The 447946-nt window shown below is 65.9% G+C and carries 454 protein-coding genes, 15 tRNA genes and 3 pseudogenes (2 of these 472 cut by a window edge); 206 read left to right on the forward strand and 266 right to left on the reverse strand.

What is annotated here, in order from left to right; translation table 11 throughout:
- The 4 genes from GDJ08_RS02880 to GDJ08_RS02895 form a co-directional block, all read right to left on the reverse strand.
- Window positions 1-217, reverse strand: the 5' end (the start) of a protein-coding gene (locus GDJ08_RS02880; protein ID WP_153164251.1) for an SDR family oxidoreductase. 521 nt of this gene lie to the left of the window's left edge; the window shows 217 of its 738 coding nt (coding positions 1-217); the start codon lies at window positions 215-217; its stop codon lies off the left edge, out of view.
- A 25-nt stretch (window positions 218-242) separates the two neighbouring features.
- On the reverse strand, window positions 243-3413 hold the full coding sequence (locus tag GDJ08_RS02885) for an efflux RND transporter permease subunit (protein ID WP_153164252.1): 3171 nt from the start codon (window positions 3411-3413) through the stop codon (window positions 243-245).
- Window positions 3414-3574: 161 nt separating this feature from the next.
- Complete coding sequence (locus GDJ08_RS02890; RefSeq protein ID WP_153164253.1) at window positions 3575-4795, reverse strand: efflux RND transporter periplasmic adaptor subunit; 1221 nt, start codon at window positions 4793-4795, stop codon at window positions 3575-3577.
- Between the two features lie 87 nt (window positions 4796-4882).
- Window positions 4883-5656, reverse strand: a complete 774-nt coding sequence (locus GDJ08_RS02895; RefSeq protein WP_017356101.1) for an SDR family NAD(P)-dependent oxidoreductase — start codon at window positions 5654-5656, stop codon at window positions 4883-4885.
- Between the two features lie 363 nt (window positions 5657-6019).
- On the opposite strand from GDJ08_RS02895, the gene GDJ08_RS02900 reads away from it, so the two are divergent.
- Complete coding sequence (locus GDJ08_RS02900) at window positions 6020-7042, forward strand: LysR family transcriptional regulator (RefSeq protein WP_017356099.1); 1023 nt, start codon at window positions 6020-6022, stop codon at window positions 7040-7042.
- A gap of 120 nt (window positions 7043-7162) precedes the next feature.
- Here GDJ08_RS02900 and GDJ08_RS02905 read toward each other — a convergent pair whose 3' ends face one another.
- From GDJ08_RS02905 to GDJ08_RS02915, 3 genes are all read right to left on the reverse strand, one after another.
- Entirely contained in the window at window positions 7163-7858 is a 696-nt protein-coding gene (locus GDJ08_RS02905) for a YiaD family glycine zipper/OmpA-like lipoprotein (RefSeq protein WP_153164254.1), read from the reverse strand.
- A 126-nt stretch (window positions 7859-7984) separates the two neighbouring features.
- On the reverse strand, window positions 7985-9394 hold the full coding sequence (locus tag GDJ08_RS02910; protein WP_165699772.1) for a cryptochrome/photolyase family protein: 1410 nt from the start codon (window positions 9392-9394) through the stop codon (window positions 7985-7987).
- A 116-nt stretch (window positions 9395-9510) separates the two neighbouring features.
- On the reverse strand, window positions 9511-9837 hold the full coding sequence (locus GDJ08_RS02915) for a hypothetical protein (RefSeq protein ID WP_017356096.1): 327 nt from the start codon (window positions 9835-9837) through the stop codon (window positions 9511-9513).
- A gap of 111 nt (window positions 9838-9948) precedes the next feature.
- Between GDJ08_RS02915 and GDJ08_RS02920 the strand changes: the two genes are divergently transcribed.
- The 3 genes from GDJ08_RS02920 (at window position 9949) to GDJ08_RS02930 (ending at window position 11561) form a co-directional block, all read left to right on the forward strand.
- Window positions 9949-10548, forward strand: coding sequence for an RNA polymerase sigma factor (locus tag GDJ08_RS02920; protein ID WP_153164255.1), 600 nt, complete (start codon window positions 9949-9951; stop codon window positions 10546-10548).
- A complete protein-coding gene (locus GDJ08_RS02925) occupies window positions 10545-11009 on the forward strand; it encodes a hypothetical protein (RefSeq protein WP_153164256.1) in 465 nt (154 codons plus the stop codon). The genes GDJ08_RS02920 and GDJ08_RS02925 overlap by 4 nt, the downstream gene beginning before the upstream one ends.
- An 87-nt stretch (window positions 11010-11096) precedes the next feature.
- Complete coding sequence (locus GDJ08_RS02930; RefSeq protein WP_017356093.1) at window positions 11097-11561, forward strand: GNAT family N-acetyltransferase; 465 nt, start codon at window positions 11097-11099, stop codon at window positions 11559-11561.
- 42 nt (window positions 11562-11603) lie between these two features.
- Here GDJ08_RS02930 and GDJ08_RS02935 read toward each other — a convergent pair whose 3' ends face one another.
- Entirely contained in the window at window positions 11604-16358 is a 4755-nt protein-coding gene (locus GDJ08_RS02935) for a DUF3320 domain-containing protein (RefSeq protein ID WP_153164257.1), read from the reverse strand.
- Window positions 16359-16545: 187 nt separating this feature from the next.
- On the opposite strand from GDJ08_RS02935, the gene GDJ08_RS02940 reads away from it, so the two are divergent.
- From GDJ08_RS02940 to GDJ08_RS02950, 3 genes are read left to right on the forward strand one after another with little or no spacing between them, the layout of a single operon-like run.
- Window positions 16546-17178 (forward strand): superoxide dismutase, encoded by a 633-nt coding sequence (locus GDJ08_RS02940; RefSeq protein WP_017355785.1) that lies wholly within the window; start codon window positions 16546-16548, stop codon window positions 17176-17178.
- The gene (locus GDJ08_RS02945) at window positions 17178-17732 is read left to right on the forward strand and encodes a flavin reductase family protein (RefSeq protein ID WP_153164258.1); all 555 of its coding nucleotides are present in this window, start codon (window positions 17178-17180) and stop codon (window positions 17730-17732) included. Before GDJ08_RS02940 ends, GDJ08_RS02945 begins: the two co-directional genes overlap by 1 nt.
- Complete coding sequence (locus tag GDJ08_RS02950; protein WP_153164259.1) at window positions 17732-18058, forward strand: tetratricopeptide repeat protein; 327 nt, start codon at window positions 17732-17734, stop codon at window positions 18056-18058. The genes GDJ08_RS02945 and GDJ08_RS02950 overlap by 1 nt, the downstream gene beginning before the upstream one ends.
- A 138-nt stretch (window positions 18059-18196) precedes the next feature.
- On the opposite strand, the gene GDJ08_RS02955 is transcribed toward GDJ08_RS02950, so the two are convergent.
- The 4 genes from GDJ08_RS02955 to GDJ08_RS02970 are packed head-to-tail and all read right to left on the reverse strand — an operon-like array spanning window position 18197 to window position 23865.
- A complete protein-coding gene (locus GDJ08_RS02955; RefSeq protein WP_051008587.1) occupies window positions 18197-18832 on the reverse strand; it encodes an inorganic diphosphatase in 636 nt (211 codons plus the stop codon).
- A gap of 49 nt (window positions 18833-18881) precedes the next feature.
- Entirely contained in the window at window positions 18882-20261 is a 1380-nt protein-coding gene (locus GDJ08_RS02960) for a purple acid phosphatase family protein (protein WP_153164260.1), read from the reverse strand.
- Window positions 20258-21361 carry an NHL repeat-containing protein gene (locus tag GDJ08_RS02965; protein WP_153164261.1) on the reverse strand — a complete coding sequence of 368 codons (1104 nt, stop codon included), beginning with the start codon at window positions 21359-21361 and terminating at the stop codon, window positions 20258-20260. Before GDJ08_RS02965 ends, GDJ08_RS02960 begins: the two co-directional genes overlap by 4 nt.
- Complete coding sequence (locus GDJ08_RS02970) at window positions 21361-23865, reverse strand: TonB-dependent receptor (RefSeq protein WP_423669067.1); 2505 nt, start codon at window positions 23863-23865, stop codon at window positions 21361-21363. Before GDJ08_RS02970 ends, GDJ08_RS02965 begins: the two co-directional genes overlap by 1 nt.
- 211 nt (window positions 23866-24076) lie before the next feature.
- Between GDJ08_RS02970 and upp the strand changes: the two genes are divergently transcribed.
- Together upp and GDJ08_RS02980 are read left to right on the forward strand one after the other, a co-directional pair.
- Window positions 24077-24712 carry a uracil phosphoribosyltransferase gene (gene upp / locus GDJ08_RS02975; RefSeq protein ID WP_017355792.1) on the forward strand — a complete coding sequence of 212 codons (636 nt, stop codon included), beginning with the start codon at window positions 24077-24079 and terminating at the stop codon, window positions 24710-24712.
- Between the two features lie 106 nt (window positions 24713-24818).
- Entirely contained in the window at window positions 24819-25103 is a 285-nt protein-coding gene (locus GDJ08_RS02980; protein WP_017355793.1) for a PsiF family protein, read from the forward strand.
- A 188-nt stretch (window positions 25104-25291) separates the two neighbouring features.
- Here GDJ08_RS02980 and GDJ08_RS02985 read toward each other — a convergent pair whose 3' ends face one another.
- From GDJ08_RS02985 to rsmD, 6 genes are all read right to left on the reverse strand, one after another.
- Window positions 25292-26179, reverse strand: coding sequence for an MBL fold metallo-hydrolase (locus GDJ08_RS02985; protein WP_136005878.1), 888 nt, complete (start codon window positions 26177-26179; stop codon window positions 25292-25294).
- Between the two features lie 105 nt (window positions 26180-26284).
- Window positions 26285-28021 carry a gamma-glutamyltransferase gene (gene ggt, locus GDJ08_RS02990; RefSeq protein WP_153164263.1) on the reverse strand — a complete coding sequence of 579 codons (1737 nt, stop codon included), beginning with the start codon at window positions 28019-28021 and terminating at the stop codon, window positions 26285-26287.
- Window positions 28018-28302 carry a YfhL family 4Fe-4S dicluster ferredoxin gene (locus tag GDJ08_RS02995; protein WP_136005873.1) on the reverse strand — a complete coding sequence of 95 codons (285 nt, stop codon included), beginning with the start codon at window positions 28300-28302 and terminating at the stop codon, window positions 28018-28020. Before GDJ08_RS02995 ends, ggt begins: the two co-directional genes overlap by 4 nt.
- A 124-nt stretch (window positions 28303-28426) precedes the next feature.
- A complete protein-coding gene (locus GDJ08_RS03000; RefSeq protein WP_136005870.1) occupies window positions 28427-28918 on the reverse strand; it encodes a hypothetical protein in 492 nt (163 codons plus the stop codon).
- Window positions 28919-28962: 44 nt separating this feature from the next.
- A complete protein-coding gene (gene coaD, locus GDJ08_RS03005; protein ID WP_017357527.1) occupies window positions 28963-29475 on the reverse strand; it encodes a pantetheine-phosphate adenylyltransferase in 513 nt (170 codons plus the stop codon).
- A gap of 7 nt (window positions 29476-29482) precedes the next feature.
- The gene (rsmD, locus tag GDJ08_RS03010) at window positions 29483-30088 is read right to left on the reverse strand and encodes a 16S rRNA (guanine(966)-N(2))-methyltransferase RsmD (protein ID WP_017357528.1); all 606 of its coding nucleotides are present in this window, start codon (window positions 30086-30088) and stop codon (window positions 29483-29485) included.
- A gap of 429 nt (window positions 30089-30517) precedes the next feature.
- Here rsmD and htpG point away from each other — a divergent pair, with 429 nt between their 5' ends.
- A complete protein-coding gene (htpG, locus tag GDJ08_RS03015; protein ID WP_017357529.1) occupies window positions 30518-32416 on the forward strand; it encodes a molecular chaperone HtpG in 1899 nt (632 codons plus the stop codon).
- A 108-nt stretch (window positions 32417-32524) separates the two neighbouring features.
- Here htpG and GDJ08_RS03020 read toward each other — a convergent pair whose 3' ends face one another.
- On the reverse strand, window positions 32525-32824 hold the full coding sequence (locus GDJ08_RS03020) for a hypothetical protein (RefSeq protein WP_153164264.1): 300 nt from the start codon (window positions 32822-32824) through the stop codon (window positions 32525-32527).
- A 131-nt stretch (window positions 32825-32955) separates the two neighbouring features.
- Between GDJ08_RS03020 and ftsY the strand changes: the two genes are divergently transcribed.
- From ftsY to GDJ08_RS03035, 3 genes are read left to right on the forward strand one after another with little or no spacing between them, the layout of a single operon-like run.
- Window positions 32956-34278 carry a signal recognition particle-docking protein FtsY gene (ftsY, locus tag GDJ08_RS03025; protein WP_153164265.1) on the forward strand — a complete coding sequence of 441 codons (1323 nt, stop codon included), beginning with the start codon at window positions 32956-32958 and terminating at the stop codon, window positions 34276-34278.
- On the forward strand, window positions 34278-35399 hold the full coding sequence (gene mutY / locus GDJ08_RS03030; RefSeq protein ID WP_153164266.1) for an A/G-specific adenine glycosylase: 1122 nt from the start codon (window positions 34278-34280) through the stop codon (window positions 35397-35399). Before ftsY ends, mutY begins: the two co-directional genes overlap by 1 nt.
- Before the next feature lie 4 nt (window positions 35400-35403).
- Window positions 35404-35676, forward strand: coding sequence for an oxidative damage protection protein (locus GDJ08_RS03035; protein WP_017355973.1), 273 nt, complete (start codon window positions 35404-35406; stop codon window positions 35674-35676).
- Between the two features lie 52 nt (window positions 35677-35728).
- On the opposite strand, the gene GDJ08_RS03040 is transcribed toward GDJ08_RS03035, so the two are convergent.
- From GDJ08_RS03040 to GDJ08_RS03085, 10 genes are all read right to left on the reverse strand, one after another.
- Window positions 35729-36169 (reverse strand): DUF6491 family protein, encoded by a 441-nt coding sequence (locus GDJ08_RS03040; protein ID WP_153164267.1) that lies wholly within the window; start codon window positions 36167-36169, stop codon window positions 35729-35731.
- Window positions 36170-36265: 96 nt separating this feature from the next.
- Complete coding sequence (gene lolD, locus GDJ08_RS03045) at window positions 36266-36994, reverse strand: lipoprotein-releasing ABC transporter ATP-binding protein LolD (protein ID WP_017355971.1); 729 nt, start codon at window positions 36992-36994, stop codon at window positions 36266-36268.
- A complete protein-coding gene (locus tag GDJ08_RS03050; protein ID WP_017355970.1) occupies window positions 36987-38228 on the reverse strand; it encodes a lipoprotein-releasing ABC transporter permease subunit in 1242 nt (413 codons plus the stop codon). The genes lolD and GDJ08_RS03050 overlap by 8 nt, the downstream gene beginning before the upstream one ends.
- Before the next feature lie 23 nt (window positions 38229-38251).
- On the reverse strand, window positions 38252-38623 hold the full coding sequence (locus GDJ08_RS03055) for a hypothetical protein (protein WP_423668969.1): 372 nt from the start codon (window positions 38621-38623) through the stop codon (window positions 38252-38254).
- A 28-nt stretch (window positions 38624-38651) separates the two neighbouring features.
- A complete protein-coding gene (locus tag GDJ08_RS03060) occupies window positions 38652-38900 on the reverse strand; it encodes an FAD assembly factor SdhE (RefSeq protein ID WP_017355968.1) in 249 nt (82 codons plus the stop codon).
- Window positions 38901-39023: 123 nt separating this feature from the next.
- Window positions 39024-39809: a succinate dehydrogenase iron-sulfur subunit gene (locus tag GDJ08_RS03065; protein WP_017355967.1), complete on the reverse strand. Its 786-nt coding sequence runs from the start codon at window positions 39807-39809 to the stop codon at window positions 39024-39026.
- Between the two features lie 163 nt (window positions 39810-39972).
- Window positions 39973-41763 carry a succinate dehydrogenase flavoprotein subunit gene (sdhA, locus tag GDJ08_RS03070; protein WP_153164268.1) on the reverse strand — a complete coding sequence of 597 codons (1791 nt, stop codon included), beginning with the start codon at window positions 41761-41763 and terminating at the stop codon, window positions 39973-39975.
- A gap of 31 nt (window positions 41764-41794) precedes the next feature.
- Window positions 41795-42181 (reverse strand): succinate dehydrogenase, hydrophobic membrane anchor protein, encoded by a 387-nt coding sequence (gene sdhD / locus GDJ08_RS03075; RefSeq protein WP_136005859.1) that lies wholly within the window; start codon window positions 42179-42181, stop codon window positions 41795-41797.
- A complete protein-coding gene (gene sdhC, locus GDJ08_RS03080) occupies window positions 42178-42570 on the reverse strand; it encodes a succinate dehydrogenase, cytochrome b556 subunit (RefSeq protein ID WP_017355964.1) in 393 nt (130 codons plus the stop codon). The genes sdhD and sdhC overlap by 4 nt, the downstream gene beginning before the upstream one ends.
- A 56-nt stretch (window positions 42571-42626) precedes the next feature.
- Window positions 42627-42800 (reverse strand): DUF1674 domain-containing protein, encoded by a 174-nt coding sequence (locus tag GDJ08_RS03085; RefSeq protein ID WP_082316384.1) that lies wholly within the window; start codon window positions 42798-42800, stop codon window positions 42627-42629.
- A gap of 39 nt (window positions 42801-42839) precedes the next feature.
- Between GDJ08_RS03085 and ygfZ the strand changes: the two genes are divergently transcribed.
- Window positions 42840-43703 (forward strand): CAF17-like 4Fe-4S cluster assembly/insertion protein YgfZ, encoded by an 864-nt coding sequence (gene ygfZ, locus GDJ08_RS03090; protein WP_153164612.1) that lies wholly within the window; start codon window positions 42840-42842, stop codon window positions 43701-43703.
- A gap of 98 nt (window positions 43704-43801) precedes the next feature.
- On the opposite strand, the gene GDJ08_RS03095 is transcribed toward ygfZ, so the two are convergent.
- Window positions 43802-44896 (reverse strand): ABC transporter ATP-binding protein, encoded by a 1095-nt coding sequence (locus tag GDJ08_RS03095; RefSeq protein WP_136005857.1) that lies wholly within the window; start codon window positions 44894-44896, stop codon window positions 43802-43804.
- Window positions 44897-45248: 352 nt separating this feature from the next.
- Here GDJ08_RS03095 and zwf point away from each other — a divergent pair, with 352 nt between their 5' ends.
- The 5 genes from zwf (at window position 45249) to GDJ08_RS03120 (ending at window position 51267) form a co-directional block, all read left to right on the forward strand.
- A complete protein-coding gene (zwf, locus tag GDJ08_RS03100; protein ID WP_017355961.1) occupies window positions 45249-46685 on the forward strand; it encodes a glucose-6-phosphate dehydrogenase in 1437 nt (478 codons plus the stop codon).
- Window positions 46682-47689 carry a glucokinase gene (gene glk, locus GDJ08_RS03105; RefSeq protein ID WP_017355960.1) on the forward strand — a complete coding sequence of 336 codons (1008 nt, stop codon included), beginning with the start codon at window positions 46682-46684 and terminating at the stop codon, window positions 47687-47689. Before zwf ends, glk begins: the two co-directional genes overlap by 4 nt.
- Window positions 47686-48408: a 6-phosphogluconolactonase gene (gene pgl / locus GDJ08_RS03110; protein ID WP_017355959.1), complete on the forward strand. Its 723-nt coding sequence runs from the start codon at window positions 47686-47688 to the stop codon at window positions 48406-48408. Before glk ends, pgl begins: the two co-directional genes overlap by 4 nt.
- 46 nt (window positions 48409-48454) lie before the next feature.
- Window positions 48455-50371, forward strand: coding sequence for a phosphogluconate dehydratase (gene edd, locus GDJ08_RS03115; RefSeq protein ID WP_017355958.1), 1917 nt, complete (start codon window positions 48455-48457; stop codon window positions 50369-50371).
- A gap of 236 nt (window positions 50372-50607) precedes the next feature.
- Entirely contained in the window at window positions 50608-51267 is a 660-nt protein-coding gene (locus tag GDJ08_RS03120) for a bifunctional 4-hydroxy-2-oxoglutarate aldolase/2-dehydro-3-deoxy-phosphogluconate aldolase (protein WP_153164269.1), read from the forward strand.
- Window positions 51268-51318: 51 nt separating this feature from the next.
- On the opposite strand, the gene GDJ08_RS03125 is transcribed toward GDJ08_RS03120, so the two are convergent.
- From GDJ08_RS03125 to ispG, 3 genes are all read right to left on the reverse strand, one after another.
- Window positions 51319-51966: a response regulator gene (locus tag GDJ08_RS03125; RefSeq protein WP_136005850.1), complete on the reverse strand. Its 648-nt coding sequence runs from the start codon at window positions 51964-51966 to the stop codon at window positions 51319-51321.
- Window positions 51967-52198: 232 nt separating this feature from the next.
- On the reverse strand, window positions 52199-52906 hold the full coding sequence (locus tag GDJ08_RS03130; protein ID WP_017355955.1) for a phosphatase PAP2 family protein: 708 nt from the start codon (window positions 52904-52906) through the stop codon (window positions 52199-52201).
- Entirely contained in the window at window positions 52887-54152 is a 1266-nt protein-coding gene (gene ispG, locus GDJ08_RS03135; RefSeq protein ID WP_017355954.1) for a flavodoxin-dependent (E)-4-hydroxy-3-methylbut-2-enyl-diphosphate synthase, read from the reverse strand. Before ispG ends, GDJ08_RS03130 begins: the two co-directional genes overlap by 20 nt.
- 132 nt (window positions 54153-54284) lie before the next feature.
- Between ispG and GDJ08_RS03140 the strand changes: the two genes are divergently transcribed.
- Window positions 54285-55511 (forward strand): ATP-binding protein, encoded by a 1227-nt coding sequence (locus tag GDJ08_RS03140; protein ID WP_017355953.1) that lies wholly within the window; start codon window positions 54285-54287, stop codon window positions 55509-55511.
- Complete coding sequence (locus tag GDJ08_RS03145; protein WP_017355952.1) at window positions 55508-56098, forward strand: response regulator transcription factor; 591 nt, start codon at window positions 55508-55510, stop codon at window positions 56096-56098. The genes GDJ08_RS03140 and GDJ08_RS03145 overlap by 4 nt, the downstream gene beginning before the upstream one ends.
- Before the next feature lie 37 nt (window positions 56099-56135).
- On the opposite strand, the gene pgi is transcribed toward GDJ08_RS03145, so the two are convergent.
- The 6 genes from pgi to pcnB all read right to left on the reverse strand — a co-directional run bounded on the left by pgi (window position 56136) and on the right by pcnB (window position 61724).
- Window positions 56136-57650: a glucose-6-phosphate isomerase gene (pgi, locus tag GDJ08_RS03150; protein ID WP_136005846.1), complete on the reverse strand. Its 1515-nt coding sequence runs from the start codon at window positions 57648-57650 to the stop codon at window positions 56136-56138.
- Window positions 57647-58027, reverse strand: coding sequence for an aspartate 1-decarboxylase (gene panD / locus GDJ08_RS03155; RefSeq protein ID WP_017355950.1), 381 nt, complete (start codon window positions 58025-58027; stop codon window positions 57647-57649). The genes pgi and panD overlap by 4 nt, the downstream gene beginning before the upstream one ends.
- A gap of 139 nt (window positions 58028-58166) precedes the next feature.
- Window positions 58167-59009 (reverse strand): pantoate--beta-alanine ligase, encoded by an 843-nt coding sequence (panC, locus tag GDJ08_RS03160; protein WP_017355949.1) that lies wholly within the window; start codon window positions 59007-59009, stop codon window positions 58167-58169.
- The gene (gene panB / locus GDJ08_RS03165) at window positions 59006-59821 is read right to left on the reverse strand and encodes a 3-methyl-2-oxobutanoate hydroxymethyltransferase (protein WP_017355948.1); all 816 of its coding nucleotides are present in this window, start codon (window positions 59819-59821) and stop codon (window positions 59006-59008) included. The genes panC and panB overlap by 4 nt, the downstream gene beginning before the upstream one ends.
- Before the next feature lie 31 nt (window positions 59822-59852).
- The gene (gene folK, locus GDJ08_RS03170) at window positions 59853-60341 is read right to left on the reverse strand and encodes a 2-amino-4-hydroxy-6-hydroxymethyldihydropteridine diphosphokinase (RefSeq protein ID WP_017355947.1); all 489 of its coding nucleotides are present in this window, start codon (window positions 60339-60341) and stop codon (window positions 59853-59855) included.
- Window positions 60342-60344: 3 nt separating this feature from the next.
- Window positions 60345-61724 (reverse strand): polynucleotide adenylyltransferase PcnB, encoded by a 1380-nt coding sequence (gene pcnB / locus GDJ08_RS03175; protein ID WP_136005958.1) that lies wholly within the window; start codon window positions 61722-61724, stop codon window positions 60345-60347.
- A gap of 50 nt (window positions 61725-61774) precedes the next feature.
- Between pcnB and GDJ08_RS03180 the strand changes: the two genes are divergently transcribed.
- A tRNA-Glu gene (locus GDJ08_RS03180) sits at window positions 61775-61849 on the forward strand.
- 113 nt (window positions 61850-61962) lie between these two features.
- Here the strand turns inward: GDJ08_RS03180 and GDJ08_RS03185 are convergent.
- Window positions 61963-63384 (reverse strand): sugar porter family MFS transporter, encoded by a 1422-nt coding sequence (locus GDJ08_RS03185; protein WP_136005841.1) that lies wholly within the window; start codon window positions 63382-63384, stop codon window positions 61963-61965.
- A 232-nt stretch (window positions 63385-63616) separates the two neighbouring features.
- Here GDJ08_RS03185 and GDJ08_RS03190 point away from each other — a divergent pair, with 232 nt between their 5' ends.
- Window positions 63617-64552: an SMP-30/gluconolactonase/LRE family protein gene (locus GDJ08_RS03190; protein WP_423669064.1), complete on the forward strand. Its 936-nt coding sequence runs from the start codon at window positions 63617-63619 to the stop codon at window positions 64550-64552.
- Window positions 64553-64660: 108 nt separating this feature from the next.
- On the forward strand, window positions 64661-64984 hold the full coding sequence (gene fdxA, locus GDJ08_RS03195) for a ferredoxin FdxA (RefSeq protein WP_017356700.1): 324 nt from the start codon (window positions 64661-64663) through the stop codon (window positions 64982-64984).
- 85 nt (window positions 64985-65069) lie between these two features.
- On the opposite strand, the gene GDJ08_RS03200 is transcribed toward fdxA, so the two are convergent.
- Both GDJ08_RS03200 and dapA read right to left on the reverse strand, forming a co-directional pair.
- Window positions 65070-65588, reverse strand: a complete 519-nt coding sequence (locus tag GDJ08_RS03200) for a hypothetical protein (protein WP_017356701.1) — start codon at window positions 65586-65588, stop codon at window positions 65070-65072.
- A 29-nt stretch (window positions 65589-65617) separates the two neighbouring features.
- On the reverse strand, window positions 65618-66511 hold the full coding sequence (gene dapA / locus GDJ08_RS03205; protein WP_017356702.1) for a 4-hydroxy-tetrahydrodipicolinate synthase: 894 nt from the start codon (window positions 66509-66511) through the stop codon (window positions 65618-65620).
- Between the two features lie 164 nt (window positions 66512-66675).
- On the opposite strand from dapA, the gene GDJ08_RS03210 reads away from it, so the two are divergent.
- The 10 genes from GDJ08_RS03210 to GDJ08_RS03255 all read left to right on the forward strand — a co-directional run bounded on the left by GDJ08_RS03210 (window position 66676) and on the right by GDJ08_RS03255 (window position 72554).
- Window positions 66676-67236 (forward strand): glycine cleavage system transcriptional repressor, encoded by a 561-nt coding sequence (locus tag GDJ08_RS03210; protein WP_017356703.1) that lies wholly within the window; start codon window positions 66676-66678, stop codon window positions 67234-67236.
- A gap of 79 nt (window positions 67237-67315) precedes the next feature.
- Complete coding sequence (locus GDJ08_RS03215; RefSeq protein ID WP_153164271.1) at window positions 67316-67795, forward strand: peroxiredoxin; 480 nt, start codon at window positions 67316-67318, stop codon at window positions 67793-67795.
- Between the two features lie 82 nt (window positions 67796-67877).
- Complete coding sequence (locus GDJ08_RS03220) at window positions 67878-69275, forward strand: PhoH family protein (protein WP_153164272.1); 1398 nt, start codon at window positions 67878-67880, stop codon at window positions 69273-69275.
- Window positions 69272-69778: a hypothetical protein gene (locus GDJ08_RS03225; RefSeq protein ID WP_153164273.1), complete on the forward strand. Its 507-nt coding sequence runs from the start codon at window positions 69272-69274 to the stop codon at window positions 69776-69778. The genes GDJ08_RS03220 and GDJ08_RS03225 overlap by 4 nt, the downstream gene beginning before the upstream one ends.
- A 30-nt stretch (window positions 69779-69808) precedes the next feature.
- Window positions 69809-70480 carry a YoaK family protein gene (locus GDJ08_RS03230; RefSeq protein ID WP_017356707.1) on the forward strand — a complete coding sequence of 224 codons (672 nt, stop codon included), beginning with the start codon at window positions 69809-69811 and terminating at the stop codon, window positions 70478-70480.
- Between the two features lie 43 nt (window positions 70481-70523).
- Window positions 70524-71333, forward strand: coding sequence for a bifunctional hydroxymethylpyrimidine kinase/phosphomethylpyrimidine kinase (gene thiD / locus GDJ08_RS03235; RefSeq protein WP_017356708.1), 810 nt, complete (start codon window positions 70524-70526; stop codon window positions 71331-71333).
- The gene (locus GDJ08_RS03240; protein ID WP_136005834.1) at window positions 71330-72169 is read left to right on the forward strand and encodes an alpha/beta hydrolase family protein; all 840 of its coding nucleotides are present in this window, start codon (window positions 71330-71332) and stop codon (window positions 72167-72169) included. The genes thiD and GDJ08_RS03240 overlap by 4 nt, the downstream gene beginning before the upstream one ends.
- 61 nt (window positions 72170-72230) lie before the next feature.
- Window positions 72231-72307: transfer RNA gene (locus tag GDJ08_RS03245), tRNA-Arg, on the forward strand.
- A gap of 55 nt (window positions 72308-72362) precedes the next feature.
- A tRNA-Arg gene (locus GDJ08_RS03250) sits at window positions 72363-72439 on the forward strand.
- A 38-nt stretch (window positions 72440-72477) separates the two neighbouring features.
- A tRNA-Arg gene (locus GDJ08_RS03255) sits at window positions 72478-72554 on the forward strand.
- 73 nt (window positions 72555-72627) lie between these two features.
- Here the strand turns inward: GDJ08_RS03255 and GDJ08_RS03260 are convergent.
- Complete coding sequence (locus tag GDJ08_RS03260; protein ID WP_136006401.1) at window positions 72628-73773, reverse strand: alpha/beta hydrolase; 1146 nt, start codon at window positions 73771-73773, stop codon at window positions 72628-72630.
- A gap of 115 nt (window positions 73774-73888) precedes the next feature.
- On the reverse strand, window positions 73889-74824 hold the full coding sequence (locus GDJ08_RS03265; protein ID WP_017357634.1) for a LysR family transcriptional regulator: 936 nt from the start codon (window positions 74822-74824) through the stop codon (window positions 73889-73891).
- A gap of 140 nt (window positions 74825-74964) precedes the next feature.
- Between GDJ08_RS03265 and GDJ08_RS03270 the strand changes: the two genes are divergently transcribed.
- Entirely contained in the window at window positions 74965-75666 is a 702-nt protein-coding gene (locus GDJ08_RS03270; RefSeq protein ID WP_153164274.1) for a pirin family protein, read from the forward strand.
- Window positions 75667-75723: 57 nt separating this feature from the next.
- Here the strand turns inward: GDJ08_RS03270 and GDJ08_RS03275 are convergent, their stop codons facing one another.
- Window positions 75724-77892: a TonB-dependent siderophore receptor gene (locus GDJ08_RS03275; RefSeq protein WP_484600337.1), complete on the reverse strand. Its 2169-nt coding sequence runs from the start codon at window positions 77890-77892 to the stop codon at window positions 75724-75726.
- A gap of 199 nt (window positions 77893-78091) precedes the next feature.
- Here GDJ08_RS03275 and GDJ08_RS03280 point away from each other — a divergent pair, with 199 nt between their 5' ends.
- The 4 genes from GDJ08_RS03280 (at window position 78092) to GDJ08_RS03295 (ending at window position 81938) form a co-directional block, all read left to right on the forward strand.
- Entirely contained in the window at window positions 78092-78541 is a 450-nt protein-coding gene (locus tag GDJ08_RS03280; protein ID WP_017357637.1) for a hypothetical protein, read from the forward strand.
- 223 nt (window positions 78542-78764) lie between these two features.
- Window positions 78765-79919: a tyrosine-type recombinase/integrase gene (locus GDJ08_RS03285; protein WP_153164275.1), complete on the forward strand. Its 1155-nt coding sequence runs from the start codon at window positions 78765-78767 to the stop codon at window positions 79917-79919.
- Complete coding sequence (locus GDJ08_RS03290) at window positions 79916-80464, forward strand: hypothetical protein (RefSeq protein WP_153164276.1); 549 nt, start codon at window positions 79916-79918, stop codon at window positions 80462-80464. The genes GDJ08_RS03285 and GDJ08_RS03290 overlap by 4 nt, the downstream gene beginning before the upstream one ends.
- Before the next feature lie 808 nt (window positions 80465-81272).
- Window positions 81273-81938 carry an SOS response-associated peptidase gene (locus tag GDJ08_RS03295; protein WP_153164277.1) on the forward strand — a complete coding sequence of 222 codons (666 nt, stop codon included), beginning with the start codon at window positions 81273-81275 and terminating at the stop codon, window positions 81936-81938.
- 4 nt (window positions 81939-81942) lie between these two features.
- Here GDJ08_RS03295 and GDJ08_RS03300 read toward each other — a convergent pair whose 3' ends face one another.
- From GDJ08_RS03300 to GDJ08_RS03415, 25 genes are all read right to left on the reverse strand, one after another.
- On the reverse strand, window positions 81943-82281 hold the full coding sequence (locus tag GDJ08_RS03300) for a hypothetical protein (protein ID WP_153164278.1): 339 nt from the start codon (window positions 82279-82281) through the stop codon (window positions 81943-81945).
- A 1-nt stretch (window position 82282) separates the two neighbouring features.
- The gene (locus GDJ08_RS03305; protein WP_165699753.1) at window positions 82283-87277 is read right to left on the reverse strand and encodes a host specificity factor TipJ family phage tail protein; all 4995 of its coding nucleotides are present in this window, start codon (window positions 87275-87277) and stop codon (window positions 82283-82285) included.
- Complete coding sequence (locus GDJ08_RS03310) at window positions 87268-87660, reverse strand: C40 family peptidase (RefSeq protein WP_153164279.1); 393 nt, start codon at window positions 87658-87660, stop codon at window positions 87268-87270. Before GDJ08_RS03310 ends, GDJ08_RS03305 begins: the two co-directional genes overlap by 10 nt.
- Window positions 87660-88121 (reverse strand): DUF1833 family protein, encoded by a 462-nt coding sequence (locus GDJ08_RS03315; RefSeq protein ID WP_153164280.1) that lies wholly within the window; start codon window positions 88119-88121, stop codon window positions 87660-87662. The genes GDJ08_RS03310 and GDJ08_RS03315 overlap by 1 nt, the downstream gene beginning before the upstream one ends.
- A complete protein-coding gene (locus GDJ08_RS03320; protein WP_153164281.1) occupies window positions 88118-88474 on the reverse strand; it encodes a hypothetical protein in 357 nt (118 codons plus the stop codon). The genes GDJ08_RS03315 and GDJ08_RS03320 overlap by 4 nt, the downstream gene beginning before the upstream one ends.
- The gene (locus GDJ08_RS03325) at window positions 88471-91446 is read right to left on the reverse strand and encodes a phage tail length tape measure family protein (RefSeq protein WP_153164282.1); all 2976 of its coding nucleotides are present in this window, start codon (window positions 91444-91446) and stop codon (window positions 88471-88473) included. Before GDJ08_RS03325 ends, GDJ08_RS03320 begins: the two co-directional genes overlap by 4 nt.
- Window positions 91447-91626: 180 nt before the next feature.
- Window positions 91627-92052, reverse strand: coding sequence for a hypothetical protein (locus tag GDJ08_RS03330; protein WP_153164283.1), 426 nt, complete (start codon window positions 92050-92052; stop codon window positions 91627-91629).
- On the reverse strand, window positions 92049-92792 hold the full coding sequence (locus tag GDJ08_RS03335; protein WP_153164284.1) for a phage tail tube protein: 744 nt from the start codon (window positions 92790-92792) through the stop codon (window positions 92049-92051). Before GDJ08_RS03335 ends, GDJ08_RS03330 begins: the two co-directional genes overlap by 4 nt.
- A 34-nt stretch (window positions 92793-92826) precedes the next feature.
- Window positions 92827-93273: a hypothetical protein gene (locus tag GDJ08_RS03340; RefSeq protein ID WP_153164285.1), complete on the reverse strand. Its 447-nt coding sequence runs from the start codon at window positions 93271-93273 to the stop codon at window positions 92827-92829.
- Window positions 93266-93595, reverse strand: a complete 330-nt coding sequence (locus GDJ08_RS03345) for a head-tail joining protein (protein ID WP_153164286.1) — start codon at window positions 93593-93595, stop codon at window positions 93266-93268. The genes GDJ08_RS03340 and GDJ08_RS03345 overlap by 8 nt, the downstream gene beginning before the upstream one ends.
- The gene (locus tag GDJ08_RS03350; RefSeq protein ID WP_153164287.1) at window positions 93592-94359 is read right to left on the reverse strand and encodes a hypothetical protein; all 768 of its coding nucleotides are present in this window, start codon (window positions 94357-94359) and stop codon (window positions 93592-93594) included. The genes GDJ08_RS03345 and GDJ08_RS03350 overlap by 4 nt, the downstream gene beginning before the upstream one ends.
- Complete coding sequence (locus tag GDJ08_RS03355) at window positions 94356-94652, reverse strand: hypothetical protein (RefSeq protein ID WP_153164288.1); 297 nt, start codon at window positions 94650-94652, stop codon at window positions 94356-94358. Before GDJ08_RS03355 ends, GDJ08_RS03350 begins: the two co-directional genes overlap by 4 nt.
- Complete coding sequence (locus GDJ08_RS03360) at window positions 94628-95074, reverse strand: hypothetical protein (protein ID WP_153164289.1); 447 nt, start codon at window positions 95072-95074, stop codon at window positions 94628-94630. Before GDJ08_RS03360 ends, GDJ08_RS03355 begins: the two co-directional genes overlap by 25 nt.
- On the reverse strand, window positions 95071-95946 hold the full coding sequence (locus GDJ08_RS03365; RefSeq protein ID WP_153164290.1) for a lysozyme family protein: 876 nt from the start codon (window positions 95944-95946) through the stop codon (window positions 95071-95073). The genes GDJ08_RS03360 and GDJ08_RS03365 overlap by 4 nt, the downstream gene beginning before the upstream one ends.
- Window positions 95943-96305, reverse strand: coding sequence for a hypothetical protein (locus GDJ08_RS03370; RefSeq protein ID WP_153164291.1), 363 nt, complete (start codon window positions 96303-96305; stop codon window positions 95943-95945). Before GDJ08_RS03370 ends, GDJ08_RS03365 begins: the two co-directional genes overlap by 4 nt.
- Entirely contained in the window at window positions 96302-96598 is a 297-nt protein-coding gene (locus GDJ08_RS03375; RefSeq protein ID WP_153164292.1) for a hypothetical protein, read from the reverse strand. Before GDJ08_RS03375 ends, GDJ08_RS03370 begins: the two co-directional genes overlap by 4 nt.
- A 76-nt stretch (window positions 96599-96674) precedes the next feature.
- Window positions 96675-97028 carry a DUF2190 family protein gene (locus tag GDJ08_RS03380; RefSeq protein WP_153164293.1) on the reverse strand — a complete coding sequence of 118 codons (354 nt, stop codon included), beginning with the start codon at window positions 97026-97028 and terminating at the stop codon, window positions 96675-96677.
- Between the two features lie 53 nt (window positions 97029-97081).
- Window positions 97082-99319, reverse strand: a complete 2238-nt coding sequence (locus GDJ08_RS03385) for a ClpP-like prohead protease/major capsid protein fusion protein (RefSeq protein ID WP_153164294.1) — start codon at window positions 99317-99319, stop codon at window positions 97082-97084.
- Complete coding sequence (locus tag GDJ08_RS03390; protein ID WP_153164295.1) at window positions 99319-100947, reverse strand: phage portal protein; 1629 nt, start codon at window positions 100945-100947, stop codon at window positions 99319-99321. The genes GDJ08_RS03385 and GDJ08_RS03390 overlap by 1 nt, the downstream gene beginning before the upstream one ends.
- On the reverse strand, window positions 100940-101161 hold the full coding sequence (locus GDJ08_RS19975) for a hypothetical protein (protein WP_165699754.1): 222 nt from the start codon (window positions 101159-101161) through the stop codon (window positions 100940-100942). Before GDJ08_RS19975 ends, GDJ08_RS03390 begins: the two co-directional genes overlap by 8 nt.
- 57 nt (window positions 101162-101218) lie before the next feature.
- On the reverse strand, window positions 101219-101530 hold the full coding sequence (locus tag GDJ08_RS03395; protein WP_153164296.1) for a hypothetical protein: 312 nt from the start codon (window positions 101528-101530) through the stop codon (window positions 101219-101221).
- Window positions 101531-101537: 7 nt separating this feature from the next.
- Window positions 101538-103448: a phage terminase large subunit family protein gene (locus GDJ08_RS03400; protein WP_153164297.1), complete on the reverse strand. Its 1911-nt coding sequence runs from the start codon at window positions 103446-103448 to the stop codon at window positions 101538-101540.
- A complete protein-coding gene (locus GDJ08_RS03405) occupies window positions 103445-104062 on the reverse strand; it encodes a hypothetical protein (protein ID WP_153164298.1) in 618 nt (205 codons plus the stop codon). Before GDJ08_RS03405 ends, GDJ08_RS03400 begins: the two co-directional genes overlap by 4 nt.
- Window positions 104063-104398: 336 nt before the next feature.
- Complete coding sequence (locus GDJ08_RS03410; RefSeq protein ID WP_153164299.1) at window positions 104399-106810, reverse strand: DUF5906 domain-containing protein; 2412 nt, start codon at window positions 106808-106810, stop codon at window positions 104399-104401.
- Window positions 106811-107226: 416 nt separating this feature from the next.
- On the reverse strand, window positions 107227-107757 hold the full coding sequence (locus GDJ08_RS03415) for a hypothetical protein (RefSeq protein ID WP_153164300.1): 531 nt from the start codon (window positions 107755-107757) through the stop codon (window positions 107227-107229).
- Window positions 107758-107825: 68 nt separating this feature from the next.
- Between GDJ08_RS03415 and GDJ08_RS03420 the strand changes: the two genes are divergently transcribed.
- Entirely contained in the window at window positions 107826-108161 is a 336-nt protein-coding gene (locus GDJ08_RS03420; RefSeq protein ID WP_153164301.1) for a hypothetical protein, read from the forward strand.
- A 132-nt stretch (window positions 108162-108293) separates the two neighbouring features.
- Here GDJ08_RS03420 and GDJ08_RS20420 read toward each other — a convergent pair whose 3' ends face one another.
- Window positions 108294-108515 carry a transcriptional regulator gene (locus tag GDJ08_RS20420; RefSeq protein ID WP_153164302.1) on the reverse strand — a complete coding sequence of 74 codons (222 nt, stop codon included), beginning with the start codon at window positions 108513-108515 and terminating at the stop codon, window positions 108294-108296.
- Between the two features lie 82 nt (window positions 108516-108597).
- Here GDJ08_RS20420 and GDJ08_RS20150 point away from each other — a divergent pair, with 82 nt between their 5' ends.
- The 13 genes from GDJ08_RS20150 (at window position 108598) to GDJ08_RS03490 (ending at window position 116148) form a co-directional block, all read left to right on the forward strand.
- Window positions 108598-109299 (forward strand): S24 family peptidase, encoded by a 702-nt coding sequence (locus GDJ08_RS20150; RefSeq protein ID WP_229296430.1) that lies wholly within the window; start codon window positions 108598-108600, stop codon window positions 109297-109299.
- A 21-nt stretch (window positions 109300-109320) separates the two neighbouring features.
- Complete coding sequence (locus GDJ08_RS03435; RefSeq protein ID WP_153164303.1) at window positions 109321-109725, forward strand: hypothetical protein; 405 nt, start codon at window positions 109321-109323, stop codon at window positions 109723-109725.
- Between the two features lie 179 nt (window positions 109726-109904).
- A complete protein-coding gene (locus GDJ08_RS03440) occupies window positions 109905-110135 on the forward strand; it encodes a hypothetical protein (protein ID WP_153164304.1) in 231 nt (76 codons plus the stop codon).
- Window positions 110132-110362: a hypothetical protein gene (locus tag GDJ08_RS03445; protein WP_153164305.1), complete on the forward strand. Its 231-nt coding sequence runs from the start codon at window positions 110132-110134 to the stop codon at window positions 110360-110362. Before GDJ08_RS03440 ends, GDJ08_RS03445 begins: the two co-directional genes overlap by 4 nt.
- Window positions 110363-110823: 461 nt before the next feature.
- Window positions 110824-111096, forward strand: a complete 273-nt coding sequence (locus GDJ08_RS03450; protein ID WP_153164306.1) for a hypothetical protein — start codon at window positions 110824-110826, stop codon at window positions 111094-111096.
- Window positions 111093-111389: a hypothetical protein gene (locus tag GDJ08_RS03455; protein WP_153164307.1), complete on the forward strand. Its 297-nt coding sequence runs from the start codon at window positions 111093-111095 to the stop codon at window positions 111387-111389. Before GDJ08_RS03450 ends, GDJ08_RS03455 begins: the two co-directional genes overlap by 4 nt.
- Window positions 111386-111694 carry a hypothetical protein gene (locus GDJ08_RS03460; RefSeq protein WP_229296431.1) on the forward strand — a complete coding sequence of 103 codons (309 nt, stop codon included), beginning with the start codon at window positions 111386-111388 and terminating at the stop codon, window positions 111692-111694. Before GDJ08_RS03455 ends, GDJ08_RS03460 begins: the two co-directional genes overlap by 4 nt.
- A complete protein-coding gene (locus tag GDJ08_RS03465) occupies window positions 111687-112661 on the forward strand; it encodes a hypothetical protein (protein ID WP_153164308.1) in 975 nt (324 codons plus the stop codon). Before GDJ08_RS03460 ends, GDJ08_RS03465 begins: the two co-directional genes overlap by 8 nt.
- Window positions 112654-112872, forward strand: coding sequence for a hypothetical protein (locus GDJ08_RS03470; RefSeq protein ID WP_153164309.1), 219 nt, complete (start codon window positions 112654-112656; stop codon window positions 112870-112872). The genes GDJ08_RS03465 and GDJ08_RS03470 overlap by 8 nt, the downstream gene beginning before the upstream one ends.
- On the forward strand, window positions 112865-113164 hold the full coding sequence (locus GDJ08_RS03475) for a hypothetical protein (protein ID WP_206147283.1): 300 nt from the start codon (window positions 112865-112867) through the stop codon (window positions 113162-113164). Before GDJ08_RS03470 ends, GDJ08_RS03475 begins: the two co-directional genes overlap by 8 nt.
- Window positions 113164-113832, forward strand: a complete 669-nt coding sequence (locus GDJ08_RS03480) for a hypothetical protein (protein WP_153164310.1) — start codon at window positions 113164-113166, stop codon at window positions 113830-113832. The genes GDJ08_RS03475 and GDJ08_RS03480 overlap by 1 nt, the downstream gene beginning before the upstream one ends.
- Window positions 113825-115915, forward strand: coding sequence for a DNA cytosine methyltransferase (locus GDJ08_RS03485; protein WP_153164311.1), 2091 nt, complete (start codon window positions 113825-113827; stop codon window positions 115913-115915). Before GDJ08_RS03480 ends, GDJ08_RS03485 begins: the two co-directional genes overlap by 8 nt.
- Window positions 115912-116148, forward strand: coding sequence for a helix-turn-helix transcriptional regulator (locus tag GDJ08_RS03490; protein ID WP_153164312.1), 237 nt, complete (start codon window positions 115912-115914; stop codon window positions 116146-116148). Before GDJ08_RS03485 ends, GDJ08_RS03490 begins: the two co-directional genes overlap by 4 nt.
- 21 nt (window positions 116149-116169) lie before the next feature.
- On the opposite strand, the gene GDJ08_RS03495 is transcribed toward GDJ08_RS03490, so the two are convergent.
- The 15 genes from GDJ08_RS03495 to rlmE form a co-directional block, all read right to left on the reverse strand.
- A tRNA-Ser gene (locus GDJ08_RS03495) sits at window positions 116170-116262 on the reverse strand.
- Between the two features lie 81 nt (window positions 116263-116343).
- Window positions 116344-116547: a carbon storage regulator CsrA gene (gene csrA / locus GDJ08_RS03500; protein ID WP_017357638.1), complete on the reverse strand. Its 204-nt coding sequence runs from the start codon at window positions 116545-116547 to the stop codon at window positions 116344-116346.
- 148 nt (window positions 116548-116695) lie between these two features.
- Complete coding sequence (gene alaS, locus GDJ08_RS03505) at window positions 116696-119344, reverse strand: alanine--tRNA ligase (RefSeq protein ID WP_153164313.1); 2649 nt, start codon at window positions 119342-119344, stop codon at window positions 116696-116698.
- A 76-nt stretch (window positions 119345-119420) separates the two neighbouring features.
- Window positions 119421-119912, reverse strand: coding sequence for a recombination regulator RecX (recX, locus tag GDJ08_RS03510; protein ID WP_136006396.1), 492 nt, complete (start codon window positions 119910-119912; stop codon window positions 119421-119423).
- Window positions 119913-120023: 111 nt separating this feature from the next.
- On the reverse strand, window positions 120024-121064 hold the full coding sequence (gene recA, locus GDJ08_RS03515) for a recombinase RecA (protein ID WP_026071041.1): 1041 nt from the start codon (window positions 121062-121064) through the stop codon (window positions 120024-120026).
- Between the two features lie 203 nt (window positions 121065-121267).
- Entirely contained in the window at window positions 121268-121918 is a 651-nt protein-coding gene (lexA, locus tag GDJ08_RS03520; RefSeq protein ID WP_017357642.1) for a transcriptional repressor LexA, read from the reverse strand.
- Between the two features lie 111 nt (window positions 121919-122029).
- On the reverse strand, window positions 122030-123709 hold the full coding sequence (gene ubiB / locus GDJ08_RS03525) for a 2-polyprenylphenol 6-hydroxylase (RefSeq protein WP_017357643.1): 1680 nt from the start codon (window positions 123707-123709) through the stop codon (window positions 122030-122032).
- Between the two features lie 35 nt (window positions 123710-123744).
- On the reverse strand, window positions 123745-124239 hold the full coding sequence (locus GDJ08_RS03530; protein ID WP_017357644.1) for a CinA family protein: 495 nt from the start codon (window positions 124237-124239) through the stop codon (window positions 123745-123747).
- 91 nt (window positions 124240-124330) lie between these two features.
- Window positions 124331-125641, reverse strand: coding sequence for a ribosome rescue GTPase HflX (gene hflX / locus GDJ08_RS03535; protein WP_136006390.1), 1311 nt, complete (start codon window positions 125639-125641; stop codon window positions 124331-124333).
- Between the two features lie 26 nt (window positions 125642-125667).
- Window positions 125668-125952: an RNA chaperone Hfq gene (gene hfq / locus GDJ08_RS03540; protein ID WP_017357646.1), complete on the reverse strand. Its 285-nt coding sequence runs from the start codon at window positions 125950-125952 to the stop codon at window positions 125668-125670.
- Between the two features lie 107 nt (window positions 125953-126059).
- On the reverse strand, window positions 126060-127013 hold the full coding sequence (gene miaA, locus GDJ08_RS03545) for a tRNA (adenosine(37)-N6)-dimethylallyltransferase MiaA (protein WP_136006388.1): 954 nt from the start codon (window positions 127011-127013) through the stop codon (window positions 126060-126062).
- A complete protein-coding gene (gene folP / locus GDJ08_RS03550; protein WP_153164314.1) occupies window positions 127013-127912 on the reverse strand; it encodes a dihydropteroate synthase in 900 nt (299 codons plus the stop codon). Before folP ends, miaA begins: the two co-directional genes overlap by 1 nt.
- A gap of 63 nt (window positions 127913-127975) precedes the next feature.
- Window positions 127976-128161: a hypothetical protein gene (locus GDJ08_RS03555; protein WP_017357610.1), complete on the reverse strand. Its 186-nt coding sequence runs from the start codon at window positions 128159-128161 to the stop codon at window positions 127976-127978.
- A gap of 145 nt (window positions 128162-128306) precedes the next feature.
- Window positions 128307-130247, reverse strand: coding sequence for an ATP-dependent zinc metalloprotease FtsH (gene ftsH, locus GDJ08_RS03560; RefSeq protein WP_017357611.1), 1941 nt, complete (start codon window positions 130245-130247; stop codon window positions 128307-128309).
- Between the two features lie 53 nt (window positions 130248-130300).
- On the reverse strand, window positions 130301-130933 hold the full coding sequence (rlmE, locus tag GDJ08_RS03565; protein WP_017357612.1) for a 23S rRNA (uridine(2552)-2'-O)-methyltransferase RlmE: 633 nt from the start codon (window positions 130931-130933) through the stop codon (window positions 130301-130303).
- Between the two features lie 65 nt (window positions 130934-130998).
- Between rlmE and yhbY the strand changes: the two genes are divergently transcribed.
- Together yhbY and GDJ08_RS03575 are read left to right on the forward strand one after the other, a co-directional pair.
- Window positions 130999-131304 carry a ribosome assembly RNA-binding protein YhbY gene (yhbY, locus tag GDJ08_RS03570; protein ID WP_017357613.1) on the forward strand — a complete coding sequence of 102 codons (306 nt, stop codon included), beginning with the start codon at window positions 130999-131001 and terminating at the stop codon, window positions 131302-131304.
- Window positions 131305-131318: 14 nt separating this feature from the next.
- Window positions 131319-131693, forward strand: a complete 375-nt coding sequence (locus GDJ08_RS03575) for an Mth938-like domain-containing protein (RefSeq protein ID WP_017357614.1) — start codon at window positions 131319-131321, stop codon at window positions 131691-131693.
- Between the two features lie 160 nt (window positions 131694-131853).
- On the opposite strand, the gene GDJ08_RS03580 is transcribed toward GDJ08_RS03575, so the two are convergent.
- The 4 genes from GDJ08_RS03580 to surE are packed head-to-tail and all read right to left on the reverse strand — an operon-like array spanning window position 131854 to window position 134714.
- On the reverse strand, window positions 131854-132630 hold the full coding sequence (locus GDJ08_RS03580) for a peptidoglycan DD-metalloendopeptidase family protein (protein WP_136006380.1): 777 nt from the start codon (window positions 132628-132630) through the stop codon (window positions 131854-131856).
- On the reverse strand, window positions 132627-133241 hold the full coding sequence (locus GDJ08_RS03585) for a YqaA family protein (protein ID WP_136006378.1): 615 nt from the start codon (window positions 133239-133241) through the stop codon (window positions 132627-132629). Before GDJ08_RS03585 ends, GDJ08_RS03580 begins: the two co-directional genes overlap by 4 nt.
- Window positions 133242-133260: 19 nt before the next feature.
- Entirely contained in the window at window positions 133261-133938 is a 678-nt protein-coding gene (locus GDJ08_RS03590; RefSeq protein WP_136006377.1) for a protein-L-isoaspartate(D-aspartate) O-methyltransferase, read from the reverse strand.
- Entirely contained in the window at window positions 133935-134714 is a 780-nt protein-coding gene (surE, locus tag GDJ08_RS03595; protein WP_153164315.1) for a 5'/3'-nucleotidase SurE, read from the reverse strand. Before surE ends, GDJ08_RS03590 begins: the two co-directional genes overlap by 4 nt.
- Before the next feature lie 187 nt (window positions 134715-134901).
- Here surE and GDJ08_RS03600 point away from each other — a divergent pair, with 187 nt between their 5' ends.
- Complete coding sequence (locus GDJ08_RS03600; RefSeq protein ID WP_136006373.1) at window positions 134902-135441, forward strand: Smr/MutS family protein; 540 nt, start codon at window positions 134902-134904, stop codon at window positions 135439-135441.
- A gap of 17 nt (window positions 135442-135458) precedes the next feature.
- Here the strand turns inward: GDJ08_RS03600 and truD are convergent, their stop codons facing one another.
- The 8 genes from truD to GDJ08_RS03640 form a co-directional block, all read right to left on the reverse strand.
- Window positions 135459-136499, reverse strand: coding sequence for a tRNA pseudouridine(13) synthase TruD (truD, locus tag GDJ08_RS03605; protein WP_017355619.1), 1041 nt, complete (start codon window positions 136497-136499; stop codon window positions 135459-135461).
- Entirely contained in the window at window positions 136496-136990 is a 495-nt protein-coding gene (gene ispF, locus GDJ08_RS03610) for a 2-C-methyl-D-erythritol 2,4-cyclodiphosphate synthase (RefSeq protein WP_153164316.1), read from the reverse strand. Before ispF ends, truD begins: the two co-directional genes overlap by 4 nt.
- Window positions 136991-137054: 64 nt before the next feature.
- Window positions 137055-137750: a 2-C-methyl-D-erythritol 4-phosphate cytidylyltransferase gene (gene ispD, locus GDJ08_RS03615; protein ID WP_017355621.1), complete on the reverse strand. Its 696-nt coding sequence runs from the start codon at window positions 137748-137750 to the stop codon at window positions 137055-137057.
- A complete protein-coding gene (gene ftsB, locus GDJ08_RS03620; RefSeq protein ID WP_017355622.1) occupies window positions 137750-138100 on the reverse strand; it encodes a cell division protein FtsB in 351 nt (116 codons plus the stop codon). The genes ispD and ftsB overlap by 1 nt, the downstream gene beginning before the upstream one ends.
- A gap of 4 nt (window positions 138101-138104) precedes the next feature.
- Complete coding sequence (gene eno, locus GDJ08_RS03625; RefSeq protein WP_017355623.1) at window positions 138105-139391, reverse strand: phosphopyruvate hydratase; 1287 nt, start codon at window positions 139389-139391, stop codon at window positions 138105-138107.
- 65 nt (window positions 139392-139456) lie between these two features.
- On the reverse strand, window positions 139457-139882 hold the full coding sequence (locus GDJ08_RS03630) for a hypothetical protein (RefSeq protein ID WP_017355624.1): 426 nt from the start codon (window positions 139880-139882) through the stop codon (window positions 139457-139459).
- Entirely contained in the window at window positions 139879-141534 is a 1656-nt protein-coding gene (gene pyrG / locus GDJ08_RS03635) for a CTP synthase (protein WP_017355625.1), read from the reverse strand. The genes GDJ08_RS03630 and pyrG overlap by 4 nt, the downstream gene beginning before the upstream one ends.
- A 380-nt stretch (window positions 141535-141914) precedes the next feature.
- Window positions 141915-142154 (reverse strand): hypothetical protein, encoded by a 240-nt coding sequence (locus GDJ08_RS03640; protein ID WP_017355626.1) that lies wholly within the window; start codon window positions 142152-142154, stop codon window positions 141915-141917.
- Window positions 142155-142314: 160 nt separating this feature from the next.
- On the opposite strand from GDJ08_RS03640, the gene parE reads away from it, so the two are divergent.
- Both parE and GDJ08_RS03650 read left to right on the forward strand, forming a co-directional pair.
- Window positions 142315-144204: a DNA topoisomerase IV subunit B gene (gene parE, locus GDJ08_RS03645; protein ID WP_136006368.1), complete on the forward strand. Its 1890-nt coding sequence runs from the start codon at window positions 142315-142317 to the stop codon at window positions 144202-144204.
- Window positions 144205-144339: 135 nt separating this feature from the next.
- Complete coding sequence (locus tag GDJ08_RS03650; RefSeq protein ID WP_136006366.1) at window positions 144340-144891, forward strand: GNAT family N-acetyltransferase; 552 nt, start codon at window positions 144340-144342, stop codon at window positions 144889-144891.
- 61 nt (window positions 144892-144952) lie between these two features.
- On the opposite strand, the gene GDJ08_RS03655 is transcribed toward GDJ08_RS03650, so the two are convergent.
- Together GDJ08_RS03655 and GDJ08_RS03660 are read right to left on the reverse strand one after the other, a co-directional pair.
- Entirely contained in the window at window positions 144953-146074 is a 1122-nt protein-coding gene (locus tag GDJ08_RS03655) for an inorganic phosphate transporter (RefSeq protein WP_136006364.1), read from the reverse strand.
- Window positions 146075-146087: 13 nt separating this feature from the next.
- Window positions 146088-146714: a DUF47 domain-containing protein gene (locus GDJ08_RS03660; RefSeq protein ID WP_136006363.1), complete on the reverse strand. Its 627-nt coding sequence runs from the start codon at window positions 146712-146714 to the stop codon at window positions 146088-146090.
- 283 nt (window positions 146715-146997) lie between these two features.
- On the opposite strand from GDJ08_RS03660, the gene GDJ08_RS03665 reads away from it, so the two are divergent.
- Both GDJ08_RS03665 and GDJ08_RS03670 read left to right on the forward strand, forming a co-directional pair.
- Complete coding sequence (locus GDJ08_RS03665) at window positions 146998-148308, forward strand: hemolysin family protein (RefSeq protein ID WP_136006361.1); 1311 nt, start codon at window positions 146998-147000, stop codon at window positions 148306-148308.
- Window positions 148292-148948: an exopolysaccharide biosynthesis protein gene (locus GDJ08_RS03670; RefSeq protein ID WP_136006359.1), complete on the forward strand. Its 657-nt coding sequence runs from the start codon at window positions 148292-148294 to the stop codon at window positions 148946-148948. Before GDJ08_RS03665 ends, GDJ08_RS03670 begins: the two co-directional genes overlap by 17 nt.
- Window positions 148949-148991: 43 nt before the next feature.
- Here GDJ08_RS03670 and GDJ08_RS03675 read toward each other — a convergent pair whose 3' ends face one another.
- From GDJ08_RS03675 to GDJ08_RS03690, 4 genes are all read right to left on the reverse strand, one after another.
- Entirely contained in the window at window positions 148992-149492 is a 501-nt protein-coding gene (locus GDJ08_RS03675) for a pyridoxamine 5'-phosphate oxidase family protein (protein ID WP_153164317.1), read from the reverse strand.
- Between the two features lie 95 nt (window positions 149493-149587).
- Window positions 149588-150583, reverse strand: coding sequence for an LLM class flavin-dependent oxidoreductase (locus tag GDJ08_RS03680; protein ID WP_136006355.1), 996 nt, complete (start codon window positions 150581-150583; stop codon window positions 149588-149590).
- A gap of 94 nt (window positions 150584-150677) precedes the next feature.
- Window positions 150678-151424: a sulfurtransferase gene (locus GDJ08_RS03685; RefSeq protein ID WP_153164318.1), complete on the reverse strand. Its 747-nt coding sequence runs from the start codon at window positions 151422-151424 to the stop codon at window positions 150678-150680.
- Window positions 151425-151470: 46 nt separating this feature from the next.
- A complete protein-coding gene (locus tag GDJ08_RS03690) occupies window positions 151471-151836 on the reverse strand; it encodes a DUF6164 family protein (protein ID WP_136006351.1) in 366 nt (121 codons plus the stop codon).
- Between the two features lie 64 nt (window positions 151837-151900).
- On the opposite strand from GDJ08_RS03690, the gene GDJ08_RS03695 reads away from it, so the two are divergent.
- Both GDJ08_RS03695 and GDJ08_RS03700 read left to right on the forward strand, forming a co-directional pair.
- The gene (locus GDJ08_RS03695) at window positions 151901-152329 is read left to right on the forward strand and encodes an FKBP-type peptidyl-prolyl cis-trans isomerase (protein ID WP_136006349.1); all 429 of its coding nucleotides are present in this window, start codon (window positions 151901-151903) and stop codon (window positions 152327-152329) included.
- Window positions 152330-152338: 9 nt separating this feature from the next.
- Window positions 152339-153580, forward strand: coding sequence for a TIGR03862 family flavoprotein (locus tag GDJ08_RS03700; RefSeq protein WP_153164319.1), 1242 nt, complete (start codon window positions 152339-152341; stop codon window positions 153578-153580).
- A 12-nt stretch (window positions 153581-153592) separates the two neighbouring features.
- Here the strand turns inward: GDJ08_RS03700 and GDJ08_RS03705 are convergent, their stop codons facing one another.
- The 5 genes from GDJ08_RS03705 to GDJ08_RS03725 form a co-directional block, all read right to left on the reverse strand.
- Window positions 153593-154051: a GNAT family N-acetyltransferase gene (locus GDJ08_RS03705; RefSeq protein ID WP_136006344.1), complete on the reverse strand. Its 459-nt coding sequence runs from the start codon at window positions 154049-154051 to the stop codon at window positions 153593-153595.
- A 9-nt stretch (window positions 154052-154060) separates the two neighbouring features.
- Window positions 154061-155683, reverse strand: a complete 1623-nt coding sequence (locus GDJ08_RS03710) for an FMN-binding glutamate synthase family protein (RefSeq protein WP_153164320.1) — start codon at window positions 155681-155683, stop codon at window positions 154061-154063.
- Window positions 155684-155714: 31 nt separating this feature from the next.
- A complete protein-coding gene (locus tag GDJ08_RS03715; protein ID WP_136006340.1) occupies window positions 155715-157001 on the reverse strand; it encodes a nucleotide sugar dehydrogenase in 1287 nt (428 codons plus the stop codon).
- 300 nt (window positions 157002-157301) lie between these two features.
- Window positions 157302-157757, reverse strand: a complete 456-nt coding sequence (locus GDJ08_RS03720) for a BLUF domain-containing protein (RefSeq protein WP_153164321.1) — start codon at window positions 157755-157757, stop codon at window positions 157302-157304.
- Window positions 157758-157869: 112 nt separating this feature from the next.
- Entirely contained in the window at window positions 157870-158874 is a 1005-nt protein-coding gene (locus GDJ08_RS03725; RefSeq protein ID WP_229296432.1) for a TraB/GumN family protein, read from the reverse strand.
- 138 nt (window positions 158875-159012) lie between these two features.
- On the opposite strand from GDJ08_RS03725, the gene GDJ08_RS03730 reads away from it, so the two are divergent.
- Window positions 159013-159435: an HD domain-containing protein gene (locus GDJ08_RS03730; RefSeq protein WP_262071971.1), complete on the forward strand. Its 423-nt coding sequence runs from the start codon at window positions 159013-159015 to the stop codon at window positions 159433-159435.
- Between the two features lie 205 nt (window positions 159436-159640).
- Here GDJ08_RS03730 and GDJ08_RS03735 read toward each other — a convergent pair.
- From GDJ08_RS03735 to GDJ08_RS03745, 3 genes are all read right to left on the reverse strand, one after another.
- Window positions 159641-159727 (reverse strand) — tRNA-Leu (locus GDJ08_RS03735).
- Window positions 159728-159775: 48 nt separating this feature from the next.
- Complete coding sequence (gene hemN, locus GDJ08_RS03740; protein WP_136006335.1) at window positions 159776-161185, reverse strand: oxygen-independent coproporphyrinogen III oxidase; 1410 nt, start codon at window positions 161183-161185, stop codon at window positions 159776-159778.
- 44 nt (window positions 161186-161229) lie between these two features.
- Window positions 161230-161667, reverse strand: coding sequence for a group III truncated hemoglobin (locus GDJ08_RS03745; RefSeq protein WP_136006333.1), 438 nt, complete (start codon window positions 161665-161667; stop codon window positions 161230-161232).
- 191 nt (window positions 161668-161858) lie between these two features.
- Between GDJ08_RS03745 and GDJ08_RS03750 the strand changes: the two genes are divergently transcribed.
- Both GDJ08_RS03750 and GDJ08_RS03755 read left to right on the forward strand, forming a co-directional pair.
- On the forward strand, window positions 161859-162155 hold the full coding sequence (locus GDJ08_RS03750; protein ID WP_136006330.1) for a DUF4118 domain-containing protein: 297 nt from the start codon (window positions 161859-161861) through the stop codon (window positions 162153-162155).
- Between the two features lie 2 nt (window positions 162156-162157).
- Entirely contained in the window at window positions 162158-163249 is a 1092-nt protein-coding gene (locus GDJ08_RS03755; RefSeq protein WP_153164322.1) for a 4Fe-4S dicluster domain-containing protein, read from the forward strand.
- A 33-nt stretch (window positions 163250-163282) separates the two neighbouring features.
- Here the strand turns inward: GDJ08_RS03755 and GDJ08_RS03760 are convergent, their stop codons facing one another.
- The 5 genes from GDJ08_RS03760 to GDJ08_RS03775 form a co-directional block, all read right to left on the reverse strand.
- The gene (locus tag GDJ08_RS03760; RefSeq protein ID WP_136006325.1) at window positions 163283-163528 is read right to left on the reverse strand and encodes a hypothetical protein; all 246 of its coding nucleotides are present in this window, start codon (window positions 163526-163528) and stop codon (window positions 163283-163285) included.
- Window positions 163529-163945: 417 nt separating this feature from the next.
- Entirely contained in the window at window positions 163946-164395 is a 450-nt protein-coding gene (locus GDJ08_RS03765) for a BLUF domain-containing protein (protein WP_136006323.1), read from the reverse strand.
- 134 nt (window positions 164396-164529) lie between these two features.
- Window positions 164530-164967, reverse strand: coding sequence for a hypothetical protein (locus tag GDJ08_RS03770; protein WP_153164323.1), 438 nt, complete (start codon window positions 164965-164967; stop codon window positions 164530-164532).
- A 297-nt stretch (window positions 164968-165264) separates the two neighbouring features.
- Entirely contained in the window at window positions 165265-165528 is a 264-nt protein-coding gene (locus tag GDJ08_RS19980) for a hypothetical protein (RefSeq protein ID WP_165699755.1), read from the reverse strand.
- Window positions 165529-165579: 51 nt separating this feature from the next.
- Entirely contained in the window at window positions 165580-165978 is a 399-nt protein-coding gene (locus GDJ08_RS03775) for a hypothetical protein (RefSeq protein ID WP_153164324.1), read from the reverse strand.
- Window positions 165979-166075: 97 nt separating this feature from the next.
- Between GDJ08_RS03775 and GDJ08_RS03780 the strand changes: the two genes are divergently transcribed.
- Window positions 166076-166741, forward strand: coding sequence for an SOS response-associated peptidase (locus GDJ08_RS03780; RefSeq protein WP_153164325.1), 666 nt, complete (start codon window positions 166076-166078; stop codon window positions 166739-166741).
- Window positions 166742-166897: 156 nt separating this feature from the next.
- On the opposite strand, the gene GDJ08_RS20425 is transcribed toward GDJ08_RS03780, so the two are convergent.
- From GDJ08_RS20425 to GDJ08_RS03915, 27 genes are all read right to left on the reverse strand, one after another.
- Complete coding sequence (locus GDJ08_RS20425) at window positions 166898-167344, reverse strand: BLUF domain-containing protein (protein WP_153164326.1); 447 nt, start codon at window positions 167342-167344, stop codon at window positions 166898-166900.
- Window positions 167345-167470: 126 nt separating this feature from the next.
- Window positions 167471-167806 carry a hypothetical protein gene (locus GDJ08_RS03790; protein WP_153164327.1) on the reverse strand — a complete coding sequence of 112 codons (336 nt, stop codon included), beginning with the start codon at window positions 167804-167806 and terminating at the stop codon, window positions 167471-167473.
- A 1-nt stretch (window position 167807) separates the two neighbouring features.
- Window positions 167808-170399, reverse strand: coding sequence for a hypothetical protein (locus GDJ08_RS03795; protein ID WP_153164328.1), 2592 nt, complete (start codon window positions 170397-170399; stop codon window positions 167808-167810).
- Between the two features lie 6 nt (window positions 170400-170405).
- Window positions 170406-174854, reverse strand: a complete 4449-nt coding sequence (locus GDJ08_RS03800) for a tape measure protein (protein WP_153164329.1) — start codon at window positions 174852-174854, stop codon at window positions 170406-170408.
- A 529-nt stretch (window positions 174855-175383) separates the two neighbouring features.
- The gene (locus GDJ08_RS03805) at window positions 175384-176127 is read right to left on the reverse strand and encodes a hypothetical protein (protein WP_153164330.1); all 744 of its coding nucleotides are present in this window, start codon (window positions 176125-176127) and stop codon (window positions 175384-175386) included.
- A gap of 22 nt (window positions 176128-176149) precedes the next feature.
- On the reverse strand, window positions 176150-178117 hold the full coding sequence (locus GDJ08_RS03810) for an SPRY domain-containing protein (protein ID WP_229296434.1): 1968 nt from the start codon (window positions 178115-178117) through the stop codon (window positions 176150-176152).
- 7 nt (window positions 178118-178124) lie between these two features.
- Window positions 178125-178358 (reverse strand): hypothetical protein, encoded by a 234-nt coding sequence (locus GDJ08_RS03815; RefSeq protein ID WP_229296435.1) that lies wholly within the window; start codon window positions 178356-178358, stop codon window positions 178125-178127.
- Between the two features lie 56 nt (window positions 178359-178414).
- Entirely contained in the window at window positions 178415-178792 is a 378-nt protein-coding gene (locus GDJ08_RS03820; RefSeq protein WP_017355848.1) for a hypothetical protein, read from the reverse strand.
- A 127-nt stretch (window positions 178793-178919) separates the two neighbouring features.
- Window positions 178920-179390 carry a phage tail tube protein gene (locus tag GDJ08_RS03825; protein WP_017355849.1) on the reverse strand — a complete coding sequence of 157 codons (471 nt, stop codon included), beginning with the start codon at window positions 179388-179390 and terminating at the stop codon, window positions 178920-178922.
- A gap of 85 nt (window positions 179391-179475) precedes the next feature.
- Window positions 179476-179832 carry a tail completion protein gp17 gene (gene gp17, locus GDJ08_RS20305; protein ID WP_267873487.1) on the reverse strand — a complete coding sequence of 119 codons (357 nt, stop codon included), beginning with the start codon at window positions 179830-179832 and terminating at the stop codon, window positions 179476-179478.
- On the reverse strand, window positions 179832-180338 hold the full coding sequence (locus tag GDJ08_RS03835) for an HK97-gp10 family putative phage morphogenesis protein (RefSeq protein ID WP_153164332.1): 507 nt from the start codon (window positions 180336-180338) through the stop codon (window positions 179832-179834). Before GDJ08_RS03835 ends, gp17 begins: the two co-directional genes overlap by 1 nt.
- Window positions 180331-180663: a phage head closure protein gene (locus GDJ08_RS03840; RefSeq protein ID WP_153164333.1), complete on the reverse strand. Its 333-nt coding sequence runs from the start codon at window positions 180661-180663 to the stop codon at window positions 180331-180333. Before GDJ08_RS03840 ends, GDJ08_RS03835 begins: the two co-directional genes overlap by 8 nt.
- Window positions 180663-180974 (reverse strand): head-tail connector protein, encoded by a 312-nt coding sequence (locus GDJ08_RS03845; RefSeq protein ID WP_153164334.1) that lies wholly within the window; start codon window positions 180972-180974, stop codon window positions 180663-180665. Before GDJ08_RS03845 ends, GDJ08_RS03840 begins: the two co-directional genes overlap by 1 nt.
- A gap of 3 nt (window positions 180975-180977) precedes the next feature.
- A complete protein-coding gene (locus GDJ08_RS03850) occupies window positions 180978-181322 on the reverse strand; it encodes a hypothetical protein (protein ID WP_153164335.1) in 345 nt (114 codons plus the stop codon).
- A gap of 48 nt (window positions 181323-181370) precedes the next feature.
- Window positions 181371-182570 (reverse strand): phage major capsid protein, encoded by a 1200-nt coding sequence (locus GDJ08_RS03855; protein ID WP_153164336.1) that lies wholly within the window; start codon window positions 182568-182570, stop codon window positions 181371-181373.
- An 11-nt stretch (window positions 182571-182581) separates the two neighbouring features.
- Window positions 182582-183448: a head maturation protease, ClpP-related gene (locus GDJ08_RS03860; RefSeq protein ID WP_153164337.1), complete on the reverse strand. Its 867-nt coding sequence runs from the start codon at window positions 183446-183448 to the stop codon at window positions 182582-182584.
- 3 nt (window positions 183449-183451) lie between these two features.
- Window positions 183452-184744, reverse strand: a complete 1293-nt coding sequence (locus GDJ08_RS03865) for a phage portal protein (RefSeq protein ID WP_153164338.1) — start codon at window positions 184742-184744, stop codon at window positions 183452-183454.
- Window positions 184741-186432: a terminase large subunit gene (locus GDJ08_RS03870; protein WP_153164339.1), complete on the reverse strand. Its 1692-nt coding sequence runs from the start codon at window positions 186430-186432 to the stop codon at window positions 184741-184743. Before GDJ08_RS03870 ends, GDJ08_RS03865 begins: the two co-directional genes overlap by 4 nt.
- On the reverse strand, window positions 186425-186853 hold the full coding sequence (locus GDJ08_RS03875; RefSeq protein WP_153164340.1) for a hypothetical protein: 429 nt from the start codon (window positions 186851-186853) through the stop codon (window positions 186425-186427). The genes GDJ08_RS03870 and GDJ08_RS03875 overlap by 8 nt, the downstream gene beginning before the upstream one ends.
- 141 nt (window positions 186854-186994) lie before the next feature.
- Window positions 186995-187357 carry an HNH endonuclease signature motif containing protein gene (locus GDJ08_RS20430; protein WP_153164341.1) on the reverse strand — a complete coding sequence of 121 codons (363 nt, stop codon included), beginning with the start codon at window positions 187355-187357 and terminating at the stop codon, window positions 186995-186997.
- A complete protein-coding gene (locus tag GDJ08_RS03885) occupies window positions 187357-187545 on the reverse strand; it encodes a hypothetical protein (protein WP_153164342.1) in 189 nt (62 codons plus the stop codon). The genes GDJ08_RS20430 and GDJ08_RS03885 overlap by 1 nt, the downstream gene beginning before the upstream one ends.
- Window positions 187542-188027, reverse strand: a complete 486-nt coding sequence (locus GDJ08_RS03890; RefSeq protein ID WP_229296436.1) for a hypothetical protein — start codon at window positions 188025-188027, stop codon at window positions 187542-187544. Before GDJ08_RS03890 ends, GDJ08_RS03885 begins: the two co-directional genes overlap by 4 nt.
- A complete protein-coding gene (locus GDJ08_RS03895) occupies window positions 188024-188476 on the reverse strand; it encodes a lysozyme (RefSeq protein ID WP_153164343.1) in 453 nt (150 codons plus the stop codon). Before GDJ08_RS03895 ends, GDJ08_RS03890 begins: the two co-directional genes overlap by 4 nt.
- Window positions 188473-188670 (reverse strand): hypothetical protein, encoded by a 198-nt coding sequence (locus GDJ08_RS03900; RefSeq protein ID WP_153164344.1) that lies wholly within the window; start codon window positions 188668-188670, stop codon window positions 188473-188475. Before GDJ08_RS03900 ends, GDJ08_RS03895 begins: the two co-directional genes overlap by 4 nt.
- Window positions 188671-188859: 189 nt before the next feature.
- Window positions 188860-189564 carry a hypothetical protein gene (locus GDJ08_RS03905; protein WP_153164345.1) on the reverse strand — a complete coding sequence of 235 codons (705 nt, stop codon included), beginning with the start codon at window positions 189562-189564 and terminating at the stop codon, window positions 188860-188862.
- Window positions 189548-189751, reverse strand: coding sequence for a hypothetical protein (locus GDJ08_RS03910; protein ID WP_153164346.1), 204 nt, complete (start codon window positions 189749-189751; stop codon window positions 189548-189550). Before GDJ08_RS03910 ends, GDJ08_RS03905 begins: the two co-directional genes overlap by 17 nt.
- Before the next feature lie 39 nt (window positions 189752-189790).
- Window positions 189791-190204: a hypothetical protein gene (locus GDJ08_RS03915; protein WP_153164347.1), complete on the reverse strand. Its 414-nt coding sequence runs from the start codon at window positions 190202-190204 to the stop codon at window positions 189791-189793.
- Here GDJ08_RS03915 and GDJ08_RS03920 point away from each other — a divergent pair.
- Window positions 190203-190880, forward strand: coding sequence for a hypothetical protein (locus tag GDJ08_RS03920; RefSeq protein WP_153164348.1), 678 nt, complete (start codon window positions 190203-190205; stop codon window positions 190878-190880). The two genes, GDJ08_RS03915 and GDJ08_RS03920, sit on opposite strands and share 2 nt — an antisense overlap.
- A gap of 9 nt (window positions 190881-190889) precedes the next feature.
- On the opposite strand, the gene GDJ08_RS03925 is transcribed toward GDJ08_RS03920, so the two are convergent.
- The 9 genes from GDJ08_RS03925 to GDJ08_RS03965 form a co-directional block, all read right to left on the reverse strand.
- Window positions 190890-191258, reverse strand: coding sequence for a Ref family recombination enhancement nuclease (locus tag GDJ08_RS03925; protein ID WP_153164349.1), 369 nt, complete (start codon window positions 191256-191258; stop codon window positions 190890-190892).
- Window positions 191258-191491 (reverse strand): hypothetical protein, encoded by a 234-nt coding sequence (locus GDJ08_RS03930; protein WP_153164350.1) that lies wholly within the window; start codon window positions 191489-191491, stop codon window positions 191258-191260. The genes GDJ08_RS03925 and GDJ08_RS03930 overlap by 1 nt, the downstream gene beginning before the upstream one ends.
- Window positions 191492-191621: 130 nt before the next feature.
- Window positions 191622-192536 carry a DHHA1 domain-containing protein gene (locus GDJ08_RS03935; RefSeq protein ID WP_153164351.1) on the reverse strand — a complete coding sequence of 305 codons (915 nt, stop codon included), beginning with the start codon at window positions 192534-192536 and terminating at the stop codon, window positions 191622-191624.
- The gene (locus tag GDJ08_RS03940; protein WP_153164352.1) at window positions 192533-192775 is read right to left on the reverse strand and encodes a hypothetical protein; all 243 of its coding nucleotides are present in this window, start codon (window positions 192773-192775) and stop codon (window positions 192533-192535) included. The genes GDJ08_RS03935 and GDJ08_RS03940 overlap by 4 nt, the downstream gene beginning before the upstream one ends.
- Window positions 192775-193326, reverse strand: a complete 552-nt coding sequence (locus tag GDJ08_RS03945; RefSeq protein WP_229296437.1) for a hypothetical protein — start codon at window positions 193324-193326, stop codon at window positions 192775-192777. Before GDJ08_RS03945 ends, GDJ08_RS03940 begins: the two co-directional genes overlap by 1 nt.
- Window positions 193319-194176, reverse strand: coding sequence for a helix-turn-helix domain-containing protein (locus GDJ08_RS03950; protein WP_153164353.1), 858 nt, complete (start codon window positions 194174-194176; stop codon window positions 193319-193321). The genes GDJ08_RS03945 and GDJ08_RS03950 overlap by 8 nt, the downstream gene beginning before the upstream one ends.
- 2 nt (window positions 194177-194178) lie before the next feature.
- A complete protein-coding gene (locus GDJ08_RS03955) occupies window positions 194179-194490 on the reverse strand; it encodes a winged helix-turn-helix domain-containing protein (RefSeq protein ID WP_153164354.1) in 312 nt (103 codons plus the stop codon).
- On the reverse strand, window positions 194487-195017 hold the full coding sequence (locus GDJ08_RS03960; protein ID WP_153164355.1) for a phage regulatory CII family protein: 531 nt from the start codon (window positions 195015-195017) through the stop codon (window positions 194487-194489). The genes GDJ08_RS03955 and GDJ08_RS03960 overlap by 4 nt, the downstream gene beginning before the upstream one ends.
- A 109-nt stretch (window positions 195018-195126) precedes the next feature.
- Window positions 195127-195606, reverse strand: coding sequence for a helix-turn-helix domain-containing protein (locus GDJ08_RS03965; RefSeq protein ID WP_153164356.1), 480 nt, complete (start codon window positions 195604-195606; stop codon window positions 195127-195129).
- Between GDJ08_RS03965 and GDJ08_RS03970 the strand changes: the two genes are divergently transcribed.
- On the forward strand, window positions 195605-196396 hold the full coding sequence (locus GDJ08_RS03970) for a S24 family peptidase (protein ID WP_229296438.1): 792 nt from the start codon (window positions 195605-195607) through the stop codon (window positions 196394-196396). The two genes, GDJ08_RS03965 and GDJ08_RS03970, sit on opposite strands and share 2 nt — an antisense overlap.
- A gap of 122 nt (window positions 196397-196518) precedes the next feature.
- Here GDJ08_RS03970 and GDJ08_RS03975 read toward each other — a convergent pair whose 3' ends face one another.
- Complete coding sequence (locus GDJ08_RS03975) at window positions 196519-197253, reverse strand: DUF3800 domain-containing protein (RefSeq protein WP_165699757.1); 735 nt, start codon at window positions 197251-197253, stop codon at window positions 196519-196521.
- A gap of 206 nt (window positions 197254-197459) precedes the next feature.
- On the opposite strand from GDJ08_RS03975, the gene GDJ08_RS03980 reads away from it, so the two are divergent.
- From GDJ08_RS03980 to GDJ08_RS04015, 9 genes are read left to right on the forward strand one after another with little or no spacing between them, the layout of a single operon-like run.
- Window positions 197460-197651, forward strand: coding sequence for a hypothetical protein (locus GDJ08_RS03980; RefSeq protein ID WP_153164358.1), 192 nt, complete (start codon window positions 197460-197462; stop codon window positions 197649-197651).
- On the forward strand, window positions 197648-197890 hold the full coding sequence (locus tag GDJ08_RS03985; RefSeq protein WP_153164359.1) for a hypothetical protein: 243 nt from the start codon (window positions 197648-197650) through the stop codon (window positions 197888-197890). The genes GDJ08_RS03980 and GDJ08_RS03985 overlap by 4 nt, the downstream gene beginning before the upstream one ends.
- The gene (locus GDJ08_RS03990) at window positions 197887-198123 is read left to right on the forward strand and encodes a hypothetical protein (protein ID WP_153164360.1); all 237 of its coding nucleotides are present in this window, start codon (window positions 197887-197889) and stop codon (window positions 198121-198123) included. Before GDJ08_RS03985 ends, GDJ08_RS03990 begins: the two co-directional genes overlap by 4 nt.
- Window positions 198120-198614, forward strand: a complete 495-nt coding sequence (locus tag GDJ08_RS03995; RefSeq protein WP_153164361.1) for a hypothetical protein — start codon at window positions 198120-198122, stop codon at window positions 198612-198614. Before GDJ08_RS03990 ends, GDJ08_RS03995 begins: the two co-directional genes overlap by 4 nt.
- Entirely contained in the window at window positions 198611-198745 is a 135-nt protein-coding gene (locus tag GDJ08_RS20310; RefSeq protein WP_267873489.1) for a hypothetical protein, read from the forward strand. The genes GDJ08_RS03995 and GDJ08_RS20310 overlap by 4 nt, the downstream gene beginning before the upstream one ends.
- Complete coding sequence (locus GDJ08_RS04000) at window positions 198733-198915, forward strand: hypothetical protein (RefSeq protein ID WP_017355882.1); 183 nt, start codon at window positions 198733-198735, stop codon at window positions 198913-198915. Before GDJ08_RS20310 ends, GDJ08_RS04000 begins: the two co-directional genes overlap by 13 nt.
- Entirely contained in the window at window positions 198908-199453 is a 546-nt protein-coding gene (locus tag GDJ08_RS04005) for a hypothetical protein (protein ID WP_153164362.1), read from the forward strand. The genes GDJ08_RS04000 and GDJ08_RS04005 overlap by 8 nt, the downstream gene beginning before the upstream one ends.
- Window positions 199450-200490, forward strand: coding sequence for a phiTE_072 family protein (locus tag GDJ08_RS04010; RefSeq protein ID WP_153164363.1), 1041 nt, complete (start codon window positions 199450-199452; stop codon window positions 200488-200490). Before GDJ08_RS04005 ends, GDJ08_RS04010 begins: the two co-directional genes overlap by 4 nt.
- Entirely contained in the window at window positions 200483-200833 is a 351-nt protein-coding gene (locus GDJ08_RS04015; RefSeq protein WP_229296439.1) for a hypothetical protein, read from the forward strand. The genes GDJ08_RS04010 and GDJ08_RS04015 overlap by 8 nt, the downstream gene beginning before the upstream one ends.
- Window positions 200834-201099: 266 nt before the next feature.
- On the opposite strand, the gene GDJ08_RS04020 is transcribed toward GDJ08_RS04015, so the two are convergent.
- The gene (locus tag GDJ08_RS04020) at window positions 201100-201399 is read right to left on the reverse strand and encodes a hypothetical protein (protein ID WP_153164365.1); all 300 of its coding nucleotides are present in this window, start codon (window positions 201397-201399) and stop codon (window positions 201100-201102) included.
- Window positions 201400-201533: 134 nt separating this feature from the next.
- On the opposite strand from GDJ08_RS04020, the gene GDJ08_RS04025 reads away from it, so the two are divergent.
- Window positions 201534-202127, forward strand: a complete 594-nt coding sequence (locus GDJ08_RS04025; RefSeq protein WP_153164366.1) for an ASCH domain-containing protein — start codon at window positions 201534-201536, stop codon at window positions 202125-202127.
- Window positions 202120-204252: a DNA cytosine methyltransferase gene (locus tag GDJ08_RS04030; protein WP_153164367.1), complete on the forward strand. Its 2133-nt coding sequence runs from the start codon at window positions 202120-202122 to the stop codon at window positions 204250-204252. Before GDJ08_RS04025 ends, GDJ08_RS04030 begins: the two co-directional genes overlap by 8 nt.
- Before the next feature lie 65 nt (window positions 204253-204317).
- Here GDJ08_RS04030 and GDJ08_RS20315 read toward each other — a convergent pair whose 3' ends face one another.
- Window positions 204318-204452: a hypothetical protein gene (locus tag GDJ08_RS20315; protein WP_017355889.1), complete on the reverse strand. Its 135-nt coding sequence runs from the start codon at window positions 204450-204452 to the stop codon at window positions 204318-204320.
- Window positions 204453-204717: 265 nt separating this feature from the next.
- On the opposite strand from GDJ08_RS20315, the gene GDJ08_RS04035 reads away from it, so the two are divergent.
- From GDJ08_RS04035 to GDJ08_RS04045, 3 genes are read left to right on the forward strand one after another with little or no spacing between them, the layout of a single operon-like run.
- Window positions 204718-205017 (forward strand): hypothetical protein, encoded by a 300-nt coding sequence (locus GDJ08_RS04035; protein ID WP_017355890.1) that lies wholly within the window; start codon window positions 204718-204720, stop codon window positions 205015-205017.
- The gene (locus GDJ08_RS04040) at window positions 205001-205219 is read left to right on the forward strand and encodes a DUF4224 domain-containing protein (RefSeq protein WP_017355891.1); all 219 of its coding nucleotides are present in this window, start codon (window positions 205001-205003) and stop codon (window positions 205217-205219) included. Before GDJ08_RS04035 ends, GDJ08_RS04040 begins: the two co-directional genes overlap by 17 nt.
- 1 nt (window position 205220) lies before the next feature.
- Entirely contained in the window at window positions 205221-206246 is a 1026-nt protein-coding gene (locus tag GDJ08_RS04045; protein WP_017355892.1) for a site-specific integrase, read from the forward strand.
- A 70-nt stretch (window positions 206247-206316) separates the two neighbouring features.
- On the opposite strand, the gene GDJ08_RS04050 is transcribed toward GDJ08_RS04045, so the two are convergent.
- Window positions 206317-206390, reverse strand: a tRNA-Cys gene (locus tag GDJ08_RS04050).
- A 394-nt stretch (window positions 206391-206784) separates the two neighbouring features.
- Here GDJ08_RS04050 and GDJ08_RS20090 point away from each other — a divergent pair.
- Together GDJ08_RS20090 and GDJ08_RS04060 are read left to right on the forward strand one after the other, a co-directional pair.
- Window positions 206785-207102 (forward strand): PAAR domain-containing protein, encoded by a 318-nt coding sequence (locus GDJ08_RS20090; RefSeq protein ID WP_206147285.1) that lies wholly within the window; start codon window positions 206785-206787, stop codon window positions 207100-207102.
- A gap of 199 nt (window positions 207103-207301) precedes the next feature.
- Window positions 207302-207931 (forward strand): annotated as a pseudogene (locus tag GDJ08_RS04060) (DDE-type integrase/transposase/recombinase).
- 155 nt (window positions 207932-208086) lie between these two features.
- On the opposite strand, the gene GDJ08_RS04065 reads toward GDJ08_RS04060, so the two are convergent.
- Window positions 208087-208162: transfer RNA gene (locus GDJ08_RS04065), tRNA-Gly, on the reverse strand.
- A gap of 937 nt (window positions 208163-209099) precedes the next feature.
- Here GDJ08_RS04065 and GDJ08_RS04070 point away from each other — a divergent pair.
- The 54 genes from GDJ08_RS04070 to GDJ08_RS04340 all read left to right on the forward strand — a co-directional run bounded on the left by GDJ08_RS04070 (window position 209100) and on the right by GDJ08_RS04340 (window position 256359).
- The gene (locus GDJ08_RS04070) at window positions 209100-209852 is read left to right on the forward strand and encodes a hypothetical protein (RefSeq protein WP_028690967.1); all 753 of its coding nucleotides are present in this window, start codon (window positions 209100-209102) and stop codon (window positions 209850-209852) included.
- Window positions 209853-209970: 118 nt separating this feature from the next.
- The gene (locus tag GDJ08_RS04075; protein WP_009459729.1) at window positions 209971-210183 is read left to right on the forward strand and encodes an AlpA family transcriptional regulator; all 213 of its coding nucleotides are present in this window, start codon (window positions 209971-209973) and stop codon (window positions 210181-210183) included.
- A 42-nt stretch (window positions 210184-210225) separates the two neighbouring features.
- Complete coding sequence (locus tag GDJ08_RS04080; RefSeq protein WP_028690966.1) at window positions 210226-211101, forward strand: ParA family protein; 876 nt, start codon at window positions 210226-210228, stop codon at window positions 211099-211101.
- Entirely contained in the window at window positions 211085-211333 is a 249-nt protein-coding gene (locus GDJ08_RS04085; RefSeq protein WP_019726333.1) for a hypothetical protein, read from the forward strand. The genes GDJ08_RS04080 and GDJ08_RS04085 overlap by 17 nt, the downstream gene beginning before the upstream one ends.
- On the forward strand, window positions 211326-212984 hold the full coding sequence (locus tag GDJ08_RS04090) for a ParB family protein (protein ID WP_028690965.1): 1659 nt from the start codon (window positions 211326-211328) through the stop codon (window positions 212982-212984). The genes GDJ08_RS04085 and GDJ08_RS04090 overlap by 8 nt, the downstream gene beginning before the upstream one ends.
- A 15-nt stretch (window positions 212985-212999) precedes the next feature.
- Window positions 213000-213560 (forward strand): DUF2857 domain-containing protein, encoded by a 561-nt coding sequence (locus GDJ08_RS04095; protein WP_023093474.1) that lies wholly within the window; start codon window positions 213000-213002, stop codon window positions 213558-213560.
- A 3-nt stretch (window positions 213561-213563) separates the two neighbouring features.
- Window positions 213564-214796, forward strand: a complete 1233-nt coding sequence (locus tag GDJ08_RS04100) for an STY4528 family pathogenicity island replication protein (protein ID WP_028690964.1) — start codon at window positions 213564-213566, stop codon at window positions 214794-214796.
- 318 nt (window positions 214797-215114) lie between these two features.
- The gene (locus tag GDJ08_RS04105) at window positions 215115-215894 is read left to right on the forward strand and encodes a PFL_4669 family integrating conjugative element protein (protein ID WP_028690963.1); all 780 of its coding nucleotides are present in this window, start codon (window positions 215115-215117) and stop codon (window positions 215892-215894) included.
- Window positions 215891-216418 carry a DUF3158 family protein gene (locus GDJ08_RS04110; protein WP_028690962.1) on the forward strand — a complete coding sequence of 176 codons (528 nt, stop codon included), beginning with the start codon at window positions 215891-215893 and terminating at the stop codon, window positions 216416-216418. The genes GDJ08_RS04105 and GDJ08_RS04110 overlap by 4 nt, the downstream gene beginning before the upstream one ends.
- Window positions 216419-216491: 73 nt before the next feature.
- Entirely contained in the window at window positions 216492-216932 is a 441-nt protein-coding gene (locus GDJ08_RS04115; protein ID WP_028690961.1) for a single-stranded DNA-binding protein, read from the forward strand.
- A gap of 283 nt (window positions 216933-217215) precedes the next feature.
- Window positions 217216-219228: a DNA topoisomerase III gene (locus tag GDJ08_RS04120; RefSeq protein ID WP_028690960.1), complete on the forward strand. Its 2013-nt coding sequence runs from the start codon at window positions 217216-217218 to the stop codon at window positions 219226-219228.
- 519 nt (window positions 219229-219747) lie between these two features.
- A complete protein-coding gene (locus GDJ08_RS04125) occupies window positions 219748-221355 on the forward strand; it encodes a DNA cytosine methyltransferase (protein WP_023103930.1) in 1608 nt (535 codons plus the stop codon).
- Window positions 221356-221597: 242 nt separating this feature from the next.
- Window positions 221598-222155: a hypothetical protein gene (locus GDJ08_RS04130; protein WP_023103929.1), complete on the forward strand. Its 558-nt coding sequence runs from the start codon at window positions 221598-221600 to the stop codon at window positions 222153-222155.
- A 330-nt stretch (window positions 222156-222485) separates the two neighbouring features.
- The gene (locus tag GDJ08_RS04135; RefSeq protein WP_003290186.1) at window positions 222486-222698 is read left to right on the forward strand and encodes a hypothetical protein; all 213 of its coding nucleotides are present in this window, start codon (window positions 222486-222488) and stop codon (window positions 222696-222698) included.
- 21 nt (window positions 222699-222719) lie between these two features.
- Window positions 222720-223112 (forward strand): hypothetical protein, encoded by a 393-nt coding sequence (locus GDJ08_RS04140; RefSeq protein WP_017512401.1) that lies wholly within the window; start codon window positions 222720-222722, stop codon window positions 223110-223112.
- A gap of 173 nt (window positions 223113-223285) precedes the next feature.
- The gene (locus GDJ08_RS04145; protein WP_017512402.1) at window positions 223286-223972 is read left to right on the forward strand and encodes a hypothetical protein; all 687 of its coding nucleotides are present in this window, start codon (window positions 223286-223288) and stop codon (window positions 223970-223972) included.
- Window positions 223973-224052: 80 nt separating this feature from the next.
- Entirely contained in the window at window positions 224053-224790 is a 738-nt protein-coding gene (locus GDJ08_RS04150; RefSeq protein WP_017512403.1) for a DUF5983 family protein, read from the forward strand.
- Window positions 224791-224887: 97 nt separating this feature from the next.
- Window positions 224888-225166 carry a hypothetical protein gene (locus GDJ08_RS04155; RefSeq protein WP_009459701.1) on the forward strand — a complete coding sequence of 93 codons (279 nt, stop codon included), beginning with the start codon at window positions 224888-224890 and terminating at the stop codon, window positions 225164-225166.
- Between the two features lie 289 nt (window positions 225167-225455).
- Entirely contained in the window at window positions 225456-226268 is an 813-nt protein-coding gene (locus tag GDJ08_RS04160; RefSeq protein ID WP_023103925.1) for a hypothetical protein, read from the forward strand.
- 124 nt (window positions 226269-226392) lie between these two features.
- Window positions 226393-226746 (forward strand): DUF3085 domain-containing protein, encoded by a 354-nt coding sequence (locus GDJ08_RS04165; RefSeq protein WP_009459699.1) that lies wholly within the window; start codon window positions 226393-226395, stop codon window positions 226744-226746.
- 368 nt (window positions 226747-227114) lie between these two features.
- Window positions 227115-228032, forward strand: a complete 918-nt coding sequence (locus GDJ08_RS04175; RefSeq protein ID WP_023103924.1) for a DUF3577 domain-containing protein — start codon at window positions 227115-227117, stop codon at window positions 228030-228032.
- Between the two features lie 57 nt (window positions 228033-228089).
- On the forward strand, window positions 228090-228779 hold the full coding sequence (locus GDJ08_RS04180; RefSeq protein WP_023103923.1) for a DUF3275 family protein: 690 nt from the start codon (window positions 228090-228092) through the stop codon (window positions 228777-228779).
- Window positions 228780-228873: 94 nt separating this feature from the next.
- Window positions 228874-229197 (forward strand): hypothetical protein, encoded by a 324-nt coding sequence (locus GDJ08_RS04185; protein WP_023103922.1) that lies wholly within the window; start codon window positions 228874-228876, stop codon window positions 229195-229197.
- A gap of 101 nt (window positions 229198-229298) precedes the next feature.
- Window positions 229299-229706, forward strand: coding sequence for a hypothetical protein (locus GDJ08_RS04190; RefSeq protein WP_153164368.1), 408 nt, complete (start codon window positions 229299-229301; stop codon window positions 229704-229706).
- Window positions 229707-229722: 16 nt separating this feature from the next.
- Window positions 229723-229983: a hypothetical protein gene (locus tag GDJ08_RS04195; protein ID WP_023103920.1), complete on the forward strand. Its 261-nt coding sequence runs from the start codon at window positions 229723-229725 to the stop codon at window positions 229981-229983.
- A gap of 78 nt (window positions 229984-230061) precedes the next feature.
- Window positions 230062-230709: a hypothetical protein gene (locus GDJ08_RS04200; RefSeq protein ID WP_023103919.1), complete on the forward strand. Its 648-nt coding sequence runs from the start codon at window positions 230062-230064 to the stop codon at window positions 230707-230709.
- A gap of 38 nt (window positions 230710-230747) precedes the next feature.
- Window positions 230748-231881 (forward strand): DUF6094 domain-containing protein, encoded by a 1134-nt coding sequence (locus GDJ08_RS04205; RefSeq protein WP_254912518.1) that lies wholly within the window; start codon window positions 230748-230750, stop codon window positions 231879-231881.
- A 50-nt stretch (window positions 231882-231931) separates the two neighbouring features.
- Window positions 231932-232252, forward strand: a complete 321-nt coding sequence (locus tag GDJ08_RS04210; protein WP_023103917.1) for a hypothetical protein — start codon at window positions 231932-231934, stop codon at window positions 232250-232252.
- Between the two features lie 90 nt (window positions 232253-232342).
- Window positions 232343-232648, forward strand: coding sequence for a hypothetical protein (locus tag GDJ08_RS04215; RefSeq protein ID WP_023103916.1), 306 nt, complete (start codon window positions 232343-232345; stop codon window positions 232646-232648).
- Between the two features lie 135 nt (window positions 232649-232783).
- Window positions 232784-235063, forward strand: coding sequence for a helicase-related protein (locus GDJ08_RS04220; protein WP_028690958.1), 2280 nt, complete (start codon window positions 232784-232786; stop codon window positions 235061-235063).
- A 113-nt stretch (window positions 235064-235176) separates the two neighbouring features.
- A complete protein-coding gene (locus GDJ08_RS04225) occupies window positions 235177-236046 on the forward strand; it encodes a hypothetical protein (RefSeq protein WP_028690957.1) in 870 nt (289 codons plus the stop codon).
- 160 nt (window positions 236047-236206) lie between these two features.
- Complete coding sequence (gene pilL2 / locus GDJ08_RS04230) at window positions 236207-236806, forward strand: PFGI-1 class ICE element type IV pilus protein PilL2 (protein ID WP_028690956.1); 600 nt, start codon at window positions 236207-236209, stop codon at window positions 236804-236806.
- Entirely contained in the window at window positions 236803-237444 is a 642-nt protein-coding gene (locus GDJ08_RS04235; RefSeq protein WP_023103912.1) for a hypothetical protein, read from the forward strand. Before pilL2 ends, GDJ08_RS04235 begins: the two co-directional genes overlap by 4 nt.
- 14 nt (window positions 237445-237458) lie before the next feature.
- Window positions 237459-238184: a TIGR03759 family integrating conjugative element protein gene (locus GDJ08_RS04240; RefSeq protein WP_042862846.1), complete on the forward strand. Its 726-nt coding sequence runs from the start codon at window positions 237459-237461 to the stop codon at window positions 238182-238184.
- Window positions 238166-238771, forward strand: coding sequence for a transglycosylase SLT domain-containing protein (locus tag GDJ08_RS04245; protein ID WP_028690955.1), 606 nt, complete (start codon window positions 238166-238168; stop codon window positions 238769-238771). Before GDJ08_RS04240 ends, GDJ08_RS04245 begins: the two co-directional genes overlap by 19 nt.
- Window positions 238768-239307 carry an integrating conjugative element protein gene (locus tag GDJ08_RS04250; RefSeq protein WP_017515759.1) on the forward strand — a complete coding sequence of 180 codons (540 nt, stop codon included), beginning with the start codon at window positions 238768-238770 and terminating at the stop codon, window positions 239305-239307. Before GDJ08_RS04245 ends, GDJ08_RS04250 begins: the two co-directional genes overlap by 4 nt.
- Window positions 239308-239311: 4 nt before the next feature.
- Window positions 239312-241501, forward strand: a complete 2190-nt coding sequence (traD, locus tag GDJ08_RS04255; RefSeq protein ID WP_023103909.1) for a type IV conjugative transfer system coupling protein TraD — start codon at window positions 239312-239314, stop codon at window positions 241499-241501.
- Window positions 241498-242247 (forward strand): TIGR03747 family integrating conjugative element membrane protein, encoded by a 750-nt coding sequence (locus GDJ08_RS04260; RefSeq protein WP_023103908.1) that lies wholly within the window; start codon window positions 241498-241500, stop codon window positions 242245-242247. The genes traD and GDJ08_RS04260 overlap by 4 nt, the downstream gene beginning before the upstream one ends.
- A gap of 98 nt (window positions 242248-242345) precedes the next feature.
- Window positions 242346-242729: an integrative conjugative element protein, RAQPRD family gene (locus GDJ08_RS04265; protein ID WP_023465080.1), complete on the forward strand. Its 384-nt coding sequence runs from the start codon at window positions 242346-242348 to the stop codon at window positions 242727-242729.
- A complete protein-coding gene (locus GDJ08_RS04270) occupies window positions 242726-242959 on the forward strand; it encodes a TIGR03758 family integrating conjugative element protein (RefSeq protein ID WP_009459672.1) in 234 nt (77 codons plus the stop codon). Before GDJ08_RS04265 ends, GDJ08_RS04270 begins: the two co-directional genes overlap by 4 nt.
- 10 nt (window positions 242960-242969) lie before the next feature.
- Entirely contained in the window at window positions 242970-243335 is a 366-nt protein-coding gene (locus GDJ08_RS04275) for a TIGR03745 family integrating conjugative element membrane protein (RefSeq protein ID WP_023835764.1), read from the forward strand.
- A 12-nt stretch (window positions 243336-243347) separates the two neighbouring features.
- Window positions 243348-243746: a TIGR03750 family conjugal transfer protein gene (locus GDJ08_RS04280; RefSeq protein ID WP_023103905.1), complete on the forward strand. Its 399-nt coding sequence runs from the start codon at window positions 243348-243350 to the stop codon at window positions 243744-243746.
- Entirely contained in the window at window positions 243743-244432 is a 690-nt protein-coding gene (locus GDJ08_RS04285; protein WP_023835765.1) for a PFL_4703 family integrating conjugative element protein, read from the forward strand. The genes GDJ08_RS04280 and GDJ08_RS04285 overlap by 4 nt, the downstream gene beginning before the upstream one ends.
- Entirely contained in the window at window positions 244429-245355 is a 927-nt protein-coding gene (locus tag GDJ08_RS04290; protein WP_023103903.1) for a TIGR03749 family integrating conjugative element protein, read from the forward strand. Before GDJ08_RS04285 ends, GDJ08_RS04290 begins: the two co-directional genes overlap by 4 nt.
- Window positions 245345-246775 (forward strand): TIGR03752 family integrating conjugative element protein, encoded by a 1431-nt coding sequence (locus GDJ08_RS04295; protein ID WP_017515583.1) that lies wholly within the window; start codon window positions 245345-245347, stop codon window positions 246773-246775. The genes GDJ08_RS04290 and GDJ08_RS04295 overlap by 11 nt, the downstream gene beginning before the upstream one ends.
- Window positions 246756-247196 carry a TIGR03751 family conjugal transfer lipoprotein gene (locus tag GDJ08_RS04300; RefSeq protein ID WP_023103901.1) on the forward strand — a complete coding sequence of 147 codons (441 nt, stop codon included), beginning with the start codon at window positions 246756-246758 and terminating at the stop codon, window positions 247194-247196. The genes GDJ08_RS04295 and GDJ08_RS04300 overlap by 20 nt, the downstream gene beginning before the upstream one ends.
- Complete coding sequence (locus tag GDJ08_RS04305) at window positions 247196-250063, forward strand: conjugative transfer ATPase (protein WP_023103900.1); 2868 nt, start codon at window positions 247196-247198, stop codon at window positions 250061-250063. The genes GDJ08_RS04300 and GDJ08_RS04305 overlap by 1 nt, the downstream gene beginning before the upstream one ends.
- Window positions 250064-250076: 13 nt before the next feature.
- Window positions 250077-250841 (forward strand): DsbA family protein, encoded by a 765-nt coding sequence (locus GDJ08_RS04310; RefSeq protein WP_028690954.1) that lies wholly within the window; start codon window positions 250077-250079, stop codon window positions 250839-250841.
- Between the two features lie 178 nt (window positions 250842-251019).
- On the forward strand, window positions 251020-251514 hold the full coding sequence (radC, locus tag GDJ08_RS04315) for a RadC family protein (RefSeq protein WP_023103898.1): 495 nt from the start codon (window positions 251020-251022) through the stop codon (window positions 251512-251514).
- A gap of 161 nt (window positions 251515-251675) precedes the next feature.
- Window positions 251676-252122 carry a TIGR03757 family integrating conjugative element protein gene (locus tag GDJ08_RS04320; RefSeq protein WP_017514119.1) on the forward strand — a complete coding sequence of 149 codons (447 nt, stop codon included), beginning with the start codon at window positions 251676-251678 and terminating at the stop codon, window positions 252120-252122.
- The gene (locus GDJ08_RS04325; protein WP_023103897.1) at window positions 252119-253066 is read left to right on the forward strand and encodes a TIGR03756 family integrating conjugative element protein; all 948 of its coding nucleotides are present in this window, start codon (window positions 252119-252121) and stop codon (window positions 253064-253066) included. The genes GDJ08_RS04320 and GDJ08_RS04325 overlap by 4 nt, the downstream gene beginning before the upstream one ends.
- A gap of 9 nt (window positions 253067-253075) precedes the next feature.
- Window positions 253076-254470 (forward strand): integrating conjugative element protein, encoded by a 1395-nt coding sequence (locus tag GDJ08_RS04330; RefSeq protein ID WP_023103896.1) that lies wholly within the window; start codon window positions 253076-253078, stop codon window positions 254468-254470.
- A gap of 5 nt (window positions 254471-254475) precedes the next feature.
- Window positions 254476-254823 carry a hypothetical protein gene (locus tag GDJ08_RS04335; protein ID WP_077273848.1) on the forward strand — a complete coding sequence of 116 codons (348 nt, stop codon included), beginning with the start codon at window positions 254476-254478 and terminating at the stop codon, window positions 254821-254823.
- Window positions 254824-254838: 15 nt separating this feature from the next.
- Window positions 254839-256359 (forward strand): conjugal transfer protein TraG N-terminal domain-containing protein, encoded by a 1521-nt coding sequence (locus GDJ08_RS04340; RefSeq protein ID WP_028698647.1) that lies wholly within the window; start codon window positions 254839-254841, stop codon window positions 256357-256359.
- 32 nt (window positions 256360-256391) lie between these two features.
- Here the strand turns inward: GDJ08_RS04340 and GDJ08_RS04345 are convergent.
- From GDJ08_RS04345 to qac, 9 genes and pseudogenes are all read right to left on the reverse strand, one after another.
- Window positions 256392-258587, reverse strand: a pseudogene (locus GDJ08_RS04345) (Tn3 family transposase); the annotation flags it as partial.
- A 55-nt stretch (window positions 258588-258642) separates the two neighbouring features.
- Entirely contained in the window at window positions 258643-259407 is a 765-nt protein-coding gene (locus tag GDJ08_RS04350) for an IS6-like element IS6100 family transposase (protein WP_001389365.1), read from the reverse strand.
- 506 nt (window positions 259408-259913) lie between these two features.
- Entirely contained in the window at window positions 259914-260414 is a 501-nt protein-coding gene (locus GDJ08_RS04360) for a GNAT family N-acetyltransferase (protein WP_000376623.1), read from the reverse strand.
- Between the two features lie 127 nt (window positions 260415-260541).
- The gene (gene sul1, locus GDJ08_RS04365) at window positions 260542-261381 is read right to left on the reverse strand and encodes a sulfonamide-resistant dihydropteroate synthase Sul1 (RefSeq protein WP_000259032.1); all 840 of its coding nucleotides are present in this window, start codon (window positions 261379-261381) and stop codon (window positions 260542-260544) included.
- The gene (locus tag GDJ08_RS04370; protein ID WP_000679427.1) at window positions 261375-261722 is read right to left on the reverse strand and encodes a quaternary ammonium compound efflux SMR transporter QacE delta 1; all 348 of its coding nucleotides are present in this window, start codon (window positions 261720-261722) and stop codon (window positions 261375-261377) included. Before GDJ08_RS04370 ends, sul1 begins: the two co-directional genes overlap by 7 nt.
- Before the next feature lie 163 nt (window positions 261723-261885).
- A complete protein-coding gene (locus GDJ08_RS04375; protein ID WP_001261740.1) occupies window positions 261886-262677 on the reverse strand; it encodes an ANT(3'')-Ia family aminoglycoside nucleotidyltransferase AadA2 in 792 nt (263 codons plus the stop codon).
- A 92-nt stretch (window positions 262678-262769) separates the two neighbouring features.
- Window positions 262770-264029: a chloramphenicol efflux MFS transporter CmlA10 gene (locus GDJ08_RS04380; protein WP_042862943.1), complete on the reverse strand. Its 1260-nt coding sequence runs from the start codon at window positions 264027-264029 to the stop codon at window positions 262770-262772.
- Between the two features lie 254 nt (window positions 264030-264283).
- Window positions 264284-264817: an aminoglycoside nucleotidyltransferase ANT(2'')-Ia gene (aadB, locus tag GDJ08_RS04385; RefSeq protein WP_000381802.1), complete on the reverse strand. Its 534-nt coding sequence runs from the start codon at window positions 264815-264817 to the stop codon at window positions 264284-264286.
- A 73-nt stretch (window positions 264818-264890) separates the two neighbouring features.
- The gene (gene qac / locus GDJ08_RS04390; protein ID WP_015059047.1) at window positions 264891-265223 is read right to left on the reverse strand and encodes a quaternary ammonium compound efflux SMR transporter QacL; all 333 of its coding nucleotides are present in this window, start codon (window positions 265221-265223) and stop codon (window positions 264891-264893) included.
- 250 nt (window positions 265224-265473) lie between these two features.
- Between qac and GDJ08_RS04395 the strand changes: the two genes are divergently transcribed.
- Window positions 265474-266433: a class 1 integron integrase IntI1 gene (locus tag GDJ08_RS04395; protein ID WP_015057121.1), complete on the forward strand. Its 960-nt coding sequence runs from the start codon at window positions 265474-265476 to the stop codon at window positions 266431-266433.
- On the opposite strand, the gene GDJ08_RS04400 is transcribed toward GDJ08_RS04395, so the two are convergent.
- From GDJ08_RS04400 to tetR(C), 4 genes are all read right to left on the reverse strand, one after another.
- On the reverse strand, window positions 266324-267028 hold the full coding sequence (locus GDJ08_RS04400) for an IS6-like element IS26 family transposase (protein ID WP_001067855.1): 705 nt from the start codon (window positions 267026-267028) through the stop codon (window positions 266324-266326). The two genes, GDJ08_RS04395 and GDJ08_RS04400, sit on opposite strands and share 110 nt — an antisense overlap.
- A gap of 777 nt (window positions 267029-267805) precedes the next feature.
- The gene (locus GDJ08_RS04405; RefSeq protein WP_047350851.1) at window positions 267806-269077 is read right to left on the reverse strand and encodes an IS256 family transposase; all 1272 of its coding nucleotides are present in this window, start codon (window positions 269075-269077) and stop codon (window positions 267806-267808) included.
- Window positions 268998-269276, reverse strand: coding sequence for a helix-turn-helix domain-containing protein (locus GDJ08_RS20435; protein ID WP_202877141.1), 279 nt, complete (start codon window positions 269274-269276; stop codon window positions 268998-269000). Before GDJ08_RS20435 ends, GDJ08_RS04405 begins: the two co-directional genes overlap by 80 nt.
- The gene (gene tetR(C) / locus GDJ08_RS04415; RefSeq protein ID WP_001038045.1) at window positions 269263-269922 is read right to left on the reverse strand and encodes a tetracycline resistance transcriptional repressor TetR(C); all 660 of its coding nucleotides are present in this window, start codon (window positions 269920-269922) and stop codon (window positions 269263-269265) included. Before tetR(C) ends, GDJ08_RS20435 begins: the two co-directional genes overlap by 14 nt.
- A 92-nt stretch (window positions 269923-270014) precedes the next feature.
- Here tetR(C) and tet(C) point away from each other — a divergent pair, with 92 nt between their 5' ends.
- Window positions 270015-271205: a tetracycline efflux MFS transporter Tet(C) gene (gene tet(C) / locus GDJ08_RS04425; RefSeq protein WP_001297013.1), complete on the forward strand. Its 1191-nt coding sequence runs from the start codon at window positions 270015-270017 to the stop codon at window positions 271203-271205.
- Window positions 271206-271260: 55 nt separating this feature from the next.
- On the opposite strand, the gene GDJ08_RS20405 is transcribed toward tet(C), so the two are convergent.
- Entirely contained in the window at window positions 271261-271389 is a 129-nt protein-coding gene (locus GDJ08_RS20405; protein ID WP_001260374.1) for a type VI secretion protein, read from the reverse strand.
- A gap of 265 nt (window positions 271390-271654) precedes the next feature.
- On the opposite strand from GDJ08_RS20405, the gene GDJ08_RS04440 reads away from it, so the two are divergent.
- Complete coding sequence (locus tag GDJ08_RS04440) at window positions 271655-271933, forward strand: site-specific integrase (RefSeq protein WP_000015696.1); 279 nt, start codon at window positions 271655-271657, stop codon at window positions 271931-271933.
- Window positions 271934-272290: 357 nt separating this feature from the next.
- On the opposite strand, the gene GDJ08_RS04445 is transcribed toward GDJ08_RS04440, so the two are convergent.
- Window positions 272291-272995, reverse strand: a complete 705-nt coding sequence (locus tag GDJ08_RS04445) for an IS6-like element IS26 family transposase (protein ID WP_001067855.1) — start codon at window positions 272993-272995, stop codon at window positions 272291-272293.
- A 65-nt stretch (window positions 272996-273060) separates the two neighbouring features.
- Here GDJ08_RS04445 and GDJ08_RS04450 point away from each other — a divergent pair.
- From GDJ08_RS04450 to GDJ08_RS04465, 4 genes and pseudogenes are all read left to right on the forward strand, one after another.
- Window positions 273061-273282 (forward strand): annotated as a pseudogene (locus tag GDJ08_RS04450) (tyrosine-type recombinase/integrase); the annotation flags it as partial.
- Window positions 273283-273633: 351 nt separating this feature from the next.
- Window positions 273634-274248, forward strand: coding sequence for a recombinase family protein (locus tag GDJ08_RS04455; RefSeq protein ID WP_000904906.1), 615 nt, complete (start codon window positions 273634-273636; stop codon window positions 274246-274248).
- Window positions 274249-274313: 65 nt separating this feature from the next.
- Window positions 274314-275117 carry an aminoglycoside O-phosphotransferase APH(3'')-Ib gene (gene aph(3'')-Ib / locus GDJ08_RS04460; RefSeq protein WP_001082319.1) on the forward strand — a complete coding sequence of 268 codons (804 nt, stop codon included), beginning with the start codon at window positions 274314-274316 and terminating at the stop codon, window positions 275115-275117.
- Window positions 275117-275953 carry an aminoglycoside O-phosphotransferase APH(6)-Id gene (locus GDJ08_RS04465; protein WP_000480968.1) on the forward strand — a complete coding sequence of 279 codons (837 nt, stop codon included), beginning with the start codon at window positions 275117-275119 and terminating at the stop codon, window positions 275951-275953. Before aph(3'')-Ib ends, GDJ08_RS04465 begins: the two co-directional genes overlap by 1 nt.
- 123 nt (window positions 275954-276076) lie before the next feature.
- Here GDJ08_RS04465 and GDJ08_RS04470 read toward each other — a convergent pair whose 3' ends face one another.
- From GDJ08_RS04470 to GDJ08_RS04480, 3 genes are all read right to left on the reverse strand, one after another.
- Window positions 276077-276442: a DUF3742 family protein gene (locus GDJ08_RS04470; RefSeq protein WP_028690953.1), complete on the reverse strand. Its 366-nt coding sequence runs from the start codon at window positions 276440-276442 to the stop codon at window positions 276077-276079.
- 84 nt (window positions 276443-276526) lie between these two features.
- Window positions 276527-277159 carry an RES family NAD+ phosphorylase gene (locus tag GDJ08_RS04475; protein WP_028690952.1) on the reverse strand — a complete coding sequence of 211 codons (633 nt, stop codon included), beginning with the start codon at window positions 277157-277159 and terminating at the stop codon, window positions 276527-276529.
- A 12-nt stretch (window positions 277160-277171) separates the two neighbouring features.
- A complete protein-coding gene (locus GDJ08_RS04480; RefSeq protein ID WP_023657212.1) occupies window positions 277172-277798 on the reverse strand; it encodes a hypothetical protein in 627 nt (208 codons plus the stop codon).
- Window positions 277799-278117: 319 nt separating this feature from the next.
- Here GDJ08_RS04480 and mobH point away from each other — a divergent pair, with 319 nt between their 5' ends.
- Entirely contained in the window at window positions 278118-279962 is a 1845-nt protein-coding gene (mobH, locus tag GDJ08_RS04485) for a MobH family relaxase (RefSeq protein ID WP_028690951.1), read from the forward strand.
- Between the two features lie 80 nt (window positions 279963-280042).
- On the opposite strand, the gene GDJ08_RS04490 is transcribed toward mobH, so the two are convergent.
- The 12 genes from GDJ08_RS04490 to GDJ08_RS04545 form a co-directional block, all read right to left on the reverse strand.
- Window positions 280043-282694 carry an excinuclease ABC subunit UvrA gene (locus GDJ08_RS04490; RefSeq protein ID WP_028690950.1) on the reverse strand — a complete coding sequence of 884 codons (2652 nt, stop codon included), beginning with the start codon at window positions 282692-282694 and terminating at the stop codon, window positions 280043-280045.
- A gap of 25 nt (window positions 282695-282719) precedes the next feature.
- A complete protein-coding gene (nhaA, locus tag GDJ08_RS04495; protein WP_153164369.1) occupies window positions 282720-284585 on the reverse strand; it encodes a Na+/H+ antiporter NhaA in 1866 nt (621 codons plus the stop codon).
- Between the two features lie 60 nt (window positions 284586-284645).
- Window positions 284646-285959, reverse strand: coding sequence for a replication-associated recombination protein A (locus tag GDJ08_RS04500; RefSeq protein ID WP_028690948.1), 1314 nt, complete (start codon window positions 285957-285959; stop codon window positions 284646-284648).
- A gap of 51 nt (window positions 285960-286010) precedes the next feature.
- The gene (locus GDJ08_RS04505) at window positions 286011-287318 is read right to left on the reverse strand and encodes an NAD(P)/FAD-dependent oxidoreductase (protein ID WP_028690947.1); all 1308 of its coding nucleotides are present in this window, start codon (window positions 287316-287318) and stop codon (window positions 286011-286013) included.
- Between the two features lie 18 nt (window positions 287319-287336).
- Window positions 287337-288167 (reverse strand): S-formylglutathione hydrolase, encoded by an 831-nt coding sequence (gene fghA, locus GDJ08_RS04510; protein WP_023464790.1) that lies wholly within the window; start codon window positions 288165-288167, stop codon window positions 287337-287339.
- Window positions 288168-288225: 58 nt separating this feature from the next.
- Window positions 288226-289560 carry a DUF3422 family protein gene (locus GDJ08_RS04515; protein WP_023464791.1) on the reverse strand — a complete coding sequence of 445 codons (1335 nt, stop codon included), beginning with the start codon at window positions 289558-289560 and terminating at the stop codon, window positions 288226-288228.
- 182 nt (window positions 289561-289742) lie between these two features.
- Window positions 289743-290141: a VOC family protein gene (locus tag GDJ08_RS04520; protein ID WP_023103885.1), complete on the reverse strand. Its 399-nt coding sequence runs from the start codon at window positions 290139-290141 to the stop codon at window positions 289743-289745.
- Window positions 290142-290184: 43 nt separating this feature from the next.
- The gene (locus GDJ08_RS04525; protein ID WP_011871467.1) at window positions 290185-291294 is read right to left on the reverse strand and encodes an S-(hydroxymethyl)glutathione dehydrogenase/class III alcohol dehydrogenase; all 1110 of its coding nucleotides are present in this window, start codon (window positions 291292-291294) and stop codon (window positions 290185-290187) included.
- A 59-nt stretch (window positions 291295-291353) separates the two neighbouring features.
- Complete coding sequence (gene frmR, locus GDJ08_RS04530) at window positions 291354-291629, reverse strand: formaldehyde-responsive transcriptional repressor FrmR (RefSeq protein ID WP_028690946.1); 276 nt, start codon at window positions 291627-291629, stop codon at window positions 291354-291356.
- 282 nt (window positions 291630-291911) lie between these two features.
- Window positions 291912-292802, reverse strand: a complete 891-nt coding sequence (locus GDJ08_RS04535; RefSeq protein WP_028690945.1) for a carbon-nitrogen hydrolase family protein — start codon at window positions 292800-292802, stop codon at window positions 291912-291914.
- Window positions 292799-293407, reverse strand: a complete 609-nt coding sequence (locus tag GDJ08_RS04540) for a GNAT family N-acetyltransferase (RefSeq protein WP_028690944.1) — start codon at window positions 293405-293407, stop codon at window positions 292799-292801. The genes GDJ08_RS04535 and GDJ08_RS04540 overlap by 4 nt, the downstream gene beginning before the upstream one ends.
- 1 nt (window position 293408) lies before the next feature.
- Complete coding sequence (locus GDJ08_RS04545) at window positions 293409-293816, reverse strand: ketosteroid isomerase-related protein (RefSeq protein WP_023103882.1); 408 nt, start codon at window positions 293814-293816, stop codon at window positions 293409-293411.
- A gap of 154 nt (window positions 293817-293970) precedes the next feature.
- On the opposite strand from GDJ08_RS04545, the gene GDJ08_RS04550 reads away from it, so the two are divergent.
- Window positions 293971-294876, forward strand: coding sequence for a LysR family transcriptional regulator (locus tag GDJ08_RS04550; RefSeq protein WP_023103881.1), 906 nt, complete (start codon window positions 293971-293973; stop codon window positions 294874-294876).
- Window positions 294877-295026: 150 nt separating this feature from the next.
- On the opposite strand, the gene uvrB (GDJ08_RS04555) is transcribed toward GDJ08_RS04550, so the two are convergent.
- The 3 genes from uvrB (GDJ08_RS04555) to GDJ08_RS04565 all read right to left on the reverse strand — a co-directional run bounded on the left by uvrB (GDJ08_RS04555) (window position 295027) and on the right by GDJ08_RS04565 (window position 299043).
- Window positions 295027-297003 (reverse strand): excinuclease ABC subunit UvrB, encoded by a 1977-nt coding sequence (gene uvrB / locus GDJ08_RS04555; RefSeq protein ID WP_028690943.1) that lies wholly within the window; start codon window positions 297001-297003, stop codon window positions 295027-295029.
- A gap of 375 nt (window positions 297004-297378) precedes the next feature.
- Window positions 297379-297810: a DUF488 domain-containing protein gene (locus GDJ08_RS04560; RefSeq protein WP_023835768.1), complete on the reverse strand. Its 432-nt coding sequence runs from the start codon at window positions 297808-297810 to the stop codon at window positions 297379-297381.
- Window positions 297811-298062: 252 nt separating this feature from the next.
- On the reverse strand, window positions 298063-299043 hold the full coding sequence (locus GDJ08_RS04565; RefSeq protein WP_153164618.1) for an IS5-like element ISPa26 family transposase: 981 nt from the start codon (window positions 299041-299043) through the stop codon (window positions 298063-298065).
- A gap of 448 nt (window positions 299044-299491) precedes the next feature.
- Here GDJ08_RS04565 and GDJ08_RS04570 point away from each other — a divergent pair, with 448 nt between their 5' ends.
- From GDJ08_RS04570 to GDJ08_RS04580, 4 genes are all read left to right on the forward strand, one after another.
- Entirely contained in the window at window positions 299492-300433 is a 942-nt protein-coding gene (locus GDJ08_RS04570) for a LysR family transcriptional regulator (protein ID WP_028698648.1), read from the forward strand.
- A 514-nt stretch (window positions 300434-300947) separates the two neighbouring features.
- Entirely contained in the window at window positions 300948-302114 is a 1167-nt protein-coding gene (locus tag GDJ08_RS04575; protein WP_020924942.1) for a glutathione-independent formaldehyde dehydrogenase, read from the forward strand.
- Window positions 302115-302157: 43 nt separating this feature from the next.
- Window positions 302158-302373 (forward strand): hypothetical protein, encoded by a 216-nt coding sequence (locus tag GDJ08_RS19995; RefSeq protein WP_023464794.1) that lies wholly within the window; start codon window positions 302158-302160, stop codon window positions 302371-302373.
- A gap of 225 nt (window positions 302374-302598) precedes the next feature.
- The gene (locus GDJ08_RS04580; RefSeq protein WP_023103878.1) at window positions 302599-303489 is read left to right on the forward strand and encodes a LysR family transcriptional regulator; all 891 of its coding nucleotides are present in this window, start codon (window positions 302599-302601) and stop codon (window positions 303487-303489) included.
- Between the two features lie 22 nt (window positions 303490-303511).
- On the opposite strand, the gene GDJ08_RS04585 is transcribed toward GDJ08_RS04580, so the two are convergent.
- Complete coding sequence (locus GDJ08_RS04585) at window positions 303512-303805, reverse strand: helix-turn-helix domain-containing protein (protein ID WP_009459591.1); 294 nt, start codon at window positions 303803-303805, stop codon at window positions 303512-303514.
- Window positions 303806-303924: 119 nt separating this feature from the next.
- Here GDJ08_RS04585 and GDJ08_RS04590 point away from each other — a divergent pair, with 119 nt between their 5' ends.
- Both GDJ08_RS04590 and GDJ08_RS04595 read left to right on the forward strand, forming a co-directional pair.
- Window positions 303925-304578 carry a substrate-binding domain-containing protein gene (locus tag GDJ08_RS04590; protein ID WP_023106332.1) on the forward strand — a complete coding sequence of 218 codons (654 nt, stop codon included), beginning with the start codon at window positions 303925-303927 and terminating at the stop codon, window positions 304576-304578.
- 118 nt (window positions 304579-304696) lie between these two features.
- Window positions 304697-305665, forward strand: a complete 969-nt coding sequence (locus GDJ08_RS04595; protein ID WP_020924940.1) for a Dyp-type peroxidase — start codon at window positions 304697-304699, stop codon at window positions 305663-305665.
- Window positions 305666-305702: 37 nt separating this feature from the next.
- Here the strand turns inward: GDJ08_RS04595 and GDJ08_RS04600 are convergent, their stop codons facing one another.
- The 3 genes from GDJ08_RS04600 to GDJ08_RS04610 form a co-directional block, all read right to left on the reverse strand.
- Window positions 305703-307646, reverse strand: a complete 1944-nt coding sequence (locus GDJ08_RS04600) for a tyrosine-type recombinase/integrase (RefSeq protein ID WP_023103875.1) — start codon at window positions 307644-307646, stop codon at window positions 305703-305705.
- A 226-nt stretch (window positions 307647-307872) separates the two neighbouring features.
- A tRNA-Gly gene (locus GDJ08_RS04605) sits at window positions 307873-307948 on the reverse strand.
- Window positions 307949-308106: 158 nt separating this feature from the next.
- Window positions 308107-309213: an NAD(P)/FAD-dependent oxidoreductase gene (locus GDJ08_RS04610; RefSeq protein WP_136006972.1), complete on the reverse strand. Its 1107-nt coding sequence runs from the start codon at window positions 309211-309213 to the stop codon at window positions 308107-308109.
- 81 nt (window positions 309214-309294) lie between these two features.
- Between GDJ08_RS04610 and GDJ08_RS04615 the strand changes: the two genes are divergently transcribed.
- Window positions 309295-309960 (forward strand): hypothetical protein, encoded by a 666-nt coding sequence (locus GDJ08_RS04615; RefSeq protein WP_153164370.1) that lies wholly within the window; start codon window positions 309295-309297, stop codon window positions 309958-309960.
- Between the two features lie 100 nt (window positions 309961-310060).
- Here GDJ08_RS04615 and GDJ08_RS04620 read toward each other — a convergent pair.
- The 13 genes from GDJ08_RS04620 to uvrB (GDJ08_RS04680) form a co-directional block, all read right to left on the reverse strand.
- A tRNA-Gly gene (locus tag GDJ08_RS04620) sits at window positions 310061-310136 on the reverse strand.
- Between the two features lie 46 nt (window positions 310137-310182).
- Window positions 310183-310806 carry a CDP-diacylglycerol--glycerol-3-phosphate 3-phosphatidyltransferase gene (gene pgsA / locus GDJ08_RS04625; RefSeq protein WP_017357519.1) on the reverse strand — a complete coding sequence of 208 codons (624 nt, stop codon included), beginning with the start codon at window positions 310804-310806 and terminating at the stop codon, window positions 310183-310185.
- A gap of 9 nt (window positions 310807-310815) precedes the next feature.
- The gene (gene uvrC / locus GDJ08_RS04630) at window positions 310816-312663 is read right to left on the reverse strand and encodes an excinuclease ABC subunit UvrC (protein WP_153164371.1); all 1848 of its coding nucleotides are present in this window, start codon (window positions 312661-312663) and stop codon (window positions 310816-310818) included.
- Window positions 312660-314075, reverse strand: coding sequence for a hypothetical protein (locus GDJ08_RS04635; RefSeq protein WP_153164372.1), 1416 nt, complete (start codon window positions 314073-314075; stop codon window positions 312660-312662). The genes uvrC and GDJ08_RS04635 overlap by 4 nt, the downstream gene beginning before the upstream one ends.
- Window positions 314072-314560, reverse strand: a complete 489-nt coding sequence (locus tag GDJ08_RS04640; RefSeq protein WP_153164373.1) for a low molecular weight protein-tyrosine-phosphatase — start codon at window positions 314558-314560, stop codon at window positions 314072-314074. Before GDJ08_RS04640 ends, GDJ08_RS04635 begins: the two co-directional genes overlap by 4 nt.
- On the reverse strand, window positions 314557-315330 hold the full coding sequence (kdsB, locus tag GDJ08_RS04645; RefSeq protein WP_153164374.1) for a 3-deoxy-manno-octulosonate cytidylyltransferase: 774 nt from the start codon (window positions 315328-315330) through the stop codon (window positions 314557-314559). Before kdsB ends, GDJ08_RS04640 begins: the two co-directional genes overlap by 4 nt.
- 91 nt (window positions 315331-315421) lie before the next feature.
- A complete protein-coding gene (gene lpxK / locus GDJ08_RS04650) occupies window positions 315422-316444 on the reverse strand; it encodes a tetraacyldisaccharide 4'-kinase (RefSeq protein WP_153164375.1) in 1023 nt (340 codons plus the stop codon).
- Window positions 316444-318192: a lipid A export permease/ATP-binding protein MsbA gene (gene msbA / locus GDJ08_RS04655; RefSeq protein ID WP_136006983.1), complete on the reverse strand. Its 1749-nt coding sequence runs from the start codon at window positions 318190-318192 to the stop codon at window positions 316444-316446. The genes lpxK and msbA overlap by 1 nt, the downstream gene beginning before the upstream one ends.
- Window positions 318189-318611 carry an ExbD/TolR family protein gene (locus GDJ08_RS04660; RefSeq protein WP_136006985.1) on the reverse strand — a complete coding sequence of 141 codons (423 nt, stop codon included), beginning with the start codon at window positions 318609-318611 and terminating at the stop codon, window positions 318189-318191. Before GDJ08_RS04660 ends, msbA begins: the two co-directional genes overlap by 4 nt.
- Before the next feature lie 3 nt (window positions 318612-318614).
- Complete coding sequence (locus tag GDJ08_RS04665) at window positions 318615-319292, reverse strand: MotA/TolQ/ExbB proton channel family protein (RefSeq protein WP_136006988.1); 678 nt, start codon at window positions 319290-319292, stop codon at window positions 318615-318617.
- A gap of 3 nt (window positions 319293-319295) precedes the next feature.
- The gene (locus GDJ08_RS04670) at window positions 319296-321740 is read right to left on the reverse strand and encodes a DNA internalization-related competence protein ComEC/Rec2 (RefSeq protein WP_324616656.1); all 2445 of its coding nucleotides are present in this window, start codon (window positions 321738-321740) and stop codon (window positions 319296-319298) included.
- 166 nt (window positions 321741-321906) lie between these two features.
- Window positions 321907-321981: transfer RNA gene (locus tag GDJ08_RS04675), tRNA-Val, on the reverse strand.
- Between the two features lie 104 nt (window positions 321982-322085).
- Window positions 322086-324110 (reverse strand): excinuclease ABC subunit UvrB, encoded by a 2025-nt coding sequence (gene uvrB, locus GDJ08_RS04680; protein WP_153164376.1) that lies wholly within the window; start codon window positions 324108-324110, stop codon window positions 322086-322088.
- 151 nt (window positions 324111-324261) lie between these two features.
- On the opposite strand from uvrB (GDJ08_RS04680), the gene GDJ08_RS04685 reads away from it, so the two are divergent.
- Window positions 324262-324798 (forward strand): GspH/FimT family protein, encoded by a 537-nt coding sequence (locus GDJ08_RS04685; RefSeq protein WP_153164377.1) that lies wholly within the window; start codon window positions 324262-324264, stop codon window positions 324796-324798.
- A gap of 68 nt (window positions 324799-324866) precedes the next feature.
- On the opposite strand, the gene GDJ08_RS04690 is transcribed toward GDJ08_RS04685, so the two are convergent.
- The 11 genes from GDJ08_RS04690 to grxD form a co-directional block, all read right to left on the reverse strand.
- A tRNA-Asn gene (locus tag GDJ08_RS04690) sits at window positions 324867-324943 on the reverse strand.
- Window positions 324944-325001: 58 nt separating this feature from the next.
- Complete coding sequence (locus GDJ08_RS04695) at window positions 325002-325430, reverse strand: type IV pilin protein (RefSeq protein ID WP_017356384.1); 429 nt, start codon at window positions 325428-325430, stop codon at window positions 325002-325004.
- Between the two features lie 12 nt (window positions 325431-325442).
- Window positions 325443-329285, reverse strand: a complete 3843-nt coding sequence (locus GDJ08_RS04700; protein WP_017356383.1) for a pilus assembly protein — start codon at window positions 329283-329285, stop codon at window positions 325443-325445.
- Window positions 329286-329296: 11 nt separating this feature from the next.
- Window positions 329297-329806 (reverse strand): pilus assembly PilX family protein, encoded by a 510-nt coding sequence (locus tag GDJ08_RS04705; RefSeq protein ID WP_017356382.1) that lies wholly within the window; start codon window positions 329804-329806, stop codon window positions 329297-329299.
- 4 nt (window positions 329807-329810) lie between these two features.
- On the reverse strand, window positions 329811-330977 hold the full coding sequence (locus GDJ08_RS04710) for a PilW family protein (protein ID WP_017356381.1): 1167 nt from the start codon (window positions 330975-330977) through the stop codon (window positions 329811-329813).
- Window positions 330974-331450 carry a type IV pilus modification protein PilV gene (gene pilV, locus GDJ08_RS04715; RefSeq protein ID WP_017356380.1) on the reverse strand — a complete coding sequence of 159 codons (477 nt, stop codon included), beginning with the start codon at window positions 331448-331450 and terminating at the stop codon, window positions 330974-330976. Before pilV ends, GDJ08_RS04710 begins: the two co-directional genes overlap by 4 nt.
- Window positions 331447-331962, reverse strand: a complete 516-nt coding sequence (locus tag GDJ08_RS04720) for a GspH/FimT family pseudopilin (RefSeq protein WP_017356379.1) — start codon at window positions 331960-331962, stop codon at window positions 331447-331449. Before GDJ08_RS04720 ends, pilV begins: the two co-directional genes overlap by 4 nt.
- A 171-nt stretch (window positions 331963-332133) precedes the next feature.
- Window positions 332134-333522 carry a nucleotide 5'-monophosphate nucleosidase PpnN gene (ppnN, locus tag GDJ08_RS04725; protein WP_017356378.1) on the reverse strand — a complete coding sequence of 463 codons (1389 nt, stop codon included), beginning with the start codon at window positions 333520-333522 and terminating at the stop codon, window positions 332134-332136.
- 250 nt (window positions 333523-333772) lie between these two features.
- Window positions 333773-337021, reverse strand: coding sequence for a TonB-dependent receptor (locus GDJ08_RS04730; protein ID WP_017356377.1), 3249 nt, complete (start codon window positions 337019-337021; stop codon window positions 333773-333775).
- A 335-nt stretch (window positions 337022-337356) separates the two neighbouring features.
- Window positions 337357-338097: an SDR family NAD(P)-dependent oxidoreductase gene (locus GDJ08_RS04735; protein ID WP_136006997.1), complete on the reverse strand. Its 741-nt coding sequence runs from the start codon at window positions 338095-338097 to the stop codon at window positions 337357-337359.
- Window positions 338094-338414 carry a Grx4 family monothiol glutaredoxin gene (gene grxD, locus GDJ08_RS04740; RefSeq protein WP_136006998.1) on the reverse strand — a complete coding sequence of 107 codons (321 nt, stop codon included), beginning with the start codon at window positions 338412-338414 and terminating at the stop codon, window positions 338094-338096. Before grxD ends, GDJ08_RS04735 begins: the two co-directional genes overlap by 4 nt.
- A gap of 118 nt (window positions 338415-338532) precedes the next feature.
- Between grxD and GDJ08_RS04745 the strand changes: the two genes are divergently transcribed.
- Window positions 338533-339114 (forward strand): superoxide dismutase, encoded by a 582-nt coding sequence (locus GDJ08_RS04745; protein ID WP_136007000.1) that lies wholly within the window; start codon window positions 338533-338535, stop codon window positions 339112-339114.
- A 67-nt stretch (window positions 339115-339181) separates the two neighbouring features.
- Here GDJ08_RS04745 and GDJ08_RS04750 read toward each other — a convergent pair whose 3' ends face one another.
- A complete protein-coding gene (locus GDJ08_RS04750; protein WP_423668830.1) occupies window positions 339182-340324 on the reverse strand; it encodes a 5-(carboxyamino)imidazole ribonucleotide synthase in 1143 nt (380 codons plus the stop codon).
- A gap of 2 nt (window positions 340325-340326) precedes the next feature.
- A complete protein-coding gene (gene purE, locus GDJ08_RS04755) occupies window positions 340327-340830 on the reverse strand; it encodes a 5-(carboxyamino)imidazole ribonucleotide mutase (protein WP_017354843.1) in 504 nt (167 codons plus the stop codon).
- Window positions 340831-340888: 58 nt separating this feature from the next.
- Between purE and GDJ08_RS04760 the strand changes: the two genes are divergently transcribed.
- From GDJ08_RS04760 to GDJ08_RS04775, 4 genes are all read left to right on the forward strand, one after another.
- Window positions 340889-341158, forward strand: coding sequence for a Trm112 family protein (locus GDJ08_RS04760; RefSeq protein WP_017354844.1), 270 nt, complete (start codon window positions 340889-340891; stop codon window positions 341156-341158).
- Window positions 341155-342012, forward strand: coding sequence for a carboxylating nicotinate-nucleotide diphosphorylase (gene nadC / locus GDJ08_RS04765; RefSeq protein WP_026070577.1), 858 nt, complete (start codon window positions 341155-341157; stop codon window positions 342010-342012). The genes GDJ08_RS04760 and nadC overlap by 4 nt, the downstream gene beginning before the upstream one ends.
- Window positions 342013-342116: 104 nt before the next feature.
- Window positions 342117-343136 (forward strand): DUF2272 domain-containing protein, encoded by a 1020-nt coding sequence (locus GDJ08_RS04770; RefSeq protein WP_153164378.1) that lies wholly within the window; start codon window positions 342117-342119, stop codon window positions 343134-343136.
- Between the two features lie 83 nt (window positions 343137-343219).
- Window positions 343220-343576, forward strand: coding sequence for a DUF3301 domain-containing protein (locus GDJ08_RS04775; RefSeq protein ID WP_017354847.1), 357 nt, complete (start codon window positions 343220-343222; stop codon window positions 343574-343576).
- A 42-nt stretch (window positions 343577-343618) separates the two neighbouring features.
- Here the strand turns inward: GDJ08_RS04775 and GDJ08_RS04780 are convergent, their stop codons facing one another.
- The 6 genes from GDJ08_RS04780 to GDJ08_RS04805 all read right to left on the reverse strand — a co-directional run bounded on the left by GDJ08_RS04780 (window position 343619) and on the right by GDJ08_RS04805 (window position 348780).
- Window positions 343619-344062, reverse strand: a complete 444-nt coding sequence (locus GDJ08_RS04780) for a ClpXP protease specificity-enhancing factor (RefSeq protein WP_136007004.1) — start codon at window positions 344060-344062, stop codon at window positions 343619-343621.
- A gap of 138 nt (window positions 344063-344200) precedes the next feature.
- Window positions 344201-344836 carry a glutathione S-transferase N-terminal domain-containing protein gene (locus GDJ08_RS04785; protein WP_017354849.1) on the reverse strand — a complete coding sequence of 212 codons (636 nt, stop codon included), beginning with the start codon at window positions 344834-344836 and terminating at the stop codon, window positions 344201-344203.
- A gap of 163 nt (window positions 344837-344999) precedes the next feature.
- Window positions 345000-345746, reverse strand: a complete 747-nt coding sequence (locus GDJ08_RS04790; RefSeq protein WP_017354850.1) for a cytochrome c1 — start codon at window positions 345744-345746, stop codon at window positions 345000-345002.
- Window positions 345739-346998 carry a cytochrome b gene (locus GDJ08_RS04795; RefSeq protein ID WP_017354851.1) on the reverse strand — a complete coding sequence of 420 codons (1260 nt, stop codon included), beginning with the start codon at window positions 346996-346998 and terminating at the stop codon, window positions 345739-345741. The genes GDJ08_RS04790 and GDJ08_RS04795 overlap by 8 nt, the downstream gene beginning before the upstream one ends.
- Window positions 346999-347000: 2 nt before the next feature.
- Entirely contained in the window at window positions 347001-347621 is a 621-nt protein-coding gene (petA, locus tag GDJ08_RS04800) for a ubiquinol-cytochrome c reductase iron-sulfur subunit (RefSeq protein WP_017354852.1), read from the reverse strand.
- Between the two features lie 214 nt (window positions 347622-347835).
- Window positions 347836-348780 carry a lytic transglycosylase domain-containing protein gene (locus GDJ08_RS04805; RefSeq protein ID WP_136007008.1) on the reverse strand — a complete coding sequence of 315 codons (945 nt, stop codon included), beginning with the start codon at window positions 348778-348780 and terminating at the stop codon, window positions 347836-347838.
- Window positions 348781-348987: 207 nt separating this feature from the next.
- Here GDJ08_RS04805 and miaB point away from each other — a divergent pair, with 207 nt between their 5' ends.
- Complete coding sequence (gene miaB, locus GDJ08_RS04810; protein ID WP_026070783.1) at window positions 348988-350433, forward strand: tRNA (N6-isopentenyl adenosine(37)-C2)-methylthiotransferase MiaB; 1446 nt, start codon at window positions 348988-348990, stop codon at window positions 350431-350433.
- Between the two features lie 31 nt (window positions 350434-350464).
- On the opposite strand, the gene GDJ08_RS04815 is transcribed toward miaB, so the two are convergent.
- From GDJ08_RS04815 to GDJ08_RS04860, 10 genes are all read right to left on the reverse strand, one after another.
- A complete protein-coding gene (locus GDJ08_RS04815; protein WP_017356125.1) occupies window positions 350465-351580 on the reverse strand; it encodes an ABC transporter permease in 1116 nt (371 codons plus the stop codon).
- A complete protein-coding gene (locus GDJ08_RS04820) occupies window positions 351577-352512 on the reverse strand; it encodes an ABC transporter ATP-binding protein (RefSeq protein WP_026070782.1) in 936 nt (311 codons plus the stop codon). Before GDJ08_RS04820 ends, GDJ08_RS04815 begins: the two co-directional genes overlap by 4 nt.
- Window positions 352513-352592: 80 nt before the next feature.
- Entirely contained in the window at window positions 352593-353564 is a 972-nt protein-coding gene (locus tag GDJ08_RS04825) for an HlyD family secretion protein (RefSeq protein WP_153164379.1), read from the reverse strand.
- A 98-nt stretch (window positions 353565-353662) separates the two neighbouring features.
- A complete protein-coding gene (locus GDJ08_RS04830; RefSeq protein WP_153164380.1) occupies window positions 353663-355303 on the reverse strand; it encodes a hypothetical protein in 1641 nt (546 codons plus the stop codon).
- 98 nt (window positions 355304-355401) lie between these two features.
- A complete protein-coding gene (locus GDJ08_RS04835) occupies window positions 355402-357042 on the reverse strand; it encodes a hypothetical protein (protein WP_153164381.1) in 1641 nt (546 codons plus the stop codon).
- Window positions 357039-360419, reverse strand: a complete 3381-nt coding sequence (locus GDJ08_RS04840; protein WP_229296440.1) for a phospholipase D-like domain-containing protein — start codon at window positions 360417-360419, stop codon at window positions 357039-357041. Before GDJ08_RS04840 ends, GDJ08_RS04835 begins: the two co-directional genes overlap by 4 nt.
- Before the next feature lie 90 nt (window positions 360420-360509).
- Window positions 360510-360920 carry a hypothetical protein gene (locus GDJ08_RS04845; protein ID WP_153164383.1) on the reverse strand — a complete coding sequence of 137 codons (411 nt, stop codon included), beginning with the start codon at window positions 360918-360920 and terminating at the stop codon, window positions 360510-360512.
- A 693-nt stretch (window positions 360921-361613) separates the two neighbouring features.
- Window positions 361614-363239: a hypothetical protein gene (locus GDJ08_RS04850; RefSeq protein WP_229296441.1), complete on the reverse strand. Its 1626-nt coding sequence runs from the start codon at window positions 363237-363239 to the stop codon at window positions 361614-361616.
- Complete coding sequence (locus GDJ08_RS04855) at window positions 363236-366571, reverse strand: phospholipase D-like domain-containing protein (protein WP_153164384.1); 3336 nt, start codon at window positions 366569-366571, stop codon at window positions 363236-363238. Before GDJ08_RS04855 ends, GDJ08_RS04850 begins: the two co-directional genes overlap by 4 nt.
- A gap of 3 nt (window positions 366572-366574) precedes the next feature.
- Window positions 366575-369802 (reverse strand): type VI secretion system Vgr family protein, encoded by a 3228-nt coding sequence (locus tag GDJ08_RS04860; protein ID WP_229296442.1) that lies wholly within the window; start codon window positions 369800-369802, stop codon window positions 366575-366577.
- A gap of 602 nt (window positions 369803-370404) precedes the next feature.
- Here GDJ08_RS04860 and GDJ08_RS04865 point away from each other — a divergent pair.
- From GDJ08_RS04865 to GDJ08_RS04900, 8 genes are all read left to right on the forward strand, one after another.
- Complete coding sequence (locus GDJ08_RS04865) at window positions 370405-371388, forward strand: PhoH family protein (RefSeq protein ID WP_153164385.1); 984 nt, start codon at window positions 370405-370407, stop codon at window positions 371386-371388.
- Window positions 371389-371427: 39 nt separating this feature from the next.
- A complete protein-coding gene (locus GDJ08_RS04870) occupies window positions 371428-371958 on the forward strand; it encodes a hypothetical protein (RefSeq protein WP_165699758.1) in 531 nt (176 codons plus the stop codon).
- A 56-nt stretch (window positions 371959-372014) separates the two neighbouring features.
- Window positions 372015-372500 carry an rRNA maturation RNase YbeY gene (gene ybeY / locus GDJ08_RS04875; protein WP_017357081.1) on the forward strand — a complete coding sequence of 162 codons (486 nt, stop codon included), beginning with the start codon at window positions 372015-372017 and terminating at the stop codon, window positions 372498-372500.
- Between the two features lie 3 nt (window positions 372501-372503).
- Window positions 372504-373211, forward strand: coding sequence for a hypothetical protein (locus tag GDJ08_RS04880; protein WP_136004175.1), 708 nt, complete (start codon window positions 372504-372506; stop codon window positions 373209-373211).
- A gap of 75 nt (window positions 373212-373286) precedes the next feature.
- Window positions 373287-373847: a hypothetical protein gene (locus tag GDJ08_RS04885; RefSeq protein WP_051008651.1), complete on the forward strand. Its 561-nt coding sequence runs from the start codon at window positions 373287-373289 to the stop codon at window positions 373845-373847.
- A 64-nt stretch (window positions 373848-373911) separates the two neighbouring features.
- Entirely contained in the window at window positions 373912-374793 is an 882-nt protein-coding gene (locus GDJ08_RS04890) for a CorC family transporter (protein WP_017357078.1), read from the forward strand.
- Between the two features lie 8 nt (window positions 374794-374801).
- The gene (locus tag GDJ08_RS04895; protein WP_153164386.1) at window positions 374802-376064 is read left to right on the forward strand and encodes a lipoprotein N-acyltransferase Lnb domain-containing protein; all 1263 of its coding nucleotides are present in this window, start codon (window positions 374802-374804) and stop codon (window positions 376062-376064) included.
- 15 nt (window positions 376065-376079) lie between these two features.
- Window positions 376080-377078, forward strand: a complete 999-nt coding sequence (locus GDJ08_RS04900) for a magnesium and cobalt transport protein CorA (RefSeq protein ID WP_153164387.1) — start codon at window positions 376080-376082, stop codon at window positions 377076-377078.
- A gap of 79 nt (window positions 377079-377157) precedes the next feature.
- On the opposite strand, the gene GDJ08_RS04905 is transcribed toward GDJ08_RS04900, so the two are convergent.
- From GDJ08_RS04905 to GDJ08_RS04935, 7 genes are all read right to left on the reverse strand, one after another.
- Complete coding sequence (locus tag GDJ08_RS04905) at window positions 377158-378522, reverse strand: NAD-dependent succinate-semialdehyde dehydrogenase (RefSeq protein ID WP_153164388.1); 1365 nt, start codon at window positions 378520-378522, stop codon at window positions 377158-377160.
- A gap of 201 nt (window positions 378523-378723) precedes the next feature.
- A complete protein-coding gene (locus GDJ08_RS04910) occupies window positions 378724-379569 on the reverse strand; it encodes an ABC transporter permease subunit (protein ID WP_017357074.1) in 846 nt (281 codons plus the stop codon).
- Window positions 379566-380477, reverse strand: a complete 912-nt coding sequence (locus tag GDJ08_RS04915) for an ABC transporter permease subunit (RefSeq protein ID WP_136004177.1) — start codon at window positions 380475-380477, stop codon at window positions 379566-379568. Before GDJ08_RS04915 ends, GDJ08_RS04910 begins: the two co-directional genes overlap by 4 nt.
- Window positions 380474-381607: an ABC transporter ATP-binding protein gene (locus GDJ08_RS04920; RefSeq protein ID WP_153164389.1), complete on the reverse strand. Its 1134-nt coding sequence runs from the start codon at window positions 381605-381607 to the stop codon at window positions 380474-380476. The genes GDJ08_RS04915 and GDJ08_RS04920 overlap by 4 nt, the downstream gene beginning before the upstream one ends.
- Window positions 381608-381739: 132 nt before the next feature.
- Window positions 381740-382843 carry a polyamine ABC transporter substrate-binding protein gene (locus tag GDJ08_RS04925; protein WP_136004178.1) on the reverse strand — a complete coding sequence of 368 codons (1104 nt, stop codon included), beginning with the start codon at window positions 382841-382843 and terminating at the stop codon, window positions 381740-381742.
- 135 nt (window positions 382844-382978) lie between these two features.
- On the reverse strand, window positions 382979-384376 hold the full coding sequence (locus GDJ08_RS04930; protein ID WP_017357070.1) for a glutamine synthetase family protein: 1398 nt from the start codon (window positions 384374-384376) through the stop codon (window positions 382979-382981).
- Window positions 384373-385131: a gamma-glutamyl-gamma-aminobutyrate hydrolase family protein gene (locus GDJ08_RS04935; protein WP_153164390.1), complete on the reverse strand. Its 759-nt coding sequence runs from the start codon at window positions 385129-385131 to the stop codon at window positions 384373-384375. The genes GDJ08_RS04930 and GDJ08_RS04935 overlap by 4 nt, the downstream gene beginning before the upstream one ends.
- A gap of 141 nt (window positions 385132-385272) precedes the next feature.
- Here GDJ08_RS04935 and GDJ08_RS04940 point away from each other — a divergent pair, with 141 nt between their 5' ends.
- Both GDJ08_RS04940 and GDJ08_RS04945 read left to right on the forward strand, forming a co-directional pair.
- Complete coding sequence (locus GDJ08_RS04940) at window positions 385273-386559, forward strand: NAD(P)/FAD-dependent oxidoreductase (RefSeq protein WP_153164391.1); 1287 nt, start codon at window positions 385273-385275, stop codon at window positions 386557-386559.
- A gap of 466 nt (window positions 386560-387025) precedes the next feature.
- Complete coding sequence (locus GDJ08_RS04945) at window positions 387026-388621, forward strand: MASE1 domain-containing protein (protein WP_153164392.1); 1596 nt, start codon at window positions 387026-387028, stop codon at window positions 388619-388621.
- 82 nt (window positions 388622-388703) lie between these two features.
- Here the strand turns inward: GDJ08_RS04945 and GDJ08_RS04950 are convergent, their stop codons facing one another.
- Complete coding sequence (locus GDJ08_RS04950) at window positions 388704-389114, reverse strand: hypothetical protein (RefSeq protein WP_037591605.1); 411 nt, start codon at window positions 389112-389114, stop codon at window positions 388704-388706.
- Window positions 389115-389357: 243 nt separating this feature from the next.
- Here GDJ08_RS04950 and GDJ08_RS04955 point away from each other — a divergent pair, with 243 nt between their 5' ends.
- Together GDJ08_RS04955 and GDJ08_RS04960 are read left to right on the forward strand one after the other, a co-directional pair.
- Entirely contained in the window at window positions 389358-390710 is a 1353-nt protein-coding gene (locus GDJ08_RS04955; protein ID WP_153164393.1) for a GGDEF domain-containing response regulator, read from the forward strand.
- 70 nt (window positions 390711-390780) lie between these two features.
- Window positions 390781-391242 carry a bacteriohemerythrin gene (locus tag GDJ08_RS04960; protein ID WP_017357064.1) on the forward strand — a complete coding sequence of 154 codons (462 nt, stop codon included), beginning with the start codon at window positions 390781-390783 and terminating at the stop codon, window positions 391240-391242.
- Here GDJ08_RS04960 and GDJ08_RS04965 read toward each other — a convergent pair whose 3' ends face one another.
- Window positions 391243-392517, reverse strand: a complete 1275-nt coding sequence (locus GDJ08_RS04965) for an MFS transporter (RefSeq protein WP_017357063.1) — start codon at window positions 392515-392517, stop codon at window positions 391243-391245.
- Window positions 392518-392623: 106 nt separating this feature from the next.
- Window positions 392624-394126 (reverse strand): aldehyde dehydrogenase, encoded by a 1503-nt coding sequence (locus GDJ08_RS04970; protein ID WP_017357062.1) that lies wholly within the window; start codon window positions 394124-394126, stop codon window positions 392624-392626.
- Window positions 394127-394238: 112 nt separating this feature from the next.
- Here GDJ08_RS04970 and aptA point away from each other — a divergent pair, with 112 nt between their 5' ends.
- The 4 genes from aptA (at window position 394239) to GDJ08_RS04990 (ending at window position 398479) form a co-directional block, all read left to right on the forward strand.
- On the forward strand, window positions 394239-395591 hold the full coding sequence (gene aptA / locus GDJ08_RS04975) for an omega-aminotransferase AptA (protein WP_153164394.1): 1353 nt from the start codon (window positions 394239-394241) through the stop codon (window positions 395589-395591).
- A gap of 92 nt (window positions 395592-395683) precedes the next feature.
- A complete protein-coding gene (locus tag GDJ08_RS04980; RefSeq protein ID WP_153164395.1) occupies window positions 395684-396559 on the forward strand; it encodes a ParB N-terminal domain-containing protein in 876 nt (291 codons plus the stop codon).
- A 127-nt stretch (window positions 396560-396686) separates the two neighbouring features.
- Complete coding sequence (locus tag GDJ08_RS04985; RefSeq protein ID WP_153164396.1) at window positions 396687-397979, forward strand: DUF445 domain-containing protein; 1293 nt, start codon at window positions 396687-396689, stop codon at window positions 397977-397979.
- A gap of 98 nt (window positions 397980-398077) precedes the next feature.
- Window positions 398078-398479, forward strand: coding sequence for a DUF4124 domain-containing protein (locus GDJ08_RS04990; protein ID WP_017357058.1), 402 nt, complete (start codon window positions 398078-398080; stop codon window positions 398477-398479).
- A gap of 6 nt (window positions 398480-398485) precedes the next feature.
- On the opposite strand, the gene GDJ08_RS04995 is transcribed toward GDJ08_RS04990, so the two are convergent.
- Complete coding sequence (locus GDJ08_RS04995) at window positions 398486-399715, reverse strand: aminotransferase class V-fold PLP-dependent enzyme (RefSeq protein ID WP_153164623.1); 1230 nt, start codon at window positions 399713-399715, stop codon at window positions 398486-398488.
- Window positions 399716-400154: 439 nt separating this feature from the next.
- On the opposite strand from GDJ08_RS04995, the gene GDJ08_RS05000 reads away from it, so the two are divergent.
- From GDJ08_RS05000 to GDJ08_RS05010, 3 genes are read left to right on the forward strand one after another with little or no spacing between them, the layout of a single operon-like run.
- Complete coding sequence (locus GDJ08_RS05000) at window positions 400155-400478, forward strand: DUF3649 domain-containing protein (protein WP_206147288.1); 324 nt, start codon at window positions 400155-400157, stop codon at window positions 400476-400478.
- Window positions 400475-402109, forward strand: a complete 1635-nt coding sequence (locus tag GDJ08_RS05005) for a PepSY-associated TM helix domain-containing protein (protein ID WP_153164398.1) — start codon at window positions 400475-400477, stop codon at window positions 402107-402109. The genes GDJ08_RS05000 and GDJ08_RS05005 overlap by 4 nt, the downstream gene beginning before the upstream one ends.
- Entirely contained in the window at window positions 402106-402441 is a 336-nt protein-coding gene (locus GDJ08_RS05010) for a DUF3325 domain-containing protein (RefSeq protein ID WP_153164399.1), read from the forward strand. The genes GDJ08_RS05005 and GDJ08_RS05010 overlap by 4 nt, the downstream gene beginning before the upstream one ends.
- Window positions 402442-402637: 196 nt before the next feature.
- On the opposite strand, the gene GDJ08_RS05015 is transcribed toward GDJ08_RS05010, so the two are convergent.
- The 3 genes from GDJ08_RS05015 to GDJ08_RS05025 form a co-directional block, all read right to left on the reverse strand.
- The gene (locus tag GDJ08_RS05015) at window positions 402638-403174 is read right to left on the reverse strand and encodes a GNAT family N-acetyltransferase (protein WP_136004196.1); all 537 of its coding nucleotides are present in this window, start codon (window positions 403172-403174) and stop codon (window positions 402638-402640) included.
- A 15-nt stretch (window positions 403175-403189) separates the two neighbouring features.
- Window positions 403190-405334: a bifunctional 23S rRNA (guanine(2069)-N(7))-methyltransferase RlmK/23S rRNA (guanine(2445)-N(2))-methyltransferase RlmL gene (gene rlmKL / locus GDJ08_RS05020; protein WP_026071020.1), complete on the reverse strand. Its 2145-nt coding sequence runs from the start codon at window positions 405332-405334 to the stop codon at window positions 403190-403192.
- Window positions 405335-405492: 158 nt separating this feature from the next.
- Complete coding sequence (locus tag GDJ08_RS05025; RefSeq protein WP_153164400.1) at window positions 405493-406023, reverse strand: alpha/beta hydrolase; 531 nt, start codon at window positions 406021-406023, stop codon at window positions 405493-405495.
- A 57-nt stretch (window positions 406024-406080) separates the two neighbouring features.
- On the opposite strand from GDJ08_RS05025, the gene GDJ08_RS05030 reads away from it, so the two are divergent.
- Window positions 406081-406659, forward strand: a complete 579-nt coding sequence (locus GDJ08_RS05030; RefSeq protein ID WP_017357555.1) for an N-acetylmuramoyl-L-alanine amidase — start codon at window positions 406081-406083, stop codon at window positions 406657-406659.
- Between the two features lie 13 nt (window positions 406660-406672).
- Here GDJ08_RS05030 and GDJ08_RS05035 read toward each other — a convergent pair whose 3' ends face one another.
- From GDJ08_RS05035 to GDJ08_RS05045, 3 genes are all read right to left on the reverse strand, one after another.
- The gene (locus GDJ08_RS05035; protein ID WP_136004201.1) at window positions 406673-407578 is read right to left on the reverse strand and encodes a sulfurtransferase; all 906 of its coding nucleotides are present in this window, start codon (window positions 407576-407578) and stop codon (window positions 406673-406675) included.
- Complete coding sequence (locus tag GDJ08_RS05040; RefSeq protein ID WP_026071021.1) at window positions 407575-408378, reverse strand: CoA pyrophosphatase; 804 nt, start codon at window positions 408376-408378, stop codon at window positions 407575-407577. The genes GDJ08_RS05035 and GDJ08_RS05040 overlap by 4 nt, the downstream gene beginning before the upstream one ends.
- A 120-nt stretch (window positions 408379-408498) precedes the next feature.
- The gene (locus tag GDJ08_RS05045; RefSeq protein WP_017357558.1) at window positions 408499-409200 is read right to left on the reverse strand and encodes an FKBP-type peptidyl-prolyl cis-trans isomerase N-terminal domain-containing protein; all 702 of its coding nucleotides are present in this window, start codon (window positions 409198-409200) and stop codon (window positions 408499-408501) included.
- A 169-nt stretch (window positions 409201-409369) separates the two neighbouring features.
- On the opposite strand from GDJ08_RS05045, the gene GDJ08_RS05050 reads away from it, so the two are divergent.
- The 16 genes from GDJ08_RS05050 (at window position 409370) to rnt (ending at window position 423152) form a co-directional block, all read left to right on the forward strand.
- Window positions 409370-410152 carry an enoyl-CoA hydratase/isomerase family protein gene (locus tag GDJ08_RS05050; protein WP_153164401.1) on the forward strand — a complete coding sequence of 261 codons (783 nt, stop codon included), beginning with the start codon at window positions 409370-409372 and terminating at the stop codon, window positions 410150-410152.
- Entirely contained in the window at window positions 410152-410517 is a 366-nt protein-coding gene (locus GDJ08_RS05055; protein WP_423665853.1) for a hypothetical protein, read from the forward strand. The genes GDJ08_RS05050 and GDJ08_RS05055 overlap by 1 nt, the downstream gene beginning before the upstream one ends.
- Window positions 410517-411191: an endonuclease III gene (gene nth, locus GDJ08_RS05060; protein ID WP_136004205.1), complete on the forward strand. Its 675-nt coding sequence runs from the start codon at window positions 410517-410519 to the stop codon at window positions 411189-411191. Before GDJ08_RS05055 ends, nth begins: the two co-directional genes overlap by 1 nt.
- A 181-nt stretch (window positions 411192-411372) precedes the next feature.
- A complete protein-coding gene (locus GDJ08_RS05065; protein WP_026070827.1) occupies window positions 411373-412584 on the forward strand; it encodes an OprO/OprP family phosphate-selective porin in 1212 nt (403 codons plus the stop codon).
- Window positions 412585-412699: 115 nt separating this feature from the next.
- Entirely contained in the window at window positions 412700-413476 is a 777-nt protein-coding gene (locus GDJ08_RS05070) for a PA3715 family protein (RefSeq protein WP_153164402.1), read from the forward strand.
- 201 nt (window positions 413477-413677) lie between these two features.
- Window positions 413678-414697 (forward strand): phosphate ABC transporter substrate-binding protein PstS, encoded by a 1020-nt coding sequence (pstS, locus tag GDJ08_RS05075; RefSeq protein ID WP_153164403.1) that lies wholly within the window; start codon window positions 413678-413680, stop codon window positions 414695-414697.
- A gap of 294 nt (window positions 414698-414991) precedes the next feature.
- Window positions 414992-416083 (forward strand): phosphate ABC transporter substrate-binding protein PstS, encoded by a 1092-nt coding sequence (pstS, locus tag GDJ08_RS05080; RefSeq protein ID WP_017356818.1) that lies wholly within the window; start codon window positions 414992-414994, stop codon window positions 416081-416083.
- A gap of 80 nt (window positions 416084-416163) precedes the next feature.
- Entirely contained in the window at window positions 416164-417132 is a 969-nt protein-coding gene (pstC, locus tag GDJ08_RS05085; RefSeq protein WP_153164404.1) for a phosphate ABC transporter permease subunit PstC, read from the forward strand.
- The gene (pstA, locus tag GDJ08_RS05090) at window positions 417132-418007 is read left to right on the forward strand and encodes a phosphate ABC transporter permease PstA (protein WP_017356816.1); all 876 of its coding nucleotides are present in this window, start codon (window positions 417132-417134) and stop codon (window positions 418005-418007) included. Before pstC ends, pstA begins: the two co-directional genes overlap by 1 nt.
- A gap of 19 nt (window positions 418008-418026) precedes the next feature.
- Window positions 418027-418857, forward strand: coding sequence for a phosphate ABC transporter ATP-binding protein PstB (gene pstB / locus GDJ08_RS05095; protein ID WP_136004411.1), 831 nt, complete (start codon window positions 418027-418029; stop codon window positions 418855-418857).
- A 56-nt stretch (window positions 418858-418913) separates the two neighbouring features.
- Window positions 418914-419621, forward strand: coding sequence for a phosphate signaling complex protein PhoU (phoU, locus tag GDJ08_RS05100; protein ID WP_017356814.1), 708 nt, complete (start codon window positions 418914-418916; stop codon window positions 419619-419621).
- Window positions 419622-419944: 323 nt separating this feature from the next.
- Window positions 419945-420319, forward strand: a complete 375-nt coding sequence (locus tag GDJ08_RS05105) for an HvfA family oxazolone/thioamide-modified RiPP metallophore (RefSeq protein WP_017356813.1) — start codon at window positions 419945-419947, stop codon at window positions 420317-420319.
- A complete protein-coding gene (locus GDJ08_RS05110) occupies window positions 420306-421178 on the forward strand; it encodes an HvfB family MNIO-type RiPP peptide maturase (protein WP_136004211.1) in 873 nt (290 codons plus the stop codon). Before GDJ08_RS05105 ends, GDJ08_RS05110 begins: the two co-directional genes overlap by 14 nt.
- Window positions 421171-421926 carry an HvfC family RiPP maturation protein gene (locus tag GDJ08_RS05115; protein WP_153164405.1) on the forward strand — a complete coding sequence of 252 codons (756 nt, stop codon included), beginning with the start codon at window positions 421171-421173 and terminating at the stop codon, window positions 421924-421926. Before GDJ08_RS05110 ends, GDJ08_RS05115 begins: the two co-directional genes overlap by 8 nt.
- A 25-nt stretch (window positions 421927-421951) precedes the next feature.
- Entirely contained in the window at window positions 421952-422461 is a 510-nt protein-coding gene (locus GDJ08_RS05120; RefSeq protein ID WP_153164406.1) for an HvfX family Cu-binding RiPP maturation protein, read from the forward strand.
- A 103-nt stretch (window positions 422462-422564) separates the two neighbouring features.
- On the forward strand, window positions 422565-423152 hold the full coding sequence (gene rnt, locus GDJ08_RS05125; RefSeq protein WP_136004413.1) for a ribonuclease T: 588 nt from the start codon (window positions 422565-422567) through the stop codon (window positions 423150-423152).
- 47 nt (window positions 423153-423199) lie between these two features.
- Here rnt and GDJ08_RS05130 read toward each other — a convergent pair whose 3' ends face one another.
- From GDJ08_RS05130 to GDJ08_RS05140, 3 genes are all read right to left on the reverse strand, one after another.
- Window positions 423200-426229 carry a ligand-binding sensor domain-containing diguanylate cyclase gene (locus GDJ08_RS05130; protein ID WP_229296443.1) on the reverse strand — a complete coding sequence of 1010 codons (3030 nt, stop codon included), beginning with the start codon at window positions 426227-426229 and terminating at the stop codon, window positions 423200-423202.
- Window positions 426230-426367: 138 nt separating this feature from the next.
- A complete protein-coding gene (locus GDJ08_RS05135; RefSeq protein ID WP_136004215.1) occupies window positions 426368-427783 on the reverse strand; it encodes an ATP-binding protein in 1416 nt (471 codons plus the stop codon).
- Window positions 427780-428508 carry a response regulator gene (locus tag GDJ08_RS05140; protein ID WP_017356981.1) on the reverse strand — a complete coding sequence of 243 codons (729 nt, stop codon included), beginning with the start codon at window positions 428506-428508 and terminating at the stop codon, window positions 427780-427782. Before GDJ08_RS05140 ends, GDJ08_RS05135 begins: the two co-directional genes overlap by 4 nt.
- A gap of 202 nt (window positions 428509-428710) precedes the next feature.
- On the opposite strand from GDJ08_RS05140, the gene GDJ08_RS05145 reads away from it, so the two are divergent.
- Genes GDJ08_RS05145 through GDJ08_RS05155 form a run of 3 tightly spaced genes read left to right on the forward strand, consistent with a single transcriptional unit; the run spans window position 428711 to window position 433361 of the window.
- Window positions 428711-429949, forward strand: a complete 1239-nt coding sequence (locus tag GDJ08_RS05145; protein WP_153164407.1) for an efflux RND transporter periplasmic adaptor subunit — start codon at window positions 428711-428713, stop codon at window positions 429947-429949.
- Window positions 429946-431931: a MacB family efflux pump subunit gene (locus GDJ08_RS05150; RefSeq protein ID WP_153164408.1), complete on the forward strand. Its 1986-nt coding sequence runs from the start codon at window positions 429946-429948 to the stop codon at window positions 431929-431931. Before GDJ08_RS05145 ends, GDJ08_RS05150 begins: the two co-directional genes overlap by 4 nt.
- Window positions 431928-433361: an efflux transporter outer membrane subunit gene (locus GDJ08_RS05155; protein ID WP_153164409.1), complete on the forward strand. Its 1434-nt coding sequence runs from the start codon at window positions 431928-431930 to the stop codon at window positions 433359-433361. The genes GDJ08_RS05150 and GDJ08_RS05155 overlap by 4 nt, the downstream gene beginning before the upstream one ends.
- 159 nt (window positions 433362-433520) lie before the next feature.
- Here GDJ08_RS05155 and rlmB read toward each other — a convergent pair whose 3' ends face one another.
- The 3 genes from rlmB to rnr are packed head-to-tail and all read right to left on the reverse strand — an operon-like array spanning window position 433521 to window position 437314.
- The gene (gene rlmB, locus GDJ08_RS05160) at window positions 433521-434267 is read right to left on the reverse strand and encodes a 23S rRNA (guanosine(2251)-2'-O)-methyltransferase RlmB (protein WP_153164410.1); all 747 of its coding nucleotides are present in this window, start codon (window positions 434265-434267) and stop codon (window positions 433521-433523) included.
- Between the two features lie 59 nt (window positions 434268-434326).
- Window positions 434327-434806, reverse strand: coding sequence for a GFA family protein (locus GDJ08_RS05165; RefSeq protein ID WP_153164411.1), 480 nt, complete (start codon window positions 434804-434806; stop codon window positions 434327-434329).
- A 54-nt stretch (window positions 434807-434860) separates the two neighbouring features.
- Entirely contained in the window at window positions 434861-437314 is a 2454-nt protein-coding gene (gene rnr / locus GDJ08_RS05170; RefSeq protein ID WP_136004224.1) for a ribonuclease R, read from the reverse strand.
- Between the two features lie 128 nt (window positions 437315-437442).
- Between rnr and GDJ08_RS05175 the strand changes: the two genes are divergently transcribed.
- Window positions 437443-437529 (forward strand) — tRNA-Leu (locus tag GDJ08_RS05175).
- 75 nt (window positions 437530-437604) lie between these two features.
- On the opposite strand, the gene GDJ08_RS05180 is transcribed toward GDJ08_RS05175, so the two are convergent.
- Window positions 437605-438291 carry a glutathione S-transferase family protein gene (locus GDJ08_RS05180; RefSeq protein ID WP_153164412.1) on the reverse strand — a complete coding sequence of 229 codons (687 nt, stop codon included), beginning with the start codon at window positions 438289-438291 and terminating at the stop codon, window positions 437605-437607.
- 152 nt (window positions 438292-438443) lie between these two features.
- Here GDJ08_RS05180 and GDJ08_RS05185 point away from each other — a divergent pair.
- Window positions 438444-438530, forward strand: a tRNA-Leu gene (locus GDJ08_RS05185).
- A gap of 190 nt (window positions 438531-438720) precedes the next feature.
- A tRNA-Leu gene (locus tag GDJ08_RS05190) sits at window positions 438721-438807 on the forward strand.
- A gap of 130 nt (window positions 438808-438937) precedes the next feature.
- Here GDJ08_RS05190 and GDJ08_RS05195 read toward each other — a convergent pair.
- From GDJ08_RS05195 to GDJ08_RS05210, 4 genes are read right to left on the reverse strand one after another with little or no spacing between them, the layout of a single operon-like run.
- Window positions 438938-440515, reverse strand: a complete 1578-nt coding sequence (locus GDJ08_RS05195; RefSeq protein ID WP_017355817.1) for a DHA2 family efflux MFS transporter permease subunit — start codon at window positions 440513-440515, stop codon at window positions 438938-438940.
- 7 nt (window positions 440516-440522) lie between these two features.
- The gene (emrA, locus tag GDJ08_RS05200) at window positions 440523-441704 is read right to left on the reverse strand and encodes a multidrug efflux MFS transporter periplasmic adaptor subunit EmrA (protein WP_017355816.1); all 1182 of its coding nucleotides are present in this window, start codon (window positions 441702-441704) and stop codon (window positions 440523-440525) included.
- A 10-nt stretch (window positions 441705-441714) separates the two neighbouring features.
- Entirely contained in the window at window positions 441715-443208 is a 1494-nt protein-coding gene (locus tag GDJ08_RS05205; RefSeq protein ID WP_153164413.1) for an efflux transporter outer membrane subunit, read from the reverse strand.
- Complete coding sequence (locus GDJ08_RS05210; RefSeq protein WP_026070989.1) at window positions 443205-443648, reverse strand: MarR family winged helix-turn-helix transcriptional regulator; 444 nt, start codon at window positions 443646-443648, stop codon at window positions 443205-443207. Before GDJ08_RS05210 ends, GDJ08_RS05205 begins: the two co-directional genes overlap by 4 nt.
- Before the next feature lie 141 nt (window positions 443649-443789).
- On the opposite strand from GDJ08_RS05210, the gene GDJ08_RS05215 reads away from it, so the two are divergent.
- Both GDJ08_RS05215 and parC read left to right on the forward strand, forming a co-directional pair.
- Window positions 443790-444668 carry a helix-turn-helix domain-containing protein gene (locus tag GDJ08_RS05215; RefSeq protein ID WP_153164414.1) on the forward strand — a complete coding sequence of 293 codons (879 nt, stop codon included), beginning with the start codon at window positions 443790-443792 and terminating at the stop codon, window positions 444666-444668.
- Between the two features lie 58 nt (window positions 444669-444726).
- A complete protein-coding gene (gene parC / locus GDJ08_RS05220) occupies window positions 444727-446970 on the forward strand; it encodes a DNA topoisomerase IV subunit A (RefSeq protein ID WP_017357361.1) in 2244 nt (747 codons plus the stop codon).
- A 171-nt stretch (window positions 446971-447141) separates the two neighbouring features.
- Here parC and bfr read toward each other — a convergent pair whose 3' ends face one another.
- Window positions 447142-447630: a bacterioferritin gene (bfr, locus tag GDJ08_RS05225; RefSeq protein ID WP_017357360.1), complete on the reverse strand. Its 489-nt coding sequence runs from the start codon at window positions 447628-447630 to the stop codon at window positions 447142-447144.
- 123 nt (window positions 447631-447753) lie between these two features.
- Between bfr and GDJ08_RS05230 the strand changes: the two genes are divergently transcribed.
- Window positions 447754-447946, forward strand: the 5' end (the start) of a protein-coding gene (locus GDJ08_RS05230) for a penicillin acylase family protein (RefSeq protein WP_153164415.1). It continues 2168 nt past the right edge of the window; only the first 193 of its 2361 coding nucleotides appear in the window; the start codon lies at window positions 447754-447756; the stop codon falls past the right edge of the window.

Below are 447946 nucleotides of genomic sequence, written 5' to 3' on the forward strand. Positions count from 1 at the left end.
CCGCGGCGATGCTGGCGGCATCGCCGACGTCGAGCTGGATCGCTTCGACCGGCAGGCCTTCGGCCTGCAGCTTGAGCGCCTCGGCCACGGCGACGTCGCGCTTGCGCCCGGCCAGCAGCGTGTGCACGCCGGCCTGGGCCAGTTGACGGACGGCTTCCAGACCGATGCCGCGGGTGGCACCGGTGACCAGGGCGATCTGTTGGGTAGCGGTATTCATGTGAACAACCTCGCGGGGTAGGGAATCAATGGTGGAGAGTGGGTTCGCCGTGGGTCACCAGCTTGCCGCCGCCGTTGCGGCTGACGAACTTGCGCAGGGCCACGTAGAACACCGGGGTCAGGAACAGGCCGAACAGGGTCACGCCCAGCATGCCGGCAAACACGGTGATGCCGGTTACCGAGCGTACCTCCGCACCGGCACCGTGCGAGAGCACCAGCGGGATGGTGCCGGCGATGAAGGCGATGGACGTCATCACGATCGGGCGCAGTCGCAGGCGGCAGGCTTCCAGCGCGGCTTCCACGATGCCCTTGCCGCCCATCTCAAGCTCTCGGGCGAACTCGACGATCAGGATCGCGTTCTTGCACGCCAGGCCCATCAGCACCACCAAGCCAACCTGCACGAACACGTTGTTGTCGCCGCCGGTCAGCCACACGCCGAACAACGCGGACAACAGGGTCATCGGCACGATCAGGATCACCGCCAGCGGCAGCGACCAGCTCTCATACAGCGCGGCCAGCACCAGGAACGCCAGCAGGATCGCCACCGGGAACACGATGAAGGCGGCCTTGCCCTGCGTGGCCTGCTGGTAGCTCAGGTCGGTCCACTCGGTGGTCATGCCCACCGGCAGGACCTGCCCGGCGATTTCGGTCAGCTTGTTCATCGCCTCGGCCGAAGACAGCATCCGCGGGTCGGCTTCGCCGGCCAGGTCGGCAGCCGGATAGCCGTTGAAGCGCAGCACCGGGTCCGGGCCGAAGGTCTGCTTGACCGTCACCATCGAACCGATCGGCACCATCTCGCCACGGTCATTGCGGGTACGCAGCTTGCCGATGTCTTCCACGCTGTCACGGAACTTGCCGTCGGCCTGGGCGATCACCTGCCAGGTGCGACCGAACTGGTTGAAGTCGTTGACGTAGGAGGAACCAAGGTAGGTCTGCAGCGTGTCGAACAACTGGGTCAGCTGCACGCCCTGGGCCTTGGCCTTGACGCGGTCCACCTCGGCATCCAGCTGCGGCACGTTGGCCTGGTAGCTGGTGATCGGGAAGGCCATGCCCGGCGTCTGCGCCACCGCACCCTGCATCGCCTGCACGGCGTTCTGCAGCGCGCCATAGCCCAGGTTGCCACGGTCCTCGATGAACATCTGGTAGCCGTTGCCGTTGCCCAGCCCGAGGATCGGCGGCGGCATCATCGCGAAGGCGAAGCCTTCCTGCAGCCCGGCGATCTTCTGGTTGATCTCGGCGTTGATCTCCGCGGCAGTGCGTCCGTGGCGCTCATTGAAGGGCTTGAGCGGAATGAACGCCACGCCGGTGTTGGGCGTATTGGTGAACTGCAGCGCGTTCAGGCCCGGGAACGAAATGGTGTGGGCCACGCCGTCGGTTTCTTGGGCGATCTTGGCGACCTTGCGCAGCATTTCATCGGTACGCGCGATCGAGGAACCTTCCGGCAGCTTCACACCGGCGATCAGGTACAGCTTGTCCTGCGTCGGGATGAAGCCCGGCGGCACCAGCTTGAAGATGAAGCCGGTACCCACCAGCAGTACCGCGTACACCACGAACACTGCGCCACGACGGCCGAGGATCTTGGACACGCCACGCTCGTACTTTTCAGAGCTGGACTTGAAGAAGCGGTTGAACGGACGGAACACCCACCCGAACAGGCGGTCGATCAGACGGCTCGGGCCATCCTTGGGCGCACCGTGCGGCTTGAGCAGGCGCGCGGCCAGGGCCGGCGACAGGGTCAGCGAGTTGATCGCGGAGATCACCGTGGAGATGGCGATGGTGACGGCGAACTGCTTGTAGAACTGGCCGGTCACGCCGGACAGGAAGGCCATCGGCACGAACACCGCACACAGCACCAGCGCGATCGCGATGATCGGGCCGGACACTTCCTTCATCGCCTGATGCGCCGCTGCGGTGGGCGACAGGCCCTCCTCGATGTTGCGCTCGACGTTCTCCACCACCACGATCGCGTCATCGACCACGATGCCGATCGCCAACACCAGGCCGAACAGGCTCAGCGTATTGATCGAGAAGCCAAGCACGTACAGTGCGGCAAACGTACCCACGATCGACACCGGCACCGCGATCAACGGAATGATCGAGGCGCGCCAGGTCTGCAGGAACAGGATCACCACCAGCACCACCAGCGCGATGGCTTCCAGCAGGGTCGAAACCACCGCCTTGATCGAATCGCGCACGAAGATGGTGGTGTCGTACACCGCTTCGTACTTCACGTCGGCCGGGAAGGCCTTCTGCATTTCATCCATCGTGCCGATCACGGCATCACGGATCTCCAGCGCGTTGGCACCGGGGGCCTGGAAGATACCGATGCCCACGGCGTTCTTGCCGTCCAGCTGCGAGCGCAGGGTGTAATCGCCCGCCCCCAGCTCGACGCGGGCCACGTCCGACAGGCGCACCACTTCGCCATCGGCGCCGCTCTTGAGCACGATGTCACCGAACTCCTGCTCGCTGCGCAGGCGGCCCTGGGCATTGATCAGGGTCAGGAACTGGCTGTTGGGCATCGGCTCGGCGCCCAGCTGGCCGGCCGAGACCTGCACGTTCTGCTCGCGCATCGCGCCGACCACATCCGACGCGGTCAGGCCGCGCGCGGCAACCTTGTCCGGGTCCAGCCAGGCGCGCATGGCGTAGTCGCCACCGCCGAAGATCTGCGCATCGCCGACGCCGGGAATCCGGGCCAGCGCGTCCTTGACGTGCAGGCGGGCGTAGTTGCGCAGGTACAGGGTGTCGTACTTGCCATTGGGCGAAGTCAGGTGCACGACCATCAGGAACGTCGGCGACTGCTTCTGGGTGGTGACACCCTGCCGGCGTACGTCCTCGGGCAGGCGTGCCTGCGCCTGGGCGACGCGGTTCTGCACCTTCACCGCCGCCTCGTCCGGGTCGGTACCCGGGCGGAAGGTGACGGTCATCTGCAGCACACCGTCCGAGCCGGCCACCGACTTGAGGTACATCATGCCCTCGACGCCGTTGATGGCCTCTTCGAGCGGGGTGGCGACGGTTTCAGCGATCACCTTCGGGTTCGCACCCGGGTAGACGGTGCGCACCACGACCGACGGCGGCACCACTTCGGGGTACTCGCCGATCGGCAGCATCGGTATGGAGATCAGGCCGGCGGCGAAGATCACGATCGACAACACCGCCGCGAAAATCGGCCTGTCGATGAAGAAACGGGAAAAGTCCATTGGTGGATTCCTGGGTGTTCACCAACGCCGGCGTGCAGGGCCCCGGCCGCTGTCGAAGGCGACAGCGGTGGCAGGGTGCCCCTGCATGGGGCGATGGCAGAAACGGCAGAGCCGAGGGTGGGTCGGCTGCTATGTGGAGACGATGGTCAGCCGGCGGCGCTTCACTTCACTGCGGTGGCCTGTGCAACCGCCGGGGAAGCCGCCGGCGCGGCAACCGGCTGCATCGCAACCGCCTTGGCCTGCACCGGCATGCCGGGCATGAAGACCTTCTGCACGCCGTCGATGATCACGCGGTCGCCGGCCTTGAGGCCCTGCTCGACAATGCGCAGCCCATCGGCGGTGCGGCCGAGCTGGATGTCATGGCGCTGCGCCTTGCCGTCCTTGTCGACCACGTACACGTACTTGCGGTCCTGGTCGGTCAGCACGGCCTTCTCATCGATCAGCATGGCCTGGAACTGGCCGCTGCCGAGCAGCTGCACGCGGGCGAACAGGCCCGGGGTGAAGGCACGGTCTGCGTTGTCCAGCAGCGCGCGGACACGGATGGTGCCGGTGCTGCGGGTGACCTGGTTGTCGAGGAAGTCGACCTTGCCGCTGTGCGGATAGCCCTCCTCACCCGACAGACCGACCCGGACCGGCAGTTCGCTGTCGCGCTCGCTGGGGCGTTCGCCGTTGCGGGCCATCTGCGCATAGCGCAGGAAGGTGCCTTCATCGGCGTCGAAGTAGACAAACACCTTGTCCAGCGAGACCAGCGTGGTCAGCACGCTGGCGCTGTCGCCGGCGGTGACCAGGTTGCCGGCAGTGACCATCGCGCGGCCGGCACGGCCATTGATCGGCGCACGCACCTGGGTGAATTCGACATTGAGGCGCGCCGCATCCACGGCCGCCTGCGCGGCCTGCACCTGCGCCTGCGCCTGTTCGGCGGTGGCACGGCGCTGTTCCCAGGTTTCGGTGGAGATGGCCTGCTGGTCGGACAGGCGGCGGGCGCGCTCGGCTTCGCTGCGGCTGACCTGCGCCTGGGTACGCGCACGGGCCAGTTCGGCGTCGGCGCGGGCCAGTTCGGCGCGGTAGCTGCGCGCGTCGATGGTGAAGAGCACGTCGCCCTTCTTTACTTCCTGGCCTTCGACATAGTTGACCTTGTCGATGTAGCCGGAAACGCGCGGGCGCAACTCCACGCTTTCAACCGCTTCGACACGGCCACTGAAGTCATCCCATTGGCTGACCTGCTTGACCAGCACGGGCGCGGCACTGACCGACGGCGGCGGCGGGCCGGCGGTTTCGGCGTGGCCACCACTGCAACCGACAATCACCGCCAGGGCCAAAGCGGTCACAGTCCCGAGCGCGAGGCGCCGGGCAAGGTTCTTCGAAGAGGGGGAGTGCGTCATGACGATGTCCTGGGGGTGGTGACGATAGGAAAACAGAGGTGTTCAAAAACAGGGTGCGGCATCCTGCGACCTCAACTTATGTTCAGGTCAAGCCATATCCAGCGAGTTGCGCCACGGCACGGCGGGCGCATCGATGCGCAGCAGTCCCTTGGGCAGCGCGGCATCGGTGCTGTCGCAGCGGAGGAACGGGCGCATGTCGCGGCAACCATCCAGCACCGACACCACACGGCGGCCAACGGCCAGCGCGCTCGGCCATTCCACGCAGGCGTTGGCGGCATTGCCTGGCGTGCACACCGGATGAGTGACTTCCAGCATCTGCGCGCGTACGCCGACGCCCTGCGCTTCCTCGTGCAGGACCTGCACGAACATGCGGATGGCGGCGGACGACACCGAGGCATCGCCGTGACCGGACCACGGGCGCAGCCCACACGGGCTGCCAATGACCACATAACGCGCACCCGGCGCGCGCTGCGCAAGCAGCGGCACCAGGTGATGGGCGGCGTTGACGTGCGGGACCAGGTCGCGCTCGATGCGCTCCATCAGCCACGACGAGGGCTGGTCGATCAACCGGCCCCGCCGCAGCGGTGCCCCGAGGCTGGCCACGACCGCGGCAAGCGGGCGCGGGCGCGCGGCGATGCGTTCGGCAAGCGTGCGCGCCGAAGCGTCGTCGGCCACCGAACCCAGCAGCGTCTCCAGCGCCGGCTCATCAGCGAACTGGTCGCGCAGCGCAGCCAGGCGACCCGGGTCACGGCCGACCACCAGCACCGGACTGCCCGCTTCGAGCAGGGCCGCCACGATGCCCTGGCCGACGTTGCCGGTGCCGCCAAGCACCAGCACCTCGGGAGCCAATATCCCATTCATGGGACTTTCACTCCCGTCGCCGGGATAATCCCAATTCGGCCCAGTCGGTCGCCCGCACGGGGGGCCAGTCGGAAGGCACCGCCGCGCTGCAGGTTGGCAGGCGGGGTGAATTCACGGAAGGCCTTGTGGGAGAAGGCGCCGGGGCGCTTCTCAACGGTCATCGCCAAGTCCAGCGGGGCTTTGCGGCCGCTGAGCACGCGGCCAAGAATGTTCCGCAACCACATGGTTGTCGTCCTGCATAACGGGAATGGCGCCACGATAGACCCCAAACTCCCACTTGATTAGTCCGGATTAAAGGGAATAATCGTCCCGTCCCCGGCACAATCCGCCGGACGTCCCCTCCCCCGACAATGGACCTCCGTCATGGCCCACGATCTCAACGACACGCTGATCTTCGTCAAAGTGGTCGAGCAAGGCAGTTTCATCGCCGCCGCCACCGCCCTGGGCCTGCCCAAGACCACGGTCAGCCGCAAAGTACAGGAACTGGAAACGCGCCTCGGCGCGCGCCTGCTGCACCGGACCACGCGTCGCCTCGGTCTCACCGAGGCCGGCTCGGTGTATCACGAGCATTGCCAACGCATCGCGCGCGAGCTGGAAGAAGCCGAAGGCGCGGTCAGCCAGCTGCAGTCCGGCCCCCGCGGCTGGTTGCGCTTCACCGTGCCCTACTCGATCGGCATTACGTGGATCGCACCGCTGCTCGGGCAGTTCCACGCGCAGTACCCGGAAATCCAGCTGGACATGCACCTGGGCAACGAGAAGCTCGACCTGATTGCCGGTGAAGCCGACCTGGCGCTGCGCGTGGGCACCCTGCCCGACTCCAATCTGGTGGCGCGCAAGCTGGGCAGCCTGCGCACGCAGGTGTTTGCCAGCCCGGCCTACATCGAGCGCTACGGCGAGCCGCTGCATCCCGATGAGCTGCAGTTCCACCGCATTCTGGCGATGCGCAAGGCGCGCAACCTCAACAACAACCGGTTCTTCTGGCAGTTGGGCGAGAACGGTGGCGAGCTGCGCGATTTCCCGGTCAATCCGCTGCTGGTGGCCAACGATCCGTCGGCACTGAACGGTGCGCTGGTGTGCGGCGAAGGCCTGCTGCTGACCGGCGATGTGATGGCCAAGCCGTTCGTGGAATCGGGCATGGTGCGCCGCGTATTGGCCGGCTGGACCGGTCCCGAAGTGGATTTCAACGCGGTATTCGCCGGTGGCCGGCTGGTCTCGCCGAAGGTGCGCGCGTTCGTGGACTTCCTGGTCGAGAAGCTCAACTTCGACGCCAACTACATGCTGGCGCAGTGCCCGGCGGCCAAGCTGGCCAAGCAGCAGCAGACCCAGGCCGAAGCCGAGCTGCAGGAAACCGGCAAACGCATCCTGGAGACCGTGACCGCCAATTGAGGTCGGGCGACGGCAGGCCCCGCCACCGGTTTCCACCTGCGGAAATGCCGCCCTTTCGGGCGGCATTTCGGTGTTGCAGCACCATCGCCGGTGCGCGGCGATGAAGCGCGTCCGGGCGCTTTACTGCGTCAGCGGAATCACGCGGATTTCCACGCGGCGGTTCTTCGCGCGGCCGGCATCGGTGCTGTTGTCGGCGATGGGATAGGCCTTGCCCGCACCCAGCGTTTCCATGCGCACGCTCTGCACGCCCTGCGCGGTCAGATAGGAGGCGACCGAGTCGGCGCGCTCCTTGGACAGGCGGTTGTTGACCGCATCGCTGCCGATGCTGTCGGTATGGCCGACCACTTCGATCATGGTCTGGTCGTACTCCTTCAGCGTGCTCGCGACGCCGTTGAGGGCGCTGTAGAACTGCGGCTTCAGGGCGGACTTGCCGAAATCGAAGGTGATGCCATCCGGCAGGTTCAGCACGATGTTGTCGCCCTGGCGCTGCACGTCGATGCCCGTATTGGCGGTGCGCTGGCGCAGCGCGGCTTCCTGGCGGTTCTGGTACGCACCAACGCCGGCGCCAGCCAGTGCGCCGATACCGGCACCGACCATCGCATGCTGGCGGCGCTCGGTGGCGCTGTCGCCGGTCAGCAGGCCAGCAGCGACACCGATGGCGGTGCCGATCAGCGCATTGCGGCCGGTACGGCTCTGCTGCTCGGTCGGGTTGCCGTACTGGTCGCTCTGCACGTACGAACCACCGGTGGCGCAGGCCGACAGGGCGGCGGCAGTCATCAGGGCCAGGGTCGCGTTACGGATTGCAGGTCCGATCATGGTGTTATCTCCTAGGGTGCCGGGCTGGCGGCGTGCGGACGGCATGAAGAATAAACACGCCCGCGCGATGCCGGGATGATGAACGGCATCGCCAGCAACCCCGTGTTCAGCTAGCTGACCCGCCGGTCAGCCTGTCTGCCGATACGCCGCCAGCGCCGCGTCGCGCCCGGTGGACAGATCGACCATCGGCACGGGCGGATAGCCCGGCGCGAGCGCGGCCAGCTCGGTCGGGAACTGCCACGGCGCAAAGCGCGCCTTCACCGGCAGCGCAGCCAGCTCGGGTACCCAACGGGTGATGTAGCGCGCCTGCGGATCGAACTTCTGCGCCTGCGTCACCGGGTTGAAAATGCGGAAGTACGGCGCGGCATCGGCGCCGGTACCGGCCACCCATTGCCAACCCATCGTGTTGTTGGCCAGATCGGCATCCACCAGCGTGTCCCAGAACCAGCGCGCGCCGTGCGACCAGTGGGCGCGCAGATGCTTGCACAGGTAGCTGGCCACGATCATGCGCACGCGGTTGTGCATGTAGCCGGTCTGCCACAGCTCACGCAGGCCGGCATCGACGATCGGCACGCCGGTGCGGCCGCGTTGCCAGTCGTGCAGCTGCGTGGCGCTGGGCGTGGTCCAGGCAAAGCGGTCGAAACGTGGGTTGAGGTTGTCGGTAGGCGTCTTCGGGAAGTGATGCAGAAGGTGGTAGGAAAAGTCGCGCCAGCCGAGCTGGCGCAGATAGCCGTCGATGTCGGCGTCGGTCGCGGCGCTGCGCAGGCCTTCCAGCGCATGCGCGATCCGCCAGGGCGCGATTTCACCAAAGTGCAGGTGCGGCGACAGCCGCGATGTACCGACCCGGTCCGGCAGGTCGCGCTGCTCGCGGTAGCCGCGCAGTGCCCCTTCCACGAACACCGACAGCGCCTCCTCGGCACCGGCCTCGCCAGGCTGCCAGTGCGTCCAGAAGCCGGCATCCCAGTCCAGCGTGGGCGCCAACTGCAGCGCGTCCAACGCCAGGCTGTCCACCGGATGCCCCACCAGCGCGCGCGGCGCCGGCTGCGGTGCGGGCAGCCTCCAGTGGCTGAGCACGTTGCGCCAGTATGGGGTGAACACCTTGTACGGCTGCCCCTGCTGAGTGGCCACGTCCCAGGGTTCGAACAACAGGCTGCCATTGCAGCTCTGCGCCTCGATGCCCTGCTCGCGCAGCGTGCGTTTGATGGCCGCATCGCGCGGCTGCGTGGCCGGTTCGTACTTGCGGTTCCAGTACACCGCTTCGGCGCCGGTCTGCGCGATCAGGGCCTGCAGGGTCGGCAGGCTGTCGCCGGCGCGCAGCACCAGCGACGTGCCACGTGCGCGCAGATCCGCGTCCAGTGCCGCCAGCGAGCGGTGCCGCCAGGCATCGGACGCCGCGCCCGGCGCCCAGTCGCCCTCCTCATGGGGGGCGTGGATGTACACCGGCACCACATCGTGGCCGGCATCGAGCGCGGCCTGCAATGCGGGGTTGTCCTGCAGTCGCAGGTCTCGACGGAACCACAGCAGCGCTACCGACACGCGCATCGCCTCACTTCTGGACAGCGGCCATGATAGCCATCTGCGGTGAAGGCAGCGCGTGTGCACCGCCATGCGAGGCTGCACGCGTGCCGTTCGCGCGCCGCAGCGTGGTGCAGTCAGCGGATCCGCCGCTGCAACAGGTAATAGACCAGGTTGCCGACACCGGTCGCGCCCAGCAGCAGACCGATCGCACCAGGGGTGACCTCGGTGATGCCGAGCACGTCGATCAGACCCAGGGCGAGCGCGAGCAGCAGCAGCACGCAGCCCCAGTGCAGCGAGGCCAGCCGGCGCTTGTTCGCATCGCCTTCCAGCAGGGAGCGCACAAGCTCCTCCGAGCCTCGCGCCTCGATGATGCGGCGGCGGGTGGCGGCATCGACGATGGTTTTGATGGTGTACACGATGCACACAATCAGAAGCATCGGAAGAATGAGGTTGAAATCCATGAGGTGGCTGCTCCGTTCGGGTTTGGGGTGTGCAAGGAGATACGGCCGGCGGGCCGTCGGTTGCAGCCGATCCATTGCAACCGATCGCCCCGCCGACGTATCTCTAGCGTCATGCCCACTTCCCTGGCCACCGACGAAACGATCCTGCAGGCCGACCGCGCCCTGGTCGAGGCTGTGCTGGCCGGTCGGCGCGGCGCGTTCGAACAGCTGGTGACGGCCTACCAGGGTCTGTGCTGGCATATCGTCGAGCGCATGGTGCGACACCCCGACGATACGCGCGAGCTGTGCCAGGAGGTGTTCCTGCGTGTGCACCGGTCCCTGCACCAGTACCGCGGCGACAGCGCGCTGAAGTCCTGGGTGGCGCAGGTGGCGTACTCGGTCGCCCGCCGCCATCTGGAGCGTCGCCGCATCCCCATCGCCGACGTCCACGACGACGAGGACGGCCAGTGGCGGGTCGAACAGGTGAGCGATGGCGTGGACGTGGAAGCGATGGCGTCGCAGGATGAAGTGCATGCCCTGCTGCATGCGGCGATCGATGCGCTGCCGCCCCTGCAGCGCACCGTACTGACGCTCTATCATCTGGAGGAGCTGTCCATCGCCGAGATCGCCCACCTGACCGATCTGGCCGAAGGCACCATCAAGAGCCACCTGTTCCGCAGCCGCGCGCGCCTGCGCACCCTGCTTCACTCGCACCTGGGGGAACCCGCATGAGCACCGATCCACGCACGCGCGCCGAGGATGCGCACTGGCAGGCACAGGAATGCGGCCGGCGGGCAGCGATGGCGCCTCCCGCGGCACCGATGGATGCGGACAGCCGCGATTACCTGCAGATCGCCCAGGCGCTGCGCACTCTGCCGCGCAGCGCGCCGCCAGCGGATTTCGCCACCACGGTCGCCCGCCAGATCACCCCGCGCAGGAGCGTCGGTCTGGAACGCTGGTTGCTGCCACCGCTGTTCGTCGCACTGGCTGTCACCCTCTCTGCCGCCGCCGCCGCGCATGCCCGGACCTGGTGGCAGGCGATCGAACATGCCCTGACGCGCGACGGCGGCCACTGGCTGCTGGCCTGCGCCCTGTGCGCACTGGCCACCTGGGCCATCCGGCCCCTGCTGCGGTATGCGCTGCACCATGCCGGTGCGATCCCCCGGGCGCCCGGCCGCGCACGCCTCCGCTAGCGTGCGGCACCCCGGCATGTGCTGGAATCGCCGGGGTCCACCAGCAGAAGGACCGTTGTCCAGCGCCTGCCCAGATCCGGGAGACCCATGATCCTTCCCGTTACGGCCACTGCGCTGCGCGCACTGCACCATGACGCCTGCCAGCACCCGTTCGATCCGGGCAGCGCCCTCGCCCCGCCGGAGGTGCTGCATCTGCTCGCCGGGCTCGCGGCCTGCATCGAGCCGGCATTCGTGCCAGCCGCCTGGCTGATACTCGATGACGGCCAGCCGGTTGGTCTGTGCTCGGCCATGCGCATCCCCATCGATGGCGACCTGAACATCGGCTACGGCATCGCGCCGGATCGCCAGGGGCGCGGCATCACCACCCGGGCCATCGGCGAGCTGGTGCGCTGGTGCGCACGCGACGGACGCCTGCGAAAGCTCACCGCCGAAACCGCGGTGGACAACATCGCCTCCCAGCGGGTGCTGGCGCGCAACGGGTTCCTGCAGGTCGGCCACGGCATGGATGCCGATGCCGGGCCCGTCCTGTGCTGGGCACTGGAGCTGCCGTAACCAGCGCTTCCCGGCTGCCGGCCCACCCGGCAGCCGCATCGATCAGGCCGCGGGTGCGGTCACGCACAGCGCGCCGTTGCGCGCTTCCAGGCGACCGTGGTCGAGCAGTACCTGCACCTGTGCGGCGATGCGCTCGCGCAGCGGCTGGCTGAGTGCCTGGAAACCCAGCCGCCGCGCCACCGGCACGGCCACTTCATCGGCGCCCGCGCCGTGCGCGCCTTCGATCACCTCCAGCAGCGCCTGGCGGATCTCCTGGGGCGGCAGCATCTCCGGGCGGCGCAGCGAGCGCGAGGTGGCGGTCATGCGGTTGCGCACCACCACGGGACTGCCGTCGCGGAGATAGCAGCCGTCTTCAACCGCAAGCGTGCCGCCGCGACCGGCATGCGCCAATGCCGCCTGGACCGCAGCCTGGATGCGTGAACCGGCGCGCTGCAGGTTCCACAGGTCGCGCACGCGCGCGATGATCTCGTCTTCGTGGATCGGACCTTCGATCTCCACGATGCGCTCGACGGTGGTGGCCATGCTGCCCAGCGGCACATCGTGCGGGGCCAGCGCGGCGTGTGCCGGCGCGAAATCCGCCTGCACGTAGGCCACCGCGCCGCCGTCGTCGGCGCCGCCGGACAGCGTCCCCCCGTCGATCCGGCGCTGCACCGCAGGCACCGGCACCGCCGCCTCGATCTCGGTCGGTGCGCGGGTGGACACGCCTCCTGCCTGCCGTTGGCGTGCGTCGGCCAGCGCGGCGAGCAGGCGCTGCAGCTCCGCCTCGGGGCGCTGGAACCAGTCGGTGCTCCAGATCCGGTGGATGTTCCAGCCGTGGTTTTCCAGGATTTCCTGGCGCAGCCGGTCGCGGTCGCGCGCCGACGGGGCGGCGTGGTAAGCCGCGCCATCGCATTCGATGCCCAGCAGATAGCGGCCCGCCGCATCCGGATCGACCACCGCCAGATCGATGAAGAAGCCCGCCACACCGACCTGGTTGTCCACCTGGAAGCCCTGCGCGGCCAGCGCCTCCTGCACCGCCGCCTCGAAGGGCGAGTCAACACCGCGACCGGTGGGCTGGGCCACGCCCAGGTCGCCCTTCTCGGCATACTGCAGGAACGCTTTCAGCGCGACGACGCCAAGGCGGGTGCGCTCATCCACGCGGATGTCGTCGGCGGTGATGCTGCTGAACACTTCGCAGCGCTGGCGTGCACGGGTAATCAGCACGTTGAGGCGGCGATGGCCGCCATCGGCGTTCAGAGGACCGAAGCCCTGGTAGAGCTTGCCATCGCCCTTGGCGCGACCGTAGCCGATCGAAATCAGGATGACATCGCGCTCGTCGCCCTGGATGTTCTCCAGGTTCTTGACGAAGAACGGCTCATGCGGATGGCGGCCGATGAACGCTTCCAGCTCGGGGTGCTGCCGACGCGCCAGTTCCAGCGCGTCGCTGATCGCCTGGCGCTGGCGGACCGACATCGCCCCCACGCCCAGCGTCAACTGCGGGCTGTGCCGCGCGTGGTCGACCACGGCCTCGGCGATGGCGGCCGCTTCGACATCGTTCCTGTAGGTGTTGCCACGGTCGAAGCGACCTTCCGGCAGGTAGCGAAGGCGCAGGCCGGACTGGCTGCGCTCACGGTCCGGGCTCGGCACGATGAACAGCTTGCCCTCGTAGAAGGTCTTGTTGGACACCGCGATCAGCGATTCGTGGCGGCTGCGGTAGTGCCACTGCAACATGCGCTGGGGCAGCCCCTTGGCCGCGCACAGCGACAGCACGCTTTCCAGGTCCCTGGCCTGTGCGCCCTCTTCCTCGACCGGGTCGTCTTCGGCGCCGCCCAGGCGGGCGAAGAACGAGGTGGGCGGCAGCTGTTTGTCGTCGCCCACGACCACGATCTGGCGGCAGCGCGCGATCGCCCCGAGCGCATCCACCGGCTCGACCTGGCTGGCTTCGTCGATCACCAGCAGATCGAAGTCGATGGCGCCGGGCTCCAGGAACTGCGCGACCGACAGCGGGCTCATCATGAATACCGGTTTGATCGTCTGGATCGGCGAGGCGCACAGACGGAACAGGCGACGCAGGGCCATGTGGTTGCGCTTGCGGGCGATTTCGCTGCGCAGCGTCCCCAGGGCGCCAATGCCGTCCACGCCACCACGTGGCAGGCCGGCATGGTGGGCCTCGGCCGCCTCGACCTGGGCCAGGCGCAGGCGCGTGCGGTCCCACTGGCGGAACTGGGCCACCAGTGTCTCGTGCTGCCGCCCGTCGAACGCCGCCAATGCCGGGTCAGCCGTGGTGGCCAGCGTCAGCATCGCCAGGTGGAACGCACAGTGATACAGCGCCTCGGCCTGGTCCGGCGTATGCCCCTCCACAACGGCCAGCGCCAGCGGCGCCTGCAGGCCCAGCGCATCCGCGCGGCGGGCCGCTTCGGCATAGGCCAGCCAGGCCAGCAAGCCGTCCACATCCACTGCCCAGGCAGCGGACCGGCGCTGCAGGTGGTCCAGCGCCGCCTGCTCCAGGCAAGGCGCCGCCACGGCCTGGACCGTATCGACCTGCAACCGCGTGGCAAACATCTCCCACTGCATCGCAACCGCCGACACCGCCGCGCGTGCCCGCGCGGTCGCCGTGGCCAGGCCCTGCCGGTCCTGCAGCACCGCGGCCAGCTCACGCGTGTCCAACCCACCCAGCGGGGGCGACTGCTGCACCCAGCCGAGAATCGACTCGGCCAGGGCCCAGTCCGTGGCGGCACCCTGCCAGACAGAGCCGAACGCCGCCGTGGCGGTGGGCGCGATCGCGGTCAGCGCGGCCTCCGCGCCTCGCGCGGTGATCAGATCATCCAGCAGCGCAAGGCGCGCGGCCGTGCCGTTGGGCAGCGGGCCCTTCATCACGCTGCGCAGCTGGGCGATGGCCTGGCGGTAGCTGCCGTTGAAGATCCGCAGCAGGCGGTCGCCGTGCGCGGCGATCGCCAACCGCTGCGGAACCCAGTACGCAGACCACGCCATGTCGATGACCTGATCGACGCGGGCGGCGCGCATGCGTGTGAGTACCTGCCCCTGCTGCAGCGCGTCGCGCAGCGAGCCCAGCCCCGCCGTCCACACACCCGAGGCGATGGTGCTGCGGTCGAAAGCCGGCGCGGCCGCCAGCATGTCAGCCACCTGGCATTGCTGCTCCAGCGCGCGCAGGTCTGCGGCAGCCGGCACACCCAGCGCCGCCCCCAACCCGTCGGCAGCGTCCACCGCAGTCTGGACGGCCGCCGCCAGCTGCGCGTTGGCGGCCACCATATCCTCCGCCTGGGTGCGCAGCACCGGGCCGTGCGCGACGCCCCGCCACACATGCGCCTGCGGATTCCCCACCCGCGGCAGCACCGCGCAGACCTCGCGCAGCACTGCACTGCGCTGGTCCAGATCGGCCCGCGACCATGCGCCGGCATCGTCGATCCGGTACGGCGGCCGACCCGCGCGGGGCAGGCCACGGATCAACTCGCCCAGAATGCGGAACGGCGTCATCCCGGCCTTTCCGACCGGTGCGTGCATGCGCATGGCGTGATCGTTGAGGTGGTCGCGCAGCGCATCCAGCCGCGCCACGCCCCCTGCCACGTCCGTCGCTTCCGGCCGGCCGATCTGCAGCGTGCGGCCGAGTTCTTCCAGCACGCTGCGCTTGTTGGCCTTGTTGCTGTGCAGCTCCAGGCACAGCGGCCCCAACCCGACGTTCTCGAGGCGGCGCTTGACCACCTCCAGCGCGGCCATCTTTTCCGAGACGAACAACACCTTGCGCCCATCACCGACCGCAGTGGCGATCAGGTTGGCGATGGTCTGCGACTTGCCGGTGCCCGGCGGCCCCTGGATGACCAGGTCCTGGCCGCGACGCACGGCTTCGATGGCCAGCGCCTGCGAGCTGTCGCAATCCATGACGTGCTTGAGATCGGCTGCGGGAATCAGCGCATCCAGGAACCCGGGGCCTTCGGCCGGCAGGTCGCTGTCACAGCTGTCGAACCCCTCGCCGAGCAGGCCGCGGACCAGCCGGTTCTGATCGATCGGGTTGCCGGCCGGCCATTTTTCCGGGTCCAGGTCGAGAAACATCAGCAGTTTGGAAAACGAGAAGAAGCCGAGCTGCAGTGCGTTGTCCAGCACACTCCAGCCGGGCTGGGCGGCAACGCAGGCGCGCACCGCATCGAAGTACGCCGCCAGGTCGAACGTATCGGCGTCGGGGAACGGTGGCAGCACGATGCCGAAATCCACCCGGAGCTTCTCGCGCAACGACAGGTTCTCCTGCGGGTCCTCTTCGGCCCAGCGCAGGGCGAAGCGATCGCGCGCGCTCTTGCGCTCCAGCACCACCGGCAGCAGCACCAGCGGCGCGTGGCGGACCTCGTCGGCGGCCGCGGACGGCTCACGGAAGGCCAGTTGCCCCAAGGCGAGGTACAGCACGTTGACGCCCTGCTCTTCGAGCATGGTGCGGTACTCGTAGTACATGTCCAGCAGGCGCTTCTGCAGGTGTTCGGACTTGAGCCGGGTCTGCAGGCGCGAGTCGGTATGGTGCGCGGCCAGCGTGGCGGGGTCGGCCGGCTCGTCGCCGGGCTGCGGCAGTGCGGGCAGGTCCGCTTCCACGGATGATTCCGTTTCGGGAATGCCCTCCACGTCGGCATCGCCGCCCACCGCCGCGAAGGTCATGGCCTTGCGATCGAGCAGCGTCTGCAGCGTCGGCACGGCGCGCTCGTCGTGAAACACCAGCGAGCGGCTGGAGGGCTTCTTCGGCAGGTTCAGCAGCCGGTTGCGATAGGTAAGATCAAGCAGCACGCGACGTTGCGCCTGCAGCGTATCCCTGATGCTCATCGCCGATGTTCCTCTGATGATCCGGCCGGCCAGCACCACACCGGGGGGAACTGGGGCTGCACGGTGTACTGGTCCGGTGGTCCACGCGGGACCCTGACCGGGAATGATGCCATGTGCCGGACGCGGACGCTTGACCTCAACTTACATTGAGGTTCTATGGTGACGCCTCCTTTCTGGAGCCGTACCGATGACCTACACCCTCCCCACCCTGTCCTACGCCTACGAGGCGCTGGAACCGCACTTCGACGCGCGCACGATGGAGATCCACCACGCACGCCACCACCAGACCTACATCAACAACCTCAACGCGGCACTCGCCGATGCCGGTATCGACCAGACGCCGGTGGAAACGCTGATCGCCGATCTGGAGGCGCTGCCGGACGCGCTGCGCACTGCCGTGCGCAACAATGGCGGCGGCCACGCCAACCACAGCCTGTTCTGGACCGTGCTCAGCCCCAGCGGCGGCGGCGAGCCGCAGGGCCCGGTGGCCGAGGCGATCGCCCGTGACCTGGGGGGCTACGCGGCCTTCAAGGAGGCATTCACCAAGGCCGCTCAGACCCGCTTCGGCAGTGGCTGGGCGTGGCTCACCCTGATGCCCGATGGCACGCTGCGGGTGGAAAGCAGCGCCAACCAGGACAGCCCGCTGATGGGCGATGTCGCCGGGCTGTCGGGCGGCACGCCGATCCTGGGTCTGGATGTCTGGGAACATGCGTATTACCTGAACTACCAGAACCGTCGCCCCGACTACATCGCCGCGTTCTTCCAACTGATCGACTGGGCCGAAGTGACGCGCCGCTTCCACGCCGCGGGCGGACGCTGATGGACGCAGGTCCAGCGCTGGATCACGGCCGGACAGTCGCGGACGTGCCCGCGCTGGACCTGCCCGGCGACGCCACCTTGACGGCTGCGGCACTGCGCCATGCCTTCGGCCAGTACCCCACCGGCGTGGCCGTGGTCACCACCCGCGCCGAAGACGGCGCACTGCGGGCGATGACCATCAATTCGTTCGCCTCGCTGTCGCTGGACCCGCCACTGATCATGTGGAGCCTGTGCGCGCACTCGCTGGACCTGCCGCTGTACCGGCCTGGCCAGCCGTTTGGAATCAGCATCCTGGCGGCCGGCCAGACCGCGATCGCCCGTCACTTTGCCGATGGTCGCCTCCGGCATACCCCCCTGCCGGACGCGATCACGCCGCATGCCAGTGGCATCGCGGTGGTCCGCGATGCGGTGGGGCATCTGCTGTGCACGGTGGAGCGGACGCTACCCGGCGGCGACCACATGATGATCCTGGGCCGGGTCGCCCGCGTGGAGACGGCCCCAGGCGATACGCTTGCCTTCCATCGTGGGCGGTGTGCCCATCTCAGGACGCCATAATGGACATCCAGGCGCTGCAACAGCTGCTGGACCGCGGCCGCGATGGCCCGCTGCTGCGCTTCAGCCTCGGCAAGGGCCTGCTCGACGCAGGCGATCCGGCCCTGGCCACCACGCACCTGGCGCAGTGCGTGGCCCAGGACCCGGACTACTCGGCCGGCTGGAAGCTGCTGGGCAAAGCCTGCCTGGCGGCTGGCGACGCGGCGGCCGCCGCCCAGGCATGGCGACGCGGCATCGCGGTGGCCACGCACAATGGCGACAGGCAGGCGGAGAAGGAGATGACCGTGTTCCTGCGACGCGCGCTGAAAGCCCGTGCAAGGCAGGCATGAGGCTGCGCCTGCGTCATCAGGACAGGCCCTTGCTGAGTGGCGTCATGACGCCGGACACACATACTGCGTTGTCCCGCCCAGCCCGCACAGCCGCAGCTCCCGGATCGCCCTCCCCCCCGTGCGTCCAGAGACGCAGGCTCAGTCACCCTTGCGGCGCTGCTGCTGCAGATCGAAACGCTGCATGGACGCGCGGATCAGGGCCCGGGCCTCGGCCGCCGTGCCCCAGCCGTTGAGCTGCACCGGGTTGCGTCCCGCGGGCAGATCTTTATAGACGCGGAAAAACGCCTCGATGCGCTGGCGCTCGATCAGCGGCAGATCGTCGAGGTCACGGATGCCGGCGTAGGTCGGGTCGAGTTTGTCGGTCGGAACGCCGATCACCTTCTCGTCCTGCTCGCCGTTGTCCACCATCTTCAGGTAGCCGATCGGGCGGAACCGCACGATCACCCCCGGATGCAACGGCTCCCGGGTCAACACCAACGCGTCGAGGGGGTCGTTGTCGCCGGCCAGGGTGCGCGGCATCGAGCCGTAGTTGGCCGGGTACGCCACCGGCATCGACTGGAAGCGGTCCACGTGCACGAGCCCGTCCTCCTTGATTTCGTACTTGGTGAAACTGCCGGCCGGAATCTCCACGGCCAGGTTCGCTTCCTCGGGAGCTTCCTTCGGCTGCGCGGCCAGGAACGGGTGCAGCACCGCGTTGGTGGCGGTGCCGGCACCGGCCAGCAGCAACAGGAACGTGGCGATCACCATCCGGGACGCCGTGCGGTGCATGTCCATCCTTCTCTCCAGCGATGGCCGGGCAGCTCGCAGCCGCCCGGCATACAGGTCATTCCCAGCAACGGTCCGCGCGGCCCTTCAAGGTCTGTGTGCGGGTGCAGTCGCGGGGTGCGATTCGGTCATCGGTCAGTTCAACCTTCTGTTTGACGCCATCGGCGCGGCGCGTCAACTCGAACCCGTCGTACAGCCGCCCGGTGACCGTGCGCGCCTCGTAGCGCAGGTGCTGGGGATCGATCTTCAGCACTTGGAACAACTGGGTGTCCTCACCCACCGGCGCCATAGTGGCACGGGCCTGCGCCGACAACCGGTACTGCTTCGGGCCTGCCACGGTGACCACGAACTGCGGCGTGGCGGCGTCGCCTTCGCCGCGACGCCCGTAGGTGTGGTCGTGGCCCTGCAGCACCAGATCGACGCGGTGGCGGCGCACCACCGGGAGCAGCACGTCGCGCAGCTCGGCGTTCTCGCGCCCTTCGCGTGGGGAGTAGAACGGCTGGTGCAGCAGCACGATGCTCCACGGGTGCGGGTTGTCGGCCAACACCTTGTCCAGCCACGCCGCCTGTGCGGCGGCGCTGCCCAGATCCAGCGCCGAGGTGCCGTCGAGCACCGCGATGCGCACGCCCTGGTAGTCGAACCAGTAGGTACTGGTGTCGGCAGCGGCCACGCCATTGCGCGGCAGCGCGAAAGTGACCGGCCAATGCCTGCCGAGCACGCGGCGCTCCTGCGGGGTGTCCTCGAACTCCTCGACGTACTCGTGGTTGCCGATCGCCGGCGCCACGGCCGTTTCCTGCGGCAGCCAGCCGGCAGCGGCGAACCATTCACCCCATTCGCTGTCGTCCTGGCCGTCGCCGCCGCTGACCAGGTCACCGGCGAACAGGCTCAGGCGGGCGTCCGGCGCGGCTTTCAGCCCGGCACGCAGCACCCGCGAAACATGGCTGAGGTTCTTGTTCTGGGTGTCGCCGAAGTACAGCAGCGTCAGCGGTTGCTGCGCGGCGCCGGCGGTGCGCAGCTGGTTCCAGGCACTCCAGGTCCCCTGCCCCTGCACCCGCCACAGATACAGCGTGTCCGGTGCAAGGCCGCTCATGTCGGCGCGGTGGTAGTGGGCGGGACCGTTCTCGGTGTCCAGCGCGCGGGTGGCAGCGACCACGCGGACAGGCGTGCCGACGTCCGGCGAATCGCCCGCCAGCACCCACTCCAGCACCGGCGCATTGACCGTCGTATCGGTCCGCCACGACACGCCGACGCCGCGCGCGGCGTCCTGCGCCGGCGAGGCCACGATACGGTCAGGGAAGCCGGTCGCCGCGTAGTGGCGATTGCCGACCGGTACCTGGGTGTTCGGTTCGGCGGTGCGGTCGGCCTGTTTCGCGACTACCGGGCCGGCCAGCAGCAGAGACAACGCCAGCGCGGCAGCGCCGAGGCAGCCGCGGGTCATGGCGCGCACTCCAGCGGCAGCGACAACTGCCGGGCCACGCTGGCCCAGTCGAAGGCCACCACGCCCTGGTCGTCGTGCACGGCATACAGCACGCCGTCGGGGAAGCGCGGCGACGCATGCGGATCGAGCCAGATGCCGTCGGTGTTGGCCACCGTATTGCCCTGGAAGGCGCCCACATGCTTGAAGGTGTGGCGGTCGAACAGATGGAACACGCTGCGCTGCTTGCCCTGCTCGGTGGTGATCCACCAGCCGTCCTTGCCGCAGGTCCGCAGCATCACGCCCTCGGCCTGCGCCTTGAAGGCGTCGCGGCCGAAGGTGGTGCCGGTGAACCTGCCCGCCAATGTGTATACCTTGAACTCGCTGGCGTAGGTTTCATCCTCTTCGGCGATCAGCAGACGGTCATTGGCCGGGTCGCCCCAGATCGACTCGACCACGCGCAGCGCACCGGCCTCGCTGGTGTCGCCGATGCTCGAGACGAGCGTGCCCTGCGCCTTGTCGCCCTGAACCGTCATGGCGTAGCGGCGCACGCGCTTGTCCAGCTCGGCCAGCGGCGGCAGCACGTCGTTGCCTTGGGCATCCTCACCGGCATCGTAGGAATCGGTGACGTATACGTCGTAGCCGCCCTCGCGCTTGTTCACCCACAGGCCGTATGGCTTGCGCAGGTCGTCGGCGGCGAACACGCCCAGCGGGGCGAAGTCCGGCAGCCGCAGCACCTGCACGCGGTGGTTGTCGCGCTCCACGATCAGCACCAGGTCGTCGACCACCGCGATGCCATTGGGCCGCACGAACTGCCCCAAGCCGGTACCCGTACTGCCGACATCGCGCAGATGCGTGCCGGTCTGGCCGTCGTAGACCACCAGCTTGTCGGTGGCCTTGGCGGTGGCGATCAGCCAGCGCTGGCCGTCCGGCGTGGTCCAGCTGGTGGGCGAATCGATGTTGTCGGCCGGGGTCATGGGTGTGACGAAGGCTTCGGCAACTGTGGCGATGTTGCGTGCGGCATCGGCAGCGGCCGCCGGCGCCGACGCGGCGGGTGCGGGCTGCTGGCCGCAGGCCGTCAGCAGTGCCAGGCCGAGCAGGCCAAGCGTGTGGGTCGTACGCATCACAGGGCCACCTTCAGGCCGAGCGCGTAGGTGCGCCCGTATTCTTCATTCTGCAGCGTCCGCGAGCGTACGCCCTGATAGAGCTCCAGCGGCTTGTCCAGCAGGTTCTGCGCTTCCAGATACAGGCTCACGTTCGCGGTGATCTTGTAGTCCAGGCTGAAGTCGAGCTGGGTGTTGGGCGCCACATGGATGTCGTAGGCGCGGCTGTCGCCGAGGGTATCCAGGTATTCGCTGCGGTAGACCGCCGCCACGCGGGTGCTGAAGCCCGCTTTCTCGTAGCCGACATGGGCGCTGTACACGTGCCTGGAGGCGCGCGGCAGCATGAAGTCGTCGCGCTCGCGGCCGGCCAGGCCGGGGTCGAAGTCGGTGTCCAGCCAGGTGCCACTGGCGCCCACCAGCAGGCCGTCCCAGCCGGACGGCAGGAAGGCGAGCTGCTGCTGCCAATTGAACTCGGCGCCGCGGACGGTGGCCTTGTCGCCGTTGATCACCCGGGTCACTTCATAGCCCGGGTAGGCCGGGTCGTTGTTGCTGAGCGTGCTGACGATGTAGCCGTCGATCGACTTGTGGAACAGCCCCAGCGATACGATGCCGGTGCTACCGATGTACTTCTCCATCGACAGGTCCAGGTTCCTGGATTCGTACGGGTCCAGCTGCGGGTTGCCCAGTCGCACTTCCTCATCGCCCCGGTTCAGGCCCACGCGCGGGGCAATGTCGCCGAATGACGGGCGCGACACGGTCTTGTTGGCGGCCGCACGCAGCACCCAGTCGCTGCCGGCGTCGTAGCGCAGGTGCAGGCCAGGCAGCACGCTGGTGTAGCTGCGGCTGACGTTCAACGGGGTGACTGTGTAGCTGCGGCCATTGCTGGCCACGTCCACGCTGTTGCCGGTGGCCGCGAACCGGGTGTTCTCCACGCGCACGCCGCCGATGATGCGCAGCGCGCCGATATCCCAGGTGCCCATCGCATAGCTGGCGAAGATGTCTTCACTGGCGGTGTAGTCCTCTTCCAGCGAGGCCATCGCATTGCCGCCTGCGTCCTGCGGACGTGCGCTGTACTGACCGCCGGACTGCGCCCAGTAGCGACGCATCGCATCCGAACTTATGCCCTGGCCCAGGTTGCCGCCACGGTGATCGGGGGTGGCGGCGGTCCAGTCCGACAGCGCGATCTTCGGGCCGACGCGCAGCTCGCGCTCGTCCACGTTCACGTCACGGTCGCGCCAGCGGCCAAGCAGCCCGACCTTGTAGCTGGACGCATCACCGTCGAAACGCACGTTGATCTGCGCGCTGCGCTCCTGGTCGTTGACCTGCTTGGGTGACAGCACCACGCGGTCGAAGTCGTAGTTGGCGTTGCTGATCCAACCGGCATCGCTGAGCGTGTAGCGCGGAATGCCACTGTTCTGGTCCACGGTGGCGGTCAGGTCGTCGCCGTTGTACTTGAAGCGCGCTTCCATCTCGTCGTTGACGCGCTCTTCGGTGCGCGTGTAGCCGACCTTGTAGTCCACCACCGCGCCCGTCAGCCGGTTCTCGCCGCCGAGGCTGGCGGCGAAGGTGTTTTCCTTCTTGGTGCGGTAGCGCATGCGCTTCTGGATCGCATCGGCCGGGAGTTCGTCGATGGTGTACTGGTTGTTGCCGCGCGCGGTCACCTCGCCATCACCGAAATTGAAAAGGGTACGCTGGCGGGTCTCGGCATCGTCGAACTGGCTGTACAGCGTGCGCAGGTAGTAGCGGTTGTCGTCGTCGGGGCGCCAGTCGAAGTTGAGGTTGGCGCCGATGCGCTTGCGCTCGATCTCGTACTTGCGCTGCTGCAGGCTGTTGGCGAACAGATCGTCATCGGCGCCGCCGTCGAACGTGCCGTACTCGACCTCGGTGTTGTCCGACTCGAACGTGCGGTTCTGGTAGTTCACGCCCAGCGCGACGCCCAGGGTGTCGCCGAACACTTCGCTGTAGTTGATGGCCGCCTTGGGGCTGGTGTTGCCGGAGAGCTGCTGGTGGCTGGCTTCGACCTTGCCGCGCAGGCTGCGTCCTTCACGGTCGAAAGCCGACGCCGACTCGACCAGGATCGCGCCGCCGATGGCATCGCCGGGCATGTCCGGGGTGGGCGACTTGACCACGCGCAGGCGCTCGGTCGAGTCGGAGGGAATCACGTCCAGCGGCGCGGCGCGGCTGGAATCTTCCGGGGTGCCGATGGCGATGCCATCGACGCTGACGCTGTTCAGCGCCGCGTCCAGGCCACGGATGACCACGAAGCGCCCCTCGCCCTGGTCGCGGGTCACGCTCACGCCCGGCAGGCGCTGCAGCGACTCGGCCACATTCTTGTCCGGGTACACCCCCATCGCGTCGGAGGAGACGGCATCTTCGATGGCGTCGCTGCTGCGCTTGAGGTCGACCGCGCGGGTCTGCGACTCCAGCTGCGGCCGGACTTCAATGCGATCCAGATCGATCGCCTCGGCGCCGACGGCCGCGGTCGCGACTGCCGTATCGGCGGCGAAAGCGGACGGACTGGCCATGACCAGCAACGACAGGCTGATGGCCAGCCCCAACGGTGACTTCTTCTGCACAGCTATCCCCAACGGTGTAAAGATTGGGTCAGCACGGTATGTCCGGCAGGTTGCATGGGCATGACACCGGGGGCAGCGCGCACGTCCGGGCGCTGGTCGTTGGGCTTTGGGTGGGGTTGCGGCACACTAGGCGCCTCCCCTCTTTTTCAGCCCCTGTCCAATGAAAATCGTCGAAGTGCGCCATCCGCTGGTGCAGCACAAGATCGGCCTGATGCGCGATGCATCCCTGAGCACCAAGGACTTCCGCGAACTGGCCAACGAGCTCGGCGGCCTGCTCGCCTACGAGGCCACCGCCGACCTGGAGACCGAAGCCCACACGATGGCCGGTTGGGCCGGCCCGGTGACGGTGCAGCGCATCGCCGGCGCCAAAATCACCGTGGTGCCGATCCTGCGCGCCGGGCTGGGCATGCTCAGCGGCGTGCTGTCGCTGATCCCGGCGGCGCGCGTCAGCGTGGTCGGCCTGCAGCGCGATGAGGAAACCCTGCAGCCGGTGCCCTACTTCGAACGCCTGACCGGCCGCCTCGAAGAGCGCGACGCGCTGATCCTGGACCCGATGCTGGCCACCGGCGGCACCCTGATCGCCACGATCGACATGCTCAAGCGCGCCGGCGCCCGCCGCATCAAGGGCATCTTCCTGGTCGCCGCACCGGAAGGCATCGCCGCCGTGCAGGCCGTGCATCCGGACGTCGAGATCTTTACCGCCGCCATCGATGCCCAGCTCAACGAGAAAGGCTACATCCTGCCGGGCCTGGGCGATGCGGGCGACCGCATCTTCGGTACCCGCGTCGCCGGCTGATCCGACGCACCGCGCCGGCCGTGGTTTCCACGTGCTGGCGCTTCACACCGCCTATGCCCCCCGGGGCGGACGCTGCGCGCATCTCAACCCGTGCGTGGAGCCTGCGATGAAGACCCTCCCCCTGCTCGCCTGCCTGCTGTTGCTCGGCAGTCCGGTGATCGCCGCCGCCGCCACGCCCCAGCAGCAGCGCATGGCCGACTGTTCGGCCAAGAACAAGGGCAAGACCGGCGAGGACTACAAAACCGCGCAGAAGGCCTGCCTGAGCGGCCCCGCCGCCCCGGCCACCACGCCGCAGGAACGTATGAAGACCTGCAACGCCGATGCCGCCGCCAGGAAGCTGGCCGGCGACGCCCGCAGGACCTTCATGAGCAGTTGCCTGAAAGCGCATTGACCGCAGGCAGCGGGGGGCCTGTCTCCACCCCTGCGCCCCGGCAGAGCCGACCGTTGCTCGGCTGCTGTTCGCACCGGACATCAACACGCCTGCACTGCGCGCGATAGCCGGCCAGAGGCCGGCTCTACGACGACGTCGGTCAAACACACGCGATGCGGCACGATGCCGGCAGGCGGCTCCCGTGTGGCTTACGCCAGCGCACGCGCCTTGAGCTCGCCCTGCTCGTGGGCGGTGCCGAAGCGGCCCTTCTCATCGCGCGTGACCTGGGCCAGCGCGCACTGCGGGTCGTGGGTGAAGAACAGGTGCACGTTGCGCGCCAGTTTGTCCTCCAGGAAGCTGCGCTTCTCGTCGATCAGCAGCTCGGCATTGCGGTCGTAGCCCATCGTGATCGGCACATGCACCCAGGAACGGCCGGGAATCAGGTCTGCACAGAACACCACACCGCCCCGCGCCTGCCCGTCCACCTGCTCGGGTCCCACGATCTCGGCCAGCATCAGCCCCGGCGTATGGCCATCGCTGAAGGTGAAACGCACGCTTTCGCCAAGCGCCTGTGAATAGGGGCCGTCGACGATCTCCAGGCGGCCGCTGGCCTGCAGCAGGCCTGGCAGCTCTGGAATGAAACTGGCGCGGTCGCGCGGGTGCGGATGCAACGCGCGCTCCCAGTGTCCGGCACCGACCAGGAACGTGGCGTTGGGGAACAGCAGTTCCGGCGCGCGCCCTTCGCTCCACGGCGCCAGCAGCCCGCCTGCATGGTCGAAATGCAGGTGGCTGAGCACCACGACATCCACGTCTTCATGTTCGAAGCCGGCTTCGCGCAGCGATTCGATCAGCACGTGGCTGGATTCCTGCACGCCGTAGCGGTCGCGCAGCCGGGGTTCGAAGAACGCGCCGATGCCGGTTTCAAACAGCACCGTCTTGCCGGCCAGCGGGCTCGCCAGCAGCGCGCGACAGGCCAGCTCGATGCGATTGAGCTTGTCCGGTGCCGCCCATTTTTCCCATACGGCGCGCGGCGCGTTGCCGAACATCGCGCCGCCGTCGAGCTTCTGTGAATTGCCGCGAATGGACCAGAGTTTCATGCGGAAAGTATCGTGCCGTCGCCGTTAAATATTCGCTAGTCAACCCGATCCGGCGCGAACGAAAAACCCCGTCCACAGGACGGGGCTTTTCATCGGTGGTGTGGATCAGCGTGCCGGTGAAACCGCCGCGCTGCCCACCGGATTGCGCGGGTCGCTGCCGCCGCTGAGCACGTTGCTGCGCCGGTTCCATTCCACGGTCTGCAGGTTGCCCCAGACGTGGCTGGAGCCACGGCCGCCGGCCGCGCTGTCGCCGGGCAGATCGACCTTGTGGCCCATCGCCTGGAGCTGCCGGAGGGTGGCGTCGTCGAAGGCACCGCTCTCGGCCTCGATCACGTCGGGCAGCCACTGGTGATGGTAGCGCGGCAACGCCGCGACCTGCTGGGCGTCCAGCCCGGCGTCGTAGCCGAGGATGCCCAGCAGCACCATCGTGATGATGCGGCTGCCGCCCGGCGTGCCGAGTACCACCACCTTGTCCGCCGATTCCATGAAGGTCGGGGTCATCGAGCTGAGCATGCGCTTGCCCGGCTTGGGTGCGTTGGCCGCATACCCCATCACTCCGAAGGCATTGGGCGTGCCCGGCTTCAGCGCGAAATCGTCCATCTCGTTGTTCAGCAGCACGCCGGTACCGGACGGAATCAGGCCCGAGCCATACAGCAGGTTGACGGTCTGGGTGGCGCCCACACGGTTGCCGTCGCGGTCGATGATCGAGAAGTGGGTGGTCTCGTCGTCTTCCAGCGGGGTCGGATTGCCCGACAGCAGATCGCTCGGGGTCGCCTTCTCCGGGTGGATGGTGGCGCGCAGCCCCTGCGCGTAATCCTTGCTGGTCAGTACCTTCTGCGGGATCTGCACAAAGTCCGGATCGCCGAGGAAGAACGTGCGGTCGCGGTAAGCGCGGCGCATGGCCTCGACCACCAGGTGGGTGCGGTGGGCCTCGTCGAGCGTCTTCAGGTCCCAGCCTTCCAGAATCTGCAGCATCGACGCCAGTGCGATGCCACCGGAGGAGGGCGGCGCGGCGGTGGTGACGGTCCAGTCGCGGTACTTGAACACGATCGGCTCGCGCTGCTTGACCCGGTAGCCGGCCAGTTCCTCGGCCGTCCAGCGGCCGCCGGCCTGCTTCACGCCCGCCAGCAGCATCGCGCCGGTCTGCCCGCGGTAAAAACCGTCGAAGCCCTTGTCGGCCAAGCGCTCCAGGGTGGCGGCCAATTCCGGCTGCCGGAACACATCGCCTTCGGCGATCGGCTTGCCGTTGCGCAGGTACACCTCGCGCGTGCCGGGATAGCGCTCCATCACCGCGCGGCGCGAGGCATAGCCCTTGGCCATGCGTGCGTACACCGGGAAACCGTCGCGGGCGATGCGGATCGCCGGTTCCAGCGAGGTGCGCAGCGGCAGCCGGCCATGCCTGGACGACAGCTCCACCAGCGCCGCCGGCAGGCCGGGAATGCCGGCCGACCACGCGCCGTTCACCGAGCGGTCGCGGTCCAGCTCGCCCTTCCCGTCCAGGAACGCCTCGGGCGTGGCCGACTGCGGCGCGGTCTCGCGCGCGTCCAGCATCACGTCCTTGCCGGTGGCCGCGTCATGCAGCAGGAAGAAGCCGCCGCCGCCCAGCCCTGAACTGATCGGCTCGACCACCGAGAGCACCGAGGACACCGCCACGGCGGCATCGAACGCGTTGCCGCCCTTGGCGAGGATCTCCATGCCGGCCTCGGTGGCCAGATGGTGCCCGCTGGCAATCGCCGCGCCCTCCGGGTGCTTGGCCAACGACGCCGGGGTGGATCCAGCAGACCAGGCCACCGGTGCCCACAGCAGCACCAGCAGCAACCAACGACGCGACAGCCTGTTCATTCGGACGGGGACTCCGTGACATACAGTTCGGGATGATCACGCTGCAGCCCATGCAGTTTGGCCAACAGCGCTTCCTGGGTTTCCGGGATGTCCGGATCGGGATCGATGCATTCCACCGGGCAGACGACCACGCACTGGGGTTCGTCGAAGTGTCCCACGCACTCGGTGCAGCGGGCCGGGTCGATCACGTAGATGGTTTCACCCATCGAGATGGCCTGATTGGGGCAGGCCGGCTCACAGACGTCGCAGTTGACGCAGAGCTCATTGATTTTCAGCGACATGGCGTTACTCCACGCCCGCGCCGGCGGAAGAAAACCGGCCAGCGCAGGGCGCCGGCCGATGATCGGCGGCGCCCCGCAGGACGCCGCCCGGGCCGCGCGCGGGGCGCGGCCGCCACTGCACGGGTTACTTGGCTTCGACGAAGATGTACTCGGCGCCGGTCGGCTGCACGATGGACTGCACGCGGGCGTTGTCGGCGGCCTGGCCGATGAACACGACGCGCACGCCCTTCATCGAGTCCGGCGACACGTCCTTGAACACGGTCTGGATCATGTCGGCCATCTTGCCCGAGGCAGACGAACCGAAGGCCAGCATGTTGCCCGGCTGCACGCCACGGGCGACGGCCTGGGTGGCGCTTTCAACCTGGCGCTCGTACTTGTCCTGGAACTGCGGGTCCGATTCCGGCCCGAGGTAATACAGGAACGGGCTGTTGGTGATGTTGCCCATGTTCTGCACGGCCACGGCCTGCAGGTACTTCTTCCAGCCGGCATCGTCGTCCTTGCCCGGGGCGACCAGCGCCTGCTGGGCTTCGGCGACCGGAGCAGCCTCTTCCTTCTTGCAGGCGGTGAAGGCCAGCGCGAACGACGCGATCAGCATGGCACGCATGGTGTTGTTCATGGAATTCCTCCCTTGGTGGTTCTTGGTATGTATGGGTCTGGCGGTTATTGCGTCGGGCCCGACTTCGCTTCCCGGACCCTGCGCAGCGCTTCCAGCACCGACGCGGGAACGAAGCCGGACACGTCGCCGCCCAGACGGGCGATCTCGCGGACCAGCGAAGACGAAATGAAGCTGTGCTGCTCGGCCGGGGTCAGGAACAACGTCTCGACTTCCGGGATCAGGTGGCGGTTCATGCTCGCCATCTGGAATTCGTACTCGAAATCGGACACCGCACGCAGGCCGCGCAGCAGCACGCCACCCTGCATGGAGCGCACGAAATGCGCCAGCAACGTATCAAAACCGCGCACTTCCACGTTGCGGTGGTGGGCCAGCGCCTCACGCGCCAGCGACACCCGCAGCTCCAGCGGCAGCGTCGGCCCCTTTGACGGGCTCTGCGCCACACCCACCACCACCTTTTCGAACAGCGGCGCGGCCCGGTTCACCAGGTCGATGTGACCGTTGGTGATCGGATCGAAGGTGCCCGGGTACACGGCAATGCGGCGGTTGGCCACGGTCATACGGCAGCTACACGTTGTGATCTGGTGAAAGTGTAGCAGCGGCGCGGCGGTACAGGGCGAAACGGACCTCCCGGGTGCTCCCCTCGCGGTGCAGCAGCCACGGCGCCGGCAATCGTGGCGCCTGACCGGCCGGCGACTCCACGTACAGCCAGGCATCGGGGGCCAGGTGCGCCGGCAGTCCGGCGATCACCGCGTCCCACAGCCCGGCGGCAAACGGCGGGTCGACGAAGGCGATATCGGCCAGCGCCCCGGCCGGCTGACGCAGCCACTGCAGGGCGTCGGCCTGGACGACCTCCACCAGCCCCTGCGCGCCCAGCCGGGTCACCGACTCGCGCAGCTGCCGGGACAGCCCCCCGTCTTTCTCCACCAAGGTGGCGTGCGCCGCCCCCCGCGACACCGCCTCCAGTCCCAGCGCGCCGCTGCCGGCAAACAGGTCCAGCACCCGCGCCCCGCCCAACCGCGGCATCAGCCAGTTGAACAGCGTCTCGCGGACCCGGTCGCTGCTCGGCCGCAGGCCCGGCGACAGTGGCACGGGCAGCTTCGTCCCACGCCACTTGCCGCCGATGATGCGCACCTGCCCCACCGCCGGTGCTGCGGGCTGACGCGGCGTCATGCCCGGCGCCTGGCTGGACGGGTCGACAGGGAAAACGGTGCGGCACGGGTCATGGCACAGGGGCAACGGGGGGGCGGGCCGACATTCTAAGCGCTGATCCCCGGCGGGCGCGTTTCATGCACCGGAGACGGCGGATGGCACCGCCGCCCGACCCTCCCGCCATTCGCCCAGCCAATGACCGCACCGGATTCAATGCAGACATCTGATCGACAGACGGGCAGTGTCGCGTGCAAGCCCTCCTCCCGTGGAAAAAGGCCCCTGATCAGGACCTCCGAGTGGCCGGCTGCAACCGCGACCTGCATCGCCCCCGAGCCAGGAAGGATACAAACGGCGGGTATCCGCACGCTCTTGAAAACCCACCCCGCCGCCCCTACCCCTTGAGCCAGCCGCCGCGCAGGGCGCGGCATCGTCCAAGGAGCATCGCCACTCATGACCGTGCAGACCCAAAAAGAAACCCTGGGCTTCCAGACCGAAGTCAAGCAGCTGCTGCAGCTGATGATCCACTCGCTGTACTCCAACAAGGAAATCTTCCTTCGCGAGCTGATCTCCAACGCTGCCGACGCCTCGGACAAACTGCGCTTCGAAGCGCTGACCCAGCCGGCCCTTCTTGAGAACGACAGCGACCTGCGCATCCGCGTCAGCTTCGATGCCGATGCCCACACCCTGACCATCGACGACAACGGCATCGGCATGAGCCGTGACGAGGCCATCGCGCACCTTGGCACCATCGCCAAGTCCGGCACGGGCGACTTCCTGCGCCAGCTCTCCGGCGACCAGAAGAAGGACTCCCAGCTGATCGGCCAGTTCGGCGTCGGCTTCTACAGCGCCTTCATCGTCGCCGACCAGGTCGACGTCTACTCGCGCCGCGCCGGCCTGCCCGCCAGCGAAGGCGTGCACTGGTCCTCGCGAGGCGAAGGCGAGTTCGACGTCGAGAGCATCGACAAGCCCGAGCGCGGCACCCGCATCGTGCTGCACCTGAAGGACGACCAGCTCGACTTCGCCGATGGCTGGCGCCTGCGCGGCATCATCAAGAAGTACTCCGACCACATCGGCCTGCCGATCCAGATGGTCAAGAACGCCCACGGCGACGATGCACCGGCCGAGCCCGAGTGGGAAACCGTCAACCGCGCCAGCGCGCTGTGGACCCGTCCGCGCAACGAGATCACCGACGCCGAGTACCGCGAGTTCTACAAGCACGCCGCGCACGACCACCAGGACCCGCTGGCGTGGAGCCACAACAAGGTCGAAGGCAAGCTCGAGTACACCTCGTTGCTGTACGTGCCCGGCCACGCGCCGTTCGACCTCTACCACCGCGATGCGCCCAAGGGCCTGAAGCTCTACGTGCAGCGCGTGTTCGTGATGGACCAGGCCGAGCAGTTCCTGCCGCTGTACCTGCGCTTCATCAAGGGCGTGGTGGATTCCAACGACCTGTCGCTGAACGTCTCGCGCGAAATCCTGCAGTCCGGCCCGGTCATCGACTCGATGAAGGCCGCGCTCACCAAGCGCTCGCTGGACATGCTCGACAAGCTCGCCAAGGACTCGCCGGACGTCTATGCCGGCTTCTGGAAGCAGTTCGGCCAGGTCCTCAAGGAAGGCCCCGCCGAAGACTACGGCAACCGCGAAAAGGTGGCCGGCCTGCTGCGCTTCGCTTCCACCCATGACGCCAGCGGCGAGCAGAGCGTGTCCCTGGCCGACTACGTCGGCCGCATGATCGAAGGCCAGGACAAGATCTACTTCCTGACCGGCGACAGCCATACCCAGGTCAAGGACAGCCCGCATCTGGAAGTGTTCCGCAAGAAGGGCATCGAAGTACTGCTGCTCACCGACCGCATCGACGAGTGGCTGATGGGCTACCTGACCGACTTCGACGGCAAGTCGTTCGTTGACGTCGCACGCGGCGACCTCGACCTCGGCGCGTTGGAGTCGGCGGAAGACAAGCAGGCCCAGGAAGAAGCCGCCAAGGACAAGCAGGCCCTGGTCGAGCGGCTCAAGACCGCGCTCGGCGAGGACGTGGCCGACGTGCGCGTCTCGCACCGCCTCACCGACTCCCCGGCGATCCTGGCCATCGGCGAACAGGACCTGGGCCTGCAGATGCGCCAGATCCTGGAAGCCAGCGGCCAGAAGGTGCCGGACAGCAAGCCCGTGTTCGAGTTCAACCCCGGCCACCCGCTGATCGGCAAGCTCGACCAGGAAGCCGACGCGGCACGCTTCGACGACCTCAGCCGCGTGCTGTTCGACCAGGCCGCCCTGGCAGCCGGCGACACGCTGAAGGACCCGGCCGCCTACGTGCGCCGGCTCAACAAGCTCCTGCTCGAACTGTCCGCGTAAGACCGCGGCACCCGACGATGCCGGCCGCAGGTCGGCATCGTCCTGCCACGACGGGCTCCAGGAAAGTCACATGACCCGGTCGTGCCGGCCAACGGTGGCGACCCACGGTCAGGCGGTTGCGTCCAGCAATGCGCCAAGCATGCCATCGGAGCGCCGGATCACGGCGGCATTGGCCGTGAATGCCAGCACCTCGTTGCGGGCGGCCAGCAGGTCGGTCAACGGGGCCGTCGGGTCCTGGGGCGTGGTGCCCACGACGGACTGCACCCCGCCGGCAGGCGCAGCGCCCCGCAGCACCTGCAGACGCGTCGCGTCGGGCGCGTCCAGGCTGGCCACGTTGTGCGCGGCCACCTGTACGCCCTGCTGAGCCGCACGCATGCCGCTGCCCGCGATTGCCAGAATATTGCCCACCCGGATGCACCCCGGACCGCCCCGTGCGGCCCTCCACCGTCGATAGCGGCCGCCGGGCCGCGCACTTGAGTGCACTCGGGGCTGACAGGCCCGAGTGGTAGCATATCCCCCTGATTTCAGCGCCGAATCCAATGCTCAGTTTCTTCCGTCGCAAAAAGCCCCAGGACGCCCCACAGGACGCGCCCAAGACCCAGCACTACTCGGCTGAAGAGCTGGCCGCCGCGTTCCCGCAGGCGGCTGATGCTGCCGCGCCGCCGGCCCAACCGCCCGCGCCGGTCGTCCCGCCCACCGCACCTCCGGCATCGACCGCACCGGTCGCCCGGGCCGCCACGCCCCCGGAACCGACCACACCGGTAGTGCCGCCCGCCGGCCAGCGCCCGACCGACCCTGCACCCGTCGTGCAGGTGACCCCGCCGGTCCTGGTCGCCACCGACATCGTGCAGGAAGCCGCTCAGCCGACCGAACCGCCCGTGGCGGCCGCCGCCCCGGCCGCCGACATCCTCGAGCCCGGCGATACCACCGCTCCGGCCGCTCCCGGCAAGCTCGGCTGGCGCGACCGCCTGCGCAACAGCGTCATCGCCCGCAGCTTCGGCGGCCTGTTCTCGCGCAATCCCAAGCTCGACGACGACCTGCTCGACGAGCTGGAAACCGCCCTGATCACCGCCGATGTCGGCGTTGGCGCCACCACCGCGCTGGTCGAGGGCCTGCGCAAGCGCATGAAGGCGCGAGAGTTCGCCGACGCCAAGGCATTGCTGGCCGCTCTTCGCAGCGAGCTGATCGCGATCCTGCAGCCGGTCGCCAGACCACTGGTCATCGACCGCACCGCCAAGCCCTTCGTGGTGCTCACCGTCGGCGTCAACGGGGTGGGCAAGACCACCACCATCGGCAAGCTGGCCAAGCGCTTCAAGGACGACGGCCACAGTCTGATGCTGGCCGCCGGCGACACCTTCCGCGCCGCCGCCGTGGCCCAGCTGCAGGCCTGGGGCGAGCGCAACGGCGTGGCCGTGGTGGCCCAGGGCCAGAATGCCGATGCGGCATCGGTCGCCTTCGATGCGCTGCAGGCCGGCAAGGCACGCGGCACAGAGGTACTGATTGCCGACACCGCCGGCCGCCTGCATACCCAGTCCGGCCTGATGAACGAGCTGGGCAAGATCCGCCGCGTGCTGGGCAAGATCGATCCGGCCGCGCCGCACGAGGTGCTGATGGTGATCGACGGCACCACCGGGCAGAACGCCCTCTCCCAGCTGCGCCAGTTCCACGCGGCGGTCAACGTCACCGGCCTGGTGGTGACCAAGCTGGATGGCACCGCCAAGGGGGGCGTGGTGTTCGCGCTGGCCCGCGAGTTCGGCATTCCGATCCGCTTCGCCGGCATCGGCGAGCGCCCGGAAGATCTGCGCGTGTTCGATCCGGAAGCGTTCGTCGACGCGCTGCTGCCCGAGGCCCTGGGCGGCTGATGCCCGGCGTGGACGGGCGCGGCGACGCCTTCGTCGGCCGCCTGCTGCCGTGGTTCGACGGCCACGGCCGGCATGACCTGCCGTGGCAGCACCCGCGCTCGCCGTACCGGGTGTGGCTGTCGGAGATCATGCTGCAGCAGACCCAGGTCAGTACGGTCATTCCGTACTTTCTGACGTTCCTGCAGGTCTTCCCCACCCTGCCCGCGCTGGCCGCAGCCAGCAACGACGCCGTGATGGCACGGTGGGCCGGGCTTGGCTACTACGCGCGTGCGCGCAACCTGCATGCCGCCGCGCAACGCTGCGTGGCCGATCACGATGGCGAGCTGCCGCGCGATCTCGACGCGCTGCACGCCCTGCCCGGCATCGGCCGCAGTACCGCCGCCGCAATCCTCAGCCAGGCCTGGAACGATCGCCATGCGATCCTCGACGGCAACGTCAAACGCGTGCTCACCCGCTATCACGGCATCGACGGCTTTCCCGGTCTGCCGGCCGTGGAGAAGGTGCTCTGGGGGCTGGCAGAGGCGCACGTACAGCACGTTCCCGACGGTCGCATGGCCGACTACACGCAGGCGCAGATGGATCTGGGCGCCACCGTATGCACGCGCAGCCGTCCCGCCTGTGTGATCTGCCCGTTGCAGGACGATTGCGTGGCGCGCCGTGAAGGCCGCACCGACCGGTTGCCCACGCCCAAACCAGGCAAGGCACTGCCCGAGCGCGAGGCCGTGGCCCTGCTGCTGCGCGATGACCGCGGCCGCGTGCTGCTGCAGAAGCGGCCGGACACCGGCATCTGGGCGCAGTTGTGGACGCTGCCCCAGGCCGAGCATGGCAGCGCGCTGCAGGACTGGTTCGACGCGCACCTGCACGGCTCGCTGGACGACGCGGAGGCGCTGCCGGTGCTGGAACACACCTTCAGCCATTACCGCCTGCACCTGCAGGTGCTGTCCTGCCAGGTGGACGGCCTGCGCGCCGATGTCCCGGGCCTGCGCTGGGTCGCTCCGGTGGACCTGCCCACGCTCGGCCTGCCCGCACCGATCCGCAAGCTGCTCGACACCGGCGCGCCGCCCGCCTCGCCCAAGCGCCGTACAATGCGACGCGCGTCCTCCCCACCCGTTTCCGAGTAAGCCCATGCCCCGCACCGTTTTCTGCCAGTACGAACAACGCGACACCGACGGCCTGGACTTCGTGCCCTATCCCGGCGATCTCGGCCAGCGCATCTTCAATCACATCGGCAAGAGCGCGTGGGCCGCATGGCTGGCGCACCAGACGATGCTGATCAACGAGAACCGGCTGTCGCCGCGCGATCCCAGGCACCGCGCGTTCCTGGAAGAAGAGCTGGTCAAGTACCTGTTCTCCGGCGGCGCAGAAAAGCCGGCCGGTTACGTCGCGCCGGAGGCGTGAGGCCGCTGTGCCGGCCAGTGGCCGGCACCTGCACGGCAGGTCGCGGTACGCCTTACGGCTCCCGCTCCTGCAGCTTCGCCTGGCGCATGTCCTGTTCGGACGCGCGCAGCGCCTTGATGTCCAGTTTCTGGATGCTGCGGATGAAGCACGGCATGTTCATCGGGCCCAAGGTCGGGTCGCGGACCAGGACCTTGTCGAAGCGCGATGACACCCGTCCGGTGCGGCTGGTCAGCGCGATCTCCAGCGCGTAGTCCAGGCCCTGGCACGGGCCGGTCAGCTCGAGCAGATAGGCCTCGCTCGGGCGCGTCCATACCGCCAGCGCACTGTCGCCCAGTTCGGTCCAGCCATTGATGCCGCCATACAGCGGCATGTCCTGCTGCGGCGGTGCCGCATGGGCGCGGTACAGCGACAGCTTCTGCTCGGACGTCAGGCGACCACTGGTCGCACAGGCGGACAGGGCCAGGCACAGGGCGACGGCAACATGGGCTTTCATGGAACCTCCGGCGGGGTGGGCTGCAGGCATCATGCGCCCCCCGGGATGATGCCGGCGCATGCAGCCCGCCGGCAGTTCAGCGCCTGGACGGGGTGCTCAGACCTGGTCGTGCGACAAGGCGTGCAGGCGACCTTCGCGCAGTTCCAGCACGCGGTCCAGCTTGCGTGCCAGGCTGCGGTCGTGGGTCACCAGCACCAGACTGGTGTGGTGGGCGCGGTTGAGCTCCAGCATCAGGTCGAACACGGTCGCGGCGGTCTTGTCGTCCAGGTTGCCGGTGGGCTCGTCGCCCAGCACGCAGGCCGGCCGGTTGACCAGCGCGCGGGCCACGGCGGCGCGCTGGCGCTCGCCACCGGACAGCTCGCTGGGCTTGTGCTCCAGGCGGTGGCCCAGGCCGACCGACTCCAGCAGCGAACGGGCGCGCGCCTGTGCATCGGCCACGTCCGCACCGCCCAGCAGCACCGGCATCATCACGTTCTCCAACGCGGTGAATTCGGGCAGCAGGTGATGGAACTGGTACACGAAGCCCAGCGTGCGGTTGCGCAGGCTGCCGCGCGCTGCATCGGAGAGCTGCGACATGCGCACGCCAGCCACCAGCACCTCGCCCGCCGTGGGCAGGTCCAGGCCACCAAGCAGATGCAGCAGGGTGCTCTTGCCGGCACCGGAGGCGCCGATGATCGCGACCGTCTCGCCGGTGTTGACGCTGAGGTCCAGGCCATCGAAGACCGGGGTCTGCATGCGCCCTTCCGAATAGGTCTTGCCCAGGCGCTCGGCGCGGAGCACTTCCTGGCCGCGGACGCTCACGTCATGCCCGATCACATCATTCATAACGCAGGGCCTCCGCCGGCTGGGTGCGGGCAGCGCGCCACGCGGGATACAACGTCGCCAGGAAGCTCATGACCAGTGCGACCACCGTGATGATGATGATGTCCGGCGCCTGCATGTCGGTGGGCAGGCCGGTGATGTAGTAGACGTCCTCGGGCAGCAGCTTGACGTTGAACACCGTCTCGATCGCACCGAGGATGCGTTCGAGATTCAAGGTCAGGGTGATGCCGCCGATCACGCCCATCACGGTACCGAAGATGCCGATCAGCGAGCCCTGCACCATGAAGACCTGCATCACCCCGCCCGGGGTCAGGCCAAGCGTGCGCAGGATCGCGATGTCGGCCTGCTTGTCGGTGACCAGCATCACCTGCGAGGACACCAGGTTGAAGGCCCCCATCGCGATGATCAGCGACAGCAGGATGCCCATCACCACTTTTTCCATGCGCAGCGAGTGGTACAGGTTGGCGTTCTGCTGGGTCCAGTCGCTGACCCGGTAGGCCCCGTGCAGCGCATGCGCCAGATCCAGGCCGACATCCAGCGCCTTGTCCATGTCGTGCAGCTTCAGGCGCACGCCGGTCGCGCCATCGATGCGCAGGACACGCTCCAGGTCGCTCATGTTGGCGTAGGCCACGCCGCGGTCGATCTCGTTGTAGCCGGCCTCGAAGATGCCGCTGACGGTGAAGCGCTTCAGCCGCGGCATCGCGCCCATCGGCGTGCCCTGCACTTCGGCCAGCGTCACCACCACGGTGTCGCCGACATCCACGCCGAGCCAGATGGCCAGTTCACTGCCCAGCAGCAGGTTGTAGCTGCCGGGGGTCAGGCTGTCGTAGCTGCCGCGCTTGAGCTTCTGATTGATGACCGAGACCGTGGGCTCCAGCGCCGGGTCGATGCCCTGCACGATCGCGCCCTGCACGCGTGGACCGCTCAGCATGGCCTGGATCTCGATGTACGGCGCGGCACCGGCCACGCGCGGGTCCTTCATGGCCAGATCCACCGACCGCTGCCAGTCGGCCATCGGCGCGCCGTCGCTGGTGATGGTGGTATGCGCGGACATCTGCAGCAGGCGGTCGCGGATCTCCTTCTGGAAGCCGCTCATCACCGCCAGGGTGGTGATCAGCACGGTCACGCCCAGCGCGATGCCAAGGATGGACGCCATCGAGATGAAGGAGATGAAGCCGTTGCGACGTTTGGCGCGCAGGTAACGCAGGCCGATTGCGACAGGTATGGGTTTGAACATGCAGGTGTGCCGGACAATTCAGGCTATGGTGCCATTGCGCGACGTGAACGGGAAATGCAGCGGGTGCCGACGGCCAGTCGCAGTTCACGTCGCTGCGCCGCCGACAGGGTATCGGGCCAGAACAGCAGTGCGTGCCGGCGCCACCCCTGCCGCCAGCGAAGCTGGACCAGCGGTCCCCGGAACCGCACCACGAAGGCCTCGACCGGCCTGCCGTCCACCATGACGGCCGCCTCGCCAGGCGGAACAAGCAGGTGCCGGGGACGCCGACGGACCTGACCTGCCGCTTCGACAAGGGACGCCATCACGACCGTCCCGGCCACCCACTGCCAGTGCGGCGACGGCAGATCGCTCATCGACAGCGCCCAGGGCACGAGCATCGCCAGCAGGACCTGCACGCGGCATTGCCTGCGCGAGGGCCGCCATTCAAGCCGGCAGGGCGCGGATCCTGGCGATGAGCGCGGCCGGCTCGGCATGGGGGCACTCCTCGTAGCCCATGAACCACCGCCACAGCCTATCGTCCTCGCATTCCAGCAGGAACAGGAAAACCTCGCGCTCTGCAGTCGGCGCACCGGCCCATTCGCGGTCAAGGTAACGCTCGAACAGCTGGTCCAGCTCACGCATGCCACGGCGGCAGCGCCAACGCAGCTTTTTCAGCAGGGTTGCTTCATCCATCGGTGTGGCTCCTTGAACGGCAAGGCCTTAAACGGTAAAGCCGAGCATGGCTCGGCTTTACCTTTTCGGTTCAGCCGGGCAGAGCCCGGCGCTACGGAGCCGCGGGCTGAGCCCGGCGCTACGTCAGGCGCGGCGCGCCATCATGAGCTTCTTGATCTCGGCGATGGCCAAGGCCGGGTTCAGGCCCTTCGGGCAGGTCCGGGCGCAGTTCATGATGGTGTGGCAGCGGTACAGCTTGAACGGATCTTCCAGGTCGTCCAGACGCGCCCCGGTGTCCTCGTCGCGCGAATCGACGATCCAGCGGTAGGCCTGCAGGAGGATCGCCGGGCCCAGGTAACGCTCACCGTTCCACCAGTAGCTCGGGCAGCTGGTCGAGCAGCAGGCGCACAGAATGCACTCGTACAGCCCGTCGAGCTTCTTGCGGTCTTCCGGCGACTGCAGGCGCTCGCGATCCGGCGGCGGCGGGGTCTGGGTGCGGATCCACGGCTTGATCGACGCGTACTGCGCGTAGAAGTGGGTCAGGTCCGGCACCAGATCCTTGACCACGCTCATGTGCGGCAGCGGGTAGATCGGCACTTCGGCCTTGCCGCAGTCAGCGATGGCGCGGGTGCAGGCCAGCGTGTTGGTGCCATCGATGTTCATCGCGCATGAACCGCAGATGCCCTCGCGGCACGAACGACGGAAGGTTAGGGTCGGATCGATCTCGTTCTTGATCTTGATCAGCGCGTCCAGAACCATCGGGCCGCACGCGTCCAGATCGATCTCGTAGGTATCGGTACGCGGGTTGCTGTCGTCGTCGGGATTCCAGCGGTAGATCTTGAACGTACGGGTGTTCTTCGCGCCGCTCTTGGCGGGGAAGTGCTTGCCCTTTCCGATCTTGGAATTCTTGGGGAGGGAAAACTCGGCCATGGCTGTTCTCGTTGGCTCAGGCGGCTCGCGCTGCGATGCAGGCGCGGCTAGCACGGAAGATGAGGAAGTCGACACCGCCGGCCCGCAGCGCGCGCACCACCCCACCCGTGTGGGCGGAGGAAGTGGCAGGCACTGCGTGGCCGGAGGTCATGCCGAAGGTCGCTTAGTAGACGCGCGGCTTGGGCGGGACCACGTCCACGTCCTTGCTCAGCGTGTACATGTGGACCGGACGGTAGTCGAACTCGCACTTGCCCTTCTCGTCGACGCTGACCAGCGTGTGCTTCTGCCAGTTGGCGTCGTCGCGGTCCGGATAGTCTTCATGCGCGTGCGCGCCGCGGCTTTCCTTGCGCTGTTCGGCCGAGTTGATCGTCGCCACCGCGTTGAGCAGCAGGTTGTTCAGCTCGTAGGTTTCGATCAGGTCGGAGTTCCACACCAGCGAACGGTCGGAGACCTTGACGTCCTGGAAGGAGTCGAAGATCTCGGCCATCTTGCCGCAGCCTTCCTGCAGGGTCTTGCTGGTACGGAACACCGCCGCGTCGTTCTGCATGGTGCGCTGCATGCGGTCGCGGATGACCGAGGTCGGGGTGTCGCCGTTGGCGTAGCGCAGCTTGTCCAGCAGGCCGAGCGCCTTGTCGCAGGCGTCCGACGGCAGGGTCTTGTGCGACTGGCCCGGCTTGATGGTATCGGCGCAGCGGTTGGCCACCGCACGCCCGAACACCACCAGATCCAGCAGCGAGTTGGAGCCCAGGCGGTTGGCACCGTGCACCGACACGCAGGCTGCTTCGCCGATGGCGTACAGGCCCGGCACCACGGCATCGGGGTTGTCGCCAACCTTGCGCACGACTTCGCCGTGGTAGTTGGTCGGGATGCCACCCATGTTGTAGTGCACGGTCGGGATGACCGGAATCGGCTGCTTGTGCACGTCGACGCCGGCGAAGATGCGCGCGCTTTCGGCGATGCCCGGCAGCTTGTCGTCGATCACGCCCGGGCCGAGGTGGGTCAGGTCGAGCAGGATGTGGTCCTTGTGCTCGCCGACGCCGCGGCCTTCGCGGATTTCGATGGTCATCGAACGCGACACCACGTCGCGCGAGGCCAGGTCCTTGTAGTGCGGTGCGTAGCGCTCCATGAAGCGCTCGCCGTTGCTGTTGCGCAGGATGCCGCCTTCGCCACGCACGCCTTCGGTGATCAGGCAGCCCGCGCCGTAGATGCCGGTCGGGTGGAACTGCACGAACTCCATGTCCTGCATCGGCAGGCCGGCGCGCATGACCAGACCGCCGCCGTCGCCGGTGCAGGTGTGGGCCGAGGTGGCGCTGAAGTACGCGCGGCCGTAACCGCCGGTGGCCAGCACCACGCCGTGGGCGCGGAACAGGTGCAGCGAGCCGTCGGCCATGTCCAGGGCAAGCACGCCGCGGCACACACCTTCCTCATCGAAGATCAGGTCGAGCGCGAAGTACTCGATCATGAAGCGCGCGTTGTGCGCCAGCGACTGCTGGTACAGCGTGTGCAGCATGGCGTGCCCGGTGCGGTCGGCCGCGGCGCAGGTGCGCTGCGCGGACGGGCCTTCGCCGTACTTGGTGGTCATGCCACCGAACGGGCGCTGGTAGATCTTGCCCTCTTCGGTACGGCTGAACGGCACACCGTAGTGTTCCAGTTCGATGATGGCCGGAATCGCTTCGCGGCACATGTACTCGATGGCGTCCTGGTCACCCAGCCAATCCGAGCCCTTGATGGTGTCGAAGAAGTGGTAGCGCCAGTCGTCCTCGCCCATGTTGCCCAGCGCGGCGGAAATACCGCCCTGCGCGGCCACGGTGTGCGAGCGGGTCGGGAAGACCTTGGTCAGGCAGACGGTCTGCAGGCCCTTGGCGGCAAGACCGAACGTGGCGCGCAGACCGGCACCGCCGGCGCCGACCACGACCATGTCGTACTTGTGTTCCGTAATCTTGTAAGCGGACATCTAATCTGGATTCCTGTCTTGGTGCCTGGACTCAGGCAACGCCGAGCGCAATGCGGGCGACCGCAAAAACACTGACGATCGCGCCGAGCACGGCGATGAACTTCACCGTGGTCTGCAGCGCCAGGGCCAGCAGCGAGTTGTGGATGTAGTCTTCCAGCACGACCTGCAGGCCGAGCTGGGCGTGCCAGAACATCGCGACCAGGAAGCCGACCAGCAGGACCGCGTTCCACGGCTTGGACACCGCTTCGGTGGCAGTCACGTAATCGGCGCCGATCAGGCTCAGCACGAACACCAGGAACCAGATGGTCAGGCCGACCAGCGCGGTGGCGGTCAGGCGCTGCATCACGAAATGCTCGGTGCCGGTCTTGGCAGCGCCAAGGCCACGCACGTTCTTCAGCGGGGTACGGAACTTGTTCATGCGGTGGCTCCGGCGAACACATAGGCCCAGACCAGCGCGGTGATCACCAGGCTGGCGAAGACCGACACCCAGCTGCTGCGCACAAAGGCGGGAATGGAGAAGCCGATCGCGAAGTCCTGCACGATGTGGCGGATGCCATTGCACAGGTGGTAGGCAAAGGACCACGTCCATGCGAACAGGAACAGCTTGCCGTACCAGCTGCCGGCATGGCCGGTGAAGCAGTTCCAGGATTCAGGGCCCATCATCAGGGCGAGCAGGCCGCCCGCAATGATCAGGGCTCCAACAGACAGAAAGATGCCGGTGGCTCGATGCAGGATCGAGGTGGCCATCTGAATCTGCCAGCGATACACCTGAAGGTGCGGGGAAAGGGGACGTTCTCTGGCGGCCATTCGCTGGGCTCGTTGTCTCGGCTGGGCGGCGCAATGCCGCGTTGGCTCAATGCTGATCAAAAATCGATGCAGCGTCCGTTTTTCTCCCAGTCTCCATACCGCACCGGATCAAGTCCGCCGCGGCCACCAATCTCCACGGGCACCGCGGGGGTCTCGGGAAGCGGCTGCTTCTGCTCGACCTGCGGGGCTGGGGAGTCGGATTCTGGAGTGGGGGTTGTTTGGCCTATCATGGGTGGTCTCGCAACGCACAAATGTTAGACCCCGTTCACGTGCCTGACAACCTGCCCCCTGCTTTCGTCGGATATCCGGCCCTCTCCGGTCACCAGCTGCTCAGCCTGGAAGGCCCCGATGCGGCCGCATTCGCGCATGCCCAGTTCGCCAGCGACGTCACTGCCCTGCCCCTGCGGCATTGGCAGTGGAGCGCCTGGCTGAGCGCCAAAGGCCGCACCATTGCTGTGTTTCAGCTGATCCGCCTGGACCAGACGCAGGTGGTGCTGGTGCTCGCCGACGGCGATGCCGATGCGATTGCGTCGCAGTTGCAGCGCTTCGTGTTCCGCCGCAAGGTGAAACTGACGGTGCGTACCGATCTGGGCGTGGCCGGCAGCTTCACTGCGCCGGAAGCCGCCTCCGGCGCTGCCATCGCGGTGCTCGGCGAGACGCTCGAACTGGATGTGGGCAGCGATGCCCTGCCCCGGACAATGCGCATCGCCGCCCTGGACGACACGGTGCTGGCCGATGACCCGGCATTCGCGCTCGCCTGGCGCCAGGCCGATCTGCGCTACGGCGTGCCGCGCTTGGACGTCGATCAACGCGAACAGTGGACGCCGCAGCAGCTGGGCCTGGATCGACTGAACGGCTACAGCGTCAAGAAGGGCTGCTATCCCGGCCAGGAAATCGTGGCGCGCACGCATTTCCTCGGCAAGGCCAAGCGGGCGCTGCAGCTGCTGCGGGGGGGCGCCGGCATCACCAGCGGCGCGCAGGTCCAGCAGAATGGCGCGGCGATCGGCACCGTGGTCAGCGTGGCTGGCGACCTGGCGCTGGCAGTGCTGCCGCTGGAGATCGCCAGCGATCCGCTGGAGATCGGCGGCGTGGAAGCGGCCTCGCTGCCCCTGCTGGACGGCCTGGCGCGGTAAGTGCATGGACCCGGCCCTCGGCCGGCGTCCCCGTCATCCGTGCTGCTGACCGGCCAAGGCGGGGTGGGTGCGGACCCTTGGTCCGCCCACCTGAGGCCTCAGGCGTCGTGGTTCAACCGCTCGCCGGTCTCCGCATCGAAGAAGTGCAGCCCCTTCGGCTGGATCGCCACGCGGATCGACTCGCCGACCTGCGGCAGGGCCTGCGGCGCCACGCGCATCACCAACGGCTGGCCGCCACTGGTCATGTTCACGAAGATCTCGTTGCCCACCGGCTCGATGCCGTCGATGGTCGCCTCGAAGCCCGTCGCATCCTCGGCCGCGGCCGGCTGCAGATGCTCCGGACGCACGCCCACGGCGATGGTCCGCCCGATCCAGCCCGCATCGACTGACGCCTGGCCCAGCGGTGCGGTCAGCGCCGCCTCCTGCACGACCACGCCGCGGTCATTGCGCTGCAGGGTGCCGCGCAGCACGTTCATCGCCGGGCTGCCCAGGAAGCCGGCCACAAACAGGTTGGCCGGGCGGTCGTAGAGCGCCATCGGCGTATCGATCTGCTGGATGATGCCGTCCTTGAGCACCACGATGCGCTGGCCCAGCGTCATCGCTTCCACCTGGTCGTGGGTGACGTAGATCATCGTCGTGCCCAGCTTGCGATGCAGCTGCGCGATCTCGGTACGCACACTGTGACGCAGCTTGGCATCCAGATTGGAGAGCGGCTCGTCCAGCAGGAACACCGCCGGCTCGCGCACCAGCGCGCGACCCAGCGCAACGCGCTGGCGCTGGCCGCCGGACATCGCCTTGGGCAGCTTGTCGAGCATCTCGGTCAGGCCCAGCGTCTGCGCCGCCTCGTTGACCCGCCTGCTGATCGTGGCCTTGTCGTGACCGCGCAGCTTCAGGCCGAAGGCGAGGTTCTCGGCCACGGTCATATGCGGATACAACGCATAGCTCTGGAACACCATTGCGATATCGCGATCCTTCGGCGCCACATCGTTGACCACGCGGTCGCCGATGGTCAGCGTACCGCCGCTGATCTCCTCCAGCCCGGCGACCATGCGCAGCAAGGTCGACTTGCCGCAGCCGGACGGCCCGACCAGCACCATCAGTTCGCCATCGGCCACCTCGAAGGTCGCGCCCTGCACGGCCACCTGACCGTTGTCGTAGACCTTGCGAACCCCCTGCAACTGCACTTTTGCCATATCACCATTCCAGTCCGCCCGGACTCCGGGCTGTTATGCGGAACTGCCCTCGGCCCTCCCGATGGCAGGTCGATGGCGTGGTGCCGCATGACGGCGACCACTGCAATCGAATACAGTCTGCGCATTCTGCCATGTAAACGTTTTCACGTGGCACTATCCGATGGTCGGCAACGACGTCGGCGCCAGCGGGGCGGTTTCCTCCCCTGCGCGCCGGGTCGTCAGGCCGTCACGCCAGGCCCGTCGGGTGGACGATGCCGCGATCGCAACATGCGGTCAACGTACCCACCCGTACCCCGAGAACATAGACGAGAAGCGATTGACAACGATGTCACCCGGATCTGAAACTCGAGCGATGCACGACACCCTCTTCCTGTTTGGCGCCACAGGCGATCTGGCCCAGCGTTATCTGTTCCCCTCGCTGCTGCGACTGCTCGGCGACGGCCTGCTCCCCGAAGACTTCAAGGTCCGTGCGCTGGCGCTGTCGCCGCACGACACCGAGGCCTTCCGCGAAATCCTGCGGCCGCGCCTGCAGCAGGCCATGCCGATGGCCAGCCAGGAGGACATCCAGTCGCTGCTGCAGCGCATCGACTACCGTTCGGTGGACCTGCGCGACCCACAGTCCGTCGCCGACTCGGTGCGCGATCTGGTCAACCGCCGCTGCGTGAGCTACCTGGCGATCCCGCCGGGCCTGTACATCTCCACCTGCGAAGGCCTGGCCCTGGGCGGCGCGCTGGCGGCCCCGCACCGGCTGATGCTCGAGAAGCCGATCGGCAGCGACAGCGCCAGCGCCGAGGAGATCATCTCCACCATCGGCCAGTGGATCGACGAAGACCGCGTGTTCCGCCTGGACCACTACCTGGGCAAGGCAGCAGTGCAGAACCTGATCGCGCTGCGCTTCGGCAACACGCTGCTGGAAGCGGTCTGGAACCGCAATTACATCGAGTCGGTGCACATCCTGGTGGCCGAGAGCGAGGGCGTGGACGGCCGCGATGCGTATTACGCCCGCTCCGGTGCGCTGCGCGACATGGTCCAGAGCCACATTCTGCAGCTGCTCTGCCTGGTGGCGATGGAGCCGCCGGCGTCGCTGGAAGCCGACCGCATCCGCGACGAGAAAGTCAAAGTGCTGCGCTCCCTGCGCCCCCTGGATGCCACGCACGCCGCGCGCGACAGCGTCCGCGGCCGCTACACCGCCGGCACCATCAACGGCCAGCCCGCGCAGGCCTACCAGCCGCCGGAAGGCAGCGACGTGGAAACCTTTGCCGGGGTCACCGCGCACATCGACAACTGGCGCTGGTCCGGGGTGCCGTTCCATCTGGTCACCGGCAAGCGCCTGGCCGAGCGCACCACCCGCGTGGTGGTCACGCTCAAGCCGGTCACGCACTGGCTGTTCGAGCGCCCGGACCGCGGCAATGCCACGCCCAACCGCATTACCTTCCAGCTGCAGCCGCAGGAGAACATCGAGCTCGGCCTGATGAGCAGCCTGGCCGGCCCGGAATGGGGCGCGCTGGAACTGCACCCGCTGGAGCTGGAGCTGTCGGTACCCACGGGCCTGCACCGCCGCATCGCCTACGAACGGCTGTTCCTGGATGCCTTCAACGGCAACCACGCGCTGTTCGTGCGCGACGATGAAGTGCGCGCCGCCTGGGCCTGGATCGACAGTGTCAGCGATGCCTGGAAAGCCGCGGCCCTGCCGCTGCAGCCCTACCCCGCCGGCCAGTGGGGCCCGGAGGAGGCAATCGGCTTCCTGCCTGCCGACGTGGACGCCGATGCCGGCAAGGATCGCGCATGAGCGGGGCGTCACAACCGGTGCTGGTCGCCGATATCGGGGGCACCAATGCCCGTTTCGCGCTGGCCGACACGGCGCAGGCCGCGCCGCTGCAGCAGGACAGTATCCGCGAGTTCGTGGTCGCCGATTTCCCGTCGCTCGGCGATGCGGCGCGCCACTATCTGGACCAGATCGGCGCCGAGGCGCGCCGCGGCGTTTTCGCCGTGGCCGGCCGCGTGGATGGCGATGAGGCGCGCATCACCAATCATCCTTGGGTGATCTCGCGTGCGCGTACCGCCCACATGCTCGGCTTCGACGAACTGCACCTGATCAACGACTTCGCCGCCCAGGCGATGGCGATCTCGCTGCTGCAGCCGCAGGACGTGGTCCAGGTCGGTGGCGCCGCATGGGTGCCGGGCAAGCCCGGCCAGCCGCGCAACTATGCGGTGATCGGCCCGGGCACCGGGCTCGGCGTGGGCGGGTTGATCCTGCGCCACGGCCGCTGCTATCCGCTGGAAACCGAAGGTGGCCATGTCAGCTTCCCGCCGGGCACGCCCGAAGAAATCCGCATCCTGGAAATCCTCTCCGAACAGTTCGGCCGCGTCTCCAACGAGCGCCTGATCTGCGGGCCGGGACTGGTCAACATCCATCGCGCCGTGTGCGAGATGGCCGACATCGACCCCGGTCAGCTGCAACCGGTGGACGTCACCGCGCGCGCGTTGCATGGCGATCCGCAGGCAATGCGTACTGTGGACGTGTTCTGCGCCGTGTTCGGCGCCATCGCCGGCGACCTGGTGTTGATCCAGGGCGCGTGGGACGGCGTGTTCCTGACCGGCGGGCTGGTGCCGAAGATGCTGGACTCACTGCAGCACTCCGGTTTCCGCCAGCGTTTCGAGCACAAGGGACGCTTCTCCTCGATCATGGCCCGGGTGCCGTCGCTGGCGGTGATGCACCCGCACGCCGGCCTGCTCGGCGCCGCCGCCTACGCCGCAGACGCCGAGCGCGATCTGCAGGGAGCTGCCGCATGACCGCGCTGGACACGCAGGACCGTTTCACCCTGATCCGCCACGGCGACGCCGACGCCTGGATCGAGGCCGTGGCCGCAGAGATGGCCCAGCTCCTCAACCAGGAGATCACCGCATTCGGCCGTGCGCGCATGCTGCTGTCCGGCGGGACCACGCCAGCGCCGGTCTACCAGGCACTGGCCGAGCTGGACGTGCACTGGGATCGCGTCGAGGTCAGCCTGGTCGATGAGCGCTGGCTGTCCCCGCAGGACCGCGACAGCAATGCCTGGCTGGTGCGCGAGAGCTTCCTCACGCGTGCCGAAGGCGCCCATTTCGATCCGCTGGTGCGGGTCGGCAAGCCGCTGGCCGAATGCGTGTACACCGCCAACCTGCAGGCGCAGCACAGCCAGCGGCCGTGTCTGAGCGTGCTGGGGATGGGCAACGACGGCCACACCGCCTCGCTGTTCCCCGGTTCCCGCGACCTGGCCCGCGCCGTGGACAGCACCCTGCCCTATGCGGCGCTGGATGCCACCGGCTGCCCGGGCGCCAACCAGTGGCCACTGCGCATCACCCTGACCCCGCACGGGCTCGGCCAGAGCCGGCAGCGTCTGCTGCTGCTGCGCGGCAAGCAGAAGCTGGACGTGCTGCGCCAGGCGCTGGACAGCAACAATCCGCACCTCTATCCCATTCTCAACGCGATCGACATCGGCGGCACCAAGCTGCGCGTGCACTGGTGCGACTGACCTCGCCCCGGTGGTATTCCGTTCGCCTTCTCATAGCCGGTAGCCAATGAGCCTGCATCCCAAACTCCATGCCATCACCGAACGCATCGTCCAGCGCAGCGCCGCCTCGCGCGCCGCCTACCTGGCCGGCATCGACGCCGCGCTGCGCGACGGTCCGTTCCGTTCGCGCCTGAGCTGCGGCAACCTCGCCCACGGCTTCGCGGCCTGCGGCCCCACCGACAAGAGTCGCCTGCGCGGCGGGGTGACGCCGAACCTGGGCATCATCACCGCCTACAACGACATGCTGTCGGCGCACCAGCCGTTCGAACGTTATCCGGACATCCTGCGCGACACCGCCCGCGAGCTCGGCGCCACTGCACAGGTGGCCGGTGGTGTGCCGGCGATGTGCGATGGCGTCACCCAGGGCCGCGGCGGCATGGAACTGTCGCTGTTCTCGCGTGATGTGATCGCACAGTCGACCGCGATCGGGCTGAGCCACGACATGTTCGATGCCACCGTGTACCTCGGTGTCTGCGACAAGATCGTGCCGGGCCTGCTGATTGGCGCGCTGGCCTTCGGCCATCTGCCGGCGATCTTCCTGCCGGCCGGGCCGATGACGCCGGGCATTCCGAACAAGCAGAAGGCCGAAGTCCGCGAGCGCTACGCGGCCGGCCAGGCAACCCGCGAGGAGCTGCTGGAAGTGGAAGCGGCGTCCTATCACGGCGCAGGCACCTGCACGTTCTACGGCACGGCCAATTCCAATCAGACGCTGCTGGAAGCAATGGGCGTGCAGTTGCCCGGTGCGTCGTTCGTCAATCCGGATACGCCGCTGCGCGATGCACTGACCCGTCATGCGGGCGCGCGTGCGCTGGAGATCAGTGCGCTGGGCGACGACTTCCGTCCGCTGGGCCGCCTGATCGACGAGCGCGCGATCGTCAATGCCATCGTGACGCTGATGGCGACCGGTGGCTCGACCAACCACACGATCCACTGGATCGCCGTGGCACGTGCCGCCGGGATCGTGCTGACCTGGGACGACATGGACCAGCTGTCGCAGCTGATTCCGTTGCTGGCGCGGGTCTATCCGAACGGCGAAGCGGACGTGAACCGCTTCGCGGCGGCCGGCGGCACGGCGTTCGTGTTCCGCGAGCTGATGGATGCGGGGCTGATGCATGCGGACCTGGACACGGTGGCGGTCGGCGGGATGCGCCAGTACGGGCAGGAGCCGGCCCTGCGCGACGGCGCGCTGACCTGGATCGATGGCATCACCGAGAGCGCCGACACCGAGGTGGTGCGCGGGGTGGCCGACCCGTTCGAGGCACAGGGTGGCCTGCGCCTGCTGCGCGGCAATCTGGGGCGTTCGCTGATCAAGCTGTCGGCGGTGAAGCCGCAGTACCGCACGATCGAGGCGCCGGCGGTGGTGGTGGATGCGCCGCAGGTGCTGAACAAGCTGCACGCGGCCGGGATGCTGCCGCATGATTTCGTGGCGGTGGTGCGCTACCAGGGTCCGCGCGCGAACGGCATGCCGGAGCTGCACTCGCTGGCGCCCTTGCTGGGCCTGCTGCAGAACCAGGGCCGGCGCGTGGCGCTGGTGACCGACGGCCGTCTGTCCGGCGCGTCGGGCAAATTCCCGGCGGCGATCCACATGACGCCGGAGGCATCGCGCGGCGGTCCGCTGGCGCGCGTGCGCGAAGGCGACATCATCCGGATGGATGGCGAGGCAGGCACGCTGGACGTACTGGTTGATCCGGCCGAATGGGCGGCGCGCACGCTGGCGCCGAACACGGCACCGGCAGCGCACGATCTGGGCCGCAATCTGTTCGCGATGAACCGCCGCCTGGTGGGACCGGCCGACCAGGGCGCGATTTCGATCTCGTGTGGGCCGGCTGCCGCCGACGGCGACATCTGGAACTACGACGCGGAGTACGAGCTGGGGCACGACGCCGAGGCAGCGCTTGCGCCGCATGAGGCCAAGGACGCCTGACGGTTTATCGCTGAGCGCGGCGGTGGGGTTTCCGGGACACGCCGTGAACCCGCCACCTCTCGACAGATGGCGGCGCCTCACTGGCTGATTCGCGACCGTTACGCGATTCACCAACCGCCTCACGACACAGTGCGGCGCTTTGTTGGCGTCGGCCAATTCGGTAGCGCCGGCCTCTGGCCGGCCTTTGGGGTCTCCGGCCAACACCTGGTCGACCCGATCAACAGGAAGACATTTTCATGAGCATTGCCGAACACCAGAAACGCGCTGAATCCCTCCTCCACGCCGCCGGCATCCTGCCCGTCGTCACCTTGCACACCCTGGACCAGGCACGCGCGGTCAGTGCGGCGCTGCTGGAAGGCGGCCTGCCGGCGATCGAGCTGACGCTGCGCACGCCGATTGCGATGGAGGCACTGGCGATGCTCAAACGCGAGCTGCCGGACGTGGTGGTGGGCGCGGGCACGGTGTTGACCGTGGAGCAGATGCAGCAGTCGATCGATGCCGGCGCGGATTTCCTGGTGACGCCGGGAACGCCGGCGCCTATGGCCGATGCGCTTGCCGCGGCACCGTTGCCGGTGGTGCCGGGAGCGGCCTCGCCGACCGAAATGCTGGCGCTGTATGCACGCGGCTTCCGCGTCTGCAAGCTGTTCCCGGCCTCGGCGGTGGGCGGCCTGGCGATGATCAAGGGCCTGGCCGGTCCGATTCCGGACCTGAAGCTCTGCCCGACCGGCGGCATCACCGAAACCACCGCCGCAGAGTATCTGGAGCAGAAGAACGTGGTCTGCATCGGCGGCTCGTGGATGGTGCCGGGCAACTGGATCGACAACGGCGACTGGGACAAAGTGCGCGAGAGCGCGGCCCAGGCGGCGAAGATCGTGGCGCGCGTCCGCGCCAGGTGAGGCAACGGCGGCCGGGCATCGCCCCGCTGCCGCCGACGACACCGGCGCGGATTACATCGGTCGCGCCGGGTCCACCAGGCCGTACTGGCTGGCCATGCGTGCCAGGGCGATGTTGTCGCTGATGCCCATCTTTTCGAACAGGCGCGCCTTGTGCGTATTGACGGTCTTGGCACTGAGGCTCAGACGCTTGGCAATGTCCTCCTGGCGCAGGCCCTGGGTCAGCAGCAGGGCCACTTCCAGTTCGCGCGGCGACAGCGCATCGAACGGCGAGTGGCTGCCTTCCACGTTCGAGAGCGCCAGGTTCTGGGCGATGCTGCTGCCCAGGTAACGGCGGCCCAGCGCGGCGTCGCGTACGGCACGCAGCAGTTCCTGCGCATCGCAGGCCTTGCCGATGTACCCGGACGCGCCGGCTTCAAGCAGCCGCTTGGGCATGGGGCCGTCTTCCAGCACCGACACGATCACCACCCGCGTTCCGTGATCGCCACGGACCACGCGCTCGGTGACTTCCATGCCGCTGACGCCAGGCAGGTGCAGATCACACAGCACCACGTCCGGACGCAATTGACGGATTTCCGGCAGCGCGTCCTCGCCGGACTCGGCCTCGCCGACCACGTCCATGTCGGTCTCGTTGGAGAGGATCATCTTCATGCCGGTACGCACCAGCGCATGATCGTCCACCAGATACACTCGAATCGTCATGCACGTACCTCTTCAAACGCTGCTAACGGGGGCCAGCCTAACGGCGGGACACGACGATCACAAGAATGAACACGCATTGCATCGTCCATTCTGGTGTTGACATCACATCCGCTTCTGGAAGCCCCTTCCCCTTGCCTTTCAATGAAGGCAACCCTGGTTTACTCAGCCTATCGGCAACGACGCTCCCCGCGTCACCGCACCTCTCCCCGGTGCGATTCGTGCCGTGTCCGGGTCAGTTGCGATGCCGCCACGGGTGGCGGCGCCGGAACATCACCAGGAAACACCCTACCACCCAAACCACGGCGGCACACCACCCGGCCAGGATGTCGGACGGGTAATGCACGCCCAGATACACCCGCGACACGCTCACCAGCAGGGCGAACGTACCGGCCAGGATCAGCACCGGCCAGCGCCAGCGGGTGTCCCAGGCCAGCAGCATCAGGGTGACCGCCAGCGTCATCGAGCCCATCGCGTGGCCACTCGGGAAGCTGAATGTGCTCTCCGGGGCGATCGATTCCCACAGGCTGGGGCGGTCACGCTGGAAGAACTGCTTGCTGCCCAGGTTCAACAACGCCGAGCCCACGAAACAGATCGCCACGAAACTGGCTTCCCGCCAGCGTCGTCGCCACAGCAGCGCGGCCACGATGAGCACGTCGGCCGGGATCAGGAACCACTCGTAGCCCAGCTTGGACAGCAGCACGAAGAAGCGGTCCAGGCCGGGCGAATGCAGGCCATGCATCTTCCACAGCAGCGGCGCGTCGAAATGGATCGATTCCAGTTCGTGCACTTCGTCGGCCAATGCGACAAACCCGGCCAGCGGCAGCAGGACGCCCACGAACAGCAGGACAAAGCGCCACGCATTGTGGCCCATCCAGTGGCGGAACCCGGCGGCCGGCTCCGGTGCGGCCAGCACCGTGGGCTTATCCGACACGTCGGACATAGGTCCGTTCGACGTAGTCGTCGATCAACGCCACGAAGTCCTGGGCGATGTTGTCGCCGCGCAGGGTCACCGTCTTTTCGCCGTCGACGAACACCGGCGCGGCCGGGGTCTCACCGGTGCCCGGCAGCGAGATGCCGATGTTGGCATGGCGCGATTCACCCGGCCCGTTGACGATGCAGCCCATCACCGCCAGGGTCATGTTCTCCGCGCCCGGGTGGCTCACTTTCCATTCCGGCATCTTGCCGCGCACGTGGTTCTGCACCACCTTGGCCAGCTCCTGGAAGAACTCGGAGGTGGTGCGTCCGCAGCCCGGGCAGGCTGTGACCAGCGGCGTGAACGCGCGCTGGCCGGTGGTCTGCAGCAGCTCCTGGGCCACGATCACCTCGGCGGTGCGCGACTGCCCCGGTTCGGGGGTGAGCGAAATGCGGATGGTGTCGCCGATGCCTTCCTGCAGCAGCACCGCCAGCGCCGCCGAGGAGGCGACGATGCCCTTGCTGCCGATGCCGGCCTCGGTCAGCCCCAGGTGCAGGGCAAAGTCCGAGCGCTGGGCCAGGTCGCGATAGACCGCGATCAGTTCCTGCACGCCGCTGACCTTGGCCGAAAGCACGATGCGATCACGCGGCAGGCCCAGTTCCACGGCCGTATGGGCCGAATCCAGCGCCGAACGGATCAGCGCCTCGCGCAGCACCCGGCCGGCATCCCACGGTTGTGCGCGCTGGCTGTTCTCGTCCATCAGGCGTGCGGCCAGCGACTGGTCCAGCGAGCCCCAGTTGGCGCCGATGCGCACCGGCTTGTCGTAGCGGATCGCGAACTCGATCAACTGGGCGAACTGGGTGTCCTTCTTCTTGCCGAAGCCGACGTTGCCCGGGTTGATGCGGTATTTGGCCAGGGCCTCGGCGCAGGCCGGTTCCTGGGTCAACAGCTGATGGCCGTTGTAGTGGAAGTCGCCGATCAGGGGGACGTCGATCCCCATCATCCGCAGCTTCTCGACGATACGCGGGATCGCCGCTGCCGATTCGGGGTTGTTGACCGTCAGCCGCACCATTTCCGATCCGGCCCGCCACAGCTCGGCCACCTGCTTGACGCTGGCGGCAACATCGGCGGTGTCGGTGTTGGTCATCGACTGGACCACCACGGGATGGCCACCACCGACCACCACGCCACCAATGCGGACGGGCTGGGTCTGGCGGCGGGCCCACACGGTGGTGTCGGCGGGTTGGGTCGGTCGGGTAACGGCATCGTGCATCCGGGCATTTTAGCGCGCCCGGCGCGCGCGTAGGTGCCGGCCGTTGGACGGCACTCATTTTCGGTGCCGTCCGTCCGATGCGGCCGATTGTCGCAGGCAGCCGGCCCGCTGAACGCATACGATGGGCGGGCAATGACCGGTCCCGACGCCCCCTTCCTCCGAACGCTGTGCAGTCTGCGCTGGCTGGCCGTGGCCGGCCAGGCGGCCACCATCCTTGTCGCCACCTGGGTGCTGGGCCTGGAGCTGTCGCAGCGCCCCCTCTGGGCCGGCGTGGCGGCGCTGGCCCTGTTCAATCTCTACGCCCAATGGCGGGTGCATGACGCCGACACCGCGCCGCTGACCGCGTTCTGCCACATCCTGGTCGACGTCACCGTCCTGACCTGGATGGTCGGCTGGAGCGGCGGCATCGCCAATCCGTTCGGTTCGCTGTTCCTGATTCTGATCGCCCTGGCCGCGCTCGCCCTGCCGCTGCGCTGGACCCTGGCGGTGGCCGCCGCCTGTCTGATCGGCTATGCCGTCAGCGGCCTGTTCGGCGTTCCGCTGCCGGCCGGCTACTTCACCGCGATGCAGATGCACCAGTGGGGCGTGGTCTGCAACTTCCTGCTGTCGGCCACGGTGGTGCTGGTGTTCGCCACCCGGCTGGCCATCGCCCTGCGCCATCGCGAGCACGAACTGGCGCTGCTGCGCGAGCGCTTCGTGCGCAACGAAGGCATCGTCGCGCTGGCCACGCATGCCGCCTCGGTGGCGCATGAGCTCAACACGCCGCTGGCCACAATGACCCTGCTCGCCGACGACATCGCCGACCAGACCGACAGCAGCGAGGTCCGCGACGACGTGGAGACCCTGCGCGAGCTGCTGGTGCAATGCCGCGAACGCGTGCTGGCGCTGGCCCGCCCGGCGGCGGGCGAAAGCTCCGGCCGCGACCGGGTGACCCTGCCGCAGGTACTCGAACAGTGGCGGCTGGTGCGCCCGACCATCACCCTCAAGCGCAATGACGATGCCCCGCTGGACCTGCCACTGGATCCCGGCATCGGCCACCTGCTGATGGTGCTGCTCAACAATGCCGCCGATGCCGGTGAGAAAGCCGAGCGCCCGCAGGTCGATCTCACCCTGCGCATCCAGGGCGAGGACCTGATCGGCGAAGTCCGCGATTACGGCCACGGTTTCGATGCGCGCCAGGCGGTGCTGCCCGGCACGCTCTTCAACAGCGGCAAGACCGAGGGCATGGGCGTTGGCCTGGCCCTGTCGCATGCCACCATCGAGCGGCTGGAAGGCGAACTGTGGATGCGTCCGGCCCACGGTGCCGGCACCCGCGTCGGCTTCCGCCTGCCCTTGTCCCCCCGGGAGACTTCCGCATGACCCCCTACACTCCGGTACCCGGCACCGCGCCGGCCCTCCACGGCCTGCTCGTCGACGACGACGAACTGTACCTGCGCACTCTGCAGCGCAGCCTGGCGCGAAAGGGCTTGGACACCGTCACCGCCAGCGACATCGCCTCGGCGCTGTTGCTGGCCCGTCAGCAGCCGCCGGCCTTTGCCCTGATCGATCTCAAGCTGGGCGCCGAATCCGGTCTGGCGCTGATCCAGCCGCTGCGCGCGTTGCGCGAGGACATGCGCATTCTGCTGGTCACCGGTTACGCCAGCATCGCCACCGCCGTGGAGGCGATCAAGCTGGGCGCCGACGACTACCTGCCCAAGCCGGCCACAGTGCCGATGATTCTGCGTGCGCTGGGCGAGGAAGACGACGGCCCGGCCGACGACGGCGATCTTGAGCCACCGGATGCGATGACCCCGATCAGTCGCCTGCAGTGGGAGCACATCCAGCAGGCCATGCACGAAACCGGCGGCAACGTCTCCGCCGCCGCGCGCCTGCTCGGCATGCACCGCCGTTCGCTGCAGCGCAAGCTGGCCAAGCGGCCGAGCCCCGAGCGCGACCCCAGCAGATAGCGCCGACCGTTGGTCGGCGCTACGGGTTGGGATGCGGTCAGGCCTTCAGGCGGGCCAGCAGCTCCAGCGTCACCGGGTCGGTGATGGCGGCCGCGTCGCCCTGCAGCGCCGGCAGCAGCTGGCTGGCCAGCTGTTTGCCCAGCTCCACGCCGAACTGGTCGAAGGCGTTGATGTTCCAGATCAGCGACTGCACGTACACGGCGTGTTCGTACATCGCGATCAGGGCGCCCAGCGACTGCGGGGTGAGCGCGTCGAGCAGGATCATGGTGCTGGGGCGGCCGCCCGGGTAATCGCGGTGCGGGTCGTCGCTGCTCTGGCCATTGGCCAGCGCCTCGGTCTGCGCCAGCAGGTTGGCCATCAGCGCCTGGTGGTTGACCACATAGGGATCATCGTTGTGCACGCAGCCGATGAAATCGGCCGGAATGACACTGGTGCCCTGGTGCAGCGCCTGGAAGAAGCTGTGCTGCACGTCCGTGCCCGCCCCGCCCCACCACACCGGCACGGTGTCGGTGGTGACCGGGCTGCCGTCGCGCTGCACGCGCTTGCCCAGGCTTTCCATCACCAGCTGCTGCAGGTAGGCCGGCAGCAGCGCAAGCCTCTGGTCGTAGGTCATCACCGCATGCGTGGCATGGCCAAGCAGATTACGGTTCCAGATATCGGTCAGCGCATGCAGCACCGGCAGGTTCTGGTCCAGCGGTGCGTTCAGCGCGTGCGCGTCCATCTGCGCCGCGCCGTCGAGCAGCTGCTCGAAGCCCTTGAAGCCGATGGCCAGCGCGATCGGGAAGCCGACCGCCGACCACAGCGAATAGCGCCCCCCCACCCAGTCCCACATCGGCAGCACGCGGCCGGCGGCGATCGAGAACGCCTTGGCGGCGCGTTCGGGATTGGCACTGACGGCGTACAGACGATCGCTGCCGCCCAGCCAGTCGTGCAGGATCTGCCCGTTGAGCAGGGTTTCCTGGGTGCCGAAGGTCTTGGAAATCAGGATGCCGGCCGTGGTGGCCGGGTCCAGCGTGGCCAGCGTGCGCTGCATGGCCGCGCCGTCCACGTTCGATACGAAATGCACGCGGAAGCGTGCGCCACTCACCGGACGCAGCGCATCGGCGACCAGGCGCGGACCAAGGTCCGACCCGCCGATGCCGACGCTGACGATATCGGTGACGTTGGTCTGCTCCAGCGCCGTGATCAGTTCGCCCATCCGCGCCCGCACCTGCGCGGCGGTGGCGAAGGCCTCGCCCGCCACGGGTGCGCCACTGAGGTCGCCGCGCAGCGCGGTATGCAGCGCCGCGCGGCCTTCGGTCACGTTGACCGTTTCACCGCGGAACAGGCGCTGGAGGCCACCGGCGACATCGCATCCGGCCGCCAGGTCCAGCAACGCATCCAACGCCGCGCGGTCGACCTTCTGCCGCGCGAAATTGACGTACAACGGACCCACCCGCAGCCCCAACGTTCGTGCCCGCTCCGGTTCGGCAGCAAGCAGCGACGGGATGCTGGCGCCGCGCAGGCGCTGGGCATGGGAATGAAGCGGGTCGAATCCGTTGTGCTGTGTCATGCGGCCTGGGTCGGAATGGTGTCGTTGGTGTGGGAGATCTGGTTCTTGCCGTCCACATATACCAACTTCGGCTTGAAGCTGTCAGCTTCTTCTTCGCTCATGCTGGCGAAGGCGGCAATGATGATGATGTCGCCCACCTGCACGTGGCGCGCCGCGCCGCCGTTGAGCGAGACCACGCCGCTGCCGGCCTCGGCACGGATCGCATAGGTGGAGAAACGCGCACCGTTGGTGACGTCCCAGATATGCACCTGTTCAAACTCGCGGATGCCGGTGGCCTGCAGCAGGTTGTCATCGATGGCGATGGAACCTTCGTAGTTCAGCTCGGAGTGAGTGACGGTGGCGCGATGGATCTTGGTCTTGAGCAGGGAGAGGTGCATGGCACGCGACAACGGTAAAGGAAAGGGAAATTCTAGCACCCGGGCGGCAGGCGGCAGGGGGTGCGCCCTGCCCGCTGCCGGCGGTTCAGGCAGATGACGGCAGCGGCGGGTGGCGGCCGGCGGGCCGCCGCCCGGCGGCTCAGAACTCCAGGTTGTCGATCAACCGGGTGGTGCCGATGCGGGCGGCGATCAGGGCCACCCGCGTGCCATCGTCGGCATCGGCCGGTTCGGACAGGTCCGGCAGGCGCACCACGGCGTAGTCGACCTGGAAGCCGGCGGCCTGCAGCGCGGCGGTGGCCTCCGCCTCGATCAGGGTGCGTGCCTTGCCGCCGATGAAGCCTTCGCGCATGGCCAGCAGCACCTGGTGGATGGTGGTGGACACCTGGCGATGCTCAGCGTTGAGGTACTGATTGCGCGAGCTCATGGCCAGGCCGTCGGCCTCGCGCACGATGTCGCCACCGACGATCTGGATCGGGAAGGCCAGGTCCTCCACCATCTGGCGGATCACCGCCAGCTGCTGATAGTCCTTCTTGCCGAACGCGGCCACGTCCGGCTGGACCTGGTTGAACAGCCGCGAGACCACGGTGCAGACGCCGTCGAAATGGCCCGGGCGGTGCGCGCCTTCCAGCAGCCCGCTGATGCCGGGCACGTTGACGCTGGCGGCCAACGCCACGCCGAACGGATACATCGATTCGACCGTGGGCAGCCACAGCACGTCGCAGCCGGCCTGCTCCAGGCCGGATGTGTCGGCCTCGGGCGTGCGCGGGTAGCGGGTGAAGTCCTCGTTCGGGCCGAACTGGGTCGGGTTGACGAAGACGCTGGAAACCACGCGGTCGGCGTACTGCCGCGCCAGCGTCACCAGCGAGTAGTGGCCCGCGTGCAGGTTGCCCATCGTGGGCACCAGCGCGACGCGCAGGCCCTCACGCTTCCAGCCGTTGACGACGGCGCGCAGGCGGGACAGTTCGGTGACGGTGTCGATCATGAGGCGTAGGCGTGTTCTGCGTCGGGGAAGGAGCCGTCGCGCACGGCGTCGGCAAAGGCACGGACGGCGCCGGCGATGGAACCGCCCTCGGCCAGGAAATCCTTGACGAACTTGGGCCGGCGATGGCCGCTGTCCAGGCCGAGGAAATCATGCAGGACCAGCACCTGGCCGTCGCACGCCGGGCCGGCGCCAATGCCGATGGTCGGCACCGTCACGGCCGCGGTGACCGCAGCGGCCACCGGCGTGGGCAGGCACTCCAGCACCATGAGGGTGGCGCCCGCCTCGACCACGGCCTTGGCATCCTCGACCAGCTGGCGGGCAGCATCGCCACGCCCCTGCACGCGGTAACCGCCCAGACGCAGCACCGACTGCGGGGTCAGCCCCAGGTGCGAGCAGACCGGAATCTCGCGCTCGACCAGATAACGGATCACGTCCAGCTTGAAGCCGGCGCCCTCGATCTTGACCATCTCGGCACCGGCCTGCAGCAGGCGCACCGAGGCCTCGAAGGCACGTTCCGGGCTCGCGTCCGCGCCGAACGGCAGGTCGGCGATCACCAGCGCGCGCTGCACCACCCGGGCCACGGCGCGGGTGTGGTAGACCATGTCGTCGGTGGTGACCGGCAGGGTCGAATCGTGCCCCTGCACCACCATGCCCAGCGAGTCGCCGATCAGGATCAGATCGACCCCGTTGGCATCGAAACTGCGCGCGAAGCCAGCATCGTAAGCGGTCAACATCACCAGCTTCTGCCCGTTGCGCTTGGCCTCCGCCAGCGCGGGGACGGTCCAGGGCTTGCTGTCTGCGTGGGTACTCATGAGCTGATAACCGGTGGCGATAAGCCCCGCATTATCCTCCTATTGGAGCGATCCCGCAGGCCTCCACCTGCATTGCAGCATTCCGCACGCGGCCACGTCCTGGAATCAGCGCCTCACCGGCGATTTCAGCCAGCGGCAGCAACGCGAACGCACGTTCGTGCAGATGGGGATGCGGCACCTTCAACTGCGGCAGGTCGATGACCTCCTCACCGTACAGCAGCACATCCAGGTCCAGCGTGCGCGGCCCCCAGTGCAGGCCCGGCTCGCGGACCCGGCCGAAGTCGCGCTCGATCGCCAGCAGCGCCTCCAGCAGGACCGGGGCGGCCAGCGCGGTGTCCAGCACGGCAGCGGCATTGACGAAGGGCGGCTGGTCCACGTTGCCCCACGCCGGCGTGCCATACAACTGCGAGCGCGCCCGCAGCGTGGTGTGCGGCAGCGCCGCCAGCGCCTGGAACGCATCGCGCAGGGTCTGCGCGGCGTCCCCGAGGTTGGCGCCCAACCCGATACAGGCCAGGGTCACGGCTTACTCGCTGGCGGCAGGCCCGCCGACGGGCCGGCGACGGCGACGGCGACGCTTGCGCGGCGCACCGTCTTCCCCGTCCAGATCGGCATCGGCATGGGCCGCGTCGAGCGTGGAGTCCAGTTCATGGCCGGACTGCTGCTGGGCCTCGCGCCAGAACTCCACATCGGCCTGGTGCTCGCTGGAGGCTACCTGGCGCAGGACTAGGAAGTCGAACGCGGCGCGGAAGCGCGGGTGGGTCAAGGTGCGGAACACGCGCTTGCGCTGGCGCGAGCTGAAACGCCCCTGCAGCAGCCAGATCTCCTGCATCGGCAGCGAGAACCGGCGCGGCAGCGCAATGGTGGTGAGCTGGTGCAGGGTCACGCGGTCGGCGGCGCGACGCTGCGCTTCTTCCAGTGCCACGCCCTGCTTCTGCAGGGTGGCCAGCGCGCGGCAGAACGCCGGCCACAGCAGCAGCGCGAACAGGAACGACGGCGACACCGGCTCGTCATTGGCCACGCGCAGATCGGTGTTGTGCAGGCCTTCGATCACCATCCGGCGCAGCGCACCGCTGCGGTTGCTGCGCAACGCGGCCGCGCTCTCCGGGAACATCACCTGCAGCAGGCCGTAGCGTTCCAGCCCTTCGAAGCTGGCCACGCCGTGCCCGGACAGGAACAGCTTCAGCACTTCCTCGAACAGGCGCGCCGGCGCGGCTTCGGACAGCAGATTGGCCAGGCGCGGCAGCGGCTCGGCAGTGGCGTCTTCGATCTGGAACCCGAGCTTGGCCGCCAGGCGCACCGCGCGCAGCATGCGCACCGGGTCTTCCTGGTAGCGCTGCTCGGGATCGCCGATCAGCTTCATCAGGCGTGCCTGCACGTCTTCAAAGCCGCCGGTGTAATCGCGCACCGAGAAGTCTTCGATGGCGTAGTACAGCGCGTTGCAGGTGAAGTCGCGGCGGATGGCGTCGTCTTCGATGCTGCCGTACACGTTGTCGCGCACCAGCATGCCGTTTTCCATCTCGCGGTCGCCGCTGCCGTCATCGATGTTGGCGCGGAAGGTGGCCACTTCGATGATCTCGCGGCCGAACACCACGTGCGCCAGGCGGAAGCGGCGGCCGATCAGCCGGCAGTTGCGGAACAACTGCTTGACCTGCTCGGGCGTGGCGTCGGTGGCGACGTCGAAATCCTTGGGGCTTCCGTTCACCAGCAGGTCGCGCACGGCACCACCCACCAGGTAGGCGCCGAACCCGGAATCGCGCAGCCGGTACAGGACGCGCAGGGCGTTGGGGCTGATGTCCTTGCGGGAGATGTTGTGCTGGTCGCGCGGGATCACGCGCAGGCTGAACGGTGATGTAGCAGAGGAATTGATGTTGGCGCTTCCGGTTGAAGTTTCGGGATTGCCCAATGGCATCTAGGTCAATATACTAGCGCGCTGCGCAGTTCGCGACAAAGCCTGCTCCCTTCGTCTAGAGGTTAGGACGTGGCCCTCTCAAGGCTAAAACAGGGGTTCGAGTCCCCTAGGGAGCACCAGTCGTCGCGCAGAAAAGCCAAAAACCCCGCTCCGGCGGGGTTTTTGCGTTGGGCCGCCCGCCGCGCCCGCGCCAGCCAGGCCGCACGGGGCGGCCCGGCGTCCGGCCGCCCCGTCAGCCTTCCATCTGCTCCAGCTCCCTGCCCTTGGTCTCCTTGACATAGCGCAGGACGAAGAAGATCGACACCACCGCTGCGGCGGTATAGATGCCGTAGGCGCCGGCCAGGCCGATGCCGGCCAGCAGCATCGGGAACGTCACGGTGATGGCGAAGTTCGAGGTCCACTGCGCCGCCCCGGCCACGGCCAGGCCCGACCCCCGGATCTGGTTGGGGAACATCTCGCCCAGCATCACCCACATCACCGGGCCCCAGGACATGTTGAAGAACACCACGTAGGCATTGGCCGCCACCAGCGCCAGCCTGCCCATCGCATCGGACAGCTGCAGCCGGCCGTCCATCAGCGTCCCGCTGGAGAAGGCCACCACCATCAGCGCCAGCGACACCGCCATGCCCACCGAGCCGATCCACAACAGCGGACGGCGGCCGATGCGGTCGATCAGCACCACGGTGAGCAGGCAGGCGCCGATGCTGAGCCCGCCGGACAGCACATTGATGAGCAACGCGTCGTTCTCCGAGAAGCCGACCGCCTGCCACAGCACCGCGCCGTAATAGAACACCACATTGATGCCGACCAGCTGCTGGAACACGGCCAAGCCGATCCCGACCCAGACAATGGGGCGCAGCCGGCCCGTGGTTTTGCCGAGCAGGTCGGAGAAGCGCGGGCGGTGCTGGTCCTGGGCAAGCGAGCCTTCGATCTCGGTGATCTTGAGCCGCGCCTCCTGCGCTCCGTAGAGCCGGGTCAGCACCGCCAGCGCCGCTTCCCGGCGGCCCTTGACCACCAGGAAGCGCGGGCTCTCCGGAATCACCATCAGCAGGGCCAGGAACAGCAGCGAGGGCAGCACCTGCATCCAGAACATCCAGCGCCAGGCCGCCTGGCCCAGCCACAGCGCCTCGGTGGAGGCGCCCGCCGCCCGCGCCAGCAGGTAGTTGCTCAGGAACGCGCAGAACAGGCCACCGATGATGGCCATCTGCTGCACCGTGGCCAGCCGGCCCCGGTACCGCGCCGAGGCCACCTCGGCGATGTAGGCCGGCGACATCACGCTCGCCGCGCCGACCGCGAAGCCGCCCATCACCCGCGCGATGATGAATACCAGCGAGCTGTGTGCCGCACCCGCCCCCAGCGCCGAGAACAGGAACAGTGCCGCAGCGATGATCAGCACCCCGCGCCGACCCAGGCGGTCGCCGAGCCGCCCGGCGAAGAACGCGCCGATCGCACAGCCCAGCAGCATCGAGGCCACCTCGAAGCCGATACCGGCTTCACTGGAGTGGAAGGTCTGCTTGAGGCCGTCGACGGTACCGTTGATCACGCCGCTGTCGAAACCGAACAGGAAGCCACCGATGGTGGCCACGCAACTGATCAGAACAATGAAGGCGGTGTTCTCCCCGCGCGTGGCGAGGGTGGCTGACGCAGTGGACATGGGCGCATCCGGAAGGAAAAGGAAGAACGTGGATCAGCCCGGCGCGGACAGGGTGATGCGGTTCTCGCGGGCCTCCCGCCGCCCGCTACGCTGCGCCGTCACACTGTTCCCGCCCCCTGCTGTCCACCGGCAGCCATCATCTTGGCCGGGTCGCCGGCGGCGGTGCAATCGTGCACCGCCGCATGCCCCCGGCCCAGGCAGCACCTGCCTGCAATGGCAGAATGCAGGGCCCCTGCTCCCCACCCCCGAGCCGATGACGGATACCGCTCCCCGCCACCCCCACATCCCCACCCTGCTGGTCGACAGCCGCTGCACCCACGGCGAAGGCGCCCTGTGGTCGCCCCGTCGCCAATGCCTGTTCTGGGTGGACATCAGCGAACGACGCCTGTGGCAGTACCACCCCGCTACCGACGCCCGTCGCCAGTGGGCGCTGCCGGACCGTCCCGGCTGCCTGGCCGAGGGCGCGGATGGCCAGTTGCTGCTCGCTCTGGCCGGATCCCTGCAGCGGATGGACCTGGACACCGCCAATGGCGAGCCCACCCTGCACTGGCTGGCCGATGTGCAGCCCGAGGTGGCCAGCACCCGCAGCAATGATGGCCGCACCGACCGCGCCGGCAACCTGGTCTTCGGCACCATGAACGAAGATCCGGCGCAAGCGCCGCTGGGTCGCTTCTACCAGTACAGCGCGCGCCACGGCCTGCGCGATCTCGGCCTGCCCGGCGTCGTGATTCCCAACGCGATCTGCTTCAGCGCCGACGGCGGCACCCTGTACTACTGCGATTCGGTGCGGCCGGAGCTGTGGTGCTGCGACTACGACGCCGACAGCGCCCGCTATCGCCATCCGCGCCGCTTCGCATCGCTGGAATCGCCGCACTGGGAACCCGATGGCGCCATCATCGACGCGGAGGGCGGGCTCTGGAACGCGCAGTGGCGCGCCTCGCGGGTGGTGCGCTATGGCGCCGATGGCCGCATCGACCGGATCCTGCCGATGCCGGTGAAGAACCCGACCTGCGTGGCATTCGGCGGGCCCGACCTGACCCGCCTGATGGTCACCAGCTCACGCCTGGACTACGGCCCCGACGAACTCGCCGCCGCCCCGCACGCCGGCAGCGTGTTCGCCGTGGACACCGGCATCGCCGGCCTCCCCGACACCCCGTTCCGCTGGTGAGCGGCGCCGCGTGCGCGGGCGGTTGCACGCCCAAGTGAGATCGAATCCCGCGCCAGCGGCCAACCTGTTCTAGAATTGTCCGGCTCACTGTCGGATTCAGATCCAGCCATGCCTTTTGTCGTCACCGAAAACTGCATCAAGTGCAAACACACCGATTGCGTGGAAGTGTGCCCCGTGGATTGCTTCCATGAGGGTCCCAACTTCCTGGTGATCGACCCGGACGAGTGCATCGACTGCACCCTCTGCGAGCCGGAATGCCCGGTCAACGCCATTTTCCCCGAAGACGACGTGCCCGCCGGGCAGGAAGTGTTCGTGGAGCTCAATGCAGAGCTGGCCAAGGCCTGGCCGGTGCTGACCGTGCGCAAGGACCCACCCGCCGATGCCGGCGAGTGGGACGGCAAGCCGGACAAGCTCAAGTTGCTGGAGCGGTAACGAAAAAAGGCGCCCACGGCGCCTTTTTTGTTTTCGACCACCGCCGGGTGCAGCCGGGCAGCGCCCGGCCTCACCGGCCGGCACCTTACGGTGCCAGCTTGGCCTTCAGCTCACCCAGCAGCTTGACCGGGGCAGCGCCGGTAGCCGGCAGGCCCCGCGGGTCAACGGCCGAGATGTACGCGCCGGCATCCACGGCCACCACGCGCACCAGGAAGTCGCTGCCTTCGTAGGCCACGTCATAGGAGCCCAGCAGCTGGGCCTTGCTGGCGATCTTCACGCCGTCAACCGACTCCAGGGCGGTGCCGAGCCTGGCGAACACGTCTTCCTTGCTGCCAGCCACGGTGAAGCCGGCATTGTTGGCCGGCGCCTGCGCGGACGCCGCCGGGGCCGGCTTGACCGCCTGCGAGGCCAATGCCGGCACCTGCGCGCCGCCGGTGGTGCTGGGCACGGTCAGATCCGGCGGGATTTCCAGCGGACGCACTTCGGGCGCCAGCGCGTAGTCGCCCTTTGCGCCGCGCTTGAAGCAGCCGGTGGTGCCCACGAGGGTAGCGGTGGCCAGAATCGCGAAGGACAGCACGCGAATGGCGGAAACGGATTGACGCATATGAATCTCCTGGGTCAGGCCACTGTCGATCAGTGGCTGGATAGTGCTTCGAGCGCGCCGATGTCGCTGGCCAGATGTCCGGCGGCGGCATGGTGGGCTTCGGACAAGGGCAGCAGGGGCAGACGCAGTCCGTCGCCGATGCCGATCCGGCGCAGCAGGTCCTTCACCGGGATCGGATTGGATTCCACACCGCAGAATTCATGGAACGGCTCCAGTCGTGCATCCCACGACTCGGTCGCCTCGCGCTCGCCGGCGGCGGCAAGGTCGCACATGCGGCGGTATGCACCGGGCAGGACGTTGGAACCCACCGAAATCAGGCCATCGACGCCGGACAGGATCGAACGCGCGGCAGTACCGTCATCGCCACTGAGAATGGCGAAGTCGGGCGAACGCAGCGCCAGCAGCGCGTTGACGCGGCCGGTGTCGCCCACCGCTTCCTTGATGCCGACGATGTTCGGATGCCGGGCAAGTTCGGCCACGGTCTCCGGCAACATGTCGCAACCGGTCCGCCCCGGCACGTTGTAGAGCACCACCGGCAGGCCGCCCTGGTCGGCGACCGCACGGTAATGCGCGATCAGGCCGGCCTGGGTCGGGCGCACGTACGGCGGCGTCACCACCAGCGCATGGGTGGCGCCGTTGGCGGCTGCACGGCGGGTCTGCTCGATGGTTTTGGCGGTTCCCGACAACCCGGTCCCGGCCAGCACCGGGATGCGGCCGCCCACGGCCTTGACCGCGCTGCGCAGCAGCAGGTCGTATTCGTCGTCGGACAGGGTGGCCGCTTCGCCGGTCGAGCCGGCCACGACCACACCGCGGACACCACCCTCCAGTTGCAGGTGCAGCAGACGCTGCCAACCGTCGGGATCCAATGCGCCGTCAGCCTGGAAAGGCGTCGCCAGCGCGGTGATGAGACCGGAAAGGGACAAGGAAACGATGCTCTGAAGAGAGAGGGAGGCGGACCGGGCTAAACGCCGGCCGGATGTACTTTGCATGTTACTTGCGGGTCGAAAGCGCGGGCAAGTATGCTGGACCCAGGTGAACGGGCCGTCGCCGGTGCCGTTCAGACTCACCCTGCATTACCGGAACCACCTTGACCGACACCACGCCGCGGCCTGCGCCGACCGAAAACCATCTCCTGATCAACGCCTATACGACGCATCCGGAGTCCCCCCTGCTGCCCGTGACCCGGCGGATCTCCGATAGTGGCTGCAACCTGGTCGACGCGCGCCTGGCCACCGTGGGCCGTGATGTCTCGGTCACCGCCCTGGCCACCGGCTCGTGGGACTCGGTCGCCAAGCTCGAAGCGATGCTCACCCGCCTGGAGCGCGAGGAAGGCCTGAAGCTGGTCTGGTACCGCACCGGTGCCAAGCAGGCGCAGTCCAACCTGCTGCCCTACATCGTGGAAGTGATTGCCGCCGACAAGCCTGGCATCCTGTTCCAGCTGGCCGATTTCTTCGACCGCCAGGGCATCACCATCGAGAACCTGCAGAGCACGCGTTACCGCGCCATGCAGACCGGTGCGGAAATGTTCTCCGCACAGGTCACCATCGGCGTGCCCGCCAACATGCACATCGCCGCACTGCGCGACGATTTCCTCGAGTTCTGCGACCACCTCAACCTGGACGCGATCATGGACCCGATGAAGTTCTGACGGCTTCGCGCGTTCGTCACGAGCGCGCGGTGTTTCATGCAGTTGTAGTAGACGCACCCCAGGATCCGGAAAGGACCTCATGAACGACGGCGACACCCTGGACAGCACCACCCTCGCGCTTCCGCTGGCCCTGTCCGGCGGCGAACACACCACCCTCGCCGCACTCGCCGGCCAGTGGCTGGTGTTGTACTTCTACCCCAAGGACAGCACGCCGGGCTGCACCACCGAGGGCATCGATTTCAATGCCCTGCTGCCGGATTTCACGCGCCTGGATGCGCGCGTGTTCGGCGTCTCCCGCGACTCGGTCAGATCCCACGACACCTTCTGCGCCAAGCAGGGATTCGCGTTTCCGCTGATCAGCGATGCCGACGAAGCGCTATGCACCGCATTCGACGTGATCCGGCTGAAGAACAGGTACGGCAAGCAGGTGCGTGGCATCGAACGCAGCACCTTCCTCATCTCACCCGACAGTCGTATCGTGCAGTCGTGGCGCAAGGTGAAAGTCGCCGGCCACGCCGCATCCGTCCTTGAAGCCCTGAAGGCCGCGAAAACCCAGTGACCAACCCGGCACCCCCCAATGGCCATCACCCTGCCCCGCAGGCCGTGATGGCTTGTCCCTGTTCTGCCACCAGGAAATGACGATGACCCGAGGCAAGCGCATCTACGTACTGGATACCAACGTGCTGATGCACGATCCAACCGCGCTGTTCAAGTTCGAGGAGCATGATGTCTACCTGCCGATGCAGGTGATCGAAGAGCTGGACAACGGCAAGAAGGGCACCACCGAGGCGAGCCGCAATGCGCGCCAGGTGAGCCGCTTCCTCAATGAGCTGGTGCAGGCGTCGGGCCTGGACAATCTCGCCGACGGCATCCCGCTGCAGCGCCCGAACGGCCTGCAGCTGCGCGGCAAGCAGAGCGTGGGCCTGCTGCGCTTCCAGACCAGCCATTTCGAGGCGGGCAAGAGCTTCGGCGCGGTGATCCCGGACAACGCCATCCTCGGTGCGATTCTGGCCCTGAAGGAGCAGATCCCGGAGATCCCGGTGGTGTTCGTGTCCAAGGACATCAACCTGCGGATCAAGGCGGCCATCGCCGGCATCGTGTCGGAAGACTACGAGAACGACCGTGCGCTGGACGACTTCAGCCTGCTCTACACCGGCGCCACCGAGCTGCCGGAGGATTTCTGGAAGAAGCACACCGACAACCTCCGCAGCTGGAGCGACAAGGGCCGCACCAGTTACGAAATCCTCGCCAGTGACGATGAGAGCTGGCATCCCAACCAGTACGCCTACCTGCCCGGCGACGACGAGGTTGAGCTGCGCGTGGCCAAGGTCGATGGCGACAAGGTCACCCTGTCGCTGGTCAATGATTTCCGCCACGGCAGCCATGCGGTCTGGGGCATCAGCGCGCGCAACCGCGAACAGAACTTCGCGCTCAACGCGTTGATGGATCCGGAGATCGATTTTGTCACCCTGCTGGGCACCGCCGGCACCGGCAAGACCCTGCTCGCGCTCGCCGCCGGCCTGGCGCAGACGATGGACCAGCAGCGTTACCGCGAGATCATCATGACCCGCGCCACGGTCAGCGTCGGCGAAGACATCGGCTTCCTGCCCGGTACCGAGGAGGAAAAGATGACGCCGTGGATGGGCGCGCTGACCGACAACCTGGAGGTGCTCACCCACACCCAGGAAGGCGGCGCCTGGGGGCGTGCGGCGACCAACGACCTGATCGCCAGCCGGATCAAGATCCGCTCGCTGAACTTCATGCGCGGACGCACCTTCCTGTCGCGCTACCTGATCCTGGATGAGGCGCAGAACCTCACCCCCAAGCAGATGAAGACGCTGATCACCCGTGCCGGCCCCGGCACCAAGATCGTCTGCCTGGGCAACGTCGAACAGATCGACACCCCGTACTTGACCGAAACCACCTCGGGCCTGACCTACGCGGTGGACCGTTTCAAGAACTGGCCGCACAGCGCCCATGTCACGCTGCGCCGTGGCGAGCGTTCGCGCCTGGCTGACTACGCCTCGGAGGTGTTGTGAACCCTTTCCTGTCCCGTGCCGCCCTGCCGCTGGCGCTTGCTGCGCTGGCGGCAGCCTGCACGCCGTCCAACACGCGCCCCGGCAGCACCATCCCGACCGCAGTCAAGGCCGGCCAGTCCTGGGTGGTCACCCGCCCGGTGATCGCCGCCCAGGTGCTGGATACCTGCTCGCGCACCAGCCCCGGCCGCGAGCCGGGGCGGGTCACCGGCTACTGGGCGCCGAGCCGGCAGCAGGTCGAGCAGCTTGAAGCCGCCTTGCCTTCGCTGGAGGCGCACGTGCCCAGGGCCGGCGATTTTGATCGCCAGTACGTCGGCATCGAACGCGATGGGCGCCAGCTGATCTACCTCAACGCTTTCCACCTGCCCGACGGCAGCGACATCGATCCGGCGCGCGAGGCGATCCGCGTCTGCGATGGCGGTGCGCAGTTCTGGGGCGCGGTGTTCGATCCGGCCAGCGGCCAGTTCTCCGATGTGCAGTTCAACGGCCCCCCTGCGGGCCGCTGAGCATCCCGTGATCAACGCCGTCCACGGCCGATGAGCATCCGGCTGCCCACGTGGGTATGGGTCGGCGCGATCGCGCTGTCCTGTGTGGCCGGCATGGTCAACGTGGTCGGCTTCCTCGGGTTCGAGCACCAGGCGGTCAGCCACATGACCGGCACCACCAGCCAGCTCGGCATGGCCCTGGCACAGGGCGACTGGCGTGTGGTCGGGCACCTGTGGGGCCTGCTCATTGCGTTCTGCCTGGGGGCCATGCTCAGCGGCATGATCGTGCAGGACAGCGCCCTGCAGCTCGGCCGCCGCTATGGCGTGGTGCTGACGCTGGAATCGCTGCTGCTGCTGATCGCCATTCCGCTGTTCAAGCAGCAGCAGATCTGGGGTGCGCTCGCCGCCGCGATGGCCTGTGGCCTGCAGAACGCGATGGCCACGACCTTCAGCGGCGCCGTGGTGCGCACCACCCATCTCAGCGGCATGTTCACCGACCTCGGGATCGGGCTGGGACATCTGCTGCGCGGCCTGCCACTGCCGATCCGTCGCCTGACCCTCAGCGGACTGATCGTCAGCGGTTTCCTCGCCGGCGGCATCCTCGGCGCCTGGCTGTTCCTGCGGGTTGGTTACGACGCCCTGCTCGCCCCGGCACTGCTGACCGGCGGCACCGGCCTGGGTTACGTGCTGCACGCACAATGGCGACGCCTGCAACGGCCCTGAGCGCGCGCCAGCACCGCTGCCGCAAACACTGCACAATCAGCGCATGAGCCCATCCACTCCCGTTTCCGCCCTGACCATCGCCGGTTCCGATTCCGGGGGCGGCGCAGGCATCCAGGCCGACCTGAAGGCCTTTGCCGCCCATCGCGTGCACGGCCTGTCGGTGATCGCCGCGCTGACCGCGCAGAACACCCGCGGCGTCACTGCCGTCCATGTGCCCCCGCTGGAGTTCCTGCAGGCGCAGATCGATGCCTGCTTCGCCGATTTCGAAATCCACGCGGTGAAGCTGGGCATGCTGGCCAACGCCGAGGTGATCGGGCGGGTTGCCGACGCACTGGAAACACACCGCCCGCCGCACGTGGTGCTCGACCCGGTGATGGTGGCCACCAGCGGCGCCAGGCTGCTGGAGGAGAGCGCGCTGCACGCCATGCGCACCCGCCTGATCCCATTGGCCACGCTGCTGACGCCCAACATCCCGGAGGCCGAACTGCTGCTCGGGCGTCGCATTGTCACCGCCGACGATGCCGAAGATGCCGCCGGTGCGCTGCTGGCGCTCGGCGCGGGCGCCGTTCTGCTCAAGGGCGGTCATCTGGACGAGGGCGCACGCGTGATCGACCGCTACTTCGATGGCGTCACCCGCGATGACTTCATCCACGCGCGCCTGCCGGTCGATGCCCACGGCACCGGCTGCACGCTGGCGTCGGCGATCGCCGCGCAGTTGTGCCAGGGGCTGTCAGTGCCGAACGCCTGCGAGGCCGCCATCGACTACGTGGCCCGCGGCCTGCAGAGCGGGTACTACCCCGGCCGCAGCGAGGTGCTGGTGATCGATCACTTCGGCGCGGCGCGTCCTGCATGATCGATGCGCTGACCCTGCCCGTGCAGTCCGACGATGGCCATCGTACCGACCTGCTGGTGCGCCGCCCGGCCACGCCGCAGGCGCGCCTGCTGTGGCTGCCGGCACTGGGCGTGGCCGCACGCCACTACCTGCCGCTGGCCGAGGCGCTCGCCGCGCGCGGCCTTGCCGTGCACCTGCATGAGTGGCGCGGCAACGGCAGCAGCAGCCTGCGTCCATCGCGCACGCAGGACTGGGGCTACCGCGAGATCCTCCAGCGCGACCTGCCGGCCAGCCTGGCGCAGGTGCAGGCCCAGGGCAGCGCACCGTTGATCATTGGCGGCCACAGCCTCGGCGGCCAGCTTGCCTGCGCGTTCGCCGGACTCAACCCGGACGTCGTCGCCCGGTTCTGGCTGGTCGCCAGCGGCACGCCATACTGGCGCACCTTCCCCGCGCCGCGCGGCTGGACCTTGCCACTGATCTACCGCTTCCTGCCGTGGCTGGCCCAGCGCCAGGGCGTGCTGCACGGACGCCGCGTGGGATTTGGCGGCACCGAAGCGCGCGGCCTGATCCGCGACTGGGCACGCGTGGGCCTGAGCAACCACTACTGCGGCGAGGGCATCGCGCAGGACCTCGACCTCGCCATGCGCGCGGTCCGCGGCCAGGCGACGGCGGTGATCATGGCCGACGACTGGCTGGCACCGGCAACGTCGATGCAGGGCCTGCTGGCCAAGCTGCCGCAGGTACGATCGACGCTGACCGTGCTGTCCGCCGCCACGCTGGGCGCACGCGCCGACCACTTCGCCTGGATGAAGGCGCCGGAGGCCGTTGCCGACACACTTTTTCATTCATTTGAATGAAGACCTTCACAAAAGCGTTGACGAATGCGACGTCGATCCGCATAATTCCGCTCCTGTTGACGCGCCCGTAGCTCAGTTGGATAGAGTACCTGGCTACGAACCAGGCGGTCGGGAGTTCGAATCTCTCCGGGCGCACCATCAACAGGCTGACAACGCCGCCGTTGGCAGCAGCAGTACAAAACGCGATGCACATGCGCCCGTAGCTCAGTTGGATAGAGTACCTGGCTACGAACCAGGCGGTCGGGAGTTCGAATCTCTCCGGGCGCACCACTGCATCGCGTGCAGCACTACAATCAGACAATGCAAATGCGCCCGTAGCTCAGTTGGATAGAGTACCTGGCTACGAACCAGGCGGTCGGGAGTTCGAATCTCTCCGGGCGCACCATTGCATCGACAAGAACGGCAGCCCTCGGCTGCTGTTTTTTTTGGCCGTCTCCCCGCAACCCGGCGCGCGACGCTCATCCGCGCGACATCGCCTGCACCCGCACCGCCTGCATCACCAGGCGATCCGCCGCGCCCGGCAGTGCGGGCGCCGGGCACGCACCACCGGCGGGGTCGTCGTGCGCCAGCCAGTCGTCCACCACACCGCCCAGCAGATCCACGCGCAGCGGCAGCGTGATGTGGTCCTCGCCGCGCATCTCGATGTAGTGCACGCGCGGACTGGATGATGCCAGCCGACGCCCCTGCTCCACCCGGACATGCTGGTCATCCTGGCCATGCAGCAGCAGGACGCAGGCCTGCGTGCCGGACAGTGCGCGGGCCACATCGACGCGGTCCAGGTCCAGGTCCAGCCGCTGGCTGGCGGCGGCGATCACCTGGTCGATGTCCTGCCCCCCGTAGCGCCAGCGCCCGTACGCGGCCACCGCCTGCGCCTTCCAGCCACTCGGCTGCAGCGACATCAGGTGCGGAATCATGCTGCGGATCGCGTCGCCGGCATTGGCAAAGGACTCCATCGCGACCACGCCGGTGACCTGGTCGCCCAGCTTGTCGGCAGTGAACAACGCCGTGGCCGCCCCGTAAGAGACGCCGAACAGGTACAGCGGACCCGCGACTTCGCCGCGCTGGCGCAGCGTGCCGATCACATCGACCACATCGTCCGATTCGAACGTGCCATAGCCGGCCGGACCGGCGCCGGAATGACCGTGGTTGCGCAGGTCGATGGTGACCACGCGGTAGCCGGCCTGCGCCAGCTGCAGCGACCACGGCAGCATCGCATCGCCGTTCATCATCCACCCATGAAGGAGCACGACGGTGCCGCGCGGCGCCTGCGGCCGGAACGGATGCGGCACCGCCAGCTGCAGGCCGGTCTGCAGCGGCAGGCCGTTGTCGTGCTGTTGGGCCAGGTAGTGGTAGCGCGCGCCGTACTGGCCAGGATCGAACGCCCGCCAGAAGATCGGCACGCCCGCGCGGCCGGTGACGAAACCGTGTCGGTTCGGCACCGACGCCACCGCGTCGGCGATGCGCGCGGTATCCAGCAGCGTGGACACGCCGCCGGGGGCGACCAGACGATCGCTCAGCGACGTGGACGCGGACGAGGTCAGCGAGGAGCAGGCAGCCAGCCACAGGCCGGCCCCGGCCAGCAGCAACAGCAGCAGGCGTTTCATGGGCGTGGACGGACTTCAACGGGCCGGGCAGCGTACTGGCTGCGCCGCCGGCGCTCTATCGCACCGGGATGACGATGGCATGACAGCGCACCATCGGTTCAGCTTGGCCGGCGGCTCAGGCGCCGTGCCCGAGCCACGTCGCCATCGTCGGCCACCAGCCCTCGATCACCTGGGGCCGCTGCATGCGCTCGCGCCACCAGCGCAGCCCCGCGCCCTCCTCGCCGGTCCGCCAGGCCAGCCAGAAGGTTTCATCCGGCTTGGGCTCGTCCACCTGCCGGATCACCAGCCGCCCCTCGCGCACCGCCTGACGCACGTACGGCTCGGGCAGGAAGCCAAAGCCAAGACCGGCGCACTGGAGGCGGAACTTGCTGGCCGTATCGGGCACGGTCACTGTGTCCTGGCCCATCAGCAGGCCGACCGTGCGCGGCAGCAGCCGGCGCGCCGAGTCCGCCACCGCGATCGCGCAATGCGCCGCCAGCACCTCCCGTCCGAGCGGCTCAGGCGCTGTCGCCAACGGGTGCGAGGGCGCCACGGCAAAGACGAAGCGCACCACGCCCATCGGCTCGACCACGTATCCGCCCCCGCTCGGCCCCTCGCCCGCCGCGCCGACCAGCAGGTCCGCCCGGCGGTCCAGCAGGGCCTCCCAGGTGCCGGACAACGCCTCACTGACCAGCCGCACCCGGGTCTGTTCGGCCACCGCCGTGAACGCCCGCACGTCCTCGGCCAGCAGCGCCGGGGGGAACATCGCATCCACCGCCACGGTCAGTTCGGCCTCCCAGCCGGACGCTACCCGGCGCACCCGCATTTCCAGCTCGCGCGCGGCGCGCAGCAGGTGCCGCCCCTCCTCCAGCAGCGCCTCGCCGGCCGCGGTCAGGTGCGCGCGCGGGCCGATCCGGTCGAACAGCTGGACGCCCAGGTCCTCCTCCAGCTTGGACACCGTGTAGGAAATCGTCGATGGCACCTTGTGCAGCGCCTTGCCGGCGGCGGCGAACGAGCCGCGGCGGTCGATGGCATCCAGGATCTGCAGGGCATCGAGGCTGAGCTTGAGCATTCGAATTTTTCGATGATGGCTTGCAAAACTATCCGTTTTTCAAGTCCGTGGCGCAAGCGGATACTGGCCGCAACAGGAAAGGGAGCGGCAGCCGCCGCCCCGGACCGCCATCGAAACCATCGAACACCCAGGAGATTCCCATGCTGCAGATCCGCAAGAGCAACACCCGTGGCAAGGCCGACCACGGCTGGCTGAACTCCATGCACACCTTCTCCTTCGCCAACTACTATGACCCGCGCTATGTCAGCTTCGGCCCTCTGCGCGTGATCAACGAAGACCGCGTCCAGGGCGGCCAGGGCTTCGGCACCCACAGCCACAGCAACATGGAGATCATCTCCTACGTGCTTGGCGGCGCGCTGGAGCACAAGGACTCGATGGGCACCGGCTCGGTGCTGCGCTATGGCGACGTGCAGCGGATGAGTGCGGGCAGCGGCGTCAGCCACAGCGAGTTCAACCACTCGGCCGACGAGGCGGTGCACTTCCTGCAGATCTGGCTGTTCCCCGACCAGGAGAACATCGCCCCGAGCTACCAGGAAACCCACTTCGCGCGGGACACCAAGCGCGGCCAGCTCCGCCTGATCGCCTCGCGCGATGGCCGCGACGGTTCGCTGCTGATCCACCAGGATGCCAACATCTACGCGACCATCCTGGATGGCGATGACCGCGTGCACGTGCCGCTGGCCCCGCGTCGCGGCGCCTATGTGCAGGTCGCCCGTGGCCAGCTCCAGGTCAACGGCATCACCCTGGAAGCCGGTGATGCGCTGCAGATCAGCGACGAGGCGCAGGTCACGCTGGAGAATGGCAACGATGCCGAAGTGATCGTCTTTGAGCTGCCGCTGTAATCCCCCCCACTGAAACGCCGACACCCCGGTTGCCCGGGGTGTCGTGCGTTGCGCGGATCAGAACCTGTAGTTGAGCGTCAGGCGCACGTTGCGCGGCTCGCCCCAGGTGTAGGTGCTGTACCAGCTGAAGATCGTGTAATAACGCTTGTCGAGCAGGTTGTTGACGTTGACCGTCGCCGACAGCTGGTCGTTGAACTGGTAGCGCGCCATCGCATCCAGCAGCCAGTACGGCTCAGTGCGATGGACCTGGCTTCCGCCGGTGGCCGGGTGGGTGATGGTGCCGAACGTACTGCCCTGCCAGCGCGCACCACCGCCAACGCTCCAGCCCTGCCCCGCACCGGTGAGGCGGTAGGTGCTGTGCACGCTGAACTGGTCTTCCGGTTCCAGCGTGGAGACCTTGGTGGACTGCTGCCGCGCGATCTTGTGCGCGTAGCCGCCCTGGACCTGCCAGCCCGGCGCGAGCTGACCGGAGATCTCCAGCTCATAGCCCCTGGTCCGCACGCCCATCAGCCCTTCATAGGCGATGCCACCGCCCGGTGTCCTGCCGCCGGTGGGCTGCGCGTAGTTGTCCTGCTCCAGCTGGAACACCGCCGCGCTCGCGTTGAGACGCCCCTCGTAGAACTCCGCCTTCAGGCCGGCCTCGTAGCTGCGCCCTTCCAACGGGTCCAGCACCCGACCCTGTTCGTCCTGGTTGCCCTGCGGCTTGAAAATGGTGCTGTAGCTGGCAAACACCGAGACGGTGCGGCTGAGGTCGTACACCACGCCGGCGTACGGCACGACCACGCCGCTCTCGTCGGTATCCGGGGATGTGTAGTTGGCGATGCGGCTGCCGAGGATCAGCTTCAGCGGGTCGGCCAGGTCGAAGCGGCTCACCACATAGGCACCGCTCTCCCGGGTGACCTGGTTGTCCCCATAGCTCCACTGCCAGTCCGGCTCGGGCACATCGCCGGTCCAGGCGTAATAGTCGGCAACGTCGCTCACGTAACCCGGCTGGGGCGAATACCCGTTGTTGACCCAGCGCTTGCGCGACACACTCCCGCCCACCACCAGTTCGTGCTGGCGACCGAACCATTCGAACCGGCCGCTCACGTACAGATCGGCGGCATTGCTGGTGGTCTTGCCGATGTACTGGCCCAGCCACATGCTCACGCCCTCGCCGGTGACGGGATCGGGATTGCCGCCGGCCGCCGCTCCCAGCGAGGCGTCGTAACCGTTGACCTGGTGGTTGAGCTGCAGCTTGGCGACCCAGTCGTTGCCGAAGGTGTGCTCCAGCGTGGCAAAGCCGGTGCGGGCGTACTGGCCCCAGCGGCTCCAGCGTGCGCCATTGTTGAATGAGCGCGGCATGCGATTGAACTTGCCCGCGCTGTCCAGCAGTGGAATGCCGCCCCAGCTTGAGCCCTTGGGATCGCTGTCCTGGTAGTCGGCCCCCACCGTCAGCAGCGTGCTGTCGCCGATGTCGGTTTCCAGAATGCCGTAGAAGACCTCGTTGCTGCGCTGGTAATGGTCGACGTTGGACTGCTTGTCCTGGTACGCCGCCACCGCGCGTCCGCGCACGCGGCCGCTCCCGGTCAACGGACCACCGACATCCACGTCGGCCCGGTAGCTGTCCCACGAACCGGCCCCCAGCGTGACACTGCCGGCCGGCGTGCGGGTCGGCTTCTTGCGCACCAGGTTGATCGTCGCGCCGGGGTCCCCCATGCCGGTCAGCAGGCCGGTCGCGCCCTTGAGCACCTCGATGCGGTCGTAGATGGCGGTATCACTGAGCGTGTTGCCCGCCGAGTACGCCGAATCGCGCGCCATCGGGATGCCGTCGTACTGGAAGTTCTGCATCGCGAAGCCGCGTGCGTAGTACTCGGTGCGCTCGCTGTCGTAGGTGACGATGCTGATGCCCGGGGTGACCTTCATGACGTCGTCGATGCCATTGAGCCCGAAGTCGTTCATTTCCTGACGGGTGATCACGCTGATCGACTGCGGCGTCTGGCGCGGGCTGAGCACCAGACGCGTGGCGGTGGCGATCGTGCCCGGCGTGTAGGAGCCACTGCCTTCGGTCACTGTGCCCAATTGATTGGCGGTGACCTGCACCGTCGGCAGGGTCTGGGCAGCAGCATCCTCCGGCGGCGCCTCCTCCGCCTGCGCGGCGGGGGCAAACAGACCCAGCCCGAGCACGCCACTCAGGGCCACGGTGAGCAGGGACAGGGAGGGTGCCGACGGACGTTCGGCAGGAATACGGCCCGAACGGGCCTGGGCAGTACGGGACACGACAACGGACACGGCAACGCCTCCAGTGAGGAACGACATCCTCTGGCGGCGGCTGGAGGTAGATGGGGGGAGGAAGGCGCTAGGGCGCTTCCGCGGCAGCCACATGTTACAGCCTGCGGACATGCGATGCTTGGCGCCGCTGGATGCCCTGACTGGAGAAACACGGATGTACATCGCGCTTGCGACATCGCTGCTGCTGGCCCTCGCCGTCGCGGCCGCCCCACCGCAACTGGAGGACTACCCGGTCGAACTGACCCGGATCGACCATTTCGCACCAACCCGGCCTCCGCACGACGGGGTGACCTGGAAAATGGACATGTACCTGCGCGGCGACGGCCAGGACGGCGACCTCGACTTCGCGGACCGTTTCACCGTCTACCTGGCCGGCTGCGGCAGCGGCTGCATCGAATACGTATTGATCGACCGCGTCAGTGGCGAGGTCCACCCGGGCCAGACCCTCAACAACGGGCGCTTGGCTCACCGGCGCGACAGTCGCCTGTTGATCGTCACGCAGAACGACGGCTACGGGCATCCCGACCGGATCGAGTATCTGCTGTGGACGGGTGAACGGCTGGAGCGCATCGCGTACGAAGAGCGCGCCTTCGTCCCCGACTGAGACCTGCCGGGTGATGCAGCGGCCGCCCAAACAGAAAGGCCTTCGTACTTGCGTACGAAGGCCTTCTGCATAACTGGCGGAGCGGGAGGCCGATTTAGCCATCTCACGCTGTCTCATGTGATCGCAAATCCCTGTTGTATCAGCCGTTGCGACTCCACACCCTTACCATCCTGTCTCATACAATCGCACCCACAAGCATGGGGCAAATGATGGGGCAGATCTGATGGCAAGACCAACGAATCGGCTAAGCGCGCGCGCCGTTCAGACCACTATCAAACAAGGCTACCACGCTGATGGCGCGGGCCTGTACCTTCTGGTCGGTCCTACCGGGGCCAAATCTTGGGTGCTGCGCTATCAGCGCGACGGCCGCCGACGAGAGATGGGCCTCGGCTCGGCCGGGGTGGTATCCCTCCAGGAAGCGCGCGCGTCTGCTCTCGAGCAGCGAAAGATGCTCGTAGCAGGCGAGGACCCCATTTCGGCTAGGCGCGTTGCCCGAGCTGCTGGCGCGACCTTCGGCGAGGCCGCCGATGCATACATTGCATCCCACCGATCCGGTTGGAAGAACGATGCCCAAGCTGATCAGTGGACGCAATCCCTTCGCGACTACGGGCCGAACCGCACGATACCGATCACCGAGGTCGACACCCGTGTCGTGATGGCCTGCCTGAGGCCAATATGGGAAGCCAAGACGGTTACGGCGACCCGAGTGCGCGGTCGCATCGAGCGTGTTTTGGACTGGGCCAAAGTGCATGGCATGCGAGAGGGCGAGAACCCGGCGCGCTGGCGCGGCCACTTGGAGAACCTGCTACCCAAGCCTAGCAAAGTGAGCAAAACCCAGCACCACGCGGCAATGCCTTATGGACAAACACCAGCGTTCATGAAGATCCTGGCACAGCGAGATGCCCGATCACGCCGCGCCCTGCGCTTCACGATCCTGACGGCAGCACGTACTGAAGAGGTCACAGGTGCTGACTGGTCAGAATTCGATTTGAAAGGAAAGCTCTGGACCATCCCCGCCGGACGGATGAAGGGAGGCCGGCAACACGTGGTTCCACTGACCCAAGCCGCCCTTAACATCCTTGATCCGCTGCCACGCAATGAACCGCCGTTCTCGCTGTCTGAGAACGCGATGCTCTACCTGCTACAGAAGACACCCCCCAAAGGGCTCGGGCTACCATTCACGGTCCACGGCTTTCGGTCCAGCTTCCGGGACTGGGCCGCCGAAACCACCGACTTTCCTCATGAGGTTGTGGAGATGGCATTAGCACACGCAATTCGAAACAAAGCAGAAGCGGCCTATCGGCGCGGTCACCTCATCGAAAAACGAGCCCTACTAATGAACGCCTGGGCCCAGCATCTCCTAGGGGAAACGTCTTGAACATCAACAACGTCGTTGCAGCCCATCTAGCCGCGAAAGAGAGTTCTGCCTTGAGTTCAACAGACGTAATCGCGATCGCAACCGGAGTAGTAGCACTGCTTGCGCTTATCACATCGTTTTACTTCGGCTGGCTACAGAGACGGTCATACCACCTGAGCGCAAAGCCGATCCTTGACTTTGAACTTGGAACTCAAGGGACTCTCCTTTCCGTATTTAACGATGGCATAGGCCCAGCAATCGTTGACAGCTTCGTTTGTAGATCAAACGGGCAGACCATAGACTTGCTCACCGATAGCGGCATGCAAACTTGCTGCGAGCTACTCACCGCAGGGACTAGCATCACTGAAGGCCTCCTGCTCTACTCCATCAGCAACAACTCAGTAATCGGGGTAGGAAGAAAATGCTTAGTAATATCCACGCCCGACCGCCCTCAAAAAGCGTGCCGAATGAAGATTCGTGAGAACTACTCGACGTTTGAGCTTGAGGTCCACTATCGCTGTATCTATGGCAATAAATACAAGACTATCCACTCTGGATTCGAATAGAGGAGAGCATTCAAGATTTTGGGCAGTCACCAGAAGCGAAGACACTGTGTAAGTTAGAGATTAAAAGTTCTAACCGATAAGTAATGCCAGCAAGGGATAGCGCCGCTCTCGTTTTCAGGAGCCACCCCCGTGAAACCATTGGCGCGCCTCACCTCTGGCGGGGGTTTTCAGGATCAGATTAGGTCAGCTTTAGGGCGGGCAGCGCTACAGCCAATCGGCGCTCCCGAGCGCAGGAACCACCGTTCAGCTTCATATCGCCGGGAGCGCCAGCGTTTGCCGGGCATGTGGCAACCAGCGTCGCCACAGCCTCGCGGAGCGGGACACCTCGCAGAATCCTGGCGGCACACCACCGTTCGGCATAGCGACGCCCTTGGGCAACACTGGCCGCCCTCACCTTCTTGTCCTGCCAGAGCTTCCGGGCCGCAAGCACCACCATGACGCCGTCAACATCCGGCGCCACGCTGGCGACTTCCCGACCGCACCACCACAAACCCCAGCGATCGCCTTGCCGCACCCACCCTACGGGACGTGGGGGGCTCATGTAGCCGGAGGTGGGTACGGGTGGACGCATGGCCGAAGGATACGCCTAGGCGTCGCAAGGATTGCGACTAGTGCCGACGTGGCGCTGCTCAGGCGCCCCGGGTTGAGCGGCCAATGGCCCCGGGTCCGGCAGGGATAGAATCCGCCGCCACAGTCCGGACGGCCATTGGGGAACCGCCCTTCGGCGCGTCGGGCACGGCCGGCCCAGCCGGTCAGGGTGTAGGCCGCGCGAAGGTAATCCGAGCCGGCAGGGAGTATCGTCCGGGCCATGTGTGGCCGATTCGTCCAGATCCCCATCCGCGACGCTGACGCGAGGCTGTTCCCCCAGCTCGTCGGCGACCTGCTGTCCATGCCGGCCAGCTACAACCTGGCCCCAACCCAGCGCGCATCAGTGATCCTTGACCGCGGCACCGGCCTGCAGCTCACCAGGCTGTCGTGGGGGCTCCTGCCCTTCTGGGCTAAGGCCAAGAAGCTCCAGGGCTCCACGATCAATGCCCGGATCGAGACCGTCGCGGAGAAGCCGGCGTTCCGCGCGGCGTTCAAGAAGCGGCGGTGCCTTATACCGATGGCCGGCTACTACGAGTGGTCGGTCAACGAAGACGACGGGAAGAAGGATCCGTGGTTCATCCACGCGGCCACCCCGCTCTGGGCCGCCGGCCTCTGGGAAGACACCAGCCCCCTCCTGGACCCGGACAACCTCGGCACCTTCACCGTGATCACCGGCGACAGCAGCGGCGTGTCGGCGGACATCCACGACCGCATGCCGGTGTGGCTGGACCCCGGCCAGGCCGAAGAGTGGATCGCGGCCGACGCCGATTCGGCGATGGCGATGCTTCTGGCCAGCCAGCTGCCGGCGATGGAGGCCTATCGCGTGAGCCGCGCGGTGAACACGCCCCGCAACAACCGCGAGGATCTGCTCGCGGCCGTGGCCTGAGCGGCTACAGGGGCGGCGGGAGCGCCGGCGGCGCGCTCGCCTCGAACACCGCGTCGGTCGCCGCCTTGATCATGGCCATGAGCTTCCACCCGGGCTCCACGGTTTCCTCGCCGGTGACCGGGTGCTTGACGGTGTAGTCCCTCGCCAGCAGCTCGCTGATCTTTGCCGGCAGCACACCGAGGAAGGTGCGCTCCAGGGGCGTGCCGTCGGACTGCGTGGTGAGCTTCTCGAAATGGAAAGTCACCGGTCCATCGTTCGTGTACGGGTTCCAGTCGATCCCGATTCGAGGCGCGATCGCCTCCACCTTCGTGCCGAACTGCTCATTCTCGCTGATTACTGCCACGTCAAGCCTCCGTACTGATCAAGGACAGCTCCTGGGAGCCGATGTGGAAGTTGCTGCCGTTGGCCTCGGCCAAGGTGATCGGCCACAGGCCTGCAGCGCCGCTGAGCAGCACCCGATAGGCGAACGTCCCGGTCCCCGGCAAGCCATCGGTGAACGTGACGCTGCCGCCGAGGGACGCCTCGTAGCTGTAGCGCCCCCACAGGTCGTCGTAGTGGACAGACGTCTGTCCGCCAACCGGCATCGACGTGAGGGTCTGCCATTCGCCGCCGTTGTAGCTGCGCTGCAGCGTCATGATCACGCTGTTGGCGACCACGCCTGGCGTACCCGAATCCAGGTAGCCGGAGTTGTAGTACGCCAGGCTGAAGACCACGGTCTTGGGCCCGCCACCGGTGCCAAACGGCGGCGACTCCACCGACGCGGTCGTAGAGACGGCCGTCGAGCGGTAGGCGTTGCGCCGGATGCCGGCCGAGAGGGAGCCGCCGAAGTAGCCGTTGCCCTTGTTGTCTACCCAGAACAGCCCGTTTGCCTTGCTGCAGGCCGCCACGTTCGAGCCCACGCCGATCCAGAACAGAAGATCACCAGAGGTGCCGAATGGCTTGCCGTGCGCCAGCATGTAGCCACCCGACCGGGTGAGCCACCGCCCGCCTTCGTACGTGCTGCTGCCGGTATTGTTCGGGTCCACGATCCCGAAGACGTCGGCCACGAAGTCGATGCGGCCGATGGTGCCGTTGTTCACCGAGGTCATGCCGATGGCTTGGCCGTTGACGTTGAGCGCCCAGGTGTACGATGCCTGCAGCTGGCTCTGGCCGTTTTCCAGAGTCGTGGCGCGAACCTCCAAGGCCTGCGTGGCCGACGCGGTGCCGCCGACGGTTACCTCGTCGCTCCACACCGTCGGAACTGCACCCAATTCCAGCTTCAGCCGTCGGAACGACGATACGGCGTCGGTGACCTCGCAGATGATGCCCACCAGCAGACGGGTGGTGCCGGCAGGCACGTCGATCGTGCAGCTGTACCTGGTCCAGACACCCAGCTTGGTCGGGTCCGACATCGCCGTAACCGAACCGATCAGCCCGTCGCTGTTGTACGCGCTAAGCACCAACCGGGCATTGCCCTGCAGCCCGTTACGGAAGATCTCCCCGGACAGCGTGTGGCGCCCGGGCGTAATGGGGCCCGTGATGAACTGGTAGGAGGTGTCGTTGCTGGCGGTGGCGAGGATCGCCGCGAACGGTCCGAAGCTGGCGTCAGAGTACGCCCCACCACTCGCCGGAGTGGTCCACGATGCGAAGCCGCTGCGCCACGTCGGGTTGGCGATCATGTTGGGATTGGCAGCGGTGGACGCTTTCACCTGCGTGATAGCGGTGCTGTTCGCGCTGACCGCGCCCTCGAGCTGCTGAACCTCGCTGCTGAGCAGCTGCAGCGCATCCGCAGACGCCTTCCCCGCCAACGCCGCATTGGTGTCGAGGAGACTCTGGCCCAGAGCGTTGTCGCGCCCCACGCTGGCCAGCTCAACGTTGTTCACCCGTGCGTTGCTGGCCTTGCCGTCCAGTGCCGCGCTGGTGGTATCCAGACGCTGCGCCAGCGCCTCGTCCACTTCCGCCAGCGCCCGAATCTCGCTGGCCACCTGCGCCGCGCTGGCCGCGGCGCCACCATCCCCGGGCAACTTGGCCACGACCGCATCGATGCGTCCCGCCTGCGCCGAGATGTCGGAGGCGTTCTGCGTGGACATGCTGATGGACGCCGCCAATGCGTCCCCCACCGAGGTGTAGTCACCGATCGCCCGCCACGTGGCCGGATCCGTGCCCGGCTCAACGCCGGTGTTGTCCACCAGCGCCTGGTACAAGGTGCCGGCGTGACGCACGAAGTCGCCCTTCGGATAGGTGCCGGCGGCTGTCCATTCGTCAGCCCCGACGATGTCCTCGAGGATGCCGTTCAGCGCGGCCACCTGGGTGTCGGTGTACTGGCGTGCGTCGCTCACAGCCTTGTTGATGGCCGCCACGTCCCCGGCCAAGCGATCGATGATCTCCTGGCCGATGCGCTGGTTCGCCCGTTCGGCCTCTTCCCAGGTCTCCTGCATCTGCTCGCCGAGGTTCCGCCCCAGCTGCCTGGAAACCACACGCATGCCGGTCGACAGCTCGCCGGCGGTGTTGCGCGAGCGGCAAGCGAAGGTCCAGGCGCCCGACGCCGGTACGACCGCCTCGAACGGCACCGTGTGGTAGCCGCCCTCGCCGATGGGCGTCATGGCCGTCCAGTCCGGCTGCGCCACCGTACCCGGCAGGTAGCGCACCTCCACGCCGGCGAAGTCGGGCGACTGGATGGACTCGGACAAGAACCCCCAGGTGTACATGCGGACACCCCCCGACATCTCGTCAACGTCGAAGAAGTCGACCAGCTGCGGCGGCACGTCGGCGCCGGCGGTGATGTAGGTCACCGAAGCCGAAACACCCACCTGCCCGTCCGGACTGAAGGGCCGCACCAACACCGTGTACTGGTCAGCGCGGCTGATGCGCCACGTGGCGGTCCGAGTGGCCGTCTGGGCCACTTCGGACAGCACCCCATCGCTCCCGGCCGCCAGGATGACCACGTTGCCCACCGGGCCGCTGATGCCAAAGGTGACGGTCAGCTCGGTGAACACGGTGTCGCCCTGCACCACCTGCTGCTCGGTCACGGCCAGGCCGCTGGCGATGGGCCGGCTGATGATCGGGTTCGTGTTGGCCGGCGGGGTGTACTCGCCCGTGAGCACGTAGGTCCAGAACTCCGGCGGCTCCGGCACCACAGAGACCTTGGCGCCCTTGAGATCGCTCTCCGGCTCGATCGCGGTTACGCGCACCCGATAGCCCGGGGTCTGCTTGAAATCGTAGATCCAGATGGTGTCGTGGGCAGGATTTCCCGCAGCGGCACCGGGCAACGGGGCATCCGCCGGCCAGACCCCGGTCAGGCGCAGCGTGTCGCTGGTGCCGGTGAACGGCTGGACAGCGAACACCCGGTACACCCGCTCGCCCGGGATGCGCAGGCCGATCCATGCGTTGCTCCCGGTCGGGGCGGGAACCGGCTCGTCAAGCTGCAGGGTGACCACTCCACCTTCCACGCTCGCCGCAACCAGCCGGCCACCACAGCCCCATTGCGTCAGGTCGTGCTGCAGCGCAAGCACCGACAGACGGCGGTAGCTCAGGTGCTCGATGTCGGTGCTGTAGCTGATGTCCTTGTACTGGAACAGCGACTGCGCCAGGTGGTAGCGCGCCATGCGTGCGGCGTGCGCCTCGTTGGTGATGCCCTCGCCCTGCACCGTCGCGGGGTTGAGCATGGTGGTCACGCCCGGCGCGGCGACGCGCAGTGTTTTCGTGGTCCAGTCGGTGGCATCGTAGTAGCTGTACTCGATCCCATCGGCGGCGTTGGCCAGGGTGTAGCCCACCTGGAACTGGCCTTTCTTGATCGTGGCCATGTTGACCACGCCAGACAGCGGCTGCTCGGCACCGGCCCATACGACCGACAGCCGGCCACCCGCCCAGCTGATCTGGCCGAAGCCAGCGAGTGCCACGGCGTTCAGCGCGTCGTCGTGGTTGCGCACGTCTTTGAGGTAGTGGGCGTAGCCATAGGCGTTGTCCTGACAGAACAGCATGAACGCCTTGAGCGCCTCGATGTCGATCTGAACATCGTCCAGTCCGATGCCCCCGATCAGCTTGCCGTCCTCATCGCGGAATCCACGGGCGTAGGCCAGGATCAGCGCGCCGCAGTTGTTGGTTTCCTGGGTGACCCAGCCGCCGGCCGTCCACACCGGTACCGGCACGCAGTGCGCCACGCAGCGGATCTCATCCGGCTGGCCGTTTAGTTGACCGGTCGCCTTGATGCGGATGCCGATGCGCGAGATCCCCGCGTAGTTGGCGGTGTCCCTCTGGATGCTGGTCAGCGTGGACCAGGTGAAGTCGCTGGTGGCGCCGCTGCCATCGGTGTTGCGGCCGGCAATGCGCACCCGCACGTCATACTGGCCCTCGTGCACGTCCAGCGAGTAGCTGCGGCGCTGCTGCTTCTGCGAGCGGCTGGTGATGGCGTAGGAGCCAAACGCCATCCAGTTGGTAGCGCCCACAACCCTGTACTGAACCTCGATGGTCTCCTGGTTGTCCTTGGGCTTTCCCTTGCTGGTGACGTCGAACAACATGAAGTCCACGTCCACCTTCAGGCGGATGGTGTTCGTGCTGCTCGTCCGCTGCACCCACGCGCTGGGAACACCCTTCTCCGCCTCCAGTGCACCACCGGTGATGGTGTCGGCATTGCTGTACAGCGGGATGTCCTCGCTGGGCATGCCGGAGAAGCCGTTGTGCCAGACCGTCGCCCCCTCGTAGGAGGACAACAGCGCGTCGCCGTTGTGCAGCGCCTCCACCCTGCCCACGTTGATCCCCGGCGTCAGAACGAACGCCATGTACTGGTCGTCCGCCTCGTACCACGTGTACGGGTTGCTGGCCACGTCAGGCGCGATGCGCAAGGGTCCACCGAGTAGCAGCGGCAACGGCTCGTAGGGGCGCGGCTGATTCCGAGCAGCACCAAGCGTGTAGACCGCGCTGGCGTCGCTTACGCTGGGCTTCGGGCGCTTCGGCCCCAGCACCTTGTTGATCAGCAAAGAGCCAACGGCGTAAACCGCCGCCTGTGCCAAACCCGCAACAGCGGCGCCGTACCCAGCCGCCAGAATCGCTGTACCCACGCCAGCCGTGAAGATGGTCAGCGCGACCAGCGCGACGATCATCAGCGCGGCCTTCTTCACCACACCGCGCACTTCGATCACGGCTCCGCCCTTCGGTCGCACGCGATCCATCACCTCGTGCGGCACCAGAACGCCGTTGATTCGCACCTCCCACAGGTCGCCGTCGTAGTCCGGCACGGTGCGGGCAAGGAAAGCGCCCAGGCGCTCGCCCACCAGCAGCTCGGCGGCCACGGTGCGCTGCCCCTCCAGCGTCACCGGATGCGGGGTGACGATCAGTGGCGTGGTGGCGTTCATCAGACCCATCGGTAATACCCCTCAATCCTCAAGCCGAAATCCGGCAAGTCACGAACGCGGTGCAGCACGCTGCAACCGTTTTTCTCGTTGGAGTGCAGCACCCAGCCTTCGTGGGCCAGATGGAAGTAGACGCCGGCATGGCCAGGACGCCTCATGCCGTGGTCGGTCATCAGCACCAGGTCGCCATCGCTCGGCGCCGGCACCGCGGTGCCGTACGGTCTGGACAGCTCGCCAATCACCGCCTGCCCGGCCGCGCCACGCGGGCGGCCGCTGGGCAGCTGCACCGCTCGGCCGAACAGCTGCTGCTGGACCAGCACCACAAAATCGGCGCAGTCGCAGGCATCCTCGGAATACGGCACCCCCACCAACGCCTCAATCTCCGCCAACCGCATCAGAAGATCCCCGGCAAGGTGAACGGGTTGGCGCGCAGACGCACGGCTTGCTGCCGCATCAGGTAGTCAACGCCGCACTGCGCCGTAGCGGTGGCGCCACTGACGACCACCTGGGTGACCGGCAAGTAGAAGTCCCTCTCGTACACGTTGGGCTGGGCACGATCGCTGACCATCAGCCGCGCCATCATCAGCTCGTTTGGGCCGAGCGACTCCAGGTCCTCGGAGATACCCCGGCCGACGTTGTCCAGCACGAGCTGCGCGCGCGGCGACTGGCCGCGTGTGTCGTCGGGCAACTTGAAACTGAAAGGCACGCCCAAGTAGACGACGCCCTGGCTGACCCAGTCCTGCGTATCGTTGACGATCCGAAGCGGACCAGGCAACGACGGCGCTGCGACGGTCAGGAACAGGAGCGTTCCACTGGTGTCGGTGACGCGCTGCTTACGTTCCGTGAAGGTGCTCATCGAATGTACTCCATGACCACCGCGCGGCGGCTGTCGTAGGCGCTGTCATCCACCGGACTGAGGTCGCCAACCTTTCCTTCCTCGAACCTCACGGTCAGAAGCTTCCCGTTTCGCGGGTTGCGCACCTCGAACCATCCGATGCAGCGGATATCGTCCAGATACCAGTCGATAAATGAATCGGCCGCGTCGGAGTTGGCGAAGTAAAGGGTAGCGTTGAACTTGCACAGAACCTGAGTGTTCAGCAGTCGCTGCTTCGCGACTCCACGTTCCATTGGCGTACGCTCAACCGAGGCGGAAATACTCTCTGCCAACCCCTCCATCTGCATCAGGGTGCCTGCGGGTAGTGCGCTCAAGTGCTTTCCCTCCAGCCGTACCGAGCGACACCGGCTTGGCCGACCGCCCCACCATTGGCCACGTCGTCGGCAACGGCGCTGATGACCAAGCGCAGCATTTGGTCGCCATCGGCTCCCTTGCCCATGCTGGCATCGTCCACCTTGGCAGGCGGACCGTTGTTCACGATCTCCACGCGCACGCGCCCTGCGCCGGTTCGGCCGGAGTCATACGCAGCCGTCTGCCGGCGGTTCAGCACGCGCTCGCCGGTCTGCAGGATCGCAGTGCGCTCATCCGATCGCAGACCGAAGCCCCCGCCAGTGTGGAAGCGCGGCGCGTTGCCGAAGACCAGAGGGCCGACCGGCAGGTGCACACGGGTCCCACCGCCGTTGCCGACCTTGCCACCCGTGTGGAACTTGCTAACGCTTACACCGGCGCCGGCGGCGGCGCCGCCTCCACCCCCGAAGATGCCCCCGCCGGACGTACTGAAGAGGGATTGGACCACTCGTAAGGCGGCCTCCTGAGCAAGCATGCGGGCCACGCCGCTGACGAAGCTCTTCACCATGTCGTTGAACGCGTCCTTGAAACCTTTCGCACCAGTGGATAGATCCGCCAGGAAGTCCCCGAAGGCGCCGGCGGTCGTGTCCTGCACCTTCTGCCTCCACACGTTCTGAGACTGAACCACCTGGGCAATCTGTTCGTCGAGCTCCCGCAAACCATCCAACGCGGCTACCTGCTGGGGAGATCCCTTTGTGTACGCAGACATCGCCTCAACCGCGGTGGCACGAAGCTCCCGCATATCGGCCAGCGCTTTGGCGCGTGCAGCGGCAAGCAGCCTCTCGCCCTCGCCGTAGCCCAGCATGCCGGCACTCACCTGCGCACCAACGCTACTCTCGGTGGATTTCAGGGTTGATGTGATCCGCTCCAGCGCCCCGCGTAGCTCTTCACTCTTTGCCTTTGCGACCAGGCGATCGATCAGGCTCGTCACCAACGCCTGGCCAGTGGCGTCCCCCTCCGCGCGCAGCCGTGCAAACAGTTCAGCGTACTGCGCCTCCAGCTGGGCGCGCTGGCTGGCGCCGGTGTTCCCGTCCAACTCCTGAAGCCGCGCAGTGACCTGAGCCAGCGAGGCTGCCAGCGTCTTTTCTGCCTTGGCCTGCTCCGTGGCCGCCGCGACGCCCAGCTCCCCACGATCCCGCTGCAACTTGACGATCTGCTCCTCCAGCCGCCGACGCCCTTCTGAGTCCTTGGTCGCGGCCTGCTCTGCACGGGCCTGGTCCAGCTGTAGGTCGATGGTCTTGAGCTGGAGCGCTGTTCGCTTGCTGAAGTAGCTTTCGATGGAGATGGCGTTCTCGGCGTACAGCTTGTCCAGCTCAGCCAGGGCACGACGCGCCGTATCGAGCAGCAGCTCGTTGGAACGCGCCATCGCCTTGGCAGCGCCACCGACAGCGCCCGCTGTCGATTCTGCCTGGGCGGCCACCGTCTCGTCGGCAATCTCCCCCGCCAGCTTCTCAATCTGCTTACCCCAGTCCTCGAGCTGCTGCTTAGCCTGATCCGCCTGCGCCTGCGCACGTTGGTAGTTGGTGGCCGCAGCCAACCCAGCGCCATCGCCTCGGTCGCCGCCGCGAGCGTAGGGCGACATGGTGTCTTGCAGGCGAGCCATGCGCTCCGCAACAATCGCTTGGGCCGCCTTCAAGGTCTCTTGTGCCTGAGTGCGCTTCGCCCGCGCCTCGGCCAGAGCTTCACCCTTGCTGACCTTGGCCATCTCTGCGTTGAGACGTAGCGCTTCCGCGTGCGCCTCCGCTGCAGCTGTCGCCTGTTCGGTACGCTGGTAAAGGTAGTAGAGCGCAGTAGAGAGAGCTGTAATCGCTAGCGTGATGGGACCGCCCATCGTTGCGAAGGCGGCGCGCAGGCCAGCGGCGGATGCTGTCGCAGCCACCATGCCTGCGCGAAGGCTCGTCAGCCATACAATGAGAGCCTGCACTCCCGCGATGGCCAGAGGCACGGCTCGTGCCGCTAAGGCCGTGCCAACTGCCACCACAAGCACATCAATGTTTCGGGCAAGCAAGGCCGCCACTTCGATCAGAACACGCATTGCCCTCGCGCCATCCTGGGCGATGAATTGCGCGAATGCGCCCACCAGCTCCAGTACCGAACGGGAGAGGTCTGCGAACGCCAGCTTCACTTCCGGTCCGGACAGGGACCGCACCAGCTCGTTCAACCCTGAAGTTGCGGAAGCCAGGCCAGCCCCGCTGGATCCATCGAGAAGGTCGCGAAGCGCATTCCCAATTGCCGTGATCGCGCCCCCGAAGGTATCCCGAGCAGACGCGGCAGCACCCGCGTAGCTTTCAGACATCGCGTCCAGCACGATGGCTTGCGCTGCGCCAATGCGTCCGCTGGCCTCAAGGACTTTCATCTGCTCCCGTTGCTGCTCGGTGAACTTGAACCCCTGCTTGGTCAGCGCAGTGACGCCTTGAGACGGCTTGTCCAGCGCCTTGCCGACAGTCTCTGCGGACTGTTCTACGCTCTCGCCCAGCCGCACCGACTGATCGATGGCCGTCTGCAGCGCACGCGGGAAGACTTCACCGACAATTCCCGTGTACGACAGCAGGCGCGTCTGCGCGCGCACGATGTCGCCGGCCGCAAGCGTCGTGGTCGACGCCATGCTGCTGGCCATGTCCAGCAGCTGCTGCTGACTATAGCCAGCCTGCTGCCCGGTGGACTTCAGCACCGCCTGAAGCTGGGCCAGCTCGTCGGCGGCCTCGCGGGTCTCGGTAATGATGGAGGTGAAGACGCTCCCCACCGTGACGCCAGCGAACAACCCTCCAATCAAGTTCCGAAGGTTCGTGAAGCCTTCGGTTACCCCGCTCAGGTCAACAGCTTTCGCGGCCTCGTTGCGGAACTTGGACACCTCCTGACGCACCAACGCCAGACCCTGCTTGATGTCGTTAATGTCCGCCGAGATGCGAACGCGCAAGTTGGGGTCGTTGCCTGCCATATCAGTCCACCAGTGTCTTCATGTACGCCTGGAACTCGGAGTTGTCGTGCTGCGCTACGCGCAGGTTCATCAGCTCGTCGGCCAAGCCCCGGCGCCTGGCTCGCTCCGCCGCCTCAGTAAACGCAGCAACCTGGGCGAGGGTGTACTGCCGGATCTCGCTGAAGCTGTGGCCGTGCTCGATCAGGAGCTGAACGGTGTCCGCCCAGCCCCACGCACCGCCGCCAGCAGGCCTCCCAGGAGCGGAGCGATCCGCTGAATAAAAAAATCCCGGTTGACCTCAACCACCTTCAGCGCCAGGGCAATGAAGTCGGCCGGGTCGGCGCCCTCTATGTAGCCACGCGGCTTGCCCGCACACAGCGCCGTGGCTTCAAACAGCGCCGGCGCGTGGTCAACCACCAGCTCCATCACCAGATCGGAGGTAATCTCGATGCCCGCTGCGTCGGCGGGGTTGGTGTCCAGGCTCGCCAGTACCGGACGCAGGAGGCGTACCAGCTGCGGAATGACTCCAACCGACACCGGCAGGATGGTCAGGACGTCGCCCCGGAAGCGGACGTCGGCGCCGGCCGGGGCCAGCACCTCCAGAGCGTCGGTAGCGACTTGGGTCACGCCACCACCTCCTGCTCTACGCTGAAGTACTTGGACAGGCCGGCCCCCTTACTCGTGTCGGAGAGCAGCGCGCCCGTGACCTCGCCGGCGCCGTACTCGTCACCGATAAGGCCCAGCTGCGCCATCACGCCACCGCTGACCTTATGGGCACGCACGCGCACCGGCTTACCGCTCTGCGCTTCGTTCAAACCGTGGAACAGCAGCTCGTACTGCTTGGACGAGTTGACCAGAGCCTGCACCACCGCAGTAGCCGGGCTGGCATAGCTCACACTGATGTTCGGCACACCGCCCTCGACATCCGGCGCCCCGCTGTCGGCGGGGATGTACAAGCCGCCGTCCTGGAAGATGTAGTCCACACCTTCCTGCAGCGCCTCGGTACCGGCCTTCACCGAGGTGATGCTGATGGCAATCCGCTTCAGCGGAAGGAAGCCCGCCTTGTAGGCGACGGCCGGCTCATCCACCACGTTGCCACTGACAACATTCTGGACCGTGCCACGCAGCGCCGTGGCGAAGTTCGACGGCGCGAAGTCGTGAAACGTATAGGCCACCTCCACGCCGGTAAGCCGATCCACCCGGTTGCGCTCGCCGCCGCCGGGCTGGGTGTGGTCGGCCAGGGTAATCGTGTTGGTCTGGGGACTGAAGGTCAGCGCGGACACGTTGCCCACTTCCACGAAGGGCGCCGCAGCACCGTACTCGCGAATGAAGAGCTTGCCGCTGCCCAGGTAGCTATGGTCTTTCATGGGGTGTTTCTCCAGGTAGTGCCGCTGGGCGGCGTCAACGAATGGGGATGTTGCTGGTGTAGATCAGGAGTGCGCCCACCCAGTCCTCGCCAGGGGGGGCGCGCAGTGGCTCCATGCTTTGGAACACCGGCGCGCTGTAGCCTCGCGGCCACGCGGACTGGCGATCGGTCAAGGCCGTCTCGATGTCATCGAGGACGTCGTCGAGCCGCTCTTCTGCCGCGGCACGCGCACGGCGCTTGACGATCAGCCCAACGGTAGTCAGGCGGTGAGTGCGCTCAACGGCACCACTGCCCGCGCGCTCCTGCCGCTGGATGTAGATCGCCAGGCCTTCTTCCACGAGCGATGGATCCAGCTGCGACGGCTCCAGGCTGACGGCCAGGCCGATATCGGTACGCCAACCTCCGTCCTTCTGGATCGCCCGCAGGTTGGCGCCAAACCCTTCCAGCAGCTGGCGGCGCGGGCTTGTGATGTGCTCAGACACGGCTCACCGCCCTGCGGATCATCGATCCGTCATCGTTGAGCAGTTCACCCACCCGGTAGCGGTCACCGTCCACATCCAGGATGCCGCCCATCTCCGGCACCACCTGGGCGCGCTGGAAGCGAACGGTGATGCTGTCAGCTGCGACAGGCATCGGGTCGTCGCCCCAGCCTTGAACGCCCCGGTCAATCATCACATCGCACGCCACTCCAGCGCCCTGTGGGGCCGCCGGCGCGAAGTACAGCGCGGCATCGGCCAGCCCCGCCCCTTTGAAGGAGCCAACCACAGCGGCGTCGAATGCAGCAAGAAATGCTTTCTGACTCATCCACGCCCCCGGTACTTGGAAGTCTCAATGGCCTTGGCCAGCTCGCGGTTGAAGTGGAACGGCATCAATCTGTTCCAAGTCCGCTGGGCAAGGCCAAAGATGTTGAAGCGGGGCTGGTAGGCGGCCCCACGGGTGAAGATGAAGATGCTGCGCACCGCTGATCCGAAGGCGGTGGTTATGCGCTCATAGATACCCGGCCGGAGCTTTCCTCGAGGGGTTTGCATCGCGAAATACTCGCCACCCCGGCGGCGCTTGTTGCGACGCCGAGCGGTGCTCTTCTCTGTCTGATTCTGGTACTTGTCCTGTCGGGCACCCAGTTGGGAAAGGATCTGGCTTACCTGGCGCGGGCGAACATTGCCGTTCTGGTCCAGGTCGGCACCGTCGCCGGCCACGGCGAACATGCCTGCCGGCATTGCACCCTTCTGCTGCAGCAGCACCTCGAAGCCCTTCTTACGACGCGTACCACCCTCCACTTGAGGCAGCAGGTACTTCGCTGGGGGATTGCCGCCGGATGCCTCGTCGCGCAAGTACACGTCTGCATAGAGGCGGTCTTTCGTCGCCTTTCGGTACTGCGCAGCGTTCTGCGTCATCCGAGTGGGTCGGTCGAACACGCGTCCGGAGGCATCCTGCCACTGCTTGCGAACCTCGAAAGCCGTCGCGTTGCACGCCTGCACAATCGCGAACGGCAGGTTCTGCCGCTCCAGCTGGTCAAACTGGCGGCCCAGCATGTTGTCCGCATCAACGGAAATCTTGATGCTACTCACGGCTTGACCTCAGCGCCTTGGATAGCGCGTACCTGCTCGGCCCGTCCATTGAGACGCTCTATGACCGCCCGGCGTTGCGCGGCAACATCGAAGCACTGCGCGATCGGACCTTCCGGCACAGCCTCGGTGCGGGTGAGCGCGGCGGGGATCGTCACGTATACGCGTCGCTCCACCACGACAGGTTCAGGGGCCACGGCGCACTGCACCGGGCTTGCGCTGGGCTTTGTCAGTCCACAGGCAGCAGGCAGAGCAGCGAGCGCCACGATGCTCAGTAGCCGGAGAATGCTGGGCATGATGCCTCCACTTCGGTCAGGGCCAGCGCACAGCGCGTCTCACGCGCTTGGCCGGCATAGCGATCCATGAACTGCTTCAGCGTCCGATTGGCGTCCGCTTCACGGGCCTCGGCCGCAGCTACCGCGCTGTCGCTCTGCTGCTTGAGCGTGGCCGCCTGCTTCTGCGCCAACGTTAGCTCGGCCTGCAGCACGGCCACAGCGCGGCCGTAGCCGGCATTGGCTGACACCAGCTCCGCCACGCGCGTGGTGGCGCCCTCCCTCTGGGCAGCACAGGCAGCGCCAGCGCCCGCATAGGTGGCGACCGAAGCGCGGGCATTGGCGCGCACAACGACAAGGGAGACGGACAGCGCGACCACGGCCAGGGCAAGAACCCCGATGACCCACCAGAGCGGCTTCACTGCGACCACCGAGGGCAGCTTCATCGCGCACGCTCCGTCAAGCCGGCTTCATCCTCACGACGACCACAAAGCCCTGCCTCCAGATTGGTGCCGCGCCACAGTCGGCACATCTGACGAATCTGGCGCGCGATGCAATGCACGTCCGTGCCGGGCAGGCACACATCGCGGATTGCGCGCATTTCCGCACGTGCCGGCCCGGTCATCGACGCACCGCGGTTGTAGACCAGGGAGACCAGCGCACCGCGGGCATCAGCGGGCAGCGCATCGAACCCGTCGGCACCGAACGCTCGTCGCGCACCGGAGTGATACCGAGGGAGCGAGGCCACGCCGAACACATCACTTGCCAGCCCGAACGGAACGCGCACGTCGCGGAGATCACGCACCACCGGTTGCGCGGCAAGCCCGGTAATGCCAGCGGTCGCTTGCAGGCGGGACGCCGCTCCCAGGGCGGACCAGTCCACCCCGATCTGCTGCCGCGTCTGGTGGCCACCGTCATAGCCGACGCCCCACGTCACACCTGACGCGCCACCCGGCCAGATGGGCGACTCATAGCGCCGCGTGTACAGCGCTTGGCTGCCCACCTCCCAGCGGATGATCAGCGCAACAGCAGCCGGGGAGATGACCGACGCCTGGGCAGTGCTGGCCGCCGGTGGCATCACCTCCTGTACCACCTCCTGAAGCGCCACGACCACTGGCATCACTGCCGCCGAGGTGGACTCGTGGGCTGATGCAACCGCGGGGGCAGCGGCGTCAGTCACCTCTGCACGCACCTCGGCGAAGGCTGCCGCCGGCGCGGCGACCGGGACCGAGGCCGGGATGGGTGCGGCCACCGGGACCTGACCGCACGCCGTGAGCGCGACGACCAGCAGGGCGAGAAGAAGGCGGCGACGACTCATCGGGCGATCCAGAAGAAGGCGACGAACAGCCCGACCAGGCAGAGCCACTCAGCACGATCCAGCAACAGCACCCGCCACGCCGACGCATCGCCGCGGCAGGCTGCATCGTGAAGACGCTGCTCGTCCTTTTCGTTGAGGTCGAACAGATAGGTGCGTTTGAACAGCCAAGCAGCCGCGCATGCGGTCGCGAGGTACGCGGCGGAGATCGGCAACTGCAGCAGCTGCGCCAATACGTCCGCACCGACGGTGCGGTCCAGCGCGCCCAGCAGAATCCAGCCGAGCAGCGCCAGGAAGACCAGCGCCGGCAGCCATACGATGAATTCCTGCCAGCGGCTGAAGAACGAGAGGATGCGATTCATGGTGTTTTCTGCGCCTGTTCCACGGTGTTGAGACGACGTTCCAGCTCGGCAATCCGCCAGATCACCCCGTTATCCAGCTTCGCGTTGACCACCTGCACGTCGCTGGTTACCTGCTGGAGCCCCTTGCCCTGCTCTGCCTGAATGCTGCGGATGTCGTTGAGCATCCAGCTCACCACGCTGCCGGCGACCGTCAGCACGAAGGGCAGCGCGAAGATGGCGACCTTGAGCGCCACAGAGGCAAACTTGCCGTTCATGGCCCGGTCGAGCTGGGCGTTTGCATCAGTGCTGCTCATCGATCCCCCTGTGTTCGTGAAAGCACCACCACCGCACACGCCACCCGGGCATATGTGTGCGGTGGTGGGCTGGTTCTTACGCCTTGACCGTGCCCACACCCGGCAGCAGCTTGGCCACAACGGTGGTTTCATTCACGCCGGCGGCACCGATGGCGATCGCGCAGTTCTCCAGATCGCCGACGTCGGCGCCGGCGACGATGAACTGGCCGCCCTGCACGTCCCAGTGCAGCTTCGCGCCACCGGGGACGACGGCAGCGGCGAGCTTCGGGAAGGTGAAAGCCCGCTCGATCTGGACCGCAACCAGGTCGCCGAGCTTGGCATCGGTAACCGGCACCGCCAGCGACGATCCATAGATGAACGGGACGCCCGACTTCACGTCGGCCGGGGCCGGGATGGTGATCGTGTCACCGCTGCTATGTGCGTTCTTCATGACTCTGCTCCGTATTCAAGGGAAGACACGGACCGCAGTCCGTGCCCTGGGGATTACTGGCCGGGGTTCATGAAGAGGCCGCGGTAGTCGATGGCCTTGGCACCGAAGATGTGGCGGCACTTCACCTGCAGGCCGTCGACTTCGAAGCCCTGCTTGGTTTCGGTGAACACGCCCTCGTGGCCTTCGAGATAGCCGTACTCGATGGTGTCAATCACGCCCGGCTCGGCGGCGCCGTACCAGGCGGTTTCGCTGCCGTCATGCAGGCGCGGCTCCACGATGGGCGTCAGCGTCACACCCGTGACATTCAGGTCGGCACCCTTGCCCGCGATGATCGCAGCGCTGGTCACCTTGAGCGCCACCTCTTCCAGGCCCGGCGGTACGATGAGGAACTTCGGACGCACGCTGATGTAGCGGCCATCCAAACCCTTCTGCAGGGTCATCTTCTCCCGCATCTTCGACAGCGGGTTGGGCTTGCTCCGATCCAGCGCGTCGGCCAGTGCAGCGGCAGCGCCGAGATTGCCGTGGGCAGCGTGGAACAGCGCCTTGCCGTCAGCCATATTCGGGTTGCCGGTCAGGATTGCGTAGACCAGGTCCGACTCCAGATCGGCAGCACTCGCACCGAAGGCGAACGGAATGCGGCTGAGCGCATCCAGATCATCGTTGACGATGGTTTCCCACGTGAGGGCAACGATCCGGCCGTACTTCTGGACCGCGTACTTCTCTGCGCCTTCACCGATGGTGCCCTGCTCGTACTCGCCCCCCTCCGGGACGCGCTTCAGCGACGGCGCGCCGCTCAGCTGCCCACGGGTGATTTCCTTGAAGTCCGGCAGGGTGGCCTGGCGGCTGAAAGCCACGAAGGTGCGCTGGGTACCCTCGTAGCCGGCGCGCAGGCTGCGGTTGACGACGTTGCCCAGGATCGCCGGGAAGTCGCTGGTGGACTGCAGCGCTTTGACCGCGATCTCCTGCTTGGACATCCCCTTCGGGCTGTGACCCGCACGAGCCAGCGCGTCACGCGCCATATCCTGCAGGTCCATGCCACGGAAGTTGGCGGCCGGACCGTCCAGCTTGTGCGCGGCCGGGTTGGTACGGTGCATCAGCGCGGCGATCGCACCGTCGCGGTAGGTCTTCGTTTCGTCCTCGCTGAGCTGGCCCACCGGGGCGGAGGACGGCGCACCGGCCGCCGAGGGCGTGGCAGTGCCCAGGAACGCCAGCAACTTGGTGCCGACCGCCTCGACGGTCAGATCGGTGTCGTCTTCGCAGTCGCGCTGCAGGGTAGCCAGGGCAGCCTGGTTCAGATCGGCGCGGTTCTGGAACGGCGCGAACTGCGCACGGATGGCCTCGCGGCGAGCCGCCAGTGCCTGCTTCTGTTCGGGGGTGAGCATGGTGTTGTCTCCGGAGGGATTACCGGCATCCGCCGGCGGGGTGTTCGCGGCCGGTTCGGCCGGCGGATTCGATGTGTCGTGGGGCGCATGGGCGGCGCTTGCCGCCCGCGCGATGACCGAGGCACGCGGTGCCCGCAGTGCGGCGGCGAACGACAGGTTGGCGTACTTCGCCGAGGCGCCACGCGCGGTGACACGCTGCGCCAGGGAAGCGGCAAAGGCGCGGGCCTGCTCATCCGGGTCGGCCTCTTCCTGGGCGTCGGAGTCCACCGCATCGGCGAAACCGGCCGCTACGGCTTCTTCGCCGGTGTAGTAGTGATCTTCGCCGTCCTGCAGTAGCCCAAGGATCTCCTCCTTGGACTTGCCCGACTTCTTTACGTACGCGTCGGCCATCGAGGCGCTGAACGTATCGAGTACATCGGCGTACTGGCGCAGCTCTTTGGCGTTCCCATACACGCCTCCCCACGGCGCGTGAATCATCAAGATCGACGTGGCCGGCATGCTCACGGTGTCGCCGGCCATTGCAATCAGCGACGCACTGGACATTGCCACACCGTCGACGGTGACCGCCTTGGCCGCCTTGTGCCGCTTGAGAGCGTTGTAGATTGCCAAGCCGTCAGCAACGCTACCGCCGTAGCTGTTGATGCGCACATTGATGGTCGCGACCGTGCTGTCGAGGTCATTGAGCTGCTGGGCCACGGACTGCGCGGTAACCGATTCGGTCCACCAGCACTCACCGATGTCACCGTAGATCAGCAGCTCGTAGACACCGTCGGATTCGGCAACGGGCTGAAGCCGCATCAGCGGCTCAATCTTCGGACGCGCCGGCGCGTCGCGCGGCCCTGCCTGCGGAACAGTGGAAACGAATGCCTGGGATGCCAGGATGGCGCTGGAGAGCGGCGAGGTTTTCATCAGGGGTGGTCTCCGGTACTGGTCGGGCGGGAGCGCGATGCGCGCTGCCGCTGGTTTCCGTTCTCTTCACGGCGGCCGGTATCGTCGGCATCCGGATATGTCGCCTCGCCCGTCCGGGCTTGAGTGACACCCGCACCGCTGGTGTAGCGGGCATCGCTGTCGAACACCAAGCCGAGCTCTTCGGCCAGCTTCCGCTCGCGCGAGATTTCCTCGTAGGTGTCCTGCACGCGGCCGCCGCGCTCGGCAATGCCCTGCGTCACGGACTGCCAGCCACCGCGGGCCAGCTTCATGAGGCCGTCAGCCTCACGACCGGGATCGATCCACGGCATCTTTGGGCCACGGAAGTTCGCCTGGGCGACGGTCTCCGGCCGGATGTGCGCCGGCACCTTCAGCTGTCCAGAGGCGATGGCCATCTGTACGAATCGCTCCCAGATCGGCTGCACGAAACGGGACACGAACTGGCCGGTCATCATCCGGTACCCGTCGAATGCCTCCACCAGCTCCTGACGTTGGGCGCTGTAAGTGCCGTCGTAGTCCCCGGACATACTGGAGTAGCTGAGCTGGATGGCGCGCGACACGGCGCGCATCATCGCCATCCGGAAACGCTCCAGGGCAGTGTTCGGGCGGTTCGGGTTGATCATCTCAATCGATTCACCCGGCAGCGTCTCAGTGAAGATGGCGCCCGCCTCCAGCAGAAAGTCCCGCTCTTCGGGCAGTTGCGGCTGGCCATCCGCCGTCTGCAACGGCGCGAACTCCATGTCCTTGTCACGCTTGATGTAAGCGGCAATACGAGCAGCGATCCGGGCGGCAACACGCTCGGATTCCTCGTAGTCCTTAATATCGATCAGGCGATCGATGGCACTGGCAAACAGGCTGATACCGCGCAGGCCAGATAGGCGCTTGCGAACCGCGAGATGCAGGAAGCGCTGAGCCGGCACAGACTTCAGCGCTTCGATACTGCTCCAGCCGCCATTGCCGGGGTGGTTCTTGTAGACCATGAACGCAATGGGCTGCCCCCATTCATTGCGCTGGATGCCGGCGCTGATGCGCTTTTCGGCATCGTCGTACTCCAGCGGCACTACGTCGGCTTCCAACAGCTCGATGGACAGCGGCACCGCCGTCGCATGGGTGATGTACTTTGCTGCCCCTTCCACCAACTGAGTGAACTGCTCACCGTCGCGCAGCCAGCTGCGGCAGGCAAGCTCCTGGCACTGCACCCAGCTCATCGTCCGGGTCACGTCCGGCGAGACACACCACTGACGCCAGAGGTTCAGCAGCTGCCGCGAGAAGTCATCGTCGATGTTGTCATAGTTGCTTCCGGCCCGGCCGTCGCGCGGCGTCGGCTCAATGCTGATACCTGACGAACCGACGATATTGCGAACCAGAGTACTGAGCGCACCATCGACCAGGTCGTAGTTGCGCTCCAGATCACGGACTGTTGCGCGCACGGTTGCAGCGTCGCGGACGACCATCCGCTCGCTGGTGCTGTTGTCCCGGCTCTTTCTGCGGCGCTTGGTCGACCGGCCACCTTCATAGGCAGCCATGACCTGGCGCGCAAACATTCGACGTGCGGCATAGCGCGGCGCGAACACCGCAATGCCACGCTCCAGTGCGTTTGGCTTAGCCATTGAAAACCGCCGTCCGGTAGCGAAGGCTGCCGCCGCTACCGCCACGACCGCGCTCTGCCGCGAGCCTGGCCTCGAGCTCTCGGATAGCCTTTCGGATCTCGGCGAGCTCCGCCTCTTGCCTCTGGCGTTGATCAAAGCGCACGCTGAAGCCTGCCGTCAGAATGCGGGCTTCAGCTGCCAGGTAGGCGTCCAGTCGTTGCTGTGTGTTCGACATGGATAGGAAAGATATACATGTCACAGTCCACGGTCATGGCGCGCCGTGGACTTTTTTTCAGTCCGCTGCGGCTTGTCGAGAGGGATGGTGTTTGTAGGCCGCTGACCGGCTGCACCCGTGCTTTCGCATGATTTCCTGAACCGGCAATCCGCGCGCCCAATCCTCCGCCACTGCCGCACCGTTGAACTCTGCCTTGGAACGATATCGAACCCGCTTCCCGGCGAATACGTCCAACTGCACTCTCACCAGCATGTCTGCGATCTGGAGCGCGGCATGCGCAGGAATTCCTGGCTCTGCCGCCCGAATCGAGGCCACGTAGGATTCTCGTAGCTGGTCGAGCAGATCGTCGGCTTTGATGTCTTCTGCCATCGCGACCTCAGTTCGACTCGGCCCAGCCGCCACGGCGGCGAGCCGGCTTGGATGTTCCACGGGAATCCGCAACTGCCGGCTTGGCAGGCACACTCGATGTTTCACGGGAATCCGAATTCGCGACGCTCGCTGCCAGGCGAGCCTCCAGCGCATCCCAGTCCGTTTTGGTGTAGCGATGCAGGCGCACCTCGGAATGGTGCGCGGCGGCATACGCGTAAACCCAGGTATCCAGCGGCTCGTTTCTCACGACGCGTTTCTCAAACCGATTCTTGACCGGGTTGTAGACCTCTGACACAAGGCCGGGATAGAACTCGGACGGCAGCTCTTCACTGAACCGAACAAGCCTTGCTTCCGCTTGCCGTTCAGCATCCGCCGCGAGCCGGCTGTAGAGATAGTGCTTGGCGGCCACCGTGCCTACGTGGTGAATCGTGATACCCCGCTTGTCGGTCTTGTCGTTCCACGTCACATCGGCCAACTTGCCCTTGGAGAGAATCGGTGCGTTGTTGGGAACGGCGCCGAAAATGCACATCACACGCGCTACCTTCCGCTGCCGAACGTAGTTTTTGACGGCTTCAGTGCGGTGCCCGCCTGCGTCGATTGCGACCGCCAAAGTCCGCAGCAAGACACCATCCTCACGTTCTATCGGACGGTTGAGCAGATCGGTAAGCGCCACCCATACCGCCTCTTCCGCAGGGTCTCCCTGCAGCTCGACGTAATCCAGCGTCCAAGCCGTCATTCCCCTGCCCCAGCCGATCATATGGACGGCGAGACGGCCGTCTTGGGTATCCACGCCGACAGTGATAGCAAGAACCCCGCGCGGCGCATGCCGAAGCCTGTACGGCTCGGCGCGGTCGGCGATGACGTTGTGCTTGACCGACCGCATCTTCGGGTCTTCCCACGTCTCGGCCAGTCGGTCGTTGATGAAGGTCTTCAGCGCCGCCGGATCGTTCTGCGCATCGAGCCACTCGCGCACCAGGTCAACCCAGCGCGGGCCCAGCCCGAACTGATAGTAGAGACAGTTGATGTGGTAGCCGCGGATGGGCGAGTCAGGATTTGCAGCGACCCACCGGCCGGCGGCGATCATGTCCGTTTTGTGATGCTCTTCGATGCAGGCGCCGCACTCGCTGCACCCATACCACGCATGCTTGGCGTCGGGCGACCAGTGCAAACCGCTCCACTGCAGGTGCTGGAAATGACCGCAGTGCGGGCAAGGCACGTGGTATCGGCGCTGGTCCGACTTCTCGAACAGCCTGTCGATTCGGCTGAGCCCCGCGATGCCCGGGGTACTGATGTACAGGCGTTTGTATGTGGTGGGGAAAGACGACGTGCGGCCGTCCAGCATCTTGACTGGGTCGTCGCCCGTCAGCAGCACCTGCGGCGCCTCGTCGATTTCGTCCACCACCAGGTTCTTCACGGTCGTGGATTTCAGGCGCTGGGGGCTACCCATGTGCTCGACGTACAACTGCCCGCCGGCGAAGTCTTTAAACGTACGCTGGTTCGAGCTGTCCCGGCTGGCGGTGCTGCTCAGCGCTTTGCGCACCGCCTGGCACACCTCGATCATCGGATTGAGCTTCTGGTTCACCCACTTGTTCATGGATGCCTCGCCCGGCAGCGCGTACATGATCGGCGCAGGGGCGTAGTCCATCCAGTACGCGATAGAGTTGGTTGCCACCTGGCTCTTGCCGAACTGGATGGGGAACTTGCAGGCTTGATCATGGACCGGGCTCCGCGCGGACATGTTGTCCATCGGCTCCCGAAGCGGCGGGTTACGGTCGGTCACCCACCTTCCGGGCTTGCTGCTGCCCTTGCTAGAGAGGCGCATGTGTTCGTCGCACCACTGAGAGACTGTCAGCGGCCGCCGCGGCTGAAGCGCCCGCGCGAGGACGGTAGCCAACCGCTGTGCGACGGACCCGGTCATTCAGCCACCGCAACGGCCGCAACTCTGAAGCCCCGGCTCATCTCTTCCAACGCGTGACTCACCTCATTCCAGACCAGCTCGCGGCAACGCGATTCGTCGGTGGTGGCCGCCAGCTGCGGGGCAAGTGTGTCGGCCATGCGCTCCAGCTCAACTCGGATCGCTGTCGCCGCCTCGGCCAGTACGTGCTCAACCTGGCCTGCGTCAAGCAGCTTGCCCATGCTGACCTCGTAGTCCCTCGCTGCCGCCTTGGCGTCGATCTCAGCCTTGTCTGCCAGCGCCTTGGCCTTTCGCTTCGCGTCGGGTGTCGCTGGTGCGGCGCTGCCCCCGCCACCATCCTGCTCGCCGTCGGCATCCTCCTCATCCCCATCCTCCACGTCCACCGCTCCGCCCAGCGCCGCCCCACGCGCCTGCGCATGTCGGGCCGCGACGGCGGCATAGCTAGGGTCCCTGGTCTGTCCGTACAGCGCCAGGGAGGCGTCGCGCAGGTAGCCCTTTCCTTCGCTCACCGGCACCAGGCGCCCTTTCTTGTTGAGCTCCACGATGTAGGAAGGGCGGCAGCCGATCAGCGCCGCCAGTTCCTTGCCAGATACCGTCACATCGTCCTCAAAAGCCATACAGGTCCACTTCCTTCTTTTCTTTCAAACAGGCAATGACGGAAGAAAACGCGCGCGCGAGCAGCCGTGCGGGATGTGCGGTGTAGCGTGCGGCCGTAGAAATGCTCGAAACCCAAGCGCTGCAAGCGATGTGCGGGACGTGCGGGATGTGCGGGAGCCTATACGCGCGTGGAGTCACCGAGGCGCCGTTGATATGCACATCACTTCGCCCGCGCCCGCGCCCACGTGAGGCAGCTATCCCGCACATCCCGCACACGCCTGCTGCCCGTAGGGCGAACGCCCGCACCATGTCCCGCACTTGTCCCCGCACGTCCCGCACACGAGCGGCCGCAGTGTTCATGCGCGCCCCCTGTAGTCGTTGAACGAAGTGCGGAAGGCTTGCACCTCGTCGCCCAGGAACGTCTGCTCGCTGCGCCCGTCAGTAGTCGCAATGGCCCCCAGCATCAGAAAGCCGTGAGGCCCATGCGTTGTCTGCGCTACCACGTAGCGCTTGCGCGCGCGGTCGGGATGGGTGATCTGGCGCTTGCGCACCAAGGCATTGACGAACTTGGGGTTCGGCGCAGGGCGTACGCCCTCTCTACTGCACCAGACCTTGTAGAGCTCATACCATTCCTTCGAGAGCGCCGGCCGGGGCGTGACGCCAGGGATATCCCCCCCGTACAGCTCATCCAGAAAGCGCTGTGGACTGTCCTGGCTCAAGCCGATCAGCTCCCGCTTGGCGTCAGTCATCGGTGGATTGGTGCCGTTGGAGAAGTCCCCCAGGTCCAGGCGCAGCAGGTAGTCATGCAGCGCGGCGGTGCCGCCGTTGCGGATCTCCGCCATCACTTCTAGATAGAAGTCCTGTGTCAGCTTCTCAGGTGTCCAGATCACGGCGTGGCGGCGGTCATCCTCCTCCAGCACCACAGGCATGGCCTCGTTGGACAGAAACACCAGGTTGGCGTGGTTGTCTTCTTCGTAGGCTTGGATGTTCTTTGGATTGATCCGGATGCGATCGCCGGTGATCAGCGCCTTGAGCTTGTTCTTCAGGTGGTAGACCTCGGTCCGCGCCACCACTTCGTCGGCCAGCAGGAACAGCTTGCGGCTGGCCCAGTCGTTGAACTTGTCTTCCAGTGCCGCTTGGTCCAACACGCGCCCGTAGTCACCGAACAGCTTCATGTACTCGTCGAAGAACATGTTCTTGCCGGTGCCCTGCGGCCCGTGGATCACGATGGTGCTCTTCATCTTGGCGCCGGGGTGCTGCAGCGGGTACGCCAGCCACCTGAGCACCCAGTCGTACAGTGCCTTCTGATTCGCCTCGTTGCCGCACATGTGCCACAGCAGATGCAGCAGCTTGTCGCAGTCGCCCGCCTTTGGCGTGGTGGGCCAGCCCGCAAACAGGTTGCACGTGACCCCTTCCTTCATACCAGAGGGATCGAAGTCCACTTCGCGTACGCGCACGATGGATCGCGCCGGGTGCTCCATCCACGCGCGGTGCAGTTCCCGTCGCACGCAGGCATGCCCCATGTCGCCCAACGCCATCAGCATGTGTTCCTTGCGGTCGAACACCGTTCCCCCCTGCCCGTACACCAGCGCGAACCGCTCCAGCAGTTCTTCGAGCGAGTCGATGGGTTTGAGCGGGGCCAGCCCCTCGCCCCCGGTGGTGGTGATGGAAGGCGCGCGACGTTCGTTTCGAGGCCGCCACGAAAGCTCCGTGATGCGGGCTTCGACCTGGCTGCGCACGACGTGCAGCCCTTCCAGGACGTGCAGGTCGTTGAAGTCGCTGACCTTGCGGCCATGCTCGATGAAGCGTTCGCGGCGGCCCGGCCCATCGCCGAACTCAGGCAGCAGCACCGCGCCGCCAACATCCAGCGCCGCGGCCTCAGCGCCGAGCAACCCGGCATTCACCGCACCGTGCGACATTCCGCAGGTCGGGCAAAGCTCCGGGGCGTCGGCCAGCACCAGGCGCGCTTTGCAGCTGCGACACTTCTGCAGCACGTCATCGTCACCACAGACCAGGACTTTGGCCGTGCGGTAGCGCTTTGCCAGGGTCGCAGTGACGGACATCAGGTTGCCGGCGTCGAACGCAACAGCTACCGGGTAGCCGGTGGCCATGTGCAGCGTAGCCGCTGTCGCGTAACCCTCTGCCACCAGCAGAATCCACTGGGGCGTGCCGCCGATCAGGTGGAAATGGCCCTTCTTGGCGAGGCCCGCCGGCCAGAATTCTTTGGCAGGCTTTCCCGCTGCCTGCGCCTGCTTAGGGCTGCGCAGCACCTGCAGGCCATGCACCGATCCGTTCACATCCAGCAGCGGCACCAAGGCAACGCCGCTTCGACCATAGCGAAGGCCGAAGGCCTGAACCGCCTTGTCTGCCAGGTAGTCGGCGTCGCCGTCGGGAAGCGCCTTGTTCCATGCGTCGCTGGCCCGGGCTGCGGCCCGCTTCTGCTGTTCCTTTCGCGCGGCGTCGGCGCGCTTGCGGTCATCTGCCAGCCGTCGTTTGAGCGCTTCGCGCTGCTCGTGGCTGAAGGTACTGTCGCGCTTGCGCAGTTCTACCTTCTGAGCGCCATTGTCGTTGCCGTGCCACACACCGAACGTGCCCACGACTAGTTGGTCGCCGCTCCCCGTGTTGAGCTCATGCAGCACATACCAACCGCGCCGCTCGCGCGACCCTTCCACCCTGCAGCGGACCATGCGCCCGCTAACGTCCAAGCTGTCGAGGATCAGGCCAGCATCGGTGAGCTGGCCCAGCACGTCATCATAATTGGCCGACATTCAGTAAGTTCCCGTGCTGCTGTGTACCCGGCGAACGGGGTCCGAATTACCCGCGATGGCCCCCTCCAGGGAGGACCCGCCGCCTGGCGCCCCTTCGCGATGACCGTTCAGGTTCGACGACTCGATGAAACTGAATCGCTCGCGCGGCCGGTCGATTCCACCCCGGGGGGATGGGGCGAGGTCAGGGCTGGTCATGACGTTCCGGGTTGTCCAGAGGCAAGTCGCATTGCCGACCTTCCGTCTCCAGTTGGGCCGCCCAGAGGCGTTCCCGCTCTGCCAGTGCGTCATCTCCAACCAGCCCAACTTCTGCGCCAGCCAACAGTCGTTCGATTTGCTCTATAGCTTCACGCGCGGCACTGCTGATGATCCGCTGACCACTCACAGTTCGTGCCCGAGGCGCGCGGTAGATGGCCACCTCACTCACGGCCCACCGCTTTCCTGACTGCACGGGTCGCGTTCCGCTCCAGGCGGTAGCACAACGTCCTGATGCTGCGCGCAAGGTCTTGCATCGCGTCCGCCTCGCCCAAGGTCAGATCACCGTCGGTAAGAGCCGCAAGCGTGGTGCCTGACAATCTGCCGGCCATCGTGTGCAGCTCAAGCAGCTTCTTCTGCAGCGCATCCAGCTCGTTGGGCCAGCCACCCTGGGGCGGCGGCGGCACGTAGTCCACCATCAGATCGAACTGCGCGGCGAGCGATGCGATCCAGTCGGTAGCTTCTGGCTGGGTGTCCACGAACTGCTGCAGGTACTCGGTAAGGAGCTCGGCCATTTCCATCGAAAGCGATTCGCCCTCAAGGCCGCGCAGCTTCTTGCGAAGTGCTTCACCGGTAATCCGGCGGCCCCTACGATCGCTCAGCCACGCGGCTGCAGCCTGCACGTTGCCGGGCGCGCGCGACACCGCGCTGTATAGGGCGTCCCGCCAGTAGATGTCGGAGCGCTGGCAGGTCATGGTCTACCCTGAAATGCGCGACTTTTCATCGTTCCGCAGATGGACGGCCCGAGGGCACCATGCCGAGCATGGACATCACAGCCCCGCTCACAGGCCGCTTGACCTTCGCTGTTATGCGTTGGTTCGACATTCGTCACGGCGCCAGCGGTGTGGCGGCAATCGCCTTCGCACCCGACTGCCGCCCAGCACATCAGTGCTACCGAGGTGCCGAGCAGAAGCAACGCCAAGGGTCGGCGCACTATCAAGACAGCTCGGCGAACCAGGGCGCGCCGACGGTTGATGCGATTCCCGTCAATCCAGCCGTGCCGGGCGATATCCAGGGCGAGTTGCGGGTCGTGCCTATGCATCGCAGTGTTCCGCAGCGACGAAGTGCAATGGCCAACCCACTCGACGCCGGCGCGTGACGAGGTCGGCCCACTGGTCTGAGGTCAGCGTCAGATCAGCCATATCGGCGTTGTCGTGAATCGGGCAACCGACCAGCGAAGCTACTTCGCCGTCACCAACGATGTCGTGTAAGTGAGTGATATGGCGTGCCATCAGCGGATCACCTCACCCTGCCCATCCATGCCGAACACGTCTGGGCGCAGCGAGCACCTTGAGACACCGGTAGCGGTCTCAATGGCGATCGCATGTTTAGGCGGCACAGGCCGAGTGGTTTTTACCCACTGGTTCAACTGTTGGGGCGAAACGCCAAGCATGCGAGCCAAGGCCGCTTGGCCACCTTTGGTTCTCTCAACTGCAGTCAGGATTGCGCTCATGCCAGTAGTAAAGCATGGCTTTATCTTTAATGTAAAGCCCCGGTTTATTGGAAAGCCCCGCAGATCGGCGGATCATCAAGCTATGCTTGATAACAATGAACTTGCCAGGCGGATCCGGTTCGCCTTCGAACACTCCTCCCGCGGAACCAAAGCGCGCGTGGCCAAGGAGTGTGGAATAAATCCCCAAGCGATCACCGGCTGGGAGCGCAAGGGCGCCATCGACAAGGCGCACATCCCCGCATTGGCGCGCCTCACCGGGAGGCGGGTCGATTACTTCCTGGAGAGCTCCGTAGAGGATGGTGACAGCCAAGGCGAGGAGGCGGTAGGCGCTTCCGTCTCAGCCCCTGAGAGACAGCTGCAGGACTATGTCCACGTCATGCAACTGGACGGCGAGGCAGATATGGGAGAGGGACGAATCAACGATGATTACCCAGAGGTGATCAGGTCGATGGATTTCACGCCGAGCTACATCCGCTCGGTTGTCGGCTTTGTGCCTCCGCCCGGCCGCCTTGTTCTAGTGACAGGACGGGGGGACTCGATGATTCCGGTCGTCCAGCCTGGTGAATCTCTCATCGTCGACACCGGAATCACCGTTTTCGACGGCGATGGCATCTACCTGATTAACACTGGCAATGGCCAGCAGATTAAGGGCCTCCAGGACCGAGGTGATGCCGTATTCGTGGTCAGCGCCAATACGGCGCTGTATCCGGCTTTCCCCTTGCCCAAGGGCTCGGTGATCGGCGGCAAGGTGTACTTGCGCAATCGAATTGATCGACTGAACTAACCCCTTAAAGGAGAGGGAACAATGAAAGGACACACGTTGCTCGCGCTCGGCATGCTTGGACTGTCGGCCTGTGCATCAATGCCGACTGCATCGGAGCTCGCGACAGCAGACTACGGCCCTCCCGTCTCACAAGAAGACGCAGAGGCACAGGCCAAGCAGTTTCTTGAAGCGCGGCTCAAGGATCCGTACAGCGCGGTGTGGTCCTGCCAGGGAGTTCATTCGGGCTATTTCAAAGACGCGCCGATCTATGGTGGGAAGGTCACCTACGGCTGGCGCCTGATGTGCAATGTGAATTCAAAGAACAGCTTTGGCGGATACACCGGGGCTAAGCAGTATGGCTTCCTGTTCCGTGAGGGACGCTTGGTAACCGCCCAGGGCGAAGCGTCACTGCAGGGCGGCCAGAGCTACATGCAGAAGCTGCTTTAGATTCATCAATCATGGCTTTACATTGAAATAAAGCCGTGCTTTACTTCACCCGTCAGCGCGATCGCTGACGGGCGACCGGCGGGTCGCCACTGCGGCCCAGCCCCTCCCCCTGCTGAGCCCCGGATGCCTCTCCCCAGGCAATAGGCCCGCCGGCGCCCTCCTTTTCTACGGAGAGCGCCATGTCCTACCGAACCGCTGCCGACTCCCAGCCATCGGCACCGCTGCCGCTGCGAGCCGCAACCTGCCTGCTTGCGCAGGCCGCCCGTGACCACACCCGGGCCAATGTGCTGCGCATTCGCAGCACGGGCGAGCACAGCCGCAACCAGCTCCGCCGCTCGCGCCGCATGGGCGTCCAGAGTCGGCGGGTTGAGGCTGAGTCCCGGGACATGGCCGCAGAGGTGCGGGCATGAGGGCCCCTGTCGATGTGCTGGCGGTGCTGCGCTACAACGCCAAGGAGGCCACCAAGAAGTGGGGGCCGGACAACCAAGACGCTGCGACGCTGGCCGCAGTCGCCGAGTTGCTTGGTGAGTGCGAGGCGCTGGTCATTACGCCCCACGGCCATGCGGACATCGTTCTGCAGGATCGAATTGCCTCCGTAAGCGGCGCCCTCGCCCGGGCCAAAGGCAGCGCCGCATGAACCGCCGGTACCGAGCTGCGTGGGTTGCCCTCGCCTTGCTTGCCGCCATCGTGGTTCCGATGCGCCTGGTGGAGATCGGCCAAGCCCATGCGGATCGCGAAGCTGCTAAGGCCCGCATCGCGTCCACCTCGACGGTACGGGGGTAATCGCCATGCAAACCTCCCGCCCCGCTCCTGCTTCCATCCCGCTGTGCCACCCAGGCCATCACCCTCAAATCGTGACGACCACTGGCGCTCCAACTGGGCATCAGCTTGGCGCGCCGATGCCTGCCCTCGTGCATTTCGAGTGCCATCGCTGCCAGAAGGCAACCGTGCCCAGCCCGTCTCTCGCGATCGCCGAGCTGCGTTGGACCGACCCGGACCTGGCATCGCAGCTGATTCCCATCTCTCACCTTGCCCGAGCCCGCGGCGCTGTTCTCGCGCGCATCCCGACCATGCACGCCGCCTGACCTGGAGTCCGATATGGCCGCCCCTCTCAAACCCCTTGAACGCACCGCTCTGATCGCAGCCTTTGGCGCGACCGATAACGTCCTCAAGCGCACGCGCGGTGGATTCTGCCCGCCGAGGTATCCCGCCCAGGTCTTCAGCCGGCGCCTCGTCAACTGGCTCTACGAGCGGGCCATGATTGACTACGACGACCCCAGGTTTCCCACCAAGGCAACGCTCACGAAACTGGGGAGGGAGACGGCGGACAGCCTCGTCGCTGCCGCCGTAGCTAAGGCGGGTGTTGCGTGACCGCCCGCGCCTTGCCCGTTGACCAGGCCTTCGCGACAGGCTCTCACGGGGCGACGCTTGTCCTCATGGTCTGTGCAAGCTGGGTCTGGGCAGGCCTGTACGCAAGCCCCTTCAGCCAGACACCCGTTGAAGTCTCGGCCGCCACCGGCCTGGTCGCGACGGTGCGCGGCCGGAACCTCCACATCGGCGCCGGCCACTTCCCTCTCTCTTCCAAGTCGCTGCAATCGGCGCGGCGCTGGCTTGATCGCCAAGGCGTGCGCGTGCGCGACACAACCGCAAAGGAAAGCGCATGACCCGTCGCACTGAGGCCTTTCAGCCCTCTCGGCCCACTGGCAGCAACAACAGCACCACGGTCCTGCACAAGGACAAGGACCGGCAGCAGATCGCCAGGCAGATTGCCGCCTTCCGAAAAGGCGGGGGCGCAATTGAGGTGCTGGGCAATACGCCCATGCGGCGCGAACCGAATCGCAGGCAGATCAACGACGCGGCCGCAGCGACCCGCGTCGCGCAGGTCAAACAGCGGACCGCAATGGCTCCTGCTGTCACTGCCCCTATCAAAACCCAACATGATGCTGCCCCGGGGGTGAGCAATGGCTGACAAGATCAAGCACAAACCAATTATTGAGGCGCCCACGCCTGCCGTGATCGCCAGCACGTTGCGTGCGATGGTCCGAAACTACGGCGAGGCTCACCACTGGAACCCCCTCGACGCGCGCATGTGCGCAGCCGCCGCAGATCGCATCGAAAGCCTCGAAGAATGTCTTAACGCCCGCCAGCCGAGGGCCGTGGATGAGCGCGCTTTTGACCAGGCCATCGAGCAGCGCGACCGCTATCACGGGACGGCCGACGAGCTGGCCGATCACATCGCTCGCATCACTGGCGTGGACATCGGCGAGCACAGCAGCGTCAACTGCCCGTGGCAGAACGCCATCGAAGCGGCGGCGGAGTGCAAGCCCGCGCAGGGCATTGACCTGGAGAAGGTCCGGCAGCTTATCGGCGACCTGCGCACGCTTGACGTGAAGGAGTCGAGCAAGAATGACAACGCCGGCTTTGTGGACTTGCGCTGCTATTGGGCGGTGCTTGGTATCGCGGGCGAAGTAGAGCGCTCGATGATCGACCAGCGGGTTGCAGCGCCGGGGGCGCAGGAGCCGGTGGACGACGACTGGCATCTGCGCGGCTATGCCTACGCCAGCAAGCAGGCAACGACCTGCGCGGGCTGCGGCAAGCACACGCACACCCCGCTGCGCATTGACGCTATGGGCGGCTACGTCTGCCTGACCTGCATTGACCAGAAGCTGGGGGCGATGCTGGGTGAGTTCGAATACCTGCCCGCGCAGGGCATCGACCTGGGTCCGCTCGTTGCCGAGCTTGCGGCAGCTGATAGCGAGTACGCCGAGGCGAAGAAGAGGTATCACACCGTCAGTGCAATGAGTGGCGCGGCGGGTGGGCGGGCTTCTTGTCGCACCGCCTACGAGCGCGAGTTGACCGCGAAGAGCCGGCTTGATGCAGCTGTTCGCACCCTGATCGACCAGCGCGATGCAGCGCCGGGGGTGGGCAATGGGTGAGATCAAGCTCAACCGCGAAGATTCCATGCGCATCCTCAACAGCACAGACGCCTCACCCGACGCGCGTGTGATCGCTGCCTTTGCCGTGATGTTCTTCGAGGCGGTCGAACACGCCGACGACTTGGACGCCGAGACCTACGCGATCGCCCACAAGTTGCTGCGCATGGGCGCCAGCGAGCTCGACCATGCAAGGGAGCAGGCCAATGGCTGACACGACATTCCACATGCACCTCAGCGTGCGCGGCGCCATCCGGGATTTCAGCAAGCGCGAGCTGGGCAACCTCTTCCAGAACGCTGCGACCGGCCGCTGGCTCACCGCCGCCGAAGCGAAAGATGCGCTGCTGGATCACCTGGCCGCAGGCCGTTCGGTTCTCCCGTTGGGCGCGCCCTGCGCCGGCTTCGACTATGCCGGCGGCGGCTGCCCCGGCCACACCACCGCCACCCAGGCCGCTGTGAAGCCGCTGCGCCGTGGCCCCACCCTGCTGCCCAAGGAGCCCCGCTGATGCGCGCGCGCCCCATCCTGTTCAACGGCGACATGGTGCGCGCCATCCTGGCCGGCCAGAAGACCCAGACCCGGCGCGCAATCAAGCCGCGGCCCATCGAGGCCGGCTTTCTTGATGCCCAGGGACAGAACCGGCCCAGCTTTGATGAGGATGGCTGGGCCCGTGTCGCCATAGCCACCGGTATGCACCTGCGCGCCTCCCCCTTCGGCCAGCCCGGCGATCGGCTGTGGGTGCGCGAAGCGCACGCCATCTTCCCGGCTCACGGCCAGCACCGCGCCGACGGTGAGCGATGGGGCCCGTGGGGCGGCCTGCCGACCACCGTATCGGACGACCGCAAGCAGATCGCCTACTACCGCGAAGGCTTCGACCGATGCGACCCGGGCCGCTGGCGGCCCAGCATCCACATGCCGCGCTGGGCCTGCCGCCTAGTGCTGGAGATCACCGACGTGCGCGTGGAGCGGCTGCAGGCGATCAGCGAGGCCGATGCACTCGCCGAGGGCATCGAAGAGATCGCCGGCCGGTTCACCTTCAACGGCGGCATGCACGAATCGCTGACGCCGCAGCACAGCTTCCAGACGCTCTGGGATAGCACCGGCGGCCAGTGGGCGGCAAACCCCTGGGTGTGGGTCGTCGAATTCAAGCAGATCAACGAGGTTTCCAATGGCTGACGGCTCCCGCTCCTTCAACTTCCCCGCACCGCAGAAGTCGCGCCTGCGCGCCGGCGAGATCGTGGTTGATCTGTTCGCCGGCGGCGGCGGCGCCAGCGAGGGCCTCAAGCAGGCCCTGGGCATCGATCCCGCCCTCGCCTACAACCACGACGAGCTGGCCATCGGCATGCACGCCGCCAACCACCCGCTCACCATCCACCACCGCGAAGACATCTGGCACGCCGACCCGCGCGCCGACGTCGCTGGGCGCCCCGTGGGCTGGTTCCATGCCTCGCCCGACTGCACGCACTTCAGCCAGGCGAAGGGCGGCCAGCCGCGCAGCAAGAAGACGCGCGCCCTGTCCTGGGTGGTGTTGAAGTGGGTGGGCCAGCTGCTGCGTGCCGACCGCGCCAATGGCACGAACACCGCGCCACGCATCATCTCGATGGAGAACGTGTGGCAGATCCTGACCTGGGGTCCCTTGGTGGCAAAGCGCTGCGCCAAGACGGGGCGCGTCATCACGCTGGACATGGTCCCTCTCATCGACGAGAGGACCGGCAAGCCGGTCTATCGCCGGGGCAAGCTCTCCATGACGAATCGCGTTGCCGACCGCGGGGAGCGCGTACCGGTTGAGCGCCAGGCTCTGGTGCCTGACAAGCGCCACACCGGCCGCACCTGGCGGCAGTTCGTGGCAGCGCTGCGGGCGCTGGGCTACGTGGTTGACTGGCGAAAGCTCGTGGCGAGCGACTACGGCGCCGGCACAAGCCGTGCGCGGCTGTTCCTTCTCGGCCGCCGTGACGGCGAAGCCATCGTGTGGCCGGCACCGACGCACGGCACCGCACCTGGCCAGAAGCCGCGCGTCTCCGCCGCAGACTGCATCGACTTCAGCATCCCCTGCCCCTCGATCTTCACCCGCGCCAAGCCTTTGGCGGACGCCACACTGCGCCGGCTGGCCAAGGGCACCATGCGTAACGTCATTGAGGCCGCAGATCCGTTCATTGTTCCGGCAACTCACCAGGGCGCTGACCGGGTGCATGACGTTCACGAGCCTCTGCGCACCATCACCGCCGCCCACCGTGGCGAGCTGATGCTGGCCATGCCGGAGCTGGCGCCCTTCATCGCCGAACATGCCAACTCCAGCAACCAGCGCACGATGGCTGCGGACGAGCCGCTGCGCACGATCTGCGCTGAAGTGAAGGGCGGGCACTTCTCAGTCGTTACGCCGATCCTCGCCGGCGTCGGTGGCCGAGCTGGACAGTCCGAACCGCGCTCGGCAGCAGAACCGCTGTACACGACGACCGCAAAGGCTGACACCGCCCTGGTGGCACCCGTGCTGGTGCAGACCGGCTACGGCGAGCGCGAGGGCCAGGCGCCGCGCGCACTGGACCTGCAGAAGCCACTCGGCACCGTCGTGGCCGGCGGCGTGAAGCACGCAGTGGCGGCCCCTCACCTGGTGAAGTTCAGGGGCGACAGCATCGGAACGCCGGCTACCGATCCAGTACCGACGATCACATCCGGCGCAGGTGCGGCGCGGCCGGCTGGCGCTGCTCACGCACTCGGGCTTTCTACTGCTTTCATGGTGCAGGCTGCGCACGGCGAAGGCCGCCCCGACGGCGTCCAGCGCTGGGGAGCAGGTAGCACGGAAGCACGCCGGCAGCTGGGAACGGTCACCGCCAGCGGCAGCGGGGGGCATGCCCTCGCAGAGGCGGAACTCGCCCAACTGTCGCCCGAGCACGAGGCCGGCGCGCTACGCGTAGCCGCTTTCCTGATCAAGTACTACGGCACCGGGTCCAACGTCCCGACCCTGGTCGACCCGGTGGACACCATCACCACGAGAGACCGGCTGGCGCTGGTAACGGTGGTGATAAGGGGCACGCCCTACGTCATCGTCGATATCGGCCTGCGCATGCTCAAGCCTCACGAGCTGTATCGGGCGCAGGGCTTCCCGGTGGGCTACATCATCGATCGCACCGCGAACGGAACCCCGCTGACCACCAGCGCCGCTGTGCGCATGGTCGGCAACAGCGTCAGCCCGCCGCCACTGCGTGCCCTGGCCGAGGCCAACCTTGATTCTGCGATGACTTCCTTGCGGGTGGCCGCATGAGCTACGAAGCCAGGCTGCTGACACTGACAGACGTCAAATCACGCGTTGGGATCAGCGGTGCAACCATCTATCGGAAGATGGCAGACGGCACATTTCCGAAGCCCGCCAAGGTGGGCGCACGATCGCTCTGGCCCTCCCCGAAAATTGACGAGTGGATCGCCTCGGTTCTCGACTCGCAAAACATGGGGCAAAACATGGGGCGGGATTCTCAGGCAAAAAAAAAGCCCCTGTAAACAGGGGCTTATCTTCACATCTGGCGGAGCGGGAGGGATTCGAACCCTCGATAGAGCTTTTGACCCTATACTCCCTTAGCAGGGGAGCCCCTTCAGCCACTCGGGCACCGCTCCAGTGTTCTTGTTCCGCCGCCGTGATGTTTCATCTCAGCGGGGGCGCGAATAATAACGTTTTCCGCGCCCTCAGGTAAAGCCTTAATCGGAAGAATTTTCACTTCCAGCGGCATTCGGCTCGTCGCCGCGCTGGATGCGCTGGTAAATCTCTTCGCGGTGCACGGCAACGTCCTTCGGAGCGGTGATACCGATACGGACCTGGTTGCCCTTGACGCCGAGCACGGTCACGCTGACCGAGTCACCGATCATCAGGGTTTCGCCTACGCGGCGAGTCAGGATCAACATTTTTGCAAGTCTCCATGGAACCGGTGGTACTTCCCCACCGGCTTGGCGCCCAGCCAAGGAACGCCCCACGACAAAGGGAAAGGATTCGCCATAGTACCGTCAGCCGTCCCACGCCATCAAGGAGCAGGACAGTCGAGGCTTACGGCGTTCAGATACGCGGGGTGACCCAATCCACTACGGCGGCGAGCGCCGAGGCAAGGGCGGGCCCGTCCTCACCACCACCCTGGGCGAGATCCGGGCGACCGCCGCCCTTGCCCCCGATCTGACTTGCGATGTGCGACAACAGTTCCCCGGCCTTGACCTTGCCCGTTGCACTGCCGTTCACACCTGCCACCAGCGCGGCTTTGCCGTCCTGCACGCCGGCCAGCACGATGACGGTATCGCCCAGCTGCTGCTTGAGACGATCCACGGCATCACGCAGCGACCTGGCATCGAAACCCTCCAGACGCGCGGCCAGCACCTTGACGCCATTGACCTCTACCACCGATGCGCCGAGGTCGGCGGTGGCGCCAGCGGCCTGCTTGGCCTTCAGGCCCTCCAGTTCGCGTTCAAGCTTTTTCTGCCGCTCGCCGAGCTGGCGGATCTTCTCGACCACATCGCTGGCCGTGCCGCCCAGCAGCGCCGCCGCTTCGGCAAGCTGCGCTTCCTCGTTGGCCACGTAGTCCAGCGCGCCCTGCCCGGTCACCGCCTCGATGCGGCGCACGCCCGAGGACACACCGCCTTCAGCGGTGATCTTGAACAGGCCGATGTCGCCGGTGCGCCCCACGTGCGTGCCACCGCACAGTTCGGTCGAGTAGTCGCCCATCTTCAGCACGCGCACGTGTTCGCCATATTTCTCGCCGAACAACGCCATCGCGCCAAAATCGAGAGCTTCCTGCATGCCCATGTTGTGCACTTCGGCGGCGTTGTTGGCACGCACCTGTTCGTTGACCTTGCGCTCGATCACCGCGAGCTCCTCGGCGCTGATCGGCTGGAAGTGCGAGAAGTCGAACCGCAGGCGGTCCGGCGCAACCAGCGAGCCCTTCTGCTGCACGTGGGTACCCAGCACCTCGCGCAGGGCGGCGTGCAACAGGTGGGTCGCCGAGTGGTTGAGGATGGTGGCGCCACGGCGCTGGCCATCGACCTCGCCGCTGAGCACGTCACCCACCTTCAGGCTGCCGCTCGTCACCCGGGTCACGTGGCCGTGGTACTGGCCCGCGAACTTCTGGGTGTCGCCAACCTGCAACTGCACGCCCGGGCCCGACAGCGTGCCGGTGTCGCCGACCTGGCCGCCGGATTCGGCGTAGAACGGGGTCTGGTCGGTCAGCACGATGACGTCATCACCGGCCTGCACCGCGTCCACCGGGCGGCCGTCCTTGAGCAGGGCCACCACGGTCAGGCCGTCGGCCTGCAGGCGGTCATAGCCCAGAAACACAGTGGGTTTGAGAGTGGCGACCAGCTCGGCGGACAGGACCACGCCTGCGCCACCCTTGCCTGCCTTGCGGCCGTCGTCGCGCTGCTTTTTCATCGCCGCGTCGAAGCCGTCGATGTCCACGGTCAGATCACGCTCACGCGCGATGTCCTGGGTCAGATCCAGGGGGAAGCCATAGGTGTCATAGAGGCGGAACGCGTCGGTGCCGGGGATCACGCCATCGGTCACCTGGGCGGCGACGTCGTCGAAGATCTTCATGCCCGAATCAAGCGTCTGGGCAAACCGCTCCTCTTCGGCCTGCAGCGCGCGCACGACGGTATCGGCCTGTGCCGGCAGGTCCGGGTAGGCTTCGCCCATCTGCTCGACCAAGGTCGGCACCAGCTTGCTGAAGAACGGCTGGCGCACGCCCAGCATCCAGCCGTGGCGCAGCGCGCGGCGGATGATCCGGCGCAGCACGTAGCCGCGGCCCTCATTGGACGGCAGCACGCCATCGACAATCAGGAACGAACAGGCGCGGATGTGATCGGCGATCACGCGCAACGACTTGTTTTCCAGATCGGCCATGCCGGTCAGTTCGCTGGCCTTGCGGATCAGCGCCTGGAACAGGTCGATCTCATAGTTGGTGTGAACGTGCTGCAGGATCGCGGCCAGGCGTTCCAGGCCCATGCCGGTATCCACGCACGGCGCCGGCAGCGGCACGAGGGTGCCGTCGGGCTGGCGGTCGAACTGCATGAACACCAGGTTCCAGATTTCGATGTAGCGGTCACCGTCTTCATCCGGCGAACCCGGGGGGCCACCGGCGATATGGTCGCCGTGGTCGTAGAAGATCTCGGTGCACGGACCGCAGGGGCCGGTGTCGGCCATCTGCCAGAAGTTGTCCGACGCGTACGGGGCGCCCTTGTTGTCGCCGATGCGCACGATGCGCGACTCCGGAATGCCGACCATGTCGCGCCACAGCGCGTAGGCCTCGTCATCGGTCTGGTAGACGGTGACCAGCAGACGCTCGGCCGGCAGCTTCCAGACCTGGGTCAGCAGCTCCCACGCCCAGGCGATGGCGTCCTTCTTGAAGTAGTCGCCGAAGGACCAGTTGCCAAGCATTTCAAAGAAGGTGTGGTGGCGCGCGGTGTAGCCGACCTGGTCCAGGTCGTTGTGCTTGCCGCCGGCACGCAGGCAGCGCTGGACATCGGCAGCGCGCACGTAGCTGCGCTTTTCCGCGCCCAGGAACACGTCCTTGAACTGCACCATGCCGGAGTTGGTGAACAGCAGGGTCGGATCATTGCCCGGCACCAGCGGCGCCGACGGCACGATGGTGTGGCCTTTGCCCTTGAAGAACTCAAGGAAGTCGCTGCGGATCTGGGAGGTAGTGAATTTGACGGATGCGTTCATGGGGGCTGGCTTTGTGCGGGCCGGTCGGTCCCTCGCAGGACCGCCGAAACCACAAAGGGTATCAGGCCCGGGCCGCTCAGTCCTCTGGGTCGTAACGGGTCGCCCGGCGGATGCTGTCGCCATCGAACCCACGGCGGGCAAGCAGATCGGCCGCCTTGCGCCGTTGTGGCAGCTCCTGCGGGCCGGCATCGCCGAACCGGCGCCGGACCAGATCGCGGGCGTTCTCGGTCCAATCGCCCTCGAAGGTCGCCAGCGCGGCCGCGACCTGCTCGCTGTCCAGCCCGTGGGTGCCCAGCTCCGCGCGGATATGCAGGGGGCCGTAGCCGGTACTGGCGCGGATGCGCACCAGGTTCTCGGCGAACCGGGTGTCGTCCTGCCAGCCGGCCTCGCTGAGCTTGTCCACGGCCGCTTCGGCCGCCTCGGTCTCGATGCCGCGGGCCTGCAGCTTGCGTGTCAACTCCTTGCGCGAGTGCTCACGGCGGACCAGCAGGCCCAGCGCTCGCTGGACCGGGGTCTGTTCGCGGACACGGCGCTTGCGGCCGGGTGCCGGGGCATCGGAATCGTGCATGACCACCTTCGATGAAATGCGCCGTCCCTGGCGCTCCCCCCGTCGGGGGAATACTGAAACCGCGGGACAGGGCAAGCGTCACTGACGGCGCCGCCCTGCCCCGCAGGAAACTCACTCGGCGTCGTCGCCGTCGTCGTCACCACCCTCGCGGACCGCTTCGGCCGGCTGGAACTTCTCGCGCAGCTCGGCTTCCAGGCGCTGGGCAACCTGCGGGTTGTCGCGCAGGTAACCACGGGCGTTGTCCTTGCCCTGACCGATGCGCTCTTCACCGTAGCTGTACCAGGCGCCGGCCTTCTCGACCAGCTTGGCTTCCACGCCCATGTCGATCAGTTCGCCCTCGCGGCTGATGCCCTCGCCATAGAGGATTTCGGTGATGACCTGCTTGAACGGCGGTGCCAGCTTGTTCTTGACGACCTTGATCTTGGTCTGGTTGCCGATGATCTCGTCGCCCTTCTTGATGGCGCCGATACGACGGATGTCCAGGCGCACCGAGGCGTAGAACTTCAGCGCGTTGCCGCCGGTCGTCACTTCCGGGCTCTGGCCCGGCATCATCACGCCGATTTTCATGCGCAGCTGGTTGATGAACACCACCAGGGTATTGGAGCGCTTGATGTTGCCGGTCAGCTTGCGCAGCGCCTGGCTCATCAGGCGGGCCTGCAGGCCCGGCAGCTGGTCGCCCATTTCGCCTTCGATTTCCGCCTTGGGGGTCAGCGCGGCGACCGAATCGACCACCACGATGTCCACCGAACCGGAACGCACCAGCATGTCGGCGATTTCCAGTGCCTGCTCGCCGGTATCGGGCTGGGACAGCAGCAGATCATCGACGTTCACGCCCAGCTTGGCGGCGTAGATCGGGTCCAGCGCATGCTCGGCGTCGATGAAGGCGGCGGTACCGCCCTTCTTCTGGCACTCGGCGATCGCCTGCAGGGTCAGGGTGGTCTTGCCCGAGGATTCCGGACCGTAGATCTCCACGACACGCCCCTTGGGCAGGCCACCGATGCCGAGCGCGATGTCCAGCATCAGCGAACCGGTGGGGATGACCTCGACCGCTTCGATGACGCGGTCACCCATGCGCATGACCGAGCCCTTGCCGAACTGCTTCTCGATCTGGCTCAGGGCGGCGGTCAACGCACGCTTTTTGTTCTCGTCCATCGTATTGGTCCTTGCAGAGGTCATGTCGTTGGAGGTGCTTTCTTTGGGAGTCTTCTTGGCCACGGGGTCACTTTAAGGTTGGCGTATCGCACAGGCTGAGATTCTGCCCGGCGTTCGGAAAAAAATTATCGGACATCCGTACCAACCTCAGCGGAACCAGAGAATCGCCACAAAGACCGCGCGTGTTTCAACAGCATCAGGACCTAGCGGTTGGGCCGCAGCAGTCCGCAATAGAGGCCTTCGATGGCGAAGTCCTGGTCGGGCAACACCTCGATCGGCTTGTAGTCGGGGTTGCGAGGCAGGAGCCGGATGCGGTCCTTGCCCATCTTCAGCAGCTTGACCGTGATCTCGTCATCGATGCGGGCGACCACGATCTGCCCCGACCGGGCGTCACGGGTGCGATGCACGCCGATCAGGTCGCCATCGAAGATGCCCTCGTCGATCATCGAGTCGCCCTGCACCTTCAGCAGGTAATCCGGTGCAGGCGAGAAGAACACCCGGTCCAGCACCACGAAATCGTCCGAGCCGATGTCCGCCCCGATCGGCAGACCGGCCGCAACCCGGCCGAGGACCGGCAGGCGCAGCACATGGTCCGGGAGTGCGGCTGCGGCCAGCGAACCAGGCAGACCGTCCTGCAGCGGCGGCGCCTGCACCAGCCGGATGCCGCGCGCCTGGCCGGGGATGCGACGGATCGCCCCCGCCTGCTCCAGCGCCTCCAGGTGGTACTGCGCGGCGCGTACGCCCTTGAAGCCGAAGGCACGGGCGATTTCCGCCTGGGAGGGCGGTGCGCCATCGGTCTGGATACGCTCGGCGATCAACTGCAGGATCGCCTGCTGGGTGTCGGTCAGGTCCATGATTAGTAGTATTACTACTAAGGCCAGGGGTGCGCAAGTGCCTGCACAGACCGGGCGACCGGCAGCCGACCAACGGTCGGCGTTGCCTGCGGCACCGTCCGGTCCGGGGCGTCAGGGATTGCGCCCGGAGCGCCAGATCGAGAACAGGATCCACACGCCGCAGAAGCCGGCACCGACGAAGCCGGCCACACCCAGCGCCAGCAGCCAGCGGCTGGAGACCCCGCCCACGCTGTGCATCACGATCGAGGAGCCGATGATCAACGCCGCCGTCACGATACCCATCACCAGCCGGTTGGCGGCCCGGTTGACCTGGTCGCCAAACCCTTCCAGGGCACGGGTCTCGACCTTGACCTGGAGGCGCCCGTTGCGCGCCATCTGCAGCAGCCGGCGGACATCGCGCGGCAGGTCGCCCATCAGGTCCATCGCCCCGAGCAGGCTGCGCTTGCCACGCTTGAGCATCGCCGCCGGCGCATAGCGCTGCCACATCACCCGTTCCAGGTACGGGCGCGCGGCGGTCGCCATGTCGAACTGTGGATCGAGCTGGCGGCCCATGCCTTCCAGGGTCAGGAAGGTCTTGATCATCAGCGCGAGGTCGGCCGGCAGGGTCAGGGCGTACTGGCGCAGGAGCTGCGTCACATCGCCCAGCATCAGGCCCATGTGCAGGTCCTTCAGCGGCACGCCACGGTACTGGTCGACGAAGGTACTGATGTCCTGCTGCAGGCGGGCTTCGTCCACGTCCACGCCACCGGCCCAGTCCAGCAGCACGTCCATGACCGGCTCGGGCTCCTGGGTCACCAGCCCATGCAGCAGCTGCGCGACCTGGAAGCGACGCTGCTCGGACAATGCGCCGACCATACCGAAGTCGATGACCCCGATCCGGCCGTCACGCAGGTAGATGATGTTGCCGGGATGTGGATCGGCATGAAACGCGCCGTCCTGCAGCACCATTTTGAGGATGATCCCGGCGCCGGTGCGCGCCAGCTGCACCCGGTCCAGGCCGGCTGCATCGACGCCCGCCAGATCCCGCCCCGGGATGCCATCCACGAAGTCCTGGACGTTCAGGCTCTCGCAGGTCCACTGCCAGTGCACGGCCGGAATGAAGATGTCCTGCCGCCCGTGGAAATTGCGCGCGATGCGCTCGGCATTGCGGCATTCGGCGGCGAAATCCAGTTCGCGCCGCAACGAGGTCTGGAACTGCTGCACCACTTCCGAAGGGCGGTAGCGGCGCAGGTCCGGCAGCCGCGCTTCGACGATCTCCGCCAGACGCGCCAGCAGGCGCAGGTCGGCCTCGATCACCTCGCGGATACCGGGTCGACGGATCTTGAGCACCACGGCCGAGCCATCATGCAGGGTCGCGCGATGCGCCTGCGCCAGCGATGCGGCGGCCATCGGGGTTTCATCGAGCCAGGCAAACACCTCGCTGGCCGGGGCGCCCAGATCGCGTTCGAGCTGATCGCGCACCTGCGCATACGGCAGCGCCGGCACCGCGTTCTGCAGCTCGGAGAATTCGGCGATCCAGTCGGGCGGGAACAGGTCCACGCGGGTGGCCAGCACCTGGCCGAGTTTGACGAAGGTGGGGCCGAGGTCTTCCATCGCGCGGCGCACCCGCACCGGCGCGGTCATGCGCAGCATCTGCTGGGTGTCGTTCCAGTGCAGCAGGCGCCCGGCCCGTTCGAGGACGTCGGCCAGGCCGATCCGGCGTACCAGGTCGCCGAAGCCATAGCGGATCAGGACCGAGGCGATTTCCTGCAATCGCCCCAGGTCGCGCACGGTTCCCAGCGTTTCCCACATTGCGCTCACTCCTGTCGGCACACGCGCTCAGGATGTCACACCGGCGGGAAGATTCCCGTCAGCGCCTGGTGCACGGTCTGCCGCCGTATGGCTTCGCGGTCGCCGTCGAACTGGAAGAGCTGCGCGCGCGCATAGCCGCCACGCTGCTTCCAGCCGATCCAGACACTCCCCACCGGCTTGTCGGGGCTGCCGCCGCCGGGACCGGCGATACCGGTGACGGCCACCGCCATCCCCGCGCCGGAATTGACCAGCGCGCCAGAGACCATTTCCAGCACGGTTTCCCGGCTGACCGCGCCGAACTGCTCCAGTGTCTGCGCGCGCACGCCGAGCAGGCGCTGCTTGGCTTCGTAGCTGTAGACGACCATGCCGCAGTCGAAGAACGCCGACGAGCCGGCCACATCGGTCATGGCCTTGGCGATCCAGCCGCCACTGCAGCTTTCGGCGGTGACCAGCTGCAGCGCAGCCTGCTGCAGGCGCTGGCCGACGTCACGGGCGAGAACGCCCAGGTCGGCATCGGAGGGAACGGTCATGGGGGTCCAGGATCAACAGGGGCACAGCCCCCGTTTTAGCCGAAAACCGGCGTGCTGTCGTGCCATGACGGTGCGACGGTGTGTCGCGCCGTCACCATTCGGGCACCTTCTCCGGCAGCAGCGCGCGGATCGGCTCGCCCCCCTCGCCTGCGGCCAGTTTTTCGGCCTCGGCGATCGGAATCTCCACGCTGAGCAGCCAGCCGTCCTCGTCGGCCTGCTCGCTGCGGACCACCTCCAGACGGTGCAGGCGCGACCGCAGGCGGCCGGCACTGGGCGGCAGGCGCAGGTCGCCGGTCACATGCTGCAGGCCCAGGCGCTTGCCCAGCACCGACTGCAGCAGGTCCAGTCCCAGGCCGTCACGGGCCGAGATCCAGACACGTTCGCGGCGCGCCGTGTCGGGGATGCCGTCCTGTGCGTCGTGGCGCACCTCGCTGCCCTCGATGCGGTCGATCTTGTTGAACACCAGCAGCTGCGGCAATTCGCCCGCGCCCACCTCGTTGAGCACGTCGTCGACCTGGGCGATGCGTTCTTCGCGATGCGGATCGGCCGCGTCCACCACATGCAGCAGGAAGTCGGCCTCGCGCGCTTCACTCAGGGTCGCGCGGAACGCGGCCACCAGCTCGTGCGGCAGATCGCGCACAAAGCCCACGGTATCGGCCAGCACCACGTTGCCACCGGGGACCGCAATGCGGCGCACGGTCGGATCCAGGGTCGCGAACAGCTTGTCGGCGGCGTAGGCTTCAGCGCCGGTCAGCGCATTGAACAGCGTCGATTTGCCGGCATTGGTGTACCCCACCAGCGCCACACGCGGCAGTTCGCTGCGCACGCGGGCACGGCGCATCTGGGTGCGCTGCACTTCGACCTTCTCGAGCCGCTTCTGCAGCTGTTCGACCCGCTTCTGCAGCAGGCGGCGATCGGTTTCCAGCTGGGTTTCGCCCGGGCCGCGCAGGCCGATGGCACCACCACGCTGACGCTCCAGGTGGGTCCAGCCGCGCACCAGCCGCGTGGCCATGTGGCGCAGCTGCGCCAGCTCGACCTGCAGCTTGCCTTCGTGGCTGTGCGCACGCTGGGCGAAAATATCCAGGATCAACCCGGTGCGGTCGATCACGCGGCGCTCCAGGAACCGCTCCAGGTTGCGCTCCTGCGACGGCGACAGCGCATGGTTGACCAGCACCAGATCCGCCCCGGTGGCCTCGGCCGCCGCCTTGATCTCGTCCAGCTTGCCGGACCCGATCAGAATCGACGGGTTGGGGCGATCGATGCGCGCGGTCAAGGTCGCCGCGATGGTGGCCCCGGCCGAGCGGGCCAGATCGGTGAACTCTTCCAGCACGTCTTCTTCGAGCCGGCCGGCATGCGGCTGGATCAGGAGCGCGTGTTCGCCTCGCTTGGAACGATCAAACACGCAGTTCTCCCGTATTGCTCAACCTGTCACTCAACGTCTTCTTCACCTTGGGCGCCTTCGGCGCCACCTTCGTTGGACTGCACATAACCACCGCCCGGCCCGACCCGCACATTGCGCGCCGGCACCACGGTCGAAATGGCGTGCTTGTACACCATCTGGCTGACCGTATTGCGCAGCAGGACCACGAACTGGTCGAACGATTCAATCGTGCCCTGCAATTTGATGCCATTGACCAGATACACCGATACCGGCACGCGCTCGCGCCGAAGTGCATTCAGAAACGGATCCTGCAGCGATTGCCCCTTGGACATTGCACACTCCTGATTATTGTTTTTATGGTTGTCCAGCAGTTGACGCGGCCCCCGCCGCCCACTGGAATCCTTGATGGTACACGGGGTGGGCGCGTGAAGGCGTGGTGTCAGCGACCGACAAAGGTCGAAACCGCGTCCGCCAGAGAAGCACGGTCGATATGCGGGTCGAACCAGCGGGCATCAAGTTCGCCCCTCAGCCAGGTCAGCTGCCGTTTGGCCAACTGGCGGGTGGCGTAAATGCCCCGGTCGCGGAACTCGGCGGCGCTGCCCTGCCCGTCCAGGTACTCCCACGCCTGCCGATAGCCGACCGCACGGATCGCCGGCAGGTCCAGCGGCGTCGCCACCTGGGCCATCGCCGGCAGCGCGCGCAGGGCGCGCACTTCATCGAGAAAGCCGTGGGCGAGCATGGCGTCGAAGCGGGTCGCAATCCGCTGGTGCAGGACGCTGCGCTCGCGAGGCGCCAGCACCAGCTTCAACGCGCGTACCGGCAGGCGGTCCACGCCTGGCAGCTTCTGCCACTCGCTGATCGGGCGGCCGGTCAGGCGAAAGACTTCGAGCGCACGTTGGATGCGTTGTGGGTCGGTGGCATGAATGCGCGCAGCGGCGGCAGGATCGACCTCGCCCAGATGCGCGTGCATCGCCGCCCAGCCGTGCTCGGCCGCCTCGGCGGCGATGCCGGCGCGGACGGCCGGATCGGCCTGCGGCATCGGCGACAGGCCCTGCAGCAGGGCGCGGAAGTACAGCCCGGTACCGCCGGCAAGGATCGGCAGCTTGCCGCGCGCCACGATGTCGGCCACCGCCCGGCCGGCGTCGGCGGCGAACTCGGCCGCCGAGTACGTCTGCCACGGATCGCGCAGGTCCAGCAGATGATGCGGTGCCTGCGCCCGCTCGATGGCATCGGGTTTGGCCGAGCCGATGTCCAGACCCCGATAGACCAGCGCCGAATCGACGCTGACGATCTCACCGTCCAGCTGGCGGGCCAGCGCGATGGCGGTGGCCGTCTTGCCCGAGGCCGTCGGCCCCATCAGGGCGATCGCCAGGGGGCGGGTATCGGCGGCCATCAGTCCTCGTCCGGCCAGCGCGGCATCGCCGGCTTTGCCTCCAGGCGCACCGCCGGCACTGCGGCCACGGCTGCCCATACCTTGAGCGCATCGACGGTGGCGGCGACATCGTGGACGCGCAGCAGCATCGCGCCGCGCTGGGCCGCGATCAGGTGCGCGGCGACCGAACCGGCCACGCGCTCGCGCGGCGACTCGCGGCCGGTCAGTTCGCCGATGCTGCGCTTGCGCGACAGGCCGGCCAGCATCGGCACGCCCAGCTCCAGGAACCGCTCAGAGCGCGCCAGCAGCGTCATGTTGTGCTCGGTGGACTTGCCGAAGCCGAAGCCCAGGTCGATGACCAGGTGCTTCCTGGCGATGCCCGCCATCTCAGCGGCGAACAGGCGCTCGGCCAGGAAGCGGTGGACCTCGGCCACGACATCGTCGTAGTGCGGCGTGTCCTGCATGCTGCCCGGCTCACCCTGCATGTGCATCAGCACGACCGGCACGTCGAGGTCGGCGGCCGCCGCGAGCGCCCCTTCCTGGCGCAGTGCACGGATGTCATTGATCATGCCGGCGCCCGCCGCCACCGCCGCACGCATCACGTCTGGCTTGAAGGTGTCGATGCTGATGGGCACGGGGGTCTGGCGCGCCAGCGCCTCGATGACCGGCACCACCCGGCGCAGCTCCTCGTCCAGCGGCACCGGCGCACTGCCGGGCCGGGTCGATTCGCCGCCGATATCCAGCAGGTCCGCGCCCTCGGCCACCAGTTGCAGGCCATGCGCCACCGCAGCGTCCACCGTGTTGTGCGCGCCACCGTCGGAGAAGGAATCCGGGGTGACGTTGACGATGCCCATTACGCGCGGACGGTCCAGCCGCAGTACGCGGCCAGCGCAGTCCAGCTGGGGAGAAATATCGAACATGGGCCGTTCCACAAAGTGCGCCAGCGGGTAGTTTACGCCGGCCCGCAGGGCCGGCTGCCGGGGTCAGCGCTGGCGGCGCCTGCGCTCCACGTACAGGGTCTTGGCGATACTCAACAGCACGCCGACGGCGATGCCGATGCCGGCACCGAGCAGCAGGTTGTCGCGGGCCAGGCCGATGCCCACGCCCACGATCGTGGCGATCACCATTTCGGCGGTGTGCGAGATCGGCTGCGGCGGGGGGATGGACATGGCGACTCCGGGACGGAAGCGAAAACGGGTCGCCATTATGACCCGCGCCCGGGTCGGGCGACGGCCCTGCGCGGCTCTGTCGCAGCCTGTACGGAAACGACGAAGGCCGGGTTTCCCCGGCCTTCGTCGTTCAGGCATTGCCCGCTCAGTGCTGCTCGGCAGGACCGGCGATCGGCGGCAGCGGACGGGCGTCGCCGCCCTTGTCGTTGTTGCTGCCACCGTCCTTGTTGGACTTGCCCCAACCGGCCGGCGGCGGCGGATCGCGGCCTTCCATGATCGCATCGATCTGCGGCGCGTCGATGGTCTCGTACTGCAGCAGCAACTGGGACATCGTGTGCAGCTTGTCGAGGTTGGCCGTCAGCAGCTCGGTGGTGCGGGCGTAGGCCTTGTCCAGAATGCTGCGCACGACTTCATCGATGCGGCGCGCGGTATCGTCGGACACACTCTTGTGCTGGGTGACCGAACGGCCCAGGAACACCTCATCGTCCTCTTCGCCATAGGCGATCGGGCCGAGCTGCTCGGACAGGCCCCACTTGGTGACCATGTTGCGGGCCATTTTGGTGGCACGCTCGATGTCGTTGGATGCGCCGGTGGTGACCTTGTCGGCACCGAAGATCAGCTCTTCGGCAACGCGGCCGCCGTACAGCGAGCACAGCTGCGATTCGATCGCCACGCGGTTCATCGAGTACTTGTCGCCTTCCGGCAGGTACATGGTCACGCCCAGCGCTCGGCCGCGCGGAATGATCGTGACCTTGTAGACCGGATCATGCTCGGGCACCAGGCGGCCGACGATGGCATGGCCGGCTTCATGGTAGGCGGTCAGCGTCTTTTCTTCCTCGCTCATCGCCATCGAACGGCGCTCGGCGCCCATCAGGATCTTGTCGCGGGCACGGTCGAAGTGGTCCATGCGGACTTCCTTCTCGTTGCCGCGGGCGGCGAACAGCGCCGCTTCGTTGCAGAGGTTGGCCAGGTCCGCGCCAGAGAAGCCCGGCGTACCGCGCGCGATCACCATCGGCACGACGTCGTCGGCCAGCGGCAGCTTGCGCATATGCACCTTGAGGATCTGCTCGCGACCCTTGACGTCCGGCAGGCCCACCACCACCTGGCGGTCGAAGCGGCCCGGACGCAGCAGCGCCGGGTCCAGCACGTCGGGACGGTTGGTGGCGGCGATGACGATTACGCCCTCGCCTCCCTCGAAGCCGTCCATTTCGACCAGCAACTGGTTCAGGGTCTGCTCGCGCTCATCATGACCGCCGCCCAGGCCGGCGCCACGATGGCGGCCGACGGCGTCGATCTCGTCGATGAAGATGATGCACGGCGCATGCTTCTTGGCCTGCTCGAACATGTCGCGGACGCGGCTGGCGCCGACACCGACGAACATTTCCACGAAGTCCGAACCGGAGATCGAGAAGAACGGCACCTTGGCTTCGCCTGCGATGGCGCGCGCCAGCAGGGTCTTGCCGGTACCGGGCGGGCCCACCATCAACACGCCGCGCGGAATCTTGCCGCCCAGCTTGGTGAACTTGGTCGGATCACGCAGGAAGTCGACCAGCTCGCCGACTTCTTCCTTGGCCTCGTCGCAGCCGGCGACGTCGGCGAAGGTGACCTTGATCTGGTCTTCGCCCTGCAGTTTGGCGCGGGACTTGCCGAAGGACATCGCGCCCTTGGCACCACCGCCACCGCCCTGCATCTGGCGCATGATGAAGATCCAGAAGCCGATGATCAGGATCACCGGAAGGAAGTTCATCAGGATGGAGACGAACGAAATGCCGCTCGACGGCGCTTCCTGGGCAATTTCCACGCCCTTGCCGCGCAGCACATTGATCAGGTCGCGATCGTACGGCGCGCTGATGGTGGCCGACTGGCCACCGCGGGTGGTGTAGGAGATCTCGGTGGTCGCGCCACGGGCGTCGCCGCCCAGCGTGACCTTCTGGACGTTGCCGCTGTCCACCTGGTCGAGGAACTGCGAGTAGGTCGTGCCCTGTGCGCCAGCGCCGCTGCTCTTAGGCGAGAAGCTCTGGAAAACCACCATCAGCACGACGGCGACGACCACCCATAGCAGGAGGTTCTTGGTCAAGTCGTTCATCCTCATTGGCTCCGGTGTTCCTTTAATTCCTGACGCGATTCGTATGGTTGAGCTTACTTGATCTGGGCGCGTTTTCCCTGGCCCAGGGCGTAAACCTCGGGCGAGCGCTTTCGGGACGCTTCAGGCTTGCGGATCACCACTCTGTCGTAACGCCGGCGCATCTCACGCACGTAGTCGTCAAAGCCCACGCCCTGGAACAGCTTGATCAGGAACGCGCCACCCGGCTTGAGGTGCTGGTCGGCGAAATCCATCGCCAACTCCGCCAGGTGCATCATCCGCGGTTGGTCGACCGCGTCCATGCCACTTTTATTGGGGGCCATATCCGAGAGCACAAGGTCTACCGGCTGATCCCCCAGCATGGCTTCGAACTGCGATAGGACGGCCTGCTCCCTGAAGTCGCCGTGAAGGAACTCCACGCCGGCCAGCGGCGGCATCTCCAGGATGTCCAGGGCCAGGACCCGGCCGGTGTCGCCGATCTGGCGCCGGATCTGCTGCGACCAGCCGCCCGGGGCCGCGCCCAGGTCGACCACGACCATGTGCGGCTTCAGCAGCCGGTCACGCTCGAGCAGCTCCTCCAGTTTGTAGGCCGCACGCGAGCGCATGCCCTCGGCCTGGGCCTTCTTCACGAAGGGGTCGGAGAAGTGCTCTTTCAACCAGCGTTGACTGCTTTTGCTGCGCGTTGCCATTGGATGCGGGCCGGATGGGGTGGTCATGATACCCTGATCGCCCCAGTTAACCGCTTGTTTCCTGAATGTCCATCACCCTGACCTCGTCCCAGACCCGCTTCCTCCGCGGCCACGCCCATGATCTGAAAGCCCTGCTGCAGATCGGCGGCAAGGGGGTCACGCCGGCCTTCCTGGCCGAACTGGACGAAGTCCTGGAACGCCACGAACTGGTCAAAGTCAAAGTGTCCGCCGAGGACCGCGAGGCCCGTGACGCCATGATTGCCGAGCTGGCCGCGGCCTCCGGCAGTGCCCTGGTGCAGCGCATCGGCCACGTGGCCGTGCTGTACCGCCCGAGCAAGGAACAGCGTCAGATCGTCCTGCCGCGCGGCTGATTCCGGAAGACCCCATGCAGCTGAGCCACGAAATCCCCGACTACGCCTACGCCCTGCGTGCCGCCGACGGCCGTACGGCGAAAGTGAACGAGCGGACGCTGGCCTCCAGTTTCATCCTGGCGCCGGACACGCTGATCGAGGCGTGGCCGGTGGCCACCATCGCCGAACTGACCCCCGACCACCTGCAGCCGGTGCTGGCGTTGAATCCTGCGCTGGTGGTGCTGGGCACCGGGGACACGCAGGTGTTCCCGCCAGCAGCGGTGATGGCGGCCTGCCTGACCCGCGGTATCGGCCTGGAAGTGATGAACAACCCGGCTGCCGCGCGCACTTTCAACATCCTCGCCAGCGAGGGTCGGAAGGTGGCGGCCGCATTCATCCTGACCGGCTGAACCTGCTGGAATCCGTTCAGGAAAGGCCGCCGCCAGGCGGCCTTTTTTGTTGGCGAGGATGCGGACGGCCTGGTTGGCCGTTGTCGATCATTGCCGCGCTGCGCGCGGCCAGCCGACCATCGGTCGGCGCTACCGGGGGTTGCCGCGCTCGGCGCGGCGGTTACTTCGGCGGCAGGTACAGCAGCGGGTCGACCGGCTTGCCGTTGTAACGGATCTCAAAGTGCAGCATGTCGCGCGGGGCACCCGTGCGGCCCATCTCGGCAATCTGCTCCCCTGCCTTGACGCTCTGGCCTTCGTTGACGAGGCGCTTGCGGTTGTGACCATAGGCCGACAGCCACTGGTCGCTGTGCTTGATGATGATCAGCTCACCGAAGCCGACCAGGCCGGCGCCGGAGTACACCACCACGCCGCCGGCGGTTGCGCGCACGGGCTGGCCGCTGCTGCCGGCGATGTCAACGCCCTGCTTGGTCGCCTCGCCGGCGACGAACTTGCCGACGATCGCGCCATCGGCCGGCCAACGCCAGCTGATGTTGCTCCTGATCGCCGTGGTCGGCGCCGGCGCGGGGGCCGGCGTCGGGGCGGTGCCCGGGCGCGGCGCGGTCACGACGGTGGTCGGTGCACGGCTGCCGCTGCCACCGGGGTACAGCCGGAGCGTCTGCCCAGGGTAGATCGTGTACGGCTCGGACAGCCCGTTCCACGCCGCCAGGTCACGCGGGGTGATGTTGTGGATGCGGGCCAGCGCGTACAGCGTGTCGCCCCGGCGGATCACTGCCGTCTGTCCCGGCTTGGCCACCGATCTCTGCGGCGTGGGATGTGCGGTGGTGCCGCCGCTGCCCGAGGGGCGCACCACGGTGGCGGTGCCACAGGCGCTCAACGCGGACACCACCAGCAGCAGCGCGCCGGCGCGCGCTCCCTTGCTCATACGATCAACACTCATGCGAACTTCGACCTCCATACAAGCCAGGCAACCAAGCCCACCACCAGCACGGTCGCGACCCAGCCCAGCGGTTCGATCCAACGCCGCAGCGCGGCTTCCGCGCGCGGACCGCCGATGCGGATGACAGCCGCCAGGACATACACCCGCTTGCCCCGCCCGATCAGCATGCTCAGGAAGTACTGCGGCAACGGCACGCCGACAATACCCGAAGCCCACGTGAAGACCTTCATCGGAATCGGCATGAACCCGCCGAGCACCAGGAAGGTGAACACCGCCCACGGCGATTCGGCCATCTTGGCCTGCACCACCGCGATGCCGCCTTCGATGCTCGACAGCATGCCCAACGCGGCGAACACCGGCTTGAGCGCCTCGAACGCGTAATGCCCGAGCGCGTAACCCACCAGCGCACCGGCCATCGAGCCAGCCAGGCTGAGCGTGGCGAACCACCAGCCACGTTTGGGCTGGGCCACGCACATCGGCGCAAGCATCACCTCGGGCATCACCGGGAAGATGATCGCCTCGATGAAGCTCAGTACCGTGAGATACGTGGGTGCACGCTCATGCGCCGCCCACTTCATCGCCCGCTCGTACAGCGGGCCAAAGATCTTCATGACGCAACGCTCCTTGGAATCAATCCAGCATGCCAGACAGCAGCGGCACGAACGTGACCGGCGCCAATACCTGGTGTTCAACACTGCCGTCGTCGCGACGGGTGAGCTGCACCAGCGACTGCGCGCCGGGCCCGCCCACCGGCGCCACCAGGCGACCGCCCACGGCCAGTTGCTCGACCAGCGCATCCACCAGCGCCGGGGCGGCCGCGGTGACCACGATGGCGTCGTACGGCCCGTGCTCGGCCCAGCCCGCGCGACCATCGTCGTGCTTGCTGCGGATGTTCATGCCCAGCGCCCGGAAGCGCTTGCGCGCCTGCCGCAGCAGGTCGCCGATGCGCTCGACGGTGTAGACCTCCAGACCCACCGCACCGAGTACAGCGGCCTGGTAACCCGAGCCGGTGCCGACTTCCAGCACTTTTCTGGGCGCGGACTGCAGCACCGCTTCGGTCATGCGGGCCACCACCCAGGGCTGGGAGATGGTCTGGCCGTGGCCGATCGGCAATGCGGTGTCTTCGTAGGCGCGCGATGCCAGTGCCTCATCGATGAACAGATGGCGGGGCACGACGCGGATCGCGTTGAGCGTGACCTCGTCGGCGATGCCGGCGTCACGCAGGCGGTCGACCAGCCGGTCGCGCACGCGCTGGGACGTCATGCCGATGCCGACCGCTTCAGGCTGCAGGCGCAGGCGCTGGGTCATGCCGGGCGATCCATGACGGCGGTGAGCCCGCCCACCCAGCTGGCGACTTTCTCCAGCGCCTGATACCGGGTCAGGTCCACCTGGATCGGCGTGATCGAGATGAAGCCGTTGCGCACGGCGTGGAAGTCGGTGCCGGGACCGGAATCCTGTTCGCGACCGGCCGGGCCGATCCAGTACACCTCGTTGCCGCGCGGATCGCGCTGTGGAATGCAGCCTTCGGCGCGGTGGCGGTTGCCCAGGCGGCTGACTTCAAAGCCGCGCACCTGGTCCCACGGCAGGTCCGGGACGTTGACGTTGAGAATGGTGTCGGCGGGCAGTGGATCGGCCTTGAGCCGCGCCACGATCGCCACCGCGGCGCGCGCGGCGGTCTCGAAATTGCGCGCCTCGTGGTTGTGCGTCACCAGCGACACCGCCACCGCCGGCAGACCGAGAAAGCGCCCTTCCATCGCCGCCGAGACCGTGCCGGAATAGATGACGTCATCGCCCAGGTTGGCGGCGTTGTTGATGCCCGACACCACGATGTCCGGCTCGTACTCGAGCAGCCCGGTCAGTGCCAGGTGAACGCAGTCGGTGGGCGTCCCGGCGACCGAACAGGTGTAGTGGTCGATGCGCTTGAGCCGGATCGGCAGGTCCAGGGTGAGCGAGTTGCTGGCCCCCGAGCGATCACGGTCGGGGGCGACCACCATCACTTCATGGCCGGCCTCGCGCAGCACCGTGGCAAGCATCCGGATGCCCGGGGCATCGACACCGTCGTCATTGCTGACCAGGATCCGCATCTGCGATTTAACCGCTTGATTTTTCAAGACTTCGATTCCATCACTTTCCAGCGTTGGCGGGGTCGATGCTCATCCGTGCGGGGAGCATCGACCGCGCAAGTGCGTCAGCTATTGTGCCGCATGCGGGCAGATCGTCCTACCCCGCAGACGGTAGGCAGCGGCCATCGCCTCGCATTACGCTGTACGCATGTCACATCCTGAAGACGAAGATCCGGCGGCGCTGTTCCGCTCGGCGATCGGGGCGGTCACACCGCTGAAGAAGCCGGCCGCGCCGCCGCCCGCCACGCCGCGGCCGAAACCGCGCGCGCGCATGGCCGAGCAGGATGACCAGGCGGCGCGCGGCGAGTTTGCCCGGCTGCTGCGCGACAGCAACCCGCTGGAGGCCGGCGATACCGCCAGCTACCGGCGCGACACCCTGCCCGCGCGCATGTTCCAGCGGCTCAAGCGCGGCCAGTATTCCGTCCAGGACGAGCTGGACCTGCACGGCGCCACCGTTGCCCAGGCCGACGCGATGCTGCGCCAGTTCCTGCAGGAAGCGCATGCGCACGACTATGGCTGCGTGCGCATCATCCACGGGAAGGGGCTGCAGTCCGACGGCGGTGCGCCGGTACTCAAGAACCTGGTCGATCGCCTGCTGCGCCTGCGCAACGATGTGCTGGCGTTTCATTCCGCCCCCGCCGGACAGGGGGGCACCGGCGCGGTGCTGGTGCTGCTGAGCAACCGCTAGCCGGGCAGCGCCCGGCGCTACGGGGCGTCGGCCTGGCTGGCATCGTGCACCGGGCCGAGTTCGTGCAGGACGGCCGTGGCATAGCAGCCCGGCGGCAGGGCAAAGCTCAGCTCCAGTACGTCCGGCTGCAGCCAGCGATGCTGCAGCATGGCCGGGCGCAGGCGCAGCGCGCGACGCTCCTGCTTGAGGCGCGCGCCTTCCAGGCCGGCACGCAGGGCAAGGGACTGTTCGTCGGCGACCGCGGCCAGCTCCAGCGTGGCCGCGGCGCCGCTGCTGCGCAGTTCGCCTTCGCCCCACAAGGGGCCGCTGGGATGGATGTCGAAACGGGCCAGACGATCAGCCAGCAGGTCGGTGAACGGTTCGGGTCCGAATACGCTGCGACTGCCGTCCAGCATCCACACCTCGCCATCCAGCGGCGCATCCCAGTTGCCCTGTGCGACGCGCTCGGCCAGTACCTGGTTGAACAGGGCCGAGCGCGCGGCGGACAGCAGCAGTGAGCGCTGGTCCGGACGCATGCGACGCCCACCGAACATCGCCAGTGCCGCCGGCACGTTGCCACCGTCACGACCGAAACGCTGTTCACCGAACCAGTTCGGCAGCCCGCGCGCGGCGATCAGCGACAGCCGCTCGTCGATGGCCGCCGCATCGCCCTGCACCTCACGCAGCACCAGCCTGAAGCGGTTGCCGGCGAGCGCGCCGCGCTGCAGTTTGCGGTTGTGCCAGGTCGCGTCGACGACCTCGATCTCATCGGAAGCCAGCAGCGCCGGATCCGGCGCGACGCGCTTGGGCAGGTGCACGCTGAAGCGCTGGGTGGTGACCGCATGGCGATCCTTCATGCCGGCGTAGCTGACCGCCATGTCCGGCAGCCCGGCCCAACGGGCCAGCACCTTGGCCACGTGCACGGTATTGGCACCGCGCTTGCGCAGGGTGAGCAGCAGGTGCTCGCCCTCCCCGCTGGGCTCGAACGCCGGCAGCTCGTCGACCTGGAAGTCTTCGGGCGTGGTCCGGATGTTCGCGGTCAACAAGGGCGCGCCGAACGCCAACGGCAACGGAATCACAGCGCCACCAGCAGCACGGCAGCCTGGGCGGCGATGCCTTCGCCGCGCCCGGTGAAGCCGAGCTGCTCGGAGGTGGTGGCCTTGACGCTGACCGCATCCAGCGCGATCCCGAGCAGGCCGGCGATGCGTTCACGCATGGCCAGCGCATGCGGGCCGACCTTGGGCCGTTCGCAGATCACGGTGATGTCGGTGTTGCCAACCTGCCAGCCGCGCTCGCGCAGCAGGCTGTTGCAGTGCTCCAGGAAGCGACTGCTGTCGGCATCCTTCCAGCGCATGTCCGACGGCGGGAAATGCTGGCCGATATCGCCCAATGCCAGCGCGCCCAGCATGGCGTCGCACAGCGCATGCAGGATCACATCGCCGTCGCTGTGCGCGAGCACGCCGCTGGTGTGCGGCACGCGGACGCCGCCAAGCATGATGTGGTCGCCCGCGCCGAAGGCGTGGACGTCATAGCCCTGTCCGATGCGGACGGGAGGAAACGGGGTGTTCATGGCGTGAACCTGACAGTAGCGCCGGGCTATGCCCGGCTTGGCAAGATGAAAGCTGCGTGCGGAATCAGATTCCGCGACGCGACAACACGAATTCGAAACGGGACAGATCCGACGGGGTGGTGACCTTGAAGTTGTCTTCGTTGCCTTCCACCAGCAACGGACGCAGGCCCTGCCGCTCCATCGCCATCGCCTCGTCGGTGACCTCGATGCCGGCGTCGGCGGCCTCCTGCAGCGCGCGCGCCAACTGATGGCGGCGGAACAGCTGCGGGGTCAGGGCGCGCCACAGGCGCGCCCGCGGCTCGGTGGCATCGATGCCACCGTCATCGCCGGCCCGTTTGAGGGTGTCGCGTACCGGTGCGGCCAGGATCGCACCGACCGGATCGTTGCGGCCCACTTCCAGCAGCCGGCCCAGATCGGCCGCGGCCAGGTTGGGACGCGCGGCGTCATGGACCAGCACGAAATCGTCGGCGCGCACGCTGTCGGGCAGCGCCTGCAGGCCGGCCAGCACCGAGCCGGCACGGGTGGCGCCGCCCACGCAGGTCAGGATCGGTTTGTCGGCAAGCGAGGTCCAACCGGGCCAGTCCTGGTCCCGGTCGGCGATCACCACCATCACCCCGGCGACCACCGGATGCGACAACAGCGCCTCCAGGGTATGCGCCAGCAGGACGCGATCACCCGCCAGCAGATACTGCTTGGGGGTGGCGCCGCCGAAGCGCGTGCCGCGCCCGGCGGCGGGAACCACTGCCCATACGGTGCCCATCAGGGTATTTCCTGATGCGGGGCGTCCGGGTCGGCCACCACCGTGGGTGCGCGCGGCGGCGCAACCGGGGCGTCTTCGACCACACGGTAGAACTTTTCACCAGGCTTGATCATGCCCAGTTCGCTGCGCGCACGCTCTTCGATGGCCGCCTCGCCTTCCTTGAGGTCCTTGACCTCGGCAGCCAGCGCGTCGTTCCGCTGCTGCAGGCCGGCATTGTCGCGCCTCTGGGATTCGACCTGGGCTTCGAGCGTCATCACTTCCCCCGAATTGCCCGGGCCGAACCAGAAGCGGTACTGCAGCCATGCCAGCAGTACCGCGAGCACCAGCAGGAGCCAGCGCCAGTCGCGCATGGGATCAGCGCTTCAGCGACACGAACGCGTCGCGACCGGCGTAACGCGCGCCGGCACCAAGAGCTTCCTCGATGCGCAGCAGCTGGTTGTACTTGGCCACGCGATCGCTGCGGCACAGCGAGCCCGTCTTGATCTGGGTGGCGGTGGTGGCCACGGCGATGTCGGCGATGGTGGTGTCTTCGGTTTCGCCCGAACGGTGCGACACAACCGCCGCGTAGTTGGCGCTGTGCGCCATTGCGATGGCTTCCAGGGTTTCGGTCAGGGTGCCGATCTGGTTGACCTTGATCAGGATCGCGTTGGCCGTGCCGGATTCGATGCCTTCCTTGAAGATCTTCGGGTTGGTCACGAACAGATCGTCGCCCACCAGCTGCACCTTGCTGCCGATGCGGTCGGTCAGCAGCTTCCAGCCCGCCCAGTCGTTCTCGGCCAGGCCGTCTTCGATGGTGATGATCGGGTACTGCGCGGCCCAGTCGGCCAGGAAGTCGACGAACTGATCGGAGGTCAGGCGCTTGTTCTCGCCGACCAGGTTGTACTTGCCGTTCTCGTAGAACTCGCTGGAGGCCACGTCCAGGCCCAGCAGCACATCTTCACCGGCGGTATAGCCGGCCTTGCCGATCGCTTCGAGGATGGTGTCCAGCGCTTCGACGTTGCTGCGGAAGTCCGGGGCGAAACCGCCTTCGTCGCCGACCGCCGTGCTCAGGCCGTGGCCCTTGAGCACCGACTTGAGCGAATGGAAGATTTCCGTGCCGGCGCGCAGCGCTTCGGAGAACGAGGGGAAACCGACCGGCAGCACCATGAACTCCTGGAAGTCCACGTTGTTGTCCGCATGCGCGCCGCCGTTGATGATGTTCATCATCGGCACCGGCAGGGTCACGTCACGGCCCTGCGCCAGGTACTGCCACAGCGCCTGCTTCCTGGACGCCGCAGCGGCGTGGGCATTGGCCATCGACACGGCGAGCAGCGCATTGGCACCGAGACGCCCCTTGTTTTCGGTGCCGTCCAGGTCGATCAGGCGACGGTCCAGGGCTTCCTGGTCGGCGGCATCGAAGCCCTTCAGCGCGGTGGCGATGGTGGTGTTGACGTTGGACACGGCGTTGCGCACGCCCTTGCCCAGGTAACGGGTCTTGTCGCCGTCACGCAGTTCCACCGCCTCCTTGGTGCCGGTCGAGGCGCCCGACGGAACCGCGGCGCGGCCGAACGAACCGTCCTCCAGGACAACGTCGGCTTCCAGCGTGGGATTGCCACGGCTGTCGAGGATTTCACGGGCGTGGATGCTGCGGATCGTGGTCATAGCGGGCCGGTTACCAGTCAGAAAGGGGAAACGCCAAAGGACAGCGCCGAAAACGTGCCGCGTGATTATCCCTGCCCGCCCCCCGCTTGCCAAATCGGCGTGCTGTCACCGATCAGCACCTGCGTGGACGCGGTGCGCGCCAGCAGCGCGGGCAGCAGCAGAACCGCCGCCAGCAGCGCGAGCAACGCCAACCCCACCGCGCCACCGGCCCGCTGGCGGCGTAGCCGGAACGACAGCACGATGGAGACCAGCGCGGCCAGCACCACCGCCGCCGACAGCGCCAGGGTGAACAGCAGGTACGGCTGCGTGGCCTGCATGGCGTGGCTGCCGTCGCCGGGCATGCCCACGCTGGCCATCACCAGGATGGTCAGCATGAAGGCGCAGCCCCACGCACCGACGCCCAGCACGAGCGCCGCCCAGCCCCACGGCCAGGCATGCCAGTGCCGCCGCTGGCGGCGCGCTTCCAGCGCCGCCCACGGGTCCATCGTCATGCCTGCAGCGGGGCGCCGCCGGCCTTGCGCTCACGCGCGGCGCGGATGAAGCCGATGAACAGCGGGTGGCCATCGCGCGGGGTGGACAGGAATTCCGGATGCGCCTGGCAGGCCAGGAACCACGGATGCTGGTCGCGCGGCAGTTCGATCACTTCAACCAGGGTGTCGTCCATCGACTTGCCGGCGATCACCAGGCCGGCGTCCTCCAGCTGGGTCCGGTAGCGGTTGTTGAACTCGTAACGGTGGCGATGACGCTCGGACACCACGTCCCTGCCATACAGCTCGCGGGCCAGCGTGCCCGGCTTCAGGCGCTGCTCCTGCAGGCCCAGGCGCATGGTGCCGCCGAGGTCGGAGCGCTCGTCGCGCTTCTCGACATCGCCGGTGGCGGTACGCCATTCAGTGATCAGGCCGATCACCGGGTTCGGCGACTGGCGGTCGTTCTCGGTGCTGTTGGCGCCCTCCAGCCCGGCCACGTGACGGGCGAAATCGACCACGGCGGCCTGCATGCCGTAGCAGATGCCGAAGTACGGAACGTTCTGCTCGCGGGCGAACTGCGAGGTGAGCACCTTGCCTTCAAAGCCACGGTCCCCGAAACCGCCCGGGACCAGGATGCCGTCGACGTCCTTCAGGGCGCCCATGTCGGTGCCTTCCAGGTCCTGCGCTTCCAGCCACTTCAGGTTGACCTTGGTGCGCTGGCGCAGGCCGCCGTGCTTGAGCGCCTCGCCTACGGACTTGTAGGCGTCCTGGTGGTCCACGTACTTGCCGACCACGGCGATGGTGACTTCATCGAGCGGATGCAGCGTGGCATCCACGGCGGCCTCCCACTCGGAGAGGTCGGCCGGACCGGCCTTGTCGCCGAGCTTGAACTGGTTGATGACGATCTCGTCCAGCCCCTGCTCGTGCAGGCCCATCGGGATGCGGTACAGCACATCCACGTCCGGCACGCTGATCACCGCCCGTTCGGAGACGTTGGTGAACTGGGCGATCTTGCGGCGCTCGGACTCCGGCACCACCTGCTCGGAGCGGCACAGCAGCACGTCCGGCTGGATGCCGATCGAACGCAGTTCCTTCACCGAATGCTGGGTGGGCTTGGTCTTCAGCTCGCCGGCGGCGGCGATGTACGGCACCAGGGTGAGGTGCATGAAGAGCGCCTTTTCCGGGCCACGCTCGGTACGCACCTGGCGGATCGCCTCGAGGAACGGCAGCGATTCGATGTCGCCGACGGTGCCGCCGATCTCGACCAGGGCCACGTCGAAGCCTTCGGTGGCTTCATCCATGCAACGGCGGATCTCATCGGTGATGTGCGGGATGACCTGGACGGTGGCGCCCAGGTAGTCGCCACGGCGCTCCTTGCGGATCACGTTCTCGTAGATGCGGCCGGTGGTGACCGAATTCTTGCGGCTCAGGCGGGTGCGGACGAAGCGCTCGTAATGGCCCAGGTCCAGATCGGTCTCGGCACCGTCGTCGGTGACATACACCTCACCGTGCTGGAACGGGCTCATCGTGCCCGGATCGACGTTGATGTACGGATCGAGCTTCATCATGGTGACCCGCAGGCCACGGGCTTCAAGGATGGAGGCGAGCGACGCGGCGGCAATGCCTTTGCCGAGCGAGGACACTACGCCGCCGGTTACGAAGATCAAGGGAGTCATGGCTGGGGGTGTCCTGTCAGGAAGGGGGAAACGACGCCGGCGCGCAGGGCGACGGACGACGCAAAGGGGAAAGACGGAGAGATCCAGCCGCAGGCTGCGGAAACGACACGCGCCGGGAGCAGGATCGGGGGAACGGTTCGGGGTCCGGTCGGCGAGGTCGGGAGGGCCGTGCCGGTCGCCGTGCGGACCGTCACCTCCTGCCTACCCTGCTGGCGATCGCGCACGATCAGGCCAGTCCATTCGCTGATGGATGACACGCACTGCTCCCGGAAAGCCATAGTTTACAGATTGGAGGCCCCAAGCCCAAGGCCCGGGTGCCCGCCTTCACAAAAAAAAGACGCCCCGGCAATGCCGGGGCGCCTGTGTCGGCCCGGAATGGGTCAGCGCTTCTTTCTCGCTTCCTCTTCCTCTTCCTTCTGCGGGGCCTGTTCGCCCCTGGCCTTCATCTCGGCGGTGGCAGCGGCCCGGCGCTTGGCCTTGGCCTCGGCCTCGGCCTGCGCCTTGTCGGCCTGTTCGCCCTGCTGCGGCGCGGGCTGGCCCTGTCCGGCGTTCTGGGCCAGCGCCAGCGGCACGGCCACGACGGCGGCGGCAATGGCAACGATGGTCAGCAACTTCTTCATGGGTGCTCCTCGCGGTATCGGCTTGGGTGCGGGCGCCGGGGGTCCGGTTCCAGCCTGCACAGTCTATCGCGCCCCGGTCGGCCGCCCCCTGAACGTGCGGCGTGCAAAAAAGCCGTCCAGACCGCAAACTTCGCCGTCGCTTTGCGCTTTATGAAGACAGATGAACGCCCGCTATAACGCCGCCGATATTGAAGTCCTGTCCGGCCTGGACCCGGTCAAGCGCCGCCCAGGCATGTATACCGACACCGCGCGCCCGAACCACCTGGCGCAGGAAGTCATCGACAATGCCGTGGACGAGGCGCTGGCTGGCCATGCCCGCACGGTCGAGGTCACCCTGTTCAAGGACGGCAGCTGCGAGGTCAGCGATGACGGCCGCGGCATGCCCGTGGACATCCATCCGGAGGAGAAGATCCCCGGCGTCGAACTGATCCTGACCCGGCTGCATGCCGGCGGCAAGTTCAACAACAAGAACTACACCTTCTCCGGCGGCCTGCACGGCGTTGGCGTGAGCGTGGTCAACGCGCTGTCCACCCTGGTGGAAGTGCACATCAAGCGCGATGGCAGCGAACACCGCATCACGTTCCGCAACGGCGACCGCGCCACCCCGCTGGAAGTGGTCGGCAGCGTCGGCCGGAAGAACACCGGTACGCGGGTGCGCTTCTGGGCCGACCCGAAGTACTTCGATACGCCCAAGTACAACCTGCGTGCCCTGCGCCACCTGCTGCGCGCCAAGGCGGTACTGTGCCCCGGCCTGACCGTCAAACTGCGCGACGAGGCCACCGACGAGCAGGACACCTGGTATTACGAGGATGGCCTGAGCGACTACCTGAAGGCCGAGCTGGGCGAGCGCGAGATGCTGCCGGCCGACCTGTTCGTGGGCCAGTTGAAGAAGGACACCGAGGTGGTGGACTGGGCCGTGGCCTGGCTGCCGGAAGGCGAGCTGGTGCAGGAGAGCTACGTCAACCTGATCCCGACGGCCCAGCACGGCACCCACGCCAATGGCCTGCGCACCGGCCTGACCGAGGCGCTGCGCGAGTTCTGCGACTTCCGCAACCTGCTGCCGCGTGGCGTCAAGCTGGCCCCGGAAGACGTCTGGGACCGCGTGTCGTTCGTGCTCTCGCTGAAGATGACCGATCCGCAGTTCAGCGGCCAGACCAAGGAACGCCTGTCCTCGCGCCAGGCCGCCGGCTTCGTCGAAGGTGCCGCGCATGACGCTTTCAGCCTGCTGCTCAACCAGAACGTGGACATCGGCGAGAAGATCGCCCAACTGGCCATCGAGCGCGCCAGCGCGCGCCTGAAGACCGAGAAGCTGGTCACCCGCAAGAAGGTCACCCAGGGCCCCGCCCTGCCCGGCAAGCTGGCCGACTGCATCAGCCAGGACCTGTCGCGCACCGAACTGTTCCTGGTCGAAGGCGACTCGGCAGGTGGCAGCGCCAAGCAGGCGCGCGACAAGGACTTCCAGGCGATCATGCCGCTGCGCGGCAAGATCCTGAACACCTGGGAAGTCTCCTCCGGCAGCGTGCTGGCCTCCGAGGAAGTGCACAACCTGGCCATCGCGATCGGCTGCGACCCGGGCAAGGACGACATCAGCGGCCTGCGCTACGGCAAGGTGGTGGTGCTGGCCGATGCCGACTCCGACGGCCTGCATATCGCCACCCTGCTGACCGCGCTGTTCCTCAAGCATTTCCCGGCTCTGGTCGATGCCGGCCATGTATTCGTGGCAATGCCGCCGCTGTTCCGCGTGGACGTGGGCAAGCAGGTGTTCTACGCGCTGGACGAGGAAGAAAAGCGCACCCTGCTGGACAAGATCGAACGCGAGAAGATCAAGGGCCAGGTCAGCGTGACCCGCTTCAAGGGCCTGGGCGAAATGAACCCGCAGCAGCTGCGCGAGTCCACCATCCACCCCGATACGCGCCGCCTGGTGCAGCTGACCATCGACGATGGCGAGCAGACCCACTCGCTGATGGACATGCTGCTGGCCAAGAAGCGCGCCGGCGACCGCAAGCAGTGGCTGGAGAACAAGGGCGACCTGGCTTCGCTGGACGCCTGATCCGACAGCACGCCCCCTGGAACAGCCCGCCATCGGGCGGGCTGTTTCGTTGTGGGACGGGCCCGGACATCGCCCCTTCATCCTGCGCGCCGGGCGATCGGGTAGCGTGGCGGTCCCTCGTCTGGTGGAGCCCACATGCATTTCGATTCGACCTTGCGCCTGGACAGCGCCCGCCTGGTATTGAGCCCGATCCGCGCGGACGACGCCCCTGCCCTGTTCGCGATCCAGTCCGATCCCGACGTGATGCGCTACTGGAACCACGCGCCGTGGACGGACCTCGCCCAAGCGCAGGCGCAGATTGCCGACGACCTCGCCGCGATGGCGGTCGGCACGCAGCTCAAACTGGCCATCCGCGACAGCGCGCACGGGCCGCTGCTGGGCATCTGTGTGGTATTCGCGATCGACGCCGCATCCGGCCGCGCCGAGATCGGCTACAACCTGGCCCCGCAGGTCCAGGGCAAGGGGTACATGCGCGAGGCGCTGACGCGGCTGGCGACTTACCTGTTCGACGAACGCGGCCTGCGCCGGCTCGAAGCGGAGATCGATCCGCGCAATGCCGCATCGGCGACGGTGCTGGAGCGGATCGGGTTCCAACGCGAAGGCCTGCTGCGCGAACGCTGGTGCATCGCAGGCGAGCTGTCCGATTCGGCGCTGTACGGCCTGCTGGCACGCGACCGCGCAGCCTGACGCGCACGAAAAAGCCCGCCGGTCGGCGGGCTTTCCCTTCCAGCCAGGCAGGGCCCGGCGCTTACGCCCAGCCGACCAGCTCGAACAGTTTCAGGATCAGGTAGGCACAGCCGCCTGCCGCCGGAATGGTCAGGATCCAGGCCCACACGATGCGCTCGATCACACCGAAACGCAGCGAACGCGGGTTCTTGGCGTAGCCCACGCCCATGATCGCGGTGGAAATGCTGTGCGTGGTCGACACCGGCATGCCGAAATGCGCGGCCAGGGTCAGAATGGTGGCCGAGCTGGTTTCCGCGGCGAAACCGTGGATCGGATGCAGCTTGACCATCTTGTGCCCCAGGGTCTTGATGATCTTCCAGCCGCCCGAGGCGGTACCGGCGGCCATCACCACCGCACAGGTCAGCACGATCCACATCGCGATGCCGTCACCGGCGTGCGCGTCCGGGTGCATGAAGGCCAGCCAGGACGGCAGGTCGTTCAGCGCACCGGTCGCCTCGGCGCCGATCAGGGTCATGGCGATGATGCCCATCGTCTTCTGCGCGTCGTTGTGGCCGTGGGCGAAGCCCATATAGGCCGCCGACACGATCTGCGCCTTGCCGAAGAAGGCATTGACGATGCGCGGACGGGCCATGCGCCCGAGCCAGCCGCCGACCTTGGCCATGCCCGCGATGATCGCCCACAGCAGCAGCATCACCACGATGCCGAGCAGGAAGCCAGCGATCGGCGAGGTGATCATCGGCAGGAACACCTTCCACAGCAGGCCCTTGTTCTGGGCCCAGGTGCCGATCCGCTCGGACCAGATCAGGGCGTCCCAGTTGTTGTGGGCCGCGGCCAGGCCGGCACCGCACAGGCCGCCGATCAGCGCGTGCGAGGACGACGACGGCAGGCCTTTCCACCAGGTGATCAGGTTCCAGATGATGCCACCCAGCAGGGCGCACAGGATCACCTGCGGGGTCACCTCCACCACGTTGGTGTTGAGCAGGCCCGAGGCGATGGTCAGCGCCACGGCGGTGCCGGTCAGGGCGCCGATGAGGTTCATGAACGCCGCGAGCATCACCGCCCAGCCGGGCGAGAGCACTTTGGTCGCCACTACGGTGGCGATGGAGTTGGCGGTGTCGTGGAAGCCGTTGATGAACTCGAAGACGAGCGCGGCCAGGATCACCACCAGGACAAGGGTCAGCATGCTGTGGCGTCCGTCAGCTGTTCTTCAGCACGATCTGGTACGCCACCACACCGGCCTCGCGGCAACGGTCGATGGCTTTTTCCAGGATCTCGAAGAACTCCTTGAGCAGGAACATCTGCAGGTTGTCCAGGCGGCCGGAATAGATGTCGCGGTACAGCTCGAGCATCAGGCGGTCGGCCTCGTTCTCCAGCGATCGCAGCTTCTCGTTGAGCGCGGTCATCCGGTCCAGATTCATGTGGCGCAGGTCATTGACCATCTCCACGACCACGCTGGCGGCCTGCTCAAGCATCGCCGCGCGCGGCGCGAAGTCGATGTGCTCCAGGTGGGTGGTGGCCAGCGAGTAGCGATCGGCGAACTTCTCGATCTGCTTGGGAATCTTGTACAGCGCCGAGCCCAGCGCTTCGATGTCCTCGCGCTCGATCGGGGTCATGAAGCTGTCCACCAGCGCCTGGCTGATCTTGTCCGACGCGGCGCGTTCGCGCAGGCGGGCCAGCTTGAAGGCGTCCAGCGCGGGCTGGCGGTCGGCCGCGCGCAGCATCGCGTGCAGCGCCTTGGCGCTGTCCTGGGCGGCCTGCGCAGCCTCGTCCAGCAGGGTGTAGAACTGTTTGCCGGAGCCGAAAATGGTCTGCAGAGAGAACATTGAGAAACCTATTCGCCGTCGAGGAAGGACGGCACCGGGCGGAATTATGACGGTTTGATGTCCATTGCGGGTACTCCCCCCCGATCTTCACGCCAGGGTGGCCCCGCCTGAACGACTCTGTTTGCGTCACTGCCCCGGCCTTTTGTTAAGATGCACGGGCACCTTCGGGTGCACTCTATGGACGACGACCCTTACCCCCCTCCGCACCGCCGCGCCTTCCCGCGCCCCGGTAGCCGACATCGCTTGAACACGCCCTCCCTGCCACCAACCGGGGACGACGCCCGTGTTTGAACTGATTATTGTCCTGGCCCTGATCCTTCTCAACGGCTTCTTCGCCATGTCCGAAATGTCGGTCATGACCTCGCGCAAGAGCCGGCTCAAGCAGATGGCCGCCAGCAGCAAGCGCGCCGCACGGGCGCTGGAGCTGTCTGAAAAGCCCGAGAGCTTCCTGTCCACGGTCCAGATCGGCATCACGCTGATCGGCATCCTGACCGGTGTCTTCGGTGGCGAGGCGATCGGCCTGGCCATCGCCCAATGGCTGCACGGCCTGTTCCCGGGGTTTGTCTATGCCAGCGAAGTGGGCAAGGCGCTGGCAGTGGCCCTGATCACCTTCCTGACGCTCATCTTCGGTGAACTGGTGCCCAAGCGGCTCGCGATCACCCGCTCGGAAGATATCGCCGGCCTGGTCGCCTGGCCGATGGGCTGGCTGTCGCGCATCGCCTTCCCGGCGGTGTGGCTGCTCTCGCACAGCACCCGGCTGGTGCTGCGGGTGCTTGGTCTGGGCAAAGACGAAGCGGCCTCCGTGACCGAAGAAGAAATCCGCATGCTGGTGGCCGAGAGCCACGAGGCCGGCGTGATCGATGCGCACGAGCGCGACATGATGAACCGGGTGATGCGCCTGGGCGACCGCACGGCCGACAGCCTGATGACGCCGCGCAACCGGATCGCCTGGCTGGACACCGTGGCGGCCCCGGAGAAGAACATTGCGACCATGCGCGAGAACGAGTTCTCGCGTTACCCGGTGTACCGCGACAACGACCAGGACATCGTCGGCGTGCTCGAGGTGAAAAGCCTGGTGACGCGCCTGGTGCGCGACGACCACTCGCTGTTCCAGCACCTTCGCGAGCCGCTGTACGTCTCCGAATCCACCCACGCGATGAAGCTGCTGGAGATCTTCCGCGAGGAACAGCAGTCGATGGCGCTGGTGGTGGACGAGTACGGCGAGATCCAGGGCCTGGTGACCATCAGCGACCTGATGGGTGCGGTGGTCGGCCGGCTGCAGTCGGTGGAGAACGTGGACGAAGACGCCCTGGTGGTGACCCGCGAGGACGGCTCGTACCTGGTGGACGGGTCGCTGTCGATCGAGGACCTGCGCGAACTGATGGGCAATGCCGAACTGCCCGATGCCGAAGACGGCGATTACTACACGCTGGCCGGCATGTGCATCCATTTCTTCGGGCGCATCCCGCACGCGGGCGAGTATTTCGACTGGGCCGGCTGGCGCATCGAGATCGTCGACCTCGATGGCGCACGCGTGGACAAACTGCTGCTGCGCACGCTGTCCGAAGAAGAGACCGATGAACTCACCGGCTGATCCCACTCCGCCGGACCAGGACCGGCCCGACTATCGCAACGAGGGCATCCGCACCCTGCTGGCGATGTTCGACCACGGCGACCCGGAAGAGCGCCTGCGGCTGGGCCAGATCCTGCAGAACCTGCAGCAGAGCGCGTTCGGCGTGTTCCTGTTCGTGGCGATCCTGCCGGCCTTCATCCCGATCCCGGGCATTGGCGGGGCGGTCAGCGGCCCGCTGATCCTGCTGATCGGGGTCCAGATGCTGTGCGGGCTGCGGCGGCCCTGGCTGCCGGGCTTCATCGCCAACCGCGGCCCCAAGCGCGGCACCATGCACCGCTTCCTGGCCCGCATCGACGGCGCGCTGCGCCGCCTGGACCGGCTGCTCAAACCGCGCCTGCCGGGCCTGCTGTCGCCGCTGCCGGCCCATGCCTTCACCGGCCTGCTGCTGATCCTGGTGGGGGTGATGCTGTCGCTGCCGATCCCCTTCACCAACTACCTATTCGGCTTCCAGCTGCTGCTGTTCGCCCTGGCCCTGCTCGAGCGCGACGGCGCGCTGATGCTGGCCAACTGGATCGGCGCGGTGGCCGCTGTGCTGTTCTTTGGCTTCAGCTCGGGGCACCTGGTGAGCTACACGGTGGAGCTGTTCAACAAGTGGTTCTGATGTGTCCCGACCCGCGGTCGGGACCCACCTCGTCAGCCCTGGCTCAGCGCAGATCGACCACGCCGTTGTCGGACAACGCGCCCGGCTCGTCGTTCATCGCCGACAACACGAAACTCAGGGCGCTGCCCAGCAGGCCGCCCGGGCCATCCCAGTACTCGGCCGATTCGGCGCTGACGTGGATCAGGCGCAGGTTCGGGTCGTCCGGACCGCCGGGGAAGAACAGCTTCATCGCCGGCGACCACAGTTCCTCGGCCTTGGCGCGGTCATCGATCACCCGCGCGGTGCCGGCCACCGACACATAGGTGTTGCCCGAGGTGGAGGCGTAGGCCACGTTGACCCGCGGATTCAGTGCGATCTCGGCCACCTTCGGGCTGTCGGCCGCAGTCGCGAACCACAGGTCGCCATCGAACTCGACCTCCTGGGTACCCAGCGGACGGCTGTAAAGGCGGCCGTCGACACCGACGGTGGTGAACATCGCGATGTCGATGCCGCGGATCATCTCGGCCAGTTGCCGGATGTGCTGTAGGCGGTCGTGTTCTGGCATGGGAGGACTCCTGCAAAAAAGGAGCTCCATCACACCGGATTGCCGGCTACGACGGCGTGAACCGGCCGGTCACGCCGCCTTCGCGGGGGCACGCCCTACGGCGTGGCACTCCCGTCGCGGTGCGCCTGCATCGCCAACCCGAACGAACGCCTGCGCGCGGCATGGTCGTAGATGTTGGCGGTGAGCAGCAGTTCGTCCGGCCTGTGCCGCGCGACGAAGGCCGCCATGCCCTCGCGCACCTGGTCCAGGTCGCCCACCACCGCGCAGGCCAGCGCGTTCTCCACGCCGAGCTTTTCGTGCGGCTGCCAGAAGTCCTCGATGTCGTCGATCGGCGGCGGGATCAGGCCCGGCCTTCCGCGACGCAGGTTGACGAAGCTTTGCTGCTGGGTGGTGAACAGACGCTTCGCTTCGGCCTCCGAATCGGCAGCCACCACGTTCAGGCCCAGCACGGCGTAAGGGGCATCGAGGTGCTCGGAACGGCGGAATTCGCGGCGGTAGACCGCCAGTGCCTCATCCATCGCATCCGGCGCGAAATGCGAGGCGAACGCAAACGGCAACCCCATCGCCGCCGCCAGGCGCGCACTGAACAGGCTGGACCCGAGCAGCCAGACCGGCACCGGGATGCCTGCGCCGGGAACCGCGCGCACGGCCTGGCCGGGCTGGGCCGGCTGGAAGTAATGGAGCAGCTCGCGTACGTCCTGCGGGAACTGGTCGGCGCTGTCGAAGTAGCGGCGCAGTGCGCGGGCGGTCGGCTGGTCGGTCCCCGGGGCGCGGCCCAGGCCGAGATCGATGCGGTCCGGATACAGTGAGGCCAGCGTGCCGAACTGCTCGGCCACCTGCAGGGGCGAATGGTTGGGCAGCATGATGCCGCCGGCTCCCACGCGGATGCGCCGGGTACCGCCGGCGACATGGCCGATCAGCACAGCCGTGGCGGCGCTGGCGATGCCGGGCATGTTGTGGTGCTCGGCCAGCCAGTAGCGGTGGTAGCCCCAGCCCTCGGCGTGCTGGGCCAGGTCCAGCATGTTGGCGAAGGCCTGCGTGGTATCGCTGCCTTCGCAGACCGGGGCCAGATCAAGTATCGACAGGTGCATGGACGCGTTCCATCAAAGGGTATGCCCCTGAGATGGGGCCGATTCCCCCCGTCGCCATGCCCGGCAGCGAGACGCTGATTTTCGCGTTCAGCCGTCAACCGGCAGGCGCGTCCACCAGCGGCTTCAGGTCCGCATCCAGCGCCACCCGCTCATCGAACACGAAACAGCGGCCCTCGTAGCCCTCCCCGCCCACGGCCTCGAAGTACCCGAGAATGCCGCCGTCGAGCTGCAGCACGTTGTCCATGCCGTCGTTGCGCATCCACAGGGCCGCCTTCTCGCAGCGGATGCCGCCGGTGCAGAAGCTCACCACAGTGCTGTCACGCAGCGCCTCACGGTGCGGCGCCAACGCCTCCGGCAGATCGGTGAACTTGGTGATCGGCAGTACCAGCGCATCCTGGAAGGTGCCGTACGCGATCTCCTGGGTGTTGCGGGTGTCCAGCATCACCACGGGTTTGCCGGCGTCGTCGTGGCCCTGGCGCAGCCAGCGCTGCACCGTGGCCGGGTCCACCGACGGCGCCCGCGGATAGGCCAGCGGCTGGCCGTCGTCGATGCGGAAACTGATGATCTCCGGCTTGACCTTGGCCTTGAGCCGGGCGAACGGCTGCATCCGGCTGTAGCTGGTCTTCACGCGTAGATCGGCGAAACGCGGGTCCTCGCGCAGCGCGGCGTAGAAGGCGTCGATGCCGGCTTCCGGGCCCGCCAGGAACAGGTTGATGCCCTCGCCCGCCACCAGCACGGTGCCGCGCAGGTCGGCGGTGGTGGCACGCGCCAGCAGGGTCGCACACAGCGCGTCCGGGTCGGCAATGGAAGTGAAGTGGTAGGCGGCGGTATTGGCGATCATGCCGCCATTTTACCGCCCCCTCCGCCCCTGTGGCGCCGCGCCGTGTTCAGCCGCGCAGCAGCATGAACGGCAGCAGCACCAGGGCCGCCGCCGCCACCATGCCCAGCAGCACCGCCACCACGAACAGCGGCCGACGACGGGCCAGCGTCGCGAAGGTCTCCGCGCTGCCGTCGCGCAGCGCCGCCTGGCGTTCGGCGCGCACCCGCTCGCCGCGCGCCTGCTGGTACCCGGCCATCAGGGCCTTGGCACGCGGATGGTCCTCGTTGTCGCGGATCCAGATGCCGCCCCATGAGATTCCCCACGGGCTGGGCTCGGTGCGGTAATGGGCGATGCCCGCCTGGTCCAGCAGGGCGGTCACGTCCTGGATTTCATCGTCCGCGACATGGCGCAGGTTGAGCAGCAGTTTCGACATGCCCCCATGATACCGCCCGGCGATGCGCTACCCTTGCGTCCCGTTTTCCTGACCTGGAGCTGCCATGCGCCGCCTGCTCATTCCATTGATGTTGTCGCTGCTGGCCGGCTGCACCCCGCCCGGCCCGCCGCCCGGTGGCAGCATCGCGCAGTTCCAGAAGATCGATACCCAGCCCGGGACCGGTGCCGAGGCCACGCCCGGCAGCCGCATCAGCGTGCACTACACCGGCTGGATCTACGACGAACGCACCGCCGACAAGCACGGCGAGAAGTTCGACAGCTCGGTCGATCGCGGCGAGCCCTTCAGCTTCACGCTCGGCAAGGGCGAGGTCATCAAGGGCTGGGACGAGGGCTTTGCCGGCATGAAGGTGGGCGGCAAGCGGACGCTGATGATTCCGGCCGAGTACGGCTACGGCGCCCGTCGCGCCGGGCCGATTGCCCCGGGCTCCTCGCTGGTGTTCGATGTCGAACTGCTCGACGTCACTCCGCGCTGACCGTTGCGCATGAGCATTGAACGCAGTGCCCCGCGACGGGTAGCCATCATCGGCGGCGGGCCGGCAGGCCTGATGGCCGCTGAAACCGTGCGCGCCACGGGGCATCAGGTGGACGTGTACGAAGCCAAGGGCTCGCCGGGACGCAAGTTCCTGATCGCCGGCAAGGGCGGCTTGAACCTGACCCACTCCGATCCGCACGACCTGTTCGTATCACGCTACCGCGAGCGCGCGGCCGAAGTCGGCGACTGGCTCGCCGACTTCGATGCCGATGCGCTGCGCGCCTGGGCGCTGGGCTTCGGCGTGGAGACCTACGTGGGCAGCTCGGGCCGGGTCTTCCCAGTGGATCGCAAAGCCGCGCCGCTGCTGCGGGGTTGGGTGCGACGGCTCAAGGAACAGGGCGTGCGTCTGCATGTGCAGCACCGCTGGACCGGCTGGGATGCCAACGGTGACCTGTGTTTCGATACGGCGGACGGCACGCACACCGTGACGGCGGACGCCGTGGTGCTGGCGATGGGGGGCGGGAGCTGGCCCCAACTGGGTTCCGACGGCGCCTGGAGGGCGCCGATGGCCGCGCGCGGCATCGACATCGCCCCCCTGAAACCGGCCAACTGCGGGTTCGACCTGGACTGGACCGCGTACTTCAGCGAACGCCAGGCCGGTGCCCCGTTGAAGCCGGTGGTGGCGCACTGGATTGACCTCCACGGTCAGCCGCGCTCCCTGCAGGGCGAGTGCGTGATCACCGCCAACGGCATCGAAGGCAGCCTGATCTATGCGCTGGCCGCCGACCTGCGCGATGCGCTGGCCCGCGATGGGAAGGTGCAGCTGCACCTGGACCTGCTGCCCGGGCAGACCGAGGCGCAGGTGCTGGAGAAGCTGCTGCGCCCACGTCAGGGCCGCAGCTTCGGCGAGTATCTGCGCCGCCAGTTGGGTCTTGGCGGGGTCAAATCGGCGCTGCTGTTCGAGGTGCTGGGCAAGGAGGCGGGACAGTTGCCGCCGGAGCGTATCGCGGCGGCGCTCAAGCGGCTGCCGTTGTCGCCCCTTCGCCCGCGGCCGCTTGCCGAGGTGATCAGCACCGCCGGTGGCGTCCGCCTGGAGGCGCTGGACGCGCAGTTGATGCTGCGCGATCTGCCCGGCACCTTCTGCGCCGGCGAAATGCTGGACTGGGAAGCCCCCACCGGCGGCTACCTGCTGACCGCCTGCTACGCCAGCGGGCTGCGCGCCGGCCGCGGCGTGATCGACTACCTGGGATAGCGCCGGCCGGCCCTACCCGCGCTGCATGCGCACCGAGGCGAGCGACACTCCGCTGGGGTGCGCGTAAGCCTCTTCGCGCAGCGGCTGGAAGCCCGCGCGCCGGTAGAACGGCACAGCGTTGAGCGAGGCTGACAACACCAGCGGGCGCGACGGATCGCCCAGCGCCACCATCGCGTCCATCAGTGCCCGGCCGATGCCCCGCCCACCCTGGTCGGGATCGACGAACAACGCATCGATCTCATTGCCGGCCTGGTCGATCACCCCGTAGCCGAGCAGGTGGCCCTCCGCGTCCTCGGCGACGATGCAGCCGCCCTGCCCGATCAGTGCGCGGTAGTGCGCCGGCGGAGGCGAGGCCGCCCACGGCGCGATCACCTCGGGTGGATAGGCCGCACTGCAGATTTCGCGCACGCACCGCGTGCGCAGTGCCCACAGAATATCGGCTTCGTCCGCACGACCGCTGCGCAGTTGCATGGTCATCCCTCAGCGCGACTTGCTGGACCGCAGCGCCTGGATGCGCGCCGGCGGCTGGAAGGAATCGCTGCGTGCATCGGCCCAGTAGTCGTGGAAGACCGCGTGGTCCGGCACCCGGCGCAGCAGCTCGCCGGGCGACAGATAGCGATACAACGAGGCCAGCGAGCGGATCTCGACCGGCGATACCCGGCGCAGGATGTGTTCCGGCCCCAGCTCGGACGGATCGTTCAGGCCTGCCGCACACAACAGGTCGCGCAGCGCGCGCAGGGTGTTCTCGTGGTAGTTGTGCACCCGCGACGCCTTGTCGGCCGCGTCCAGGTGACGCCAGCGGTGCGGATTCTGCGTGGCGATCCCGGTGGGGCATTTGTCGCTGTGGCAGCTCAGCGACTGGATGCACCCCAGCGCGAACATGAAGCCGCGCCCGGCATTGCACCAGTCCGCGCCCAGCGCGATGGTGCGCGCGATCTCGAAGGCGCTGGTGACCTTGCCCGCCGCACCGATCCGGATGCGATCGCGCAGGTCCAGGCCGACCAGGGTGTTGTGCACGAGCAGCAGCGCTTCGTGCATCGGCACCCCGACATGGTCGATGAACTCGGCCGGCGCCGCGCCGGTGCCACCCTCGGCACCATCGACGACGATGAAGTCCGGCAGCAGGCCGGTCTCCTGCATGGCCTTGGCGATGCCGAACCATTCCCACGGATGGCCGATGGCCAGCTTGAACCCCACCGGCTTGCCGCCGGACAGCTCGCGCAGCCGTGCCACGAACTGCAGCAGCTCCACCGGCGTGTTGAAGGCCGAATGCCGGGACGGCGACACGCAGTCCACCCCCATCGGCACGCCACGGGTGATGGAAATCTCCTCGCTGACCTTCGCCGCCGGCAGCACGCCGCCGTGGCCGGGCTTGGCGCCCTGCGAGAGCTTGATCTCGATCATCCTGACCTGGTCGTGGTTGGCGTTGGCCACGAACTTCTCTTCGCTGAATCCACCGGCATCGTCGCGGCAACCGAAGTAGCCCGAGCCGATCTCCCAGACCAGATCGCCGCCCATTTCCCGGTGGTACGGCGAGATCGAGCCTTCGCCGGTGTCATGGTAGAAACTGCCGCGACGCGCACCTTCGTTGAGCGCGCGGATCGCATTGGCCGACAGCGAGCCGAAGCTCATCGCCGAGATGTTGAACACACTGGCCGAGTACGGCTTGGCACAGTTGGGTCCGATCAGGATGCGGAAGTCGTGGTGGCCGATGTCGGTGGGCGCGAGCGAATGGTTGATCCACTCGTAATCCACCGCATAGGTGCTGCGCAGCGTCCCGAAGGGCACCACGTCCATATCATTCTTGGACCGCTGGTAGATCAGCGCCCGCTGCTGCCGCGAGAACGGCACGTCCTCCAGGTCGCTCTGCACGAAGTACTGGCGGATCTCCGGGCCGATCGATTCCAGCCCATAGCGGAAGTGCGCCATCACCGGGTAGTTGCGTCGCAGCGTGCTGCGTTTCTGCAGGAGATCCCAGGTCCCCAGCCCCACCACGACGGCGCTGATGCCAACGCCCCAGTACCAGGCGGGCCAGATATCGGCCAGCCACAGGCAGACCGGGAACAGCAGGATGGCGAGCAGGTAGACAAGGTACCGATGCATGGCATTCCTCGAATCAAAGACGTCTTCGAGTCTACAGCCGGTCGTCCACCACGTCGCGCGGCCACACCGACTTCACGTCGTACACCACACCGCCGGGCGCCAGCAGCGCACGCACGTCCTCGGCGCTGAAGGCGCGGAAGCGCGCGTGCGCCACCGCCAGCACTACCGCGTCGTAGGCGTGCGGGGCCGGGGCATCGATCCAGTCGACACCGGCATCAGCCAACACGGCCGGACCCACCCACGGATCGTGCACCTCCACCCGCGCACCGCTGGCCTGCAGCGTCTGCGCCAGCTCCAGCGCACGGCTGTTGCGCAGGTCCGGGCAGTTTTCCTTGAACGTCACCCCCAGCACCAGCACGCGCGACCGGGCCGGGGCCCGGCCCCGCCCCGCCAGCAAGGCCAGCACCCGCTGCGCAACGTGTGCGCCGACGCGGTTGTTGACCTGGCGGGCGGTATGGATGAGATCGGGGTGGTAGCCCACGCTTTCGGACTTGTGCAGCAGGTAGTACGGGTCCACGCCGATGCAGTGGCCGCCGACCAGCCCGGGGCGGAACGGCAGGAAGTTCCATTTGCTGCCGGCCGCATCCAGCACGTCCTGCGTGTCGATATCGAGCCGGTCGAAGATCAGCGCCAGTTCGTTGACCAGCGCGATGTTGACGTCGCGCTGGATGTTCTCGATCACCTTGGCGGCTTCGGCCACGCGGATGGACGGCGCCGGCCAGGTGCCGGCGCGGATGATGCGCGCATACAGCGCGTCGACCACGGCCGCCACCGCGGGCGTCGACCCGGACGTGATCTTGCGGATGTCGGCCAGGCGCCGCTCGCGGTCGCCAGGATTGATCCGTTCGGGGCTGTACCCGCAGTGGAAGTCCTGGTTGAACACCAGCCCGGAGCCGGCCTCCAGCAGCGGGACGCAGACCTCCTCGGTCGTACCGGGGTAGACGGTGGATTCGTAGATGACCAGATCGCCACGCTTGAGCATGCCGGCAATCAGCATGCTGGCGCTGCGCAACGGCTCCAGATCCGGTTGTTCCATCGCATCGATGGGGGTCGGCACGGTGACGATGTACACGTTGCAGGCGGCCAGCGCGTCGGGGCGGTCGGTGTAGCGTGCGTGGACCGCCGAGGCCAGCTCGGCAGCCTCCATCTCCAGGGTGTGATCGTGTCCGCGTTGCAGCTCGGCCACCCGCACCGGGTCGATGTCGTATCCCAGGGTCGGCAGTTCGCGCCCGAAGGCCACCGTCAGCGGCAGCCCGACATATCCCAGGCCGATGATCGCAATATCGGGGCGCGTAGCGGCCGTGACCACCGCGCTCACGCCTTCCCTCCGGACGGGTGGAGGGCGGCAATGGGCTGGAACAGGGGAGAATCGACGAACTTCATGGGGTACGGCGCCCGGGGCTTTGCAATGCCGGCAAGACTAGCGCGTGCACCGGCCCGCCACAAAGATTCCCTCCCGCCCCAAAAACAATGGCCGCCGCCCGTGGAGAGTACGGACGACGGCCTGCAAAGTGGTCCAGCTGCGGTTACTACCCTTTCAGACAGCCCCAGGGTGGTACCCCGCATGACTGATCACAGCTGGTAGGCACAGCTTAGACGGGCAACCGTGATCATTGTGTTACGACCCCAACGTGAGCGCCGCAGGTTCCAGTTCGCCATGCACGCCTGTCCACAGTTCCAGCAGGCGGGTGAATCCGACAGTGCGGCCATCCGCTGCCGGCGGCTCGACCGCGAACCTGGCCCAGGCACCATCGGCGATGCTGGCCAGCACCTCGGGCTCGATCGCCGCCGACGCCATCGTCCAGCGCGGAAAGTTGCGGGCCGGAATCCGGGCGTGCAGCAGTTGTCGCAGATTGCGGTGGACGCGCGAATTGAGCACCCGGTGGTAAACCGAATTGACGCCGTCGTCCGGGCCTTCGAAATACTGGAGAAAATGGTGGCCGTCGAACATGAGCACGCCCGTCACCCCGGCAACCTTGTTGAAGCTGCCAGCCGCCGCCAGTATCTGATCTATATCGGAAGCTTGAATCCCATCGACAGCGTCACTTACGTACGCAATCGCACACAGCGGCATGAAAGAGTATCCAGAGGAGTTTTACTGACTATGCCATGAACGTTTATGCGTTGATAGATGACCGGCGCGACACTCCCGACCGGTCCGCGCGTCAGAAAACCGTCGCATCCGCTCAGGGATTTTCCACTTCGTACCCCGACCGGCGCAGCTCGTCCAGGTAGCCACCGGGGGCAAGCAGGGAAAACACCGGCACCACCGCGAACGTCACGGTATTGCGCTTCAGGGCATCGCGCGCATGGCCCAGCCATTTCTCCTGCGCGCGCCGGTCCAGGTCGGTCAGGCCGCGGCGGCGGCCAAACTCGCTGCGCTCCACCGCGTCCACGCAGGCACCGTACTGGCTCTGCACGGCCATCCGCTGCAGGGCATCGATGTCACCCACCGACCAGGCATTCGCGCGCTCGACCAGGATCGGCAACTTGCTCTCCACCACGTCCAGGGTGCGTTCGAAGCACGCCACGTCGTCCAGGCTGCTGGCGCGCACGTCCTTGAGTGCCTGGCGCGGGTCGTCGATGCGGATCACCAGCCGCGTCGAGACCGGCGTGTGACCGTGCGCTTTGGCTGCCTTGTCCAGCACCTCCGAGACGGCGGAGCGCTGCTTGAGACCGACCTTCTTCAGCGCCGCGCCATACAGCTCCGTTGCCGCCACCAGAGGCCGGTCCTTCTCAATACCGCCATCGCGGCCGATGTACCGCTTCTTCTGGACTTCCCAGCGCGCGTACAGCGCGGGCGGCAACACCTCCTGCAGGCGACGCCCATCCGGGCTGCGCGCGGCCTTCATCGCCGACGGCAACAGGGTCAACCCCTTGAAGAAACCAATGTCGGCGTCCAGCGTCCAGCCCGGTGCGGCCAACATCTGCTGCGCCTCGGCGACGACGGCATCGACCTCGTCCGACCGCCACTCCAGCGTGGCCGGCAACGGGCTGACCGTGCCCAGGATCCACAGCGTGTGTCCGTCGCTGGACGAGACTCTCCACAGTCCAGGACCGGGCTGCGCGCCGGAGACCACCACCGGCGCCATGTCCACCACCGGCGGCTGAGGCGATTGCGCATGCACCGCCGCCGTCCAGGCCAGCAGCGCCCCCATCAGTGCCATCCCTGCACGCGTCGCGTTTGCCATGTTTCCCTGTCCATGATGGTGTGTGTCGCACAGCGTAATGCGGCCCTTGAGGCGCTGCGTAAAGTTTGCGTTCTGCCGCGCGGTGTCGTTCTCCGCGCATAATGCGGTTCCGGTCAACAGGGAGAAGGCGTCATCGATATCGCGCTTCGTGCCGCCGCGCTTGCCCGCCGTGCGCATGCCGACCAGGTCGATAAAGCCGGGCATCCCTATATTGGCCATGTTGCCCGGGTCGCCGCCCGGGTGCACGGCGACCCGGAGGCCGAAGCCGTGGCGTGGCTGCACGACGTGGTGGAGGATTGCCCGGACTTCGCCGACGAGGTGGACGCCTTTCCGGCGCCGATCGTGGCCGCGGTCCAGTGCCTGACCCGCCGCGACGGCATCACGGCCGAGGCCTACTACGCGGCCATCCGCGCCAATCCACTGGCATTGAAGGTCAAGCTGGCCGACATCGCCGACAACCGCGACCCGGCACGCCTGGCGTACCTGCCCGACGCGATGGCGCAGCGCCTGACAGAAAAATATGCGCACGCACTGCACGCGCTGGGCGCGGCGCCGACGTAAGAACGCAGATGCGGGCGCATTGATGCGCCGCACGCGCCGCACGGCCCGCCTACCGCCAGATTGCCATTGTCCTTACCATCCCCCCGATGCAGATCGGGTTGCCCGTGCAGGGCGTCGGTGGGTCCGCGCCCTTGCGGCACCGCGCCGGGGACGGGACAGGATAGATGCGTCATGTCCGCCGTACGGGGGACGGAGGGTCGGTGGCTGGTGCCCGGAGCCGGAATCGAACCGGCATGGAGTTGCCCCCGGCGGATTTTAAGTCCGATGCGTCTACCAGTTTCGCCATCCGGGCCGCGGCCATAGGGTGCCTGATCGCGCCCGGATTTGGAATGCGCGCCGTTCAGATCGCCCGCGAGTAGCGCACCGGCTGGTCGGGACGCGCCAGGTAGCGGTCAAAGCACATCGCCAGCAGCCGCAGCAGCGGCCGGCCGCGTTCGGTGGCACGCACGATGCCGGCGTCGTGCTCGGCCAGGCCGTCCTGCTGCAGCGGTGCCAGCGCGGCCAGGCCGTCGGCGAAGTAGCTGTCGAAATCCACGCCGTAGCGCGCTGCCACCGCGCGCCCATCCACCTCGCCCTGGCACATCAGCTGGCCGATCAGTTCGGCGCGCAGTTCATCATCGGCATCCAGCGCCAGGCCACGCCACACCGGTATCCGTCCTGCATCCACGGCCTGCTCCCAGGCGGGCAGCTCGCGCGGGTTCTGGCTGTAGTGCGGGCCGATGTGGCTGATGGCGCTGGCGCCCAGTCCGACCAGGTCGGTATCGGCGTGGGTGGTGTAGCCCATGAAGTTGCGGTGCAGCTGGCCAGCGCGCTGCGCGCGGGAGAGGTCCTCGTCGGGCAGTGCGAAGTGGTCCATGCCGATGTACTGGTAACCGGCATCACCCAGGCGCTGCACCGCCAGGCCGAGCAGCGCCAGCTTCTGCTCCGGCGTCGGCAGATCGCTGTCGGCGATCTGCCGCTGCGCCTTGAACAGGTGCGGCAGATGCGCGTAGCCGTACACCGCCAGACGATCCGGGCGCTCGCGCAGCACGGTCTCCAGCGTCTGTGCAAAGCCCGACAGCGTCTGCCGCGGCAACCCGTAGATCAGGTCGACATTGACCGAGCGCAGGCCGTAGGCGCGGCACGCCTGCAGAATCGCCAGTGTCGGCGCCACCCCCTGTTCGCGGTTGATCGCCTGCTGCACCTGCGGGTCGAAGTCCTGGATGCCCAGGCTCGCGCGGTTGAAGCCCAGCTCGGCGAGCACGGCGATGTCCGGAGGCGCGATGAAGCGCGGGTCCAGCTCGATCGAGAAATCGCGAGAGGCCGACGCGCTGAATCGGAAGCGGCTGCGCAGGCCGTCGATCAGCGCGCGCAGTTGGACCGCATCGAGAAAGTTGGGCGTGCCGCCGCCCAGATGCAGCTGGATCACCTCGCGCGCGGGATCGAACAGCGGCGCAATGCGGTCGGCCTCGCGCAGCACGCGGGCGACGTAGGCCTCGCCCCTGCTGCGGTCGCGGGTGATCACCCGGTTGCAGCCGCAGTAGAAGCACGGGCTGGTGCAGTACGGCACATGCACATACAGCGACAGCGCGCGCGCCGTGACGTTGCTGGCGGTGATGGCCCCTTCCAGCGCGGCGGCGTCGAAGCCGTCGTGGAAGTGCGGCGCAGCCGGATACGAGGTGTAGCGCGGTCCGGGCCGGTCGTGACGGCGCAGCAGCTCGGGGTCGAAGTGCCAGGCGAGGCCGGCAGCGGCGGGCGTGATCATATCCATGCCACCAGCGTGCCAAGACCGGAACCGGCGCGCATTGCGCCAGATCAATCCAGGCGTGGCTGCCCCAGCATCGGCAGGCTCGGCCAATGCAGCATCTGGAAGCGTCGCCAGAACGTGTCCGCAATGCGCGCGGCCACGTCATCGGCCAGGCGTTGCATGGGCGGATTGCCGCACTCGGCCGTGGTGATCCGGAACAGGCACAGCCAGCGGTCGAACAGATCGCGGTCCAGCTCCTTCATGGCCATGTGCTTGGGCATCGGCGCCCCTTTGAACCGCCGCGTGCCGCGCAGCATCGCCGACCAGAAATCCACCAGTTGGGCCAGGTGCGCGTCCCAGTCGTCCACGCGTGCGGCAAACACGGGCGCCAGCCGCGGTTCCGCGCGCACCCGGGCATAGAAGTCATGCACCAGGCGGGTGACCTCCGCTTCGCTGCACAGGGCGGGCGCAGCAACGGGCAACGGGTTTTGGGGTAGTTCCGGCATGGGGGCCAACTGGTTGGAACGGGGAGCAGGTTCCGGGTCGGGGGAGGTGTACGCCTTGATCAGGATCAATGTCGCCGGCCTCCACCGCGCCTAGGCTGGACGCACCTGCAGGATGCGCGCAGCGGCGTCCCCGGCCTCCGGTGGCGCGAAGTATAGACGCGCCCTGCCCCTCTCTCCTGACCGGGGCTGCAATGTACGATCCGCACGACTCGCCCGACCCCGCCCGCCGGCAACGGCTGATCCAGTACTGGGGCGCCGTGCTGTGGCCCAGCTTCATCGCCGCCGGTCTGGCCAGCCTGGTGTTCTTCGCCTTCGTGGACCCGCTGCAGCTGCACCAGATCAGTTTTCCGCAGCATGCGATCAGCCGCGAACTGGGTTACACGGTCGGCTTCTTCATGTTCTGGGTCGTCACCGCCGCCGCCAGCACGCTGACCGGATTTCTGCTGCGGCCACCGCAGCGGGACGACGACGACCTGCCACTGGGATGAACATGCCGCGACGGGTTCCCCTGCACCTGGTGGAGACAGCACCGCCGCTCCCCCCCGTGGGCCGCCGGCGCGCGCCCCCCCGCTGGCGTCCGCTGTTGTCGCTGGGGCTGCTGGCTGTCTTCTACGCCCTGCCCTGGCTGCGCTGGAACGGCAGCCAGGCGCTGCTGCTTGACCTCCCCGCACGGCGCTTCGATCTGTTCGGCCTGACCCTGTGGCCGCAGGATGCGTGGGTGGTCCTGGGCGCGCTGGCGGTGCTTGCGACCGGCCTGGTGCTGCTGACCAACCTCGGCGGCCGGCTGTGGTGTGGGTACGGATGCCCACAGACGCTCTGGAGCCGTCTGTTCGGCTGGATCGACCGCGCCACCGCGCGTTTGGTGCGCCGGCCGGCCGCTGCGTGGGCCGTCAGGCATCTGCTGTGGGTGATGGTCGCGCTATGGACCGGAATCACCTTCGTGGGGTTCTTTACGCCCATCGATACCCTGGTCGCCACCCTCTGGCAGCCCGCATGGCGCGGCTGGGAACGCTTCTGGGTGCTGTTCTATGCGCTCGCCACCTGGGGCAATGCCGGCTTTCTGCGCGAGCAGGTGTGTCGCCACCTCTGCCCTTATGCGCGGGTGCAGGCAGCATTCTGCGACACCGATACCCCACGCATGGGGTACGACGCGCGCCGCGGCGAACCGCGCGGCCCCCGTCCGGCCGGCCAGGGCGGCGTGATCGAACGTGGCCGGGGCCTGCTCGATCCAGTCAGCGCCAGCGACTATGCCTTCCGCGCCGCGCATGCCGACATCGCCGGTCCCATGCCCCACTTCAGCGCGGACCGGCTCGGCGACTGCGTGGACTGCGCCGCATGCGTGCTCGCCTGTCCGATGGGTCTGGACATCCGAACCGGTCCGCAGGCCGACTGCATCGCCTGCGGCGCCTGCGTGGACGCCTGCAACGAGCAGATGCGGGCATGGCGGTTCCCCCTCGGACTGATCCGTTATGAAAGTCCGCGCCGTGCCCAACAGCAACGGCGCCGCTGGTGGCGTCCGCGCACACTGGCCGCCGGCACCTGCCTGCTGGCGCTGCTGTGCATCGGTTGGCACTGGTGGTGAGCTCCCCCGTGCCCCGGACTCCCCGGCCGGTGGTCAACGTGCGCGCGGACGCCCCGGGCTGCGCGGCGGCACCATCTGCGCGCGACGCACGATGCCCAGCTGTTCGATGATCAGGGCCAGTTCGTTGGTCACCCGCGTGCGCGAGGTACCTTGTGGTACCAGGCGGTCGAGCACCCGCTGGTATGTTGTCCAGAATTCCGGGCCACAGCCATGTTTGACATAGCTGGCTTCCAGCTCGGTCCGCACTCCCTCAGCCAAGCCATGTGCGCCGTATTGCATACGACCTCCGGTGGACTTGCCCTGCGTGGTGTCGATAAACCGCGTGATTGCGACGTAGACGTACGTTCACCCCTGGTTCACCCCAACCTTGCACGTTCTCCACGCCAAGTCAATGGCCGCGACAGGGTACGCATCAAGGCACCTGAATCATTCAGAGTTGCACGTCAGCCTCGCACCATGATGTGCCCGGGTTGTTGACAGGGTCATGTCAGTGCCGCGGCGCGGCGGGGCGAGGTGAAAGGTCCGGTCACGACGATGCCCGGCGGGGCGTCACGCGCAGAGGGGAAACGACCAGGGAGAGTCGACTGCGCGCCGGAGGCCGGCGCATGGGATGGTGCGCCGACCGGGATACGCTAATGAACGGACGGCACGCCCGCCATCGGAGCAGGACGAAAACTGCGGTGTGCCGGCTGCCGGCTATCGTGCGTGCTGATCCAGCAGCGCCTCCGGGACGTGCGGCGCCACCGTCTGCACCAGCAACCCCATGCCGGCCGTGACCGCTGGCCCGTGCTCCAGGTGATGGGCGAAGCCGAGCCAGTCACCAGCACTCAACTGCCGGATCAGAGCGGGTTCGACGCCAAGCCAGCGCATGCCCCAGTAGGGGAACGCACGGCTGGAAACACGCCCGCGCGCCAGTTCGACCAGGTGCTCATGGCTGCGCGCCTGCAGGACGCGTTCGTACACCGCCGACACCCCATCATCGGGTCCTTCGAAGTACTGAAGAAAGCGCCCGCCGTCGTAGAGCAGCACCCCGGTGACGCCAGCCACGCCATTGAAGCGGGCCGCATCCTCGACAAGCGCTTCCAGGGCGGTAGTGGAGAGGCTGGGACGCGCCTCACTGACGTAAGCAATCGCACGCAGGGGCATGGGTGATATCCAGGTTCAAGCAGGCCATCATGCTTGCACGATTCCCTCCTCGGGAAGTGGGCGCTGCCTGAAGCATTCATACCGACAGGATCGGCAAAGCGCCGCGCACACGGTCCCGGGAAGAAACGCGCGGGCTACTGCGCGCCACGGGTGATGCGCGCGCCGCTGGCGGTACGTGCGGTGTCCTCAAGCGCGTCAGCGGTGGTTCTGCGAACCGGCAGGCGAAAGTCGAGCGAACTGTGGTCCTCCAGAATCAGGCGCACGGTCAGCACGGCGTGCTCGTCACAGTCTGGCGCGCAGGTGGGGACATGGCTCGCCCCCACCATCTCGGCCAGTGCCGCGTCGCCGACAATCGCGCGCACCACGTCGGTGTCGCCAAGCCGTGATTCGAGCTGCGCCTTGAGGTTGTTGTCGGACAGCACATCGCCTGCGGATTTCCCCGCAGCCGCGGCGACGTTCAGGCGCTCGACGGAAATCTCGTAGCGCGGCGTGGGCCGCTCACCGCCCGACGCGCCGGCTGGCATCGACAGGCCGGCAACAGCCAGAGCAACCATCATGTCCAGCACACCCATGCAGTCCTCCTGTTCAACGCGTTGTGCCCCTCAGCGTACAACCAGCACCCTGCGCGCAGACAACAAAAAGCCCGCTGTTGGCGGGCTGATCGTTTGAATCAAGATGGAGGCCTGGGTCGGAATTGAACCGGCGTACGCGGATTTGCAGTCCTGACCAGAAGGTTGATGCGTCAAGGGCTTTGAGGGCAATTCCGTTCCGCAAACGCCTCCGAATCAACCCATTCAGGCCTTAGTGCCGCAAGGGGGTGTCGCCGATTGCGGAACGCTCAGAGGACAACCGACAGACATGCGCAGGCACTACAGAGGCTTGATCGGGAACTTGTGTCTGGCATACTTGGCGAGCACTTCGGCCCGTAACCGCTCCTGGTGCCGCTCGACCCAAAGCTCCACACCCATTATTCCGGTGTCGTAGCTCTGGCAAGGCCTCTTATTCCGGCGCTCCCGCTGCACGTCCAGCTCGGCGAACCACGCCCCGGTGTCCACCCGCTGGTGAAGTCTGACCACCCACTGCCCCCTGTGCCGGATCACGTCCGGGCGGCAGTCAGGGCTCGGGAGGGACATCGCCCATTCGAAGTCGTGAGGAAGCATAGGAGCAGGATACGGATGACCGTCTCAGGCCCTGCGATCCGGCAGCGACGAACCAGGCTTGGATTGCGCCCTATGCATCAGGAACTCGTCGCGTACCCGCTCGTTGTGGCTACGCCTCGAACACCTGCCAGGAAGAGCCCACAGTCCCTGCTCGTTCACGTCGGCATCCCAGTCCGCGCCGGCGAGGGTCTCGTCAAGTTGGTGGGGACGGCGCGACGCGCGATAGATTGCATCCGCTACCGCTTCCATCTCATGGACGAACCAGCGGTAGCCATTGACGCAGATCGCCACCGGCTGGTCGGTCGGACCTGGATATTGGGGCAGCAGCTCTTGAAGACCGGCGGCAGCCTCAGCGACCGTCAGAGTCCGGAAGTTGGGTGTGGCCGCCCAATGGTCGAGGATGCGCACGGCACCGGGAGTCATGTCGTTCTCCTTCACTAGCCGGGCACTCGATACTCACGCCCGGCGGGTAAAAGTGGCGCGAATGCCCCCTCACTAAACGGGGAACGGGATCACAATTATGTGCGGCCGATTCGTCCAGACCCCCATTCGCGACGCTGACGCGAGGCTGTTCCCCCAGCTCGTGGGCGACCTGCTGTCGATGCCAGCCAGTTACAACCTGGCACCGACCCAGCGCGCGTCGGTGATTCTGGACCGCGGCACTGGCCTCCAGCTCACCCGGCTGTCCTGGGGCCTCCTGCCCTTCTGGGCCAAGGCCAAGAAGCTCCAGGGCTCCACCATCAATGCCCGGATCGAGACGGTTGCCGAGAAGCCGGCATTCCGTGCAGCGTTCAAGAAGCGGCGGTGCCTGATCCCGATGGCCGGCTACTACGAGTGGTCCGTGAACGAGGAAGACGGGAAGAAGGACCCGTGGTTCATCCACGCGACGACGCCGCTGTGGGCCGCCGGCCTCTGGGAAGACACCAGCCCGCTGCTGGACCCGGACAACCTCGGCACCTTCACCGTCATCACCGGCGACAGCAGCGGCGTGTCGGCGGACATCCACGACCGGATGCCGGTGTGGCTGGACCCTGGCCGGGCCGAAGAGTGGATCGCAGCCGACGCAGACGCGGCGATGGCGATGCTGCTGGCCAGCGAGCCGCCGGCGATGGAGGCCTATCAGGTCAGTCGCGCGGTGAACACGCCCCGCAATAATCGGCCAGCGTTACTGGATCCCGCTGTGTGAAGGGGGAGCAAGGGGCTTGCTCATGCGGAGAAGGTCAGCCGTTATGCTAAGCACCCTCGACGGCCTTGAACTTATCGACCTTGCCCACCACCAAGTCGGCGGCATCTGCAGGCGGCACGGACACGCTGATTTGGCAGAAGCGCCCCCGACCCCTATTTAGCTTGCAGGTGGGGGGTCAGAATGCCAAAAGTCCGATAGCAGCCTAAGCCCGCCGTTCTCTTCTGAACTGTCAAGCAGATGCGAGTGAGCTCGCTCTGTCCAACGCGAAGCCTCAAGACGCTGGATCAATGATGCCTCCGCGTGCCGGCAAGCCATTGACCAGTTCCAAAAATGGCGCTCCGCGATGCTGCCGTTGAAAAGCACGTCGATATCGGCGTGCTTGCAAGAGAGCTTGATCCTCTCGAAAACAGCATCAAGCCCCTCCAAGGGACCCTCGATGTACTGGAAGAAACGGAAACCGTCGTACAGCAACGCTCCAGTGACGCTGTGCATTCGGTTATGCACAGAAGCGTCCACCAGGATCTGCTCAAGATCCGCGTTTCGGATACCGCCCACTGCCCTGCTGGCATAGACCAGCGCATGCACTTCAGTTTGTTCATTCATCGTGAGGAGACTACAGGTGGCAAGCACTTAGCTGACAAGTTCATCCTGAACAGTTCAGCCTACGAGTGACCAGCCTTTAGAATCGCGGAGGCTCAGCATTTCCGTCACGATCCAAGGCAACGGTGGCTACAGGGGCGGGATCGCCGGCGGCGCGCTCGCCTCGAACACGGCGTCGGTAGCAGCCTTGATCATGGCCATCAGCTTCCACCCAGGCTCAACCGTTTCCTCGCCGGTCACGGGGTGCTTCACGGTGTAGTCTCGCGCCAGCAGCTCGCTGATCCTTGCCGGCAGCACGCCGAGGAAGGTGCGCTCCAGGACCGTGCCATCGGACTGGGTGGTGATCTTCTCGAAGTGGAAGGTCACCGGACCGTCGTTCGTGTACGGGCTCCAGTCGATCCCGATGCGAGGCGCGATCGCCTCAACCTTCGTTCCGAACTGTTCGCTCTCGCTGATTACTGCCACGTCAACCCTCCGTACTGATCAAGGACAGCTCCTGGGAGCCGATGTGGAAATTGCTGCCGTTGGCCTCAGCCAGGGTGATCGGCCACAGGCCCGCCGCGCCGCTGAGCAGCACCCGATAGGCGAACGTCCCGACGCCAGGCAGGCCGTCGGTGAACGTGACACTGCCACCGACAGACGCTTCGTAGCTGTAGCTTCCCCACAGGTCGTCGTAATAGACGGTGGTCTGGCCGCCGACCTGCATCGAACTGACTGTCTCCCAGGCACCGCCGTTGTAGCTGCGCTGCAGGGTCATGATCACGCTGTTGGCGACCACGCCTGGCGTGCCCGAATCCAAGTAGCCGGTGTTGTGGTAGGCCAGGCTGAAGACCACTGTCTTGGGCGCTCCACCGGTGCCAAACGGCGGCGACTCCACCGTCGCGGCCGTAGAGACGGCCGTCGAGCGGTAGGCGTTGCGCCGGATGCCGGCCGAGAGTGAGCCCCCAAAGAAGCCGGCCCCCTTGTTGTCGAACCACAGCAGGCCGTTCGCCTTGCTGCAGGCATTCACGTCTGAGCCGACGCCAATCCAGAACAGCAGATCCCCTGTCGTTCCGAATGGCTTGCCGTGCGCCAGTAGAAGGCCGCCCGACCGCGTCAGCCAACGGCCACCCTCGAACGTGGTGCTGCCGGTATTGTTCGGGTCTACGATTCCGAAGCGGTCGGCCACGAAGTCGATGCGGCCGATGGTGCCGTTGTTTACCGAGGTCATGCCGATGGCGCGGCCGTTGACGTCAAGCGCCCAGGTGTAGGACGCCTGCAGCTGGCTCTGGCCGTTCTCCAGAGTCGTGGCGCGAACCTCCAAGGCCTGCGTGGCTGACGCGGTGGCCGCGGCGGCCACCTCGTCACTCCACACCGTTGGCGCCGCGCCCTGCTCCAGCTTCAGCCGGCGGAAAGACGATACGGCATCGGTCACCTCACAGATGATGCCCACAAGCAATCGGGTGGTGCCGGCGGGAACGTCGATCGTGCAGCTGTACCTGGTCCAGACACCGAGCTTGGTCGGGTCCGACAGCGCGGTGACCGACCCGATCAACCCGTCGTTGTTGTACGCGCTGATCGCCAAACGGGCATTGCCTTGCAGCCCGTTGCGGAAGATCTCGCCGGACAACGTGTGCATGCCCGGGGTAATCGGCCCAGGGATGAACTGATAGGAGGTGTCGTTGCTGGCGGTAGCGTGGATCGCCGCGAATGGTCCGTAGCTGGCGTCCGAGTACGCCCCGCCGCTCGCCGGGGTAGTCCAGGAGGCGAAGCCGCTGCGCCACGTGGGGTTCGCGATCATGTTGGGATTGGCTACGGTGGAAGCCTTTACCTGTGTGATCGCGATGCTGTTGGCGCTGACGGCGCCCTCGAGCTGCTGAACCTCACTGCGGAGAACCTGCAGCGCGGACGTCTCCGCCTTGCCCTCCACCGTTGCGTTGACCTGTTCGATGCGCTGCCCAAGCGCGCTGTCACGGCCCACACTGGCCTGCTCGACGGCAGTCACGGACGCTTGGGAAGCGAGACTGCCATCGCCGGCAGGTAGGCGTGCAACGACAGCGTCTGTCCGCTGAGCCTGCGCTGCGTCGCCGCTGGCGCGAGCCTGTGATTCGGCCACGACCGATGCTTCGCTTGCAACCATGCCCGAACCTGCTGGCATGCGCGCCTGCACCGCCTGCAGCTGGCCCGCCTGGGCCTCATCGGCTGACACCCGGGCATTTCGCTCCGCGATAACACTGGCCTCACTCGCGACCGCGGCAGCCCCGATCGGCATACGCACCTGAATCGCCTGCAGCTGCGCGGCTTGGGCCTCGATCTCGCTCGCGTTGACGGTGGTCATGGACAGCGCACCAGCGACTGCCTCACCCAGCGATGCGTACTCGCCGATCAGCTCCCACACGGCAGGAAACAGATCGGGCTGCTGTCCGCTGGTCTCCACCCGAGCGCGATACAGGCGACCGCCGGCCTGCACCAGATCGCCGACGGGGTACACGCCGTCGAATGACCATTCGTCCGCCTCGAGGATATCGGCCACCTGTGCCGCCACCGCATCCGCCCGTGCCACGGCGACGTCTCGAGCGAGGTCGGCCTTGGCAGTCGCGTCGGCTGCCGCTGCGGCAGCCACGCGAAGATCTTCATTGAACCGGACGATGCGCTCCTGACCGATCTGCCGGTTCAGCTCTTCCATTTCCGCGTAGTTCGGCACTTTGCCCGGGGTGCCCTCCACGATGGAACCCTCCCCGGGCTTGCCGCGCACGCTCGCCGTGATCTTGAACCACCACGCCTGCCCGCTCCCGTCGCTGTAGAGATAGCGGGTTTCCGTCGTACGGTGGATCTCCGTCCACGGGCCCTCCTGCGTCGGCCCCCGTTCGATGATGTAGACGACGCCCGCCTGGTCTACCGCCGCCCATTCGATCACCACCCCGTCAGCAACCGGGTTGGGGACAACGCCGTCCACCGGCGGCGTGACCGCTGCCGTGTAGACGACCGGGAACCATGAGGACTGCCGGGGCGCCGCCGGCGTCACCGACGGAAGCGCGCCCGCCCCGATCTCGATCAGGGTGATTTTCCTTGCCTGCATTGGGAACTACCTTGCGTTGAGCGCTTCGCGCATCGAGGAACTGGTGCTGGTGCGCACGCCCTGCGTGGTCACCGCGAGTAGGCCGTGCAACAACTTGTTTTGCTCGGTCAGCAGCGCATTGCTCTGTTGGACGGCTGCTGTGGTTTCGGCCTGCCCCTTCCCATCGACCACCAGGTCAAACACGGCCCGGCTGAAGTTGTCGGGAAGAGCTTCGATCGCATCGGCGAGCTGGCCCATGCTGGTGCCGTCGTCCATGTCCAGATTCCCGACCTTCATGCCGTCGATCAGCCCGGTCACCTGGCCGAACAGGCTGTTGTAGTCCTTGCCACTTGAGTAGATGTTGCGACCGAAGCCCAAGGCCGCCTGTGCGGCCGCCTGCGCCGCGCCGGCATCTCCCCCCGATACCGCGCGCTCCAGCTCGCGCATCGCCTCTTGCAGCTTCTCCTGGTCCGTCAGCGGTGACAGGTCGCTTATCGACAATCCATACTTCATTGCCTTCTTGTCGGCATCGATCTGGGCCTGCAGCTTCCCCATGCTCGTCGCGCGCAGGGCCTCGATCTTGGCCAAGTCCTCCGCCCGGGCACCAGACAAACCGAGCGCCTTGGCGTAGTCGTTGGCCGCCTTAACCTGCTGGCGGTAGGTGCGTTCGATCGACAGGGCCTGCGACTGATACTGCGAAAGGTCTCCGGTCAGTAGTTGCGTCGAAACATCCGCCATCAGTTCACCGTAGCTCTTGGCCGCCCCAGTCAGTCGAGCATAGGCATCGCTCATCGTTTCGCCAGCGCGGGCCAAGTCTCCCATGCGGTCAACTACTGCGGTGATCACTCCGTCGCCGCTGCGGCTCCACAACTGGGCAGCATTTGCAATGTCTGCCTGGATAGCAACGGTAAGGCCGGCCACCTCGTTAAGCTTGGCCGCGTCACTGCGGTAGCGATCTGCCAGACGTTCTATTTCGTCAGCTGCGCCGTAAGCCTTGGCCACCGCCAGCATGTTCTCGCCAGCCAAACGCTGGGCAAAGGCCTCTTCTGCCTCGTAGTAGACCCGCCCGGCAATCTGGCCGAACTCCTTGGTCAGGTTGCCATTCTTGTCGAACTCCTGTCGAAATGAGCCCGCCACCATTGGTGGCACCGCCACCCCCAGCGCTGCAGCCGCTTGGCCCATCGCCTTCTCGATCTGGTCGAAGAGGTCGCGCACGGACTGCAGCGCCGCGTCGTCCATCGCTGCGCGATTGGTTCGGCTTTTGGATCCCCGGAAGAGGCTCCGCTTCTTGGACTGAGTGGTTTCACTGACACCAGACACGCCGGAATCACCGATGTTGAACTGGCTGGCGCCACCGGTAGTCTTCCAGTTTGTGCCAAACAAACCGCCTCCGGTGACCTTGTCCAGGGCAAATGCACCCAAGCCAATCCAGCCGGCAGGCCCGATACTCTTGAGCCCGCCGGTCAGCGCGCCCATCAGCCCTGAGCCGCCCTTGTAAGCAGCCATGCCGGCGGAGATGGCGCCGCTTACGGCGTTCCCGGCAAAGCCGCCGGCCAGCGTGGAAACGCCCTTGGTGAACAGGCCGTCGCCGCCCTGCATCCCCATCATGCCGCCGGCCAGCGCGCCGCCCCAGTTAATGCCCGACAGCGAGGACGCCTTGCCGCCAGGCCCGGTGAAGGCTGGCATGTTGTTGCCGAATCCCATCATCGACGCTGGGTCCGTGCGGGTGCCAGTGGCGATGCGGGTCTGGAAGCCTGCAGCGGCCTGGCCCTTGGACACCAGCGCGGCCACGCTGGCCAGATTCTGGCCGCCGGCGGCGGTCCCATTGCCCGACAGAATGCTGTAGCCAACTCGGTCAAGGATGCTGGTCTGGATCGGCAGCACCAGCTTCTGCTGCAGCAGCTGGCGGGAAAGGTCGCGCAGGCCCTGCCTGGCTACGTCCTTCAAGTCCCCCCACAGGCTGCGCCAGTCGCGCATCCCGCCGGCAACGAACTCCGCCATAGCATCGGCGGCATCGCCGACACCGTAGATCACCACGTTGGCCCAGGCCTCGACATTGGCCGCGGCCTCTTCCATCTGCAGCGACAGCGCAGCGGAAGCACCAGCCGCGGCCAGAATCGACCGCTCGTATTCTTCATAGCTCGCCGCGCCCTTGGCCAATGCCAGCGCTTCCTTGCCACCAGCGGCCTCCACCGACTTTTGCAGCTCTTGTCGCATGTCGCGCTCGTTGAGCAGCTGCCGGCGATATAGCTCCCGCGCACGGCCGATCTTGCCCAGCATGGCCAGCTCGCCGTTCATGGTCGCCAGCAAGGCCTCCGGGCTGGTCATGGCTCGATCAACCTCTGCCGCTACCTTGGCGTATTCCATTGCGCTTTGGGCCATCAGCACGTTGGCATCACCCTGGGCGATGTTGCCCTTGGCCAGGGCGGCGTTGTACTCACCCATGTTCTGCAGGTGCCTGGCCATCGCCTCGTCGAGCGGGCCTTTCATTGCCGCTGCCGCCAGCTCCGCCTGCTGCGTGTATCTGGCCAGGGCCTCGGTAACTGCCTTCTGTTCCTTGGCCGAAGCCTTGTCGGATGCGCGTGCGGTCTGCGTCGCCTTCTGGGCGGCTTCAGTCTGTCGGATCAGGCTCAGACCCTGAGCGATCTGCTTGTTGTAGGCAGCCCGCTGCTCGGTGGTGAGTTTGTCCACACCACCAGCCGCATTGATCTTCTGCCCAACATCGACCATGAACGCCGCTTCGGCGCCCTGCTTCAGGCGGACGAGGTTCACCAGCTGACTGTCAACACTAGCCTGCAGCGACTTCAGGTGCTGGTTAATTCCTTCGGACGCCGCGTGAGATGCGACAGCCTGCCGATTGAGCGCGGCAGTAGTTGCGTCGGTCTGGCGCTCAGCCGCGCCGCTCACTCCGGTAAGCGCACTGAGTAAACCGCGCTGGCGCTCGAACTCGAGGCTACTGGTCGCTGCAGCTGCGGTTTGTTGCGTCAGAGATTTCGCGACAGTCTGCGCTGCAGGAGAGCCGTCGATCATCGTGCGCCAGGCCGCTTCAAGCCCCGCAGAGAATTCATCGGCGGAGAGCTTTCCGCCGTGGAGGCTCTCCTTTAGCCGGGTGGTTTCCTTGATGAATGCATCGGCGTGAGCCACGTCCGAGTACGCCGCCGCAGAAGAGATCATTTCCTGAATGGACTTTGTGACCTCCCTATACGACTCGCTAATTCGAGCATCGAGCTTCAGCAGCTCGCCGGCACGCTCCTGCTTATTCAGCTCCGTGTACTTGGTGATCGTGTCGTCCAGCGTCCCGTTGAAGTCGATCAACGCGCTGTCCGCCTCCTTGGTGCTGTCGCGAATCATCCACCAGCCAGCCACTGCCGTGGCGATCGCAGCAGCGATCCCGACAGGACCGCCGAGCGCGGCGTACGCGGACTGAAGCCCCTGCGCTGCTACGCGCGCAGCCGTCTGCGCAGCGGTCAATCGCACCGTCGGCGGGAGCATCCCCATCATGCCTATGGATGCTCGATTTGCCACCACGGAGTTGGCGGCCCACAGCGCGTTGAGTGCCGAAATCCCGGCCATCAGCTTGCCGCCTGCATAGAAGACGGCAAGGCCGGTTCCAAGCGGAACCGCCGCTGCCGCGACTACCCCCAGGTTGTCAGCGAACGAATTTACTGCGGTCGTTGCCGCAGCAATTCCTCCGCTTTGAGCCTGGCTTCCCAGTAGGTCATCAAAGGAGTTCTTCAGCCCCGTCAGGGCGCCGCCAAGCGTGTCACGGGCTGCAGCCGCGGCGCCAGCGTAAGACCCTTCCATGACGCCCATGACCATAGCCTGGGCTTCCGCGAGACGGCCCGTTTCAACCAGCGAAGCCAGCATGTCTTTCTGCTGTTCGGTGAAGAGGAAGCCCTGTTTGGTAAGTGCGGAAATTCCCTCAGTCGGATACTCAAGCGCCTTGCCGATGGTTTCGGCCGACTGAGTGATGTTCTCGCCAAGTCGCACCGACTGGTCAATTGCGAGCTGAAGAGCCCGTGGGAAGTTCTCTCCTACGATGCCCGTGTACGACAACAGGCGCGTCTGCGCATTGACGATCTCACCGGACGAGTGAGTGGTCGCCTTGGCCATCTTGTCAGCCATATCGACCAGCTGCCGGCTGTTGAAGCCGGCGGTCTGCCCCGTGGACTTCAGGATCGCATTCAACTGGGCAAGTTCATTCTGCGCGTTCACGGTCTCCGTAATGAACCGCCCCAACAGGGCCCCGCCTCCAATCGCGCCAAAGCCCTTTGCCAGCGAAGACATGCTCAGGTCGATGCTGGTAACCGACACCTTTGCATCGCGGGCGGCCTGCGCGAAGCTGTCGGACATCTCGCGCTGCATCTGCCGCATTGCCCTTGCGGCGCGATCAGAAGCCCGAGCAGACTTTCCAAGGTCGCGTTCAAAGCTCCCGGTTTCTGCGAGCAGATCGACGGTCAGAGTGTAGAGGGCCATGTTTCACCAATAGAAAAGGCCCGCTCGTGGCGGGCCTGTACTTAGTCGTTGCGCCACCGAGGCGCGTTTCAGCAGCTACGGCCTATTTGGGCCGTGAACGCTTAACGAGCTGGCCGTCGATGACCAGCTCTTTGAGGAACACTCCATCCTTAGACATCGTGCAGCGCGCGGCTGTGTCTCCGTTTGCTCCGAATCCGTTCATGAGCGTCAGTCCTTCCCCAGCAACCCAGGTCACGACGATGCTATCGCTGAAGGTCTGGACCCGGGATGGCCCAGGAACACGCGCAGATGAAGGGTTCTTCGCGGACTCTTTGATCCACTGCCTACATCTGTCGCTGGCCGAAGCCTCTACCCGTTCCTCTGGTGATTTTCGTCCGCCAATCTGCATCCAAGCGAATGCCCCGACCACTACAACGAAGGCAATTCCAGCAGCGATCCAATCCTTGGACGTGTAAACCCTACTCATCGGTCATTAACCCCTCAGCCATGAAGGGTAAAAATTGTCGCACCGTGCGGTAACTTCGACAAACTATGCTGGAATTTCCTCGAACTCCATGTACCCGCTGAAATACTGCCGGCTGAGGTTCTCCGCCGTCGGAAGCTGGACGGCGTAACCATAAATTGCAGCGCGCGCGGCCAGTCCCGGATCGAAGGCCTTGGAGCGGATGTCCCGGAATTGCGGGATAACACAAGCTCGCCGGCGACGGGCCATCGCCATCGCGAGCGTCTCCCAGTCGGTGCCACCCAACCCGCCTCGGCGCACCACCTCCGTGGGCCGTCCTGAGAAGGTCGCAGTCAGCCGCCGGTAGACAGCACCGGGTACGGTGTTGACCTGCCCGCCCTTGGTCCGCGTGTGGACACTGGCGTCGATCGGTCCAACCGCCCACCCATCCTTGATGCCGATGTCGACCGCACGGAAGATCGCAATCTCCCCCACTTCGACGTTCGTCACCAGGGTGTCGATCACCACCGCGACGCTGCTCACCGTGGCTGCGGCGGTCGGGAACAGCCAGGCGCATACGGTGCCGTCGGGCAGGCGCACGGTCGTTGCGGTGGCCCCCGCGGCGCTGACCAACACCCCCTCCGGCACGTTGAGGCCGAGCAACGCCACTATCCCCGGGACCAGCCCCTCGGCGAGCGTCACGTTGATGGACAGGCTGCCTGTCCGGTGAATGCGGCTGCGGCGCCCCGGCTTTCCGTCGAACAATGCAGCGCCGGCGTCGGCGGTCAGCCAGGTGCCGCCCACCAGCGCCACAGACTGCACCGCAGGCATTCCATATCCGATCAGCACCGCATCACCCCCACAACGTCAGCACCACGTCACCCGTGGCAGGGTTGCGCTCCACGCGCCGCACCAGTACCTGCTTGCCTGCCTCCAACCCATACCGGCTGTAGGCGATGCGTCCCACCTGCCCCGGGTGCGGCGCCAGCTCCTGGTCGCCCTGCACGCTGACCCGGTAGAAGAACCGCTGCACCCGGTACATGGCCACTACCCGGTCGATCTCTGCCTGCGCGTCCGCGCCATTCCAGAAGAGCGAGAGCACCGGGTCGGCGCCGTCGGCGCGGCGGTAGTGAGGATGCATCGCCCCGGCCCCGTACACCTGGGCGCGGAACAATCCCATGAGCTCGTCGCGGCGCCACTGCGGCATGTCCACCACGTCCGTGACCAGGTCGGAAGCGCTCAACGCTTGGGCGTTCGGCCGGTAAGCCATGCGGCGAGTGAGGTTCGGAGCTTCGTCAGGAACGGCGAACAGATCTTCGGCCAGGTCGCCGCCGGCGAGATCGAAAGCCAGCTCCCCCGCCCATTCCTCTGGCGCCGCCACCTGGACGAATCGAAGTGCACCGTCAGCGTCCTGGTAGCAGCCCACTCCGTAGCTGGGCAGGATCGCGTTCATGGCGTCCCGGCCAGTGATGGCCGTGCCGGCGTAGTAGCCCACACCGGCATAGCCAGTGGCGGCATCGATCGCCGCGCAGTCTGTGCCCGACCATGCTGCCTTGCCCAGGCGCCCCATGATGTCGGCCATCGCCTGCTGCAGCGTCGCCGGCGCCGGCCCCGGACCAACGCTGGAAGCGTCTGTCACCACAGGCATGACCGGTGGCGATCGCATGAGCAGCTGCTGCCCATCCGGGGATAGGGAGAATGTGCCCGCCTCCATCGCGTCGCCGCGGTCAAGGACGGTATCCGTGTAGATCCGCGAATCGGCAACGAACATCGCCGTCGCATCCGAATTTGCCCCCATCGCCGGCACGCTGGCCACAGCGCCGATCAGCACCGGCTGCGGCTTCCACGCCAGGCCGGGGATGTTCGGCAGGAACACACTGCGGTTGATCACCTCGTCCAGGTCATCGTGCGCGTCCCGGAAGTAGATTCCCTTGGTGCCGTCGTCGTTGATCTCGATCCGGTCGAGCGAGAAGCGGTACGCCGCGTGCGTGTCGGCGAGCATCCCATCCGCCGGACCGACCCTCACTTGCGCCGGCGCGCCAGAAGCGCCACTGAGCGCCAGATCGTCCAGGACGCCATCAGCGTCCAGCGCCTGGCATTCCGCCGCGCTGGTCTGGCTCACCGGTTCACCACCCCACGGCCAGAAGTTGATTTCGCTGATGAGGGTGATGCCGTCGGCCAGCACCCCCTCGAACCGGGCGTTGGCCGGGGAGTCACCCGGGGCGGTCAGCCAGTCGGCATCGGCGAGGCGCGCCACCGCTGGGGATGCGGCGGGCAAGCGCCAGCCGACCTGAGCGGCAGGACTACTGGCACCCCACTGCCCTGCATTGACCGCCATGCACAGACCACCAGCTTCGGTGGCCGCGAGCGAGGCGCAGAAGTGCAGCGGGCCGGTAAGCCCGATGTCCCTCTGGTGGACCAGCACGCCGTTGCGGTAAAGCTTGAGCCGGGTTGGCGCGCCGACCTCCACCAGCACCCCCGCGATTTCACCTTTGGCAAGGACGGGCAAGCCGGCAGCGACCGGCCCACCGTCGAAAAGCACGGTCCCTGCGCCAAGGTTCCAACCAATGCCAGCGGCATCACCGCCGGGGAAGGTGGTCAGCGAAGCGCCGGCCGTCGCGACGCCGACGACGGCGGCCATCGGATCATCGCCCCACACCGCGAACTCGGCACCGAAGGTGCCGTGAGCCAGTGCAAGGTCAGAGCGGGCCATGTGGTGGATCTCCGCCGCTGCGGTTGTAGCCAGCGTGAGGCCGCCGTCGCGGGCGGCCAGCAACGGGCCAATGGGCAGCGCGGCAAAGCGCCCGAAGGTGTCAGCCATCATTTCCTCAGAGTGAGTCGAACCAATCCTCGGCCTCGTCGTCGTCGGACTTCGGCACAAGAACATCTAGGAACGCCTGCATGCTGCGCTTTGTGCCGGCCTGGCTGTGCGCTGCTGCCGTGAAGGCGGCGAAGGCCGCAGGCTTGATGTGCAGACCAACAGGGTCGATGGGGTTCCGCTTGTGAAACTCCCACCAGCTCAGGTACTCGCGGCGCGACATAGTCGACCGCAGCTCGGCCACCGTGCGATGCAGGTGGCCGGCCAGTACGTGCCAGAACCAGTCTTCGCCGCGCTGCCTTAGGCGTTTCCCGTCTCGGCCTGGGCGTCAGCGGCCTTGTCGCCGAAGCCGGAGTGCTTCATGGCGACCTGCTGCAGTTCCGCGGCAACCAACGGCTTCAGCTGTGCGGCCTGCGCGGCGGTCATCACCGGCTTGCCGTTCTCGTCGCAGATGGTGGCCGCGATCAGCTTCGCGCGATCACCGTCCTGGTAGAGCCGACGGAACTCCGCGTCCGGCAGCTCGCGCACGTGGAACTGCGCCTTGTCGCCGCTGGGCAGCGTGATGGTATCCGCGCGCACGTCTTTGGACGCGAACATGCCGAGGCTGGTGAAGGTCTGCAGCACGGTCGGCGGGGCAGCGAGCGCGTCGGTCGCCGGGGTGTCGTTGGTCTTGCTCATGGGCCGTTTCCTGAAATGGTGGTCGGGCGCGCAGGCCGCGCACGGCTAACACGCGGGGGTTCCCGCGCGCCCGGCCAGAGAGAAGGCCCGCCGAAGCGGGCCGAAAAAGAGATCGCCGTTGCGCCTTTTAGGGCGCCGGACGATGGGTGGTGACCGCGCCGGAGCCACGAATGGTGATGGTTGCCTTCCAGATGTCGTTGTCGGCCACCTGGACGGCGAAGTTCTGCACGAAGCCCTTGAACTGCTTGGAGACCACGTCGTCCGGCGGCGTGATGACACCGGCAACGGCCTCCGGCTTGTCCACGCCTTCGGTTTCCGACTTCGGAGCGGTGACCAGGAAATCCACCACCTCGCCGCTCTTGTGCAGCGCCTCGATCTTCTCGTGGTCGACGGCGTCGTAGTTGATTTCGATGGTGGTGCTGCCGGTGGCCTTCCGGCCGGCCACGAACTGATCCCAGTCATCATCGAAATCGGAGACGTCGATCTCCGATGCCTGGCCATCGGGGAAGCCGACCGAGCGCAAACGGGTCACCTTCGTGACCTCGGTGGGCGCGGTGGCAATGAACAGCTGGGTGTGCTTCGACTTCAAAACGCCCATTGCGTTTTACCTCTTGGATAGAGCCCGGTCGCCGGGCGGAAAAAAACCGGCTTGCGCCGGTGGTGGGGTTGAGCATTTCGAGCAGCTACCGGATGTCCAGCAGCCGCACGTCGAAGGAGATGCCGAAGGTGTCGGTGCCGTCGGGGTCCGGGCTCGGGTTGTAGGATTCGATGCTGCCGCGGCGCTCAACCTCGTCGCGGATCGCGATAGCTGCGGCGTTCGCCTGCATGGTGTCCTGGCCCCAGACCGTAATTCGGACCCGCCAACCGTCGGCCGGTGGTGTGTCGGACTGAGGAACTGGGGAGCCTGCCACGACCTCCCAGGTTGCGTAGGGCAAAGCCGCGCCCTGAGGTGCCACACTGGGCCAGACGCGGATTGGATCGCCAAGCAGCGCACGCACAGGCGCACTACCCTGCAAAACCGGTTGGATCAGAGGAATCATCACAGTACCCAGCCTTTCCGCTTCAGCGCGCGAGTGATCGCGATCCACGTTTCATTGATGATCGCCTGGGCGGCCTCAGGTCCTCGGGCCTCAGCGGACGGTGTGAGGAACGGCTTGGCCGCCATCTTCTTCGTGCCGAACTCCAGGTGGCGCCAGTAGTGCGCCCAGCCCGTCGTTTCGTAGACCTTGCCAACACGCCGCATGCGCTGGTTGCGCTTCGTGTTTGAGTACTTCGCCTTACGGCCGACCCGTACTCCGACCGTGAAGTACTCCCCATCCGTGCCCACCCCTGCCCGACGGCGGTTCTTGGCGTTGGCCCTCCGAACAACAATCTCACCGGCAAGGAAGCCCGACCGCTTCGCAACGCGATTTCGAGCCTCATCGCGGATGATGTTCCCTGCCTTGCGCATACCAGTGCGCAGGGGTTTCCCACGGACGTCGTCCGGCAACCCGCGCAGGGTATCCAGCAGCCCCTTCAAGCCATGCAGCACCAGGTCTTCAGCCATCAGCGACCCCTGCATCCACCATCAGCGTCAGCCACTGCCGCGCGGTCGGGTCCGGGAGCACTGCGCGGATGGCATACGCCTGTCCATCGAACAGAACGCGCATCGAGGACAGAACGCCAGGGATGTATGGGATCTCCATGCGGGCAGTGACCTCGCCATGCTCGGCGCTTGCCGCCGTGAATTCGCGCCCCGATAGCGGAACCACTTCCGCCGGCAGATCCTTCTGCCAGTCCCTCCACACTCTGGTGTCGCCGCCCAGGGGCTGCCGGATGACGTCGTGGTTCTGCAGCGTGACGCGATGCCTGTACTTCCCACGGCGCGCCATCACACGCCCCAGGTGACGCGGTAGGGGTTCAGCAGCCGCATCACGGCCGGATTGTCTGAGTGAATGGTGCCGGTCACCGAGGCCTCGCGAAGCGCGTAGCTGTCACCGACCAGCAAGCGCGCCGCCTGTTTGAGCGACTCCGGCACCGGAACCTGTTCTGGCGGATTGCCCCCATCCATCCAAGGGATTGACCGCCCAATGTACTGCTCAATGTAATCCTGGGCGGCGTTGATGTAGTCGGTGATCAGCTCATCATCCAGGTCATGGATGAGAACCAGATGTCGCCGTGCGTCGGCCAGTTCAATCAGCATGGTTCATTCCTTAGGAAGCGCCGCAATAGCCGAGGCAATCGCCTCCAACACGGTCTTTCTTGCCTTGTCGCCCTTCGACTGCTCGGCCTCAAGGGCCGCTGCAAGGGTGCCCATATCTACAACCGTGGCCAGCTCGGCGATCACGTCCGAAGCATTCTGGCCAACCAGGGCCGCGCCAGTGCGCGCCAAGGGGGCACCGCCAACGGAGGCGGATAGCGAACCGGGGATCAGAGCGACGAGACCTCGCTTAACGAGCAGATCGGCATGCTGGGGCGACACCTCAAACTTATGACCGCGACTTCGATGGCCACCGTGTTCAAACGAGCTGAGAGCCCTCACTTTCGCCATGTTCTTCTCCTACGCGGGGCAAGGTCCTCGCCTTGCCCCGCGACTACGTTACGGGCCGTCCACCACCGGCAGGCCGGCGAAACCGCCCTTCACGAAAGCTTCGGGACGGAACACGGTCAGCCCGACGTCCTCTTCACAGAGGATGGTCACCATGTTCTTCACGAAGTTGTCGCGGTCCTGGTTGGAGACCGTGATGATCGCCTGCTCACGGTCCCAGCCCTGCGCGCCCAGCTTGAAAGCACCGGTCAGGAATTCGCCGGTATCCATCGCCTTGGTCGCCACCACCGGACGCGCCCACAGGCCGGGCACTGCCAGGCCGCGCGGCGTGGCGAACAGGTAGGCGTTCTCGGTGGTCTTCGAAAGCTCGACGGTCGTCCAGTCGATCGGATTCAGCACGATGCCGTCGGCTTCGTACTCGGCCAGCGTCACCTGGAGCATGGCGATGCGGATGCGGTCGATCGCGGTCTCGTTCTGCACCACCACACCGGGGTTGGCGTACGCAGTCGCCTGGGTGTACAGCCCGTTGATGTTGAGGCCGACGCCCGAGCCTTTGAGCAGCTGCCCCTCTTCCTTCAGCTTCAGGCCGTACATGAGGCGACCATTGATGTAGGCCTGCAGCATTCCGGCGTCGCGCAGCACCTGCTTGGACGCACGGATCCAGTGGGCAATCGTGGCGACCTTCGACGAGTCCAGCTCGAAGGCCAGGTCAGACTCGGGCTTCGGGTTGACCGGGTTCTCGGCCACGACTTCGGCGTTGTTGGTGAATCCGGTTTCCCGCACGTATTCCAGGCTATCCGACGTGGTCGTGCCCCACGTGAGCAGATCGCGAAGGAACAGGCGCTGGTTCGGGGTAGCCACGACCCCCGGGATACGGTGGGGCTCGATCAGGTTGCCGGCCGACGCGTCCTCGCGGGTGATGGCGGCCTTCACCGTGAAGCTGCCCTGCATGCCCGGATTGAAGTTCTTGCACACATCGGAGGTCGCTACGACTTCACCGATGGTGCGCGCCTTGGCCGGCGCACCCCCGCCCTGCTCGAGCTTGGCGATCACCTGCTGGGCTGCCTGGAGGTTGGCCTGCAGTTCGCCCTGGGCGGTCAACAGCTGGTCAACCTTGGCCTTCGTTTCTTCGGACAGCTGTGCATGCGCGCTGATGTCGGCCTTGGCCTGTTCCGCGTGCTTCTTCAGCTGCTCATTCACCTGCCCGAGGCTGGCGTTGATGTTCTTGATGTCGTCGTCGATCTGGGCCATTGAGGCTCTCCTTACAGAATGGTGGTGAGGTTCGCGGCCAGCGCCGCAGTGGTCGTGAAGCCGGCAGCGTCACGCTGGCCGTGTTCGGTGGGCTCGCCCTCACCGCCGCCAGCGGGATCGCCCGCGCTGGACTTGAATTGACTGATCAGACGCATTGCCTCGGACTTGGGCATGCCCGACGCCCGGAGCGCTGCCTCCATCCGGCGAACTGCTGACGCGTTCTTGCCGTCGTCTTTCTTGCTGATTTCGTCAGAATCGAGTAACGAATCGGCAAAGCCTTGCGATACAGCGGCGCTGCCGCCGATGTAGGACTCACGATCCATCAGCTTCTGCATCGCCTTGACGTCCTCACCGGTCCTGGCGGCGTATACGTCGGCCATCGCCTGGTCGAACGGCTCCAACTGGTCCGCGATCTCACGCAGCTCGTGTCGATTGCCCGCCGCGAGCAGCCAGCAGTTGTGGATCATCAGGAAGCCAGCTCGCGCAATCTGAACCTTGTCACCGGCCATACCTATGATGGACGCGGCCGACGCAGCGATTCCCATCACCTTCACGGTGACCTCGCCGGGGTGCTCGCGAAGCATTGAGTACATGGCAAGGCCTTCGAACATGTCCCCGCCCGGCGAGTTGATTGCGACGGTCACCGGTCCTTTGCCGAGCGATCGCAGAGCAGCGGACATGCGTTTGGCGGTGAATCCGCCCCCAGTCCACCAGTCCTCACCGATGACGTCGTAGATGCCGATCGTTCGGTCCTCATCGCCTTCCGCGGCGGCACGAATGCTGGAGTCCCAACGATCGAAGGCAGCCGGTGCGATGTAGCTGCGCACGTCCATCTGCGGCCGTCCGCTGGGGACGCCCGGCGTTGCACGGATAGTCATCTCTTATTCCTTGCTGGTGGTGTCAGGCACGCCGAGGAACGCGCGCATCGATGCGCGGGCTGCGTTGCCGTCTTCGGCTTGGCCAAGTTTGTCGAGCGGTGCCAGCGCCGTCTGGACGGTCAGCACAGCCGCGTTGCCCCCCATCGGTTCACGGTCTTCCAACTCGCGAACCTCGTCGCGGGTGAGGATGCCGTTGTTCACCATCGACGCGTAGAACGCTGCACGGCCAGCACTGTCCGCACGCAGCAAGCCCTCCACCGCGAATTTGGGGTAGTACCGGAGCCTTTCGGCGGGCGTCAGCAGGTCTTTGCTGATCGCCTGCTCTATACGCCTCAGCCAGGGGCCCAGGGTGAACGTAAGGAACCCGATCATCTGCTGCTCAATCCCGGTGCCCCAGCTTGTCGACTTCTCGCTATGGCCCACCATGAAGGGCGGGACGCGGAACCAACGGCAAATCTCTTCCACCGAGAACGCCCGGGATTCAAGGAGCTGGGCGTCGGCGGGATTGATGCCAACGGTCTTGATCTCAGACCCAGCCTCAAGGATTACGGGGCGTCCCGCGTTCACCGCGCCACTCAATGCTTCAAGAGTTTTCCGCGCGTCGTCTCGCTGGTCGGGCTTCAGCACGGCAGGGAAAGTGATTGCGGTTGTCGGCAGAAGCCCCTTGGCGAACGTACCGCTCGCGGCCCGATCTGCGCCGATGGCGGCACCGAATACTTCCGCCCCGTAGGCAATGACTGAGACGCCATCCTTTCCGTCCAACGAGAAGCCGGGGATGCTCCATATCCGATCATTCTGGATCTCCCTCTGCAGCCCCTCCTCGTCGGTGTATCGCCACACTTTCACACCGTCACGCCTGAAGCTGGTAAGCCGGTCTGGATGAAGGAACTGGAGACCGACAAGCCGACCACCGATAGTCAGCTTCTCGCACCTAGCGTTACCCCGCAGCAGCATTGCCGCCACGCTCGCCTCCCAATGCACTGCTGCGGTCGTGTCGGCGTTGGGCTGATCGTGGAGAATGAAATGAAGCGGATGGTGGCTTGCGACGCGCTTCCCACTGCTGGTCTTTTCGAACATCGAGAGGGGAAGCGTAGAGATCGTCTCAGAGATCAACCGTACGCACGACCATACTGCGGACAGCTTCAGCACCGTCTGCTGGTTCACCGGGACGCCTGCTGCGGAACTGGAGCCGAAGAAGTCGGACCAGAAGTCGCCATCGGTCAATTGGATAGGTACACCGAGCCATTTCAGGGCCGCCGCCCGCAGGCGACCCGGCTTTGCTGAGCGCGCCTTCATCCGATCACCGGACTCGCGAGGAAGGCGCTCGCGTCATCTTCCGCTGCTACTGGCATGCTCAGGCCCACGGCCATCAGCAGGGTCGCCATGTCGTCAATCTTGTCCGGTGAACGCTTCTTGTCGGGCTTCATGTTCAGGTTTCCGTCCTTCACCGCGATGAGATTGGAAGCACACCAGTTCAGCACTGGGTCGTTCCCGTGTTGGATGCTTTTGCTGATATAGGCCCGTTCCAGCTCCTGCATCGCCGGGTGGTAGTTCTTCGTGGTCTGGTTGAACTCGATCAGCGGGTGGCCATCGGCCAGCAGCCGTTGGCTGATCTCCTGGGCATTCCACTTGTCGAAGCCAATCGCCAAAGGTCCGAATCTGTCGATGTCCTCGCGGATACGGCGCTCAACCACCGCGTAGTCGGTTACCTCTCCCTCGGTGACTTCAATCAGGCCGGCTGCCACCCAACCCGCGTAGGGCACGACGCCGCGCTCTGTGCGCGCGCGCACAGCTTCCGAGGGGACGAATCGACGGCCCCAGGTGTAGTACACGCCGTCGACCTTCCAGACCAGCCTCCAAGAAGTCAGGTCCAAGGTGCTGGCCAGGTCCAACGCCCCCCAGCATGGATGGCCGGCGAGCCAGTCGAGGTCGATACGGCCGCCGCACCTCTGCCATTTCGTCAGGTCCACCCATCCCGTGGCTGAAGACGCTGGGCGGTTGAGCCGCTTGATCTTGAACTCGGCCAGCTTGGACGGCATCTGCCGCGCCTCGACGGCTTCCTTGCGGATCGCCTTCAACAGGTGCGGGTTCGCGTCCATGAGCGGGTTGGCCTTTGGCCACGCCGACTCGTCGAACTCGTCGTCCTCGTCGTCAACCGCAAAGAACACCACCAGGAAGTGGTCGGCCGAGTCTCCCAGGACACCTTGCAGCACCTGCTTTGCGAACTGCCGAATCTCGCCCCAGGGTCCGGGGTTGGTATATCCCTCGGTCGTGGTGTACAGCCACAGGGGGTTGCTCCGCGCGCCTGCTGCGGAGGTCAAAACGTTCAACAGGTCTGCCGACTTGTGAGCGTGGATCTCGTCCAAGCCAACATGCGACGGGTTCAGGCCGTCCTGCGTACTCGCCTTGGAGTTGATTGGCTTGAACGTTGCGCCCGTCTCCACCCGGCTAATCGCGTTGGCCCAGCACGCAAGCCCGAAGGCCTCCTGCAGGTCGGGCGTCTTCTCGGTCATCCGCTTGGCGACGTTGAAGATGATCCGCGCCTGGCTGCCGGTCGTCGCCGCCGAGATGATCTGGGCACCCTCTTCTTCTTCACAGCACTGGCAGTAGAGCAGGATCGCCGCGGCCAACGTGGACTTGGCGTTCTTGCGGGCCACCGCGAACAGAGCCGACGTGAAGCGTCGGCTGCCATCAAGGTTGCGGAAGCCAAAGAGCTGCACCACAAAAAACACGTGGGAGCGGTGCAGCTCGATTTCGGGCCGTGCCCATTTCCCTTCAACGTGCGGGAGCTTCTCGATAAAGTCGCATGGGTCGCATGCGTGCCACTCATCGAACAGGAAGGGCGGCCGCTTCCGCTTGGCGCGCTTGAGGTCCGCGAGGAACCGCTTGCCGGCCAACCGAATCCACTTGCCGAACTTCTTGCCCTTCTTGTCGGCTACCGCCTCTTCTGCGTATGCCGTGGCGATACCAACGTAATCACGCACGGGTCTTCCGCTTCGCACCGTTGTTGGCGAACGCGTTCCCGACTTTCTCGACGTCTCCTGACGGCCTGACCTTGCCCTGCGCAACTGGGGTCAAACCGAAGTCGTTCATCAGACCACGTAGCTGCGCCACCATTGACGCTACCGGCGCCAGGCCGGCGGCGTAGAGCTGCACGGTATTGCCATGCAACGCGCACAGCTGGCCGAATGCGGACAGGCCCGCCTCGGTGAGTAGCTTGTTGGCATGGAGGATTGGCGCCAAGCGGTTCCATTCCTTGACGGCATGAGGGTTCGGCAGCCAGTCCGGGGCCGGCGGCACGTCAGGCACCAGCGGCAGCTCGGCGGCCGCAGCGGGCGGTGCGCGGTCAGGGCGATCCGTGCCGGCCACCACTTTCAGCGATGTCGGTTTGCGGGGGTTCGCCATGTTCGTTCCGAGGGGCGGCAAGTTCACCGCGAAAAAATGGTTTTTCTCAACTGACGGTGCAAAAAAACACCTGGGCGCACGTATCGGGACGCGTTCAGGTCGAACTTTCGACCACCCCCCGTTCAGGTTTCTGTGGGTAACTCATTTCGCCGGCCATCGTTCAGGTTTCTGTGGATAAGTGCGTGACGCTCGCCTGTTCCCGAAACCGCCGTCCTCTCGCGCGGTCTTGGCGCTGTGGCAGGGCCGGCATAGACCCTGCAGGTTCGACAGGTCGTTGTTCCGACTGTCGCCGTCCCGATGGTCCACGTGGCTGGCGGCGGTAGTCCGGCCTTCTGCCATGCACGCGACGCATAGCGGTGACTGAGACAGCACCACGGCGCGCAGTCTCAGCCAGTAAGTGGAATTGGTGGCGAGCGCGCGCTCGGCCTGCCGATTGCGCTCCGGTGGTGCATGCTGCTTCACCGCGCTGCCGTGTGGCCGGTGCCTTGGCGCTCGACTTGGCATCAGTAAGGCTTCCCGTCCATGTCAGTGCGCGGCGGGTCCGCGTCATCGGCGACAGGCGTGCCCACCTCTTCGCCCAGGAGCAGCGCCACTGACTGAACCAAGAGCGCGATCTGTTCTGCCTGCTGCGCGATCGTTGTCTGCTGCGCCTCGATGGCCAGCACCAGGCGCTCGACCAGTTTGTCAGTCATTGGATCGCTGCCCGGTCGGCTTCGATAACGGCTTGGCAGGCGATGATGTCGTGCTCGGCGTCGGTGACGATTCGAACAACAGCTCCTGCAACCTCTGGACGTAGTTCGGCGCGCGCATCACGTTCGGCGGCGCCGGCGGCAGCCTCGGACAGGCGGTCGGTGTGGCAGGTGGCGAGGTCGTCGCGCAGCCGGAGAGTGCCATCACGCAGCTGAGCCACAACAGCAGCAGGGACGGCCTCGGCCGTCTTGCGGTCTTCTTCAAGCTTGGCTCCAATGGCGGCCATCGTACCGGCCGCCGCATGTTCGATTGATCGGGTGGCATTCACCTGATCCAGCGCCGCGCCCGCTATGAGAGATGCACGCGTGGATTCAGTTGCAGTGGCGCGATCGCCACGCCACCACCACCCAGCGATGAACCCACCCACAAGAAGCAGCGCGGAGCAGATAAGCGCGGCGACGGCAACTGCCGCAGTTCGGTTCACGACCTTCCCTCGCACAGGGCCCGCTCGGCGGTGCGCCGCCGGACCAGGCCCGGCAACTGGCGCCCGCCGGCAAAGGTCCAGCGGTCAAGCTCCTGGCAGAACGGCTTCCCTTCATTGAGAAGGCGGACGAGCGTCGAGGCACACGCAGTGCTGGTGCCCACGTTGTAGGACCAACTCAGTACCGCTGCCGCCTCATGCCGCTCGACAGGGCGGGTGATGCACTTGTCCATTGCGAGAGCATGGGCATGGAGACTTGCGCCCATGACGGCGAGGCATTCATCCCGACTGAACTGCTGCTTGAAGGCGACGACCTCCTTGTCGGTCTCACCCGCGCAGGCAGTCGGAATGCCTACCGGGTCGCGATAGACCTTCTGCTCCACGCCCTCGAACATGACGACGACGGGCGTTGCCAGAAGGACGACCGCAAGCACAGCAATCCGGCCCTTCATGCGCGAGCCCTCTGCCGCCACTCGCGGACCCAACGCCAGCACAGATAGCTGATCTGGCCCACCAGGTAGATGATGGTCAACACCACCACCACGCGATCCAGGCTTGCGCCGGCCGCGACCGCGCCGGCCACAGTGACAGGCGGAACCGCCTTTGCCGCAGCACTCACTGCGGTGGTGATGATTTCGTCCCGCATGGTTGCCCCGTGGAATGTCCGGTTCGGCATATGCCCCTCCCGGTTGATTGGTGCCCGCCCCTGCGCCGGCTGGGCACGAGGGTTGATCCGGCTGGGTCGCGGGCAAAGAAAAAGCCCCGGCTTTGGCCGGGGCTTGCGTCTGGATGGTGGCAACATTGCCTGCCTTTCCGGGGACTCATCAAGTCCCCATTACGCAGCGCGCGATAACGCCCGATTGAAGGCCTCCGCTGCCTCCCGCTCAGCGCCCCTCATCCGCTCCAGCATCCACTCATAGACCGGCTGCCAGAACCGTTGGTAGGCCGACTTATCAGCGCCGATGGCGATCGCGCGTTTCCTGCCGCTGAGCGCTTCAAGTCCGGTGCCGTCGCAGCATTCGCACTGCACCACTCCGGAGCCATCGTGGGCAGCCTGGACCCTCCGGCCGTCGCAGGCAGCACAGTTCTCGGCGCCCGCCATTTCACTGATTACAGCCGCGGTGAGCGCTCCGAGCTGTTCCATCGTGTTGTTCGGCCAACACAGCGCGCGTACAGCCTCAAGCTTCGCTTCCGCTCGGCTGCGCTCCACTCGCTGGGCATCGGTCACGGCACCACCTGCCCACCCCATGCACGCCTTGGCAATGCCGAACTCGGTGCGTGCCAGGCTCAGGGCCTGCTGCTGCCGGATGTACTCCGGGGCCACCAGGGCGATCACCGCCTGGCGCACTCGCTGGCTACGCCGCGCACCGCTCTCCGGCCACCACAGTGCCTCCAACAGTTCCCTGCCCAGACCAGCTGGCACCATGCCGAGCGCCGCCGCGATGTCCTGATTGGTGAGGGCGGGCACCCCGCCGCGCCCGGTGTCGAATTTGACGGTCGTCGGCCCCAGTCGGCCCATCAACTCACGTACGTCTGCCATGCCCATTCCCCTGTCGCTCTCGTCGATTGATTTCACGGCGCAGCGCCCGTGCTCGGCGCAGCGCCTGCTCTGCCTGCTGCCTCTCGGCCGGGGCATTCCAAGCCCTGGCCCAGCGCATCGCGGCTATGTCTTGCTGGATGCCGCTCAGCAGCTCCAGCGCCTTGTCGTCGTAGCAGGTCAGGTCCATCCAGCCAGCTTGCCGCCCTTCCGTCGCACCACTCGCGACCTACTCCACCATCCGGGGACTGCCCGTAATCCGCATCACTACCTGCCCGCCGGGCCGGCGCTCGTCATGGACGAACGGGAGGCAGCGGAACCGCTTATCGTCGATGCCCAGCGCCTGGGCGATGCCATCCCGGTAGGGCTTGCACCGGCCGATCATGTTGTCGTCGTCCGGGAGCTTCTTGCCCGGGGCCTGGTAACACTCGATCCACAGATACAGCCGGCCCTCCGGCAGCCGCAGGCCTCGCCATCCGGCCTCATGAGCAAGCACTACCGCCATTTGGCGGGCGGTCTTCGTGGCTTGTGCTTTCACCCGGAAGTGGACACGCGCGTTTGGCGACAAGTCCTTGCTCGGCCAAGGCAACACAAGCTCTAAGTGGGGGGGGCGACATTCACCGTTGTGCAGAAGTTCATTCATGAGGATCAGCCTCGCGAAGTACTATTCCTGTATTCCCATATCGATGGAACCGAGCATGGACGCACGTGGCCGAGGCAGAGACAAGATCATCCTGACCCTGATGGGATTGGGATTCGGGTTCCTCGCAGGTTGGGGTCTCTTTTACCGCTGGGGGAGCGGCCCAACTCTTGCGCCGGTTAGCATTTCTGATTGGCTTCAGGCGGCAGGCAGTCTGCTGGGCATCGCCATAGCCGTGTATGTACCGTGGCGCCAACGGCAGTATCAGATTGATGAAGAAAGAAGGCGAGACAGGGAGCTCGTTGAAATCATGCACACGGCGCTGTTCCAGCCCGCTGAAGCGTATAGGGCGAGTTGCGCTTACTTTCAGCGCGATCTGCATGCGAGGCGTGAACGTCGCAAGAACATGCCCACTTTCCTGTTTGAGCGTCCAATTGAATTTGATCAGTTTCGGGAGAAGCTCTATTTGCTGGGCGCGCTGGGTGGACAGATCAACAAGCTTATTGCTCATCAGGATGTCGTTCGAATGCATTACAAAGAGTTCCTGTTATTTGACGACCCGGTTCCACCGACGTTCACCGCAAGGGTGACGTCTCGTCTGGAGCAAGGCATCGCTATTGCGGAGGACATTGCATCTAGGTTGCAAGAGCTCGCAAACAGGCGCGCAGATTGGAACTGAGTTTTCCTTTTAGGCAAATTGGCGCAGGTGTATGACTGCCGTTTGCTGCTCGATGAGCTCGTCGTCCGATCCGTAGGTTTCACGGAATATCCGAGAGCCATCCATCAGGCTTGGTCCGTATATCTCGCGCATCTCACCGAGTGTCTTGCGATGCATCGGATGCCGGCGGTGGTGCCACACGCACAGGGCGTACCCGAACGCGTGGCCGCGCCGCATGTTCCCGCTCTTGGCGTGGTTGTAGTCGCAGCCATAGACCACCAGCGGCGGCGCCAGCAGCTCCTGGGCGACCAGCGACAGGCAGGCCATGCACGGTCCCACCTTGGACGCCTCGATACGGGCTGCCTCGGCTGCGGTCGGCGGCGGCGCCTTGGACCACATCAGCGCGCGCCTCCCCTGCCCTTTTCGTCCCTGTCGGCCAGGCGCCACCCGTGCTGCCACGCGTGGCCCTTCTCGCTCAGCGGCGACAGCTTCTTCGGCTCCAGCTCGTCCTCGCTGTCCGTCCACACCAGGTGCGGGTTGTCGCTCAGGCGCTGGCCGTTGAGCCGGGCCGAGTACCCTGCGTTGATCTCGGCGGCGAACCTGCTGCGGGTGCTGTAGGCGTTGAAGTCCATCAGGCAGTCCGCCGCAGCAGCACCAGGCTTGCCCCCACCAGTACCCCGGCCCAGGCGGGCGCACTCATCCCGAGCACAGCCAAAAATCCCGTCACGAACAAGACTGCATCCCACGTTGACCTCTTCATGGTCAGGCCCTCGCCAGCTCGTGGTCGCGCGGGACCGTGAACCCTGCAGCGCGCGCATGCCCACCACCGCCGTACAGCGCCGCCACCTCGCTCACGTCCACCGCGTCCGGCGTGGAGCGCAGGCTGAACACGCGGCCGGAGGCAGTGTCGTAGTAGCAGGCGGCGAACGGCCGGCCCTTGCCCATGAGGTGGCCGGCCTCGCTCACCAGCGCGCGCGGGATGCTCGCCGCCGGCACGCGGTAGTTCCCGATCACCAGCTCCCGGCGCGACAGCGCGACCTGCTCGGCCACGTCCTTTGCCCTGGCCCGCTCCAGCACCAGCCCCTGCTGGTACAGCGAGTAGGTCGTCTCGGCGGCCAGTGCGTCCCACGCCTGGAACGTGTACGAGTGACTGTGGACCGTCGCGCAGATCTCGCGTGTGTGCTGCAGGGCAAAGCGCCACAGGTCGCGGTCCTCGACGTGATCGAGGAACGCCGGCCGTGCCTTGGCAGGGTGGAAGAAGTCCCACGCAATGCCGGCGCCGCTGCGGCTCATGTCGAAGAGCGCGCACACGATGCCGCTGCCGACACTGGCGTTGGCCGAGTAGTAGTCCCACGCCGCCCGCGCATCCGGCAGGCTGTCGAGGCGAACAACCCGCGCCAGCCCGGCCTGACCGACGTAGCAGTTTCCCGACGTCAGGCTGGCTTCGGCCGACTTGTGGTGGTCCAACACCAGCACCGAACGGGCGGACAGGCCCAGCTGCATCAGGACGTCGAACGGATAGCAGAAGTCCACCAGGATCACGTCCCGGCCGGCAACCTCTGGCGGCGCCTCCCCGTAAACGCCGGGGTGGAACTCGGCGTCCATCGCCTGGCGGACGGCCCATGCCGCGGTGAACCCGTCGGCGCAGTTTGCGTGGTAGATGACCAGCGGCTTCATCGTGGTGTTGCTCCTGTCTGTCTGGTGGTGCGGCGGCGACGGGCCGGCGCGGGTTGGCATTGGCGGGCCAGCGCTTCAAGCCGCAGCGCCTCGCCCAGGTAGTAGTCGTGGCGTTCCTGACGCTCGGCCGCACTGAACTGCACGTCGCGCAGCGCGGTCTCGGCAGCCACGCGGTTGGCGTCTGCCAGCCGCGCCGGGTCGTGTTCGAAGATGTCGAGCTGGGTCCGCAACGCACGCATCAGGCAGCCCCTGCTGCACCGGCGCCGGCGTCCATCAGCCCGGACGCCCCCATCGCCTCGACCTCTGCCCCCGACAGGTGTAGCTCGCGGGCGATCTCTGCCAAGTGCTGCTGCACCTGCTCGCGGCTGGCCGGCACCTGCTCGCGGACCTCGTGCTCAAGCTCTGCAGCCGGTGCATCCGGCAGCGCCCCGCCGCGCATCACGTGTTCGCGGGCCTGGTCGTACGCTTCGCGCAGCAAGCGGTCGGCCATGTCCGAGCTCGCCATGCGGTAGCGGTGGCCGTCGAGGTACTGCCATACCAGCCGGGTGAAGCCGTCCTGCTTACCGGCGTCGGCCCGCACCGCAGCGAAGGCCGGCACGCCCAAGCAGCGGAGGCGAAACTCAGGCAGTGTCGGAGGCCAAGGGTCGGCGCAGGTGATACAGGCACTGATCCCCACAGCCAGCTGCTCACCGGTCAGGCCGGACAGCCCCTTTGCCCATGTCAGCGCGGCACCCTCATTCGGATTGTCGCCGTAGCTGCCGGTCCAGCGGCCGCCGTAGATCTCAGCCATTCGGATCCACAGCGTGCGCGTCACTGTCGAGGACAGGGCCGCGCGTGGCATCGGCGCGCTCGCCATCGATGGCATGGCGGAGGACACGCTCGGCAGGAGATTCGCGACGGATTGCATGGGTGCCTCCAGTGGAACGGTTGGTGGTGGTCAGCTCGCGTTCGAGCCAGGCGGCCTCGAAGCCCTGCCAGTTGCGGTTGCAGCACTTGCGGAGACAGTCATCGACGGTGAAGCCCAAGGCGCCGGCCAGGTGCAGCTCGGCGCCGAAGCTCTCCAGCACAGTCGGTGTGACCGGGGCGCGGCGCTTGCGGCGAAGCTGCAGCCAGTCGGCCAGCACTTGGGGGGACGGTTGGGCAGGCCAAGTCGAGAAGTCCAGATCTCCCGCGTGTTCAGCAGGCGCGCTTGCGCGCTTCTTCCTGCTCTTAGGTTCTGTTACTGGTTCTCTTCCTGGTTTATGTGCAACTGGTGCACCACCCTGGTGAACGTCGTTCACCACCGGAGGAATCTGCTGCACTACCCCGTGGTGAACGTCGTTCACCACCAGATATGGGTCATGGTCCGGCGCCTTCGGCTTCGCTTGGATGCCGAAATGGAAGTTGAGCAGGTACTGATTCGCCAGCTTCACGTTGCCGTTCGCTCGCGCGAGGATCGTGATGTAGCCGGCCTGTGCCAGCTTCTGGATCTGATCAATGACCGAACGGCGCGACAACCCACAGTCGTCAGCCAGCGTGTCGTGACTGGGGCGGCACTGCCCGGTGTCTTTGTTGTGGCGCTCGGCCAGCATGAGCAGAACCAGTTTCTGCGTGCTGGTGACGCGTTGTCTGGCCGCCCAGGCGAATGCTTCAAAACTCATCGTCAGATCACCAACGCCAAGTTCTCGCCCGGGGCAACAGGCCACCAGGTGCAGGCGCTGCGGCCGCTGACCTCGCACGGCTTCTTCGGGCCGCGCCACGCGCGTCCGCTCTCCAGCAACTCAGGCAGGCGGCGGGCCAGCATGTAGCGGTCGTGGCCCGTCGCGCGCGCCAGTTCCATGCTCGTCAGGCCGGGGCACTGTTGGACCGCCTTCGCGGCACGGTCCTGCTGGATGGCCTGCTGACCGCTGGCGATGAGGTGGAGGGCAGCCTCGTGGCTGGTGCCCACATCGGTAGCACGCGCCGGGTGGTTCATCGGGTCGCCCTCCCCTTCCCTGCAGCCCGCGCAACGTTGCGCTCCAAGCGGTGCGCCATCGTGCGCAGCGCGCGCGCCTCGCTGACCATGAGCGCGGCCTCGTCGCTGTCGATCCGGCGGTCTTCCATCGCATCCACGGCTGTGCCGGTGAGGCGCCCCACCCGCGTGGTGATCTCCAGCAGCTTGAGCTGCACCGCCCCGATCTCGTCGGCCCAACCGCCCTCGGGCGCTGGCGGCACCAGATCCACGGCCATGCCGAACTGCCCGGCCAGAGCCCGCATCCATTCCAAGGCGTAGTCGCCGCCACCGGCCTTCTGCTGCATCCACTCGGTCAGCAGCTCGGCGATCTCGATGGTCACCGACTCACCTTCTGTGCCGTTGAGCTTGGCGCGCAGCGTCTCGGGGTGCATGGACTTGCCGCGGCGGTCGGTCAGCCACTTGGCGGCCTCGATCACACCGCCCGGCGTCTTGCGGACGGCGTTGTAGAGGCAGTCGAGCCAGTTAATGGAGGAAGTACGGCAGGTCATGGGTCACCTTGGGAAGACGGGTGTTTCAAGGTTTCGGGCCGGGCCCGGGTGGCGCACCATTTGCGCTATGGACGAAATCAATTCAGGGACGAAGGCCAGGGACGGCCAGTTAGGCGGCGTGGACGTCGAGATCGATTCGGCCTGCGTCGGGGTCTTCGGGAGCAGCGACGGCCGGTGCCTGCTCCTGCACCCCGAGCAGCTTCATCACCTGCGGGAGGGCCGGAACGCCCTGCTCTTCCGGCCAGGCCGCCACCTGCTCAACCGGCAGCTGCAGCACCTTCGCGAGGTGAGCGTCGGTGGACAGGCCCAGCCGGGCGCGCAGCGCGCGCTTACTCATTCGACTGTCGACCTGGGTGTTGATCGCCGCGCGCGGACTCCTTGCGGCCGGGCCAAAGATCATTGGCTCCTTGGGGACCTGTTCCGGCCCAAGACGTTCGGTTTCGCGCTCGATCGATGCGGCGAGCTCGGGGCTGGGCCGCTTCCCCCGCCATCGGGTTGCGATCTGCCACAGATAATCAGGACTGGTTCCACACGCCTCGGCAAGCGCGACGCGGCGATTCATGTCGGAGATGTAGGTGAGTAGGTCCATGTCACCAACATTAGCCTATGGCTATTGTCGTTACAATAGCCACAAGCTCGTTGGCTTGAATAGCCATTCGCTATCCAATGAGGAGATGCGACCAATTGACGATATCCGCCACGAGAACCTCCTCGCCCTGATCGCGTCCAAGGGCGGTCAGCGGCACTTCGCCGACGCTGCTGGCATCAAGAATCCGGCCCAAGTCAGCCAGTGGGTAAACCGAAGCCGCAACGCGAGCACCGGCAAGCCGCGGGTCATGTCTGGCGGAACGGCGCGGGCAATCGAAACCGCCCTCTCGCTCCCGGCCGGTTGGATGGACACGCAGCATGATGGAGCCGATATGCCAGTCGCACGGGTCGCAGAGACTGAGACACCACCCGGCTATGTTCGCTTCGACTTGTTTGAAGGGGGTGCAGGGATGGGCGTAGGGATGGTCAACCAGGACTACCCTGAAGTAGTGAAGACCATCGAGGTCGCCGAATGGGAGGTCCGCCGGAAGCTAGGCTATCTGCCCCAAGCTGGTCGGATCCAGATCATCACCGGACGAGGGCCGTCAATGCGCCCAAAGCTCGAGGACGGCGACATTGTCTGGATCGATACCAGCTGCGACTACTTCGACGGCGACGACTACTACCTGATCAACATCGGCGGCGAGACGCAGATCAAGATGCTGCAGAAGCGCGGGGACGGCCTTTATGTGGTGAGCGTCAACACGGACTTCCCCCCGTATCGGCCGGATCCCGGCGATGTGAGCATCTTGGGCAAGGCTCTGATTCACGCGGGACTTAGGAAGTTCTAACCGACCTGAATCCCGGCCCAGTTAGACACTTGCAATTTGGACGGGTCGTCGCTACCCTTCGCGCAAGTCGGACTGGAAATATCCGGTCGGCGCTGGGCCCCACTCGTTGGGGCCCTTCGCTTTTAAGGGCTCACCTTAACCCCGAAGCCCCTTACAGCTCCGGTAGGCGAGCGCCTAATTCGTGCCCGAATCGCGCCGTATGCTCTGCTTTGCTGTTCAGGACGCAGTACATGCGCTCCAAGCGGTCGGGCCGCGAGGTCCGCGATCTGAAGGCCTGCCGAGTTGGCGGACTTGGGAACCATCAATAGATCGAACGGTAGCGCCCGGCGGCAAGCGTTGTTTCCACTTACGATCTGCTCAAACGCAACCTTCAACTGGGCATCTTCTTTCCTACCTCGGCATTCCACGATCACTGTCGTGCGGCGCGCCCCATGCCCCCTCTCATTCAGCTCAAGGAATGCGCGTTCGAGCACGAAGCTCATCGAAAGCTCATACGGATTGCGCGGAGCGGCGTAGCGTTGAATGTAGCGCTCCTTGTGGATGACGCTATAAATCAGCTGGAACTCGCCCTGGTGAAAGATCTCCGCAACCTCTTGATGGAACGCGTCCCGCTGCTCCGCAATTTGCAGGAAGGAGAACGGGCCGCTTGGCTTTCGGATCTCACGCTCATGAAGAATCACCTCTGTATGCCCCCAATGCTTGAGCTTTAAGCGGCTCAGAGCGGGCGACAAGGTGCCGACATATTCGTCCTTTTCAACAAGGACGCCGCACAAGACGAAAACGGGGTAGTGGCGATCGATAGAGTCGAGGCCATGATCTCCGCTTTCGTCGATAAAAAGCATGTAATCGCTGAACATCCCTTCCCTGCACATTGCTTTAGCTCGCGGTTGCAGGATCTTAGCAAACAGACTCTTCTCCAAAATTCGGGGCCCGCACCAAGTGAGGGCTATAAAAAGCCATGACCGATTAGCTTTTGGCTATTGACAATTCAATAGCCGTTGGCTAACTTCTCTCTGCCGCCCAACATTCTCCCCATCCTGGGGCGGGGCGCAGGAGATCAAGCATGGCCATCCTTGCCCTCAGAACCTCTACCGGACCCGTCCAGGTCCAAGCCCAACCCGTAACCGGCAAGGTCGCCATGCACGTCGGCGACGCCGGCCGCGTCTACCTCACCGCCACCGAAGCCGAAGACGCCGCCGCGCAGCTCCTGAGCGCCGCCGCAGAACTGCGCAGCTCCCAGCAGGTGGCGGCATGAGCGCCCCGTCCAAGATCCCCGCGATCCGTCACGCCGTCAGTGCACTTCACGGCGCAGCGGACGATGGCGCGGACACCCGCCGGTACGCGGAGCAACTGCAGGAAGCAGCCGCTGGCCTGGACGAACTGGTCGAGGCAAGCCATCTCTTGGCCTATTCGCTGACCGACGGCACCGATTCCAGGCAGCACCACCTTGCGGTCTACGCCGCCCTCGCTCGCGTCAAAGGCGGTGCCGCATGAGGGCCGTCGTCCTGCAGTTCCCCATCGACAACGCAGCCCGCGCCAACGGCGCCGGCCTGGCGATCGCCATCGCCGCAAAGCGTATGGGCTACGCCGCGCATCACATCGCCCGTGCCGCCGCACTCGCCCGCCGCGAGGTGATCGACGGCCGCAAGAGCGCAGGCCGCGCGGTGTCCGACATGACCCGCACCCTCGCCCGCGCAGCGCGCAGCAACGGAGGCGACGCCGCATGACCTACTACAAGACCAACGACCCGGCAGTACTGACTGCATGGGAGCAGGAACGGGCCGGAAAGGCGGAGCTGCAAGCGGAGATCGACGCCTTCGCCGCTCGGTTCGGTGGCGAAGGACTGATGTACGCGGATACTGCGCGGCTCGCGGGCATCAGGTTCAGCCCGGCAAAGCCGCGCGACCTGTGGCGGTCGCCGGACCACAATGGCCTGCAATGGCCCCGCAGCGCGCCGCTTAAGGGTGCAACAGCCGAAACAAAGGCTGCGCTCAAGGCGCTGCAAGCTGAGTGGAACGACCATCTGCCAGCCCGCGAGATCGACACGAATGCTGTGTACCGAGCCCTTGGGTTCAGCAGCAGTCTCGATTTCCTCTTTGAAGGCCTGCGGCTCTTTCGCGCGAACGGCTTTGTGTACGCATCCACTAAAAAGGCGATGCCGCGCATGACCGAGATCCTGGGCAGCGAGTACGAGCTGGCAAAGGCGGCTCGCGCATGAACGCCATCGACTTCTCCTTCGGCCTGGTCCTGGGCTTCGCGACCGGCGCGTGGGCCGGCCTCCACTGGGCGCTGCGCCGCCAGGAAGAGCAGTTCGCACGCCTCATGGAGCAGATCCGATGCGCGCACTGATCCGCCACTGGCGCGCCGCTGTCCTGGTGCTGCTCTGCGCCCTGCTCGCGGCCGTCGCCGGCGCCATGCACTGGGCAGGCATCAACGACACAGGCGTCTACATGCTCATGGGCGCCCTGCTCTGCGCCAGCCAGGTGCCCGACGCGTGGAGGCGCGGCCGCGATGGCTGAGGCGCCGACTGTGGCCTCGACCGTGCGTGACATGCGCCGTGCTGGCGCCGCAAGCGAGCCGGTGCCGGCCGCAACGGTGCAGGCCTGGACGCAGACGCTCCTGACCCAGCTGTACGGCACGCAGACCCCGGCCAGATACGAGTGCAGGCCGCGATACAGCACCGAGCCGTGGCAACCGGCCGAGATGGGAGACGTAGCGCATTACCGGCGCCGGAATCTGGAACTCCGCGCGCTCTATCTGCACCCGCCGGCCGGCAAGCACAAGGACCACCGGTGGCCGGCCGGTAGCAACGGCCAGGGCGAATGCCTGGAGTGCGGTGAAACCGAATGGATCGCGGGGCCGGACTGCAGACCGTACGCACCGATCCGCGACCACCGCTCGGACACGCCCTTCTCCCTGACGTGGCTGATCGAGCCGCTGGAAAAGCTCCAGTACCTCACGAAGCACATGAACACGCTGGACCGCGCCAAGTGGCGCACCGAAACCACCTACCTCATCGATCGCATCAAAGACCACGCGAAGGGAAGCCAGCCATGACGACTGACAAATGCCACAGCCCGGCAACTGCACCCATGTGGTGGGACGGCGGCGACCGCGCCATCACAGCGCGCGAGAAAGCCACCATCGAAGAGCATGGCCCCAGCTGCTACACCATCCCACTGCTGCCGGCGCACGCTGCGGACCCTGCGGACCCGTGGCGCGGCCTGTACCTCCCCGCCCGCATGTCGGCGCCTTCGGAGTATGGCGACCTCAGCCATCCGGATATCCCTCTCTGGCCTGACCAGCGAGAGGATGCGCTCGACAAGTTGGTCCATGCCCAAGGGTTCGACTTCCAGATTGTCGCCGGCGAGTTCACCTACGAGGCTATGGACGACGGAGATGAGCTGTACTGGCAGGAAATGCGCGCCTGGAACCCGGAAGCTCCCGAGGGTGAGTGGCGCCTGGCATGGAAGGGCGACACCGAAGACGGTCCCTATGCGTGGTTCGTGCGGCCGATGGCGCTGCGGCCGGAGTTGGCCGCCCTCGCCGCCCGCCAGTCGGGGGGCGTGGATGAGCCTGCTTTTGACCAGACCATCGAGCAGCGCGACCGCTATCACGGGACGGCCGACGAGCTGGCCGATCACATCGCTCGCATCACTGGCGTGGACATCGGCGAGCACAGCAGCGTCAACTGCCCGTGGCAGAACGCCATCGAAGCGGCGGCGGAGTACAAGCCCGCGCAGGGCATCGACCTGGGGCAGGTCCGCGAGATCCGCATCCCGGCACGCAACAACCTTGATCCCATCAGCGTATTCGTCCAGGACCAGGCCGCCGGCCGGGGCCGCATCGTCGTCACCTGTTACGGCAATGCCTGGCAAGCCTTCTGGGGCGCAATGGGCGACCGCACCGTGATGGAGTTCGTCGCACAGTGCGATGCCGACTACGTGTCCGGAAACATGATCTCCGGTCGCCAGACCCGGATGACGAAGGCAGAGCGCGCGTACACCGAACGCATCGCAACGGAGGTGATCGCAGAGTTCCGGGCCCTGCGCGACAGTCAGCGGGATGCAGCGCAGGGGCTGGGAAATGGCTGACACCAAACAGCAGCACGCCATCAATCCGTACTGCGACGGCCCCGTCTGGCAAGCGTTCGGTCTCGGCCGGGCCGGCTACCTGGTCGTGCCGCGCCGCACGCTCCAGTCCATGCCCCTCGAATGGCAGCAGAAGTTCGTCGCGCTCATGGACGAAGCCCAGGCGCTGTTGCCGGGCGACGCGTTCCCCGACTACGTCGTGCAGCACCGCGAGCGCGGCCGGTTCGTGTCCGACGCACTGCGCGAGTACCGCCACACCGGCCCGATCCCGCACACCACCGCCACCCAGGCCGCAGTGAAGCCTCTGTGCCGTGGCATCACCCTGCTGCCGACGGAGCCCCGCTAATGTTCTGCCGCTCTCTTCGCCATTTCGCGAGCAAGCTCCTCCGCGATTGCCAACGCTCCAAGACAGGAGTCGGCTTCGACGCAAACGATCGAGGTCTCTCCGGTCTCGATCAGTTCGATCGACAGAAGTGTCCAGCAACCAAGGTCTGTGCGCCACACTTTGGCAACGTACGCGGCGCCGTCGACCTCAAGATGGACGGGGTACACATCGCGGGGGTTCGAAAGCCTAGCCATTCAAATCTCCTCGAAAACTACCAAGAAAGTCCGTCAGATTTTGCTGTCGCTGCTCATGTGGCATTCCGCGAAGGAACCCACAAGCTCCGCCTGCTCGCCGAGCAAGGAAATGAGGTAGCGCACACCAGCGTCAAGTGCTTCGTCCAGCGTTGCCGCTTCAGCAGTCGCCGGAAGCGGCTCGTAGAAACGATCGGACATCGCTACCGAGTAGACGAATGCTGGCCTGCCTTCTGGCTTCCACGCGACCACCCGGTAAGCGATGCCGTCGTGCGTCCCTTCGCGCACGGCCAGCTCTACCGGAACCTCACGGTACTGGCGGCCGCGGTGTCTCATCACCTTCCTCGACCTCCCCGTCGAAGAGCGCTCGGCAGAGCATATCCGAACCCCATTCCTGTGGGCCAGCCCCCACGAAACCACCGGCCGCAAGGCTGCAGTGGCCCCGCCCCGCTGCCCGAGGAGCCCATCTAATGCGCGAGCGTCCCATCCTGTTCAACGGCGCGATGGTGCGCGCCATCCTGGCCGGCCAGAAGACCCAGACCCGCCGTGCCGTTGCCGGCGTGCGCGGCGACAACTGCCTGTGCCTCAAGAAGCCCACGAAGACCCGCAGCGGCATCATCACCCATGTGCTGGACGCCCCCGGGCACGGCCTGTGCCCCTTCGGCCAGCCCGGCGACCGGCTGTGGGTCCGGGAAACGTGGCAGTTCGAGATCAATGCTATCGGCTCAGCACGCGAAGAGGACGGCCCGTTCGTCTATGCCGCCGACGACGGCTATGGCGACCGGCGCATCGATGAGCGCTGGCGCCCCAGCATCCACATGCCGCGCTGGGTCTGCCGACTGGTGCTGGAGATCACCGCCGTCCGCGTGGAGCGGCTGCAGGCGATCAGCACGCAGGACTGCCTCGCGGAAGGCATCACCACCAGGTTCAAAGTGGCCGATGCCGCCGACGAGCTGCGCATCCAGTTCCGCGACATCTGGAACGACACCGGCGGCGACTGGGAAAGCAACCCGTGGGTGTGGGTCATCGAATTCAACAGGATCAACGAGGTTTCCAATGGCTGACGGCTCCCGCTCCTTCAACTTCCCCGCTCCGCAGAAGTCGCGCCTGCGCGCCGGCGAGATCGTGGTGGATCTGTTTGCCGGCGGCGGCGGCGCCAGCGAGGGCCTCAAGCAGGCCCTGGGCATCGACCCCGCCCTCGCCTACAACCACGACGAGCTGGCCATCGGCATGCACGCCGCCAACCACCCGCTCACCATCCACCACCGCGAGGACATCTGGCACGCAGACCCGCGCGTGGACGTGGCCGGCCGCCCGGTGGGCTGGTTCCATGCCTCGCCGGACTGCACGCACTTCAGCCAGGCCAAGGGCGGCCAGCCGCGCAGCAGGAAGACGCGCGCCCTGTCCTGGGTGGTACTGAAATGGGTGGGCCAGCTGCTGCGCGCCGACCGCGACACGGGCACGAACACCGCGCCGCGCATCCTCTCGATGGAGAACGTGTGGCAGATCCTGACGTGGGGTCCGCTGATTGCGAAGCGCTGCAAGTCCACCGGCCGCGTGCTGAAGATGGATGGCACCGTTGCAGCGCGCGGCGAGCGCGTGCCGGTCGAGCATCAGCAGCTGGTGCCTGACAGGAGCCGTACCGGCCGCACCTGGCGGCAGTTTGTCGCCGCGCTGCGTGCGCTGGGCTACGCGGTCGAATGGCGGAAACTGGTTGCCAGCGACTATGGCGCCGGCACCAGCCGGGAACGCCTGTTTCTGCTGGGGCGCCGCGACGGTGAGCCGATCGTGTGGCCCGCGGCAACCCACGGCACCGCGCCGGGCCAGAAGCCGCGGGTGTCCGCCGCCGACTGTCTGGACTTCACCATCCCCTGCCCGTCCATCTTTGGGCGTAAGCGCGAACTGGCCGATGCCACGAAGCGGCGAATCGCGAAGGGCCTGCAGCGCCACGTCATCCAGGCGGCGGCCCCGTTCATTGTGCCGGTGACCCATCAGGGCGGCGACCGCGTCCACGGCGTGCATGAGCCGCTGCGCACCATCACCGCCGCCAACCGGGGCGAGCTGATGCTGGCCTCGCCAGAGCTTGCCCCCTTCCTCACCGAGCACGCCAATGCAAGCAGCCAACGCACGTTGGCGGCAGGCGAGCCGCTGCGGACGATCTGCGCTGGCGTGAAGGGCGGACACTTCTCCGTGGTGAGCCCCATCCTCGCAGGCGTCGGCGGCCGTGCCGGCCAGTCGGAACCACGCTCGGGCGCTGAACCGCTTTACACGATGACCGCGAAGGCAGACACCGCGCTGGTGGCACCGGTACTGGTGCAGACCGGCTACGGTGAGCGCGCAGGCCAGGCGCCGCGCGCATTGGACCTGCAGCAGCCGCTGGGCACGGTCGTGGCGGGGGGCGTGAAGCATGCAGTAGCAGCACCGCACCTGGTGAAATTCCGGGGCGACAACATCGGCACGCCGATTACAGCGCCGGTTCCAACGATCACTTCGGGAGCCGGCGCAAAGCGGCCGGCTGGAGCGGCTCATGCGCTGGGCATCGCCGCGCCGGTCATGGTGCAGGCAGCGCATGGCGAAGGCCGTCCAGGCGGTGTGCAGCGCTGGGGTGCCGGAAGCAAGGACGCGCGTGAGCCTGTTGGGACCGTCACCGCCAGCGGGAGCGGCGGCCATGCTGTTGCGTGTGCATTCCTCGAGCAGGCCAATGGTGGGTTCTACGAGGGTGGCGGGCGCGATGCGCGCGATCCGGTCAGCACGATCACCGCCAGCGGCAGCCAGCAGCAGCTGGCGACAGCCGAGCTGGCCCAGCTGTCGCCCGAGCATCAGGAGGGTGCGCTGCGCGTGGCCGCGTTCCTGATCAAGTATTACGGCACCGGCGCCAACATTCCGAGCCTCAATGACCCCGTCGACACCGTCACCACTAGGGACCGGCTGGCGCTGGTAACGGTGGTGATCAAGGGAACCCCCTACGTCATCGTGGACATCGGCCTGCGCATGCTCAAGCCGCACGAGCTGTATCGGGCGCAGGGATTCCCGGTGGGCTACATCATCGATCGCACCGCGAACGGCACCCCGCTGACCACCAGCGCTGCGGTGCGCATGGTGGGCAACAGCGTTAGCCCACCGCCGCTGCGCGCGTTGGCAGAGGCCAACCTGGACCCAGTGGCTGCGCCGTTGGCGATGGCAGCGTGATCGGGTACGTCGCCAAAGATGGTGAGAAGTGGTGCGCAGGAAGCACCTGCGCACCACAACCGGACTTACTTCTTCTTGTCCGGCCGCTGGGTCAGTGCCGAGCCAGCGACCGACTTCTGCGCGGGGGTGCTCTTCGGGCTCTTCAGCTGCTCCGAAGCCTTCGTGCCGACCGACTTACTGGTCTTCTCGTCCTTAGCCATTCGATGCACTCCAAGTAGTGCGGGCCATCCCGCAAGGAGGAGCTTATACCGTGATGCAGGTCCCTTTTATCAGCTTTTCCCTACTCGCTAGAGCGGGAATTCCCTACCTGAGCCCCCCGCTCAAGGCAGGCACATGCACCAAGTGGAGCGATCCGGAGGACTGGGCCCGCCCAGTGCTCAACCACTACGAACGGGACAACCGCGCCAGACAGGCCGTGTTCCTGATCCAGAAGCTTGAAACACGATATCCGGAGTGCGAGAACCCATGACCCAGACGCAGATCAGCCATCCCGAGGGGCTGCCGGCATGCGCCGCCGGACACCGCGCGCGCCACATTCACGACCTGCGCGGCCTCGCCGCCGGCGGCGGGCACCTGGTCGAATGCCGCTGCAGGGCAACCAGCAAGCACGCCGAACCCACCGCGGCACTCGCCGAGTGGCGCCGCATCAACCGCCCCGCCCGCAGCGCGCGCAAGATTCTGCCCGCGATCGATGCGCCGGCCGCCAACGTGATCCAGTTGCGCCTGCAAATGCCGGGCGAAGGAAGGGGTGCCAGTGGCCGTTGACATCTGCCTCTCGCGTGAAGAGGTCCGACAGCTTTGCCGGACCCCACAGAAGGCTCGCCAAGTCGCTTTTCTGCAGCGCAACGGCATCCGCCACTACCTGGACGCCCACGGGTGGCCTGTGGTGATCCGCGCCAGCGTGGAGCAGACTGAGCGCGCCGCACCGGCAGCCGCCGGCACCTGGAAGTCGAACAAGGCAGCCTGACATGGGACGGAGACCGACAAAGCCGGGGGCAATCCCCCGGTTCCGCGCGCGCCAGCGAGGCAAGGTGACCTACTACTTCTACGACCACGGCGGGAAGCCGCGTCGGGAGACGTCGTTGGGCACCGACTATGGCCTGGCCATCAAGCGCTGGGCCGAACTGGAGCACGAGACGAACCTGCCCGAGGCGGCGGTGCTGACGTTCGCAATGGTGGCTGATCGGTATATGGGAGAGGTCGCTGTGCGCAAGGCGTCCCGCACCCTGGCCGACAACCAGAAGGAGGTGTCCAACTTGAAGGCCTTCTTCGATGACCCTCCGGCGCCGCTGGAGCGCATCCAACCCGTGGACGTGCGCCAGTACATGACCTGGCGCACGAAGGGGGGCACCGCCTACGTCCGGGCGAACCGCGAGAAAGCACTGCTGTCCCACATCTGGAATTTCGCACGGGACAAAGGCTACACGGCCCTGCCGAACCCGTGCGCGGGCATCAAGGGATTCAGGGAGGTCGGCCGGGACGCCTACGTGGAAGACGACCAGTTCGCTGCGATCTGGGAGGCAGCGGACGCGTGCCTGCGGGACGCGATGGACCTCGCTTACCTGACCGGCCAACGCCCCTCGGACGTGCTGTCGATCTCGGAAATGGACGTGCGCGATGGGGTGCTGAACATCCAGCAGGCCAAGACCAAGGCGAAGCTGCGGTTCACCGTGGGCGGGAAGCTGGAAGCGCTACTGAGGCGCATCAGGGCCCGAAAGTCGGCCTACAAGGTGCACAGCACCCGGCTGGTCGTGAACGAGCAGGGTCGGACGATCGGGGTAAACGCGATGTCCAGGAAGTGGGCGAAGGCCTGCGAGGTGGCTGGGGTGACCGGTCTCCAGTTCCGCGATCTGCGGGCCAAGGCGGCGACCGACAAGGCCGAATCCTCGGGGGACGTGCGCGCTGCACAGAAGCAGATGGGACATTCGTCGGTGGTCATGACCGAGCACTACACGCGCAACCGGCGCGGCGCCAAAGTGACGCCGACGCGGTAATTGCGGAAAAGCTTCCGGATTGCGGAAAACAAAAAGCCCGCTTTCGGCGGGCTAAGTGCTTGAATCTAAATGGAGGCCTGGGTCGGAATTGAACCGGCGTACGCGGATTTGCAGTCCGCTGCATGACCACTCTGCCACCAGGCCGGTGACCCTATAAAACAAGACCCCGAAAACGGGGCCTGGTCGGGAGTTGGAGCAGGACACGAGACTGTCATCCCCTCTCTATCTCCTTGAAATGACTGAGGTTTTATACAACCGCGTCGTTTCGATGTGCAGGATTATGTACTCATTTGGAGCCCTTGGCAACAACAATTTTTTACCGTGGTCCGCTATGGTCCACCTGCATCCGACCTCACGCTCGCAACATTCGTCCGAACGCGCCACGAAGACCGAAAGGCCGCCCCTCCACCCGCGAACTCTTGTCACACGCTTCCCCTGATGAGTCGGCGCGCGCGCCCCCACCCGTGCCCTGCCCCGTGACTGCCGAACTGCAAACCGCAGAAGGAACCGCCAGATCCGTGCGGCCAACGGAAACCCGGTGGTGGTGTTCGACACGCGCCTCGTTCCGACCACGAAAGGCGACCAGGCCGGTGTTGCTGATGGCATGAAGAGCAGCACAGCAGGTGCGAAGTGCTGCCCCAAGCAGATAAGCAGCACACTATGCGGAGGGAAAACCAGTAATCAGGCACGGCGACCTGTTCTGGGTCAATGGGAGCTGATGAAGGCATTACAGGAGAATGCAGGCATCAGCCTCGCAAGCGGAGACTACATCGGTACAGCCCTGTCAGATGACATCCCAATAAAGTCCAGCAACTCAATCAAGCAGACAGATATTGAAATACTGAGGCAACCATGACAACTGGCATCAGATCCGGCCAGATGACAGACGAAATTGGAAGCGCCGATTTTCTATACTGCTTCTTTTCATCCATAACTGTGAATCGGGCTGGGGCTCCCGCTTCCCAGGATTGACCCGGAAAAGTGGTGTGGCGCCATGAAGATCGCGACACTCTCCCTCCTTTTCCACTGAATCCAAACGCGAGGCCGCAGCTTTCGTGCTTGATCGAGGCGATAGCGATATCGCCGCCTGCCGGTCACTCGGGGGTAGCGGTGTTGGTCCGCAGACAAAAGCGCTGATGCCTGGACAGTATCGCCTCAGACGTCGCACCCCAGACGTTGAACGACGTCGGTTGCGCAGTCGAGTCAACGAACTGTTTACGCAGAGTCGCGGCGCCGCCGGCAGCCGCAGTCTTGTGTCGGTGCTGCGGGAACACGGCGAGCAGATCGCGCGGCTCAAGATGCGTGGCCGGACGCGGACTTGCTGGTCAAGGCGTTGGACATGGCTTGCGAGAAGCGTGGCAGGCCTCAAGGGCTGCGGTTCCATTCCGACCAGGGCCCGCAGTACAGCAGTCGCCAGTGTCGCCAACGGCTCTGGCGTTACCGCATGCGCCAGAGCATGAGTCGTCGAGGAAACTGCCGGGATGATGCGCCGCTGGCGTGTGCTGCGCAGTATTGAAACTGAATGGATACCGATCGTGGGCGATATGACAGCCCAGGAAACGCGGCGGGACATCAGTCATTATCTGATGCATCGCTACACCTGGATTCGACCGCATCGGTTCAATGACGCGCCGGCTCCGGCTCAGGCCGAGAAAAAACCTGACGTCGTGTCCGGGATAAGTTGACCACGACAGCTACGCGGAATCGCTGCACTTGAAAATGCACTTGAATTTCGTGGCTGCGGGGGGATTCAGGCAGTCGTCGCTGAAACGAAAAAAGACGCCGAAGCGTCTTTTTTCAAGTACCTGCAGACTTCCTTGAAACTCTGTAGATCGATAATTGGAGCGGGAAACGAGACTCGAACTCGCGACCTCAACCTTGGCAAGGTTGCGCTCTACCAACTGAGCTATTCCCGCAAAATCAGGCGCGTATGTTACCGAAACCGCGAGCAACACACCAGCCTTTTCACACGTTACTTCACATCTGCCGCGACGGCGTCGCATGGGATGCCCGCGTGCCACCGCGGAGAAAAACAAGGCCCCAAGGGGGCCCTGTCGAAATATGGAGCGGGAAACGAGACGTGTACTAGGACAGTAAGTCGTTGTTTCCCAATCACTTTCTTCGTTGGGCTGGCCAGCGAAGACCTCAATTGTAGCCTTGTTTTTCGTCCTCGGCAACAAATTCGTCCAAAGAGTTCCACAGACGTCCAAAGAGCTGCACTCAGCACACCAGACCCACGATCGGTACATCGTCGTAGGCAACTCCCTCGAACTCATCATCCACGCCCGGTCGTCTGCCCCGCATCCATCACCGCGAAGACGATCAGGCAGATGGTTCTGGTGATGGCACAGCTCGGATGCCACCTAGGAACGCCTGCACCACAACTCACAGGCGACCTTCTGGTCAAGCTCCTTTGAAAGAACGCGCATGCTGGCCACCGCGTTTCCGCACACGATTCTTTGTCGATATATCAGGATGACGGGGCAAGCATGACAGGCGCCGGTTTGCTGCGTCCGACTGGACATTCGAGGACGATTGCGGCCCCCTCACGCTTCCTGAGACCGCTGGCATATCAGGTCATACCTAGACGGTTTTGCAGAAACCGTAACTTCTCACGACCCTGATAGCGTGAGCGTCGCTGTCGAGCCTACGTCCCGATGCTCGACCTTCTGATCGATGATTTTTGCACATCGAACACACGACGACTACCAGTTGCGCGAACTGGTGAGAAGTATTCAAACCACATGACGAAGCGGCCTTCGGGACCCACTTCCTACACAAGCGACAGGCCGACCATGAGGTCGGCGACAAAGGAGTCGGTCATGTAGTTCTTCTCCTGGAAGGAGACGGAGCATGCACGAGAACAAGAATGATGCACCAACATCAAAGGTGTTCTATCGCCCGATCGAAGCGTCCATCCGCTGGGCCGGGCTGCTGCGATACGAGCAGGTGATCCTGGCTTCGATTTCGTCGCCAAGGCGCCTGCCGCAGTCGTTGGACTGTCCACGTTGTGACGAGCTGCGGCTTTGCACCGAACGCATCTTCGACGGCATCCTCAATGGAGAACTGCCCTTCGGACGGAACGGCATCACGACGCGCGATTCCGCGCTGATCGACTCCCCTGATCTGACGGTGCGCCACGTCGATCTGAAGCGCTGGATGCGCCAGCACTATCCCGAGCAACGACCGTGCTTCCTTTTCTCCCGGAGCGAGCGCATCGCCCATCCCTTCATCTCGGTGGAAACTGGGCAGGCGATGCTAGTCGAGCGCCTGGCCCTGAAGTCCACCTTGGACCAGTACAAACGCCAACTGCATGAGCTGCAGGAAAAGCACGGAGCGCTTCTCAAGCAGATGGCGCCCTCTGCTGGCGCACAGTGCCTGATCAGTGATCGCGCCGAAGCCACCTACCTGAACATCATCGGCAGCATGCTGGACCTGATGCTCGGCCAGTCGCCTTCCGGCGTTCCGTACTCCAGCTTCAAGACGCAGGAGGCGGTGGTCAGCGCGTTGGTCGCCCATCACAGCGGCGCAATGGGGATCGCGGAGCGGACGCTAAACGGCAAGTTCGCCACGGCCAGACGCCGGCTGCGTAGCGCAACAGTCTGAGGTTTTCCATCTTGTATGTGCAATCGCGGAGATTGCATTTGCAATGTCTTTTCCCATCCATGTCTATTGAATGGAGGTCACGCCAACAAACGCCACTGAGCGTTCAGGAGTGACCGCCATGTCGCAAACACCTGCACTGCCCGCAAGCGAGCGCCGCATCCTGCGGCTTGATGAAGTCGAAACCAAGTCGGGTTTCAAACGCGCCCACATCTACAACCTGATGCGCAAAGGCCTGTTCCCGAAGGCGCTGCGCCTGGGCGTGCGCGCGGTCGGTTGGGACTCCATCGAGATCGATCAGTGGATCGCCGAGCGCGTCAACAACCGGGCCTGACCCGTTCTCCAGCGGACTTCCCATCCTCACACGGAGAACGCCATGCAGGTCGTATCCATCATTTCAACCAAAGGTGGCGTCGGCAAGACCACCACGGCCGCGAACCTCGGCGGGCTTGCCGCGGACGCGGGGCTGCGTGTACTGCTGCTCGACCTCGACGTGCAGCCCACCTTGTCCTCGTACTACGAGCTAGGCCACCGCGCACCTGGTGGCATCTACGAGTTGCTGGCCTTCAACGAGCGCGACCTCGGGCTGCTTGTGTCCCGCACGAACATCGAGGGCCTGGACTTGGTGCTCTCCAACGACCACCGAGGCGAGCTGAACACTTTGCTGCTGCACACGCCGGATGGGCGCCTACGGTTGCGCCATCTCTTGCCGGTCCTGGCGCCTCTCTATGACCTGGTGCTGATCGACACCCAAGGTGCGCGCTCGGTGCTGCTGGAGATGGCGGTGCTCGCCTCCAACCTCGCGCTGTCGCCCGTGACCCCGGAAATTCTCGCGGCGCGCGAGCTGCGGCGCGGCACCATGCAGTTGCTCGAAGACATTGCGCCCTACCGGCACCTGGGCATCGAGCCTCCACCTCTGCATCTGCTCATCAATCGCGTCCACCCTGTGTCAGCCAATGCACGGCTGATCCAGCAGGCCCTGCGCGATCTTTTCCAGGACCACGCCGGCATCCGCGTGCTGGCCACCGACGTGCCGGCCATCGAGGCGTATCCGCGTGCAGCTACGCGCGGATTGCCAGTGCATCGGGTCGAATACCGCCAGCCGCCGGGCAGAGTCGCCCTCGCCGCGCTCGACACCATGCGCGGCCTCGCAGACGAACTATTTCCGCAATGGCGGCACCGATTTGCCATGGTGTCCGGCCGTCCGCCACACCCTCTTGATGCCGGGAGGTCCCATGGCGAACGCACATGAGCTAGCCCGAGGCCACAAGCGGCTTCGCGCCCTGATCGAGTTCGCGGTTGGCGAAGGTTGGCACGTCAAACGCACGCCTGGCGGCCACCTCAAGTTCACCAAGCCTGGCTGCGCCGCGATCTACACCAGCTCGACGGCAAGCGACCACCGGGCGACCCTGAATGCCCGTGCGCAAATCCGCCGCGCCGAGCGCGAGGCCCGATACCAAGCGCAGGGAGGCGGCCATGGCTGAGATCACCTCCCAGCAGATGGCTGGCAAGCTGCTCGCGGCCGGGTTCGAGCGCAGCGGCCCGTCAGCCTCGACCTTGAGCGACCCGATCGCCGACACCCCCATGGTCGTGACCCTAGATCAGTTGCGCCCCTACGACCACGATCCCAGGAAAAAACGCAACCCGGCCTACGAGGAAATCAAGGCGTCCATCCGCGAGCGCGGTCTGGACGCAGCGCCGGCCATCACTCGCCGACCAGGTGAGTCCCACTACATCATCCGCAACGGTGGAAATACTCGGCTGGCGATCCTGCGCGAACTATGGTCAGAGACCAAGGACGAGCGGTTTTTCCGTGTATCGTGCCTGTTCCGGCCGTGGCCCAGCCGCGGCGAAGTCGTCATGTTGACCGGCCACTTGGCCGAGAACGAATTGCGCGGGGGCCTCACGTTCATCGAGCGCGCCCTCGGCGTCGAGAAGGCGCGCGAGTTCTACGAGCAAGAAAGCGGCACCACCTTGAGCCAGTCCGAGCTGGCCCGCCGCCTCGCCGCCGATGGCTTCCCGGTACAACAGTCGCACATCAGCCGCATGAACGACGCGGTGCAGTATCTCCTGCCCGCGATCCCCACCGTGCTCTATGGCGGTCTCGGTCGCCATCAGGTCGAACGCCTGTCGGTCATGCGCAAAGCCTGCATGCTCGCGTGGGAGCGCTACGCCAAGGGTCGCCCACTGGTTCAGGACTTCGACGAATTTTTCCAGGAAGTGCTGTCGCAATTCGACGTCCAGGCCGACGAGTTCTCCGCGCAGCGTGTACAGGACGAGCTGATCGGCCAGATGGCCGAGATGCTGGGTGTCGATTACGACGTGCTCGCCCTGGACATGACCGAATCCGAGAGCCGGCAGCGCGCCTTGGTCAGCGACCCAACGCCGCCATCGACGCCGCCTGCGTTGCCGGAGCCGGGAACCATCGCGCGCCCACCTGCCAACACTGCGCCACCCATCGCAGGGGCTGCATCCGCAGCGCCGCCTGCAGGCCGACCTGCGGCAACGCCTTCGACGCGCGAGAGCGACACGGATGCCAGCCAGGCAAGTCCGGCCAACCCTGCGGTGGGTGGCGATCTGCTTCGGGAGCACATCGTCTCGCCGGCACCGACGACCGAACGGCTCCAGTCCATTCAGCGCATGGTCGCCGACCAGTTGGGTGATGCGCTGCCGCTCGACTTCTCGGCGAGTGTCTTGCAGTCCATCCCTGTGCAGGCTGGCGGGCTCTATCCGATCTCCGATGTCTGGTACATCGATCCCGGCGTGGACACAGCCGAGCGCCTGCGCATCCACATCGCACAGTTCGCCCGCGAAATCGCGGGCGAGGCAGACCTGGACGAGTGCATTGATGACCGTGCAGAGGGTATCGGTTTCGTCTGCCGGGCCCGCACCCAAAGCTCGGCACCGCTGGGCCGTGCCGTCCTCGCGCTGTTAGCGTGCCTGGCCGGTCAGCGGCCCGCCGACGTCGGCCTGCACGACGGGCAAATCGTCATCGAACTGCCGGCGCTGCTGCACGGCCAGGGTGATGCGGCCCAGCGATTGAGCGATACCTCGCTGGTCAAGCTGTTCCGGCTGCTGCGGCTGGCCCGGCGCCTGCTCGACCTTGAAGCCGGCGCTGAAGGCGTTGGAATGTGAGCGAGGGAGGCCAGCATGTCCGCACCACACCCACTCAACCAGGCCGTCATCGCCCAGGCCCTCTATGACCTGCGCAATGGGCAACTGCGCCGGTGCAAACTGATGGGGTTTGGCGAGGAAGAACTGGACGCCCTCAAGCATCCCGCGCTGATCAGCGTGCTCGCCAACGCTAACGTCTCCTGGTGCTCGGTGACGGTCAACCGCGAAGTGCTCCGGCGACTGCTCAAGCAGGCGCAGGACGTGGAGAAGGAAATCGCCACGGTCGATCGCATGCTCAGGCTGGGCGCGAGCACCGAGATGGTCAGTCGGTTCTATGGCCTGACCCACCAGGAGGTGGCGCTTCGCCGCGAAATCCTCGGCCTGCCGAAGCGCAAGGGCCGCCACCCCGTGCTGGACGAGAAACAGGACACGGAGCTGTGGCGGCAATGGAAGGCCGTGACCGGCAGCAGGAATGTCGATCTCGAAGACGAAACCTCCATCCTCGACGCTACCATGGACTTGGCCGAAGGCATGTCGCTGCCTCTGTCGGTGGTCTGGGCCTCGATCAAGAGCTGGGTCGATCAGGGATTGGGTTGAGCCATGGCCGTGGACGACACCGCACCACGCCGTGGCCCCGTCGCACTCGCGGATCTGTTCGATGCTGCCCTGAAAGACCTCGCGCCCAAGCCCAGCCCCAGTGCGCCAGCACCCGTGCCTACGCCGACGCCCGCCACGTCAGGCGATGCCTTCCTCTTCAGCGGCAACCGGCACGAGACCGTGCCGCGGCGGCTGTTCCTCGACCGTCGCCTGACGCCGCTGGAGCGCAACGCCTGGCAGGTGTTCCGGCTGATGCTCAACGACGACGGCATGACAGCCTTCCCGACGTATGAGCAGCTTCGACCCTGGCTGGCGTCGATGCCCTGCGCCGGGCAGGCCTCGCATGAAACCGTGGCCCGAGCGTTGACGCTGTTGCGCCTCACCCGATGGTTGAGCCTGGTACGGCGACGGCGTGACCCCAAGACCGGCCGCATCCTCGGCAACCTCTACGTTCTGCACGATGAACCACTGACGCCCTTCGAGGCCATGCAGCTCGACGCCGACTACCTGGCACTGGTCAGCCAGTCCCTCGGCCATTCGGCCAAGGCTGTCCAGATGGTCGGTCTGAACACCCTCAAGGAGATCGCGGAAGATCCGATGCTCTCCGGACGCACACTGCCGTCGCGGCTACAGGTCCTGGCCGAACGCCTCGCCAGCCAAGGCATCACGGCCGCCGAAAGTTATCCACAGGAGGATGCCGCCCACGATTCCGAAGAAGGAGCATCGAGCCTTCTTCGGAATGCGGACGACCCGTCTTCGGAATCCGAAGCAGGGGCGAAACCCGCGCCAGACGCCTCTCTTCGGAATCCGAAGCAGGCCCGTACAGTACGTAGTAGTCGTATTAATGAAGTACGTACTACCGCGCAGGCGCGCGCGCTGGGCGATCTGCAATGGCCCAAGCGCTTCACGGAACTGAAGGCAGAGCAGCAGACAGGTGCCAGGGTGGCATTGCAGCAGGTCGATGCCGCGCTGAGACAGGCCGTGCTGGACGACTGGGCCGCACGATGCAGCAGTCATGGCATCCGCAATCCTGCGGGGTATCTGTTCGGCATCATCCAGCGCGCCATCCATGGCGAGTTCAATGCCTGGGCCAAGAAAGACGCGCCATCGGCACCCGTCCCGCCAAACGAGCGGCCACCAGCAGCACCGCCACCTCAGCCGCAGGGTAAGCCAGTGCCGCCGGAAGTCGCCAAGCAGCACATCGAGCGGCTACGCAATCTGCTCGCCAGCAAGTGAGCCGGCATGCAAGTCGGTGAAAGTAGATGCCCATGGCCGCCAATAGAGCTATCCCCTGGGGATAGTTCCGCTGCTGGGCACAACGCCAAGTTGTCGCAGGCCTGGGATCGACCATCTGCCGCAGCATCGGTGTTGCCTACCCTGATCCCGGCGTGCAGCGTTCGTTGACGCTCCATGGAGCTATCCCCTGGGGATAGCTCGCGCCGCATGCAACCGCCGCGCCCTAAACCGGGGCCCGCCGGGATTCGGATTCTTGACTGACTGCCTTCCGCTTCCTGCCGAAGCTGGCCGCTCCTTTTCCAACAACGAGCGGACACCATGGCAACCAATGAACCTCTGCAACTGAATCTCGGCTCCCTGCGCAGCGCGATGTCGCTGACCCTGCACACCCATCACGCTTCCCGCATCTGGCACGGCCGCGCCGCCGCCGAGGGGCGACCGGGCATCGTCGGCCTGAACGGCTACATCGCCCAGATGAACAAGATGCGGCGGGGCTCGGAGCAGGACGACCCGTACTCGGACTGGTGGATGCTGCGCATCGAGGACAAGCTCGACCAAACCAAGGTCACGCTGCAATCGCTGCGCGAGCAGGTGGACCAGGCGCTGGCGAGCGTGCCACCGGCGCTCAGCCTGGGCGAAAACCTCAACGTGCAGCCGGTCAAGCTCCCGCTCTTCGTCAACGCGCAGCTCGGCTTTGCCGCGGTCTATCTCCTGGCCGACTACGACGACATCGCCCGCAAGCTGATCCTCGCCCACCACACCGCGCTCATCGACCGCAGCACCTTGGAACGCTGGCTCAACGAGGGCGCGCACGCGCTGCGCAGCCTGTTCTCGCTGGCCCAGCAGTATCGCTACTCGGGCTGCACCCGCGACGATTTCGCGGCGAAGAACGCCGCTGCGCGAGTCGCGCTGGAGAAGTACGGCGAACTGCCGCAGGAGGTGCTGGAGGGGACACGCCGCTCGAAGTTTGCGCCACCCGTCGTGCGCCGTGGCCTGCAACAGCGCGGCGACGGTCCTGCCACAGCGCCTCCGCCCAGCGACGAAGCCGCCACCGCAGAGCCGCCCGAAGCGTCAGCCGGCGAGGACGAGCCCGCATGAACGATCTGAACCAACCGACCCGCTACTTCCGGGGCCTGCAACAGGGTGCCTTCATGCGGCTGGAACACGCGGCCTCTCTAAAAGGCCTTTTAAAGCCTTTTAAGGGTAAAGGGGACTTCGAGGCCTGGGCCAGCCAGTGCTTCGCCATGCGCGACGAGTTGATTGCCCTGGCACAGCGACAGGTGCTGGAGCAAGCATGCGGGCACCCCTTCCACCTTCTGCCCATCGAACTGGCCCAACAGACCACTGGCGCAGGAACCGTCTTCTTGCGCTGGCGCAGGCACGACAGGTCGGCCATGGGCGTGGCGCTGTGGCGGGAGCTGATCGCCAGCAGCAGCACACCCGTCAACCTGCTGGCCGACCTGCACGCGATCGAGCTGCAGCGCATCACGTTGAACATGCAGATCAGCCTGCTGCACACCTTGGGCAGGCAGGCGCAGGAATGCGCCAGCAAGGCCGCCGAGGCGGACGACGCCTACCTGCACCGGCTCACGTCCGTTCCTGCCGCAATGCGCGATCGGTGATTGCGCCGGGCATCCCAGCACGCGCCCGGCGCCGACGAGGCACGGGTATTTCAACCACCACGGAGATCACACCATGAGCACGCATTTTTCTGGCGAAGGCAACATCGGCTCGCCACCGGAGTACCGCGAATTCCCCAACGGCAATGACGAACCCAGCCGCTTGCTGCGCCTGAACGTCTATTTCGACAACCCCGTACCCAAGAAGGATGGCACCTTCGAGGACCGCGGCGGCTTCTGGGCGCCGGTGGAAATCTGGCACCGCGACGCCGAGCACTGGAAGGACCTGTACCAGAAAGGTATGCGCGTGCTGGTCATCGGCCGCATGGAGCGCGAGCCTTGGACGGACAACGAAGATCAGCCGCGCGAGACCTGGCAGATCAACGCGCGCAGCGTCGGCATCCTGCCGTACCGCATCGAGTCCGTGGCCCTCAGTCCGAAGCCGCAGGAGGCAGAACCGAAGCCACAGGCTGCCCAGGAATCGACCGCGCCGAAGGAGGCGAAGCGCAGGAAGTGAACCGGCATGGAGGGCGGCCGCCGTAGTGCTTCGCCGCCCTCCATGCACCCCGCAAGCTATCCCCTGGGGATAGCTCCATCAACGTCCATCGACTTCCACGCGCTCCCGCAAATCGCGGCTACTGGTCCGCACACCTGCGGCCACGCGCCATCCCCGCCCGAGCCATTCCATCGGCGTGAAAGCGGTCGCCGGCGCATGCGGCTTGTTTGCTGCTACCCCAGGTGGCGCTCGGCATCCTCGATTCCAGCAACTCCATGAACAACGGGAATCGGGATGGACGGACATGCGGCTGTTCTTGTGCGAGAAGCCCTCCCAGGGCAAAGACATTGGCCGAATTCTCGGTGCCACGCAGCGCGGTGAAGGCTGCCTCAACGGTTCCGGCGTCACCGTCACCTGGTGCATCGGCCATCTCGTCGAAGCGGCAGCCCCCGAGGTCTATGACGCGGCGCTCAAGCGCTGGTCGCTGGAGCAGTTGCCCATCATTCCTCAGCACTGGCGGGTCGAGGTCAAACCTAAAACCGCCACGCAGTTCAAAGTCGTCAAGGCGCTTCTGGCTAAGGCGACCCAGCTTGTCATCGCCACAGATGCCGACCGCGAGGGCGAGTTGATCGCCCGCGAGATCATCGACCTGTGCGGCTACCGCGGTCCCATCGAACGGCTGTGGTTGTCGGCGCTCAACGATGCGTCCATCCGCGCGGCACTCGGCAAGCTCCGGCCATCGGCCGAGACGCTGCCGATGTACTACTCGGCGCTGGCGCGCTCTCGGGCGGATTGGCTCGTCGGCATGAACCTCAGCCGCTTGTTCACGGTGCTGGGACGGCAGGCCGGCTACGACGGCGTGCTGTCGGTAGGCCGCGTCCAGACCCCCACGCTCAAACTGGTCGTGGACCGCGACCGCGAGATCACCGCCTTCGTGTCCGTGCCGTACTGGGCCATCGACGTGTCCCTGTCCGCCGGTGGCCAGACTTTCGCCGCGCAGTGGGTTCCCCCGAAAGCATGCACCGACGACGCCGGCCGCTGCCTGCAGCAGCCCATCGCGCAGCACGCCGCGCAGCAGATCCGCGCCGCGGACAGCGCCCAGGTGGTGGCGGTCGAAACCGAGCGCGTGCGGGAAGGCCCGCCGCTGCCGTTCGACCTGGGGACCTTGCAGGAGGTGTGTTCCAGGCAGCTTGGGCTCGATGTGCAGGAGACCTTAGACATTGCTCAGGCCCTATACGAGACGCACAAGGCCACGACGTACCCGCGCTCCGATTCGGGCTACCTGCCCGAAAGCATGTTCGCCGAGGTGCCAACGGTCCTCGACAGCCTGGTCAAGACCGATCCCTTGCTGCGACCGATCATGGACCAGCTCAACCGCACTCAACGCTCACGCGCCTGGAACGACGCGAAGGTGTCTGCTCACCACGGCATCATCCCGACGCTCGAACCGGCGAACCTCTCGACCATGAGTGAGAAGGAACTGGCAGTGTATCGGCTGATCCGGGCGCATTACCTGGCGCAATTCCTTCCTCACCACGAGTTCGACCGCAATGTGGCGAACCTCTCCTGCGGCCAGCAGACGCTGGCGGCCACCGGCAAGCAGGTCGTCGTCAAGGGGTGGCGCCTGGTGCTGGCCGAACCGCAATCCGAGGAGGATGGCGACCCTGCGGCGCGCAGCCAGGTACTGCCCGCGCTGCGCGAGGGCCTGGCATGTCAGGTGGCCGACGTCGATCTGAAGGCGCTCAAGACGCTGCCCCCTCGGCCCTATACGCAGGGCGAGTTGGTCAAGTCCATGAAGGGCGTCGCCAAACTGGTCTCGGACCCGCGCCTGAAACAGAAGCTCAAGGATACGGTCGGCATCGGCACCGAAGCGACGCGGGCCAACATCATCAGTGGCCTGCTGACGCGGGGCTACCTCGTGAAGAAGGGCCGCGCCATCCGTGCCTCGGATGCGGCCTTCACCCTGATCGACGCGGTGCCCACAGCGATTGCCGACCCAGGGACAACCGCCGTCTGGGAACAGGCGCTGGACATGATCGAAGCTGGACAGCTCACGCTGGACGTATTCATCGGCAAGCAGGCTGCATGGATCTCACAGTTGATCGCGCAGTACGGCAGCACGTCCCTGTCCATCAAGGTTCCCCACGGACCGCCTTGCCCACAGTGCGGCGCACCGACGCGCCAGCGCACCGGCAAGAGCGGCCCATTCTGGTCGTGCAGTCGCTACCCCGACTGCAAAGGCACGCTGCCGGTCGAATCCGGCACGTCCAAGCGTGGTGCCTCGCGCCCGCGCCGCAGCGGCCGCAAAGGCTCCTGACCGACCCCGTTCCCCGTGAACCGTGCCCGCCATCGGCGGCGCGGCCTGTGTTCCGCACGCCCTGCGGGACGCCCAGCGCGCAACGCCTTCTTGTCCGTGTGCGCGTCCCGCTTGGTCATCCCCGGCCGCGGGACCTGAAGGTAGCTTCTCCGCGAACCGCCTCCTGCGCGTTCTGCTGATCTGCATTTCTCCCGCCTCTGCGAAGGGTCCCCCGGTGGCTTGCCAAGCTGCGCGAGCCACCCGGAGACCCTTCGTGGTCAGCGGTATTCGGTGCCGGTGCCCGCCGGCGCAAAAACGGGCTCCCTTTGTGCGCGGATGTGCGCCAGACGATGCCGGCGCGAACCACGACATGCGCCGGGTGTGATTGCTGATGAGCAGACGGTTCTAGCGACGACCGGGCCTGCACCAGCCCACGGGTGGTTCTGTCCTCCCGAGCCGAAGGCCGCAGGGCCTTCGGCGCCTTTCTCCTGCCTATCAACGTCCCGGCCCGCCCCGGGCCACACGAACAGGAGACCCGACATGAACCCGCAACCTTGCACCCTTCGCGGTGCGCCCCAGGCCGCGCCACTGCTGTACGGCAGCGTGTGCAGCGGCATCGAGGCCGTGAGCCTCGCATGGCAACCCCTCGGCCTCAAAGCCGCGTGGTTCGCCGAGATCGAGCCGTTCCCGAGCGCCGTGCTCGCCCACCGTTACCCCCATGTGCCCAACCTGGGCGACATGACCGCGATCGCCCGTCAGGTGCGCGCCGGCACCGTGCCGGCGCCCGACATCCTGGTCGGCGGCACGCCGTGCCAGTCGTTCAGCGTTGCCGGCGCGCGCCAGGGGTTGAACGACCCGCGCGGCGCCTTGACCCTTGCCTATGTGGAGCTTGCAAATGCCATCGACCAAACCCGCCACCAAGACCGCCGCCCGCCGGCAACGCTCGTCTGGGAAAACGTCCCCGGCGTCCTCAACGACCGCAGCAATGCCTTCGGGCATTTCCTGGGCGCACTGGCCGGAGAAAGCCGTGCGCTCCAGCCGCCAGGGGAAAAATGGGCGCACGCTGGTTGTGTGTCTGGACCCCGCCGCCGCATCGCCTGGCGCGTGCTCGACGCTCAATATTTCGGTGTCGCCCAACGCCGCAAGCGCGTGTTTCTTGTGGCATGTGGTGGTGATGACCTCGATCCCTCCGAAGTACTTTTTGAGCGCACAGGCCTGCGCGGGGATTCTTCTGCGGGCCGCGCGCCGTGGCAAGAAGCTGCCCGCGCTGCTGGACCGGGTGCTGCAGCAGCAGGCGGATACGCAGGATTCGCTGGACTGAACCAGCCCTACGGCAAGGTCACGACGACGTTCGGATTCAGCGGCGGCATTGGCCCCGTCGATGTTGCGGCATGCCTGATGGCCGCGGGTCCCAAGCACGACATCCGCACCGAGACGTTCATGGTGCAGTCCATCGCCGGCAGCATCGCCCACACCCTCGACACCGCCAACAACGGCAAGGGCAGCAGCGAGGACGGTACGGGAAAGGGCGTGCCGATCATCGCCTTCACCGCCCAGGGCAGCGGCGCGGACGCCACGATCGACCTGACGCCGACGCTGCGTGCCGGCGGGCATCGCAACAGCCATGCGAACGCAGGCGTCGTGCCCGCCATCGCCTTCGCGCAGAACAACCGCGGCGAAGTGCGCTTCGAGTCGGGCCATGGACAGGTGTCTTGCACCGTCCTGTCCAACGGCAAGCCGGGCTACGGTGTGCCGATGGTGGCCTGCGTTGCCCTGCGGGGACGGACGCAGGGTCTTGCTGCCGAACTGGGCGGAAGCGTTGCGGCGGCGTTGCGTACCAGCGGCGGCGGCGCAGACAAGCCCCATGTCCTGGCCCCCGACTTCGAGGCACATTTCCGCTACGACTGGAATGAATCCGGTGCAGCGGACTGGTCGCAATGGCGGGTGCGGCGGCTGATGCCCATGGAGTGCGAGCGGCTGCAGGGCATGCCCGACGACTACACGCTGATCCCGTATCGCGGCAAGCCTGCCGCAGACGCTCCGCGCTACAAGGCGATTGGCAACTCCATGGCCGTCCCGTGCATGGCTTGGCTGGGCAACCGGCTGGTGCAGTGCCTGCACAAGACGGACTCGACCGCTTCGGATTGATCGACGACGCAGCCTGCCGGCCGCGCCATTCTCCCCCTGCATTGCCGATGTATCGGCAGCAGCCCGCAGCCAGGGTGTCAAGGCTGCCGTGGGTTCCGCCCACGCCACCCACCAGTTCGCTTCGGCATCTCACCGGCGAACGCTGCCCACCGGGGCATCGATGCCTCCTTTCTCCAACCCACGGGATGGTCGCCACGTCCCGTCAGGGGCATGTCGCCACCCGGTCGATTTCAGGACTTCCCATGGACACCATCACCAAGCAAGACCGCATCACGCTGAAGAACCTCAAGGTCGCCGACTTCGCCAGCGAGGAAACGCTGTGCTTCACCGCGACCATCGTGTTCGACGGCACTCCCATCGCCGAGGCCCGCAACGACGGGCATGGCGGCTCGACATTCCTCCGCGCGCTCAACGGCAAGACGACGCTGCTGGCTCAGGCCGAAGCCTTTGCCAAGGGCTTGCCGCCTGCGCCGCTCGATCTAGGCCAGGAGGGTGAAGACCCTCATTACATCGACATGACGCTCGACTTCCTGGTCGATGAACTGGCCGATGCCATGCACGCGGAGCGCAAGGTGCGAGCCGCCTTCAACCGCGACATCGGCAACAAGGTGCTGTTCATCAAGGACGGCAAACTGCTGTTCATCAAAGGCATCAAGCTCAAGGCTATCGCCGACCGCAAGGCGTACTTCGCTTCGCTGCGCACCAGGCAGGCCCAGCCCATCGTCATCCTCGCCGAGCTTCCGCCCGAGCGGGCATTCGACCTGTGGAAGCAGCATGTCCTGGGCGACAAGCCCGATTGACCCAGCGCCACCGCACCCTCCTGACAGCCCCGTACTCGATGCGGGGCTTTTCTTTTCCTGTGCTCATCAATCGGGGCTGGGCCGAATGCCGTTTTCCAACTGACGCGGCGCAGCCCTCGCACGAAGCTGCCTGCATGTTCGCTGATTCGTCAGCACATGCCAGCAGCCAGGGTTCCAGGCTGCCGCGGGTCTCTCCCGCGTCACCCACCAGTCCGCATCGCATCAATTCTGCGGATGAGCGTCCCCGTGACGCTGATGCTTTTTATCAACCGCGTGCGGGAGCTGCCATCCCGTGAGGGACAAGGCCCCGCTTTTCCAAGGAGCCCGTCCATGTCCCAGCAAGCCTCTTTCGGCCAGTTGGCCCTGACCTACTGCGGCAAGTTCCTGCCGCTCGAAGTCTTGCAAAGCGCCGCCGGCCACTACATCGGCACGCGCGATACCGAAGGTCCCGTTTCGCGGGAATCCCGCGAGTACTTCCGCAGCTATGCCGCGGCTCAACGCGCCCTCGAAAGAGGCGGCTGGTCCCAGCTCGCCATTCCCTGATCCAACTGGAGAAATCACGTCATGAACCAGCTACTGCCGCGGGAAGTCGTCGATCAGATCATGCGGGAAGAGCAGCATTTCGCTGCCGCGCCCCAAGCCTTCTTCGAGGCCTGGAAGCGCGGTGTCGAGATTGCTGGTCCCGAGTGGTTCGGCGACGGCACCCGTGAAGGCCTGAACCAGGCCAAGACCAAGTGGGATTTGCGTCCCGACATGCTGCGGCTCAACGATGCCCTCGGCGTCCTGAGCAGCGGCGAACGCATGTTCCTGTCCGCCATGGTCAGCTTCTACAACGCGCGCGAGGGCGGTGCCATGCTCAAGCGCTGCCGCTTCCACGGGCTGTCGGACTTCGACGGTCTCGATCTGGAACGCCGCAAGGTCATCGCCGACCTGCTGGTGAACTACAGCGGTTGGTGAGCCGGTCTCCGGCACGCCACTGTCCTCTCGATCCCCCCGTGAGGGACATGCGCCCATAAGGCCATGTCCCTCAATTTTTCTTCCCCATCGCCCGACGCCAACGGCCTTGGGCTATTCCCTGCGGACGCCATCGTCCGCATGGGCTGGCTCCGCTCTTCTCGAAAGGAGCCAGCATGGCAAACAACTACTACGAAGGCACGGGCGTTCTCGTGCTCAACCGCGTTACTCCCGTCATCAAGGCACTGTTCGGTGCTTTCGCGCTCGACGAAAACCATCCCGGCAATGGGCAGGCCTACATCGCCCAGATCGCCGAAACCAATGATCCACGCTGGACAGATGTGCTGGACGGTCTGGAAAACCTGGCCACACAACTCGGCATCCCCATGCCCGACGACGAAGAGTTGTCGATTCCGCCTCTGCTTGAACGGCTGGCCGCGCACTTCGGTGCTGACCAGGACGGGGAGCTGGAGAACCTGATCGAGCACCACCAATTCGAGGACGGCGCCGACCTGGAAGCCCTGCTTCTGATCGCTACCCGCTTCGATGACGGCCATAACCTGACCGCCATCCAGTTTGAGGGCTGCTGGTATTGCAGCAAGCCAAGGCTATTCGAGTTCGGCGGCAACGGCTGCTACCTGAGCCGTGAGGTCCAGGTCTTCAGAACGTCCTCGCAGGCGCTTCAACTCGGCGATCAACTGCGCAACACCATCCTGGCCGCCGACATCGAAGAGGCCTCAGCGTTGATCGCGCTGGAGGCCGCCAACCTGCTTGCCGGCATCACCGATGAGCAATTTCGCCTAAATGTGCGCCATCGCATCGCCGAACGGCTGGTTCAGACGCCAACGATCAGCGCCGACTGACGCATTTTCCACTTTCAACCAACCGGGTCCAATTCCCGGTGGCGGAGATTGGCCCCAATATTCAAATCTGGAGAGTTCCCATGTCCCAGAAACCCAATCCCTTTCTCCGCGGCTACTGGAATCTGAAAATCGTCCGCACGCTGTGCATCGGCTACGACGACGGAAGCCCGCATGTCTGGCGAATCATCCACGCGAGTCAAAAGCACTTTTCCGACGAGGAACTGATTTCATCCTCGTGCATCGTCACCAGCGATTTCGCCGTGGTCAGGAATGGTCCCGAACCCGTGAGTGCCGAGGTGCTGGCCGAATGCGATACCGCAGAAGGTGTCAGCGGCGAAGGTGTAATCGGTGCCGTGGTCTATGCCATCCATGGCGACGACTTCGACGGTCGCCCCATCCACGTCGGCGACGCCTATTCGGCAGAGGCAGCGCGGGAAGTCGTACAGCGCCTGAGTTTCGAGACCGGCTACTACAGCCGGTGCTGGGAAATCAGCAGCGCACACATCAGCCAAGAAACCGGCCAATACCTCGCCAACCTGGCAGACCTCGCTACGCCGGAGGCATTCCTGTTCATCGCGTTCCGGGTTCCGTACAGCCCGGCGATCGGCATCAAGCTGATCTCCACTCCCTGGACGGACAAGAACCTGGACCACGCCGAGGGCATCAGTGCGGAGCAGCTTCGCCAGGAGCACCGAAGCAAGGGTATGCCGGATGACCTGGCGAACGTCATTGAACTGGCTGGCCAGGCCGACGTGCGCATCCTGATTCTCGACGCCGACGCACCCGTGCTGTTGGGCCTGCCGTTGGCCGAATCCTAGCAGCCGCTCGACGCAACATCCTTCCTCTTTGTTCTCCCCCATACCGGCCCGTCTCCCTCCCGGAGCCGGGCTGGTCCATTTTCATAGGAGCAACCTCATGTTCCCCGACCTCATCTCGCGCACGCCAGACTTCGAGCACCAGCTCGGCGCCTGCGTCAATGCCATGGGCCAGGACGACGCCATCGGCCAGATCCTGGTATTCGAGCGCATGAGCGGCACGCTGCACATGCGCCATATCGCCAGCGCCGACCTGGTGGACACCGACATTGACGACTACGAAATGGTCGTCTTCGACGGTGGCAACACCAGCGGCGATACATGGAAGCATGTCTTCTTCCCACGTCAGCGCGAGCACTACTTCGTGTACGAAGCCTGACCCAACCAAGCCCCTTTTCGAGGGGCTTTTTCTTGTCCGCAGCGCAGGAAAGCGGGTGCGACGCTGTGCGATTTCTTGCAGGCAGGCCGCCCATTCCAGAGCCATCCTTGCTCCATGTTCGTCGGCGTTGCCGACACATGCCCTGGCAGCCGAGACCTTCAAGGCTGCAAGTGCGGGAAACCGTGCTGGTCGTTTCTTCCTATGGACGTACCCCGTCCGTTCACGCCACCCACAAGGGACCTCTCCCTTGCGGGCGGGGAATCCCTTGTTCTTCCTCAAGGAGATTCCCATGGACCGTTCCCTCATCAAATCCATGATGCCTTCGCTTGTCGCGGGCCATGTCCCTCGCAACGTGCGTTCGTTCAAATACCGCGTATTCGATGATCAGCCGCAGTCCTCGACGTTGGGCTTCGCCATTGACCCTCAGCCCTTCAACGGCAAGGTAGTCTCCGCGACCGACGATGCCATCGTCGTCAAGCTCAAGCCTTCCGAGTTCGCCGTGCTCGATCCCAACCTGGTGACCACCGTTCCCAGCGAGGGCGCCAAGGTCCATGTCCAACCCTACGCCCGGCGACGTTTCGACGGGCTTCGCGCGGACACCCCGGAAGTCGTCACCGAGAAGACTTCGGATGGCACGCCTTACACCATCACGAGGCATATCCTTGGCAAAGCACCCGCCAAGCTGCCCATTCCCGAGCCGCAGTGCATGGAGCTGGGCCAACTCATCGAGCAGTTGGAGGAGATGCCCGCGCCCGACGGGTTCCGGTGCATCACCCACATGCTGGTCGATGCAGGTGCCCGCGACTTCGCCTGGGTCGATCCCAAGCCCTCCAGGATCATCGAGACCCCGCCGGCGATCAGCTTCACGGTCTCAACCACCAAGTTCGAGGGTCAGGTGACGATCCTCTACGACCGTGGCGGCGACACCTACGTGGTGGAGCTGCACCGCGACGGTGAGTTGGTCGATAGGCACGACGAGGTGTATTTCGACATGCTCGGTGAAGTGCTGGAGCGGCTCATCGACGACGGGCGCTGGCGCCTGATCGACGTGAGCGTGATCGACGCCAAAGCCTTTCGGCAACGTCAGGCGGTTCCAGCCTGACGTGCCAGACAGGAAGCCTAGCGGCACGACTGATCAGTCCACAGCCTACCGGCGACTGCCCCACAAGCCTTCCATCCGTTTCGGTGGAGGGCTTTTTTCTTCATCCATACAGGAGATTTCAACCATGTCACTGCGATTCAGAGGCTCCGACCTGCGCCCCGTGCTTGCCGAAGCCATCGCCAACCAATGCCGCGTCGCCCTGGCCAAGGACCAGGGCGTGTACTTCCTCGCCGAGCGCGGAGAGCGCCGCCCCGATGGCCGCGTGAAGCTGCTGGCCTATGCCGTCGGCTGCAACCCGGATACCGACCCGTTCGATGACTGGTGGGAACTGGCACGCGCCGAGCTTGGCGGCGACGACTTCGGCGAGTTCTTCGACCCGAAAGACAGCGTTTTCACTCGCATTCTGCAAAGCTCAGATGATCTGGAGCTGTCCGCCACCGCTACGTATCTGTCGCTGGCGGCGGTGGAATCGGCGTAGTCCAAAAATGTCCGCATACCCCTTGAAGCCCCCATTTCGGGGGCTTTCTTTTGGGCGGAACTGGGCAGCCTGGAAAAAATGGGAAGCGCCCGGATGCCGATTGATTGCTGTCGCGCGCGCGAGGCCCGGCCATGCTGACCCCATGCCTGCTGACGTTGTCAGCGACATGCCAAGCAACCATCGGTCTTCAAGGTTGCGTCGCAGTTCCCACTGCGTGACCGAGCCAGCTCGCACCGCATCCATCCGCGAGCGGCCACCAGTCTCTGGTGGCGGATGCTTTCGCCTTATCGACCCACCGCGGGGTTACGCACCTTTCCCCGCATGCGTGGGGCTGGTGTGTCTCCGCTTCTTCCCTATGGAGATTCACCATGAACACCACGTCCAACGAGAAATCGTATTTCGACCTCCACACCTCGGGCATCGGCTACATCCAGCGTGTCCGTGAAGTGCCTGTCCGGGGCGGCCGCCGTGCGCAGCCTTTCCTGGCATGCACCGTTGCCGCGCTGGTCGGCCCCGCCAGGGACCCCAGCTACCGCTACTTCGACGTCAAGGTCTCGGGTGCCGAGGCCAAGAACCTCGTCCAGCGCTACATCGGCGTTGACGATCCCAAGCAGCGCCCGCTGGTGCGCTTCCGCCTCGGCGACCTGTGGGGCGATGCGTACATCCGCGACAAGGGCGAGCGCAAGGGTGAAGCCGCCGCGTCCCTCAAGGCGCGACTGCTCAAGGCCGAGCCGCTTGACCGGGCCGAACTGGCTTCCATCAAGCAGCACGAGCTGATCACCCGCGGCATCGGCTACCTCAGCCGTCCGAAGGACGTCACCCCCAAGGATGGCGATCCGTTCCTGTCGTGCTGCGTCGCGGCTCTGGCCGGGCCTGTCGGTGAACCGGACTATCGGTACTTCGACACCATCGTCGCCACCCCTGAAGCCGAGCACCTGGTTCGCCGGTGCGTGCAGGCCATCGAAGGGGACCGCAAGGTGCTGATCGCCTTCAAGTTGAACGACATGAAGATCGATCCGTACATCCGCACCAAGGGTGAGCGCGCCGGGGAGCCGGGAGCGAGCCTGGAATCGACGCTGATCCACATCGGTCTGATCAAGATCGACGGCACCCAGGTCTATCCGACGAGCCAGGCGCAAGCCGAGGCGTCGCAGGCCGAGGACGCACCCGCGCCCGAAGCCGAGGACGCCGCCGACACCGCTGCCGACCAGCCTATCGAGCCCGCCGAGCGCGAGCCCGCAGGTGAAGTCGAAGAGCAGGAGCCGGCATTGGCTGCTTCGTTCTGATCCGGCATGGCCCCTCACGGGGCCTTGCCTTTTTCCTATTCCTCAAGGAGAAGCATCATGGCAGTCACATCGGCACCCGAGAAATCGGCCACTCCCATCATCGTCCCGGGCCAGCTCGCGCTGCGCACCATTCATGGCCGCAACGGAAAGTTCAATGTTGGCAAGCTCGAATGCCAACTCGGAAAATTCACGATTAAAGACGCGGAGTTGGAGCAATACCCCGAGGGCAAGTATCAAGGGGAGTTCGTCCTTCGCTACATCTTCCTCAAAGGCTATCCGATCAGCGACGGCAGCATGCGTTTCGAGATGCGCGCCAACCTGGACGGTATGACACTTTTCGGCATCGACAAGCTGAGCAAGGCCGAAGCACATAGCTTCGCCCCGCAGGAAGTCGATCCGCTCGATGAAGATCAAGGGACACAGCCTGCGACAACGCCGGCCAAACCCGCCAAGGCATCCAGGTCCGCCAAACCTGCACCCGTGCAGACGTCCGCGGACCCGCTGGTCGATACCACGCCCTTCGGCGTGGACGCGCCGCCTGCTGCGGCTGCTGCCCCCGGCAGCACCGAGGATGGCGACGCCGCGCTGTTCGGCCTGTTGTGGCCGCTGGGCGAGTCTGTGAAGCTGGATTCGACCATCGACCGCCGCGCCCTGCGCGCCCAGATCGCCCGCCTGGGCGAACTGGGCTACGCGCTGGACTTCAAGACGCAGGAGTGGAGCCGCCAGGCCGAACTGCAACCTGCGTGATTGCAGACACCGCATCCGCGGTGTTCTTCATCCACCCGCTGGGGTTCCTTCCCCATGCGGGGGTGGCCTCGGCTTTCTTCTGGAGGTCTCCATCATGTCCACCATCACTTGCGATACACCCCGTTCCGCGCTGGACGAAACCGCGTGGCGCGCCGTTTGCAAGACGGCCGCCGAGCATGCCCAACGTGGTTGCGGCCTGTCCTGGGATCACTGGGTCACGCTTTTCAGCTCGGAGATCGACGCGCAAGCCAGTCGATTGCCGGAAAGCCAGCGCGTTCATGCGCTGGAAATCGCGACCCAGGAATGGGACTACGCAACACCTGCCGAACGGCAGGAAACCCAGGACTGGCTCGCTGAAAACGGCTGCTGTTCGCATGGGATCACGCTGGGTTGCTGCCCGGCCGGTTGCGGTTCCTAGCCCGCACTGCATTCCATCGCCGCACACGCGGCATTCCATCACCCGCTGGGGGTTCTTCCCCACGGGGAGGCCTCTGGCTCTACTTCTTCAGGAGGCCTCTCATGGGCTGGTATTTCTCTCCCCAATCGCGGTCTGAACTGATCGCCGAACTGATCGCACCGCAGGAGACCGAGCGCGCCAGCGTGAAGGTCATCGCCCACACGCTGCGCGGCAACGTCCTCTGGTCCGTCGCGGAAGTGACGGCCAGGGCCGAAGGCGTGCATCGTGATCTCGCGCCGGGCCAGTCCCTGCGCTACATCCGCTGCGATCTTCTGGAGCGCAGCGGCAACCAGTGGGGCTACAAGCCGCTGGACGAGTCCATGCACCCGTACTACTACTCGTGCCCGCTGTCCTATCTGGACCTCGCACCGGAGCAGTCCGCCGACTGGCGTGCAGGCGTTCGCGCCTACCACGCGCGGCGTCGTACAACCACGGTTGCCACGGCACCCGCCGCGGCACTATTGGCCTGAGCCAGGAGGAACCAACATGGACCCGATCCTGGCTGCGCTCCCCGCCTCGCTGTTAAAGCTCGTTGAAGGCAGTTTGTCCAACGACGAAGTTTCCTCCGACGAGGAAATGCTGGCGTACTTCATCGACAACGGCCTCACCGAGGAGCAGGCACGGCAGGCGCTGACCTATCGCGACCAGTACCTCAACAACATCTACCTGGACGGCTTCACGCCGATCACCGCGGTGGACGAGGCGCTTCACTTCAACCCGCACACCCGGCAGTTCGAGCCGGACTGAGCGGTTTTCTTCCACCCCCCCCGGGGCAGTACCTGCCCCGACGGGCGGTGCTGTTCCCGCTCATCCGAGGACACCACCATGCCCGCAAACACTTCTTCCACGCTGTACCGCATCGACGAATGCCCGGACGTGATGGCCGACGCCTGCGTTGGCGATGACCAGGGCAACCTGATCTTCCTGTCCATCTGGGCACGCGACACCGCCGTCCAGCAATTCCTCGCTCGCCTGACCCTCGGGCGCGACGAGCAGGGACTGGACCAGTTCCACGTCATCACCGACCAGGGCGGCAGCGTCCCGGTGTTCATCGGCAACGTCGATCGCCTGGAAAAGCGCATGACCCGCGCCTACCGGCGAACGCTGTTCGGTTCGCTGTCCAACGTGTGGCTGTTCGACCGGCGCTGCGTCAAGCCCGACAAGGCCAACGCCAGCGCATTGGCACTGCTGCCGCGCGACAGCGCCCACCGGCTTGACCGCCTGTGGATGCTGGTGCGGGACACCTGCCCGTTGCCGCTACTCGACCACTGGCGCGAGACCGTGCTGGAACTGCTGCAAAGCCGCGAGATGCTGGCCCGCCTTCCGTTCGCCCTCGGGCCGCTGGAAGGCCATCGGCTCGCCATCGACGTGCCGGCGCTGACCCTGGCGCTGGGCTCCCTGATCCGCAGTGACGCGCTCACCGCCTATCCCTATCCGACCAAGATTTGGACGCCGGAAGCGGTAGCGGCTTGACCCCCTCGGAGGCACGTCTCGGCGTGCTTCCGTCTTTCATCCCCGCCAACCAGGAGACTTCCATGGCCCTCATGTTCCCGCGGCTCGCCCGCAATTTCGCCAAGAACGGGTACTACCCGACCGACGAACCCACGCTCGAAAGAGCCCTCAACGCACTGATGCCCAGCGACGGGCCGATGTGCATCCTTGATCCCTGCGCCGGCGAAGGCGTGGCGATCGCCGAAGCCGCCTATGCCCTCGGGCGTGACCAGGCCAAGGCATTCGCGGTCGAGTTCGACGCGGAGCGGGCACGCCATGCCCGAGGCTTGGTCGATCACTGCCTGCACGCGGACCTGATGGACACGATGGTCTCCAAACAGTCCTTCGGGTTGCTCTGGCTCAACCCGCCGTATGGCGACCTGTCCAAGGACGTCAACGGCAACATCGGCTATCAAGGTCAGGGACGTGCCCGCCTCGAAAAGCTGTTCTATCAGCGTTCGCTGTCGCTGCTGCAGTACGGCGGCATGCTGGTCTTCATCGTCCCCGGCTACGTGCTCGACGCGGAGCTGGTTGGTTGGCTGACACGCCACTACACCGATCTGCGGATCTACCGAGCGGTGGAAACGCAGTTCAAGCAGGTGGTGATCTTTGGCCGAAGGGTGCGCCAGCGCGAGCAGGCCCCCGATGGCGTCAAGGCCGTGCGCAACTTGCTGCTGCAGGTTGGGCTTGGCGAAGTCGAAGCCGAGGAACTGCCGAGCGAATGGCCGTTCCTGCCGTACATCGTCCCCGCCAGTCCGGTCGAGCCGGAGCATTTCTTCCGCGTGACGATGGAGCCGGAGCAGTTCGCCGATGAGGTCGGTCGGCTGCAAGGCCTCTGGCCGTCGCTGGACACGCACCTGGGGGCCGCGCAGCAGTCGCTGCGTCCACCGGCGCGAGCCTTGTCCCACTGGCATCTCGCCCTGGCCTTGGCAGCGGGCGCGATCTCCGGCGTTGTGCGCTCCCAGACGGGGCGCGTGCTCGTCGTCAAAGGTGACACCCACAAGGACAAAACGCTCCAGCGGGAATTCACCGAACGCGAAGACGGCTCCATCGCCGAGACCCGCATCCTCACCGACAAGTTTGTGCCCGTCATCCGCGCGTGGGACATGACGCCTGGCTCCGCGACACGGGGCGAGGTGTTGACCATCCGCTGATCCACCGGACGCGCTGCCGTCCTGCTGTACCACATCGAAGGAGAAACACCATGTTCCCGAATCCGTTCAAGCGGCCAGCGCCGCACAAGCAACCGTTGTTCGCACCGAGTACGTTGAAGTTGAGCGAGAAGGTGCATTGGCTGGCCCGAAGAGGCCTGATCGACCCCTTAGCCTATGTCCAGCGCCATGTGCGCGGGGACTGGGGCGAGATCGATGAGGCCACACGCCAAGCCAACGACGTGGCGATCCAACAGGACAACCTGATGATCTCGCAGTTCAGGATCACGCCGGACCTGGCGCTAATCGTCAAGACCAGCGAGGACCACCAGACCACGGTGATCCAGCTTCCCGAAGAGCGGGACCTGATCTGACGTCCCCACATCGTCATCCTCATTCTCCTGACGGAGCCACTTCACTCCGGCAGGGGTGTCGTGGCTCAATGACTCATCAAGGAGGAGCCCATGGCATCACATCGCATCGAAACCTACTGTCAGAACCTGGCGTTCCCCATCGGGGCGCTTATCTTCAGCAAAGGCATTGACCGCCTGGTCCGCTCGGGTCGCCTCGACCCGATCCCGTACTTCAGGCGCCACACCCGTGGCGACTGGGGCGACGTCAACGTCCAGCAATGGCAGGCCAACAGCACCGCGCTTCAATCAGGCGCATCGCTGGCATCGCACTACGTGATCCATCCGGGGCTGGCCATTCGCATCGTTACCGACGCGGAGCGCCACGCCACCGTCATCGTTCTGCCGTCCGAGGACTGAGCACGGTTCAGCCGCTGGCCACCCAGGCCAGCACCTTCAACCACCGTCGGCCACGCGTCGATTTACTTCCCACCACGGGGCATGCCACTGCCCCGCTGGGGGTGGTGCATGCCCCTTTTTCTTTGGAGCATCACCATGTCCCTCGATCTCGAAACCAATGCCGCTGAAGCCGCGCCCGTACAGGGCGAACTGCTCGACGCGGAATCTTCCCCTCTGACCCTGAGCCTTCAGGATTTCGTCGGCGAGTTCGGCGACGAACTGCTCGACGCCCTCAACAGCGCCAACCCGCCGGTCTATACCGGCCAACCGCAAGCACATCGCCAGCTCATCGTCGCCAGCCTCAAGCGCAAGCTGTTCCAGGCCCAGGCCGAAGTCGTCCACGCCGCCGCGGAGCTGCTGATTGACCGTGGCGAGCGCGCCGCGATCGTCAATGGCGAGATGGGCTGCGGCAAGACGACCGTCGGCATCGCCACGGCCGCTGTGCTCAACGCCGAAGGCTACCGCCGGACCTTGGTTCTCTCGCCCCCGCACCTTGTTTACAAGTGGCGGCGCGAGATCCAGGAGACAGTAGCGGGCGCGAAGGTCTGGGTGCTCAACGGCCCCGATACCTTGGTCAAGCTCATCAAGCTGCGCGAGCAGTTGGGTGTGCAGCCGACCGGCCAGGAGTTCTTTGTCCTGGGGCGCGTCAGGATGCGGATGGGGTTCCACTGGAAGCCTGTCTTCACCCAGCGGCGCACCCGCCACGGCGACGTGGCGGCCTGCCCGGACTGCGGCACGGTCATCACCGACCTCGACGGCGAGCCGGTCAACCCGGTCGCGCTCGAAGCCGAGGAGTACCGCAGGAAGTGCAGCCATTGCGCAGCGCCCCTGTGGACGCTGATCCGCCCACGCAGCCTGTCCGGCAGCGACCAGTCCTCGGCCGTGCTGAAAGCCTTGAAGCGCATCCCGACCATCGGGGCAGTCACCGCGCAGAAGCTGATGCAGAAGTTCGGAGACGGCTTCCTGGCCTCGATGCTCGGCGACAACATCCATGAGTTCATCAACCTCATGGACGGCAACGGCGAGCTGGTGTTTTCCGACCGTCAGGCCACCCGCATGGAACGTGCGATGGCCAACATGGAGTTCGGCTTTGGCGAAGGCGGCTACCAGCCGTCCGAGTTCATCAAACGCTACCTGCCGCAAGGCACGTTCGACCTGCTCATCGCCGATGAGGCGCACGAGTACAAGAACGGCGGCAGTGCCCAAGGCCAGGCCATGGGCGTGCTGGCAGCGAAGGCTCGCAAGACCTTGCTGCTGACTGGCACGCTGATGGGCGGCTACGGGGACGACCTGTTCTACCTGCTGTTCCGAGCCCTTCCGGGGCGGATGATCGAAGACGGCTACCGCCCGACCACGAGCGGCAGCATGACCTCGGCCGCGATGGCGTTCATGCGCGATCACGGGGTCTTGAAGGACATCTACTCCGAGAGCACCGGCACGGCGCACAAGACGGCCAAGGGCACCAAGGTATCGGTGCGCACGGTCAAGGCCCCGGGCTTCGGCCCCAAGGGCGTCTTGCGCTGCATCCTGCCGTTCACGATCTTCCTCAAGCTCAAGGACATCGGCGGCAACATCCTGCCGCCGTATGACGAGGAGTTCCGCGAAGTCGCGATGGACACGGCGCAAGCCGCGGCCTACCGCGATCTGGCGGGTCGGCTGACCGCGGAGCTGAAACAGGCTCTTGCACGACGCGATACGACCTTGCTGGGTGTGGTGCTCAACGTGCTACTGGCCTGGCCAGATTGCTGCTTCCGGTCGGAGACCGTGGTGCATCCGCGCACGCGCAACACCTTGGCGTTCGTCCCGGCTCAGTTCAACGAGTTCGAGATCAGCCCCAAGGAGCGTGAGCTGATCGACATCTGCAAAGAGGAGAAGGCGCAGGGCCGCAAGGTGCTGGCCTACACGGTCTATACCGGCACGCGCGACACGACCAGCCGGTTGAAGGTGCTGCTGGAGCAGGAAGGCTTCAAGGTGGCGGTGCTGCGCGCAAGCGTGGATGCCAGCCGCCGCGAGGACTGGATCGCCGAACAACTGGACCGTGGCATCGATGTGCTCATCACCAACCCCGAGCTGGTTAAAACGGGACTGGACCTGTTGGAGTTTCCGACGATCGTGTTCATGCAGTCGGGCTACAACGTGTACTCGCTGCAGCAGGCGGCACGCCGCTCCTGGCGCATCGGGCAGAAGCAACCCGTGCGCGTGATCTACCTTGGCTACGCCGGCTCCTCGCAGATGACCTGCCTCGAACTGATGGCCAAGAAGATCATGGTCTCGCAGTCCACCTCGGGCGACGTGCCCGAATCAGGGTTGGACGTCCTGAACCAGGATGGTGATTCGGTCGAGGTCGCACTGGCCCGGCAACTGGTCGCCGCCTGATCCCCACGCCAACGCTGGCCTAACGCCGCCGGCTTTCCGCTGTTCCCACCTTGCAGCCACGTCCACGGTCTCCGTGGGCGTGGCTGCGCTTTTTCGATCCCAAGGAGATTTCCATGAACACCAATACCCAAGCAACGACCAAAGTCGTCAGTGCTCGCCTCACGCTGGACGTGACTTACCTGCTCAACGGCGAGGCCGAATCGGAAATGCTGGCACGGCTGCGCAGCATGTGCGAATACGCCATCGATGAGGGTCTGCTGACCGGCGAGACCGCCGCGGAAGTGGATAAGTGGTCGATCGATGTGTCCGAGCAGCCCTCGGAAGCTGAGAGTGACACCCTGGTAACCGAGATCGCCTCCTTCATGCGGCAGCGCATCGAAGACGGCAATCTGAACGCTGAAGACATCCCCGTGCGCCTGGCGCGCTACGGCCTGATGGCTCCCGAGGCATTCGCCGACGAGATGCGCGAGCGCATGGGTATGGCCGACGAAGAACCCGAGAGTCAGGCTGTCATCCCTCCGACCGAGCCTGCTGAAGGCGGCGAGATCGAGATGCAAGTCGCTGTCGCCTGCGTCGATGCTTCCGGCACCCCCAACATGCCGGTCTTCAAGGTCAGAACCACCCAGGAGGAATACGACCAGGGTGCCCACTACCACAAAGCCAAGGATCTGGCCGAAGAAGCCCGGTACGAAGGGCCGTTCGTCTGCTTCGACGCTGCCGAATATGGCCCCATCCTGTCGGCCGCCCGCGAACTGGGTCTTGTCCCGCAGGTCGTCGTGGTCGATATGACCGACGGCCAGATCCACTCCATCCGCTGCGACACCGGCGAGATCAAAGTCGTCTGCTACGACACCAGCGATACCGACGAGTACTCGGTGGCGATGGCGGACCGGCCGCTCGGCGAGAACGGCCAACTCGTGCGCTGCTGGGCGCATGCCCAACTGGCACAGGTCGATCCTGGCCTGAAGCTGGCTCGGGGTTGATTCGGCAGGGTCCGACCTGCGCTCTCATTGGCCCCTTCGGGGGCCTTTTTCTTTGGAGGGAGGCTGTCGGAAAATCGGACGGGGCGTGATTCGCATTGTTTGCTGCCGCGCACGACCCCAGCGGCGATGGTGAGGGCTCGATGTTTCAGGACGCCGAGCTATGTGCCCCTCTCCACCCTGGTTTCACCATCCCGAACGCCGCCTGCTGACGGGATTTCTCGGCCTGCTTTGGTCGGTACTGGCTGGCGGCTGCGCGACAACGACTGCGCCGCACGCACCCGATGCCTTCGAGGAAGTCTCGACCGCGCCCGAACCCGAAGCGCCCGAGTACATCCCCGTTGTGCGCTATGGGCGCTACACGTTGGTCGAGCTGGCCCCCACGGCGGCGCAGCGCGACCTGCTGTTGCAGACCATCGATGTTTCGATGCCGGCGGATGCCCGCGTCACGGTCGGCGATGGGCTGCGGCACGTGCTCAAGCGCAGCGGCTACAGCCTGTGTCAAACGGCACATGCCGTGATCGAGTTGTATGCGCTGCCGCTGCCGGCGGCGCACCTGCATCTCGGTCCCATGACCTTGCGCGACGCGCTGATCACCCTAGCTGGTCCGGCCTGGGAACTGCACGCGGATGACCGCGCACGACAAATTTGCTTCGAGCGGCCCGGCGACAGCATGGCCGTCGAATCCATGCCTGAACCGGCCGCCGCCGATGCGGTGCAGACCTTCCCACTGATGCCCTCCATTCCAGGCGGCCAGCCATGAACACTCCCCAATCCTCGCGGCGCCCGGCTGCCGCCGTGGTGGCGCAAAGCCTGCTCTGGCTCTGGCTGCTCGGTCTCAGCGTCATCGTGGCCCTCGGCTACCAGGCGATGAGCGACCAGGCCGACGAGGAACGGCTCGACTCCCGTTTGCAACGCCTCGAAGCGCAGGCGGTGGCCTTGGCCGAGACCATCGGAACCATCCAGCAGCGTCCGCAGGTCGCAACGGCGGCGGACCTCAAAGACACCCGCCAAATCCTGGAAGCACGCGCTTCCCAAGTTGAGAAGACATTGAGCAGCTACGCAGCAGCCGACGACCTTCAGGCGCTGCGCGCGGAGATCGAGCAGATCAAGACGCGTCAGACCGCCGCGCGTGCAGCAACACCCGCCCAGCCGCGCACATCGAGCAAGCCCGCCGCCAAGCCTGAACCGCCGCCACTGCCGTTCCGCATCGTCGGCGCCGAACTGCGCGCCGGCCAGCTCAGTGTGTCCGTCGCGCCGAGCAGCGGGGACTTCACGCCCGACCAGCTTCAGGTGCTGTTGCCCGGTGATGCGGTCGGTCCATGGCGCTTGCAGGCAATCGATGGCAGCGCTGCGGTGTTCCAAGCCGGCGAACAGATCCGTCGCGTGGCGATTCCCTGATCGGAGCACACGACATGAAGCCGTCGATCATCCTTTCCGCACTCCTACTGGCTTCAGTCCAGTGGCCCGCGTGGGCGCAACAGCCAGCCACAGCTCCAGCCCGCAATGCGCAGAGCCAGGAGCGCCCGCTGGCCGCCCGCGTCCTGGACGACCGAGTAGCAAGCAACTGGGGGCTCCAACCCCTGGAATGGGCGCGTTACCGCGAGCTGATGGATGGGCCGCTGGGCATCTACTCGCCAAACCTGGACCCGCTGTCTGCCCTAGGCATCGAGGCACGCACCGACGAAGAACGGCGGCGCTATGCAGAGCTGCAGGTGCAAGTCGAGGCTCGCCGCGTCGAGAAGCTGCTCGCCTACCAACGTGCCTACGACGAAGCCTGGCAGCGCCTGAACCCCGGCATGCAGCGCGTGAACCTGCCCGACGACGGGCCGGGCACCGGCACCGCGCGCGGCAGCGGTCGCATGGCGGTGTTCGTCAAGGACGGCTGCGCGGCCTGTGGGCAGCTCGTGCAGCGGCTGCAATCCTCGGGTGCCGAGTTCGACCTGTATATGGTGGGCAGCCGCCAGGACGACGCACGCATCCGCGACTGGGCCAAGCGCGCGCAGATCGACCCGGCGCGCGTGCGCAGCGGCAGCATTACCCTCAACCACGACGGCGGCCGCTGGCTGTCGCTGGGCCTGCCCGGTGACTTGCCCGCGGCTGTGCGCGAGGTGAACGGCCAATGGCAGCGCCAGCCGTAGCGGCCACCTCCTTCTCGCAGCTCTTGTGCGCACTGGTGCTCGCTACCGGCCTGTGCGCCTGCGCCGTCCATGCCCAGGAGATTCCGCCACCTGCCTACCAGCTCGCCGCCCAGCAGGCGGGCATCCCCTCGACCGTGCTCTACGCCGTGGCCTTGCAGGAGAGCGGCGTTCGACGCAACGGGCGCATCGTGCCGTGGCCGTGGTCCCTCAATGTCGCCGGCCAGTCGCGCCGCTTCGCCACGCGCGCCGACGCCTGCTCGGGCTTGCAACAGGCAATGCGTACCACGCCCCACACGCGCATCGATGCAGGCCTGGTCCAGATCAACCTCGGCTACCACAAGCATCGCTTCACCAGCGCGTGCGACCTGCTGGACCCGTATCGAAACCTCGCCATCGCCGCTGAAATCCTGAACGAGCAGCACACGTCCGGCGAAGACTGGCTGCTCGCGATCGGCCGCTACCACCGTCCTGCGGGCGGCGAGCCCGCCGCCCGCTACCGGCGCAGCGTGTCGCGCCATCTCGCGCGTGTGCAGGGCGCACATCCAAACGCCGCGGTGCTCGCCGCGCGCCAGGAGACTTCCCCATGACAAAATCCCATCTGGCCCTGCGGGGCCTGCTTGTGCTGCTGGCAGGTCTGCCGCTGGCATCGCGTGCCGGCGATCCGCTGATCGTGGTCGAAGATCGCGGTGGCACGTCGGCGCTGCCGTACTACGAGGCCCTCAACCTCCAGGCGCGCGCCGATGTCCCGGGCCGGCCGCCCATTCCGACGCCACAGGTTCCCGCCACACCCGCGGACGAGGCAGCGATGCTGCCGGTGCGTAGCGCCAAGCTCACGCCCGGCACCGTCGCGCGGCGCGTGATCGAAGCGCCCGGCCTGCGGCCGTTCGTGGTCATCGGCGACGACGACGCCTCCCGGGCCTGGCTGCAGCGCCGCGGCGTCGCTTTGCGCGAACGCGGCGCGGTCGGCCTCGTGGTCAATGTCGAGACCGCGCAGGGCCTGGCACGGTTGCGTGCCCTGGTGCCGGGCGTGCCGCTCGCGCCCGTAGCCGGAGACGACCTGGCCGATCGCCTGGGGCTGCGGCACTACCCGGCGCTGATCACGGCCACCGGCATCGAGCAATGAAGCCATGTCGGGGAAACAGCCGGTCGAGGTTCTGCTACGCCCAGCGGTGGAGCTATACACCGTCGCGGCGTGTGCAGGCGCCGCGTTTCTGTGCCTGGTGGCCCCATGGTCGCTCGCGCTGAGCCCGTCGATGGGCGTCGGCAGCGCGCTGGCTTTCGGCGCTTACGGCGCGATCCGCTATCGCGATGCCCGCGTGATCCTGCGCTACCGACGCAACATCCGCCGCCTGTCGCGCTACGTGATGACGAGCAAGGACGTGCCCGTCAGCCAGCAGCGGCTTTTCATCGGGCGCGGGTTCCTGTGGGAACAAAAACACACCCATAGGCTGATGCAGACGTACCGGCCGGAGTTCCGCCGATACGTCGAGCCGACGCCTGCCTACCGGCTGGCACGGCGACTGGAGGAGCGGCTGGAGTTCGCGCCGTTCCCGCTATCCCGGCTGTCCGCGCTCACGGGCTGGGATGCTCCTTTCAACCCGGTGCGTCCGCTGCCGCCTGTGGGCGGCCTGCCACGCCTGCACGGCATCGAACCGGACGAGGTGGACGTCAGCCTTCCGCTCGGCGAGCGTGTCGGGCACTCGCTGGTGCTGGGCACCACGCGCGTGGGCAAGACGCGACTGGCCGAGTTGTTCGTGACCCAGGACATCCGCCGCAAGAGCGCTGCCGGCGAGCACGAAGTCGTGATCGTCATCGACCCCAAAGGGGATGCGGACCTCTTGAAGCGCATGTATGTCGAGGCCAAGCGCGCCGGCCGTGAAGGCGAGTTTTACATCTTCCACTTGGGCTGGCCGGAGATCAGCGCCCGCTACAACGCGGTGGGCCGATTCGGTCGCATCTCGGAAGTCGCCACCCGTATCGCAGGGCAACTCTCCGGTGAAGGCAATAGCGCGGCCTTCAGGGAGTTCGCGTGGCGCTTCGTCAACATCATTGCTCGTGCCCTGGTGGAACTGGGACAGCGCCCGGACTACATGCTGATCCAGCGGCACGTCATCAACATCGACGCGCTGTTTATCGAGTACGCCCAGCACTACTTCGCCAAGACCGAGCCCAAGGCCTGGGAGGTGATCGTCCAGATCGAGGCCAAGCTCAACGAGAAGAACATCCCGCGCAACATGATCGGGCGAGAGAAGCGCGTGGTTGCGCTGGAGCAGTATCTCTCCCAGGCGCGCAACTACGACCCGGTGCTCGACGGACTGCGCTCGGCAGTTCGGTACGACAAGACCTACTTCGACAAGATCGTCGCGTCATTGCTGCCGTTGTTGGAAAAGCTAACCAGCGGCAAGATCGCGCAGCTCCTGGCACCGAACTATTCCGACCTGGCCGACCCGCGCCCGATCTTCGATTGGATGCAAGTCATCAGGAAGCGCGCCATCGTCTATGTGGGACTGGACGCGCTGTCCGACGCCGAGGTTGCCGCAGCGGTCGGCAACTCCATGTTCTCCGACCTGGTTTCGGTCGCGGGCCATATCTACAAGCACGGAATCGACGATGGCCTGCCAGACGCCTCGGCTGGCGCGCGCGTACCGATCAACGTCCATGCGGATGAATTCAATGAACTCATGGGTGACGAATTCGTGCCGCTTATCAACAAAGGCGGCGGCGCCGGGCTGCAAGTCACCGCGTACACGCAGACCCTCTCGGACATCGAGGCCCGCATCGGCAATCGCGCGAAAGCTGGCCAGGTGATCGGCAACTTCAACAACCTGTTCATGCTGCGCGTGCGCGAGACTGCCACTGCCGAACTGCTGACGCGGCAGTTGCCGAAGGTCGAGGTCTATACCACTACCATCGTCTCCGGGGCAACCGACAGTTCGGACATCCGCGGCGCGACGGATTTCACGTCGAACACCCAGGACCGCATCAGCATGTCCAGCGTGCCGATGATCGAGCCATCGCACGTAGTCGGCCTGCCAAAAGGCCAATGCTTCGCGCTGCTGCAGGGCGGCCAGCTTTGGAAGGTTCGCATGCCGCTGCCGCTACCAGACCCGGATGAAGTGATGCCGACGGACCTGCAACAACTGGCAGGGTACATGCGCCAGAGCTACAGCGAGGCTACGCAGTGGTGGGAGTTCACCAGTTCCCCGGCCTTGCAGGATGCGGCCTTGCCCGATGACCTGCTGGATGATGCTGCTCCAGCCGAGCCTGCTGCGGTGGCCACCGACACCGACCACAGTGGCGACGAGGCCGCGCCGTGAAGGACGCCGCCTCGACCGCGCAGCGGGAGCAGAATCAGCGCCAGGGCCTGATCGTCGGCACCATCACCTTGCCGTTTCGCTTGCTTGGAGTGCTGATCGGCTCGCTGCTGTTCTCGATCGTGGTGGAGTGCGTCGGCATGCACCTGTTCTGGAAGGACCAGGGCTGGCGCCATTCCCAGCAGATGTTGCAGTACGAGCTTGGGCATCTGTCCAACCACTTCACGCGCAGCGTGGTCGTGCAGGAGCCGGGGCGCACGGCGCACGAGTTGGTGGATACAGGCTACGAATGGGTGTTTGTTCGCTCCGGGCTGCTGGCGCGCATGAGCCAGACCGCCGAGCGCGTCCGCGCGCCCAGCCACGAGCAGGCGCGCAACTTCCGCTACTACATCAGCCAAGCCTATGTCTGGGCCGAGAGCTACCTGATCGCCGCGGCCTTCACGACGCTGACCTTCCTAGTGCGCCTGCTGGTCCTGGTGCTCACGCTGCCACTGATCTTCACGGCTGCTTTCGTCGGTCTGATTGACGGTCTGGTGCGACGTGACGTGCGCAGGTTCGGCGCGGGCCGCGAATCCGGGTTCATCTACCACCGCGCGAAAGCCAGCCTTATGCCCCTGGCCGTGCTGCCGTGGATCACGTACCTGGCACTGCCGATCTCGGTGCATCCATTGCTGATCCTGTTGCCGAGCGCCGCCTTGCTGGGACTGGCCGTGAGCCTGACTGCGGGCAGCTTCAAGAAGTACCTCTAGCCGATCAATCCGGTCATCCGCAGGTTCCTATTGTTTGCGGCCTGAAACAGCCCTGATCTCCACGATCTAGCCATTGCTGATCACACAGGAATGGCGCGATGTTGGCTCCGATCTGGCTGCGCGCCGCGCATCGCGGCGTGCCCACTTTTCTCGTGACGGCCCTTGTGTTGGGCCAGTCCTCGATGGCCTTGGCCGAGTCCCCAGCGCAGCGTCAGGAGCTGGTCGCAGCGCTGCGCCAACTCGACGCGCTGGAGCGCACGGTCGCCGACAGCGCCGCGCATGCCCCCATCCAGCCGGGCGAGCGCTACCACTTCGACTACCCGAGGCTGCTGGCTGACCTGGCGCGCGTGCGCGCCGGCATCCAGGCCCATCTCACACCGTCGCGCGCCCAGCCGCGCGACCCGTCCGAATTGGCCGGCGACTACCGCACGGAGCGGGTCGTCCCGCCATCACCGCCGACGACCGCGGAGGGCAAGCCATGAACGGCGCCCAGGTCTCGGCATTTCAAGCCAACAGCGGCATCGCACCTTCAGCGATGGCGACCGTCCTGGTCGGCGTCGTGTTCGCGGTCCTGCTCGTCTGGGGCGTCTGGGCCATGCGAACGGCCTACGTGGGGTGGTCCGAGAGCCGCCTCAACCAGCGCCAGTTCCTCGGCGTCTGCATCCGATTCGTCGCGATGTACCTCGTCCTGACTTTCTTCCTCCTCTCCTGACCTGAAAGGCATGACCATGCAAAACCGCATCCTCAATTCCCGTCTTGCCCAGCGCGCCGCCGTGGCCCTGGGCGCCGCTGCGCTGCCCGTGCTGTCGTTCGCGCAGGGTCTGCCGCAATTGGAGAACCCGACCCGCGGCACGGGCAACGGCATCATGGAAACGATCCGCAACTACGGCTACGACATCATCATGCTCGTAGCCCTGCTGGTGGTGGCGTCGATGTTCATCGGCGTGTGCTACCACGCTTACGGGACCTACGCGGAAATCCACACAGGCCGCAAGACGTGGGGCCAGTTCGGCCTCACGGTCGCCATCGGCGCCGTCCTGCTCGTGATCGGCATCTGGCTGCTCACCGAAGCCACCGGCATCCTGTAAGGCGAGGCCGGTATGTCTGAGCAGCAGCACGTCCGTGCGGACGGGACCGTGACGTTCCTTCCGCACCGGCTCAACCGCCACCCCGTTGTCGTGCGCGGCCTCACCGCCGACGAGCTGTGGATCTGCTGCGGCTTGTCCGGCGCCGCCGGCCTGCTGGTCGGCGCGCCGCTGTCGTGGGTGTTCCGCACGATCGCGCTAGCTCCCACGTTCGTCGTCCTGGGCGTGGCCTTGGGCGTGTTCATCGGCGGCGGCATTCTTCGCCGCCTCAAACGCGGGCGTCCCGACACCTGGCTGTATCGGCAACTGCAATGGCGCATTGCGACACGTCATCCACTGATGGCGGGTTGGGTGGGCGGCCATGTGCTGATCTCGCGTTCCGGCTTCTGGACCACCCGAAGGAGCGCGCGATGAGCCGCTTCAAGAACGAGATCACCCACCTGCAGGCGCACATCAAGACGCTTCGCCTGGGGGCTGGCGCCCTGGTCATCGTCGCCCTGGTCATGGGCGGCGGCTGGTGGAGCGCTCCGCGCGATCTGACCATCCACGTTCCGCCTGACCTGCGCTCCGGCAGTACCAGGAAGTGGTGGGAAGTGCCGCCCGAATCGGTCTATGCGTTCACGTTCTACGTGTTCCAGACGCTCAACCGCTGGCCGACGAATGGCGAAGAGGACTACGCGCGCAACCTCCACACGCTCTCGCCGTATCTCACCCCGTCCTGCCAGGCCTTCCTTCGCGCGGACTACGACTACCGCCGCAGCACGGGCGAGCTGCGCCAGCGCGTGCGCGGGATTTATGAAATCCCCGGCCGCGGCTACGGCGACGACCCTACGGCGCGCGTGCGCGTGGTCTCCGACCGCGACTGGGTGGTGACGCTGGACATCACCGCCGACGAGTACTACGGCGCCGAGCAAGTCAAGCGCGCTCTGGTGCGCTATCCAGTGAAGGTCACGCGGGTGGACGTCGATCCTGCCCGCAACCCGTTCGGCCTGGCGCTCGACTGCTATGAGGGCGCGCCCCAGCGCATCAGCACGCCGGAGCCAACGCGCCCGGCGTCTGGCGGCCTGTCTCCGCAAGCGCCCCAAGGAGAAACCCCATGAAGCATCCTGTACTCACGCTGCTGGGGCTGTTGGCCGTGGCCGCCGCTCCTGCTGTCCAGGCAGTGGAGATCCTGCGCTGGGAACGTATGCCGTTGGCGGTGCCGCTGAAGGTCGGCCACGAGCGCATCGTGTTCATCGACCGCAACGTCCGCGTGGGCGTACCTGCGGGCGTCGGCGAGCGCCTACGGGTGCAGAGCGCGGGCGGCGCGGTGTACCTGCGCGCCAGCGAGCCGATCGAGCCCACGCGGCTGCAATTGCAGGACGCCGACACGGGCGCGCTGATCCTGCTGGACATTGCGGCGGAGCCAGCCAAGGACGGCGAAGCCGAGCTGGAACCAGTGCGCATCGTCGAGGGCAACAGCACCCCGGCGCGCTATGGCGATCAGCCCGGCGATGACAACGAAGCTCCGGCGCGCGCCCAGGACCAGGCCGGCGCGCGAGCGGCGCGACGCGAGACCCCGGTGTCGGTTGTCCTGACGCGCTTTGCCGCACAGAACCTCTACGCGCCGCTACGCACCGTGGAGCCGCTGCCGAGCGTCATGCGGGTGAACCTGCGCCGTGACCTCGACCTCGGCACGCTGATGCCGACGCTGCCCGTGCGCGCGGTCGCGCTCGCGTCATGGCGTCTGGAAGACCAGTGGGTGACCGCCGTGCGCCTGACCAACAGCAGCAGCGGCTGGATCACCCTGGACCCGCGCGTGCTGCAAGGCGATTTCCTCACCGCCACCTTCCAACACGAGGCGCTTGGCCCGCGCGGGACGCCCGAGGACACGACCGTTCTGTACCTGGTGACGCGCGGGCGTGGCCTTGCGCAATCGCTGCTACCAGCGGTCAACCGCTTCGACCCGGCCGTGCATCTCCCGCAACCGGAAGCCGGTTCCCAGGATGGCACCGACCGCAAGGAGGTCCGCCATGCGCAGTAATGGACTCCTGAAGTGGCTGATGATCCCGGTTGCCGTGCTGGTGCTGTTCGTCGCCATCCGGCTGTTCTCGGGAGGCAGCACTTCGGCACCACCGACCGCGGATGCCGGCGCCAAGCTCACGCCAGCGGAAATGAAGGCGCTGGGCATCGAGGGCGATACCCCGCGCGACACCGTGGCGACGCTCGTTGCCCAAGTGAAGCAGTTGCGCACCGAGCTTCAGACCGCGCTCTCGGACAACAAATCCCAGCGCGAAGAAAACCAGCGACTGCGCCAGCGCGAGAACTCCATTGACCAGCGCATCAATTCGGCCCTCGACTCCGAGCGCACCAACCTGCGTCGCGACCAAGAGCAGGCAGCCAGCGCGCGTCAGCAGACCGAAGGGCTGCTGGCCGACCTGCAACGGCGCCTGGACAGTATCGGCGGACGTGGCGGCGGCCATGCCGACCTGCCGGTGGGTCTGGGGCTGCGTGACGGCGACGAGGCCGGCATGGAAGGCGGCGTGCGCTGGGTCGAACCCGACGATGCGAGGAAAGCCGAGGGGCGCAACAGCAGTCGTGGCACGGGTAGCGGCATGAGCTTCCCGACGAGCTTCGGCCCCGCGCAGAGCACGTTGGAAACCACGGCGGAAACCGTGGCGAACGCGGGCGCACGCGCCGCAGGCGTGAAGAGCGCCAAGGCGGTCTATACCGTACCGACCAATTCGACGCTGATGGGGTCGGTGGCGATGACGGCGCTGATCGGCCGCGTGCCGATCGACGGAACCGTCAACGATCCGTACCCCTTCAAGGTGTTGGTCGGATCGGACAACCTGACCGCCAATGGCATCGACATTCCCGACGTGGCCGGTGCCGTGTTCAGCGGCACCGCATCGGGCGACTGGACGCTCTCGTGCGTGCGCGGCCAGGTACGCAGCATCACCTTCGTCTTCCACGACGGCACGATCCGCACCATCCCCGAAGACCGCGACGGCAACCAGCAAAACAACCAGCAGCAGAACTCTCAAAGTGGAGGCCTGGGCTGGATCAGCGACCCATACGGCATTCCCTGCGTCAGCGGGGAGCGGCGCAGCAACGCCCAGCAGTACCTTGGCTCGCAAGCCCTGATTACCGCCGCCGGTGCCGGCGTCGCCTCGCTGATCGACAGCGACAGCGGCCAGATGTCCTACGTCGGCGCCGACGGCTCCATCGGCAGCGTCGGTATCTCGGGCAATGAAGCCGTGGGCCGCATCCTGGCCGGTGGCGTGCGCGACATGGCCGACTGGGTGAACAAGCTGTACGGCCAGGCGTTCGCCGCTGTCTATGTCCAGCCCGGCGCGAAGGTCGCCGTCCACCTCGAAAAGCCGCTCGCCATCGACTTCGATCCCGAAGGCCGCAAGGTCGATCACCGCGCAGGAGAAAGCCATGCTCTCGAACTTGAATAAGGCCCTGGCGCTGGCCCTCGCCGTCGCGGTGCTCGGCGGCTGTGCCACCAGCAAGGAAAAGCTGCTCCCCCACGGCGACAGCACGATGATGGACATCTGGCAGCAGAACGCCGGTGACGGGGGTGGTGGCGCCGGCCAGGTGGCGCGCAGGCAATTGCTCGATGCACGCCAGAGCCTGCGCCGGACGCTGACCGAGGCCGACGTGGAGGCCGCGCCCACCGAGCAGATGCGCTACACGCGCACGGCGCGCAACGAGGTCTATCGCCAGTTCCACCGCCTGCCGAACCCCGATCTTGTCATGTATGTGTACCCGCACCTGGCGGGCACCGATCCCGTGCCGGTTCCGGGCTACACGACGGTCTTTCCCCTGTACCAGCGTGTGCAGTACGCCATGCCGGGCGAGCGCGTGGAGGACTACTGATGCGCTGGAAACTCCCCTGGCCGAAGCTGGCTGCATCCGATGGTGGCAATGACGAGCAGCCGGACGGCTGGCAGCGCCACGTCGAGGCGTTGCGCCAGGCCGGCATTGCCGAACCCGGAGCGACGGTCCAGGGCCGCAGGCCGGCGACCGTGGCGGACGAGCAGGCGATGTACGACGTTGCGCAGTCATTCGCGGAGCTGCTGCCGTGGGTGGAGTTCCTGCCGCCGTCGAAGTCCATGCTGCTGGAGGACGGGCAATCGGTCGCGGCCTTCTACGAACTGGTCCCGCTAGGCACCGAAGGTCGGGAACCGGGCTGGCTCGCTCATGCCCGCGATGCGCTCGAAAACGCGCTCCAGGACTCGTTCGATGAGCTGGATGAGAACCCGTGGGTGCTCCAGCTCTATGCACAGGACGAGCCCAGCTTCGACCAGTACATGCAGACGCTACGCGACTACGTGCAGCCGCGCGCCCGCAGCACGGCCTTCACCGAGTTCTACCTCCGCTTCTTTGGCCACCACCTGCGCGCGGTGGCCAAGCCCGGCGGACTGTTCGAGGATACGGTGGTCACGCGGTTGCGCTGGCGCGGCCAGACGCGGCGCGTGCGCATGGTGGTCTATCGCCGGGCCGCCGGGCAGGCGAACCGCCGCGGCCAGACACCCGAGCAAATGCTGAACATCGTCTGCGATCGCCTCTGCGGCGGCTTGGCGAACGCCGGCATCCAGGCCCGGCGCATGGTCGCGGCCGATGTTCACGACTGGCTGCTGCGTTGGTTCAACCCACGCCCCACGATGCTCGGGCCCGGCGCTGAGGAGCGAGAGCGCTTCTATGCGCTGGCCCGCTATCCCGACGAGGTGGAGGAAGGTGAGATTGAGCTGGCGAGTGGTCGGGACTTCAGTCAACGGCTGTTCTTCGGTCAGCCTCGCTCCGATGCCGAGCACGGCACCTGGTACTTTGACGGTATGCCGCATCGCGTACTGGTCACCGACCGGCTACGCATGCCGCCCGGTACGGGGCACCTGACCGGCGAAACCCGCAAGGGGGACGCTATCAACACGCTTTTCGATCAGATGCCCGAAGACACCACGATGTGTCTGACCATGGTGGCGACGCCCCAGGACATCCTCGAATCGCACCTGAATCACCTGGCGAAGAAGGCTGTCGGCGAAACACTGGCATCGGAACAAACGCTCAAGGATGTGCAGGAGGCACGCTCGCTCATCGGCAGCGCGCACAAGCTCTACCGCGGCACGCTGGCCTTCTATCTGCGCGGACGCGATGAAGCCGAACTTGACAGGCGCGGTCTGGACCTCGCCAACGTGATGCTCAACGCGGGGTTGCAGCCTGTGCGCGAGGACGATGAAGTCGCGCCGCTCAACAGCTACCTGCGCTGGCTACCGTGCTGCTACAACCCTGCGCAAGATCGACGGAACTGGTTCACCCAACTGATGTTCGCCCAGCATGTGGCGAATCTCTCGCCGGCGTGGGGTCGCAGCCAGGGTACGGGTCATCCGGGCAACACGTTCTTCAACCGCGGCGGCGGGCCGATCACGTTTGATCCACTGAACCGCTTGGACAGGCAGATGAACGCCCATCTGTTCCTGTTCGGCCCCACCGGCTCGGGCAAGAGCGCAACGCTCAACAACCTCTTGAACCAGGTCACGGCCATCTACCGGCCGCGGCTGTTCATCGTGGAAGCCGGCAACAGCTTTGGCTTGTTCAGCGACTTCGCAAAGCGCCTGGGTCTGACCGTGAACCGGGTCAAGCTGGCTCCTGGCTCGGGCATCAGCCTGGCGCCGTTCGCCGACGCTCGCCGGCTGATCGAAACGCCCAGCAACGTGCAGACGCTTGATGCCGATGCACTGGATGAAGAATTGCCAGCCGATTCCTCGGTCATGGAGGAGGACGAGCAGCGCGACGTGCTGGGTGAACTGGAGATCACGGCACGGCTGATGATCACAGGCGGCGAGGACAAGGAAGAAGCCCGGATGACGCGGGCCGATCGCTCGCTGATCCGCCAGTGCATCCTCGATGCCGCCGAGCACTGCGTGGCCGAGAAACGCACGGTGCTCACGCGCGACGTGCGCAACGCGCTGCGCACGCGCGGCCAGGACCCGACGCTGCCCGAGATGCGGCGCGTGCGGCTGCTGGAGATGGCGGACGCGATGGACATGTTCTGCCAAGGCACGGACGGCGAGATGTTCGATCGCGATGGCACGCCGTGGCCCGAGGCCGACATCACGCTGGTGGATCTCGCGACCTATGCCCGGGAGGGCTACAACGCGCAGCTCTCCATCGCCTACATCAGCCTGATCAGCACGGTGAACAACATCGCCGAGCGCGACCAGTACCTGGGCCGTCCGATCATCAATGTGACCGACGAAGGCCACATCATCACGAAGAACCCGCTGCTTGCGCCCTACGTTGTAAAAATTACAAAAATGTGGCGCAAGCTAGGGGCCTGGTTCTGGCTGGCTACACAAAATATCGACGATCTGCCGCGTGCCGCGGAGCCCATGCTCAACATGATTGAGTGGTGGATCTGCCTGTCGATGCCGCCCGATGAGGTCGAGAAGATTGCACGCTTCCGCGAACTCTCGCCCGCGCAGAAAGCGCTGATGCTCTCGGCGCGCAAAGAAGCGGGCAAGTTCACCGAGGGCGTCATCCTTTCCAAGAGCATGGAAGTGCTGTTCCGCGCCGTGCCGCCCAGCCTGTACTTGGCGTTGGCGCAGACCGAACCCGAAGAGAAGGCCGAGCGCTACCAGCTCATGCAGCACTACGGCTGCACCGAACTGGAAGCGGCCTTCAAGGTGGCCGAGAAGATCGACCAGGCGCGCGGCATCGAGTCGCCGGCCTTGGAACTGTCGTAAGACGGAGAACGCCATGGAACAGAAACGTCCTTCCATTCCGATGCAGGTCCAGGCGTTCCGCCGCCGCAACGGGCGGCCCCGCTGGCCCTGGGCATTGGCTGCTGTGCTGGTCGCGCTGCTGCTGATCTGGCTTGTGTCAAGGTCGCCCGGCGAATCCCCGCCGCAGCCGCCCACGCCGGTCAGCATGGCACCGGTGGCCGGGCCGCCCTGGCTAATGGGCAACCCCAAAGGCCGTTTCACGCTGACGCTCTATGCCGACCTGGAGTGCCCGTTCTGCCGGGAGTATTTCCCGCAGCTCAAGCGGTGGATCGGCAACAACACCGACGTGGCGCTGCAATGGCACCACCAGCCGCTGGCCGAGCACGAGCCGGCCGCGTCAGCCGAGGCACGCCTAGTGGAATGCGCTGCCGAAGCAGGTGGGCATGTCGCGTTCTGGCAGGCGATCGAATGGGTCTATGCCCACACGCGCAGCGGCGGCCAGGGCTTGCCCGATGGCTTGCGGTACCCCGAATCGACGCCAGCCAGCGAGCAGTGCATGGCAAGCGAAAGGCCCAGTGCGGCTATCCGCGCCCAGGCTGCGGAAGCCACCAAGAGCGGCGTAACCGCCACGCCGTCGCTGCGCCTGCTCGATCGCCAAACGGGCCAGGCCATCCTGCTGCAGGGGCCGATCGAGGGCGATGCCTTGCTGTCAGCCATGGACATGCTGGCGGCTGAGGGTCCGACCAGCACACCCACATCCGAAATGCCTGCCGACGTCGTCGGCGACATGCCCAGGTAGCCCCGGTCTTCAAGGCTACGGCGCAGTCCTCTGCGCTGACCGCGACTCGTTCGCCTTGCATCCTGGCCGCGAACGGTCACCGCAATCGCGGTGATGGATGCATCTTTTCATTCTCATCCCCAGGAGGGCTTGCCCTCGGGGGCGCGCGCCCTCCGATCTCACCGTCTGGAGGTTCGCCATGTCTTTCGCCATCAATGACTCCTGTGTGGAGTCGCTTTCCGCCGTAGCTGCCCAGCACGAAGACTGGATCATCCAGCAGGCCATCGTGCTGCTGGAAAAACGGATCTTCAAAGCTGGACCATGCCTCAGCCAGCCGGCCGCCGTGCGGGACTATCTGCGCGTGAAACTGGTCGCTGAACCCAACGAGATATTCGCCGCTGTGTTCCTGGATAGCATGCACCAGGTGCTGGCCTACGAGCCATTGTTCAGGGGCACGATCAACTCGACTTCTGTTTATCCACGTGTCGTCGTACAGCGTGTGCTGGAGTTGAACGCCGCCGCGGTGATCTTCGCGCACCAGCACCCCTCGGGCATCTCCGAGCCGTCGAGCGCGGATCGTGTGCTGACCCAGCAACTGCAGGCCGCGCTGGCGCTCATCGATGTACGGGTACTGGATCACATCATCGTAGGCCAAGGTTCCCCGTTCTCCTTTGCGGAGTCAGGCCTGCTGTAACGGTCGCATTGCTTCATTGATCCTCGCGGAGGCTTCGGCCTCCGTTTTTTTATGGCCCGGGACAAGCAGGTATGCGGGCAGCCCGCGATGCGCATTGTTTGTTGGGGTGGCATCGGGTTCGCGTTTGACTATGGCCCTGATCAACTTTCGGGGCACGCGACATGCCGGCATCCTTTTCCACGTTCGCGTCGGGCTGGCGAACCCTTGGTCTCGTCGTGGCGCTGCCGGCGTCCCTGGCCGTGTTCAGCCCCGTCACCTTCGCAGCCGACGTACTGGTCGTCACCGACAGCCACCACCCGGTCAAGACCATGGGCGGCGAGCGGCTGATCGAGCTGGACGAAGCCCGCCGGATTGAAGCGGAGCTTTCTGCGGAACTGCCCGCCGCCCCCGAACAGGCGGCGGCCACCGTCAAGCGTCGGCTGAACCAAGGCGGCGCCGACCTACAGCGCCGCATCGCTTCCGCATACCAGGGCGTCACCGACGCATGGAGCCTGGGCATCACCAGCATCCCGGCTGTCGTGGTGGATCAGCGCTACGTGGTCTATGGCGAGCCGGATGTGGCCCGCGCTGTCGCGCGCATCGAGCAGCGTCGGAGGACCCAGCCATGACGAGGCCATTCGACCTTATGCGCCGCATGCGGGCTGGCGTGGCTTCCTTGCTGCTGCTCAGCGCCACGGGTAGCTACGCCTTGAACACCACCGCCATCGTTGCCTCGGTGGCCTCGCCCGATTGCTTGGAGTACCGGGTGGTGGGTATCTGCTACTGGCTCTACTGCACCTGGGGAGGCTGCACGGTGCGCACCTCTGTCAAGGTGCGCCACTACATCCCCGATGCGGTCGTCTCCAGCTACAGCAACACGGGCGAGAACCCGTGGGTCGAAGTCCGGGCGATGAGTACGGCCAACCCGTCCGCCCAAGCGGGCGGCGATGGAACGACGAACGAGGATCACGAAAACAATCTCGCGAAATTCAAGAACGCCGACGTGATCGGCCATCCCGGCGTCGAGGTGTTCAACCAGTTTGTTTCGTCCTCGGGCTACTTCTGCGAGGGCGCGGGAACGGCATTCATGCCGTATCTGCTCAGCACCTTGGACACGCTTGCCTGGCGCTACAACGTGCCCGAGATGGCCTACCCGGAGGCATTGATTCCCGGCATGCGCGAGGTCGGCGCACGCACCACGATGAACCTTTGGGGCAACGTGTATCCCCGCGGCGGCTTCCTGCACCAGACCGACGACCACAAATCGGGAGCCGTGGTGGCCCAGCGTGCGGGCGATGTCGTCACGCGCCGCGGGCAGTTGCACGTGTACCAGCCGCTGCTTGCCAATGCCCGCGATGGCTACTGGCCCGCCAGCGCGCTGATGGAGGGTGATGCCTCGACTGGCAAGTGGCAGGAACTCACGCCCGTCCTGTCCTCGTCCTGCACGGTTTTCCCACGCACCGGCTTCCTGACTCAGGCCCAGCAAGGCGACTACGCCTGGGCGCTGTGGCGGCCGTATGCCTGCTGCGAACGCCGTGGACAGGTGTTCCTTGGCAGCGTTGATTTCCTTTGAGGTGCCGCGATGAAGCGTTCCGACTCTATGCAGTTCTCCCCACCGGCTCGTGGCAAGAGGATCTGTTTGGCGCTTACCGGCGCGTTGGTTCTGGCAAGCGGCGTGGCCTGGGGCCAACTGGGCTACCAGACCAGCGGCAACGTCATCGGCGATGACGTCATGTACTCCATCGGCGGCGGCAGCGCCGTTTCGATGGGCCGCGCAGCCGGCATGCGCTCGCTCGGCGTGGGTGTCGGCTGGAACAGCAATCTGATCTGCGGCGACATGAGCATCCAGACCACGTTGAAGAATCAACTCAACGGTGTCACCAATGGCTTTCAGCAGATCATGTCCTCGGTGATCCAGAGTGCTACGAGTGCTGTGGCGTCCCTGCCGGCGTTGATCATCCAGCGTGCAGATCCAGGCCTCTACAACCTGCTCACCAACGGCGTTCTGCAAGCGCGGCTGGATTTCGACCGCTCGAAGCTGACGTGCCGCGCCATGGCCGAAAAGATGGCCGAAACGGCTGGCGGCCAACTCGGCTGGAGCCAGATGGCAGAGGGGTTGGCGCTGCGTGACGCTGTTTCGAGCACGGATGCCGTCTCGGCCATCGAGCAGGCCGAGACGCGCCGTGGCAACGATGGCGTGCCCTGGGTCGGGGGAAGCAATGCCGGCGGCTCCGGTCAGCCCGCGATCAAGGTGGTCGGTGACGTCACCCGCGCGGGCTACAACCTGGTCAATGGCCGCGGGGTGACCGACACGTCGGCAATCGCTCCGGCCAGTTGCACGAGCCTGTCGTGCCAAACCTGGACCACGCCGCAGGCGGCCATCGAGTGGGCAACACGGGTGCTCGGCGAGAAGGAGCAGCGCACCTGCGACGCCTGCACCAAGACGGAGACGGTGCCCGGCGTCGGGCTGACGCCCCTGATCCAGGAGGAGTACGACGCCAAGCTGCAGGCGCTCCAGGACCTGGTCTCCAAGGCGAAGAACACGACGCCCGAAAACCTGCGGGAGGCCGGCAGCGCGTCGCTGCCCATCACGCGCGGCGTGGTCGAGGCACTGCGCGACGAACCGGACCAGCACCTGCTGTCGCAGCGCCTGGCGTCCGAGGTTGCGCTGGCGTCGGTGCTGGAGAAGGCGCTACTGCTGCAACGCACGCTGCTGACCGGCAAGAAGGAGCCCAACGTGGCGGCCAACCAGCTCGCCGTGGAGGCGGTGAACCACGAGAGCGACACGCTCGATCGCGAGATTCGCAACCTCAAGACCGAGCTGGAGCTGCGCCGGGAGCTGGCGAACAACTCGCCCATGGCGATCATCCAGCGCCACGGCACGCGCGCGGCGGGCTCGCGTGGCATCTACGAAGGCGATCCGGTGCCTGACCGCCTCGATCAGTTGCAGAAGGGCAATCCGGGAGGCCGGCCATGAGCCTGATGCGTGCGGCCTGGCTGCGCCCGCGCTGGCTGTTCAACCGGCGCGCAGCGAAGGCGCTGCTGTGGACGATGGTACTCGCGGCCGTCGCCGTGGGTGCCAACATCGTTGGCATCTACCTCGTCGGAAGTGTCGCGGGCTGGGAGCGTTGGCTGGCGGCAGCAGCGGGCTACTTCCTGGTCTGGCGGCTGTGCCTGTATGGCGCGACGGCCTACGGCTGGGTCTGGATGCGTCGCCGGCTGCTTGCGCGTGAGGACGACGCGCAAGCGCGGCGCCGCCTGGTACGCAGCGAGATCGCCGGCGTCGTTGCCATCGTGGCGCTTGAAGCCAGCCTGTTGATGCAGGGCTGAGGGGAGGTCCGAGCCGTGACGCTTTTCACAACCGACTACCTGGAGTACTACCTGACCTTGGTGTCCTGGATCGTCAACAACGGCATCTGGGCGGTACTGGTATCCAGCGGGGTATTCGCACTGCCCTTCGTGGCGATCATCGTGCAGGAATGGCTTAAGGCCCGTGCGGAAGGTGCCGACGAAGGCAACAAGGGCGTGCTCTCGGCCGCACGCATCGAGAACCGGGTGTTCGTCGCCATCGTGGTGGTGATGTTCGCCGGCATCCCCTTCATCGACGTGGACCTCAACACAATTCAGTACGACAGCTCGCGCTCGGCCCAGTGCCAGGTCAACGTGCCGCAGCCCACGGATACCGGCTGGTCCCAGTCCTTCAGCACCATCAACAACCAGAGTGCCAAGGTGCCGGTCTGGTGGGCCTTCATGCACGCGCTCTCGCGCGCCGTCACCAGCGCCTCGGTGGCGGCAATCCCGTGCGGGACAGACCTGCGACAGATGCGCATGGAGATCGACGCTACCCGCATCAATGACCCGGTTCTGGCTCAGGAAGTGGCCGATTTCACACACGACTGCTACGGACCTGCACGCGCTAAATTGTTCATGGCGCGGCCGGAGCTGGACGACGCTCAAATGAACGACGTGACCTGGATCGGTTCGAGGTTTTTCACGGATACCGGCGGCTACTACGACAGCTACCGTTCCAGCACGGCGCGCGAGTCATGGCCCTATGACGACACCCGCGACGCAGGGCTTGCGCAGGTGGCCAGTGGCGGCGGCTACCCGACCTGCAGGCAGTGGTGGGCCGATGGCAGCAACGGCCTGCGGGCACGGCTGCTGGGCCAGGTGGACCCCAGCCTGTTGAATCGCTTGGCGGGCTGGGCCGGGTTCCTGAGCCGTACCGAGGTGGACGATTCGGTGGTCCGTACCATCGCGTCACCGCGACAGCAGAAGCTCAACCAGGGTTCGGTCTATACCGACTACGGCGGCCAGATCGACAAGACCCTGCCGAACATCGTGACGCGGGCCACGGGGGATGTAGGAATGGCGGTCGGGGCACTTGCCGCATTTCCCGCCATGGACGTGGTGCGCCAGGCGCTGCCCATGGTGCTTGCCTTGCTCAAGATGGCACTGGTCATCTGCATCCCGCTCGTACTGGTCGTCGGAACCTATGACCTGAAGACGGTCGTCACCGTCAGCGTCGTGCAATTCGCGCTGTTCTTCACCGATTTCTGGTTCCAACTCGCACGCTGGATCGACAGCACCATCCTCGATGCGCTCTATGGGTGGGGCTTCGGCTGGAACCGGCCACACACTAACTTCGATCCGCTGGTGGGGTTGAACAATGCCTTTGGCGACCTGCTCCTGATGTTCGTCATGGGCACGATGTTCCTGGTCTTGCCGGGCTTTTGGCTTGCGAGCCTTACCTGGGTTGGGATTCGGGCCGGGCACGTCATCCAGGGGCTTTCAGATGGCAGCAAGAGCGCCGGCCAAGCAGGCGGTAAGGGCGCTGGGGCCCTTACCGGAGGTAAGCTGAAGTAGGGGTCGTTTGCGGGAGGGGGCGGAATCCTACGCTAAGGCTTTGGCCAGCGATATTCTCCGGTGAGATTGATGTGTTCCCATCCGAGCGGCGAAACATGGGCCAAGAGATCGGGCGATAGCAGCTTTCCATCGCGTTTCTGGTTTGCAACGACCTCGCCGAGCTTCATGGTGTTCCAGAAGATGATGATGGCGGCGAGCAGATTCATGCCGGCGATGCGGTAATGCTGGCCTTCGGCGGAACGGTCGCGGATTTCACCGCGGCGGTGGAAGCTGATTGCCCGCTTCAGCGCATGATGAGCTTCGCCTTTGTTGAGCCCGATCTGGGCACGCCGTTGGAGTTCGGCATCCAGAATCCAGTCGATCATGAACAGGGTGCGCTCGACGCGACCGACTTCCCGCAGGGCTGTCGCGAGCTCGTTCTGCCGCGGATAGGAGGCGAGTTTCCGCAGAATCTGGCTTGGCGCGACGGTCCCGGCAGCAATGGTGGCGGCGATGCGCAGGATGTCGGGCCAATTGCGCTCGATCATGGCTTGGTTGACCTTTCCGCCGATCAACGCTCGCAGGTGCGCCGGGGCGGCCGACGGATTGAACGCGTAGAGCCGTTTGGATGGCAGGTCGCGGATGCGCGGAGCGAACCGGTAGCCGAGAATGGCACATGCGGCAAAGACGTGATCGGTGAAGCCGCCCGTGTCGGTGAACTGCTCGCGGATATGGCGTCCAGCATCGTTCATCAGCAGGCCATCGAGGATGTAAGGCGCTTCGCTTGCCGTTGCAGGAATCACCTGGGTTGCGAACGGCGCATATTGGTCGGAGACGTGGCTATAGGCTTTCAGGCCCGGGGTATTGCCATATTTCGCGTTGACCAGGTTCATGGCCTCACCTTGCTCTGTAGCGACGAAGAACTGTCCGTCGCTCGAAGCCGACGTGCCCATGCCCCAGAACCGGGCCATGGGTAACGCTGCCTGTGCCTCGACCACCATGGCCAGCGCCCGGTCATAGGCTTCGCCCTCGACATGCCACCGTCCAATGCGGATCAATTCCCAGAAGGTGTGGGTGTTTGTCGCATCCGCCATTTTGCGCAAGCCGAGGTTGATCCCTTCCGCCAAGATAACGTTCATTAGCCCGATCCGGTCAGCGCAGGGTGCTCCTGTGCGCAGATGGGTGAACGCTTCGGTGAAGCCGGTCGCCGCATCCACCTCCAGCAGGAGATCGGTGATGCGCGTGGGCGGGATCTGCTTGTAGAGATCGAGCACCAGATCTTCGGCGCCTGTCGGCGCGGCGGCTTCGAGTTTCTCGATATGCAGAACGCCGTTTTCAATCGACCCGCCCGGGATCGTGCCTGCGCGAGCGGCACGGCCAAGCTCGCGCAACCGCATGTCGAGGCGAGCTTGCCGGTCTGCCAGCCATTCCTCCGGCCGCAATGGCACAGCGAGACGACCGCCTTCCGCGATGGATTGTGCCGGAACGAGTGCGTGTTTCAGATCGCCATAGCGCCGGGACCTAGTAAGCCAGACATCTCCGGAGCGGAACGCATCGCGCAGATGGAACAGCACCGCGATCTCCCATAGGCGAGCGTCGCCAGCCCTCTGGGCCCGAAGGTGGCGATGCCATTTCGAGCTGGGCCGCAAGAAGCTGGTCATCGCGGCATCGTTCAAACCGGTACGAAGGGCCGTCACCGCTTCCAGAAGCGGCAGTGCAACGGGCGCAGCTCGCAGATCGAGCAGGCGCAACATGCGTGGAGCGTATCGGCGGAAGCGGTGATAACCGTCGAGCACATGATTGAGCGGATCGTCGGCCATGGTGGCGGTCAGCCTGGTTGCCATTGCAACAAGGGTTTTTAAGCCGTCCCACCCTGACCCACTCGCGATGACATCGCCCAGCGGCTGGCCATCATCCTGTGCATCGACCAGGGCGCCCCCGATCTCGGCGAAGGATTTCAGGGTGTCACGCACCACCCCCGCTTCGTCTGCGACCTTTGCATGGCAAATACGCTCCGAAGCACGGTAGAGACGGCCGACGATCCGGTCGTGGGTTTCGACCACTGCGTCGGCCAACATCGCCTGCCATTCCGAGACGCAAACAGCCAAGATCGCAAGCCGCCTGTCCTCCGGGAGATCGCGCATGCCGTCGGCATAATACCGTTCACCCTGCCTGCGCAGACGAGTCACCCGATGGGCAGGAACGCCGGCAAGCAGATCCTCGGGGAGATCGATGCGTTGCAGATATTCGGGCTCTGTTGCAAAGATTGGCGGCAGTCAGAGGTAGGCTGTCGCTCTGCGCCGATCAGGCGGCTGCTGCGAAATGGTGGTTGAGCATGCCCATGGCCTCCGTCAGCGCCGAGGGCCCAATGCCAAAAGCTCTCTCCACAAGGCGCACCTCGCCCCTGATGCCGGGCTGCAGGCACCAGGGGCGAGCCTGTCCTTTGCGCAGGGCTCGCATGACTTCGAATCCCTTGATCGTGGCATAGGCCGTGGGGATCGATTTGAAACCGCGCACCGGCTTGATCAGTATCTTGAGCTTTCCGTGATCGGCCTCGATCACGTTATTGAGATACTTCACCTGCCGGTGGGCCGTCTCCCGGTCCAGCTTTCCTTCGCGCTTCAATTCGGTGATCGCTGCACCATAGCTCGGCGCTTTGTCGGTATTGAGCGTGGCAGGCTTTTCCCAGTGCTTCAGGCCTCGCAGGGCCTTGCCCAGGAACCGCTTCGCTGCCTTGGCGCTGCGGGTCGGCGACAGGTAGAAATCGATCGTGTCGCCCCGCTTGTCGACTGCCCGGTACAGGTAGGTCCACTTGCCCCGCACCTTGACGTAGGTTTCATCCAGGCGCCAGCTCGGATCAAAGCCACGCCGCCAGAACCAGCGCAGCCGCTTCTCCATCTCCGGGGCGTAGCACTGGACCCAGCGATAGATCGTCGTATGGTCGACCGAAATGCCGCGTTCCGCCAGCATTTCCTCAAGGTCGCGATAGCTGATCGGATAGCGACAATACCAGCGCACCGCCCACAGGATCACATCACCCTGGAAATGGCGCCACTTGAAATCCGTCATCGTTCCGTCCGTCCAATCTCCGCCAAGCATGCTCAAGCTTCACGATTTTTGCAACAGAGCCCACACGAGTATTGAGCATAGTCGAGATTGGTGCAGATCACTTCTGATATTGAACTGTCAGGAGCTGGCTGCACAACAGCCATTACGCCCAATCAACTGGTGCAGTCGTCTTCTGAAAATGACATTTGGTATCTCTCATAAACGGATGTTTTTGAGAGAACTATCTTCGGCCTTCACACGCACGAAAGGCGGCGAAGCTCCGCCGTTAATCCGTCCGCCGGAGATCTCGCCCAGGCAGGCTGAAGGCCGAGCAAGCCTGACAGGCCCGAAAAGCCCGGCACGGGCGTCGGCGGCGATGACGGCGGCGGCATTATCCAGGGTTGATGATGGAAGTGGAGGATATCGACAACCTCTCGCGCAACCAAGACATCGCGGTCGGACTGCAAGTGATCTTGAAGCCACGGGCCCGTCCCACCCCGACATGGACCTCGATGCCCGAACGGACGTTAGATTTCGAGTTCTAGGCGTTCTGCGATGAAGGTTGGATCCCAGCCGGGATTGAAAGTGTCGACGTGGGTGAATCCGAGCCGCTCGTATAGGCCACGCAGGTTCGGGTGGCAGTCGAGCCGCAGCTTGGCGCACCCCTGCGTTCGCGCGGCATGGCGGCAAGCCTCGATCAGCGCGGAGCTGACACCCCGGCCCGCATGTGTCCGTCGCACCGCGAGCTTGTGCAGATATGCGGCCTCCCCCTTGAGGGCGTCGGGCCAGAACTCGGGATCCTCGGCCGACAAGGTGCAACAGCCGACGATGCCGTCGCTGCAACTCGCGACTAGGAGCTCGGATCTCAGGACGAAGGTCTCCGCGAATGTCCGGTCGATCCGCGCGACGTCCCAGGCGGGCGTTCCCTTGGCGGACATCCACGCCGCAGCGTCGTGCATCAGCCGCACAACCTCGTCGATATCACCCGAGCAGGCGACCCGAACGTTCGGAGGCTCCTCGCTGTCCATTCGCTCCCCTGGCGCGGTATGAACCGCCGCCTCATAGTGCAGTTTGATCCTGACGAGCCCAGCATGTCTGCGCCCACCTTCGCGGAACCTGACCAGGGTCCGCTAGCGGGCGGCCGGAAGGTGAATGCTAGGCATGATCTAACCCTCGGTCTCTGGCGTCGCGACTGCGAAATTTCGCGAGGGTTTCCGAGATGGTGATTGCGCTTCGCAGATCTCCAGGCGCGTGGGTGCGGACGTAGTCAGCGCCATTGCCGATCGCGTGAAGTTCCGCCGCAAGGCTCGCTGGACCCAGATCCTTTACAGGAAGGCCAACGGTGGCGCCCAAGAAGGATTTCCGCGACACCGAGACCAATAGCGGAAGCCCCAACGCCGACTTCAGCTTTTGAAGGTTCGACAGCACGTGCAGCGATGTTTCCGGTGCGGGGCTCAAGAAAAATCCCATCCCCGGATCGAGGATGAGCCGGTCGGCAGCGACCCCGCTCCGTCGCAAGGCGGAAACCCGCGCCTCGAAGAACCGCACAATCTCGTCGAGCGCGTCTTCGGGTCGAAGGTGACCGGTGCGGGTGGCGATGCCATCCCGCTGCGCTGAGTGCATAACCACCAGCCTGCAGTCCGCCTCAGCAATATCGGGATAGAGCGCAGGGTCAGGAAATCCTTGGATATCGTTCAGGTAGCCCACGCCGCGCTTGAGCGCATAGCGCTGGGTTTCCGGTTGGAAGCTGTCGATTGAAACACGGTGCATCTGATCGGACAGGGCGTCTAAGAGCGGCGCAATACGTCTGATCTCATCGGCCGGCGATACAGGCCTCGCGTCCGGATGGCTGGCGGCCGGTCCGACATCCACGACGTCTGATCCGACTCGCAGCATTTCGATCGCCGCGGTGACAGCGCCGGCGGGGTCTAGCCGCCGGCTCTCATCGAAGAAGGAGTCCTCGGTGAGATTCAGAATGCCGAACACCGTCACCATGGCGTCGGCCTCCGCAGCGACTTCCACGATGGGGATCGGGCGAGCAAAAAGGCAGCAATTATGAGCCCCATACCTACAAAGCCCCACGCATCAAGCTTTTGCCCATGAAGCAACCAGGCAATGGCTGTAATTATGACGACGCCGAGTCCCGACCAGACTGCATAAGCAACACCGACAGGGATGGATTTCAGAACCAGAGAAAGAAAATAAAATGCGATGCCATAACCGATTATGACAACGGCGGAAGGGGCAAGCTTAGTAAAGCCCTCGCTAGATTTTAATGCGGATGTTGCGATTACTTCGCCAACTATTGCGATAACAAGAAAAAGCCAGCCTTTCATGATATATCTCCCAATTTGTGTAGGGCTTATTATGCACGCTTAAAAATAATAAAAGCAGACTTGACCTGATAGTTTGGCTGTGAGCAATTATGTGCTTAGTGCATCTAACGCCGGAGTTAAGCCGCCGCGCGTAGCGCGGTCGGCTTGAACGAATTGTTAGACATCATTTACCAACTGACTTGATGATCTCGCCTTTCACAAAGCGAATAAATTCTTCCAAGTGATCTGCGCGTGAGGCCAAGTGATCTTCTTTTTGTCCCAGATAAGCTTGCTTAGCTTCAAGTAAGACGGGCTGATACTGGGCAGGTAGGCGTTTTATTGCCCAGTCGGCAGCGACATCCTTCGGCGCGATTTTGCCGGTTATTGCGCTGTACCAAATGCGGGACAACGTAAGCACTACATTTCGCTCATCGCCGGCCCAGTCGGGCTGCGAGTTCCATAGCTTCAAGGTTTCCCTCAGCGCCTCGAATAGATCCTGTTCAGGAACCGGGTCAAAGAATTCCTCCGCTGCCGGACCTACCAAGGCAACGCTATGTTCTCTTGCTTTTGTAAGCAGGATAGCTAGATCAATGTCGATCATGGCTGGCTCGAAGATACCCGCAAGAATGTCATTGCGCTGCCATTCTCCAAATTGCAGCTCGCGCTTAGCCGGATAACGCCACGGGATGATGTCGTCATGCACGACAAGGGTGACTTCTATAGCGCGGAGCGTCTCGCTCTCGCCAGGGAAAGCCGAAGCCTCCATAAGGTCATTGAGCAATGCTCGCCGCGTCGTTTCATCAAGCTTTACGGCCACAGTAACCAACAAATCAATATCGCTGTATGGCTTCAGGCCGCCATCCACTGCGGAGCCGTACAAATGCACGGCCAGCAACGTTGATTCCAGATGGCGCTCAATGACGCTTAGCACCTCTGATAGTTGGTTCGAAATTTCGATGGTCACCGCTACCCTCATGATGTCTAACGCCTGAGCTCAGCCGACCGAAACCGCGTAGCGGTTTTGGGTCGGCTGCAGCGATTTGTTGGGCGATAGCTTGCCACATTCTCTCAACGATTGGGATTTGACGTACTTTCCGCACTTTGTAGCGCGACCACATCATGCTCCCCCTGGCCGCGAGAGCCCTCCGCTCGGGAAACACAAGACAGACCGAGCACGACTGTTGCAAGGGTCAAACAGTACACGACAACCGGCCAAGCCGTGTTGCGCGGCAACAGCGAAATGATCAACGTTCCGATGCTTCCTAGCAGTACACCGCCCAAGCAGAAGTAAACTGCCGTGACCGTTCCAGCAACATGGTCGAATCCTTGAAGAGCGCCATTGGGTGCCACAGATACCGCTGTGGCGACACCAATACCCACTAGCCACATCGGAGCAATAAAGCCTAACACGGACTGCGAAGCCCATATTTCGGTGATGGCAAGCAATACTGCTCCAGCTATCAGGCATCCCATTCCCATTCGCAAGACACTTGGGCTGCCCCACTTGGGTATCACACGCCCCATAAAACGAGCCGTAAACACCATGGCAATTGCCACTGTGGCGAACAGCAGGCTGAAGCCAAGCTGAGACACACCTTGCCTGCCCATTATTAGTCCGGGCGCAATGGAGAAAAAGACGAAGAAGCTACCCATTCCAGCGGCGTAACACAACGTGTACAACCAGAAGTTCAGGCACTTAACGGGGAGTAGCAGCTGCGACCATTGCAAGCCCGTAACTCGTTGCACCCGGGTTTCTGGCCAGAATCGCCACGCTGCTGCAGATGCAGCGATCATGCCCAAACCTAGAAACGCAAAGATAGCCCGCCACCCAAGCCACATGTCGACGAGCGCTCCGAGCAATGGGCCTACCGCCGGGACCATGGCCAGCATGGATCCGAGTATGCCGTAAATGACGTTACTTTCCTCGCGACCTGCGTAAATGTCACGTACTGTTGCAAACGTGGAAACAAGGCACGCCGAGGCACCACAAGCCTGAAGAATCCGAAGCCCCAGAAAGACTTCAGCCAATGACGTAAAAGCGAGGCCCATTGACGCCACAACGTAGGCGAGGCCACCTCCCAGTAGAACGGGGCGGCGCCCCAGTCGGTCCGATAGCGGTCCAAACAAGAGCTGACCGGCACCGATCATGACCAAGTACGTTGTCAGCGTAAGCTGAACTGTGCTCGCTGTCGTGCCAAGCGCGTTTGGCATAAAAGGCACTGCCGGCAAGTACATGTCCATGCCGAGTGATGCCAGCAAATCGAACGGTGATAACAACAACACCGTGGCGGCAAGGGAGTACCGCCAACTAAAGTTTTTTGAGCGCACGAAACCATCTCCTTGAACGAAGGATTTGGCGGCGCTCTCGTAGAGCAAAAGGATTCATGAGAACGCCGCAACAACCGAAAAATGAAGGTTGCTGCGGCTTACTTGTCTGCGTTCTTGGAAGTGCTCATCTGCTGGCTATCTCATGATTGAATTTGAATCGTAACAACTTTCAAGCAACTCAGCGAGGAGCCTTATTGTGCGCCCAACACCTGAGTTAAGCCGCGCCGCGAAGCGGCGTCGGCTTGGACGAATTGTTAGGCCGCATATCGCGACCTGAAAGCGGCACGCAAGACCTCAACCTTTTCCGCCCCGAGTGAGGTGCATGCGAGCCTGTAGGACTCTATGTGCTTTGTAGGCCAGTCCACTGGTGGTACTTCATCGGCATAGTAAAAGTAATCCCAGATGATCGCCTCCCAGCTGTTACAACGGACTGGCCGCCCGGCGATGACGCCCTCAGCCGCCTCTGGGCACGAGCCCTGCGGAGCCTCCGCGATTTCATACGCTTCGTCTGCCCACCAAGCAGGTTCGCAGTCAAGTAACTCATCCCCGATCTCCGCTAAGAATCCATAGTCCAACTCCTCCATGACGCGCCCGCCGAGCATTTCAACTATTGCCTCGAGCTCGCCGCGCCTCTCGCCGGGAAACGTCAGATCAATATCATCGTGCTTGCGTGTTACACGCCCTAGCCGTGCATCGATCGCCCAGCCCCCACCGATCCAGAGCGGCAGATTTCGCTCATCTGCCGCAGCTAGAATTTTGTGTATCAATGTGACCTGCGTTGTGTCCATGCGGCCTAACACCTGAATTAAGCCGCGCCGCGAAGCGGCGTCGGCTTGAATGAATTGTTAGATGCCAGCCCGATCAATGTGCGCTGACCTTGGATAGCAGATTTAGAACGGCGACGCCACTAACGATAAGTCCCATGCCAACGAACGCCCACAAGTCTAGTTTCTGGCCATGGAAGATCCAAGCGATAGCTGCCACAAGTACGATGCCGAGGCCAGCCCAAACAGCATAAGCAATGCCGACCGGGATGGACTTGATTGCGAGAGAGAGGAAATAGAACGCAAGCCCGTAGCCAGCCACAACTACAACAGAAGGAACTAACTTGGTGAATCCATGGCTGGACTTCAGTGCGGAAGTTGCGACGACCTCACCAAATATTGCAATAGCCAGAAAGAGCCAGTTCTTCACGTGCAATCTCCTCTACGGTATGAAGGATAAATAGTGGTGGCTATGAGTTGCCAAAAACAGTCTTGCGGCTGTCGATTTTCTGTGAGCATACGCAACGCCAAATCTGGCATCTAACTTTGTTTTAGGGCGACTGCCCTGCTGCGTAACATCGTTGCTGCTCCATAACATCAAACATCGACCCACGGCGTAACGCGCTTGCTGCTTGGATGCCCGAGGCATAGACTGTACAAAAAAACAGTCATAACAAGCCATGAAAACCGCCACTGCGCCGTTACCACCGCTGCGTTCGGTCAAGGTTCTGGACCAGTTGCGTGAGCGCATACGCTACTTGCATTACAGTTTACGAACCGAACAGGCTTATGTCCACTGGGTTCGTGCCTTCATCCGTTTCCACGGTGTGCGTCACCCGGCAACCTTGGGCAGCAGCGAAGTCGAGGCATTTCTGTCCTGGCTGGCGAACGAGCGCAAGGTTTCGGTCTCCACGCATCGTCAGGCATTGGCGGCCTTGCTGTTCTTCTACGGCAAGGTGCTGTGCACGGATCTGCCCTGGCTTCAGGAGATCGGAAGACCTCGGCCGTCGCGGCGCTTGCCGGTGGTGCTGACCCCGGATGAAGTGGTTCGCATCCTCGGTTTTCTGGAAGGCGAGCATCGTTTGTTCGCCCAGCTTCTGTATGGAACGGGCATGCGGATCAGTGAGGGTTTGCAACTGCGGGTCAAGGATCTGGATTTCGATCACGGCACGATCATCGTGCGGGAGGGCAAGGGCTCCAAGGATCGGGCCTTGATGTTACCCGAGAGCTTGGCACCCAGCCTGCGCGAGCAGCTGTCGCGTGCACGGGCATGGTGGCTGAAGGACCAGGCCGAGGGCCGCAGCGGCGTTGCGCTTCCCGACGCCCTTGAGCGGAAGTATCCGCGCGCCGGGCATTCCTGGCCGTGGTTCTGGGTTTTTGCGCAGCACACGCATTCGACCGATCCACGGAGCGGTGTCGTGCGTCGCCATCACATGTATGACCAGACCTTTCAGCGCGCCTTCAAACGTGCCGTAGAAGGCACTGTTGCAAAGTTAGCGATGAGGCAGCCTTTTGTCTTATTCAAAGGCCTTACATTTCAAAAACTCTGCTTACCAGGCGCATTTCGCCCAGGGGATCACCATAATAAAATGCTGAGGCCTGGCCTTTGCGTAGTGCACGCATCACCTCAATACCTTTGATGGTGGCGTAAGCCGTCTTCATGGATTTAAATCCCAGCGTGGCGCCGATTATCCGTTTCAGTTTGCCATGATCGCATTCAATCACGTTGTTCCGGTACTTAATCTGTCGGTGTTCAACGTCAGACGGGCACCGGCCTTCGCGTTTGAGCAGAGCAAGCGCGCGACCATAGGCGGGCGCTTTATCCGTGTTGATGAATCGCGGGATCTGCCACTTCTTCACGTTGTTGAGGATTTTACCCAGAAACCGGTATGCAGCTTTGCTGTTACGACGGGAGGAGAGATAAAAATCGACAGTGCGGCCCCGGCTGTCGACGGCCCGGTACAGATACGCCCAGCGGCCATTGACCTTCACGTAGGTTTCATCCATGTGCCACGGGCAAAGATCGGAAGGGTTACGCCAGTACCAGCGCAGCCGTTTTTCCATTTCAGGCGCATAACGCTGAACCCAGCGGTAAATCGTGGAGTGATCGACATTCACTCCGCGTTCAGCCAGCATCTCCTGCAGCTCACGGTAACTGATGCCGTATTTGCAGTACCAGCGTACGGCCCACAGAATGATGTCACGCTGAAAATGCCGGCCTTTGAATGGGTTCATGTGCAGCTCCATCAGCAAAAGGGGATGATAAGTTTATCACCACCGACTATTTGCAACAGTGCCCATAGGCTTCATCAGCGCCTGACTGGCGAGCACGATTCCGGCCCTAGCCGCAGGATCGCGCAGGACGACCTAGTTACGAACCAGGCCGAGTGTTCCTGACATCCATCGGCACCATAGTTCTGCTTATCCGGCACGCGCGCGTCAGGGGTGTGGTGAACTACAAAGCAGACCCGTTGAGGTTATCAGTTCGATGCACAATCAGCAGCGCATAAAATATGCACAAGAACAGGAGCACCCTTCGCATTAAGCTGTGGTGGTAACAAGTAGTGCCGGGCTACCATCAGCGAGCATGATGCGCTCCCACAGCATTCGCCTTGGCAGTATGGAAGTTCCTCGCTCCAGTTCGGGCCGGTATCCACCTCGAGTGACCCCAGCCGCCCCTCATGCCAACCGAGCCCATTAAGCGCAGAGTCGGCCGCAACTATCTCGGGGACGCATAAACACGCAGCGATTTACCAAGGAGTTCGGCTAGGTCAATCCGCAATTCCCTTTGCCTGGCCGGAGATGCCGCGAGCAAACAATGTGTCCGGTCGCTACCAGATGGACTTTGTGGGCGGAGGATTGCACCAGACGCTTCAGCGCAGCGTCGTACGATGAATCGGAAGGCCCGGTAAGCAATTGAAGAACCGCTGACCACCTCCCATCGGGAGTGTCAGGATTTCTGTGTGTGAGGCTGTTGAATCCGTCACTCAATCGTGAGGCGGCTTGGTGATCTTACTGGCCCGATCTGGTAAATCGGTCCTCGTAGAGGATCGCAAATTGGTTCATCGCTGATTTCCAGTGGTTGGCCGCCCGCCCCCAGTCCGCGGTGATGTTGCGCAGCGCCAGCCAGATCAGCTTGGTGGCCGCCTCGTCGCTGGGGAAGTGGCCGCGCGTTTTGATGATCTTGCGCAGCCGTGCGTTCACGCTCTCGATGGCGTTGGTGGTGTAGATCACGCGCCGCACCTCGGGCGGGAAGGCGAAGAACGGGATGACCTTGTCCCAGGCCCGGCGCCAGGCGCTGACCACGGTCGGGAACCGCTGCCCCCAGGGGCCGGCCGCAAACGCATCCAACTCGGCCTCGGCCGCCTCGGCGCTCACCGCGGTGTAGATGGGTTTGATGGCTGCGGCCAGCGCCTTGCGGTCTTTCCATGACGCAAAGTCCAGGCCACCCCGGATCAGGTGCACGATGCAGGTCTGCAGCGTCGTCGCCGGGAACACTGCGCCCAGCGCCTCTGGCATGCCCTTGAGGCCGTCGGTGACGGCAATCAGGATGTCCTGCACCCCGCGCGTCTTCAGATCGTTGAAGACCTTCATCCAGAACTTCGCCCCCTCGGTGTTCTCGATCCAGATTCCCAGGATGTCGCGCGAGCCGTCAGGCAGTACGCCCAGCGCCAGGTAGACGGCCTTGGAGCGCACCACCGCATCCTCGCGAATCTTGACCCGCAGCGCATCGAAGAACACCACCGGGTACATCGCCTCCAGCGGCCGTGTCTGCCAGGCCGTGACCTCGCCCATCACCTCATCGGTGACACGGCTGATGAGCTCGGGCGAGACGTCCACCGAGTACATCTCAGCCAGGAAACCCTGGATCTCGCGCACCGTCATGCCGCGTGCGTACATGGCGATGATCTTGTCGTCGAAACCCGTAAAGCGCCGCTCGTGCTTGCCAATGAGCTGCGGCTCGAAGCTGCCTTCGCGATCGCGTGGGACATCGATGCGCAGCGCCCCCACATCGGTCAGTACGGTCTTGGTGCTCTTGCCGTTGCGGTGGTTGGCTGATCCGCCTGTGGGCTTGGCTTGGCCGGGCGCATAGCCTAGGTGATGACTCATCTCGGCGCCCAGCGCCCGCTCAAGAATTGACTTCTTGAACTGATCGAACAGCCCTTGGACTTGGCCCGGCGTCATGGGCCCGGTCACCAACTGGTCAAGCAGCTCGGCCGGGATGTGAAATTGCGGCTGTGCCGCCTGGTCCGCCAAAGCGGTGGGTTTGGTCTTGCGTGGCATTCATGCTCCTTGTCGACATGCTATGCCTCACACACAAAATTTCTGACAAGCTCCTCCCATCCGACAATGCAAGGGTGCCCCGCTCCCAGCGCGACACGGTTGCCTGATCCACACCCATTAATTCAGCTAGGTGACTTTGCTTCATATGACGAAGCAACCGCGCCCTCCGCACCTGCCGCCCCCTGTCATTCGTCAACATTCTTCAGCACCTCAATGTCGTTCGTAGTGAGCCTCATTTTTTCAAGACCGCCGATGATGAGAGCCAGGCCTCGCTCGAATGCCGCGTCCGGACCGCCTTCGTAGACGATTTTCATCGCGCTCTGTAGGCGCGCCGGCATCGTAGACGCTGAGGTGGTCAACTGATCTTCGCCCCGCTCCTCGGCGTCTGCCTCGCTAGCTTGCTGCTCAAGAACAGCGCCGACGGTGAAGTAGCTGATTGCCATCAACGCATAGGTCGCGTCACCTGCCGAAAAGCCAGCATCGCAAAGGAAGCGAAGCTGCGCGTCGGCTTTTTCCATCTGCGGCGCGGCTGGCCGCGTCCCGGCATGAATACGCGCGCCATCGCGATAAGCGAGCAACGCCCGTCGAAAACTGCATGCATTGCCCTTCAGGAACGAACGCCAGTCGTCGTCATCCCTTGGCGTCGAATGCGTGTGATTTATCGTCAGCATGGCTTCGGCAAGTGCGTCGAGCAACGCACGCTTGTTCTTGAAATGCCAGTAGAGCGCTGGCTGTTGCACCCCGAGGCGCTCAGCCAGTCGGCGCGTCGTTAGACCTTCCATGCCCACGTCGTTAAGCAGTTCGAGCGCGGTTCGGATCACGGCCTCGCGTTGGAGCTTGTTCATTCGCGAATTCTCATGTTTGACAGCTTATCATCGATAAGCTTTAATGCGGTAGTTTATCACAGTTAAATTGCTAACGCAGTCAGGCACCGTGTATGAAATCTAACAATGCGCTCATCGTCATCCTCGGCACCGTCACCCTGGATGCTGTAGGCATAGGCTTGGTTATGCCGGTACTGCCGGGCCTCTTGCGGGATATCGTCCATTCCGACAGCATCGCCAGTCACTATGGCGTGCTGCTAGCGCTATATGCGTTGATGCAATTTCTATGCGCACCCGTTCTCGGAGCACTGTCCGACCGCTTTGGCCGCCGCCCAGTCCTGCTCGCTTCGCTACTTGGAGCCACTATCGACTACGCGATCATGGCGACCACACCCGTCCTGTGGATCCTCTACGCCGGACGCATCGTGGCCGGCATCACCGGCGCCACAGGTGCGGTTGCTGGCGCCTATATCGCCGACATCACCGATGGGGAAGATCGGGCTCGCCACTTCGGGCTCATGAGCGCTTGTTTCGGCGTGGGTATGGTGGCAGGCCCCGTGGCCGGGGGACTGTTGGGCGCCATCTCCTTGCATGCACCATTCCTTGCGGCGGCGGTGCTCAACGGCCTCAACCTACTACTGGGCTGCTTCCTAATGCAGGAGTCGCATAAGGGAGAGCGTCGACCGATGCCCTTGAGAGCCTTCAACCCAGTCAGCTCCTTCCGGTGGGCGCGGGGCATGACTATCGTCGCCGCACTTATGACTGTCTTCTTTATCATGCAACTCGTAGGACAGGTGCCGGCAGCGCTCTGGGTCATTTTCGGCGAGGACCGCTTTCGCTGGAGCGCGACGATGATCGGCCTGTCGCTTGCGGTATTCGGAATCTTGCACGCCCTCGCTCAAGCCTTCGTCACTGGTCCCGCCACCAAACGTTTCGGCGAGAAGCAGGCCATTATCGCCGGCATGGCGGCCGACGCGCTGGGCTACGTCTTGCTGGCGTTCGCGACGCGAGGCTGGATGGCCTTCCCCATTATGATTCTTCTCGCTTCCGGCGGCATCGGGATGCCCGCGTTGCAGGCCATGCTGTCCAGGCAGGTAGATGACGACCATCAGGGACAGCTTCAAGGATCGCTCGCGGCTCTTACCAGCCTAACTTCGATCATTGGACCGCTGATCGTCACGGCGATTTATGCCGCCTCGGCGAGCACATGGAACGGGTTGGCATGGATTGTAGGCGCCGCCCTATACCTTGTCTGCCTCCCCGCGTTGCGTCGCGGTGCATGGAGCCGGGCCACCTCGACCTGAATGGAAGCCGGCGGCACCTCGCTAACGGATTCACCACTCCAAGAATTGGAGCCAATCAATTCTTGCGGAGAACTGTGAATGCGCAAACCAACCCTTGGCAGAACATATCCATCGCGTCCGCCATCTCCAGCAGCCGCACGCGGCGCATCTCGGGCAGCGTTGGGTCCTGGCCACGGGTGCGCATGATCGTGCTCCTGTCGTTGAGGACCCGGCTAGGCTGGCGGGGTTGCCTTACTGGTTAGCAGAATGAATCACCGATACGCGAGCGAACGTGAAGCGACTGCTGCTGCAAAACGTCTGCGACCTGAGCAACAACATGAATGGTCTTCGGTTTCCGTGTTTCGTAAAGTCTGGAAACGCGGAAGTCCCCTACGTGCTGCTGAAGTTGCCCGCAACAGAGAGTGGAACCAACCGGTGATACCACGATACTATGACTGAGAGTCAACGCCATGAGCGGCCTCATTTCTTATTCTGAGTTACAACAGTCCGCACCGCTGCCGGTAGCTATTGACTATCCGGCTGCACTAGCCCTGCGTCAGATGGCTCTGATCCAAGGCAAACTGCCAAAATATCTGCTGGCACCGGAAGTCAGCGCCCTGCACCATTATGTTCCGGATCTGCATCGCAGGATGCTGCTGGCTACCCTGTGGAACACCTACATCTGTATTAACGAAGCGCTGGCATTGACCCTGAGTGATTTTTCTCTGGTGCCGCCTTATCACTGTTGAAGGCCACCGCTCATCACGCGTTTGCTGACATTGAGCCCTGCCGGCCGATCGGCCTGAGACTCTCAGCACAGGAGACGGCGGGTGACGAGCGTATACTTTTTCGACGCTTGGTTGCGGTCGCGCTAGGCGTGGCCGCCGACGAACCCGCTGGTGTCGCCCTTGCGGAGCAGCGCAAGGCGGACCTTGCCACGACATCCCCTCGCCCGCCGATCGTCTAAATTCGTCGAGGTTAAGAAATTCCCGCTCCGGCGAGGCCATCACCATCACCGGCGTCAGGTAGTGGACATGGCAGCAGCGCACGCAGGGGCACTGTTGCAAAGTTAGCGATGAGGCAGCCTTTTGTCTTATTCAAAGGCCTTACATTTCAAAAACTCTGCTTACCAGGCGCATTTCGCCCAGGGGATCACCATAATAAAATGCTGAGGCCTGGCCTTTGCGTAGTGCACGCATCACCTCAATACCTTTGATGGTGGCGTAAGCCGTCTTCATGGATTTAAATCCCAGCGTGGCGCCGATTATCCGTTTCAGTTTGCCATGATCGCATTCAATCACGTTGTTCCGGTACTTAATCTGTCGGTGTTCAACGTCAGACGGGCACCGGCCTTCGCGTTTGAGCAGAGCAAGCGCGCGACCATAGGCGGGCGCTTTATCCGTGTTGATGAATCGCGGGATCTGCCACTTCTTCACGTTGTTGAGGATTTTACCCAGAAACCGGTATGCAGCTTTGCTGTTACGACGGGAGGAGAGATAAAAATCGACAGTGCGGCCCCGGCTGTCGACGGCCCGGTACAGATACGCCCAGCGGCCATTGACCTTCACGTAGGTTTCATCCATGTGCCACGGGCAAAGATCGGAAGGGTTACGCCAGTACCAGCGCAGCCGTTTTTCCATTTCAGGCGCATAACGCTGAACCCAGCGGTAAATCGTGGAGTGATCGACATTCACTCCGCGTTCAGCCAGCATCTCCTGCAGCTCACGGTAACTGATGCCGTATTTGCAGTACCAGCGTACGGCCCACAGAATGATGTCACGCTGAAAATGCCGGCCTTTGAATGGGTTCATGTGCAGCTCCATCAGCAAAAGGGGATGATAAGTTTATCACCACCGACTATTTGCAACAGTGCCCCGTAGAACAAGCAGGCATCACGAAGCCCGCCACACCGCACACCCTCCGCCACTCGTTCGCGACGGCCTTGCTCCGCAGCGGTTACGACATTCGAACCGTGCAGGATCTGCTCGGCCATTCCGACGTCTCTACGACGATGATTTACACGCATGTGCTGAAAGTTGGCGGTGCCGGAGTGCGCTCACCGCTTGATGCGCTGCCGCCCCTCACTAGTGAGAGGTAGGGCAGCGCAAGTCAATCCTGGCGGATTCACTACCCCTGCGCGAAGGCCATCGGTGCCGCATCGAACGGCCGGTTGCGGAAAGTCCTCCCTGCGTCCGCTGATGGCCGGCAGCAGCCCGTCGTTGCCTGATGGATCCAACCCCTCCGCTGCTATAGTGCAGTCGGCTTCTGACGTTCAGTGCAGCCGTCTTCTGAAAACGACAAGTCCCCTGCACGATGCTGTCTTGCGCCGTCACTTTACTAACCATAAACACCCTTTGTATGCCTTAGACAGAATTACGGGTTAAGTGACAATTTTTGACGACCGGCACGTTCTGGCTCACACTGTCACATAATCGAACGTTTGTGATACATGCTGATCGGATATGCCCGCGTCTCCAAAGCCGATGGCTCGCAGTCTCTCGACCTGCAGCACGACGCCTTGCGCGCCGCAGGTGTCGAACGGGACAATATCTATGATGATCTTGCTTCCGGCGGTCGTGATGATCGCCCTGGCTTGACTGCCTGCCTCAAGTCATTGCGTGACGGCGATGTGCTGGTGGTCTGGAAGCTCGATCGCCTCGGACGATCGCTTGCCCATCTGGTCAACACGGTGAAGGAGCTGTCAGACCGCAAGATCGGCCTGCGGGTTCTGACTGGAAAGGGCGCTCAGATCGACACCACGACTGCGTCCGGTCGCATGGTGTTCGGAATCTTCGCCACCTTGGCCGAGTTCGAGCGGGATCTGATCCGAGAGCGCACCATGGCGGGTCTCGCCTCCGCGAGAGCGCGCGGTCGCAAGGGCGGACGAAAATTCGCGCTCACCAAAGCTCAGGTGCGTCTCGCGCAAGCCGCCATGGCCCAGCGCGATACTTCAGTTTCCGATCTCTGCAAGGAACTCGGCATCGAGCGCGTCACTCTCTACCGATATGTCGGTCCCAAAGGCGAGCTCAGAGACCATGGAAAGCATGTTCTCGGACTTACGTAGCAACTCGTTTCTTTTCGCAGGTTGAGCCACCTCCGCGCTTCATCAGAAAACTGAAGGAACCTCCATTGAATCGAACTAATATTTTTTTTGGTGAATCGCATTCTGACTGGTTGCCTGTCAGAGGCGGAGAATCTGGTGATTTTGTTTTTCGACGTGGTGACGGGCATGCCTTCGCGAAAATCGCACCTGCTTCCCGCCGCGGTGAGCTCGCTGGAGAGCGTGACCGCCTCATTTGGCTCAAAGGTCGAGGTGTGGCTTGCCCCGAGGTGATCAACTGGCAGGAGGAACAGGAGGGTGCATGCTTGGTGATAACGGCAATTCCGGGAGTACCGGCGGCTGATCTGTCTGGAGCGGATTTGCTCAAAGCGTGGCCGTCAATGGGGCAGCAACTTGGCGCTGTTCACAGCCTATCGGTTGATCAATGTCCGTTTGAGCGCAGGCTGTCGCGAATGTTCGGACGCGCCGTTGATGTGGTGTCCCGCAATGCCGTCAATCCCGACTTCTTACCGGACGAGGACAAGAGTACGCCGCAGCTCGATCTTTTGGCTCGTGTCGAACGAGAGCTACCGGTGCGGCTCGACCAAGAGCGCACCGATATGGTTGTTTGCCATGGTGATCCCTGCATGCCGAACTTCATGGTGGACCCTAAAACTCTTCAATGCACGGGTCTGATCGACCTTGGGCGGCTCGGAACAGCAGATCGCTATGCCGATTTGGCACTCATGATTGCTAACGCCGAAGAGAACTGGGCAGCGCCAGATGAAGCAGAGCGCGCCTTCGCTGTCCTATTCAATGTATTGGGGATCGAAGCCCCCGACCGCGAACGCCTTGCCTTCTATCTGCGATTGGACCCTCTGACTTGGGGTTGATGTTCATGCCGCCTGTTTTTCCTGCTCATTGGCACGTTTCGCAACCTGTTCTCATTGCGGACACCTTTTCCAGCCTCGTTTGGAAAGTTTCATTGCCAGACGGGACTCCTGCAATCGTCAAGGGATTGAAACCTATAGAAGACATTGCTGATGAACTGCGCGGGGCCGACTATCTGGTATGGCGCAATGGGAGGGGAGCAGTCCGGTTGCTCGGTCGTGAGAACAATCTGATGTTGCTCGAATATGCCGGGGAGCGAATGCTCTCTCACATCGTTGCCGAGCACGGCGACTACCAGGCGACCGAAATTGCAGCGGAACTAATGGCGAAGCTGTATGCCGCATCTGAGGAACCCCTGCCTTCTGCCCTTCTCCCGATCCGGGATCGCTTTGCAGCTTTGTTTCAGCGGGCGCGCGATGATCAAAACGCAGGTTGTCAAACTGACTACGTCCACGCGGCGATTATAGCCGATCAAATGATGAGCAATGCCTCGGAACTGCGTGGGCTACATGGCGATCTGCATCATGAAAACATCATGTTCTCCAGTCGCGGCTGGCTGGTGATAGATCCCGTCGGTCTGGTCGGTGAAGTGGGCTTTGGCGCCGCCAATATGTTCTACGATCCGGCTGACAGAGACGACCTTTGTCTCGATCCTAGACGCATTGCACAGATGGCGGACGCATTCTCTCGTGCGCTGGACGTCGATCCGCGTCGCCTGCTCGACCAGGCGTACGCTTATGGGTGCCTTTCCGCAGCTTGGAACGCGGATGGAGAAGAGGAGCAACGCGATCTAGCTATCGCGGCCGCGATCAAGCAGGTGCGACAGACGTCATACTAGATATCAAGCGACTTCTCCTATCCCCTGGGAACACATCAATCTTACCGGAGAATATCGTTGGCCAAAGCCTTAGCGTAGGATTTCGCCCTCTCCCGCAAACGACCCCAAGTAGCGCGGTGCCGATCAGTCGTCGGTGTACAACTCGTGCGACGTATCGTTGTACAGATTGGGATCGTAGCCGGGTGTCTTGCGCAGTTCGGTGAGGTCGGTGAACGGCCACTCGTCTTCTTCCGATGTATTGGCAGCCGCCGCCCATCCCGCCACCACGACTCCCAGCAACACGAGTGCGAACCAGAAGGCGGCGTAGAGCAGCGCGCCCAGCACAGCCAGCTTGACCACCCACAGCAGCACTGTGGCACCAACCGAAGGCACCCCTTTGGCCACCAACCAATTCGATACCCGCCGTTCGCCACGCGCATAGACGCGCCATCCGCGGCCAAAGGTACGGCCGAGGCGTTCTGCGGTACTGGTGCGGGTCGTCGTGTTCATGGTCGTCTCCTGCTACTGAGGAATGCCTATTCCTGTTTGCTCCACTTCATTCCGTTTCGGGCTTCAATGTGTTTTCTTGCTGCTTCAGGACGCTTCGTCATCCGGTTCCACCGGGCCGGGGTCGGGCTCCACGCCGATGCGGTAGGTGGCAACGAAACGCGGCCAGTCCACATGGTCAACCAGGTCGATGTCCTCGACAACGCTGACCTTCGTTCCCGCACGCTCGAACAGGGCGATGCTCGCGGCGGGATAGTTGTTGCGCGACGGATAGAGCACCCCGTCGAACAGCGGCTGGCCGTCGTCGCCGACCATCGCATGCACCTGAGCGGACACCTGCTGCGTGTGCGTGTAGTCGCGGCTCGCCAACTGCTCCAGATTCAGGCCGAAGTAGCCCGCCATGACGCCCGGCGCCGTGAGGTCGGCCAGGAGCACGTCGTCCAGCACGCCCACGGCGCGGACCATCCGGGCGTGGACCTCCTTCAGGGCGATGGAGCGCTTCGTGTCTTCAAGCCACTGGTGCTTGTGAAACACCGACTCCATCAGCGCCGTGGGCAGGTCGCGCCCCAGGTAGAGCACGCCGTAGGCCCCCGCCGGGTCATCGTAGCGATTCGTGCTGCTGCGACCATAGTACAGCGGGCTGCCCCGATAGACGACGCGGCTCACATGCTGGAGCAGTTCACCGGCATCGATCAGGAACGAAGGCAGCTCGTGGCTCATGGCGATCTCGCTTCAATGCACCTGGACGCCCAGCACGTTGAACACGGCCTCGGCCACGTCATCGATCGTGCCATGCGTCACCGCATCCACCGGCGAGCGCCCACCCAAGCCTTCGAGCGGTTCGGACAGTGCGCGGTAGATCGTCCAGTGATCGATACCCTCGACCTCCTGAAGCACGGTTTGGGTCAACTGCTGTTTCACCGGGTCGAGCTGCCAGTCGGGCAGCTTCTGACCGCGCGGCCCCACGTTCAGCGCCAGCAGCCGACGCGCGAGGATGTCCTTGTAGATCTGCTGGCGCGACTTGTCCGCCAGCTTGGCGAACTCCGCGGGCGGCAGGTTGTGCGGCTGGTTGAAGGTTTCCAGCAGCACGGCGCGGCCTCGCTGGACGTCGGTTTCATTCGGTGCCCAGCGCGTGTCGGCGCGCAGCGCGGCCGCCTTGCGTGCAAGGGCCTGCCCAACGGTCTCCCCCTCCAAGTTGGCGGGCAGTGTCACCGCTTCCACACGCTCGTGGACGAACGCCTGCAACTCGGCCGCGAAAGCCGTGGCATCCCGGATTTCGACGGTATCCGCGAAGCGGCGTACATCTTCCACCGTGACGCGCGGCAGACGGTCGGCAATGAATTCAATGGCAGTGGGCATGGTCATCTCCCGAGTAGGTTTGGGACAGGATTCACTCTAGTCGCCTTTGTCGCGTCTGTCAACTTAGTCGCCTGAGTGAGAACAACCTACCTGGCGGAAGCAGCGTTCCCACAGCATAGGCAGAGGCCAGCGCCGGGTCGCCGTCCAATGCATTCGAGCGGGTTCCACATTGACGCTGGAGCCGCAACCCAGGCCTCGCTATACCGAAACGGTTAAAGGCCAAAGGGCCGAAATGGCAAGGGAATGGGGTGCAAGGGGAAAGGCCCTACCTCGAAAAGGCCAAAAGGCCTCCCGGTCGGCCCGTCATCAGGACACCCACATGCTTTCCCTGTTCCAGCGAAAACGGCCCCCGGTCGCTGCCGCACCGACGCCACCACCCGTCACCGCCCTCCCGAAAGGGCTGCTGCGTCCTGAGTCGGCCGCATCGCTGCTGGCCACCCCACGCCGGCAGAAGCTGCTGGAGCACATCTGGCAGCGTACCTCGCTCTCGCGTAGGCAATTCGCCACCCTGTATCGCACGCCCCTGGAACGCTATGCCGAACTGGTCCAGGCCTTCCCGGCCTCCGAGGCGCATCACCATGCCTACCCGGGCGGCATGCTCGACCACGGCCTGGAGATCGTCGCCTACAGCCTGAAACTGCGGCAGTCCCATCTGCTGCCCATCGGTGCCAGTCCCGAAGACCAGGCGGCCCAGTCCGAAGCCTGGACCGCCGCCGTTGCCTATGCTGCGCTGCTCCACGATATTGGCAAGATCGCCGTCGATCTACACGTCGAACTGGCCGACGGCAGTACTTGGCATCCGTGGCATGGCCCGCTGCACCAGGCGTACCGATTTCGCTACCGTGACGACCGCGAATACCGCCTGCACAGCGCCGCAACAGGCTTGCTCTATCGCCAACTGCTCGACCGCCACGTCCTGGACTGGCTCAGCGACTATCCGGCTCTCTGGGCACCGCTGCTCTATGTGCTGGCCGGTCAGTACGAACATGCCGGTGTACTGGGGGAACTCGTCGTGCAAGCAGACCGGGCGTCGGTGGCCCAGGAGCTGGGCGGCGATCCGGCGCGCGCCATGGCCGCGCCCAAGCACGCACTGCAACGCAAGCTGCTGGACGGGTTGCGCTACCTGCTCAAGGAACAGTTGAAGCTGAACCAGCCGGAAGCCTCCGATGGCTGGCTCACCGAGGATGGTTTGTGGCTGGTGAGCAAGACGGTTTCGGACAAACTGCGCGCACACCTCCTGTCTCAGGGGATCGATGGCATTCCTGCGAACAACACCGCCGTGTTCAATGTGCTGCAGGACCACGGCATGCTGCAGCCCACACCGGACGGCAAGGCGGTCTGGCGCGCGACCGTGACCAGCACGACCGGCTGGTCCCATTCGTTCACCCTGTTGCGTCTCGCTCCCGCGCTGATCTGGGAGTCTGGCGAGCGACCAGCACCTTTCGCGGGCACGGTAGAGATCGACGCGACGCCCGCGGAAAACGACGCCAGCATGTCGGCTCCCGCGCCTACCGTCTCGGTGAACCCAGCGCAGGGAGGTCAAGAGCCTCCGATTTGGGAGGGCGACAGCACCACCATCGTTTCACCGCCCGCAGCCCAGCCCGTGCCCGACGTCATGGAGGATTTGCTCGCGATGGTGGGCTTGGGTGAGTCGGCCGGCGTTGGCCAGGATGCCGAGGAGTTCCTCCACACCCCCGCGCCAGCAACAGCCGCGACGTCCATTCCATCGCCTGCACCTGCACCCGCGCCTACGCCTGGGTCATCGGCAACGAAGCCATCCGGGGAACAGTTCATGGTTTGGCTGAAGCAGGGAATCGCCTCACGACGGCTCATCATCAACGACGCGAAGGCACTCGTGCATACGGTGAATGACACGGCCTACCTGGTCAGCCCGGGTGTGTTCCAACGCTATGCGCAGGAGCATCCCGAAGTGGCCGCACTCGCCAAGCAGGAGAGTCAACAGGATTGGCAGTGGGTGCAGAAGCGCTTCGAGAAGCTGCAGCTACATCGAAAGCAGCCCAATGGCCTGAACATTTGGACCTGTGAAGTCACGGGCCCGAGGAAGTCCCGCCGACTGCATGGCTACCTCCTCGAAGATGGGTCCTTGGCACTCGCCGAAATACCGCCCAACAATCCCTATCTTGCTCTGACTCAGGAAGGATGACGCGATTCGGGCATTGATCGCCACCGTCGTGTGGCGACGATCAATGCCCCGCGAAAACTGGCAACATTTGGCGAACTGAGCTACTCGGCCCGCGCCAACTCCTGTGCAAGGAACGGAGCGGTTCTGCTGCCAGACGTTCGGGCCACCTGCTGAGGGGAGCCCGCCACCACGATGCTGCCGCCGGCAGCGCCTGCACCAGGCCCCACGTCGATCACCCAATCGGCCTGGGCCACCGCGCGCATATCGTGTTCGATCATCACTACGGTATTGCCGGCATCGACCAGGCGCTGCAACTGCACCAGCAGCCGGTCGGCGTCCGACGCATGCAGCCCGGTAGTCGGCTCGTCGAGCACGTACAGGCTTCGGCCGCGCTGGCTGCGCTGAAGCTCGGTCGCCAGCTTGATACGCTGCGCCTCGCCACCGGAAAGCTCGGTGGCCGGTTGCCCCAGGCGCAGGTAGCCCAGTCCGATATCGCGCAGCAGTTGCAGTGGCCTTGCCACAGCGTCTTCACCCGCGAAGAATTCGCTGGCTTCGTCCACGGTCATCTGCAGCACCTCGGCGATGTTGCGCCCGTTCCATTGCACCTTCAGCGTGGCCTCGTTGTAGCGTGCGCCATGGCACGTCGGGCACGGCGCGTACACGCTGGGCATGAACAGCAGTTCCACGCTGACGAAGCCCTCGCCCTCGCAGGTCTCGCAGCGCCCCTTGGCGACGTTGAACGAGAACCGTCCGGCATCGTAGCGGCGGCGTCGCGCATCGGGCGTGGCAGCGAACAGCTTGCGCACATGGTCGAACAGGCCCGTGTAGGTGGCTAGGTTCGACCGCGGCGTGCGCCCGATCGGTTTCTGGTCCACCTGCACCAGACGCTGTACGGCGTCCACGTCGCCCGCCAGATGGCCGCCGGTCGCTTCGATCACTGCCGGCCCTTCGCTGGTGGCGCTTTCGGCTACATCGTCTTCCGGCTCGTGGCCCAGGTGCAGCAGCACCAGCTCCGGCAGGGCCTGCGCGACGAGGCTGGACTTGCCCGAGCCGGAGATGCCGGTGACGGCCGTCAGCACGCCCAGCGGAATGCGTGCGTCCACGCCATGCAGGTTGTGGCGGTGGACGCCCTGCAGCTCCAGCCAGCCGATCGCTTCGCGTGCCCGGCTCCCCGGCGCGGGGATCTCGTCGAACAGGTAACGGGCGGTGCGCGATTCGGCAATCTTGCGCAGGCCATCCGGCTCGCCACTGTAGAGCACGCGGCCGCCACGCTCCCCGGCATCCGGCCCGACATCCACTAGCCATTGCGCGCGGCGCATCAGTTCCAGGTCGTGCTCCACCACGAACACCGAGTTGCCTGCGTCGCGCAGCCGATCGAGTGCGTCGTACAGGGCCTGGCTGTCGGAGGGGTGCAGCCCCGCCGAGGGCTCGTCGAGCACGTACACGACGCCGAACAGCAGGGAACTCAATTGCGTAGCCAGCCGCAGGCGTTGCAACTCGCCAGCCGAAAGCGTCGGCGTGGCCCGGTCCAGCGTCAGGTAGCCCAAGCCCAGCCCGCGCAGTTGGCGCAGGCGTGCCATCACGCCACCGGCCAGGCGCTGCGCGGCGAGGCGCTTTTCTTCCGACAGCGCGGAGGTGCGGCGCACGTCGGGCGATACCGCGTGTACGGCACGACCGGAGGCCGCGCGTTGGGCACGGTCGCGCCGGGTCGCTTCCTTGTCCGTAGCCGCCCCCGCTGCATGGGCGCGGAAATCACCCTGGGCAATGGGTTCGAGCAAGGCCGCCAACTGGTCCAGCGGCATCTGCATGAACGCGCCGATGTCCACGCCGGCGAAGGTGACCGACAACGCCTCGGGCTTGAGCCGCTTGCCGTGGCAGGTGGGGCACGGCTTGCCCTCCATGAACCGGGACACGCGCTTTCTCATCAGCGCGCTCTGGGTGTTGGCAAAGGTGTGCAGCACATACCGGCGAGCACCGGTGAAGGTGCCCATGTAGCTCGGCTCCATCTTGCGCTTGAGCGCGGCGCGGGTCTCGGCGGGCGTGAAGCCGGCGTACACCGGCACCGTCGGTGTTTCCTCGGTGAACAGAATCCAGTCGCGATCCTTCTTCGGCAGGTCCTTCCACGGTCGGTCAACGTCGTAGCCCATGCTGACCAGGATGTCGCGCAGGTTCTGGCCTTGCCAGGCGGGGGGCCAGGAGGCGATCGCCCGCTCGCGGATGCTCAGGGAGGGATCGGGCACCATGATGGCCTCGGTCACCTCGTACACATGGCCCAGGCCGTGGCAGGTCGGGCACGCTCCCTGCGGCGTGTTGGGCGAAAAATCCTCGGCGTACAGCATCGGCTGGTTGGCTGGGTAGGCGCCGGCGCGCGAATACATCATCCGCACCAGGCTGGACAGGGTGGTCACACTGCCCACGGAGGAACGCGCGTTGCTGGAGCCACGCTGCTGCTGCAGCGCCACCGCCGGCGGGAGGCCGTCGATCGCATCGACGTCGGGCACGCCGGCCTGGTCGATCAATCGCCGCGCATAGGGGGCCACCGACTCGAAGTAACGTCGCTGAGCCTCGGCATAGATGGTGCCGAAGGCCAGCGAGGACTTCCCGGAGCCGGAGACTCCCGAGAACACCACGAGCGCGTTACGCGGGATGGAAACGTCCACCTCTTTGAGGTTGTTCTCGCGCGCCCCGCGCACCTGCACGAGGCCGCTGGCCGCAGCGGTACAAGAGGATTCACCGAAAGAATTGTTTGGCATGTTCTTATCCTGTAGTTCGTCCCGCTCAGGACGGGACTTCCTGAGTTCGTGGGCCGCGGCGACTGGCTTCGAGCGCCGCGGTGACAGTGCGGGCGTCGTAGCTGCCGCGCAGACGACGACCCTCGACGAAGAACGTCGGCGTGGCGTGCGCACCGCTGGCGACCGCACTGGCGAGGTCGCGCTCGACACGCTCGATCACCGCGGTGCTGTCGAGATCCGCGATGAACCGTTCGACGTCGAGCCCAAGCTCGGCGGCGTAGCCGATCAGATGCTCGCGCTCCAGCGCATGCTGACGGGTGAACACGAACTCCAGCCACGGCCAGAACATCCCCTGGTTCGCCGCTGCCTCGGACGCCCGCGCGGCGATCGGCCCGTGCGGGTGGTGCGGCAGATGGCGCACCACATACCGCAGGTCGTCCCCGAAGTGGGCACGCAGATCGTCCCAAGAACCGGTCGCGTGCGCACAGTACGCGCACTCGAAGTCCACGTACTCGACGAGTGTGAGCTGGGCGTCCTCCGGCCCGCGGATGTGATCGATCTCCGGATCGACCGGTGGCTCAAGCACCATCGGCAGGTCAGCGGTCTTCTCACCCCACCGCTTGGCGGCGACCTTGAAGATCAGCCACCCGAGCAACGTGGCGAACACCATCGACACGAGCACGCCGACCGTCGCCTGGCGGCCCAGGTCGGAGGTCGTGCCGAACGCGAGCCCGATGATCAGCAGCGACACGGTGAAGCCGATCCCGGACAGTGCCGCACCACCGAACACGCTCCCCACCCCGACGCCCTCGGGCAGCCGGCCCAGGCCGAGACGGACGGCGACGAGCGTGATGAGCCCGATGCCCACGAGCTTGCCGAGCACGAGCCCTGCGATGACGCCCCACGTGACTGGCGAGCCGAAGGCCTCGGCGAGCAGCCCGCCACGCACGTCCACTCCGGCGTTCGCCAAGGCGAACACCGGCACGATCAGCAGCGCCGTCGGCAGCCGCAGGAACTCGTGCAATCGCTCGTTCACCGAGATACCCCGGGACAGCCCGCAGTCCACCGCGCGGGCCGATGCGGCACTCGGAGACTGCCAGAAGTCGCGGAACAGTTGTTTTGCCGCGACGACCTTGTGACGTTGCGTCGCGTAGGCGGGGATCAGCAGCCCCGCGGCCATCCCGGCGAGAGAGGCATGGATGCCGGAGTACACGGTTGCGAGCCACAGCACGATCACGATCAGCACATACGGCATTGCCCGCCACTGGCGGGTGCGCCCTAGCCACCACAACGCAACGAGACTGGCGAGGGCGATCAACAACGGGACGATCCGAATCTCCTCGCTATAGACGATGCCGATGATGGACACGGCGAGGAAGTCATCGACCACGGTCAGGGTGAGCAGGAACACGCGCAACTGACCGGATAGCCGCGGGCCGACGATCGCCAGGGTGCCCAGCATGAATGCCGTATCGGTGCCGACCACCGCCCCCCACCCGTGCAGGCCTTCACTTCCGGCCAGCCCCACGATCAGGACATACACCAGCGCGGGAAGCACGACACCTGCGACACCCGCGATCAGAGCGAGACGGGCACGGCTGCGGTCCCTGAGCGATCCGTGGGCGAACTCCTGACGCACCTCCAGGCCGATCAGGAAGAAGAAGACCACCATCAGGCCGTCGTTGACCCAGTGATGCAGATCCATGTGCATGCCCAGCGGCCCGAAGTCAAACCCGACGTCCAGGTGCCACAACGCGAAATAGGCATCGGATAGCGGCGAGTTCGCCCACGCCAGCGCCACGACCGTGACGATCACCAGCAGCACCGCAGCACCAGACTCCGTGCGCAGATAGCGGGCAACGCGTCCCCGGCTGATATTCGCCGAGGATGCACCGAAAGAAGTGGCTGACATGTTCTTATCCTGTTCCTGTAGTTCGTGAAGTCGCGATGAGCCGGTTTCGGAGGCGACCGGTCAGGCGTCCGCCTCTGGCAGCGTCCCATCATCCAGCGAGCGCAGCCAAGTAAGCCTTTCTCCCAGCCTGCGCTCAACACCTCTGTCCGTTGGCTGATACCAGCCCGGCCGCGCCACGCCCTCGGGAAAGTAGCTTTGCCCAGCGGCATAGCCGTTGGGCTCGTCATGGGCATAGCGGTAGCCTTCGTGATACCCCATCTGCTGCATCAGCTTCGTCGGCGCATTGCGAAGATGGAGAGGCACAGGCAGGGAGCCGCTGTTCTTGACGAAGGCCTTCGCCTTGTTCCAGGCGGCATAGGCAGCGTTCGACTTGGGGGCGGCAGCAAGGTAGGTCGCCGCGTGGGCAATCGGTATTTCGCCTTCAGGGGAACCCAGCCTCTCATAAGCCAGCGCGGCATTGAGCGCCAGTTGCAGCGCCTGCGGGTCGGCATTGCCGATGTCTTCGCTGGCCACCACGATCATGCGGCGCGTCACCTGGCTGACGTCGCCGCTGCCGTCGAGGATGCGGGCCAGCCAGTACAGGGCCGCGTCGGGGTCGGAGCCCCGCAGCGACTTGTGGAAGGCGGAGAGCTGCCAGTAGAACTCGTCGCCGCCCTTGTCGAACCTGCGCAGTGATGGGCTGGTGGACAGTTTGGCAAACTCGCCATCGACCACGGCCTTGCCCGCGCCCGACGCAGCATTCGTCACCTGCTCAAGCAGATTGAGGAAGCGCCTGCCATCGCCATCGGCAAAGCCCTTGAGCAGATCCAGCGCGTCCGCGTCCAACGTGACGCCCTGGAGATGCGGCAGTGCGCGTTCGTAGAGCTGGTTCAGTTCGTCGCCGGACAGCGGTTCGAGGGTATAGACCTGCGCGCGTGAGAGCAGAGCGGAATTGACCGCCAGCCCCGGATGCTCGGTCGTTCCCCCCACCAGGGTCAGGAGCCCCGACTCGACATGGGGCAGTAGGGCATCCTGCTGCGCCTTGTTGAAGCGATGGATCTCATCGACGAAAAGCACCGTCGATCGACCATGGTTGCCCAGTTCTGCCTGGGCCTCGTCGATGGCTTGCCGGATGTCCTTCACCCCGGCAAGCACGGCCGAGATGGCGATGAATCGGCTGTCGGTCGCACTGGCGGCCAGGCGCCCCAGGGTGGTCTTGCCCACGCCTGGCGGCCCCCAGAGGATGAACGAGTGCAACTTGCCCGCCTCGAACGCGAGACGAAGCGGCTTGCCGGGGCCGAGCAAGTGCCGTTGCCCGACGAATTCATCCAGCGTCTTGGGCCGCAGGAGTTCGGCCAAGGGAGGCTTGGGCTTTGTCGTGAATAGATCGGTCAAGTTCCTCTCCCTGGTATTTCTGATAGTTGACGTTCCGATAAGGTGTGCACCTCAATCCAGAGAGCCGGATTTATCCAACGCCGTGGGCTCTTTGTCGCTAATCGCATGCATGATGATGCGAGAGCCGCGGTAGCCGATGCTATGGTTCCATACCCAGCTCAACGCGACGCTGAGACGATTTCGCGTACCGATCAGAAAGTAGATATGCGCGAGCTTCCAGATCCACCACGCAAAGGCTCCACGCAGCTTAACCCGCCCCATGTCAATTACGGCCAGGCTGCGGCCGATGGTGGCCAGGTTCCCCTGATGCCGGTATTTGAAAGGCCCGTCAGCGGGCTTGCCTTTCAAACGCCGTCCAATGAGGTTGGCGACGTACTTGCCTTGCTGTTTGGCGGCGGGGGCGATGCCCGGTACGGGCTTCCCATCAGCCATGGTGCACGAGGCGGTATCGCCGATGGCGAAGACCTCCGGGCGACCGGCCACCGTCAGGTCGGGACCAACGACCACTCGACCCGCACGATCAGACGCAGCACCCAACCAGCGAGCCGCGGGAGACGCCTGGACGCCGGCGGCCCAAACGATGGTCTTGGCCGAAAGAGGCTTGCCGCCATACACCACGCCGTCGGCCGAGCATTCGGTGACCGGCGTACCCAGCACGACCTCGACCCCGAGCTTTTCGAGTGCCTGGCGCGTATAGGCCGAAAGATCCTCTGGAAAGACGGACAACAGACGCGGGCCCGCCTCGATCAGTACAACCCGGGACGTGCTCGGGTCGATCGAGCGGAAGTCACGCGCCAGCGTGTCTCGTGCAAGCTCGGCGATGGTCCCGGCCAATTCAACCCCGGTGGGACCACCACCGATGATGACGAACGTCTGCAGCGCGGCACGCTGCTGAGGATCGCTCGTGCGCTCGGCCTCCTCGAAAGCCGCGAGGATTCGGCCTCGAATGGTCGTGGCATCTTCCAGCGTCTTCAACCCCGGCGCGAAAGCCCCCCATTCGTCGTGTCCGAAATAGGCATGGGTAGCACCTGTCGCGAGTACGAGCGTGTCGTAGGTTTGGCGCGAGCCATTGTTGAGAATGACCTGACGCGCGTCCTGGTCGATACCTTCCACTTCCGCCATCAAGGTGTTCACTTCCGGGCGATTTCGGAATAGATAGCGAATAGGCCAGGCGATCTCGGATGTCGAGAGAGATGCCCCTGCGACCTGGTAAAGCAGCGGCTGGAACAGGTGATGATTGCGCCGGTCGATGATCGTCACATCGACCTCGGCACCAGCAAGCTGGTTGGCAACCTCGATCCCGCCGAAGCCCGCTCCGATAATGACGACGTGATGTCGGTTTTTGGAGGTCTTTGTCATGACCTGATCTCCTCTCTCTCAGCGTTTCAGCGCCGATGCGTGGTGTGCCATATGCTCGCCAATGAAACTGGCAATGAAGTAGTAGCTGTGGTCGTAGCCTGGGCGCAGATTCAACGTGAGCGGGTGCCCCGTCTCGTCGCAGGCCTTGCGCAGCAGATCGGGCTGAAGCTGACTCTCCAGGAACTCGTCGCCCAAACCCTGATCCACCAGCAGCGGCAGACGCTCCTGCACGGTGCGAATCAGCTCCACGGTGTCGTACTGCTTCCACGCCTCCCGGTCGCTGCCCAGGTACGCCTCGAAGGCCTTGTGTCCCCAGGGAACCTGGGTGGGCGCGACGATGGGCGAGAAGGCCGAGACGCTTCGATAACGGCCCGGGTTGCGCAGGGCGATGACCAGAGCACCGTGTCCCCCCATGGAATGGCCGCTGATGCTCCGCTCCGCTGTCACGGGAAAGTGGGCCTCGATCAGCGCCGGTAGTTCCTGCACCACGTAGTCATACATCCGATGATTCGCAGCCCAGGGTTCCTGCGTGGCGTTGACGTAGAAACCTGCCCCCTGTCCGAGGTCATAGGCGGGATCGTCGGCAACGCCTTCGCCGCGAGCGCTGCTATCGGGCGCGACGACGGCAATGCCATGTTCGGCTGCGTAGCGCTGGACGGCGGACTTGGTGATGAAGTTCTGCTCGGTGCAGGTGAGGCCTGAAAGCCAGTACAGCACCGGCACCTTGCCGTGCTGTGCCTGCGGAGGCAGATAGACGCCGACTTTCATCGTGCAACCGAGCGTCGTGGATTCATGCTGATAAACGTCCTGCCAACCATCAAAGCTGGCGTGATGTTCGATGCGTTCCATGGTGTTCTCCTATGTTCAAAGGAACGGCGCAGCTCTCGCGCGCCAGGACGGCAGCTCGTCAGGAAGATTTCTCTTCCGCTGCCGTGTCGCCGTGGGCGTGTCTGATCCTGCGCACGATCCACCAGATCGTCAGCATCACCGCAGGCACCAGAACCGCCATCACCGGCGCCACGCTGTCGTGAACCATCGGAATGCCCTTGAGCAAATAGCCGAGAAGACTCACGACGTAATAAGAAATTGCCGCGACCGACAGGCCTTCGACGGTTTGCTGAAGGCGCAATTGCATCTTGGCCCGGTTGTTCATCGACGCAAGCAGATCGCGGTTCTGGCGTTCAAGCTCGACGTCGATCCAGGAACGCAGCAACGCGATGGCCCGGGTCAGCTTGTCGGAGAGCTTGGTCTGGCGCTCCTTTACGGATTGGCATGTCCGCATGGCGGGAGCGATGCGACGCTGCAGGAAATCCGCCCAGGTGCAGTACCCGGATACGGCCTCTTCCGAAAGCGCTGCCAGCCTTTCCTCGACGATCTCGTAGTAGGCACGGCTGGCGCCGAAGCGATAGAGATTCGCCGCAACGCCAGCTTCCAGCTCGGCAGCCAGGCCGGTCAATTCGGACAGCAGCACGTCGCTGTCGCGCCGTTCCACCAAGCTCGTACACATCTCGTCGGTGATCGCCGCAAGGCGCGACTCCATGCGTCGCAGTTCCGACGTCATCGATCGTGTCAACGGCAGGGACAGCAACGCCAAGGTGCGGTAAGTCTCGATCTCCAGCAGACGTTGAGCCAGCGCACCCGCCCGCGCCGGGGTCAAATCGCGGGCCAGGACGAGGATCTGCGTCAGGCCATCCTCATCCTGTCGAAAGTCGGTCAGGATGGCGGCAGAGCCGTTCTCCACCAGCGAGTAGCACAGGCTGGCAGGATCGAAGCGATCGACCTCCTTCTCCGTTTCCGGCGTCCACGGAAGAAGTCTCAAACGGATGCCGGATACGACCGGGCCGGGAGGAACAAATCCATGCTTGAACGGATTTTCGCCGCACGGCTCTCCCGTCTCGGAATCCAGCGAAGCGCACCAGAGATACGTCGAGAACTCGGTGTGCTTTTCGCAGTGCAGGTCTCCTTCATCCCATGTCACGCCGTGGAGCGGCGTAGTATGGTCGGGTTCGGCAACGCCGAAGCGATGAGACAACTCGCTCATCGCCATCTGATCCCTGGCCTGGTCGCCTTCGGTCATGAAAGCGAGCTGCAATATGCCGCGGGGGGCCTGAATCAAGAGATGCGGGCGCGCGTGCACTTCACCCACGGCGGCAGCACGATCGGTATAGGCCGGCATGCCGTACACGGTGGCGGTCGGGGTGGGTTGTACGGTCGTCGTATTGATGTTGGCCGGCTCTTTCATAACGACCTCATTTCTTCTTGGTTGAAAAACACGCTTCAAAGCAAATGCCCGCAGCCATGCGTTTCGCACATGGCTGCGGGCCGATCTTCATGAGCGGGCACCGCTCTACACGGTCCGTCTAATAGGCTCGCCGTGTAGAGGCTTGTGCTGGCCCTTTCAGAACGCCCTCAGCTTCCTAGCTTTCAGACGAAGGTGTACGAGCAAACCTTGTTGCCCGCCGGATCACGCAGGTAGGCCGCATAGGCACCCGGCAGGTGGCCACGCGGGCCAGGCTGGCCCTCGTCGGTGCCGCCTGCGGCAAGGCCGGCGGCGTGGAAGGCATCCACTTCGGCGGGAGTGGCGGCCGCAAAGCCGACCGTCACGCCGTTGCTGGAAGGCGCTTCACCATTGCCCGGACGGGCGATGATGAAAGCCGGCTTTTCGCGACCGAAAAGCACCCATCCGTTGCCGAAAGGACCGAGGTTCTTGATGCCGAGAGCACCCAGAGCGGCGTCATAGAACGCGGCCGACTTCTGGACGTCGGCGGCGCCGATGAAGACGTGCGAGAAGATGCCGTCGCCGGAAATGACAGGATTGGACATGGTTAATTTCCTTGGTGGTTGGTGTTGAATGGATAGTGAGTGATCAGTAGTGGATCACCGTGCGAATCGACTTGCCTTCATGCATCAGGTCGAAGGCGTGGTTGATCTCGTCGAGACCCATGGTGTGAGTGACGAACGGGGCGAGATCGATCTCGCCTTTCATTGCGTCTTCCACCATGCCCGGGAGTTGGGTGCGCCCCTTGACCCCGCCGAAAGCCGACCCCTTCCAGGTCCGGCCGGTGACCAACTGGAACGGACGGGTCGAGATTTCCTTGCCGGCCCCGGCGACGCCGATGACGATCGACTGGCCCCAGCCGCGGTGGGCAGCTTCCAGAGCCGAACGCATCACGTTGACGTTGCCGATGCACTCGAAGGTGTGATCGACACCCCAGCCAGTCATCTCGATCAGAACCTCGTGAATCGGCTTGTCGAAGTCCTTCGGGTTGAGACATTCGGTCGCGCCGAAGGTACGAGCCAGTTCGAACTTCGCCGGATTGGTATCGATGGCGATGATGCGGCCCGCTTTGGCCTGGCGTGCACCTTGAATCGCAGCGAGACCGATGCCGCCGAGGCCGAAGATGGCCACCGAGTCGCCGGGCTGTACCTTGGCCGTGTTGTGCACGGCGCCGATGCCGGTGGTCACGCCGCAGCCCAGCAGGCAGACGTGCTCGGGGTTGGCGTCCGGGTTGATCTTGGCCAGCGAGACTTCGGCGACGACCGTGTATTCGCTGAAGGTCGAGCAGCCCATGTAGTGGTAAAGCGGCTGACCGTTGTACGAGAAGCGAGTCGTACCATCGGGCATCAGCCCCTTGCCCTGGGTTGCGCGAACCGCGACACACAGGTTGGTCTTGCCGGACTTGCAGAACAGGCACTCGCCGCATTCGGCGGTGTAGAGCGGAATGACGTGATCGCCAGGCTTCACGCTGGTCACACCTTCACCCACCTCCACGACGATACCCGCACCTTCATGACCCAGCACGACCGGGAAGAGACCTTCGGGGTCGTCGCCCGACAGGGTGAAGGCGTCGGTATGGCAAACGCCGGTATTCGTGATCTTGATGAGCACCTCGCCCTTGCGCGGCGGCTCGACGTCGATCTCGACGATTTCCAGCGGCTTTCCTGGCCCGAAGGCAACTGCTGCACGTGATTTCATGATGTCGCTTCCTTTACTAGCTAACTAAATTTGCCCTCACCGAGGGCACCCTGGTGCCTCTATCGCAGATAGGAGCGGACGATAGAGATGGTCTCGTCAATGGACTTGTTCTGCGAATCGCTCCTGATTTCGCTACTGGGAAATTCTTCCCGCAGATAGCTCTCCAGAACGGTTGCCATCAATCCGTTGACTGCCCCACGAACGGCCGCAAGCTGCTGAAGAATTGCAGGGCATTCCGCACCTGCATCAAGCGTTTGCTCAAGAGTCGCTACCTGACCTTTGATGCGCCGGATGCGCGTCAGTGCTTGCTTCTTTTCTTCCGGACTGTGTGGCATCGAACACCTCTCTACTTGGGTACACCGCCGCATTATACAATACTCCCCCATAGTATATGCGGCCGAACTTTGCCACAAATTCTGTGCTCTTCGAGCACTCTTACAGGCTAGTACAGGTTTGTTCCCAAGAAGCGCAAAACATTCAAATCAATGAATATTTCTTGCATGTATCGACAGCATCGGGGCAAGTTCAAAACTGGTCAAACTGGAAAAATCTATGCGCAGATAGATATGACCTATCTAAGCCGACTCATCGAGTTGAAGCTATCAAGATGAGACCGGCTAGGCGACCTGATGACCCGAGTGTCGAGCTTTCCGCAGTGCAGGCAACATCTGTCCGTCCCAGTCACGATCGACCGCAACCTGGGCCTGTTCTTGGTTTCGTTCGAGTGCTTCAACGTCAAGATCACCGATCGCCCATGTCTGCGTGCCGCAAGTAGTCGCGAGAATGCCATCCTCGGGGAATCCACGATCCATGGGTGCATAGATCGTGGCCTCGCCAGTGTTCGTGTCCAGCGCCGGACTCCAGTCAGCAGCTCCGGTCGTCACGGCCTGTGCGACGAACATCCGGTTCTCCAGTGCCCGCGCCATGCAGCCCACACGAACCCGGGTTGCACCTGCCCTCGTGTCCGTACAGCTCGGGACCAACAGCAGGCGTGCACCCGCCTCTCGCTGGGCTCGCACGGGCAATGGAAACTCACTGTCGTAGCAGACAGCGATGCCGGCACGCACGCCATTCAGGTCGAACACTTTGAGTTCGTCGCCCCCCTCGATGACGCCAGTGTCTTTCTCGAACCCCGTCAACTGCAATTTGTCCTGGTAGTCACGCGTGCCGTCCGGCGCAAACCACCACGCCCGGTTGCGATAGCGATCCGGTCCAACCCGGGTCAAGAACGTACCGGCCTGAATGGTCATGCGCAGCTCGCGCGCCAGGTCGGTGTACAGGGCCAGCCACGCAGGCTGCAAGGCCTGCAGCGCGGCCAGCGAGGCGTTGAAATCCTGGCGGATGCCAGGCTCGAACATCGCAGCCAGTTCGAGGGACAGATATTCTGGCAACACGGCCAGTTCCGCTCCGGCACGGCTCGCCTCCTCCAGAACCCGCCGCTGCCGCGCTGCGAATGCCTCGAAGCCCGTGGGCTGACCCACTGCGTATTTCGCAACTGCTACTTTCATTTCGCGTTCTCCAGGGAGCGCAGCCACATCGTGAGCGTCTGCTCGGTTTCGCTCGGCTCACCCACCTGTTTCCAGGGCAGCGTAACCTTCATGTCCGACTGCCGCACGTAGCCACGACGGATCCAGAAGGGATCATTACTGCGGTAGTTGGAAGGACGCCGGGGATCGTCGTCTGCTCGATCCACCGACGCGAACGATGTCCACTGCATGCCGCCCAACGAACGGGCATGCGCTTCGCGTTCGTCAAAGAAGCGATGGCCCAGGCCAAGGCCCCGGAAGGCCGGGAGCAGGACTGATTCGCCGCAGTAAAACACTGCCTCCATCGGGATTCCTCGATCGGCGAACGGCACCTGGAAGGCCGGCTCCGCATCGCCGAGCGGCAATCCCGTGGACGCACCCACGACCACGTCATCAGCGAGCGCGAGTACCAGCAGGCTGTCTGCCGAACGGGCGTACATAGCGAGGTAGTGCTTCTCGTATTCGGTGTCGCCCTCGTACAGGTAAGGAAAGCTGCGGAAGACGCTCGCCCGCAGGCCTGCCACGGCATCGAACCATTCGGCAATGTCCGGACCACGATGAACCAGCACCTGCACGTCGCTGGTCATTTCAGGCGTCCCCTCCAACCTGTGCGATCCAGTCGCCGAGGTTGTAGTAGTTGGTGACACGAGCGATCTTGCCATCGCGGATCTCGAAGAACGCGCCGCCCGGCAGCACGTAGCGCTGGCCCTGGGCTTCCGGCAGCCCGTCGTCCGTGACCTTGTATTCGCCATGCACCACGTACTCCGCGCCTGCACACAGGCCGTCGGCGCTGACCATCACCACGATCCCGCGCAGTTGCTCGCCATAGCAGCGGTCCATGCGCTGCAGGAAGGCGCGGAAGGCTTCGCGACCGACCTCACGAGCGCCCTGGTTCAAGTCGTGCGCGACGTCATCGGTCAACATTGACAGCATGGCCTCGCGGTCACCGCGGTTGAAGGCGTCGTAGTAGGCAGTGATGAGAGTCGCAGCGTTCATTCGCGTTCCTTATTGGGTTGTTCGGAGCGGAGCATTCCGGGGTGTTGTCAGTCTGGGCAACCGCGCCTCCCTTGTATATGGAATTGTTGCGATTTTATAATTCCACAATCTGGAACAATCAACGAGCAGCGAAATCGGCCATAAGGCGTGCGTCATGAACAAGGAAATGGAACTACTGCGCATCTTTCGGGTGGCGGCCGAAAGCAGCAGTTTTCGCGATGCGGCCGTCCGGCTGGGGACTTCTCCGCAAGGTGTAACCCGTGCCATCCAGCAACTGGAGCAACACTACGGCGAGGTGTTGTTTCATCGAAGCACGCGCCAGGTGCGCATCACCGCCTTCGGCGAAGGGCTGCTAGACCAAGTGCGCCCCGCATTGGAGCGGTTCGAGGATCTGTGGCGAACGCCTGGCTCCGACCAGCAGGCCTCTCTGTCCGGTACGGTTCGCATCACCGCACCGCACAGCTTGGGCACCAGAGCGGTGCTACCGGCACTGGAGCGCGTGGCCGCGCGCCATCCCGGCATCACGCTGGATGTGCGCCTGTCCGATCGCATCAGCAATACGGTTGACGAAGGGATTGACGTCGGGATCAGGGTCGGATTCATGCGCGATAGCCGCTTCGTCGCACGCAAGGCCGCCGACATGAGACTCCCCATCGTTGCCGCTCCGCGCCTGATCAAGAAAGTGGGCGTACCTGCAAACATCGATGCGCTAAGCAGCCTGCCAGTTACCGTGGCCTTGGATATCAATACCGGCCGTCCCTGGCCTTGGCACTTCAAGGCGGGACGCCAGTGGACACCTACCGCACCCACTCTCGTCGCAGACAATGCCGACATGGAAATGGGAGCGGCGCTGGCCGGGATCGCGTTCGCGCAACTGGCGGACTACATGGCCGCCCCCTACATTGCCAGCGGGAAGCTCGTGCGAGTGCTGGAGAACGAAGAACCTCCGGCATGGGGGTTGTACGTCTATCGGCCTCAGCGTGGCCCCATTCCGGGAAGGGTTCGAGCGGTATTTGATGAAATGCTGGTCGCCGTTGGATCGTTGCCAGCTTTGCGCTGACACGTCGCAAGACGCTGTAGGGCACACACCTTGGAAAGCGGGGCACTGAGCCTCGGCGGCTCACCCCTCCGGTTGAATGATGAGCCGACCGTCTGCCCGCTTGCCCCAGGTGCAGATCGGTCGGCCATGCAACTCAATGCCGGCGAACGATTAGATGTAAATGAATTGCCGGTACAACCCATCCAACTGATGACGAATGTCTTCGACGCGCTGCTCGTCACCGGTATCGGTAAATTCGAGTAGCTGCTGTTCCTTGGCAGTGATCTGATCGCAAAGGTCGGACAAGTTCTCGCAGAAAGCCTCGGAATGAACGGTGGGCTCCTCCGTATTCGTCTCTTCCCCTGCTAGTTTTCGCACAGACGAGGCTGGAGAAATCCCATTTTCCTCGTTAAAGGCAATTTGAAGCTGCCTGCGCCTATTGGTCTCATCGATCGCCTGCTTCATCGCCGGCGTCACCGCGTCGGCGTACAAGATCGCCTTGCCGTTTTCATTCCGAGCGACTCGACCGATCATCTGAATGAGCGCATGGGCCGAACGCAAGAACCCTGCACGGTCTGCATCGAGAATGGCAACCAATGATGCCTCTGGAATATCCAGCCCTTCGCGCAAAAGACTAATCCCAATCAAAACATCGAACTCTCCTGCGCGCAGGCCATTGATGATCTCAACACGATCCTCCGCTTTTATGTCCGAATGCATGTAGCGCGCTCGAATCCCGTTGTCCGTCAAGAAATCCGTTAGCTCTTCTGCACTGACCTTCGTCAGCGTAGTCACAAGCACTCGATTCTTTCTCTTCACGCACTTCGATATTTCGGCAAGCAGGTCATCTATGTATCCATCCGCTTTCCGCACTTCAACCTTGGGGTCAAGCAGTCCCGTTGGCCTGATAACCTGTTCGACAACCCTGCCTTTCGACACCCTCAGCTCGTAGTCGCCCGGAGTAGCGGAAACAAAGATGGTCTGAGGCTTGACCTTCTCGAACTCGTCAAAGTTCAATGGCCGGTTGTTCTTCGATGAAGGCAAACGGAACCCGTAATCGATCAGCGTGTCCTTGCGCGCCTGATCCCCCCGGTACATTGCGGATATCTGTGGCACCATGACATGAGATTCATCGACGAACAGCAGCCCGTCTTTCGGCAAATAATCCAGCAACGTGATCGGAGGAGAAGCTGCGTCTCGGTCGCTGAAGTAGCAGGAATAATTCTCCATCCCCGAGCAATAGCCGACCTCGCGCATCATTTCCACGTCATGCGTGATCCGCTCGTACAGTCTGTTTGCCTCGACCAAGCGATTATTCCTGTTCAGCTCGGCAACCCGCTCTTCCATATCAGCGAGTATCTTTTTGGATGCAGAATCTATTTTGTTCGTGGGCGGTGCGAAAAGCGTTTTTGGCGAAACCAAATAATGGTCTATCTCTCCCAACGTCTTGCCAGTAACAGGGTCCATCCATTGGACAGACGCAACAGTGTCATCCAACAGTTCCACCCGAACCGCCCTGTACTCGGAATCAGCGGGGAAAATGTCAATCACATCACCTTGGACGCGGAACGTTGCACGCTTGAGCGTACGCTCCGTGCGATCATATTGCAGCAAAGCCAAGCGACGAATTAGCTCTCTCTGGTTTAGTTTGACCCCAGGGGACAGAGCGATCTGTAGCGCTCGATATGCATCTGGATCACCCAGGCCGTAGATTGAAGACACCGAAGCGACGACGATCACGTCACGACGCTCAATCAAGGATTTGGTCGTGGACAGGCGCAGGCGCTCAAGGTGGTCATTGATGGCCGAGTCCTTCGGTATGAAACGATCGGTGCCCGGCATATAGATCTCGGGCTGAAAATAGTCGTAATACGAAACGAAGTACTCGACCGCATTCTCAGGAAAGAAGTGCTTCATTTCACTATAGAGCTGCGCGGTCAACGTCTTGTTGGGAGCCAAGATCAACGTGGGCCGCTTCAGACGATGAATCACATTGGCCATGGTGAAGGTCTTACCTGAGCCGGTGATACCTTTCAGCGTCTGGTGCGTCGCACCTTCTTCTATGTCCGACAGCAGCCGCGCGATCGCCTCTGGCTGGTCCCCCGCCGGCGTATAGTTGGAGTGCAGAATAAACATACCGGTTGACATTAGATATCTCCTAATTGAGCTACTTCAATTTGTCCTGATGTATCGGCTATTCCAGAAGACCTATAGCAGTACCAAACTGGGGTGTAAATGACGGCGATCCTGCCGCGCCCCACCTGGGCGTAGGCGTCGCCAACATGATAGCCCAACACATGGGCGGGCTTCCCAGTGCATATCCGCCGATCGCCACGACGTCAGCCAGCGGCCCGTCTGCCAATGCACCTGGAGCCACTCGCCTCGTTGAGCGCTGACATCGAGCCGTGGCGGGCGAGGTTGCTCTGTACGCCCAATGTGTGGCGCCGGCTCCCGCCGATACGCGCCTTTGTCTCTCTCAGCCCTCCAGACGAGGCGTTGGAAACGTGGAGCTACGTCGCCCCTCTAAAGATGCACGATCTCAACATTCGGCCATTTGCCTGCAAGGTACTCGGCCACTAGCCTCCGATGGCAGTGATGGGGCTTGTCTTCGCTGCAAAGCAGGCAACTGTTATCAATCTTTTCTTTATCGATTGACTCAATCTTTCGGGACGACATTAAATCCAGAAATTTACTGGCGTAGATATCCCAATCTCCCCCTTTTATTTTATATTCCTCGAACATGTCTTTGGTTGGAGCAAGTGCTGGTAGATGTTCATATTCCATCCCACACAACGCCTCGGAAAAATATCGAAGATCCTCGCGTTTAGCGAACCCGGCCAATTGCGAAACATTATTCAGGCGAACATCGACAAGGCGCTTGGCACCAGAAGCACTTAACTTGGTGAAGAAGGACCGCGCGGAGGTCTTAGTGAATCCAATCGTGAATATCTTCATCTGCCTTATTCCCCTCGTTCCTTCATCCATAAATGGCTGTTATTGAGCTACCGCCAGGCATGCCCGTCAATCGCAGCTAAGGAAACGCTGGGGGCATGGTGTACTAGGGATGGTCTGAAGTAGCCCCTGTTTTCCGGCTACTTCGCCATCGACACTTTCAAAAAACGGTAGCCGCTCAAATCCCGGTCAAACCTGCCGTCTATTTCAGCCTTTTTTGCCGCTGCAAGCACCTCGCAGCAGTCACTTCACTCTTCACGGACGCACCTCTCCTGCATTGGAGAGCAAATGTCGACGCGCCATCCAAATGTTCGACAGGGCGAACAGCGTCACCATCTGAACAGTGTTTTTCACCAAGCCTCGGAAGCGCACTTTCGTATAACCAAACTGGCGCTTGATCACCCGAAATGGATGCTCAACCTTGGAGCGAACCTGGGCCTTGGCTCTTTCGATCTTACGTATCGCTTTGTATAACGCGCTGCGGTTACCGTGCTTTTTGTAAGTGCTGCGCCGGGCTGCAATCTGCCAGATGACTTGGCGCCCCTCATGCTCTTCACGCTTCTCTACACCGGTATAGCCCGCATCAGCGCAGACCACGTTCTCACCACCGTGCAGCAGTTTGTCGACTTGGGTTACGTCCGCGACGTTGGCCGCAGTGACCACCACGCTGTGCACAAGCCCGGACTCATCGTCGACACCAATGTGAGCTTTGGCACCGAAGTAATACTGGTTGCCCTTCTTGGTCTGATGCATTTCCGGGTCGCGTTTGCCGTCCTTGTTCTTGGTCGAACTGGGCGCATGAATCAGAGTGGCATCGACGATGGTGCCTTGTCGCAGTGACAAGCCACGGTCGCCCAAATAGCCATTGATCACGCCGAGAATACCGGTGGCCAACTCATGCTTTTCCAGCAGGCGACGGAAGTTGAGGATGGTGGTTTCATCCGGGATTCGCTCCAGGCTCAGACCGGAAAACTGGCGCAGGATCGTCGTCTCGTACAGCGCCTCTTCCATCGCCGGATCGCTGTAACCGAACCAGTTCTGCATTAGATGAATCCGCAGCATCGCCATCAGCGGATAGGCTGGACGGCCCCCTTCGCCCTTTGGGTAATGAGGTTTGATCAGAGCAATCAAACCCTCCCAGGGTACGACCCGATCCATCTCTATCAGGAACAGCTCCTTGCGGGTCTGCTTGCGCTTACCGGCGTACTCGGCATCGGCGAAGGTCATTTGTTTCATCATCGAAAAGCTCGGCGATTGGTGTCCGGGGATTTTGCCAAATCAGGAAGTCTTTTTCAGGATTTCCCCAGCTGCGCCACAACGGCCATGGCAGGCTCCATTCTCTCCCCGCTTCAACGGCCACGACCCGAACAGCTCAAGAGCTTAGCACCGCCTTTTGCGGTTGCGTGCCTCACCACTCACGCTTACTCCCTTCCAGAACGCGCCAACTGCTAAGCTACATGAGGACGACTCGCCCACAGCGCAAAGCACCTGTGTTCGCGCTATTGGCTGTCCCGTGCGTTGTGGTGCTGACCGTCGATGACGAGTCGAACCTACTGTATGGGCACTGCGCGCGGCAGCCTTTCATGCGTGCCAGCTACGTGCCCAAGGTTGGACGCGGATCGAAGCGTGCGCAGGGTTTTTCGTGAAAGTATAAAATCTAATCAACTTTATCAGAAGAAAATATATGATCGTAAGAAACTTTGAATACTTGCTTGCTTTGCACCGTGAAGGCCATTTTGGCAACGCGGCCAAAAGCTGCAATGTTTCTCAGCCGACACTCTCCGCGGGCATTAAGCAATTGGAGGAAGACATGGGTGTCGAGATCGTGCGTCATGGCCGACGCTATGACGGCCTCACTTCTGAAGGGATGCGCGTACTGTCTTGGGCTCAGCAGATGTATGACGACTGCAAAGGGCTGGAGCGAGAACTCTCCGCACTACGGCGAGGTATAGAGGGGCAATTCCGGCTAGGGATACTCCCAGGAACTGCCGGTGTAGCGCCCACATTAAGCATCGCCCTTGCTGAAAAAACACCCTTACTTCAACAATCAGTTCTGGTTTCCGGCGCTTCTTCCCTGCTACAGGCGATTCGAGAAAACAATTTGGATATCGCACTCATGCATTTGGAGGATATCCCAGGGGAAGACTTCGATACTCACCTTCTGTACCGTGAACGCATTTTCCTTTTTCACGCCGCGAGAACACAGCAACCCCGAAGCACAACGTGGGACCATGTTCTCAATAGACAACTCTGCGTGCTGAACTCGGCAGTACCTGAACCCATTCAAGATAGGCTGATGCAATGTACCGCGCAGACTATTCGCACTGATTCAATTGACGTGCTATCGGCACACGTGGCGACAGGAAAATATTCGGCAGTTCTTCCGCAATCTCTCGCCGGCCAACTCGCGCACATTCCAAATCTCCACGCAATCGCAATCAATGGACCAATGTCGCACTCAAATGTCGGATTCGTTGCTGGGAAAAATGCGTTCGAGGCACCGTCATCGCGTGCATTGCTCGAAATGGTGCACACCCCCGAACTCGCCGCCACTCTTCAATCCGTTATATCGATCCATCGTCGGTTCCAGCCCAAAGCAGACTCATCTCAAAGCCCCCTGAAATAGCGAGTCTTGAAGAGCAACTCTGTATTGCTTCAACCAGGCGAAGATTGCAGGCATGCCGTGTGCGCCGCTAACAGGCGCCACGTGCTGAGCAACCCATCGAAGGCCACTAGGTCCAGGGGCAACTCGGGGGACAGGAGTACCTGCTGCATGCGGCCTCCTCATGTCTCGCTGGGTCGAGCTGACTGTTCCTAGATCAAGCTAGGAGGCGCGATGTAGCGATGATCGTTGCCCTCTCCCGGCTAGGAGACGAGCACGGCTCGACGATCCCGCGTAGATAGATCGTGCCTATCTGTACATAGATTATTCCAGTTTGACCACTTCTGAGCTTGATCCGATGCTGTCAAGACCGCAGAAGGAGACGCGGCCAACGGCTAGGCAGTACCACGATCGTTCTTCTTGACAGCGGTAAATTTCGTTTCCCACTTCGATTTAGAAGATGGAAACATTAACGCACAGAGGTGACGAAATGACTCCGACCGGTAACCGAATCGTGACTTTCGAGAAGCCCTTGGAAATGAAGGTCAACACCTTCAAATTTCCAGAGCTGATAACCCCTCAAGGGAAAAGCGCACCCCATGGCGCTATCCTCAAAATAGTTACCACAAATATCTGTGGCAGCGACCTTCACATTTATCGCGGTTCGTTTGCTGTTCCCAAGGGAATGACCATGGGCCATGAAATGACCGGCGAAGTGATCGAAGTGGGATCGGACGTCGAAGTCGTGAAGAAGGGCGACATCGTTTCCGTTCCCTTCAATGTGGGGTGTGGGCGTTGCTACAACTGCAAGCATATGCGCTCCGATGTATGCGAGAACACCAACCCCGAAATCGACTGCGGAGCCTACGGGTTCAACCTCGGTGGCTGGACGGGGGGGCAAGGTGATTATCTCTTCGTACCGTATGCGGATTTCAATCTCCTTCGCTTCCCTGACAAGGATGCCGCCATGGAAAAAATCCGCGACCTGACCCTTCTCTCTGACGTATTACCCACAGCTTTCCATGGGTTCGCTGGCCCAGACTGGCCAGCCGCGCCGGCCTACGTCGTCGGCGAAAACATCCTGATCTTCGGTGCCGGGCCGGTCGGCAGAGCGGGTGCCGCCTGCGCCAGACTTCTGGGTGCAGGCGCCATCATCGTTGCCGATTACATTCAAGAGCGGCTGGACCTTCTCAAGCCACACGGCGTGGAAACCATCAACCTTTCCGACGGCGTGCCGATCGAGGAGCATCTCGAACGCATTACCGGGCACAGGGAGGTGGATCGCGTCATCGACTATGTTGGTGTGGACTGCCGCGGGTTTGGCGCGGAGGCTGACAAGATCGTGGAGAGCGCTGTTACCAACGCAATGCTCAAATATGTCCGCTTCGGCGGAATGACCAGTACGGTCGGTGTGTACTGCGCAAACCCGATCTCGAAAGACCCGAAAGCCAAGAAAGGCCATATGGATCTGGAATGGTCCAACGCCTGGATCAAGTCGCCGCGAATGTCGGCTGGTCAATCTCCGACGGCCAACTACAACCACGCGTTAATGCGGGCGATACTGAACGATCGCATGCCTTACCTTTCGCCGATGATGAACACTAAGTTCATCAAGCTCGAAGACGCGCCCGCCGCGTACAAAGAGTTCGACGCGGGTTCTGCATACAAGTACGTCATCGACCCGCATGGTTCAGTGCGGCATTAAGCATCCGGCGCGGGCTAAGCATCAGGATGTCTCACACTTTCTGGTGAGAGGCATTCTGGTCCCGCCAGTCTCCGGGCAGCAACTGGAGCCGGCGAATATTTTCGCCGGCATTTGCCGTCTGCCCCAGGGTACTTGCCTTGGCTCGGACCAGGAGCAGAGCCTCAGCAATCCGCAGGTGATGATCAACCGCAAGCGTGTTCAAGCGCTTGGTTCGCAATCGGCCAAGGGTCAGACGGGGACGATGCACGGCATCCATTGACGTGCGTGGCTGGAGATAGCCTTCGTCTGATCCTTATCACCCCACGGACTTGATCAGGCTCGCCTAGTGTTGTGCCTGCCTCGGGCCATCGCACGGTCAACCCAGCCCTGGCTCATTCAGCCAGAAGTTTCCAATGATGTGGCCGAACTCGCCGCCGCCAGAATGGCAGTCACTTCTATAGGGAGATAGCACAGTGTTGGATAAGTCGGAACGGGAGGGTGGCCTATGGAGCTGCGCCATCTTCGCTGCTTCGTAGTTCTTGCTGAGGAGCTACATTTCACGCGGGCGGCTGAGCGCCTGCATATCGAACAACCACCGCTATCACGAGCCATCAAGGAACTTGAGGACGAGTTGGGCGTAGTGCTCTTCGACCGAAACCGACGAGGAACAGTTCTAACGGCGGCGGGCGCGGTCTTCTTGCAAGATGTTCGCCGTCTATTCACAGTGCTGGAACAGGCTCGTGAAAATGCCAAGGCTGTGGCATCGGGCTTGCGCGGTAGCCTGCGCATCGCTGTATCAGATGGGGCTATCGATCCACGGCTGTCGGCATTTCTGGCTCGTTGCCGCGCCGAGGAGCCGGAGATCGAAATACGCTTGTCAGAAGTGCCTCTGGCAGAGCAAGTGCGTGGCTTGCGTTCGGGCGACTTCATGATCGGGTTCGCGCACACGGGCGATGTCGGCGACGGTATCGCTGCCGAACCAATCTGGCACGACCCGCTGGTGATTGCGGTGCCAGCTCGTCACTCATTGCTCACCTACAAGGAGGTGCCACTTCAAGAACTTCAAGGCCATCCACTTGTCCTGTGCGACCCGCAGGTATGCGAGGGCTATTGCCGCGAACTCAAGCGGCTGCTCAACACGTTGGAGCACAAGCTGAATGTTGTCGAGGAAGTGTCCTCGCTGGACATGATGCTCACGTTGGTCGGCGCCGGCTACGGCATCGGCTTCATGACGGCGACCAAGATTCCCATCTCCCAACGGCCGGATGTGGTGATCCGCCCCTTGGCGATGGATTCTGCCGTGATCACCACCTACCTGCTTCGGCCGGACGGCGGCAATTTATCGGCTTCGGTGGAGCGATTTATCGTTCGCCTTCGCGACTCTTCGGACGGTTGACGGAGCCTGGCAGGCTAGACACTCAGGGATCAGTGTCGGCACGCAGATTGCGTTCGGTCGCCGTCATCAGGTCAGCCGCGCTTATTCCAAGTGCCGTAGAAATTTTCAGTATGAGCGGAAGCGTGGGCACGTGCTCACCACGCTCGATCTTACCCATGTGAGAACGCGAAATGCTTGCCCGAGATGCGAACTCGTCTTGCGCGACTCCTTGAGCGACGCGCGCAGCGCGCACGGCCTGTCCGAAGGCTAACGCCGACTCGGATTCATACGTCGATGTGCCAGAAGGACGGCCTGGCTGAATTGTTGATTTCTGCATTAGCAGAAGCGTCAAACAATCTGCCACAATTAACCACGTTAAAGATAACGACGTTAAACTTCACTCTTTCCTGAAACGCTGGTTTGCCTTTCTGGACAGATCGCTTATTGGGGGCCCTCATGCATGACGCCACCAGCCAGTTTTCCCATTTCAGGCTTGCTATCGCGCCCGGAGTGCCATCCTCTTGCCTCACAACGCTTCTTGCCCTACAGCGCGCGGAGGAACCAGAAGTCACCATCACGTTCTTTGAGACCTCAGCCGATGATCTGTTGACGGGCCTTGAGGAAGGCCGCTACGACGCTGGAATGACGCTTCGGAACGCTGGTGCTCCGGCTGTGAAAAGCCAACCGCTCTGGGTGGAGAACGTGGCTGTTGCAGTGCCGCTGGGGTCCCCCTTAGTTGCCCAGGCGAAGATCACGCTTGCCGAGCTTCTGGACTATCCGGTGTTTCGCTGGCCGGCGGAGGCTTGCCTACTGCTGGATCAGCGACTGTCCTTTCTTCCGTTGAGCCAGCAGAGCATTCAGCACGTGACTTCGTTCGAGATGATGGCGCTTTGGGTGACCGCTGGCTACGGAGTGGGGCTCTCCGCGCAATCGCGCATTGAGCGTGCCCATGCGTGGGGGATCACTATGCGACCGCTTTCAGACGGCCCCTACGAGATCGTGACATACCTGCAGCGACCCCACGGACGAGCCAATGTTGTTTCTGAGCGGTTCGAGCACAGGGCAATGCTGGTTGCCAGGGACAGGGCGGCTTGCTCGAATACCCCATAGCCCGCTCTCGCCGAGGCTGCGTGCGGGTAATTGCAGCGGCACGCGCCTGTTAGCGCGCCAGTGATAGCGCTTCCATCTCTGGCAATATGATGAATTAACATGGTCTTTGGAGGCACGAATGGTTGGAAGTGGTTGGGATCGAGTACCAATTGACTCGCAAAGCATCGATGCGCCGCTGTCGCGCGCGGCGGTGTTTCTCACGTTGACGGTCGCCGAGGGCCACGAGGCCCTTCAGGCGGTCGCCGGCGTCTTGGACGGGCTGGACGACCTGATCAAAACGGTGGGCTTCCGCGATCTCAACGGCCGGCTGTCGTGCATCACTGCACTGGGATCGGCGCTATGGGACCGTTTCCAGACCGGGAAGCGCCCGAAGGAACTACGGCCCTTCGTGCCCATCGAGGGTGCCAAGCACACCGCGCCTGCCACGCCCGGCGACCTGTTCTTTCACATCCGTGCCGAACGCGAGGACCTCTGTTTTGAATTCGAGCGCCTGCTGCTGGACCAACTGGGCAGCAGCGTGACGGTGGCCGACGAGGTGGTCGGTTTTCGCTACTTCGACTCCCGCGACCTGCTTGGCTTTGTCGATGGCACGGCCAACCCGACCGGGCACGACATCGGCGCCTCGACGCTGGTCGGCAGTGAAGATCAGGCGTTCGCCGGCGGCAGCTACTTGGTGGTGCAGAAGTATCTGCACCAAATGCAGCCGTGGGCTCGGCTCGCCAAGGACGAGCAAGAGCGGATCATCGGCCGGGAGATCGTCAGCAATGTCGAATTGCCCGACGCGACGAGCGGCCAGAAATCGCACAAGACCCTCGCCACGATCGTGGACGACGACGGCACCGAGCACGACATCCTGCGCGACAACATGCCCTTCGGCCGCCCCGGCCAGGGCGAATATGGCACCTACTTCATCGGCTACTCCAGGCATCTGTGGGTGACGCAGAAGATGCTGGAGCGCATGTTCCTCGGCGATCCGCCAGGCATGCACGACCGCCTGCTCGATTTCTCGACGGCGCACACCGGCGCCGTGTTCTTCGCTCCCGCACCGCGCACGCTGAGCGAACTCGTGGAGGCGGTGCAAGCGTAATGCAGGGGCCGCAAGGCCCCTGCAAGGTTTGAGAGCCCTATGCTCCGTCTAGAACTACTGCGCTATCCACCAGCCGACGAACGCTTTGCCGCACATCCTCGGGGATGGGGTACGGGGCAATGGCCTCGGGCATATCCGCATAGTGCTGGTAGTCGCCCATGATGACCTGGATGATCGCCGGTACGTTGGTCGGCGTGACCGCATCAATGGCCGCGCGGTCCCCCAGGTCAGGGTGCGGCTGGGTCAGCATGCGGTACAGATCCCACGAATCCGCGTGCGGGCACTGGTTCATGAGCACCTGGGCCAGCTTGTGCTTGAGCGGCACCAGTTGCCAATCGGGAACACGCTGCCCCCGATTGCCCAAACTGATGGACAGCAACTTGCCCGCTTTCAGTTCGCGGTTGATCTGGTCCTTGGACTTTCCGGCCAGCTTGCCGAACAGCGGGACCGGCAAGCTGCTTGGAGACTCGTAGATGGTCAGCATTTCCTCGCGCTCGCGCTGGATCGCGGACACTTCCGGCTCTGGGGCATGCGTCGGAGGCGGCGGTACCTGAGACAGCCGCTGGAACGTGATGCCGCCGCTGCTCGGGGTTACGACAATAGGCGTGGCCACGACGGGCGGGACGCCGGGAGGAGTGGGCTCGGCCATCGCGAGGGTCGCATCCACCGCTTCCTCCACTTCTGCCATCGCCGGCGCCCCGTCGATACGGATGGTCAGATGCGCGCTCGCGGCTTCCACTTCGCCCTGTTCGAGCAGGTCGAGCCGATCGGCCCAGTCCTGCATCATCCGACGGCGCGGCTCAACGTACTTGGCGTGGTTGTAGGACGAACTCACCTTGTTGGGGTCGGAATGGGAAAGCTGCGCGTCCACCCAAATCTTCGGGTAGCCAATCTCGTTGAGCGCCGTCGAGATAGTGCCGCGGATGCCGTGGCCGGTCAGGCGCCCCTCATAGCCCATGAGCTGCACGGCCTTGTTGAGGGTGTTCTCGCTGATGCGCTTCTTGAGTTCGCTGCGGTGTGACAGCAAGTACTTCTGCGCCGGCCGCATCACCCCCAGGAGATAGCGCACGATCTCGATGGCCTGCAGGGATAGCGGCACGATATAGGGGGGCACATCCTGCGGCCGCTTCCCTGCCTTGCGCATTTCATCCTGGAGCTGCTTGACGATCTGCGGTGGGATGATCCACAAGCCCCTGTCGAGGTCGAACTGTTCGGGTTCGGCCAATCGCAGTTCGCCGGTGCGCACCCCGGTCAGGAACAGCAGCCGGACGCCAAGCTGGGTCTGCCAGCCACGGGGGTTGTAGAGCCGGAGCTTCTGGAGGAACTCGGGCATCTCGGGCAGGTGCAGGTAGGGATTGTGGGCTACGGGGGGCTTGGGCTCTGCCACCACGTCCAGGTCGGCGGCCGGGTTGACTTCCAACCCCTCGGCAATGACCAGGGCATAGCGGAACAACTGGTTGAACCAGGTGCGGACCTTCTCGGCGGTGGTGAACGCCTTGCGTTTCTCGATCGCCGCCAAGACGCCCAGGAGTTGGGGGCGGCGAATGTCGTAGATCGACATTCTTCCCAGGGTGGGCAACACGTCCTTGTTGAAGATGCGCAGGATCTGCGACAGCGTGCTTTGACGGCCTTCCTTGAGTTCCTTGCGGCGATGCTCGACCCAGGCATCGAAGACGGTCTTGAAGGTGTATTCGCCCGCCAGCTTGGCCGCGTGCCGTTTCTGGTCGCGCTCGACCTGAGGATCGATCCCCCTGGCGAGCAGGGCCTGGGCCTTGTCTCGCTCGATCCGGGCCTCGCGCAGGCTGAGAGCAGGATAGCCGCCCAGGCACAGGCGCTTTTGCTTGCCCAGCCAGTAGTAGCGGAATTGCCATGACTTGCCGCCTGCGGCTGAGACCATCAGGCCCAGGCAGTCGTTGTCGGAGAGGGTGTAGCGTTTTCCGGTGGTCTTCGCCTGCCGGACGGTCAGATCAGAGAGCGCCATTTCGAGACTCCTAAGTAATGACTTAGGCCCTATGCTCGTCATGGTCCCCGCTCAGCCCCAGCAACTATCCGGTAGCCGACCCACCCGTATTCTTGTGCCTTATTTGGTCACTCAAAAACGGTAGCTGTGGGTGGATTTCCGTGGCACTCGCTGGAATGAAAAAAGGAGCCGAAGCTCCTTTTTTCAATGACCTACAGACCCCAGTAGAAGTCTGTGGATCAAAATTTGGAGCGGGAAACGAGACTCGAACTCGCGACCTCAACCTTGGCAAGGTTGCGCTCTACCAACTGAGCTATTCCCGCAGACTTTCGACTGCTCCGACTGCATCGCACCCGGGGGTGCTGGAGGCTTCCGGCCCCTCGACCTGCGTCGAAGGAGCGCTATTGTGTCGGGATTCCTTCACGCCGTCAACATGCTTGTTCAGCCGGTGTGGAACGGCCGCGTTCACCATAGACCGCCCTCACACGCGCATGCCGCGTCGATGGAAGTAGATCTGTTCGGCCACCCGCCGCATCGCCCCCGACTGCAGGGCCAGGTCCAGCGGCCAGTCCATCTGCAGATGGTCCATTGCCCAGCGCAGAACCCGCTTGGCCCGGAACCTCGGTGCCGCGCCTGCGGCAACGCTTTCCGGTGCCGGCCCCTGCCCGCGCAGATGCAGCGCGATGGCATCGCCCACAGTCCATCCATGCCGCCACGAGGAATGAATGCCGCCGGCCGACAGCGGCGAGACGATCCCGGCCGCGTCGCCGGTCAGGATCACGCCGGGCGCGGTGATCGGCCCGTCCGGCAGCCCGCACGGCACCAGGCCCGCGCGGGTGGCACCGGCCTGGGCGGACGCGGGCAGGCCCACCGCGTCGCGGACGTGCGCCAGGAAGCCCTCCCTGTCCGGCTGCCGCGCACGCGCGGGATCATGGCGCAGCGCCAGCCCGACCTGCACGCCGGTCGGATTCTGCGCGACCCAGCCGATGTAGCCTGGCGCGAACCGCCGGCTCGCAAAACAGTGAAGCGCACCGGCCTCGGGCAACACCACGCCGGCGAACTCCTGCTCCACGCCATAGAGATGGTCCCGCACCCGGCCCAGCCCGGTCCGGTCCGCCACGCGCGAGGTGGCGCCGTCGGCACCGACCAGATAGCGGGCACGCCCCACACCCTCCACCTGCCAGCCCACGCCCTCGCGCCGCGCATGGGTGAACGACTGCCCCAGGCGCAGCGCCACCCCGCTGGCACGCAGTTCGCTGGCCAGCCAGCGCAGCAGGTTCGGCGTATCGGTGGTCATGAAGTAGTAGTCCGGTGCTGCCAGCAGCACGCTGCGCAGGTTCGGGGCATACATCCGCACGTGCTCCACCCGCTGGACCAGTGCATCGGGCACGCGTCGCAGCCAGGTCTGCTCGATCGCCTCCTTCACGATGATGCCGGTGGTATGCAGGCGCGCACCGGGATCGGCCTTGCGCTCGAGCACACACACACGCAGGCCATACTGCGCAGCCGCCAGCGCGCAGGCGGCGCCGGCAAAGCTGGCGCCGACCACCACCAGATCCCAGTCGTAGGCGGAAGAAGCGGTTTCCATTGGTGGCGTGGTCCTGCGCAGGCGAGGTGTGCAGGATCGCGGTCGCCGGCGGAGCGGCCATGAAGTGCCGGTGAAGCGGGTATGAAGCGACACGCCCGCAGCGCAGCGCGTCGCCCCCATGTGACAATCCGCGCCATGAACTACCTTCTCACCGGGCTGCTGGGCCTGTGCACCGCGGTGGCCGCAGCAGGCGCCTGCCCTGCCCTGGCTGCGCCGCCGCCCCTCCATCTGCCGCTGGCAGACGGCAGCGGCGCATACCTGCGCATCGACAGCGCCGCTGGCAGTGCGCAGCTGCTGTCCGCTGCCGGCCCTACCGATCTGCGGGTGAATCCGACACTGCGCGACGCGCTGTCCCGGTCGGACACAGTGATGGCACTGGGACGCCACGCAGCCGCAACGGAAGCGGACGGCAGCCTGCTGTTGTTCATCAGCGCCGCATCGCGCCCCGGTGCCCCGATGGGCTACTGCGGCGCAGGACAGGAAGACGGCCTTCTGCTGCTCGGGGTGCGCGAGGGCGCACTGGTCCAGCTCGATTTCATGTTGCTGCAGAGCTGTCTGGATTCGATCGACATGGCCATCGATCTGGCCGACGGACCTGTCGCGGCCTTCCGCTCACTGCCCGCGCCTTGGCTGGTGAGTTTTGCGGCCGTCGAGGAAGACAGGCTCGTCCAGCGCTGCGTGGGCATTCGTGATGAACGCCTGAGGCTGGAAGACGATTGCGATACGGCGCCGCGCACGATGCCGTGAGTGCGCCTGTCCAAACCAACCGCAGAAACAGAAAAAGCGACCTTCCGGTCGCTTTTTCTGCTGGCTTCCACTGCGATCAACCGCCTTGAAAACCGATATCTGGAGCGGGAAACGAGACTCGAACTCGCGACCTCAACCTTGGCAAGGTTGCGCTCTACCAACTGAGCTATTCCCGCTTGGGAGGCGAAATTTTACAGCCAAACGCGGTGCTGTCAACAGCCCTCAGGCATTCTTTTTTGCCTTGGCGCTTTCACGCGCGGCGCGTTCGTCTTCACGCAGGCTCGGCCAGGCCGCATGCAGGTACTGCAGGCCGGAGAACAGCGTGAGCACGGCGGCGATCGCCAGCGTCCAGTCGCCGATGTGGAACACGACTTCGCCCATCCAGATCTCGTGCATCGGTGTATGCGGCGCCACCGAGTACAGCAGGCACAGCAGCGCCACCATCTGCGCGGTGGTTTTGATCTTGCCGATCAGGGCGACGCGCACCTTGGCGCGCTGACCGATCTCGGCCATCCACTCGCGCAGCGCCGACACCGCGATCTCGCGACCGACGATCACGGCCGCCCAGAATGCCATCCACGGCGTGGGATGGCCCTGCACGATCAGGAACAGCGCCACGGCCACCATCAGCTTGTCCGCGACCGGATCGAGGAAGGCGCCGAACGCCGAGGCCAGGTCGTAGCGGCGCGCGATCCAGCCATCCAGCCAGTCGGTCAATGCGGCCAGGCCGAAGATCGCCGCGGAGGCGAAATTGGTCCACTTGTAGGGGAGGTAGAACACCAGCACCAGCACCGGGATCATCACAATCCGCAGCAGCGTCAGCCAGGTGGGGAGGGTCAACTTCATTGCGTCTCTCTACTCGCCCGCCGCGTCGGGCGTGGGCAGTCCATGAAGGTTAGCGTAGATGCGTGCAGCGAGGGCGTCATTGATGCCCTCCACGTTGGCGATTTCCGCCTCGCCGGCCGCTTTGAGCCCGACCAGGCCGCCGAAATGCTTGAGCAGGCTGGCGCGGCGGCGCGGGCCGATACCGGCGATATCCTCCAGCTTGCTGGTCATCCGCGCCTTCTGGCGGCGGCCGCGGTGGCCGGTGATGGCGAAACGATGGGCTTCATCGCGCACCTGCTGGATGAACTGGAGGGCCGGCGAGGCCGCGCCCGGACGCAGCTCGCGGCCATCCGGCAGTACCAGCGCCTCGTGCCCCGCCCGGCGCTCGACGCCCTTGGCCACGCCCACCAGCATCACCCCTTCCACACCCAGATCGGCCAGGGCCGCCTGGGCCTGGGCCAGCTGGCCTGCGCCACCGTCGATCAACAGCAGGTCCGGCAGCACGCCGTCCTCCTCCACCGCACGGCGGAAGCGGCGGTCGATGGCCTGGCGCATCGCGGCGTAATCGTCGCCCGGCTCGATGCCGCTGATGTTGAAGCGGCGATACTGGCTGCGCACCGGGCCACTGGCGTCGAACACCACGCATGAGGCCACCGTGGCCTCACCCATCGTGTGGCTGATGTCGAAGCACTCCACCCGCTTGACCGGTTCGGCCAGGCCCAGCATCTGCCGCAGGTCTTCACTGCGCGCGTGCTGGGCGCTGCGGCTGGTAAGTTCGCTGACAAGGGTGATCTGCGCGTTGCGGCTGGCCAGTTCGACATAGCCGGCACGCTCGCCACGCACGTTCCAGCGCAGCTGCACCTTGTGCTCGGCCGACGTGGACAGCGCCGATTCGATCAGGCTGGCATCGGGGATTTCCCGGTCGAGCAGGATTTCCCGTGGCGGCGAATGCTCTGCGTAGTACTGGGAAACGAACGCGGCCAGCACTTCCTCGGCGCTTTCCTCGCCGTTGGTGCGCGGGTAGAACGGCCGCGTGCCCAGGTTGCGGCCGTCACGGAAGGCCAGCAGCATCACGCAGGCATTGGCGCCCTGGGTGGCGCAGGCCAGCACGTCCAGGTCGGCGGCGCGGCCGTCCACGTACTGGCGGGTCTGCATGCTGCGCAGCGCGGTGATGAGGTCGCGCAGGCGCGCGGCCTGCTCGAACTCCAGCGCTTCACTGGCGGCCTGCATCTGCGTGCCCAGTTCGCGTGCGAGCTGGTCGCTCCTGCCCTCCAGGAACATCGACGCACGGCGCACCGACTCGGCGTAGTCGTCGGCCGCCACCAGATCCACGCACGGCGCGCTGCAGCGGCCGATCTGGTATTGCAGGCAGGGCCGCGAACGGTTGCGGAACACGCTGTCTTCGCAGCTGCGCAGCTTGAACAGCTTGTGCATCAGGTTGAGTGTGTCGCGTACTGCGGTCACGCCCGGATACGGGCCGTAGTAGCGGCCCGGCACCGCACGCGGGCCGCGGTGCAGTGCGATGCGCGGCCAGTCCTCCCGGGTCAGCAGCACGTGCGGGTAGGTCTTGTCGTCGCGCAGGGAGACGTTGTAGCGCGGCGACAGCGACTTGATCAGCTGGTTTTCCAGCAGCAGCGCTTCGGCCTCCGAGCGCGTCACGGTCACGTCCATCCGCGCGACCTGCGACAGCATCGACATGATCCGCGTGGACTTGGGCGTGCCGTTGAAATAGCTGCCCACGCGGTTGCGCAGCGCACGCGCCTTGCCGACGTACAGCAGCGTGTCGTCGGCGGCATACATGCGGTACACGCCGGGGGCGGTGCTCAGCTGGGCCGCAAATGCCTTGCCGTCGAAGGCGGGGGCGGAAGAAACGGTCATTCGCTGATCGGGACGTCGCTCAGAACGCCACTGACCGGATCAAAACGCAGCACGGCATGGGCATCGGTCTCGGCGATCCATACCGCCCCGCCGCCGAGTGCCAGCCCGGCCGGTCCATGCAGACGGCGCGGCAGTTCCAGCGTGCTCAGTTCACCGCCGCCCAGGCGCAGCGTGCGCAGGCGCCCGTTGCCGGTATCGGCGATCCACAGCAGCGGCGCATCGGGGCTCAGCGCGATCGCCTGCGGATACTGCAGGCGGGCAGTGGCGCGTGGACCGTCTTCGTCACCAAACGACCACATGCCCTGCCCGACCAGCGTCTGCACCAGATCGCCGCGCAGCTGCATCGCGCGGATCGAGGAGCCAAGCGCGTCGCACACGTAGAGCGCCTGCTGCACGGCAGCCAGCGAGGTCGGTTGCGCGAACGCCGCCATATGGCTGCCGCCGTCGCGCTCCTCGATGGCACCCGACCCGGCACGCCACTTCAGCGCGCGCTGGCCCTGGTGGTAGCTCCAGATGCGGTTGTCGCCGGCCATGCCGATGTGGATCTGGTTGTCGGACACGGCCAGGCCCTGCGGGTGGTTCAGCGGGCTGCGGCGCGGATCGGCGATCGGCCCTTCGATCGGTTCACCGGGACGGCCAGTGCCGCACAGCGTGTCGATCTGGCCGGAAATCAGATGGATGCGGCGCAGGGCGTGGTTGCCGGTGTCGGCCACGTACAGCCACTCGCGCTCCAGCGCGAGCCCCTGCGGCCGGTTGAAGGCGGCTTCGCCCGGCCCCCCGTCCATGAAATCGGCAGTACCCAGCCCGAACTGGCGCAGCACGCGCCCCCCGTGACTGCACTCGAGCACACGGTGGTGCCCGGTGTCGGCGATATACAGGCGCTCGGTGGTCACCGCCAGCCCGGTCGGGAAACTCAGCGGCAGGCGGGGCTCGGGATGCAGCTCGCGGCGCACGTTGAGCTCATCGTCGAGGGGGCGTGTGGCGCCTTCGCACAGCCCGTTGAGGGTGCGCTCCAGCTCACCGCCCAGGCCAACCAGTCGCTCACGTTCACGGCCCTGGGCATCCAGCAGCACCAGTGTGGGCCAGGCGGTGACATTGAAGCGCCGCCAGCCGTCCCAGTCCGCGTCGAGCAGCGCCGGCGCGGTCACCCCTTGCCTGCGCAGCAGCTTGAGCGATTGTGCCGGGTCGCGTTCGCAGTCGAAGCGCGGCACCTGCAGCACCAGCAGCTGCACCTTGCCGGGGTTGCGCGACCGCCACAACTCCAGTTCGGCCAGGCGCTGCGCGCACCACACCGAGGCGGCGTTGACGAAGGCCAGCACCACCGGCCGGCCCTGCAGTTCGGCCAGGGTGGTCGGGGCGGCGTTGAGCCAGGTGGCGAACTCGGGGAGATCCTGGACGGGCTGGACGTTCATGGCCCGATTATGCCGGAGTCGGCGTCATGCAACAGTCGTGCCACGGTCGCCTGGGCCGCCGCGTCCACCAGGGTCCAGACCTGCTCGAAATGATCTTCCCCCCCGGTGTACGGATCCGGGATCGATGCCGGGGTCTCGATCCCGGCCCACGGCAGCCACAGCGACAGGCGAGCCTGCCCGGCCGCGCCGACCAGTCGCGCGGCATCGCGCAGGTTGTTGGCATCGGCGCAGAAGACGTGGTCGAAGCGGTCGAAATCCACGCGCTGGAGCTGGCGCGCGCGCAGGCCGGCGATATCCACGCCGTGCCGCGCGGCGCAGGCGATCGCACGCCGATCCGGCGGCTCGCCGACGTGCCAGTCGCCGGTGCCGGCCGAATCGACGCTGACCCGCCCCGACAGTGGCGATGCTGCCAGGCGCTCGCGCAGAGCGCCCTCGGCCATCGGCGAGCGGCAGATGTTGCCCAGGCACACCACCAGCAGCTTCACGCCTGCGCGCTCCACCACGCCTCCGCGCGGTCCAAGTCCTCGGGCGTATCGATGCCGGGTGGGAACACAGCCGGCGACAGTGCGACGGTCAGCCGATGGCCGGCCTCCAGCACGCGCAGCTGTTCGAGCGATTCCAGCTGCTCCAGCGCGCCAGGCGGCAAGGCGGCGAACTGGCGCAGGAAGCGGGCGCGGTAGCCGTAGATGCCGATATGGCGCAGCCAGTGCGACCCGGAGAGGGTGTGGCGCGACTGCGCGAAGGCATCGCGATGCCACGGGATCGGTGCGCGGCTGAAATACAGCGCGTCCAGGTTTTCGCGGCGCACCACCTTGACCACGTTCGGATCGAACAGACTGTCGGCATCCTCGATCGGAGTCGCCAGCGTGGACATCACCGCACCGCTGTAGACCAGCGCCTCGGCCACGGCGCGGATGCCATCGGCAGGCGCGAAGGGCTCGTCGCCCTGCAGGTTGACCACCACGGTGTCGTCGGCCCAACCGGCGTGGAGCGCGCACTCGGCCAGGCGGTCGGTGCCCGACAGATGGTCGGCCGCGGTCATCGCCACGCGCACGCCGTCCAGACCTGCCAGCGCCGAGGCGATGCGCTCATCATCGGTGGCGACCCACACCTCGCGCGCGCCGGCCAGCAGCGCGCGCTGTGCCACGCGCAGGATCATGGGCTCGCCGCCGATCAGCCGCAGCGGCTTGCCCGGCAGGCGGGTGGACGCGAAGCGCGCGGGAATGGCGACGACGAAATCGAGGGGGGCACTCATGGAAGACCTCTGCGCAGCGGCGGGGCGGGACCGCCGGCGCGTGACCGGCAGGATGATGGGGAGCAGTGTGCCGCAGCCGGCACCCTGCCCGTCAACGCTTGCCGAGCTTGTCCAGCCGGTCCAGCAGGTTCACCCAGAAGGCCGCCGGCAACTCCGCCGACAACGGCACGGCGAAGTGCCACTCATTGGCGAAGGCCTTGCACTTCACCGCATCCTTCTCGGTCATCAGCACCGGCAGCTCGCTGCCGAAGCGCAGGTCCGAGGGATGGTAGGCATGATGGTCGGCGAACGCATGCGGCACCACGCCGATGCCCTGGGCGCGCAGCATGTCGAAGAACCGCTGCGGATGCGCGATACCGGCCACCGCGTGCACGCGCTGGCCCCGGAAGTGCGCCAGCGTGCGCGCCCGCCCGCCCTGCAGCGGCTGGGCGTGGTCGATGTGCAGCTGCATCGGCCACTCGCCGAAGCCGCTGGCCGGCAAGGCGTCGGCGCCATTGCTGGCCTGGCCCATGTTCACGACGCGGAAATCGCAGTCGCGTGCACGGCTGGCCGGCTCGCGCAGCGGACCGGCCGGAATCAGCCGCCCGTTGCCATAGCGGCGCTGGGCATCGACCACTTCGATCTCGATATCACGGGCCAGCCGGTAATGCTGCAGGCCGTCGTCGCAGACGATGACGTCGCAGCCCGCCTCGACCAGTGCACGGCCGGCTGCCACGCGATCCGCATCGACGCGCACCGGCACGCCGGTCTTCCAGGCGATCAGCACCGGTTCGTCGCCGCCCAACGCGGTGGGGGTCGCCGCGTCCACCCAGCGCGGCGTGGCGGCCTCGTCGCGGCCGTAGCCCCGGCTGGCGACGCCGGGCTTCCACCCGGCCTCGCGCAGGCGGTTCACCAGCACGATGGTCAGTGGCGTCTTCCCCGTGCCGCCGGCCGTCACATTGCCCACGACGATCACCGGGACCGGCAGACTGTGACGCTTCAACCAGCGCCGCCGGTACAGCATCCGTCGCAGTGCGATCGCGCCGCCATACAGGGGGGCCAGCAGCCGCGCCGGCAACGGTACCGGACTGCCGTCATACCAGTACGACGGCGTCTGCGTTCCCTTGCCGGCCATCAGGACTGCCTTTCGCGGAACTGCATCTTGTGCAGGTGCTCGTACAGGCCGCCCAGCGCCAGCAGTTCCTCGTGGGTACCGCGTTCGACGATACGGCCGTGGTCCATGACCAGCACCTGGTCGGCGTGCTCGATGGTGGACAGGCGATGGGCGATCACCAGCGTGGTGCGCTCGGGCATCAGGCGCTGCAGCGCATCCTGCACGAGCCGCTCGGATTCGTTGTCCAGTGCCGCAGTCGCCTCATCCAGAATCAGGATCGGCGCATCACGCAGGATCGCGCGCGCGATCGCCAGACGCTGGCGCTGGCCACCGGACAACAGCGCGCCGTTCTCGCCGACCGGCGTCTGCAGCTGCTGCGGCATCCGCGCGATGAACTCCCAGGCATTGGCGGCCTCGGCGGCCGCGCGGATCTGTGCGTCGGTGGCGTCCATGCCGTAAGCGATGTTGGCGCCCACCGTGTCGTCGAACAGCATCACCTTCTGCCCGACCATCGCCACCTGGCGGCGCAGGTCCTCGAGCGGGTAGTCGTCCAGGGCCACGCCATCAAGGGTGATGCGCCCACCGCTGGGCTCATAAAAGCGCGGCACCAGCCGGATCAGGCTGGTCTTGCCACTGCCGGAGCGGCCGACGATCGCAGTCACCGTCCCCGGCCGTGCGACGAAGCTGATGTCGTCCAGCGCGATGCCGGTGTCTTCGCGGTAACGCAGCATGACATGCTCGAAGGCCAGCTCGCCCTTGGCGCGACCGATGCGTTTGCGGCCCTCGTCGCGCTCGACCGGCATGTCCAGGATCGAGAACAGGCGTTCCGCAGCCGAGACGCCGCGCGCGATCGAGGACTGCACGCTGGTCAGGCGACGCAGCGACGGGATGATGGCCGTCATGGAGATCATCAGGCCCATGAACTGACCCGCGTTCAGCCGCCCGGCCAGCGCCTCGCGCGTGGACACCCACACAATCACCGCCAACGCCAGCGCGGCCAGGAACTGCACCACGCTGGAGGCCGCCGCGCGGGTGGTTTCCACTTTCATGTTGAGGCCCAGCATGCGGTTGGCGAGGCGGGCATAGCGCGACATCTCGTGCGCCTGGGTGCCATGCACCTTCACTTCCTGCTGCGCGGACAGCGACTGCTCGGCCGTCTGCGCCATTGTCCCCATGCCGTCCTGGATGCCGCGGCTGATGCGCCGGTAGCGTTTGCCCACGAACGAGACGATGACGCCGATCAGCGGCACCACCACCAGCATCGCCACGGTCACCTTGACGCTCATCTGCAGCATCACCACCAGCATGGCAATGATGGTGAGCGTGTCGGCGACCAGGGTCTTGAGTGCGTCGGCACTGGCCTGGGTAACCTGCTCGGTGTCGAAGTTCAGACGGCTGACCATCACCGGCGTGGACTCGGCATCGAAATGCGACGACGGCAGGTGCAGGTACTTCTCCAGCACCTGCTCACGCAGATCGCGCACCACGCTGCGACCGGTGCGGGCCAAGGCGTAGTCACTGACGAAGGTCGCCGCGCTGCGCGCCACGAACAACCCCAGGATGGTCAGCGGCAGAATCACCGCCATGCGCGGTTCGGGGTTGACGAAGCCGCGGTTGACCAGCGGCTCCATCAGCTTGCTGAAGTGATAGCCGGCCAGGGCTTCGACCACCATGCCGATGACCGCCGCCACCATGAAGACCCAGTAGGCGCGGGTGTAACCCAGCAGGCGTTTGTAGATCGGCCAGACCGGCGCGTGTTTGCTGCTCATGGACGCACCTCGGGGGCCGTTGCGATGGCGATGCGCCGGAAGCCGAGCTGGCCGAGCGCATCCTGTGCGGTCACGACCGCCTGGTAGGGAGTACGGGCATCGGCGCGCAGCAGGACGGTCTGCTCGCGATCGGTGCCGGCGACCGCGGCGATGGTCTGCTTGACCGACTCGACGTCGGTACGCAGCACTTCCTGGTCGTTGATGAAATAGCGTCCTTCGGCATTCACCAGCACGCTCAGCGCACGCGGTGGCTCGGCGCTGTTCTGCTGGCTCGCCGTCGGCAGCTGTACCTGCAGCGTCGAGCGTGCATCGAACGTGGTGGTGACCACGAAGAAGATGATCAGGACCAGGATCACATCGATCAGCGGAACCAGATCGATATGCGGCTCGTCCTGGGTCCGGTCATTGCGGATGCGCATCCGTCAGCCCTTGACCGTCACGGGCGTACCCGCGACCGGTGCGGCAGCGGCAGGACGGGCGGCACCGGTCATCACCCCGGGACGCGCATCGAGCGCGTCCAGCAGCGCGCCGGCCTCCTGTTCCATCTCGATCACGTAGCCGTTGATGCGGCCCTTGAAGTAGCGATGGAACATCAGTGCCGGAATCGCCACGATCATGCCGGTGGCCGTGCACACCAGCGCCTTGCCGATACCGCCGGCCAGCTGGTTCACATCGCCCACGCCGTGGTCGAGGATGCCCAGGAACATCTGGATCATGCCGACCACCGTGCCCAGCAGGCCGAGCAGCGGGCCGGCCGAGGCGATGGTGCCCAGGGCGTTCAGGAAGCGCTCCATGCGATGCACCAGGTGGCGGCCGGCATCTTCGATGCGCTCGCGGATCTGGTCGCGCGGGCGGTTGCGGGCTTCCAGCGCTGCCGCGAGCAACGCGCCCAGTGGCGAATTGGCCCGCAGGGACTGGATGTGGCCGGGATCAAGCTTGCCGCGTGCCGCCCAGTTGCGCACTTCCTGGCCCAGCCCCGGGGGCAGGACCTCATTGCGACGCAGCGTCCAGAAACGCTCCAGGACGATCGCCAAAGCCAGTACGCCCAACAGCAGCAGCGGCACCATCGGCCAGCCACCGGCCTTGACCAGTTCCCACACGTTTCAACCCTCTGGCCCTGCGGCCGCCTGTTTGACTGTCGATAGGATAGCAGTCGCCCGCGCCCGCTCCGCGGCATCCCACCAACGGGGCTGGAAAAGCCGCTGTTCACGCACCTGCAGGCCGTCCTGGCCCAGCCACACCCGCAGCGCGCCGCTGTCTGCGGTGCTGAGCACCTCCGCGCCCCGTGCCTGCCAGCGCGCCACCACCTCGTCCCGCGGATGGCCGAATCGATTGCCATGCCCGGCCGATACCAGTGCCAGCTCTGGCGCCACCGCGTCCACCCAGCCGGGCGTGGACGATCCGGCGCTGCCGTGATGCGGCACCACCACTACCCGGGCGGCCAGGCCCGGTGCGTCTTGCGCCAGCAGTGCCGCCTCCTCGCGGCGGCCTATATCGCCAGGCAGCAGGATCGCCCCGTGCGGCGTGGTGATGCGCAGCACGCAACTGGCGGCATTGCCGCGCCCGCCCTGCCCGGCCGGCGGGTGCAGCAGCCGGAAATCAACCGCATCCCAGCGCCAGCCGTCACCGCGACGGCACACGGCCGCCGGCATTGACAGCGCGCCCGACGGCGCCAGCAGCCGCGCCTCCGGATGGGACCGCCGCACGGCGGCCAGGCCGCCGACATGGTCCAGGTCGCCGTGGCTGAGGAGCACCCGGTCCAACACCGGCGTCCCCAGGGCGTGCAGGGCCGGGACAACCACCCGCTCGCCGGCATCGAAGCCGCCCGGTACGGCCGGGCCGGCGTCGTACAGCAGCGCATGCGTGCGGGTGCGGATCAGCACCGCCAGGCCCTGCCCGGCATCCACCACCAGCAGTTCGACCTCCCCGTCGGCCGGCAGCGGCCGCGCCGGCCACAGCAACGGCAGACACAGCGCCAGCGCCGGCAACCGGCCGCCGCCGCCGCGCGGCATCAGCAGCCAGAACACACCTGCCACGGCCAGCACCAGCGCGGCCGGCCCGGCCTGCGGCAGCCACCACAACGCGAACGGCCGGCGGGCGACGTGGCCGAACAGCCACCAACTGGTGTCGAAGCACCACGCGGCCAGCTGCCACGGCCATCGCCCCGCGCCGCCGTACAGCGCCTCCAGCGCGGTGCCGAGCAGTGCCAGCGGGACCACGACCAGGCTCCACCAGGGAATGGCCAGCAGATTGACCAGCGGCCCCGCGCGCGACGCCTGGCCGAACCACGCCACCGTCAGGGGCAGCAGGCTCACCGTCGCCACGCCCTGCGCCCCGAGAAATGCGGCCAGCCAATGCCGGTCCGTTCCGGGCAGGCACCACACCAGCCACAGGACGCCGGCGAAACTCAGCCAGAAGCCTGGCGCGAGAACCGACAGCGGGTCGAACAGCAGCACAGCCAGTGCCGCCATTGCCAATGCCTGCCCCACGGTGACCCGCCGCCGGGTGCAGCGCGCGGCCGCGACGATGGCGATCATCAACACCGTGCGCACGGTAGGCAGCGCGAACCCGGCCACGGCGGCGTACAGTGCGGCGCCTGCGACCGCCGCCAGCGCCGCCGCCAGTGGTCGTGGCCAGTACCGCCCCAGCACCGGCAGCAGCCTCCAGGCCAGCGCTGCCATCCAGGCCGCGACCGCCGCGACCAGACCGACATGGAAACCGGAGATCGCCACCAGGTGGGTCAGCCCGAGGGCCCGCAGGTCCTCCCAGTCGCGGGCGGTCAAGCCGCGCGTATCACCGAGCGCCAGCGCCTGGACGAAGCGGCGCCCTTCCCCGCGTACCTGCTCCGCGATGGCCTGGGCCATGCGCTCGCGCCACGCCGGCAGGCCGGTCGGCGGGCCCAGCGCGCGGGCCCGATGCGGCGCGGTGACATAGCCACTGCCCGCCACGCCCTGCAGCAACGCCTGGCGTTCGGCATCGAAGCCGCCCGGGTTGCGCAGGCCACGCGGCGGCCGCAGCCTGGCGACCAGCGACCAGCGCGCGCCGGCACGCAGTGCATGACGCCCCTGTGACGCGTCCGGCCTGACCGGATCGTGCCAACCCAGCACCACCTCGCGTCCACGCAGCGAAACGGGCATGCCGGCGTCGTCGTCGATGCGGAAGCGGAAGCGCGTGCTGCGCTCGCCGTGGTGTGGAAGGTCGAGCACCCGGCCGCGCAGGGCATGTTCGGCCGGTGTCGCGGCGGCCGGCAACTGCAGTGCCAGGCCAGCATGCCCGTGCAGCGCCGCCCACCCCGCGCCCAGCAGCAACCCGCCACACCAGCGCCCGCGCGGCCACGCGCTCCAGGCAGCCGCGCCGACAACGAGGCCACACCATGCGATGGCCACCGGCAGCAGGACAGGGGCAAAGACCACCGCACACACGCCACCCAGCAGGCTGGCGGCACAGGCCTTGCCAAACATCGGCACATTGTCGGCGGTCGCAGCGGAGGACGAGCGTGGCATGGAAGTCGGCGCGGCGATGGAACGGCCATCGTCTGCCGGCGTCATGGCAGCCACCATCAGACGCCACGGCTTGCGTGCGTCGGAATACTCCGGGGCGACAGGGTGATCGCCCCCATGCACCTCGCCTGCAGGAGGACCAGAACGAAAAAGCCGGCCCAAGGGCCGGCTTCGTTCGTATCCACTCTTTCCTCTGACTGCTCAGGTACTTAAGTGGTGGGCGGTACAGGGTTCGAACCTGTGACCCCTACCATGTCAAGGTAGTGCTCTACCGCTGAGCTAACCGCCCGTTTCGTTCTGCGCTGCCGCGATTGCGTCGGTGCAGGCCGCGTATATTACGGACGTCGCCTGGGAAGAGCAACACTTTTGTGAAGATTTTTCACAAGACGTTGTTCAGCCCAAGCTCGCCTCTTTCAACTGGCGGATCTGATCGCGTACACGGGCCGCATCCTCGAACTCCAGATCGCGCGCATGCTGGTACATCTGCTGCTCCAGCACCTGCAGGCGCTTGGCGATCTGCGCCGGTTCCAGCGTCCGGTAATCGACCGCCTCCTCGGCGATCCGCCCCCCCTTGCCTTTGCCCTTGCCGCGGCTCTCCTTCTCGGCCGCTTCCGACCGCGCACCTTCCAGCACATCGGTAATGGGACGCAACACAGACTTGGGCACGATGCCATGCAGTTCGTTGTACTCCACCTGCTTGGCGCGGCGGCGGTCGGTCTCGTCGATCGCCGCCTGCATCGAGCGGGTGATGCGGTCGGCATACAGAATCGCCTTGCCGCGCAGGTTGCGTGCCGCACGCCCGATGGTCTGGATCAGCGACCCCGTCGAGCGCAGGAAACCCTCCTTGTCCGCATCGAGGATCGCCACCAGCGACACCTCGGGCATGTCCAAGCCTTCGCGCAGCAGGTTGATGCCGACCAGCACGTCGAACTTGCCCAGACGCAGGTCGCGGATGATCTCCACGCGCTCGACGGTATCGATGTCCGAGTGCAGGTACCGCACGCGGATGCCGTGCTCGGTGAGGTATTCGGTGAGGTTCTCGGCCATCCGCTTGGTCAGCGTGGTGACCAGCACGCGGTCGCCCAGCTTGATGCGCTCGTTGACCTCGCCCATCAGGTCGTCGACCTGCGTGCCCACCGGACGGATCTCCACCACCGGATCGATCAGACCGGTTGGACGCACCACCAGTTCGGTGATTTCGTCAGCGGCTTCGCGCAGCTCGTACGGTCCAGGTGTAGCGGACACATAGATGCTGCGCGGGCAGCGTGCCTCCCATTCCTCGAATCGCAGCGGACGGTTGTCCAGCGCCGACGGCAGGCGGAAACCGAACTCCACCAGGGTTTCCTTGCGCGAACGGTCGCCCTTGAACATCGCGCCGATCTGCGGAATGGTCACGTGCGATTCGTCGATCACCAGCAGCGCATCCGGCGGCAGGTAGTCGAACAGCGTCGGCGGCGGCTCGCCCGGCGCTTTGCCGGTGAGATGCCGCGAGTAGTTTTCGATGCCGTTGCAGAACCCGACTTCGGCCATCATTTCCAGATCGAACTGGGTGCGCTGGGCAAGACGCTGCGCCTCCACCAGCTTGTTCTGCTCGTACAGCTGCTCAAGCCGCACCTTCAGTTCGGCCTTGATGGTATCCACTGCCGACAGCACCCGCTCGCGTGTGGTGGCGTAGTGGGTCTTGGGATAGACGGTATACCGCTGCAGCCGCCGCAGGCTTTCACCGGTGAGCGGATCGAACATGCTGATCTGCTCGACCTCGCCGTCGAACAGCTCGATGCGTACCGCTTCGCTGTCCGATTCGGCCGGGAACACATCGATCACTTCGCCGCGCACGCGGAACGTGCCGCGGTGCAGTTCGTATTCGTTGCGGGTGTACTGCAGCTGGGTAAGGTGGTTGATCAGATCACGCTGGTCGATGCGCTCACCCTTGGACAGGATCAGGCGCAGCGAGAGGTAGTCCTCGGGGGCACCGAGGCCGTAGATCGCCGACACCGTGGCCACCACGATCGCGTCCGGCCGCGACAGCAGCGTCTTGGTGGCGGCCAGGCGCATCTGCTCGATGTGTTCGTTGATCGAGCTGTCCTTCTCGATGAAGGTGTCCGACGACGGTACGTAGGCCTCCGGCTGGTAGTAATCGTAGTAACTGACGAAATACTCCACCGCGTTGTGCGGAAAGAAGGCCTTGAATTCACCATACAGCTGCGCGGCCAGCGTCTTGTTCGGCGCCATCACCAGCGTCGGTTTCTGCACCTGCTGGATCACATTGGCGATGGTGTAGGTCTTGCCGGAGCCGGTCACGCCGAGGAGGGTCTGCTTGGCGACACCCGCCTCGAAGTTGGCCGTCAGCTTCTCGATCGCCGCTGGCTGGTCGCCGGCCGGCGAGTACGGGGAAACAAGTTCAAAGCGATCGCTCATGGTGCCGCCACTGCCCGGGCCCTCCAGTATACCGGGGGCCTTGGTGACGGCTGGCTGAGGGCTATGCCGAGGCCAGCGGCCGGGATGTGCCGATACCGCCCACCGCGCGGACCGCGCACTGTCGATACCTCCGCTGTTAAGGACGTTCCCGATGCGCCCGGTTACCCGTCCCCCTCCGCAGGCGGCCGGCCTGTCCCTGATCCAGCTGCTGCTGGCGCTGGGCCTGCTGGCGGGGCTGGCCGCGCTGGCCTTGCCCGGCTTCCAGGATGTGCTCGATCGGACCCGCGTGGATACGATGCGGATGCAGCTGCTGACCGCATTCGCCGCCGCGCGCAGCACGGCGATCAGCCGCCGCCATGCCGTCAGCGTGTGCGCAAGCGACGATGGGCGGCATTGCAGCCTGGACTGGAGCGCAGGGTGGTTGATCTACCGCGACCGCCGCCGCCAGGATCAGCCGGCCGCGCCGCACGACGTGCTGCATTACCAGCCGGGCCAGCGCGCGCGTGGCATCCGGGCCACCGCCACGTCCGGACGCCCCACCCTGCGCTATGGCGCCAATGGGCGCAGCCTGGGCAGCAATCTGACCATCGCGCTGTGCCTGCGCGACGAGCGGCGTGGCGATGTGATCGTGAACAACACCGGGCGTGCGCGATCCCTGACCTACCGCGGCACCGAACCGTGTCCCTGAGCGGCGCGGCCGCCGAGGCAGTGGCGGAAACGACAAAAGCCGCGATTTCTCGCGGCTTCTGCATGATCTGGCGCCCGAAGTTGGACTCGAACCAACGACCCCCTGATTAACAGTCAAGTGCTCTAACCGGCTGAGCTATTCGGGCGGGGAGGCGAATTCTAGAGGTTGCCGCGTGACGATGCAACACCCTGCCCCGTTCCGCATCACCAGCAGCCGGACACCGTCGCCTCGGCCGGCGTCTTGACACTGGCCTGGTTGATGGTCAGCGTGCCGCACTTGTCCTTCGCCTGCGTGCCCTGGGGCGTAGCGGTGATGGTGAACGTGGCCGGGGTCTGCTGGATGGTGAGCGCGTACCACGCCGAGCCGCCCTCGCGCGGGGTCTGGGTCGCGCCCAGTGCAAAGCCCGCGTAGGTGTTGTTCACGGTATGGAAACGCTCGGCCATCTGGCTGTACTCCACCATGTCCGCCTTCGCCTGCGCACGCCGCGACTTGCGGATCTGGTCCTGGTAGGACGGATACGCAATTGCGGCCAGAATGGCGACCACCGCCACGGTGATCATCAGCTCGATCAGGGTGAAGCCGGGGGCTCCGCGGCGATGGCCGCGGAACCGGTTGGAAAGCATCGAACGCATGTGCGGTCTCCGTTACTGGATCTGGCGCCAGGATTGGCGACCACAGGGATAAGGCAGGTACATCGGCTGGGCGCCGGCCACATTGACCACCATCCAGCAGCCGCTGCCCGGCACGGTGGGCGGTGCGGCACCGCCGCCCGGGTTGGCAGGCGCCTGCAGACGCGGCACCACCGACACCGCCACGTCCTTGACCGGTGCGGAGCCGCCGGTATCCAGCGCGACCGCCGCCGTGCCCGCCGCGTAGGACTTGCCGCCCGGCGAGCCCAGCCGGACGGTCGACAACGCCGCCGCACCGGAACGGGCATCCAGGCCGAACAGCCAGTTCTTGCCGACGGTGCTGCAGCCCGTCGAGTTGAGCAGGGCCGCGTAGGTCGGCATGAACACCACGCCGGCGACCACGTCCGGATAGCCGATCATGCGTTCGCCCCGCGGCAGATCGATGTACCACCCCAAGGGCCCGGTGGGCCGGGTTCCCGTCGTCATCGAGCGCGAGACACCATCGCTGCCCACTTGCACCGCATATGGCTGCAGGTTGTCGCGTGTGACGGTCGTGATGGTGGCACCGGAACGATCGGTAAAAGCGTACAGCGACTGCGTGGTTTCATCCGCCACGTCATTGGCGAAGGAGAAGCTGCCGGTACCGAACATCAGCAGCACGCCACCGCCTTCGCCCGAGGCGGCGACCAGGCCGCCAAGAATCGGCTGGCGGTAGGTCATCCGCGACTCGACGCGCGACAGCGTGGTGAACACCGGCTTGCTCACCTTGTTGCCACTCTCAAGAAGATCGAAGCGCCACACGGCACCGTTGGCATCGGCGCCATACACGGTATCGGCGTACCCATCGCGCACCATCCGCGTGGAGTCGCCATTGTCCTTGCGATCCAGCACCACGATGTTGCCCAGCCCGTTGACCCCCGACGGCGCCCCCGTGCCGGATTCGGCGGCTTCGATCATGCGCACGTTGGGCGATCCGGTGCCGATGTCCACCACGAACAGCACCGCCTTGCCGCTCTTGCTGTTGTAACCGTTGCCGAAGATCGCCTTCCAGCTCACGGTGTTGCCTGACTTGAACGGCACGATCACCGGCTTGCCGAGCACAAAGCCGATGTTGTTCCGGATATCCGTAGAGCCGCCGGAAATGTCGTTGATCTCCCACAGGCGGCTGCTGGCGCCGAAGTTGTCCGGCTTGGTCACGTCCAGCGCGAACACACCCCGCCCGCCGGCACCGGTGGTACCGACCAGAGTGGTGTGCCAGGCGCCATCGTAGTGACTGTCGCCCACAGTCACCGGACCGTCGACGAAGTACCGGTGCGGCACCTGGTCCTTGGCGTTGAGCGGGTTGTAGGGCTTGAGCAGGTTGCCCATGTGGCCCAGCGAGGTCTCCGGAATGTAGGCAAACAGCTCACGTCCGCCATTGCCGGCGGTTTTGCCCTCCGCATCCAGACCGCCATCGAAGGCGTGCAGCATGCCGTCATTGGCGCCCACATAGACCATGTAGCGGTTGTTCAGCTTGGTCTTCAGGTACGCCGCATAGGTCGAGCCCGGCGTATCCGTCAGCGCGCCATAACCGAAGTCGTCGATCGGGGCGCTGATCTGCGGCGACGAATTGATGATGTCACCCAGGATCGTGGTGCGGTCGCGCAGCTTGCCGCCGTTGCGGACCTCGCCGCTCGCATCGCCGCGCAGATAGGCGGTGGCCGACGCATCCGTGGCCAGGCCAGTCAGCCCCGCGCTGTCGCAGCGGCTCATGCCGGGGTAGAGGTCGGTGGGCGTGCCACAGAGCATGTCCAGCGTGACCGTCGGCGAAGTGAATTCGCTGATGCCGTTACCGTTGGCAAAATAGATCTTGCGCGAGGCCGCAAGCGGGAACTTGCTGCTGGCCTCCCAGATCGGGGTGTAGACCGCTGCCCGGGTGCTGGGATTGACCGAGACCTGATTGGCGGCCAGACGACTGAACCAGTCGGTACCTTCATTGGCCACTTCATAGGTCGGAGTGACGGTCAGCGAGCCGGCGCCGATGCGCGCACCCGTCAACGCGATGCTGCCCGACGGCGAGGAGCCGGCGGCGACGGCGGACAGCACACGGCGCATCGCGGCGGTCACTTCGGCCGGGGTCTTGGCGTTGATGAACTCACCGCGGGTGTTGATCGCGGCATGCCACAGTTCGTCGATGACGCGGCCGTCATCCGAGTCCATCGGCTTGCCGTTGCCATTCCAGTTCGGTGCGGTCGTGTACGGATCCTTGGTCGCCGCCTGGTTCACTTCATAGATCTTGCCCTGGGCGCCCAGCGTCACGCCGTAGAAGTTCATGTGCAGATTGGTCTGGCAGTCCAAGCGCTTCCAGTCCGCCGAGGTCTTGCTGAGCGTGCTGCACTGCTTGCTGACCGGCACCTGCCCGGCGGGGAACCCGTCGTCGGTGCGGAGCGGTACCAACGGTCCGTCGTAATAAGCGGCCGCGATATCGGCAATGGTGTTGCTGTAGCTGTCGCCAAACGGCGCACCACTGAAGTGCGTGGTGCCCGAGGAATCGGCGTTCCCGTAGTCGGTGCCGTCGGGGACCTTGCTGGAGGTGTTGGTGTAGCCGTCGGTAAACAGCATGCCGCCGTTGCGCTGGCACGCCAACGCCACCGGCGCGCCGGGCCCGGTGCGGCTGAACTGCTTGCCCAGGAAGTCCACCGCTTCGCGGTTCGGCGTACCGCCGTTGGGCGCCAGGCTGTAGATCTTCTTGTACAGGTCGGCGCGCTGCTTCACCACGTCGTACATGGTCACGTCGACAAGCTTGTTGATGGTGAAGTAGCCCACCCGCATATTCTCGATCTCGCGCATGGCATGCGAGGACGAGCCCACCATCGACAGGATGCGATTGCGGTGGTACTGGAACCAGTTGGCGAAGTTCTTGATGGCGTCGTTGTAGCCGCTGTCGTAGTTGTCCGAGATGATCGTGTAGCGACGCAGATTGCAGGACGGACCACAGGCGTTCTTGATGATCGGGCGGTTGGCGTCGGCGGTCTTGTATCCGGCCGGGGCCGGCGCCGCTTCCGGCAGATAGAACGTGGCCGGGAAATACTGCAGCGGAACCGTGCAGTTGGTCGGTGCCACCCAGGCCTTGTCCAGCGCGACCCACTGCTTCTTGGCATCGGGCAGACCGTCGTTGTTCGAGATCACGTTGCCACGACGATCGGTATAGGTGGTGTTGCAGGTCTCGCCGCTGGAGTAATAGACCGTACCCTTGGGCAGGGTCATGCCCGTGAGGATGCTGTAGGTTTCAGAGGTCAGCGCACGTGAGGTCGTCAGGTTGTAGATGACGTTGTAGCCGGTTTTGAAATCCGAACGCGGATCGGCACGGGTGCTGCCCGGCACCGCCGCATCCCACAGACCCGCAGCTCCCACACCGTCGGCCTTGCGCCACGGCTCGTAGGTCACGGCCGGATTGAAGTAGCCGGCGTTGTAGGCAGGCGAGCGCGCAAAGCCGAATTCATCCAGCGGTGGAACGGCACGGCCGGGGGTGTAACTGGCGTTGTAGCCGTTGTGCGGGAACAGATAGACATAGCAGTCCACCGAGTTGTTGTTGCAACCAGCACCCACGTTGTAGAACACACCTGCCGACTTGAAGAAACTGCTGCCGTTCCACTGCAGGCGTCCGTCGCCGCCGACGAAGATGCGCTCGAACGTCATCGAGTTGGAATCGTCGACGGCCATGATGAAGGCCGGGGGCGCCGAGCTGACCGAATTGAGCGGCGCCGTGGCGAGTTCGCCCTGCCCCTGGGCAGCGAACAGGCTGTACATGAAGTACAGGCCGGAACCGAGCAGCAGCACACCTGCCCCTGCGGTGATACCGAGTTTGCGGGAAATCATGTCGGCAGCCCTCAGAGCTTGAATACGGTGTCGATGACGGCCGACGAGGACGGACCGGCCGGCACATCGGTGGCGAAGGAAGTGATCTGGTAGATCGGTGCGGTCGGGTCCAGGGCCTTGCCCATGCCCAGCGAGCCGCCGCCGATGATGCAGGAGTCGATACGGCGCACGTTGACCGCATCGGCGCCGGTGATGGACTTCCTCCGGCCCCAGTCAACCGGGTCGTAGCCATCATCACAGTTCAGCGCGATGTTGCTGGCCGTGATCGGCGCATCGCTGGCCGGCGAGGTGCGGTTGGCGATCGCCTCGATGGCGTGCTCGGTGCGCCGGGTCATGCTTTCAGTCGCCTGGAAGGCGGTGTTGGTGGCCCGATAGTTGGCTGCCATCTTTTCCTGCATGCCGGCCACCTGCATGCCGGCGATGCCGATCAGTGCCAACAGGATCAGCATGATCAGGGCGACATACAGCACGGCACCGCGCTGACGCGCAGGTGCGGTGAAGGTTCTGGAAGACCGGTTCATGGCATCAGTTCCCGAAGAGACGGTTGCGCAGGGCGATGGTCGATTCGTATGCGGCGCGGTAGCGACCGTCGGACGCGGCCGCCGGTACGAAACGCACGCCCAGCAGGCGCGGATCATTCACAGCGGCGGCAGATGACGAGGCCATCGAGGGATTCGGGCTGCGTGCCAGCACGCCCACCTGGACCTGACCGACGCGGCGCCACTGATTGGCCGCCACTGCATCGTTGCCCGTGCTGACGTCGGCCGCCGTGCCCTGCACGGTAACGTTGCCGACCGGCAACTGGGTCTGGCTGATCACCGGCGTGGTATCCAGGCCGTACATCACCTGCAGGTTCTCGATGCCTTCAACGAGCTCCTCGCGCACGTCGTAATTGCCGGCGGCGTTGGCGCGGGCGCGCATCAGCACCGGTTCGCCGCTGGCCGACGTCCCCACGTAGTACGCGATCGACTCGGCGCGGTAAAGCATGGTTTCACCGGTCGGCTGCACGTTGTAGCGGCTGAGCGTGGCACCACTGGCGGTGACGCTGCCCACCGCATAGGTGCCGACGAACACGTCTGCATGACTGCAGTCCGCGATACCGAAAAGTGTGGGGGCGGCAACACCCTCCTCGGTCAGCCGCCTGCCCAGATCGCCGTCGAAGCCGATGGTGTTGTCGCTGCCTGCACTGATGCTGGTCACCGGCACGCCCACCGGCGCGAGGTAGCGGAGCACGAGGACATCGCTGCCGCCGCGCGGGACCAGGCTCTTCAGTGGCGTCGGCAGGTCAGTCGGCTCCGCCCAGGTCGCGCCCAGCGTGAGGTTGCTGTCCGGGGCACTGCTGGGGGCTTCGTAGCCCTGTATCGAGACCGAGAAATCCAGTGCGCTGCCATCGCCCGTGGCAACGCCGGCGATGTTCACCACGGGATCGCCCTGGTTCTTGACGAAGTGCGCCTGGTCGTTGACGCAGCCGAAGTGACCGGCCATACGGATGTCGCGCTGCAGGAACTCCAGCGCGAACCGGGCGTTCTCCTGCGCGCGCGCGGTGCCCTGCGCCAGCTGCGAGGCCTCGCGGGACGCGCTGAACACCTGGATCACGCCCAGCATCAGCACCAGGCCGATCACCATCGCGACCATGACCTCGATCAGGGAGATGCCCGCGACGGCGCGCGGCAGGGGAAACGCACGGCTCATAGCTGGGTCACCGCAGTAAAGGTGGTGCGCGCATTGGGGTTGGCCTTGTCCCAACGCTGGTCGCCCCACACGATGTCCACCTGCACCTGGCCGTTGACGTTGGTGACGGTGGCACTGGCGCCCTCGCCGAGCGCCTGCACCACCTGGCATTGCCAGCGGGCCACGTTCTGCCCGATGGTCACGGTTCCGGTCGGACGCGTACAGGCGGCGCGGGTCACCGTGCCGGACGCGAACGACGCGCCCGTGTACCAGGCCGACTGGAACCGGTTGGCCCGCATCTGGTCGATCAGGTCGTAAGCCAGGTTCGTCGCCTGGGTACGGTAGTTGGCGCTCTGTACGAAACGCACGTTCATGGTCTGCAGCAGCGCGAAGCCGAGCAGGCCGAAGGCCAGCACGATGATGGTGACCAGCACCTCGATCATGCTGAAACCGCCGGCGGCCCTGCGCCCTCCGGAGGCACGGAAACGTCTCATGAGCAGTTCTCCTTGAGGGTGCTGAGCTGGCCGGACGCGTTGACCGTCAGACGACGGCGCAATGGCTGCCCGTTGCAGCTGTCCGGCTGCAGGTCGATTTCCTGCTGATCGGCGCTGCGGCGGCGGCCGCGGCCGTCGAAGGCGATCGCGGCGGCGTCGGGCCCCACCGCGCTCACCGCCGTGTTGACCGCCATGAAACGGAGCACGACCTCGCCATCGCTGAACGTGCCGCCGCCGTCGACGTCGGCCCAGGCCAGCATGCCCTTGTCCCAACTGCCATCGCAGCTGGTGCCGGTGGCGCTGCCGCAGACACCGCCCCCGCGTTTGTTGCGGATCGCCTCGCTGCGCGCGAGCGCGATCAGGCCGGACGCCTCACTGCTGGCGGTCGCGATCCGGTTCGAGCGCATGACGCCCTGGAAGCTCGGGTAGGCGATCGCCGACAGAATGGCGATCACCGCGACCGTGGTCAGCAGTTCGACGAGTGTGAAGCCGTTGGAACGGCGTGAAGACATGGAACGCTCCCCAGCGTGATGACACAGAAGATGGACGCCCCGCCGCCCGGCGGCAAGCGGCGACAGGACGAACGGTCGCCCGGAGGCGACAGGCGTCAATGCGTTGACGCCCGGGACCACGGACGGGGCTGGCCGCGGGCACCCCTGCCCGCCGTCAGCCCCCTGCCCGGCTCAGGCCAGGACTTTGTAACAGGGCTGGTACTCGCCCGAGATCTTCATGCGGCGCTGTTCGACGAACGCGCGCAGCAGCTCGTCCAGGGCCTGCATCATGTCGGCGTCGCCATGAATCTCGAACGGACCGAACTGCTCGATCCGGCGCATGCCATCCTCCTTGACGTTGCCGGCGACGATGCCCGAGAAGGCCCGGCGCAGATCGGCCGCCAGCGCATGGGGCGCACGCCCGTGATGCAGGTCCAGCGCTGCCATCGCCTCGTGGGTCGGCACGAACGGCTGCTGGTACTCCCACGGAATCTCGATCGACCAGTTGAAGAAGAACGCATCCTTCTGCGCCAGGCGATGCTCGCGCACACGCTTGATGCCGGCCGACATCTGGCGCGCCACCGCGACGGGATCACCGATGACGATCTCGTAGCGGCTGGCGGCCTCATCGCCGAGGGTCAGACGGATGAACCGGTCGATCTGCTCGAAGTACGGCGCGGCCACGGTCGGGCCGGTCAGGATCAGCGGGAACGGCAGGTCCTTGTTCTCCTCGCGCAGCAGAATGCCGAGCAGGTACAGGATTTCCTCGGCGGTACCCACGCCACCGGCGAACACGATGATGCCGTGACCGATCCGCACGAACGCTTCGAGACGCTTCTCGATGTCCGGCATGATCACCAGGTGGTTCACGATCGGGTTGGGCGACTCGGCGGCGATGATGCCCGGCTCGGTCAGGCCGATGTAACGGGTGACATGCTTGCGCTGCTTGGCATGGGCGATGGTGGCCCCCTTCATCGGGCCCTTCATCGCGCCCGGGCCGCAGCCGGTGCAGATGTCCAGCCCGCGCAGGCCGAGCTCGTAGCCGACCTGCTTGGTGTACAGATACTCATCGCGGCCGATCGAATGGCCGCCCCAGCACACCACCAGGTTCGGATCGCCCGGGTTGAGGATGCGCGCGTTGCGCAGCAAACCGAACACGGCGTTGGTGATGCCCTCGGAGGATTCCAGCTCGGCGGCGTAGGCCGGGCCCATTTCGATGGCCATGTAGGCCAGGTCGCGGACCACCGCGAACAGCAGCTCGGCCACGCCGCGGATGATCTCGCCGTCGACGAAGGCCATCGCCGGCGCGTTGACCAGATCGATGCGCACACCGCGATCCTGCTGCGCCACCTGGATGTCGAAATCCGGGTACAGATCGCGCGCGGCGCGCGGATCGTCCGACGCGCTGCCACTGGTCAGCACGGCCAGCGCGCAGCGGCGCAGCAGCTCGTGCATGCCGCCGCCGGAGGCGTCGCGCAGGCGCGCCACTTCGGCGCGCGACAACACGTCCAGCCCACCGCGCGGGTAGATCCGCGCGTCCTGCACCGGCAGCGTGCGCGCCGGCGTTTCGGTGATTTTCATTTCCATCTTTTCTGCTTTCCTCAAGGTGTCCGACTGTACCGCTGCCCCCTTAAAAAGCAAAACGGCCGGGGAGACCCGACCGTTGGATGTGTGGCGCCCCGGCGCTGCCTTGGGCCGCCGTACGTGCGCCTTTTTCGGCGCAACCAATTGAGCATACGCGCAACCCGGCGCGGGAGCAAGCAGGGCGCCGGACAGCAGAACGGCCAGGTTGCCCTGGCCGTTCCGGGTGCAGCGGTGCTAGATCACTTCATCAGAACTTGTAGCGGAAGCCCAGCTGCATCGACCACTGGGACACACCGGTGTTGCCGTTGCCGTTGCTGCCATTGGCAACCGTCGGACGCTCGACATTGTTCGGATTGAAGTTGCTGTAGACATACTTGCCGTCATACATGCCCGCAGCGGTCAGGACGCGACGGTTCGCGAAGAAGCCGTAATCTTCAATATGGCCCCAGTCCTTGTTGATCAGGTTGCCGATGTTCATCACATCGAGCCAGATCTCGGACTTGTGGCCCTTGAAGAAGCCCGGCAGTTCCTGGCTGATGCGCAGATCGAAGCTGTTCACCCAGGACGAACGGCCGGAATTACGCGGTGCCGCCTGGCCAGCATAACGGGCCAGATCCGGGTTGGCGGACAGCCATTCGAAGAACGACTTTTCCATCGCCGGGTTGGCCGTGAACTGACCCGTCGCACTCAGGGTACCGAACAGCACATCGCCAGGGCCGGCAGGCACGTAGAACAGGTCGTTGCCGCTGCGGCCTTCGCCGTTGGCATCGTTGGAGTACACGTAGCTGAACGGACGGCCGTTACGACCTTCGTAGAACATGCCTACGCTGGTCTTGTAGTCGCCGAAGAACTTGTGGCTCCAGTTGATGCTGCTGCTGACACGATTGCGGATCTGGTAACGCGAGGTACCGATCGTTTCTTCGTTGGCATTGAAGATGTAGTTGTAGTTCCACGTCGAACCGGCGGTCGAGCTGGTCATGTCACTGACCATGCTGGAGTCGGTGTAGGTGTAACCCACGTTCCAGCTCCAGTCACTTTCCGGCGAGAAGGGCTTGGCCAACGAAACGGTGAACTGGCTGCTGCGGCCCTGGTCGGTGTTTTCCAACACATACACGTTGCCGAAGTTCCGGTCACGCTTGTAACGATTGCTGCCGGTGGTCCACGAACGGCCGATGCGCGACGGGTCGTAGTACATGTCGCGACCGTCCTGACCCTTGAAGGTGGACTCGCCGATGTTGATGCTGCGGTAGAACAGATCGCTCTTGACCTTGGTCACCAGCAACTCGGCCGATGCGACCAGGCCATACCACGGCAACTCATGATCCAGCGCCAGGTTGGCCTTCCACACCGACGGCTGCTCGAAGTCCGGGCTCACGTAAGTGACGTTGGTTTCCGGCGTGCCGACAGACGGACGGACCTGATCCGCCACGATCGGCTCATATGCCCAGTTGCCCGAGTTGATCGTGCCGCCCTGCTCGCCCGTGTAGCGCAGGTAGTTGAGACCGGTGGTGCTGAATGCATTGCCGAACCACACCTGCGGCGATGCGCCGCGGAACAGGCCCACGCCACCGCGCAGCTGCGTCGGACGGTCCGAGTCGAAGGTGTAGTTGAAGCCGAAGCGCGGCTGAACCAGCCACTTGTCCTTGCCGTTGACGTAGCTGTTGTCCAGGCCGAACGAGGCCAGGGCGGCCGCGTTCAGGGTCGGACGACCGCTGACAGACGGCTTGTCGGCACGAACGCCATAGGTCAGCGTCAGGTTGTTGTTGACATACCAGGTGTCCTGCGCAAACAGGCCAAGCTCACGGTACTTGAAGCTGGCGGCGATGGTGTCATCGCTCAGGCCCGGCTGCGGAAGGTGCTGGACATAGTTGCTCCAGTTGCCGGCAGCGTAGTTGTCCAGGCCAAAGAACTCGTACGTGCCGTACAGGTTCTGGACGAACATGTTGTACACGTCGTTGCTGCTGAAGTCGGTACCGAACTTGACATCGTGGTCGCCGAGGGTCAGCACGCCCGATGCGTAGCCGTTCCAGGTCTTGGTCTGCAGCAGGTTGCCCGGGGTGCTCGGGTCCGGCCCGAACATGATGTACTCACCGGTCGGAGAATCCACGTTGCCGCCGAAGAAGATCTTGGTGGTGGCGATTTTTTCGCCCGGCATGATGCGCGCCGACGTGTAGTCACGGTACGACGCCTTCAACTCGGTCGAGAAGTTGTCGGTCCAGTCACTGAAGACCTGGGCGACATAGTTTTCGATCGTCTTCTGCTGCTGGAAGAAGGAGGAGCTCAGGTTGACGATTGAACCGCCGGTGGTCGGAGTACGTGCCTGGTTCTGCTCGACCTTGCTGTAACGGAAGCTGGCGCGATGATTGTCGTTGATGTTCCAGTCCAGCTTGACCGCGTACTCTTCCAGGTCGGTGCTGCCATCGACGTCGCCAACGCTGCCTGCATCAACACCGTACAGGGTGCTGGCCAGACGCGTCGCTTCATTGATCTGGGCCTGGCTGATCGTGCCGTTGCCCAGCGCACTGTCGGCCACGCTTGCGCCCGGAGACTTCCACTCCTGCTTTTCGTAGTTGGCGAAGAAGAACAGCTTGTCCTTGACCAGCGGACCGCCCAGCGTCATGCCGTAGGTGCGCTCGTTGTCAAAGCCGTCGAACTTGTAACCGGCCGGGTCCTTGCCGAACCAATCGCCGTCGCGGTACGAGCCGTAGACCGAACCGTGGAACTCGTTGGTACCGGACTTGGTCACCGCGTCGATCACCGCACCGGTGGCGCCGGCAATGGTGACGTCGTAGCTGGACAGGTCGACATTGATCGCTTCCAGCGCATCCATCGCAACCGGCTGGCGACGGGTCGGCATGCCATTGTCTTCCAGGCCGAAGGTGTCGCTGATCGACACGCCGTCAACGCGGATCGCGTTGTACTTCGGGTTCTGGCCGCCTACGGAAATCTGACCGTCGGCCTTGTTGGTCTGCGCAATGCGCGGATCCAGACGGACGTAATCCTGGATGTTGCCACCGGCCGAGGGCAGTGCATCGATGGTCTGACGGCTGATGTTCGTACCGGCGCCCATCTTGGTCGCACTGAACACTTCCGAGCCGGCCGCGACGGCGGTGACCTGGACGGCATCCAGGTTGGTCGCGGCCATATCACCGCTCAGCGTGGCGTTGACGGTCGCCGACTGGCTCACGCCGAGGTAGACACCCTCTTCGGTCTTGGTGCCAGCGCCGGGCTTGTTGATGGTGATGGTGTACGGACCACCCACGCGCAGGCCGCGCGCGTTGTAACGACCCGATGCATCGGTGGTCGCACGGCTGACCGTGCCCGACTCGGTATGCGTGATGGTGACTTCCGCACCGGCGACAGGCGCGCCTGCAGCCGACATTACCTGGCCGCCGACACCTGCAGAGGTGCTCTGGGCGAAGGCGGGAGCGGCAGCAAGTGCAGCCACGAGACCAAGCGTCAGCTTGGACATCCGGAGACAACGGGAATGGGTCATTGGGGAGTAGCCTCGATGCGAGATTGGCGATGGCGGAGAAAAAAACGCGTCCAAGCAGCCTTGCTGGCGGCTGACTGGACTTTTATCTGGGTTCCCTAGCCGCGAGCTGGTTTCAGCCGCAACGGTTAACACTAGATTAACACGGTACCGTTGGATTGTGACGGTTTGGCGACAAAACACACGCCATACCAACGGGATCGTGACGCCATCTTCACATGTGAGTGTGAACGGCTGAATGCGGTATTCCGGGCTTCAGCGGTGCACAGGGGGGGGCTGCGCGGGCGGGCTGGGGCACCAGGGCGACCGGACGGGCGGCCCGGACGCCTTTGCCGTGCTCAGCCCTCGACGATCTGGCCGCGGTGGGGGGCGCCGGCGGCGGACAGCAGCAGGACGGCGGCATCGGCACAGTCGGCCGGGTCACGCGCGGTGCGGTCTTCATCCAGCGAGAAGGCGCGCGCCCGCAGGGCGGTGCGCATCGGGCCCGGCTGCAGGCCACTGACCCGCACCGGGCTGCGGCCCAGTTCGTCGTGCAGGGAGGCAATCAGGCCCCGCAGCCCGTGCTGGGCGACGCCGTAGCCGCCCCAGTAGGCCTGCCCGACCCGCGTCGGATCATCCACGGTAAGCACCACTGCGGCATCGTCGCGCTGGCGCAGCAGCGGCAGGCACGCCTGGATCAGCCAGGCCGGTGCGGTGAGATTGACGTGGACGGCCCGCGCGAACGCGGCCGGGTCGGCCAGCTCGAACGGGGTCAGCCCGGCGAAATCGGCCGCGCAATACAGCAGCCCGTCCAGGCGCCCCAACTCGCCCTGCAGGCGCTCGGCCAGTGTGGCGTAGTCGTCCGGGGTCGCGCCCTCCAGATCCATCGGGTACAGCAGCGGCTCGGGGCCGACCGCCTGCACGGCGGCATAGACGCGGTCCAGGCGGCGTGGCTTGCGCCCCAGCAGCACCACCGTGGCGCCGGCGCGGGCACAGGCCACGGCGACGGCGCTGCCGAAGCCGCCGCCCGCGCCTGCAATGAGAATCACACGATCGGCCAGTGCGCCGGTCCCGACCACGACGGACGGGACCGCACTCATGCCTGGGAGGCCTCTTCGACGATGCGCTTGAGCTCGCCGGACTCGAACAGCTCCAGCACGATGTCGCAGCCGCCGATGAGCTCACCGTGGATGAACAGCTGCGGGAACGTCGGCAGGTTCGAGAAACGCGGCAGATTGGCGCGGATCTCCGGCTCTTCGAGCACGTTGACCGTGCGCAGCGCGACCGCGCCGGCCGCCATCAGCGCCTGCATGGCGCGGCTGGAATAGCCGCACATCGGATATTGCGGGGTGCCCTTCATGAACAGCACGAGGGGGTAACGTTCGACTTCGGCCTGGATTTGCTGCATCACCGCCACTACGACTCTCCCTCCAATGTGGGACAACCCGACCTCACCGGTCGGCTAGACTTCCCTCGCCTGCCATTGTAAGCCTACTGGCCCCGCATACGGCGCCCCCTCCCTGCCCGTGGTGACCATGCCCTTCGAACTGCCCCGCCTGCCCTACGACCGCACCGCCCTGCAACCGCATCTGTCGGCCGAGAGCCTGGACCTGCACCACGGTCGGCATTACCGCGCCTACCTCGACGCGGTCAACGCCCGCATCGCCGGCACCGACCTGGAGGACCTGGCCCTGGACGAGCTGGTCCGGCACAGCCAGGGCAGCCTGTTCGACGCGGCCGCACAGGCCTGGAACCACGGTTTCTACTTCCAGTGCCTGCATCCACGCGGCGGCGGCGATCCACAGGGGCGCCTGGCCGAGCTGGTGACCCGCCATTTCGGCGATATGCGCCGCCTGCGCGACGAGTTCGACCAGGCCGCGCTGGGCCTGTTCGGCTCCGGCTGGGTCTGGCTGGTGCAGCACCCCGGCGGCGCGCTGGCGATCCAGACCACGCGCAATGCCGGCACGCCTTTGACGGGCAACAGCACCCCGCTGCTGGCGTGCGATATATGGGAACACGCGTACTACACCGACTACCAGAATGAGCGCGCGCGCTACCTGCAGGCATTCTGGAAACTGGTCAACTGGGACTTCGTGGCGTCGCAGCTGCGCGACTGACGGCTCCCCGTGGGTGCTGGCGCGTGCCGGCACCCACCGCAGGCGGGCAGCCGCCCTGACCTGCCGGTCAGCCGCGCAGTGTGTCGATCACCGGGGCGACCTGGGCGTTGCGATCGAGCAGCCCGCCAACCGTCTGCAGCATCCCGGCCAGCCGCAGGGCATCATCGTCGCGCAGCGTGGCATGGCCGACCTTGCGGCCGTCGCGCGGCTGCTTGCCGTAGTCGTGCCAGTGTCCGCCGGACTGCGCCAGTACCGCCGCGGCATCGGGCATCGCGCCCAGCCAATTGAGCATGCAGGCATGGCCCAGCATGCGCGTGTCGCCCAGCGGCAGGCCGAGCACCGCGCGCAGGTGGTTCTCGAACTGCGAGGTCTCACTGCCCTCGATGGTCCAGTGGCCGGAGTTGTGCACGCGTGGCGCCATCTCGTTGACCAGCAGCTCGTCGCCGCGGCAGAACAGCTCCAGCGCGAACACCCCGACATAGTCCAGGCGTTCGGCCAGCGCCCGCGCATGGCCGATGGCGGCTTCATGCTGGGCCTGGCTCAGCCGTGCCGGCGCCAGGCTGGCCGACAGCACGCCATCGACGTGCCAGTTGCCGGTCACCGGCCAGGCGCGGAACTCGCCGTCGCGGCCACGGACGGCCACCACGCTGACCTCGCGGTCGAAGGCAACGAACCCCTCCAGGATCAGGCCGGTGCGGTCGACGTAATCGCCCAGGGTGGCCCAGGCGGCGTCGATGTCGGCGGTACTGCGGATGCGGAACTGACCTTTGCCGTCGTAGCCCAGGCGGCGCGTCTTGACGATGCAGGGCATGCCGAACTCGGCGACCCTGGCAGCCAGCTCGTCGCGGCTGCGGATATCGGCGAACGGCGGCAGCGGAATGCCCAGCTGCTGGAACAGGGTTTTTTCGCTGAGCCGGTCCTGGGCCACGGCCAGCGCATCCGGGTTCGGATACACCGGCACGCGCTCGGCCAGGAAGCGGGCGCTGTGCGCGGGAACATTCTCGAAATCAAACGTCACCACGTCCACCCGCGCCGCGAACGCGGCCAGCGCGGCCTCGTCCTCGAAGGCGGCCACCTGCAGCGGCGCCACTTGGGCGCCACAGGCATCGGCAGCCGGGTCGAACAACTCGAAACGCAGCCCCAGCGGCGCGCCGGCCAGCACCATCATGCGCGCCAGCTGGCCGCCCCCCAGGATTCCGACAGTCTTCATGCTCATTGACGCGGGTCGTCATGGGCCATGACGTCTTCGGTCTGGCGGGCGCGGAAGGCCTCCAGCGCCTGGCCGATGGCCGGCTGGTCCGAGGCCAGCATGGCGGCGGCAAACAGCGCCGCATTGGACGCGCCGGCATTGCCGATGGCGAAGGTGGCAACCGGAATGCCGGCCGGCATCTGCACGATCGACAGCAGCGAATCCATGCCGTTGAGGGCCTTGGACTGCACCGGCACACCCAGCACCGGCACGGCGGTCTTGGCCGCGATCATGCCCGGCAGGTGCGCGGCGCCGCCGGCGCCGGCGATGATCGCCCGCAGGCCCCGGGGCCCGGCCTGCTCGGCGTAGGTGAACAGCACGTCCGGCGTGCGGTGCGCCGATACCACCTTCACTTCGTAGGGAACACCCAGCGAATCGAGCTTCTGGGCTGCGTGCTGCATGGTTTCCCAGTCGGAGCGGGAACCCATGACGATGCCGACGAGCGGCGCGGTTTGGTTGGGGGTCATTGGCCGTCACCTGCCTTAAAGACGTATTCTAGCCATCTTCCACGCAAGACGAAGAATCATGGACCGCAAGCTGCTCGACCTGCTGTGCTCGCCCGACACGCGCCAGCCCCTGTCCCTGCTCGATGCCAAGGCCCTCGACGCGCTCAACCGCGCCATCGGTGCCGGCGGCGTGGCCAAGGCCGACGGCAGCCCCCAGACCCAGCCCCTGCGCGAAGCGCTGCTGACGCGTGACCGCAAGCAGGTGTTCCGTGTCGATGACGGCATTCCGGTGCTGCTGGCCGAGGAGGCCATCGAGACGGCGCAGATCGCCGATTTCCCGGAAAAATGAGCCCGGCTCCGTTGCCCGTCCCGTCCGCGGCCGTGGTGGCCGAGGATGTCGCCCGTGCGCTGGCGGAAGACATCGGCACCGGTGATGTCACCGCCGCCCTGCTGCCCGACCGCCCCGACTGCGCGTACCTGCTGTGCAAGCAGGACGCGGTGATCGCCGGCCGGCCGTGGTTCGACGCCACCCACCGCGCGCTTGATCCGGACGTGACCATCGACTGGCGCGTGGCCGAGGGCGATGCCGTCCGGGCCGGCACCGTGCTGGCGATCCTGCACGGCCGCAACCGCAGCCTGGTCAGTGCCGAACGCACCTCGCTGAACTTCCTGCAGACGCTGTCCGGCACGGCGACCACCACGGCGCGCTACGTCGCGGCGGTGGCCGGCACCGGCACCCGCATCCTGGACACCCGCAAGACCCTGCCGGGGCTGCGCATGGCGCAGAAGTACGCGGTCCGCTGCGGCGGCGGCGACAACCATCGCCTGGGGCTGTTCGACACGGTGATGCTCAAGGAGAACCACATCCGCGCGGCCGGCTCGCTGACCGCTGCGGTGCAGGCAGCGCGTGCGCAGTGGCCCGATCTGCCGCTGGTGGTCGAGGTCGAAGACCTGACGCAGCTGCGCGACGCGCTGGCGGCAGGCTGCGAGCGCATCCTGATCGACGACTTCGACGCCGACCTGCGCCGCGAGGCGGTGCGCATCGCCGCCGGCCGGATTCCTCTGGAAGTCTCCGGCAGCGTGGACCTGGCCGGGCTGCGCGCCATTGCCGAGGACGGTGTGGACTGCATCTCGATCGGCGGACTGACCAAGCACGTGCAGGCGATCGACCTGTCGCTGAAGCTGGGGCCGCCGCCAGGCTGACGCGGCGCGTGCCGGCCATCGGTCGGCCCCACCGCCCCCCCACGTTCACGGCGTCGGCAGCCCGGGTCTGCGAGGCTCGTGTTGCCCCCACCCGGAGAGCGCGCATGCGCCCCCTGTCTCTGCTTGCATGCCTGTCGCCGCTGGCGATGCTGATGCCTGCCACCGCGTCGGCCGCCGAAGTCTGCGACATCCCGCCACGCTACGGGTTGAGTCCGCTGGCGGTGAACATCGTACAGACCGCCTGCAATGAACACCGGCTCTGGTTCCGCCCCTTCATCGACCGCGACGGGCGCGCGGCCAGCCTGAGCGTCACCGAAGCCGAGCGCGAGCACCTGGCCGACAACGGGCTGATCGCCTGGCAGCGGGTGGTGGGCTACTGGCGTGAGAGCGGGACGCTGTCACCAATGGGCGACCAGCCCGGCGCGTCCAGCTGCATGGCCCCGCTCGGCACCCGCTACACCGACAGCGACTGCCGCGCGTTCCTGATCGACAACCCGTGGTCGGCGGCCTTCATTTCCTGGGTGATGACACGCGCCGGCGTGCCCGGCTTCACCCGCTCGCCGCGCCACATCGACTACATCCGCGCTGCGTACCAGAACAGCGGGCCGTACCGCATGACCGATCCGGCGCAGGACAAACCCGCCCCGGGCGATCTGCTCTGCTTCCTGCGCGATCGCCGCCAGACGCTGAGCTACAGCGGCCTGGTGCAGTCCCTCGCCAGCGGCGGGGCAGCGCACTGGAAGTCACACTGCGAAGTAGTGATCGCCGCCAACGTGGGCGGCGACCGGACCCTGTACCTGGTCGGCGGCAACGTGATGAACACGGTGGCGATGCGCAAGCTGTCGCTGGACCGCAGCGGCCGCATCGAGCTGCCACCGGCCAAGGCCAGCGCCGGCGACGGCGTGGTCCCGGGCTGCACGCCGGGCCGGGAAGACGAATGCAGCTTCAACCGGCAGGACTGGGCCGCGCTGCTGAAGCTGGTGGCAGCGACGCCGGCCGCGCTGCCGGTGGTCGCCCCGGACCCTGCGGGCGTGACTGCGCCGCCGCTACCGGATGCCCCGTCCACGCCACAGATCGCGCCGCAGCGTCCCGCTCCGCCGCCTCCCGCGACCACGACACGGTGATCGCGTCGCCGCGGGCGGCTTGATCCGCGCCGCATTCGTCGCCATCTTTGAAGGCCACCTGCCCTGATCGTACCGAGCCGCCGATGCCCAGCCTGATCCTGTTGATGATTGCCGGCGCGTTCGTCTACGCCTTCTGGAACTCCTCGCGCGCCGCCGCCGAACGCGCCGGCGAACTTGGCCGCAATGCGTGCAACGCCGCCAACGTGCAGTGGCTGGACCAGAGCGTGCATGCCACCGGCCTGCGCGTGGTGCGCAAAGAAACGGGCTGGCTGGGCTGGGAGCGCACCTTCAAGTTCGAGTATTCGCACGACGGCGTGGACCGCCACAGCGGCCGCATGGTGCTGCGCGGCGACCAGCTGGTCGCCTTCGTCGGGCCGTCAGCAGCCCGGATCAGCGAAATCCGCCGCGATGTGGAGACCCGCGACGCCGAAGACGTGTGATGCGTCCGTAGAGCCGGGTAGAACCCGGCTCTACGGGGTGCGTTACTTGACCACGCGCAGGTGCGGGCGGCCACTGGGCTTGGGCGGTGCGTCGTCCGGCGGCGTCGGGGAATCGTCCGGCGGGAGTTCGTCGTCCGGGCCCGGGTCGTGGCCCGGGATATCGTCCGGCAGCGCCATGCCCTGCCCGGTTTCGCGGGCATAGACCGCCAGCACGGCCGAGATCGGCACCTGCACCGGATAACTGGTGCCGGAGAACCGCGCCGAGAAGCTCACGCTCTCGTTGTCGATGTGCAGCCGGACCACAGCGCGCTCGGCGATATTCAGCACCACCCGGCCATCCTTCACCGCGCTCTGCGGAACCTGCACGCCGGGCATGCCCGCGTCGACCAGGATATGCGGGGTCAGGTCATTGTCGTTGATCCATTCCACCAAGGCCCGCAACAGGTACGGGCGGTGGCTGGTCATGCGGAAAGTGTCTTCAGTCATGTGGTAGAGCCGAGCCGTGCTCGGCTGCTCTTGATCCGGATTGCCTGGTGCAAGTGTACGCGCCAGCACCCGCACCGGTCAGCATCGGCGCGCGGGGCGTAAAGCGTCGATGCAGTCGCCGACAGCGGCGCGCGCGGCTCAGGTGGGCAGATCGCGCAGCTTCTTTTCCTGGTCGGTCAGGCTGCGGATGAAGCCGGGGTGGCGGAAAATGCGGTTGCCGTAATCCTCGATCGACTTGCCATCCTTGGGCAGCGCCACGTCCAGGGACTGCAGGCGCCAGATGATCGGTGCCATTGCGCAGTCGGCCAGGCTCATTTCCGGGTTCAGGAAGAACTTGCTGGCCTTGAACAGCGGCACTGCGCTGGTCAACAGCTCGCGCAGGCGCTTGCGGCCGGCTTCGGCCTGGGTCTTGTTGCCCAGCTGGATGGCCTGCACCTGCGGCACCCAGTCGTGCTCGATGCGAAGCATGGCCAGACGGATGCGCGCACGGGACAGCGGATCGACCGGCATCAGCGGCGGATGCGGGTAACGTTCGTCCAGATACTCGCTGACCACCGACGCCGCATACAGCACCAGCTCACGCTCCACCAGGGTGGGCACCGAGTGGTACGGATTGAGGTCGATGAGGTCCTCGGGCGGATTCTGCGGATCGACCGGAACGAGGTCGTAAGTGACGCCCTTGGCCGCCAGCACCAGCCGCACGCGATGGCACAGGACATCGTCGTTCGAGGAAAACAGCGTCAGGGTATTCCGCATGCGTACGCTCGCCGCCATCAAAGGCTCTCCAACGACCGGAAACCGCCGGTCGTATCGGCGCCACCAGCCCAGTGCTGGCAGTCGTCACAGTACCCGAGTGTGCAACTGCACATCACAAAAGCCAATAGGCCATGCGTCTCATGCCGGTAGCCATGAATCGCAACGCCGGCGCACTCCCCGTTCAGTGCACGTCCTTCCAGTATTCCTTCTTCAGCAGATAGACCAGGAAGGTCAGGAACGCCAGGAAAAGGATGACCCACACCCCCAGCTTCTGCCGCTTCAGTGCCGCCGGCTCGCCGGCGTACTCCAGGAAGTTGGTGATGTCGCGTACCGTCTGGTCGTACTGGCCAGGGTCGACATTGCCCGGCTGTGCGAGCTTGAGCCCGATCACCGGCGCGTCGGCACCGGGTGCGTCGGGCTTGCCGTGCACGGCGTGCTGCAGGCCCTGCATTTCCCACAGCGGGTTGGGCATGGACGCATTGGGGAACAGCGTGTTGTTCCATCCCAGCGGGCGTGAGGGGTCCAGATAGAAAGACTTGAGATAGGTGTACACCCAGTCGCTGCCCCGCACGCGCGAGATCAGGCTCAGGTCCGGCGGCATCTTGCCGAACCATTTCTCCGCCGGCGCCTTGGGCATCGATACCGGGATCGGTTCGCCGATCGGCGTGCCGGTGAAGTTGAGGTTGTTCATCACCTCCTCCTCGCTCAGCCCCAGATCCTCGGCCATGCGCGAGTAGCGCAGGTACTTCAGTGCGTGGCAGCCCGAGCAGTAGTTCATGTAGAGCTGCGCGCCGCGCTGCAGCGAGGCGCGGTCGCTGAGGTCGTTGCCGGCCTGCAGCGTCTTGCCGCCCTCGGCGGCACCGGCCAGGGTGCTGGCCAGCAGCAGGGCGGCCGCGCAGGCCAGCCGGACAATCCAGTGGTCAGTCATGCGTGGTCACCCGGTCCGGTACCGGCTTGGTCCTGTCCAGCTTGGTCCATAGCGGCATGGTGATGAAGAAGGCGAAGTACAGGAAGGTCAACACCCGCCCGATGTAGGTTTCATGCACATCGGTGCCCGGGCCGGACCCGATCACGCCCAGCCAGACGAAGCAGACCGCGAACATGCCAAGCAGACCGCGCGAGAGCAGGCCCCGGTAGCGGTACGACTTGACCCGGGCCCGATCCAGCCACGGCACCAGGAACAGGATCGCGATCGCCGAGAACATCACGATCACCCCGCCCAGCTTGTTCGGCACCACCCGCAGCATCGCGTAGTACGGGGTGTAGTACCAGACCGGTTTGATGTGCTCGGGCGTTACCAGGCGGTTGGCCTCGGTGAAGTTGTCGTGTTCGAGGAACAGGCCGCCGAACGCCGGGGCGAAGAAGATGATGAACGCGGCGATGACCAGCAGGAAGCCGGCGCCCACGCCGTCCTTGAGCGTGTAGTACGGATGGAACGGAATCCCGTCCGCAGGTGCCGTGGCCGACCAGCGGTTGCCCTTGGGCCCCTTCTTGATCTCCACGCCATCGGGATTGTTGGAGCCCACTTCGTGCAGCGCCCCCAGGTGCAGCACCACCAGCAGCAGCAGCACCAGCGGCAGGGCGATCACGTGCAGCGCGAAGAAGCGGTTGAGCGTGGCATCGCTCGGCAGGTAGTCGCCCATGATCCATTCGGTGAGGCCGTTGCCGATCACCGGAATGGCACCGAACAGCGAGATGATCACCTTGGCGCCCCAGAACGACATCTGGCCCCACGGCAGCACGTAACCCATGAAGGCTTCGGCCATCAGCACCAGGTAGATCAGCATGCCGAGGATCCACACCAGCTCGCGCGGCTTCTGGTAGCTGCCGTACAGCAGGCCGCGGAACATGTGCAGGTAGACCACGATGAAGAACAGTGAGGCGCCGGTCGAATGCATGTAGCGGATCAGCCAGCCCCACTCGACATCGCGCATGATGTATTCGATGGAGGCGAACGCTTCGGCCGCGTTGGTCTTGTAGTGCATCGTGAGGAAGATGCCGGTCACGATCTGATTGACCAGGATCAGCAGCGCCAGCGAACCGAAGTAGTACCAGAGGTTGAAGTTCTTCGGTGCGTAGTACTCGCTCACATGCTTGCGGTACACCGGCATCAGGCCCGGTGCGCGCGCATTGACCCAGTCGGCAACGCCCGTGGCGGTGCGGGTAAGGATATTGGCCATGCTCAAGCCGCCCCCTGCGGGTCAACGCCGATGATGATGGTGTTGTCATCCTGGTAGTGGTGCGGCGGCACCAGCAGGTTGATCGGCGCCGGAACATCCTTGAACACGCGACCGGACATGTCGAAGCGCGACTTGTGGCAGGGGCAGAAGTACCCCCCTTTCCACTGCGGGTCATACGGCTCGGGACGGATCTCGGCCACCATTTCCGGTGAGCAGCCCAGATGGGTGCACAGCCCGACCAGGACCGAGACATCGGCCTTGATCGCACGGAATTCGGGGTTCTGCTTGAGCACGTAGTCCGGCTGCTGTTCCTTCTCGCCCGACTCGGGATCTTTCAGGCGACCGTCCAGACCATGCAGCGCATCGAGGATCGCCTTGGACCGCTTGACGATCCAGATCGGCTGCCCTCGCCACTCCAGGACCAGACGCTGGCCTTCCTGCAGGGCACTGATGTCGGCGATCACCGGCGCCCCGGCCAGTTTGGCGCGGGCGCTGGGATTCCAGGACTTGATGAACGGTACCGCTGCAAATCCGACGCCGACCGCGCCAACCACCGCAGTGGTTGCTGACAGAAACCGTCGACGTCCAGTATTGACTGGATCGTTTACCCCATCGTTGGCCATCCGGCACTCCGATATTGATTTAGGTAGCTTGAGGCTGCCAGCAGACCGGTGGGGGCCAGTCCACGATGAATCAGAGCCGACTATAGCGGAACCTGACTCAGCGACACAACGCGCAGATCATCCGCCGAAGATCTGTCACGCGCGAAACGGTCGGGCCGGCCAGCAGCCGGCACTTCCGGACGGTCTCGGCGTGCGGCGAAGCGGCCAGCGGGCACTACTGCGTGGACGCTGTCGCGCCCCGATAGCGGTCGGCCAGCAGGGCAACGCGCTTCACGTAATACTGGGTTTCACTGTAGGGCGGTACGCCGCCGTGGCGGTCCACCGCACCCTCACCCGCGTTGTAGCCGGCCGCAGCCAGGGTCAGGTTGCCGTTGAAGCGCTTGAGCAGCCACGACAGGTACTGCACGCCCCCCCGGATGTTCTGCGCGGCATCGTACGAGTCGGTGACCCCGAAGCGGCGGGCAGTGGGCGGCATCAGCTGCATCAGGCCCTGCGCGCCGGCGCGGCTGAGCGCGGTGGGGTTGTAGGCCGACTCGGCGTGGATGATGGCGCGGACCACCGCTTCCTCGACCCCGAACTCGCGCGCGGCGGCGGCGATCTCGGCCTGGAAGGCGGTGGTATTGAGCCGCACCGAGCCGAAGTTGACGCCCGGCTGGGCACCGCACGCATAGCAGCGCTCGATGAAGCTGTAGTGGATCGTACGCACCTGGCCGAGGCTGGCCACCTGCGCCGGACGGGCGCTTGTGTAGTGGCGCACGCCATCCTTCATATACGTGTAGACCTGCCCGTTGACCACGCGCTGGGCCTTGCCCTTGCGCGCGGCGGGCGCGGACGGAGCGCTGAGTACCGTCGCGGCGGGCGCCGCCGATGCCGTGGCGGTGATCGCGGTGCCGGCGTTGGCGCCATCGGCCGGAGCGGCCGCGACAGCCTGCGCCACCGGCGCAGGCGGCGGGACCGGCGCGGCCACGGCCTGGCGGCGGGGCGCACTGCGGTCCGGACGGTAGCTGCTGACCACACTGCAGCTCGCGGCGGAGACGCGCTTGCTTACGTAGCTGGGAATGCCGTCGGCGCCAACGCACTTGTACAGCGTGCCCGCACTGGCCGGCACAGCGGTCAGCGCAGCCAAGGCCAGCGCAAAGATCCCCAAGATCCCCTTCATGCAGCGGAGTGTCTCCGTTTCACCCCGGCTTGCCAAGTCTTTGACGGGCCGGGTATCCCAGGAGCCGATGCACGTCACGGATCGGGGCGTCCGGGACGGCCTGCGGGCGGGACGGGCGCCGGTCTGGCCGGCAGATACCCGGTACAATGGGCGGCTCACCGCAGCCGTTCAGGCTGCCTGCCCGCCCACCCGACTGGAATAAGCGCCATGACCGGGACGCCAGCTTCGACCGTGCCGACGTCGGCCGGCTCCGCCGTGCCCTCCACCCCTCCCCGCCCCGACCTGCTGCCGCTGCCCGGCGCCAGGCCGGCCGTCACCGGCCCCGTCCGCGGCAAGCTGTACATCAAGACCCACGGGTGCCAGATGAACGAGTACGACTCGGCCAAGATGGCCGACGTGCTGGCCGCCGAAGAAGGGCTGGAGCTGACCGACGACCCGTCCGAGGCCGACGTGCTGCTGATGAACACCTGCTCGATCCGCGAGAAGGCGCAGGAGAAGGTGTTCAGCCAGCTCGGCTACTGGAAGGCGCTGAAGAACAACGGCCGGGGCGTGATCATCGGCGTGGGCGGCTGCGTGGCGTCGCAGGAGGGCGAGGCGATCATCAAGCGCGCCCCGCACGTGGACCTGGTGTTCGGCCCGCAGACGCTGCACCGCCTGCCGGAGCTGATCCGCCAGCGCCGTGCATCGGGCCGGTCCCAGGTCGACATCAGCTTCCCGGAAATCGAGAAGTTCGATCGTCTGCCCGAGCCGCGTGCCGATGGTGGCTCGGCCTTCGTGTCGATCATGGAAGGCTGCTCCAAATACTGCTCGTTCTGCGTGGTGCCCTACACCCGTGGCACCGAGGTCAGCCGCCCGTTCGAGGACGTGGTGGTGGAAGTGGCGCAACTGGCCGCACAGGGCGTGCGCGAAATCAACCTGCTGGGCCAGAACGTCAATGCCTACCGCGGCCCCTATGGCGAGGGCGAGTTCGCCGACCTGGGCCTGCTGATCCGCACCATCGCCGAGATCGACGGGGTTGGCCGGATCCGTTTCACCACCTCGCACCCGCTGGAGTTCAGCGACTCGCTGGTGGACGCCTACCGCGATGTGCCGCAGCTGGCCAACTTCCTGCACCTGCCGGTGCAGGCCGGCAGCGACCGGGTGCTGTCGGCGATGAAGCGGGGCTACACCGCGCTGGAGTTCAAGTCCAAAATCCGCAAGCTGCGCGCGGTGCGGCCGGACATCTCGATCAGTTCGGACTTCATCGTCGGCTTCCCGGGCGAGACCGAGGCCGATTTCGAGAAGACCATGCAGCTGATCGAAGACATCGGCTTCGACCAGAGCTTCTCGTTCATCTACTCGCGCCGCCCCGGCACCCCGGCGGCCGACCTGGAAGACACGATCAGCGACGCCGAGAAGCACGCGCGCCTGTCGCGCCTGCAGGCGCGGATCAACGCGCAGGCTGCGGCGATCTCCGAGAAGATGGTCGGCACGGTGCAGACCGTGCTGGTGGAAGGGCCGTCCAAGCGCAACCCGGATGAACTGACCGGCAAGAGCGAGAACATGCGTTCGGTGAACTTCGCGGGGCACCCGCGTCTGATCGGCCAGTTCGTGGATGTGGAGATCACCGAGGCGTACAGCAATTCGCTGCGCGGACGGATGGTCGTCGCCTGAGGGAGCGTGCCGACCGCCGGTCGGCATCCACTCAATCCAGGCGTTTGCGGAAGCGCAGGATCGCCAGGGTCATCATCACCGCGATGAAGGCGAGCAGCGCCAGCACCTCCGGCCACAGCTCCCAGATCCGCGCGCCGCGCAGCATGATGCCGCGGATGAGGCGCAGGAAGTGCGTCAGCGGCAGCACCTCGGCCAGCCACTGCACCGTTCGCGGCATGCCCGCGAACGGGAACATGAAACCGGACAGCAGGATCGACGGCAGGAACACGAACATGGTCATCTGCATGGCCTGGAACTGCGACTGCGCCTTGGTCGAGATCAGCAGGCCCAGGGTGAGGTTGGCGGTGATCAGCAGCATCGCCGCCAGATAGACGTCCACCACGCTGCCGCGGATCGGCACCTCGAACAGCCACAGGCCCAGCAGCAGCACCAGCGTGGTCTGGATCAGACCGATCGCCGCATACGGCAGCACCTTGCCGATCATCAGCTCGCTGCGGCTCAACGGTGTGGCGATCAGCAACTCCATGTTGCCGCGTTCGCGTTCGCGCACGATCGCCACCGCCGTGAACATCACCATCGTCATGGTCAGGATGATGCCGATCAGACCCGGCACGATGTTCACCGCCGAGCGCCGCTGCGGGTTGTAGAACGCCACCACGCTGATCTGCCCGCCCCCGCCCACCGCGCCGCTGCGCAGCGGCCGGTCGTTGCGTAGCGGCTGGCTGTCCAGTGGTACCTGCGCCAGCTGGATCGCCGCGCTCTGCACGACGGTGTCGCTGCCGTCCACCAGCACCTGCACCGCCTCGCGCCCCTCGAAGCGGCGGCGCTCGAAGTCGGGCGGAATCACCACGCCCACGCTAATCTGGCCGTGCCGCAGCGCCGCCATCAGCTCATCCGGCGTCCGCGCGGCCAACGTGGGTGCGATCACCCCGGTCGCCACCATATCCATCACCAGCGCGCGTGACGCGGCGGTCCCGGCCTGATCGGCAATCCCGGCATGCAGGTTGCGCAGATTGAGGTTGATCGCATAGCCGAACAGCACCAGCTGCATGACCGGAATACCGACGATCATGGCCAGGGTGATACGGTCGCGCCGCATCTGCCGCAGCTCTTTGAGGATGATTGCCCAGAGCCGGCGCAGACTCATGCCGCCGTGTCCCCGGCCTGGCCACCCTCGCGTCCGCGCGTGGCCGAGACGAAGACATCCTCCAGATTGGCCGACACCGGCATCACCTCGGCCTGCTGGCCGCCGCGTCGCAGGGCTGCCTCGAGCCTGCCCTGCGCATCGTCCTGCGCCGCCAGCAGCACCCGCAGGCTGTTGCCGATCTGCGCCACACTGAGCACCCCCGGCACGGCCGCCAGCACCCGTTGTGCCTGACGCGGCTGCGGCGCCGAAACCGCCAACGTACGTCCTTCCAGCGCGGCGGTGAGCGTGGCCGGGCTGCCATCAGCCACCAGCACGCCCTGATCCAGAATCGCCAGGCGATGGCAGCGCTCGGCTTCGTCCATGTAGTGCGTGGACACCAGCAGCGTGGTGCCGGTGTCGGCCAGGTCGAACAGCTTTTCCCAGAAGTCGCGCCGCGACTCCGGGTCCACCGCACTGGTGGGTTCATCCAGGAACAGCAGCTCCGGCGACTGGATCACCGCGCCGGCCAGGGCCAGCCGTTGCTTCTGGCCGCCACTGAGGGTGCCGGCCAACTGCGTCTGGCGGTCCTGGAAGTGGTACTGCTCGACCAGCTCTCCAATACGTCGTCGCGCGTCGGCGCGCGGCATGTCCTGCACCGCCGCGAGGAACTCCAGGTTCTCGCGCACGGTCAGGTCCTCGAACAGCGAGAACCGCTGGGTCATGTAGCCGATGCGCCGCCGCAGCGCTTCGGCCTGCTCGGGAATGCGCAGACCGAGCACCTCGATGTCGCCCTCGGACGGGGTCAGCAGGCCACACAGCATGCGGATGGTGGTGGACTTGCCCGATCCGTTGGGGCCGAGGAAGCCGTAGACAGCGGCGCGCGGCACGCTCAGGTCCACATGGTCGACCGCCACCAGTGCACCGAAGCGCTTGGTCAGCCCGCGCGCCCGGATGGCCAGGTCGTCCTGCCCGCCCTTGCCCGTTGCCGACGCGGATGGCTGGGCGGCGACGGGGTCGACGGGGTCGACGGCCATCAGAATGTCACCCGCACCGGCAGCCCGGCCGGCAGTCGCGCCAGCGTGGCGGCATCGGTGTCGATCAGTTCGATCTCGGCCAGGTAGCTCAGGCGGGCGGCGTCATCGCCGCTCAACGCGTAGTACGGCGTGAACACCGGATCGCTGCGGACCGCGCGGACCCGTCCGGACAACGCTGTCTCCCGGCCCTCCACGTACACCTGCGCGCCCGAGCCGACGGCCACCGACGGTCGCAGCGGCGATGGCAGATAGACACGTGCGTAGGGATGTTCGCCCACCAGCAGTACCGCCAGCGGCGCACCGACCGGGGCCTGGTCGCCGAGCCGATACGGCAACGCGTCCACCACGCCAGCGCGCGGCGCGACCAGCGCCAGCTTGCGCAGGGTCACGGCCTGCTCGGCCTGCTGCGCCTGCGCGGCCTCCAGCGCTGCGGTGCCCTGCCCGATCTGCTCGACACGCGTGCCGTGTTCCAGTGCCAGCAGCGCCTGCTCGGCCGCACGCACGAGGCCGTCGGCATTGCCGGCGGCGGCACGCGCGCGATCCACGTCGGCGGCCGCCACGAGCCGCTGCTGGCCGAGCGGCTGCAGCCGGGCGTAGTACGCCGCTGCGTCCACGGCCTGCGCCCTGGCGGCGGCCACGTTTGCGCGGGCCTGCGCGACCTCCTCCACCCGTGGCCCGTGTTCGAGTTCCTCCAGTGCCTGCCCGGCGCGCTGCGCCTGCGCCTGCAGCGCGGCCATCTGCGCCGCCGTGCGGGTGGTCTCCAACTGCAGCAGGGGCGCACCGGCCGGCACGCGCTGGCCTTCGCGCACGGACACCGCCACGATGGTTTCGGCCGCCGGCGACGGCACCGTGATCCGGTCCCATTCGAGCGTGCCCAGGGCCTCGGGCGGCGCCGGCCGGCAGGCGGCGAGGAGCAGCAGTGCCGCCGGCACACCGAGACGAAGCAGGCGGGAGCAGAGCGAAGCAGCCATCACAGGTACCGATCGGTGCGGACCGCACCATGCTGCCTCGCGACCCGGTGGTCAGCCGTGAAGGAGGCGCGGGCGGGCTTGCAGTGTTGCCACCGGCCTCAGCGCCCCTTGTCGTAGACCAGCTGCTCCACGTCATATCCAAACTGCGTGGCCATATACGTGTTGATCGGCTCCATCCCCTGGATCAGCATCGTGCCATCCGGCCTGCCGCAGCGGTTGGCGACGTTCTTCATGCCGTAGATCAGCGCCGCTTCGCGGCCGCGCGTGGGCGTCGGTGCGGGATCAGGCGTCCACCACGGAAAACGATGCAGCGGCCTGTTGCTGGGCACATCGTGCTGCCAGCAGACAAAGGTCAGGCTCTCCTTGCCGTTGGCATCGTAGGTGTAGACACGATAACTGGCGTAGCCGCTTCTGGTGGGCGTGACCTTGAGTACGCCGCTTTCGGCATAGCGCCGGAGGTCTTCTGGATAGACTTTGAGTGCCCGGCCACCGGAGTAGATCACCTGGACCCGCTTTCCCTCGGCGTTGTAGGTCTCCTGGCGACTGAGTTCCACCGAACGCCATTGACGAAGCCGAGGCGTGCGACTGTTTCCATCGAAGAATTCGATGACAGTCAAACCGCTTTGGTGCGGGTAGCGTCGCACACGCGGGTACTTGTCGAGGGTGGCGAAGTGGTCATCAACGACGGACAGCGGAACCGGCTGCGGGAAGTCGTACCTCAGCTTTCTGTTCGGATCGCGCAACAATTCCTTGTACGGCGGCTGCGCGTCATAGGCCGCGAGCCCCATGTTTTCGGTGTACAGCCCGAGGATTCCCGCCTTGTTCGTAAAGCCGAAATACACGAGCTTCCGCTCGTGCTGCGGGACAGAGGCGCTGGGCCATGCGGTACCCTGCCCCCACCACTCGTCCGCGTCCAGTGCAAGCCCTTCGCCCCTGGGCTCGGCTGCATCCCTTTTTTTCGGCACGAAGAGTCGTGCCAGCAGGCTGCCATCGGCCTGGTAGCTATACGACGTGGTTTCCATCCGCCCGGTCTGAAGCCCGGCACATTGCGCGCCCGGCACCTTGACCAACGACTCGAACATCCCTCCCGTGGTCCAGATCAACTGCCCCTGGGCGTTGTACCGCGCGCAGAATGCCAGGCGGTCGATCCTCAGCTCATTGGGGTAGCGCTGGCGGAGTGCGTTCACATCCTCGGTGTCCTGGACCCTGGCCTCGACCAGATGCCCGTCCTGGTCGTAGAAGTACGCATCCACACGTGACATGTAGTAGTGCGGGGTCAATTTGGCCAGGATCGGGTTCCGCTCCTGGCCTGGCCGGCGGCGATACGGAACGGCCCGCACCTTGTTTTCCCTGTCATGACGCAGCCCCGGCGTGCCATCGGGTTGTGGTGGCTGCATCCGATCGAACGTTCGGTTCTCCCAATGCTCAACCCTGCATATGCGCTGTCCACCGTTGCCATCCGGCTCCAGATACACCGCTTGGCCTTCCGCGGCCCCCAACATGCCCCGCTTCAGCTCCGCCACGGTCGGCACCAGGGCGGGAACATCCACAGTACCCTCGTCATAGGTCTGCGGCCCCAAGAGGGAGACCCACTGGCCCGTAGTGCCTGTGAACATCAGGCTCACACCGGCGACGGGCGACACGAGCAGATCGGCACGGTCCGAGCAGTTGGCAGCGGCCTGTGCAGACAGCACCAACGTGAGCAGCGCAACGGGCGCCAGTCGGCGTGCAATGCTCATCCTTGCTTGCTGCCGTTGCGGGTCGATAGAACCGAGGCCATGTGGGTTCCTTTGGTGTGCAGACCGGTGTGGGTGGGGGCGGAAGCGCGTCACCGGCCTCAGCGACCCTTGTCGTAGACCAGCTGCTCCACGTCATATCCAAACTGCGTGGCCATATACGTGTTGATCGGCCCCATCCCCTGGATCAGCATCGTGCCATCCGGCCTGCCGCAGCGGTTGGCGACGTTCTTCATGCCGTAGATCAGCGCCGCTTCGCGGCCGCGCGTGGGCGTCGGTGCGGGATCAGGCGTCCACCACGGAAAACGATGCAGCGGCCTGTTGCTGGGCACATCGTGCTGCCAGCAGACAAAGGTCAGGCTCTCCTTGCCGCTGGCATCGTAGGTGTAGACACGATAACTGGCGTAGCCGCTTCTGGTGGGTGTGACCTTGAGTACGCCGCTTTCAGCGTAGCGCTGGAGGTCTTCTGGATAGACCTTAAGTGCCCGGCCACCGGAGTAGATCACCTGGACCAGCTTTCCCTCGGCGTTGTAGGTCTCCTGGCGACTGAGTTCCACCGAACGCCATTGACGAAGCCGAGGCGTGCGACTGTTTCCATCGAAGAATTCGATGACATTCAAACCGCTTTGGTGCGGGTAGCGTCGCACACGCGGGTACTTGTCGAGGGTGGTGAAGTGGTCATCAACGACGGACAGCGGAACCGGCTGCGGGAAGTCGTACCTCAGCTTTCTGTTCGGATCGCGCAACAATTCCTTGTACGGCAGCTGCGCGTCATAGGCCGCGAGCCCCATGTTTTCGGTGTACAGCCCGAGGATTCCCGCCTTGTTCGTAAAGCCGAAATACACGGACAACCGCTCACGCTGCGGGACAGAGGCGCTGGGCCATGCGGTACCCTGCCCCCACCACTCGTCCGCGTCCAGTGCAAGCCCTTCGCCCCTGGGCTCGGCTGCATCCCTTTTTTTCGGCACGAAGAGTCGTGCCAGCAGGCTGCCATCGGCATGGTAGCTATACGACGTTGTTTCCACCTCCCCGGTTTGAAGCCCGGCACATTGCGCGCCCGGCACGTTGACCAACGACTCGAACATCCCTCCCGTGGTCCAGATCAACTGCCCTTGGGCGTTGTACCGCGCGCAGAACGTCAGGCGGTCGATCATCAGCTCTTTGGGGTAGCGCTGGCGGAGTGCGTTCACATCCTCGGTCTCCTGCACCCTGGCCTCGACCAGATGCCCGTCCTGGTCGTAGAAGTACGCATCCACACGTGCCATATAGTAGTACGGGGTCAGTTTGGCCAGGATCGGGTTCCGCTCCTGGCCTGCCCAGCGGCGATACGGAACGGCCCGCACCTTGTTGTCTCTGTCACGACGCAGGTCCGGCGTGTCATCTCGGTGCGCGTAGCTCAAGGGTTGGTAGACCCGGCTTTCCCAACGTTCAGTTCGGCACACGCGCTTCCCACCCTTGCCATCGGGCTCCAGATACACCACTTGACCATCGGTGAAACCAAGCTTGCCCTCTTTCAGATCCACCACTGCCGGACGCAGGGCGGGAACTCGCAGATCGCCCTCGCCATAGATCTGCGGCCCTTGCAGCCAAACCCGTCCAGGCGTGTCGCCTCTGAACACCATGCTCACACCGGCTACCGGCGATACGAGCAGATCGGCACGGTCCGAGCAGTTGGCAGCCGCCTGTGCAGACAGCACCGACGTGAGCAGCGCAGCGGTCGCCAATCGGCGTGCAATGCTCATCCTTGCTTCCTGCCGTTGCGGGTCGATAGAACCGAGGCCATGTGGGTTCCTTTAGTGTGCAGACCGGTGTGGGTGGGGGCAGCAGCGATCAGTTGGCTGGGCAACGCGGATGCCGGGTCATCCATGCCGTGGCCCCATTCCAAGGGCATGCTTACCCAGAAGCCTCTGACTGCTGGCCGGCTGTCTCCATCACCTTCACGAAGACGAGCCAACCCCTTCGCGACATTGTGACAGCCCACTACCGTGGTGACATCGCCGTCCATCACACTTGGAGCGGCCATGTAGGCCGGCTGGAGATCCGGCGGCTGCGCGTGAACATAGCGCTCCACTGCCTTCTTCTCTTCATTCCATCCAGCAGATGGAAACCCTTCGAGCACTGAATCGTAACGGGGCAGGGCATCGGTTGGCACGTTCCTGAACACCTCTTCGTAGATCGCAGCGTTGTCGTCTGCCAGCCTCTGGATTTCCGTCCAGCAAACGGGATCGGCAGGCTTGGCAAGAAATGGAGTCTCACCTTCGCGCCGGCTGATCGGAGGATGAAAAGCGCCTCCCGCTGCACGGGTGTAGCCATCAGGCTTGCCCATCTGCCGCATTTTCTCACTGCTGTCGATCGACATTCCCAGGAACTTTCTCCATAGGCGCATCCGAAGATCCCGTGCAAACGCACGCGTGCCCACGTGGAGGCCGTTGCCCAGATCACGCAGCGTTGCCTCGCCATCAACGATCACCGCCGCAATTTCCGTGTCGCCATTGCCCAGCAGGCTTCGGTCATTGCAGTTGGCGCTGCCGATGATGGCCACCGCATCATCCACGATCAGCAGCTTGGAGTGTACGTAGCACTGTTCGGTCACCAGGTAGAGCGGCGGATTCGCCTCGCTGCCGCCTGCGGTTCGGGGGCCCGTGGTGTACAGGTCATGGTTGGTGTCCTTGAGCACGCCATAGCTGCGCAGGTTCAGGACAGTCAGATAGGCCTTCCACCCACCTTGGCGGAGTTCCGCACGCAGATCCTCCTCGCTCACACTGACATCGCGGATACCCAGGCGCCTGGCTGCCAGCGTCCGGCAGATCCGCCGGATCAGGCTGTCCTGCCCTCGCAGCAGGGTCTGCTGCACCCAGTACTGCTGTTTGACCACCGCGCCGTCGGTCACGCTGCCTTCGGGGTGTACCGGCAAGGTGATGTAGACATGGAAGCCCGTCCCGCTGCGGATCGCCTTGGCGATACGGGTGGCGATCACTTCGACCAGTGGGTTGCTCGCCGCCGATGGCACACCCGGCTTGAAGGCGAGCATGTCCGCGACCGGCGTGCCTGGCAGCGCAGCGTCCACCGGCCCACCCACCATCCCCAGCCCCCGCGTGATCCGCCGTGCCTTGGTCTCTTCCTCCTCCGTGGACGGACCGCGTCGACTATCGCGAATGCGCCTGTCCAGCGGGCGTCCGGGCTCGACATCGGAGAAGCCGCAGCCTGAGATCAGGAACTGCGTCTCCAGATAGACAAACGCCCTGGCCGATGCGATGCAATTGAGCATCGCGTCCTGGATGGAGTGCATGGGTTGATCGCGCTCCCAATAGGGCGTCAGATTGCTGCCGTCGTCCAGGTCCAGGCCGTACCTGCGGCAGGCCCTGCGCTCCATGTCGTGCAATGCGGTGCCAGACGAGCGCACGATCTGCACGCTGACTCCACCGGCGGTGCCAGGACGGCACAGGTCTCCGAAGAGCGCCTGGGCACCCCCCATGCGCTGCAACCAAGCATCACCCAGGGGCGTCAGCTCCAGGCCGCGCCCCAGGGACGTCTGCCTTGGTACCGCCTTCCCATGCTCCGCCGCCCAATCGATGCCCGCATTGATGCCCCCCACCGCTGCCCTGCCCCCGCCCCTTGCGCCACGCTGGTTCTGCCACAGCATGGCGTTCCAGCGATGCATGAAGTTGCGACAGATATCAAAGACTGCCGGCCCCTCAATGCAGGCATGCACGTCCTGCCACGGCATGCGCGGCTGGCGACCGCTGTCCAGCAGTGCCTGGGTGCGGTCTACGTCGGTCGCCAGCCAGGTGCGAAGGTCGTCCCACTTCTTTCTGGCACTGGCGAGCTTCTCCAGCGCTTTGGCCTTGGCCTTCTCGATGTCCGCGTCCATCTGGGATGGATCGCCGGGGTAGATCATCATCCGATCCAGCCCCTTCACGAAACGCCCGCGGTAACGCGTGAGCATCGCAGACTTCCCTGCGATCCAGTCCTCCAGATCCTTGGCGTGAATGGCCGTGAATGCGTCCACAATGTCCGACGCTGCCTCAAGGGTACCTGTGACATCGCCGTTCCCGGCCTGGTCCACGGTGCGGTTGCCGGCGGCAATCACCTCACGATAGCGGTGCCGGGCCTGGTCCAGATCGATCCTGATGGCATTGAGAACCCCGCCCACCGTCCGCACGACGGTGATCATCTCGGAGATGCCTTTGACGTCCGCCATTTCCTGAAGCACTGAGATGATCGCGTCGCTGAGTACCTGCTTGCCCTTTTCCTCCAGCAGTGGCGTGATGGCGGCCTTGTCGGCATAGTCGAGAAGTTCCGACAGCGCCGCGCCCTCGTCCCATTGCTGTTTCATGCGATCAACGGCAATCGCCAGTCCCGGCAGGTACGCGGCAGCGAAGCCAGGACGGACCCTGCCGCACGCCTCCAGACTGTCGTCGATCCGGTCTCGGGTGAGATCGACCTCCAGGGTCGTCATGCCGCGCGAACGCGACAGGCTGTTGTTGTAGTGATCGTTGAGCACATGCAGCGCCGGATTGCAGACCACATCAAAGTTGCCGTCGTCCCAGCGGCCGTGCGCGATATCCAACCCACCAAGGAAGCCGATCTCTCCATCCACCACGAGAATCTTCTGGTGATGCGAGAAGGCGATGTTGAACGCATCGGCGCGACCGGTGGCCGGGTTCTGCAGACCTACTTCGATGTTGCCCGGGGTATTGTCGTCGCGCATTTTGTACAGCGCGATACGGGCCTCGTTCTCGTGCGTGTACGCGGCCGCCTCGATGCTGTCATAGAGCAGTACGCGCACGTCCACACCGCGATGATTGATGGCGTCGAACAGCAGTTCACTCAGCCGCCCGTCTCCGCCCCCTCCGCACTCGGTCATCTCCGTATCGATGTTCAACTGCCAGTCGGCAATGAAGATGAACTTCTTCGCCCGGCGGATGGCCTCTGCCATCGCATGCATGGCAGAACAGCCATCGGTGAAGGACTGCACGGCATTGCCGTGCCGCACCGGTGCGAACTGCCGCTCTGCCGGCGCGTAGTAGTCCCCGCTGGACGTGCCCTGCTGACCGTTCCGGCACGTCAGCGCAGTGTGCGCGACGGTACGGGTATGGGTGTGCGTGCCATCTGCCATGATCAACCTCTCCTTGCGCCGTCCGCGCCTGGTGTTCAGCCCGGGCAGGAACTGCCCCCGTCGTACCGACTGTTTCTGCTGTACCCCGCTTCAAAAACGGTGGTGGACGCGGGCCAGACCGACAGGGACCGGCTCGCGTTCCACTTCCGCACGCGACATCTCCGCCTTGCGGCCGAACTGACTGCCGCTGTATTCGTCGACCTGTGCCGGCCGCCGGGACAGCCTGTTGCGTCCGGCGTACCGCGACGAGTCGCGGCGCGGTTCATGCAGTGGATGAGCGCGTGATGGCTGCAGCGCCCGAGCGTGCAGTTCAGCGGCTATCGCGCGAAGGAGCCTAGCGGCGTGTTGCCGGGGATGTCGTGCTGCCAGCGGATGACGGCTGCGGGCTGCCTGCCCTTTTTCATCGCAATCGCAGGCATTGCAGCGGTCGTCGCCGCTGTAGGTCGCATGATCCTGCTGCCGCGACGGGGTGTCGTCATCGGCCAGGGCAGACCCGGACATGCGCGGATTCGACGGCACGCTGCCGTCTCGGCAGAAGACCGGGATCGGGATCGTCGCCGTACGCGGCCCAGCCGCGCTGCAGGGGACGCGTCTGGCAGGAGAATCTCCTGACGGGCCATTGCGGCCTTCGGCGTCTCACCTCTTTCGGGCGTGCTGCGGGCATCCACTGCGTCGTGGCCAAGGACGCCTACGTGGGTCATCAAGCAGCAGCGTTCAACCTGGTCACGAGGCCTCGTGATGCCGGCCAGGCAGGGCACGCCGGTGCCTGCCCTCAGAGGGAAGGCACCGGCGTGTGCGAGCATGTGCACAAGGAGTCACGCGTACTCAGGGCCTACGCAGGCGCCTCACCGCAGCTGATCGTAGCTCAGCGTTTCCACGTCATATCCGTAAGGAACTGCCCGTATGGTGCCGCTCTCGTCTCGACGCAGGCCAGGCGTGCCGTCTGGCCGCGGACGCTCCATCGGACTGTAGGCACGGCTCTCCCATTGTTCCAGTCGGCACACACGCTGACCACCGTTGCCATCTCGCGGGCGAAGCGAGGAGATCGGCGCGGTCCGAGCAGGCCGCGCCGGCCCGCGCCGAGGTAGCCCAAAGTGCCACCACCAGCAGACCCAGCACACCGGGCTTCACGCTCACAGCTGATGCAGACCAAGCCATCTCGTCTCCGGTGCGGGTCGATGTGCCTGCGATGCCTTACCGCACCTCGTCGTAGCTCAGCTTCTCCACGTCGTAGCCGTACTGGCTGGCCATGTACGCATTGATCTGCGCCAGCCCCTGGATGAGCATCTTTCCGTCCGGCGTGCCGCAGCGGTTGGCGACGTTCTTCATGCCGTAGATCAGGGCATCTTCCTTGCTGCGCTTTGGCGTGGGATCGGGCGTCCACCACGGGAAGTGGCGCAGCGGCCTGTTGCTCGGCACATCGTGCTGCCAACAGACGAAGACCAGGCTTTCCTTGCCCTTGGCGTCGTAGTCGTAGACGCGATAGCTGGCGTAACCGCTGGTGGTGGGCGTGACCTTGAGTACGCCGCTCTCCGCGTAGCGCTTGAGATCTTCCCGGGCAACCTCCTGCGGTATGCCGCCGTAATGGATTACGCGGGTCAGTCTGCCGTCCGCGCCGTACATCTCCTGGCGGTTCAGGTCGGCACCGCGCCATTGACGCTGGCGCGGTGCGCGGCGGTTGGCATCGAAGAACTCCATTACCGTGGAACCGCTGCGATGCGGGTAGGTGCGGATGCGCGGGTATCTGTCGAGCGAGGCGAACTGATCGTCGATGACCGAGAGCGGGACAGGCTGGGTCGGGAAGTCATATGCCAGCTTGGCGCTGCCATCCGTGCTGCGCTGCTCGTAAGGCGGCTGGGCATCGAAGGTGGCAAATCCCATGTCATGCGTGGCGAACGTGTAGATGCCCTGCTTCGGAATGAAATTGAACAGTGCCTCCTGGCGCCTGGCGTCCTTGTCTTTCAGCCACGCGTTGCCCTGCCCTCGACCGCGCGCGCTCGGCGGCTGCGACGCCGTGTCGTCGTCCGCCTGCCCGGGACCCGGGGTGCGAAGCTGCGACAGCAGCGTACCGTCGGGATAATAGGCATACGTGGTCATCGCCGCCGTGTCCGGCGCGACCTGGCTGCACTGGAAACCCGGCTGGACGCTCACTGCCTCGCTCGGGCCGCTGGCCATCGTCATCCGCCCCTGCGCGTCGTAGCGGGCACAGAAGGTCAACCGGTCAGCCACCACCGAGCGCGCGGCGTGATTGCTGGCCACCGTGATTTCCGGCGTCTCATGCATGCGCGCCTCGACCAGGTGCCCACCCGCGTCGTAGAAGAAGGCATCGACGCGGGTCATGAAGTAGTGGGGAGTCAGTTTGGCCAGGATCGGATTTCGCTGCTGCCCGGGCATGGGACGCGAGGAAGCCGCCTGCACCTTGCCGGCCGGGTCGCGACGCAGACCGGGTTTTCCATCCGGTTGCGCGCGCTCCAGGGGGCTGTACACCCGGCTTTCCCATTGCTCCAGCCGGCACACGCGCCGGCCGCCCTTGTCGTCCGATTCCAGATAGACCACCTGGCCCTCGGCCGGACCGAACCGGCCCGCCGGGAGGCTGGCGGCGGACGGCACCAATGCCGGCTGCCGCAGACGGCCGTCTTCCTGGATCTGGCCGTGCTGCAGCGCTACCCGCGCGGCGGCGCCGTCGTTGAACACCAGGGTCACACCTGCGACGGGCGACGCCAGCGGGTCGGTCCGGTCCGTACAGGCGGCCGTCGCCTGGAACGCCATCGCTCCCAGTGCGATCGACACCGCCCCCGTCACGCAGCGCCTGAATCTCATACCTGCTCCGTGCCCGTCTTGATCGGGTTGACCGATGCCATGCGTGTTCCTTCGTCGTTGATGCCGCGGTGCGTCGGCACGGCGGCAATGATCTGGTTGGGCATTGCGGCGGCCGGGTCGTCCATGTTGTGCCCCCACTCCAGCGGCATGGTCACCCAGAACCCCTTTACCGCCGCTGCACCATCGCGCAGTCGTGCAAGGCCCTTGCTGACATTGTGCCGCCCCACGGTTCGGGTTACCTCGCCGTCCATCACACTTGGCACCGACATGTAGCCGGCCTGCAGATCGGATGGCTGGGCATAGATGTAGCGCCGGACCTTCTCCCGCTTCTCGTCCATGCCGGCCGTGGCGAAGCCCTGGAACACCGCATCGTAGGTGCCCATGCTGTTGCGCGGCACGTTCTGGAACACCTCTTCGAACGCCGCCGCATTGGCATCGGCGAGCTTCTGGATCGCGGTCCAGCATGCACGGCTGGCCGGCTGTTCGATGAAGGATACGTCGTCCGCGTTCGGCCGGATCGGTGGGTGATAGGCGCTCCCCGCCATGTTGGTGTAGCCCTGGTCCTTGGCGACACGCCCTGGCACTGCCCCCGTCTCGATGGACTTCCCGAGGAACTTCTTCCAGAGCCGCAGACGCAGGTCGCGCGCGAACGTACGCGTCACCACCATCGCGCCATTGCCCAGATTGCGCACCCTGTTTTCCGTGTCCACGATGACGGCCGCGATCTCGGTGTCGCCGGTGCCTTCCAGGCTGCGGTCGTTGCAGTTGGCACTGCCGATGATGGCCACCGCATCGTCGACGATCAGCAGCTTGGAGTGCACGTAGCACTGTTCGGTGACCAGATAGAGCGGCGGATTCGCGTTGCTGCCCTCGGCGGTGGGCGGCGCGCTGCGGTAACTGTCGTGGTTGGTGTCCTTCAACACGCCATAGCTGCGCAGGTTGAGGATCGTCAGGTAGTCCTTCCAGCCACCTTCGGCGACTGCTGCCCGCAGATCGGCTTCGCTCACGCTCTCGCGGCGGATCTTCAGTTTGCGTGCCACCAGCGCGCGCGCGATCTGCCGGATGAGGCTGTCGCGCCCCCGCAGCAGGCTCTGCTGCACCCAGTACTGCTGCTTGAGCACCGCGCCATCGAACAGACTGCCTTCCGGGTGAACCGGCAAGGTCACGTAGACGTGGAAGTCCTGGCCGCAGCCGATCGCCTTGATGATGCGCGACGCCAGGGTGGCGACCAGCTTGTTGTGCGCGGCGGACGGCTGGCCCTGCCGGAATTCGCGGATGTCCTTGATCGCGTTGCCAGCCCCCAGTCGATCAGCGACGCCCTGGGTGGCACCCAGTCCGCGGTCGGCGATCTTGGCCTTCTTGTCCTGCGCCGGCGTCAATTCGCCGCGACGGCCGCCGCTGATGATGGTGTCCAGCTTTCGCCCGGGTTCGGCATCGGAGAAGCCGCAGTCTGAAATCAGGAATTGGGTCTCCACATAGACATAGGCCTGCGCAGATTCGATGCAGTTGAGCATCGCATCCTGGATGGAGCGCATGGGCTGGTTCCGGTCCCAGTAGGGGCTCAACCCGGCATCATTCATGTCCAGGCCGTGCTCCCTGCAGGCGTCGCGTTCCATCGTATGCAGCGCTGTACCGGACGAGCGGACCACCTGCACGGTGATGCCACCCGCGGTGCCGCGTCGCGATACGTCGCCGAACAGTGCCTGCCGCCCACCCATCGCCTCCAGCCATTTCCCCGACAGCGGCGTCAGTTCGCGACCGCGCGCCAACGAGACCTGTTCGGGAATGGCGGCGCCGATGCGGTTGGCGGTGCGGATGCCCGCATTGGTGGCGTCGCGGATCTTCTGGCCCGCCGCCCGGTCGCCGCGCTGGTTCTGCCAGACCATCGCGTTCCAGCGGTGCATGAAGTTGCGGCAGATATCGAACACCGCCGGGCCTTCCAGGCGGGCATGCACGTCCTGCCAGGGCATGCGCGCGTGGCGGCCGGAATCGAGCAGCATCTGCGCACGGTCGATCGGCTCGTTGAGCCACTTCTCGAAGGCGAGAAACGCATCCTTGGCCTTCTGCAGGGCATCCAGCGCGGCTGCCTTGAGCTTGTCCACGTCCTTGCCGATTTCCGACGGATCATCGATGTAGTCACCCGCCCGGTCGATCACCTTGCCACCGGTCTCGCGGACGGCCTCAACGGTTGCCTTGAGCTCATCCCAGCGCGCCATGAAGCCCTTGGCCTGGATGTCGACGAAGGCCTTGGCCGCATTCAAGGCATGGTCGGCCGCGCCGCTGACATTGCCCTTGCCCAGTTCGTCGTAGCTGCGGTTGCCGGAGGCGAGGACCTCCGAGTATTTCAGGTCGGCCTGCGCCAGGCTTTTCTGGATGCCCTCCAGCAGGGTGCCCAGGGTCTGGACCAGGCTGGTGGCGGTGGAGTAACCCGGAATGACCAGGCCGCGGATCTTCTCGGTCACCGCATGTTCGGCGGCGTCGGGAATGCCGGCCTTGTCGGCGTAGTCGAGGATTTCCGCCAGGGCGGCCCCCTTCTCCCACTGCTCCTTGAGCAGGTCCATCGCTGTGGCCATGTTGGGCAGATAGGCCGCCGCAAACCCCGGGCGCTTGCGCCCGGCGGCGTCGGGGCCGGTATCCATGATGTCGCGGGTGAGCTCCCACTCGTCCTGGGTCATGCCGCGCGCCTTTGTCACGCTGTTGTTGTAGTGATCGTTGATGACATGCAGCGCCGGGTCGCAGACCACGTCGAAGTTGCCATCGTCCCAGCGGCCATGCGCGACGTCCAGACCGCCGACGAAACCGATCTTGCCGTCGATCACCAGGATTTTCTGGTGATGCGAGAACGCGATGTTGAACGCGTCGGAGCGGCCGGTGGCCGGGTTGTGCAGGCCCACTTCGATGTTGCCCGGGGTGTTCTCATCGCGCATCTTGTACAGCGCGGTCCGGGCTTCGTTTTCGTGCGTGTAGGCAGCGGCCTCGATGCTGTCGTAGAGCAGCACGCGTACATCCACGCCACGCAGGTTGATGGCGTCGAACAGCAGTTCACTGAGGCGCCCGCGGTGCTCGCGATCCCCTCGCCCCGTCAGTTCGGTATCGAAGTTCATCTGCCAGTCGGCAATGAAGATGAACTTCGTCGCGCCGCGGATGGCCTCGGCCATCGCATGCATGGCCGAACGGCCGTCGGTATAGGATTGCACCGCGTTGCCCTCGCGGATCGGCGCGAACTGGCGGTCGGCAGGCGCGTAATAGTCGCGGCTGGACGTGCTCTGCTGGCCGGTCTGGCAGGTCAGCGCGTTGCGCGCGACGGTGCTGGTGTTGGTCCCATCGGCCATGACTCAGATCTCCTTGCGCTGCTTGGGCGCAGCAGTCAACTGGGACTGGAACTCGTACTCGATCCGATGGCGGATGGCGCGCAGCGCGTCGCTGTCGGGCAGCAGCTGGAGGTCCTTGCTGTAGTTGTTGGCATCCAGGGTTTCCACCATCTCGCGGACACCCGGGCCGGTACTGAACTGACGCATCTGCAGCGGGATCGCGTCGATGCCGTGCACCAGATACAGGCGCCCCGGGAAGCGGGCCACCGCATCCCAGACCGCCTTGCAGTCGGCATCGTCCAACGCGACCTTGCCGTCGCCGTCGGCGCTGCCCTCCTTGAGCACCTCCACCCACTCGTCGGCGTCCACCGCGTGCAGGTTGTCGGGGGTGTCGGTAGCGGCTTGCCGGGTGCGCACGATCTTCCACGGCTGGCCGGCCAGCGCCACGCCCTGTGGGCCGGGAATATCCTGCAGACGGAAGGCGAAGGTCGGCATCACCTCGGGCGATTCGCTGCGCGGCATGGTCGGCAGCGGGTAGGTCAGGTTGGTCGGGCCGACGAACGACTTGCTGCCGGCATGGACGGTGATGGTGCCCGGACAGGTGACCGTCAGGTTGCCGCCTTCCAACGTGATGCTTGCCCCCCCGGCGGTGGCCACGTGCAGCGTGGTCGGCGCTGCCAGTTCGACGGCGGCGGACGCGCTGGCCATGCGCAGGCCGGCCCGCGACTGCACCAGGATCTGGTTGTCCTGGGCCTGCACGACCAGCTCGCCCAGGCCACTGACCACGCTGAGGCTGTTGCCGGTTGGCGTGCCCATCGTGGCGGCCAGCGCGCCGAGCGCCTGGCCGCCGTGCAGGCGGGCGCTGCCCTGCACGATGCCTTCGGAGGCCAGTCCGCTGGCCAGGGTAAGCACCTCGCCAACCGCCCACTGCAGGCTCTGCCCGGCGACCTGGGCGATGCCGGCGCTGGCCGACAGGCCCAGCGTGGGCTCGCCGGTGTGTGGCAGGCGGCCGGGGCCGGCATCGCTGGCGAACGCCGGCGCATCGGTGCGGCCGGTGTCGAAAGCGTCGCCGCCGACGGTGGTGCGGGTGCTGCGCAGGAGCTGCGCCAGCGGCGCGGGTTCGTCGCCCTGCCCCGCCACGCCGGCATGGCTGGCCAGCACCACGCTGCGATGTGTCCTGGCGGCCTGGTCCTGTGCCTTGCCAAGGTCACGCAGCTGGGTCAGCAGGGCGGCCTGCGCCGCCGCTTCGCCGGCCGGTGCCTGCGCCGAACGCGACTGGGCGGTGAACCACAGACCGGCGCGCGCGCGCACCGCGCCCCACGCATCGGTACGCAGTTCGTTGCCTTCGCCACGCAGGCTGCCGCGGAAGTTGTCCGCCTGGTGGATCAGATGGCCGAGGTTGAGCTGGGAGCTGGCGTGGGTGGTGGCCAGTTGCAGCCGCAGCTGGCCATCGCTGTCGTCGAATACCAGTCGCGAATGGCCTTCGCCATGCCACTCGCGCGACTGGATGCCCCACAGCGCGGCGGCGTTGCGGTGCGCGTCGTCCCCCTTGCCCATCGCATGCCAGGCCGGCGCGTGGCCACCGGCCAGGTTGCCCTGCGCGCTGGGACGGGTGTCGCCTGCCTGCGCATAGGCCGCAAGATCGGAGGACGCCGAAGCGCCGGCCGGGGTCGGGGCAACGCCGGCTTCGCCGCGGCCGTTGTAGAGCGCACCGACCACCAGCGGCCGGTCGATGTCACCTTCGAGGAAGGCCACCAGCACCTCCTGCCCCACGCGTGGCAGGAACTGGCTGCCCACGCCCGGGCCGGCGTAGCGCTGCGCCACGCGCAGCCAGGCACTGCCGTCGTCGCCGCTGCCCGGGGACTGGAAATGGAAGCGCACTTTGATCCGGCCGAGCGTGTCGCAGGACACCTCGCCGGTGTCGCTGCCATCGGCCGCGATCACGCGCGCGGTCTGGTAACCCGGCGCGATGGGACGGGGATTCAGGCGCAGACCGGTGCCATCCTCGCGCGCCGGGCGCCACGGCTGGCCACGATCCACGCCGTCGAACGCATTGGCGTAGCCGAGCGATTCGGCGCGGGCCTGGAGGCGGGCAAAGCGCTCTGCATCGGTGCCGCTCGACGCCGGCATCGGCTCACCCAGGCGCTGCTGCAGTGCCTCGCGCGTGGCGGTGGGAAAATTGTTGCTGCCCTGATGCAGCACGCGGGTCACCAGCACGGACGGGGTACCGCCACGGTCGGCCATCGGCCACTGGCGCACGCCGAACCACGTCCCCGTGCGCAGGCTGGGCGCGGTGCTGCTGCCCAGCCAGGACGCCCCACGCGATTCGTGCGCCTGCGCGGCGAGGCGGCTGTAGTGCTCGGCCGCGGCGCGGCCGGCGAAGGCGTAGGCGCCCACCGGGGCATAGTCTTCCAGTGCGGTGCCGTCCTGCTGCGCCGCCAGCACCGGGGTCTGCCCCTGGCGGGCCTGGCGCGACACGTAGTCGTCGCTGGCCAGCACCAGCCGGGTCACCCCGACACGCTGGGTACGGCCCAATGCCAGCACGCTGTCGGTGGCCTCGGTGGCATCACTGCGGTGGAAGCGCAGCCCACCGTCACGTTCGGCAGTGGCGTCCTGCGCCTGCGCGCCGCTGTCGGCGAACACCACCAGCGCGTGGCCGGCCGGAGCACCTTCGTCCTCCTCGATGCGCCAGCCCAGCCCTTCCTCGGCCAGCAGGCGCTGCATGAAGTCCAGGTCCGACTCGCGGTACTGCACGCAGTAGCTGCGCGCCGGCACTGCCGCCAGGAAGTCCCCCACTTCATCGCTGACCCGCCAGGCGGCATGCGCGCTGTACGGCTCGAACACGCTCTGCAGGATCTCCAGTACCGTGCGTTCCTGGAACACCCGGCTGTGCCGCCCCTGGCCCATCGCCCAGGTCCAAGGCACCAGACACAGGCGATACCGGGCCAGGCCACCATCGGCGGCAATGCAGGCCGCTTCGCGGACCACGCCGCTGCGCACCGCGTCGTGGCCACCGGTCTGCCGCGAGCGCAGCGTGGCCGTTGTGCCCAGCCAGCCATCCAGATCCAGATCGGCATCGGTGGCGAGGACATCGACCCACCATTCGAAGCCGTCCGACAACTGCTCGTGACCCCACCAGCGCTCCACCAGCAGCGGCGCGCCGGCGGCCAGCGCCAGGCGATGCGGACGGCTTTCCCCGTCCATTCCTGCCACGCCCGTCAGCGCGGAAAACACTGCGACTGCATCCTGCATCGTACCCGTCCATTCGCGGCCATCCGGCCGACTCATTGGTCCCGAAACCAACGTGCACCACGGCGGTCCGGTTCGTGGACTGCCATCGTGCACCTCCATGTCCTGCGAACAGCGTCGCACCCGGGATGGCCCACGCACCCCCTGTGCGATGAGCGCATCCGGCGACCGGTCTGCCCGGCGCAAGAATATCGCAGATGGCCGCCCCGCACGGGTTCCGGTGAAACCCTTAGTGCAATTCTTACGCCAAAGTCAGAAATCCCTGACGCGAATCCGCCTCACGCGCGGGGCTGTGCTGGTCATTTCCTGACCACCCGGCCACATGCCCTGCGGCACAAGGCGCTTGCCATGCTATCCACAGGTTGATCGCCTCCAGGTCCACATCCTGTGTGGACAACCGGCGACGCGACCGGCGGTTTTTTCACCACCGCTGTTTCCGCCTGCCCGCACAAGGGCTGCCAATGGATATCCACAGCTTTGCCAACGAGACCTCCACACCCGATGTGGACAACCGGCGGCGCTGGCAGGCACCCGGAGCGCGCGCTACTCTGTAGCCCCTTTCCCTGCCCGCGGCCCGGTCCCTGGATCGAGGGCCGCCAGACGCAATGACCGCACTGTCCCAACGCGATTTCACCCTGGCCCCGGAGAACAACGAGCAGCTCGCGAACCTGGCCGGCCCCTTCGATGAACACCTGCGCCAGATCGAGCTCAAGCTCGGGGTGGAGATCGCCAACCGGGGGCATGTGTTCCGCGTCACCGGCCCGAAGGCCGTCGTCGAGGAGGCGCAGACGCTCATCGAGGCGCTGTTTGCCGAAGCGGCCGAGGTCAGCTTCGATGCGCATGCCATCCACCTGCGCCTGAACCGGGCCAACGTGGAGCACGTGGTGGAGCGCGCGTACGAGGCCCAGGACGTGGCGATCAAGGTCAAGCGCGGCACCGTGCGCGGGCGGGGCGCCAACCAGGCGCGCTACCTGCACCAGATCACCACCCACGACATCAATTTCGGGATCGGCCCGGCCGGCACCGGCAAGACCTTCCTGGCCGTGGCCAGTGCGGTGGAGGCGCTCAACGAATCGCGCGTGCAGCGGTTGATCCTGGTGCGCCCGGCGGTCGAGGCCGGCGAGAAGCTGGGCTTCCTGCCCGGCGACCTCAGCCAGAAGGTCGACCCCTATCTGCGCCCGCTGTACGACGCCCTGTACGAAATGCTCGGCGTGGAAAAGGTGCTCAAGCTGCTGGAAAAGAACATCATCGAAATCGCGCCGCTGGCCTACATGCGCGGACGCACGCTCAACGACGCATTCGTGATCCTGGATGAAGCACAGAACACCACCGTGGAGCAGATGAAGATGTTCCTGACCCGGCTGGGCTTCGGCTCCACTGCGGTGGTCACCGGCGACCTTACCCAGACCGACCTGCCCAAGCACGTGAAGTCCGGTCTGCGCGACGCGATCGAGGTGCTGCGCGACGTGGAAGGGGTGAGCTTCACCTTCTTCGAGGCGCGTGACGTGGTGCGCCATCCGCTGGTGGCGCGCATCGTCAGCGCCTATGATCGCCGCGACCTGCAGCAGGTGAAACCGGGCGCGGAGTAGCCGCAGACCCGCTCTATCGCCACGCGCACAGGGAGTGCCATGCCTGATCCACGGAAGAGGCTCGTCTTCGTTCTGCTGTCGCTTGCGGCAGTAGCCACGGCAGCCGCCGAAGCGCCGGCGGCACCGCAGGCATACGTCGACACCCGCTATGTCGTTGCCCCGCACGCGGCCGGCGGCTTCACCCTGGAACGCAGCAGCTACGATCCCGACAAGCGGTTGGCCGGTGCCAGCTTCCTGTATCGGCTGAAGGAACAGCCGGACGTGGTGGTCAACGTGTACGTGTATGCCGCCGGGCGGATGGCGCCCGACGATGCACTCGCCGGCCGTGCCGCGCGCGCGCTGGTGCCGGCGATGCAGGTGGTCAACGTCGGCGGCTGCGCCAACGCGACCATCAACCTCGACGTCAACGCGACACCGGCGCAGTCCGCTGCCGAACTGAGCCGCCAGGTGATGGCGCACAAGGGGTACAGCTGCCACCTCTCGGCCGATGCGGCCGGCATCGCCGAACACACCGTCGGGGCCGATGTCATTCCGATCCACTACCAGGCACCGGACTGGACGTCGCAGTGACGGCCCGCACGCGCGATACTGTCGGTTCCTGACTGTTCTGAAATGCCGGTATCGCCATGACCAAGGGTCCTGTCCGCCTCGATGTCGCCGTGAGCTACGCCCTGCCCCGTGCCGGGTTGCCCTCGGCGGTGAGCTTCCGCAAATGGGTGGCCGCCGCGCTGAAGGGCCGCATCCGTGAAGCCGACCTGGCCATCCGCCTGGTCGATGCCAAGGAGGGCCAGTCGCTGAACCGGCACTACCGTGGCAAGGATTACGCCACCAACGTCTTGAGCTTCCCCGCCGACGTGCCCGAGGGCCTTCCCAAGGGGGTCAAGTTCCCGCTGCTGGGCGACCTGGTGGTGTGCGCGCCGGTGGTGGCCCGCGAGGCCGTGGAACAGGGCAAGGCGCTGAACGCGCATTACGCGCACCTGACCGTGCACGGTGTGCTGCACCTGCTGGGCTGGGACCACGAAGACGACAAGGAAGCCGATGCGATGGAGCAACTGGAACGCGAGATCCTGGCTGAACTCGGCATCGCCGACCCCTACGCCGGCGAGCGCTGAGCCATGCGCGACGAACCGTTGTTCGACCGCCGCCCCGCGCGTTGGCCGGCGGCGCTGTTCGTGCTGGCGCTGCTGGGGTGCGCGCTGGTTTTCCTGATGGCGCCGTCGAGCCTGGGCGGGGTGCGTTTCGGTATCTGCGCGGTGCTGGCCGTGCTGGCGGTCGCCCTGCTGGCGCCGGCCCGTCGTGGCTGGCGGGCCGCCTGGGCGCGGTTGAGCGCCACCACGCAGCGACGCGTCCGCCTCGCCATCGCCCTGACCTGCGCCACCAGCCTGGCGGCCAGCCAGGTGGTCGGATTCGTGCTGCCCCGGTATCTGGCGGGTCCGTCCGAGCCGACCCACAGCCCGGGCGGCGTCAGTGCGCTGATGGTGCTCGGCCTGCTCGCCGTACTGACCGCACCTTCGGCATGGCGCACGGTGTACCGGGCGCTGCATCGTGGCCGTCCGACGCCGGAGCAGCAGCCGTTCTTCCGCGCCAGTGCCGTCCAGTTGGGTGGCCTGTTCGGCCTGGCTGTGCTGTGCGTGCGCCTGCTGCCGCCGGCGGCCGTGCAGCTGGAACAGGGCGGTTCAACGCTGTGGCAGATCGCGGCAGGCGCGCTGAACGTGCAGGCCTGGCTGTCACACTGGACGCTGCTGTTCCTGCTGCTGACCGCGATCGGCTGGGCGCTGGGCCGCTGGCGGCGCGCCCCTGCGCCGACGGCGGGAATGCCATGATCGGCGCCTGTCGCCGTTGTCGTTTGTGATGGAAGCCTCGTGATGCCCCACCTTTCCACCGCGCTGGCCGGCCTGATGGGCCTGCTGCCGCTGGCCGCCGACGGCGCCACCCCCACGCTGGACCTGCCGGCCCTGATCGAATGCCGCCAGAGCGTGGCCGACTACGCCGCCGTGGCCCCGGTGGTCGCCGACCCGCTCAAGGCGGTGGCCAGCGGCCTGCAGCCACTGCCGCAGACCAACCAGTTCATGACCGAGTTCCGCCTGGCCGCCCCGCTGACGGTGTTCGGCCAGCGCACCGAGTACGTCGCCGTGGCCGGTGCGAGCATCATGGCGATCCTGGACCTGCCCGACCCTCGCCCCCTGGCCGGCAGCTTGGCGCTGGAGACCGCGGTCGACAGCCCGGACAAGTTCATGGCCGGCCGCGAGCTGGTGAGTCGCGATGTGACCGACCCCAGGACCGGCGAGGCACAGATCGAGTCGGTGATCCTGAGTCTGTCCACGGTCAAGAGCCACCCGGGCAAGACCCTTGCCGGCTGCACCTACAGTCTGGATCTGCCGCCGGAGGAGGAGGCGCCGGAACCGCCACCCGCCCTGCCCGTCCCGTCGGTGAATGCGGCCCCTGCCGGGGGGCGCTGACAGCGCCGCGCATCCTGCTAGACTAAATCCAACGCCCGGCTCGCCGGGTGCCTTTTTTCCAGAGATGTCTGAAGACGACAGTAGCAGCTCCTCCGTGGAGCACATTGAGAAGAAGCGCAGCTGGCTGGAACGCCTGACCTCTGCCTTCTCCGGCGAACCCCACACCCGCGACGAGCTGGTGGCGGTCCTGCACACCGCACAGGAAGACGGCCTGATCGCCGCCGACACGCTGCGCATGATGGAAGGTGCGATCTCGGTGGCCGAGCTCACCGTCGGCGACGTGATGATTTCGCGTTCGCAGATGGTGTCCCTGCCGGTCGAAGCGCCCTTCCTGGACCTGATGAAGCAGGTGGTCGAATCCGGCCATTCGCGCTTCCCCGTCCACGGCGACAACAAGGACGACATCCTCGGCATCCTGCTGGCCAAGGACCTGCTGCGCGGCGTGGTGGCCGACAACGGGCCGGCCAACATCCGGGAGCTGCTGCGCCCGGCAGTGCTGATCCCCGAGGCCAAGAAGCTCAACGTGCTGCTGAAAGAGTTCCGGCTCTCGCGCAACCACATGGCCATCGTGGTCGACGAGTACGGCGGTGTCGCCGGGCTGGTCACCATCGAGGACGTACTGGAGCAGATCGTCGGCGAGATCGACGACGAGCATGACGAGGCCGAGGACCACACCGCGCAGATCGCGATCCAGGCCGACGGCCAGTACGTGGTCGACGCGCTGACCCCGATCGAGGATTTCAACGAGCGTTTCGGCGCCGCCTTCCCCGACGATGACTACGACACGATCGGCGGCCTGGTGACCGAAGCCATCGGCCACCTGCCTGAAACCGGCGACGAACTGACCCTGGACCGCTTCGTGTTCCGGGTGGCGCGTGCCGATGCGCGCCGGGTGCAGGCCTTCCACGTGACCGTGCTGGCCCCCGACGTACAGGACGAGGATTGACCCACGCCATGCGGCCCCTGCTGATGCGGTGGCCGTTGTGCCGCCTGTTGTTCCTGTCGTGGGTACTTGCCCTGGCCAGCCTGCCGTCGATGGCGCTGGCCCAGGAGGCCCCTGCCCCGCCGCCGGCGCCTGTCGCCGCTGACCCTGCCACGCCCGCACCGCGCATCGGCGTGGTGACCATGCAGCCGGGCGAGATCTTCTTCGAGCGCTTCGGCCACGATGCGCTGGTGGTGGTGGACCCGGTGACCGGCGCGGCCACTTCCTACAATTTCGGCTACTTCGATCCGTCCGAACCGGACTTCATCGGCCGCTTCGTGCGCGGCGAGATGATGTACTACCTGGTGGCGCTGCCGCTGGAGCAGGACCTGTCCTATTACCGCGACAGCGGCCGCGGCGCGAGCATCCAGTGGCTGGACCTAAACCCGCAGCAGGCGCGCGCACTGGCCGCTTCGCTGGCCGAGCGCGCCAAGCCGGAAAATGCGCGTTACCACTACGACTACTACACCGCCAACTGCGCCACGATGGTGCGCGACGCGGTTGACCAGGCCCTCGGCGGCGGACTGCATTCACAGCTGTCCGGGCGCTCGCGCGGCAACACCTACCGCAGCGAATCGGTGCGGCTGGCCTCGCCGTCGCCCTGGATGTGGCTGGGCTTCGATATCGGTCTGGGACCGTTCGCCGATGCGCCGCTGTCGCGCTGGCAGGAAGCGTTCGTGCCGATGCGCCTGGCCGATGCGCTCCGCCAGGCGCGCAACAGCGACGGTCGCCCGCTGGTGCAGGCCGAGCAGGTGCTGCTGCCGCACCGGATCGCACCGGAGCCGGCCGAATCGGCACGCCGCTGGTGGCCCTGGCTGCTGTGTGGGCTGATTGCCGCCGCGGGCGTGGTGGCGCTGCGTGCGCGGCGGCGCTGGCTGGGCGGCATCGCGCTGCCGTTCTGGCTGTTCTGCGGCATTGCCGGTGCGCTGCTGACCTACCTGTGGGGCTTCAGTGCCCACCAGGCTGCGTGGGCCAACCGCAACCTGCTGCAGCTCTCGCCGCTGTGCCTGCTGCTGCTGCCCGGCGCCATCAGCCTGCTGCGCGGCCGCCAGCCGTGGCGCGGCTTCCGCGCCGTGCTGTGGGCGGTGGCCCTGCTGTCCGGGCTGGGCCTGGTCCTGCACTGGCTGACCCTGCAGGCGCAGTACAACCTGCAGTGGATCGTGCTGCTGCTGCCGATCCACATCGCCCTGGCCTGGGCACTGGGCCGCCGTGACTTGCCCGTCACGACCCGCTGACGCACGATGCCCGCCATGCAGACCGTCCCGATCGCCAATCCCGCCTGCGTCATCAACTGCGTGCACTACGACGACCAGGGCAAGCGCCTCGACATCAGCCTGGATGCGATCAGCGACGTGATCGAAAGCGGCAACGGCTTCGTCTGGGTGGGCCTGTACGAGCCTGACGACCGCGTGCTGCTGAAGCTGCAGGAAGAGTTCTGCCTGCACTCGCTGGCCATCGAGGATGCGCGCAACGCGCACCAGCGTCCGAAGGTGGAGGCGTACGGCAATTCGCTGTTCGTGGTGGTCACCACCGCGCAGATGGTCGACGAGCGCATCGAATACGGTGAGACCCATGCCTTCCTCGGCCCGCGCTTCCTGGTCACGGTGCGCCACGGCGCGTCGCTGTCCTACGCCGCGCCGCGCGCGCGGGTGGAACGTGAGCCGGAGCTGCTGCGCCGAATGGGGCCCTCGTACTGCCTGTATGCGGTGCTGGATTTCGTGGTCGACAACTACCTGCCGATCACCCAGCGCTACCGCGACACGCTGGAGCTGCTGGAGAAGGACATCTTCGCCGACCGCTACAAGCGCCAGACCGTGGTGCGGCTGTACGAACTCAAGCGTGACCTCAACAAGATGCGCATGGCCGTGGCCCCGCTGCAGGACATGCTCTCGCAGATCAAGCGCTACCAGGGCGAACTGGTGCCGGACGAGGTCAAGCTGTACCTGCGCGACGTGCACGATCATGCCGTGCGCATCAGCGATGTGATCGACACCCTGCGCGAGATGCTGGGCACCGCGTTGAGCGTGAACCTGTCGCTGGTGACCCTGGCCCAGGGCGAGACGGTCAAGCGCCTGGGCGCGTGGGCCGCACTCCTCGCGGCCCCGACCTTGATCACGAGCTGGTACGGCATGAACTTCACCCACATGCCCGAACTGGACAAGCCGTGGGCCTACCCGGCGATGATCATCGGCGTGGGCGCGGTCTGCGTGGGCCTGTACCGCCTGTTCAAGCGCGTACGCTGGCTGTAGTGTCGGCCGCTGGCCGGCTCCCGCAGATGCCGGCCACGCCCGTTCCAGTATTTGCGGGCCGCCACCTCGCCCCGCGTCGTCAGGCGACGTAGACCGTTTTGATGTTCATGAACTCGTGGATGCCGTGGTCGGCCAGCTCGCGGCCGAAGCCGGAGCGCTTGGTGCCGCCGAACGGCAGGCGTGCGTCGCTCTTGACGATGGCGTTGACGAATGCGGCGCCGCATTCCAGGCGCTTGGCGATCGCTTCGCCACGCACCGGATCGCCACTCCACACACTGCCGCCAAGACCGAAGGTGGTGTCATTGGCCACGCGCAGCGCGTCGGCATCATCGCGCACGCGCAGGATCGCGGCGACCGGTCCGAACAGCTCTTCGTCATAGGCCGGCATGCCGGGTGCCACATGGTCGAGAATGGTTGCCGGGTAACCGGCATGCGAACCGGCCACCGGCTCGCCGCCAAGCAGCACGGTGGCGCCCTTGGCCACGCTGGCCTGCACCTGCCTGTGCAGCTCATCGCGCAGGTCGGCACGCGCCATCGGCGCCAGCGTGGTCCTGTCGTCCTGCGGGTCGCCGTAGACGCGCTCGGCGGCCGCCGCGACGAACTTCGCCACAAAGGCATCGGCGATCGCATCGACCACCACGAAACGCTTGGCGGCGATGCAGGTCTGCCCGCTGTTGTCGAACCGCGACTTCACCGCGGCGGCGACGGTCTTGTCCAGGTCGGCGTCGTCGAGCACCACGAATGCGTCGCTGCCCCCCAGCTCCATGACGCACTTCTTGAGCTGGTCGCCGGCATTGGCGGCGATCGAGCGCCCCGCGCGCTCACTGCCGGTCAGCGTGACCGCCTTGACCCGCCTGTCGCGCAGCACCTCGGCCGCCTGGTCGTTGTCGATATGCAGCACATCGAACACACCGTCCGGCAGGCCACCATCGCGGCAGACCGCCAGGATCAGATCGGCGCACTGCGGCACGTTGCTGGCGTGCTTGAGCAGCGCCACGTTGCCGGCCATGAATGCCGGGGCGAGGAAGCGGAACACCTGCCAGATCGGAAAATTCCACGGCATCACCGCGAACACGCAGCCGATCGGCTCGTAGCGCACGTAGCTGCGCTGGGCCTCGGTGTCGATCAACTGCGGCTTGAGGTAATCGGCGGCGTGGTCGGCGTAGTACTCGCAGGCCTGCGCGCACTTCTCGATTTCGGCCAGCGCCTCGCCCTTGAGCTTGCCCATTTCGCCGGTCATTGCCTGCTGGATGTCATCCCTGCGGGCGCGCAGCTGCGCGGCGATGCCGCGCAGGATGCCACCACGCTCCTGCAGCGAGCGCGCCGTCCACAGCGGGAAGGCAGTTGCCGCTGCCGCCAGACGCTGTTCGATCCCGACGGCATCAAGCAGTTCGTGACGGTACGTGACCTGGCCGGTCGCGGGATTGACGATTTCAACGGTCATCGTGGTACTCCGGAAGACAGACCGTCATTCTGCGCCCGGAGGTGTGATCCGGATGTTGCCGCGGCTGGCGGGCGCCGGGCTCGGGGTGCGTCATGGCGTCGCAGGAGCCAGAGCCACAGCGCGGGCAGTCGCTTCGTCGGGGCGGGCATGGTGGGGTGCGTTGCCGGGCGCCGGCGTGGCTGGGTTGGCAGGACCGTTGCCTCACCCCTTGTCCTGCAGCGCCATCTGCAGATCGCGCTGGCGGCGCTTCTCGCCGCGCGCGGTGATGTACCAGCCGATCACGGCGGCGACCGACACCGCCAGCACCATCAGGGTGGCCAGCGCGTTGATCTCCGGCTTGATGCCCATGCGCACCGAGGCGAACACCTTCATCGGCAATGTCGTGGAGTTCGGGCCTGCCACGAAGCTGGCGATCACCACGTCGTCCAGCGACAGCGTGAAGGCCAGCAGCCAGCCGGCCACCAGCGCCGGTGCGATGATCGGCAGGGTGATCTGGAAGAACACCTTCAGGCGCCCTGCCCCAAGGTCCATCGCCGCTTCTTCCAGCGAACGGTCCAGTTCCTGCAGGCGCGAGGACACCACCACCGTTACGAACGACAGGGTGAAGGTGACATGCGCGATCCAGATCGTGACCACGCCGCGGCTCGGGAAACCGGGAATGCCGCCCATCGACACCAGCAGGGTCATCAGCGAGAACCCGAGGATCACTTCCGGCATCACCAGCGGCGCGGTGATCAGCGCCCCGAACACCGTCTTGCCCGGGAACTGCCGGAAACGGGTCATCACCATTGCCGCCATCGTGCCCAGCACCGTCGCAGCCGTGGCGGTCCAGAACGCCACTTCCAGGCTGATCCACAACGCATCCAGGATCTGCCGGTTGTTGAACAGCTCACCGTACCAGCGGGTGGAGAACCCCGACCACACCGTGGCCAGCTTGGAGGCGTTGAAGGAATACACCATCAACAGCAGGATCGGCAGGTACAGGAAGGCAAAGCCCAGCCCCAGCACGCCCCAGCCCAGCCAGCGGTTGCCGCGCACCATGCTCATGACAGCTTCCCTTCCAGCTCGCGCTGCTGGAAGCGGTTGAAGACCAGGATCGGCACCAGCAGCAGCGCCAGCATCACGATCGCCACCGCCGAGGCGGTGGGCCAGTCGCGGTTGTTGAAGAACTCGCCCCACAGCACCCGGCCGATCATCAGCGTGTCCGGCCCACCGAGCATTTCGGGAATCACGAATTCGCCCACCGCCGGGATCATCACCAGCATGCAGCCGGCGACGATGCCGCTGCGCGACAGCGGCAGGGTGATGCTCAGGAACGCCCGCCACGGCTTGGCGCCGAGGTCATAGGCGGCCTCCAGCAGACGATGGTCGAGCTTGACCAGATTGGCGTACAGCGGCAGCACCATGAACGGCAGGTAGCAGTACACGATGCCGATGTACGCGGCGGTCGGGGTGTACAGGATCTGCAGCGGCGCATCGATCAGGCCCAGCTTCATCAACCACTGGTTGAGCAGGCCGTTGCGGTCCAGGATGCCGATCCACGCGTACACGCGGATCAGGAACGAGGTCCACGACGGCAGCACCACCAGCATCATGGCCACGTTGCGCGCGGCCGGCGACATCCGCGAAATCACGTAGGCCATCGGATAACCGATCAGCAGCGTGAGCAGTGTGGAGACCAGCGCAATCCTGATCGAACTCAGGTAGGCCAGCACGTACTGGTTGTCCTTGACCAGCGCGGCGTAGTTGCCGAGGTTGAGATTGAGCGAGAACGCGCCGTCCACATACTCCAGCAGCCACGTGTACGGCGGCGAGCCGACCTGGGTGCGCGCGAACGAGATCATCAGGATGATCACGAATGGCACCGCGAAAAACAGCAGCAGCCACAGGTACGGCGCAGCGATCACGCCACTGCGCGTGCCGGGGAGCCAACGCTTCCAGCCCGTGGCGTTCATGCGGTGAGCACCACGCCGTCGTTGTCGCGCCAATGCACCCACACGCTGTCGCCCCAGGTCAGCCCGTCGCTGGCCCAGCGCTGCGAGTTGGCGAAGTTGGACAGCACCTTGGCGCCGCTGGGCAGGCGCACGTGGTACACCGAATGGCTGCCGAAATAGGCGATGTCCTCGATCACGCCCTGGGCCTTGTTGGTGGCGCCCTCGGGCTCGTCCTTGCCGATCATCACCTTCTCCGGACGCAGCGCGAAGGCGACCGGCTGGCCTTCGTAACCGGTGATCCCGTGGGCGACATAGATCGGCGCCGGGAACAGCGGGGTGCGCACCGTGACGTACTCGGGCAGGTCCTCGTCGATGACGCCGTCGAACAGGTTCACCGACCCGATGAACTCGGCGACGAAGCGGTTGGCGGGCTGCTCGTAGATCTCGTCCGGTTTGCCGACCTGCTGGATCCAGCCAGCGTCCATCACCGCAATGCGGGTGGCCATCGTCATGGCCTCTTCCTGGTCGTGGGTGACCATCACGCAGGTCACCCCCGAGGTCTCGATGATGTTGACCAGCTCCAGCTGCATCTGCGAACGCAGCTTCTTGTCCAGCGCCCCCATCGGCTCGTCCAGCAGCAGCAGCTTGGGCCCCTTGGCCAGCGATCGCGCCAGCGCCACGCGCTGCTGCTGGCCACCGGAGAGCTGGTGCGGCCTGCGCTTGGCCAGCCTGCCCATCTGCACCAGCTCCAGCATCTCGCCCACGCGCGTACGGATCGCATCGCGCGCCATTCCGTCCTGCTTCAGGCCAAACGCGATGTTCTGCTCCACGGTCATGTGCGGAAACAGCGCGTAGGACTGGAACATCATGTTGATCGGGCGCTGGTACGGCGGCAGCGCATTGATGCGCTGGCCATCCAGGTCGATGCTGCCGGCGGTGGGCGTCTCGAAGCCCCCCAGGCAGCGCAGCAGGGTCGACTTGCCGCTGCCCGAGCCACCCAGCAGGGCGAAGATCTCGCCCTTCCTCACGTCCAGACTGACGTCGTCAAGCGCGACGAAGCCGTCGAACTCCTTGCGCAGCGCGCGGATGGACAGATAGCCCGGTTCGAGGACCGGCACGACCTCGCCTTCCGGCTTGGCTTCTAGTGGCATGGGGAGCGGCTCCGGGCGCGCGTCGGGACGGGGGGAGGATCCCATTTTAACGGTCGCGGCCGCGTCATGGGCCGCAACCGACACCGCCGGCACAGGGCCGGCGGTTGAAGGGGTGTACCAGACGGGGGCGGTTCAGCGCCCGGTCTTGACCTCGGTCCACAGCCGCGTGTAGAGCTTGTCCACTTCCGGGGTGTTGATCGAGTAGGTGAACATTCTGGCGGCCACGTCGGCCGGCGGGTAGATGGTCGGGTCGTTGCGGATGGCCGCGTCCACCAGCGGCGTGGCCGCCGTCACCGGGTTGGCGTAGTGGATGAAGTTGGTGTTGGCCGCGGCGACCTTGGGTTCGAGCAGGTAGTTGATGAAGGCGTAGGCGGCCTCCGGGTGCTTGGCGTCCTTGGGAATGGCCAGCATGTCGAACCACTGCGGCGCGCCCTCGCGCGGGATCGAATAGGCCACGGTGACGCCGTTGTCGGCCTCGGCGGCACGGTCACGGGCCTGGATGATGTCACCGGACCAGCCGACCACCAGGCAGGTACCGCCGTTGGCCAGCGAGCCCACGTACTGCGAGGAGTGGAAGTTCTGCACGTACGGGCGGATGCTCTTGAGCAGCGCGGCCGCCTTCTGCAGGGTGGCCGGGTCGTTGCTGTGCGGATCCTCGCCGAGATAATGCAGCGCGATCGGGATCATGTCCGACGGGGTGTCCAGAATGGTCACGCCGCAGTCCTTCATCTTGGCGATGTTCTCCGGCTTGAACACCAGATCCCAGCTGTTGGCGATCTCGGTGCTGCCCCCGAAACGCTGCTTGAGCAGCTCCACGTTGTAGCCGATCCCGGTGGTGCCGATCATGTAGGGCACGCCGTACTGGTTGCCCGGGTCCTGCTGGGCGATGCGCTTCATCATCTCCGGGTCGAGGTTGCCCAGGTTCGGAATCCTGCTCTTGTCCAGTGGCAGGAACACACCGGCCTTGATCTGGCGCCCGAAGAAGTTCAGCGTCGGCACCACCACGTCGTAGCCGCTGTCACCGGCCAGCAGCTTGGTCTCGACCATCTCATCGCTGTCGAACACATCGTACGTCACCTTGATCCCGGTCTTCTTCTCAAAGTCCGGAATGGTGTTCTCGGCGATGTAATCGCTGTAGTTGTAGACGTTCAGCACCTTGGCGTCTTCCTGTTTGCCGCCGCCACAGGCGCTGAGCAGGGACACGGCAATGCCGAGGGTGAGGATTCGCAGCTTCATCGGACTCTCCACAGGTCAGGTGCGAGATGGGGGAACCGGCCGGACCGGCAAGACGGGTGCCAGCCTACCGGGCGCGCGCCCATTTTCCCAGCACGCGGCCCTCACGGCCTTGCCGCACCGGGTGCGTCACGGCCTTCAGACGTTGAGCAGCAGGAACTCGCGCTCCCACGAGCTGATGACGCGGAAGAAGGTCTCGTACTCCTTGCGCTTGACCGAGACATAGGCCCGGCAGAAGCGCTCGCCAAGCATGTCGCGCAGTTCCGGGCAGCCCTCCAGCCCGTCCAGCGCCTCGCCCAGCGAGCGCGGCAGGTCGTAGCCCAGCTCCTTGGCGCTGCCGCCGATCGGCGCGGTCGGCGAGCCCTGCTCACGGATGCCGAGCAGGCCGGCCGCCAGCGTCGCGGCCATCGCCAGGTACGGGTTGGCGTCCGACCCGGCGAAGCGGCTCTCCACGCGCATGTTCTCCGGGGTGTCCATCGGCACGCGCAGCCCGCAGGTGCGGTTGTCAAAGCCCCAATGCACGTTGCTCGGCGACACCTCGCCGAACACCAGCCGACGGTACGAGTTCACGTTGGGGGCGAAGAACGCCATCGCCATCGGCACGTACTTCTGCAGGCCCGCCAGGTAGTGGCCGAAGATCGGACTGAAGTCCTCACCGCCGTTGTCGCCGCTGAAGACATTGTGGCCGTCGCTGATCCGTATCAGGCTCTGGTGGATGTGCATGGCACTGCCCGGCTCGGTCTCCATCGGCTTGGCCAAGAAGGTGGCGTACACCCCGTGGCGCATCGCCGCCTCGCGCATGGTGCGCTTGAACAGGAATACCTGGTCGGCCAGGTCCATCGCATCGGCATGGGTGAAATTGACCTCCAGCTGCGCCGCACCGGATTCATGGATCAGCGTGTCCACGTCCAGCTTCATCGCATCGCAGTAGTCGTACATCAGGTCCAGGATGGGATCGAACTCGTTGACCGCATCGATGGAATAGGACTGGCGTGCGGTCTCCGGGCGCCCCGAGCGCCCGGCGGGCGGCAGCAGCGGGAAGTCCGGGTCGGTGTTCTTCTGCACCAGGAAGAACTCCAGCTCCGGTGCCACTACCGGGCGCAGGCCCAGTGCGGTGTAGCCGTCCAGCACCCGCCGCAGCACGTTGCGCGGGGCCAGTTCGTGCGGTTGGCCGGTCTTGGTGTAGCAGTCGTGGATCACCTGCGCGGTGGGATCGGTGGCCCACGGCACCATGCGGACCGTGTCCGGGTCCGGGCGCAGGATCATGTCCGAATCCGACGGCGAGGTCAGTTCGTAGTAGTCGTCGGGGAACTCGCCGGTCACGGTGGTGGCGAAGATGCCCTCGGGCAGGCGCGTGCCGTAGTCGTGGGAGAACTTGTCAGCCGGGATGATCTTGCCGCGCGCATTGCCGGTGATGTCCGGCACCAGGCACTCCACTTCGGTGATGCGCCGGTCCTTGAGCCAGCGCAACAGCACGCTCTCCTGCGGGACGGGCGGCGTGGCGGATTTCTTGCGCGAGCGCGTTCGGGTGGTCATGACCGGTCTGCTGTAGAGGAGTAGCGGCGACAAGCATCGCCGAAGGCACGGAAAATACTGTGATAGAACGCATCGCTGGCGACACGCCATTCCGGGTGCCACTGTACGCCGAGGACGAAATGATGCGTGGGACTGCGCGCGGCTTCGACCAGCCCGTCCGGCGCCCGCGCCTCGACCTGCAGCCCCGGCGCGAGCCGCGCGATGCCCTGCCCGTGCACCGAGTTGACCCTCGCCGTCTCCGCACCCGCCCAGCCGGCCAGCCAACCGCCCGGTGTGAGCACGACAGCGTGGGCCGGCCCGTACTGCACGTCGACCGTGGCAGCGGGGTCTTCACGATGGTCGAGCATGCCCGGCACCCGCTGCAGCCGTGGGTGCAGGCTGCCCCCCAGCGCGACATTGAGCTCCTGGAAGCCGCGGCAGATCGCCAGCACCGGCAGGTCACGCGCCAGCGCCGCCTGCAGCAGCGCGAACGCGTTGGCATCGCGCGCCGGGTCGTGCGGGTTGCCAGGCCAGGACGGTGGGCCATCGTAGTGACGGGGGTCGATGTTGCTGACCGCGCCGGTCAGCAGCAGCCCCTGCAGGCGGTCCAGCCAGGGGCTGGCCGGCAAGGCGGGGTGCAGGCTGGGCAGCAGCACCGGCACCACGCCAGCCGCCTGGACCAGCGCCTGCACATACTTTTCGCCCGCCATCGCAAACCGGTGATGGCCCAGCTGCAGGCTGTCGGTGGGCAGGCCGACCCAGGGTGACGGGTCCATGCATCGTGCTCGGATGACCTGGCTGCACGGTACGCCGACGCGCGCGGGCCACGCAAGCGCGACCTCCACGATGCGTTGCCGGCGTTGCTGGCATGCTGTGCGCATGACTGACGCCCCCTCCCTTCCCTGCCGGTGCCGCGCATGAGCAGCACCGCCGTCGCGCATGCGCCGAGCTGGTACGCCGACAGCGTGCCGGACGTGGCCGTGCATGCGCCGCTGCATGGCGACCATGTCGCCGACGTCTGCGTGCTGGGTGCCGGCTACACCGGCCTGTCCGCCGCGCTCGCGCTGGCCGGGCGCGGCTATCGGGTGATCGTGCTCGAAGCGCAGCGCGTCGGCTGGGGCGCGTCCGGACGCAATGGTGGCCAGGCCATCGTCGGCTATGGCTGTGAAGTGGACACCTTGGAACGCCTGGTCGGCCCGGCCGATGCCCGCCTGCTGTTCGATTTTTCGCGCGACGGCATGCGCCTGCTGCGCGATCGACTCCAGCGCCACCAGATCCAGTGCGACTGGCGGGACGGCCATGCCAGCGTGCCGATCAACGCCCGCCAGGAACGCGGGCTGCGCGCGGGCCTGGTCGCACTGGCCGAACGCTACGATTATCCGCTGCAGTGGTGGGACCGCAGCCAGCTCCAGCAGCAGCTGGACAGTCCGCGCTATCGCGGGGCGATGTTCGATGCTGCCAGCGGCCACCTGCATCCGCTGGCCTATGCGCAGGGCCTGGCACGCGCGGCGGCATGCGCCGGCGCGGTCATCCACGAGCACTCGCCGGTGCTGCGGCTGGAACGGGGCACGCGCCCGCGGCTGCGCACTGCCGCCGGCAGCGTCAGCGCCAGCCATGTGGTGATCGCCGGCAACGCCCTGCTGCAGGGCATCGCGCCGGCGCAGGAAGCACGGATCATGCCGGTGGGCACCTATATCGGTGCCTCGCAGGTACTGGGGAAGGCCCGCGCGCAGGCCCTGATCCGCAACGACATGGCGGTGGCCGACGTGAGCTGGGCGCTGGATTACTTCCGTCTCAGCCACGACCACCGGCTGCTGTTCGGCGGCCGGGCCAGCTACTCGGCGCTGCCGCCGCCGGGCCTGCGCGGCGTGATGACGCGGCGCATGCACCAGGTGTTTCCGCAGCTGGCCGATGTGGAAATGGACTATGTCTGGGGCGGCCTGGTGGATATCACCCGCAACCGCGCGCCCGACTGGGGGCGCCTGGACCCCACGGTGTATTACGCGCAGGGCTTCTCCGGCCACGGCGTGGCGGCCGCGGGGCTGGCCGGCGTGATATTGGCCGAGGCCATCGCGGGGCAGTCGGAACGGCTGGACGTGTTTGCCCGTATCCCGCACCGCCGCTTCCCGGGTGGGCGTGCGCTGCGCACCCCGCTGCTGGTGGCGGCGATGTCCTGGTACAAGCTGCGCGACGCGTTGTGGTGATCGGAGGTGATCGCGCGCAGTTTCCCGTCGCGATTGCAACCGCTGGAAACTGCCGATACTGTCCCGTTCTCCGGGAATGCCGTCTGGATGGATTCTCCGCCGCGACGGAAGACCGGCCTCATACGACACGCCGGGGCGTCGCACGATGGGACTGGTGGAGAAACGGACGTCAACTGAACCTGCGCATTCGGCCCGCTGGCCTCGCTCTGGCCGCGGTATATGCCCTCGCCTGCCGGAGCGCACGTCATCGGCCTATATACCCACGTGCGCTGCGGCAACCCGCAGAGAAAATAGAGACGCAAATCACACTCAAGGCCGAATGCTGCGCCGCGTCTGCTGAAACCCACGGTCACCGCAATCCGGCAACTGTCCTGCGCAATTGCATAATCCTTCCCGTGTGGATACCGTCCACTCATAGTGTATTGCGCCGCATGGATGTTGACGGGGCACGGACAGGAGGGAAGGCGTGCGAGGCGAATGGTGGAAAGATGGTCTTCAGCTGAAGCTGCACATCCGCCCGGTCGGACTTGCTCTCGCAGTTGTGTATGCCTTTGCATGCTGGGGCGCGCGCAAGCTGTCCCTCGACCAGTTCTACCTGCCTGCGGGCATACGGGTGGCCGCGCTGCTGCTCTGCCCGCCACGCCTTTGGCCTTACCTGTTCCTCGGCGAATACGCCTACTTTGCCCAGATGCGTTACCCGATGGTGGAAAAGTACGGGCTGATCTGGGTGATACTCGCTTCCGTCTCCCTGATGCCCACAGTGGCACTGATCGTACGACTGCATCGCCGCATGATGGCCGCCACCACCCAGGTCTGGCTGCTCTCGGTTGGCGCGGCATCGGCCGTCGCCGTTACATCGTTGAACCTGGCGCTGATGCACCTGCTCTGGCCGACACCGGATGTGCCGCTGCTGGCCGGCGCAGCGCGCTACATCGTGGGAGACTTCATCGGCATCCTGACGGTGGTCCCGCTTGCCCTGCTCTGGGCATTGAGACGCGCGGAGCCCGCACGGACGGGCCGTTTCCTGACGCCGAGCATCATTGCGGTGGCGGTAATGATCCTGATCGGCATCTCCTCGTCGCTGATTCCAGCAGAATCGGCGACCGCCAAGACCGGCATGCAGCTGTTGTTGGCACTACCGGCCATAGCACTTACCTGCCTGCTTGGGTGGCGTGGAGCGGCGCTGGCCGTTCCATCACTCAATCTCATCATCGGGCTGACGACACCCAAGCCGCATCCTTTGGCGTTTGATCCGACGACCTTCACGTCGCAGATGGTCCTGGCTGTGGCCGGCATCGCCCTTCTTCTGTTCGGGTCGCGCATCACGCACTACTATCATCGCTACCGGATCCATGAAGACGGGGCGGGAAAGGCCATAAAGCTGGCCCGCAATTCACATATCGCGACCGAGAATGGCCTGCGCGAACGTGCGCTTCACCTGAAGAAGCTCGGCGACGGCATTGATGTGTCGCTCAAAGAAGTGGTGAACTGGCTGAAACTGCACGGCCACAATGAAATAGCAGGCAGGCTGTTGAACACGGCAACAGTACATTCACGACTGTTCCGTGCGCAGGCAAGCATGGTCTATCCCACCACACTGGATCAGCTGGGCCTGTACGTCGCGCTGCAGGCCGGCGGCGTGCGTGAATCCTGGGATCTGAGCAATCGGGTGACCCGGCCTCGCCTGGAAGGCGACCCGTGCCTCCTGAGCACCGGGCTGCAACTGGCCGCCTATCGGGGAACCACTGAAGCGGTTTCCATGCTGCTCGAGCACGAGTACGGACAGATAACGGTCCGGGCCCGCTGCGGGCGCTTCGGGCCCCGGCGGGGAATCCTCGTTGTCGTCGCACTGCTCGATCCGGCACACACGCTGTCTGAAACAACCGTTACCAGGGTCGATGAGCATCTGGCCGGCCTGCCGCTTGCCTACGGCGGCCTTGTGCAGTGCCGCCGCAATCGGATCAGGATCGTGCTGACGGAGCCATCGACGCGCACACCCGCCAGAGCGGCAGACCTCCCCCAGCAGCACTGGGTTCGGGAGAGTCTCCGGTCTGGTCAATAGGAAGACCGGTTCCCGGTGTGCGGGAACGGATGCTGCCGCGTATCACGCGGCAGCGCGTCATGGCCACATGCGCCCCGGAACGCTATGGCTGCTGGTCTGCGACCTCTACCGACCAGACGGCATCGGCGCCATGACCGTAACGAACCAGCGTAAAGCCGGCTCCCCGATAAACCTCGGACCTGGCTGCGTTCGCCGGAGTCTGGACCCGTTGCAGTGGCAACGACACACGGGCCGGGCTTTCGCCAGCGGGCAGCGTCCAGAACGCGTCATCCGCACGTCCAATGATCAACTGCACCCGTCCAACGAGATCGTTGACCTGGAAGTACGAGATGCCATCACGCTGGAACCCGTACACCCGCCACTCCGGGTCGAGACTCAGGTTGACGGCAACTGGATGCGTCTGGCCCAGCCCACTTCTTGCCAGGGGAGCCCCGTGACCATCAGACTGAGCCAACGCCAACGCCGGAACCACCGCCAGAATCACGCTGGCCACGGCACTACCTATACGTAGAAAAGGCACGTCCACCTCCTGATTGGGGCCAATGAAAACATCGCTTGGCATATTACCTGCGCATCGTCCCGATATCGAACCGGAATGGCGCAATTGTCCTGCTGGCCCTGCCTGCCGGCGGACCGATGGTCATCATGCTCCTGGTCCCGCCTTGCGTCGCGCCTAAAGTTTCATATGAAATGGCCGCTATCCCTGCCGACCCACTCGACTCCGAGCGTACGCCTCATGCCGGCACTGTTGCAGGGCGCTTTCGACAGCGACCCCGGTGATGCTTTGCCCCAGCGGATCCTGCTGGTGGAGAACTCGCGAACGTTCACCAGCATGCTGCGCGAAGCGATCGAGCAGCGCCTGGAGCTACCGGTGTCGGTGGCCACCAGCCTGGCCGAGGCGGGCCGGCTGCTGGACGAGGAACAGGGCTGGTTCCTGGTCCTGACCGGGCTGGTGCTCGCCGATGGCGACCGCGATGGAGTGGTGGAGTTCTTCCTGTCGCGCGGGCTGCCCACGGTGGTGGTCAGCGGCGTCTACGACGAAGACCTGCGCAAGCGTGTGCTGCAGCAGCAGATCATCGACTACGTGTTGAAGAACACGCCCGGCAGCATCGACTATCTCGTGTGGCTGGTGCAGCGGCTGGAGCGCAACCGGCGCATCGCCGCGCTGGTGGTGGACGACTCGCTATCGGCGCGGATGTACGCCGCCTCCCTGCTGCGCATGTACGGCCACGACGTATACGAGGCCGCCGACGGTGCCGAGGGACTGAAGGCGATCGAGGCGCATCCGGCGATCCGCCTGGCGGTGGTGGACCAGGAAATGCCTGGCATGGAAGGCGTGGAGTTCACCCGCCGCCTGCGCACGCTGCGCTCGCGCGACAAGGTCGCGGTGATCGGCATTTCCGGCAACACCGATCCGTCGCTGATTCCACGCTTCCTCAAGAACGGCGCCAATGACTTCCTGCGCAAGCCATTTTCGCGCGAGGAGTTCTTCTGCCGCGTCTCGCAGAACGTGGACCAGCTGGAGCTGATCGGCACCCTGCAGGACCTGGCCACGCGCGATTTCCTCACCGGGCTGCCCAACCGCCGCTGCTTCCTGGAACAGAGCCAGCGCCAGCTGCCGCAACTGCACCTGGACGGCGAACAGGTGGCGGTGGCGATGATCGACATCGACCATTTCAAGCACATCAACGACACCCACGGCCACGAGGCCGGCGACGATGCGCTGCGTGCGGTGGCCGCTGCGGTCGCCGCCCACGCGCGCGACCAGGACCTGATCGCGCGGTTCGGCGGGGAGGAGTTCTGCCTGCTCGTGCCGGGGCTGGACCAGGAGGCGGCTTTGACCTACTTCGAGCGCCTGCGCCAGGCGATCGCCGCGCTGGAAGTGAACCTGGGCGAGACGACCCTGCGCATGACCGTCAGCATCGGGCTGTGCTGCCTGCGCCCGCAGCACGATTCGCTGCACCGGCTGATCTCCGAAGCCGATCGCCAGCTCTACCTGGCCAAGGCCGGCGGCCGCAACCGGGTCAACTGCACCACGGTCGCGACCAGTGCCGGCGCCCGCGCGTGCGAACCCGCGCTGGCGCCTTGATCGAGATCAACGCGGCCTGGCCGCGTCGTGCCTAGAGTCGTGCCCAGTTGAAAAGCACAGGGAACGCATCATGGCACTTCTGGTCTGGCAGGACGATCTCAACATCGGGATCGAGGTCATCGACCACCAGCACATGCGCATCGTGGAGATGCTCAACCACCTGCATGTCGCGCAGAAGAGCCTGGAGCGACTGGCCGTCGCCGAGGTGATCGACGAGCTGGTGGACTACACCATGTCGCACTTCGCTTTCGAGGAAGAGCTGATGGAGGAAGCCGGCTATCCGTTCTGCGCCGCGCACAAGCGCGTGCACGAGATCTTCGGCAAGCGGGTGGCCGAGTACCGGCTGCGTTTCCAGGCCGGCGAGGACATCACCGATGAACTGCGCACAATGCTGTCGCGCTGGCTGTTCAACCACATCCGTGGCGACGACAAGGCCTATGCGCCGCAGGTCAAGCAGCACCTCAACCAGTTCGCCCGCGAGCACCAGCAGGGCAGTTGGCTGGGCCGCACGCTCAAGCGCTTCTTCGGCTGATCAGCGCGCCCGCCGGCCCATCGCCAGCAGCGCGACGATGGTGACCAGCGCGGTGAGGCAGAGGTAGTAGCCCACCGCGACCAGGCCGAAGCGTTCGGCCAGCCAGGTGGCCACGTACGGCGCGGGTGCAGCGCCCAGAATGCCGGCCAGGTTGAACGACAACGACGCGCCGGTGTAGCGCACCTGCACCGGGTAGATTTCAGCCAGGAAGGTGCCGCAGGGGCCGTAGGTCAGCCCCATCAGGAACAGGCCCAGCGACAGGAAGACGAGCACCATCCACGGGCTGCCGGCCTGGAACAGCGGCGCGAACAACACGCCGAACGCCAGAATCAGGCCGCTGGCAACGATCATCGTCCGGCGCGTGCCCCAGCGGTCGCCGTAGCGCGCGGACAACGGGATGCCGGCGGCGAAGAACAGGATGCCGGCCATCTGCAGCAGCAGGAAATCCTCGCGTGCATAGTGCAGCACGGTCGTGCCGTAGCCGAGGGTGAACACGGTCATCAGGTAGAACAGCACGAAGGTGGCGAACGCGCCCAGCGTGCCCAGCAGCAGGGTCATCGGATGCGCGGAGATGACCGTCCACATCGGCAGGCGCACCCGTTCGTTGCGGTCCAGTGCGGCCTGGAACTGCGGCGTCTCGTGGATGTTCAGGCGCACCCACAGCCCGACCGCGACCAGCAGCGAACTGGCCAGGAATGGCACGCGCCAGCCCCACTGCAGGAAGTCGGCATCGCTCATCGCGCGTCCGAGCAGCAGGAATACGCCGGCCGACAGCAGGAAGCCCAGCGGCGCGCCCAGCTGCGGAAACATGCCGTACCAGGCGCGCTTGCCAGGCGGCGCGTTCTCGGTCGCCAGCAGTACTGCCCCGCCCCACTCTCCGCCCAGCCCGAGGCCCTGGCCGAACCGGCACAGTGCCAGCAGCGCGGGCGCCCACAGGCCGATGCTGGCATGCGTGGGCAGCACACCGATCAGTACCGTGGATACGCCCATCGTGAGCAGCGCGGCGACCAGCGTGGCCTTGCGCCCGATGCGGTCGCCGTAGTGGCCGAACACCGCCGAGCCGACCGGCCGCGCGATGAACGCCACCGCGAAGGTCGCCAGCGACTGCAGCAGGGCCGCACCATCGCTGCTGTCGGGGAAGAACAGGTGCGGAAACACCAGCACCGCCGCCGTGGCGTAGATGTAGAAATCGAAGAACTCGATGGTGGTGCCGATCAGGCTGGCCAGCAGCACACGGCGGGGCGAATTGACGGCAGGCGCGGCAGGAGTCGACATCGGACACACGAAAAGGGGCAGCTGCCGGATTCTGCCACGCCCGTTGCCTGCGGCGGGACGATGGTTGCAGACGTGACTGTCCGCCGCCGGCGCCCGCCGCGGCGGTTCACGCGCCCAGATGGATCCAGGTGGCTTTCAGCTCGGTGTACTTGTCGAAGGCATGCAGGGATTTGTCGCGGCCGATGCCGGACTGTTTGTAGCCACCGAACGGCGCGGTCATGTCGCCACCGTCCCATTGGTTGACCCAGACGCTGCCGGCACGCAGGCCGCGCGCCACGCGATGCGCGCGGCCGAGGTCGCGCGTCCAGACACCTGCGGCCAGGCCATACACCGAATCGTTGGCCAGGCGCAGCGCATCCTCCTCATGATCGAAGGGAATCACCGCGAGCACGGGACCGAAGATCTCCTCGCGGGCGATGGCGTGCTGCGGGTCGACCTCATCGAACACGGTGGGCTCCACATAGCTGCCGCCTGCCACCACCTCCACCCGCCGACCGCCAAGCAGCAGGCGGGCGCCCTCGGCCTCCCCCCGCGCCACGTGGTCGAGCACGCGGTCGGCGTGGGCATCATCGACCAGCGCGCCCATCGCGGCGTCCGGCTCGAACGGATGCTGCGGCTGCATGTGCCGCCCGTAGGCGAGCACGCGCGCCACGAACGCATCCTTGATCGAGCGCTGGACCAGCAGGCGCGAGCCGGCCGTGCACACTTCGCCCTGGTTGTAGAAGATCGCGGTGGCCGCGGCCTGCGCCGCTGTGTCCAGGTCCGGTGCGTCGGCGAACACCAGATTCGGGCTCTTGCCGCCACATTCCAGCCATGTCCGCTTGAGGTTGGACTGGCCGGCGCACTGCAGCAGCCGCCGGCCGACTGCCGTAGAGCCGGTAAACGCAAGCGCATCCACGTCCATGTGCAGCGCCAGGGGCTCACCGGTGCGCTGCCCGTGGCCGGGCAGCACGTTGAACACACCGTCAGGCACGCCCGCTTCGGCCGCCAGCGCCGCCAGCCGCAGCGCGCTCAGTGGCGAGCGCTCGGACGGCTTGAGCACCACCGAATTGCCGGCGGCCAGGGCCGGGGCGATCTTCCAGCAGGCCATCAGCAGCGGAAAGTTCCAGGGCACGATGGCCGCCACCACGCCGATCGGCTCACGGGTGATCAGCCCCAGCGTATCCAGCGGCGTGGGCGCTACCTCGCCGTAGACCTTGTCGACCGCCTCGGCGGTCCAGCGCAGGCAGCGCAGGACCCCCGCCAGGTCGCCCTGCCGCGCGTCGCGCACCGGCTTGCCCATGTCCAGGGTCTCCAGCAGCGCCAGTTCGTCCGCATCGCGTTCGACCAGCTCGGCCAGCCTCAGCAGCACCTGCTTGCGCTGCGCCGGGGCGGCCCGCGACCAATGGCCCGCTTCGAAGCTGCGACGGGCGGCGGCGACCGCACGGTCGACGTCGAGGTGGTCGGCATCGACCACCTGTGCCAGCACGCGTCCATCGATCGGGCTGATGCAGGCGTAGCGTGCACCGCTGGCGGCGTCGACGTAGCGCCCGTCGATGAAGGCCTGGTCGGGGATGTGCAGGCCCTCGGCCTGGCGCTGCCAGTCGGCGCGGGTGCGTGCGGCGGTCATGGACGCTCCTCGTTTGATCGGATGGGCTATCGCGGTTATACCTGCCGCCCTCACGGCACGCCGTGACGCGTCTGCGATAGAGTCGTGACCATCCAGACCCTGCGGAGCCGCCATGCCTCGTTCCGAATCGTCACTGAGCGCGCTGTCCCGGCAGATGCCGGCCGATCTCGACGCGTACTGGATGCCGTTCACCGCCAACCGCCAGTTCAAGGCGGCCCCCCGCCTGCTGGTGCGGGCCGAGGGCATGTACTACCACGATGTCGACGACCGCCCGATCCTGGATGGCGCCGCCGGACTGTGGTGCTGCAACGCCGGCCACGCGCGGCCACGCATCGTGCAGGCGATCCAGCAGCAGGCAGCGACGCTGGACTTCGCGCCGCCCTTCCAGATGGGCTCGCCCCTGCCGTTCGTGCTGGCCCAGCGCCTGGCCGCGCTGGCGCCGGCGACGTTGAATCATGCGTTTTTCACCAACTCCGGCTCCGAAGCGGTCGACACCGCGATGAAGATCGCGCTGGCCTACCATCGCCTGCGGGGCGACGGGCAGCGCACCCGCTTCATCGGCCGTGAGAAGGCCTACCACGGCGTCGGCTTTGGCGGTCTGTCGATCGGCGGCCTGCCCAACAACCGCAAGACCTTCGGCCCGCTGCTGGCCGGCAGCGATTTCCTGCGCCATACCCTGGACCTGGAGCGCAATGCGTTCAGTCCCGGCCTGCCCCGGTATGGCGCCGAGCTGGCCGAGGACCTGGAGCGGCTGATCGCCCTGCACGACGCGTCCACCATCGCGGCGGTCTTTGTCGAGCCGATTGCCGGCTCGGCCGGCGTGATCCTGCCAGCCCCGGGCTATCTGCAGCGACTGCGCGAAATCTGTGACCAGCACGGGATCCTGCTGGTGTTCGATGAGGTCATCACCGGTTTCGGCCGGGTCGGCAACGCCTTCGCCGCGCAGCGGTTCGGGGTCACCCCGGACCTGCTGACGATGGCCAAGGGCCTGACCAACGGCAGCGTGCCGATGGGCGCGGTGCTGGCCAGCGACGCGATCCATGCGGCCTTCATGCAGGGTCCGCCGGGAGCGATCGAGTTCTTCCACGGCTATACCTATTCCGGTCACCCCCTGGCCTGCGCCGCCGCACTGGCGGCGCTGGACACGTATGCGGAGGAACACCTGTTCCAGCGTGCCATCGAACTGGGCGAGTACTGGCAGACCCGCCTGCACGGATTGCGCGGCCTGCCCCACGTGATCGACATCCGCACGTTCGGTCTGATCGGCGCCGTCGAACTGGCGCCGCGCAAGGACGCGCCGGGCAGCCGCGGCTATGACGTGTTCGAGCGCTGCTTCCGCGACGGGCAGCTGCTGGTGCGCTGCACCGGCGATGTGATCGCCCTGTCGCCCCCCCTGATCATCGACAAGACGCAGATCGACCGGATCGTGGACATCCTGGGAGAGGTGATCCGCGCCACCCGGTGATGTCAAGCCCGACGCGGTTCATGTCGATCAGGGTGCCGGCGGGCGACCGGCACTACAATGGTCGGTCACGTTTGGCTCGCGTATCGGATTGCATGGACATTGTCGTCAAAGAAGAACTCAAGGCCTACATCGACCCACTGACCGCGGACGAGCACGACGCGCTGGAGCGCAGCATCCTGGCCGAGGGCTGCCGCGATGCGCTGGTGCTGTGGGGCGATGTGCTGGTGGACGGCCACAACCGCTACGGCATCTGCCGCAAGCACAACCTCCCGTTCCAGACCGTGCAGAACACGCGCTTCCAGTCGATGGACGATGTGCACCTGTGGATGATCGAGCAGCACCTGGGCCGCCGCAGCGTCTCGGATTTCCAGCGCGGCGTGCTGGCCCTGCGCAAACGCGACATCCTGGCCGAGCGCCATCGCCTGGAACAGGCGCAGCTGCAGAAGGAAAGCGATGGCACGGCCACCGCCGACGCGGCTGCCGACGATGCCGACAGCCCGCCGTGGGCGCCGGCACCGAAGGTGAGCCGGGCCGAGATGGCCCGCGAAGCGCGCCTGAGCAACAGCCAGGTCACGATGATCGAGCGCATCCACAAGCAGGCCGCGCCGGAACTGGTGGAAGCGGTGAAGACCGGCGTGATCTCGATCAGCGCCGCCGCCGCGGTGGCGGCGCTGCCTGAAGACGAGCAGCGCGCGGCGGCTGCGGCGGGCAAGGATGAGCTGAAGCAGGCCGCCAAGCGCGTGCGCGACGCCAAGCGCAAGCCGCGCAAGCCAGCGCAGGAGGTGCTGCACAGTGCGGACGAAGACGCCGAGGTCGACCCGAGCCGCGCCGCCGAAATCGCCGATGCGCTCACCGCCTTGGGCGAAGGCCCGGCCGAGCTGCGCCAGCGGGTGATCGCGCTGACGCTGGAAAATGACACCCTGCGCCAGCAGCTGGCGGCGTTGCGCCGGCAGCAGGCCGAGGCCTGAGGTTCATCGCATTGCCGGCCAACGGCCGGCATCGCGGTGGAGTGCGGTCCCCGGGCGGGTGCGGTTCATTGGTCCGCACGCCCGGCGTTTCGGCAGGGAACGCCCTGCCGTTGGGTAGACTGCCGGGATGAAGCCCCTTTCGACCCCCGACCCGCGCCGACGCCAGTTGCGTCGCCTCAAACTGATCGCGCTGGCGATGCTGCTGGCCATGCTGGCCGGCTTCGTGCTCAGCCACTGGATGGGCGAGCGAGGCGTCTGGGCGTGGGTTGGCGCGTTCTGCGAAGCCGCCGCCGTGGGTGCGCTGGCGGACTGGTTTGCGGTGGTGGCCCTGTTCCGCCGCCCGCTGGGCCTGCCGATCCCGCATACGGCCATCATTCCGCACAGCAAAGACCGTATCGCCGACAGCCTGGCGGTGTTCGTGCGCGACCAATTCCTGGAACCCCAGGCGCTGCTGGCGCGGCTGCAGGTGTTCGACCCGGCCAGCCGGCTGGGCAGTTGGCTGGCCGAGCCTGCGCGGGCGCGGATGCTGGCCGACATGGCGCGCGGCTGGGCGCTGCAGGCGCTGGATTTCCTTGACGAGGCGGCGGTCCGGCGCAGCATCCAGGCCTTCGTGATCCAGCAGTTGCGGCAATGGAACGCGGCTGCCACGGCCGGCGAGCTGCTGGGCCTGCTAACCGCCGACAACCGGCACCAGCGGGTGCTGGACGAGGGCCTGACCCGGGTCGGCGACTGGCTGGGCAACGAAGCGGTCAAGCAGCGCGCGTCGGCGCTGATCGTGCGCTACATCCAGCGCGAGTGGCCCAAGCTGGCCAGCACGGTCAACTGGGTCAAACCCATCGATGAAATCGGCGACAGCCTGGCCGAACGGCTCGCGCATGCGGTGCTGGCCGAACTGCAGCAGATCCTGGCACAGCCGGAGCATCCGCTGCGGCGCGATTACGAAATGTGGCTGGGCCAGTACATCCAGCGCCTGCGCAGCGATCCGGCGCTGGCGGCCCGGGTCGAGGACCTCAAGCAGCAGATGATCGACCACCCTGCCGTACAGGACTATGTGCAGGGCCTGTGGGCGCGCATCCATGCCAGCCTGCGCGAGGACCTGGCCAGCGAGGACTCGGCGCTGGCCGGCCACCTGCGCCGCAGCCTGGCCGCGGTCGGACAATCGCTGCAGGACGATCCGGCCCTGCGCGAGGCGCTCAACCAGCACCTGATGGACGGCGCCGAACGTCTCACCAGCCGCCTGCGCGAGGGCGTCACCCAGCACATCGCGCAGACAGTCAAAGGCTGGGACGAACGCCACCTGGTGGAACAGCTGGAACTGAGCGTCGGCCGCGACCTGCAGTTCATCCGTTTCAACGGTACGTTGGTTGGCGGGCTGATCGGCCTGCTCCTGCACGCCCTGACCGTCTGGCTGCACTGGTAGAGAACGGCGTACTTGACGCTTTGACCGGGTGTTTTTGTGCCGCAGCTCACGTATTCTGCGGCGCATTCGGGGCCGGAGTGGCCTGCCTGGGGGGATCCATGCGCAACACCATCGTGCTGCTGGCGCTGTGCGCGCTGGCGGGCAACGCCGAGGCCGGGCGCATCTACAAATGCGCGGCCAACGGACAGACCATCTACCAGTCGGTGCCCTGCCCGGCCGACCAGGACACCGGCGTGACGCGGCCGATCATCAAGGACCCCAAGCTCAGCTGGGAAGAGCGCAGCCGCGCGCAGCGCGAACTGTACGAGGCACGCCAACGCATGCAGGCCGACGCCGGGCGCACGGCTGCGCCGATCCGCGGCACGGTGATCGATGGGGCCGCCGATCCGGAGAAATGCGAGGAACTGCGCTTCCGCCGCGATCTGGCCGAAACCCTCAGCGGGCAGAAGGCTCCGCAGCGCGTCAACGACGCGGTACGCCAGGCCTGCGCCGCGCGCTGACCCGCCTCAACCAGCCACCGCACGTATCGCCGCCACCAGCGTCTCGATCTGCGCCGGCGGGGTGAATATCCCGGGCGTCACGCGCAGACAGGCGCCCGATGCCAGGCCGTCGCGCGGCACCACGAACACACCATGCCCGCCCAGCATGCGTTCGGCGGTAGCGGTGTTGGCCGCCATCGTGGTCTGACCGCGCAGGCGGAATGCGGCGATCGCGCTGGACAGACGCGGGTCCGGCGAGGCCAGCCGTTCGATGCGGTCGTCCCCGTGCAGCGCCTCCAGCCACTGATTGCGCAGCCGCAGCAGCCGCGCCCGCTTGTTGGCCACGCCGATCCGCGCGTGCAGGGCCAGCGCCGTGGGCAGGGCCAGGCATGCGGCGAAGTTGAGCGTGCCGGTGTGGACCCGCGCATCGATACGGCCGTCGTCATGCTCGCCCAGGTAGGGGGCCACATCGGCGATACGGTCGCGCCGGATGTACAACGCGCCCAACCCGACCGGCGCGCCGATCCACTTGTGCAGATTGATGCCGGCAAACGCCACGCCCAGCGCCGGGAGCACGGTATCGACCTGGCCGATGCCGTGCGCCGCATCCAGCACCACCTCCACCCCGGCGGCACTGGCGAGCGCGGCGATATCCGCCACGGGCAGCAGCATGCCGTTGCGGTGGTTGACGTGGGTCAACAGCAGCAGTCGCGTGCGCGGGTGCGCCGCCAGCGCCTGGCGATAGGTCTCCAGCACCGCCGCGTGGGTGAACGGCTCCGGCATGGCAATTGCTACGCTGCGCACCCCGCGTCGTTCGCCCAGCCACTGCATGGCGGTGATCATGCTGTCGTAGTCGATGTCGGCATGCATCACCGTGTCGCCCGGCGAGAGCCGGCGGTACCCGGCGATCAGCACCTGCATGGCCTCGGTCGCACCGCGCGTGATCGCGATTTCGTCGGGGTCCACGCCGAGCATCCCCGCCACCTGCGCGCGTGCCTGCTCCAGCAGCGGCGGAAATGCCCGCCGACCGAACCAGGCGTTGCCTGCATTCACCCGCGCCGTCCAGTCCTGGCAGGCCTGCAGCACCGGCCGCGCCATCGCGCCCCAGTAGCCGTTGTCGAGCATCACCACCGCATCGTCCAGGTCGTACAGCGCCTGTACCCGCTGCCACCACCGGTCATCGGCGGCAAGGTCGTCGGGCGTACGCCCGTTCGGGTCCGGCACGTCGGCACGGTCAAGCCATTCGCAAGCGTCCATCATCACAGTATCGCAGCGTCACCATCGAACGGACTGATGACGCTTGTCGAACGTAATGATAATGACTATCATTCAAGCATTAGTTGTATGCCCAGCCCCACCCGGCCAGTGCCGCGCGATGTGCACCGGCTCGCTTCGCCCCGTGTACTGCCCCACGCCATCCGCGTCCGTCCCCGGGTGTGCCGCCAACGGCAGTGTCCCCGTGACCGGCAGCGGGCAGACGGGCGGAGGCAGGCGTGCCTGCGCCATCTCGTTGCCGGGTGGGCGGAACCGCGCAGTGTGCGGCTGACCCTGCGCTGGATGCTGCCACCGCGGCATTGGATGCGGACCTGCCGGCCACGCGCCGGCACGGCGCCGCCCCGGCCACGGACGGCCACCTTTACCTGTCACCGGCTGCGGCTGGTGATGCCCGTTGTTCGACTCGCTATTGCAGGTTTCCGTGAACAGCACGCCCAACGCCAGCTGGCATACCCGTTTCACCGCCGTGTTCGCCCGCCCCTGGCTGGGCGTGCTGTCGCGCTCGATGGCCGCGATCCTGGGCGGTTATGCGCTGGCAGCGACCTGCGCCATGTTCTTCGCCGTCGCGCTGCCGATCGCCCGCGACCAGGCGGTACTGACCGGCATGCTGGTCGCCATCGCGCTGTGCGCGTGTGCCGCCCTGTGGGCGTTCGCCACGCGCACCGCACTGCGCGCCTGGGTCGGCATCCTGATGCCCACCGCACTGTTCTGGCTGGGCACCGCTGTGATGAGGGCGGGCGCATGAAGAACGGATTCCGCCAATCAATGGCGTGGCTGCACACCTGGACCGGCCTGCTGGTCGGGTGGCTGCTGCTGCTGATCTTCATGGCCGGCACGGCCAGCTACTACCGCGAGGAAATCAGCCGCTGGATGCGCCCGGAGCTGCCGCGCAGCACGGTCGACGCCGATGTGGCGGCCGAGCGCGCGATCATCTTCCTGCAGCACAAGGCGCCCCAGGCCGAAAGCTGGAACGTGAGCCTGCCCGACCCGCGCAACCCCGCGATGCGGATGTTCTGGCGCAATCCCGAATCGATGGTCAAGCCGCCGGCGGAGGGCGAGAAGCGCCGCCGCCGCGGCGGCGGGCGTTTCGGCGACGCCACGGTGGACCCCAACAGTGGTCAGGAAGTGGCCGCGCGCGAGACCCGCGGGGGCGACTTTTTCTACCGCCTGCACTTTGACCTGCACTACATCCCGGTGCTGTGGGCGCGCTACCTCGTGGGCTTCTGCGCGATGTTCATGCTGGTGGCGATCATCACCGGGGTGATCACCCACAAGAAGATCTTCAAGGACTTCTTTACGTTCCGGAAGGACAAGGGCCTGCGTTCGTGGCTGGACTTCCACAACGTCAGCGCGGTGATGGCCCTGCCCTACCACGCGATGATCACCTACACGGGCATCGTGACACTGATGTTCATGTACCTGCCGTGGGGCGTGAGCGTGGCCTACCCCAAGGATGAGGACGCGTTCTTCAGCGAGGCGTTCGCGCGCCTGGCCGACATTGATACGCCGTCCGAGGGACGTGCTGTGGCACTGCCGATACAGCAGCTGCTGGACAGCGCGCGCGCCGAATGGAAGGGCGCCGACGTGGGCGGCTTCACCCTGTACCACCCGGGCGCGGCCAACGCGGTGATCGACATCCAGCAGCGCGACGGCAAGCGCCTTTCGGTGGATACGCCGTCGCTGCGCTACAACGCGGTGACCGGTGCGCTGCTCGAGGCCAGTCCGGCCGCCGGTGGCGCCACCCAGACCCGTGGCGTAATGTACGGCCTGCACCTGGCGCGTTTTGCCGACTGGGGCCTGCGCGCCCTGTTCTTCCTGTCCGGGCTGGTTGGCTGCCTGATGGTCGCCAGCGGCGTGGTGCTGTGGGCGGTCAAGGAACGGCCCAAGCATGCCAAGTCGGGGAAGATCGGCTTTGGTCTGCGCCTGGTGGATGCGCTCAATATCGGCGCGGTGGCCGGCCTGCCGATCGCTTTCGCGGCGTACTTCTGGGGCAACCGGCTGCTGCCGCTGCAGATGGCCGAACGGTCGACGGCCGAAGCCGACGTGTTCTTCTACGCGTGGGGCGCGGCGCTGCTGGCCGCGTTCATCTGGCCCAAGCGGATGATGTGGGCCTGGCAGCTGTACCTGGGCGCGGCGTTGTTCGCGCTGATCCCGGTGGTGAACGCGCTGACCACCCACGCGCACCTGGGCGTGACCCTGCGCAGCGGCGACTGGGTGCTGGCCGGGTTCGACCTCACCATGCTCGCCTTCGGCGCGATGCTCGCCTACTGCGGCCTGCGCATGCAGCGCTGGCAGCCGGCGCTGAGCGCGGCCGGAAAGAAGCGGCAGGCGGCGGCAAAGGCGCAGCAGCATGCCGGCGCGGAGGTGGGCGCATGATGCTGTTGGCGATCACCGTGAGCTTCTCGGCGTTCACTGCCCTGTCGCTGGCGATGGACAGGCACCAGGCGGACCTGCACGGCAAGGCCGCCGCTACGCCGACCCGCAGGCGCGCATGGCGCTGGCTGGGTTGGGCGTTGCTGGCGCTGTCGTTCGGCCTGTGTGTGGTGGACCACGGCTGGGCCGCCGGCCCGGTGCTGTGGCTCGGGGCGCTGACGATCAGCGGCATTCTGATCGCGTTCGGGCTGTACCCCTTCCGCCCCCGCTGGATCGCGCCGCTGGCGTGGGCGTTGCCGGCGGTCGGGCTGGCGGTGACGCTGTTCGCGCGCTGACGTGCAGACCGGCGCGATGCAGCGCTGCCCCTGTCGCCAGTGGCGGCTCGAAGACCACCTCGGGCTCCCGCCGTACTGGCAGGCCGCAATCGGCGGGTATGAGCGCGGTCATCGGCCCTTGGCGTAGGCGCAAGGCCGCCTTCTGATGGTGTGACGCGCACGGCGCGCGGCCGGAATCCGGTGCCGCCACCACAGGTCAGGGCACCAGCGAGAACACGTGGGCCGGTGCAGACTGGCCATCGATGACCAGCCGGTTGCGCGCCACGCTCTCGCGCAGCGCCCCGGACTTCACCGCCACCCGCTCGCTGGCCAGGTTGCCCACCGCCACGACAATCTCCACCCGCTGCATGCCCATGTGCGCGAACGCGTGGGTCGCCAGCGCGTGCACGACGCGCGTGGCGATGCCCTGGCCCTGGCGAGACTGCCGCACCCAGTACCCCAGATTGCAGAAGCGGTGATCGTGCCGGATGGCGTTGAGCCCGGCGCCGCCGACAAACGCGCCGGTATCCGGGTCGAACGCACCATACTCATGGGCGGTGGCCGCTGCGCGGCCGTCGCGGCAGGCCTGGAACCACTGCAGTGCCTGCTCGGCGCCGTAATCGGTGGAGCACCACGGCATCCAGCGCCGCATGCCCTCGGCCGATTCCCGCACCGCCGCGGCGAACGCGGCGGCATCGCCATCCTCGAACGGACGTAGCAGCAGTCCGTCGGCGAGAAGCTGGCTGTCGTCCATGTCAGCCCCTTGCCGTCACGCGCCGTAGCGGCGCAGTTCCCAGGCGCGGTGGATGCGCGGATTGCGCTCGAAATCATCGCCGATGGTCTCGGCGGAGATTTCCGTGCACTCGGCAAATTCCTTGATCGCTTCTTCGTCCAGCTTGAAGCGGCGGAAGTTGTTGGAGAAGTACAGCACGCCTTCCGGGCTCAACCGCGCCACGGCCGCCCGCAGCAGGCGCACGTGCTCGCGCTGGACGTCGAAGTCCTCGGCGCGGGCCGAGTTGGAGAAGGTCGGCGGATCGCAGAAGATCACGTCGAAGCGGTGCCGTTCGGCTTCCAGCCAGGCCAGCGCATCGGCCTGGATCAGCTGATGCTGACTGCCGCCCTTGCCGTTCAGCGCCAGGTTGTCGGCACACCATTGCAGGTAGGTGCCGGACAGGTCCACGCTGGTGGTCGACGCCGCTCCCGCGACCGCCGCCTGCACGCTGGCCACGCCGGTGTAGCAGAACAGGTTGAGGAAGCGCTTGCCGACCGCTTCCCGGGCCATGTGCCAGCGCAGCGGGCGGTGATCCAGGAACAGGCCGGTATCGAGGTAGTCGAACAGATTCACCCGCAGCAGTGCGTCATTCTCGCGGACCAGCACGAACTCACCGCGCTGTTCGAAGCGGCCGTATTTGCTGCCGCCCTTGCCGCGCTCGCGCGACTTCAGCGCGACCTGCTCGGCCGGCACCTGGAACACCTCGCGCGCGGCCGACAGCAGCTCGTTGCGGCGGCGGCGCACATCGACATCGGGAATCGTCGCCGGTGCCGCGTACTCCTGCACGTGCAGGAACGTGCGGCGCGCGCCGGCGTCTTCTTCGTAGACGTCAATCGCGGCCGCGTACTCGGGCAGGTCCGCGTCGTACACGCGGTAGCAGGTGATTGCCTCGCGGGCGCGCCAGTTCTTGAACTTCCTGATGTTCTTGCGCAAGCGGTTGGCCACCATCTGCGCGCCTTCGCTCAGCTCGCGCGGCTGGCCGGCGTTGTCGCGCTGCGGCACCGCGATCGGATCGCAGACGATCAGCGCGCATTCGATCGCCCCGTTGAACAGCTGGTACTTCTTGTTGGCGCGCAGGCCGGTGGCGAACGCCAGGTCGGCACTGCCACACAGCAGGCTGGCCCGCCACTGCGGCACCGCACGCTTGAGCGCATCGCCAAGTCGGCGATACAGCACCGCATCGGCGGCCAGCCGTTCGTCATACGGCGGGTTGCACACCACGCAGCCGGTTTCCTGCGGCGGCACCTGCATGTCGGCCACATCGCGCACGCCGAACCAGATCGCCTCGGCCACGCCGGCGGTCTCGGCATTTTCCCGGGCGGCACGGATCGCATGCGGATCGATGTCGCTGCCGTGGATCACCTGCTTGAGCGCGGCACGCCCGGCCGTCTCTCGAGCGCGCGCCTCGGCCATCATCGTGTTCCAGGCGTCGCGGTCGAAACCCAGCCAACGGCTGGGCGGAATGCTGCCGTGGCGCTGCAGGCCCGGGGCGACGTCGGCGGCCATCAGCGCGCCTTCGATCAGCAGCGTGCCGCTGCCGCACATCGGGTCGAGCAGGCCACCGCCTTCGGCGTGGATCTTGGGCCAGTTGGCGCGCATCAGCACGGCCGCGGCCAGGTTTTCCTTCAGCGGCGCTTCGTTCTGCGCCATGCGCCAGCCACGGCGGTGCATCGGGCCACCACCGAGGTCGATGGAGATGCTTGCCCGGCCCTTGCGCAGCGACAGATTGATGCGCACATCAGGGAACTCGGTGTTCACCGACGGCCGTTCCAGGCCCTTGGCGCGCAGGCTGTCGACCACGCCGTCCTTGACCCGCTGCGCGGCGAAGCGCGCATGGGTGATCTCGGTCCCGGACACGTGCGCGTCCACCGACAGGGTCAGCTCCGGGCTGATGTGCTGGTCCCACGCCATCGCCGACACGCCCTGGTACAGCGAGCCTTCGTCCGGGCAGTCGAACTCGGTCAGCGGCCACAGCACGCGGCTGGCCAGGCGCGACCACAGCACCACCTTCAGTGCCTGCGGCAGCTCGCCTTCGGCGTTGACGCCGGCGATGGTGGCGGTGGCCTTGTCCAGGCCGAGCGCCAGCAGTTCGTCGGCGAGCAGGTACTCCAGGCCCTTGGCGCAGGAAACAAAGAATTTCACGGAATCGGTATCGCAGGTCAGCGGAAAGGAGGTGCCCACCGGGCACGGCAAGCGACCCGGCGCGACGCCGGGACGGCCATTGTACGGTAGAGCCGGGCTCTGCCCGGCTGGCGGGGGCGTGTGGCGTGGGGGGTGCCGGGCGCTGGCCGGCTCCCCCCTCACCCCAGCGACTGCAGCAGGTCCTCGAACGCCCGGGCCGAGGCCTCGACGTGATTGTTCAGCCGGTGCCCGTCGTCCACCAGCAGCAGGCGCGCCGAACGGGCCTGCGCCCAGGCGATGACCTGTGCCGGCGGAATCAGTTCATCGTGCCAGGCGTGCACCACGCTGGTCGGCACCGGGGCGGCATCCAGCGCCGGCATCGGTCCCATCGTGGTCGGCGGCACCATCAGGAACAGACCACGGGTGGGCACCTGCAGCGAGGCAATGGCCGAGATGTAGGCGCCCAGGCTGGAACCGGCCAGCACCACCGGGCCACGTGCGGCAGCCGCCGCGGCCAGGCCGGCCAGGCGCTGCAGGCGGGCGCGGACGTCGCCGACGCTGCTTACCGCGCGCATCGCGTCCAGATCGGTGTAGTCGGGGCGTTCGTGCGTCCAGCCGAGCCGCTGGGCGACCTCGGCCAGCGCGGTCACCTTGGTGGCGTCCGGGCCGCTTTCGAACCCGTGGGAAAGGATGCAGTGGCCGCGGCTCATGCACGCGTCCTGTGGGAGTGGATATGAGCGTTCATGACGGAATGCTAGCATCGCGCCATGCCCGGCCGCGCACCGCCCCCGATCGACCTTCAGCCCCTGCCCTACGTGGCACGGCTGGGCGCGCGCGCGCCGGCCGACATCGATCTGGTGGTCATCCACTGCACCGAGCTGCCCGACCTGGCGATGGCCCGCCAGTACGGTGAGCGCGTGCTGTACGACAGCGGCAGCGGCAACAGCGGGCACTACTACATCGACCGCGATGGCCGCATCGTCCAGTACGTGGCGTTGGACCGCATCGCCCACCATGTCAGCGGCTACAACCCGCGCTCGGTCGGCATCGAGCTGGTCAACACCGGCCGCTACCCGCACTGGCTGGATTCACGCCACCAGGCGATGGACGAGCCGTACACCGAGGCGCAGCTCGCCGCGCTGATCGACCTGCTGCAGCACCTGTGCGACACGCTGCCCGGGCTGCGGCACATCGCCGGTCACGAATGGCTGGATACCCGCGAGGAAGTGGCCAGCGACGACCCCGAGCGGCGCGTGCCGCGCAAGCGCGATCCCGGGCCGCTGTTCCCGTGGCCGCGCGTGTTGGCGGCGGTGCCGCTGCAACCGTTGGATGCGCACCGCCCCTGACCCGGGAGGTGTTTCAAGGGCCGGTGGCGACCGGGCGGCTGGAATCGCTGACCCACCCGCTCCACGAATCGGCGTAGATGCGGGCGCCATGCAGGCCGGCCACTTCCATCGCCAGCAGCAGATGACAGGCGGTGACGCCCGAGCCGCACATCAGCACCACCTGGCCCGGATCGTGGGTGCCGATCAGCGGGCGCAGCGCGGCCTGCAGATCCGCCGCCGGGCGCAGGCGCCCGTCGTGGACGTTCAACGCGAACGGGCGGTTGACCGCGCCGGGGACGTGCCCGGCGATGGGGTCCAGCGGCTCCACCTCGCCGCGGAAACGCTCGCCGGCCCGGGCATCCAGCAACCAGCCCGGTGCGTGCTTCAGGCGTGCGGCCACCTCGCCAGCCGAGGCGATCTGGCTGCGGTCGAACTGGCCGGGATAGGGCGGCAACGCCGGCACCTGCGGCACCTCGGCGGTCAGCGCCAGGCCCGCGGCCTGCCACGCGGCCAGTCCACCATCGAGCACGGCGACCCGACGGTGCCCGATCAGCCGCAGCAGCCACCACAGCCGCGCGGCGGCCATGCTGCCATCCCCTGCGTCATAGACCACCACCTGGGTTTCCGGCGCGATACCCCACTGCCCCAGCCGCGCGGCGAAGTCCGCGCTGTCCGGCAGCGGGTGGCGTCCCTGGCCGTGCTTGCCCATGTCGGCCAGGTCGCGGTTGAGGTCGGCGTACAGTGCACCGGGCAGATGCCCCTGGGCATAGGCCTGCGCGCCCGACTGCGGGTCGCCCAGCGAGAAGCGCGCATCGACCACGCGCACGGCGGTGCTGGCGGTTGCGCGCGCGTCGAGCACGCGTGCCCCGCCCTGCTGCAGAGCATCGGCAAGGGCGGCGACATCGACCAGGGCGGTCCAGGAAAACGCGGTGGAAGTCATTCGGTCTGCTCCAGGCGGCGACGCAGGTTGTAGAGAATGGCGGCGGTGGCGCCCCAGATGCGTTGGCCCGGCCAGCCGTACTCCAGCACATGCCGGATGCGGCCGCGATGGTCGATCTCCACCTGGTGCAGGTTGGCGGGCTCCATGAGATAGCTCAGCGGCACCTCGAACACTTCGGCCACTTCATCCGGCTGCGGCACGGCGACGAATGCCGGATCGATCACGGCCACCACGGGCATCACCCGGTAACCGGTGATGGTGACGAACGGATCCAGGTAACCGAGCACGTGCACCTGATCGTGCTTGAGCGCGATTTCCTCATCGCTCTCGCGGATCGCCGCGGCCACGGCGTCGCGGTCGTCCGCCTCCATCCGTCCACCGGGAAAGCCGACCTGGCCGCCGTGATGGCGCAAAGTATCGGTGCGTCGGGTCAACAGCACCTGGGCACCGCCCTCGCGCGGAATGATGCCGGCCAACACCGCCGCCTCGACCGGCGGCCCGGGCGGCAGCAGGTCACTCAGCTCGCTGCGGTTCCAGCCCTCGCCAGTCGGCGGCGCATCCAGCGGATGCAGCGCGCGCATCAGCCGCGCGTGCTCGGCCAGCGAACCGCGCAGCGACTGCCGCAACTGCTCGCGCAATGGCAGCGTATGCTGCATGACATGGGTCTGTTCGTGACGGCTCATCGTTCGCCAGCGGGTGATTTCATCCACGGTGCGCAGGCACCCCGCGCAGATATCGGCGCTGTCCAGCGCGCAGATACCGATACAGGGGGTGGGTACGGCACGCGGGGGATCGTCCAGTGATTGCACCGTGCAACAGTAGCGCGATTGGCAGGCTGGATCGAGAGCGCGGAGCGCGCGGTGACAGCAAACAAAAACGCGCCGATGTTTCCATCGGCGCGTTTTTGTGACTGCCTGATCTTACTTGACGCTGATCAGCTTGATTTCGAACTGCACGGCGACGTTCGGCGGGAACGGCGTGCGCGGATCGGCACCATAGGCCTGTTCCGGCGGCAGCGTCACTTCCCACTTCGAGCCGGCCGGCATCAGCAGCAGCGCTTCGCGCATGGCCTTCATTTCGACTTCGCTGACCTTCATCGCCGGGATCTGCTGCGCCGGGCGGGCTTCAGCCGGACGGGTGCCGTACGGGTACGGACCGGCGACTTCCAGCTGCACGGTGCTGGCCTGGGTCGGCTTGGCGCCGGTGCCGGCTTCGACCACGCGGTACTGAACCCCGCTCGGCAGCGTCTGCACGCCGGCCTTGGCCTTGTTGGCAGCCAGGAACTGGGTGCTCTTGGTCTTGTTCTCGGCAGCGGCCTTGTCGTACTCGGCCTTGGCGGCCTGCGCACGACCCTGCTCACGCTTCTGGAAGGCTTCGACGGCCGGCTTCAGCTGCTCGGCGGTGATCGCCGGCTGCTTCTTGGCGTAGGCATCCTGCAGGCCCTTCACCACCGAGTTGATGTCCAGCTGTTCGCCACGCGAGGTGAGCTCAGCCAGATTGTTGCCGTAGTCGTAACCGAAGTAATAGCTCAGCTTGCCCTTTTCGGACGAGGTGTCCTGGGCGAAGGCATTGCCCGTCAGGGCCAGGGCCGCGACGGCGACCGCGATAGAACGCAACTTCATCAAACATTTCTCCAGGGGTGGTAACTCAGGACGCGTTGGGCCGCCCTGAGGCGACGGGTTAGGATAGCCGCCGCAACGTTGAACCGCCACTAACGACGCAAGCTCTGACCTGACTTCGTTTCAAGAGTTCAACCTCACTTTTTTTTAACGTTTTTCCAGGAGCCCCGCCGTGGCCGATTCGCCCCTCGCCGTGACCGATGACGGCGCCATCCGCACCCTCACCGTGAACCGCCCGGACAAGCTCAATGCCCTCGACAAGGCTACGCTGGAAGCGCTATACAGCGCGTTTTCGGCGGCAGCCGCCGATCCGGCGGTCCGGGTGGCAGTGCTCACCGGGGCCGGTCCGAAGGCGTTCGTGGCCGGGGCGGACATCGCCGAAATGAACGGACTCAGCGCGGTTCAGGGACGTGATTTCTCGGCGCTGGGGCAGAAATTGATGCGCTGCATCGAGCGCATGCCCAAGCCGGTGATCGCGAAGATCAACGGATTTGCGCTGGGCGGCGGCCTGGAACTGGCGATGGCCTGCCACCTGCGCATCGCTGCCGAAACCGCCAAAGTCGGCCAACCGGAGATCAATCTCGGGCTGATTCCCGGCTTCGGCGGCACCCAGCGCCTGCTGCGTCTGTGCGGCCGCGCCGCGACGCTGGAACTGTGCCTGCTTGGCACACCGATCACGGCCGCGCGCGCGCTGCAGTTCGGGATCGTCAACGAAGTGGTGGCTGCCGATGCATTGGATGCACGCGTGCAGGCGCTGGCCCAGCAGCTTGCGCACGCCGCGCCGCTGGCGCTGCGCGGCATCCTCGATGCCGTCCATATCGGCGGTGAGTGTGCGCTGGGCGAAGGTCTGGCCTACGAAACCGCGCAGTTCGGGCTGATGTTCGCTACCGAGGACATGCGCGAAGGCACCGCCGCCTTCTTGGCCCGCCGTCCGCCGGTGTTCCAGAACCGCTGATGATGATGGCCACCGACCCTGACCTGCCCACGCGGCTGTGGATGCTGCTGCTGGACGACGACGTCGACGGCGCACTCGCGGCCGGCTTGATGGACTACGTGCCACACCCTGGCGACGCCCAGCGGCTGCCCGGCCATCCGGACCTGCCCGTGCGCCTGCTGCAGGCCCAGCAGCAGCTCACGCGAGCGTGGGCTGCGCGCGAGCGCTACCGCCAGCGCGCTGTACGCCTGGGCCGCCGTGCCGCCGAACGCGACGCGCGGCGGGCACCGGCGGCGACCACGCCGGATGCGAAGCCGGCGCTGCCGTCGGCGGCGGCGGCCATCCTCGCCCGCGCCAAGGCCCGGGCGGCCGGGAACGGCACCTGATGGCCGTCGTCAGCAAGGCCGCGCCGCGCTCCGCACGCATGCCCAAGGCCGATGTGATCGAGATGTTCACGCGTCTGCGCGAGCTCAATCCGCATCCGCGCACGGAGCTGGAATACAGCACGCCGTTCGAACTGCTGATCGCGGTGGCGCTGTCGGCGCAGGCCACCGACGTGGGCGTCAACAAGGCCACGCGCAAGCTGTTCCCGGTGGCCAGCACGCCACAGGCCATGCTCGCGCTGGGCGAAGACGGGTTGAAGAAGTACATCGCCACCATTGGGCTGTTCAACGCCAAGGCGAAGAACGTGATCGCCACCTGCGCACTGCTGATCCGCGACCACGGTGGCGAGGTGCCCCGTGATCGCGCCGCCCTCGAGGCGCTGCCGGGCGTGGGCCGCAAAACGGCCAACGTGGTGCTCAACACCGCCTTCGGCGAGCCGGTGATGGCGGTGGACACCCACATCTTCCGCGTGGCCAACCGCACCGGGCTGGCCCCTGGCAAGGACGTCCGCGCGGTGGAGGACCTGCTGGTCAAGGTGATCCCCGCCGAGTTCCTGCTCGACGCACACCACTGGCTGATCCTGCATGGCCGCTACGTGTGCAAGGCACGCAAGCCGGATTGCCCGCAGTGCGTGATCCGCGACCTGTGCCGCTACAGGGAAAAAACCGCCGCCTGACCCCCGGCGGCGATTGCCATCTGTACGCAATCCGGCGGTCATCTGCGCCGGGCATTCATGTAGAGCCCTGCCGGGCCGTGGGGTCCGGCAAACGACGGTTTGTCTGAAACTGTCACATTTACGCAATCTTCACTAATTAGCCTGCGCAGCATCTTCCCACCTGCCTGCAAGGCTCCTTTCCATGAAACTGCATCGCCAACTTCTTACTGCGGCCGTGGCGGCTGCGCTGTTCGTGCCGGCCGCTCACGCTGAAGTGGCCATCGACGTGATCGGCGGTTCGGAGATCACCTTCGAAGGCCTGGTCCAGGCCGACGGCAACTGGTTCGACAACGATCTGACCGACCTCAACGGCGGCGATGCCGGGAACGGCAAGAACAGCGAGTTCGAGCTGCGCCGCGCCGAGCTGGTGCTCAAGGGCAAGGGCCCGGGCAACGTGGAATGGGTGGTGGGCTACGATGCCAAGGCCGACAAGTTCCTGGACACCAACCTGAAGTACAAGCTGGCCGGCAACGCCAACCACTTCGTGCAGTTCGGCCAGTTCAAGCAGCCCAACAGCCTGGAAGAACTGTCCAGCACCAAGAACAACGACTTCATCTCCAAGGCGGCGGTCACCAACACCTACGCCGTGGCCCGTCGCCTCGGCGGTGCCTACAGCATCGGCGACAGCAACTGGTCGGTCACCGCCAGCGCCTTCGGCCGCGAGCTGACGCGCAACCTGGCCCACGGCAGCGGCTACGGCGCGCGTGGTACCTGGGCGCCGATCAACGAGAAGGGCCAGGTGCTGCACTTCGGCCTGAGCTACGTCGACTACGACACCGATGCGGACACCCTGCGCGTGCGCGCCCGTCCGAACGCCGACCTGGCCACCGTGCGTCTGGTGGACAGCGGCAACCTGGTCGATACCGACCGCGTCAGCACGCTGGGTGCCGAAGCGATGTACATCGGCGGCCCGTTCAAGGCCCAGGCCGAGTACTACACCAGCAAGGCCAAGCGCTACAGCCACGACAACTACAGCAGCGACGGCTTCTACGTGAGCGGCCTGTGGAACATCACCGGCGAGAGCTGGGGCTACAAGGGCGGCACCCCGACCACCGGCCTGCCGGACGAACCGGGCCGCGGCATGTGGCAGCTGGGCGCGCGCTACGACCAGATGGATCTCAACGATGGCAACCTCACTGCCAACCCGGTGGCCGGCCGTCCGCCGATCGTCGACGGCGTGCTCGGCGGCAAGATGAACATCTGGACCGTCGGCGTGAACTACTACTGGCGCTCCAACACCAAGTTCGCCCTGAACTACGTGATGGTGGACAGCAAGAAGTACAGCTCGTCGGCCCGCGGCTTCGTCAACGACGACCCGAACATCCTCGAAGCCCGCCTGCAGTTCTTCTGGTAAGCCCTGCGGCATCGATGCACTCCAGGGGCGCAGCGCAGGCTGCGCCCCTTTTCGTTGGGCCTGCATGCCGTGTCGCCTGCGTATGCTGTGCGGCCACTTTCCCACGGACGGCCCAATGCGCCCCACCCTGCTGCTCCTGCCTGTGCTTGCGAGCGCCACGCCAGCCGCCCATGCCCAGCAGTGCACCGACGCCATCGCGGTGATCGAGCACGCCTACGCTGTCCGCCCAGGCACCGTGCTTCCCGACCGCGCGGGCTGGCGCCGCGCGCCGCAGGCGGGCACCTGCCGCGTCTGGCCAGCGCACCCGGAGCTGACGCTGTTGGCCGTGCCGGTCTGGAATGACCGCGACAGCCTGCCGGACGCGCCCGACGGCGACCTGGAACTGATGGTGATCGATACGGCCAGCGCCACCCCGCGCGCCTGGAGCGTGCTGCGCGGCGCGGTCGACAGCGACGCCGTCCGCTTCGACGGCGTTGCCCTGGATACCGCCCGCTATCGGCTCGACGACGCACACTGGACCTTCGGCGTGCGTACCCGCTTCACCGGCGCGTCCAGCCCCAACCCGTATTCGGAAACCCGGCTGCGCCTGATCGCCTACACGCCGGGCCACCTGCAGGTGCTGACCCAGCCGATCAGCGTGGACATCGCCCAGGGAGAGTGGGATACCCGCTGCGCCGGCCAGTTCCAGACCACCACGCGCACCCTGGAGGTCGGCGCACCGCGCCCACCGGGATTTGCCGACCTGATCGTCCGCGAGCGGCAGGTGGCGCGACGCAGCGCCGTGCACGACAAGACCTGCGTGGACAGCGACGCGTCCGCGGTCCAACGCAGCTACCGGCTGCGCCACGATGGCCGCGCCTACCCCTTCCTGGATGCCCTCAGTCCCTACTGAGGGGGGCACCCGGTCTGCGCGAACCTGCGTGACGCAGTGCACTTTATGACGCCGACAACGCCCCTGCTCCGGGCGTCGCGGGGCGATGCCGCACCCTGTCACGGTTGCGTCATATGACAGACGCTGCGCTGTCATCGAACCGTTATGGAATGGGCGCCGGGCGGGACACCCCGCACCGTCATCCATCCCAGGAGCCATCCCGTGATCCACGCCTTCAAGTCGCGCGCCGCCGTTGTCGTCCTCGCCGCGTCGTCCGTGTTTGCCGCCAATGCCGCCGATGTCACCGGCGCGGGCGCCTCGTTCATCTATCCGGTCATGTCCAAGTGGTCGGCCGACTACAGCGCCGCTACCGGCAAGAAGGTCAACTACCAGTCCATCGGTTCGGGCGGCGGCATTGCCCAGATCAAGGCGGCGACGGTGGACTTCGGCTCCTCCGACGCCCCACTGAAGCCGGAAGAGCTGGCCTCGGCCGGCCTGGCCCAGTTCCCGTCGGTGATCGGCGGCGTGGTCCCGGTGATCAACGTGGCCGGCATCGCGCCGGGCGCACTGAAGCTGGATGGGCCGACCCTGGGCAACATCTTCCTGGGCAAGATCAAGACCTGGAACGACCCGGCCATCGCCGCGCTGAACCCGGGCGTCAAGCTGCCGGACGGCAAGATCACCGTCGTGCACCGCTCGGACGGCTCCGGCACCACCTTCAACTTCGTCAACTACCTCTCCAAGGTCAATCCGGAGTGGAAGAGCAAGGTTGGTGAAGGCACCTCGGTCCAGTGGCCGGTCGGCATCGGTGGCAAGGGCAACGAAGGCGTCGCCGCGTACGTCAAGCAGATCAAGGGTGGCATCGGCTACGTCGAGCTGTCCTACGCGCTGCAGAACAAGATGTCCTACGCCGCCATGAAGAACGCCGCCGGCAAGATCGTCCTGCCGAGCGACACTTCCTTCGCCGCCGCAGCCTCCAGCGCCGACTGGGGCAGCGCCAAGGACTTCTACCTGGTCATGACCAACGCGCCGGGCGCCGATGCGTGGCCGATCACCGCCACCAACTTCATCCTGGTCCGCAAGCAGCCCAAGAACGTCGCCAACGCCAAGGCCACGCAGGAGTTCTTCCGCTGGATCTACCGGAACGGCGACGCCCAGGCCAAGCAGCTCGATTACGTGCCGCTGCCGGACACCCTGGTCAAGCAGATCGAGACGTACTGGTCGCAGAATCTGAAGTACTGAGGTGCCGTCACGACCACGGTCGTGACCCACCCCGGCCGGGTACCGCCATTGGCCGGTACCCGGCCGGATCGACGGACAAGGCAATGGCGGCGGCAGGTCCTCTCTCCCCCTGCCGCCGCCGGGCGCGGATCGCAAGATCCGCGCCTTTTCTTTTTCCGCACGTGCCATCGCCGGCCCCCGTCCCACCGGGCTTTCCCGTGCGTCCGGTCACGTCGTCATACGGCTGTAACAAAAACATCATTTCATAGCAGCGTCGCCGGAGAGACCGGCCCCCATCCCGCTACGGAGTGACGCATGAAACTGCACACGGCTGGCTTGACCGCCCTTACCCTGGCCATCGCGCTGGGCCTTTCCGCCTGCAAGCCGGGCGCTGAAGGCCAGGCTGCCGCGCCGGCCGCCGACACCCCCGCCGCCGCGCCTGCCGCCGGCGACAGGCTCACCGCCGAGATCTCCGGTGCCGGTGCTTCCTTCATCTTCCCGCTGGTGTCCAAGTGGTCGGCGGACTACAACGCGGCCACCGGCGCCAAAATCAACTACCAGTCCATTGGTTCGGGTGGCGGCATCGCCCAGATCAAGGCCGGCACCGTCGACTTCGGTTCCTCCGACAAGCCGCTGAGCAGCGAAGAGCTGGCCCAGGCCGGCCTGGGCCAGTTCCCGTCCGCCATCGGCGGCGTGGTCCCGGTGGTGAACATCGAGGGCCTGGACGCCGGCAAGCTGCGCCTGAGCGGCGCGCTGCTGGCCGACATTTTCCTCGGCAAGGTCAAGACCTGGAACGATCCGGCCATCGTTGCCGCCAACCCGGGCGTGAAACTGCCCGACGGCAAGATCACCCTGGTCCACCGCTCGGATGGCTCGGGCACCACCTTCAACTTCTCCAATTACCTGTCCAAGGTCAGCCCGGACTGGAAGAGCAAGGTCGGCGAAGGCACCTCGGTGCAGTGGCCGGACGGCGTGGGTGGCAAGGGCAATGAAGGCGTGGCCTCGTACGTGAAGCAGATCAAGGGCTCGATCGGCTACGTCGAACTGGCCTACGCGCTGCAGAACGGCATGCCGTACGCCTCGATGCAGAACGCCGCCGGCAACTGGGTGCAGCCGAGTGCGGAGAGTTTCGCCGCCGCGGCTGCCAGCGCCGACTGGGCCAGCGCCAAGGACTTCAACCTGGTCATCACCAACGCCCCGGGCGACCAGGCGTGGCCGATCACCGCCACCAACTTCATGCTGATGCACAAGCAGCCCAAGGATGCCCAGCGCAGCAAGGACACCCTGGCGTTCTTCAAGTGGGCCTTTGAAAAGGGCCAGACGCAGGCCAACGAACTGCACTACGTGCCGCTGCCCGCCGAACTGGTGACGCAGATCGAAGCCTACTGGGCCGCTGAATTCAAATGACAACCCGGGCCCGCGCGCCGCGCGGGCCCTCCCTTGTCGCCACCACGCCGCACCCCACCTCTCGGGCCCCTGCCTTTCCCATGAATGCCATTGCCCAGCCTGTTCCCGCACCGTCCCTCCACGACCTGCGTGATGCCCGCAACGACACACTGTTCCGCTGGGTACTGATCACCACCGTCGTTCTGGTGCTGGTCGCCCTGGCCTGCGCCGCGCTCTCGATGCTGTGGGGCGGCCGCCATGCCCTGCAGGAGCAGGGCCTGAGCTTCTTCTACTCGTCCGAATGGAATCCGGTCGAAAACAAGTTCGGTGCGCTCGCGCCGATCTACGGCACCCTGGTCACCGCGCTGATCGCGATGATCATCGCCGTGCCGGTGAGCTTCGGCATCGCCTTCTTTCTGACCGAAGTCGCCCCGCGGTGGATGCGTGGTCCGGTCGGTACCGCCATCGAACTGCTGGCCGGCATTCCGTCGATCATCTACGGCATGTGGGGCCTGTTCGTGCTGGTGCCGGTGATGACCGAATACGTCACCCCGTTCCTCAACGACCACCTCGGCACACTGCCGGTCATCGGTCCGCTGTTCCAGGGCCCGCCGCTGGGCATCGGCGTGCTCACGGCCGGCTTCGTGCTGGCGATCATGGTGATCCCGTTCATCTCCTCGGTCATGCGCGAAGTGTTCCTGACCGTACCCACCCGCCTGAAGGAATCGGCATACGCGCTGGGGTCCACGAAGTGGGAAGTGAGTTGGGACATCGTGCTGCCCTACACCCGCTCGGCGGTGATCGGCGGCATCTTCCTCGGCCTGGGGCGCGCCCTGGGCGAAACGATGGCGGTGGCCTTCGTGATCGGCAACAGCGTGCGCCTGTCGCCCTCGCTGCTCGAGCCGGGCACCACCATCGCCGCGCTGATTGCCAATGATTTCGGTGAGGCCACCGAAACCTACCGCTCGGCACTGCTGCTGCTCGGCTTCGTGCTCTTCATCGTGACCTTCGTTGTGCTGGCCATTGCCCGCCTGATGCTGATGCGCCTCGCCCGCAAGGAGGGCAACTGATGTCCACCATCGCCCCGTCCGCCGCACAACCGCTGTACCTGCGCCGCCGCATCGTTAACGTGGTCGCGCTGCTGATGTCCTGCCTGACCGCGCTGTTCGGCCTGTTCTTCCTCGGCTGGATTCTGTGGACGCTGGCCTCCAAGGGCCTGGCCGGGATCAACCTGGACCTGTTCACCAGGATGACCCCGCCCCCCATGCAGGAGGGCGGCCTCGCCAACGCCTTCTTCGGCAGCGCGGTGATGTGCGGTCTGGCGATCGCGATCGGCACCCCACTGGGCGTGCTGGCCGGCACCTGGCTGGCCGAGTACGGCAACTTCCGCAAGGCCGGCACGGTGGTGCGTTTCGTCAACGACATCCTGCTCTCGGCGCCGTCGATCGTGCTGGGCCTGTTCGTCTACACCCTGTACGTGATGCAGACCGGTGGACAGTTCTCGGCGTTCGCCGGTGCACTCTCGCTGGCATTCATCGTGCTGCCGGTGGTGGTGCGCACCACCGACGAGATGCTGCGACTGGTGCCGTCGCAGATGCGTGAGGCGGCGCTGTCGCTCGGCATCCCGCAGTGGAAGGTGACCGTGCAGGTGCTGTATCGCAGCGCCGCCGCCGGCATCGTCACCGGCATCCTGCTGGCCCTGGCCCGCATTTCCGGCGAGACCGCGCCGCTGCTGTTCACCGCCTTCGGCAACCAGTACTGGAACAGCAACGTGTTCCAGCCGATGGCCTCGGTGCCGGTGGTGATGAACCAGTTCGCGGGCAGCCCGTACGAATCCTGGCAGGTGCTCGCCTGGGCCGGCGCCCTGGTGCTGACCGTGTTCGTGCTGCTGGTCAGCCTCTCTGCGCGCGGCATCCTGCTGCGCAACCGTATCTCCCATGACTGACCTTTCCACGGACATCGCCATGAACGATCTCTCCAACGCCGTACCGATGCAGCGCATCGTGGTCCCGGCGTCGCATGAAAGCCTGCACACCCCGGCGCCGATCAAGCTGGCCGCGCGCGGGTTGGACTTCTACTACGACAAATTCCATGCGCTCAAGGGCATCGACCTGGAGATTCCGGAGAAGCGCGTCACCGCGCTGATCGGTCCGTCCGGCTGCGGCAAGTCCACGCTGCTGCGCATCTTCAACCGCATCTATGCGCTGTACCCCAAGCTGGAAGCACGCGGCGAAGTGCTGCTGGACGGTGAGAACATCCTCTCGCCGAAGTATCCGATGAACCGGCTGCGCAGCAAGGTCGGCATGGTGTTCCAGAAGCCGGTGCCGTTCCCGATGACCATCTTCGAGAACGTCGCGTACGGCATCCGCCATCACGAAAAACTGTCCAAGTCGGAGATGACCGACCGCGTCGAACACGCGCTGCGCCAGGGCGCGCTGTGGGACGAGGTCAAGGACAAGCTCAACCAGAGCGCGCTGGGGCTGTCCGGCGGCCAGCAGCAGCGCCTGTGCATCGCCCGTGCCGTTGCGCTGCGCCCGGACGTGCTGCTGCTGGATGAGCCGACGTCGGCACTGGACCCGATCTCCACCAGCCGCATCGAACAGCTGGTCGAAGAGCTCAAGCACGATTACACCATCGTGATCGTCACCCACAACATGCAGCAGGCCGCGCGCGTGTCCGACTACACCGCCTTCATGTATCTGGGCGACCTGATCGAACACGACCGCACCGAAGTGATCTTCTCGCAGCCCAACAAGCAGCAGACCGAGGATTACATCACCGGGCGGTTTGGCTGAGCGCCTGCGTCTCCACATCATCCAGCCGGGCAGAGCCTGGCTCTACGAGAATCATCATGAACTTTCCCAACGACCATATCGTCAAGAGCTACGACGAAGAGCAGCAGCGGCTGGTGGCCGAGATCGTGCGCATGGGCGAGATGGCCGTGGCGCAGCTCGATGCGTCGATGGACGTCATCGAGAAACGCGACGAGAACGCGGCACAGCGCATCATCGCCAACGACGAAGCCATCGACAGCCTGGAACAGCAGATCAGCCACGATGTGATGCGTCTGGCGCTGCGCGGCCCGATGGCGCGCGACCTCCGCGAGATCCTGGCCGGCCTGCGCATCCCGGCCGACATCGAACGCATCGGCGATTATGCCGCCAACGTCGCCAAGCGCTCGATCGCCCTGAGCAAGGTCCCGCCGCTGCCGCAGATCCAGGGCCTGCGCTCGCTGGGCCGGCTGGCCGCACAGCAGGTCCGCCGTGCCATCGAGGCCTACCGCGACAACGATGCCGCCGCCGCCCTCGCCCTGCGTGATGACGATGCGCGCCTGGATGCACAGTACACCGCGCTGTTCCGCGAGCTGCTCACCTACATGATGGAAGACCCGCGCAACATCACCCCCTGCACGCACCTGCTGTTCATGGCCAAGAACCTGGAGCGCGTGGGCGACCATGCCACCAACATCGCCGAGAACGTCTGGTTCCTGGTGCACGGCGAGCAGGCCCTGCCGCCGCGCGAGAAGCGCGACGAAACCAGCAGCACCGACCACGTCTGAGGCATCCTGCCAATGCAGGGAGCAGACGCCGCGGCCCTCGGGTCGCGGCTTTTTTTTTGAATCCGCGAGATGCGCCCCATCGAGTGCCGGGGCGCACGCGGGGGATGGACGGCCGGGGGCCGCTGGGCCGCGCGGGGCCCGCGCGGAGCGACCGCCGTGTACGCAGGGTCCTGTTGCATTGCCACGATGGGAATCTCCCACACTTCACGAAATGTTGAATGCTGTGTGAGGATTCGTTGAGCGAGGACCGGCCATCATGGCCGCACCTGCTGCCCCACCAGCAGCCATTCCGGGCACTGGCCCATACCCAAGGAGCACCATCGATGAGCACATCCACCCGTTCGCTGTCCCTGCTGGCGGCCACCGCCCTGGCCGCCGGCCTGGGCGCCACCACGTCGGCCTCTGCATTGAGCATGACCGACCTGGCGCAGGGCTACCTGGTTGCCGGCCAAGCCGCCGCCAAGACCGCCGAAGGCAAGTGTGGCGAAGGCAAGTGCGGGGCGCATGGTGCCAAGGGTGGGGAGAAGGCCGGCGCCGCAGCGGCCGGCAAGACCGCCGAGGGCAAGTGTGGGGAAGGCAAGTGTGGCGCCGACAAGGGCAAGGCCAAATCCAAGGCGGACGACGCCAAGGCTCCGACCGCGGCCGGCAAGACCGCCGAAGGCAAGTGCGGCGAAGGCAAGTGCGGTGCCAAGCACTGACGCCCCGGCCACCGCGCTGCCCCGGTCGCCGCTGCCTGCGGCGGCGACCGGACTGGGGCTGCGCCGTGCGCTGCTGCAGGACCTGCGCGAGGCACCCGAGGGCGATGTCGATTTCCTCGAGTGCGCGCCGGAGAACTGGATCGGCGTGGGCGGCCTGGCCGGCGAACAGCTGGCCGAGCTGGCGCGGCGCCATCCGCTGAGCTGCCACGGCCTGTCGCTGTCGCTGGGCGGCACCGCGCCGCTGGACACGTCACTGCTGGAGCAGGTGGGTCGCTTCCTGGACCAGCATCGGGTGCCGCTGTACAGCGAACACCTGAGCTACTGCAGCGACGAGGGCCATCTGTACGACCTGCTGCCGATTCCCTTCACCGACGAGGCCGTGCGCCATACCGCCGCCCGCATCGCCCGCGTGCAGGATCTGCTGGGACGGCGCATCGCGGTGGAGAACGTGTCCTACTACCTGGCGCCGGAACCGGCAATGGATGAGCTGGCCTTCACCAACGCCGTGCTGGCCGAGGCCGACTGCGACCTGCTGCTGGACGTCAACAACGTCTACGTCAACGCCTTCAACCACGGTTACGACGCGGACGCCTTCATCGCCGGGCTGCCCGCGCATCGCATCGCCTGCCTGCACGTGGCGGGCCACCTCGACGACGCCGACGACCTCAAGATCGATACCCACGGCAGCGCGGTGATCGATCCGGTATGGGACCTGCTCGGCCGCACCTATGCACGCATTGGCCCGCGCCCCACCCTGCTCGAACGCGATTTCAACTTCCCCCCCTATCCGGAGCTGCGCGACGAACTGCGCATCATCCGAGGCCTGATGGCCGCGCACGGAGCGGTGTCCAATGGCTGACACATTCCCTCGCCTGCACGCACAGCAACGCGCGTTCACCGCGCATCTGCGCGATCCGGAGCGTGTCGCCGCGCCGACCGGCCTGGACCCGCGCCGGATGGGCATCTACCGGCGGCTGGTGTTCAACAACGTGCTGGGGCTGCTCGGCAACGGCTTCCCGGTGTGCGCGCGGCTGCTCGGCGAGGCGGCCTGGGCAGCGCTGGTACGCCGCTTTCTTGCCGATCATCGCGCGCAGACGCCGCTGTTCACCGAGCTGGCCGCCGAATTCGTGCAATGGCTGCAGGAACGCCCGGTACTGCCGCATCCGGCACTGGCCGAACTGGCGCACTACGAATGGGTGGAGACCGCGCTCTATCAGCTCGACGCCTGTCCGCTGCCGATTGCCACGGGCATCGACCCGCAGGTTGTGCCGCTGCAGCGCTCGCCCTTGGCGTGGCCCCTGCTCTACCACTGGCCGGTCCATCGGCTCGGCAGCGCCGACGCGCCGGCCGAGCCCCCCACCGAACCGACCGGACTGCTGGTTCGGCGCGACGCGGACGGCCAGGTGCGCTTCGCGACGATCAGCCCACTGGCCGCCCACCTGCTCGAGCGCATCGGCCAGTCGCCCGGCCAGACCGGCGCTGAGCACCTGCAGGCGTTGGCGCAGGCCCACGGCCTGCCCCCCGATGTCCTGCTGACCGAGGGAACCGCGCTGCTGCAGCAGTTCCTGCGCCACGCCGTGATCGCCCCGTCCCCTCCGCCTGCCTGACCCCTTTTCCAGGAGTTCCCCTTTGATGAAGACACTGCACCGGGTCGCCCTGCGCGACCGGCTGGATCGGCTTGCGCCGTGGATCGCCCCGCTGGGCCTGCGTCTGCTGCTGGCCTGGGAGTACCTGGAGTCCGGCCGCGAAAAGCTGCACGGACAGAACTGGTTCGGCGACCTGCAACAGGCCTTCCCGTTTCCGTTCGACCAGCTCCCGGCCAGCCTCAACTGGCACCTGGCCACCGGATTGGAGTTGGTCGGCGCGCTCTGCCTGCTGCTGGGGCTGGGTACCCGGCTGGCCGCCGGCAGCCTGCTTGTCCTGACCGTGGTGGCGACCTGGGCGGTGCACTGGCCGATGCACTGGGACGGACTGGCCGAGCTGTGGCAGGGCTATGCCATCACCGACCAGGGGTTTGGCAACTTCAAGCTGCCGCTGCTGTTCATGGCCATGCTGCTGCCCCTGGCGCTGCAGGGCGCCGGCCCGCTGAGCGTGGACCACCTGCTGCGCCGGCAGCCGGGGCGCCGTCCCGCAGACGCCTGAGTGGCGGGGGCATACAGGCCCCCTCTGCTAGAATCCACGGATGAACGATGCCGCCTTGCCCCCTGCCGCCGCCGAAACGACTGCCCCCGCGGCGAACCTGGCAATGGCCCAACGCTTCCGTGGTTTCCTGCCTGTCGTGATCGACGTGGAAACCGGCGGCTTCGACTGCAACCGCAACGCACTGCTGGAAATCGCCGCGGTGCCGATCGAAATGGACGAGAACGGCCTGCTCTATCCCGGCCCGACCGCCAGCGCCCACGTGATTCCGGCCGACGGGTTGGAGATCGACCCGAAATCGCTGGAAGTGACCGGCATCATCCTCGACCACCCGTTCCGGCTGGCCAAGTCTGAAAAGGACGCGCTCGACCACATCTTCGCGCCGGTCCGCGCCGCCGTGAAAAAGTACGGCTGCCAGCGCGCGATCCTGGTCGGCCACAACGCGCATTTCGACCTGGGCTTCGTCAATGCCGCGGTCAACCGCACCGGCCACAAGCGCAATCCGTTCCACCCCTTCAGCGTGTTCGACACGGTGACTCTGGCCGGCGTCGCCTACGGCCAGACCGTGCTGGCGCGCGCGGCCAACGCCGCCGGGCTCGGCTGGGACGCCGACGAAGCGCACAGCGCGGTGTACGACACCGAGCAGACCGCCAAGCTGTTCTGCACGATCGCCAACGCCTGGCCACGTCCCTGACGCACCCGCGCGGGGCGGCCGAACCCTGCTCCGCCCCGGCCTGATCGTCACCCGATGGCGGTGCGGTCGCGGCCTTCGCTCTTGGCGCGGTACAGCGCGCGGTCCGCGCGCTGATACAGCAGCATCGGGGTACGGTCGGCCGCATCCAGTTCGACCAGTCCGGCGCTGAAGGTCACCTTCAGACCCGCCACACCGGCCCAGTCGGGGTGGTCGTGGAACAGGCCACGCAGACGTGCGCAGACCTGCGCCGCTTCGTCCAGGCGGGTGTCATTGAGCAGCAGGGCGAACTCCTCACCACCGGTGCGTGCCGGCATGTCCGAATCGCGGCATGCCGAGGCGATCAGGCGCGCCACTTCCACCAGCACCACGTCGCCGACGCTATGGCTGTGCCGGTCGTTGACCTCCTTGAAGTGGTCGATGTCCAGCACCACCAGGCACATCGGGTGACGGCTGCGCTGCGACCGGGCGAAATCGCGGGCCAACGCTTCGTCGAATGCACGCCGGTTGGCCAAGCCGGTCAGCGCGTCTTCGCGCGCCTGGCGTTCAAAGGCTTCGGCCTGCACGGCCAGACGTTCGGCCAGCGCGGTCTTTTCCTCGTTCAAGGCCTGCAGGTGCATGGTCTGCGCCTGCAGGTCGCGCGTGGCCTCATTCACCCTCCGCGCCAGGCGGATGTTGCTGGCCTTGTAGCGATTGATCAGATAGCGGTACAGCGCCACCAGGCCGGCCAACAGCAGCAGCGAAGCGATCACCTGCACGCTGCGCCGCTGCCACAGGAACGGCTCGACCGTGAACGCCCAGACCGCCTCGCTGTCGCTCCATGCGCCGCCGGGGTGGGCGGCCGACACATGCAGCGTGTAGTCGCCCGGCGGCAGACCGATGAATTCGACGCTGCGCTGCTGCCCGCGCTCGATCCAGCCGCTGTCCAGGCCCTCCAGGCGGGTGCGATAGCGGATCCGTTCGGACAGCAGATAGCTCAGCCCCACATAGCTCACGCTCAGGCGCTTGCCGCCGGGAATGCGGTTGTAGTCGTTGCCCTGCCAGTGCAGGGGCGTGCCATCCACCTGCACGTTCTCGATCACCGCCGGCGGCGCCAGGCGCTCGCGGAAGCGCTGCAGCCGCAGCGGATCGACCGTGCTGAGGCCACCGGCAGTGACCACCCAGAACGTCCCGTCCTGGCGCAGGATCGCCGACGGGCCGGAACTGCCATTGGCCTGCGAATTGGCCATGCCGTCGATTTCGTTGTAGTGCTCCACGTCGATGTGCGGCGCGCGTCCGTCGGCCACATCGTTGAGCATCGCCATGTCGGTGCGCAGGACGCCGCGGTTGCTGCTGATCCACACATTGCCGACGCGGTCGGGCACCAGCTGGAACACCGTATCCACGGGCATGCCCTGCTCCAGCCCGACCCGCGCCAACCGGTCGTTCTGCCAGCGGTACAGCCCACGGTCGGTGCTTACCCACATCGCATCGCCGATCTGCTGGAAGCCGAACACGCTGCGGCCGCCGCCCATGCGCTCCAGGTCGATGGCCTGCACGCGGTTGCCGCGCAGCACGCGGATGCCTTCGATCGTGCCGATCCACAGATTGCCCTCGGCGTCGTGGGCCAAGGCGGTGATCAGCCCGGACGGCATGCCGGGCACGGTCGGCACGGCCACGCCACGCGCATCAATGCGCACCACGCCCTTCTGCGTGCCGGCCCAGACCCCGCCGTCACGGTCCACGCTCATCGCACGGATGTTGCCCCCCGGCAGCCCATCGGCGGTGCCGTAGGTGCGCAGCACCCGGCCCTGTGCGTCCACCCGGAACACCCCGTCGCCGAAGGTGCCCACCCACAGATCACCTGCACGGTCCTGGGCCAGGCTCAACACCGATGGCGGCTTGCCGCCCTGATTGCGCAGCGCGATCGCATGGAAGCGGCCATCGCCGTCCATCCGGTCCAGGCCGCTGGCACTGCCGATCCACATCTGGCGTTGCCGGTCCTCATACACGGTGCGCACGTAGTCGCCACTGAGTCCATCGCGTTCGGTGTAGCTGCTGAACAGCGTTTCGCGCAGGCGGTACAGACCGCCGTTGGCGCCGACCCAGATGCTGCCCTCCGCATCCTCCCGCAGGCTGACCACACGTCCACCCGGCAGCGAAAGACCGGCCGGCAGCCGCTCCAGCCCATGCCGCGAGAGCCGCAGCAGGCCCTGGTTCTCGGTGCCCAGCCACAGGTCGCCGTGGCGGTCCTGCAGCATCGCGGTCATGTGCATCTGGCCAGGCAGGCGGTGCTGCAGCTCGGGCACGCCGTCCTGCATGCGGTAGATCCGCTCGCCGGCCACGATCCACATCACCCCGTCGGGCGCCCGGTACGGCCACACCAGGCCACGCCCCAGCCCGAAGCTCTCCGGCGCGCGGCGCAGGACGCCGTCGTTGTCGCGCACCACCAGGCCATCCAGGGTTCCCACCCACACGCGGTCCTGGGCGTCCACCACCATTTTGGTGAAACTCATCGCCATCGGCACGTCGGCCGCCGGCGGTGTGTATGCGATGCGGCCGTCCGGGTCGAGGCTGCCGATGCCCTTGCCTTCGTACAGCAGCCACAGGCGCCGATGGCTGTCCATCTGCATCGCCTGGATCAGCACCTGCGGCGTCCCCGGCTGGTGTTCCCATACCCGCCACTGGCCATCGCTGCCGCGGCGGGTGACGTTGCCGCGCGAGTCGCTGATCCACAGGTTGCCGGCGTGGTCGACATACAGGGCGCCCACGCCATTGTCGCGCAGGCCCGGCCGCGTGCTGCGGTCGAACACGGTGAAGTCCAGCCCGTTGTAGCGCACCAGACCCTCCCAGGTGGCGAACCAGAGGTGGCCTTCGGGCGTCTGCGCGATGTCGCGCAGCGAGTTGTGCGGCAGGCCGTTGCGCGAGGTCCACACGTCGATCGCGTAGTCGCGCAGCGGCGGTGGCCCATCCTGCGCCGACAGCGACGGAATGGCCGCCAGCCACAGCAGCAGGCACAGCCCTGCGGCCTGCAGCCACGGCAGGACGCGTCCTCGGGATTGGACCGGCCGCCGCCGGTTGACGCCCCCCCGTTCCCTCATCCGTGCAGGCCTGCCCGCATGGCGTTGGGAAGGGAAGCCCCGGCCCGCAGGCCGGTTGATTCGTGCGCTCTCATGGGGGAGAAGCTGGCAAAGAGGTGCCCATAGTAGGCAAATCCGCGCCCGAACGGTCGTGAAGATCTATCCAGTGCGGCTTCCGGGTGCAACCCGCCAGGTGGCCGGCCAACGCACCACGGCCTCCAATCCCCCCTGCGGATGATTGCGCAGGTGCAACGTGGCACCGTCCTTCTCGGCCAGCGCGCGGGCGATGGTCAGGCCCAGCCCGGCGCCGCCCGTATCGCGCGAGCGCGAGGTCTCCAGCCGCACGAACGGATCGAACACGGCCTCCAGTTCGTCCTCGGCCAGGCCCGGTCCGCTGTCGCGGATGCGGACCACCACGTCATGCTCGGTCTGCTCCACACTCACCCGTGCCGACTGCCCGTACATCACCGCGTTGTCCACCAGGTTGGAGAACAACCGGTGCATGGCCAGCGGGCGCAGCATCATCACCGCGCCACTGGCCTGGTCGAAGCGCACGTCGGCGCCGGCTTCGGCGGCGTCCTCCACGATGCTCTCCAGCAGCGAATCCAGCACCAGGGCAGCGCGCTGTTCGGCGCTTTCGGCACTGCGGGCCAGCTCCAGACCCTCGCGGATCAGCGCCTGCATCGCGCCCAGGTCGCCGATCAGGCGCTCACGCAGCGCCTCGTCGGTCACGTTCTCCAGCCGCAGCCGCAGCCGGGTCACCGGCGTCTGCAGATCGTGGGTGATCGCGGCCAGCATCTGCGTGCGCTCGCCCAGGTGCCGCTGCAGGCGCTGCTGCATGGCGTTGAAGGCTTCGGCAGCGCGTCTGACTTCCAATGGCCCGGTCACGGGCATCGGCGCGCCCTGCAGGTCGTCGCCCAGCGCCGCGGCGGCAGCGGCGAGGCGCTGCAGCGGCGCGCTGGCCATGCGCGCCACGATGTAGGCCAGGATCGCGATGGCGATCACCAGCAGGGTCAGGAACAGCGGGTCCACCGCCAGGATGCCGTTGTGCGCCACGGCCGGGGAATCCAGGGCAAGCCGCAGCGGCGTGCCGTCGCTGAGTACCACCGAAACGGCGCGGCATTTGGGCGGGATGAACGCCGGATCGCGCTCGCGCGGGCGCTTGGGCGCGCCCATCTTGTGCGGCGGCGGCGGCAACAGCTCCGGCAGCCGCGGCAGGCAGGAGCGGAACGAGGTGAAATGGACCTGGGCGTGCGCCACCGGGCCGGGCCGGTCATCCAGCACGGCCATCATCGCGGTGTCCCTGCGGCCCTGGCGCGCGCCGTCGGGCAGCTCGCGCACGCTGGGGCCGCCCACGGCCAGCAGGCGCTCGCGCAGCTCGGGGTTGCCGTCCAGCAGGTTGACGTAGCCCTGCAGCCGGTCGGCGATGCGGTTGAGGTTCTGCCGTTCAAATTCCTGCTGGCGCTTGGCGCTGGCCAGCACGGTGGCGCCGATCGCGGCCACCGCCATGCCCAGCAGCAGAATCAGGAACAGGCGCCCCACCATCGAAGCGAAGAAGCGCCGCAGGCGTTTCATTCCAGCCCCACCGCCGTGGCCAGTACGTAACCTTCGTTGCGCACGGTCTTGATCAGCCCGTCGCTGCCGCCGTCATCGCCCAGCTTGTTGCGCAGGCGGCTGACCTGCAGGTCGATCGCGCGATCCTGCGACTCGTAGCTGCGGCCACTGCTCAGCGCCACCAGCTGCTCGCGCGACAGTACCTTGTTGGCATGTCCGACAAACACCCGCAGCAGGCGGAACTCGGCACCGGACAGCACCACCACCCGGCCATCGGGGTCGACCAGGTGCCGGTGTTCAAGATCGAATATCCAGTGCGAGAACCGCGCGCGGCGGATCGCCAGCGGCTCCAGATTGGCCGGCAGCGCCTCGGTCCGGCGCAGCACGTTGCGGATGCGCGCCAGCAGTTCGCGCGGCTCGAAGGGCTTGGCCAGGTAGTCGTCGGCGCCCATTTCCAGGCCCAGCACGCGGTCGATCGGCTCGCTGCGCGCGGTGAGCATGATCACCGGCGTGCTTGACCGCGCACGCAGGTCACGGCACAGGGTCAGCCCGTCTTCGCGCGGCAGGTTGAGGTCGAGCACGATCAGGTCGACGTGTTCGCGTTCAAGCACCTGACGCATGCCGGTGCCATCGCTGGCGGTGCTGATCTGGTAACCGGCGCGTCCCAGCTGTTCGGCAAGCAGTTGGCGGATATCGTGGTCGTCGTCGACGATCAACAGGCGATGCATGGTGGTGGTGGTCTCCATGCGGTCATGATCCCCTGTCCGGAGATGAACCGCATCAATGGGAATGCGTACGCGTGTGTCAGGACACGACGACGATACACAACGAAACGCGGGACAGCGCGTCTGGTTACCCTTTGATACACGGCGAGCGTTGAGCCCTCCGGCGTGGGTCTTCACAATGCTGACAACGCCGACGCAACGGCCTGCCGAGTAGACGATCATCGTGAAGCCCCGCCTGCCCCACACCCGCCGCGGCCGCATCCTGCTGCTGATCGCCTTCGTCGTCGTGATTGCCGCGATTGTGGCATGGTTCGCCCGCAAGCCTGCCGCCCCGGCCCTGGCGACCACGCCGGTCAGCCGTGGCGACATCGAGCAGACGGTGGAGGCCACCGGTGTGGTCGATGCCTACAAGCTGGTGAGTGTGGGTGCGCAGGCCTCCGGCCAGATCAAGTCGCTGAAGGTGCAGCTGGGCGATACCGTCAAGGAAGGCCAGCTGATCGCCGAGATCGACGCCACCACGCAGCAGAATCAGGTGCTCAACGCCGAAGCCGCACTGGACAACATCCGCGCCCAGCGCGCGGTGCAGCAGGCCAGCCTGCGTGAGGCCGAACTGGAGTTCGCCCGTCAGCAGCAGATGCTCGCGGCCGAAGCCACCTCGCGTGCCGAGTACGACGCGGCCGACGCCAGGCTGAAGACCGCACGCGCGCAGATCCAGTCCTACGACGCGCAGATCAAGGGTCGCGAGACCGAACTGGGCACCGCCCGTGCCAACCTGGCCTACACCCGCATCACCGCGCCGATGGACGGCACCGTGGTGGCGGTGGTGGCCGAGGAAGGCCGTACCGTCAATGCCAACCAGACCGCGCCCACCATCGTGATGCTCGCGCGCCTGGATCTGGTCACGGTCAACGCCGAAATCTCCGAGGCGGACGTGGTCAAAATCAAGGCCGGCATGCCGGTGTACTTCACCACGCTGGGCGAGCCGGACCGCAAGTACCACGCCACGCTGCGCCAGATCAATCCGGCGCCGTCCTCCATCGCCAGCGACAATGCATCAAGCTCCAGTTCCTCCAGCTCCAGCTCGAGTACGGCGGTGTACTACAACGCCCTGTTCGACGTGGAGAACCCCGACGGCACGCTGCGCATCGACATGACCGCGCAGGTATCGGTGATGCTCAAGCAGGCCAAGGGCGTCCTCATGATCCCGGCGGTGGCGCTCGGCCCGAAGACCCGCGATGGCCAGTACGTGGTCCGCATCGCCGACGCCGACGGCATGCCGGCGCCACGCAAGGTGCGGATCGGCATCAACAACGGCGCCAACGCCGAAGTGCTGTCCGGCCTGACCGAGGGCGAAAAGGTCATTGTCGGCGAGGGTGGCGCGGCCGCAGGGGGCAGCAGCGGCGGCCGTGGTGGCCCGCAGATCCGGATGGGTGGGCCGGGCATGGGCGGGCCGCGCCGATGAGCGGTGCCCCGACCGGCGCGCAGCCCACGCGCGCCCCGCTGCTGCGACTGCGCGACCTTCGCCGCGAGTTTCCCGCCGGCGAAGACACCATCGCCGTGCTGCGCGACGTCAACCTGGACATCGATGCGGGCGAGATGGTCGCCATCGTCGGCCAGTCCGGGTCGGGCAAGTCCACGCTGATGAACATCCTCGGCTGCCTGGACCGGCCGACCCGCGGCAGCTACCAGGTGGCGGGCCGCGAAACCGGCAGCATGCTGCCGGACGAGCTGGCCGAGCTGCGCCGCGAGCATTTCGGCTTCATCTTCCAGCGCTACCACCTGCTGGGCGACCTCGATGCGCGCGGCAATGTCGCCGTGCCGGCCGTCTATGCCGGCAGCCCGGGGCCGGTGCGCACCGCGCGCGCCGAGCAGCTTCTGCAGCGCCTCGGTCTCGGCGACCGCATGCACCACAAGCCCGGCCAGCTGTCCGGCGGCCAGCAGCAGCGCGTGTCGATCGCGCGGGCGCTGATGAACGGCGGCGAGGTGATCCTGGCCGACGAACCGACCGGCGCGCTCGATACGCGCTCCGGCGAGGAGGTGATGGCGATCCTCGGCGAGCTGCATGCCGAAGGCCACACCATCATCATCGTCACCCACGACATGTCGGTGGCCGAACACGCGCAGCGCATCATCGAGATCCGCGACGGCGAGATCATCGCCGACCGCGCCAATGCGAACGCCCCCCGTTACCGCGCGCAGCGCCAGCCCACCGTGGATGCCGGCCGCGGCCACAGCTGGCGCGCCGCGCGCGACCGCTTCACCGAAGCGTTCCGGATGGCGCTGCTGGCAATGAACGCGCACCGGTTGCGCACCTTCCTGACCATGCTTGGCATCATCATCGGCATCGCCTCGGTGGTGTCAGTGGTGGCGCTGGGCAACGGCTCGCAGCAGCAGATCCTGCGGAACATCAGCGCGCTGGGCACCAATACCATCGACGTCTATCCCGGTCGCGGCTTCGGCGACATGCGCTCGGCCCGGGTGCAGACGCTCAAGGCCAGCGACGCCGATGCGCTGGCGCGGCAGAGCTACGTGGACAGTGCCACGCCCAGTGTGTCTTCCTCGGTCACCGCCCGGTACCGCAACCAGTCGGCCACCGCCCAGGTCAGCGGCGTGGGTGAGCAGTTCTTCCGGGTCAAGGGCGTGACCCTGGTTGCCGGCAGCTTCTTCGACCGCGATGCGGTACGCGGCCTTGCCCAGGTGGCGGTGATCGACGAAAACACCCGCACCCAGTTCTTCCCCAACGGCGAGGACCCGATCGGCCAGGTGATCCTGCTCGGCAACGTGCCGGCGCGCGTGGTCGGCGTCGCACAGCGGCAGAGCTTCGGCTTCGGTGGCAGCACCAGCCTGAGCGTGTGGGTGCCCTACACCACGGTGATGTCACGCATGCTTGGCCAGAGCCACGTCTCCAGCATCACCGTCCGGGTGGACGACAGCACGCCGATGGATGCCGCCCAGGCAGCCATTTCCAAGCTGCTGGTGATGCGCCACGGCACCGAGGACTTCTTCCTCAGCAACAGCGCCGAAATCCGCCAGACCATCGAGCAGACCACGCGCACCATGACCCTTCTGATCAGTGCCATCGCGGCGATCGCGCTGCTGGTGGGCGGCATCGGGGTGATGAACATCATGCTGGTGTCGGTCACCGAGCGCACCCGTGAAATCGGTGTACGCATGGCAGTGGGCGCGCGCCAGAGCGACATCCGCCAGCAGTTCCTGATCGAAGCGGTGCTGGTCTGCCTGCTCGGCGGCCTGCTTGGCGTGGGGCTGTCGCTGGTGGTGGGCTGGCTGTTCGGCAAGTTCGCCCCCGACTTCCAGATGCTGTTCTCGACCGCGTCCATCGTGGCCGCCTTCGCCTGCTCCAGCCTGATCGGCGTGGCGTTCGGCTTCCTGCCGGCCCGCAGTGCGGCACAACTCGACCCCGTGGAGGCGCTGGCGCGCGAATGACCATGTTCCCGATTCTCCTGATGTCCCGGCGTCCGCTGGCCCTGGCCTGCCTGTCCGCACTGGCGCTGTCTGCCTGTGTCAGCACCAGCCAGTACCGGGTCGACCCGCCGGCGGTGCCGGCCAGCTACGGTCGCGGCGATGCGGCGCGCAACGCGCCGGTGCAGGCTGTCGCCGTGTCACCGGCCGAGGCGGGTGCCGACGTGCGCCGCGACGCCTGGTGGACCGGATTCGGCGATCCGCAGCTGGACGCGGTGATCGCCCGTGCCTTGGCCGCCAACACCGACCTGGCGTCTGCCGGGCTGGCCGTGCAGCGTGCGCGCCTGCAGGCCGGACTGGCCGACAACGCGATGTGGCCGCAACCCTCGGGCAGCGTCGGCAGCAGCGGCAACCGCGCGATCGACCAGTCTGCGGACTGGAACCGCAGCAGTTCGGCCAGTGTCGGGCTGCAGTGGGAGGTTGATCTGTGGGGACGGCTGCGCGCCCAGCGCGACATCGCCCAGTGGGAAGCACAGGCCAGCGCCGAGGACCTGCAGAACACGGCGCTGCTGGTGATCGGCGATGTCGCCACGCAGTACTGGACGCTGGCCTTTCTCAACCAGTCCATCAGCGCCGGTGAGGCCAATCTGGCGCGCCTGCAGCGCACGCTGCAACTGGTGCAGGCCCGCTTCGATGCCGGTGCGGTGTCGCGGTTGGAAGTGCGCCAGGCCAGCCAGAGCCTGGAGGCGCAGCGCGCCGCACAGAGCGCGCTGGAACAGCAGCGCGTGGCCACCCGCAACGCGTTGACCGTGCTGCTCGATGGCCAGCCGTTGGCCCTGGCCGACGAACCCCGCCAGCTGGAGCGTGCCACCAGCCCGGCCATCGCCGAAGGCCTGCCGGCCGATCTGCTCGGTCGCCGGCCTGACCTGCGCGCGGCCGAACTGCGCCTGCGAAACAGCCTGAAGACCATCAAGGTGACCGCCACCCGGTACTACCCGGCGCTGAGCCTGACCGGCAGCGTCGGTACCGGCGCCACCTCGCTGTCGGACGTGTTGAAGCATCCGGTGGCCACGCTCGGTGCCGGGCTGTCGCTGCCGTTCCTCAATGTGCGCCAGGCCGAGTTGGACACCCGATTGGCCGGTACCGATTACCAGATCGCCGCCAACGACTTCCGCCGCACGCTGTACACCGCACTGTCGGAAGTGGACAACGCCCTCTCGGCACGCACGCAGTTCGCCACGCAGGTCGCGGCGTCGCAGGCGTCGTATGACGAAGCGGTGGAAATCGAGCGGATGTACGAGGTGCGCTACCGGGTCGGTGCGACCGACCTGCGCACCTGGCTGGAAGCGCAGCAGACCCGGCGCGATGCGGAGCTGTCGCTGGCGTCGGTGAGGCAGCGGCAGTTGATCAACGATGTCACCTTGTTCAAGGCATTGGGCGGCAGCGCAGGCTGATGCCCGCCGCGCGTCCCCATGTAGCGCCGACCGTTGGGCGGCTGCCGCGCCGCGCGCGGCCGCGTCGAAACGGGCGGCGCGCAGGCGGATCGGATGTCACGACGCCGGAACGAAGGGCGGCCGACCAACGGTCGGCTCCACAGCCCGCCCGCGCGCGGCTTACAGACCGCGCTGGCGCACGGCCTCGAACAGGCTGACCCCGGTGGCGACGGAGACATTCAGGCTCTCGATGTCGCCCGGCATCGGGATCTTGACCAGGCCGTCGCAGTTCTCGCGGGTCAGGCGACGCAGACCATCGGCCTCACCGCCCAGCACCAGCGCCACGTTGCCCTTGAGGTCGATCGCATACAGCGATTCGGTGGCTTCGCCGGCCAGGCCGTAGATCCACACGCCCAGCTTCTGCAGGTCCTTCAGGCAGCGCGACAGGTTGGTCACGGCCACCACCGGGATGCGGTCGGCGGCACCGGCCGAGGTCTTGCGCACGGTGGCGTTCACCGTGGCCGACTTGTCCTTGGGGATGATCACCGCAGTGGCACCGGCCGCCGCTGCGCTGCGCAGGCAGGCACCGAGGTTGTGCGGGTCCTGCACCTCGTCGAGGATCAGCAGCAGGGCCTTGCCCTCGGCCGCTTCGACCAGCCCTTCCAGCTCGTTCTCGCCCCAGGTGCGTGCAGCCTGGTAACGCGCGGCCACGCCCTGGTGACGCACCGCCCCCCCCACGCCGTCCAGCGCCTGGGTGTTCACCTTGCGCACGTCGATGCCCTTGCGCCGCGCGTTCTCTTCGATCTCGGTCAGACGCGGGTTCTTCGCGCCGGCCTCGATCAGGACCTCGCGGACGTTCTCGGCATCGTTCTCAATCGAGGACGCGACGGCGTTGACGCCGACAATCCACTGGCTTTGCTTGCTCATTGCGGGGGGCGGGACCGGAAAGGGGGTGGTAATGGTAGAGCATCGGCGGCGGCCCCGCCTCACGCGGCGGGCGGAGGCCAGTCACCGGTGTCGTGGTCGGGATGCTGGTGGGAGACCAGGTGCAGCAGGTAGACCGCCTCCGGGTCGTCTTCGTCGCGGATGGCGCTGAGCCGGTCCAGGGCATCCACGAACGGCAGTTTGGCGTCGATACCGTACTGGACCGTGGGCGGCAGGCGCGCGGGCGTATCGAAGGCGCCTGCGGCGATCGCCATCCCGTTGGGGGCCTCGTAGGTCAGCGGGGTGCCGCAGTCCGCGCAGAATCCTCGCTTGACCAGATTGGAGGAGGCGAAGCGGCGCGGTTCCCCGCGCGTCCAGGCGAATGCCACCCCGCGCACCGAGACCAGGGGCGCATAGTAGGCCCCGAACGCCTTCTGGCACATCCGGCAATGGCAGATCGAGCTGTCGGTCAGCTCACCGCGGACGTGAAAACGCACCGCACCGCATTGGCAGCCGCCGCTGTATTCGGGAAGGGTAGTCATGGGGCCCGTCCGTTCCGGGGTGACGGAGGGCCGGCCAGCGGCCGGCACTCCGGTTCAGTACGCCTGCTTCCGGCGCTTGGCCGGCTGGCCACGTGGCGGCAGCGCCGGGACCTCGTCGTCCTTTTCCTCGACCAGACGGAAGTCGATCTTGCGCTCTTCCATGCTGGCCTTCAGTACCAGGATGCGGACCCGGTCACCCAGGCGGTAGGCCTTGCCCCGGCGCTCGCCGCTGAGGGTTTTGCGCACCGCATCGAACTGGTAGTAGTCATGCGGGAGCTGGGTGACGTGGACCAGGCCGTTGACCTTGGACTCGTCCAGTTCCACGAACAGCCCGAAGCTGGTCACGCCACTGATGACGCCGTCGAACTGGCCGCCCACGTGCTTCTCCATCCAGGCCGCCCGGTAACGCTCGTCGACCTCGCGCTCGGCCTCGTCGGCGCGGCGTTCGCGTTCGGAGCACTGCAGCGCCAGCGCCGCCATCTCGCGCGCGGAATACGTGTACTTGTCGAGCGAACCGCCGCTGAGCGCGTACTTGATCGCACGGTGCACCAGCAGGTCGGGGTAGCGACGGATCGGCGAGGTGAAGTGCGCGTACGCGTCCAGCGCCAGGCCGAAGTGGCCCTGGTTGTCCGGCGAATACACCGCCAGGCTCTGGCTGCGCAGCAGCACCGATTCCAGCAGTGCCGCGTCGGGGCGCTCGCGCACCTTCTTGAGCAGCTTGGTGTAATCGCCCGGCTGCACCTTCGACCACGGCGGCAGGCTCAGCTTGAATTCCTTCAGGAACTCCAGCAGATCATCGTACTTGGCTTCCGGCGGCTTGGCGTGATCGCGGAACGGCGCCGGCACGTGCTTGCTGAGCAGGTAGCGCGCCGCCTGCACATTGGCCGCGATCATGCATTCTTCGATCAGCTTGTGCGCGTCGTTGCGCACCAGCATGCCGGCCTGGGTGACTTCACCGGTGTTGTCCAGCACGAAGCGCACTTCGGAGGACTCGAACTCGATCGCGCCACGGCGCGTGCGCGCCTTGGCCAGCACTTTGTACAGCTGGTGCAGACGCTCGACCTGCGGCAGCACCGCGGCGATCTGGTTGCGCACCGCCACGTCGTTCTCGCCTACCGCCTGCCAGACCTGGGTATAGGTCAGGCGCGCGTGCGAATTCATCACCGCCTCGTAGAAGCGCGAGTGGATCACCTCGCCCTCGCGGTTCACCTGCATGTCGCAGACGAAGCACATGCGGTCGACCTTGGGCATCAGCGAACAGATGCCGTTGGAGAGGGTCTCCGGCAGCATCGGCACCACGAACCCCGGGAAGTACACCGAGGTGGCGCGCTTCTGCGCTTCGTCGTCGAGCGGCGTGCCCGGCCGCACATAGTTGGACACGTCCGCGATCGCCACGACGAGACGGAAGCCCTCGGCATTCGGTTCGCAGTACACCGCGTCGTCGAAGTCCTTGGCATCTTCGCCATCGATGGTCACCAGCGGCGTGCTGCGCAGGTCGACGCGGCCGCCGATCATCGACGGTTCCACCACCAGCGGCACGGCGGAGGCTTCGTTCAGCACCTCCTGCGGGAACTCGAACGGCAGCTCGTGGCCGTGGATGGCGGTTTCCACGATCAGCGAGGCGGTCAGCTTGTCACCAAGCACCGCGATGATGCGGCCGATCGGCGGGCGCCGGGTATCGGGCGCCTGGGTCAGTTCGCAGACGACCAGCTGGCCATCACGCGCATCGCCGGTCTGGTCCGGCGGAATCTGCACATTGCGCTGCACCCGCTTGTCATCGGGCACCACATAGCTGATGCCGAACTCGATGCTGAAACGGCCGATCAGGCGGGTCATGCCGCGCTCGAGCACGCGGGCGATGCTGCCTTCGCGACGGCCGCGGCGGTCGATGCCGGTGACGTTGGCGAGCACACGGTCCCCGTGCATCACCTTGCGCATTTCATACGGCGGCAGGAACAGGTCGTCGCCACCCTCCACCGGACGCAGGAAGCCGAAGCCTTCCGGGTTGGCGATGACCACACCGGTGATCAGGTTGGTGGCCTGCACCGGCGCGAAGCCGCCGCGGCGGTTCTGCACCAGCTGGCCATCGCGCACCATCGCGCCCAGGCGCTTGCCCAGCGCGTCGGCCCGATCCGGTTCGGTCAGTCCCAGATGGACGCCAATCTCATCGGCGGTCTGCGGGCCATCGCAGCGGTCGAGCAGCTGCAGGATCGCCTCGCGGCTGGCGATGGGCTGGGCGTAACGCTCGGCCTCACGCGCGGCAAACGGGTCCTGCACGGTCATATCGCCCGCGCCCGGCAACGGGCGGCGGCGGGTGGCGTCCTTGGCGGCGGCGCGGGTACCGGGGCGCGGCGCGGCGGGCGCAGTCAGAGATTCGGGCATCCAGGGTGGCAGCTTGCCGGGCTTCTTCTTCGCGGCAGCGCGGGGCTTGCCCGACGGACCGGACGCCTGCTTGGGCGCCGGGGACTTGGGGGCTTTCGCGCCCCGGGTCGGTTTCTTTGGTTTCATTGGCCTCCATCTTAACCGCTGGCGGTGTGCAGAACCGGTCATGGCATGCGCACATGCAGCTTTGTGAAGAATTGTCGAAAAACCGTTGACAAGCGCCGATGGCATCTTCACAATTCGCCCCCTGAGTCGCCCAGGTGGCGGAATTGGTAGACGCACTAGCTTCAGGTGCTAGCGGGGGCAACTTCGTGGAGGTTCGAGTCCTCTCCTGGGCACCATGACTCAGACAATGATCAAACCCGCGCAAGCGGGTTTTTTCATGTCCGGGGTACGTCCGGCGCAGCCCGGGTGGATCAGGTGTCCGGGTCGTAGTAGCGGCGCGACAGCCCTGCCCGCCCCGGAAAGTGCTTGAACCAGGGCCGCGCGGCGTCGATCACCGCCGCCACAGGTGCATGCGCCATCAACCGCTCCACATAGGCGGACAGCGCGGTATGTGACGCAGGCAACGGCACGTAGGCCACTGCATAGAACAGCGCCGGCGCTGCGGCGCAATCGGCCAGGCTGAAGCTGTCGCCCGCCAACCACTGACGCCCACCCAACTGCCGGTCCAACACCGCATAGGTGTTCAGCAGCATCGCGCGGGCAGCGGCGTCCGCGGCTCCGCCTCCATCGCCCGACGGCTGCAGCAGGGCGGCAGTCAGTGCCTGCATCGGCGCCATCACGTACAGATCGCAGACCCGGTCCCAGAAGCGCACCTCCAGCGCCTGTGCCGGGTCCTGCGGAATCAGCAGCGCCCCTTGGGCGGCATGATGGCACTGCAGGTACTCGATGATGATGCTGGTCTCGCCGATGCACGTGCCCTGCTCCACCAGCAGCGGCATCTTGCCGAGTGGCCACAGCGTCCGGAACGCCTCGCGCTCGACCGGGTCGCCCAGGTTCAACAGCCGCGCATCCAGCGATGCGCCCAATACGCGCGCGGCGATCAGCACTTTCTGGCAGCACGATGACAGGGGATGAAAATGCAGGATCGGGTTCGGCATGGGAACGCCTTGCTGCAGGGTGGGGCCAGTATTTTCAGTGTCGGCTGCCCCGGTCAAGCCGCGCCCCACCCGCCAGCGCGACCGGGACCGCACGGCGCGTCACAAAGCGTTGACAGTCTTCAACGGCTTCCGCATAATTCGCGTCCTGAGTCGCCCAGGTGGCGGAATTGGTAGACGCACTAGCTTCAGGTGCTAGCGGGGGCAACTCCGTGGAGGTTCGAGTCCTCTCCTGGGCACCATGACTCAGAACATGATCAAACCCGCGCAAGCGGGTTTTTTCGTTTTCGGCGTTCGATGACACCCGCTTCGCAGGACGCCTGCATCACGCGACATGCAACGCGATGTCGCGGCGACATGCGAGCAACGCCACGTCGTGCGAAATGCTGTTGACACATTCCCGGTTCTCCCGCAGAATTCTCCTCCTGAGTCGCCCAGGTGGCGGAATTGGTAGACGCACTAGCTTCAGGTGCTAGCGGGGGCAACTTCGTGGAGGTTCGAGTCCTCTCCTGGGCACCATGACTCAGACAATGATCAAACCCGCGCAAGCGGGTTTTTTCATGCCTGCCGGTTTCTGCCGCCGCGCGTGGCTCGGCATAGAAAAAACCCCGCTCTTCAGCGGGGTTTTTTGTTTCATCAGGTCACGCCGTCAATGTCCGCCGGCAGAGGCCGCGCCGGCCCCTGCGCCGAACGGCGGCTTGGCCAGCCACAGGAACGCGATGATGGCCAGGAAGATCCAGCCCAGCAGGAAGAAGATGTCGTTGAAGCCCATCTGCGATGCCTGGTGGTTGATCATGGTGTTGAGCACGGCGGCGCCATGCTGCAGGTCGCCCTGCCCCATCGCGGTCACCTGGTCCTGCATGCCCGGCGTGTAGCCGGACACATGCTCGGTGAGGTGCGCATGGTGCTCCTGGGTGCGCCGCGCCCACAGCCACGTCGTCAACGACGCCGCGAAACTGCCGCCCAGCGTGCGCAGGAACGTGGCCAGGCCGGAACCGGCCGCGATCTCGCGCCCGTCCAGATCCGACAGCAGGATCTGCAGCACCGGCATGAAGAACAGCGCCACACCGATACCCATGATCAGCTGGATGCCGGCCACATGGCCGAAGTCCACCTGCAGGTTGAAACCCGAACGCAGGAAGCTGGTGAAAGACAGGAACACGAAGGCGATGGTGGCCAGCATGCGCATGTCGAACCGCGACGCGTACTTGCCCACGAACGGGGTCATGATCACCGGCAGCACGCCGATTGGCGCGGTCGCCAGGCCCGCCCAGATCGCCGTATAGCCCATGTCGCGCTGCAGCCACTGCGGGATCAGCAGTGCCACGCTGAAGAACGCGGCATAGGCCACCACCATCGCCAGCGTGCCGGCGCGGAAGTTGCGGTGCCGGAACAGGCGCAGATCCACGATGGGATCCTTGTCGGTCAGTTCCCAGATCAGGAACACCGCCAGGGCCACCACCGACACGCAGGCCAGCACCACGATCTTGCCCGAGCTGAACCAGTCCTCGTCGTTGCCGAGGTCCAGCACCAGCTGCAGCGCACCCACGCCGATGACCAGCGTGATCAGGCCGACGTAGTCCATCTTCGGCTTCTCGGTGTGCTCCGGCCGGCCCTTGAGCTGGTTGCCCACCACCAGCGCGGCGAAGATGCCCAGCGGCACGTTGATCAGGAAGATCCACTCCCAGCTGTAGTTGTCGGTGATCCAGCCGCCCAGGATCGGGCCGGCGATCGGCGCCACCACGGTGATCATCGCCAGCAGCGCCAGCGCCTGCCCGCGCTTCTCGCGCGGGTACAGCGACACCAGCAGGCTCTGGGTGATCGGGTACATCGGACCCGCCACAAAGCCCTGGATCGCACGCGACACGACCAGCATGCCCATGCTCTGCGCCAGGCCGCACAGCAGCGAGGCCAGCGTGAAGGCCAGCGTGGCCCAGACGAACAGTTTGGTCTCGCCGAAGCGACGGCTCAGAAAGCCGGTCAGCGGCAGCGCGATCGCGGTACTGACCGCGAACGAGGTGATCACCCACGTCGCCTGCTGCGAACTGGCGCCGAGGTTGCCGGCGATGGTCGGCAGCGACACGTTGGCGATGGTGGTGTCGAGCACCTGCATGAACGAGGCCATCGCCAGGCCGGCGGTACACAGGGCGACGTTGGCCGGCTTGAAGCCGGCGGTCGTCCCTGGCGCACCCGGCATACCGGGCGCGGCGGGAGCTTGTGCGGACATGATGGCCTCAGCTTGCCTTGGCCTGCTGCGGCAGGTTGCTCTGGATGATCTGGTGGATCACGTCGTCGGCGCTGTGCAGCTGCTTTGCGTAGACGTCGGTGTCGAACACCTGGCCCTTGGCGGTTTCGGTCGGCAACACGGTGCCCTTCTGGTCGCGCAGGCTCACTTCAGCCTTGATCGACAGGCCGATGCGCAGCGGGTGCTCGGCCAGCTGCTTGGCGTCGATGGCGATGCGCACCGGCACGCGCTGCACGATCTTGATCCAGTTGCCGCTGGCGTTCTGCGCCGGCAGCAGCGAGAACGCCGAGCCGGTGCCCAGGCCCAGGCTGTCGATGCGGCCCTTGTAGGTCACATCACCGCCGTACAGATCCGAGCGCAGCTCCACTTCCTGGCCCAGGCGCATGTGGCGCAGCTGGGTCTCCTTGAAGTTGGCCTCCACCCACATCTGTTCGGTCGGCACCACGGCCATCAGCGCAGTGCCCGGCTGCACGCGCTGGCCGACCTGTACCGAACGACGGGCGACATAGCCGGCCACCGGCGCGACGATGCCGGCGCGGGCATTGTTGAGGTAGGCCTGGCGCAGCTGCGCGGCGGCCGCCTGCACGTCCGGCTGCGTGGCGATCACGGTGTCGTCAACGAGTGCGCTGCTGCGTTCGAAGGTCTCGCGCGAACCGGCGACGGCGGCTTCGGCAGCGGCCAGTTCGGTGCGGGCATGCGCCAGCTCTTCGTTGGAGATCGCACCGGTGGCGGCCAGGTTCCTGCGACGATTGAAGTCCTCGCGCACACGATTGAGCGTGACCTGGCGGGCATTCAACTCGGCCTGCGCGCCCTCGACGCTGCGGTACAGGCCGCGCACCTGGCGGACCGTCCGGGCGAGGTTGGCTTCGGCCTGCTGCAGCGCCACTTCGGTGTCGGCCGGATCCAGCTGTACCAGCAGCTGGCCACGCGCCACGCGCATGCCGTCATCGGCGTTGATCGCCACGACGGTGCCGCTGATCAGCGGGGTGATCTGCACCTGGTTGCCCTGCACGTAGGCATCGTCGGTTTCCTCGAACCAGCGGCCGAACATGAAGTACCACAGGGCCAGCGCGGCCAGCAGCAGCACCACGATGACCAGCAGGCCGCGCAGCAGCTTGCCGCGACGGGAGGGAGCTGCGTTCTCGGCAGCGGGGGCGGAGGTCTGACTCATGGGATGACTCTCAGGAATGCGAGGATTCGGGGGTGGCGGCAACCGTGGCGGTGTCGCTGGACGGGATGAAACCGCCGCCCAGCGCCTGGCTCAGTCGCACCGAAACAAGGATCTGACGCGACTGCAGCTCGGCCAGGCGCTGCTGGGACACCAGCAGTTGCTCTTCCACGCTGAGTACGTCCAGGTAACTGCCGATGCCAGCGCGGTAGCGCTGTCCGGCCAGGTCGTGGGCGGCCCGCGCGGTGCTCACCGCCTGGGCCTGCGCGGCGGCCTGGTCGGCCAGCGAACGCACCGCATTGACCTGGTCGGCGACATCGCGCAGCGCGTTGACCACCGACTGGTTGTAATCGGCCACGGCCAGGTCGTACTGCGCGTCGGTCTTGTCCAGGTTGGCGCGCAGGCGGCCACCGTCGAAGATCGGCAGGCTCAGCGCCGGGCCCAGGAAGGCGAAGGTCGAACCGCTCTTGAGCAGTAGGTCGACCTCGCTGGACACCACCCCGCCGAGCGCGGTGAGGTTCAGGCTGGGATAGAACTGCGCCTTGGCCGCGTGGATCCCGCGCTGGGCTGCTTCCACGCGCCAACGCGCGGCGACGATGTCCGGGCGACGGCCGAGCAGTTCGCTGGGCAGCACGCCCGGGAGCTGCAGCGCGAGCGGGTTGAGCACCTGCGGGCGTTCGATCTGCAGGCCGCGGTCCGGGCCCTGCCCGACCAGCGCGGCCAGCGCGGTGCGCGCTTCGTCGATCTGCTGCTGCGCGGCCTGCCGCTGCTGCTGCGCGGCCGGGATGCGGGCTTCGGCCTGGCGGGTCTGCAGGTCGCTGTCGATGCCGGCGGCGCGCCGCTGACGGGTCAGGTCCAGGGTCTTCTGCGCCCGTACCAGTTCTTCGCTGGCCACATCATGCAACTGCCATGCGTAGCCCAACTGCGCATACGCTTCGGCAATCGCCGCCGAGAGGTTCAGGCGCGCGGCCTGCGCGTCCACTGCGGCGGCGTGGCCGCTGTCCACGGCCGCTTCCCAGGCCGCACGCTTGCCACCCCAGAGGTCAATGCCATAGCTGACGCTGAGGTAGGCCTGGCCACTGCCGGCATAGCTGCCGCCAAGCTCATCGCCCACCATCGATTCGGGCAGGCGCACACCGGTGTAGCCGCCGGAGGCGGACACGCTCGGCAGGCGGTCGGCACGGGCGGTGCCGATCTGGGCGCGGGCCTGGCGCAGGCGCGCATCGGCGGCGTCCAGACCCGGGTTGCGCTGCAGGCCTTCAGCGATCAGGGCGTCGAGCTGGGGGTCGCCCAGCGCACGCCACCAGTCGGTGGACGGCCAGCCCGGCTGGCTCAGCCCGGGGTTGGCCAGGGTGCGCTGGGTCTGCAGGCTGTCGGCGTCGAGCAGCATGGCCTTGGGTTCCAGGCCGCCGGTGCTGGCACACGCGGCCAGCGCCAGCGCCAGCACGGACAGCAGCACCGGCCGCAGCGGGCGCAGTGACGAGGGGCGATCAGAGGGGAGAGTCATGGCGAATTGAGGGAGTCACGTACACGGGTCATGAGGGAATGCAGCTGCGCGCGCTCGTCCTGGGACAGGTCGCGCATGGCGTCGTTCATCGTCTGGTCGCCGCGCTGCTTCAGCCGGGCCCACAACTGGCGGCCTTCGTCGGTCAACACGATCTGCAGCGCCCGACGGTCCTGGGCATGCGGCTCGCGCCGCACGCAGCCCATCGCTTCGAGCTTGTCCAGCAGCCGGGTAACGGCGCTGGGTACCTGGTCCAGGGCCTGAGCCAGTTCGTTGGCGGTGCACGGCGCGCGCGCCGAGAGCACCTTCAGACCCAGGTAGTGGGTGAACCCGATGCCGAGGTTTTCTTCGGCCATCGACGTGTCCAGCTGACGGACCAGGCCGTCGCGCACCTGGCGCAACAGCAGTCCGAAGCTGGGAGGCGTGGTTTCGGGACAGATCATGGTGAGCATTCTCTTCCAAAAATTATATTTCTCAATGGAAATATTCGATCTGGAACCAAATGCTGTGTTGCAGCACACAGAACAATGGAGGAACGCCACCTTAATAGCGCCCGACACTGGCCCGGTATTACAATATAGCCAATGAATGACACATTCCGGCCAGCACCCGACCCCGTCGCCACCCAGATGATCCGCAACAACGTGCTCGACTGGTTCGAGCGCGACGATGGGCTGGGCGTGCTCGGCTTCCGGGTCGAGAGCGCCAACGGGCTGGAGCGCGAGATCGACTGGCACCAGCATCGGCGCGGCCAGTTGATCAGCGTGGAGGCCGGCCTGCTCAACATCCGTACCCGGCACGGGAACTGGTCGCTGCCGCCCGGCTGCGCCGGCTGGATGCCCCCGGCCGAACCCCACACGGTGGACATCTGCGGCCCGCTGCGGGGCTGGGGCGTGATCATCAGTGCCGGGCTGACCCGCGAACTGCCCGATGAACCCTGCGTGGTCGCCATCTCCGACCTGCTGCAGGCGCTGGCGCTGCGTGTCACCGAATGGCCCCCTGCCGAGACGGCCAGCCCGCGCCAGCAGCACATGATCGAGGTCCTGCTGGACGAACTGCGGCATGCCCCGCGCCAGCGCATGCATCTGCCGATGCCGCAGGACCGGCGGCTGCTGCGGATCGCCTCGCAGCTGATCGCCAACCCGGCAGACGGCCGCAGCCTGGAGCAGTGGGCGCAGTGGGCGGGGCTGTCGCCGCGTACACTGACCCGGCACTTCCGCGACGAAACCACCCTCAGCTTCGCCCAGTGGCGCCAGCAGGCGCGCCTGGCCGAGGGCCTGCGCCGCCTTTCCGACGGCCAGGGGGTGTCCGACATCGCCCACGAACTGGGGTTCAGCAGCCCCAGCGCCTTCGTCACGGTGTTCCGCCGCCACTTCGGCTGCCCGCCCGGGCGCTATCTGGCGCGCAACGGACAGCCACTGAACCCATCACGCGGCTTGGCATCCCCGGCCGCATCCGGATAATCGTCCGCCTGCGAGGGCGACAGCCGTCGCCGTCCCTTGCCACAGGTACCAATCCCGCATGACCGATCTCGCCCGCCCCGCCTTCCACGGCTTTGAACAGCTGCCCCTGCGCGAATACGCCGAACGGGCGTACCTGGACTATTCGATGTACGTGGTGCTCGATCGCGCACTGCCGTTCATCGGCGACGGGCTCAAGCCGGTGCAGCGCCGCATCATCTATTCGATGAGCGAGCTGGGCCTGAACGCGGGCTCCAAGCCGAAAAAATCCGCACGTACTGTCGGCGACGTGATCGGCAAGTACCACCCGCACGGCGACAGCGCGTGCTACGAAGCGCTGGTGCTGATGGCCCAGCCCTTCTCCTACCGCTATCCGCTGATCGAAGGCCAGGGCAACTTCGGTTCAACCGATGATCCCAAGTCGTTCGCGGCGATGCGTTACACCGAATCCAAGCTGACCCCCATCGCCGAAGTGCTGCTGGGTGAGATCAGTCAGGGCACCACGGACTGGACCCCGAACTTCGACGGCACCCTGGAAGAGCCGACCTGGATGCCGGCGCGCCTGCCGCACCTGCTGCTCAACGGCACCACCGGCATCGCCGTGGGCATGGCCACCGACGTGCCGCCGCACAACCTCAACGAGATCGTCAGCGCCCTGCTGCACCTGCTGGACGATCCCGATGCGACCGTGGCCGATCTGTGCGAGCACGTGAAGGGGCCGGACTACCCGAGCTTCGCCGAGATCATCACGCCGCTGGCCGACCTGCGGAACATGTACGAGACCGGCAACGGCAGCGTGCGGGCGCGCTCGACGTTCGTGAAGGAACACAACAACATCGTGGTCAACGCGCTGCCCTTCCAGGTCTCGCCGTCGAAGGTGATCGAGCAGATCGCCGCGCAGATGCGCGCCAAGAAGCTGCCGTGGCTGGAAGACATCCGTGACGAATCCGACCACGCCAACCCGGTGCGGGTGGTGCTGGTGCCGCGCTCGAACCGCGTGGATGCCGAACAGTTGATGGGCCACCTGTTCGCCACCACCGACCTGGAGCGCAGCTACCGGGTCAACCTCAATGTGATCGGGCTGGACGGCCGTCCGCAGGTGAAAAACCTGAAGATGCTGCTCAGCGAGTGGCTGCAGTTCCGCGGCACCACCGTGACCCGCCGCCTCAACCACCGCCTGCAGAAGGTCGAGCGCCGCCTGCATGTGCTGGACGGCCTGCTGGTTGCCTTCCTCAACCTGGATGAGGTGATCCACATCATCCGCACCGAGGACGAGCCCAAGCCGGCGCTGATCGCACGCTTCGGACTGAGCGAGGAGCAGACCGAGTACATCCTGGAAACCAAGCTGAAGCAGCTGGCACGCCTGGAGGAAATGAAGATCCGTGGCGAGCAGGATGCGCTGGTCAAGGAACGCGACAAGATCCAGTCGATCCTGGAGAGCAAGGCCAAGCTGAAGAAGCTGATCCGTGACGAGCTGGTGGCCGATGCGAAGAAGTTCGGCGACGACCGCCGTTCGCCGCTGGTCCAGCGGGGTGCGGCGCAGGCCATCGACGAAACCGAGCTGGTGCCCAGCGAGCCGATGACCGTAGTGCTGTCGGAGAAGGGCTGGATCCGCGCGGCCAAGGGCCACGACATGGACCCGTCCACACTGTCCTACCGCGACGGCGATGCGCTGCTGGGGGCGGTCCGCGCACGCAGCACCCAGCAGGTCGCGTTCCTGGACAGCGAAGGTCGCGCGTACTCGACCCTGATCCACACCCTGCCCTCCGCGCGCGGCAATGGCGAGCCGTTGACCGGCCGCTTCTCGCCCGCGCCGGGCAGCGCGTTCATGACCCTGGCCAGCGGCGAGAACAACACCCGCTTCGTGCTGGCCTCCACGCATGGCTATGGCTTCGTGACGCGCTTCGAGAACCTCACCGGCCGCAACAAGGCCGGCAAGGCGATGCTCAATCTCACCTCCGGCTCGAAGGTGCTGACCCCGGCCGTGGTCGCCAATCCGGACACCGACCGGATCGTGGCGGTGACCAGCTCGGGCAACCTGCTGGCGATTGCGGCCAGCGACCTGCCGGAACTGGACAAGGGCAAGGGCAACAAGATCATCGACATCCCCAAGGCCAAGCTCGCCACCGAGCGCGTGGTGGCGGTGGTGTCGGTGAGCCCCGGCAACACCCTGCTGGTGCGCAGCGGCCAGCGGACGATGAACCTGTCGTTCAAGGACCTGGACACCTACCTGGGCACGCGTGCCACGCGCGGCCATCTGCTGCCGCGTGGCTGGCAGAAGGTCGAAGGACTGGCGGTGGAGTAACGCCGAGAGGATCGAACGCGGTCCCGATCACGTAGACACAGAAAGGCCGGGTTTCCCCGGCCTTTCTGTTTGCTTCTGCGTCGGCTGGCTGGCGGCTGCGGGCGGGCGGACGCGGGTGTCTGCGGCGTGCTGGCGAACGCTGGCTGGCGCGCGATTGAACACGCACGCGCCTCAGTGCGCGGCGGTGCCCTTGGCCTGCATCTTGCTGGTCTGGTACAGCGCCAGGCCGATCCGCTTGATCAGCCCCAGCTGCTGTTCCAGCCACCAGGCGTGGTCTTCCTCGGTGTCCTTGAGCTGCACCAGCAGCAGGTCGCGGCTCACGTAATCCTGATGCTGTTCACACAGCTTCATGCCGGCCGCCAGGTTGTCGCGCACGCTGTACTCGGTGTCCAGGTCCTTCTGCAGCATCTCTTCGACCGTGGTGCCGGGCTCGAACGCATGCGGGCGCATGTCCGGATCGCCGCCGAGGAACAGGATGCGACGCAGCAGCGCATCGGCGTGCTGGGTTTCCTCTTCCATCTCATGGTTCAAGCGCTCGTACAGCGCGAACAGGCCCTGGTCTTCGTAGCGTCGCGAGTGGATGAAATACTGGTCGCGTGCGGCCAACTCGCCGCGCAGCAGGTCCTTCAGACACGCAATGACGTCCGGATTGCCTTTCATGGTGGGGGGTTCCTGGTGGATCGATGGCGCACATGGTGCCGCATCCAGCGTTCCAATGATCTAATCGGAATCAGTCGCAGTTGGCGCCTACAATCGGCCAACACCGTCATCGGGGGGCGCGGGATGCGTCGCTGGCTCACGCGGGTGCTGTGGCTGTTGGTGGTACTGCTCATCGTTGTCATCGCCATCGTGTGGGGGCTGCTGCGCGGCAGTCTGCCCGCGCTGGACGGCACACAGCCGCTGGCGGGCCTGCAGGCTCCGGTCAGCGTCACCCGCGATGCGCTCGGCGTGGTCACCATCGATGCCGGCAGCCAGG

The sequence above is a fragment of the Stenotrophomonas nematodicola genome, assembly GCF_009467805.1.
Taxonomy (GTDB): Bacteria; Pseudomonadota; Gammaproteobacteria; order Xanthomonadales; family Xanthomonadaceae; genus Stenotrophomonas; species Stenotrophomonas nematodicola.

Bases quoted from the DNA above. Each gene is read 5' to 3' on its own strand.
- GDJ08_RS02885 (WP_153164252.1), bottom strand. From the start codon at position 3,413: ATGGACTTTTCCCGTTTCTTCATCGACAGGCCGATTTTCGCGGCGGTG.
- GDJ08_RS02890 (WP_153164253.1), bottom strand. From the start codon at position 4,795: ATGACGCACTCCCCCTCTTCGAAGAACCTTGCCCGGCGCCTCGCGCTC.
- GDJ08_RS02895 (WP_017356101.1), bottom strand. From the start codon at position 5,656: ATGAATGGGATATTGGCTCCCGAGGTGCTGGTGCTTGGCGGCACCGGC.
- GDJ08_RS02900 (WP_017356099.1), top strand. From the start codon at position 6,020: ATGGCCCACGATCTCAACGACACGCTGATCTTCGTCAAAGTGGTCGAG.
- GDJ08_RS02905 (WP_153164254.1), bottom strand. From the start codon at position 7,858: ATGATCGGACCTGCAATCCGTAACGCGACCCTGGCCCTGATGACTGCC.
- GDJ08_RS02915 (WP_017356096.1), bottom strand. From the start codon at position 9,837: ATGGATTTCAACCTCATTCTTCCGATGCTTCTGATTGTGTGCATCGTG.
- GDJ08_RS02920 (WP_153164255.1), top strand. From the start codon at position 9,949: ATGCCCACTTCCCTGGCCACCGACGAAACGATCCTGCAGGCCGACCGC.
- GDJ08_RS02925 (WP_153164256.1), top strand. From the start codon at position 10,545: ATGAGCACCGATCCACGCACGCGCGCCGAGGATGCGCACTGGCAGGCA.
- GDJ08_RS02930 (WP_017356093.1), top strand. From the start codon at position 11,097: ATGATCCTTCCCGTTACGGCCACTGCGCTGCGCGCACTGCACCATGAC.
- GDJ08_RS02935 (WP_153164257.1), bottom strand. From the start codon at position 16,358: ATGAGCATCAGGGATACGCTGCAGGCGCAACGTCGCGTGCTGCTTGAT.
- GDJ08_RS02940 (WP_017355785.1), top strand. From the start codon at position 16,546: ATGACCTACACCCTCCCCACCCTGTCCTACGCCTACGAGGCGCTGGAA.
- GDJ08_RS02945 (WP_153164258.1), top strand. From the start codon at position 17,178: ATGGACGCAGGTCCAGCGCTGGATCACGGCCGGACAGTCGCGGACGTG.
- GDJ08_RS02950 (WP_153164259.1), top strand. From the start codon at position 17,732: ATGGACATCCAGGCGCTGCAACAGCTGCTGGACCGCGGCCGCGATGGC.
- GDJ08_RS02955 (WP_051008587.1), bottom strand. From the start codon at position 18,832: ATGGACATGCACCGCACGGCGTCCCGGATGGTGATCGCCACGTTCCTG.
- GDJ08_RS02960 (WP_153164260.1), bottom strand. From the start codon at position 20,261: ATGACCCGCGGCTGCCTCGGCGCTGCCGCGCTGGCGTTGTCTCTGCTG.
- GDJ08_RS02965 (WP_153164261.1), bottom strand. From the start codon at position 21,361: ATGCGTACGACCCACACGCTTGGCCTGCTCGGCCTGGCACTGCTGACG.
- GDJ08_RS02970 (WP_423669067.1), bottom strand. From the start codon at position 23,865: ATGGCCAGTCCGTCCGCTTTCGCCGCCGATACGGCAGTCGCGACCGCG.
- upp (WP_017355792.1), top strand. From the start codon at position 24,077: ATGAAAATCGTCGAAGTGCGCCATCCGCTGGTGCAGCACAAGATCGGC.
- GDJ08_RS02980 (WP_017355793.1), top strand. From the start codon at position 24,819: ATGAAGACCCTCCCCCTGCTCGCCTGCCTGCTGTTGCTCGGCAGTCCG.
- GDJ08_RS02985 (WP_136005878.1), bottom strand. From the start codon at position 26,179: ATGAAACTCTGGTCCATTCGCGGCAATTCACAGAAGCTCGACGGCGGC.
- ggt (WP_153164263.1), bottom strand. From the start codon at position 28,021: ATGAACAGGCTGTCGCGTCGTTGGTTGCTGCTGGTGCTGCTGTGGGCA.
- GDJ08_RS02995 (WP_136005873.1), bottom strand. From the start codon at position 28,302: ATGTCGCTGAAAATCAATGAGCTCTGCGTCAACTGCGACGTCTGTGAG.
- GDJ08_RS03000 (WP_136005870.1), bottom strand. From the start codon at position 28,918: ATGAACAACACCATGCGTGCCATGCTGATCGCGTCGTTCGCGCTGGCC.
- coaD (WP_017357527.1), bottom strand. From the start codon at position 29,475: ATGACCGTGGCCAACCGCCGCATTGCCGTGTACCCGGGCACCTTCGAT.
- rsmD (WP_017357528.1), bottom strand. From the start codon at position 30,088: ATGACGCCGCGTCAGCCCGCAGCACCGGCGGTGGGGCAGGTGCGCATC.
- htpG (WP_017357529.1), top strand. From the start codon at position 30,518: ATGACCGTGCAGACCCAAAAAGAAACCCTGGGCTTCCAGACCGAAGTC.
- ftsY (WP_153164265.1), top strand. From the start codon at position 32,956: ATGCTCAGTTTCTTCCGTCGCAAAAAGCCCCAGGACGCCCCACAGGAC.
- mutY (WP_153164266.1), top strand. From the start codon at position 34,278: ATGCCCGGCGTGGACGGGCGCGGCGACGCCTTCGTCGGCCGCCTGCTG.
- GDJ08_RS03035 (WP_017355973.1), top strand. From the start codon at position 35,404: ATGCCCCGCACCGTTTTCTGCCAGTACGAACAACGCGACACCGACGGC.
- GDJ08_RS03040 (WP_153164267.1), bottom strand. From the start codon at position 36,169: ATGAAAGCCCATGTTGCCGTCGCCCTGTGCCTGGCCCTGTCCGCCTGT.
- lolD (WP_017355971.1), bottom strand. From the start codon at position 36,994: ATGAATGATGTGATCGGGCATGACGTGAGCGTCCGCGGCCAGGAAGTG.
- GDJ08_RS03050 (WP_017355970.1), bottom strand. From the start codon at position 38,228: ATGTTCAAACCCATACCTGTCGCAATCGGCCTGCGTTACCTGCGCGCC.
- GDJ08_RS03060 (WP_017355968.1), bottom strand. From the start codon at position 38,900: ATGGATGAAGCAACCCTGCTGAAAAAGCTGCGTTGGCGCTGCCGCCGT.
- GDJ08_RS03065 (WP_017355967.1), bottom strand. From the start codon at position 39,809: ATGGCCGAGTTTTCCCTCCCCAAGAATTCCAAGATCGGAAAGGGCAAG.
- sdhA (WP_153164268.1), bottom strand. From the start codon at position 41,763: ATGTCCGCTTACAAGATTACGGAACACAAGTACGACATGGTCGTGGTC.
- sdhD (WP_136005859.1), bottom strand. From the start codon at position 42,181: ATGAACAAGTTCCGTACCCCGCTGAAGAACGTGCGTGGCCTTGGCGCT.
- sdhC (WP_017355964.1), bottom strand. From the start codon at position 42,570: ATGGCCGCCAGAGAACGTCCCCTTTCCCCGCACCTTCAGGTGTATCGC.
- GDJ08_RS03085 (WP_082316384.1), bottom strand. From the start codon at position 42,800: ATGATAGGCCAAACAACCCCCACTCCAGAATCCGACTCCCCAGCCCCG.
- GDJ08_RS03095 (WP_136005857.1), bottom strand. From the start codon at position 44,896: ATGGCAAAAGTGCAGTTGCAGGGGGTTCGCAAGGTCTACGACAACGGT.
- zwf (WP_017355961.1), top strand. From the start codon at position 45,249: ATGCACGACACCCTCTTCCTGTTTGGCGCCACAGGCGATCTGGCCCAG.
- glk (WP_017355960.1), top strand. From the start codon at position 46,682: ATGAGCGGGGCGTCACAACCGGTGCTGGTCGCCGATATCGGGGGCACC.
- pgl (WP_017355959.1), top strand. From the start codon at position 47,686: ATGACCGCGCTGGACACGCAGGACCGTTTCACCCTGATCCGCCACGGC.
- edd (WP_017355958.1), top strand. From the start codon at position 48,455: ATGAGCCTGCATCCCAAACTCCATGCCATCACCGAACGCATCGTCCAG.
- GDJ08_RS03120 (WP_153164269.1), top strand. From the start codon at position 50,608: ATGAGCATTGCCGAACACCAGAAACGCGCTGAATCCCTCCTCCACGCC.
- GDJ08_RS03125 (WP_136005850.1), bottom strand. From the start codon at position 51,966: ATGACGATTCGAGTGTATCTGGTGGACGATCATGCGCTGGTGCGTACC.
- GDJ08_RS03130 (WP_017355955.1), bottom strand. From the start codon at position 52,906: ATGTCCGACGTGTCGGATAAGCCCACGGTGCTGGCCGCACCGGAGCCG.
- ispG (WP_017355954.1), bottom strand. From the start codon at position 54,152: ATGCACGATGCCGTTACCCGACCGACCCAACCCGCCGACACCACCGTG.
- GDJ08_RS03140 (WP_017355953.1), top strand. From the start codon at position 54,285: ATGACCGGTCCCGACGCCCCCTTCCTCCGAACGCTGTGCAGTCTGCGC.
- GDJ08_RS03145 (WP_017355952.1), top strand. From the start codon at position 55,508: ATGACCCCCTACACTCCGGTACCCGGCACCGCGCCGGCCCTCCACGGC.
- pgi (WP_136005846.1), bottom strand. From the start codon at position 57,650: ATGACACAGCACAACGGATTCGACCCGCTTCATTCCCATGCCCAGCGC.
- panD (WP_017355950.1), bottom strand. From the start codon at position 58,027: ATGCACCTCTCCCTGCTCAAGACCAAGATCCATCGCGCCACCGTCACT.
- panC (WP_017355949.1), bottom strand. From the start codon at position 59,009: ATGATCGACACCGTCACCGAACTGTCCCGCCTGCGCGCCGTCGTCAAC.
- panB (WP_017355948.1), bottom strand. From the start codon at position 59,821: ATGAGTACCCACGCAGACAGCAAGCCCTGGACCGTCCCCGCGCTGGCG.
- GDJ08_RS03185 (WP_136005841.1), bottom strand. From the start codon at position 63,384: ATGTCCACTGCGTCAGCCACCCTCGCCACGCGCGGGGAGAACACCGCC.
- fdxA (WP_017356700.1), top strand. From the start codon at position 64,661: ATGCCTTTTGTCGTCACCGAAAACTGCATCAAGTGCAAACACACCGAT.
- GDJ08_RS03200 (WP_017356701.1), bottom strand. From the start codon at position 65,588: ATGCGTCAATCCGTTTCCGCCATTCGCGTGCTGTCCTTCGCGATTCTG.
- GDJ08_RS03215 (WP_153164271.1), top strand. From the start codon at position 67,316: ATGAACGACGGCGACACCCTGGACAGCACCACCCTCGCGCTTCCGCTG.
- GDJ08_RS03220 (WP_153164272.1), top strand. From the start codon at position 67,878: ATGACCCGAGGCAAGCGCATCTACGTACTGGATACCAACGTGCTGATG.
- GDJ08_RS03230 (WP_017356707.1), top strand. From the start codon at position 69,809: ATGAGCATCCGGCTGCCCACGTGGGTATGGGTCGGCGCGATCGCGCTG.
- thiD (WP_017356708.1), top strand. From the start codon at position 70,524: ATGAGCCCATCCACTCCCGTTTCCGCCCTGACCATCGCCGGTTCCGAT.
- GDJ08_RS03240 (WP_136005834.1), top strand. From the start codon at position 71,330: ATGATCGATGCGCTGACCCTGCCCGTGCAGTCCGACGATGGCCATCGT.
- GDJ08_RS03260 (WP_136006401.1), bottom strand. From the start codon at position 73,773: ATGAAACGCCTGCTGCTGTTGCTGCTGGCCGGGGCCGGCCTGTGGCTG.
- GDJ08_RS03265 (WP_017357634.1), bottom strand. From the start codon at position 74,824: ATGCTCAAGCTCAGCCTCGATGCCCTGCAGATCCTGGATGCCATCGAC.
- GDJ08_RS03270 (WP_153164274.1), top strand. From the start codon at position 74,965: ATGCTGCAGATCCGCAAGAGCAACACCCGTGGCAAGGCCGACCACGGC.
- GDJ08_RS03280 (WP_017357637.1), top strand. From the start codon at position 78,092: ATGTACATCGCGCTTGCGACATCGCTGCTGCTGGCCCTCGCCGTCGCG.
- GDJ08_RS03285 (WP_153164275.1), top strand. From the start codon at position 78,765: ATGGCAAGACCAACGAATCGGCTAAGCGCGCGCGCCGTTCAGACCACT.
- GDJ08_RS03295 (WP_153164277.1), top strand. From the start codon at position 81,273: ATGTGTGGCCGATTCGTCCAGATCCCCATCCGCGACGCTGACGCGAGG.
- GDJ08_RS03305 (WP_165699753.1), bottom strand. From the start codon at position 87,277: ATGGGTCTGATGAACGCCACCACGCCACTGATCGTCACCCCGCATCCG.
- GDJ08_RS03310 (WP_153164279.1), bottom strand. From the start codon at position 87,660: ATGCGGTTGGCGGAGATTGAGGCGTTGGTGGGGGTGCCGTATTCCGAG.
- GDJ08_RS03315 (WP_153164280.1), bottom strand. From the start codon at position 88,121: ATGAGCACCTTCACGGAACGTAAGCAGCGCGTCACCGACACCAGTGGA.
- GDJ08_RS03325 (WP_153164282.1), bottom strand. From the start codon at position 91,446: ATGGCAGGCAACGACCCCAACTTGCGCGTTCGCATCTCGGCGGACATT.
- GDJ08_RS03335 (WP_153164284.1), bottom strand. From the start codon at position 92,792: ATGAAAGACCATAGCTACCTGGGCAGCGGCAAGCTCTTCATTCGCGAG.
- GDJ08_RS03345 (WP_153164286.1), bottom strand. From the start codon at position 93,595: ATGAGTCAGAAAGCATTTCTTGCTGCATTCGACGCCGCTGTGGTTGGC.
- GDJ08_RS03355 (WP_153164288.1), bottom strand. From the start codon at position 94,652: ATGCCCAGCATTCTCCGGCTACTGAGCATCGTGGCGCTCGCTGCTCTG.
- GDJ08_RS03360 (WP_153164289.1), bottom strand. From the start codon at position 95,074: ATGAAGCTGCCCTCGGTGGTCGCAGTGAAGCCGCTCTGGTGGGTCATC.
- GDJ08_RS03365 (WP_153164290.1), bottom strand. From the start codon at position 95,946: ATGAGTCGTCGCCGCCTTCTTCTCGCCCTGCTGGTCGTCGCGCTCACG.
- GDJ08_RS03370 (WP_153164291.1), bottom strand. From the start codon at position 96,305: ATGAATCGCATCCTCTCGTTCTTCAGCCGCTGGCAGGAATTCATCGTA.
- GDJ08_RS03375 (WP_153164292.1), bottom strand. From the start codon at position 96,598: ATGAGCAGCACTGATGCAAACGCCCAGCTCGACCGGGCCATGAACGGC.
- GDJ08_RS03380 (WP_153164293.1), bottom strand. From the start codon at position 97,028: ATGAAGAACGCACATAGCAGCGGTGACACGATCACCATCCCGGCCCCG.
- GDJ08_RS03385 (WP_153164294.1), bottom strand. From the start codon at position 99,319: ATGAAAACCTCGCCGCTCTCCAGCGCCATCCTGGCATCCCAGGCATTC.
- GDJ08_RS03390 (WP_153164295.1), bottom strand. From the start codon at position 100,947: ATGGCTAAGCCAAACGCACTGGAGCGTGGCATTGCGGTGTTCGCGCCG.
- GDJ08_RS19975 (WP_165699754.1), bottom strand. From the start codon at position 101,161: ATGTCGAACACACAGCAACGACTGGACGCCTACCTGGCAGCTGAAGCC.
- GDJ08_RS03395 (WP_153164296.1), bottom strand. From the start codon at position 101,530: ATGGCAGAAGACATCAAAGCCGACGATCTGCTCGACCAGCTACGAGAA.
- GDJ08_RS03400 (WP_153164297.1), bottom strand. From the start codon at position 103,448: ATGACCGGGTCCGTCGCACAGCGGTTGGCTACCGTCCTCGCGCGGGCG.
- GDJ08_RS03405 (WP_153164298.1), bottom strand. From the start codon at position 104,062: ATGGCTTTTGAGGACGATGTGACGGTATCTGGCAAGGAACTGGCGGCG.
- GDJ08_RS03410 (WP_153164299.1), bottom strand. From the start codon at position 106,810: ATGTCGGCCAATTATGATGACGTGCTGGGCCAGCTCACCGATGCTGGC.
- GDJ08_RS03415 (WP_153164300.1), bottom strand. From the start codon at position 107,757: ATGACCTGCCAGCGCTCCGACATCTACTGGCGGGACGCCCTATACAGC.
- GDJ08_RS03420 (WP_153164301.1), top strand. From the start codon at position 107,826: ATGGACATCACAGCCCCGCTCACAGGCCGCTTGACCTTCGCTGTTATG.
- GDJ08_RS20420 (WP_153164302.1), bottom strand. From the start codon at position 108,515: ATGAGCGCAATCCTGACTGCAGTTGAGAGAACCAAAGGTGGCCAAGCG.
- GDJ08_RS20150 (WP_229296430.1), top strand. From the start codon at position 108,598: ATGCTTGATAACAATGAACTTGCCAGGCGGATCCGGTTCGCCTTCGAA.
- GDJ08_RS03435 (WP_153164303.1), top strand. From the start codon at position 109,321: ATGAAAGGACACACGTTGCTCGCGCTCGGCATGCTTGGACTGTCGGCC.
- GDJ08_RS03440 (WP_153164304.1), top strand. From the start codon at position 109,905: ATGTCCTACCGAACCGCTGCCGACTCCCAGCCATCGGCACCGCTGCCG.
- GDJ08_RS03445 (WP_153164305.1), top strand. From the start codon at position 110,132: ATGAGGGCCCCTGTCGATGTGCTGGCGGTGCTGCGCTACAACGCCAAG.
- GDJ08_RS03450 (WP_153164306.1), top strand. From the start codon at position 110,824: ATGGCCGCCCCTCTCAAACCCCTTGAACGCACCGCTCTGATCGCAGCC.
- GDJ08_RS03460 (WP_229296431.1), top strand. From the start codon at position 111,386: ATGACCCGTCGCACTGAGGCCTTTCAGCCCTCTCGGCCCACTGGCAGC.
- GDJ08_RS03465 (WP_153164308.1), top strand. From the start codon at position 111,687: ATGGCTGACAAGATCAAGCACAAACCAATTATTGAGGCGCCCACGCCT.
- GDJ08_RS03470 (WP_153164309.1), top strand. From the start codon at position 112,654: ATGGGTGAGATCAAGCTCAACCGCGAAGATTCCATGCGCATCCTCAAC.
- GDJ08_RS03475 (WP_206147283.1), top strand. From the start codon at position 112,865: ATGGCTGACACGACATTCCACATGCACCTCAGCGTGCGCGGCGCCATC.
- GDJ08_RS03480 (WP_153164310.1), top strand. From the start codon at position 113,164: ATGCGCGCGCGCCCCATCCTGTTCAACGGCGACATGGTGCGCGCCATC.
- GDJ08_RS03485 (WP_153164311.1), top strand. From the start codon at position 113,825: ATGGCTGACGGCTCCCGCTCCTTCAACTTCCCCGCACCGCAGAAGTCG.
- GDJ08_RS03490 (WP_153164312.1), top strand. From the start codon at position 115,912: ATGAGCTACGAAGCCAGGCTGCTGACACTGACAGACGTCAAATCACGC.
- csrA (WP_017357638.1), bottom strand. From the start codon at position 116,547: ATGTTGATCCTGACTCGCCGCGTAGGCGAAACCCTGATGATCGGTGAC.
- alaS (WP_153164313.1), bottom strand. From the start codon at position 119,344: ATGAACGCATCCGTCAAATTCACTACCTCCCAGATCCGCAGCGACTTC.
- recX (WP_136006396.1), bottom strand. From the start codon at position 119,912: ATGCACGATTCCGATGCCCCGGCACCCGGCCGCAAGCGCCGTGTCCGC.
- recA (WP_026071041.1), bottom strand. From the start codon at position 121,064: ATGGACGAGAACAAAAAGCGTGCGTTGACCGCCGCCCTGAGCCAGATC.
- lexA (WP_017357642.1), bottom strand. From the start codon at position 121,918: ATGGACCTGACCGACACCCAGCAGGCGATCCTGCAGTTGATCGCCGAG.
- ubiB (WP_017357643.1), bottom strand. From the start codon at position 123,709: ATGTGGGAAACGCTGGGAACCGTGCGCGACCTGGGGCGATTGCAGGAA.
- GDJ08_RS03530 (WP_017357644.1), bottom strand. From the start codon at position 124,239: ATGACCGTTCCCTCCGATGCCGACCTGGGCGTTCTCGCCCGTGACGTC.
- hfq (WP_017357646.1), bottom strand. From the start codon at position 125,952: ATGTCCAAGGGGCAATCGCTGCAGGATCCGTTTCTGAATGCACTTCGG.
- miaA (WP_136006388.1), bottom strand. From the start codon at position 127,013: ATGGCCGCCGATACCCGCCCCCTGGCGATCGCCCTGATGGGGCCGACG.
- folP (WP_153164314.1), bottom strand. From the start codon at position 127,912: ATGTTCGATATTTCTCCCCAGCTGGACTGCGCTGGCCGCGTACTGCGG.
- GDJ08_RS03555 (WP_017357610.1), bottom strand. From the start codon at position 128,161: ATGTCCATCCCCCCGCCGCAGCCGATCTCGCACACCGCCGAAATGGTG.
- ftsH (WP_017357611.1), bottom strand. From the start codon at position 130,247: ATGAACGACTTGACCAAGAACCTCCTGCTATGGGTGGTCGTCGCCGTC.
- rlmE (WP_017357612.1), bottom strand. From the start codon at position 130,933: ATGGCAACGCGCAGCAAAAGCAGTCAACGCTGGTTGAAAGAGCACTTC.
- yhbY (WP_017357613.1), top strand. From the start codon at position 130,999: ATGTCCATCACCCTGACCTCGTCCCAGACCCGCTTCCTCCGCGGCCAC.
- GDJ08_RS03575 (WP_017357614.1), top strand. From the start codon at position 131,319: ATGCAGCTGAGCCACGAAATCCCCGACTACGCCTACGCCCTGCGTGCC.
- GDJ08_RS03580 (WP_136006380.1), bottom strand. From the start codon at position 132,630: ATGAGTGTTGATCGTATGAGCAAGGGAGCGCGCGCCGGCGCGCTGCTG.
- GDJ08_RS03585 (WP_136006378.1), bottom strand. From the start codon at position 133,241: ATGAAGATCTTTGGCCCGCTGTACGAGCGGGCGATGAAGTGGGCGGCG.
- GDJ08_RS03590 (WP_136006377.1), bottom strand. From the start codon at position 133,938: ATGACCCAGCGCCTGCGCCTGCAGCCTGAAGCGGTCGGCATCGGCATG.
- surE (WP_153164315.1), bottom strand. From the start codon at position 134,714: ATGCGGATCCTGGTCAGCAATGACGACGGTGTCGATGCCCCGGGCATC.
- GDJ08_RS03600 (WP_136006373.1), top strand. From the start codon at position 134,902: ATGTCACATCCTGAAGACGAAGATCCGGCGGCGCTGTTCCGCTCGGCG.
- ispF (WP_153164316.1), bottom strand. From the start codon at position 136,990: ATGAACACCCCGTTTCCTCCCGTCCGCATCGGACAGGGCTATGACGTC.
- ispD (WP_017355621.1), bottom strand. From the start codon at position 137,750: ATGGGCACCGTATGGGCAGTGGTTCCCGCCGCCGGGCGCGGCACGCGC.
- ftsB (WP_017355622.1), bottom strand. From the start codon at position 138,100: ATGCGCGACTGGCGCTGGCTCCTGCTGGTGCTCGCGGTACTGCTGGCA.
- eno (WP_017355623.1), bottom strand. From the start codon at position 139,391: ATGACCACGATCCGCAGCATCCACGCCCGTGAAATCCTCGACAGCCGT.
- GDJ08_RS03630 (WP_017355624.1), bottom strand. From the start codon at position 139,882: ATGACGATGGACCCGTGGGCGGCGCTGGAAGCGCGCCGCCAGCGGCGG.
- pyrG (WP_017355625.1), bottom strand. From the start codon at position 141,534: ATGACTCCCTTGATCTTCGTAACCGGCGGCGTAGTGTCCTCGCTCGGC.
- GDJ08_RS03640 (WP_017355626.1), bottom strand. From the start codon at position 142,154: ATGAAGAAGTTGCTGACCATCGTTGCCATTGCCGCCGCCGTCGTGGCC.
- parE (WP_136006368.1), top strand. From the start codon at position 142,315: ATGAACGCCCGCTATAACGCCGCCGATATTGAAGTCCTGTCCGGCCTG.
- GDJ08_RS03650 (WP_136006366.1), top strand. From the start codon at position 144,340: ATGCATTTCGATTCGACCTTGCGCCTGGACAGCGCCCGCCTGGTATTG.
- GDJ08_RS03655 (WP_136006364.1), bottom strand. From the start codon at position 146,074: ATGCTGACCCTTGTCCTGGTGGTGATCCTGGCCGCGCTCGTCTTCGAG.
- GDJ08_RS03660 (WP_136006363.1), bottom strand. From the start codon at position 146,714: ATGTTCTCTCTGCAGACCATTTTCGGCTCCGGCAAACAGTTCTACACC.
- GDJ08_RS03670 (WP_136006359.1), top strand. From the start codon at position 148,292: ATGAACTCACCGGCTGATCCCACTCCGCCGGACCAGGACCGGCCCGAC.
- GDJ08_RS03675 (WP_153164317.1), bottom strand. From the start codon at position 149,492: ATGCCAGAACACGACCGCCTACAGCACATCCGGCAACTGGCCGAGATG.
- GDJ08_RS03680 (WP_136006355.1), bottom strand. From the start codon at position 150,583: ATGCACCTGTCGATACTTGATCTGGCCCCGGTCTGCGAAGGCAGCGAT.
- GDJ08_RS03685 (WP_153164318.1), bottom strand. From the start codon at position 151,424: ATGATCGCCAATACCGCCGCCTACCACTTCACTTCCATTGCCGACCCG.
- GDJ08_RS03690 (WP_136006351.1), bottom strand. From the start codon at position 151,836: ATGTCGAAACTGCTGCTCAACCTGCGCCATGTCGCGGACGATGAAATC.
- GDJ08_RS03695 (WP_136006349.1), top strand. From the start codon at position 151,901: ATGCGCCGCCTGCTCATTCCATTGATGTTGTCGCTGCTGGCCGGCTGC.
- GDJ08_RS03700 (WP_153164319.1), top strand. From the start codon at position 152,339: ATGAGCATTGAACGCAGTGCCCCGCGACGGGTAGCCATCATCGGCGGC.
- GDJ08_RS03705 (WP_136006344.1), bottom strand. From the start codon at position 154,051: ATGCAACTGCGCAGCGGTCGTGCGGACGAAGCCGATATTCTGTGGGCA.
- GDJ08_RS03710 (WP_153164320.1), bottom strand. From the start codon at position 155,683: ATGCATCGGTACCTTGTCTACCTGCTCGCCATCCTGCTGTTCCCGGTC.
- GDJ08_RS03720 (WP_153164321.1), bottom strand. From the start codon at position 157,757: ATGCCGCTGTGTGCGATTGCGTACGTAAGTGACGCTGTCGATGGGATT.
- GDJ08_RS03725 (WP_229296432.1), bottom strand. From the start codon at position 158,874: ATGGCAAACGCGACGCGTGCAGGGATGGCACTGATGGGGGCGCTGCTG.
- hemN (WP_136006335.1), bottom strand. From the start codon at position 161,185: ATGGATATGATCACGCCCGCCGCTGCCGGCCTCGCCTGGCACTTCGAC.
- GDJ08_RS03745 (WP_136006333.1), bottom strand. From the start codon at position 161,667: ATGCCGGAACTACCCCAAAACCCGTTGCCCGTTGCTGCGCCCGCCCTG.
- GDJ08_RS03750 (WP_136006330.1), top strand. From the start codon at position 161,859: ATGTACGATCCGCACGACTCGCCCGACCCCGCCCGCCGGCAACGGCTG.
- GDJ08_RS03755 (WP_153164322.1), top strand. From the start codon at position 162,158: ATGCCGCGACGGGTTCCCCTGCACCTGGTGGAGACAGCACCGCCGCTC.
- GDJ08_RS03760 (WP_136006325.1), bottom strand. From the start codon at position 163,528: ATGCAATACGGCGCACATGGCTTGGCTGAGGGAGTGCGGACCGAGCTG.
- GDJ08_RS03765 (WP_136006323.1), bottom strand. From the start codon at position 164,395: ATGCCCCTGCGTGCGATTGCTTACGTCAGTGAGGCGCGTCCCAGCCTC.
- GDJ08_RS03770 (WP_153164323.1), bottom strand. From the start codon at position 164,967: ATGGGTGTGCTGGACATGATGGTTGCTCTGGCTGTTGCCGGCCTGTCG.
- GDJ08_RS19980 (WP_165699755.1), bottom strand. From the start codon at position 165,528: ATGTCCCTCCCGAGCCCTGACTGCCGCCCGGACGTGATCCGGCACAGG.
- GDJ08_RS03775 (WP_153164324.1), bottom strand. From the start codon at position 165,978: ATGACTCCCGGTGCCGTGCGCATCCTCGACCATTGGGCGGCCACACCC.
- GDJ08_RS03780 (WP_153164325.1), top strand. From the start codon at position 166,076: ATGTGCGGCCGATTCGTCCAGACCCCCATTCGCGACGCTGACGCGAGG.
- GDJ08_RS20425 (WP_153164326.1), bottom strand. From the start codon at position 167,344: ATGAATGAACAAACTGAAGTGCATGCGCTGGTCTATGCCAGCAGGGCA.
- GDJ08_RS03795 (WP_153164328.1), bottom strand. From the start codon at position 170,399: ATGCAGGCAAGGAAAATCACCCTGATCGAGATCGGGGCGGGCGCGCTT.
- GDJ08_RS03800 (WP_153164329.1), bottom strand. From the start codon at position 174,854: ATGGCCCTCTACACTCTGACCGTCGATCTGCTCGCAGAAACCGGGAGC.
- GDJ08_RS03805 (WP_153164330.1), bottom strand. From the start codon at position 176,127: ATGCCTGCGGTGCAGTCTGTGGCGCTGGTGGGCGGCACCTGGCTGACC.
- GDJ08_RS03810 (WP_229296434.1), bottom strand. From the start codon at position 178,117: ATGGCTGACACCTTCGGGCGCTTTGCCGCGCTGCCCATTGGCCCGTTG.
- GDJ08_RS03820 (WP_017355848.1), bottom strand. From the start codon at position 178,792: ATGAGCAAGACCAACGACACCCCGGCGACCGACGCGCTCGCTGCCCCG.
- GDJ08_RS03825 (WP_017355849.1), bottom strand. From the start codon at position 179,390: ATGGGCGTTTTGAAGTCGAAGCACACCCAGCTGTTCATTGCCACCGCG.
- gp17 (WP_267873487.1), bottom strand. From the start codon at position 179,832: ATGATTCCTCTGATCCAACCGGTTTTGCAGGGTAGTGCGCCTGTGCGT.
- GDJ08_RS03835 (WP_153164332.1), bottom strand. From the start codon at position 180,338: ATGGCTGAAGACCTGGTGCTGCATGGCTTGAAGGGGCTGCTGGATACC.
- GDJ08_RS03840 (WP_153164333.1), bottom strand. From the start codon at position 180,663: ATGGCGCGCCGTGGGAAGTACAGGCATCGCGTCACGCTGCAGAACCAC.
- GDJ08_RS03845 (WP_153164334.1), bottom strand. From the start codon at position 180,974: ATGCTGATTGAACTGGCCGACGCACGGCGACATCTGGTTCTCATCCAT.
- GDJ08_RS03850 (WP_153164335.1), bottom strand. From the start codon at position 181,322: ATGGCGAAAGTGAGGGCTCTCAGCTCGTTTGAACACGGTGGCCATCGA.
- GDJ08_RS03855 (WP_153164336.1), bottom strand. From the start codon at position 182,570: ATGGCCCAGATCGACGACGACATCAAGAACATCAACGCCAGCCTCGGG.
- GDJ08_RS03860 (WP_153164337.1), bottom strand. From the start codon at position 183,448: ATGACTATCCGTGCAACGCCGGGCGTCCCCAGCGGACGGCCGCAGATG.
- GDJ08_RS03865 (WP_153164338.1), bottom strand. From the start codon at position 184,744: ATGAAGGCGCGCTCAGCAAAGCCGGGTCGCCTGCGGGCGGCGGCCCTG.
- GDJ08_RS03875 (WP_153164340.1), bottom strand. From the start codon at position 186,853: ATGGCGAACCCCCGCAAACCGACATCGCTGAAAGTGGTGGCCGGCACG.
- GDJ08_RS20430 (WP_153164341.1), bottom strand. From the start codon at position 187,357: ATGCCAAGTCGAGCGCCAAGGCACCGGCCACACGGCAGCGCGGTGAAG.
- GDJ08_RS03885 (WP_153164342.1), bottom strand. From the start codon at position 187,545: ATGACTGACAAACTGGTCGAGCGCCTGGTGCTGGCCATCGAGGCGCAG.
- GDJ08_RS03895 (WP_153164343.1), bottom strand. From the start codon at position 188,476: ATGAAGGGCCGGATTGCTGTGCTTGCGGTCGTCCTTCTGGCAACGCCC.
- GDJ08_RS03900 (WP_153164344.1), bottom strand. From the start codon at position 188,670: ATGCGGGACGAAATCATCACCACCGCAGTGAGTGCTGCGGCAAAGGCG.
- GDJ08_RS03905 (WP_153164345.1), bottom strand. From the start codon at position 189,564: ATGGCAGACGTACGTGAGTTGATGGGCCGACTGGGGCCGACGACCGTC.
- GDJ08_RS03910 (WP_153164346.1), bottom strand. From the start codon at position 189,751: ATGGACCTGACCTGCTACGACGACAAGGCGCTGGAGCTGCTGAGCGGC.
- GDJ08_RS03920 (WP_153164348.1), top strand. From the start codon at position 190,203: ATGAGGATCAGCCTCGCGAAGTACTATTCCTGTATTCCCATATCGATG.
- GDJ08_RS03915 (WP_153164347.1), bottom strand. From the start codon at position 190,204: ATGAATGAACTTCTGCACAACGGTGAATGTCGCCCCCCCCACTTAGAG.
- GDJ08_RS03925 (WP_153164349.1), bottom strand. From the start codon at position 191,258: ATGTGGTCCAAGGCGCCGCCGCCGACCGCAGCCGAGGCAGCCCGTATC.
- GDJ08_RS03930 (WP_153164350.1), bottom strand. From the start codon at position 191,491: ATGGACTTCAACGCCTACAGCACCCGCAGCAGGTTCGCCGCCGAGATC.
- GDJ08_RS03935 (WP_153164351.1), bottom strand. From the start codon at position 192,536: ATGAAGCCGCTGGTCATCTACCACGCAAACTGCGCCGACGGGTTCACC.
- GDJ08_RS03940 (WP_153164352.1), bottom strand. From the start codon at position 192,775: ATGCGTGCGTTGCGGACCCAGCTCGACATCTTCGAACACGACCCGGCG.
- GDJ08_RS03945 (WP_229296437.1), bottom strand. From the start codon at position 193,326: ATGGCTGAGATCTACGGCGGCCGCTGGACCGGCAGCTACGGCGACAAT.
- GDJ08_RS03950 (WP_153164353.1), bottom strand. From the start codon at position 194,176: ATGAGTTTTGAAGCATTCGCCTGGGCGGCCAGACAACGCGTCACCAGC.
- GDJ08_RS03955 (WP_153164354.1), bottom strand. From the start codon at position 194,490: ATGAACCACCCGGCGCGTGCTACCGATGTGGGCACCAGCCACGAGGCT.
- GDJ08_RS03960 (WP_153164355.1), bottom strand. From the start codon at position 195,017: ATGACCTGCCGTACTTCCTCCATTAACTGGCTCGACTGCCTCTACAAC.
- GDJ08_RS03970 (WP_229296438.1), top strand. From the start codon at position 195,605: ATGTCACCAACATTAGCCTATGGCTATTGTCGTTACAATAGCCACAAG.
- GDJ08_RS03965 (WP_153164356.1), bottom strand. From the start codon at position 195,606: ATGGACCTACTCACCTACATCTCCGACATGAATCGCCGCGTCGCGCTT.
- GDJ08_RS03975 (WP_165699757.1), bottom strand. From the start codon at position 197,253: ATGTTCAGCGATTACATGCTTTTTATCGACGAAAGCGGAGATCATGGC.
- GDJ08_RS03980 (WP_153164358.1), top strand. From the start codon at position 197,460: ATGGCCATCCTTGCCCTCAGAACCTCTACCGGACCCGTCCAGGTCCAA.
- GDJ08_RS03985 (WP_153164359.1), top strand. From the start codon at position 197,648: ATGAGCGCCCCGTCCAAGATCCCCGCGATCCGTCACGCCGTCAGTGCA.
- GDJ08_RS03990 (WP_153164360.1), top strand. From the start codon at position 197,887: ATGAGGGCCGTCGTCCTGCAGTTCCCCATCGACAACGCAGCCCGCGCC.
- GDJ08_RS03995 (WP_153164361.1), top strand. From the start codon at position 198,120: ATGACCTACTACAAGACCAACGACCCGGCAGTACTGACTGCATGGGAG.
- GDJ08_RS20310 (WP_267873489.1), top strand. From the start codon at position 198,611: ATGAACGCCATCGACTTCTCCTTCGGCCTGGTCCTGGGCTTCGCGACC.
- GDJ08_RS04000 (WP_017355882.1), top strand. From the start codon at position 198,733: ATGCGCGCACTGATCCGCCACTGGCGCGCCGCTGTCCTGGTGCTGCTC.
- GDJ08_RS04005 (WP_153164362.1), top strand. From the start codon at position 198,908: ATGGCTGAGGCGCCGACTGTGGCCTCGACCGTGCGTGACATGCGCCGT.
- GDJ08_RS04010 (WP_153164363.1), top strand. From the start codon at position 199,450: ATGACGACTGACAAATGCCACAGCCCGGCAACTGCACCCATGTGGTGG.
- GDJ08_RS04015 (WP_229296439.1), top strand. From the start codon at position 200,483: ATGGCTGACACCAAACAGCAGCACGCCATCAATCCGTACTGCGACGGC.
- GDJ08_RS04020 (WP_153164365.1), bottom strand. From the start codon at position 201,399: ATGAGACACCGCGGCCGCCAGTACCGTGAGGTTCCGGTAGAGCTGGCC.
- GDJ08_RS04025 (WP_153164366.1), top strand. From the start codon at position 201,534: ATGCGCGAGCGTCCCATCCTGTTCAACGGCGCGATGGTGCGCGCCATC.
- GDJ08_RS04030 (WP_153164367.1), top strand. From the start codon at position 202,120: ATGGCTGACGGCTCCCGCTCCTTCAACTTCCCCGCTCCGCAGAAGTCG.
- GDJ08_RS20315 (WP_017355889.1), bottom strand. From the start codon at position 204,452: ATGGCTAAGGACGAGAAGACCAGTAAGTCGGTCGGCACGAAGGCTTCG.
- GDJ08_RS04035 (WP_017355890.1), top strand. From the start codon at position 204,718: ATGACCCAGACGCAGATCAGCCATCCCGAGGGGCTGCCGGCATGCGCC.
- GDJ08_RS04045 (WP_017355892.1), top strand. From the start codon at position 205,221: ATGGGACGGAGACCGACAAAGCCGGGGGCAATCCCCCGGTTCCGCGCG.
- GDJ08_RS04070 (WP_028690967.1), top strand. From the start codon at position 209,100: ATGCACGAGAACAAGAATGATGCACCAACATCAAAGGTGTTCTATCGC.
- GDJ08_RS04075 (WP_009459729.1), top strand. From the start codon at position 209,971: ATGTCGCAAACACCTGCACTGCCCGCAAGCGAGCGCCGCATCCTGCGG.
- GDJ08_RS04080 (WP_028690966.1), top strand. From the start codon at position 210,226: ATGCAGGTCGTATCCATCATTTCAACCAAAGGTGGCGTCGGCAAGACC.
- GDJ08_RS04085 (WP_019726333.1), top strand. From the start codon at position 211,085: ATGGCGAACGCACATGAGCTAGCCCGAGGCCACAAGCGGCTTCGCGCC.
- GDJ08_RS04090 (WP_028690965.1), top strand. From the start codon at position 211,326: ATGGCTGAGATCACCTCCCAGCAGATGGCTGGCAAGCTGCTCGCGGCC.
- GDJ08_RS04095 (WP_023093474.1), top strand. From the start codon at position 213,000: ATGTCCGCACCACACCCACTCAACCAGGCCGTCATCGCCCAGGCCCTC.
- GDJ08_RS04100 (WP_028690964.1), top strand. From the start codon at position 213,564: ATGGCCGTGGACGACACCGCACCACGCCGTGGCCCCGTCGCACTCGCG.
- GDJ08_RS04105 (WP_028690963.1), top strand. From the start codon at position 215,115: ATGGCAACCAATGAACCTCTGCAACTGAATCTCGGCTCCCTGCGCAGC.
- GDJ08_RS04110 (WP_028690962.1), top strand. From the start codon at position 215,891: ATGAACGATCTGAACCAACCGACCCGCTACTTCCGGGGCCTGCAACAG.
- GDJ08_RS04115 (WP_028690961.1), top strand. From the start codon at position 216,492: ATGAGCACGCATTTTTCTGGCGAAGGCAACATCGGCTCGCCACCGGAG.
- GDJ08_RS04120 (WP_028690960.1), top strand. From the start codon at position 217,216: ATGCGGCTGTTCTTGTGCGAGAAGCCCTCCCAGGGCAAAGACATTGGC.
- GDJ08_RS04125 (WP_023103930.1), top strand. From the start codon at position 219,748: ATGAACCCGCAACCTTGCACCCTTCGCGGTGCGCCCCAGGCCGCGCCA.
- GDJ08_RS04130 (WP_023103929.1), top strand. From the start codon at position 221,598: ATGGACACCATCACCAAGCAAGACCGCATCACGCTGAAGAACCTCAAG.
- GDJ08_RS04135 (WP_003290186.1), top strand. From the start codon at position 222,486: ATGTCCCAGCAAGCCTCTTTCGGCCAGTTGGCCCTGACCTACTGCGGC.
- GDJ08_RS04140 (WP_017512401.1), top strand. From the start codon at position 222,720: ATGAACCAGCTACTGCCGCGGGAAGTCGTCGATCAGATCATGCGGGAA.
- GDJ08_RS04145 (WP_017512402.1), top strand. From the start codon at position 223,286: ATGGCAAACAACTACTACGAAGGCACGGGCGTTCTCGTGCTCAACCGC.
- GDJ08_RS04150 (WP_017512403.1), top strand. From the start codon at position 224,053: ATGTCCCAGAAACCCAATCCCTTTCTCCGCGGCTACTGGAATCTGAAA.
- GDJ08_RS04155 (WP_009459701.1), top strand. From the start codon at position 224,888: ATGTTCCCCGACCTCATCTCGCGCACGCCAGACTTCGAGCACCAGCTC.
- GDJ08_RS04160 (WP_023103925.1), top strand. From the start codon at position 225,456: ATGGACCGTTCCCTCATCAAATCCATGATGCCTTCGCTTGTCGCGGGC.
- GDJ08_RS04165 (WP_009459699.1), top strand. From the start codon at position 226,393: ATGTCACTGCGATTCAGAGGCTCCGACCTGCGCCCCGTGCTTGCCGAA.
- GDJ08_RS04175 (WP_023103924.1), top strand. From the start codon at position 227,115: ATGAACACCACGTCCAACGAGAAATCGTATTTCGACCTCCACACCTCG.
- GDJ08_RS04180 (WP_023103923.1), top strand. From the start codon at position 228,090: ATGGCAGTCACATCGGCACCCGAGAAATCGGCCACTCCCATCATCGTC.
- GDJ08_RS04185 (WP_023103922.1), top strand. From the start codon at position 228,874: ATGTCCACCATCACTTGCGATACACCCCGTTCCGCGCTGGACGAAACC.
- GDJ08_RS04190 (WP_153164368.1), top strand. From the start codon at position 229,299: ATGGGCTGGTATTTCTCTCCCCAATCGCGGTCTGAACTGATCGCCGAA.
- GDJ08_RS04195 (WP_023103920.1), top strand. From the start codon at position 229,723: ATGGACCCGATCCTGGCTGCGCTCCCCGCCTCGCTGTTAAAGCTCGTT.
- GDJ08_RS04200 (WP_023103919.1), top strand. From the start codon at position 230,062: ATGCCCGCAAACACTTCTTCCACGCTGTACCGCATCGACGAATGCCCG.
- GDJ08_RS04210 (WP_023103917.1), top strand. From the start codon at position 231,932: ATGTTCCCGAATCCGTTCAAGCGGCCAGCGCCGCACAAGCAACCGTTG.
- GDJ08_RS04215 (WP_023103916.1), top strand. From the start codon at position 232,343: ATGGCATCACATCGCATCGAAACCTACTGTCAGAACCTGGCGTTCCCC.
- GDJ08_RS04220 (WP_028690958.1), top strand. From the start codon at position 232,784: ATGTCCCTCGATCTCGAAACCAATGCCGCTGAAGCCGCGCCCGTACAG.
- GDJ08_RS04225 (WP_028690957.1), top strand. From the start codon at position 235,177: ATGAACACCAATACCCAAGCAACGACCAAAGTCGTCAGTGCTCGCCTC.
- pilL2 (WP_028690956.1), top strand. From the start codon at position 236,207: ATGTGCCCCTCTCCACCCTGGTTTCACCATCCCGAACGCCGCCTGCTG.
- GDJ08_RS04235 (WP_023103912.1), top strand. From the start codon at position 236,803: ATGAACACTCCCCAATCCTCGCGGCGCCCGGCTGCCGCCGTGGTGGCG.
- GDJ08_RS04240 (WP_042862846.1), top strand. From the start codon at position 237,459: ATGAAGCCGTCGATCATCCTTTCCGCACTCCTACTGGCTTCAGTCCAG.
- GDJ08_RS04245 (WP_028690955.1), top strand. From the start codon at position 238,166: ATGGCAGCGCCAGCCGTAGCGGCCACCTCCTTCTCGCAGCTCTTGTGC.
- GDJ08_RS04250 (WP_017515759.1), top strand. From the start codon at position 238,768: ATGACAAAATCCCATCTGGCCCTGCGGGGCCTGCTTGTGCTGCTGGCA.
- traD (WP_023103909.1), top strand. From the start codon at position 239,312: ATGTCGGGGAAACAGCCGGTCGAGGTTCTGCTACGCCCAGCGGTGGAG.
- GDJ08_RS04265 (WP_023465080.1), top strand. From the start codon at position 242,346: ATGTTGGCTCCGATCTGGCTGCGCGCCGCGCATCGCGGCGTGCCCACT.
- GDJ08_RS04270 (WP_009459672.1), top strand. From the start codon at position 242,726: ATGAACGGCGCCCAGGTCTCGGCATTTCAAGCCAACAGCGGCATCGCA.
- GDJ08_RS04275 (WP_023835764.1), top strand. From the start codon at position 242,970: ATGACCATGCAAAACCGCATCCTCAATTCCCGTCTTGCCCAGCGCGCC.
- GDJ08_RS04280 (WP_023103905.1), top strand. From the start codon at position 243,348: ATGTCTGAGCAGCAGCACGTCCGTGCGGACGGGACCGTGACGTTCCTT.
- GDJ08_RS04285 (WP_023835765.1), top strand. From the start codon at position 243,743: ATGAGCCGCTTCAAGAACGAGATCACCCACCTGCAGGCGCACATCAAG.
- GDJ08_RS04290 (WP_023103903.1), top strand. From the start codon at position 244,429: ATGAAGCATCCTGTACTCACGCTGCTGGGGCTGTTGGCCGTGGCCGCC.
- GDJ08_RS04295 (WP_017515583.1), top strand. From the start codon at position 245,345: ATGCGCAGTAATGGACTCCTGAAGTGGCTGATGATCCCGGTTGCCGTG.
- GDJ08_RS04300 (WP_023103901.1), top strand. From the start codon at position 246,756: ATGCTCTCGAACTTGAATAAGGCCCTGGCGCTGGCCCTCGCCGTCGCG.
- GDJ08_RS04305 (WP_023103900.1), top strand. From the start codon at position 247,196: ATGCGCTGGAAACTCCCCTGGCCGAAGCTGGCTGCATCCGATGGTGGC.
- GDJ08_RS04310 (WP_028690954.1), top strand. From the start codon at position 250,077: ATGGAACAGAAACGTCCTTCCATTCCGATGCAGGTCCAGGCGTTCCGC.
- radC (WP_023103898.1), top strand. From the start codon at position 251,020: ATGTCTTTCGCCATCAATGACTCCTGTGTGGAGTCGCTTTCCGCCGTA.
- GDJ08_RS04320 (WP_017514119.1), top strand. From the start codon at position 251,676: ATGCCGGCATCCTTTTCCACGTTCGCGTCGGGCTGGCGAACCCTTGGT.
- GDJ08_RS04325 (WP_023103897.1), top strand. From the start codon at position 252,119: ATGACGAGGCCATTCGACCTTATGCGCCGCATGCGGGCTGGCGTGGCT.
- GDJ08_RS04330 (WP_023103896.1), top strand. From the start codon at position 253,076: ATGAAGCGTTCCGACTCTATGCAGTTCTCCCCACCGGCTCGTGGCAAG.
- GDJ08_RS04335 (WP_077273848.1), top strand. From the start codon at position 254,476: ATGCGTGCGGCCTGGCTGCGCCCGCGCTGGCTGTTCAACCGGCGCGCA.
- GDJ08_RS04350 (WP_001389365.1), bottom strand. From the start codon at position 259,407: ATGACGGATTTCAAGTGGCGCCATTTCCAGGGTGATGTGATCCTGTGG.
- GDJ08_RS04360 (WP_000376623.1), bottom strand. From the start codon at position 260,414: ATGGACAGCGAGGAGCCTCCGAACGTTCGGGTCGCCTGCTCGGGTGAT.
- sul1 (WP_000259032.1), bottom strand. From the start codon at position 261,381: ATGGTGACGGTGTTCGGCATTCTGAATCTCACCGAGGACTCCTTCTTC.
- GDJ08_RS04370 (WP_000679427.1), bottom strand. From the start codon at position 261,722: ATGAAAGGCTGGCTTTTTCTTGTTATCGCAATAGTTGGCGAAGTAATC.
- GDJ08_RS04375 (WP_001261740.1), bottom strand. From the start codon at position 262,677: ATGAGGGTAGCGGTGACCATCGAAATTTCGAACCAACTATCAGAGGTG.
- aadB (WP_000381802.1), bottom strand. From the start codon at position 264,817: ATGGACACAACGCAGGTCACATTGATACACAAAATTCTAGCTGCGGCA.
- GDJ08_RS04395 (WP_015057121.1), top strand. From the start codon at position 265,474: ATGAAAACCGCCACTGCGCCGTTACCACCGCTGCGTTCGGTCAAGGTT.
- GDJ08_RS04400 (WP_001067855.1), bottom strand. From the start codon at position 267,028: ATGAACCCATTCAAAGGCCGGCATTTTCAGCGTGACATCATTCTGTGG.
- GDJ08_RS04405 (WP_047350851.1), bottom strand. From the start codon at position 269,077: ATGCCACGCAAGACCAAACCCACCGCTTTGGCGGACCAGGCGGCACAG.
- GDJ08_RS20435 (WP_202877141.1), bottom strand. From the start codon at position 269,276: ATGTTGACGAATGACAGGGGGCGGCAGGTGCGGAGGGCGCGGTTGCTT.
- GDJ08_RS20405 (WP_001260374.1), bottom strand. From the start codon at position 271,389: ATGCGCACCCGTGGCCAGGACCCAACGCTGCCCGAGATGCGCCGCGTG.
- GDJ08_RS04440 (WP_000015696.1), top strand. From the start codon at position 271,655: ATGAGCGGCCTCATTTCTTATTCTGAGTTACAACAGTCCGCACCGCTG.
- GDJ08_RS04445 (WP_001067855.1), bottom strand. From the start codon at position 272,995: ATGAACCCATTCAAAGGCCGGCATTTTCAGCGTGACATCATTCTGTGG.
- GDJ08_RS04455 (WP_000904906.1), top strand. From the start codon at position 273,634: ATGCTGATCGGATATGCCCGCGTCTCCAAAGCCGATGGCTCGCAGTCT.
- GDJ08_RS04465 (WP_000480968.1), top strand. From the start codon at position 275,117: ATGTTCATGCCGCCTGTTTTTCCTGCTCATTGGCACGTTTCGCAACCT.
- GDJ08_RS04470 (WP_028690953.1), bottom strand. From the start codon at position 276,442: ATGAACACGACGACCCGCACCAGTACCGCAGAACGCCTCGGCCGTACC.
- GDJ08_RS04475 (WP_028690952.1), bottom strand. From the start codon at position 277,159: ATGAGCCACGAGCTGCCTTCGTTCCTGATCGATGCCGGTGAACTGCTC.
- GDJ08_RS04480 (WP_023657212.1), bottom strand. From the start codon at position 277,798: ATGCCCACTGCCATTGAATTCATTGCCGACCGTCTGCCGCGCGTCACG.
- mobH (WP_028690951.1), top strand. From the start codon at position 278,118: ATGCTTTCCCTGTTCCAGCGAAAACGGCCCCCGGTCGCTGCCGCACCG.
- GDJ08_RS04490 (WP_028690950.1), bottom strand. From the start codon at position 282,694: ATGCCAAACAATTCTTTCGGTGAATCCTCTTGTACCGCTGCGGCCAGC.
- nhaA (WP_153164369.1), bottom strand. From the start codon at position 284,585: ATGTCAGCCACTTCTTTCGGTGCATCCTCGGCGAATATCAGCCGGGGA.
- GDJ08_RS04505 (WP_028690947.1), bottom strand. From the start codon at position 287,318: ATGACAAAGACCTCCAAAAACCGACATCACGTCGTCATTATCGGAGCG.
- fghA (WP_023464790.1), bottom strand. From the start codon at position 288,167: ATGGAACGCATCGAACATCACGCCAGCTTTGATGGTTGGCAGGACGTT.
- GDJ08_RS04515 (WP_023464791.1), bottom strand. From the start codon at position 289,560: ATGAAAGAGCCGGCCAACATCAATACGACGACCGTACAACCCACCCCG.
- GDJ08_RS04520 (WP_023103885.1), bottom strand. From the start codon at position 290,141: ATGTCCAATCCTGTCATTTCCGGCGACGGCATCTTCTCGCACGTCTTC.
- GDJ08_RS04525 (WP_011871467.1), bottom strand. From the start codon at position 291,294: ATGAAATCACGTGCAGCAGTTGCCTTCGGGCCAGGAAAGCCGCTGGAA.
- frmR (WP_028690946.1), bottom strand. From the start codon at position 291,629: ATGCCACACAGTCCGGAAGAAAAGAAGCAAGCACTGACGCGCATCCGG.
- GDJ08_RS04535 (WP_028690945.1), bottom strand. From the start codon at position 292,802: ATGAAAGTAGCAGTTGCGAAATACGCAGTGGGTCAGCCCACGGGCTTC.
- GDJ08_RS04540 (WP_028690944.1), bottom strand. From the start codon at position 293,407: ATGACCAGCGACGTGCAGGTGCTGGTTCATCGTGGTCCGGACATTGCC.
- GDJ08_RS04545 (WP_023103882.1), bottom strand. From the start codon at position 293,816: ATGAACGCTGCGACTCTCATCACTGCCTACTACGACGCCTTCAACCGC.
- GDJ08_RS04550 (WP_023103881.1), top strand. From the start codon at position 293,971: ATGAACAAGGAAATGGAACTACTGCGCATCTTTCGGGTGGCGGCCGAA.
- uvrB (WP_028690943.1), bottom strand. From the start codon at position 297,003: ATGTCAACCGGTATGTTTATTCTGCACTCCAACTATACGCCGGCGGGG.
- GDJ08_RS04560 (WP_023835768.1), bottom strand. From the start codon at position 297,810: ATGAAGATATTCACGATTGGATTCACTAAGACCTCCGCGCGGTCCTTC.
- GDJ08_RS04565 (WP_153164618.1), bottom strand. From the start codon at position 299,043: ATGAAACAAATGACCTTCGCCGATGCCGAGTACGCCGGTAAGCGCAAG.
- GDJ08_RS04570 (WP_028698648.1), top strand. From the start codon at position 299,492: ATGATCGTAAGAAACTTTGAATACTTGCTTGCTTTGCACCGTGAAGGC.
- GDJ08_RS04575 (WP_020924942.1), top strand. From the start codon at position 300,948: ATGAAGGTCAACACCTTCAAATTTCCAGAGCTGATAACCCCTCAAGGG.
- GDJ08_RS04580 (WP_023103878.1), top strand. From the start codon at position 302,599: ATGGAGCTGCGCCATCTTCGCTGCTTCGTAGTTCTTGCTGAGGAGCTA.
- GDJ08_RS04585 (WP_009459591.1), bottom strand. From the start codon at position 303,805: ATGCAGAAATCAACAATTCAGCCAGGCCGTCCTTCTGGCACATCGACG.
- GDJ08_RS04590 (WP_023106332.1), top strand. From the start codon at position 303,925: ATGCATGACGCCACCAGCCAGTTTTCCCATTTCAGGCTTGCTATCGCG.
- GDJ08_RS04595 (WP_020924940.1), top strand. From the start codon at position 304,697: ATGGTTGGAAGTGGTTGGGATCGAGTACCAATTGACTCGCAAAGCATC.
- GDJ08_RS04600 (WP_023103875.1), bottom strand. From the start codon at position 307,646: ATGGCGCTCTCTGATCTGACCGTCCGGCAGGCGAAGACCACCGGAAAA.
- GDJ08_RS04610 (WP_136006972.1), bottom strand. From the start codon at position 309,213: ATGGAAACCGCTTCTTCCGCCTACGACTGGGATCTGGTGGTGGTCGGC.
- GDJ08_RS04615 (WP_153164370.1), top strand. From the start codon at position 309,295: ATGAAGCGACACGCCCGCAGCGCAGCGCGTCGCCCCCATGTGACAATC.
- pgsA (WP_017357519.1), bottom strand. From the start codon at position 310,806: ATGAAGTTGACCCTCCCCACCTGGCTGACGCTGCTGCGGATTGTGATG.
- uvrC (WP_153164371.1), bottom strand. From the start codon at position 312,663: ATGACCGTTTCTTCCGCCCCCGCCTTCGACGGCAAGGCATTTGCGGCC.
- GDJ08_RS04635 (WP_153164372.1), bottom strand. From the start codon at position 314,075: ATGAACGTCCAGCCCGTCCAGGATCTCCCCGAGTTCGCCACCTGGCTC.
- kdsB (WP_153164374.1), bottom strand. From the start codon at position 315,330: ATGAGTGCCCCCCTCGATTTCGTCGTCGCCATTCCCGCGCGCTTCGCG.
- lpxK (WP_153164375.1), bottom strand. From the start codon at position 316,444: ATGGCCGGCAAGGGAACGCAGACGCCGTCGTACTGGTATGACGGCAGT.
- msbA (WP_136006983.1), bottom strand. From the start codon at position 318,192: ATGAGCAGCAAACACGCGCCGGTCTGGCCGATCTACAAACGCCTGCTG.
- GDJ08_RS04660 (WP_136006985.1), bottom strand. From the start codon at position 318,611: ATGCGCATCCGCAATGACCGGACCCAGGACGAGCCGCATATCGATCTG.
- GDJ08_RS04670 (WP_324616656.1), bottom strand. From the start codon at position 321,740: ATGACGCCGGCAGACGATGGCCGTTCCATCGCCGCGCCGACTTCCATG.
- uvrB (WP_153164376.1), bottom strand. From the start codon at position 324,110: ATGAGCGATCGCTTTGAACTTGTTTCCCCGTACTCGCCGGCCGGCGAC.
- GDJ08_RS04685 (WP_153164377.1), top strand. From the start codon at position 324,262: ATGCGCCCGGTTACCCGTCCCCCTCCGCAGGCGGCCGGCCTGTCCCTG.
- GDJ08_RS04695 (WP_017356384.1), bottom strand. From the start codon at position 325,430: ATGCGTTCGATGCTTTCCAACCGGTTCCGCGGCCATCGCCGCGGAGCC.
- GDJ08_RS04700 (WP_017356383.1), bottom strand. From the start codon at position 329,285: ATGATTTCCCGCAAACTCGGTATCACCGCAGGGGCAGGTGTGCTGCTG.
- GDJ08_RS04705 (WP_017356382.1), bottom strand. From the start codon at position 329,806: ATGAACCGGTCTTCCAGAACCTTCACCGCACCTGCGCGTCAGCGCGGT.
- GDJ08_RS04710 (WP_017356381.1), bottom strand. From the start codon at position 330,977: ATGAGCCGTGCGTTTCCCCTGCCGCGCGCCGTCGCGGGCATCTCCCTG.
- pilV (WP_017356380.1), bottom strand. From the start codon at position 331,450: ATGAGACGTTTCCGTGCCTCCGGAGGGCGCAGGGCCGCCGGCGGTTTC.
- GDJ08_RS04720 (WP_017356379.1), bottom strand. From the start codon at position 331,962: ATGTCTTCACGCCGTTCCAACGGCTTCACACTCGTCGAACTGCTGACC.
- ppnN (WP_017356378.1), bottom strand. From the start codon at position 333,522: ATGAAAATCACCGAAACGCCGGCGCGCACGCTGCCGGTGCAGGACGCG.
- GDJ08_RS04730 (WP_017356377.1), bottom strand. From the start codon at position 337,021: ATGACCCATTCCCGTTGTCTCCGGATGTCCAAGCTGACGCTTGGTCTC.
- GDJ08_RS04735 (WP_136006997.1), bottom strand. From the start codon at position 338,097: ATGAGTGCGGTCCCGTCCGTCGTGGTCGGGACCGGCGCACTGGCCGAT.
- GDJ08_RS04745 (WP_136007000.1), top strand. From the start codon at position 338,533: ATGCCCTTCGAACTGCCCCGCCTGCCCTACGACCGCACCGCCCTGCAA.
- GDJ08_RS04750 (WP_423668830.1), bottom strand. From the start codon at position 340,324: ATGAAGACTGTCGGAATCCTGGGGGGCGGCCAGCTGGCGCGCATGATG.
- purE (WP_017354843.1), bottom strand. From the start codon at position 340,830: ATGACCCCCAACCAAACCGCGCCGCTCGTCGGCATCGTCATGGGTTCC.
- GDJ08_RS04760 (WP_017354844.1), top strand. From the start codon at position 340,889: ATGGACCGCAAGCTGCTCGACCTGCTGTGCTCGCCCGACACGCGCCAG.
- nadC (WP_026070577.1), top strand. From the start codon at position 341,155: ATGAGCCCGGCTCCGTTGCCCGTCCCGTCCGCGGCCGTGGTGGCCGAG.
- GDJ08_RS04770 (WP_153164378.1), top strand. From the start codon at position 342,117: ATGCGCCCCCTGTCTCTGCTTGCATGCCTGTCGCCGCTGGCGATGCTG.
- GDJ08_RS04775 (WP_017354847.1), top strand. From the start codon at position 343,220: ATGCCCAGCCTGATCCTGTTGATGATTGCCGGCGCGTTCGTCTACGCC.
- GDJ08_RS04780 (WP_136007004.1), bottom strand. From the start codon at position 344,062: ATGACTGAAGACACTTTCCGCATGACCAGCCACCGCCCGTACCTGTTG.
- GDJ08_RS04785 (WP_017354849.1), bottom strand. From the start codon at position 344,836: ATGGCGGCGAGCGTACGCATGCGGAATACCCTGACGCTGTTTTCCTCG.
- GDJ08_RS04790 (WP_017354850.1), bottom strand. From the start codon at position 345,746: ATGACTGACCACTGGATTGTCCGGCTGGCCTGCGCGGCCGCCCTGCTG.
- GDJ08_RS04795 (WP_017354851.1), bottom strand. From the start codon at position 346,998: ATGGCCAATATCCTTACCCGCACCGCCACGGGCGTTGCCGACTGGGTC.
- petA (WP_017354852.1), bottom strand. From the start codon at position 347,621: ATGGCCAACGATGGGGTAAACGATCCAGTCAATACTGGACGTCGACGG.
- GDJ08_RS04805 (WP_136007008.1), bottom strand. From the start codon at position 348,780: ATGAAGGGGATCTTGGGGATCTTTGCGCTGGCCTTGGCTGCGCTGACC.
- miaB (WP_026070783.1), top strand. From the start codon at position 348,988: ATGACCGGGACGCCAGCTTCGACCGTGCCGACGTCGGCCGGCTCCGCC.
- GDJ08_RS04815 (WP_017356125.1), bottom strand. From the start codon at position 351,580: ATGAGTCTGCGCCGGCTCTGGGCAATCATCCTCAAAGAGCTGCGGCAG.
- GDJ08_RS04825 (WP_153164379.1), bottom strand. From the start codon at position 353,564: ATGGCTGCTTCGCTCTGCTCCCGCCTGCTTCGTCTCGGTGTGCCGGCG.
- GDJ08_RS04830 (WP_153164380.1), bottom strand. From the start codon at position 355,303: ATGAGCATTGCACGCCGACTGGCGCCCGTTGCGCTGCTCACGTTGGTG.
- GDJ08_RS04835 (WP_153164381.1), bottom strand. From the start codon at position 357,042: ATGAGCATTGCACGCCGATTGGCGACCGCTGCGCTGCTCACGTCGGTG.
- GDJ08_RS04840 (WP_229296440.1), bottom strand. From the start codon at position 360,419: ATGGCAGATGGCACGCACACCCATACCCGTACCGTCGCGCACACTGCG.
- GDJ08_RS04845 (WP_153164383.1), bottom strand. From the start codon at position 360,920: ATGTCCGGGTCTGCCCTGGCCGATGACGACACCCCGTCGCGGCAGCAG.
- GDJ08_RS04850 (WP_229296441.1), bottom strand. From the start codon at position 363,239: ATGAGATTCAGGCGCTGCGTGACGGGGGCGGTGTCGATCGCACTGGGA.
- GDJ08_RS04855 (WP_153164384.1), bottom strand. From the start codon at position 366,571: ATGGCCGATGGGACCAACACCAGCACCGTCGCGCGCAACGCGCTGACC.
- GDJ08_RS04860 (WP_229296442.1), bottom strand. From the start codon at position 369,802: ATGCAGGATGCAGTCGCAGTGTTTTCCGCGCTGACGGGCGTGGCAGGA.
- GDJ08_RS04865 (WP_153164385.1), top strand. From the start codon at position 370,405: ATGACCGCACTGTCCCAACGCGATTTCACCCTGGCCCCGGAGAACAAC.
- GDJ08_RS04870 (WP_165699758.1), top strand. From the start codon at position 371,428: ATGCCTGATCCACGGAAGAGGCTCGTCTTCGTTCTGCTGTCGCTTGCG.
- ybeY (WP_017357081.1), top strand. From the start codon at position 372,015: ATGACCAAGGGTCCTGTCCGCCTCGATGTCGCCGTGAGCTACGCCCTG.
- GDJ08_RS04880 (WP_136004175.1), top strand. From the start codon at position 372,504: ATGCGCGACGAACCGTTGTTCGACCGCCGCCCCGCGCGTTGGCCGGCG.
- GDJ08_RS04885 (WP_051008651.1), top strand. From the start codon at position 373,287: ATGGGCCTGCTGCCGCTGGCCGCCGACGGCGCCACCCCCACGCTGGAC.
- GDJ08_RS04890 (WP_017357078.1), top strand. From the start codon at position 373,912: ATGTCTGAAGACGACAGTAGCAGCTCCTCCGTGGAGCACATTGAGAAG.
- GDJ08_RS04895 (WP_153164386.1), top strand. From the start codon at position 374,802: ATGCGGCCCCTGCTGATGCGGTGGCCGTTGTGCCGCCTGTTGTTCCTG.
- GDJ08_RS04900 (WP_153164387.1), top strand. From the start codon at position 376,080: ATGCAGACCGTCCCGATCGCCAATCCCGCCTGCGTCATCAACTGCGTG.
- GDJ08_RS04905 (WP_153164388.1), bottom strand. From the start codon at position 378,522: ATGACCGTTGAAATCGTCAATCCCGCGACCGGCCAGGTCACGTACCGT.
- GDJ08_RS04910 (WP_017357074.1), bottom strand. From the start codon at position 379,569: ATGAGCATGGTGCGCGGCAACCGCTGGCTGGGCTGGGGCGTGCTGGGG.
- GDJ08_RS04915 (WP_136004177.1), bottom strand. From the start codon at position 380,477: ATGAACGCCACGGGCTGGAAGCGTTGGCTCCCCGGCACGCGCAGTGGC.
- GDJ08_RS04920 (WP_153164389.1), bottom strand. From the start codon at position 381,607: ATGCCACTAGAAGCCAAGCCGGAAGGCGAGGTCGTGCCGGTCCTCGAA.
- GDJ08_RS04925 (WP_136004178.1), bottom strand. From the start codon at position 382,843: ATGAAGCTGCGAATCCTCACCCTCGGCATTGCCGTGTCCCTGCTCAGC.
- GDJ08_RS04930 (WP_017357070.1), bottom strand. From the start codon at position 384,376: ATGACCACCCGAACGCGCTCGCGCAAGAAATCCGCCACGCCGCCCGTC.
- GDJ08_RS04935 (WP_153164390.1), bottom strand. From the start codon at position 385,131: ATGGACCCGTCACCCTGGGTCGGCCTGCCCACCGACAGCCTGCAGCTG.
- GDJ08_RS04940 (WP_153164391.1), top strand. From the start codon at position 385,273: ATGAGCAGCACCGCCGTCGCGCATGCGCCGAGCTGGTACGCCGACAGC.
- GDJ08_RS04955 (WP_153164393.1), top strand. From the start codon at position 389,358: ATGCCGGCACTGTTGCAGGGCGCTTTCGACAGCGACCCCGGTGATGCT.
- GDJ08_RS04960 (WP_017357064.1), top strand. From the start codon at position 390,781: ATGGCACTTCTGGTCTGGCAGGACGATCTCAACATCGGGATCGAGGTC.
- GDJ08_RS04965 (WP_017357063.1), bottom strand. From the start codon at position 392,517: ATGTCGACTCCTGCCGCGCCTGCCGTCAATTCGCCCCGCCGTGTGCTG.
- GDJ08_RS04970 (WP_017357062.1), bottom strand. From the start codon at position 394,126: ATGACCGCCGCACGCACCCGCGCCGACTGGCAGCGCCAGGCCGAGGGC.
- aptA (WP_153164394.1), top strand. From the start codon at position 394,239: ATGCCTCGTTCCGAATCGTCACTGAGCGCGCTGTCCCGGCAGATGCCG.
- GDJ08_RS04980 (WP_153164395.1), top strand. From the start codon at position 395,684: ATGGACATTGTCGTCAAAGAAGAACTCAAGGCCTACATCGACCCACTG.
- GDJ08_RS04985 (WP_153164396.1), top strand. From the start codon at position 396,687: ATGAAGCCCCTTTCGACCCCCGACCCGCGCCGACGCCAGTTGCGTCGC.
- GDJ08_RS04990 (WP_017357058.1), top strand. From the start codon at position 398,078: ATGCGCAACACCATCGTGCTGCTGGCGCTGTGCGCGCTGGCGGGCAAC.
- GDJ08_RS04995 (WP_153164623.1), bottom strand. From the start codon at position 399,715: ATGGACGCTTGCGAATGGCTTGACCGTGCCGACGTGCCGGACCCGAAC.
- GDJ08_RS05005 (WP_153164398.1), top strand. From the start codon at position 400,475: ATGAAGAACGGATTCCGCCAATCAATGGCGTGGCTGCACACCTGGACC.
- GDJ08_RS05010 (WP_153164399.1), top strand. From the start codon at position 402,106: ATGATGCTGTTGGCGATCACCGTGAGCTTCTCGGCGTTCACTGCCCTG.
- GDJ08_RS05015 (WP_136004196.1), bottom strand. From the start codon at position 403,174: ATGGACGACAGCCAGCTTCTCGCCGACGGACTGCTGCTACGTCCGTTC.
- GDJ08_RS05025 (WP_153164400.1), bottom strand. From the start codon at position 406,023: ATGAGCCGCGGCCACTGCATCCTTTCCCACGGGTTCGAAAGCGGCCCG.
- GDJ08_RS05030 (WP_017357555.1), top strand. From the start codon at position 406,081: ATGCCCGGCCGCGCACCGCCCCCGATCGACCTTCAGCCCCTGCCCTAC.
- GDJ08_RS05035 (WP_136004201.1), bottom strand. From the start codon at position 407,578: ATGACTTCCACCGCGTTTTCCTGGACCGCCCTGGTCGATGTCGCCGCC.
- GDJ08_RS05045 (WP_017357558.1), bottom strand. From the start codon at position 409,200: ATGAAGTTGCGTTCTATCGCGGTCGCCGTCGCGGCCCTGGCCCTGACG.
- GDJ08_RS05055 (WP_423665853.1), top strand. From the start codon at position 410,152: ATGATGATGGCCACCGACCCTGACCTGCCCACGCGGCTGTGGATGCTG.
- nth (WP_136004205.1), top strand. From the start codon at position 410,517: ATGGCCGTCGTCAGCAAGGCCGCGCCGCGCTCCGCACGCATGCCCAAG.
- GDJ08_RS05065 (WP_026070827.1), top strand. From the start codon at position 411,373: ATGAAACTGCATCGCCAACTTCTTACTGCGGCCGTGGCGGCTGCGCTG.
- GDJ08_RS05070 (WP_153164402.1), top strand. From the start codon at position 412,700: ATGCGCCCCACCCTGCTGCTCCTGCCTGTGCTTGCGAGCGCCACGCCA.
- pstS (WP_017356818.1), top strand. From the start codon at position 414,992: ATGAAACTGCACACGGCTGGCTTGACCGCCCTTACCCTGGCCATCGCG.
- pstC (WP_153164404.1), top strand. From the start codon at position 416,164: ATGAATGCCATTGCCCAGCCTGTTCCCGCACCGTCCCTCCACGACCTG.
- pstA (WP_017356816.1), top strand. From the start codon at position 417,132: ATGTCCACCATCGCCCCGTCCGCCGCACAACCGCTGTACCTGCGCCGC.
- pstB (WP_136004411.1), top strand. From the start codon at position 418,027: ATGAACGATCTCTCCAACGCCGTACCGATGCAGCGCATCGTGGTCCCG.
- phoU (WP_017356814.1), top strand. From the start codon at position 418,914: ATGAACTTTCCCAACGACCATATCGTCAAGAGCTACGACGAAGAGCAG.
- GDJ08_RS05105 (WP_017356813.1), top strand. From the start codon at position 419,945: ATGAGCACATCCACCCGTTCGCTGTCCCTGCTGGCGGCCACCGCCCTG.
- GDJ08_RS05115 (WP_153164405.1), top strand. From the start codon at position 421,171: ATGGCTGACACATTCCCTCGCCTGCACGCACAGCAACGCGCGTTCACC.
- GDJ08_RS05120 (WP_153164406.1), top strand. From the start codon at position 421,952: ATGAAGACACTGCACCGGGTCGCCCTGCGCGACCGGCTGGATCGGCTT.
- rnt (WP_136004413.1), top strand. From the start codon at position 422,565: ATGGCCCAACGCTTCCGTGGTTTCCTGCCTGTCGTGATCGACGTGGAA.
- GDJ08_RS05130 (WP_229296443.1), bottom strand. From the start codon at position 426,229: ATGAGGGAACGGGGGGGCGTCAACCGGCGGCGGCCGGTCCAATCCCGA.
- GDJ08_RS05135 (WP_136004215.1), bottom strand. From the start codon at position 427,783: ATGAAACGCCTGCGGCGCTTCTTCGCTTCGATGGTGGGGCGCCTGTTC.
- GDJ08_RS05140 (WP_017356981.1), bottom strand. From the start codon at position 428,508: ATGGAGACCACCACCACCATGCATCGCCTGTTGATCGTCGACGACGAC.
- GDJ08_RS05150 (WP_153164408.1), top strand. From the start codon at position 429,946: ATGAGCGGTGCCCCGACCGGCGCGCAGCCCACGCGCGCCCCGCTGCTG.
- GDJ08_RS05155 (WP_153164409.1), top strand. From the start codon at position 431,928: ATGACCATGTTCCCGATTCTCCTGATGTCCCGGCGTCCGCTGGCCCTG.
- rlmB (WP_153164410.1), bottom strand. From the start codon at position 434,267: ATGAGCAAGCAAAGCCAGTGGATTGTCGGCGTCAACGCCGTCGCGTCC.
- GDJ08_RS05165 (WP_153164411.1), bottom strand. From the start codon at position 434,806: ATGACTACCCTTCCCGAATACAGCGGCGGCTGCCAATGCGGTGCGGTG.
- rnr (WP_136004224.1), bottom strand. From the start codon at position 437,314: ATGAAACCAAAGAAACCGACCCGGGGCGCGAAAGCCCCCAAGTCCCCG.
- GDJ08_RS05180 (WP_153164412.1), bottom strand. From the start codon at position 438,291: ATGCCGAACCCGATCCTGCATTTTCATCCCCTGTCATCGTGCTGCCAG.
- GDJ08_RS05195 (WP_017355817.1), bottom strand. From the start codon at position 440,515: ATGTCCGCACAAGCTCCCGCCGCGCCCGGTATGCCGGGTGCGCCAGGG.
- emrA (WP_017355816.1), bottom strand. From the start codon at position 441,704: ATGAGTCAGACCTCCGCCCCCGCTGCCGAGAACGCAGCTCCCTCCCGT.
- GDJ08_RS05205 (WP_153164413.1), bottom strand. From the start codon at position 443,208: ATGACTCTCCCCTCTGATCGCCCCTCGTCACTGCGCCCGCTGCGGCCG.
- GDJ08_RS05210 (WP_026070989.1), bottom strand. From the start codon at position 443,648: ATGATCTGTCCCGAAACCACGCCTCCCAGCTTCGGACTGCTGTTGCGC.
- GDJ08_RS05215 (WP_153164414.1), top strand. From the start codon at position 443,790: ATGAATGACACATTCCGGCCAGCACCCGACCCCGTCGCCACCCAGATG.
- parC (WP_017357361.1), top strand. From the start codon at position 444,727: ATGACCGATCTCGCCCGCCCCGCCTTCCACGGCTTTGAACAGCTGCCC.
- bfr (WP_017357360.1), bottom strand. From the start codon at position 447,630: ATGAAAGGCAATCCGGACGTCATTGCGTGTCTGAAGGACCTGCTGCGC.